This is a genomic window from Prosthecobacter fusiformis, from assembly GCF_004364345.1.
In the GTDB taxonomy this organism is placed as follows: Bacteria; Verrucomicrobiota; Verrucomicrobiia; order Verrucomicrobiales; family Verrucomicrobiaceae; genus Prosthecobacter; species Prosthecobacter fusiformis.
The window spans coordinates 1,153,429-1,528,390 of the sequence record NZ_SOCA01000001.1; the positions used below are offsets into that span (position 1 = coordinate 1,153,429).

The window sequence follows — 374,962 nt, forward strand, 5'->3', positions numbered from 1 at the left end:
TTCAAGTAACTCTCGCTGCTGGGGCCGGGGCCGATGCAGATGGCTTCATCGGCCAGGTGGACGTGCATGGAATCCACATCCGCCTCAGAATATACGGCGACAGTTTTGACATCGAGCTCTTTGCAGGCGCGGATGATGCGGACGGCGATCTCACCACGGTTGGCGACGAGGACTTTTCGAAACATGAGGACGGGAGAGGGAGTTGGCGAATCTTGACGGTTATGACGTTTGGCCTCCTGGGCTGGCTGACACCTCTATGGGGGTCAAAACAGCCGAGGATGCGCTGGCGACCTGCCTTAAGCTTTGAGCTCAAAGAGGGGCTGGCCGTATTGGACGGGCTTACCGTCTTCGACCAGGACGCGGGCGATGGTGCCGCGGATCTCGGCTTTGATTTCGTTCATCACCTTCATGGCCTCGATGATGCAGACATTGGAATTTTCGTCCACGGAATCACCGATGCTGGCAAAGGCTTTTTCACCGGGGGCGGCGGAGCGGTAGAAGGTTCCGACCATCGGGCTATTGATGGTGGGACCGGCTGGCTCAGAAACGGCGGAAGGAGCGGCTGCAGCAGCCGGGGCACCAGCGCTCAGGGCCACGGGCGCAGCGGCCATGGAAACAGGTGCGGCGGCGGATGCCATGGGCAGATGCCGGAGCAGTTCTTTAGCGGCCTGGAAGTCAGAGCCGCGGCGCAGCTCCACTTTAGAGCCTTGATTTTCAAAGTGAAAATAGCTGAGGTCGTTTTCGGCCATCAGGGTCACGATCTGTTTGATCTGCTTTAGGTCCAAAGCTGTGGCCTCCTTGTCGTTTGATTTTGTTTCGTCCATTTCCGGGATATGGGTACTGTTAGCGGAGTCGAGGTTAGCGCCGATGACTGCCGTGGCAAGAATAAAGAAACAACCTGTTAAGGACGGCGACGTGGACCTTTTTTATCCGACGGGCGCTTTCCTGCGGCACGCGGAGGGCGGCTGGAGGAGTCACGGGGGCCACGGGACTTGCCTGCGCTGCGTCCTGAGCCACCACTGGAGCGCGGTTTGCGGTCGTCATCCGGGCGCTTGCTGCTGCGTGAGCGGGGAGCTGCGTCATCGCCTGAGGAGCGAGAACGCGGGCTGCGAGGGCGGTCTTCACCACCGAAAGAGGGGCGCGAGCGCGGAGCCTCATCATCGCCCGTGGAGCGGGAGCGAGGGCCACGAGGGCGATCTTCGCTGCCGAAGGAGGGACGTGAGCGAGGACCACCACGGGGGCGATCATCCCCATCAGAAGCACGGGAGCGGGGAGTCCGAGGGCGATCTTCGCTGTCCGAAGTGCGGCCGCGAGGGGTGCGGGGACGGTCGTCACTACCGAATGAAGGGCGGGCACGGGGGCCACGGGGACGGTCTTCGCCGCCAGTGGAGCGACCACGCGGTGTGCGCGGACGGTCTTCGCTATCCGAAGTACGGCTGCGTGGTGTGCGGGGGCGCTCTTCACGGGAGGAGGTGCGGGCACGAGGGCCGCGGGAACCAGGACCGGTCCGGCGGACTGGCCGGGCGTCTTCATCACCCGCATCGCTAGGGGCGGGAGCGGTTTTGGCTACCTTAGGTGGTCGGCCAGTGGCTCCATCTTTGGAGAAAAAGCGCTCGACCTCGACTTCGGTGAGCTGTTTCCAGCCGCCTTTTTGCAGGCCTTTGAGTTCCAACCAGCCGATGCGGGTGCGGGTGAGGCGCTCGACTTCAAAGCCGAGCTGGTAAAACATAAGGCGGATCTGGCGCTTGAGGCCCTGCTTGAGGACGACATGCGCGCGGTATTCGGTGATCATCCAGGCGCGCTCGCACTTGGCGTGGCCTTCTTCGGTGAGCATGCCTTTGACCAACTTGGCCATGGTGGCCTGGTCCATGGGCTGGTCCACGATGACCTCGTATTCCTTTTCAGCACCCATGCTGGGGTGGATGAGGCGGTGGGAAAGTTCCCCCCGGTTGGTCATGAGCAGGAGGCCTTCGCTGTCTTTATCCAGACGACCCACGTGGTGGAGCGTCTGAAACTGCTTGGGCAGGAGCGAATAGATCGTCATGCGATCCCGCTCATCGCTGCGGCTGCAAATGTAGCCGCGCGGTTTGTTGAGGGCAATGACCACACCGCTCTCGGCCTTGACGGGCTTGCCGTCGGCGATGATGCGATCCTCATCGGATACCTGGGTGGCCAGGTCTTTGATCACATGTCCATTGATGGAGACGCGACCTTCTTGGATGAGTACTTCGCAACCACGGCGGGAGCCGAGGCCGCACAGGCTGAGATAACGGTTGAGGCGCACGGTGGGAGGCGGGGATTAACCCGCGCAGACTATTCGGATTTGGTCTTCGGCAGGCTGGTCGGCAGGCGACCTTCCTTCCACTGACCGCGGGCCTTCATGAGCTTGATGCGCTCACCACGCTTAAGGACACTGCGCTTGGTACCAACGGAACCGGCGGTTTTGAGGCTGCGATGCTGAGACATGGTAAGAAAAGAAGGTTCGGGGTTAAGAAAAAGGGTTTTGAGGATAGGCGAGTCTGCGGAGTGCGCAAGAGGTTTGTTGATGGGAGGAAAACGAATGAGGCTGCGGACGGGGACGGAGGACGGAACTGGGTAAAAAAATTCGGGGTAGAAAGATTTTTCTTTGGGTTTGGGGGGGCGGTTCGTCGCGGATGGGGATTTGGGGAGAATTTGATTTTATCCCCATTTGGGGATTTGAGGGGTAAAAGCGTTGGCGATCAAAGGATTGCCGTGGGGATTTGCTTCCCCATCCCTTCCCCACAGGGTTCCCCATGGGGAGGTGCGGGGGAAAGAAGTGGGGGCATGGGGGGGTGGCCAGGGAGGTAACCGAGCGGCTGTAAGATTTGGTCGCTAGCATTCGGTGGATGTTTTATAGTATGCTGCGGATGGCTGATTTTGCAAGGGGGGCTGATCGGGAGAATGGGATGAGGGCGTTCTTTTGGCCCGGGTATTCCCAAAGCCCCACGCCTTGGCAGGCGCAGCTAAGGGGAAATGCATCCAGTCTTGACCAGTGGGGTGTTGACAGCCAAGCCTGGGCGGCCTGATTGAATTATGTCTGACGCCAGCGCCACTCCTATGATGAAGCAGTACCTCGCCATCCGGCGGGAGCTGCCGGAGGACGTGCTGCTGTTCTTCCGGCTGGGGGATTTTTATGAGCTGTTCTTTGAGGATGCGAAGACGGCGGCTCCGCTGCTGAATGTCTCGCTCACGAAAAGGAACGGGGTGCCGATGTGCGGGGTGCCACATCATGCGTCCACGGGGTACATCGCGAAGCTGATCAAGGCGGGCAAAAGGGTGGCCATCGCGGAGCAGACCTCCGAGCCGACTCCGGGGAAGATTGTGGAGCGGGCGGTCTCGCAGATCCTGAGTGCGGGGACGGTGAATGATCTGAACCTTTTGGAATCCAACCGGGCGAACTATCTGGCGGCGGTGTTTCGTGCGGGGAAAAAGCTGGGCCTGGCCTATGTGGACCTGACGACGGGGGAATTCGAGGTGGCGGAATTTAAGGAGCCGGTGGATCTGGTGGATGAGCTGGAGCGCATCCAGGCGAGCGAGCTGCTGCACAGTGATGAGCAGCGGGATTTGATCGAGGCGCTGGGGAGTCCGGCATATGCGCTGGGGGTGGAGGGTTACCTTTTCCTGGAGGATCAGGCGGATCATGCGCTGACACAGCATTTTAAGGTGAAGTCGCTGGATGGCTTTGGCTGCCAGGGGCTGACGGCGGCGCTTTGTGCGGCGGGGTGCATCCTGCAGTATTTGCAATTCCAACTCCGGCGGAATGTGGATCACATCCAGCGGCTGCGGGTGGCGCAGACGAGTGATTTTGTGCTGATCGATGCGGCGAGCCAGAGCCATCTGGAACTGGTGACGGCACGGGGCGGGGCGCAGCACACGCTGCTGAGTGCTCTGGACCGGACGTGCACACCGATGGGCGGGCGCAAGCTGCGGCATTGGGTGCTGCATCCGCTACGGGATCTGGACCAGCTGACGGACCGGCAGGATATGATCGCGGGCCTGCTGGCGGAGCCGCTTTTGTTAGGCCAACTGCGCACTCTTTTAAAGGAGGTGCGGGATTTGGAGCGGACGAGCAGTCGGCTGAGCCAGGGCAGTGGCAATGGGCGTGATCTGCTGGCGATGGCGACCTCCCTAGAGGTGGTGCCGTCTTTAAAAATGGCGATGGAAGAGGCGCGGAATTCCGGGTTTGAGCGGCTGCTGGCTCATCTGCATGACCTGTCCGCGCTGGCGGCGGAGATCCAGGCGGCGATCGTGGATGAACCGCCGATGCAGATCAAGGAAGGCGGGGTTTTCCGGCCGGGCTATCTGACGGAGCTGGATGAGCTGCGCGATGCTTCAACGTTAGGCCGCCAGTGGATCGCAGATCTGCAAAATCGTGAGATTGAGCGTACAGGGATCAAGAGTCTGAAGATCAAGTATAACGCCGTGTTTGGTTATTTTATCGAGATCACCAAGGCGAATGTGGGCGCGGTGCCAGCGGACTATCATCGCAAGCAGACGACGGTGAATGGCGAGCGCTACATCACGGATGAACTGAAGCGGATGGAGGACAAGATTCTGGGCTCCGAGGAGCGCAGCAAGGCGCTGGAGTATGAGGAATTTGTGGGCCTGCGCGGCAAGGTGCTGACGCACCTGGCAGAGATCCAGGAAACGGCGGGTGTGCTGGCGGTGCTGGATTCTCTGTGCTCCCTGGCGGAGACGGCGCGGCTGTTTAACTACACCCGCCCGGTGCTGAATGATACACGGCATCTTTTCATCCGCGATGGACGGCATCCGGTGCTGGATCAGAACCTGACCAGTGGCGAGCGTTTCGTGCCTAACGATGTGACGCTGGAGCCGGAGGAAAGCCGGCTGATCTTGATCACGGGTCCGAACATGGCTGGCAAGAGCACGTATCTGCGCCAGACGGCGCTGCTGACGCTGATGGCTCAGATCGGCAGCTACCTGCCGGTGACGAGTGCGGAGATCGGTCTGGTGGACCGCATTTTTACCCGCATCGGGGCCAGTGATGATCTGGCGCGCGGGCAGTCCACCTTCATGGTGGAGATGAACGAGACGGCGCTGATTTTAAACAATGCCACGGAGCGGAGTCTGGTGATCCTGGATGAGATTGGTCGTGGCACGAGCACGTTTGATGGGCTGAGCATTGCCTGGAGCGTGGCGGAGCATCTGCATGATCACATCGGCGCACGGGCACTTTTTGCGACGCATTACCATGAGATCACGGCCCTGGCACAGAGCCGCAGCGCGGTGAAGAATTACAACGTGGCGGTGAAGGAATGGAACCAGCAGATCATCTTCCTGCGCAAGATCCTGCCGGGCTGTGCTGAGAAGAGCTATGGCATCCAGGTAGCGCGGCTGGCGGGTCTGCCGGAGAATGTCATCGAGCGGGCCAAGGAGGTGCTGGCGCAACTGGAAGCCGGGCATCAACCGGCGGAAAGCGTGACCGAGGTGCCGGTGCCGACCAGCGTGCCCGCGAAGGTGAAGAAGGCAACGAGAGTGGCGCGGGGTGAGGATGCGGGGCAGATGGTGTTGTTTGGGTGATCGCGCTTTCAGAGAATTTTAAATCCCGCAGAGCATATGGACTCAAGACGGCTGATCTCCTTGACGAGGTCTGAAAGGGTCACGCTTGGATGCAGGCTGATCAACATGTGCAGATGGTCTTCAACACCACCGATCCGGTAAAGGTGGCATTGGCGGTTTTGCAGCTAGCCCCAGATGAAACGAAACAAGTCGCCGCGGCGAGCTTGATCTAGAACCCGTTCATTGCTTAGATCTCCCCATTTTCACAGCAACGATGCCGGTTTTGCCTTTGCGCGTTCATACCCTTCATCCACGAGCAGCCCGGGTGAACGCGTGGCAGCGACGGCGAGTTCGTCACAGCGGTTGTTGCCGGCATTAGAGGCGTGGCCTTTGACCCAACGAATGGTGACGCGATGTTTTTCCAGGGCTTTGAGGGCGCGGTCCCAGAGGTCGGCATTCACGGCGGGTTGCTTGTCAGCCTTGATCCAGCCGCGGGATTTCCAGGCCTTGGCCCAGCCTTTTTCGACGGTGTCCACGACGTATTTGGAATCGGAAAACAGGGTGACTACACATGGCCGGTTGAGCAGTTCCAGCCCCTTGATCAGGGCCATCAGCTCCATGCGGTTGTTGGTGGTCTTGCGGTAGCCTTCGGAGAGTTCCTTGGTGTGCTGGCCAGCCTGCAACAGCACGCCGTAGCCGCCTGGGCCCGGATTGCCGCTGCATGCGCCATCTGTGTAGATTGTGACGGAGGTCATGTTTCGTCGGCTAATTGAAGAATCTTTTCACGTGTCCGGGCTGACAGCCAAAAGCGGCTGCGGTTTTGAAGGTCATCGAGAACGGGACGGAGGAGCTTCAGATGACTGGCTTGCTTGGCCCTGAAAAGGACGCCCAAAATGCCCACGACTTCGAGACCTAGAGCTTCGGCGACTTTCCTGCCTTGCTGCTCGTCCAGCAAGACGGCGTCGGCTTGATGCTCCAAGGCCAGTTCAATGGCGGCACTTTCACCCCGGTCAAGCTGAGCCCAGGGTGCACGGTTTTCCAGGGAGTGACTGGTTTGCAGGACTTGGATCCATTGAGGAAATGTCACACCTCCAAACAATGGATAAGCAGCAGTGATTCTGTCAAACTCTTCGGCTACTTCTATGGGGGCATAAACCACCTCGAAGAGCTCTTTGAGCAGGGGGTGCAAACCTACCTGGCAGAGATTCAAAATGACTGAGGTATCTGCAACGACGATCACTTTGCAAAGAGTCGGTCAAGGGCTGCAATGTCCTGATCCAGGCTGGTTTCATCGGCTGCAGGGATGCCCCGTTCATAGAGGGCTTGCTGGAAGGAAAAGAGATCCACCTCGGCGAGTTCCGAAGCGGCGACCTTGCCCAGGCGGCCATGCTGATACAAGGCGCAGGCGAGTTCCAGGCGCAGATCATTCACGCTGAAAGCGCGCAGAGCCGGGGTGTCTGGAATGTTCATGACCATGGACTTATTCTACTTCTTCCGCAGTCTCTGCCAAGCATCTTTCCAGCAGTGCCGCCAGGCCGGTGGTATCTGGCAGGGTGTGGGTGGCGGAAACGAGGTGAGGGTTTTCGCTTTCGATGCGAATGGTGAGGGGGATGCCGGCGTTGGTGCCCATCTGGATGTCGCGGTCGGCATCGCCGACCATGAGGCTGCGGGTGAGATCAAGGTCATGCTCCCGGGCGGCGCGCAAGAGCATTTCGGCACTGGGTTTGCGGCAGGTGCAGGCGGGGTCGCTGGAGAGGCAGGTGCAGGCATAGATGCCATCGAAGGCGGCAGCGTGTTTTTCCAGCTCGGCCTGCATGCGGGCATGGATGTCATCCAGTGTGGATTGCGACATGAGGCCTTTGCCCACGCCCTGCTGGCTGGTGGCCAGGATGGTGGCGTAACCACGAGTGTGACAAATCTTCAGCGCCTCGATGATGCCGGGGCTGAAATGGAAGTCATCCCAGGTCAGGACGTAACCGGCACCTGGGGAGAGATTGACGACACCGTCGCGGTCAAAGAATACGGCAGGTCGGCTCATGGATGGTGATCAGATTCATTGTTAGGCCAGACGGGACGACCGGTGAGGCAGATATTATCGCCAATGGGCAGGAGGGTGACGCTTTCCAAAGCGACGGATTGAGCCCAGGGGGGACCACCGATGACAGGGAGACCGCCACCACAAAGCCGGGGGGCGATGTACCAGCAGACCTCGTCCACCGAGCGGGAGGCGAAGGCTTGGCCGAGGACGTTACCGCCGCCCTCAATGAGCACACTGGTGATGCCTCGTGTGGCGAGGTCACGCAGCACATCGGGGAAAGCGAGGTCGCGCAGGATGAGGGTACGGTCCTGATAGGCATCGGTGAAGACATGGGCCTCCGCAGGTAGGTGGCCTCCGCGAGTGAGGATGATGCGCCAAGGCTGCTCCTTGGCGCTGCCATTGCGCAGGGTCAGGCGGGGATTGTCCTGGCGCACCGTTTCAGCGCCGACCAGGATGGCATCCACGCGGGCACGCAGGCCCTGGCTGTGGGCACGGGCAGCCTCGCTGGTGATCCAGGGGCCTTCACCGGCGGGGCGGGTGATGCGGCCATCCAGACTCTGTCCGGCCTTGGCGATCACATAGGGCAGACCGGTGGTGATCCATTTGGCAAAGGGGCGCAGGATTTCCTGGCACTGGGCCTCCAGGATGCCGGTGGTGACGCTGATGCCCGCGCTTTCCAAAAGCTGCCGGGCACGGCCGACATGGCTGGGGTTGGGGTCCTGGGCTGCCCAGACGACACGGGTGATGCCTGCGGCCTGGATGGCGGAGGTGCAGGGGCCGGTGCGGCCCTGGGTGCTGCAGGGCTCCAGGGTGACGTAGATCGTGGCTCCTGGGATGCGTTCGGGCGCTCGGCTTTGGGCATCCAGTAGGGCTTCGATCTCGGCATGAGGCAGCCCGGCTTGCCGGTGATACCCCTGGCCGATGAGCTCGCCACCCGCCACGATGACGGCGCCGACGGCGGGATTCGGGCTGGTGAAGCCGATGCCGAGACGTGCCTGCTCCAGGGCGAGGCTCATCCAGTGGAGGTCGGATTCGTGGGTGGCAGGTGACATGACGGCCTGTTTCATAACGCGCACCTTTCCACCAGACAAGGCGGCATTCAGCGGGAACGCTGACAGGGAAGTGCGGGCTTGACCGTTGGTGTGGGACTCTCTTCACTCCTGTCTGCATGAACCGCCGCGTTTTTCTCCACCAGTCCGCCTTTATCACTGCCGCTCTGACCGCCTCCAAGCTGAAGGCTTCGGATTCGCGGCCTTTGCTCGGCATGGACCATTTTTCCCTGCGCGCCACGGGCTGGAAAGCGGGCCAGTACATTGATCATGCTGCCAGTCTGAAACTGGACACGTGTTTCATCTCCGAACTGCACATCTTTGAGAGCTTCGAAGAGGCTTATCTGAAGGGGCTGAAGGAGCAGGCGGACAAAGCGGGGCTGAAGCTCTACGTGGGCACTGGTTCGGTGTGTGGCAGTTCCAATACCTGGAAGGATCTCTATGGCACGCCGGAGGAGCATCTGGCGCTGACCATCCGCATCGCCAAGGCGCTGGGTTCTCCGGTGGCCCGCTGTTACCTGGGCAATCAAAAAGACCGTGCAACGGATGGCGGCATCCAGAAACACATTGAGGCCACGATCAAGGTCATCCAGGCTAACAAGTCCCGCGCTGAGGCTGAGGGCATCAAGATCGCCATTGAAAACCATGCGGGCGACATGCAGTCCCACGAACTGAAGGCGCTGATCGAGACCGCAGGCAAAAGCTACGTGGGGGCAAATATTGATCCTGGCAATGCGGTGTGGGCCATGGAGGAGCCGATGGCGCACCTAGAGGCCCTGGGGCCGCTCACCATCTGCTCCAGCGTGCGGGATAGCATGGTGTGGGACACGGAAGATGGTGCCGTGGTGCAATGGACGGCTGTAGGAGAAGGGCTGGTGGATTTCAAAGCGTATGCGAAGCGCCTCGCCGAGCTGGCTCCAGGAGTGCCTTTGCAGGTGGAGACCATCTCAGGCTTTGCGCGGCCCATGCTGTATAAAAACAATGAGGATTTCTGGAAAGCGTATCCTGGCTACCGGGATACGGCAGCTTTCAAGGGCTGGGTGGATATGTCCAAGAAGGGCAAGGAAATCCCCACTTTTAAAGCACCGGATGGCGCTGGAAAGAAGGACGCTGAAATTGCTTATCAAAAGGCGGAGTTGCAGCGCAGCATCGAATGGTTGCAGGCAAATCTGTAAGGAAAGCGAGATCAAAGGCAAGTCGCCTGAGTCTGGTGCAAGCCTGCCTTAGGTTTTGAATTACTAGAATTTCAAAAATGAGATGCATAAAAGATCGGTTTCCCGAAAATTAAAGTTTACTTAATTATTTAAGATAGCTAAATGAGGCCATAATTACCTGTGGCTGCCATGACACTATCTCCCGATACACTGCGTCCTGACACATTGACCGAACTGGAGGCGAGTCTGCACCAGATGAAAACGGCCAATTACTTCCTCCGGGTCGCGGTGGACCAAGTGCCGGAGGCGGTGCTGATCCTGGAAGCGGAGACGAATGAAAAGTCCGGGCCGAAGGTCTTGTTCAGCAACGCCACTGCCGCTGTCCTGGTGGGTGTAGAGCCGGAGAAAGGCCTGCGTGGAATGGGCATCACCGACCTAGCCGCAGGCGATATGGATGCTGCTGTCTTGCTGGAAAGTCTGAATCGTGCGGTGGAGAATGGTGGTGCGCATGAGTGCGAAGCCATGGTGCAGAACTTTTATGGCAATGCGCCCCAGCGCTGCCGCTGGCGTGTGCGCGCTGTTTTCAACAGCCTGCGCAAGCTACTGAACTTCACCCTCATTGTAACGCCGCTGACGGCCGGTCAGGCCGCCGGGACACGCGCAACGCCGATGCGCTGCGATGACCTGGATGCGCAGTCTAACCAACTCAAGCAAGACAACCTGGCCGCACTGGCGCAGGGCATCGCGCATGATGTGAATAATTTGTTAGGTCCGGTGACCATGCGTCTTTCAGACCTGCTGCAACAGGTGCAGGGGCAGCCCGCGCTGAAGGAGGAACTGCAGCTCATTTTCAGCGGCCTGAAACGCGCCCGCCAGTTCACCTCGCAGGTGGTGACGGCCTGCAAGTCTAAGCCGCATCAGAAGCAGCCCGTGGACCTTGCCGCCATCATTCATGACACTGTCAAATTCGCGGGAGCAGGGTCCAATGCCCAGCTCCGCGTACGCCTGGGCACCGCCCTGCGCTGGCCTGTAGCGGATGGGGTAAAGATCAGCCAGGTGTTGCAAAACCTGATCCTCAACGGCATCCAGTCCATGCCCCAGGGCGGCTACATGGATGTGGACGCGGAGAACGCGGACATCGGCCTGGCTGAAGACGAAGTGCTGAAACCAGGCACCTATGTGCGGGTGACGGTGCGTGACCGCGGCTGCGGCATCCCGCCAGAAAATCTGGACCGGCTTTTCAAAGAAACCTTCACCACGAAGCCTGACGGCAACGGCATCGGCCTGACCACCTGCAAGCTCTTCATCCATGATCTGGATGGAGACATCCGGGTCTCATCGCGCCTGAATGTGGGCACGGAATTCACCATCTATCTGCCTGCGGTCCCCGCACTGATCGCAGGCGCCACCGCAGAAAAAGACCAAGCACCGGTACCGCTGAAAAAAGGCCAGGGCCGGGTGCTCATCGTGGATGATGAAGATGACCTGCGGAAGGTGGCCCATCTGATCCTGAAACGTTGCGGATATGAAGTTATCGAATGTGATAACGGCCAGGATGCGGTGAAGATTTATCATAGCCTGGCCCGCACCGGCACCCCGCCGGATGTGGTGCTGATGGACCTGACCCTGCGCGGCGGGATGAACGGTGGTGAAACTGCGGCAGAGATCCTGCGCTTTGACCCGGAAGCCCGGTTGGTCGTGACCAGCGGCAGCGTGAATGAAGACGTGCAGATGACGTATCTGGAAAAGGGCTTCGTCGGCGTGCTGCCGAAGCCTTATGAAGCGGGAGAGCTGACCCAGATCGTGCACCGCGTGGTGACCATGATGAGCCGCGCGTAATGCCGGAATGCTGATGGGCAGCCGTTATTGATAACGACGCTTACACAGCGTGTTAGGCCATCCTGGCCACAGTTTGTGGGCGGTCGCCATCACTCCATACGGTAGAGGCACGGATGCTTGGAAGCTCGGACTCGCCGCAGAGAGGCTGAGGAGGCAGAATGCGGGCGGATGAGGTTGGAAAACTCAACCCAGCTTTGCCCCTTTGCCCCCTCTGCCCCACTGCGGTAAAAATGATCTTCCTATCGACCATATAAGACGGCCCTTTGACCTTTCTTTGAGGCAAGGCCCTCACTCCGGTATATCAGGAGGAGGGCTTTACCGAGGCGCGGGGGCCATCAAAGATTACGGCTCTTCTGCGGGAGGATCTTCTTCTGGCGGATCCTCTACAGTGGGTTCTTCAAAGCTGAGGCTAAACGTTTCACTAGCTATTGGTGACAGGTTGGCAGCGTTGCGAACGGTCACGTGATAAGTACCGGAATCTTCGGTTGTTGGAGTGGTAATCGTATATTGGGCGCTATCGCCGCCTTCCTCGATTTCTTCGCCATTTTTATACCATTGATAAAAATAAACTGGATAGATGGCAGGAGATGGAGTGGCCGTCATGCTGAAGGTCGCATTCAAAGGCGGTGTGAGTGTATCGGGATTTCTTGTAACACTGACCGAAGTCACCGGGAGTTGCACATTCAGGCCCTTAACGCTGCTTTCCACAGAGCTAGGAGTGCCGTTGATATTGTTGGAAATCGTCACCGTGTATTCCCCTTCATCATTCGAGGTGAGTTCAGGGATCTCATATGTGGAGGAGGTTGCATTCTCGATGATCTCTCCGTCCTTTTTCCAAACGTAGCCAAACTCGGGTTCTCCCAGTGCTTCGGCAGAGAAGACCACACGCTTGCCAAGGGGAACGTAGGTATCTGAAGGACTGCGAGTGAGCGAGACATTGGACACACTGCTACTGACAAGAAGAGGAACGCCCTCGCTGATGACATAATCTGTCGTCACTGCATTCTTGACGCCGACTTTATACACGCCTTGATCCGCACCGCGCAGGAAGCCGATGGTGTAGGTGGCGGAAGTGGCTCCCTGGATCTCCACATTTTCGTCCCCAACCACCTTATACCACTGATACTCATAAGGCCCCTGACTATCCACGGTGAGGCTGAAGGTCAGATTTCGATAGCCGTATCCGATGGTGTCCTCAGGGGGGGTGCGCTGGGCCACGACGCTGGTGATCGGATAGTCCACCGTGAGCACATTCGCCGAACTTTTCAGTTCGTGCCCAGTGCTTGTATCCGTCACGACAACGTAATATTTGCCTGCTGAATCACTGGTCACGTTTGTGATGCTATAAGTGTCAGACGTCTCCCCTGCGATATCATCTTCATCGCTATCATCCGTATTGGCTTTTCTCCATTGATATGTGTATGGGCCTGTACCAGCCACGGAAGTGACTTCAAAGACGATCGGGGTAGAGCTGCCAATAGGCACCGGGTTCGTAGCCGGGGTGCGAGTGACCACGATGTTGGTGATGAGGTTGTTCACGGTCAGGACAGCTGGCTGGCTGGTGACAGTGGAAAGAGATGTTTTGACGACCACATCGTAAGTACCCTGGCTGCTCTCGGTGATGTTGGTCAGTGCAAGAGTGGATGCCGTCTTGCCACTGATATTCACACCGTCTTTCCGCCACTGGTAGGTGACAGAAATACCCGTCGGCGGGGTGGCAACCACGGTGAAGGTATGGTCAACAGCAGCCTGGCCAGTAATGGTGGGATTCAGTGTCACCGACTGTGGATGCTGGGTAATGAGGACTGGCAGAGGATTGAGAACCACACTGCCGGACAAAATGGGCGCGGTCTTGATTGTAGTCGTCGGAGGTGTGTCCGAAGGCAACTGGCCGAGGAGGAAATAACCGACACCCAGCCCATCGGCACCCGTGACGGCAGGTGAGTCCGTATAATAAAAACCGGCAGCCGCAGTGGGGATGCGCGGGATGATGAGTCCGAGAAAGGTGGCGGTGCGGGAAGGGGCACCAGTTGGGGCCACTTTGAAGCTCCCGCTGATGAGGCCTACGTCCGGAGTGATGGTCAAGCTGAGGCCCCCAGCATTCGCCACCCCTGGCGTAATCGGGATGAGTTTGCTTGTACCAATGCTGAGCTGGGCTACATCCGGATTCATCCCGGCGAATTCAAGACCGCCATCTTCAAAATCAATGCTGGCATTGCCGGGAGTATCTTTAGGCAGGTCCAGGATCAGTTTGTTCGTTCCCGGCTTAAGGTAGGTACCACCCCTGACACTAAGGACTTGGGTGCTGAAACCTGCTTTGTAATTACGCTCACTGGCGGTCGTCTGCGGGGCTTTCGTCCAGGCAACAGCACCATCCAGACGGTAGATGAAATTGGAGCTGTTTTGTGTGCTGGGCAATTCAACGATGAGCATCTTGGGCTGCCCGATGACAGAGCCAGTGCTTTTATACAGGGACTGATAAACGAGGAACTGTTCCTGCCCGCCTACAAATGAACTGGCAGTGACGGTCGTGCCGTCCGCCATGCGCCCTGACATCTTGGCGGTGCCATTGTTGTCGGTTGTTACCACGAGGTAACCCGTGCCCTGGGGCACAGCCTCATTGCCCACGTCGTCTCCAGTAAGAGTCAGTGCCACATGGTGACGGCCCACATAGCCGGAAAAGCCAGCCCTGGCACTGTTGTATTTGTTGCGATAGGCAGAGAAGGCCACGGCATTTTCACCGTCGGTGATGATGCCTGAGACATCGCCACTGACGTCATAACCCGAAGGTGCGATGGAGGATAAAGTGAGCGTGAGAGTATCCTTGCCCTTCCGGATGATGGTGGCCTTGCCAGAAGTATAAATAGAGCCGGGGGTCTGGGTCATCAAGCCGGTGAAGCTGATGACTTCCTTGCCCTGGCTCAGCTTGCCGCTGATGACGCCAGTATCCGTCACTGTCATGTCCACACGCCCGCCCATGTTGTTGTTAAAATAAGTGGAGTTGGCGATCTGTCCCACAAAGGAACCCACGACGGCCTCCGGCATCGGCCGGACATTCATGGTGATATTGGAAAGGGTGGATGATCCCTTCGGATTTTTGGCCGTCAGCTTCATGATATACTGGCCATAGCGCGTAGCTTTGCCGGTGATCCGGCCGGTCACGGTATCCAGCTTCAAGCCGGTAGGCAGGCCGGTGAGAGAAAATGAGGCGATGCTGAAGTTCGTGTCTCCACCGCCAGGGATCTGGTAGTCGTATTCAATACCCACATACGCATCGGGCGGCGTGAAGGCAGCGAGTGTGGGTGCAGCTCCGGCAAAGCCCACTCTCCAGGGTCCAGTCTCCGCATTGTGGGACGCATCCACCGCATCCTCCACATAGCAGGTGTATTCACCGGTATCAGACTGCCCAAAAGTTTTGATCGTCAGGGTGGGGCTGGCGGCACCGGAGATTTTATTTGGGATGTCAATCACCGTGGTCGTTGAGTCTTTCTTCCACTGATACTTCAGATTTGGCCCGGACACCTGGGCCTTCAGCACCACAGTTTTAGCAGGCAGTGACATCATGAGGCGGGAGGATTTATCCACCACGATGACGCTGGCAGCACTGCTGTCCGCACGGGTCACAACGTTGCTGGCACGCATCACGTAGCTGCCGCCGTCGGTGAGCTTGGTCACTGGGATGTTCAATACAGCGGCCTTCTGTCCACTGACGGTGGAGTTCGTGCGCAGCCAAGTGATCGTCGGCACGGGGGCACCTCTGACTTCAGTGGTCAGAACCAGGGGGTCACCCAGCTTCACCACTTTCCTAACCGGATGTGTATCAATCACCGGCGGTGCACGGAAGTCCAACCGGGCGGTGACGCTGGTGAGGGTCATGCTGATGTTGCTGACCAGCACACGGTATTCGCCCGTATCAGAATTTTGCAATGCAGCAAAGGTCAGGACGTTCTTCTTGGCAGTGAGGTTGGTATCTGGGACATTTTCCCACACTTCACCGACCCGCTTCTGCCACTGATAAGTGAGTGCCGTACCTGTGGCCGTGACACTTAAAGTGGCTTTTTTATCCGGCAGCACAGCCAAGGAAACTGGCTGGCGCGTGATGACCGGGAGCTTGTGCCCCTTGATGACCGTGACAGTGAAGCTGTCTTCCACAGGATTGTTATCCAGGTCCCGTGCACGCACGGTGACGGTGCTGGTGCCTGCCAGCAAACCTTCCAGCCGCAGGACACCATTGAGGATGCTGGTGCGGACGATGGTGGGAGCGCTGTTTTCCACCACCTCATATTTGAAGAGGGCCACTTCCTTTGCACTGCGAATCTGCACCGTGCTATTGATGTCCATTTTGGCAGGGGCAGTGCCACCCGTCACATTCATGGGCACGTCCACCATTTCAGTTTGGTAACCGTCCAGGATGACCCCCGTTGTGGTATCTGACGAGCTAGGTGAATAGTCCCCAATTGGCAGTGCTACCATGTCATCGACCAAATCCATCCCTGAGCCTGCGACACGGCCAAAGACGGTGAAACCGGAGTTTTGGTTGTCCAGGTTTTCGACATAATTGGTTACACCACGAGCGTCATTATTTGCTACCAAGTTAAAGAAGAAATCATGAGTGGCGCTATCCGGGTTATCCCCCACTTTGGCATGCGCTACGGTACCACGGACATTGGAAATACCGGGTTCATTTTCTGATGGCGGGCGCTTGAGGAGGGAGGTGAAGTAGTTTGGCGAATCAGTAGGCACATAGCCCCCTCCCTGCAAAATGAAGCCTGGAATAGACCGGTGGAAAATGACGCCGTTGTAAGCCCCGGTTTCCACATAGCCCATGAAGTTTTCCACCGCCTTGGGAGTCAGGCTATCATACAGCAAGAGGTCAATAATGCCCAAGCTGGTATCCAGGCGGACAGCCTTTTCAGAATCCGCATCGGTGAAGCGTCCGTTCAGGTCGATGGTATGCTGCGTGGCGGTTCCCAGGATTACGTCCGTAATAGGGGAAGCCAACACAGGTGTGGCATCGTCTTTTAGGATGCGCAGGGTCAGGGTCACTTCCGCGACGTTATCTGGATAAACGACCTCCATCGGGCAATGGAAGACGCCGGACTCTGTGGGCGTACCGCTGATGAGGCCATCGGCATTCATTTCGAGGCCAGGTGGCAGATCATCCACACTCCAGGAAGTTCGGTTAGGGCTGTCTGAGACGGCCATCTGGTAAGTGAAAGGGTCGTTCACCTTCGCAGGCTGGTGCGTGCGGCTGGTGAAACCATGCCGGGCATACGCGCGGGCGACGTTGCTCTCCGCTGCAGCAACATCGCCGACAAAGTTGCTATGAAGGGCATCCACCCTGAATTCATATTCTACATTCGGTGTTAGCAGAACAGATGTGGTGCTGCTGGTATTATAGCCCGTGACGGTGGCCTTGGTCGTGCCTGGCTGCATGTCCATGGAGTCATACCATGTATCGCTGGTGCCGCCCGAGGGGCGTACATAGATTCGGTAAATGGTCTCCCCAATGGTGTTATCACCCCACGTTAGGTCCACGGCAGCGGACTTGCCAGAGGTCGTCGCCACAAGTTGTCCGGGACTGATCAGATCATCCATGATCACCGGAAGTTCATCCGTGTAATCTGCGGACGTGGCCGCAGGTGACCCGGTTGGTGGAACAGCGCGCACTTTCCAAATGTAGGTCCCCCCAGGACCAATCGCAGCCGTGATGGATGTCGAATTGGCAGCCATCGTATAGGTATTCCAAGTGATCGCCTCCGATTCATTTTCTACAGGCTTGCGGTATGAAATTTCGTATCCGGTTTCATTGTCAGTATTATCCTCCCAGGTCAGACGGATGTTGGATTCATCCAGTTTTTCAGCCTGGAGATTTGTTGGCACCTTCACCGCAGGCACTGTGTAGGAAGAAAGACCTCCAGGATAGGTCAGGCTGGTAATATATCGTTTTTCACTGGCCGTATTCGATGTCACTTCCGTGGCGGTTGCGTCATCCTTCCGGGTGGCGCGGAGCATAAAATGATACGCCTGATTGGGCACCAACCCATGCTGCACCCAGACAGTGGTGCGGGTGGTCAATGCTTCTTTGTTATCAAAGTAGGACAGTCCTCCGGGAAGCGGAGCATAGTTTTCATCCCCTGTCAGGCTCGCTTTCTTGTAGAAGATTTGGAAATATAATTCCCCTGTACTATTGTCCTTCCAGCTGAATTCCAGTATGCCATCGGAGACCTCATTATCCTTTGAGTATGTAGCTACGCGGAAGTCCTGTGGCGCACTCAGGGTGGAACCGGTCGTTTTGATCGTTTGATCCACCAAGGAACTGGCTGCGGTTTCAAAAGAGGATCCATTGCTTTTAAATGCAACTACCCTGACCTGAAACAGGGTATCCACCGGGAGCTGTACTCCGATGAATTCGCAGTAGGTCACCCCGGCATTGACGGAGGTATAATAATTCCATATCCCAGCATTCCCCAGCCGGTATTCCACACGGAAGCCGGATTCATCCAGGGAATTGTCCTTCCATGTCAGCAGGAAGTTCCGCTTGGTATTCGCGGCGGTCGGCGCATCGGCCATCGTGGACTTCAGCACTAAGTTGGTGGGTGCCTTCGGTGCTACGGCTGAAGCGGTGCCTGCCAGACCGGCCAGCACGACCATCATGGGCAGCATCAAGGCGCGAGCATGACGGGAAATAGAGTCGGGGAAGCGCAGCATGGTCGTGAAGGTGGCGGTTGGGGGAAACCTGGATGGTCCCGATATTAGGAACCACCGCTAGCAAAGTTTGTTCAGTTAAAATACCCTTTTTGTCATTACATCGTCAATCTTTTTGCGATTCAATGTCATGTTTTGCTGGCCCTTTTTTCCCAAAACAGACACAAATCAGGCTTTATGTGCCGCCCACTTTGGATTTTACCCCTGTTCATCGCCCTTGCCGCCCAGGCTCAGGTGACTCCCCAGTTCCGTGAGCAGGAAATCGACAACCAAGTAGGCATCGGCTACGGGCTGGCCATCGCCGATGTGGACGGCGATGGCAAAACGGACATCCTTTTGGCCGATAAGGACTCCATCGTCTGGTATCAAAATCCGGAGTGGAAGAAACACATCATCGCGGAAAAGCTCACGGAGAAGGATCACGTGTGCATCGCCGCCCGTGACACGGATGGGGATGGCAAGGCGGAGATCGCCGTGGGTGCCGAGTGGAATCCGGGGGATACGGAGACCAGCGGCGCGGTCTTTTACCTCCAGCCCCCGGCTGACCGCACACAGCGGTGGACGCCCGTGCAGCTCACCCATGAACCCACCACCCACCGCATGCGCTGGGTGCGCAACCGCGCCGGGCGCTATGACCTCATCGTGGCCCCGCTGCATGGCCGTGGAAATAAAAACGGTGAGGGTGCCGGAGTGCGCATCCTGGCTTATCACAAGCCGGAAGACGTGACCCGTCCCTGGAATACCACCCTTGTACACGACAGCATGCACCTGACGCATAACTTCGAAGTGGTGCCCGGCCCGGCTGGTGAAGCGGAATCCCTGCTGCTAGGCGGGCGCGAGGGCATCGTCCGTCTCACACCGGGGGACAGTGGCTGGAAGCAGCAGTGGGTGACCCGCCATGACAGCCCGGACCTGCAAGGCGTGGGGGAAGTGCGCTGGGGTGCCTTTGCCGGTGGCCAGCCCTATGTGGCCGCCATCGAACCGATGCATGGCAACCAAGTCGTCATCTATACTCCCCCGCCGGAGGGACCCAAAGACGGCCTGTGGCAGCGCCGGGTGCTGGATGATACCCTGGTGGACGGTCATGCCCTGGCCTGCTACGATTACCTGGGCCTGAACAACCGCCAGATCGCCGTCGGCTGGCGTGCCCATCACAAGCTGGGCAGCCGGGTCGGTGTGAAGCTTTATTATACCACCAAGGAGGACGGTCACGGCTGGGAATCCTACTTGGTGGATGACAATACGATGGCCTGTGAAGACCTGATGGGAGCCGACTTGGATGGCGATCGTGACACTGACCTCATCGCGGCTGGCCGTCGTAGCCAGAATCTCAAGATTTACTGGAATTTAAGACAATAATCAGAGGGAAAACTTTAGTCCGGAATTGCGAAGCTTCATTGCAAAACGGTGCTCGTCGTTAAGATGAACGCCGCTATGAACATTGCACGACTCACCCTGGCTGCCCTCGCAGGCTGCACTCTGTGTGCCTGCCAGATGCCCACCTCCTTCGCCCGGCAAGAAGTGATCCGCCGCCCGCTGCTCATCCAGCCTGCGGATTCCTCCAGCAGCCCCCTTTATGTCTGGCATGGCCTGGGCGAACCCGGACCCGTGCGTGTGACCATCGATCTGAGCGAGCAGAAGGCCTACATCTTCCGCAACAGCGAAAACGTGGCCTGGAGCTATGTGGCCACTGGACGCAGCGGTCACCGGACACCGACCGGGAGTTTTGTGATCTCTGAAAAAGTGGTGAACAAGCGCTCCAACAAATACGGCAGCATCGTGGATGCCAGTGGCGACGTCATTCGTAGTAATGCCACCGCCGGCGTCCATAGCGCCCCTGGTGGCAAGTTTCAGGGAGCTAAAATGCCCTACTGGATGCGCCTGACGGGCGATGGCGTGGGCATGCATGCGGGTCCCATACCGAACCCTGGCTCCCCCGCCTCCCACGGTTGCATCCGCCTGCCCTATGATATGGCCCAGCGTCTCTATGATGTGGCCCCCAGCGGCACGCGCGTGACCATCGTCCCGTGATCCCCATCTGCGGCCGCAGGATTTTGATGCGGTTCTCCGGCAAAAAATGGCGACAAGGGTCATGACCCGCTTCATGAGTGGACAGACCCCACCTGACGACCCTTGATCCACGACTGGCTCCAGCAGCACACCCTGTTTACCGGGGATTCGCGCATCCTCCTCCTGGCTGGCATCGCCGCCCTTTGCATCGGCTTATCTAAAAGTGGCCTCTCCGGCACCGCTACGCTGAATGTCGTCCTGATGGCCCAGGCCTTCGGGGCCAAGGCCTCCGTGGGACTGGTGCTGCCTTTGCTCATCGTGGCCGATTTCATGGGCTATTACCTGAACCGCCATGGCGGGAGCTGGCGGCGCATTTTACCCATGGCCCCGCCCGCCATCGCCGGGGTCATCGCCGGTTACTTTCTCCTGGACACCATTGATAACACGACCGCCCGCACCGTCATCGGCTGGCTCATCATCGGCCTTCTGGGTTTCAAGCTCCTGCTGGATGCCAGCAAGGGCACGCTGGAGGTGCTGACCAGCCACCGTCTGTTTTCCTGGGCCATGGGCTTGTGCGCTGGCGTGACCACCATGCTGGCCAATGCCGCCGGACCTGTGATGACTGTTTATCTCCTTTCCCAGCGGCTGGAGAAAAAGGAGCACCTGGGCACCTTCAGCCGCTTTTTCCTGTTCATCAATCTCTTCAAAGTCCCCTTCTCCGCCGATCTGGGCATCATCAATCCCCGGTCCCTCATGACCAATCTTGTGCTGCTGCCCGCCGTCGTGCTCGGCATTCTGCTCGGTTGGCAGATCCTCAAACGCATCCCGCAAAAACCCTTCGAGTGGACCCTCTTTGTGATGACCCTCATCGCTGCGGCGTGGCTGATCCATGGGTGAAGACGGGGCTGCTCCGCTTGCGACGCGGATGCCTGGATTGAAAGATCTGGCGCCAGGAACAGTATCCCCTTCCCACAGCTGTAGATTGACCTCGGTTCTGATCTATCATTCTGTCCGCTTTGCCTTCCTATCACCTGTCATGATCCGCAGCCTCCTCCTCGCCCTCCTTTTCACCACCTCTCTGGCCCAGGCTGAAAACCTGCTGCCGCCCGATGCCCGCGTGGCCATCATCGGGGACAGCATCACCGAGCAGAAACTCTATTCCAAATACATGGAGGCTTACCTCCTGGCCTGTACCGGTCGCCAGGACATCCAGGTCTTTCAGTTCGGCTGGAGCGGTGAGCGGGCCAGCGGTTTTGCCGCCCGTCTGGAGAACGACCTCAGCGTCTTCCACCCCACCGTGGCCACGACCTGCTACGGCATGAACGACGGCCAGTACACTGCCTATACCGACGCCATCGGTGCCGAGTATGAAAAGAACATGCGCCTCGTGCTGGATGGCCTCAAGGCCCAGGGCGTGAAGCACATCGCCGTAGGCTCTCCCGGTGCCGTGGACACGCGCTTCTTCACCCGTTTTGAACCCGCCATCTACAACGACAACCTGGCCCACCTGCGCGACATCGTCCAAAAGCTGGCCGGGGAATACAGCCTCAGCTTTGCCAACGTCCATGACACCATGACCAGCGCCATGGCCAAAGCCAAGCCCGTGCTGGGCCAGGACTACGACGTGTGCGGTCCGGACGGTTTCCACCCCGGCCCCAACGGCCACCTGCTCATGGCCCAGGCTTTCCTCAAAGGCCTGAAGCTGGAGGGCACCATCGGCCAGATCACCCTCGACCTCGCCGGAGAATCCACCGCGACCGAAGGCCACCAGATCACCGCCCGCGCCCCCGGCAGCCTCACGCTGGCCAGCAGCACCTGGCCCTTCTGCTTTGATGCTGATCCCGCCGCCTCCACCAGCACCCGCAGCATCCTCCCCTTCACCAGTTTTAACCAGGACCTCAACCGCTACACGTTGGTGGTAAAAGGCCTAACCAAAGATAAGGCCCAAGTGACCTGGGGCAGCGAGACCAAGGAATTCACCAAGACCCAACTCGAAGCTGGCATCAACCTCGCCGCTGAATTCGCCACCACGCCTTTTGATGCCGCCTTCGCCGATCTCCTCAACGCCATCGGTTCCAAACAGGCCTACGAGACCACGATGATCAAAAACCTCATCACCCACTTCCGCACCTACTCCCCCGAAGCCGAAACCGATCCCGAATTTAAGAACGCCCTCGAAGTCCTGAAACAAAAGACCCTCGAAAAACACGCCAAGTATAACGCCAACGTCCGCAAGCGCCTGAAGGCTGTGACGCATACGGTGAGTGTGGTGGAGTGAGGCATCAGCAGAGTAGGTCAGTCATGCCCTAACCGGCTTTCCCTGACCTCCTGCTAGATCTTGAATGTCGAAATCTGGCATTCTCAAGGAGTGACGGCGTCTCGCCGTCATCATGAGGCCGAGACGGCCTCACACCTTGCTCCATCGCCACATCCTCCGTTCATATATTCACTCTGTCCTCTTTACAGCTTCCGCCTTCATCGCCTCTTCCAGCCACTCCTTCAATTGGGCGATCACTTCGCGCCGATGGCTGAACAGCAGGAAATGATCGGCCTGGGGCACGGTTTTCAAGGTCACCTGCGCGCCATTCTTTTTCATGACGGAGGACACATAGGTCACAGACTCCAGCGGCACGCGGTCATCCTTGGCCCCGGTGATGATAAAGACCGGTTTGCCCTGCCAGTTCCCGATGAAACGCGGATCTTTGATAGAGCCGGTTTCGACCACCGGAGAAATAAAGGTTAGAGAAGCAAATTTTTCACCCAGGTCACGCCCTGCATGGCCCAGGCCTTTGCCACCGTTGGAGAGGCCCATCAGGTGCATCTTTCCCCGATCCAGCCGCACTACGTTTTCCGCATCAGCCAACGCTGCCTCCACCACCCCGGCGGAGTCTGCCGCATTCCAGTTTCCCATTCCATAGCTCGGGCAGATAAGCACCAGGCCCAGTTCATCCGCCATCTGGGAAAGCAGCCAGGGATAGGCCTTGAAACTGCCTCCACTGCCATGCAGAAAAACCAGCACGGGGGCAGGCACATCCCTCTTCAGCCCGGGCGGCACGTACAGGAAAGAATGGCCCTGGCCTCCCCGTCCCAACCACAAGTCTGCATAGGCCACCGGCATCACCGAACCTAGCGCATGGAAATCCGCATCCGCCTCCAGTTCCCGATAAATTTCCGCCGTCCAAGCAGACAGCTCCCGGGACTGTTCAAAGGTGAAATAAGAGTCCATCAAAGGCACCACTTTGAAGCCTAACAAAAATTGATCCAGCTCCGGCAGCAGGTTGCCCAACGCCTGCCGCTGAAACCCCCAGGCTCCCTCAGCATAACGATGCTGGATGCGCGCACCCTTCGGCCGCTTCCCATCTGGAGCCAACGAGTACAGCGCCACAGTCAGCCCCAGCCATCCAAGACATCCCAGCCCGCCGGTCCATTTCAGCCATCGCCTTTCCAGCTCCACGCCCAGGCACACCAAAAGCGGAGATACCCCAATCATCATGCCAGCTATCCCGAACAGTCTGCTCTCAAACGACTGCCCAACGATTAGCAACAGAACCGACAAGGGCGTGGCGAGAACCGCCAGCACCAGGCTGGCCATGCGTGCAATGACAAAAAACATCCGTCACCTATGATACCTGCAATGCTTGCCTGTTCGATCATTATCGAGTGTCAGTTCCCGATTCCATATAGGCGGGCCTGGAATCGTAGGGCGGTTGTGTCCGGCGCGAAACCACCTGCTTCGTGTGTTTGACGACCTCGCCGGATTAGCCGCCTTCTCTGAGGATGCCCCCCATCTCGGAGCTTCGAGGTCTCCCTGACAGAAGGTTATCCGGCGGCAGGATGGGAAAGCTTTGAAATCCTGTCTCGCCGGACAAACTCATCCTGCGGCTGGTTACGGCTCGCGTGCCCCACTTCACCCCTCAAAACCCTGACCCGTCCCAATCGGTTCCACGGGCGCTTTGCCATTCGCCATAACAAAAAGTGACGCCACCGGAGCGCAAGCGGTCGCTGATGCGGTCGCCGATCCACGCGCGGGTTTCCTGGGCGGGTTTGTTTCCCAGCAGCAGGGTGCGGCGGGCGTTTTTATGCCGATGATCCAGGATGGCAAAGAGGATCTCCTCCCCATCGGAAGGCAGGTCACGCAGGCACAGCTCATCTAGCACGAGCAGCGCCGGGGCGGTGTAGCGGGCGATGACGGCCTCCATGCCATCGGCACTGTAAGCACGATGGCATGCGGCGAAAAGACGTGCGCACTCAACCCAACGCACGCTGCGGCCTTTCAAGATTTCCTGGCGAGATAGAGCTGCGGCCAGGTGGCCTTTGCCAATGCCGGGCGTGCCTGCCAGGAAAAGATTGCGCATGCGCCCTTCGGCAAACTGGCGGGCGGCCTCCAAGAAGGCCGTCGGGGGCTGGAATCCGTGCTCCTTTTTCACGCCGGGGCGGTCGGTGTGGAAGTTATCCAGCGTGGCATGACGGACGTCGGTAGGGATACCGGCTTCTTCCACACGGCCCAGGCTGCGTTTCACTCGCTGATCCTGCACACAGGCGGCGCAGGTGTAGGCGGGTTTCGCCGCCTGCCGGGAGGCCTCGCGGTCCAGTATCCGCATCTTCGGGCCATGCTTGGCACAGGGCAGTGCCTGCGGCTGGGCATCCAATTCGCGGTCGAATTTCTCCGACCGTTCAGCGATCTGCCGGATCAGTTGATCCAGCTTGTCCAGTTGAAAGGCCGTGTCTGGAAGGGCCCGTTGCGTTGTGTTCATAAATTCGTTTTAAAACTGAAGCCGCATGCTTCACGGCGGCGGTCATTTCTCCCTCTTGCAGGACGGGCGTAGCGACGTGTGGCTGCTCGCGCCAGCGAGTGGGTGAGGGGTTCTCGTAACTTCGACACCACCCAAACCTCCACGCCCTGGCGGGCGCAGCCACGTGTTGGGGCGGACGACGCGGGCAAGAGTGCCCCACGGTACTTGGAGCGCTTCAGAAACAACTGATCTGCTCGGGCGTCAGGCCACGGGTGGCTTCGGAGGCTTGGTAGGCCTGATACTTGGGTCTCGGGCGGTTGTTGAAGCCGTTGCTGTTTCCGCTGTAGCTGCTGCCGTTTCCTACGTTTCCGTTACCGCTGTTGCGCGGGGGGCTGGTCCGCTCCCAGACGAGGCTTTGCCAGCCGTTGGCGATGGAGGCGCGGATGGCTTGAGTGGCGAGGGGTTCGCCGTTGCGCTCGCATTCGGCCAAGGTGTTGCGGGCGGCGATGGCAGTCCATTGCTTCTGCGGATTCAGCCGGGCCAGGGCGCTGCGATGCTGGCACCACTGGTCCCAGGCTTCGAGGAAGTCTGGGGTGCTCAAGGCGGTGGGAACGGCCACAGAATCGGCTTCACGAAGGTTTTCCTCGGTGTGCTGACGCCTCGCCGACCTGGGTCGGGCCTCACGCGCGGGAGGAGGCACGGGTGTAAGGGCGGGTGGGGAGGATAGGGGAGCGGGGAAAGGAGGGGCGGGAGGGAAAGAGGGGGTAGAATCGGCTGAAACGTGTTTCACTGTTTCATGCGTTACATGCGTTTCATCGGTCTCAGGCAGGAGAGTGGAAAAGGGCGCGTCATCGGGTAATAATGTTTTGCACTGTTCGACTTCAGAAGGAGGAACCTCTGAAGGAGAGGCCTGGCGTTTCGCTTCGCGGTGCTTGCGCACACGCTCAGTGGAGGAGGCTGCGGAGGTGCGTCGGTCCAGGAGAGGGCGTACGAGAAAGCCGCCGCTTTTGGACAGGCGCACCTCACAGCCGTATTCAGCCGCGACCTGGGCGGCGACCTTCAGCAGGGCTGGGAGGTCGAGGGGAAGAGTCAGCATGGCGAAAGCTATTCGGCGCTTTTTGCGGACGCAAGGGAGTGCCACCCCGACTTGGGCTAAGTGGCGAAAAAAGTTTGGGGGGTGTGGGGAGCGAGGGGAGATCCATCGTCATTCGGCCAAGGCAGGACGGAACCCCGTTGGGGTTCGCCGGGGAGTCGATGGGGTGGTGGCGTGACCCAGGGTTGTGCCAACCCAGGGCTGAATGACGTAAGCCCGTTGGGCTTGAGGAAATGGGGCTGTTCGTGGAAGTGGGAAAGGCGTGAGTTTTCGGGGGGCTTATAGACTTCGATATCTCCCAAACCCCCACGCCCTGGTGGGCGCAGCTACGTGTGGCTGCTCGCGCCAGCGAGTGGGCGGGTGTTCTCGCTGCTTCGATACCTCCCAAACCTCCACGCCATGGCGGGCGCAGCTACGTGGTGCTCGCACTTGGCGGACGGCAAGGGCAAGAGTGCCCCAGGCACTTGGGGACTTGGCTACCTTGCACGCCTCACGGGGCGGCGCATTCCTTGGCCTGTTGCTGGCTGGCGGCATCCAGCTTGCTCATGGGATAGGGCACCTCCTGTGCGTTGATGGGCATGCGCAGGTAAACGGTTTCGCCTTCCAGTTTTACAAAACCAGCTTTGATTTTTTTGCCCTCAAAATTCGTCCAGGTCATGATGGGCGGCAGGCTTTTTTTCACAGGCTCCATGACGGGTTTGGGTTCGTCCTTATCCAGCAATGCGCCTTCGGTGATCCATTCGCGCAGGGTCTCGATCTCCTTGCTGGAAAGATTGTCCTTCGGTGGCATGTGCGCTTCATGCTCGGGATCCGCCACCACTTTGAAAATATGGCTCTCGGCTGGATTTCCGGGGACGATGCCGCCCTTGGGGTTGATGTCCAGCTTCAGCGTGGCCAGGTCGTCGAAGACATAACCGGCCTTTTTCTTCCCGGTTTTGTCGCTGTGGCATTCGTAACAATGCTTTTCAAAGATGGGCGCGATGTCTTTTTTGAAGTCGGCCGCGGCAGCAGCGGTGGCGGTGAGGAGGAAGGCTGGCAGAAATTTCATGCAGGGGGTCTAGCAAACAAACGCAGGAGATGACAGGTCCTTAGCTTTGGATGACAGTAAGAGTGCCGATGACCGATGCCATAGACAGCTTCATTCTCTACCTCGCCACGGAGCGCGGGCTGTCCACGAACTATCAGCTCCTGGTGCGCCGGGTGCTGGAGGCGCTGGCTTCGTGGCTGAAAGAAGATCGCCAAGTGGAAACACCCGCAGGGGTGACCACGCAGCATCTGGGGGATTACCTGGCCCGACGGAAGAAGGACGGCATCGCCGCCTCCAGCGCCCGGGTGGAGTTGGTAGCTGTGAAGATTTTCTTTCGCTGGCTGGCTGCGCGGGGCAAACGAGTCGGTGACCCGGCAGAACCCATCCTGCCACCCCGCCTGGAAAAGCACCTGCCCGGCACCCTGAATGAGGGAGATGCGCGCACGTTAGTAGAATCCATCACGGGAAACGATCCCCTGGACCGACGGGACCGCGCCATCCTGGAGCTTTTTTACGCCAGCGGCCTGCGCCTTTCCGAACTCATCAGCGCCCGCCTGGAAAATCTGAGCCTGGAGGAAGGCTGGATCCGCGTCACTGGAAAGGGAGCCAAAACCCGCCTGTGCCCCGTCGGCGGCGCGGCCAAGGAGTCTATTGAGGCCTATCTCCAGCATGCACGCCCGCTTTTGGTGAAGAAAAAGACCCAGAGCCACCTTTTTCTCTCCCAGCTCGGCGGCTCGCTGACCCGAGAACGGGTATGGCAGATCGTCAAAAAACGTGCTCAGCAGGCTGGCCTGGGCGACCACATCCACCCGCACCTGCTGCGCCACTCCTTTGCCACCCACCTGCTGAACAACGGGGCAGACCTGCGCGTCATCCAGGAAATGTTGGGCCATGCCGACATCGCCACCACCCAGATCTACACCCATGTGGACCAAAAAAGGCTAAAACAGGTGCACCGGCAGTTCCATCCCAGAGCCTGAAAATTTATTCCCAACTTTTCTGAAAATCTTTTGAACGGTTTTCTCGGCGGGGAATCAAACCCCACAATGGTATGTTGACTCTCGGCCTCCAGGCATCGTGCAGCCTGATCGATTGAGCGCCATCTTTCCTAGAATTCTGCTTCTGCACCCCGTCTGGTCTTGGTCGATTACAGACGGTGGTGCAGGAGCGGACGAGGAAAAAACTTTGGCCACCAAGCGTTTTCAAAGCGCATTGCCATCCCGCATTCGCCATGAAGAATGTCTTCCGTGCAGGATTCTGACATCATCCATCATCCGAATGACGGCTATTTCAAAGCGGTCTTCTCATCCCCGGCCCACTCCGCTGATTTTTTCCAGCGCCATCTTCCCGCCCCTGCGGCAGCCGTTATTGACTGGACCTCCCTCGAAAATGTCTCTGCCACTTATGTCAGTGATGACATCCAGGTCTCCCATTCAGATTTAGTTTTTTCCGCCCGGACCGGTGACCGCGAGGTGCTTTTATACCTGATCTTTGAGCACCAGACCACCGTGGACCGCGCCATGCCTCTGCGCCTGCTTCATTACAGCCTGCGCCTGCTGACGAAGCATCATAAAGAAAGCGGGCTGCCACTGCCAGTCGTGATTCCTTTTGTGCTCCACCAGGGGCCGGATACCTGGAATGTCTCCACTTGTCTGGAGGATCTTTTTGACCTGCCTGAACCGTTGCAAGCTGCTTTTCAACCCTTCCTGCCGCGCTTTCAGCATGGGCTGCTGGATCTTAGTTTGTATGATCCTGCCTCCGAGGAGCAGCAAAGCGCCCAGCGCGTGGTCCTCCAGCTCATGAAAATGGCCCGGCAAAAACGGGTCCTCGAATTCTTTGACTGGCTGGCCCGGGAAACCACCTTGAGACTCACCGATGCACTGCTGCACACCAGCCTGATGTATGCACTGAGCACCGACACGACTCTTGACCTTCAGCAGCTTATCCGTAAACTATCCACCAATCCGCGTATGCAAAAGCAAGCCATGTCATTCCCCGAGCGGCTACTTCTCCAGGGCCGGGAAGAGGGTCGCGAGGAAGGGCGTGAAGAGGGTTACAGCCTCGGGGTTCTGAAAACTTGTCTGCGATTAGCCACGCGCAAATGGGGTGCCGTGCCGAAACTGCTGGAGGCTCGCATTGGGGCCTTGGATTACACGCAGCTGGAGCGGCTCTCCGAAGATTTGCTGGACCTGGGGACGCTGAATGACCTGACGGACTGGCTGGACAAGGCGGGGGCTTAGCCTTTCACGCAAAGTCCACCCCAGCATTTGCCAGAGCGGTCTTTCTCCTTTAACCTGATCCACAACCGATGGATTGCAGACAGGAAGAGATCGTTCAGAGCCTTATGACCTCGTATCACGAGATCGGCGGGATCAACCATGTGGACTGCGGGGCTTTGCCGTCCAAAGGAGCTATTGCCACTTTGTGCGAAGACCTGCTGCACATTTTGTTTCCAGGCTTTTACTCAGAGCATGCTGTGTCCTTCCAGGATCTGGAGCTGATGACGCATGAACTGGTAGCCAGCATCCGCGAGCGGCTGCGCACGGAGATGCGCCGCAGTCTGCGCCTGCGGGACCAGGGCGGCAATCACCATGAGGAAGCCATGCAACTGGTCTGCGATTTCATGGTACGCCTGCCGGAGGTGCGCCGCCTGCTGCAAACGGATGTGCAGGCAGCCTATGAGGGCGATCCGGCCGCGCGCAGCTATGAGGAGATCATCCTGGCCTATCCCGGACTGGAGGCCATCGCCATCCAGCGCACGGCGCATCAGCTTTACAGCATGGGCGTGCCGCTGATCCCGCGCATGATGACGGAGTGGGCCCATGGCCGCACGGGCATTGACATCCATCCCGGGGCACAGATCGGCAGCCACTTTTTCATCGATCACGGCACGGGTGTGGTGATTGGGGAGACGTGCAGCATCGGCACACGTGTGAAACTTTACCAGGGTGTGGGTCTGGTGGCCCGTTCCCTGGCTCAGGGGCAGGCCCTGGCTGGCAAGAAACGGCACCCCACCATTGAGGACAATGTGACCATCTATGCCGGGGCCACCATCGTGGGCGGGGATACCATTGTGGGAGCGCGCAGCACCATTGGTGCAAACGTCTTCCTCATGGAAAGCGTAGGACAGGACATGATCTACGCCCTCGGCGACCAGGAGCACCGCATCCGCGATCGCAAAAACACCCCGGTCACCAAAAGCCCCAAAACCCCGGAATCCGACAGGGCCTGATGTCCAAGCCGTCCATTCTTTCCCAGCTCTTTCTCGACTTCCAGGCGGGCATCCGCGGAAGCCTGGCAGAGCGGGCGCTGAAACGTCCTCTGTATGCGGAGGCGGAAGCCGCTCCATCTAAAGTGAAGGCGAAGGAAAAGGAATCCGCAGGCAATGTGGCGGATGAAACGCTGACGGAGACCTGCCGGGAGCTTTTGCACCAGATCGACTTGGCAGGCGCGGCGAAACTCGTGTCCGTGCAATGGAACAGCCGCCTGCGCAGCACGGCCGGATACGCCAGCTTTCCGGCCTGGAAGATCGAGCTGAATCCGAAGTTGCAAGAATTTGAAGGTCAGGTGGAGCGCACCATGCGCCATGAGCTGGCCCATCTGGTGGCCTATCACCGTGCCGGACGACGCCGCATCGAGCCGCATGGTGCCGAATGGCAGCAGGCCTGCGCGGACCTGGGTATCCCAGGGGAAAGTGCCCGTCATCGCCTGCCGCTGCCCCGGCGGGAGGTGAAACGAAACTACACCTATGCCTGCGCCCACTGTGGCCTGCTGGTGCAGCGCGTGCGCAAATTCCGCCGCTACAGCGCCTGTAGCGCATGCTGCTCCAAGCATAGCGGTGGCCTGTATGACTCCCGCTTCCGCTTTGTCCTGGTACAGGATTTGAAAAAAGGCTGATGCGGGCCTCCCCTGCCCTATTCCTTCCAGCGCCTGCCCTGACCTGTGCGGAATGAACGCTCCAGGCTGCCATAAAGGGAGTTCAAGCGTTCCTCACTAGACAGCACAAATTCCACGGTGTGCGCGTGGGTGGAAATGGGGTAATTTTTCACCACCTTAGGCGTCGTCAATGTGGGGGAAATGCGTGAGGCCGCATCCTGCATGGCGGCGCGTGCTTTATCCAGAGCCTGCTGGCCTGCACCCACCATGCCGCCGCCTTCCAGCCGCACTGGCTCCAGATAATAAAAGCGGACCGTCATGTTTGCATTCATCGTCAAATTTACCTCGACGACTCTGGCGACGGCATCGGCCACGTACTCATGCTTGGACAGGGCCAGGATCTGCGTGCAGCGCACCAGATAACTGCCACCGCTGAACTGGCCATCCCACAGACCGTCGCGTGTCGCTTCATCCTGGTTTCCAGGGGCCGCCGGTGCAGTGGACTGCGCCAGGGAGGCAAAAGTTCCCAGCAAAGACAGAAGGGCAATAAGCGTGATTTTCATGTTCGGAAAAATTCTGCGATGGTTTGCCGAAAAAGTAAACAGTGTCTGTGAGGGATCTGCAAAACGACGTTATCCCGCGCAGGCTTATTCCATGCATATGGCACAAACCTACTTCTGCAAGGGTTCCAAGCAACCAAAGGCATAGCAGGATCGTCCATTCATATTTTCCAACCCATGGCGTATTACTGTGAGTAACCTTTTCCTAACCACATGTTTAAATTTTCCGGCGATGGCTCCATCACCACCTGCGACGGTGTGACGCGGCGCGACTTTCTCCAGGTCGGCATGCTCGGTGCATTGGGCCTGACATTGCCCAGTTTCCAGGCGCTGAAAGCCGCAGGCAAGGTGGACTCGAAAAAGAGCCAGCGCGCCTGCATCATGATCTTCAATCTGGGTGCGCCTAGCCAACTCGATCTCTGGGACATGAAACCAGATGCACCCAGCGAGATACGCGGCCCCTTCAAACCCATCCGCACGAACAACGATGCTTTCCAGGTCTCCGAGATCTTGCCATTGCATGCGAAGATTGCGGATAAATTTAGTCTCGTGCGTTCCTGTTATCACAATGCTGCCGCTGTGCATGATACGGGCCACCAAATGATGCAGACCGGCCGCCTTTTCACCGGTGGGGTGAACACACCTCATGTCGGCTGCGCGGCGGAGTTTTTGTTAGGCCGACGCTCAGACCTACCTGCCCACGTCATTCTGCCTGAGACCATGGGGCCTACCGGTGGCAACATGCCGCATGGTCAGGATGCCGGATTTCTTGGCAAGGCCTATGATCCCTTTGTGCTTAACTCTGACCCTTCCACTGAAGGCTTCAAGGTGCCGGACCTGCTCCCACCCAAGGAGATCGGCGAGGTGCGCCTGGAGCGCCGCCGCCAGATGCGCGAGCTGGTGGACAGCTCCGTGAAAAACTTCGAGGCCAGCGAGCAAGCCAAGCTCATGGATTCCAACTTCGAATCCGCCTACCGCATCATGACCAGCTCCCAGGCACGGGAGGCCTTTGACCTGACTAAAGAGCCGATAAAAGTGCGCGAGCGCTACGGCATGAACCGCTTTGGCCAGAGCTGCCTTCTAGCCCGTCGGCTGGTGGAGCGCGGCGTGCGCATGGTGACGGTGAATACCTTCATCACCGTCTTTGGCGAGATCACCTGGGACATCCACGGCAGCAAGCCCTTCACCAGCATCGAGGGCATGCGCGACATCGTTGCACCCATGTATGACCAGGGTTACACCGCTCTCATCGAAGACCTTTTCCAACGTGGCATGCTGGAGGACACGATGGTCACCTCCCTCGCAGAGTTTGGCCGCACACCGAAGGTCAATCCCGCCGGTGGCCGCGACCACTGGCCTAACTGCTGGACAGTCAACTTCGCTGGCGGCGGAGTCAAAGGCGGCCAGGCCATCGGCAAGAGTGACGAGATCGGTGCCTACCCAGCCGAGCGCCCCGTGGACCCCGGTGAGATCGTCGCCACCATCTACGAAAGCCTCGGCATCGACCTCCACACCGAACTTCCCGGCCCCCAAGGACGACCCTATCCCGTCGTGGATTTCGGCAAGGAGGGGATCAAGGAGCTGTTTGGTTAAATAATGTTAGGTGGCACTTTCCTTTGTGCCTGCCCGCTACCCTTCGCCATGACAAGAAAGCTCAGTTCAGGTCGCAAACGTGAAAGGGTCATTGCTGGCTTTTTCATCGTCGCGACTGCCCTGTTAGGGGCCTGGGTGAACGGAATGTTTGGCAACGTGCCACCATTTCCTGCGGACTACCGACAGTACGTGATCAAGGGCCGCATCAGTCAGGCTAACTTTCTTCAGGAGCAATCCATTCCCAAAGGCAGGCTGCCTTGCCTAATAATCGCACCTTGGCATCCGCAGCCGCTGAATTCTGCCAGCAGCCCTGCCATCTGGGAGAAGGGTAAGGTCAGCCTGCGGGTTTTGCCTGGAGGTCAATCGTTACAGTCGGGGCATCAAACGGTTGTCCTGATTAACGACACCAACTTGGACTTCGAAGTTCCAGGCCACTTGGGGGAGGTGGGTCTCAAGCTCGAAGTGAAGCTGGCGGATAGTACGTGGCATCGTGCTCAGGCACTTCATAATGACAGATACTGCGGTATTGGAGACATGACTCATCTGCTGCCAGCGCGTAGTTACGTCGAGCTCTGGGGCTATCGGCCCATATCTGGTCGCGTTGGCAAGATTCGATATGCCATTTATAACGATGCTTCCGATAGGCTGGTGTCTGCGGAGTTGGAGGGAGTTTATTCGTCTGATGACCTGGCGATGGCCGAGTATGATGAGCTGGCGATGCATGAAGCTACCTTGTCGAAATTGCGGGATTTCCTGTTGCGGAAAACGTCCCCGGCTCTTCTGCCCGATGGGCTGCCGATCACCTTCCTGCGCCATTCCGCCTGGAACGCTCTTTTGAGCGGCAACCATGACCGTGCCGCGGCCCTTGCAGTCGCGAGTAGGGTGCTTCGTTCAGATCCCACTTTAGAATCACGCCAGGAGAGCCTTGAAGTATTGATGGGCCAATGGCGGGCTGCTATGAACCAGGAAGCGCTCAGGCAGCCTCGAATCCACGGATTCTTCATCACGAAAAAAACCGCGCGGAACAGCACCATGCCCTTTCCTTATCGTGTTGACTCTTTGTCCTCACCAGCCTTGGCAGCTTCTCCCAGCCAAAACTCATCAGGCAGAGGATCATTAAAATCATCCGCCATCCACCATTGGCCCGCCCCCAGTCGCGAAATGCGTGGACGTTGGGGGCCTGGATCCGCATGGGCTTCCAAGTTAGACCGTAGCCGCTCTATCAAGAGCTTTTGTTCCTCCAGCGAAAGCTTCGCTGCAGCTACGGCAAGTTCCGAAACCGTCTTCATGCGAGCAGCATAACCAAAATATTCCAAGATGCAATTCCTCCGTCAGTGCCTGCTCCTTAGCTTCTTCAGCATTGTCCTACACGCCGCCGAGCCGCCTTCATTCCGCAATGATGTGCAGCCGATCCTGACGCGATACGGCTGCAACATGGGGGCCTGCCATGGGGCAGCGGCGGGGCAGGGAGGATTCCGGCTTTCGTTGCGTGGCTTTGATGATGAGGGGGACTACCTTTCCGTCACGCGCTCGGCCATGGGCCGTCGCATCAATGGCGATGATCCAGCCCGCAGTCTGCTACTTTTAAAAGCGGTGAAGACGGTGCCGCACAAAGGTGACAAGCGCTTCGAGATGGACTCAGAGGCCTACCAAACTTTGGTGGACTGGATCGCACACGGCGCGCCTGGGCCGAAAGCGGAGGATGCACGTCTGGTTTCGTTGGAGGTCACCCCCAAACAATTGGTTAGCAAGCCGGGCAGCCAGCAGCAGCTCAAGGTCATGGCCAAATTCAGCGATGGCCGCGCTGAAGACGTCACGCGCTGGGCCAAGTTCAATGCGGTGAATGCCAGCGTGGCCACCGTGAATGATCAGGGGCTCATTGAGGTCACGGGAACTGGAGAAGGCACGGTCAGCGCCTGGTACCTCAGCCGGCTGGACATCGCCATCGTCAGCGTGCCCCAGGAAGGATCTGCTGATGAGACGCTGTTCGCCCAGCTCAAGCCGCGCAACTTTGTGGATGAACTGGTACTGGAAAAACTGCGAGCACTGAACATCCCGCCTTCCGCGCAATGCAGCGATGGCGAATTCATCCGCCGCGCTCATCTGGACACCATCGGCGTGCTGCCCACCGCAGAGGAGACGAGAGCCTTCCTGGTCGATGCCAAGCCTAACAAAAGGGACCGCCTCATCGAATCACTCCTCACGCGGCCTGAGTTTGTGGACTACTGGTCGCATCGCTGGAGCGACCTACTTTTGGTCAATAGTGACAAGCTCACCCCTGAGGGCATGTGGGCCTACTACCATTGGATCCGCAGCCGCGTGGCGGCCAATACGCCTTGGGACGTCATGGTTCGTGATCTGCTCACCGCCACCGGCAGCACGCTGGAAAATGGCGCCGGGAATTTCTTCCTGCTGCACGATGAGCCAACCCGTCTTTCGGAAACGGTTTCCGTGGCCTTTCTCGGCACCGCCATGAACTGCGCCAAGTGTCACAATCATCCACTCGAAAAGTGGACCAATGACGAGTACTTCGCCTTTGCCAATCTCTTCTCCCGTGTTCGCACCAAGAACGGTGCCACCGCTGATGAACGTGTGGTCTTTAGCGCTACAGAAGGCGACCTTGTGCAGCCTCTCACCGGTAAGCCCCAGCCGCCGCGTCCGCTCGAAGTCACTGAGCCTGTTTCCATAACGGCACCGGAGGACCGCCGCATCCCCATGGCCACCTGGCTTACCTCGCCAGACAATCGCCTTTTCAAGCGCACCATCACCAATCGTGTCTGGGCCAACTTCTTCGGGGTAGGCCTGGTGGAGGCCGTGGATGACATTCGCATCACCAATCCAGCCAGCAACGAGAAGCTCCTCGACGCCGCCTGTGAACATCTGGTTAACCAAAAGTTCGACCTCAAATCCCTCATGCGCGTCATCCTGCAAAGCGAGACTTACCAGCGCAGCAGCGAGACGATTTATCAGAATGAAAAAGACACCCGTTACTACAGTCATTTTTACCCGCGCCGTCTGAAGGCTGAGATCCTGCTGGATTCCGTCGCGCAGGTCACCGCCGTGCCGACCACGTTTAACATTGACCGCCGCAATGCCAACAAAGGCACCAAGACCTCTTATCCCATGGGCTTCCGCGCTTTGCAGCTTCCCGATTCCAACATCGCCAGCTACTTCTTGAAAAGCTTTGGCCGTGCCGACCGCATCGCCACCTGTGAATGCGAGCGCACCAATGAGCCCAGCATGGCTCAGGCCCTTCACATCGCCAACGGCGACACGATGAACGACAAACTCGCCACCAAGGACAACCGCGTGGACCAGCTCCTCAGTTCAAACCAGCCTAACGAAAAGCTGGTTGAGGATGCCTACCTCATTGCCCTCGCCCGCACCCCCACATCAGCGGAGAAAACCAAGGCCGTCGAACTCCTCGCCACCGCTCCCGAAGCCGACCGTCGCACCACCCTTGAAGACCTCTTCTGGGCACTGATGAGTTCGAAGGAGTTTTTGTTTAATCACTAGGATCTTTGGCGACCATCCAGCAGCTCTTTCAATTTCTCCGGATTTCTTGCCGTATGCCAGACCAATGTGACAACCACCCATTCTTGATGAATGCGAAAATAGACCGCATAAGGAAAGGGCTTGATGAGGATTCGCTTAAACTGCCGGTAAACAGGCCTGTGGATATCTGCATCCAGCAAAATCTTCGGGAGGTAACTGTAAAACACATCAAGGAAGCGGTCTCCAAGGGCTTTGCCTCCGCAACGGTCATACCATTCGGCCGCTTCTGCCGTATCCTCCGTCACTTCAGGAAGGATGCGCAACTTCCTCATACACGTTTAGCGTTCACGCGTGACTGGAATTCTTCTAATGTAAGTGCCCGCGATGGATCACTTTCAAACCGCGCCCACCGTTCATTGAGTTCGTATTTCTCCGCATCCGTGATCTCCAGTTCAGCCTCGGCTCCTGCCATTGAGGCCCAAATCTCATCCACGATCAAAAGCTTCTCACGCACCGGCAAGGCGCGCACCTGTGGAAAGTCAGCCAGAGTCATGAGCATATCTTCCCCCTCATTTTGCAGGTTTCAACTACTGCTTTCCTCTTCGCTATTAACCTTTGCCGGTCTGATTCACGCCCAGGAAACCATTTCCTATGAAAAACAAATCCTGCCGCTTTGGGATGCCTACTGCATGGATTGCCATGGGGCGGATGATGCGGATGGCGGGCTGGCGTTGGATACCTTTTCGGCCCTCATGAAGGGCGGGGAAGAAGGCGTGTCCATCGTCGCAGGCAAGGCGGATGACAGTCTGCTGGTGAAGTTTCTCGAAGGTCGTTCAGGACGCGGTGGTAAGAACGAATTCATGCCGCCGGGCAAGCGCGACAAGCTGAAGGCGGAGGAGATCGCGCTCATCAAAGCCTGGATTAATGCGGGGGCATTGGGGCCAGTCATGGCGGACAAACCTGCCGCTCCCCGCGAAGTCATCACGCCCAAGATCGCGCCGAAAGTCGCCCCCAAACGCTCCATCCAGGCGATGGCGTTTTCAGATGCTGCCAAGCTCATCGCTGTAGGCCGTTATGGTGAGGTGGAGTTGCTGAATCCTGTTACACGTTCGGTTATTCGAAAGCTCACCGGCTTCAAAGGCCGTGTCAATGCTCTCGCCTTCTCCACGGATGGAGCCACGGTTTACGCCGCAGGCGGTGAAGCGGGCATCCTGGGTGAAGTGCGCTCATGGAAGACGGCTGATGGCAGCGCCCTGCTGTCTTATGCCGGGCATACCGATGCCTGTTACGCGCTGGCTCTATCTCCGGATGGGCAGATGCTCGCTACAGGTGGGTATGATCAAAAGATTCGCCTTTGGGATGCCTCCAATGGCACGGAAATCAAAGCCCTCAAGGGTCACAACGGCAGCGTCAATGGCCTCGCTTTTCGACCTGACGGCAAAGTGCTAGCCAGTGCAAGTGCGGACCGCACGGTGAAGCTGTGGGCCATGCCTGATGGCGCACGACTGGACACGCTTTCGCAGCCGTTGAAGGAGCAAAATGCTGTCGTCTTCAGTGCTGATGGCACACAGCTTTTAGGTGCGGGGATGGACAGCCGCATCCGCGTCTGGCAGATCAGTGCCACGGCCAAAGAAGGCAGCAACAGCATCAGCACCTCCCGCTTTGCCCATGAGGGCGGCATTCTCGGCCTCACGCTTTCTCGCGATGGCATTTTATTAGCCTCCAGTGCCACGGACCGCTCCATGAAGATCTGGGATGCCACCAGCCTAACTGAAAAATCGGTTCTCGAAAAACAGTCCGACTGGTCCCCGGCCCTGGCCTTTGCTGAAAAGGGTCAACTCTACAGCGGACGGGTGGATGGCAGTCTGGGTGTGTATGACACCAGCACGGGCAAATCTGTCCCGCAGGCTATCGCAGAACCGAAGCCTAAAATGATCAGTGTGGCAAAACCCAAAATGGCTCCCAAGCCAGAGTTGACCCGGATAATCACGCCTGCACTGCACAGCGGTGGCAGCTTCACCCTGGCACTCCAGGGAAAAAACCTGGATGCGGAGCCAAAGGTGCACTTCAGTCATCCAGATATCCAGGGCATCATTGTCAAATCCTCCATCCAGCCTAACCAATTACGGATCAAGACGTCCGCACCAGCCACCCTTCCCCGGGGTGCCTACGAAGTGTGGATCACCACCCAACAGGGTGAAACAGCCCGCATGAAGCTGTATGCCGATGACCTTCCCGCCACGGTCAGCATGCCTGAGCATTTTAAAGAAGGCCCCTTTGCCATCACTCAACTGCCCGCCAGCGTGTGGGGAAAATTGGTTGAGACCGGCCAGCAGGATGTTTATCAGATCACGGTGAAGGCTGGGGAAGAACTCGTCTTTGACCTTGCCGTTCAGCAGGTCGGCAGCACGGCCTTGTCACCACGCCTGGAGATCCTCGATCCATCTTTGAACGTGCTGGCGCTCAATCGCGGCCTGGATCCTGGCGCGGATCCATTCATCGCCTGGAAAGCACCTGCCGACGGCAGCTACCTCGTGCGCGTCAGCAACACCACACTGGACGGCAGCGCGACGCATCTTTACCGCCTCACCTTGGGTGCACTGCCCTATGTCACCGGCTGGCAGCCACTCTCGTCCACGGCTCAGATTGAATCTACCGTCACACTTATCGGCCATCATTTGGATAGCATCGCCCCCATTGTGATCAAACCCGGCAGCACCGGTCTGCTTCCTATCCCGCTCCCTGCTGGTGACATTCGTTACCGGGTCAATCCCAGCCAGCACGTCAGTATGCTTTCTCAGGTGACTGAGACCGAGCCTAACAATGAAGTGACAAATGCACAGGCCATCTCCGCACCCGGCACAGTGAATGCAAGCCTGTTTTCAAACGGCCCGCAAGGCGATGCCGATCACTTTGTCTTTGAGGCCAAGAAGGGAGAATCCTGGGTCATCGAAACCCTGGCCGCCATGGCTGGATCGCCAGCCGATACCAAGATCCAAGTGCTGGATGAAAAAGGCCAGCCCGTGCCGCGCCTGCTGCTTCAGTCGGTTCGCGACAGCTATAACAATTTTCGCAGCGTGGATGCCAACAACCCTGACATCCGCCTGCAAAATTGGGAGGAGATGGATCTCAATGAATATGTCTATTTCAATGGCGACATCATGAAGACCTTCCGCATGCCACGCGGGCCGGACAGCGGCTTCCTGTTTTATGCCACGGATGGCAAGCGCCGCTCCTACTTCGATACCAGCACCACCAGTCATGCGCTGGATGAGGCCTGCTATACGGTCATCCCCCATCCGTTAGGCACACAGCTGGTGCCCAACGGCCTCCCTGTCTTCACCTTGAACCACGCCAACGATGACGAAGGAACGCGCAGACTGGGCCGTGACTCACGCTTGGCCTTCACTGCACCTGCGGACGGCCGGTATGTGATCCGCGTCACCGATACACGCGGACTTTGCGGGGAGCGGTTTGTCTATTCGCTCACGGTCCGCCAGCCAGCACCGGATTTCACACTCGCTGTCAGCACGAATAAGGTGATGGCCATTCCTGCCGGATCCTCCATTGGCTTCTCGGTTGAAGCCACACGCCAAGACGGTTTCGAAGGCCCGATCCGGGTGGACATCGCCAACGTGCCCGCTGGTTACTTTGCCTCCTCGCCGATCCTGATCCAGGCCGGCCATACTCTCGCCACAGGCAGCATTCACGCCCTGCCAACGGCCAAATCGGATGCAGACTGGAGCCAGGCCACACTCACTGCCACGGCGGAGATTGCAGGCAAAACCGTGACTCACCGCATGGCAAACTTTGGCAAGCTCACCCTCGGTCCTGCACCCAAATTCATCGTTCATCTGGAGCCTGATGCAGATGGCAAACCGGTCATGCGCCAAGATACGCAGGAAACCAGCCCGCTGGAGCTCACCCTTGTGCCAGGGCAGACCGTCAAAGCATGGATCCGGGTGGAGCGGAATAACTTTGATGACCTCATCAACTTCGATGTCCACAACCTGCCCCATGGCGTCATCATTGATGACATCGGCCTCAACGGTATCCAGGTACGGGCCAAGGAAAACGAACGGCCCATTTATTTCCGCTGCGCGCCGTGGGTGGAGGATCAGGACCCCCTTTGCCATGCTGCCATGGCTTCAGCCCGGGCGGAGCAGGACAGCTCCGGCCTGGCCACCAGCTTTCCGGTGCTGTTAAAAATCCGCAAATCGGCAGGTGTGGTCACACGATAAAAGCATTTCCTCGCAATGAAGCCAGGGATGTCCACGTTCTTGCTTTTCCATGAAGTTCGCCCTGAGCCTTACGCTTTTCCTTTCCACCCTTTCATTGCAAGCTGAGCTGCGCCTGCCCGCCATCATTGGCGACCACATGGTGCTCCAGCAAAAGCAGGCCAATCCCATCTGGGGCTGGGACACCCCCGGAACCGAAGTCACCGTCAAATTTGCCGACCAGACCAAGACTGCTAAAGCGGGTGCCGATGGCAAATGGACCGTCAAACTGGATGCCGTCCCCGCCAGTGCGAAACCGGCCACCCTTTCCATCCAGGGCACGACCGGCAAGGAGCTAAAAAACATCCTCGTGGGTGAAGTGTGGCTTTGCTCTGGCCAGTCGAATATGGGCTTCAATGTCATCAGCAGCTGGGATGCGGATCTGACCATCGCCCAGGCGAAGTATCCGCAGATCCGCCTCATCTCCGTGCCGCAGGTAGGTACCCAGGAGATCCAGGATGACTTCAAAGGTCAGTGGGCCGAGTGCTCTCCTGAAACCGTCGGCCAATTTACCGCCGTCGGTTATCATTATGGCCGTGTGCTGCATGAGATGCTGGGCGTGCCCGTGGGCCTGATCGACAATGCTTGGGGCGGCAGTGCCTGCGAGGCCTGGGTGCGCCGGGACCTGCTGGAAAAAGACGCCCGTTTCAAAGACATCATCGAGCGCTGGAAGGCGACTGAAGCCTCCTTCACCCAGGAAGCCTTTGACAAACAAGTGGCCGACTACAAAGCCAAGGCAGATGCCTGGGCTCTGGCCCGCAAAGAGGCCATCAAAAACGGCACTCCACAGCCTGCTCCCCTGGGCCGCGCACCCCGCAATGCCATGACTGGCCAGGGCCGCCCTGGAAACCTGTATGCAGGCGTGCTGCACCCCACCATCGGCTACGGCATCAAAGGCGTCATCTGGTACCAGGGTGAAAGCAATGCCTCCCGCGCCAAGGAATACCAGGAACTATTCCCTTTCATGATCGAGCATTGGCGCAAAGAATGGAAGCAGGGAGACTTCCCCTTTTATTGGGTGCAGCTCGCCGACTACAAAGCCGAAAACCCAGAACCGGGCGATAGCGACTGGGCCGAGCTGCGTGAAGCACAGACCCTCTCCCTCAGCAAGGTGGCCAATTCCGGCCAGTGCGTCATCACCGACCTTGGCGAGTCCAACGACATCCACCCCAAGAACAAGGTGGACGTGGCGGAGCGCTTGGCCCGCTGGGCTTTGGTGAAGGACTACGGGCTAAAGATGCCTTACAGCAGCCCCACGTATAAAGACGTCAAATTTGCCGACGGCAAAGCCATCCTCACCTTTGACCATGCCGAAACTGGGCTGCGCATCGTGGATGTGGATCAAGTGCGCGGATTTGCCATCTGTGGCGAAGATCGCAAGTGGGTATGGGCAGATGCTGTGATCCTGCCAGACAGCAAGCTCAGCCCGCGCACTCCGCGTGGCAACCAGATCACCGTCAGCAGCCCGCAGGTGGCCAAGCCGGTGGCCGTGCGTTACGCCTGGGCGGACAATCCTGTAGCCAATGTCTATTCCGCTGAAGGCCTGCCCGTGACCCCTTTCCGCACGGATGACTTCCCAATGATCACCGATCCGGCCAATCCAAACGGCCTCCAGGCCCAGGCCCTGAAGCGCGAAGAAGAAATCCGCACCCTCCAGGCCCAGCGCGCCGCTGCCCAAAAGGCCAAAGCGGACGCCGCAAAGAAAAAGGTTCCGTGAGAGGTTTCATTTGCGCATAGGCATTCGTGTTTCACCCTCGGCTGCATATGTCCCGCTTTGCCTCACTTCTTTCGCTCGCCCTGGCCGTGCTCCTCACGGCTTGTGAATCCACGAGTCCGCGTCACCAGCAGCAGATCGATTACCGCCGCCTGGAGATCGCAGCGGAGGCACCGGGGGATTATTACGTCGCCCGGCGTTTCAATATCGAGCGCACGCACATCTGGGGATATGTGCGCCGTCCGGGGCAGAGCTGGGACCAGTCCAAGCTGGTGATGATGAATGAGAAGTTCATGAAACAGCCGGACCGCTTTTCAGAAATGCCTTCTGGAGACGGCCCCGCCTTTGGCAGTGATCACAACCGTGAATACCGTCTCTGGGGTTATTTCTCCGGTCGCCGGGTCTATGATCCAAACAGCAATCTGGCCCTCCCGGAATTCGTGCTCCAGCGTTATGAGGTGAAGAGCGTCTCCCCAGGCTGGCTCTTCAATCCCGGGGAGCGCTTCAATGGCAAGCAGCTTCTGCGCGCTGAGCCAGGTTCAACACCGTAAGCTGTTGAATAAGGGTCTCCACCTGCGTCGGCAGGTGGGCTGCTGACAGGGTGACCCGTAGCCGTGCACTGCCACGTGCCACGGTGGGATAACGAATGGCAGGCACCATGATTCCTGCCTCTCGTAGTGCCGCACTGGCATCCATGGCCACGGATTCATTTCCCAGGATGATGGGGATGATGGCGCTTTGTTGAGAAGCGGCCTGCTGGGGCGCGACCTGCTCCACATACCGCCGCAGTGTCCTCCGCCTGCGTTCTCCGTCTTCACCACGGATCATCTCCAGCGCCTTCAAGGCCGCATGCGCCACACCCGGCGGCGGTGCCGTCGTATAGATGAAACTGCGTGCACGGTTGATCAGCAGATCGACCACCGAGCGTGAGGCTGCCAGGTATCCGCCACTGAGACCGAAGGCCTTGCTCAGCGTTCCCATCTGTAGCTCGATGCGCCCCTGCAATCCCAATGCCGCCGCCAGCCCCCTGCCCTGCGGCCCCAAAACGCCAATGGCATGCGCCTCATCCACCATCAACCAGGCACCGTAGCGCTCCTTCAACTCCACGATTTCCCGCAGCGGAGCCGCATCCCCATCCATACTGAAAATGGATTCCGTGATGATGAGCACACGCCCCTGGGCCGTTTGCAAAAGCCGCTCCAATTTATCCAGATGATTGTGCGGAAAGATGCGCATCGTCGCTCCGCTGAGCCGGGCCGCATCCACCAAACAGGCATGGCTGAGCTTGTCCAAAATGACCGTATCCCCTGGTCCCAGCAGCGCAGGTAAAGTACCCAGCGGCACAGCAAAGCCGCTGGAAAAAGTAAGCGCCGCCTCTGTACTTTTAAAGTCTGCCAATGCCTCCTCCAGGTCCGCATGCGGCCGCATGCTGCCGCACACTAAACGTGAGGCACCGGAGCCTGCGCCGAAAAGGGCAACTCCCTCCAGCAGGGCGGCCTTTAACTCCGATGATGGAGCCAGGCCCAAGTAGTCATTGGAAGAAAAATTGAGATAGGATTTCCCCTCATGCTCCAACACGGGACTTTGGGGTGAATCCATCACCCGCAATTGCCGCCACAGCCCGTCTTTCCGGAGCTGATCCAGTTGGGACTGGATCTCCCAGCTCACTCCTTCAGCCTCCGCTCCACGATCTCGTCCTTTTCCACCCCCAGTGACACGGCCTTTTCATAGTGACGCTTCGCCAGCTCGATAGCTGGTGGTTTCTGGTCCAGGTACAGGAGAGCCAGATTGAAGTTGGCAATGCCATACTGAGGGTTCAATTCGATGGCGCGTTGCAGTTCATTTTGAGCGGCATCGATCCAGCCCAAGTTCTTCGCTGCAATGGCCAGATAATTGTGTGCGCGCGCATCGGTCGGCTCCTCATGGATGGCACGTGTGAAGCAGGAAATGGCGCGGTAAGTATCCCCTTCCGATGAATAGATAAGCCCGAGGGCGCTCCAGGACTGGGCCAGCTTGGGGTTGATCTGAACAGCTTTTTCAAAGCACTCCAGGGCCACGGCCGTCTTCCCCGCCTGCTGCTCCACAGCGCCCAGATTGGCCCAGGCCAGCGCATTATTTTCATCGAGTTTCAGCATTTCCTCATAAGCCGCACGGGCTTCTTCCCATTTCTGCTCGCCAAAGGCAGTCGCTGCTTTCTGAGCCAGCACCGTGGTATGGTCCGGCAGACCGCCGATGGTCCCTGGGGGCACTAGATTGGCAGTCGGAATCGAAGGAGCTGGTGCGGGAGCAGAAGTGACTGCGGGAGCAGGGGCCGGTGCAGCGGCAGCCGGTGTCGGGGGCGCAGGAGATGGGGCAGGAGCCACTGGTTCCTGGGCCATAGCGCTAAGCGCGGCACCCGTGAGGAATAAAAGTAAGCGGATGGAGTGGAGAACAGGCACTTTTAATGATTCATGCAAAATGGCGGACACGCAAAGGTTCGATGCAACAGAAGTGTTTGGATGTGAAAGAAACTTGGCTGAAAAGCTCCCATAAAACTTCTTGCGTCTCGTCTTGACAGATTGAAGTGTTCAGGCGAACAAATTTTGTCATGTTCGATCTCAACACCAAGCTCACCGACCGCCAGCGCGAGCTGCTGGAGTATCTGCGTCAGTATCAGCGGGAAAATGGTGTCATGCCTAGTACGCGTGACATTCAGCGGCACTTTGGTTTTTCAAGTCAGACGGCTGCCATGAGCCACCTCCGGGCTTTGGAAAAAAAAGGCGTCATCCAGCGTCACCCGAACAAGGCCCGCGCCGTCGTCTTTCCTGAAGATCTGGAGCGAGCGGAGATCATGGACATCCCACTTTACGGCATGATCCCGGCCGGATATGCCAGTCCGCAGGAGCAGCAGGCGGATGGCTCCATCGCCGTGGATGTGCATACACTAGGCCTGAGCCGCAACACCAAGGCCTTTGCTCTCAAAGTGCGTGGCGAGTCCATGATCGGAGCCAACATCTGTGACGGGGACATGGTCATCCTGGAAACCAAGGAACCCCGGCCGCGTGACATCGTGGCAGCGCTCATTGATGGAGAAACGACCCTGAAGCGTTTCCTCATCAAAGACGGCAGGCCCTATCTCCAGGCGGAAAATCCTGACTTCCCAGATTTAATTCCTGCCAATGAGCTGATCATCCAGGGCGTCATGCAGGCGCTGATCCGGCAGGTCGGCAGGGACTGAAGAGCCAGCTCGCTTCATTGCGCCCAGCCACCCCGGCGGGCGGCGCGGGCTTCTTCTTCCAAGAGCTTCAACTCCAGCTCATAGCGCGCGGCTGAGCGACCATCCGGCAAGGTCGTGCCGGTGGTATGGATGCGGGCCAGTCCCTCACGCACCAGCTTGGCGGAAAGGTCTTCCCCATCTGGAAAGACCACGAAGGCATAGTGACGACCGCTGCCAAAGACCCCCTGCCATTTGGTATAAACCGTAAATGGCCGGTTGGTCAGCCAGTCATACGCAAAGGCATGCGCCTGCTGCCCCACAGCCACCGTGCGCGGCTCACTGAGCCCGCCGAAATACTGTCCCTGCTCATGCAAACGCTCCTCATTGTAGGAGTCCCGTTGTTTCTCCGGACTATCGGCAAAGTAAAGGCGCAAGACGTGTTCCTTGCCGTCATGAAGGATGCGGAAGCTATCCCCGTCATTATTCCGGTCATCCTTCAAGCGTGCACCATACATGACCTCGAAGACCTTGGTGGCCGGCCCGGACCTGGGTTCCGGTGGATTTTGTATCTTCTGCACCTCCCGCCAGCCTTGCGCCCCGAGCGCTAGCAAGAGAATGAGGCCCAGCCAGGAAAAGGGAAAAGAACGTGGACGGCGGCGGCGACGGCGGCTCATGCAGATCAATCATCCAGACGGGCGAAGCACTCACCTCACTGGCGGCCAAGCAAGCGGCGCACCTGTTGTTCCGTATAGGCCGGTGTTCTCTGGTGTTCTTCCAGTTCAATGAACTTGGGCCGGTCGTTTTTCCTCTGGCTGCGGAGGGCATCCCGATCCGCCCCCGTCTTGAATACATCGTCTGAACCGGAAAAAGCCTGGTTACTTTCACGAGCTGACTGGGACGCATAACGGCTAGTATTCGTCTCAAAGGCATCATCCGCCACATCCGCCGTTTTACCTGCCTGGGCAAAGCCCTGCGAGGCCATGCTGCTTTTGTTCTTGGATCCAGAAAAGCTTTCCGTTTTATAGCTTGTCGGGCCAGCATAGGATTTCGTGCCCGCATACTGGCCGGATTTGAAGTTTTTCTTTCCCATCCAGCCGCCAGAACTTTTGTTCTTGGTGATACTGGACTGCATGGCCTTGTCAAAGACACTCCGGTCATTTTGGTCCCCCATCCGCTTACGGGACTGCGCCATGCGGTCCGACATGCGCTGGGACATGAGCGGGGGCGTTTTTTTCTCTTCAGGCGTGGAGCACGCACTCAGGAGAAATGGCAAAATCAACAGGCAGGGACGAAAAATCATGGCTGGGGGGTGGGGGGTGGCAGACCCAGTGCGCGGCGGCTGAGAAAGAGCGCCTCCTTCTTCACCCCGGCGGGCAGGTGAAACTTTGGCAGTTCCGCCTCTATAGATGCCAGTTTATCCCAGGCTTGGTAAAGCTCAAAAATCAGATTGGCCGAATCATTCACCAGGGACCAGCTTTCCCGCATGAGATAAATTTCCGCCGCCTCGTAATCGTGATGCCGGATTAAAAAGCGCACCCAGCCCGTGCTGAGATCCGGCTGCATGCTCTGGGTTGCGTCCAGCTTGGCCAGCGCCTCCTGGTAAAGCTCCCGCGCCAGACCGACTTCGCCGACATCCTCAAAAGCCTGCGCCCATTCAATCGGCTGCACGCCCCCCGGGACACTCCTGCGGATGACCTCGGAGAAGAATTCCTGTACCAAGGCGCGCTCCCCGATGGCGTGTGCCACGCGGACCATCATGGGCAGCCTGCGCCCATCCAGCCTCAGGGTCGGCAGTTCCTGCAAAGTCAGGCAGGCAGCCCAGGCCCAGCGAGCACGTCCATTTTTCAGCAAAGCCTCAGCGCCTAATTCCAGACACACCCGGTCCCCCTCCTTCGCAGCCTCCCAACCAGAGGCGATGTCATCCCCGGTCTTCTCAGGCATCTCCGCGGTGGCCAGTGCACACAAAGCCAGTGCTGCCAGCGGCCGGTCCAGCCCGGCGCGTGCCTCTGCCCGCAGCAGGCGTATCCAGGCTTTTTGATTCGCCCCTTTGGCCTGCTGCGTCATCCAATCGACAAATTGTATCAATGCATCCCGGTCCCGGCTGCGAACTCGCAATAGAGATGCCACCTGGGAGCGTCCTCGCTCCGGAGTCCAGGAAGGATCCTGGACCAGCAGTTTCAAGAGTTCCATCCGCAAGGAAAAACGGTCCGCATCCGCCTGCACGCTGCGCTCCCCTTGCGTCAGGAAATTGAGCGCCTCAGTCGCGCGGTCATACTTCTTCAGCAGCTCGGCCAGATGGGCAATGGCATCCAGGGATTTCCTTTCCACCGCCACGGCCATCAGTGAGCGGAATTCGTCCCACCCTCCTGCTGCCGCCACCAGCTCGGCACGCAGTTTCAGGACCTCACGCCCCTGCGCGCCAGCCGCTTCCGTCAGGGGTACAGTGCGCAGAGATTTTAGCGCCTCCTCATCCCGGCCGAGTCGATGCAAGAGGCGGGCCTGATGCAGGCAGCTTTCCGCATCTGGAGCGATGCCCCTGGAAGCATTGTCCGTGAAAGACTGATGCAGGCGGCTCCAGACCTCCAGCGCTTCTTTGTCCTGACCTAACCGCTCATGCAACAAAGCCAGTTCACGCAAATAGGGGACTTCAGGGGGTATACGCCCCTGTAGATTGCGCGAGTCTGGCGGGTCAAATCCCCGCTGGCGAAGCTCGGCCAAATTGAAATCCTGCGCCAGAAAGTACGCATGCTTTTCACGCAACACTTCCTCACCCGGCTGCGGCGGTTTCATGGGCGGCTCAGCAAGGATCAGTTGCAGGGTGAATTTAATCCCCATCTGAGTTTCTTTGGCAGATTCACTGGCCCGGATCAGCCACTGCGCGTATTCAGGATTCGCCGGTGCACGGCCTGGCAGGAGACGGTAAACCTCAATGGCCTCACGGGCCATGCCCTGGGACTCCAGGCGGCCGCCCAGCTCGCTCAGCGTCTCCACGGAGACCTCCATATTCATGTCCACACTGACTAGATACTCCCGGATCAGCCGCAGGCGTGTCGGATAATCCACCTCCCTGAGCTGCCGCGTCAGGTGGCCCAGTCGCCATTCGGTAAACTCCTGGCCTGTGCGCGAGCTGAGTCCCACCGATCCCCAGGTGGCGACAAGCCCTTCATTGGCCTTCTGCACCACGCCGCCGAGGCCCTGCTGCACAAAGCTGGCCTGGATTTCACGTGTCTCTTCCCATAGCCCGCGCAGATGCATGGCCTCCTCATGCCTGGTGGAACCCTGGGGCATCAGCAGCCCCTGGGATTCCCCCATCCGCCTGGCTCCCAAGAAGTCTCCAGCGATGAAATCTCGCAGTTCCTCAGCCGCAGTATCCTGCGCTCCGGCCAGACCTGCCACCGCAGATTTACGCAGCCGGGTCAGGGAGGAATCCGGCGTGCTCTGGAGTCTCTTCCAGGCGGCACGCAGCGTTTCTTCACGCTCCTGCTCGGAGGTGGCCAGACGGTTGGCCATGCTGAGGCTGTAAAGGTATGGATCGTAGGTACCCCGATAGGCACCCGCCTTCACCGGGCCGCGCACCACTTGGCCCAGATATTCACGGGCCAAATCCCATCGCTCTGCGGATTCCGCAATGCGGGACAGGAAGAGCGCATAGTCATCCGCCAGGGAGGTGGCATTTTGCCGCAGGCTCTCTCCCAGCTCCAGCCCTTCCGCATAACGTTGCTGGTCTTGCAGGTCGCGGGTGATCTCCAGAGTGGATGTGTTTTGCAGCAGACGCGCAGCCCCTAGCTCCGTCAGTTCCCCTTTGGCGTAACGAAAAGTGTCCAGATCCCCCAGCATGGCTACCACCGCCAGCAACAGGCGCTTTCTTTCCTCCAGTACCGGACTGTCCAGCGCCGACTGGCGTGCCCAGGCAATGGCATCCGTCATGCCATGAGAGCGGAGGGTCAGCCACGCCAGGCAGAAACTTGCTTCGAGTGTCCGCGCATCCTTCAGGGTCTGCCGTAACAGACTGCGAAACTCCGACCCGGCACCCGCATAATAGAGAGCCCACAAACGCTCCACCGGAGCGCGCTGAGGGTTACTCCACTCCATCCGCCATTGCTGGAGGGCCACCTCATCCTTCTGCTGGACCCGCAGCCGTGCCAGTTCCTCGATGACCCGCAGCCGGACAAGCTCAACAGGCTCCGGTAATTCGCTAAACTCAGGCCTCTGCAGATTCAAAAACGCACGCAAGCGGCTCATCTCTGAATTGTCCAGCCCAGGAACCGTGTCCAGCAACCCTGTGATCTCCGTGACCGGACCGGGTGAGCCCGTTTTTCTGACATCAGACAAAGGCAAGGGCAGCCGCTCCGGACTCACCCCTTGCACATGGTAAGCCTGGCCCTGGGTGCGGGTCAAAATTTCCCTCAAATATCGGTCCGCTGCCGCATCGTCCGCCAGCCGCAGGCATTTAAGCGCAATCCTAAGCTGGGAACGCGCATCCCAGGGACGTACCCGGGCCACCTGCTCGTAAACCCGCCTTTCCGCCTCGTCCTGACCCGTCGTTTTATAGTGCTCGGCTAGGTTTTCCAATGCCACCACATCTTGGGAAAACCGGCTCTCCAGGCGCCGACGCACCCGGTCAGCTTCCTCGATCTGGAAGGTCTGCTCCAGCAATTCCACCAGCCTTCGCGATTCCGCCGCAAGCTCGGCCCCGGACGCCCTAGCAGCGATCTGCTTCTGGAAATAAATGGCCGACTTCAGGTCAGACACGCGCAAGGCCGCCTCCCGCAACTGGCCTAACGAAAAGGGCGTTTCTGGAGACGTGTAATACGCCTGCTTCATGGACTTAAAGGCCCCTGCATCATCCCCGTCCCGCTCAAAGACCACGGCCAGAGCCTCATGATAAAACCCGTCGAAGGGGTGTTTGCGAGTCTGCTCCGTCAGCGCCTTTTGTAACATTTGCAGGCGCTCCTTCGCCAGTTCTGCTGGCAGTTCCCCACCATCGGCGGACCAGAACAAACGGTCAGCAAAGCGCCGGAAGGCATCGCGGCGGCGTTTCACATCCGTTTCACGTTCCACGATCTCCAGTTGCACCTGCACATACTCCTCCAGCTTCATCTGGCGCAGGAGCAGATCCGCATACCTTTCCAGCAAGGGTATAGCGGCACTACCACTGGCCTTTTTGACCGCCTCTTTCCAAAGTTTCAGCGCATCATCCATCCGCCGCTGAATGGTATAGGTCTGGGTAAGTGCGGAGAGAAGCTGGTCGGATTCCGGCATTTCCCGATACGCTTGCTCCAGCAAGCGCGTAGCCTCGGTGGCCAGCAAAGGAGTCGGGCCGCTACTGCGCCACCGGCTGTTTTGAGAAGCGGCCACGGACGCCTGTTCAGTTTCCATCAGCAGCTCACTCAGGCGCAGCGTGTAGCGCACCTTGTTAGGCACATCCCGCTGCATCAGACGCTTCAGCACACGCATCGCCAGCGCCTTGTTTTTATCTGTGATGGCCAGGTCCAGGAGCATCTTCTCGGCTTCCAGAGAAATCTCACGAAGCCGTCCCGTGGCAGGATCCGTCTGCAACCGCAACAACATCTGATAAGCCTCATCCAGCAGTTCAGTGCGCAGAGCCCACCAAGCAGCACGGAAGACTTCATGGTCTAGGCTGGAAGCTGTAAGGATGGATTGCTTGGACTTATTCTCATCCACTGGGACGAAAAAGCGCCGGGCTCTCTCCATCACCGCTTCCGGCAGGACGCTTTCAACAGGTTCCTCCGTGGCCCCACTGGCGAAACCACGGCCAGTAAAGGCATCAGGCAGGCGGAATTCCCCCGCCGTGCCCTGCACTCGACGAGATTCTGTTTTCTGATCCCCCATCAGAACAGAGAAAAGCCTTTCATCCACATCCAGACGGTCCTCATCCGTGGTGCTGGCATTCCAGGCTTTTTCCAACAGTTCCGCCGCCTCAGCCCCGTCGCCATGCTCAGCCAGCAGATCCGCCAGCCGCAGCCACTCTTCCCTCCCGGCAGCAGGTTTTCCCGCCGCCTCGCGGGCCAGGATAATGGCGCTGTCCAGATCATTGCCTGAAGCCATGAAAGCCGCAGAATCATTGAGGCGGCGTTGTTTTTCCTCCGGTGAGGGTGCCTGTTCAGTGAACTCCCGCAGCAGCGCCTCCGCCTTGGCCGTGTCCGAGCGTGCCCGGTAAAAGCCGGCCAGTTCAAAGAGGGCTTCCGCCTTGGAAGGTTCGCGTTCCACCCGGCTCTTCAGGATCAGCTCGATCACTGCATCCAGCGCGCGGTTTTGGGCAAAATTAAAGGCCTGTTTTTCGACCTCCTCGCTCTGTCCTTGGGCCTCAAGAAGTTGCTTGAGACGGGCCGTGGCCTCCGCTGGTTTCCCCTGGCGCAGATCCGCCTCACAGCGCAGGAAGACAATGGCAGGCAGGTCTCCGCCATCTGCTTTCATTCGCTCATCCAGCAATTGGGCCGCCTCGGCAGCACCATCATGATCCAGCAGCGCCCGCACCAGTTCCCAGCGATAATCATCCACCTGGGGAAGCTCTTTCACCAACACCCGCAGGGCTGCCAGATGCTCATCCAGATCCACCGTGATCTCATAAAACCGTGCCAGATCCCGCCAGGCCTGTTCGCTGACGGGTTTTTGACCGGCTGCTTTTTGCAGTTGCCCGCGCAGATCATCCAGATTCCCAAATCGCTCATGAAGGCGCACCCGTCGGCGGAAAAACTCCAGGTAACGCCCATCACGAAAATCCAGCAAAGCCAGCCCCTTCAGCAAGGCGTTGTCCGCTTTGGCAAATTCATCAGCATGCTCTAAAATTCGCGCCAAATCATACAGGGCGTCCAGCCTTTTTTGCGGGTCTGCTTGCTCAGCAAGAGCGCTATAAAAAGTGGCTGCACGAGCTGGAAAACCCGCACGCAAAAGCAGTTCAGCTACCTGCCGGGCCATCTCTGTATCCCCAGGCCGCAGGCGTGCCGCCTCCTCCCAGGCTTTGGCAGCCGCTTCCATTTCCCCAGAGCCGAGAGCCAGGGTGCCTACCTCAATCCAGGCCTGTGGCAGCGCCGGGTCCCCAGCCTCCATGCCCTCCGCCCAGCGACGCATCAGAGTATAGGCCAGACCAGGATCAGCCTGCTCGCTCGCCACATCCGCACGGGCACGCAGAGCTCGGAAATTTTTGGGCTGTGCCTTGAGCACTTCATCGTAAAGTTCAGCCGCTTTTTTCAAATCTCCTGCCCGCCGGTAGAGATGCCCCTGCACTAGTAGAACCGTGGGATGCCGTGTCGCCTCCGCCTGTGCGGAAATGTTTTCCAGCAGCAGCGGAGTGGCACCGTGTTTTTCATAAAGTCCCCACAGGAGATCCACGACACGTCCATAGTCCGGCTGACTGACTAGCAACGACAGGTATTCATTTGCCAGTCGTGTTTCGCGCTCTCCCCAGGATTTAGGAGGCTCCTGCGCCCCTAATCTGCCCAGCAAACATGCAACCAGGAACCCCACCAACAGAAGATGGCGCATCGGGCGTGGATATGATGAGGAAACCTGCATGGGCCTAGACACATACGAGCATACCACGCTCCATGTTCATGCAGAAGGTAAAAGGCTAACTGCGGAAATGGAGGTCATTTCAGCACGCCAATGAAAAGCCCAAAACCATTTTAGATCACGATTTCTCAATTGTAATAATACTAAACCACCATGAATCTCGTTTTTATAGAATTTCGGGTTGAGGGGTGCGCGGAATTTCCATACTATATCCGCGCACCTGCACTGGAGATGAATACTGCACATCCAGCTAACCCTTCTCAACCTGGCTTCAGCTTGATCGAAATGCTGATGACCATGGCGGTCCTGGGCATCATGGTGAGTATTGCCTTGCCGTGGTATGGGAAACAAACCGACGACTTCCGTCAGGCTCGTGACCAAAAGAATGCCCAGAGTATTTGCACGCTCTGCCAGGCAATCGATGCGGCGGGGATAAACTTGGTGGAAGAAACCACGACCAGCCTGGAAATCGCCCGTAAACTGTCCGCAGGCATCACCATCAAAAAAGGCACCCTCAAAGGCCGCACCTTCCGTGTTTCCGGCTTGGGGGAGGAAGAACTGGAAGGAGCCGCCAATTACATGAGCATCGAAGAGGGTCAGGTCTTCTATAAAGGTAACCTGCAAAGCGAGGATGGAGAAACCCCTCAAAACAGCCAGGGCTGACCGTCACAATATCCCCGCAGAAGCAATCAAGGAGACTCTTTGACCTTTCCGCACAGGACTCCAAAGTAGCCGCGGCCATGGTGAACCGCGCCTCTCTCTTTTTAGCACTCCGTTATCTGCGTCCGAAGCGCTCCTTTGTATCGGTGATCACGACGATCTCCATCCTAGGAGTGGCGGTAGGTGTACTCATGATGGTCGTTGTCCGCGCCGTCATGCTCGGGGTGGAAGTGGACTTCCGGGATACCCTCATGGGGGCGGAGCCGCATGTGCTGGTGGCAAAAGACAACGCTGCCGAAAACGCCCCCCCGTGGCAGGAGGCGCTGAAGCTCGCCAAAGCACAGGCAGGCACCCTTTCCGCAGCACCCTATGCAGGCGGTATTCTTTACATGGCCCGTGATGATTACCAGACGGGTACCCAGGTCCTGGGACTTTCCAAGGAAGACGGGCAGGCCAATCTGGCCAAGCTCACCCCTCATCTCATGGACGGCAGCCTGGATCTGCTGGAAGGCACCATCGTTATTTCCGATTACCATGCCCAGCAGCTCGGTGTCCGTTTGGGGGATGAGATCAGCGTCTATGCCTCGCAGAATGTGAATCTGGCCGTGCGCCAATACGGGGAAGCGAATGAAGAGGATTCCCCGGAAAAAAAGAAAGCCATCCGGGATCAGATCAAACTGAATCCCCAACCCCTGCGCATCTCCGGAGTCCTGCGTGCGGAGACGGGCGGTTACAACGGCTACGTCTCCATGCAGACAGGGCAAAAGCTCTTCCAGTTAGGTCAGGAAGTCACCGGCATCGCCATCGAAATCCGCGATCCTCAGAGTGCTAAAGATTTCACCCGCACCTTGGAACCGCGCCTTCCCGGCTGGAAATATACACTCTGGACCGATGCTGGGGAATCCCGGCTGGCCGCCATGCAGAATGAGCAGATCATGATGCAGTTCGTGCTCTCCATCATCGCCCTTGTCGCCGCTTTTTCCGTGATGAATACCACCATCACCGTCACGACCCAAAAGCGCCGCGAAATCGGTGTCCTGGCCGCGCTCGGCAGCCAGCCAGGGCAGATCGTCAGCGTGTTCTTGCTCCAGGCCGTCGTCGTTGGGGTCATCGGCACGGGTCTAGGCCTCATCGGCAGCCTGCTTGTCCTGTGGTTGCGCAATGACATCCGCCAGCTTCTCACGATGGCCACCGGAGGCCAAGTACATGCTGTGGAGGGTGTCTTTCTCTCCACCATTCCTGCGTATATCCAGCCCATGGACGTGGCCCTGACCTGTCTTATCTCCGTCGCCCTTTGCATCGTCGCCGGCTTTCTCCCGGCCTGGTTCGCCACCCGCATGGAACCTGCCGAAGCTTTGAGAGACTGAAATCATCCCATGTTTTCCAACGCTCCTTTCTTCCTTGCCCTGCGCTACCTGCGACCCAAGCGGTCCCTGGTTTCCATCATCTCCCTCATCTCGGTCCTGGGGGTCATGCTGGGTGTCGGCGTGCTCGTCGTCGTCATGTCCATCTTCAAAGGCTGGCAAGTCGAGTTCAAACAGCTCATCCTCGGGTTTGAACCCCACATCATCCTGACTCAGGATGCCCGCTATACTGGCGAACTACCTGAAGGTGCTCCTGAGCCTGAACGCTCCAACTGGCGTGATGTGCTCAAACAGATGAAACAGCGCCCGGGGGTCGTCTCCGCCACACCCATGGCTGAAGGCATGATCGCTGCCCGTAACGGCGCTTCGGACCCCGAAGGCGCAGAACTTTTTGGCCTCCGCGATGAACCTGAAAATGGCCTTCTCAAAAAGCTCGGTCAGCACCTTTTAGAAGGAGAGCTTAACCTCAAGAACGACAACATCGTGCTCACCGACAAACTCGCTGATAAACTCGGCGTCAGAGTCGGTGATGTCCTCTCCATTCTCGCCTCCGAAACCATCCGCCAAATGATTGGCGAAATGCGGACAGCTGAGGAAACCACCGACCCGAAAGAAGCCGAAGCGGTGCGGGACGAGATCGTCGTCCTGCCGCGTGATCTGACAGTCGTGGCCATTCTCCGCGCGGATACGGCGGGAGATCGCTGCTACGCGCCCCTCTTTGTCGCCCAGGAGCTCTTCAATCTCGAAGACGATGTCACAGGCATTGAAGTGGAAATTACAGATCCTGACCAAGCCGAGACCTTCGCCCAGCAGCTTTTCGACGACTCCAGTCTGCCCATGGATTGGAACATCCGTACCTGGAGCAACACCCACGGGGCTAAGCTCCAGTCCGTGGAAAATCAGCAGTCCCTCATGTACTTTCTGCTGTTTTTCATCATGCTCGTGGCCGCCATTTGTGTGATGAACACCACCATCACCGTCACCGTACAAAAGCGACGGGAGATTGGCATTTTGACCGCGCTTGGCAGCCGTGCACTTCAGATCGTAACCATCTTCCTCGTCCAGGCAGGGGTCGTTGCCATTTGCGGCATCATCCTTGGCATTATCGGCGGCATGCTCGTGCTCCATTTCCGCAATGACCTGCGCGACTTGATGTCCGAGATAACCGGGCGGGACTTCTTCCCCCAGGAAATGTATTTCCTCAGTGAAATTCCTTCCCATATCCAGTTCGTAGATCTGGCCTTTATTTGTGGTCTGGCCATCATCCTCTGCCTGCTCGCTGCCCTGATTCCGGCGTGGTTCGCGGCACGTGTGGACCCTGCCGTGGCGCTGCGGGACTGAGAATAAAACAACGACCGCTCAAGAAGTGGATTCTTGTTTTGCCCAGGCTTCTTCAGTACTCCATAGTCAACGGATGCCTCCCATTCGCGCCATCCTTTTTGACTTCGACGGACTGATCGTGGACACAGAAAGTGTCGGCTACCAGACATGGCATGAACTCTATGCAAAGCATGGCCATGATCTGCCGGTGGAAATTTATGCCCAAGCGATCGGCACAGAATTCAATGATCTCTATGACCCGCGCCGGGATCTGGATGCGCTGATGGGGAAAGCCCTGCTATGGGAAGAACTGGAAGAGGGCCGAAGGGTGCGGGAGACGGAGCTTCGCACCTCCCTAGTCACCCTGCCGGGCGTGATTGACCGACTGGAAGAAGCCCGTGCGCTGGGTCTGCCTTGCGCAGTGGCGAGCAGCAGCCCTCTGTCATGGGTCGGTGGGTGGATCGAGCAGCTTGGACTGCGCCCCTATTTCCATCACCTGACCACCTTGGATGATACGGGCAAGGTTAAGCCTGACCCCAGCCTGTTTCTGCATGCTGCGGACCGGATGGGAGTGGAGCCGGAGCACATCCTCGTTTTTGAAGACTCCCTCAACGGACTGCGGGCGGCCAAGGCGGCGGAGATGCGCTGCATCGTCGTCCCAGGCCCCATGACACGGCATCTGAATTTTGAAGGAGCCTTGCGCCGGGTGGGATCCCTGGCCGAGGTGTCCCTTCAGGAGCTTGTGGAAAAATGACCCATGGCCAATCCTGACCTTTCAGCCTTGAACCTGCCTCTCGCGGCGCGTTACACACGCTTTCGCGAGTCCGTGTATATGGGGCTGGAGGAGATCACCCTTCCTGGATACAGCCAGCCGATGAGCGAGCTGGATTTGCAGAGCCTTTGGTTCGGCGGCTCATTTGGCAGCCAGTTCACCAGTGTGGATGGGAAAGCCGTCCGTATCGTTGACTTCGGAATCTGGAACTCCAGCGCCGGACCTGACTTTACAGGCTGCACCGTGGAAGTGGGAGGACAGAAACTGCGCGGGGATATCGAACTGGACCCGGATGCACGCGACTGGGAGCGCCATGCGCATGGAGCCAATCAGGACTATACGAAGGTCGTGCTGCACCTGTTTATGGATGCCCCGCTGGAGCGCTTTTTTACCCGTAACTGCGAGCATCGCGAAATCGTGCAGGTCCAGTTGAATCCGGCGTCTTTGCCGGATCAGGCCAAACCCAACCTTGGCCTAGCGGCAGCTCGGTTAGGCCGTTGCCATGCGCCCCTGCGTGAGATGGAAACAGAGCGCGTGCAGTCCCTGCTGGAATCCGCCGCCCAACACCGGCTGGAGAAAAAAAGCCTGCGCCTGCATCGCTGTGTGGCGGCGCATGGACGCGAGCAGGCTGTTTATCAAGCTCTGGCCCAGGCGCTGGGCTACAGGAACAACCAGCAGCCATTCAATATCCTGGCGCAGCGCCTGCCGGTGAAGCGGTTGCAAAAGCTGCCTCCGGCTGAGCGTGAATCCTTACTCTTCGGCGTCAGCGGTTTTCTGGAAAGCGTGCGTTACGAAGACACCCTGCCAGAGACACGCGCCTACCTGCGCGAGCTGTGGGAAAGCTGGTGGAAACAAAGGGATGCCTCCCAACGCTGGTTGCTGCCCCAGCAGGCTCTGCGCTGGAAGCTCGCCGCCATCCGTCCGGGCAATCACCCACAACGCAGGCTGGGTGCCCTGGCCGCGATGCTGAAGCAATGGCCCCAGGTGTCTGCACCGCTGCTGGATGCAGGCCGTTGGTCCCAGGAAGGCTGGAGAGAGACCCTGCTTTCCTTAAAGCACGACTTCTGGTCCACCCATTACACCTTATTGGCAGAGGGGGCTGCCAAGCCGCTGGCACTCATCGGTGAAACGCGCGTGCAGGAAATGCTGGCCAATGTCGCCTACCCTTTACTCATGCCTGAGCGCACACGTCTATGGGCAGAGTATCTGGAGCTGCCTGCTCTCCTGGATAACCAAAAGGTGCGCAGGGCAGTTCAACGGTTATTTGGTGACAGCCCGCAGGGTACTGAGTTCCAAAAGAAACTGCATCACCATCAGGGGCTGCTGCAAATCTACGAGGACTTCTGCCTGCAAGATGATTCAGCCTGCGCCGACTGCCCGTTTCCAGAGCGCCTCAAAGACTGGTCTTGAGGATGTCCTCACGCGGCGGGGCAGCTCAGCCAGAGAGTCGTCGTATTATTCTCGGAGGCGATGCCGATCTGGAGATTCATCTGATGCGACAGCATGGCGGCAATGGTGAGTCCCAGGCCCAGGTGGTTGCTGTTTTTAGAGCCGTGGAAAGGGCGGAAAACTTCAGCCAGCTTTTCCTGGGGGATGTGTGATCCGGTATTGCTCACCAGGATGTCCACCCGACGTTGCTCCGCCGGAGTGATGACACCAGGACCTGCGATTTTCAGCATGGCGCGTCCACCTGCCTTGCTGGCGGCTTCGGCCGCGTTTTTCAGCAGTTCAATCAGGATGTCTTTAAACTTGGTCGGATCCACCTGCACAGGGGGCAGTCCCTGCTGCACATCCGCCTCCAATTGAATACCGTTTTTGGTGAATGGCTCCAGCAGGGCTGCTTCGACGACACCCAGGTATTCATTCAGGCTCAGTGGTTGGAGGGTCAGCTTGGCACAACCGCCAGCGGAGCGTATACGCTCGCTCAAGGCGGAGACGCCCACGGAAGCCTCGCGGATATGCTGCATATTCTCAGCCACGCCCGGATCCAGATCGTCCGTCATGAGAATCAAACTGCTAAAACCTTGGATCACAGCCAGCAGATTGTTCAGCTTATGGGTCAGCCCACGCAGCAGTTCCTGGTGAAACCCATCGCTGTGTTCATGGCCGAGCTGAAGAGTGGTAGGAAAAACAAATTGCATGGGGGGAGACAGATCGCGCAGTTATGCAGCCTAGGAAAGATAGGAGCAACGTATTTTAGGTAGAGGCAAGAGACAGAATGATGTTTGGGAATCATTCGTCCCTGCCCTGGCATTTAGCAAAACCAAGAGCATTTGCACTCGAAAAACGGGGCAAATGCTTATTTATTTTATAAAATCCACATCCAACAGGTAATTTTAGGTTCATAATTATCAGATTTTCTGGAATTTTTTTGCCAAATCGTTGCGCTCGCTTACAGTATTTGGTAAATCATGTCCGTTTCGTTTAAACTTTGGCTCAATCTGAGCTTGCTGAATTCGCCCTTGCACGGCTGAACCCCCTCCCGCTTCAATGATACCGGAAATTGAAAGCTTTGGTCACTTGATGATCGCCCGACGCGCTGGTGGAGAACCAGTGGGGTTGGTGCGTTCACCCGACGAAGTGGTGTTTCTGGCCTTTGATGCTTCCATCAAGCGCTTGGTGGAACTGCACATCTTGCGCAGTGGCCGCACTCTGGATTCCGTCGCCAAAAAGTCCGCTTTTGACCGTGCCAAGCAGGCCTCCGAAATCCGTGGCCCTTCCTTCATGCGCATCCTGGATGTGGGTGAAGACCAGGGTCTTGTCTATTATACGAGCAACCTGAACGACGGTGAATTCATTGAGGACTATGTGAAACGCCGTGGTCCTCTCCAGCCGGCGACCGTGTTTTCGTTGGTCTTCCAGCTATTGGACGATCTCTTGCAGCTCAAACAGTATCAGCGCCTCGTCTCACAGATGCGTTTAGATCGGGTGGTCATGACTACCCTGGAGGATACCTTTCTCCAACTGCGGATCTACGATTACGGTCTTTCATCCACGGAAAGTGAACATGGATCAGGCGCGCGGCTTGTAGTCCAGATCTGCGAACTCATGTTCCTGATGCTGACCGGCAAGACCTTTGCAGGAGATAACCCGGATCGCTATCCGTCCCTCACTTCCCTGCCCATGAGCCTGCGCACGGCCATGCGTGCGGCCCTGACAGATCCTGCCAACAGCCCGACCTCCATCGAGCGCGTGCGTGACGATGTGCGTGAGGCCATCGGAGCACTCGTCAGCAGCATCAATGCACGCAATCCGCGCAAGCAACTGGTGGTGATACCCGCCCTGCAGCCACGCTCCCAGCTTCAGGATCTGCTTTTGGAAAATGTGCCCGTGGAGATCATCCTGGGAAACCGTTTCCGAGTGGAGGGTGAAAACGACGTCCGCCGTTATCCTTTCTCCATTCCCTGCCTCAATACAAAAAACGAGCAGCCTGTCACCGTGCATCTGCTGCCGCCTTCGCGGATCGTGGACAAGACGCAGTATGAGGCCGTACCGCTGCAAATGTGGCGCTTCAATGCGGATAAACATCCGAACATCCTCCGCAGCCTTAGCCTTTGGGAGAGCCCGGAGTGGACCTTCCTGACCGAAGAAAGGGAACCCGGTTTTTCACTCAGTCGCCTTCTGGCCGAACGAATCACCCTGAATCCGCAGGAAGTTTCCGTGCTTCTCCGTCAAGTGCAGGCGGGCCAGGAGCAGGCGCTGGAATGCGGCGTCCAGCGGCTGGACCTCCATCCTTCCAACATCGTCCTGCGTGTGGGTAAAAACGGCCCTCTCATGAGCCGTGAGCATGACCGGCTGATGCAGAAGAGGCTGGACGCTTGGCCAGCCTTTTGTGTGAAGCTGCGCGCCCACCTCACCATGCGCAATCTGTATGAGCCGCCGCTCGTGGACAAACCGGAGCATGGTGAGCACATGGAAGCGCACCTAGCAGACCGTGATTATCGCTGCCGCGCCTTCATCGCTCTAGCGGCCTACTTGCTGACTGGCCAGCGCCAGACCGGGGGGAGCCCACGCTTTCCAGAAGCCACGCCTGAACCACTGGCAGACTTTGTACAGGAATGCCTGGAAAAGTCACGCAACCATGGGCAGGCACCCAACCCGGCGGAGTTCTTGATGCAATTTGAAAGTCTGATGCATGCCTCCACCACCACAGGACCCGACCTCGCCTCACGGCTGCGCGGGGTCACTGTGCCTATTGAGGAAATGGAGAGCATGGGCAGCGTCTCGGATTTCGATAACGAATGGGCCTCGGGTTCCGATGAGGATGAAGAACCCGCCATGCCGGTCACCCCCATTTCACGCAAGCTGAAGCCCACTGATTTTAGCAGTCGCAAGCCGAACGAAGGCATGGGATGGCCCATCTGGGCAGCGGCGGCTTCCGTGACACTCGCCGCAGCAGGTTGGTGGCTGTTCTCCGGGGAGGATCCCATTCCGCCACCGAAGACGGCTTCTGTCTCCAAACCAGCGAGCAAACCTGAGGTGCCCACAGAGGATGCGCCGGTGGTGGCAAATGAACCTTCAGCTCCTACCCCACCTCCTGCGGTGGCCAAAGTGGAGCCTGAACCCAAGCCCGCTCCCAGCCAGCCAGTGGACGTCCCTGCCCCACCCACCGTTGCGGCGAAGCCTAGCAATCCTGCTCCAGGCCCCGTCACGATGCCTGGTGAAAAACCGCAGACTCCTCCCGCACCAGCCACCGTGGGAGTTCCGGCTCCAGTGCCTGAGCCAAAGGCCGAGGCCGAGCCTCCTGCCCCGCCCCCTGGAGCTCAGCCGGTGCCCATCATTCGGAAGGCTATCCTCCCTACGCCGGAGGAAATCGCCAAGTATAAGCAAGGTCTGGTCAAACCTCCTGTCCAGCTCCCTGCTCAGGCCACTCCACCTGTGGCTCCTTCTGAAAATCAGCGTTCGGGTTCCATACCGGCCATCAATATGGCCCAACCTGCCCCAGGCGATTCCCGGGATCGACAGTGATTCAGGCTCTGTCCACCCATTGGTAAGCAGCTTTGGCATTCCGCCAAAAGTACTTCTGCGCTGCCTCCTGGCCTTTGCCTTGGAAGTATTCAGACACGAGTTTAAACACGGTCTCATAGGCTGCACCACGGTCTGAGACAGGCCAGTTACTGCCATAAATAAGCCGGTCAGGGCCAAAACATTCCCAAAGGTGTTCCAGCACGGGCAGGTAGTATTCTGTATCCCGGGGAGCCTGGCCTTCCTCCGCACGCACCTGCTCCGGCATGCCGGATACTTTCATGAATACACGGGGCTGCTTGGCCACCAGTCGGATGTTCTCCTTCCATTCTGGTTTTAGATTCTGCGGATCTCCTGCACCGCCCAAATGATTGATGACGATTCGTAAATCAGGCACCTCTTCAGCCAGTCTCGCTACATGGGGGAGGCTCGTGGGCGGACCATTCACATCCAGTTCCAATCCCAGCTCCGCCAAAAGCCGGGCAGCCGCACAAACCTGATCGTGATGCTCATCCAGCCGCACTAGATCTCCCCTCCAGCGGATACCCCGAAACAGGGGGTTGGCAGCAAAACGCTTCAGATTGGACACAAATTGGGAATCATTCGGATCCAGATTACCCACAAAACCCACGATGCACTTCTCCCTCGCAGCCAGATCTAGTATCCACTGATTATCCTCCACCAAAGGGCTGGCCTCCACGACTACGGTTTCATGAATGCCGAGCGGATTTGCCAAAACCTGCCAGTCAGCAGGCAACACCGTGCGATACAGGGGAGTGTCCTTTTTAGGCCAGGGCACACCTCCTGGACGGGAGGGATCATAAAAGTGGGTATGGGTATCGATCACGCGCAGGGCTGTGGTTTCCTGGGTGCTTCCCCTTCCTGGCAGCAGGGCTCCCAAGGCGGCTGTTTGTATAAAACGACGGCGTTTCATCCTCTCAGTATGGGAGCCGGAGGCGCTGAGCGAAAAGAAAAAAGTCTCTTCCTCCAAGGTCTTATTGAGCGGTTGCCTCAGTTCCAGCGTCAGTTATAATAGGAAAATGCGGCACTGCTTGTCGGGCGCATTTGTGTGTAATGGAACTCCAGCAATTCCTCTATTTGGCCGCGATCGTCGTATTTGCGGTGGCGTGCCGTACCTTTGACAACCGTTTCCTGCAAAAGCTCGGCTGGCTGGCTTATCTCGGTGCATCCTATTTGGGCGGTTACTTTTTGACAGACAGTCATGCAGCCGGGGCCTTTGGCATCGCTCTGTGGTTCATGTTACCTTGGCTCGAAATCGTGGGCCGGGTCCGGCAGCTGCGTTTCCCTCTGACCAGCGAGGTGAAACATCGCTTTCCACCTTCTCGTGAAATTTTTCCTGACCTGGATGAACTCAGTAAGGAAACCGAAGCCGCAGGTTTCGTCGAAGCCGGTGACACAGGTTGGAAATGGAGTGAGACGGATCATTTCATGCGTCTGTTTTACCACAGTGAAATGCGCACCCAGGCCTCCATTGCACTCGCGCAGCAGGGCCTGTATTCATTCTCGTATGTCAGCCTCACCTCCCGCACCCAGGAAGGCGTGACGTTTACGACCACCAACTACCCGTTTGCCCCCACGATGCAATTTTCCCCCCAGCATCGGATGAACCGGCATGTGTATGCGGAATCCATGGATCAACTCGTGGAAGCGCATCAGGCATTCCTGGCCAAAAATGAAGTCACCGACCAGCTTGCCGAACTGGATACAGAAGAGCTGTCCAACTACATCGAGCGTGACATGAGCGCGCAGATTGACCACAACATCACCATCGGCGTCATTGAGCCTGCGGGGGAAGGCGTCTTCCGCTACTCCTGGCGCGGCTGCTTTTACCTTTGGTTTCAGGTGGTGAAGGACATGATCCGGGTGTGATCTGCTTTGGCGCTTGGCAACCATGCCTGCCTTGTGCTAAGGCCAGCGATGCCTAGACCCGACGGACGCTCCCACGACCAACTTCGCCCTATTGACTACATCCTCGATGTAGCCCCCCACGCCACCGCTTCCGTGCTCATCGCCTTTGGCGATACCCGCGTCATTTGTGCCGCAACGATCCAGGATGAAGTGCCACGCTGGATGAAAATGCAGAATGTCCAAGGCGGCTGGCTGACGGCTGAGTATTCCATGCTGCCTTATTCCACGCTGGACCGCAAAGACCGCGACAGCAGCAAGGGTCGCCCCGATGGCCGCAGCATCGAGATCCAGCGTCTCATTGGCCGCAGTCTGCGCGCCGTGGTGGATCTCAAAAAACTCGGCCAACGCACCCTGTGCATTGACTGCGATGTTCTCCAGGCCGATGGCGGCACCCGCACGGCCTCCATCACCGGAGCCTGCATCGCCGCTTCCATCGCCTTCAATCGCCTGCTGGAAAAAGGCAAAATCACCCAGCAGCCAATGACCAAAAAAGTGGCCGCCATCAGCGCCGGCGTGCTGAAGGGTGAGACCCTGCTGGATCTTTGCTATGTGGAAGACCGCGATGCTGATGTGGACTGCAACCTCGTCCTCACCGACAAGGGCGACTTCGTGGAAATCCAGGGCAGCGGTGAAGAAGCCACCTTCAGCCAGGCCGAGCTGGACGCCATGCTGGTGGTCGGCCGCAAAGGCATCGCCGAATTGTGTGCCATCCAGCAGGAAGCCATCGAAAGCGCCATGAAACCGGCTCAGGCTCAGGACTTGGCAAAGCTGGCCGCTTTCTTCGGGAAGAAGTAACCTCTGCTACTGGCAGGCCTCTCCTTCCACGTACTTTGCTAGTCCCCAGATCTTCTTGTGGGACTGAAGTCATTTATTGGAGGAGCCCCGGTCAAAGGCTGTTGGAATTCCTTCTTTGCAAAGCCTAAGCTCTCCGCAACTTTGGCGTATGTTCGCGCCCTGCTACCGCTCCCGATACTGGGCCCTGCAAGCCTAATCCTGCAAAGACCGGCCTGATGAAACCGTGTTATAGTTTTGCATCCTTGTATGAGACATCTGCCCTCCCTGTGCGCATTCACTGCCATCCTTGTGCTTTTGAGCGTTCCAGCTCACGCACAGAAAGAGGATCCGCCCTCAAGTAGCCTTCCTTCCAAGGCCACTAACGATTCTGGCCCCGTCCCAGGCATTGTCATTAGCAAGTCGCCCGACTTCGAAAACATCTACGTCAGTTCCCCTTCCATTGCCATTCTCCCGGACGGCACCTACATCGCCTCCCATAACTGGGCTGGCAAAACGGATCTCGCCCGTACCACCGCAATCCTCTCTTCCAAGGACAAGGGCAATACGTGGACGACCCTCGCTGATTTTCCCTTCTTGTGGGCCAATGTCTTCGTCCACAAAGGTGACCTCTACATCCTCGGCATCCTCAAGCCCGTAGCCGATAGCAAGGAGGATTTCTCCTGCTACGCTATTCGCAAATCCACAGACGGCGGCAGGACATGGACACAGCCCACGGACTCCAAAAACGGCCTCCTCCGTGCCGATGCGCATTATCATACCGCACCTTGCTCCGTGGTCATTCATAACGGCCGTCTCTGGCGTGCGCTGGAGACCATCATGTCCAAGGAAGAGGTCCGCACACTCAAGCTCAAAAACACCAAGTGGGGCCACTTCTTCCGGGCGCACATGTCCTCAGCCCCCATTGACTCCGATCTTCTGGACGCATCCAACTGGACGGTCTCAGAACCCTTTGACTACGATTTCGAGAACTGGATGGGCAACGGTTTCCTCGAAGGCAATGCAGTCGTCTCTCCCGATGGCAAAGTCGTCAACATCCTGCGCTGTGCTTCTGAGGGCCGTGACAAAGCCATTATCCTGGACTGCTCCGAGGATGGCAAAAAACTCATCTCTCGTGGCAAGGCCTCCCAGATCGACTTCCCTGGTGGTGCCGTCAAATTCACAGTTCGTTATGACGAAAGATCAAAAACCTACTGGTCCCTCGCCACGCAGCAAATGGATCCCATGGCGGGGCGCAACTACCTGGTCCTCACCAGCTCGAAAGACCTCATCTACTGGGAGCAGCGCTGTGTCCTCCTTCGTCACCACGACTGGAAATACCACTCCTTCCAGTATGTGGATTGGGCATTCGACGGTGATGACATCATTTACGTCAGCCGCACGGCCTGGGACTATGCGCACAATGCGCATGATGCCAATTACATGACCTTTCACCGTGCCAAAAACTTCCGGGATCTCTCTTCCAAGGACGACAGTCCCTGGCTCGGCCAGAACATCATGAAACGTCATGAAACGAAAGATTTCATCATTGATGGCACTTTCACTGAGGTCGGTAAACTGAGCAATGGAGCCAGCTCATTTTCAAACCGAAGCTATGCCTGGAACCACGTTCCCGCCAAATATGAAGGATGGAACTATATCCTCACTCCCGGTGGTGAGCTTGACTCCATCCGCATCACACCCAAAACCGATGCCACCCTCTATATGATCAGCCAGTTCACTGCGAAGATCAGCGGATGGCAGCGTACCAAGGACTTCCTCCACTACTCAGACCCCAACAATGCGAAAGCCGGGATCTTCACTCGCAAAATCGAAAAAGGCCCGCGCCTGGACATCCACCAGCCCGGCTTTATCGGAGGTATCCTCATCTGGAAGGCATGACCAGTCCGCCTAGTTAGCGGGTTCCTCCAACAGCAGCTTCTTCGCCACCTCTAGCTGGGCTTTCTGCTCTGGGGGCAGCTCTGGATACTTCAGCTTCATGCCCTGCATCTCATGCAGGATCGCCGCGCTGACGATGAGCCTCATGTTCTTCTTGTCGTCCGCAGGGACCACATACCAGGGGCACTCTTCCGTACCGGTGCTCTGGATGGCATCTTCATACGCGTGCATGTATTCCTTCCAAAAGCCGCGCTCCTTGACATCGCCCTCCTCAAACTTCCAGTTCTTGCTGGGAGTATCAATGCGGGACAGGAACCGTTTCTTCTGCTCGTCCTTGGAGACATTGAGGAAGAACTTCACGATGCGAATGCCGTTTCGGTGGCAGTAAGCCTCCAGATTGCGGATGTCTTTGAGACGGTCAGCGAAGAGCTTGTCCAAATTGCGGGTCGTCTTCTCCGGCAGACGCTGGATTTCCGTCACGATCTCCGGATGCACCCGGCAGCAGAGAACCTCTTCATAATAACTGCGGTTGAAGATGCCGATGCGACCCCGCTGAGGCAGGACCCGTGAGGTGCGCCAGAGAAAGTCGTGGTCCAGTTCCGCACTGGTGGGCCGTTTAAAGCTATGCACCTCCACGCCCTGCGTATTCACACCGCTCATGACATGCTTGATGGTGCTGTCTTTTCCCGCGGCATCCATGGCTTGAAAAATCAGCAGCAGGCCCTGGCGGTCTTGCGCATACATCTTCTGCTGCAGGTCATCAATCTCCTCCCGGAACTGGGCGATCAGTGTCTCGTAATGAGCATTGTCCGAGTACAGACTCTTCACCTTAGTCTTCGCTTTGGAGATGCGGAATGGCTTGCCGTCCGGCACCCGGAAGTCGTGAAGGTCGAGTTTGAGTTTCATGGGAGCGGAGGGATTAAAAGGAACTGTTTGAGCAGTAGCAGCCAGGGTGGGCTATGAACAGGATTTGTTTGGCAAGATTGCTCCATGGCCGCAGTTCTCATGCGATGCGATTGTATGTGGCCAGTCTCTTATTCCTCATCAGCACCACTATTCTGGCCCAAGTGGAGCCTGGACCTGACAGTCCGGGCCTAGACTCGGGCGTGCTAGGCCGCCTGGATCACACGCAAAGGAAGCATGATGATGGCGATGTGCTGAAATCCTTCACAAGGGCAGTGGATACGGAGGACCTGAAGCTGGATCACTTCAGCCTGTCCTTTCAGCTCTTCACAGACGGCCAGCAGCCAAGGGATGCAGTTCCGCTCGTAAAGGCGGAGCATTTTCAAATTATACTCAAAAACGGGACGGACCTGGATCTTCAAATCAGCACTCCTGCAGGTGCAAAACTCGACCTCAATGTACCTCTTCCTGCAAACGAACTCTCCAAGGCGGAAATGCATCATATCGTGCTGCGAGTGAGAAGAGAGGCACGCCAGTCGCTGACCGGACTGTGGGTGGACGGGGTCGAGCTTGCCAGCGGGCCGCTGGCACCTGGAGCTATTCCTTTAGCGAAAGGTTCGCTCATGATCGGGGACAATGCCTTCCGGGGAGTGGTGTCAGATGTCCGTCTCTATGACCGCGCTTTGTCCAGACTGGAAATTTTGGAACTGGGACAAAAAATTCCAGTCAAATCAAAGTCCAGTCCAAAGGACATGTACAACTTTGAAATCATGAAGGATGAGGTCATCGCGGTGCTTGGAGGCACGGAAGCCGTGGCAGTGATGGAGGAAGGCAGCCTGGAATCCGTGATCCTTTTAGGCCATGCCGACAAGCACCCAAAAATGCGCTCCCTGGCCTGGGAAACGGACACGGTATTCCGTCAGGATCGCCCGCTGAATTTTGGAGATTTGCGCCAGCAATTGCAACGTACGACAGCCACCTGCACCGTGATGATGTTTGGCCGTCAGGAGTGCCTAGAGCGTGGGGAGGAAGGACTCGCAGACTTTCGAGAAGCCTTGAATAAAATGGTCAAGGCATGCGCTGAAATCACTCCGCGGTTGGTGCTGGTGGAGGCTGCGCCGTTTGAAAAGAAAGCCGCGCCGCTACGGGATCTCAGTCTGCTGAATCCAGTGCTGGTGAAGTATAACGAAGTCATCCGCGAAATAGCGCAGGCACATGGGGCCTACTATGCAGGTTCCTCCGAAGGATGGAACCATGCCCGCCCGCAGCCGATGACCATGGACGGCGTCAACCTTACCCAGTCAGGAGCACGTGAAGTCGGGCTGCGGGTGCTGACGACCAGCATGCTGCCGGAAAGTAAAGCCGCCCAGGAATTGAAGGCGGACATCATGATGAAGAACAAACTCTGGCACGACTACTGGAGGCCCTCCAACTGGGCCTTTCTGCATGGTGACCGCACTTCCCAGCCGAGCAGCCGAGACCATCTGGACCCCAGACGACGCTGGTTCCCAGCGGAGCTGGAGAAGTATCAAGCATTGATCAAAGCCAAGGAAAACGAATTATGGAAAAAGGCCGAAGAACTGGGGAGGAAGCTGCCATGAAAGCGCTGCCATTGCTGATTGTCCTGGCCCTGCTGACCACTCATGTCGGCGCACAAAAAAATGAGCGGAAATCCATCTCTGTCGGTGAACCTCCCACTGACCATTCACCCGCAGCAGAGCTGGCCTCTTTCAAGGTACTGGATGGATTTGAGGTCAATCTTTTTGCTGATGAAAGCCAGGGCATCGCCAATGCCCTGGCCATCCGCTGGGATGAAAAAGGCCGCCTCTGGTGTCTGCAAACAAGTGCCTACCCACAGCCGGCCCCAGGTGAGCTGGTGAATGATAAAGTCATCATTTTGGAGGACACCAACGGCGATGGCCGTGCGGACAAGCAGACCGTGTGGGCGGATGGTCTGCGCATGCCCATGGGCATGGAATTGGGCAGTCCAGGCCAGCTCTATGTGGGCGAAGGCGAAAAGCTGCTGCTGCTGACAGATACCGATGGTGATGATCGGGCTGACCAGACGGAAGTCATCTTAAGCGGCTTTGGCACCGCTGATACGCATCAGAATCTGAACAGTTTCATCTGGTCACCCGACGGAACACTGGTCATGCACCAGGGACTTCATTGTTACTCCAGAGTCACCACCGCCTGGGGGGTGAAGCAGCTTTATGGTGCCGGATTCTGGCGTTTTTGGCCGCACAGTCGGAAGCTGGAATCCTATCCCACAGGCATGCCGCTAAATGCCTGGGGTACAGCCTTCACCCAATGGGGACAGCCAGTGATGGTGGCTGGCGCAGCGGGCATGTTTTGGGCACGGCCCAAGGAGGTCAGTGTGCCGGAGGTGCCTGGACAACATGGTATTCCCTATTTTTTGCTGAGCCGCTTCATGATGCCCAACAGCGGCCAGATCATCAAAACTAGCGGCCTGCGCAAATACTGCGGGGTGGACATCCCTCTCAATGCACATTGGCCTAACGAAATGTGCAACGAAGTGGTGGCTGGCGGATTTTTTGAGAATGCGGTTTATCGTTACAAGCTGACTGCTGACAAGGAGAATCCCAGTGCCTTTGAAGCCATCGAGCAGCCGCCCTTGATCACCAGTGACAACGTCGCTTTCCGCCCGGTGGATGTACGCTTCGGGCCGGATGGCGCACTCTACATCGCAGATTGGTATAACCCGATCATCGGTCATTATCAGGCCAGCTTCAGACACCCGAACCGGGACAAAGGGCATGGCAGGATATGGCGGATGACAGTGAAGGACAAAGCTAGCGCCCGGTTCACACCACTGAGTGCTCAGATGAAAACAACAGAGCTACAGGAGATAGCCGCAGGAACAGACCGCTGGCCCGCCTACCAAGCGATGAGACTTCTGCGCTCCCTGCCGTGGACTGAGGCCATCCAAGGTTTAACAAACGATCATTCAAAGCAATTTTTGCACCTTCAGCTCCATGAGGCCTATGAGCGACCCGCCCCCGAGCTGGCCGTTCCAGGAGACACGGCTGAGGAGGGCTTCAAAGCCTATACCACCCACGCGCTCGGAAACTGGGCCGGGCAAATGCCAGAAGTGCTGGCTAAGCTGGAGCAGCGGATAGGGGACGAGTCGGCTCTCGTGCGCCTCGAAGCCATCGTTGCATGCGCGAAGGTCCATAAACCTGAGGCCATCAAGGTGGCGTTAATGGCCCTGGACAGACCGATGGACAGCTTTCTGGACCGGGCACTGTGGCTGGCGGTTCATGCGACAGCTCCGCAGTGGAAACCCTTGTTGCAGCGGGACGATGGAGGAACCTCATTTTTGCAGTCCTTGCCAGCCCATCATTTGGTTTATTTAATGGAAAAAGACGGCAGCGCGGAGCTGCTGGGGATGGCGCGCGGTATGATGATAAAATGGGAGACACTTTCTCCTGAGCTATTGATTGCACTGAACAAGGTGCTGGTAAGTCGCGGAGGCCCCGAGGACAGGCTGCGGGCTTTGCACATTGGCCGCACCCATCCCGCGGTATTGAATGATTTGGCGACAGTGACCGCACAGAGGCGGTTTGCAGTCCCAGAAGGAGCGGAGGCCATCCTGGAGACACTGCTGAAAACTGGCGGAGGCGACGCCCGCATCGCCGCATGCAGACTGGCGGGTGCCTGGAAGCTCAAGTCCCTGGCAGATGCTTTGCGTGAAAGCGGACTGGATGCCCAGGAGGCAATGCCCCTGCGCCAAGCTGCGATTGAGGGGCTTGGAAAACTGGGTGAATCCCCAGAAACGTTTACCGCCCTCATGGAAAAAGGGCAGGAACCCTGGCCCGTACGAATCGCCGCCTTAACCGCACTGACTGGAGGCAAGGCTGCGCAGGGAGGATTAAAAGCTGCCGCGATGCTGGACCAGGTGAAGGATGAAAAGACGATGCAGGCTTGGTTAAATCCCCTGCTGGCGCGGGCGGCAGCGGTGCAAGCTTTTGCCGCCTCACTGGACAAAAATCCCTGCAAGCCCGAGACGGCCAAACTGGCCCTGACCACCTTAACGATGAAGGGCCGCAGCGATGCGACATTGACCGCCGTACTGAGCCAGATCATCGGCGTCAAAAACGTGCAGCCGGTGTATAACCCAGCCTGGGTTCAGACCCTGGCGGCAGAGGTGAAATCCAACGGCGATGCCGCCAGGGGTAAAGCAGTTTTTTCATCACCTCTCGCAGGCTGTGTAGCCTGCCATCAAATCGGCAAACAGGGTGGCATCATCGGTCCAGAGCTGGATGCCGTTGGGCGTGGTGTCCCGGTGGAACTGCTGATTGAGGCCGTGGTGTGGCCGAACCGTCAGATCAAAGAAGGTTATGTGGCCACCACACTGACGATGAAGGACGGCCGCACATTGCAGGGCTATCGCACCGCCGAAGACAACGGTGAACTGGAGCTGAAAGACTTCCTGGCCGGCACCCTCACACGGTTCCCGCTTACGGAGATCAAAGACCGCCAGGAGGCCGGGTCCCTGATGCCGGAAGGGCTGATTGTGAATCTGACCCGCGAAGAACTGCGAGATCTGGTGGCGTATCTTTCCAGCCTCGGAAACACCCCATGAGCCCGCGCCGCATCCTTCTTTTGACCTCCGATATCCCTCGAAGTAGTTCCGAGCTAAAGATCTGAACTACTTACTCAAGAAATCACACACCGCTGCCGCCATGGCTTTGACCCCGGTTTTGAGGCATTCTTCATCCGCATCAAACATGGGTGTATGCCCGCCATGGATGATGCCCTTCTCTTCATTGGCCACGCCTAACCGAAAGTAGAATCCTGGCACCATTTGGGCAAAATAGGAAAAGTCTTCTCCACCCATGCTTGGGATGACCTCGATCACGTTGGACTCTCCGGCGATCCTTTTGAGAACTGGCAGCGTAGCTTTGACCAGCCCATCATTGTTGAGGATGCTCGGGTAACCTTTGCGATACTCCATTTCATAGGTCGCCCCATGGGCCTCGGTGACCCCTTTGAGGATTCGATGCATCATTTCGATCACGCCATCCCGAAAACCGGCATCATAAGTGCGGACGGTGCCGCCCATCTGTACCTCCTCCGCCAGGATGTTTTCCCGCTGGCCACCCTGGATCGTGCCAATGCTGATGACCAGCGGCTGGCGGGTATTCGTCTGACGACTGCGGATGGTCTGCAAAGCCGTGATCGCCTCCGCGGCAACGGTGATGGCGTCCACCCCTTTATGCGGTGCAGATCCATGGGCCATCTTGCCACGGATGATGATGTTAAAGCGGTCGCTGTTGGCGCTATCCGCACCATAGCTATAGGCTATTTGGCCTGCTTTGAGGTAATGCGTGTCATCATCCATCACGCCCACAGGAGAGACAGAGACGGTGCAGTGCAGACCAAAAATGGCATCCGGCTTTGGATTCGCCATCGCCCCTTCAGCAACCATCAGCTTGGCCCCCCAATCCTTCTTATAAGTGGAGGGCATCGCCTCCTCAGCAGGTTGAAAAAGAAACTTCACACTGCCACGCACCTGGTCCCGATGTTTGACCAGCAGTTCCGCCAGGCCCAGGGCTACGGTAGTATGAATATCATGCCCGCAGGCATGCATGACACCTGGGTTCTGTGACCGATAAGGAACGGAACGCAGTTCCTTGATGGGCAGAGCGTCCATGTCCGCCCGTACGGCGATGCATTTGCCCTGCTGACCGCCCTTGAGCAAAGCCACCACACCATGCTTGGCCACGCCGGTCTGCACTTCCAGTCCCAGTGCGCGCAGGCGGTCAGCCACCAATGCAGCAGTGCGCTCCTCTTCATTGGAAAGCTCCGGATGGGAATGAATGTCGCGCCGGGTCTCCACCAGATTGGGGAACATTTCATCCACCGTGGCGGCGAACAGGGCATCGCGTGTTTCATCGCCATAAACGACAGTTGAAACTCCCATCAGCAGCAGCGGCAGCATTTTCATGATCGCCAGAGTATGAATGCAGCCACAGGCTGGCAAGAGATCACGTTGGGATTTTCTTCAGGCGCTCTTGCGCGCACGCCAGAGTCATAGCATATCTGCAAACCATGCTCGACATCACAGGCAAGAAGATCGCCGTCCTCTTTGGCGGCCCCGGTTCGGAACGTGAAGTTTCTGTCAAAACGGCGGAAAGCGTCGTTGCCGCGCTGAAAAGCAAAGGAGCCGAAGTGGTGGAGGTGGATGTCACCGGCCCGGATTTTGAAGTGCCTGCGGATGCGCTCATCGCCATGAACTTGATCCATGGCACCTTTGGTGAAGATGGCCAGCTCCAGGCGATCCTGGAGGAGCGTGGCATCCCTTATACCGGTGCAGGCGCACAGAGCAGCCGCATCGCTTTTGATAAAGGTCGGAGCAAAGAGAAGTTCATCGCCGCAGGGGTGCCTACCCCACGCTCCCAAAACTACCTCCTGGATGGCAGCCAGCCACTGGACATTTCTATTCCCCTGGTCTCCAAGCCACCGCGTGAAGGCTCGAGCGTAGGCGTCAACATCTGCCGCACAGAAGAAGAATGGACCAAGGCCGTCGAAGAAGCGAAAAAATTTGGCAAAGATACCCTGGTGGAAGAATTCATCGAAGGGAAAGAGCTGACCATCGGCATCCTGGGTGACCAGGTACTGCCCATCATTCACATCGAGCCTGTTGAAGGATTTTACGACATCAACAATAAGTACCCCTGGATGACGGGCACCGGCAAGACCCTGTATCATTGTCCTGCTGAGCTGGACGAGGTGACAACCAAACGCATTCAGGACGCTGCCATGGCTGCCTTTAAGTCCTGCGGAACAGAAGTGTATGGACGGGTGGATATCATGCTGCGGCATGACAATGAGCCTTTTGTCCTGGAGATCAATACCATCCCAGGAATGACCAGCAGCAGCCTGCTGCCCAAAGCAGCGCTGGCCGTGGGCATTGATTTTCCGGACCTGTGTGTGCGAATTATTGAGCTGTCACTGGCCGCGAGACCTTAAGATAAAGGGCGGGAAATCTCGCACCCACTCTTTTTTCTAGAAAAGTCATGGCGCTTAGACTGCGTTTCGAGTATTTAATACTCGCTAATCATCAATGCATCCGTGCTTTTGATGAAATCCCGAAACATGGCCTCTCCCAAGAAAGCTTCCGCCCCGGCTAAGAAGCCGCCCCGCAGCGCTGCAAAACGGCAGTCTCGCTGGGCAGGTGGTGTGACCATGGATGTCTGCCTACGGGTGGATTCGCCCAAGATTCGTGAAATGGAAAAGCAGGCCGCCCAGCGGAGAGGCTTTAAATGGGCACTCGGCCTCATCATCATCATCTGTTTTCTGGCTCTGCTGAAGATCACAGTCCAGGAATCCATTCTCAAAAATCCTCAGTTTGAGCTGCGGGATGTGGCCGTACAGACCAGTGGTCCACTCACGGTGGAAAAAATCGTGCGAGCAACCCTGCTCACCCGTGGAGAAAACCTTCTCTCCATCAATATGCGCGCTCTGCATACCCGCCTGCGCCAGCTCCCGCCCGTGAAGGACGTATCCATCCAACGTGATTTTGATGCTGGTTTGATGACTCTGCGCATCACCCAAAGGCAGCCCGTGGCCTGGCTGGACTGCCCAAAGTTGGGCATGATTCCTTGTCGGCCGGAGGTCGGTTATCTTTTGGATCATGAAGCCGTGCCTTTCCCCTGCGATGTCGTGACGGAATCCACCGTCGGCCTGCCAGTGATCCGTTATGCTGATCTCTCGCAAAAGACAGCGGGGACCGCCATTCAGGATCTTCAATTGACGGCAGCACTCAGGCTGCTGAAGGAATTGGAACTGCGCTTTGAGCAAGGCCAGCCGCAAGTCCGTAGCATTGAAATCCAGACCCCTTATTCCATGGTGGCCAGTTTTGCGGATAAATCGGTCATTACCTTTGGCGTCGATGACCTGGATTTGCAGCTTGCCCGTCTGGACAGAGTCCGCATCGAAGCACGGCTTCGTCAATGGGAGATCGGGACACTCAATCTTCTGGCCCGGCAGAATGTTCCCATCACTTTCCGCAAAGCACCTGACCTTGCCGGCTTGCAACCTCAAAGCAGCCCTACCGTTTCTGTTTCAAAATCCACCTCTGTCCGTTGAATCATTATGGCGAAGACCACCATCTATGCAGGCCTGGAAATCGGCACCAGCAAGATCTGCGTCGTCGTCGGGGAGGCGAAGCGTGACGGCACCATCAAAATCCTTGGCGTCGGTACCGCACCTTCACGCGGCGTCCGCAAAGGGGAGATTGTGGATTTTGATACCGTCCATACCTGCCTGAATGATGCGTTGGTCAGGGCGGAGGATTACAGTGATGTGATGATCCGCAATGTCTTCCTGGGAGTGAGTGGCGGCCATATCGAAAGCATCAACAATCGTGGCTGCTACCGCCTGCCAGCGGACCAGTCGGAGATTACCGAAGATGATGTCGAGGAGGTGAAGGAAATCGCCCGCAACGTTCCTGCTCCGCAGGACAGCATCTCCATGCACAGCGTCACCCGCCAGTACATCGTGGATGGCGTGGAGGCTGTTCGTCAGCCCATCGGGCGTCAGGCCCGGCAGTTGGAGGCGGATTATCACATCGTCCACGGCAGCCTCCCTAGAATTCAAAATTCCATCAAGTGCGTGAAGGAAGTACCCCTGGAAGTGGAGGATGTCGTTTTTAATGGCATCGCTGCAGCTCAGGTCGTGCTGAATCGCGAGGCCAAACGTGAAGGAGCCCTGATGATTGACCTTGGCGGTGGCACGGCTGATTTCGTACTTTATAAAGACGGTATGCTGACCATTTCCGGCTGCATTCCCCTGGGCGGAGACCACATCAGCCAGGACATCGCCATGGCGTTGCAGATCCCTCATGGGCGGGCCGAAGCGTTGAAAGTCAACGAGGGAAGCTGCGAATACGAAGATGTCCCCCCCGGGGAAATGGTTCGTGTGGAAGATGATACTGGCTATGTTCTGGGCGAGGTCGAACGAGCATTTCTGAACGAGGTGATCTACCTTCGGGTACGAGAAATCCTGGAGCAGGTGCATCAACGTTGCGAGGGGCATGTAGGCCAATTGGCAGCCGGTCTTTATCTCACCGGAGGTACGAGCCTGTTAAAAGGGATTGACGTCGTGGCCCGCGAAGTGTTTGGAATGAAGGTAACGCGTGCTGGTTCAGCTCCCGTCAGTGGTGTGACTGCCACTTTCGAGAACCCTCAATTTTCCGCGCCCATCGGCCTTATTCGTTATGCGCAGATTTTGGATCAAGAGAAGCCCTTCCTGTCACCGCTCAAACGGCTGGCACACCGGATGGCCGACCTCCTCTCTGTCGCTATTTGATTTTCACTCCGCATCCACTTACCCAACATTTTAACCGAGCCGTTTTATGGTTGAATACGATCGCCACTCGCAGCGGGAAGAGACTAGCAAATCCACCCTTCGCACCTGTATCGTCGGTATCGGCGGCGCGGGCAGCAATGTATTGGACCGCATCACCCTGGACCGTACTGTGGAGGCGCAGCTCGTCTGCATGCACACAGACATCCGCGTGCTCGGCCATGCCATGGCCCCCACCAAGATCCAGCTTGGTGCTGAACTGATGCGTGGCGTCGGTGCCGGAGGTGACCCGGACCTTGGCCGCGAGGCCGCCATGTTCTCCCGGGAGGAGATCCGTCAGGCCATTGAAGGTCACGATATTGTTTTCATCTGTGCCGGTCTCGGCGGCGGTACTGGCTCCGGTGCAGCCCCCGTCATTGCAGAAATCGCCAAGTCTTCCAATGCCCTCGTCTTTGTCACTGCGACGATGCCCTTCACCTTTGAAGGACGTCGGCGTCTCGGCCAGGCAGAAGATGCGCTGCAGCAGCTTCAAAAGCGGGCCGATGCCCTGATCCTGTTTGAAAACAACCGGATGGGTGAACTCATCCTGCCGAAGGACGGTATCCAAAAAGCCTTCGCCCAGGCAGACCAGCTCATCGCCCAAAGTTTGCGCGCGGTCTCCACCATCGTTTCCATGCCCGGTCTGGTAAAACTGGGCCTGGATGATCTGACCAGTGCCCTGACGACCTCGGACGGACGCTGCCTCTTCGGATTCGGGGAAGCCCGCGGCCAAAACCGTGGCACGGAAGCCTTGAAACGCGCGCTGAAGAGCCCGCTCATCGACCAAGGCCGTCTCCTGCATCAGACGAAGACCCTCTTGGTCCACATCGCCGGCGGGGAGACGCTGACGCTCATGGAAGTGGATGGCATCATGAAGCAGCTGGGCCGCCACGTCCCAGACCACACACACATTTTGTTCGGCGTGGCTGTGGATGCCAAGCTGGGCGATTCACTTTCCGTAACGCTCATCAGTTCCCTGGGATTGACTCAGCTCAATACCATTGCTGCCGTAGCCCCGCCCGCAGAAATGCTGCCACTCACAGACCGCCCCATGCCCAGCTTGGCAGAGGCCGTCGTCGCTGCTCCCGCTCAGGCACCAGCCCCTGCTCCACGCGCCAGATCCCCCCGGCCAGCACCCGCTCCTAGCGCGGCGCAGGCTCCGGCCCCGCAGGCCCAGGCACCCGCAGCACGGTCTGCCCCCCTGGCCAGGGATGACTCCATGGATTTGCTCTTCAAAGATGACGAGATCGTCTCCATGGCCGCCTCGGAGCCTTCCTACACCTTTCCTGAAGAAAAAACCGGACTCTTTCCCCAGGCACCGGCCGCTGTTAATCAGATGCCGCATCCTCCTGCTGAGCCCGAGGAAGAAGAGGAGTACTATGAGGATGAGGAAGAAGAACCAGCCGCCTCCCATTCCCACTTTTTGCCTGAACCCGAGCCTGAAGTCCCTGCCCCTGCTCCCGTGCGTGCGCCCCGGCCACGCATTGAAGACTTCATGACTCCTGCCCCGAGCCCGGCACCAGCACCTGCTCCAACTCCGCTTCCACGTCCTGCCACTTCCCCGCTGGCCGCTGTCGTCGCTCGCACCAATCTTCCCCCGGAGGACATGGCCTATGCGCCTCCTGCGAATGTCGTGATGCCCAAAAAGCCCGTCCAAGAGGAACAGCCAAATCTCGGCTTTTCTGACCAGGACCGTGGCCGGTTCAAGGATACGGAACCCGCACTCGCCTCAGGTGGAGAAGATCTGGATGTACCGACCTGGATGCGCCTTAAGCGTAAGCTGAAGCGCTAAACCCCCTCCTGGATGGTCCGACCACCTCCTGAGCAGCCTGCGGAAAGCCGTCGTGAAAACACGAGACGTTTCCTGATCAGTCTGCTTCCAGCCACAGCCTGTCTATGCCTTTTGGCAGTCGGTCTGTGGCCCTGGGCGCTCCTCATATTCGCCACCACTTTCATCGTGATCGGCTATGGCACGGTGAACCCGCAGTCCCGGCTTTTTAGCACCCACGTCTCCTCTCTATCTGAGCAGCAGGCCAGAGAAGGACAAGTGTGGCTGACTGTGGATGATGGCCCGGATCCGCACACAACTCTGCCCTTGCTGGATTTGCTCGACGAGCATCAGGCCAAAGCGGGCTTCTTCCTCATCGGGAAAAAAGCCGCCCAACATCCTGAGCTGGTCCGCGAGATCGCCCGTCGCGGGCACCTGATCGGCAACCATAGTCAAACCCATCCCTCAGGCAGTTTCTGGACATTGCGCCCTCGGCGTATGTGGGCAGAGGTGGCAGGATGCCAGCAAACGCTCACGGACATTCTCGGCACTGCCCCTGTGTGGTTTCGCCCCCCAGTGGGGCATCACAATCTTTTTCTCACCGTTCCTCTTCGTACTTTGGGACTCACCATGGCCATCTGGAACTGCCGCGGATTTGACGGTGTTGTCAAAGATCCGAAGCTCATTTTACGCCTGATTTCCCGCAGCCTGAAACCGGGATCCATTGTCCTACTGCATGATGGCACCAGCACCTGCATCGAAGTGATGAAAGGAACTCTGCGGCTTCTTTCTGAACGGGGTTTGCAAGCTGCATTGCCCACATCGTTGCATCCCGCCGCACCAGCGCCTAGGCTGGTGGAATCATGAACCGGGCATTGATCTTTGGCATCCCCCTGGTGGCGCTAGGCGTCGCCAGTTGGGCGGCTTGGCAGATTCAACGCCTGTCCCCGGAACGGTCGGAGGCCATCATCATGATGCTGCCCGGGGACTTCCCGGATTTGAATCCATTCTTCCCCCGCAGTGAGGCTGAGCGCCAGATCCTGGACCTGATTCATGAGCCCATGATTCGTCTGGACAGTCAGGGCAGACTGGCACCCGGACTCGCCAAAAGCTGGTCATGGCATCAGCGTGTCACCTGCTGGTTTTCCACTCAGGATGCCTTGCACTCCGCGCAACGCCGCCTCGCCGAGGTCCCGCCAGAGACGCGTCAGTCCTGGAATCTGGATGAAGTGACCACCCAAGGCTTGAGCCTTTTGCTGCATTTCTCCAAACCGGGGGCTCCCGGCACCGATGCGGCCCTCCAGACACTTGCGTCAGAGTCAGTACTGCCCCTGACCTTTATTCGTCTGGACAGCCCTCCCTCCGCTAGGCTTTCGCTGGAAAAATTTGCCAAATCTCCTGAGCATGCCGCCAGCAGCGTGCGTCTTTGGTTCGATGAAGATGGTGCCTGTGAACTCGTCACCACCCGTCCCCTGCATTTGGTGCGGGAAGAGCTGACCACCTGGCTCCGTCAGAATGGTCAAACGGTACCTTCAATCACCCCCATGGCTGAAGTGGCCGGACTCCTGGAGCCGGTTCTGGATTTCAAACTCAACAGCACTCAACATACTTGGCCTGACGGCTCCCCCGTCACTGCGGCAGATATCCGGGCGACAGTGTCACACGTCATGCAGCGTGGTTACCCGGTCCCAGGCAGGGAGGGATTCCGGCATATTCAGGACATCACGGTCCAGGGCAGTTCAACCGTGCGGGTGACTTATCGCCGCAGCTACGGAGCCGCCTTGGCCAGTTGGATTCATTTTCCCATCTTGCCAGAAAGCTGGTTGAAAAAAGCTCCCGAAGATCTGGAAGAACCGCCTCCTGGAGCAGGTCAGTGGCAGGCCTCACGAACCCCTTCTCTTCTCACCCTCACACCCCGCGCCGCGCCAGAGGGCACTCCGCAACACAGTCTTCACGCGATCACCGCCACTTCCTCCCTGCAAGCAAGAGTCGCTTTAGCTACCGGCACTTTGGATGTGGCCTGGCCTGGCGATAACTCGGAACTTCTAGAAGAAACCTCCCTGGATTTTCATCCCACCCAGCCACGAAACCGCCTTCTTGTTTTGTGGAATCTGCGTTCTTCACGCCTCTCGGAGCTGCCCGTTCGTGAAGCCCTCTCTCTCGGCTTGGACAGGCAGTCCCTTCTGGCGAATGGTCTGGACGGACAGGCGCGCTTGGCAGAGCCCTTGTTTATGCCTGGGCTCTGGTATGCCCCGAAGGGCAACTCCCAAATCTTTGACCTCGAGTTAGCCCGCCAAAAATTGGAGACCGCAGGCTGGCTGCGCGATGTCTCTGGCATCGCCAAAAAAGGTGGGCAGACTCTGGACTTCAAGCTGCTGGTCACTACGGGCAATGAGCAGCGCACCCGGCTGGCTCATCTCCTGGCGGACCAGTGGTCGCAGCTCGGCGCGCGCGTCACGGTGACATCCGTAGCTTCTGAAGCTCTGGTGCCAGAGCACCTCGCACCAGGCAAATTTGATGCCGTTCTTCTGGGTCTCGATTACGAACTGGCCTGGGATCAGACTGCCTTTTGGCATAGCGGCCAGATACAGGCAGGCCTGAACTTCTCCCGTCTTGCCGATCCGCAGCTAGACCTGCTTTTGGAATCCCTAGCCAGTGAATACGATACGCGTCAAATCCCTGCCCGCGCTCGGGCGGTTCAAGACAGGTTTCTCACTCAGCAGCCAGCCCTGCCTTTGATTGGGGATCTTCAGCAAATAGGAGTGAGAAAGGCACGCTTTCCCCAGCTCGGCGCACCGGACTCACACCGTCCACTGACCCTCCGCACCCTACTGCAAACCGCCAGCCCCCAATCTCTGCAGATGCGGGTGCCTAACGAATAGTTTGTATCAATTAGCCATGCATCCCGTCATGTTTCTCGTCAGCCTCGGCCTCCTTTTGGGAGCGCTGCTGCTTGCGGTGACCACATCGCTCTCCCTGGAGGCAGCAGCACGCTGCCTGGGCAAGTGGGTGCGCTGGCCCATTGCCATTGCGGTGCAGGCCGTGGCCCTCTTCTCACTCTCCGCCCTCGCTTGGTCTGCCATCGGATACTGGGTCGGGGATTTGGGCAGGCCCATCAGCAGCCTCATGCCCGCCCAGACGGATCTTGCTAAAGTCGGCTTTGCCACACAGCTCGCTCAGATGTTGTGGTGGTGGATACCCCCCATCTTTCTCCTCGCCCTGCCGCTGACCGCCCTGTTATTAGCCGCCAGGCTGGTAGGCCATCGCCCAGGACATGTGCAGGTACTTTTGGCAGGCCTTCCGGGCATCGTCTGGCTGGCCGTTGTCGAGGATGCCTTTCACATGCCAGGTGTGCTCGCAAGAATCATCCCGGCACTGCATTCACCACAGACACCCTCCATTCTGATGCTTCTCTGGCCCGCCCTGTTGTTGGCCTTTGTTTGGTGGACCGTTGTTTTCATCTGGCCGCGTTCCCCGCTCCCCTACCAGCCCAGCGCACTAGAAAAAATACGGGAAGGGGCTCTCGCCATCGGACTCAGTCCGGATGAAGTGTGGAAACGTCATTTATTGCAGCCCCAGTTACGCCAATTCCTGGCGGACCTCTGTTCCATTGCAGCCATCGGGATGTCCTTGTGGATATCCCTCGGCTGCCCGGGAAATGTCACTCTCAGTGCTCAGATGCACCAAGCCCTCAGCGCAGCACTGGACGATCCGCAGGCTCCTCTGCGCGCCACCTTGCCGTACATGCTTTGCGCCTTGTCATTGTGGCTTCTGGGACGCATCATACAGCCACGCCTGCGTTAGGCAGCCGCTTCATCCTATGTCTTCCCTCCTGAGCATCCGTGATTTGAAGATCGAGTTTCGTCGTCACGATGGCCCGCCCGTTCAGGCAGTCAAAGGTCTCAGCCTGGAGCTGAAACAGGGGGAGTCCATCGCCATCGTCGGCGAAAGCGGCAGTGGTAAAAGCGCCACCGCACTCGCCCTGGCACGGCTTCTTCCTGAGCCCCCTGCCCGCATCACCGCCTCTCACCTCAGCATCGCCGGGCATGAAGTGCTGAAGATGAGTGAAAAAGAACTGCGCAAGGTTCGCGGCAAAGAGATCGCCTATGTTTTCCAGGAACCCACCACCTCGTTAAACCCCGTCCTCACTGTCCGCACCCAGATCGGCGAAGCTCTATCCCTGCACCGCCCCGAAGTCACTGACCGCGATGCAGAGATTCTCAGTTGGCTGCGCCTCGTAGGCATCACGGAGCCAGAAAAACGCCTGCGTGCTTACCCGCATGAACTCAGCGGTGGCATGCAGCAGCGTGTCATGATTGCCATGGCCCTCTGCTGCCAGCCGAAATTGCTGATCGCCGATGAGCCCACCACAGCCCTCGACGTCACCATTCAAAAGCAGATCATGGAACTGCTGGCCGACCTCCGTCGCCGCCTCGACATGAGTCTTATCCTCATCACTCATAACTTCGGCATCATCAAGGATGTCGCCGACCGCGTCGCCGTCATGTTTCGCGGAGAAATCGTCGAAACCGGCCCCACTGCTGAGATTCTCACCAACCCCCAGCACCCCTACACCCAGGCCCTGCTGGATTGCGTCCCCCGCATGGGTGCCAAGAAGCACCGCCTGCGGACGATTGATTACTCAGCGCTGGTGAAATAATCAAGGGGTGAGGATGATGACCTTTTCAGGTGTGCCATCACCAGGATCAAAAGCCCAGTGTGCGCTGGATTTAGACCCCACATAAATCAGAGAGGGATCCCAACCCAATGAGAGGTTGAGCCGAAAACCCATCCCATCTTTTACATAGTGCCAGCCGCCCAGAATGCCCTCCCTAGATGCGGGCGTTGAAGACATGAAGGTAATCAAATCAGCCTCTTCTTTTGGGTAGTGGCCGCGAAGAGTTTCGTAACGTTGGACGGCTTTTACCACGGGTTCTGCGGATCCTGCCTGAACAGTGAGCCAAGGATCATTATCTCCCGCAGGATAACCGGACGAGATACCCCCAGGCCATTTTTTCCCGCAAGCGCAGGCAAGCAGAGTGAAGACCACCACTAAAATGCACAAAGAATAAGATTTCATGAAACGGCCCCCATACGCCTATCACAACAACGCCAGACTCGCCAGCTCCCGGTAATAAGCACAGCTCGCGATCAGCTCTTCATGGCTGCCATGGGCTAGCACCTGGCCTTGGCGCATGACATAGATCACATCTGCACTCACCACCGTACTGAGTCTGTGCGCGATGACCAGACAGGTGCGGTCTTGCCGCAAAGTTTCCAAAGCCTGCTGGATGAGCTGCTCGGACTTGGTGTCCACAGCGCTTGTGGCTTCATCTAGGAGAAGGATAGGCGCGTCTTTGAGAAAGGCACGCGCCATGGCGATACGCTGGCGCTCTCCGCCGCTCAGCATCACCCCGCGTTCACCCACCTGGGCATCCAGTCCACCAGGATTCCGTCTAACAAAATCTTCCGCACAGGCGAGATTGAGGGCCTTCCACATCTCTTCATCATTGGCATCGTGCTTGCCCAGGCGCAGGTTATCCCGGATCGTCCCTGCAAAGAGGAAAGCGTCCTGCGTGACATACGCAATAGCATCCCGCAGCGAGACACGGTTGTATTCAGTGATGGAAGCTCCATCCAGGGTGATGCTGCCAGACTGCGGATCATAAAACCGGGTCAGCAACTGAAACAGCGTGGATTTGCCGGAACCCGTCGCTCCGACAATGGCCACCGTCTGCCTAGGTTTCACGATCAGATCCAGTTCATGAACCACGGGCTTGTCAGCTTGGTAACCAAATCCCACCTGCCGAAACTCAATGGCCCCCTGCGGCTTCAGCAGAGGACGACCTTCTTCCAGATTTTCCTCACCAGCCTGATCCAGGATTTTGAAGACCCGCTCTGCACTGGCCAGTCCAGTGACGATGGTCTGGTTCACCCCATGCAGGCGGGCGATGGGTTCAAAAAAGAAGCCTAACAAAAAGATGAATTTAAAGAGTTCCCCTGTGGTGATGTTGCCCTGGATGGCTCCATACGCCCCCACCCCCAGCAGGAGCACCAGGCCAAAGCTGCCGAAAAATCCCATTAACGGGCTATACACCGCCCAGGCCGTCATCAGCTTCTGCTGCGCCCGGCGCAGACCGTGGCTGGCCTGATTGAAGTCCTCCTGCTTAGTATCCTCGGCAGTATAACTTTTGATCTGCCGGATGCCTGTGACGGTATCATGCAGCATGGAGTTCATGTGGCTGCTGGCCTCCCGCGCCAGTCTCGCACGCGGGGCAATCCAGCGGGCAAACAGCCATCCTCCTGCGGCAATGAACGGCGTGGGGATCATCACGATCAGCGCAAAGGTACTGTTGGTGTAAAACATCACCACGGCGCTCAAGAGGATCTGCAAGATGGAGGTAACCCCTTGCTCGATTCCTTCCAAAATCACCCGCTGGGTCGCGGGCACATCATCCGCCATCCGGGTCAAAATATCCCCCGTGCTTTGTCGGTCGAACCAGCTCAGCGGCAGCCGTGCGATCTTGCGGTGAAGCTGGCCACGCAGATCGAAGATCATCCGCTGCTCAAAGTTGCTGTTCAGCCGCGTGCGTACATAGAAAAGAAACTCGCGCAGAAAAAACGCCCCGACCGCCAACCCGCCTGCCCTCCAGATTCCAGGGATGTCCTTGTTGGGAATAATGTCATCCACGAACCATTGCACCACCCCGGGGAAAACGATGATGAGGGAGGTGCCGATGATCGCCAGCACAAACTGCACCGCCGCCATCCGCCAGTGGGCACGGGCAAAGACCAAAAGACGGCGGGCAGTGGCACTCAGAGAGACGGGTTTTTCAGACATGGCAGGCATTGACGAAAGCTCTGACGTAACTTCACGCTGAATTCGTCATTCAGATCTCAGCAATCTTCTATCTACCGTCTTTGATAAACAATGCTGTCCATCGCCTGCTCCAGGGCCAGGCCTTTGAGGAAAGGCTCCAGCTCTGGATTGCTAGCTGTTTGCACCACCTCCGGTAGCTGCATCAGGCCTGCAAAGTCCTGGCGCTCGATCGCTTGGCGGACTTTTTCGTTCCGACCCAATGCGGCAATTTCCGGATGGTTCAGCGCCTGGGCGGTTTGCGGTCCCTTGGCCGCGATCTGCTGCCACACGCGCCCGTCCGGCCACAGGATCAGCAGGCGGGACAGGTTCGCCGTCGCCCGCATGTCATAGGGATCCAGTTTTTCAGCAAAGCGGCCCACCGATGTCCTGTCCACCTTTTGAGCCAGCTCTTGCACCCAGGCTCCGAAGCTGCTGGTCTCCCCTTTACCACTCTGCTGGATGGAGGCATTTTCCAGACCATAGACGCTGCCCACCAGGCGCAGCACCATCGCACTCAGCCACATCAGCACACCCGATGGCAGCAGACTCAACATGCCCGCCTTCCACCCTGTAAAGCTTCCCAGGAAAGCCAGCAGACCAAAACCTGCCAGGATGTTGATCAAAGCCCTGGCCAGGAAATAGGTTAAAAGCGCCGCTGCTCCAGACATGATCAGCAGTGTATTCGTGCTCATGTTGGCACCGTAGGCACCAAAGACCTCCGCCCGGTGCCGGAAGATATAAAGTCCGGCCAGGACCGAAAGCGCCAGGCTCATCATCGTCAGGAATTGCTGCGCAATCCCGCGTGCAAAAGCCAGCCCGGCCAGGAAAGCCACCAGGGCCATCCCGCCCGCAGTCATACCCCCTCCCGAAAAGGTGCGTTTCACACTTTCCAGGATGCCATCCAAGTCTGGCAGGCTAATGGCGAGTTCTTGCATCACTCAGCTTATCAAAGGGGTGCCTAAGGCCACCTGCAAGCCGTTTGTGTGGGCGTTCTTCACCCGCTACAGCCTCCGCAGCCCATCTTCAGTCATCGGATTGGGGATCTCCACTTCCAGTTCATCAATGCGGCGCAGCGTATCCCCATCCAGGATCAGGTCCGCTGCCTTCAGGCATTCATCCAGTTGCTCCACCGTGGTGGCACCGATGATGGTGGAAGCGACGAAATTATGCTGCCGACTCCACGCCACGGCCAGCGCAGTGACGCTAGAGCCAATGTCCCCCGCGATTTCCCGCAGCCGCTCCGTGGTGGCCAGGGTCCGTTCATTGACGAAACGCCTGGCCATTCGCTGCTGGCGTTCCGCTCCATTCACCAGGTAGTCACTGAAGCGTGCCCCCGGCGGCAGTGCCCCACCATTGTATTTGCCCGTCAGCACCCCACCGCCTAGCGGGGAATACGGCAGCAGGCTCACACCTTCCATCCGGCAGACTTGCGCCAGCTCATTTTGGCAGCGTCTGTTAATGAGGGAAAAGTTGTTTTGGACAGTGTCAAAGCGGGACAGATGATGTTTTTCGGCGGCCCACAGGTTTTTCATCAGCCCCCAGCTTGTTTCATTGCTGCAGCCGATGGCGCGCACCTTTCCCTGTTTCACCAGTTCAGTCAGCGCTTCCAGCGTATCCTCCTGGCGCATACCGTGGTCTGGCCAATGCGTCTGATAAAGATCGATGTAATCCGTCTGTAATCGCCTCAGGCTGTCCTCGCAGGACTGAAAAATCTGCCGTCGGTCCAGGGCCGTAAAGCCGCCTCTTACCGGCGGGCGGAACCACCCATGCCCCGGCCCGGTGATCTTCGTGGACACAATGACCTCTCCCCGGTTTTTGGTCTTCAGCCATCTCCCCACAATTTCCTCCGTGATGCCAAAACGCTCCGCTGCCGGGGGCACAGGATACATCTCCGCAGCGTCGAAGAAGTCGATTCCCGCTTCATAAGCTCGGTCCATGATGGCAAACGAAGTCTTTTCATCCGCCTGGAGCCCGAAGGTCATGGTCCCCATGCAGATGTCCGTTACCACGATGCCACTTCGTCCAAGTCGTCTGCGTTCCATACAGGCAGTTTAAAAAGAAACCTGCCACGGATCAACAAACTCCACGGTTTTCCACCCCTTTGTGACACCAAACCGTCACATTCCGCTCCAAAATAGGCTCAATGTGTCAAACATGTCACAGAGCATCGGTACTCACTCTGGAGAAAATCTCTCAATGTGACGGCCATGTCACTGCGAAACCGCACTCACACCCCCATCTTGTCGAAGTTGTCACAAAGCCTCCGGGCTCTCCTCTTCGTCTGCACTCTCGGTTCATTGGCCCTGCCTTCCCAAATCCTGGCGGACAATGCAGCCCTCATGAAGCTTTTTGAAATCATGAAGGCCAAAGGCTCCATCACTCAGGAAGAGTATGACCAGCTTGTCGCCGTCGCCCAGGCTGAGGAAGCCGAGGCCGCATCCGCCCCTCCTGTGGTAGCAGTTGCCCCCGTGGCGGCTCCATCCATGGATCGCGTGGAGCAGATTGAGGATCGAATCTCCGAAACGGAGGCTGAATTGAAGGCTCTCGATGCTCATATCGCCGAAAGCCGCAAATCCCTGGCTGACCTGGACAAGCTGTCCGCTGAGACTCCAAAAGACCTCATGGAAAAAATGCTGGATGGCAAATGGTATGAAAACCTCGGCATCCGCGGCTATGTCCAGTTCCGTTACCACGCCCTCTATGGGGAAAACGCCAAAGGCCTGAATGTGCCAAATGACCGTTCCGTCAGCGATACGGAGTCCTTCATGATCCGCCGTGGCCGTCTCATCATCAGCGGTGATGTCTCGGATCACCTCTACATTTATGCCCAGTCAGATTACAATGCCTCCAACGGCAGCGGTGATTATGTGCTGCAAATGCGTGACCTTTATGCCGATATCTCCCTTGATTCAGACAAGGAATTCCGTTTCCGCATCGGCCAGTCGAAGGTTCCCTTCGGTTTCGTAAACCTTCAGTCCAGCCAGAACCGCGCCGCGCTGGAGCGCCCGGATGCCCTGAACTCCGCCGTCGAAGGTGAGCGCGATGTGGGAGCCTACTTCTACTGGGCACCCAAGGAGAAGCGCAAACTCTTCAGCAAGCTGGTCAAAGAAGGCCTCAAAGGCTCCGGCGACTACGGCGTCTTTGGTATCGGAGCCTACAATGGCCAGGGCCTAAACCGCAGCGACACGAATGGCCAGCCTCATTACGTCGCCCGTTTTGCCTATCCGGTGGAGTTCAAAAGCGGTCAGATCATGGAATTCGGCCTTCAGGGTTATACTGGCAGCTTTGTTTCCCGAGTATCCGCCATTCCTGGAGTGGGCACCCCTTCATCACCTGATCATGGCAATAAAGATGAGCGTGTCGGCCTGAGCTATATCCTCTATCCTCAGCCTTTCGGGATCGAGGCGGAATGGACCTGGGGCCGTGGACCACAACTCACCGAAGATATGACGGCCATTGAAACGGACTCCCTCCAGGGCGGGTATATCCAGGCCAGCTACCGTATTCAGGATGGCCAGAGCAACTGGCTGCCGTTCGTCCGGTATAACCACTATGATGGTGGCCGCAAATTTGGCACCAACTCCCCTTGGGATAAGGTCTCCGAACTCGACATCGGCCTGGAATGGTCCCCGCGGCCTGAAATTGAACTCGCGCTCATGTATACCCACACCTTCCATCGCACGAATACCGCCGCCGCGCCTTATGCCGAGGTGGAAAATGCAGACCGCCTGGGCCTGCAACTTCAGTGGAACTTCTAAAGCGCCTTTCCTTTTAGGCGTTCATGGCGCTCTGAACATCGCCCCGGTGGGGGATGCCCTCCTGGGCACCCACCTTCAGCGTGGCCAGGGCGCCTGCCACATTCGCCCATCGCACACATTCCATCAGCGTGTTGCCTTCGGCCAGATGAGTCGTAAACACCCCGGCAAAGGTATCTCCTGCACCCACGGTATCCACGGCTTTCACCTTATGAGTCGCCACCTTTTTCAAGCCTGACTCATTAAGCACCAGTGTGGATTTTTCCCCACGCGTGATGATAAGTGTGCGGATCTTTTTCTGAATCAGCCAGTTTTTCCATTCGTCCACGCGATCCGCAAGATCATCGGCTTCTGCTTCAAAAAGTTGCTTGGCTTCCCCGCTGTTCACGATGAGCACACTGACGCTCACCTCACCCCAAGGGAAATCGGGCTGTAACGGGGAAGGATTCAGCACTACCGGTACCTCCCGGCCATTGGCCAGCTTGATAGCTTCCACCACCGTTTCCAAAGGTACTTCCAGTTGCACAAGCAGAGCCTTCGCTACCTCAATTCGGGAGCGCTGCATCTTCAGTGCGGGTGCCGTGAGAGCCGCATTGGCCCCAGCGATGACAATGATCTGGTTTTCACCCTTCGCATCCACGGCGATGAAGGCATTCCCCGTCCCACCTTTCACTGTATTGACGGAGCTGCAATTGATGCCTTCCCGGCGCAAATGATTGCGATAATCCCGCCCATCTGGATCATCGCCCAGGCAGCCGATCAGAGTGACCTGCGCTCCATGCCGCGCCGCAGCGAGGGCCTGATTGGCTCCCTTGCCTCCAAAACGTTTTTCCAGGGAAGATGCCGAAACCGTCTCACCCGCAGCGGGCAGACGCTTCACAGCAGCGATGAGGTCCACATTCATGGACCCCACGACGACGACTGAGGCTGCTGAGATCCTGGCCATGTGCTTGGGTTGCTTCTAATCAACGACCTGACGCAATCAGCATTGCATTGCAAGAGCAGGACGGGAATCTTTTTGCAGATTCAATGCTTCCCTGGCGGCTCCACACAGAGCTGAACGATCGCCTCACGAACACGCTCGGCCTGTGTCACAGACATCACCAAGTAACGATGGTGGCCCTTGCCATCCTTGGATGGGCGATACCAAGTGGCCCCGTTTTCTTCGACGGTCACGCCGCCAGGAGGCGAGAGATCGAAGTAACCCCGATCTGGATAAATAGCATACAGTACAGATGTCGGGTCCCAGGTTGGCCGGTCATGAGGCGGCGGGTTATAGGCGTAGTAAGCCTCCTTCAGCGGGTGATGTTTCACATAGTCAAAATCGCGCTCGATGCTGACGTGCGGATAAGCCGCCGCCACGCCGATTTCAAAACCACTCCAAACGATAGGGGTGGGCCATTGACTGGCCAGCTTTTGCGCCGCCGGAATGTCCTTGATCACATTGTATTCCAGGTGCCGGGTATTCCAGTTCACTGTCTGAAACGCACCTGCCATGATGGACAGCAGCGTGACTTTTTGTTTCAGCAAATCGCGACCGCTCAATGGGGAATGCTCATCCGGTTTTGAATCCAGCAACCGGGCAAAATTGGTGAAAAAACCCACCTGCACCATGGCCACAGACTGGTCCGCCTGAGCAGCCAGCACTTTGCGCAGAAGGGCCACCGCTTCAGGCGCATCGGCACCGGTCAGTAAATCATGAGGATAACGGAAGCTGCCATCTGGATTTTTTTCATCCGCCAGACTGTTAAACTTTCCGCCATCCTGCGCCACCCCATTCCTCACCACGCCCACCGGCACATCGGGATAACCATGAAACGTATTCACCGCATCCACAAACGCCGCTGCCTGAGGATGATCCTTGGTGATCGTCACCGCCAGCAATTCACATGCCCCGCGCTTTTGCAGATTATGGATCATCTCCAGCGCCATGACGTCATCCACGTCGTTGCCCATGTCCGTATCGAAAATGACCTTCACCGGCGCAGCCAAGCCCGGTGTTACGATGAGCAGGAGTGAGAACAGGAGAGTCTTCAAAAGACAAGAATCAGGTTCAGAGTTTATGGACAAAGTTTCCGGCAGCCGCAGAATGGGGAAATGGCCGCGACAAGCTGTTTGTAGCCCGCGTTTTTAGTCGCAGGGGGAGCCTGATTCTTGGTCTTCATTATCCGTAGTGTTTCCTCACATTCGCATATGAATGAACAGCCGCCACAGCATACTTCCGTAGAGCTCTACTTCTTCGCAGCGGCCTTTTTCAAGAACACTTTGCGGTCCCAATTTTTCGCCAGCGCATCGGGTGTCGTTTCGGAGTTCACGCCTTTCTCTGGCACGTCCAGTTTGCTGGTCCAAAGGATGCCGTTGAGGAGCAGCTTGCGCTGGTTGGCTTCGGCCCAGTTGCCATGCAAATCACAGCCGGTGAATCCGAAACTGCGACCTCCATCCGGCCGCTCAAACGCCCAGGCCACAGTTTCCGCCCGGCCAGCATGAGCTTTGGCTGCCTCACTTTTCCGGCTGCTGTCCGGCATTGGACAGGCCAGCAGATGAGTGACGCCTTTTTCGGCAAAGTGGAGATTGTAAAGCCAGCCGTCTTTCAGCAGTTCAAACGGCACCAGCCCCTGGTTGATCGCGTGCTCCGGCACAGCATCAAATTTCACGTCCCAATGCCCACGACAGCCAATGTCACTCTGGAACACTGCGCCGAACCAATTTTTAAAATCAGCCGCACGATCTGGAGGACAGTCTATCGCCTGATGCAGAATGACAAGCCCTGTACCTGCATCGACCAGGGCTTTCATTCGCGCCCAGCGGTCCGGGGTGAGAAAAGACAGCCTATCCCCTCCGTCCATGTAGATCACCACAGAGCGGGCACCCTCCAGCACTGCCTCATTCTTTGGCCAGCCATCCGCCACCATCACTGGGGCGACGCCAGGCATGTCCTTCAGCCAGTCCATCAGCAGAGCGCAACCCGCGAAGTATTCGTGCTGTCCGGGTTTGTTACTCGGCGTACCTGCCAGCAGCACGACCTTCGCCTTGCTAGCATCCGTCGGCAGCACTTCCAGCGGCACCTGCTGCTGTTCGTTGGTGAATTCGGCCCTGGCTGTGCAAGCCAGGAGTAGAAGGGAAAAAAGGAAAGGGCGCATGGTGGGAGCGTGATGACTGCCTTGCAAAACAGGCAAGCATCAAACGCCACAGAGCCACACTCCCTTCCATTCAACTTTTCGGCTTAACGGCCAGACAGCCGCTTCCACAGACTACGCTGGCTACCGCTCTCGGTTGCAGGAGGGCTAGCGGCGGCCGAGTCGTTCTGAGGACGGCCCTGGCGTTGAGGACGCGCACCACCTGCGGAGCCGCGCTGATCACGCCCGCCAGACTGGGGCCGTGCCGGACGGTCCCCCACCGGTCTGCCGCCGCCTTCCTGCCTTGGCTGGCCTCCTTGACCACCCTGACCGTTCTGCCCGCCTTGGCCATTCTGGCCCTGGCCTCTTCCACCTCTGCCCTGACCCTGTGGCGGCCGTCCGCGCGGATCCCGGTAGCGTGGCGGCTCTTCGCTGCGCGGAGGAGCGGAGGCATGATAGTCAAAACCCTCCGCCTTTTTGCGCACGAGGCCGCGATTGATGAATCTTTCCAGACTCCGCAGGGGAGCCTGATCCTCTGGACTGATGAAGCTGATGGCATCGCCAATCGCCTGGGCACGGCCCGTCCTGCCGATGCGGTGGACGTAATCCTCCGCATGCATGGGGAAATCAAAGTTCACCACATGGGAAATGCCATCCACATCAATGCCGCGTGCGGCAATATCCGTCGCCACAAGAACACGCACCGCGCCTGATTTGAAGTCTGCCAGGGCTTTAAGACGCTGGTTCTGGGAGCGGTTGGCATGCAGCGTGGCGCATTTGACGCCTGTCTGTTCCAGCTTGCGTGCGACGCGGTCTGCACCGTGTTTTGTGCGGGTGAAGACCAGCACCATATTCATCTGGTCATCCTTCAGTAGATGGCTGAGCAAGGATGGCTTCAAATGGACAGGCACTTCATACACAAGCTGCGTCACTGTTTCAGCCGGATTTGAGCGGCGGCCGATCTGGACAATCTTCGGATGATTTTGAAACTCGTGGGTCAGTGATTCGATCTCCTTGGATAGCGTCGCGGAAAACATCAGCGTCTGGCGTTTGCGCGGCATCTTTTGGACGATGCGCTTGATGCTCGGCAGGAAGCCCATGTCCAGCATGCGGTCCGCCTCATCCAGCACCAGGTGCTGAAGGCCACTGAAATCCCCATGCCCCTGACCCATGAGGTCGATCAGACGCCCAGGTGTGGCGATGACGATATCGCAGCCATTGCGGAGAGAATTGATCTGTGGACGCTCGCCCACTCCTCCAAAGACTTTCGCAATCGTCAGCGGCAGATGTTTGGCATAAGCCAGCACGTTTTCTTCGATCTGCACCACCAGTTCACGGGTAGGAGCCAGGATGAGCACTTTGGTGCCGCGTTTACCCTGGGCAGCCGCCAGGAGAGTGAGCACAGGCAGTGTGAAAGCCGCTGTTTTGCCAGTGCCGGTCTGGGCAATGCCGATGAGGTCATTTCCGGCAATGATGGGTGGAATGGCAGCCGCCTGAATAGGCGTAGGTTCGGTATAACCGGCTTCAGCGATGGCTTGGAGAATTTTGGCGTCGAGGCCAAGAGCTTTGAAAGGCATCGGAGACTATGCACGGAATCGGGCATTGTGCGAGCGACCTTTTCCTGCCGGGTGGGAGACTGGCTGAAAATTGTAACTGGCAATGCCCGCACATCAGGCATTCTTTCCGATTGTCTGTGCAGGGGCAACCCCAAGATGTCACCACCATGAATGCATCCTTCTTCAAATCTGCCTCCCTGGCTATCGTTCTGGGGCTTTCTCTCGTTTCCCCCGCTCTGGCCCAAGAAACGGCGGAAGCCGCCGCACCGCCAGCCAAAGCAGCCGCAGAAAAGCTGCGCACAGACCTCCTGGTCCCTGGCGTCACTTTGGCAGAAGGTGTCTCTGAGATCACCGGTGTCGCCATCAGCCCCTTGTTAGGCATGAGCGCCCTGGGTGCCTGGAAGTATTATCATACTGAAGAAAAACTTCGGGATCGCCTGCCTTGGTATTGCCATCCCTATGCCTGGGGTACCGGATTGGCACTCATCGGCCTCTGTCTGCTAAAAGACTTCCTCGGTGCCGCCGCCCCAGCCCTGGTCAAAAAGCCCCTCGATTTCGCTGAACTGTTTGAGGACAAACTCAGCGCCCTCGTTGCCAGTGCCGCCTTCGTTCCACTGGTCGCCCTAGCCATGTCGCATCTGGAAAGAATACCTTCACAGGCTTCGGATGGCGTTGCGGCCTCAGGGCTCGCCGTCATGCCCATGGCTAGCGCACTCGATGCCAGCCTTCATAGTCCCTGGATCACCATTCCTCTGGCCATCTTTGCCTTCGGCGTCGTCTGGCTTAGCTCTCATGCCATCAATGTGCTCATCGCCCTTTCACCCTTTGGCATTGTCGATGCCGGGTTGAAGTTGATCAAGCTTGCCCTCTTGACTCTGGTCACCGGTACCGCCGCCCTCATCCCCACCACACCAGTGCCAGCCCTCATCGTCTGTGGCAGCCTCTTTCTGCTCGGCCTTCTCCTGGCGGGCTGGTCCTTCCGCCTCTCCATCTTTGGCACCCTGATGGGACGGGATTTTCTGCTCAACAAACGCGCCCAGGGGGAAGATCTGGATACAGGCGTGCAAGGCTTCCTGGCTCGTCGCACGACGGGTGTCCCCGTTCGTACCTTTGGCCGCATGCAATTGGACGAAACCGGTGCCGCTCACTTCTCATATCGCCCCTGGCTGCTGCTACCCCGGCGTCGTATTGCACTAGTAGGAGCGGGCATGGTGGTCTGTCGCGGCCTTCTCCACCCCAGCGTTGCTCATCGCACAACAGGCGAAACCCGTCCACGCAGCTCTCTCATATTGCTCCCTCGCTACCGCCGACTGGAGGAATCCATTGCCGTTCGTTTTGGTTGCCAGGAAGTCATGGATAGCACCCTCATGCGTGGGTTTAAAGCCATGCGCATGTGGCTCACCACCACCCTCACACCTTCCCGATGGTATCGGGTAGAACGAATCGAAACGGCCTGAACTCGCCCCTGTTTGAAGAGGCGATCTCAGGCCCTCCCGCATCTCCGGTTAATAGACCGTCTGCGTCGTCTGTGTCTGCACGGCACCCGAGTACGGGCTGCTCCGCACAGTCTCCTCCGTTACCGTTGTGTGCGTGCGGACAGGGCCTCCATCGTCATCGTCATCATCATGCTCCACGGTATCGCAACTGGACAGGGAAAGGGCGCATACAGTGGTGCCAAGGAAGGAGTATAAGAGCTTTTTCATAGGATGGGATCGTGTGCTTGCTTTGATGCACATGCAGTCCTTCAGCAGGTCTGCCATTGCATCACCATGACATCGAGTCCCGCCGACGAGGCGTGCGTAACAAAAAATGTGAAAAGCACATGCATAATGCACGTCCAGGTACTGATCTTGTGACGATTTCCTTCCTGGCAGGAACCTCCTCCAAATTTCTCTGGTCAGAAATCTGTCTTTTCGTTGATCCTCAACTATCATTCAATCGCCTGCCTAACTCCATTTGCCGTCCCCATCTATGCTCCCCTTCCGCCGTCCGTCGCTCCAAAGCTGCCTCGCCCTCGTTTTGCTGCTCCAGGCATTGCCCTCATGCACCATTGAGGTCACCAAGCCCGCGCGGAATCCAACAGATCATGTATTCCTTCGCTACTGGCCTGCTCCTGAAGGCTATCAGGGGCTGAAAGTGGCGGTTAAAGATTTCATCGACATTGAGGGACAAGTCACCTCCGCCGGCTCCGCCTATCTCGCAAAAAACAATCCACCCGCGAGCAAGGATGCCGCCTGCCTCCGGGGCGTACGTGCCCAGGGAGCCCACATCGTGGGCAAGACCAATGCCAGCGAATTTGGTGTCACTTCCTCAGGCTTAAACCCTCACTTCGGCACACCCCGCAGTCCGCTCACTGACCGCAAACATCGCCTCATCTCCGGTGGCTCATCCAGCGGCTCCGCAGTCTCCGTGGCCACTGGCATGGCAGATGTCGCCCTGGGAACAGACACCGGCGGCTCCGTTCGCATCCCCGCAGCCTGCTGCGGTGTTTATGGACTTAAAACAACCTTCGGACTCGTTTCCCTAAAGGGCGTTTTCCCCATGTCGCCAAAGCATTTGGACACCGTCGGCCCGCTGGCCAAAAACATCCCCAATCTCGCCAAAGGCATGAGCCTGCTGAAGCCTGGCTTTGACGAAGAATATGCAGAAGCGAGGCAGGAGAAACCCAGTGGCCGCAGCATCCGCATCGGCCGCCTTTATGTGGACGGCACAGACCCCGAGATTGATCGCGCCATTGATGCCGCTTTGAAAAAATCCGGTTTCCGTGTCGTCCGGCTGAACAAAGAATTCAAAGATGCCTGGGATCAAGCTCAAAAGGACGGCCTCACTGTCGCAGTGGCTGACGCATGGACCAATGATGAGCAGTATGGCAATAAGCGCGGCGTATCCAGCGTCACCAAAGCAACCATTTTGTTAGGTCGGGTGGAGCATCTGACAGGCAATTATGACCGCGCCCTGAAAAGGAAACCCGGCTGGCAGCGCACATTGCGCCGCACCTTTGACCGCGTGGATCTGATTGCGCTGCCCACACTGAAGAAATTGCCTCCGCCCATTCCCCGCTTCGGCGGATCAGCTCTGTTTGAAGCCCTGACCTTCAGCCTTCAAAACACAGTTAGCTTTAATTACTCAGGCAATCCTGCCATCGCCATTCCAGTCCCCGTGGAAGGCAAAGAAATCCCCGTGACCAGCTTGCAACTTGTGGGTCCCCGACTGAGTGAAGCGGAACTTTTGAACGCTGGGCGCATTGTGAGTTCCAAGCGCCTATGAAATTGTCATCCTTTCTGTTCGGCGCACAGGCGTTGATTGCCTCCGGCCTCTTGCTATCAGCGGGTATAACCGCACAGGCCCAGTCGGTTAGTGAACTAGTCGCCCAGGGAGAAATGCACGACACTCGGCTTGAAGCAGACAAAGCCTTGAGCTTATACCTTCAGGCTGAAAAAATGGAACCTAACAATGCAGATGTTCTCGTGCGCATTGCACGTCAATATCGGCACTTAATGGCCGATGCATCATCCAAACAAGAAAAACTCCGGTTAGGCGGCATTGCTCTGGATTATGGGAAACGTGCCGCAGCACTCGCCCCCAACAATTCCGATGCCCAACTATCCACGGCCATCAGTCTCGGCAAAATGCTTCCTCTCCAAGATTCTGGCGAGCAGGTACGCGGATCTAAGCTCATCAAGCAAGGTGCCGAAAAAGCCATCAAGCTGAATCCTCGCAACGACCTCGCCTGGCACATCATCGGCCGCTGGCATCGCAATGTGTCAGACATCAGTGGCATCAAGCGCACGCTGGCCGCCTTGGTCTATGAAAAGCTTCCTGAAGCCAGCACCACCGATGCTGTCAAATGCCTCGAGAAAGCCATCGCCATCAATCCAAAGCGGCTCATTCATTACATTGAGCTTGGCCGCATCCACGCACAGATCGGCAATAAAAACGAGGCCCGTAAAAACCTCGCCAAAGGTCTCAAGATGCCTAGCCTGGAAAAGGATGACGAAGAGGCCAAAGCTGTTGGCAGAGCCCTCCTCGCTTCTATGTAAATGAGCTTTGGAGTGAGAATGCGCAGGGGGATATTCTCCCCCTTTGCCTTTTGGTTTATTAAATAGTTACTAAAGGCTCTTTGCGCGCCTGGGAAGGCAGTTCACAAAGGCTGCCATCAATGTAAAGATGGTGCCATAGCTGGGTGGCCACCACCGCAGCCAGCCCCATTTCAATCGAAAGCCTTGGCAATGAAGTGGCCCGCAGGGAGCTATAAGTCTTGCGCCAATGATGCACCATTTTCGCATCGAAGTATCCCGTCCGATTCAGAGATTCCTCACTCATGAGCTGGCCGACATACGCCGGTTCTGGCTCCAAATGAAAGCTGTCCAAAGGAGCGCGAAAGATCACTTTTCCACGCTTATAAATGGAAGGTGGCAGCCAGCGCTCCGCCAGCAGCCGCAGGATGTGTTTATCGCGGAAACCGCGCAGCTTCCAGTCTGGATGCAGCTTCGCACAGAAATCGAAGACGTCTTCATCCAGGAAAGGATAACGCACCTCCACGGAGGAATGCATCGCCACACGATCCCCTTTGCCCTGGAGCAAATGGCCCGCCAGCGTCACGCGTCCTCCCACCCAAATCCCCCGGTTCAGCGGATGCCAGTGTTTTGCACGGTCCAGATTCATACCCAGAGTTGCCCATGGGTCAGTGGATTCACGCAGCTCATGCATGGACTCAGAATAAAAGCGCAGTTTGGCTAGGCCTAACAATCCATAGGAATCAATCCAGGCATTGGGCCCACCCACATTGGTTTCTGTGCGTGCGCGAAAGCTCGGCGGATACTGTGGCACATCACTATATTTCAAAAACGCTCGTCGTGCCCGATCCCCCAGCCGCAGTCCCCCGATGGAATCGAGATAACCGATGATCTTCGCCGCTTTATACCAGGGATACCCCACCAGCCATTCGTCGGCACCTTCCCCGGTCAGCACCACTTTTTGTCCGCATTCATGCACTTTCTGCGCCAATTGCAGCAGGGAGGCACAGGAGGTATCAATAACGGGCTGTTCAGCCGCAGCGATCAGCGTCGGATAAGTTTTGATGGCGTCTTCATGCCGAAATTCCTGCACCACGGGCGGTGGTGCGCCGATGAATTTCGCCACCATGCTTGCCGCATCCAGCTCGTCCAGCTTGGGATCATCCACCCTCACCGTATAGGTCGAAATGGACTTGCCCCGCAGATGACAAGCCAGCGCCAGGATCATGCTGGAATCCACCCCACCAGAAAGATAAGACCCCACAGGCACATCCGCCCGCAGCCGTTTATCCACGGCATTCAGCAGCACGTGCTCAAATTCATCCACCAGCTTTTTCGGATCCTTCTCTGGATTCTCATGACCCGCGTCAGGGAAATCCATTTCCCAGTACTTCCGTTCCCGCACACCCGGGGCTTTGTGGGAGTGCCCCGGCAAGATCTCCAGAAAATGCGCGGGCGGCAGCATCTGGATTCCTTCAAAACAAGTGATCGGTCCCGGCAGCGCTGAAAAGGTGAATACGTGATCAATGCCTCGCCGGTCCGGGATGGCAGGCACCATGCCAGAGGCCAGCAAGCCCTTGATTTCAGAGGCAAACAGCAGCCAGTCCCCCTGGCGCGTCCAATACAAAGGACTGATGCCAAACCGGTCACGCCCCAGCATCAGCTTCTGCTCTCGCTCGTCCCACAGCGCGATGGCGAACTGCCCGCGCAGCTTCTCAAACATCCCCTCCGCGCTTTCTTCCCACATGTGCGGGATGATTTCCGTATCGCAGTGCGTCACCAATGTGTGCCCCCGGGCGGCGAGTTCTGCACGCTTCTCCACATGGTCAAATAGTTCGCCATTGAAGACGACGGAGACATTCCGTTCTTCATTGTGCATCGGCTGCTGGCCATCCGCCAGCCCCACGATGCTTAGCCGGCGGGATGCCATCGCCAGCCCTGGACGCATAAAAAAACCCTCCTCATCAGGTCCCCGATGGTAGAGTGCCCGGGACATCCTTTGGATGATTTCATCCGGCACCACCCGCTTTCCAGCCATATCGATCACGCCTGCAATTCCACACATATCGTTAGGTCAGTCCTCAAGTTAGGGTTCGTTCACAATGCAATCGTAACTCGCCGCCTGGATGCGTTTGCCCCGGACCGAATTGTACGGATTAAATGAATTTAACCTCGCTAAATCAAGTCAGGCCACTGTATAAAGCTCCGATTTTGCCAAAACGCTCGTCCAGCACTCGCTCACGACGAAGATAAAAAAAATCTCAGGCACGCAAACACGGCACTTCGCACGATTCGGTAAGACTGGCGTTGTTGCTCTTCAAACTTTTCAAACATCCCCCCAACGCTAAGAACTGCATGCATAAAGAAGGAATTGCCATTATCGGTATTGGTTGCCGCTTCCCCGGCGGAATCAACGACGTCGAAGCTTTTTGGAAACTTTTGGCGGAGGGACGGGATGCAGTTTGCGAGATCCCACCAGATCGCTGGAACATTGAGCGTTACTATGACGCCGAACCAGGCCTCGCAGGTAAATCCATTGCAAAACGCGGCGGCTTCCTGGATTCCATTGATCAATATGATCCCCAGTTCTTCGGCATATCCCCGCGTGAAGCCCCGTATGTGGATCCACAACAGCGTCTGGTGCTGGAAACCGCCTGGGAGGCCATTGAAGACGCAGGCATCGTTCTGGATTTAGAAAACGGCACGGACATTGGCGTCTTCGTTGGCGTATCCCATACCGACTATCAGGTCATCCAGGGCACACCGTTTGATTCGGTGGGCATCGGCGCTCACTCTTCCACAGGCAGCGCCCACAGCATCGCAGCGAACCGCATTTCTTATTCGCTGAATTTGACCGGCCCCAGCATGTCCATGGATACAGCCTGCTCCTCCGCTCTGACGGCAGTTCATGCGGCGTGTGAACACATCTGGACCGGGCGCGGCACCACCGCGCTGGCAGGCGGCGTGACAGTCATGATCACCCCCGGCGGGTTCATCGGCTTTTCCCAGGCTTCCATGCTGTCTCCAGATGGGATGTGCAAAGCTTTCGATGCAGATGCCAACGGCTTTGTTCGTGCCGAGGGCGCGGGCATGGTCATGCTGAAAAAACTGTCCCAGGCCATCGCCGATGGTGACCCCATTCAGGGCGTGATCCTGGGTACCTCGACCAACCAGGATGGACACACCAATGGCATCTCCCTGCCGAGTCCCGAGGCCCAGGCCCGTCTGGTGAAGGATGCCTGCAAGGACGCTGGCATCAGCCCAAGTGAAATTGGCTATATTGAGGCTCACGGCACAGGAACAGCCGTCGGTGATCCCATCGAGGCGACAGCCCTTTCTGAGGCTCTCTGCGCTGATCGTGAGGAAGACGCACCACTCGCCATGGGTTCGGTCAAAACGAATCTTGGTCATATGGAAACCGCTGCAGGCGTGGCCGGTCTGGTGAAGGCACTGTTGGTGCTGAAGCACGGCCAGATTCCCCCTAGCCTTCACTTCAAAACCCCGAATCCTCACATTGATTTCCAGGCGCTGAAGCTGCGCATCCCGACCACGATGGAGGACTTTCCTGAAACCTACGCAGTGCGTATGGCCGGGGTAAATTCTTTTGGGTTCGGTGGTGCTAACTCGCACGTCATTGTCGCAGAAGCACCGGCCAAACCTCATGTTAAAATGCCAGCTTCCGCTTTTGAGCGGCCCTGGCCTCTGGTGATTTCCGCCCGCTCTGAAGAAGCACTGAAAGCGACTGCCTTCCGTCTCTCCACCTGGATAGAAGATCATGAGAAATCCAATGGCACTTCACCTGTGCTGCCTGATCTCGCCTATACCCTGGGTGCCCGCCGCAACCATCATCAGCACCGCCTTACCATGGTGGCCCGCACCTCGCATGAGGCCATCGCCACACTAAACGCTTTTGGTGTTGGCCAGGAAGTACCGAACGTCCGCAGCGGCTTCTCACCACGTCGGGAAAAAGCAGCTCGCGTTGGCTTCGTCATGAGTGGTCAGGGCCCACAGTGGTGGGGCATGGGCCGCGAGCTCATGAAAAATGAGCCTGTCTTCAGCAAGTCCATGGAAGCCTGTGCCGAAGCGCTGAAACCTTGGGCCAAATTCTCATTGCTGGAAGAACTCGCCCGCGATGAAAAAGATTCCAAGATGAGCATGACGGAGATTGCCCAACCGGCCATCTTTGCCATGCAGGTCTCCCTTTCTGAACTTTGGAAATCCTGGGGCGTTCAGCCTGCAGCGATTGTCGGTCATAGTGTGGGTGAAATCGCCGCCGCCTGCGTGGCCGGTGTACTCAGCTTGGAAGAAGGAGCCAAAGTCATCGCTCTGCGCGCCCGTTTCATGAACGGCTGCGCCCGTGGTGCCGGCACCATGCTGGCTGTGGGCCTGGATGAAGATGCGGCCCTCGCTGCCATCGCCAAGCACGACCGCGTGGTCAGCATCGCTGCCTTCAATGGACCGCGTTCTCTCACTCTCTCCGGTCCTAAAACTTCCCTGGAAGCCATTCAGTCGCAGCTCGAAGCCGAAGGTGTCTTTGCCCGCTTTGTGCGCGTGGACCATCCTTTCCACCATGCCTACATGCAGCCTGCGGCCGATGAGCTTGTCGCCGCTCTGGCAGACCTCAAACCTCGCGATGAAACGGTACCGTTTTTCAGCACCGTCACTGGGGCAAAGATCACGGGCAGCGAATGCGATGCCGGTCACTGGGGACGCGGTATCCGTCAGGCCGTCATGTTTGCACCTGCCGTCAATGCACTGGCGGATTTCGGTGTGGACGTCTGGCTTGAAATCACCGCCCACCCTGCCCTTTCCCTCTCCATTCAGGAATGCCTGGGAGCACGCGGAATGAAAGCCCCCGTCGTTGCCTCCGCACGCCGGGACCGTGAACATGAAGCCATGCTTGAGGCTGCGTTGGAACTTCACCGTGCCTGTGTGGACCTGGACTTCAAGGGCATGACCCCGTCCCGTCACCAGCTCTCCTTGCCGACTTATGCCTGGGACAAGGCACGCTGGTGGAATGAATCTCCAGACTGGCGTGAAGGCCGTCTGGGTTCCGGTGGCAAAGGCTTGCTGGATGTGCGCCTCCCACGCGCCACACCCACATGGATTGCGCGTCTGGACAACCGCCACATGGCCTTCCTGAAGGATCACAAGGTAGAAAGCCACGTCATCTTTCCAGCCGCAGGTTTTGTGGAACTCATTCTCGAAGCCGGAACTCAATATTTCGAAGGCCGTCCATTTGCTGTCGAAGACTTTGAGATCCGCAAACCGCTCATCCTCACAGAGAATCCATCCGGCGTCGTGCTGGAAGTGACCTATGACCCGAACGAGCGTACCTTCACCATCCAGAGCAAATTTGACCAAGGGGCCGCATGGTCTGTGCATGTGGTCGGCTCCATGCGGGGTGAACGCACCGAATCCAATTTCAATACCTCCACCTGGGAGGGTTCCACGGCGGGCCTCACATCTCTGGATGTGACGGATTTCTACCAGCACATGAGTGACCTGGGCCTCCGCTATGGGGATGAATTCCGCGCCGTGCGTGAACTCTGGGCTGCTGGAGGCAAGGCTGCTGGTAAGGTGGCATTGTCAGAGAACATCTCCCACCGTGCAGGTGAATACTGCCTGCATCCCGTACTGCTGGATGGCGCTCTGCACACCTTCTCTGCCGGTTCAAAAACTGTGGAAGATCGCAAGGCCAAGATGAAGCTGCCTGTGCGCTTTGGCCGCATCCTTTACCTGCGCTCACCTGGCGCGGTGACGCATGTGCAAGCCAAAGTGGTCCAGTTTAACGACGAGTTTATTGAGGGTAATATCGGCCTCTACGATGCCTCAGGGAAACCCTGCGTCTTGGTGGATGGTTTCCGCGCCGTCAGCATGGCCGCCGCCCGCCGCGCCGGCACCTCCGGTACCCGTGACCTCCTTTATCACGTGGACTGGGAGCGCACGGAGACCGCAGCAGTCCCCTCTCCTCTGGCCCCCATACCTTTGGCAGAACTGAAACAGGCCGCACAAAAGACGCTGGAAGAAGTTATCTCCGTCCGTGGCAAAACCAAACTGGAAGCTACCATGGCCGCCGAGGATGATCTCGCCGCTGCCCAGATCGCCAGAGGCCTTAGCCAGATGGCATCAGGCCTCACGGCCAAGGACGTCTGGACTGTCGAGACTCTGAAAGTCGCCGAGCCGATGCGCCGGGTGTACAAACATTTGGTTAACGACCTGGCCAAACGCGGCCTGTTGGAAGCCAAAGGCGATGGCCACTTGCCCACTGCCAAATTTGCCACAGCTGCAGATTCTGCCACGGCTGAGCTAAACAAGTTCATTGCCCTCAATCCTGGCCACTTGCCGGAAGGCATGCTCTGCTCCATCACCTGTGCCGAATTAGGGCCTATCCTGCGTGGCGAAAAAGATGCCGTGCAAGTGCTCTTTGGCGGCTCCAACAGCGACCTCCTGGATCAGTTTTATGGTGACGGTTTGCTCTCCAGTCACTGGATGGCCGCTATCACCAGCGCTGTGAATGAAGCCTCAAGGAAGCTTCCTGAAGGTCGTGGCCTGCGCATCCTCGAAGTAGGTGCTGGCACCGCCGGTCTCAGCGCCTACCTGCTGCCGCTGCTGCCACGCGGCTTGCATTCCTATACCTTCACCGATGTTTCCGCCGGGTTCTTCCCGCAGGCAGCTCAGAAACTGGCTGCATTTTCAGAAGTCGAATTCAAAGTCTTCAACCTCGAACAGTCGGGCCTCACCCAAGGCTTCGAAGCTGACAGCTATGACCTCGTCATCGGCACCAACGTCATCCACGCCGTGGCGGATGTCCGCGCGACTCTGGGTTACATTCACGAGCTCCTCAAACCCGGCGGTAGTCTGGTGTTCATGGACGTTGCCACCCCTCAGCTTTGGACGGAAAGCGTCTTCGGCCTAACCAGCGGCTGGTGGCATCTCACCGACCGTGAGCTGCGCCCTGACCAGCCCCTCATGCAGCGCCCCCAGTGGGAAGCCGCCATGAAGGAAGCCGGCTTCGCTGAAACGACCTCCATCCCCGGCCTGACAGGCCCGCGTGGTGGCGAAGGCCAGATCGGCCTTTTCGGTCGCAAAGCCTGGAAGGATTCCGTTACAACTCCAGCCTCCGAGCCAACGATTGCACCAGCGACAGAACAGTCCTGGCTGGTTTTCGCCGACAAAGGAGGCCTCGGAGATCAACTCGCTGCCCGACTCCAATCGGCCGGAATACGGGTGCGCATTGCCCGCCGCGGTTCTGAGTATACGGCTAAAGGAAACGAATACACCGTGCGTGCCGATACACCGGCAGACTGGATGACCCTGGTCACCTCCTATGCTGACGATGCACCTCCAGAACGCATGACCTACCTCTGGTCTCTGGATGAACCCGCAGGCCGGGGCGAGGGCGACTCCGCCCTCATGGGCATCGACGCCCTGCTTCACCTGACCCAGGCCATCGAGAACACCACTCCTGCCGCCAAGCTGCGCATGGACCTCATCACCCGCGGTGCCCAGCCTGCTGGCCAGCACATGGGCCTCACCAATGTCGCCCAGGCACCTTCCATCGGTGTCTTCCGTGTCATTCTCAGCGAGCATCCGAACTTCGCCTGCCGTGGTCTGGATCTCCCACCGGAGGTGGCAGACACTGACTCCGCCCTGCTCTGGCGTGAGCTGCTTCAGGAGCACGGTGAACGCGAAATCGCCATCCGTGGCGAAGCCCGTTACGTGCAGCGCATCAAGCGCGGCCTGCCGGTGCAGGAAACCACCCTTGATCGCAAGATCCCCCTCCGCCTGGAATCCCGCGAGCGTGGCATGCTGGACACCCTGAAATTGACCGCCTTCTCCATGCCCGTTTGTGGTGATGGTGAAGTCCTCATCGAAGTCAAAGCCGCCGGCATGAACTTCCGTGACGTGCTCAAGGCCCTAGCCCTTTATCCGGCTGAAACTCCAGACGCCCGCATCTTCGGTGACGAAGTAGGTGGCATCGTGGTGGCCGCAGGCAAAAACGTCAAACACGTCGCCGTCGGTGATCGTGTCTTCGGTCTGGCCGTCTATGGTTTGTCCACCCACACACTGGCCCGTGGTGGTGATGTGGTGAAGATTCCAGAAGGGCTGTCCTTTGAAGATGCCGCCACCATCCCAGTCGTCTTCATGACCTCCTGGCACGCGCTGAATAACGTGGCCCGCATGCGCAAAGGAGAAAAAATCCTCATCCATGCCGGTGCTGGCGGTGTCGGCATGTCCGCCATTCAGATCGCTCTGCATCTCGGTTGCGAAGTCATCGCCACCGCAGGCAGCGCCTCCAAACGCGCCCTCCTGGAAACCCTCGGCGTGAAACACGTCGTCGATTCCCGCCGTGCCGACTTCGCCGATGCGGTCATGGAACTGACCAACCGCAAAGGGGTGGATGTGGTGCTCAACGCCCTGGCCGGAGAAGCCATCCCCATGGGCCTCTCCTGCCTGTCCGAGTTTGGCCGTTTCATCGAAATCGGCAAACGCGACATCTATCAAAACTCCCGCATTCCCCTGTGGCACTTGCGGAAGAACTCCTCCTTCCACGTCGTGGCCATGGATGCCGTCTTCGGCGGCGATGAAGAACTGACACGCAATTTGTTAGGCGAAGTTGTGGAACTGGTTGAAAAGGGTGCCCTGCGCCCCCTGCCCTTCCGCGCCTATCCCGCCTGCCGTGTGGATGCCGCTTTCCGCCTCATGGCCGCTGGTAAGCACATCGGCAAGGTGGTCGTCACTTTTGCAGACGCCTTTGTGAACCGTCGTGGTGAGGCCCCAGTTCCTGGGTTCGATGTAAAAGCAGACGGCACCTACCTCATCACCGGCGGCTTTGGCGGTTTCGGCCGCGTTCTGTCTGAGTGGCTCGTGGATTGTGGCGCACGCAATCTCGTGCTGGCCAGTCGCAGCGGTCCCTCCACCCCTGAGGCCAAGGACTTCCTGGATTCCCTGGCAGCCCGTGGCGTCAATGCCCAGGTCGTCAAAGCCGATGCAGGCGAGCCTGCGGACGTGACCCGGATGCTTCAGGAAATCGAAAAAGCCGGAGTGCCCCTCAAAGGCATCTTCCATCTGGCCATGGTCATTGATGATGCACCAATGGGCGTGCTGAACCGTGAGCGCATGCGCACCGTTCTTGCTCCAAAAGCCCTCGGTGCCTGGATGTTGCATGAAGGCACCCTGGATCAAAATCTGGACTGCTTTGTCATGTTCTCCTCCATCTCCAGCGTCTTCGGCAATCCGGCCCAGAGCAACTACTCTGGCGCCAATGCCTTCCTGGATTCCCTTGCGCACCATCGCCGTGCGTTAGGCCTGCCAGCCCTCACCATTAACTGGGGCGTGCTGGGGGGTGAAGGTTACGTCGCACGCAATGAACGTGTGGCCGAATTCCTCGCCCGCCAGGGCACCTCCGCCATCACTCCCGGCGAGGTCATCTCCCTGCTCGAGACCTTCCTCACCGCTGGCTCCGCCCAGGTGGCCGCCATCCGTGTGGACTGGGCCAAGTGGCGCCAATCCTTCCGTGGCCTTCAAGAAAATCCCCTCCTGGAACACATCTTCTCCTCTGGAGTCGAAAGCGCCGAAGCGGGTGGTATGACCGGTGACTGGCGCGCAAAAATCGATGCCGCTCCGGCCGATGAACGCGCACCCATCATCGCCCAGGCTCTTCGCGAAGTGGTCGGCTCAGTTCTTCGTGTCAAAGCGGACAGCCTCCGCGATGACCAGCCGCTGACAGATCTCGGACTCGATTCCCTCATGGGCGTCGAGATTGAAAACCTCATCGAAAGCACCATCGGCGTAGCCCTGCCACCCACCAGCCTCATGCGTGCTCGCACCATCGGCCAGCTCGCCGCCCTCATCGGCGAGCATCTCGGTGGCGCTTCCTCAGGCACGGCCAAACCCGCCGCCGCTCCGGCAGTCGTCGAAGCGCCCACCTCCGTGGATGAAGTGGACCTGGACGCCATCTCCGATGACGACATCGCCAGCCTCCTGGACGATGTCGCTGAAGAAACCCCGGCCCCAGCTTCCAAGTCCGCGCCAAAAGCCGGAGCCTGAGCCAGGTCTTCATCCAATGTCCCAAGACCTCCGAGCCAACCTCAAACAGTGGCTGGAAAGCGGTGAAATCCGCCTCCAGCCACTGAGCCTCCCGCAGCGTGAACTGTGGGAAAACTCCCCCGTTCCACCGGGAGACATCGGCAACCACATCTGCGCCTTCATTGAGGTGAAAGGCAACATCACGGCGGAGGATTGCACCGCCGCTCTGCGCTTGGTCGTGGAGCGTCAGGAAGTCCTGCGCCTGTCCTTTCTTCCCGGGAAAGGACAGCCCTTCCAAATGATCCGCCGGACCGGCATACCCGCCATCAAGTATCGGGATCTGGAGCCGGATCAATGCACCCCGGCGGGTATCGAAGGCATCATGGACGAAATCTTTCGTCAGCCCTTCGACATGCTGCGGGGTCCGCTCTATCGCGTGGAAATGCTGCAAAAAGGCCCTGGCGATCTTGTCCTGGTCTTCGCCATCCATCACTCCATTGCCGATGGCTGGACTCTCGGCGTCTTCGTCCAGGACCTCGCTGGCGCTTATATTCAAAACAAGCTCAGTGGCGGGGGTCCTCTCCCCTCCGTGGAAATGTCTTATACCGCCTGGGCCGCAGCCGAGCGCGCCACTTGGCAGCCCGTCGAGTTGGAACTCCGAGCTGAATTTTGGCGCAAGCATCTGGCCGATACCATACGCCTTTGGGACCGCCCAACGGATGTGGCACAGCGAGCTGGAAAGCTTGCCTACTGGGCCTCCAGCATCCCTCCAGACCTTGTCCGGGAGATCCGTACCCTGTCCAAAAATTCCGGCACCACCCTTTTCAATACCCTCCTCACCGCCTTCCAGACCATGCTGGCTCAGTGGACAGGCCAGACAGACATCGTCGTCGGCAGCCCTGTAGCCAATCGTACTCGCCAGCCCGCCAAAGAAACCATGGGTTACTTCGCCGGGGTGGTCCCACTGCGCGGAAAGGTGGATACCACACAAAGCTTCTCCACCGCCGCCCGCGCCGTCCAGGATTCCAGCATGGACTGCTTCGCTCAGGCCATGCCTTTTGCCGAGCTCGTCAAGTCCCTCGGCATCTCGCAGGAGGAAGGTCACAACCCCATTTTCGACGTCCGTTTTGCCCTGCAAAATCACCCCGTTCCGGATGTCACCCTGCCTAGCCTCTCTTTCAAACTGCGCATGCGCTCCACCGGCACCGCACGTTTTGACCTCGCCTGCGAAATCACCGAGGATGGCGATGAATTCGAAGTCGTCTGGCTCTACCGCCCCGGACTTTTTACCCTCGCGGATGCCGAAGAACTGAACCGCAGGTACCAGACCCTTCTGGAAAACGTATCCCGTTCACCCCATAGTCCCCTCTCCGCCATACTGGCCTGAATGTGATGAATGCCACAACCACATCCTCCGACCCTCTTGACCTCAATGTGAAAGGTGATCTCGCAGAGCCGCATGAGCCTCATTGGATCAGTCGCTCCGCTTTTCAGATCCTCGCCTGTTGCCTTTATGCGGTGCAGGCATCGCTTTTTCTCGCTCTGTATTACAACATCACCTGGCTGGTCGTGCTCCTCCTCTTCCCAGCCTCCCACCTCATGCATGGCGTCCTCATCGGCTTTCATGAGGCATCTCACGGCCTGCTGCGCAAAAATCGCCGCTTCAATGAATTCGATGGTGTCTTCATCGGCATCCTCAGCCTCACCAGTTTCAGCCTTTATCGCGCCGCCCATCAAACCCATCACATGCATCTCGCCACGGAGCGTGATGAAGAACTCTGGCCGTTTGTGGACCCCAAATCTCCCCGTTGGTTCCGCCGTTTGGCAGCTTTCCTAGAGCTCACCTTCGGCCTTTGGTTCACCCCTTATCTTTTCCTCCGCACCTTTTTCCGGAAGAACTCCCCCATCCGCAACAAGCGCGTTCGCAAACGCATCTGGCAAGAGCTCATCGGCATTGTTGCTTTTTGGACCGTCGTCCTAACCGCCGTCGCTTGGTTTGGCCTCTGGAAATATTACTTCTGCATGTACCTCATTCCCGCCATGTTCGCGGCCAATATGCAGAGCTGGCGCAAATACGTGGAGCATGTCGGCCTCAGCGGCACGTCTGCCACCGGTGCCACTCGCAGCATAGTCGATGAAGGCCTCACCGGTAAAATCCTGGCTTACTCCCTCCTTCACGAGCCCTTTCATGGTCTTCATCACCGCCACCTCGGCATACACCACTGGCAGTTGCCCCACCGCGCCTCCGAGCTCACCCCCACCACACCCGAGGAGACTGCCCCTTATCCCAGTTACCGCCTGGCCGTCATGGACCTCATTCGTGATCTTGCTGACCCAAAAGTAGGGCCGCATTGGCGCACGGAAACGAATGCTTCGGCGTCCCCTGCTTCCGTGGCCCTTCCGGGCTGAATTGGCCCCTTTTCCCTCATGAATCCCACCTCAGCGCCAGCAGGTATCCCCAGCCCCGTTTATGAGGCGATCCATTTGAAAAAGGAATACGATGCTGGTCAGGTCCAGGCCCTACGCGGCATCAGTTTCAAAGTGAATGCGGGGGAATTCGTCGCCATCACCGGTCCCAGCGGTTGTGGAAAAAGCACCCTGCTTCAGATGCTCGGCGCATTGGACCGTCCCGCCTCCGGCACTCTCAATTATCGTGGCCAGTCCTTGCCGGATGTCGCGGACCCCTCCGCTTACCGCGCCCATGAGATCGGCTTCATCTTTCAGGCCTTTCATCTCCTCCCCACCTGCACCGCTGTGGAGAATGTACAGATCCCCATGTTTGAGGGCAAGCTGGGCATGAAACAGCGTCGGGAGCGCGCCGTGGATTTGCTAAAACAAGTCGGTCTTGGCCATCGGTTAGACCATTATCCAGGCAAGCTCTCCGGCGGTGAAAGGCAGCGCGTCGCCATCGCCCGCAGCCTGGCCAATTCTCCCACCGTTCTTCTCGCTGATGAGCCCACAGGCAATCTGGACAGCACCAATGCCACGCACGTATTAGACCTCCTGGTGCGGCTGCATGAAGAGCAAAAGATGACCCTCATCATGGTCACCCATGACATGGACATCGCCCGCATGGCCGGGCGCACCATTTTGATGAAGGACGGCCTTCTGGTCTCAGACAGTCTTAACCAGCCCGTTTCATCCCTTAACTCCCCGGCCGCTACAGCATGACTTTTTTTTCCATTGTTGTACGCGGCCTCCTGCGCCGTCCTGTGCGCACCGCCCTCACCCTGGTGGGCATCTCTCTCGGCATCGCCGCCGTCGTCGCCCTGGTCGGTCTTTCGGAAGGTTTTGAAAAAAGCTGGCAGACAGGACTCAAGGTGCGCGGGACGGACATCGTCGTCAGCAACATGGGCGGGGCCATGGTGCCAAAACCCTTCAGTCCCACCGTCCGGGACCGGGTAGCCAAAATCCCTCAAGTGGCGGAAACCTGCATGCTCATGGTGGAGCTCATGAGCGTGGAGGAGGCTGAAATGATCATGGTCTCCGCGCGCGAATGGGGCGGTTTCACTTGGGATAATCTGCAAATCATTTCCGGCCGCCTTCCCAAAGACGCCAACGAGCAAGCGGTCGTATTGGGTCAGACCGCAGCCCAGGTCCTCAAGAAAAAAGTCGGCGATTCCCTCCTCATTGAGGCTGCCGAACTCAACGTCGTAGGCATCGTCAATGGCGGAGCTTTGGTGGAAGACGGTTCCATCATTCTCGCCCTGCCCGTCCTTCAGACCATCATGTCCAGTGAGGACAAAATCAACGTTGTGGATGTCCGCGCCGTGCCCGGCCTCACCGAGCAGGAACTAGATGCCCTGAGTGAGCGTATCACCACAGCCATCCCTGAAATACGGGCCGTCTCCGTCGCCCATCATTTTAATAACAGCCAGGGTTTCAAAATGATTCGCGCCATGAGCTGGGGCACCTCCCTCCTCGCCGTATTGGTGGGTGTGCTCGGTGTCATGAACACCATGCTCATGACCGTCTTCGAGAGAAAGCAGGAGATATGTGTCCTGTTGGCCATCGGCTGGAAGCGGGGACGCATCGTCCGCATGGTGCTACTGGAGTCCGCTATCCTAGGCCTGGCTGGCGGCATTTGTGGCATCTTGTTAGGCATTGCCGGGGTGAAGATCATGCAGGCCACTCCGGCCATCCGTGGTCTGCTGGAGGCGGATCTCGGAGCTCCACTGCTCCTCACTGCCTTGCTCATTTCCGTGATTGTCGGCGTGCTCAGCGGTCTGTATCCGGCCTGGCGCAGCTCCCGCTTGAATCCAGCAGCCGCGCTCAACGGCTGACCCGTTTTTGTTTCTTTGCGTGCAAACAGCCGCCGCCATACGAATCCTTGGTCATGAAACGTCATCCCGCCTTTTTCACGCTGCTGTCGGTCCTCGGCCTGGTTATCCTAACTAATTTTACTTCATCGCTTCATGCAGCCGATGAGCCAGCCACTGCCGCTGATCTCGCCTCCCGCATGAACGCCATCCGCTCGGATGGCACCTCCTTTGCACGCCTCCGCATGGAGATCAATGGCGGCGGTGCCATCCAGATCCAGACCAAGGAACGTCACACCCAAAGTGGCTCGGATGCCGTTTACCAGATCCTCTTTCCCAAAGAGCGCAAAGGTGAGTCCGTGCTGCTGCGCAAGTCCGCTTCTGGCGCTACTTCCGGCTCTCTTTTTGTCCCACCGGAAACCCTCACCCAGCTCAGTGCCGCCCAGATGAAGAACGGCCTCTTCGGCAGCGATCTGGCTTACGAAGACGTCATCGAAAACTTCTTCGCCTGGAGCACTCAGTCCCTGGTCGGCACTGCGGAAATTGACCGCACCGCCTGTCAGATCCTCGAATCCAAACCAGGAAATTCCGACCGCTCCAGCTATGCCTCCGTGCGCACATGGATCGACCCTCGTCGTATGGTGCCCCTCCGTGTGGAAAAGTACAATGCTTCCGGCACCCTCCTCCTCCGCATTGAAACGAAGGATGTCGCAAAGGATGATCGAGGCCACTACCTCCCCGCCAGCCTCACCATCACCCGTGCTGGCAGTGGGGGAACAATGATTCAGGGCTCCCGCATCCGCCATGGCGTCCCCCTGACCGATGCCGACTTCTCTCCAGCAGGAATCCAGACACTGACCACGCCCAAGTAATCGCCTGGATCTTGGTGTAGAAGAATCTGGTGAAACGGTCTCTATCGGCCTATTCTTTTCATCCCATGAATCTCACCGACCTCAGCCATTACCTTGATACCACCCTGCGTATCCGCGAGCTTCCGGATTACAGCAACGCCGTGAATGGTTTGCAGCTTGCCAATCGCAAAGGTGAGATCACCCGCATCGCTGCTGCTGTGGATGCCACCTTGCCCGTCGTTAAAAAGGCCATCGCCACCGGAGCGGACATGCTCATTGTGCATCACGGCATGTTCTGGAGCGGCCTTCAGCCCTGGACGGGTGCCACATTTGAGCGCATGCGTCTGGCCATTGAAAACGACCTCGCTATCTACAGCGTGCATCTGCCCTTGGATGTCCATCCGCAGTTGGGAAACAACGCCCAGATTGCCAAAGCCATGCAGCTTGTTCCAGGCGGTAACTTCTTGGATTACAAAGGCATGCCCGTAGGAGTCACGTGCGAGCTCGTCATGCCTTTGGATGAAGTCGTCTCCCGCTTCACAGAGGCTCTCGGCGGCAGTCGTGTCCACCTCTGCGCGGGCGGCCCTCAGTCCACACGGAAGATTGGCATCTGCTCCGGCGGCTCCGGCTCGGAGGTCGCCGCCGCCGCGAAAGCTGGTGTGGATACCTTCATCACTGGTGAAGGCCCACACTGGAGCTACACCCTCGCCGAAGAACTCGGCATCAATGTTCTTTACGGCGGTCACTACGCCACCGAGACCTTCGGCGTCAAAGCCCTCGCCCAGCACCTTCAGGCACAGTTCAGCCTGCCCTGGGAATTTGTGGACCATCCCACTGGACTCTGATCTGGACCATGGCCTTTCTCACCCCTGCCTTTTTTCAGCGCGATGTTCTCACCGTCGCCCAGGATCTCATTGGTGTTGAACTCGTCTGGTTAGGCTGTTCAGGCATCATTGTTGAGACGGAGGCTTATGCCGTGGATGGAGATCCCGCCTGCCACACCGCCTCACGCCCCAGCGCCCGCGCTTTTGTCCAAAATCACCCGCCAGGTACTGCCTATGTCTATTTTAATTACGGCATGTACTGGCTCTTTAACCTCTTGGTAAAAGGCGGTTCCCACGATGGTCTCATCCTCATTCGTGCCCTTGATCCCCGCCTTGGCATTGCCGAAATGCGCCAGCGTCGGCAAAAGGAAAAACTGACGGATCTCTGCTCCGGCCCAGGTAAGCTCGCCCTGGCTTTGGGCATCGGCGGCATTCATCATGGCATTCCCATGACCGGTCGTTCCCGCCCCTCCGGCTGCGGTCTGCGCACCAGCCCTTCCCCGGTCGAAGTCGTCAGTGATATCCGCGTCGGCATCAGCCAGGCCGTCGATTTCCCTTGGCGCTACTTGGCCCGTGACAACCCGCATGTCAGCGTGAAGCACGGGCGCGTGAAGCTGCCATCCGTCAAATGACGCCACCGCCCAGGAACAACCGTAGCGCGGCGATGAATGCCACGGCCAGGTTAATGGTTAGGCCGATCTTGCGCTTGGGGAATGCCCCGAAGATGATGCCGATCAGAGCACCAAACAAGGTTACCCAAAGGGTCCAGCCCAACAGCGGGATGAGCCCAGGGACGAGCAGAACCGCACAGACGATGCCAATGAGAACAGAGATGAATTGCATAGCAAATCTATCCTCATCCTCCCTCCAAGAATCGCAAAGGTAATTCGAGGGCCGTTTTGTAAAGGGCACGGTCAAGCCCAAAGGGCTTGCGAAGTTAAGCCCAGGGTTCGCAGAACCCTGGGTCACGTACCCGATACCCCGTCCTCAGCCAACCTCAACGAGGTTGCGTCCGACATCCCGCTCCGAAGCCCAAACACCCATTTTTAGCCTTCCTGCTTGTCCCCCTCAACAAAAATGCGCCCCACTCGTATTCACATACAGCGAATAGAGCGACTGGCTCGCCGTAATAAACAGGCGGTTACGCTTCCGTCCGCCGAAGCAAAGATTGCTGGCAGTTTCGGGCAGCTTGATGAAGCCGATGCGCTGCCCCTCTGGAGAAAACACATGCACGCCATCATAGCCATCGCCGATCCATCCAGCAGTGGCCCAGACATTGCCATCCACATCGCAGCGGATGCCGTCAGAACCGCCTTGGCCTTTGGTGCGTGAAGTTAAAAAGCCTTTCCGCTTAAAGGTCCACTCTTCAATCTTTTGCTCCAGGTCTCGAATCTCTGCAAACTTCTGTTGAAGCTCATCGGAAGGCATGCTCGTAGCGTTAAGAAGACGCCGAGACGTTGATCTAGCCTCATTTCGCCCTTGGGAGTAAAGCTCTTGATGAAGCAGCTCAGAGCGCTGGCATTCGGCCAACATACCTACGGATGCATCTTCATTCATCACGGCTAACTCTTTGCCCTCACTCAGCTTCACTCCATCGCTAACGTCGTACACACGGATGTTTTTCGCAGCCCCTGTATCCACAATATAAAGCTTCTTATAATCCGGGCTGAAGCATAACCCGTTAGGCTTAGCTTCTGCCTCGGTGACTTTTTCAATCTTGCCCCCAGGATCAATGCGATAGACCGCCTCCTTCAATTGCAGCTCACCCTTGTTGCCCTCGTAATCCCCCATGCTTCCGTAACCTGGATCAGTAAACCACACCCCGCCATCGGGATGAACCACGACATCGTTCGGCGCGTTGAGCGGCTTGCCTTCAAACTCAGAGGCCAGCACCGTCATTTTGCCATTCAGTTCATACCGCACCACACGGCGGTTAGCGTGCTCGCAGGAGATTTGCCGCCCCTGCCAGTCAAAGGTGTTGCCATTGCTGTTGCCAGAGTTGTTGCGCATCACGCTAACATGACCGTCTTCAGGCAGGTAGCGCATCTGGGCATTGTTAGGGATGTCACTCCACACCAGATAATCCCCACTGCCATTCCAGGCCGGTCCTTCCGCCCAGAGCATGCCCGTGTGCAATCGCCGGATCGGTGAATTGCCCTGGATATATTTTGAGAAGGCAGGCTCCAGGGCGATCACATCTGGATCGGGATAACGCTGTGGCACCTTCCCCGTCCAATCACGGGCAAAGGCGGACGTGGCGGCGCTGGCAGCAAGTGTGGCGAGAAATGTGCGGCGTGAGGTGGTCATGATAATGATGTCGTTGTACCCGCTTCATCAACGGACGACAAGACTGCTTTTGCACTGCGAAATGCCTGCAGGCTCCAGATCACCGGATAAAGCTTCTCGTGATACCACAGCCGCGCGAAGTACAGTCCAATAGGCGCGCTTGGAAAATGCGTCCCATTTTGTGTGGCCGCGATCAGCCATTCGATACCCCGGAGTGCGGACGCCCTCGTCCGCCCCCCTTGCAGCAGCAGCGCATGCACAGCCACCGCCGTCTCCTCAATGGAAGCCGGTGCATCCCCGTCCCCGCCCCAGCTCCCATCCATTTTCTGAGCCGCTTCCAAGTAAGCGCAACCACTGCGGATGAGCCTGTCCGCCTGCATCGCCAGTGCCTTATCCCCACTCAAATAAGCCACCACCTGCGCCGTCCCATACAGCGGATTTTCTTCATCTGAGGTATGCTCATTGCCGAACCACAGCGGTATCCACGATCCGTCCTTTCGCTGCGTTTTCCTCAAATAGCCCAGCGCCATTTCAGTGGCCTTCTTCAGCCGGTCTCGCATGGCTTCGGGCATCTCCTTTTCCCACAGCCCCCACGCCAGCAAAGCATGCGCCGTCAGCTCAGGACTGCTGCGATCAAACGGCAATGTCCCCCATCCCCGGCAAAAGGTCGGCATCCCTCCATCACGGTTTTGCAGATCCAGAAGCCACTGAAGTCCCGCTTCGGCCGCCACTCGCGAACCCGCCTCTTCTTGAATCTTCAGACCGATCAGCGCCCCTGCCGTATCATCCGCATCCGGCACCCCGCCTGGCAAATCCGTCCACGCCCAGCCACCCGGCGCGGCGTTGGTGAAAGGGTGCACCTCTTGATACTGCTGATTTTGCAACCACTGGCGCACAGGAACCTCCGCACTGCCGAGAGCCTTGCACGCCAGCGTCGTCCCCCAGGTGGCCAAGTTCGTGTCAATCGGCCAGCTCCCATCTGCCCTCATCGAGCGCTTCAAAAACTCGACCGCCCCCGGAATGCATGGATGCTCTTTATCTCCTGCCGCCGCCAACGCCATGGTCACAAAACTTGTTAGGGGGGTCGCTTCCAGATAGCCGCCACTGGAAGGTTGCAGCGCCTTCAACATCGGGCGGATGCGTTTCCACAAAGCCCCCCGCAACCATCCCAAAGGATTCCACCACGCAGGCGGTGCCTTTTTAAACCGGGCATACCCAATGGCAATCAGAGCAGGCAGCGCATAGCTCACCACCGGCATCCCCACTGCGCCAAACCACGCCCGTGGCAATGCTGCCAACTCAAACGGCAGCGGCAGCACCCTTTTCCACGCCCCCTCCCCCATCGTCCCGCCAATCGTACACAGCATCAAAATCGGCACCGAAAAAGTCTTGTCCTTCCCATACCGCCCAATCACCGTCTTCGCGATCTCATCCGCCTCCAACGACCCCACCTGCCCCCTAATCCAAGTAGCTGCGCCCGCCAGGGCGTGGGTCCCCGTAGCCGCGCCCGCCAAGGCTCCCGCGTAGCTGCGCCCGCCAGGGCGTGGGATTTGCATAGCCGCGTGTCCCGCTCTTTTCATCTCACCACATACACTCAATGCACTCCAGCACAGCAGCGTCGTCGAAAGGTTGCTCTTGCTGATCGTCGTATCCCCCCATCCCCCATCCGCATTCTGATTCTCGATAAGCCATCGCACACCTGCCTCGATCCATTCACGATATTCGGCCGCATCCACCTCATTCAAAGCCACGATGGCAGTCGCGGTCGAAAGCGCGCTGCTGGACAATTCCCCTTCCCAATGGCCAGCGGCATTGCGCAGGGACAGCAAATGGGTGCGGGTATTCGTGAGGGCCTGGTCCAGAGAATTTAACATGCGCGTCTGATTGTTCGTGCCCTTACACTCCGTTCAAGAAGAACCAACCATGAGATTCTCCTTCCTTCCGATTCTTTTCATTGCGGCAACAGCCATGGTTTCGGCTGATGAACCCCGATGGTTCAAAGGCAACACCCATACCCATTCCCTATGGAGCGATGGCAATGATTTCCCGGAAATGATTTCGGCCTGGTACAAGGAGAAGGGTTACGACTTCCTCTGCATGTCCGACCACAACACCCTGGCCGAAGGGGAAAAGTGGGTGCCTGAAGCCACCATCGAAAAGAAGAAGATCTCACTCGGCCGCAAGGTGGTGGACAAATGTACGGATCGTTTTGGCCCCGGCTGGGTCACCACCCGCACCGACGAAAAAGGCCAGGTGGAAGTGAAGCTCAAAACCCTGGAAGAATACCGCGTTAAACTTGAGGAACCCGGCAAGTTTCTGCTGGTGCAGGCGGAGGAAGTCAGCGCCGGTTTTGCCAAGTCGCCCATCCACATCAATGCCATCAACCTCACCGAGGCTATTCAGCCCGTGAAGGATCTCGTTTCCATCCGCGAGACCATGCGCACCAACCTTCAGGCCATTGCTGCCCAAGGCCTGAAAACCGGACGCCCCATCATGTCCCATCTCAATCACCCCAATTTCAAATGGGCCGTGAGTGCAGAAGACATCGCCCATGTCATCGAAGATAAATTCTTTGAAGTCTATAACGGCCATCCCTCCACCTATCCCGAAGGCGATCCTGCTCGTGCGGATACCTCCACGGACCGTATATGGGACATCGCCAATACCATCCGTCTTGTGGAACTGAAGGCTGCGCCTTTATATGCACTCGGCACGGATGACAGCCACCACTATCACGGCGGCACCGCCACCTCCGGTCGTGGCTGGGTCATGGTCAAGGCGGATAAACTGGATGCCAATGCCCTGGTGGAAGCCATGCAGCGCGGTGACTTTTATGCCTCCTGCGGGGTGGCCCTGGAAGACGTATCCTTTGACAAAACCACCCGCAAACTGACGGTGAAAATCAAGGGCGAACCCGGCGTGAAATATACGACCGAGTTCCGCGGCACCCCAAAAAACTATGACCGCGCCATCAAGGAAGTACCCGCCCCCGCCGATGACAACTACCCCGTCCGCCTGAAGTATAGCGAAGAGGTGGGCAAGCTGCTGGCCAGCAGCGAAAGCTTGGAATCCAGCTACCAGATGACCGGGGATGAACTCTACGTCCGTGCCATCATCACCTCCGACCAGATCATGACCAATCCTGCCACCCCGGGCCAGTTGCAGAAAGCCTGGACCCAGCCCGTTGGTTGGCAGCCATAACCTGTGGGTAAAGAAAAGTCGGCTCAAAAGCTCTTCCGAGGCAGGTAATCCTTGCGCTGGGGCTTTCGTTAGGCTTTGAACAAGAATAGCCGACCATGTGGGAATTCTTAAAACAGCACTGGCGCGATGGCGTGGAGATCCTCATCCTCGCCGTGCTGGTCTATCAGGCCTATCTGTTCTTCCGGGCCACCCGTGGAGCACGCATCCTCACCGGCCTGCTCATGCTCCTGCTTGGTCTGGCGCTGGTCTCCCAGTTGCTGGAGCTTGAGGTCATCACTTGGCTGCTTCAGCGCATCTCGGTCTTCCTTGCCATTGCTCTTGTAGTTCTCTTTCAGCCGGAACTGCGCCGCGTCCTGGCCGAGCTGGGCAGCCACCGCATCTTCTCCCTGAACCGGCCCGACCCTGAATCCCTGGACGTCCTCTTGGAAGCCATGCAGCAGCTTTCCGCCCGCCGCTGCGGTGCCCTCTTTGCCATTAAGCGTGGCATCGACCTACGCCTGCTTTCAGAAACCGGCGTCAGTGTGGATGCCAAACTCTCACCCGAGTTGATCACCACCATCTTCCATCCCAAGACCGCCTTGCACGATGGCGGGGCCATCATTGACCAAGGCCGCATCTCGGCAGCAGGCTGTGTCTTCCCCGTCAGTCAAAGGGAGGTGCGTGACCGGGCCATCGGCCTTCGTCACCGCGCTGCCATGGGAGTCACTGAGGAAACCGATGCCATTGCCCTCATCGTCAGCGAGGAAAGCGGAGCCCTGTCCCTGGCTTATCGAGGGAAGCTGGAGCATGATCTTGAACCCGACGAGTTGCGCACCCGCCTCAATGAACTGCTGACCTACGGAGCCGCCGCGCCTGAACCTATCCTGGAGGAGCCAACCCGTGAACTGGGCCCAATTTAAAAACTTCTTTATCCGCAACTGGCGCGAGAAGCTCGTCGCCCTGCTGCTCGCCTTCTTGTTCTGGTTCATGATCAAGAGCCAGATCGGTGGCGGATACCGCACCCCAGAGCCACTGCCTCCACTGAGGGCAGTCTAAACGACCGGAATTTGGCAGGCTCCAGGCAGGAAGGCTGATGCCCGGCTTTGACACTGGCCCGGTCCTGCGTTAAACCGCGCGCTCTATGTCTGAAAAGCGTCAATTCTTCGGCACCGACGGCGTCCGCGCGGTGGCCAACCGTCATCCCATGACCCCTGAGTTTGTCCTGCGCCTTGGGCAGGCGGCGGCTGGCGTGCTTGGACACCGGGCTGGAGGCGAGCGCCCGCGCTGCGTCATCGGCCGGGATACACGGGCTTCTGGAGAGATGCTGGAGGCCGCACTCATTGCCGGCCTGAACTCGGCAGGAGTGGATGTCGTCCTCGTCGGCATGGTCCCCACGCCTGCCGTTGCGATGCTTGCCGCCCAGACCGGAGCCGACTTCGGCGTGATCGTCAGTGCTTCCCACAATCCATTTGAGGATAACGGCATCAAGTTCGTCCACGGCAATGGCCGCAAACTCAATGACAAGACAGAGATCGCCATTGAGCAGATCGTCCTTGGCAATGCAGAAGAGGCCCCACGTCCCGAAGGCCGTGGCATTGGCCGCGTCAGCCGCATGACGGACAGTGTGGAACTTTACGTGGCCCATGCTATCGCCAGCATGGAGGGCACCCGGTTGGACGGTATGCGTGTGGCCTTGGACAATGCCCACGGCGCTGCCTCCTATACCAGCGCCATTGCCCTGGAACGCCTGGGGGCAGATGTCCAGATCTTCCATAGCGAGCCCGATGGCTTCAACATCAATGAAGAATGCGGCTGCACCCATAGCGAAGAGCTGGAGCGCCTCGTCCGCCAGTCCCAGGCCCAGGCTGGCATCGCGCATGATGGCGACGCGGACCGCATCGCCCTTTGCGATGAAGAAGCCATCGCCCTGGATGGTGATGAACTCATGGCCATTGCTGCCGAGTCCATGCTGCGGAAAGGCACCCTCAAGCAGAATACCCTGGCCGTGACCATCATGAGCAACTATGGCCTGGATGACCTCGTCTCCCGCCTCGGTGGCAGGGTGATCCGCACCAATGTGGGCGACCGTTATGTGCTGGAAGAGATGAATACCCGTGGCCTGAACCTGGGTGGTGAGCAGAGCGGACACATCATCTTTGGCGACTGGGCCACGACGGGCGACGGCCTTATCGCCGGGCTTCAAGTCCTGAAGATCATGAAGGAAACCGGCGAGCCGCTGAGCCAGTTGCGCAAGTGCCTCAAGAAGTTCCCTCAAAGCTCCCGCAATCTCCGCGTCCGCTCCAAGCCCCCGATCACGGAGCTTGTGGATGCCCAGAAGATCATCAAGGAAACAGAGAAGAAGCTGGGTGACTATGGCCGGGTCCTCCTCCGGTATTCCGGTACGGAGTCCCTGATCCGCCTTCTCATCGAAGGACGTGATGTGGAATACCTCGAAGCCCAGGCGGATAAAATCGCCTCCGCCATCCTGGCCCAGATTGGTTAAAGTGCCTACTGGATCGCTGCCGTGGTGGGCAGTAATTCAACAGGCTCGGAAACGGGAAATAGTGGATTGGAACTCATGAGGGACTGCATCAAGTCCTCGCGGGTGATCATTTTAAAAGGACCATTAACCTGGAGGCGGTTAGTGACCCAGAATGAGGTGGATTCGGAGGTGGCTTTGGCCACCTCCCCCCGATACATCATGATGGGGCTGCCTATCAGGCGGGCTTCCTGAGAGGTAATGATGGCCTCCTGGCAGAGACCGCTGGCTCTTTCAGGCAGGGTAGTATCCAGGAATACGTGGCCGGTCGCACGGACCTTTGATGGTTTGCCATTCTTGTCAGTCTTCAGCACTTCCACATTCTCTGCCGCCACCCGAAAGATAGACCCTACTTCCGCACACTGGGGACTGATGGCCTTCGCTTCCTCATAGTGCATCTCCAGCAAGGACCACTCCGTCGCGGTGACCGTTACTGGTATTGAAGGTGCATCGGCCTTTTCCGGCTCGGTGCTGCAACTCACCAGACCTGCCAGGACCAGAGATACAAGGATATGGGGTATACCCCGCACCTGGAGGAGACGATCAAGGGTATAACTCATGGGATGATCCATACACTGAGATTACACTTATACTTGGACAAAGTATCAGCAGAGGCTGGGACTCTTAACGAGCAAGAGGCAGGCCATGACGCTGCCAGAAGGTTTGCAAACCGGTGTAGGAACCATTGAAGACGTTGCGCTCCACCGGGCGGTCCAGATTACCGAAGTAAGGGCTGAAACGTGAGGCCTCATGGTTATAAACTTTGGGCCGGGAGCGGCCGCCTTCCCAATCGACACCGCCATACTGCCAGAGGGTCCAGTCGGACCAGACGCGGTATTGGTTCACCAGCCCCTTAGGGCTGCCGGGAGCGGGGAACTGCGGACCAGCACCGCTTTCATGGGAGTATAAGGCCAGCCAATATGGCATACGACGCAGCTTGGCCTTGGTGGCGTCATCGGCATTGCCGAGGAGGATCTTTAAATGGGCGCTGTTTTCCAGATACGCCACAGGGACCACTCCGGTGCGTGACTCGACCCGGTCCATGAACCGCAGGATGTCTGAGAGACGGGAATTCGCATCAAAGTCCCCACACAGCAGCAGGGATGGGGTATTCCATGAGCGGCTGCTGGCCAGGGCCTGGGCACGGGAGATGAACTGGTCCGCCTGGGCCACGGCATCCACGTGGTTTTGCAGCCGGTAATAGACGCCAACGAGCATTCCTGTGCGGTCAGCCGCCGCCAGGAAGCTGGCGCATTTGGTATCCAGGTTTCCGCCTTTGCCTGCCCGAGCGATGAGGCCGCTGGCTCCATTGGCGCGGAGGGCGGAGACGTCGTTTTCAGTATATCCACGACCTTCGCGCTGCCGCTCTTTAGGATCATAGGCAGATACGTTAATGATCTGCGGCAGGCCACGTGTGGCCGCAGGCGGCAGGCTGCCGGTGGACCCGCCAGGCTGAGGGGCAGTACAATGGACCAAAAGGGCAGCCAAAGGCAGAAGCGAAAGAAATTTCATGGTGGAAGAGGGCCTACGGGGCGAGTGGACTATCGGGCAGCTTTTTTACCCTTGCCCTTGCCTTTTTTGGGTCGGCGCTGTTCTGCCCCATTCCAGCGCTGGTCTTCCCAGCGGGGAGGCTGCATGGAGGCATCCCATTTTTCCCAAAGCGTCTGGAGTTCGGCTTTTTTGGCGGGGTTTTCGGAAGTGAGATCTTTGGATTCACTAGGATCGGTGGAGAGGTTGACCAGCATGGGTTCCATTTCCTGGGTGGCCTTGACCAGTTTCCAGTCCCCCAGGCGCACGGCATGCTGGACGCCAAAACGGAAAAAGAGGGGGCGGGAATCGAGCTTCTCTGACTTTCCCTCAAGCAGGGGCATCAGGTTTACGCCATCCAGTTCCACGGTCGATGCAGGTGCATTGGCGGCAGCAAGGGCGGTGGGCAGGACATCAAGCTGGATGACAGGTTCATCCAGGACACGACCGGCAGGAATACGGCCTTTCCACTGGACCATCCAGGTGACACGGATGCCACCCTCCCAGACGAACCATTTGCCACCACGCAAACCGCCTTTATCCGAAAGGGCCGAGGCACCGCCATTGTCGCTGATGCAAAAGATGAGGGTATTCTCCTCCAGGGCCAGCTCGCGCAGCTTGGCCATCACCGTGCCGATGGCTTCATCCGCCTCACTGACCAAGGCCGCGTATTCCTGCTCCCGCTTGTCCAGGTGCTTATACTTTTCCAACCAGGCCGGCGAAGCGACGATGGGGGTGTGCACGGCATTGAGGGAGAGGTATAGAAAGAAGGGCTTAGCCTTATTGGAATCGATAAAACCACAGGCCTCTCGGGCATACACAGGTGAAGTGATGGGGGCACCCTTGAGTTCTTCCTGCAACTCGTTCCCGTGGTAGAAGGCGGGGGCTTTGCCCTCGCCGAGATTGCCGACAGTCCCCATGGCAAAATCAAATCCGCGTGAAGTCGGCATAAACTCGGGGGCAGTGTCTCCCAGGTGCCACTTGCCAACAATGCCGGTGGTATAACCGGCTGGCTTCAGGTGCTGAGCCATGGTGGTTTCCGTGAGCAGGAGCTCCCGTCCTGGACGGCCGACATTGGCATCATGACCGGTGCGGGCCTGATAACGCCCGGTCATCATCCCCACACGCCCTGGAGAGCAGACGCAGCCACTGGAATAGCCATTGGTAAAACGCACCCCTTGTGCGGCGATGGAATCCATATGCGGGGTGGCTGCCAGTTTACCCCCATAAGCCCCCGGTTGTGCCCAGCCCATGTCATCGATGTAAAAGACAACAATGTTAGGCTTTTCAGCCTCCGCTGCATGAAGAGAGGCGAGCGAGGTGAGGAGGAGTGAGGCGAGGAAGTGGAGTCTCATGTCGGGCGTGGTAACGAAACAGAGGTGGGGATCTGGCGCTTCATTTGCGAGGTTGTTTGGAAAAAAGATTTTCCGGGCGCGGGGAAATGAGGATGATTTACATTTTTCCCCATTTGGGGATTTTCCGATTTAACCCGTTATGAATCAAAGAATTGAGATGGGGATTTGATTTCCCCATGGGGGCTGGATGGGGACGCATGGGGAAAATTTCCCCCGAGATCTTCTAGGGGGATTCAAAGAGGTCAAAGAGCGGCATGGGTTGCGGATAACATCCATCCGGTAAGTAAGCTCACGCAAGGAGGTGCGGGGTGGACTTGGGCCAAGTGCCCAAAAAACATCTGTGAGCTGCTGCGGCACTGTTTGTGCAATCAGAACAAAAGTCTTCCCCATCACGATTGCAGATCGCGAGGCGTAACCTCTGGGGAAAACCTGTCTTTTTTGGCCCTTTTAACTCATTCCAATATGTCACTGCGCACTCATCCCTCTCTTGTCCGAAGGCTCCGCTGGCCTCTCCTTGCTGCGGTGTTATTGGGAGGGCTGGCGTGGGGAGGGTCAGAATGGCTGGTGAGCAAAGCCCGGAAGGAGGTAGATGAGCGGCTGGAAAAGCGCGGACTGGTGCTGAATGCCAAAAGCGAGTCATGGTCCCTGTGGGGAGGCATCACCTTGAAGGAGGCGACGTTGAGCAGGCTCACCGGGGATCAGCCGCCTTTGTTCGAAATCAGCGAGCTGCATGTGGATGTGCCTTGGCGGGAGGTCTGGGCAGCGAAATCTGCCATCACCCATTGGCGTGCGGAGGACGCGATCCTGGTGCTGAATGATGACCAGGGAAGCGTCACCATGGAGGGACTGACCACGGACTTTGCGGTGCGTCAGGGGACCATTGAAGTGGCGGGTTTGGGTATGCGCCAGGGGCCTTTGGTCATTGAACTGAAGGGGGAAATTTTGACAGCTACTGGAGGAGGAGGAAGCAGCGAATTTAATCCAAACTGGAATGGGCTGAGGTCGGTACTGAAAACCTTGAGCTTCAAACCGGGCAGTGACCCATTCCGCATCACAGGTCTATTTAATGTGGACCTGCGTACACCGCCCGCCATCTGGAGTGTGGATCTCCGAGGAGAAGGCAACCAAGTGAACTGGCGTGGCCTGCCGATGCAAAATGCACTAGTGGAAGGACAGGCATCCCAAGGTGGCCTGAGGCTCACGGCTAACCTCAAATTGCTCAAGGGTTCCGGATTGGTGGAACTGTCACGCGAAGGCTGGAAGGATACGCCTCTGATCATGACGGGAACACTCACCGACAGTGCAGGCCGGAGTGATGAATTTATCGGCCGCTATGAAGGGAAGGCGCGCACCGTGACGATCGAGCAGATTAGCGGTAGCGCAGATCTGGTGGAACTGGCGCAGGGGTTCCCTGCCCTGGCAGAGAAGATCCCGGCCGGGGTCACGGTGAAAACGTTTCCTGAGATCCTGGCGAAGGACTTTGTCCTGCAAACGGGAGTGCAACCGCCCGTATGGAGCCTGGCCAGTGCGCAATTCAAGACCCCAGCATCCATCGTGGTGATAGTGAGGGATCAACCGGTGAATGTGGAGAACATTACCGGAGGCCTTTCCTATCAGAAGGATCAATGGCATTTCCACAGTTTAAAAGGGAAATTGCTGGAGGGGACCTTCGCGCTGGATGCTGACTATGACGGCCAGAAGCTGACCGATGCGAAGATTTCCCTGAAGTCCCTGCGGCTGGCCCGCCTTTCTCCCTGGCTGGGCAATGTGGGGTCGGGGTTGGAGAACTCGGACCTGACGATGGACTATGCAGGCAGCATCTGCAATGACCCCGTGGACTCCACCGGGGGAGGCACCCTTGTCCTCTCGGACGCGCCCGTGGTACACATCCCGCTGCTGGAGCAGACGTATGCCCTTTTTCCAAAGCTGCTGCCGGACCGAGGCAGGGCTAGCGCAGGGTCGTTTCAAGTGACTTTTACGATGAACAATGGAGTGGCGACGATCGACCCCTTCAAGGCTAGAAGCGAGGCCCTGACGGTCACTGCAACCGGCACGGTGGATCTGGTCAAACGCCGGGTGCAAGGGCATGCCCGAGCGAACCTGCGCGGCATCGTGGGCAGGATCACCCTGCCGCTGAGCCATGTGCTGACGGATATGGAAATCAGCGGTCCGCTGGATGACATCCGTGTCTCACCCGAAGGCCCCATCGGCGGAGCCAAGAAGCTGATCGGCGGCAGTGCCGAGGCAGCGAAAGACAGCGTGAAGCTAAGCGGCGATGTTTTAAAAGAGGGTCTGAGCCTGCCCTTCCAGGCGCTGGGGATGTTTCGGGATAAGTAATCACGTTCTGAGCTTTAATGATTGTAATCGTGAGTGGATTGAGAAAGCTGGGGCTAATTAAGCCTGCCCAAAATGCTTCTTACCAAAGCCGAACGACTCTCTCTCATTTATCAGCGCCTGACGGAAGCAAATGCCGCTACGACCAGAGATGAGGCGCTTTGTCTTTTACAGCAAGTTTTCAGAGATATAGAAAACGCTCATAGCGGTATTCCAGATGAACCTGACCATCCTGGCAGGATGCATCCGCCAGTCGAAGACATGGAAGAAGATATCCCGACACTTCCCCATGCCAAACGATATCGTCACAAGCAACATTATACAGTCATTGCTAATAATGGGGCTTTCGAGATAAGACGCTTTCTTTACGGAATTCAGGATGGCAAAAAGCGCCGATTGGGAGAACAAATCGACTTTTCGAAGCTTGGTGCTGACGGCCGCGGGGTGAATGATTGACACGAACATTACATCTGTGTAATATACATACAGTTATGAATGAGGTACATCCCACCCTACTTCGCCAATTCGTTGAGAGCCTTGAAGTGCTTTATCCAGAGGCCGAGATCGTGATTGAGCGAGGAGGCAAGTCTTCCGGCATATGGTGGATCGACATCGCCTCAGGCACTGTCCACGTGGTGGTGCAATGGACCCCGACTCTTGGTTTTAGTCTTGAAGAGGTGAGCAGCGAACCTGTCTATGGGGAACTGCCAGTCGAGCGATATAGAACCGTGGAGTTGGCGCTGAAACGCATGACTCAGTTGCTAGCCGAATCTTCTCAAGCGGAAGCTGGCGGCGTTGGTCTGCGCGAATTACGTGATCTTCATGGAGTATCACAGACAGTTCTCGGGACCAAGCTTGGCATCAAGCAAGCCGCTGTTTCCCGTGTCGAGCACCGCAGCGACCTGCATTTGGACACTTTGATGGCCATTGTACAAGCTCTTGGTGGCACGTTGGAAATCCGCGCGCGGTTTCCAGATTGTGTAGTGCCAATGAGGTTCACGACGAATTCGTAGAACTCTAAAAGAGCCGCCCAGAGGATATAAAGAAAGCAGCTTTCCAGGTGCTTTGAGACGACCTGCTCACACTTCCCCCGCAAGGTGGGTGAAGAGAGCGTAGCGGACGATGTGAAGACCTGATTTATTGCGCGCGGCTAGCGCTTTATTCATTCGGCAAGCGGCTGGTGTCTGCCTGCTGGATTTCATACAGGCGGACCACGGAATCACGGCTGAGGACGATGAGGGTAAAGACACCTAGCAAGGTGCCGATAGGAAACTGCATGCAGTTTAACCCGGCGACGACCATCGAAAACGTTCGACGAACCCTGGCCCTGATGCTGAGGCCGGCAAGCAATGTCAACACTGCGGAGGCGAGAATCATCACCCCCATAATCAGGTAAAACCACTGCATGCCGGTGACGATGAGTGCGGGATCAAAGGGAGGTGGCTCCTTGGCTTTTTCCCAAAGTTTGGGATTGGAAAAAACGGCATTCATGATGCTGTAATGCAGGACGAGGAAGGCCATGCCTGCCAGACCGAAGCCAGCGCAGACATAATGACAGATGACCAGACTGCGGAGATGTTCCCGGTCTTTGCTGGGGAGTGGTGGTGGCGACATGGGTGGAATGGACCTAACAAATGATGATTTATTTCCCAATCTGAGCCCAGAAGGCGGCCGGAGGGAGGAGATCGCTGCCGGTTTCATCAAAACGAGTGCCGATTTCGGTAAGGGGAAGTGCCTTGGCGGCATCCAGCCCGGCTGTGATGGTGGCGGGGGTGAAGACGAGGCGCGTCAGGCGCATGCCAGCGAGGGGGGACAAATCTGTCACCGGAGTCTCACCAATGTGAAGACGCTGAAGGGAGCTGCCGCTGAGCGGGGACAGATCCTGCACCTGGGTGCGATGCAGGGTGAGTGAGACGAGGGGGATGCCTTTCAGTCCGCTGATGCTAGAGACTGGGGTGCCGGTGAGCCAGAGCATCTGGATGGGGCATTTGGAAAGAGGGGAGACATCGGTGACTTTGGTATCCACGGCGTTCAGTTCGACAAGGGGGGCTCCTTCGAGGGCGCTGAGATCCGAGACGGGGGTACGGCTGAGGTACAATTTCTCCAAGGGCATGCCACGCAGCGGGGAGAGATCCGTTACGGGGCTGTCTTCGAGGTAAAGCTCAACGAGCTTCATGCCTTTAAGGGGGCGGATGTCCTGGATGGGTGTGCCGCTGAGGTCCAGGGCGAGGGGTTTTAATTTTTCCAGGAAGACGAGGTTGGTGACTTTAGCCTCGCGGAGGTTCAGGGCGATGGGCTGGCCGTCCTCAATGCTGAACTCGCCATTGCCGGCGTATTCGTGGTTGTGGTATTTGATCTCCGTGTGGAGCTTTTCAGCGGTCCAGTAGGTTGCTGTGGGGGCTGCGGGCGCTGGCTGAGCTGCGGTGGTGGGGACACTGGCCGGTGCTGGGACGGCGGCAGATGGCGCGGAGCTTTTTTCTTCGCCGCAGGAGGTGAGAAAGAGGGCGAGTGAGCAGGCGGTAAGGGAGCGGCGGATCATGGACAAAAGGGAACGGTGGGGAAACGGCGGGATTTCAGGGGAAGAGAAGATGACACTAAATACGCCATCAGGATGATGGTTTCCGTCCTGGAGACAAGTGTTTCTGCTGCTATCTCAATCCATCCTGCTGGGCCTTTGGAATCATGGCAGGTTTCGAGGTGTGCGCATTTCTACAGCTGGCACGCCATACCTTTATTGACGGGAGTCATGAACGGCTTTTGACTCAGTGCATGCCTGTTTCTTCTGTCCTCAAACGCCGCCAGTTCATCCGCCAAGCCTCTGCTACCGTGACGGCTTCGGCGGTGTTTGCCAACTTGTTTGCAGCGGGTGGCCGGGCACCGCGAATCGTGCTGCGTTCTTCGTGGCAGACGGTGAACATTGGGGACATCGGCCACACGCCGGGGGTGCTGGCGCTGATCGAAAAACATATCCCGGAGGCGGAGGTGACCCTGTGGCCGATGGATGTGCGCAACGGGGTGGAGGAGATGCTGAGGAAGCGCTTTCCGAAACTGCGCATTGTGACGGAAAAGGCGGAGGCTTTTGAATGTGATTTTCTGGTGCATGGCTCGGGTCCGTATCTGACGGCGCATCGCGATGTGGCGGCGTGGAAAAAGGAAACGGGGAAGCCCTACGGAGTGTATGGCATCACCATGGCGGCGGCGGGTGACCCAGGACTGAAAATCATGCGCAACAATGGCCTGGACGAGTATTGCAGAGAGCTGCTAGACGGAGCGAGCTTTGTGTTTTTGCGCGATGGGAAATCACTGGAAGTGGTGAAGAATGCCGGAGTGAAAGCTCCGGTGATTGAATTTGGTCCGGATGGGGCTTTTGCGGCGGATGTGCGCGATGATGAGAAGGCGCTGGCCTTTCTAAAAGAGCACAGTTTGGAAGAGGGAAAGTTTATGTGCTTCCTGCCCAACCTGCGCAACGCCCCCTACTGGAAGGTCAAGCCTAACTATGAGTTTAACGAAGCCAAGCACCTGCGAAATGAAGAGATGAAGGAGCATGACCATGCGCCGCTGCGGGATGCGATGATCGCGATCGTGCGTGAAACTGGCATGAAAATATTGGTGTGTCCCGAGGACTCCACCCAGATGGAAACTGGCAAGGAGCTGCTGGTGGATCCGCTGCCGGAGGATGTGAAGGCAAAGGTGGTGTGGCGGGAAAATTTCTGGCTGACGAATGAAGCGATCAGCACCTATGTGCGCTCAGCAGGACTGGTGAGTAATGAGATGCATAGCCCGATCATGGCCATCGGGAATGGGATTCCGGCGATTGTCTGCCGGTTTGTGGAGCAGACGACCAAGGGCTTCATGTGGGAGGACATCGGGCTAGGCGAATGGTTGTTCGATCTGGACAAACCCGAGGAGCTAGCACGGGTGGCCCCGACGGCTTTGGCCATCGCAAAAGATCCGGCGGCTGCCCGAAAGAAGGCGGCCAAGGCGCGTGAATTTGTGCAGCAGCGGCAACATGACACCATGGCCATCCTGAAAAAGGCGGCGAGCGGAGCGGCCTAACAAATCTTTATCTTCTGCCGTGATTGAATCCAACGGGGGCGTTTTTGACCTCGGCTCCCTGGTTCTCACGGAAGATGAGATTCTCGCAGGAAGGATCCACGACAATGTGAGCAGTGCGGTTTTGGAAAACGTTGCCGGTCATCTGAATATCGCGGCCATTGGGGGCAAAGGTGACGGCGTCTTCGGGAGCGGAGTCGCCGAGGGCAAAGACGTTGTCTTTGACGATGACGGGACCGTAACTGGCACCTTCTTCATAAAGGGTGAAATAGAGTTCAGGAAAAGCCACGGGCTTACCGGTCTGGAAAGCGATGCGGCCCCGGCGCATATCGGGCTCATTTTTGGTGGTGTTGTTCACGAACACATTGCCCTGAAGGATGAAGTTTTTGGGCTGGTTGATCCAGCTTCCACGGCCGCCGTTGCGGAAGGTATTGCCGGTGATGGTGACGTCGGTACAGGATTTTTCGACACTCATGACACGGGAGCCATTGGTTCCATCGATGAGGTTGCCGGTGATGGTGGCATTTTGGCAAAATTCGGCCAGGAAAAAGGCCCCCATGCGAGAGCCGAGGATCTGATTATTCGCAAAGACGATGTTGCGGCAACCCTGGATATGCATGGTGTCGCCCAGGGCGCTGAGCTGGCAGCCAGTGACGCGGACATCTTTGGTGCCAGTGATATCAAAGGCTCCCTTGCCAGGGCCGGCTCCGGTGGGTGCCCAGGCGGAATAGCAGGCGGAGAGGTTGTAGCACAAACTGGTGGCGGGTCCTGCGTTTCCATCAAATTTCAGAGGCGGACCACCAAGCTGGTCAGATATCTTGATATACTTTTCGTTAGTCCCGACAATGAAATACTGGCGTCCATGGAGTATGTTTTTGGGCAAGTCTGTGGTGAGGAAGGTAATGACCTCGCGAGGCTCGTCCGTCAGGCTCACGACCAATGGCTTGATGCGGTTATCAAACCGCACTCGATCATCGCCATCCTCCATGACGAGGTTGTCGTGGACCATGTCCATTCTAAAGTATTGCTTTGCGCGTTCCACCTCCCAAGCTTCATAAGCATCAGGCCAGGTGAGGATCTGCCAGAGGTAACCGTAGTCCCACATGAATTTGCCGCTGCGAAGAAGCGTGCAGCTTTCCACTGCCACTCTCTCAGCATGGGTGATGACCTGCCCATCTCTGCCTTTTTGGGTGAGGCCGTGCACACCGATGACGGCACCGGCGACGCCGTTTGATTTCACATCCCGAAAGAGGATGTCGTGCGTGGCACCGCCCTCGGTCGTGGTGATCTCGATGGCTTTGGTATTCACACTTGGCTCCCAAGCATTCTCCTTCTGGGCTGGGTCAAACACATGGCCGATGAACTCGCCGCCTAACCAGGTGAAGTGGACTAGGTCTGTACCCTGGAAGAGTATGATGCGGGACTTATCGCCTAACTTTTCAGGCAGGTGAAAGCGCGCTCCGTAAGCGGAGACGGTGGTGTTGGATGATAACGTGATAGGCACTACACCATCCAGATGATAATCGCCTGGCGGAATTGTGACGATGCCGCCTGCCTGGGCGGCTGGGGCGAGCAGGGTGGCAATTTTCGCCGTATCATCAGCACGGATGACGCCAATGATCCATAGACAGAGGAGAAGAGGAATAAATGCTTTCATTGCGAGGAGTTTAACGAATTTTGCGCGCTCAACTCCACGACAAAGAATAGGTGAAATGCGTCATTTCTCTGACTGAGGACGACTATTCCTTCACCAATGCCTCGATATCAAAGGCTGAGACTTCGATATCCTCTTTGTTAGTCGCATAGATGACCCACAGCTTGCCATCGTGCTCGATGGCGTGGGAATACTGAAAGCTGTGATCGTTTTTGGCACCGCCTGGATAGCGGCGCGCGGGTGACCCGACGCGAAGATTTTTGGGGGAACCGAAGGTCCAGCCATCACGACTGACGCTGATGCTCAGTGGATCGCGCCCGGTCTCCATGGGATTGTTGATGAGGTAATACAAGCCGTTGCTCAGCCTGCCCGCCATGTTTTTGCTGACGGCATCTGGATAGTTGGTCTTCACGGGAAGTGTCCAGGTATCGCCATTATCAAAGCTGAGGGAATGATAAAGCCGACGAGTTTTGGCCTGATCGCGGATGATGAGGTGTAATGTGCCGTCCGCATCTGCATAGGATGAGGTTTCGCTCATGCGATAATCGGGCGGAAAGTTGGGGTGCTTCTTCACCTCCCACTGCGCTTTTCCAGGAAGGGAACGGGCGGTGAAAAAATGTGCCCGCTCATCCCGCCAGACAAAAAAGTCACGGCCTGCGACTTTCATGGGTGGGAAGTAAACCATGCAGTTGTCCGCAAACACACCGAGGTCTTTCCAGCCGTCCTTCGTCCACTGGAGACGTACGAGTTTGGCCTCAGCCCAGATCTTGCCTTTCTTGTCGCTGCCTTCGTTCAGGCAGCCTAAAGCGTAGAGTTTTCCATCCTCCACATACAAACCGGAGGCAAGCCAACGCAGAGGGCCGACTTCGCCATCGGGATCCCCGGCCACGACTCCGGAATCGCTCCATTTCAGGCCATCCTTGCTGGTGGCGTAACGGATGAACTGATTGCTGCTGTCTTCATCGACACGACCTGAAGACCAGGTGGCCCAAAATTTGCCTTCATGATGGGCGATGTAGGAATGGAGATTGAACTGCCATTGGCCTTCCTCAGCACGGAAGACCATGGATGTCTGTGATGGGACGAGCGGCAGGGAGGCGGGATTTGAAAGGAGGCCGTCTTGCTTTAAAAGCTGAGCCGGATCGCGCTTTTCGTCTTTAGGCAGGGTGGCCCAGGGAGTGGAGTTTTTTAGCAGAGCTTGTGTCAGCGTTTCTTCGAGTGATTTGGCATCGGCTTTCTGGCCAGGTTCACGCCAGATAATGTGCGCATCGATTTTTTCAAGACGGGTGCGGATTTGTGTCGTGGCATCACCGTCAGCAGACAGGTTGATGACAAGGACGTGCCAGGTGCGGGCGAGCATTCTTTTTCCTTCCGCACTTTTAATTAGGCCGAGCAATTGTTCTACCGTCTCCGTTTTTTGATCGAGTCGATAGAGTGTGGTGACGTCTTCCATCGATGTCTGGACGGATTCGACAATGGCTGGGGACAGCGGTTGGCCCAAGAGCAGTACGGAACTGCGGGAGGGCCGCGATTTACCCACGGGTAGCAAGGGTTTTGGCACAAGATCGGCGGCGGGAGATGCCAGGGTCCAGACCAGCATCGTGGCAAGGAGTGTGATGATGTATGGGCGATTCATGGTTGGAGTGGTGAGGAAAGGATGCCTTTTTTCGAACTGGATCACGGTTGCCAAAGGGTGGCTTCAATGTGCTGCTGCGGTCTTTCCTGAGTCGAATAGTAATAGATGACCGTGACGCGGCCATCGTCTCTCAAGGCGGCACGAGTGTAACCGAGATCCCATTTGCGACCGGCTTCACGCAGAGTGATTTCTTCACTCCAGGTGGCACCAGCGTCTTCACTGATCTTAGCGGAGATGCTGCAGGGGACCTTGCGACGGTTGCCATAGATGGCGGCCACTTTTCCGCCATCCAGGCTGAGCAAGGTCACTGGATTGGTGGCACCTTTTTCGAGGATGCTGAGGGGCTGCCAGGAATGTCCATTGTCCGAGGACTGCTGGATGCTGCTCCACTTGCGGCTCTTGATGCGGTGACGCAAGGCGCAGATGAGATGGCCATTTTCCAATCGGATGACGGAGGGCATGGTGGAGCTGACATCGTCGCCATTTGGAATAACTTCACCGATGGTTTCATCGAGGGGGTCGGGACCGATCCATGAGAGGAAATGGAAGGTTTTGCCGCCGTCCAATGTCTCCACTGAACAGGAGCGAATGCGTGAACCACGGCCGTCGCTAACCGTGCAGGGAATAAAAAATAGGCAGGAGCTTTTGCCAGTGACTATATAGCTGGTGCGTGCGTCCATGGACTGGCCAAAGCTGGGGATTTTGAAAGGCCCTTGCCACTGGCGACCACGATTGATGGAAGTATAGAAAAAGCGACCGCGCAGTTTCATAGCGAAGTCAGGATGCGTGAAATCCACTCCACCAGGGGCGACGAGGCTACTCTCTGGTTGTCCCAACATGGCTGGGGGCACGACGTGATCATGATTTTCCAAGGCCCAGGTGATGCCGCCATCCAGGCTCCTGGCAAAGGCAATGCGCTGGCGGCCACTGAAGCTGTGCAAGTGGCCACGTTCTTCAAATTTAGCCACATTGAATCCGACCAGGATTTCATCTCCCCAGTTCCACAGACCTTCATTGGCAGGCCATCCCGCGAAGCTGTCCTCGCGATGAAACACAAGCGACTGTTGAGTTTTCGGTGCTTGAGCCCATATGCTGCTGGAGAGCAGAAGCTGGATGAAAAAACAGGCGGACAGAAAGGTCTTCATGAAGGCTCTTTGTCGTTGGGATTTTCCATTGGGCGATCCCAGATGGTGAGATGGCTGAGGTCTCGGTTCGCGGCAGGCAGAGCTTTGGCGGCGAGGGCGCAGGAAGTGAGCATCACCCCGTTGGCCAAGATGGAAGTATAATAAGGATCAAAGGAGCGAGGCAGGATCTTAAACTGCATCAGGAGCGCATATCCTGTGAAGGCAACTGTTGAGGCGATGCCGACCAACACGGCGCGATGATCTCCGGCACGGGTGAACATGCCAAAGAGAAAGGCCCCCGAGATACCGCCCCCGAACAGGGCTGTCATGGTTATGGAAGCATCCATGATGGTCTTCGTATCCGCCAGATGAAACAGAACCGCACCGCCCATCATGAGCAGGGTGAATGCGGCAGAGGCGATTTTCCCGGAGCGTAAATAATGACCATCGCTGCGTCCCCTAACCAAATATTTGCGCTGGATGTCATTCACCCAGACCATGCTGGCGGCACTGACGCAGCAGCCGAGGCTGGACATGCCTGCGGCAAGCGCGGCGGACACCACCAGACCTGCCATACCGACTGGCAAAGCGGTGAGAATAAAATGCGGCAGAATGTCTTCGGACTTGCGTGATCCGGCAAGGATGGCCGCAGAGGCAGCATCTGGATGTTGCTGGTAATATACCCAAAGACAGGTGCCGAGGAACATGAAAGTGGTCCAGACAGGCAAGGCCCCCAGACCAAGTACCACCATGGATTTTCGGGCCTCCTTGACGGACTTCGCCGAACACCAACGCTGCACCGTATCCTGATCCAACTGCCCGGCGATGTACTGGGATGCGCCTACCAACATAAGCATCCACATCGTTTTCTCTGATAAGGCCCAGCCGCTGCGCAGCGGCTCTAGAGTACCTGTAGTGACATTCAGTTCATCGAATGAAATTTTGCCCGCATTCATGGCCTGGGACCACACCTCACCGAATCCACCAGGCACAGCATTTAGAACAACCACCACGCATACCAACGCGCCGAGAATGAGGACTACGGTTTGCAAAACCTCCGTCCAGATCACAGCCTCGAAGCCACCTATCGTGGCATACAGACCGGTTAGACCGGCAGCCAACACGATGCACCAGGGGACGGCAAGACCTGAGAGACTGGCAAGTAACACTGCCAGTAAATAGGTGATGGTGGCCATTCGCACAATCTGCGCTGCCATGTAAACACACGCGGCATAGGCAGCCACCGGTGCGCCAAACCGAAGGTGTAAATACTGATAAGCGGATGTCACTTTTCCCTGGCGGAAAAAGGGGATGAATACCCATGCGGCCAGCAGTGCGACGAATGGGAAAGCGAGATTGGGCAGCAACCGCACCCAAGATGTTTTAAAGCTGTCCGCCGGATATCCGATGAACGTCATTGAACTGATGGTGCCGCCGATAAAGCTGAGACCAACAGCCCAGCCCGGAAAGTTACGTCCCCCCAAATAATAGCGGTCCGTGCTGCGACTCTTCCGGGTGAACCACAGGCCCACGGTCAATGTCACCGCGAAGTAAGCGATGATGACCAGCAGATCTACCCAGTGGAGGTTCATGATTTTTGAATAAGAATTTTAGGCCGAAGATGATCCATTCCAAGGTGGGCCGAAATCTGGACCTTCTGCCATATACGGGATTTGATCCCGCACCCATTCCCCAGGAATTTCGGATACGGCACAATGACGCAATGTCGCCTCAGCAACAGCGATGCCTGCAGCCTCACCAATGCCATGCATGGTGGCCATCACCCGCACTGCTGCTGCGGCTTCATGGGTGGCTGAAAGGGCACGGCAGGCGACGAGAAGATTTGGGCAATCCACAGGGACCAGACTGCGGAAAGGGACTTCGTAATAGTCATCCTTGGGGGGACCATACTCGGCTTTCACCTGGCCTTTGGCACCTTCCTGCTGATGCACGTCCTTGGCACCTGCCGGATTATGAATGTCGATAAAATAACGTGAACGGGCGATGCCATCCGGGAACTTGCGCGCCTGGACAATGTCTTCCTGTGTCATGGTGTGCAGACCGTGGATATGCCGGGTCTCGCGAACGCCGACCTGGCAGGCGATTTTTTCAAGATAAGCCTCGGAGAAACAGGGCACCGCTTTGCACAACCAATCCGACATCACATAGGCTTGGCGGCGGCCTTCCATCTCCGCAGCAGAGAGATCTTCAGCACTCAGTCCGGACACATGATTGATGCGGGTCATGTTAAAATGAAGCACGCCCGGCCTAGGGTAGTCGTAGAAGTGGATGAAGTTCCGGTAAGGATAGTGCAGATCCCCGGCGGCAAGGGCCTTTTGAAAATAAGGTTCTATCAAAGCGCGGGCCTTGCGCAGGCTGCCAGTGGCCAGCATGGCGCTCTTGTCCACATTGGCCATGCGAAAGCTCACGGTCATGGCCTGGGTGAGGCCATCCTCAGGACGGCCTATGGTAAAACCACACCCGGCCAGGGCGGCCAGATCCGCATCACCCGAGGCATCGATAAAATTATTCGCGGAGAAGCTTTCGCTGCCGCCTTTGGAAGCAAGACTGATGGATAGCAAACGTCGTCCTTCAAGTTGCACACCTGTAATGTAAGAGTGATAACGAACGATCACGCCAGCCTCCATCAACAGGGCGTCATACACTCTTTTGAGAAGCTCCTCATCAAAGGCTGAATCCGAAAGTGCTGAGCCATATCCCCCGCCCTGCTGCAACCTGAGCGCGACTTCTTTAAAGATGCCGCCAGTCAATGAGGCCCGCCTGCCTCCTTGCTCATCCACATGGTCATGCCAGGCGTGACCGGCCCATGGATTCACCAGACCGGCCGTGGCCATGCCACCGCAAAAGCCGTAGCGCTCCACCAGCAGTGTCCTAGCCCCGCGCCGTGCCGCTGACAAGGCAGCGGCCACGCCTGCGGGTCCGCCGCCGGAGACGATCACATCATAATGGGAAGAGGGTGGTGTCATTCTGAGCCAAATATGAATGCGCCTTAGCTTGCAAGAACAGCTTCATTCCACTTTTACTGTAAAGTGAAAACAGAGGCTTTATATGAGCTCATGAAAAACCGTATCTCTCAGCGTGATCTGGCACTGATGGCCGGAGTATCTCCGATGACGGTGTCCCTGGCTTTACGGGGGCATTCCTCCATTCCCGAAGCCACCCGCGTGAAGATTCGCAAGCTGGCGGAAAAGCATCGCTACCGGCCCGACCCTGCGCTGGCGGCTCTGAATGCCTACCGTATTCAGGGGCGTACGCGGCAGTTTCAGGGAACACTGAGCTGGCTGACGACCTTCTCCACAGCGGATGGATGGCGAGGCATGATTCACGCAGAAGGTTATTTCCATGGAGCCGAAGTGAGGGCCAATGAGCTTGGCTATCAACTGGAGCCGTTCTGGCTAAATGAGCCAGGGCTTAGCCCGAAACGGGCCGCCCAAATCCTGCTGGCCCGTGGCATTCAGGGAATCATCATCGCGCCTTTGCCCGTGACGCACGGTGAAATCAAGTTCGACTGGAAACCTTTCTCCTCGGTGGCTTTGGGCTATTCTTTGCGGCAGCCACAAATGCATGTGGTGATGAATCATCAGTCTCGAAATATGAAGCAGACAGTGCATCGTTTGCATGCCCTGGGTTACCAGAGAATCGGCCTGGCACTGCCCTCAGCCAACAATGCACGGGTGGACCAGAACTACCTCAGTGGCTACCTCATCGCCCAGCGTGAAACCGGGGGAGAAAGCCTGGAGCCGCTGCTGGCGGATGTCTTTGATGCCCCCACATTTCAATCTTGGTTAGACCTTGAACGCCCCGACAGTGTGATCGTTTCACCGGCCTGGATCAACCAAGTTACGGAGTGGCTGGCCAATGTCGGCCTGAAGGTGCCGAAGCATATCGGTCTGGCCGCTGCCTCCATTCCTGACATGCCGAATGCCGTCAGCGGCATGGACGAAGATCCGGCCCTCATCGGACGTATGGCCGTGGATGCCGTGGTGGGGATGATTCAACGCCAGGAATGTGGGGTGCCAGCACGCCCCTGGAGCTTACTGGCGGAGGGAGTGTGGTCACCAGGGAAAACTGTGCGCCGCATCAAGCTCACTGAGATGACATAACTCTGGGCTAACAATTAACATCCCAAGCTGATACCTCACCGCACTGGTGCCGGGGAGTTGTGCCCCCCGTGAAAGAAATACACCTGTCCGTCCCGTGATAAAGGCATGCAACCGATGACTGTTCATCACTTTATTCTCCTTCAAGGCAGATTCATTGCCACCATTCTAATAACGGCTTTTCTGACTGCTTCCAGCGGCATGGCAGAGGAGCTGTTTGACGAAACCCAAGTCACGACACTCTTCGCTTTTGACAATGTCTCCATACCCCATGTCCAAAACCTGCGAATGGAAATGCGGAGTCCAAAAAAGCATCCGAGTAATCCTGTGCTTACCCGAGGTGCAGCGGGCACGCCGGATGCGAAAGGGGTTCAGTTTTACGGCTCCATCATCCGTGAAAATAACAAATATCGCCTATGGTATGTGGCCTTCGATGATGACAAAACCAACAAGGTGGCCTCATCGCGCTGGCGCGCCGCCTATGCGGAAAGCGACGATGGTCTCAACTGGGTCAAACCCAACCTTGGCCTGGTCGAATTCGCAGGCAACAAGAACAACAATCTCATCCTTACGCAACCTGCCCCTTTTGGTTTCGTCAACGTCAAGGTGCTCCTCGACCCAGAAGATCCAGATCCCGCCCGGCGCTACAAAATCTCTTCCCACGTTTACTTCCGGCACAACACTCGCCTGGGCACTCTGATGCCTTTTGTCAGTGCAGACGGTCTGACGTGGAGGAGTGAACGGGAGATCATCACTAAGAAGGCAGAGTTGCAGAAGAAGGACGTCCTTCTTCCAGGTATTCACTTTGAACCTTCGGGTGGGCTATATAAATGGGATGGCATGTTTTATGCCTCGGGGCAGAACTCCATGGACGCTCCCCGTCCCTATCATGGGCGTGTGGCACGTGTTTATCGCTCCCCAGATTTCTACCATTGGTCGCAGACCAGCAGTCTGGCCTTTACCCGCACGGCTCAAAACACTTTGTTAGGCCCAGGTCGCAGCCGCGAAGGGGAACAAACGCATGAAGGCATCAGCGTATGGAACCGGGGGAATATCCTGCTGGGTATTTCCGGCGTCTGGCACGGGGCCAAGGAATGGAAAGATGTGTCCATTGATCTCGGGTTCGTGGTTAGCAATAACGGTGTTCACTTCCGCGAGCCTGCCTATGAGCGATTGTTCTTGGAACGAGGCAAGGATGGCGAGTGGGATCAGGGCGGCCTTATTCAAGGTCAAGGTTTTGAGAACATCGGCGATGAGACCTTTGTTTACTACGGGGCCTGGGATCCGCGCCATTGGGAAGAGGAGCCACTGCGTGGTGGCGTTGGAATCGCGGTCCTGCCTCGTGACCGCTTTGGCGATCTCGTTGTAGAAAAATCGGGCGAAGGTCCAGGTGATTACCAGCTTCCAGAGGTCACCAGCGAATTCATCACCAAGGCGATTGATGTGAGGACAGGCAGCTCTCCACGCTTTTATGTTAATGCTGAGGGCTTGGGTAATGAAGCTTCCCTCAAGATTGAGCTGTTAGACGCTCAGGAGAGACCTGTCCCTGGATACTCAGGCAAAAATGCTGCTATCGTTACAAAAAGCGGCTTTCAAACTCCCGTTGAATGGAAGGGTAAGACTGGGGCTTCGGGATTGCCAAAGCGAATCTGTGTGCACGTTTCCTTTGAGGGCAAGCGCAATACCGACATCCGCTTCAGCGCTTTATATATCAGCCCCGATCTTTAGAAAAAACGCAAATCTTTCGCCTGAGGAGAGCCGCTCCTCAGGCGATCCTAATCCACTAGCAAAGGCTGATTACGTACAGCCGCGGAGAAAGAAAAGAACGAGCAAGATTGGGACAGGAATCCCGATCAGCCAGAGGAAAATCCAGCCGATTTTGCCGGATTCAAAAGGACGGTTCATCTTAGTTTTCATAAAGTTTCCAGGTTGGTTTAGTCTGTCATCCAGTATTCGCAGCCCATGTGCGAACCAGCCTTGTCGGGAGATTTTTTTATCTCCAGAAGCTGATACTGGCCTAACCAATGGAATCCTCAATTAACCGAGTTATGCAGGCCAATGCTGTGCGATCTTCCTTTTTAAAAAGTCCACGCTACGCGCCAGTTGATCCATTCCATCGACTCCATCCTCAATGCTGATCCAGCCATCGAACCCCTTGCTTTTGAGTTCGGTAAAAATGGCGTCATAGTCATTGAGTCCTTTGCCAATTTCTCCATGCCGGAGGCGTTTGGCGTATCCCTGAGCCCCGCCCTCCTCCTTGCGCAGATCCTCAATGGTACCTTCCGCGAGATAGCGGTCGCTGGCATGCATGGTGACCACACGGTGGGAAACGCGCTTCAATAGCTCAATGGGATCTTCACCGGCCAAATACGTGTTACTAGGATCATAATTAACTCCGAAGTTTGGATGCTCCACAGCAGCCACAAGCTGGCAAAAGACTTCCATCTTTTGAGCGAACTCCGGGTAATCCCAAAAGTCGTCCTTGTAATGATTTTCCAGGATGAGCGTGATGCCGCGCTCCTGCGCATACGGCAGGCAGGAATGAATACACTCCGCCGCGAATTTCACGCCTTCATCCACGCTCAGCTCAGGCCGGCGCTGACCGCTAAGCACCCGGCAATAACTGCCGCCCAGCGTGTGGGTCATCTCAATCCAGCGCTTCTGCTTTGCGATCTCCTTTTCACGGAAAGCTTTATCAGGATGCGTGAAGTCCGGGGAGCAGCACATCATCGGGATGACCTTGCCTGTATCCTCCACTTCTTGGCGTAAACGCGACCAGTTAGACTCGTCTGCCATCTCAAGGAATCCAGCATACCATTCCAGCCCTTGAATATCGAGCTTCGAGGCGAGGCTGATCCATTCGGACACGGTCATTGTTCCATCTTTGCAGAGCGCCTGCATGAAGGCTTTGGGAAAGGCAGCGAGCTTAGGCATGGGATAAAATTGTTACTTGGAGGGGATGGTGGAGCTGTCCTTGGGCGGATTGCGCCCCATGAAGGGGTGCTGCTCAAGGTCCATCACTTGACCACTGACAGGACCGCTTTCATCCGCCAGCCAATAGACTGCGGCGGCGGCGATCTCCTCCGGCCAGAGGATGCGCCCAGAGGGAGCATACATCTTTGGAAGGTCTGCATACCAGTCCTCGCGCAGACCATGCTCGCGTTTGCGCCTGGCCTCGTTTTCTGTGAGCACCCAGCCGGGATTGATCTGGTTCACACGCACGCCATTTTCCCGCATGAGGGTATCGCCCAGGTTACGCGTCATGGTCATCAGTGCGCCTTTAGAGATGCTATAGGGAAGGAGATCCGGCTCGCCGCTCCAGGCATTGACACTGCCAATGTTTAGTACGCTGCCACGCGTTTTTGACAGCTCTTCCAGCGCGGCCTGGATGAGTAGAAACGGGGCCAACGTATTCACGGAAATCATCTTCATGAAATAGGCGGCATCCGTGTTGTGGATGTTGCCCTGGGTCACCATGGCCGCGTTGTTGACAATGGCATCCAGCCTCCCGAACGTTTTGATCGCGAGATCCACGAGGCGTTGAGGACAACCTTCACTTGTTAGGTCTTCGATGTGTGACACCGCATTGGCCGCCCCCAGCTCAGCCACCACCGCTGCCGCCAAATCCACCTCCAGGCCATGCACGACGACTCGTGCACCTTCTGCGACACAACGTTTGGCAATGGCTTTGCCAATGCCTGTGGCGCTGCCAGTGATGAGGATGACTTTGTTTTCGAGGCGCATGTGGATCCGTGTTTGGGCTAAGTCAGCCTATACTAACCGAGCCTGCCAACTCAACTCCACGACAAACTCTATGTGAAAGACGACATGCGTCACTTTCGCCTCGCCGAACTCAGGCGACGAATTTGCCTGGGTTCAAGATGCCCTTAGGATCCAGGGCTTTCTTCAACCGCGAATGCATATCGCGCGCTTCCTCCGATAATGCTTCAGGGAACCAGCGGCCCTTGGCGATGCCGATTCCATGCTCGCCGGTGATGGCTCCATTCCAGGCGATGACCTGGCGGAACAGCTTATCCAGGGCGTCTTCTGCACGGGCACGCAGCACGGGGTCATCCATACTCAAGACCATGATGTTGACGTGGATATTGCCATCCCCCGCATGGCCAAAACTGGCGATAGGGAAACCGCACTCCAACTGTAAAGCTTCGGCAAATTCCACCAAGTCCACCAGTCGGCTGCGGGGCACCACGATGTCTTCATTCAGCTTGATGAGCCCGGTATTGCGCAGGCTGTAGCTGAACTCACGGCGCAGTTTCCAGAAACGTTCACATGCCTCTTCACCCAGTGCTTCTTCCAGGGAAATGCAACCGAGCTCCCTAACCAATTTCGCAAGCGTCAACAGCTCTCCTTTGACGGATTCCTCCTGGCCGTCGATCTCCACCAGCAGATGCGCATCTCCCTGTGGCGTCACGGATTCGCCAAGATAATCCCGGGCGGCACGCAGAGTGAACTTATCGGCGATCTCCAGAGCACTCGGCAAAAATCCGGCATTCAGGATGCGCTGCACGGCATTGGCGGCTTCAGCGAAGGTATCAAAACCGGCCGAGAGCATGGCACGCATGGGCGGGTGCGGGATCAGGCGAAGGGTGGCCTGGGTGACCACGCCGAGGAGGCCTTCACTGCCGACCATGAGACCCACGAGGTCAAAACCCGTCTTGTTTTTATGACAACGGCCCCCTGCTTTCACAATGGAGCCATCCGCCAGCACTGTCTCTAGGCCTAACACATAGTGTCGAGTGACACCATACTTCAGGCAGCGCGGGCCGCCTGCATTGGTGGCAATGTTTCCGCCCAGGCTGCACTCCTTCAGGCTGGCGGGGTCAGGTGGGTAAAACCAGCCCAGTTCGCGCACGGCAGCCTGCAGTTCCCCCGTGATGACACCTGGCTCCACCACGGCCACGCCATCGGCGATGTTGATTTCCACAATGCGGTTCATCCTGGCCAAAGACAGGGCGATGCCGCCGCGGAGTGGCACACAGCCACCTACATATCCGACCCGGGATCCCTGGGGAGTGACAGGGATGCCGTGATCATTGGCGTACTTCAGCACCTTCGAGACATCCTCTGTGGACTCGGCATGCACGACCACCTCCGGCGGGTTGGATGCGAACCATTTGTCTGTGCTGTGGGTGGCGAGATCCTCGGCGGTGGAGGATACGCGGGATGCACCGATGAGGGAAATAAGATCGTCTGCCAGGGAGGCCATCTGGCACCGTGGACGGGGGAGGCCTGTGGTGCAAGATTTCTGCCGCAATCTGGCACAACATCTTCCTTGCACCGCCGCCGCCTCTCCCGTCAGTCCGCCCATGCTCGTTTCCGGCATCCCCTACCGTACCATCTGGCTCCATGAGGCGTCAGTGCGCATCATTGACCAGCGGCGGCTGCCCTGGACCTTTGATCTGCTGGACCTACACACCGTCGCTGAAGTGGCTGAAGCCATCCGCGATATGGCCGTGCGCGGCGCGGGCTTGATCGGGGCCACCGCTGGATACGGCATGTGGCTGGCGGCACAGGAGGCAGCGACGCAAAAAGAACTGCAAAGCCTGGCGGACAGCCTCATTTCCACCCGGCCAACGGCCGTCAATTTAAGCTGGGCCGTGAACCGCCAGCTTGCCGCCATCCAGGCCGCAGGATTTCAAAACCGGATCGAAACCGCACGCATCACCGCCGAGACGATTGCGGATGAAGATGCAGCCTCCTGCGCCGCCATCGGCCAGCACGGGCTGGAAATCATCCAGGCCATCTCAGCCCGCAAGCCAGGACAGACTGTTCAGGTGCTGACCCATTGCAATGCCGGCTGGCTGGCCTTTGTGGACCACGGCTCCGCCACAGCCCCCATCTATGCAGCCCACGCCGCAGGCATCCCCATCCATGTGTGGGTGGATGAAACCCGCCCGAGGAACCAGGGTGCCCGCCTCACCGCCTGGGAACTGGCCCAGCAGGGAGTGCCGCATACCGTCATTGCCGATAACACCGGCGGCCACCTCATGCAGCAGGGCATGGTGGATCTGGTGATCACGGGAGCGGACCGGGTCACGCGCACTGGGGATGTTGCTAACAAGATCGGCACCTATCTAAAAGCGCTCGCTGCCATGGACAACGGCGTCCCGTTTTATGTAGCCCTGCCCAGCTCCACCTTTGACTGGACCCTTAGCGATGGTGTCAAAGGCATACCCATTGAGCAGCGCGCTCCGGATGAAGTGACTGAAATGGAAGGCATCACCGACAGTGGCAGCATTGAGACGTTGCGTATTGTTTCTCCAGGTTCGGCAGCGGCCAATTATGCCTTTGATGTCACACCGGCCCGTCTGGTGACAGGCTTGATCACTGAAAAAGGTCTCTGTTCCACGAACGAAGCCGCCATCTGTGCTCTGCACGGCAAGATACCAAATTCTAACCTCACCGCCCCCCTTTCATGATCCACGGCTGGCGCTCCCAAATCCACTACTGGAGCCGCAACAGTGGCTTTCTCAAGCGACTCGCTCTGGCCATCGCCACCGCCGGCTTCCTGCTTTCTCTGCTGATCATCGTACTTACTCCCGATGCCAGCCAGTTCACCTCCACAGATCCTTTGGAGCAAAAATTGCGCACGGAGTGGCAAGTACTTAACCGCGCGGACAAACCGACCCCGCATGAACTCGTCCGCTGGCTGCATCATGCGACGGATAATATTCATCATTTATGCAGCGTCCTCGGCATCAAAACCACCACCTGGGACGACTACAAGACCGATGGCCGCCTAGCCGGACATGAAGTACGTCCTTTGCTGGAAAAACACAGTGCCGATCCTGCTGTCGTTCTACTTTGGGAAAACTACATCCAGGCATCCCTAAACCGGGATGTGGAGACCTCCCGCTGGCTCAGTGAACAGGCTGCTTTGCCAGCACCTCTTATCACCGCGCCTCTCATCGAATCTTTTCAACTGGCCGAGCTATCTCCATCCCGGTCACTGGCCGCACTCATGCGGGAGGCGACCCTTTTCCCCAGCCCCCTCGTTCGCGAAGCCGCACTGCATACCGCTTTGGTGCAGAAGGATCTGCCCGCCATGAGGCTGATCGCGGACCAGCCAGACTGGTGGTCCACCATGCCTGCCCAATTACGCCGCGCTGCCGCATCGGAGCTGGGAGATTTCCGGCTGCAGCTCCAAAGCATGCTGGCCTATCGATTTATACTGGAGGCTCCCGGCGGCACCCTCGCCGTGGCCTTGCTGGCGGCTGCCATTTGGTATGTCATTCTGGTCTTGCATGGTCTGCGTGGTACCTGGCGGTGGGTATTCCCACTGCTTCCCTTGCTGGCAGGCATCTTCAGTGTCTGGCCCGTTTTTTTCATCTCTTCATGGCAGGAATTCACCCTGGGAATGAAGGAGGACGGTCCTTTTCCGCAGGATCTCTGGTACCAAATTGGCGGCGTCGGGATGAGGGAGGAGCTATGCAAACTCCTCTTCGCCTCTCTTTTTATGCCTTGGCTGCTCATCAAGAGACCAGCAGGTGGTGCGCTGATGATCGGAGCCTTTGTCGGCCTGGGCTTCGCCTTGGAGGAAAACATCGGTTATTATCTCCGTGGGGATGACGGGGTTCCCCTCACACGCTTCTTCACGGCGAATTTCTTCCATGCAGCGCTCACAGGCATCTCCACCCATGCTTTTTATCAATTGTGGCGCTCACGTTTTGGCACGGCTGACCGGTTCATTATCACATTCCTGGGGGTGGTCGTGGCTCACGGAGCTTATAACTTTGGCTACTCCGACCGCTTCGCAGACACGAATGCGTATCTTTCCATCATCATCCTCGCCTTCGTCGCCTGGCACTTTTTGGATCTGGTGGACCAGGAGTGCCCGCCTGGGAGGCAATGGCTGTCCCCGGCAGCGGTCTTTTTAGTGGGCACCGCTTCCCTCATGGCGGTGATCTTTTTATCCATCGCCATTCGCACTCCAGACCGGCATATCCTGGTCCTGGCTGCAACCCAATGCATCTCCATGTTCCCTATCGCCTTCATTTATTGGCGCAGATTGAGTCCCTGAACCTTGCTTAAGGAGGCTATTCAGCCTTATAGACCACACGCCGCAAGCCAGTTAGAATCTGGGGAACTTTCACACGCGCCTTGCCCCCGGGCAGACGTATGCTAAGCTGCACACCCACAAAAACTCTGCACATGGGCAAAACACTCTTCGAAAAAGTCTGGGAATCACACGTCGTCGGAACGCTCGCCAACGGACAGACACAATTGCTCATTGATACCCACTTGGTGCATGAAGTGACCAGCCCGCAGGCTTTTGGTATGCTTCGCGATCTGGGCCTGAAGGTGGCGTATCCGCACCGCACCTTTGCGACCGTGGATCACATCGTGCCGACGGATAGCCAGGTTTCCCCTTTTTCCGATCCGTTGGCTGAAGCCATGATCCAGGAGCTCAACAAGAACGCCAAGGAATTTGGCGTCACCTATTTCAGCCTTTCCAGCGGCAAGCAGGGCATCGTCCACGTTGTCGGGCCGGAGCAGGGCATTACCCAGCCAGGCACCACGATCGCCTGCGGTGACTCCCATACCGCCACACACGGTGCCTTTGGTGCCATCGCTTTCGGCATCGGCACGACTCAAGTGCGGGACATCCTGGCTACACAGACCATGGCTCTGAGCAAGATGAAGGTCCGCCGCATCAATGTGGAAGGCAAGCTCCGCCCGGGTGTTTACTCAAAGGACGTCGCCCTTCACATCATCCGCCTTCTGGGCGCTGGAGGCGGTGTAGGTTACGCCTATGAATACGGTGGCAATGTGTTTGACGGTTTCACGATGGAAGAACGCATGACCGTCTGTAACATGGCCATCGAAGGCGGCGCCCGCTGCGGTTATGTGAATCCTGATGAGACCACCTTTGAATACCTCAAAGGCCGTCCTTATTCTCCTAAAGGTGATCAATGGGACACCACCGTCGCCAAATGGCGCGAGACTGCATCGGATGCGGACGCCAAGTATGATGACATCGTCAACATCCGTGCCGAGGACATCCCGCCGACTGTGACCTGGGGCACCAGCCCTGACCAAGCGATCTCCGTCACTGAAAACGTGCCGACTGCGGAAAGCGCCACGACTGAGCCAGGACGCATTTCCATCCAGGACGCGCTTGATTACATGAAGCTGCCCCCTGGCGAGCCCATCAAAGGCACCAAGATCGACGTGGCCTTCATCGGTTCTTGCACCAACGGTCGTCTCAGCGATTTCCGCGAAGTAGCCAAGTTCATCAAGGGCAAGAAAGTGGCTGCGAACGTCAAGGCGATTGCTGTCCCAGGATCCCAGATCGTGGATGCCATGGCCCGTCAGGAAGGCCTGGATAAAGTCTTCTCCGAAGCTGGCTTCGAATGGCGTGGTGCAGGCTGCTCCATGTGCCTGGCCATGAATCCGGACAAGCTCGTGGGTGACCAGCTTTGTGCTTCCTCCAGTAACCGTAACTTCAAAGGCCGTCAGGGCAGCACCACGGGACGCACCGTTCTGATGTCACCCGTCATGGTGGCCGCCGCAGCGCTTACCGGCAGCATTGCCGACGCACGCGAGGTGTTCTCCATCGCGGGCTAAGCAGTCAGTTTGGTGTCTTTTGTATCGGTTTCAGATACATAACCAGGGAAGAAAAGGCATGAGTGATGGGTACTCTCCATCCTCATGTCCAGTATTCCGAGCACCCACCGCCGTGACTTCCTACAGACCACAGGTCTGAGCCTCCTCAGTCTGCCAGTGCTCTCCCAGTTGGGCGGCCCGGCAGCCATCGCTGCGGAAGCCGCTGGCAAAGCGACTTCCCCTGAGTCCCTGCCTCCGCTGAACCGCTTTCCGCGCATGATGCAGGAATGGCTGATTGATCAGGTACGGGAAGCAGAATCACGCGGCAATGCCAGGCGGGATACTCTCAAAACCCGGGCTGACGCTGAGGCGTATGTGAAGTCTGTTCAGGAGCGTATTCGCCAGTGCTTTGGCCCTATGCCGGAAAAGACTCCGTTGAACGCCAGGGTGACCGGCACAGTGGTGAGGGATAACTACCGCATTGAAAACATCATCTTCGAAAGCCGTCCCGGATACCTGGTGACGGGCAATCTATACCTGCCGTCTGGCCTCGGCGGGAAGAGGCCAGCGACCATTGGCGTCTGCGGACATTCGGCCAATGGCAAAGCTGCGGAAAGTTATCAAGGCTTTGCTCAGGGGCTGGCCCTCCAGGGTCATATCTGCTTCCTCATTGACCCAGTGGGACAAGGGGAGCGCTTTCAATATCTGAAGGATGGCAGCCTGAAGTCTCGCCTCGGTGGCGGCACCTCAGAGCACATCCAAATGGGCAATAACCAGACCTTGGTCGGCGAATTCCTGGGGGCTTGGTTCGCCTGGGATGGCATTCGCGCTCTCGATTATCTGCTGACTCGTGATGAAGTGGACACGAACCACCTTGGCATTACTGGCAATTCCGGCGGTGGCACGCAGACCACTTGGCTCTGCGGTCTGGAGCCACGTTTCACCATGGGCGCACCCTCCTGTTTTGTGACCACCTTCCGCCGGAATGTGGAAAACGAGCTGCCTGCAGATACCGAGCAGTGTCCGCCCCAGGCCCTGGCCCTGGATTTAGACCATTCAGACTTTCTCGCCGCCATGGCTCCAAAGCCAGTTATCATCCTGGCCCAGGAAAAAGATTTCTTCGATGCACGGGGTTCTATCGAGGCCTATGAGCGGCTAAAATCATTATATACCTTGTTAGGCAAACCTGAGAACATCCAGCTCCATATTGGGCCAGATCCCCACGGGTACTCGCAGCCCAACCGCGAAGCAATGTACCGCTTCTTCAACAAGGTGACCGGAGTCTCCGATGTCCAAGCAGAGCCAGCCCTGACGCTTGAGAAGGACGAGACTCTTCAATGCTCCCCTGAGGGTCAGGTGGCAAACCTCAAATCCCGTACTCTGATGTCCTTCACCCAGGACAAGGCCAAGATCCAGAGCCAGGGAAGGAAGAGTTTGAAAGGGGAAGCGTTAACAACAGAGCTGCGCGATGTACTACGGCTACCAGATCTGCCTGCCACCGCACCTGACTATGGCATCCTGCGCAGCGCAGGCACTCGCAAATACCCTGCTAAAACTTACTGCACGTACACCGTCGAAACCGAGCCTGGCATCCAAGCGCTGGTGACCCGCATTCAGGAAGAGGCACTGACCTCCCGGATGCCAGGGGCTGCCAAGAAAGCAGTGCTCTATGTATCCCACCGCTCCGCAGATGCCGAGTTGCGAAATGAATCTTTCGTTCAGGACCTTATCACCGCAGAACCCGAAGCCGCCTTCTATGCCTGCGATGTCCGTGGCATCGGCGAATCCCAGCCAAACACCTGCGGATCAAATCAGTTCCTGCGTCCCTATGGCAGCCAGTATTTTTATGCAGCCCATGGCCTTATGCTAAATCGTCCTTTGTTAGGCCAGCGGGTCTTTGATGTCCTTCGTGTCATCCAGGCTCTGCGAGCAGCCGGGCATCAGGAGATTCATCTGGCTGGACGCGGCTGGGGTGCACTGCCTGCGGCTTTCGCGGCGCTGCTTTCTACAGATGTGAAACAGGTGACGCTCAAGAATGCGCTGTCTTCCTATCAAGACGTGGCAACAGATCCTGAGTACCAGTGGCCGTATGCATTCATGCTGCCCAATGTGCTCACGCATTTTGACTTACCGGATTGCTACGCAGCACTCGCTGGCAAGAAGCTGCGAAACCTGGAACCCTGGGGCGCACAGGAAGGCATGAAGGAATGAAGCTACAGACACCTCGCAGCCTCACTTATTGTTAGGCGGCATTGCACCGTGCTTCTTTGCCAAAGCGATTCCGCTTTCGATAATGCGGCTGCGCAACTGCGCCAAACAGGCTTTCCAGGTGGCTTTGCTGACGGGTATGTACCGCTCACTGCCATCTGGAAAGACCCGAGTTTCAAAGATGTTGCTGGGTTGCTGGATGATCTCATCATAAAGTCCGTGAATGAAAAAGGTGCGGACATCGGCACCATCTGGCCAGGGGCTTGGCTGGCCATTGGCTTCATGAATAGCCGCATCCAGAGCGCTGAGAATTTCCACGGGAGAGAGGGTGATTTTGAGCGGCTTGCCACTTTCAAGATAGTCACTCATGACGATTTGGAGCTTACCAATCACCGCCTCGATTTGACTTAGATTCGGTCTATCCTGTCCCTGGATCAGCCGCTTCAGTTCACTTTCGTTTTTAAGAGGTGTCGAATCGCTTCGGGATGAGTCACTCATTCATCCGTTTTTCAACCAACCCAGTGAGATGGGCAAGTATAGATTATGCTTGTTCTGCCACACTTGCTCAAGACTCAGGCATCCATTGCGGAAAGGGATCTGATAGTGTTTTCCAGCCATCTGGACCTGCTTCGTATTCCTCATCTGTCAGGAGGCAGGCATCAAACTGCGCCTGAAGTCCTGCACGGTTCATGTGGTGACCGATGATGACGATCTCCTGCCTGCGGTCTCCGTAGGGTTCGTGGGAATTCGCTCGGATTTCGGCCAAACTTTCCTCATCCTGCGGCCATTCTGCATGATCCACGGCAGACCAGAAAAAGCCAAGGGCACGGGTGTCACGCAAGACTCCTGCCTGGGATAAATACCCGGCCAGTTCCATCCGGGTGGCCAGCCAAAAGAGTCCTTTGGCACGGATGACTCCTCCCCAGCTTCCTTTGAGATGATCACTGAAACGCTGAGGATGAAATGGCCGATGTGCGCGATACACAAAGCTGCTGATGCCATACTCTTCCATTTCTGGCGTATGCCCGTTCAAGGAATCCAGCCAGCCCTGGCTCTGTTCCGCTTCATTCATGGCGAAGAGGCCGGTATGCAGCACAGCTTCCAATGGCACCTGCGAATTCTGCGTTAAATGCACCCTGGCTTTTGGATTCAAGGCACGAATGATGCCCTGGATCTCCTCTACAGCATCTGGCTCCACCGCATCCGTCTTATTGATCAAAATGACGTTCGCAAACTCGATCTGGTCAGTCAGTAAGTGCGCCAATGTGCGTCCATCTTCATCACTGAGGCCTTGCCCCCGGTCCACCAGATCCTCCGTGCTGTGATAATCGTTCAGGAAATTTCGCGCATCGACGACGGTGACCATCGTGTCCAAATTGGCCAGATCAGAAAGCGAGCTGCCATCCTCATCTTGAAAAGTAAAGGTCTCTGCGACTGGCATGGGCTCGGAAACACCTGTGGACTCAATCACCAAGGCATCGAACCGGCCTTCCTTTGCCAGCTTTCGGACTTCAATCATGAGATCTTCCCGCAGGGTGCAGCAGATGCAGCCGTTGCTCATCTCCACCATCTTCTCCTCGGTCCGGCTCAGACGGGCATCCCCGGATTTGACCAACTGAGCGTCCACATTGACCTCGCTCATGTCGTTCACGATCACCGCAATTTTTCGGCCCTCGCGATTTCGCAGGATGTGATTCAGCAAAGTCGTTTTCCCAGCTCCTAAAAAGCCGGAAAGAACCGTGACAGGAAGAGGCAGAACAGAGGGGCTTAGGGGCATATAACGCAATACATTTGCGTTATTAATTACGCAAGTAAATTGCATTAAAGGTGTTTAGATTCTTATTTCCTCACCTTATAAACGATCTCATGTTTGGAATTGGTGTATTTCATTTTAACAGAAGCCCTGGAATATCTCGAAAATTTGATTTTCTCTGGTGGATATATCATTGGCTCTCAAAACTGGCCTGCGGCGTATCAAGGATGAGAACATATCAATCTTGTGATAAAGTTTCGGCTTATTTTTGAATCACCTTTAGTTTATCACCAACGCGCACGTTTAAAGAAGCACCTAAAGCATACGAAAAAGGCCGGGAGCAAATGCTCCCGGCCTTCGAATTTGTGGCTGGTTATCCGTTCAAATTAGAACTTCATCAGCACACCCAGGCTGCCACCGAAGACAGGGTCTTCACCGCTGGTGGAGGTCATGACGCTGGATGTCAGAGTGATCTTCTCATTCAGAGCGTAGTTAAAATCGATACCCATGTGCAGCCAGTCTTGCTGGATCTGCTGGCCGGGGAGATTGAAGTTAAACAGACCCACAACCTGACCGGATGTGACTGCTCCAGACTGGTCGAAGCGATGGACACCTTCAGCACGCAGACGAAGCAGAGCTTTGCCGCTGCAGAAAGTGCGGGCTGCGGAGAGACCGTAGCGGATTTCCTGCGCTGTGTGGCCCTGGTCGTCATAATCAACTGGGAAACCACCGCCGCTTTCCGTATAGCCATCGGCTTCCGTGCGGTTAACTGTGTATTCCAGTTTTGGAGTGATGCCGAAGCCTGCGACTTTGACTGCGTCCAGCCAGTCAACGCGGAAGCGAAGGCTGCTAGAGATCACGTCGGTGCTGCCACTGGAGGTATCCAGAGCGCCGCCGTTGTTGTATTTGCGGTCGATGTCTGCATCCCAGCTACCGATGGCACCTGTGATGGTGAAGACGACAGGCAGTTTGGTCGGCTTGAAGCTCAGCTCGCTGAGGAGATACTGGCCGTTCATGTCCATGTCACCGCCATTGGCGAGATCCTGTGTAACCCAGCTCTGACCGATGCCCAGACCGGCCATCAGTTGCTTGTCGAAGAAATCAACGGCACCGCCGACTTCAGCCAGACCTGAATTGAGATCATTGCGATCATAGCGGGCAAAGTCACCTGTGGCCCAGGCGTGGCGGTTAGCACCCATCATCTGAAGAGGGATGTGGTGAGCACCGTGCATGGTCAGATTGAGAAGGCTGAATGCGCTGGCCGCAGGAGCCTGGGAGGCGGCTGTGGTCGGAAGGAACTCGTCAGGGTTGATCGCCCCACTGCCTTCACGGGCAATGTAGCCAAAGTCTTCGCTGTCCGCGATGCTGGGTCCGCCTGTTGGTCTGCGGTCGTAAGCTCTGCCAGTCACCACTTTACCGTCTTCGCTGATGGCCTGTGCCGTGGCGAAATTCCACTTACCGAGTTCCACGCCGCTGTCTTCCAGCCATTGAGCGATGGTGCGTGTTCCCTGGGAAGCACTGTAGATAAAGCCAACTCTGGAGGAATCAGAGATATTTGGCGTAACGACATTGCCAGGAACGGTGTAATAAATCGTATTGTTACCGACCACCCGGCCATTGTTGCTGACGCCGTTAGCGGTGCCACTATCGGCATACCCTTCATCGACATTGCCTGCAAGAAGAGGGATTTCCTTCATGCCACCTGCATCCGTGTAGATGAAAGGTACCGTCGTAGTGGGTCTGCCAAGGATTCCAGACGTGGTTACGGTCAGTTCTGCTTCAGATTCACCCACAATGTATTTGCCATTGCGGCTGATGTCATGGGCAGCGCTGTAGCCATCCTCAATGAGAGAACCCAGATCTTCTGCACCGACGGAGTAATCCGTGACCAGCACGTCATTCTGGACATCCAGATTCCATGACACGGCACGGGTGTTTCCTTCACCATCTTCCGAATACCCGACGGCACGCTTGCCGTCACCCGACATGGCCAGAGCCTCGGTCTCATCGGAATCACCACTGAGTGCACCCAGAATGTAGGGGGTGGTCCAGCCCTGATTTTTCCACCAGAGAGCACGCAAGATCTCGTCACAGCCGTCGTCATACCAAGCACTGCCGACCGCAGATCCACCGGCATCGCTCACATCATAAGCGACTTCGTACTCACCATCCTCGGATGTCAGTGCGGTCAAAGTGTTGGTCTGACGATCCAGGATGAACGCTGAATGTACTGAAGTGGTGATTGTCGAAGGGCCAGAGGTTGAGACTGTTGGTGGCTCTGTGCTAGGTGGCTCTGTGCTAGGTGGCTCTGTGCTAGGTGGCTCTGTGCTAGGTGGCTCAGTCGGTGGGATAACCTCCGTCACAGTATCCACACGCATAGCACCCACCACATACCTGCCAGTCTGGCTGATACCATAAGGGTTCAGATAAGTCGTGACTGGTGAGATGCAGACGATTCCGCCCACGGAATAAATGTCTGTCGTACCGCTTTCCCAGGTCCAGACAAAACCAGTATCACCATAGGCACTAGGCCCTTCTGCAAACGGCTCTATCCCGATGACCGTTTTACCATCACCACTGATATTGGTGGGGTCAAAAGACACACCCACGACATAGGGTTGTGGCTCTGGCTCCGGTTCGGGTAGAGAAGGTTCACTATACAGATTAAGCATACTGCCGAAAAGGGCAGCAGCCATAAGGATGGGAGTGTGTTGTGTTTTCATTTGGGAGAGGTACCAACGTGGTAAAGTATTTGCGTATTTAAGGAAGGCAAAAGCTTTTTTTGATAAAATATAATCGCAATAATTTCAATAGATTCAGCTTGCGATCCCTCAGCCCATTGAATTGTAACCTCGCAAATTTTTTAGCGCTTCTTATTGGGAGATGCTCAAGCGCCTACCGATTTTCCTCTCCTTTTTTTGCTTCTCCAGCGCGGCCCTGGCAGACCCCACCTCTGTAGAACTGATCTTAGATTGCTCCGGCTCCATGTGGAATAAACTCAGTGATGGCCGCTACCGCATTGATGCTGCCAAGCAGGTGCTGAGCGAATTCATCGCCACGGCTCCGGAAAAAGAAGACCTCCACATCGGGCTCCGGCTATACGGTTCCAAGATCTCACATCGCGAGCCAGGGGCATGCGAGGACACGGTACTGGTGCTGCCGATGGAGGGATTTCAGCGAACGCAGATGCTGCAATATGTGAAGGAAGCCCGCGCCATCGGTGCGACGCCGCTGGCCATTTCTCTGAATGCGGCGGCGGATGATTTTACGAAGCCTGGCAAGAAGCAGGTCATCGTTTTCACCGATGGTGAAGAATCCTGTGGGGGCGATGTCGCCGCTGCTCTAGCCCGGCTGAAATCTCAAGGCATCGATGCAGATGTGCGGATCATCGGCATTGGCTTGCCCAAGGCTGTGGCGGAGCGTTTCGCCATCCTGGCCCCCATCGAAAATGCAGACAGTGTAGCCAAGCTGGCGGAGGCATTGAAGAACGCCACCTCCACCACCGTGACCCCACCTGCGGCACCTGTGGTGACCAAGGAAAAAGTGACTGTGCGCGTGATGAAAAATGGGGAACCGCTAATCGAAGGCGGAGTCTCCCTGATGAGTGTGGAAAAAGTGGCGATGAACCTCGTGAAAGGGGAAGAACCCGGCACCTGGCAGGCCGAGCTGCCACCCGGACTCTACACGGCCACCGTGACACCTGCGGGCCGCCGTTTTCCAGACCTGGGAGTGGCCAGGGGCGCGGACAATACTTTCATCCTGGATGTCACCGAGATGCCGAAAGTAACCATCGAGATCCCCAATGAGGAGATCACCGTATTCCAGGAATTCACACTGATGTTTAAAGGAGCGAACGGCGTGGGAGATCAATACATCATCCTGGCTCCTGTGGGTTCCCCGGATTCCGCGCAGCCAAATCTGCGCGATGCCATCGGCAAAGAAGCAACGATGACCATGTGGGCACCCGATCTGCCCGGCATGTATGAAGCACGCTTTACCCAAAAAGGAGCCGATTATCAAAACGTGCTCTGTGGCCGCTCCAAGCCTTTCGAGGTCAAGATGCCTGCGGTAACGCTGGAACTTCCTGCCCTCGTCGCAGCGAGTACGCCGATGACTGTGAAGTTCAAAGCCCCTGTGCAACACAGTGACTGGATCGGCTGGGTCAAGGCCGGCGCTGCTGATGGTGAGTATGCCATTTATGCCCGCCCATCTGATCAAAGCGACCAGGTGGAGTTACATGCACCGGCTGAACCCGGGGACTATGAAATGCGCTATTCCAATGATGGTGCCATCACTCCCTTTGCCCGCAAGGCATTCAAGGTGGAAGGAGCCGTCATAGCTCTGGAAGCTCCAGATTCTGCCATGGCGGGTGCCTATGTTGACATCGGCTGGAAGGGCGCACCCGACCTGGCCCACATCTACATCACCATCGTGGAGAAAGGCTCCTCACCTGGCTCTTATAACGACTACCAGCGGCTGGGCAGCGGACAGAATACGCTCAAGGTCCAGGCTCCACGCAAGACAGGTGACATGGAAATCCGCATCAATGATGAGAAGCAGCAAAAGGTTCTCTTTTCACGCCCCATCAAAATCACTGAGATGAAGGCCACCGTGGCAGGCCCTGCGGAAGCGGCAGCTAAAAGCACCCTCAACATCACATGGACTGGCCCGGCCGGAGGCGGAGACTTCGTGACCATCGTCAAAGCTGGGGCCGGTGACAGCGAGTATCTGAATTACTTCTACACCAAGGAATCCGCAGCCACCATGGACCTCATCTTACCGGAAGAAGCAGGTGCCTATGAACTGCGTTATGTCACTGGGGATAACCAGGTCATTGCGCGGCAAGCGGTCACAGTAAAATGAACTTTCGATGGCCCGCTAACCAATGATGCTGTCAATACCATTAGTTGAAGTACGACATTCTGAAGAATAAACTGGAAGTTTTAAAAACGCCATGGCCACGCCAGTGCCTGGATAGTCCATCGACAGAGCAGAGTCTTCCCGCAACAGAGGAAAGCTGAAGGGAGCAGGCTTCGTTTGAGAGGAGGTGAAGCGTTTCTTGTTCCTCCTTTCCCTCCTGAGCAGCCCGGCTTGGGCCGTGGACTTCTCCAAGGACATCCAGCCTCTGCTTCAACGTGCCTGTTATGAATGCCATGGCAGTGAAGTGGCCAAGGCAGGGCTGCGTCTGCATGAAAAAGCCAGTGCACTCAAAGGCAGCGACCACCAGCCCGTGATCGTGCCCGGAAAGCCGGAGGAAAGCGAGCTTCTGCGCCGTGTATCCCTCCCACAGTCAGATAAAGAGGCCATGCCACGCCGCGGCACTCGGCTGACGAAACCGGAAATCACCGCGCTACGCAGATGGATCGCTGAAGGAGCTAGGTGGCCAGACACAGTCGCGGCAGTCAAGCATTGGGCGTATCAAGCACCTGCAAGGCCGGAGGTGCCGTGGAATGCGGCTTCCGTTTTTCCCATGTCAAATGCGACACCAAATGCTATCGATGCTTTTGTGGCCTCGAAGCTGGTGGAAGCAGATTTAAATCCCTCACCTCCAGCTCCGGCTCACACGCTCCTGCGCCGATTGTTTTTTGATCTAACGGGACTGCCCCCAAATCTTGAAGACCAAAAAACCTTCCTCCTGACCAGTGAAGCCTCTTATGAAGAAGCGGTGGACCATCTTCTGGAGTCGCCAGAATTTGGTGTGAAGTGGGCGCGGCATTGGCTGGACCTGGCACGCTATGCCGATTCGCACGGTTTTCAGCGGGATGATTTGAGAGACGTCTGGGGCTACCGCGACTGGGTGGTGGATGCCTTGAACCAGGACATGCCTTTCGACCAGTTCACCCTTGAGCAAGTGGCTGGTGACCTCCTGCCTAACCCAACACCTGCACAGATCATCGCCACCGGCTTTCATCGCTGCACCCCGACAAATGTGGAGGCGGGGACCGAACCTGAAGAAAGCCGGATCAACCAGGTGATTGATCGCGTCAACACCACCGCGGCCGTCTGGCTGGGCAGCACGCTGGAATGCGCCCAATGCCATAACCACAAGTATGACCCCTTCAGCCAGGAGGATTATTACCGGCTGCTGGCCTACTTTAACAACACGGAAAAAGAGGCGGAACGAAGCAACCCCAAAACACCCGGTTCCATCCGCTTTGACGGTGTGCCTTATGCCATGCCTGAGGCGGATAAAGACAGCGCCAGGGCTAAGCTCTCCCAGCAACTGGAGCAGGTGAAAGAAGAAATGGCCAGGCTGGAGGCCACGGAAACCTCAGCCGATGGCCATCCCGTGAAGATGCAGGGGCCACTGCCACTGAAGCCTGCGGAGATCCAAACAGCCTCCGGCGCTGAGTGGGAGGTGCAGAAGGATCAGAGCATCCTATTCATCGGGGAGGTTCCAGACGTGGATTCTTACACCGTGGATTATGAAGTGTCACCGGGTTCGCTCACCGGCCTGATGCTGGAAGCACTGACAGATCCTACCCTGCCCGCGGGAGGCCCCGGACGCGCAGAAGGAGGACGGCCTAACTTCGTATTGCAACACCTGGAAATCTCCGTGGTGGGTGCAGATGGCAGCATCACACCCCTGAAGTTCAGCGAAGCCTATGCCAGCTTTTCCCAAGCGCGTTTTGATGTGAAAGGGCTGATTGATGCGGTCCCCACGACAGGCTGGGCCATCAATCCTGAATTTTCAAAATCCCACTGGGCGGCCTTGATTCTGGAACATCCGCTGACACTCACCGCCGGCATGAAGTTGAAGCTGCATCTGGTCCAGGAATACGGTGGAGGTAGAGTCATCGGAAAGCTGCGTTTCTCAGCTTTCAGCCAGGATGTAAAATCGCATCTGCCTGCAACGGAGACCTTGGGTTCCACCAGAAAGCGCCCGGCCATGCTGGCCTTGGATAAAAAATTGAAGGCGCTCCAGAAGAATATCGACGCGCTTAAACCAGCAACCACTGAGGTCATGAGGGAGCTGCCTCAGCCACGCATGACCGCTATCTTTAAACGCGGCCTATACACCGACCCGGCAGCCCCGGTGACTGCGGGTATCCCGGGCATTTTTGACCAAAAGGCCGAAGGCCCGCCCAACCGTCTCACACTGGCGAAATGGCTCGCCTCCAAAGATAACCCCCTCACCGCCCGCGTCGCAGTGAACCGGATCTGGGCAGAAATCTTCGGCCAGGGCATTGTGACCACCGTGGAGGATTTCGGCATTAAAGGAGCCACACCTTCACATCCTGAACTTTTGGACTGGCTCGCCATTGAGTTTATGGAGCAGGGCTGGAGCCTGAAGACGCTCCTGAAACAGATCGTCATGTCCCAGACTTATCGGCAGAGTTCGGTCATACCTCCGGCTTCTCCAGGTCTTGAAGCAGACCCAGCCAATGCCCTGCTGTGGCGCGGCCCTCGTTTCCGGCTGGATGCCGAGGCTATCCGCGATAATGCACTGGCGGTATCCGGCCTCCTCAGTCTGCAAAAAGGCGGAGCACCCATCCGCCCTCCGCAGCCGGATGGCCTCTGGGCCAAAGTGGGCGGTCAGCAGTACAAATATTTGGTTAGTCCAGGTGAGATGCAATACCGGCGCGGGCTTTATGTGGTGCTGAAGCGCGGCGCTCCTTACCCCAGTTTTATGAACTTCGATGCCAGCGCACGCATGGCCTGTGTGGTGAAGCGCGGCCGCAGCAATACGCCTCTCCAGGCACTGACTCTGCTGAATGATCCCGTCTATGTCGAAGCTGCCCAGGCATTGGCAAAGGCGATGCACACAGAGCCGGATGCACCCTCACGCTTGCGGGCGGGCTTTCGCCGGGTGCTCTCGCGTGAGCCCACCACAGAAGAGCTGGCCATCATGCAGCAGCTCTATGATGCGCAGATTCACCTGGGTGAAGTCCAGGCGCTCGTGGCTGTGGCCAGCGCGCTGCTGAATCTGGATGAAACAATTACCAAAGGATGATCCAGCCCGGCATCTTCGGGATGAAGTAGCAAAAAACTACTCCAGCCCCGGAGGTTTATCAGACACATTGCGGCCTGTATTCGCGGGTTTCGGCGGCGGCTTGCTCGGGTCAAAGAAGTCTCCACCCCGGATCAGCACATCTCCATTTGGATCAATCGACATCTGCGGACGATCGCCGTTTTCTTCCCGGTAATAGGACCGTTTTTTGAGTGATCCATCCGGCGCGACGACGCAGTGGGCGTAAATATGGGGCTGCGCCAAAAACAGCACATTGAGACTGTTCGAGCGGTCCAGACTGATCTGCGGATCATGGGCCATCGTGATGGGCCCGAGGCGGAAGGTCTGCAGCCGCAGATTGCTCTTGTCATCGATCAGCCGGACATACAGCGACGTGCTGTCCACATCGGTAAAAAGAATCACGGCATATCGGCGGGCCGTGCCTGCTCCCTTGAATCCCTCCGGCACGCCATACGCCTGCTCCCACATGGGCTTGTTATCCGTGATATTAAAGCGCAGGCGGGTGCTTGTATAAAACTGCCCGGAGGGCATATGCGCCACGCGGGCGGTCAGGCCATAATTGCCAATTTCGGTCGGTGAGTAGGCATCTGTAACGATGATCTTTCGCTGAATGGTACCGCCAGCAGGAATCTGCGCAAGTTCCACACCCGAAACCTCAATCGGCGAAAGCGACCTGCCCGTCCGGTCCGTCATTTCAAACGAAAGCCAACTCGCACGCCCCGGACCGCCCAGCACCACCTCCGCTCCAGAGCGGTTCGTGATCGTCACCGTGGCAGGAATAGCTTCCAGAGCCAGAAAGTTGGTCCTCGGCAGGGTCATTCCCACCTGGAATTGGGCCTGCGCAGTCAGCGTCAGGGCAAGGAAGAGGAGGGGGGTAAGAAAGCGCATAGCAGATTGAAAGCGGAAAATTGGGCTGCCGAAAATATTAAAATGCATCGCGGCGGATGAATAAGACTAAAAACACTCACTTTCCAGCCGAGGGAGCCTGATCACTGGCCGTCCGAAAGCCACGGGCCAGGGAGGTTTCCATGGCGGATTCAGCAAAAAAGCGGCTGGTCAGCAAATCCTGGCTGGTTTTCAGGGCAAAGTGTCCCCCACGCACCACCGGCACGCGCAGGTCAGGGTAATCAGGATGTGATGGCCAGGGCGCTCCGGTCATCTCACTTGCCGTCCATTCAGAGACATTTCCCGCCATGTCACACACACCATAGGGACTCACATCCAGGGACTTCCGGTCCACCGGTGCCCATAGGTTATAGCCATCTTTGCCGCCTCCCTTGCCGTTGGCATCATAGTCATCTCCCAAATTGGCCGCTTCTTTATTGATCTTCGATCCCCATGGAAAAGGGAGTCCCAACTCGCCCCGGGCTGCTTTCTCCCATTCCTCTTCCGTGGGCAGCCGCTGCCCTTTCCATTTGGCAAAGGCATAGGCATCCCACCAGTCCACCTGGGTCACCGGCGTATTCAGGCTCATCGGCTGGCCGTTATAGGTGGCTCCCGCCTTGGCTGCTGCATAAGTATCCGTCCACTTGGCCGGAGCATGGCCGCTTTTAGATTTTGGCTGGTCAGGATGGTCAAAGCTAGCCGGGGTGGCGGACTGCTCCAGCGCCTTCAGAAATTCATTATACTGGCCGATGGTGACCTCGTGCTTGCTGATCCAGAACGCGGGCAGGTTTCGGGTCTGCTTCTTCTGATAGATGAAAGGCCCTGCGGGGATGGCTACCATCTCCTGCTCCATCATCGTTGTGCCGGAGGGCGTCGCCGTTCCCACCAGATTTCCCAGGCCGAAAACCGCTGCCAGAGCCGCCGCCGCCGCCGCCCAGACCCACCAGGGAGTCGGACGCCTGCTGGCAGATGAACCTTCCTCGGCTTCGATCCGGCGCATAATGCTGCGTTCCCGCATGGCATCACGCACATCGTCCAGCGCCTCAAGGAGTCCAGACCAGTCGTGCCCTCCATCCGCCAGCGTGGCCAGCAGTCCACGGGCCTTTCCTTCACTGGCCAGCGGCTGGACCAGTTCCAGAAGCGCAGCCACCTCCTCCTGCGCCACGCGCGGGCGGCTGCTGGCAGGACGGAAGATATTCACGATGCTCGCCTGGTTTTCCGCATCCAGGTAAATATCCCGTGCATAAAGACGGCGGTGATGATACCCGCGCTCCACGGCGTACTGCATGGCCTCCGCCACGCCGAAAAGCATCTCAGCGATTTTTTTTTCGGACAGGTGCTCATTCGCCGCCTGCATTTCTTCCAGATTCCGCCCGCGCGGCAGCTCACGGGTATAAAAAATCAGACCATTGACTGAGCCTGCCTCATACAAAGGCGCGATGCGCGGATGCGAAATGGAGGCCTTCAGCCGCTCACGTTCTTTAAAGCCCTGCACCGCTTCCGGCTGGCTCAGCAGATCCGGCCTCAGCAGGACCATGGCCACAGGGCGCTGCACCGTCACCTGGATAGCACGGTAAGTTTCGGATTCCGTCTCCTGGGTCAGCCTGTCCTGCACCTGATAATTTCCCAGCATGGTCCCAGGGGCCAGGAAGGGCGGCAGTTCCACACACTGCGGCGGTGGCGGCATCTTCAGCGCTGCCTGGGCTTTCGTGACCAGCTTGGCTTCCGTATAAGGCGCATCCAGCAGCACCGGCCAGCCCGCGATTTGGGATTCAAATCCTGTCAGGTCATAACGCGTGGTAAAAAGCACTTTTGCCTGCGGATAACGCCCCAGCACGGCGTCGCGTAAATTGAACCCGGTTTCACCACTGGCGGCAGGGATGGCCTCCGTGATCAGCAGGTCCAGATTGTCTGCACGGCTGATCCAGCTCCGCGCTTCACTCACACTCGCCACGCTATGGACTGTCCACTCAGCTTGCTGGCGGAGGGCTTCGCTTCGGGGACCGCGGGTATCGGCGTTGGCATCAAGAAAAAGAATCGTCATCGTATCGGGGGGGCGGGCCGTCAGTTCGTCACCGGCGGGAGCAGAGGGTTCACTCCGCCCGGCTCGGCCTGGGGCGTGCGTGAACCAAAATCCAGGAGATCGCGCGGCTCAGCGGCCACATCCTGGAGTTTGTTCTGATAATACAGCCGGACCACGTAGCCGTGATATGAACGGCGGCCATGGGCGGTGATTTCTCCCGGGGTGAGTGCCGGCAGGAAATAGGTGACATCCAAAGGTTCTTCCCCAATGCCGCTCCAGTCCACAGGCGCTGCAGCCCAGGTGGAAACGGGTTCATCGGCGATGGTGAGGGCGACTTTTTCGCCATTCACCCGATCAAAAAAATACACATCAATATCCACCTGGCTGGGGTCCAGGGTATTATTGCCCTGCCTAAGAATGGGAATACGCAGCACCACTTTTTCCCCATTCACCGCAGTTGGATCACGCACTGCCTGACAGGCACCCAGGGTCAGCATCTTCGCTCCATCCCCTCCCACCAGGGCAGAAGAGCTAGGGCCAGCTACCTGATTCCCCACCACTGACGGGCTAGTCAGACGCCTTTGGGCCAGATCACGAAAACCAGCCGCTTTGGTCGGATCCATCTCTTCTAACTGCCGCCAGAGCGTCGCCGCCTTGTCTGATAGGCCCATGGTTTCATAACACTGTGCCATCTCTGCCATCACCTCAGGGCGCGCTGGATACTGTAGATCCGCACGTTTCAGGACTTCCAAAGCACCTTGCATGTCCCCAAGCCCCCGCACTTGTTTGGCCAATTCGATCATTTCTTCCAGAGACATGTTCGCCACACCATCGCCCACAGGCGTTTGAGGAACTTCCAGGCCCAAAGTAGGCGCGGGTGGTTTTGGCAGACTTGTTTCTGGTCTGACAGGAGATGAAGTGGGTGGTAACACTGGGGCCTGAGGAACTGGCACCTGTGGTGGAACGCCTGTAGGGGCGGCGAATGAGCCAATGGCAGGCGGGGCAAATCCCGGTGTCGGAGCGGCTGTCGAAACTGGATTCTGCGCTGGAGCCAGTTGCCCCACGGACGGAGGACTAAAACTGACCGTTGGTGTCATCGGCGCACCCAGGAAGGGTAAGGAGTTTCCCTGTGTCGTCTTTATCGGCTGTTCACTGCCTCGGGAGCCCGTCCAGAGTGCCTGGATCACCAATATCACCTGCACCGATGCAAGCAGGCACAAGACGAGGAGGGCCGTCCCAGTTGCACGGCCCCGGTCAGCGTTGAGAATGGAAGAGGCTTTAGCCATGCCGATTGCCGCAGGAAATTCGTATGGTACGGTCCACGCTCCGAAGTGTCAATGCTCCAGCCCTTTTCCACCCATTCTCCCCGTAAAAAAGGAGGATCGTGGACACGAATTGACTCGAACTTGGGATCCCCTGAAAAATTGGCCTCCCAGTTGGCCTCGTTTCCAGGCTTTATCTGGTTGGACAGCGCCGTCACCCAGCCAGGCTCGGTCTCCATCCTCACCGCTTGGCCAGACCGTATCCTCCGTGGAAAAATGAGTGACGACTGGTCCCAGGTCGAAACCGTCCTTCAGGAAGGAATCACCGCAGGAAAACCCGGCGGGCTGTACGGTTGGGTTGGTTATGACGGGCAGTTTGTCCTCGGCGTTTATCCACATGCGCTGCTTTATGACCACGAAAGCAACGAATGGTTCGATTGTGGCGGTTTTTGGCAGAAATGGCAGTCTGAAGCCCCTTTTGAGCCGGCCCCTTTCACTCAGAACACTCCTGAAATCCCTTTTCAGGCCCTTGTCTCAAAGGAAAACTTTCTGGCTCAGGTGCGCCGTGCGCAGGATTACATCCGCGCGGGGGACATTTATCAGGTGAATTTGTCTCACCCCTGGCGTGCTAGCTGGCCACCCGGCACTCCCTTTTTACCCCTGTATCAACGGCTGCGTCAGGTCTCTCCCGCACCCCACGCCGCCTGCCTCAACCTGGAAGGCACCACCCTCTTCTCAGCCTCTCCTGAGCTTTTTCTTAAACTCTCCGGCCGCACCATCGCCACCCATCCCATCAAAGGCACCCGGCCCCGCTACCCACAGGATCCTCCCCGTGACGCCGCTTCTGCCCGTGACCTCCTGGCCTGCGACAAAGAGCGCGCCGAGCTGCTCATGATCACGGACCTGGAGCGCAATGACCTTGGGCAAGTTTGCGAGTTCGGCAGCGTGCAGGTGCCCGACCTCTGGCGGGTGGAAAGTTTTGCCCAGGTCTATCACCTCGTCTCCACCGTCATCGGTGTCCTCCGCCCAGGCATCAGCCATGCCTCAGCTTTCCGGGCGTGCTTTCCCGGTGGCAGCATCACCGGTGCGCCCAAAAAACGCGCCCGCGAGATCATCTCAGAACTGGAGCCTTATCCGCGTGGACTCTATACCGGTGCTATCGGCTTCTTCGGCTTTGATGGGGAAAGCCAGTGGAGCATCGCCATACGCACCGCAGTGAAGAAGGGTGACGAGATCACCTTTCATGCCGGGTCGGGGATTGTCGCAGACAGCATCGCAGAAAAAGAGTGGGAGGAAACCTATCACAAGGCCTCGGGCATTCTCGCCGCCTGGTCTCAGCCTAACCAATAACATTTCCATGTTTTGGCCGCGCGGGGTGGGCAAGATGGCTCTTTTGATCGGCCAGCTGCTGATGCATCGTGCAAAGGACAAACATGGTCGCCTGCTTCATGCAAAGAGCAATCTTTCAGCACAGGATATCCGGTTCAATTAATTTTATAATACGTTGATGCTCAATGCATTAAGATACTAACAAACTCTATGGGCACGGCTTTGGCTATAGGATAACACGAGACCGTTAAATCAGCGGCTTCCAAATTCTAACCTACCAACCCGTATGAAACGCATTATCCAAATTCTGTGCCTTGCAGTTGCAACCTTAGGTTTGTCCAATTGCACCGCTTATGTCGAAGACACTGGCTATGTGGCCTCACGTCCCGGTCACGTTTATCGTGGTGCTCCTTACCACCATCGTGGCCCGTATTATGGCAGTGCCCGTTATAACCACGGCAGTAACGTCGCTTATCGCACCTCTTCCCGCTACGGACGCAGCCACCGTGACTATGACCGCAATGACCGTCACCGCCATGACTCCCGTCATAACGTGCGCCACCATCCTCGCTCATCGCGCTCATCCATTGACGCTCGTCTGAGCACCAATGTGGGCCTCTTCCGTTAAACCCTCGTTTTTCAGTCAATCCTAAATCAACCTCACCATGAAACACATTCGCACTCTCAGTCTGCTGGCCACACTCGCCATTGCCCTGCCTAGTTGCAGCACCAACGTCAATGCCAGCGGTCGCGCAGGTAAATCCCGTCCCCACTCCCATCAGCACAGCTCCAACACGGGCGTGAAGGCCAATGTGAACGTGGGCCTCTAATTTGCGGCTCGTCAAAATCCCCCCATGGGGCGGATGGATATCCTCCATCTGCCCCATTTTTTTCGCTTTATGTTAGGCCTCCATCAAACCAAAGCATGCCTTTGGCGAAACTGACGCGGGGTCATTCCCGTACGCTTACGAAACTGCTGCGTGAATGCGCTTTGATCGCAAAATCCGTGATTGAGCGCAATATCGGCGATCGTATCCCCCGCATGAGTCAGGGCTTCTGCCGCCGATTGAATACGGATGCGCAGCATCAGCTCGTGGGGAGTGGTGCCCAATGTTTCCCGCAGCTTCCGATGTAACTGCCTTTCGGAAACTCCGATCGCCCTGGCCAGATCCACCGCCGACAGGCTCTGACTCATGTTTGCATGCAGGTAGGTAACAGCGGCAGCCACCTCCCGCACTCGGTGCTGAGCAGCCGGTTCATCATGGCGGCGGCTCATCCCCATGACGCCAATGATGTCCCCAACCTTTCCCTGGATAGGCAGCTTCGTCGTCAAGAACCAGTTCAGCTCCCGCTGTTCATCCAGCCATAGTTCGAGCCGGTTCACGACTGGACGGCCTGTGCGGATGATTTCCTGGTCATCCTGCCGGAAAGCCAGCGCCACATCTGGCGGGAAAAAATCATCATCCGTCTTGCCCACAATCTCACTCTCCTGCTTCAATCCCAGGCGCTCCAGCTTGGCCGCATTCGCCGTGATCATCCGCCCCTCCACATCTTTCACAAAAAAGAAGACTCCGGGCAGATGATCAAACATGCTCCGCATCGCCTGCGGATCAGACATGCGGGAGAAAAAATCAGCTTGGAGACGCGTTCGGCTCATGGCAGGGATTTAACAAAATTTGGCGCTCAGACACAAGACGCCACCCGTTTACCTCTGCTATTCTTAAATCATGCGCACCCTTCTTTTTTCCCTTTTCGCCCTGGCTCCATTCCTCTGTGCGCAGGAAACGGATCTCGTCATCTACGGCGGTACTCCTGCCGGTATCAGCGCCGGTATCACCGCAGCACGTGAAGGAGCATCCGTTGTCATCATCGAGCCCACCCAGTGGATAGGGGGCATGGTCACTGGCGGCCTCTCCCGCACCGATGTCGGCAAAGAGAAAACCATCGGCGGTTTTCCTCGTGAATTTTTCACCCGCGCAGCAGCAGCCAAGCCGGAGACGAACATGTGGTATGCCGAACCCAAAGTGAATCTGGTCACTTATGAAGCCATGCTCAAAGAAGCTGGGGTCAAATTCATTACCGCACAGTCCTTGAAGTCCATCACCAAAGAAGGAACTCGCATCACCAGTCTAACCACAAGTGACGGAACCACCTATACAGGAAAAATGTTCGTGGATGCCAGCTATGAAGGCGACCTCATGGCCGCAGCCAAGGTCAGTTACATCGTCGGTCGCGAAAGCCGCGCACAGTATGGTGAGCCCCTGGCAGGATACTATCCCATGCCGATCCGCCCGCGCACGGTAGAAGTCATGGAAAGCGATTGCCCCAGCATTGGCGGTACCGGCCCCTCTTACATCCACGGCACACCCGTCAGCATCCCGGCCCTGGATGCCGCAGGCAAACCTATCTTCGGCGTTTACGCAGACCCCAAGCTAGAGCCTGGAAGCGCCGATGGACTCACCCAGGCTTATAACTTCCGCATCACCGTCACCCAGCGGCCGGACATCTTCGTCCCCTTTCCCAAACCAGCCTCCTATGATCCGGCCAAGTACGAACTGCTGCTGCGTCTCATCCAGGCCTTCCCTGGCATCCGCTTTGGCCGCATCTTTCACATCGGCAGCACCTCCCATGGCAAATATGACCTCAATGCCCAGGGACTGTTTTCCACCGACTATCCAGGTGGCAACACCGAGTATCCCGATGGCGACGCCGCCACCCGCGCTGCCATCTGGCAAGACCACGTGGATTTTATCCAGGGCATGCTCTGGTTCCTCGGCCACGACGAACGCGTCCCACAAAGCCTCCGCGACCAGGCCAATTCCTGGGGCCTCTGCAAAGACGAATATACCGATAATAACCACTGGCCCTATGCCCTCTACATCCGTGAAGGCCGCCGCATGATCGGCGAATACGTCATGATTCAAAACGACCTCCAGGGGGATATCTTCAAGGATGACTCCATCGCCATGGGTTCCTTCCTTATCGACTGCCACATCGTCCAGCGCATCGTCGCAGAAGACGGCACCGTCCGGGATGAAGGCAGCTTCCCGGATGATCCCGCCATGCCCTACCAGATCGCCTATCGCAGCCTCACCCCGAAGCGTGCCGAGTGTGAAAACCTGCTCGTCCCCGTCTGTTTTTCAGCCAGCCACATCGCCTACTGCTCCATGCGCATGGAGCCCGTTTATATGGCCATGGGGCAGGCAGCAGGCCTCGCCTCCGTCATGGCCGTTAAAGGAGAAACCTCCGTCCAGGGCATTGATGTACCAGCTCTGCGCAAGAAACTGCTGGAACAGAACGCCGTGATCGAACTCGGCGAAATGGCCTCCATGATCCGCTCCTCAAAACTCCCCGGCATCGCTCAAGATGACAAAGCCGCAGAAACCACCGGTAAATGGACCAGCAGCAGCTACGGCACCCCCGTGGACGGCTTCAGCCTCAATGATGGCAATGCCAACAAAGGCCAAATGAGCGTCGTTTATACCCTCAAAGTTCCTACCGATGGCCGTTATGAAGTGCGCGTCTCCTATGTCACAGCCACCAACCGCGCCAGCAATGTGCCCGTGACCATCCAGCATTCAGAAGGCAGCGAAACCGTCCTTGTGAACCAAAAGCAACAGCCCGCCATCGACAGCCTCTTCACCAGTCTCGGTACCTTCAACTTCAGCGCAGACAAACCTGCCATCATCACCATCACCAACAAGGACACCGATGGCATCGTCGGCGCGGATGCGGTTCAGTTGCTGAAGCAGTAATGCATACCTTGTTTTAGTCGTCTTCGTGGCGGCTGTTATACGGAAAAGTAAGACATGGACCTTTCAAGACTGATCATTCATGCTTCCAGTATGAAATGGCTCCTCTTCATGGTTCTAGCGCATCCTCTGTTGGCAGCGGAGCCACTGACGCTTCCTCTTTGGCCAGAGGGTGCGCCTGACAAAATGCCTGTCCCCTCCGAAACCACTGCCGATTTCATCCGCAAGCGGGCTGGCAAGACGACCGTCACGAACGTCTCATCTCCGACCATCACCGTTTACCGGCCAGAAAAGCCTAACGGAACAAGCGTGATCGTGGCTCCGGGTGGGGGCTATGCTTTTCTTTCTGCCGTGCATGAGGGAACACAAGTCTGCGAATGGCTGAATACCCTGGGCGTCACCGGCATTCTATTGACCTATCGCACGCCCACCCGTGATGAATCCGCACCTCATCAAAAGCCGGTTCAGGATGCTCAGAAGGCATTGGAGATCATCCGGCTGCATGCCACAGAATGGAAACTGAAAGGTGACCGCATTGGATTCCTGGGTTTTAGTGCGGGCGGTAATTTGCTGGCGCATCTTGCCTGTGATCGCAGTCCCGAAAACTATCCTCAAGATTACGATCAAGATGCCCAGAAGCAACGCCCGGACTTTGGCGTCATGATCTATGGTGGCGGATTTTTGGACCCGGCGGATCCGATGAAACTCAAACCTGGCTTCACCGTTCCTCCAGACGCTCCTCCGCTGTTCGTCGCCTGCGCGGGAGATGACGGCACCAATCCCGTTGCCGCCACCCTTCTCTATCTGGAATACAAACGGCAGAACCTTCCTGCGGAAATTCATCTCTATTCAGAAGGAGGCCACGGCTTCGGCATGAGGGAAAACCACCAGCCTATTAACCATTGGCCTGCCCGCTGCGCCGGGTGGATGGACAGCCGCGGCTGGTTGCCCACAATGGCCAAGCTGGATACCTCCATCAGACGTAAAGAAAACGAACTCAAGTCCATCACCCAGCAACTGGCTGCCTTTGGCTGTGCGGATGACCTTCCCCTCTTTATGCGGGAAATCGCCAAGGTTGAAGCCCGTCTGACATCATTAAAAGCCTCCCAAAAGACATCGAATCCCCAGGTGATCCAGCAGCTTGAAACACACCTGACAAAAATGCGAGCTGCCGTAGATCGTATGAAACTGGACATGTCCAAAAACACCTTCGATCCTGCCGAATTCGAGGCTGCGAAAAGCGCTCTGGTCAAGCTGCAAGCTGAACGCGACTGGCTCCAGCAGATACAGAGCAGCCCCGCTGCCCGTTAGGTTCACGCCAAAGCAGTTATTGATTCAAGGACCAGCTGCCCCCGGAATTACATTTGTGATCTTCACCAGACACAGTTTGTTGGTCCACAATGAAACCTGTCTTTGTGGACCCCGACCTGACACGCGTCAGCTTTGCCAGAAATCTCCTGGAGGCTGAAGGCATCAGCTGTTTTATCCAGAATGAAAATACCCGCACCCTGGGTCCCAGTGTGGCCGGGTTCAGTTACACTCAGCTACTGGACCCTTCCCTCTGCATCCTGGATGACAGCCAGGAAAGCGCCGCCGTGGAGATCATCCGCACCCACTTCCAAAACGTCACTGCCGAGGGACCGGAATGGCTCTGCAAGAGCTGCAATGAATCCAATCCAGCCGCGTTTGATCTATGCTGGAGCTGCGGTGCCGAACACCTGCCCTGATCCCTCCCCCTTTCATGAAACGTTGCCTCCTCTTCATTGCGGCACTTTCCGCGCTGGCCATCCCCCTTGCTGCTGAGGGCCAGGTTAAAAAAACAGCTGCCAGTCTTCCCGAAGGTTTCCACGAGCTCCAGATCGGCGATGCCGCGCCCGACTTTGAACTCGTCGGCATTGACGAGGAAATGCATACCCTTCAGGACTATGCCCAGGCAGATTTCCTGCTGGTCGCCTTCATGAGCAACCATTGCCCCACCTCCCAGGCAATAGAGGACCGGCTAAAAACGATGCTCCGGGAGTATAAAGGCAAAGGACTGCGCGTCGTCGCCATCAACCCGAACGACCCCGCCGCACTGCGCCCGGATGAACTCGGCTATTCCAAATACAACGACAGCTTCCCCGAAATGAAGCGTCATGCCAAGGACCAGGACTTCAGCTTTCCCTACCTTTACGATGGCGAGACGCAAAAGACCGCCCTGGCCTATGGCTGCTTGGCCACACCTCACGTCTTCCTTTTTGATCAGGAGCGCAAACTCCGTTACCAGGGCCGCTTCGATGACTCACGCTTTGCCGATCCCGCCAGCGTCACCAGTCCCGATGCCCAAAACGCCCTCAATGCCCTCATCGCAGGCCAGCCCGTCGCCGTTCCTGTCACCCTCCCTCATGGCTGCTCCACCAAATGGATCACCCATCGTGAGCAAGTCGTCACCGACAATGAAAAATGGGAGAAAGGCGAGGTCCATGTCGAGCTCATCGATGCCAAAGGCCTCGCCGAGCTGCGCAAGAACGACACTCAAAAAGTCCGCCTTTTCAATGTCTGGGCCACCTGGTGCGGCCCCTGTGTGAAGGAGTTTCCTGAGTTGGTCGCCACCTCCCGGAAATTCGGCCTTCGGCATTTCGAGTTCATCAGCATCAGCATGGACGATCCCGAAACCCTGCCCGAGGTGAAAGCATTCTTGGAGAAAAACAACGCCATCGTCCCCGGCAGACTCAAAGCCAGCCTCAAGGCCGAAGGCCGCAAAGGCAATGCGTACATCTTCAATGAAGCCAGCAGCGATGCCCTCATCCAGGCTCTGGATCCCGAATGGCCCGGTCCCATCCCCCACACCCTCGTCGTCGCCCCGGGTGGCGAGGTCATCTATCGCCACAACGGCATCGTCGATGGAGATGAATTGCGCGCCAAAATTCTCGAGCACATGGGCCGCTTTTATTTGCCCGAGCCACCCTGATTTGTCTCCCGGCCTCTTTGCTCCATGAAAATCTTCCCCCTTCTTGCCATCCTGCTCCTTTCCGCCGCCACCCTACCGGCCCAGGAAAAACCCACACCTAACCAACTTTTCAGCACAGGAGTCTCCGCCTTTTATGAGGCCAGGCCCAAGGAATCTGTCGCCGCTTTTGATAGCCTCATCGCCCTCGTCCCCGAGTCCAAGCCACGACTTTGGCAGCGCGGTTTGTCCCTCTATTACACCGGAGATTACAAAGCCGGGCGCGAGCAGTTCGAAGTCCACCAGACCGTGAACACCGCCGATGTGGAAAACGCCGCCTGGCATTTCATCTGCGTCGCCCGTGCAGAAAACGTCGAGGCCGCACGCAAGGCCCTCATCGCCATCGAAGGCGATTCCCGCATTCCCATGCAGCAGGTGCATGAACTCTTCGCCGGCAAAGGTAGTGTCGAGGCCGTAGTCAAAGCCGCCGAGTCTGGAGAAGGCGAGGACTTGCGTAACCATCGTTGTTACGCCCATCTTTATCTCGGCCTTTATTTCGAGGCATTGGGGGATGAAGCCAAGGCCAAAGAGCACATGCTCAAAGCAGCCAATGATTACTCCATGGACCATTACATGGGCACTTGCGCCCAGGTCCATGTAAAGGTTCGCGGCTGGCAATAAACCAGCCCCTTATTGCTTCCTCCGCAGCACCGCCACCCACCGGTCCACAGATTTTCCCGGTGCATCCGCCAGCTCGCGCGAGGCCTTGTTGCGCTTGTTGCTCACCACCTCCATGCCCAGGGCCTCCAGCGCCTTCAGGGCCAGTTTGTGCTCCACGTCAAAGTAGCTCGTGATCACAAGCATGCCGTCCGGCCGCAGCTTCGCGATGCCCTGGTCAAAAATCTTCTTCCACAGCTCCTGCCCGTGCCAGAAGTTCTGATGCCGCAGGAAGACCAAGTTAAAATCATCCCCCAGCTCCTTGTGCTGGTCCATCTTCGTCGCGTCCTCGATGAGAAACTTCGCTGGCAGATGCGCATGCTGCTCCCTTGCCTGGCGGATCTCGCGGATGCGGATGTCCGCGCCGATCATCTCCACATGCCCGCCCGTGGCCAGCTCCTTCCCCACAGACACCAGCGTCTCCGCCTCATCACAGCGCCCGCAGGCCAGGTTCAGGATGCGCAGATCACTCGCTGCTTTCAGGTTCGGGTGTAGCCCTTCTCGCAACAGACCTTTCAGCTTCGCCATGTCCTGCGCGATGGCCGGAGGCAGCGCCGTGGACGCCTGGACCAGGAGGTTCTCTCCGGCCTCAGGCTTTGTGGGTTCGCTGATGGGCACATTCATCCGTGAATTTGAACATCATCCTCGCCCGATAGCAAATTTGAAGAATGCCTGTTTCCCGCCGCCCAAGTACAGTACTCATCACTCTCCGAGTGATGCGAAGCCCCCACAAGTTGCCCCTTCATCCTAACCTTGTTCAAGACATTCATCTTCCCTCTTGCACCCCGCCTCCCCATCGCTTTTCACTCCCCCATGGACGATGCCGCTGATCTCGAGCTCCTCACCCTCACCCAACTGCGGCAAATCGCAGGTCCCTCCCCCCAGCCCTACCGTGCCCATGTGCAGGTGGATAACCGCATCGAAAAACAGACCGCCGGCGGTGCCCCCTTCCTGGAGGTAAAACTCGCCGATGCGGGCGACTCCATGGTCTGGCGGGTCTTTGATAACAACCCGCTCTTCCACGATGCCCGCCAGTTACAGCGCGGCAGCTTCATCCAGCTTGCCGCCCACTGGGTGGATACCGGCAAGTACGGCATTGAGCCACGCCAGCCCCAAATGCGCTTCCTGGAGGACGACGAAAAGCAGCAACTCCTCAGCGGCGATGCCGAACTGGCCGAACGCCAACGCGCCGATTATGCCGATATCGTCGCCTTCGTAGAGTCCGTTCGTGACCCGCGTTTAAAGACCCTGTGCAGCCTGTTTCTGGAAAAGCACGGCGACCGATTCCGCCGCACCGCCGCAGCCCGTGAAAATCACCACGCACGCCGTGGCGGCCTGGTGGAACACGTCGCCCAGATGATGCGCACCGCCGTCGTCATCGCCGGGATCTACCGCACCTTGAACGAGGACCTCCTCATCACCGGCGTGCTGTTTCATGACTGCGGCAAGCTCTGGGAAAACACCTATCCGGAAACCGGCTTCAGCCAACCCTACCAGCTCCATGGAGAAATGTTGGGACACATTTCGTTAGGCATCGAACTCGTCAACAAGCTCTGGCGCGATGTCATGGACCGCCCCGAGGCCGCCACCTGGATGATGCTGGAGCCAGCCAGCGACCTTGTGCGCATGCACCTCCTGCACCTCATCGCCTCCCACCACGGCCAGTATGAATTCGGCTCCCCCGTCCTGCCCAAGACGCCGGAGGCCATCATCCTTCATCATGTGGACAACATAGATGCCAAGATGGAAATGCTCCGCCGAGGCTACGAAAACGGCAAGGAGCTCGCCCCCGGTATCATCGAGCGTTTCCGCCCCTGGCCCGTCAATGTCCTCCTTCCCCTCCCCTCCGTCACCGGATTGCCAGAGCCAGCGCTGGTGAAAGAAGAAATGATGGATGCCCTGGAGGAATGATCCCCTGCCGCAGAGCGGCGTCCTTATTTTAGCCGCGTCTTTCAAGGCGCGGTTCCTCACCCAATACAGCATTCTCTCATCACGTCGCAGCGCGACGCCCGGACGGTCCGGCCCTTCTACCCGTCCATCACACAAAACCGTATCATCGGCGGAATTTCTCTCTTGGGTTGCAAAGCAAGAAGCAATCTGGTTTCCTATCACCCATATGCATCGTCTGCTTCTAGCCTTTCTCCTGATCACCGGTCTTTCTGCCTGTCAGACCCCGAAGGACAAAGTGATCATCACCGTCCATTCCCAGGGCACGGACATGGATTCCCCCAAGACCATTTTCCGCCGTCCCGTCAATGGCCGCACCATGGTCTTCAAGATCATTCCGGAGTTCAGCACCCAGAGTGTCTCTGCCATTCATACCTTCCCGGCCGATGACGGCACCTACGGTGTCTCCTTGAAGCTGGATTTCAAAGGCACCCAGTCCCTGGACATCGTCACCCGCCTCCGCCCGGGTGAGATCCTCATGACCATGGTCAATGGTGCCGTCGTGGACTATGTCCGCATCGACCAGCCCGTTTCCAATGGCATCTTCACCGTCTGGCGTGGCATCCCGGCGGACCTCATCGCAAGCATGGAGGAAAAGTATCCGAAAATTAACGAACTCAATTCCTCATCCACCTTCCTGGAAATGACTCCCTCCACCCGCAAGGAAAAACGGGAGGCCAAGCGCAATGCCTCCCGCGACTCCAAGGAGAAGGAAGCCGAGGTGAAACGCCGCTCCCGCGATGAGTTCGACCCCGAGCTGCCTGAAAACGAAATCGTGCCGCTGTCTAATCTTTTGGACAATACTTCCCGTTAGGCCGTCGTCGGCATCGCTCCTTTTTCCATCGGCATCTCAACCATTGCAGGCATCTTCTTGGGCGCTCGCCCAAAAAGGGTACGCAGCTCTGCCATCAGCCACAGCCGGGTACCCCAGCGCAGGAAGCGCAGGGCGGAAAAATCCGGTGTATAGCTCTGGCCCAGCGTCAGGTCCATGCCCGTATTCCAGGCACCATATGTCCCCTTCGCCTGGCGCTTTTTCGCCATCGCATTCAGACGGCGGTTATACAGCGCCATAAACTTGGCGAAGACCGTTCCCGCAGGACCATCATACGGCAGCCTGCCAAACTCATAGTCCGGGTTGTCATAGACCAGCCGCACAGGTCCCACAAAATAGGTGCCCAGGTCCATGATGAAGGCGATTCGGGTCAGCTCCGCGTCGCCCATGTATTCGTATTTACCTTTATACAGCGATTCAAACCACAGCCGGTAACTGCGTTTATACGCCCCTTTCAGGTAATTCAGCGTCTCGGTGATATCCTCCCCCATCGCCTGCTTGCCGATCATCCGGGTGACCGCAAAGACGGTATGCCCGCAATAGTCCAGCCCCTGGCTATACAGAGGGTCAATAAAACCCGCCGCATCCCCCACCATCGCCCAGCGGTTGCCCGCCATCTGCTCCGTATAATAGGGCAGTCCCTTGTAATAAAAGGTGTCATCCTCAACCGGCTCTGCGTTTTCAAACATCAGCCGCCCGATCGGGTGCTGAAGGATGTGCGCATGCAGCCTTTCCGTCAGTGACCTGCCCTCCGGCAGCGTGAAGACATTTCGGTCCCAGACAATACCCGCGCTATAGTCACCATTCGCCAGCGGGATCAGCCACACCCACCAGCCACGGCCCATCAGATGATTCGTGGCTGCCGCGCGGGAGGCCTTCGTCCGCATCATCAGCTTTGGATTCATCGTCCGGCTTTTGTGACTGTCCAAGGAGTTCACATTCCGGTAGCGGCACCACAGGGAAGATGTCGCGTGCTCTTCTCCCAACTGGCGGTGCAGCCCCAGTTTTTTGGACAGCAAAGCCGCCTTACCAGAGGCATCGATGACCCAGCGGGCCGTGAAGGTTTTTGTCTCTTCCTTGCTCACCGCCACCGTCACCCGGTGATTCTCATCTCCCTCGGCCAGCGTGACCTCCCGCAGGGTCGCCGGGCGCAGCAGGTCCGCTCCAGCCTCACGGGCCAGCTTCAGCACATGCTCATCCAGCAGTGCGCGGTCCAATTGAAAAGTCGGCAGTCGGCTCTGGAATTTAGGTCCCAGCTCGGTGCAGTCTTCCACACTGTCTTTTGGACTGTTGCAGAACCACATCCGCAGACCGTGCTTCTGATAATGATGTGCGCTCAGGTAACTTCCCAAGTGCAGAACACGTGTCAGGAAACAACCGCCCACCTCGGACGTGCTCTCCCCCACTTTCCGGTCAAATTCCACCTGCCTTTCCACCACCAGCACCCGCAGTTCCGGGTGATCTCTTTTCAACAGCAGCGCGGCAGAAGCTCCGCTGAAGGCTCCACCCATAATGATCACATCATAGTCGGCCTGGCTCACGGAAGGCATTTGGGGATCGTTCATGATATTTTAACTGGGTTGCAGGTCTGGGCGAAGGGTGCCATCAAAGAAGAAGTGTCAGGCCGAAGCCAGAGGGTTTTTACGGAGGCACTGCAAAACCGTTCCCCCATGCCCGCTGAAGAAACCGCCAAAGAAGCCCCGCCGCAAGCACCACGTCTGCGGAATACGGGCCTGCATGGAGCCTTTTGGACCCAGATGTTGCTCAAGGTCCTGCGTTTCATGCCAGTCTGGCTTTGCCTCCCGCTGAATGCCCTGGTCGTCGCCTTCATCTACCTGATGGCTGGCCCGCAGCGCCAGGCCGTGCTGGCAAACCTCCAGGGCCTGCGCCCGGATTTTGGCCTCCTCCGCCGTTGGTGGGCGGGCTATCAGGTGTTCCTCCAGTTCGCCCTGACCTACCTCGACCGCCTCTGGCACATGCATTTTAAACGCGAGGTCACCTGGGACATACCTAACCTCTCGCACTTCGAAGAAATGCGCGCTCATCCGGGCGGCGTACTGGTTTTCACAATTCACAGTGGCAATTACGACATTGGAGCCACTCTGTTCGCCCAAAAGTTTGGCCGTACCCTCCACATGGTCAGGGTACCTGAACAAACGGCCGAACTTCAGGAGCTCCGGGCTGCCGAACTCCAGAGTGTGGAACGCGAAAATCCCCACCTCCGCGTCCATTACAATGAGGTGGACAGCCACCTGGGCCTGGAACTCTGCCGCATCCTCATGGCGGGCGAGGCAGTCGCCGTTCAGGGAGACCGCGTCGTCACCGGCGTCTCCCCCATTGAAATGGATCATGAAGGCGTCACCTTCAAAATTCCCCGGGGCCCTCTCGTCCTGGCTGAAATCTCCCGTGTCCCCTGCTATCCCATCTTCCTTCAGCGCCTCGGCATCCTGAAGTATCGCATCGTCTGCGGCCCCTGCTTTTACGACGGAAAGACCAAGATCCGTGCGGACGACCTCGGCAAAGTCTGGCTGCCAATCATGCACCGTTTTGTCCATGAGCACTGGGACCAGTGGTTCGTCTTCGAAGCCCTCGTCAAAGAAGCCAAAAGCGCTCCGCCGGACGAGCCAGCGGAGCGCTAAAATAGTTACTCCAGGTCAGTTCAGGCGATGTGCTCACCCTTCAGCACATCATCCAGCGTCTGGCGCTCACGCACCACGGTCGCCTTGTCGCCATCCACCAGGATCTCCGCCGGCATCGGCCGCGTGTTGTAATTGGAGGCCATGGTAAAGCCATAAGCTCCGGCGCTCAGCACCGCCAGGTAATCACCTTCCTTCACGAGGGGGATCTCACGGTTCTGGGCCAGGAAGTCCCCCGTCTCGCAAATTGGCCCGACCACATCCACCTTCTCCACCTCATCCGTATTCGGCTGCTTCACCGGAGTGATCAGGTGCCAGCCTTCATACAACGTCGGGCGGATCAGGTCGTTCATACCTGCATCCACGATCTTGAATGTCTTCGCTGCACCGCGCTTCTCATAAAGCACCTTGGTCAGCAGCACACCCGCATTACCCACCATGAAGCGGCCAGGCTCACACAGGATGCGCAGTCCCAGCGGGGCCAGATGCGGCACCACTGCCTCGGCATACGCCTGCACCGTCAGCGGATGCACTTCGCTGTTCTCCTCCCACCAGGCCTCATCACCGGAATCCAGGCTCTGCTTGTAATTGATGCCGATGCCGCCGCCAATGCTGAAGAACTGGATTCCATGCTTCTCCTTCACTTCGCGGACCAGCGGGGTCACCTTCTTCACCGCTTCCACAAACGGATCCACACTAGTGAGCTGGGAGCCAATGTGCATCTGCAGGCCCCGGATCTCGAGGTTCGGCATTTCCGCCGCCACCCGGCCATAGACTTCCAGGATGTTTTCAAACTCGATGCCAAACTTGTTCTCACTCTTGCCCGTCGTGATCTTTGCATGCGTCTTCGCATCCACATTCGGATTCACCCGCACGGCCACCGGAGCCTTTTTGCCGATCTCACCCGCCACCTGGTTGATGTAGCGCAGCTCCGCTTCGGACTCCGCATTGATGCAATAAACACCCTGCTCCAACGCATAGACGATTTCATCCCGCGTCTTGCCCACACCGGCAAAGGTGCACTTGCGGGGATCTCCCCCCGCCTTGATCACCCGGTAGAGCTCCCCGGCGGAAACAATGTCAAAACCGCCGCCCAGCTTCGCGATCGTGCTCAGGATGGACAGATTAGAGTTCGCTTTCACCGCATAGCAGATCAGATGATCCAGCGGGCTCAGCGCCGCATCCAGGCGGGTAAAGTGGTCCGTGACCGTGGCCTTCGAATACACGTATAGCGGCGTGCCGTGCTTTTCAGCCAGGGATTGAAGAGAGACATTTTCGGCGAACAATTCGCCCTGAGTATAACGGAAACTGTGCATATGCGGGCCGGGTAGATAGGCGGAAAAGTCACCTGTGCAACCGCTCCCGCATCTTCTCAGCCCTTCCTCATGAAACTTCTGCCTTTGATAGTCCTGACTCATCCGTTGTGATGACGTCATGCGCTGTCTCCCACTGCCCCTAGCACTTCTCTTCGTTTTACCCCTCGCTGCCGAAACACCCCCATCCCAGGTAAAGCCCGGCGTACGCAGCATCATCACCTTCAGCGGCTCCATCCCACAAAACAGCAACGAGCAGTATAAAATGCGCCTCACCACCCCGGATGATCCCGCGCCCTACGATCTCAGCCGCGAATCCTTCGAAATCCTCGTTCCCAAAAATTACAAAGACAGCGACCCCCACGGCCTCTTCATCTGGGTCAGCCCCGGCAACCAGCCCAACCTCAATGCAGAATGGGAAAAAGTCCTCGCCGATGAAAAGCTCATCTTCATTGGCGCCATCAATTCCGGTAACAACCGTGAAACACCCGACCGTATCCGCCTCGCCGTGGATGCCAATCACCACCTGCGCCAGCTCTATAAAGTGCACCCGGACCGTGTGTACATCAGCGGCCACTCTGGCGGAGCACGCGTCGCCTCCATGATCGGTGTGGCCTATGCGGATATGTTCACCGGTGCCGCCTGCTTCATGGGCGTCAATTACTTCCGCCCCACCCAGGGCAAGGACGGGATGGCCTATGACCGCCGCTACTTCCCCCACCCCGAGATGGCCCAGATCGCCCAGCAGTATAACCGTTTCGCCCTCATCACCGGTGACCAGGACTTCAACCTCGACAATACCCTGAGCATCTACGAACAAGGCTTCCAGGGCGACGGATTCAAAGGCGTCAAACTCTTCCAAATCCCCAACCAAGGCCACAATGCCCCTGACGCCAAATGGCTGGAAAAAGTGATCGAGTTTCTGGATACCGGGAAGTGACGTAACCGACTGTGCCAGCAGTTAGGCAAGAAGAAGGAGTGAAGGTGGAAAATTCCAGGCCATTGAATTCGATAGACGCAGTCAAAGGGGTGTCATCGAATTATTGGCATGAAGGATACATACCTTACTCCTGTCCTCGCGGGTGTCATGCTCGCTATCACCTTCGCCATTGCAGCTTTCGGAGCCATGGATGCAGCGGAACCCTTCCCTGAGGAAACCCTCAGCATGAACCGTACAGCTCAGCCGCAAGTGGCTGAGTGGTCGGGCATTACGATTCCCTGAGCGCTGTCACATTAACAAAAAAACGGGTGAGGTCGCGTGGACCTCACCCGTTTTTTGTGGGTTCTGAAACTTACTGGACGGCCTTGGCAGCGGCGATGGCAGCCTGAGCCTTGTCGGCTTCGATTTTGGCGTCCATGACCTGTCGCTTGAGGCTGGTGCCAGTCTTCTTCGCATACCACAGCACCAGGGGGCTGGCGATGAAGATGGAGGAATAGGTGCCGAGGAGCACACCGATGGTGATCGGCACGGCGAATTCAAGCATGGCCGGATTACCGAGGAAAAGAAGGGCGACCATTGGAGCAAGAGCGGTCGGACCGGTCAGGATGGTACGGCTGAGGGTCTTGCAGATGGCGTCATTCATGAGTTCGCGGGTGCTGCCACCGACGCCCTTCTGAATGTTTTCACGAATACGGTCAAAGACCACGATGGTGTCATTGATCGAGTAACCGGCGACGGTCAGCATGGCACCCACGTGGATGAGGCTGAGCTCCTGGCCAAAGAGGACGCAGAGACCGGGGACCATAAGCACGTCATGAGCGAGAGCGACGATGGCACCAAGGGCAAAGGCAAACTCAAAGCGGCACATCAGATAGATGAAGATGGCGATGAGAGCGACAACGAGGGCCACGATGGAGATCTTGGCAGCTTCGTCACCAATGACAGCACCGACGCGGCTGCCCTGCGTACCTAAAATCTGGTCAGCAAACTTGGTCTTCACAGCTTCTTCGATGGCCGGTCCGGAGTCGAACTCGCTGCGGATGGCGATGACTTCACCGCCAGTGGCGTTGCCTTTCCGCTGAATGTAATAGGTGCCGATTTCCTTGCCGTCCGGAAGCTTGAGATCCTTGAAGACGTTTTCGATCTCACCATCCGTGATGGTTTTATCCGATTTCAGTTCGACGTGGGTGAGGGCACCGCCGCGGAAGTCAATGCCAAGGCTGGCCTTACCCTTCATGCCAAGAGCGGCGAAGGAAATGGCGGTGATGACGAGGGAGGCGATGATGAATCCCTTAGCCTTCGAAAGAATATCAAAAACCGTGTCAGGGATCAGCTTGGTGGTCTTCAAGCTGGTGAGGATCTTTTTGTCGATTACCCACATGAAGATGACACGTGTCACAATGAGTGCTCCGACCATGGAGGAAAGGAGACCGATCATCAGGGTGACTGCAAAGCCCTTCACCAGACCGCCAGCGATGCTGAAGAGGATGATGGCGGAAATGAGGGTGGTGATGTTGGAGTCCGCAATGGCAGAGAAGGCTTTTTCATAAGCCGCTTCCAGGGCACCGGCGAGGGTCTTACCAGCCTCCATTTCTTCACGAAGCCGCTCATAGATGAGGACGTTGGCATCCACCGCCATGCCGATGGTGAGGACGATACCGGCGATACCAGGCATGGTCAGCGTGAAGCCGAAGAGGGCCATGCCGCCGAAGAGGATGGTGAGGTTGATGACGAGACCAACGATGGCGATGAGACCGGCCATGCGATAAACAAAAACCATGAAGAGGGTGGTGAATGCCAGACCGCCGATACCGACCCACATACCCTGGTTGATAGAGGACTCACCATAAGCAGAGGAGACAGCGCTCTCCGAGAGGATGGTCATCGGGTTTTCCAGCGGGTTTTCCAGAAGGCTGGCAAGGGTGCGTGCCTCCGGCTCTTTGAAACGACCACTGATGACAGCGGTGCCGCCAAACTGGCTGGCCTGAAGGACAGGCGCGGAAATGATTTGCTTGTCCACCACGATGGCCATCTGACGGCCACGGTTAGCTGCGGCGACTTCATCGAAAAGCTTGGCTCCGGTGCTGTCGAAGTTCAGGATGACCTTCCAGCCTTCGGCATCAAAGGTGGCGAAGGATTCCTTCACATACTTGCCTTCCATGTCCGCACGGTTTCTCACCATCTCGCTGCCTGCGCTTGGCAGCTCCTTGCCCTGAGCGTCTTTTTCAGGCTTATAGAACAACTCTTCGGTGCCTGGCTCACGGAGTTCACCAGGAGCTTTTTTGGTCTGGACGATGCGGAATTCCAGATGGGCGACCTGCTGGATCTTGGTGCGTACATCGGCGAACTCTTCGGCCTTCACACCCGGCATCTGGATGAGGATGCGGTCATCCCCCTGAGGCTGCATGGTGAGATCCAGAACGGAGTTGGGGTTGAGACGCTTTTCCAGAATGGCGATTGCCTGCTGGACAGAATCTGGGGTCACAGCTTTAGCGCTTCCATCGTCTGCTTTTCCTGGCTCCAGGCGCACAACGAACTCACTGCCGCCTTGAAGGTCGATGCCCTTCTTGATGCCCATGACATCCACTGTGTAGATGGCGAAGGCGGTGGCGATGAAGATAAGGAGGGTGCCGTACCTGCGCTTGCGGTCATGCATCGTGGTGCCGATGTAAAACAGGAGCAGCAGGAGGATCGAAGCTCCAACGAGGAAGGTTGAGATGGCGGCCATGGTGGGTTGGTTTTGAAAAGGGGCTCAAGGCTCAGTGCTGCAAGAGCAACTGCGGAAACGGATCAAGCGGCAGTGGTTGTTGCTTCGACCACGTCTGTTTTTTTGCTGATGGAGGCGATGGAGCTGCGCTCGTATTCGATCTTCACATTGTCGGCTACTTTCACCATGATGGTCTTCTCCTTGACGCTGGTGATAATGCCGTGTTCGCCACCATTGAGGACGACATGGTCGCCGACCTTGACGCCATTGATCAGTTTCTCGAGTTCCTTCTGGCGCATGCGCTGGGGGCGGATGAGGATGAAGTACATCATGACAAACATGAGGCCCATCATGACCAGGGTGTTCATGCCACCGCCAGCGGCGGGAGCAGGAGATTGAGCGAGGAGAGCGAGAGTAGGGAGGGTCATGAATCTAGGGTTTCGGGACGGGTTTGATAACGGGCGACGACCTCAGCACGGAAGTCGGCAAAGCAACCTTGTTCGATGGCTGAGCGTGCCCTGGAGGCGAGGGACAGGTAGAAATGCAGATTGTGAAGGGAAATCAACCGTAAACCCAGGACCTCCTGGGTATTGATCAAATGGCGGATGTAGGCCCTGGAAAAGCCCTGGCAGAGGGGATGAGTGTCCTCCGCGAGGGGGCGAAAGTCTTTGGCAAACTTATTGTTTCGCAGGTTCAGGGTGCCTTCGTGGGTGTAGGCGGTGCCATTGCGGGCGAGGCGTGTGGGGAGCACGCAGTCAAACATATCAATGCCGCGGGCGATGAGCTCCACCATCTGTGGCGGGGTGCCGAGGCCCATGGCATAACGGGCTTTATGCTCCGGCAGCAGGGGGCAGGTCCACTCTGCAATGCGCATCATGTCCTCTTCCGGCTCGCCGACGCTGAGGCCACCGATGGCGTAGCCGCTGAAGTCCATGGCAACGAGCTCCCGCGCGGAGTGCTGGCGGAGGTCTTCATAAGTGCTGCCCTGGACGATGCCAAAGTGGAGCTGGGCTCCACCGCCCGTCTGCGGCTGATGTTTGTCAATCCAGTCACGGCAGCGGCGCGCCCAACGGAGGGTCAGCTCCAGGCTTTCTTTGGCCGGGGCATGCTCGCAGGGCCAGGGCGTGCATTCGTCAAAAAGCATGGCGATGTCACTGCCCAGGGTGGCCTGGATTTCCATGGCGGTCTCAGGCCCCAGGAACATGGGGGTGCCGTCCACGTGATTGTTAAAATAGCAGCCTTCTTCCTTGAGCTTGCGCAGCTTGGCCAGCGAGAAGACCTGGTAGCCGCCGCTGTCCGTAAGGATGGGGCGGTCCCAGTTCATGAACTTGTGCAGGCCACCGGCGGCACCAATGATCTCTGTGCCAGGGCGGACCCAGAGGTGGTAGGTATTGCCTAAAATGATCTGCGCATTGAGTGAGCGCAATTCGTCCGGGTGCACGGCCTTGACGGTGGCCTGGGTGCCCACGGGCATGAAGATGGGCGTCTCGATCACGCCATGAGGCGTCGTCAACCTGCCGCGACGTGCGGAGGAGCTGGGATCGGTGGCCAGAAGTTCAAACATGGAAGGGGAGCTTAACAGGGAAAAGGGCGCGGAGTGTGGCGGACAAAGGGCCGGGTGTCAAAGGCGGAGGTGAGAAGGTGAAGGCGAGAGGATGGAGATGATGCTGGGAGGCAGACGATGGAGAGTGCTGATTTTGGATAGGGTGCGTGTGGATTTCTAGCTCTAGAAGGAATGGAATATTTGGGCAACAAGATGGGGATGGGGAGAGATTTCAATTTTTCCCCATGCGGGGATTTTTTGATCCAAAGCGTTGATGATCAATGAATTTTGATGGGGATGAGTTTCCCCATGGCGCCCCCAACGGGGGAAAGGATGGGGAAAATGGGGATTTCATGGGGAGCGACGGGGGAAGGCTTATTGCTGATATTTATGGATATTTAACCCTATGCAGAATGACTGCTAAACGGGTGCACGACTGAAAATCACTATCCCGTAGGATGATGATCTGGCGCAAGGGAGGAGGGGGTGGACTTGGGCTAAGTGGGGATTTTTGTTTGGCCAGGGTGATGCCAAGGTAGAAATTTGGGAAGGTGGACTGCGTATTGGTTTCATGCCTCTCAACCGCCGTCAGTTTATTCCCTCCGCTCTTTCTTTGGCCCTGGCTTCCACCTGGACAGGGGTGGCGAGGGCGGGAACCCGCAGGCCGATCAAGATCGCCGTGAAGCTGGGAATGATTACGGGAGGGAAGAGCTATCTGGAGAAATTTGAAATGGCGAAGGCGGCGGGTTTTGACGGTGTGGAACCAGGAGGCCCGATGCCGGAGGCGGATGTGGAAGAAATGAAGATGGCGATCCAGAAGACAGGGATCGTGGTGCCGGGGACGGTGTGCCCCAAGGGAGGAAGACAGATGGGGTCCACGGATGAGAAGCTGCGGCAGGAGGGGGTGGAAATGTTCAAGACCTCCCTGAGGCAGACGCAGGCGCTGGGCGGGACCACGGTGCTGATGTATCCAGGGACGGTGGAGGAGGGGCAGCGGTATGCGGAGGTGTATGAAAACCTGCTGCGATCCACCCGTGAGGTGTTGCCGGTGGCGGAGGAGACGGGGGTAAAAATTGCCCTGGAGAATGTGTGGAACAATCTTTTCCTGAGCCCGCTGGATGCAGTGAGGTTCGTGGATACCATCGGCAGCCCATGGTGCGGGTGGTTTTTCGACATTGGCAACGTGGCGCGCTTTGGCTGGCCGGAACACTGGGCGCGGGCACTGGGAGGGAAGCGGATCTTCAAGCTGGACATCAAGGACTACAGCACGAAAAAGCACATGGAGCAGGGGCCGAAAGCGGGCTTCGAATGCGAGATCGGCGAGGGGGACATCAATTTCCCGGCGGTGATGAAGGCGCTGGATGAAGTGGGCTACACGGGAGGCTGGATCTCAGCGGAAGTGAAGGGCGGGGATGTGGCGCGGCTGACGGACATCCGGAAGCGGATTGAAAAGGTGCTGGAGGGGTGAGGGATGCTGTTGGTTCCTGACCCGTCGGCTTTCCTGGTGGTGGGGACATGTTGGGCTGCGAGACTTCCCAGACAGGCGGGTAATCCGGCGATGGGGCTGGTAGAGCGAAGGAATTTTGCTTCGCCGGACACACCCGCCCTACGAGGGGCTGCGGGGGGCTTGGGGGCACCCTTGGTCGCGGGCAAGAGTGCCCACGGTACTTTTAGCGGTAGAATTCGAGGGTCTGGGCGAGGCCGGCTTTCCAGTTTACCAGGACGTCGTAACCCATGGCTTGGCGGCCGGCGGAGATATCAGCGAGGGAGTGGCGGACGTCACCGATGCGAGAGGGATGAAAATCGGGCTGGAGGTTCTGCTTGGTGAGGCGGTTCAGCTCATCAATGAGCTGGAGCAGGGAGATGGAGTCGCCGGTGGCGGAGTTGAAGAAGCGTCCGGCCACTTTTGCGGCGGGGGCTTCAGCGGCGAGGAGGTTGGCGGAGACGGCGTTTTCTACAAAGGTGAAGTCGCGGACCTGGAGTCCATCCCCAAAGACGAGGGGGCGCTCCCCTTTGAGCATGGCGGTACAGTATTTGGCGATGACACCAGAATAGGGGGAATCAAAGGCCTGGCGGGGACCAAAGACGTTAAAATAGCGAAGGCTGACGGTTTCCAGCCCGTAAAGCTGGTGGAAGAGCTGGCAGTATTTTTCGCTGGCGTATTTTTGCAGGGCGTAGGGGGAGAGGGGATTTGGCGGGAGGGATTCGTCTTTGGAAGGGACTTCGGAATCCCCATAGATGGCGGAAGAACTGGCGAAAATGACCCGCTTCACGTGGGCATCACGCGCGGCGATGAGAACCTGAAGGGTGCCATTGAGGTTATCGGCGTGGCTCTGGAGAGGCTGGGAGATGGAGAGCGGAACGGAGGGGAGGGCTGCTTCATGAAAGACCCAGTCACAACCGGGAGTAATCCTGGCCAGCAGGGCCGCATCGGCGATGTCTCCCTGGATGAATTCAAGGTCGTCGCCGGGTTTTTTCCAGTCGAGATTTTGAAGGCTACCGAGGCTGAGGTTATCGAGGACGACGACGCTGGCCCCGCGAGAGCAGAGGGCTTGAGCGATGTGGGAGCCGATAAATCCGGCACCCCCGGTGATGAGGGCTTTCATGGAAGGAGAAAGCGGAAAAGGTAGGCCTAGAATGAGGTAGTCCGGTGCCTGCCGGATGGGGTACGAACAGCCCCTGAATCAGGCTTTCAAAGCCCAGTCCAGGAGGGCCTGGGCATCCCGCCAGACGCCGCCTTCGGTGTCATTGAGGACGACGACGATGCGGCGCTTGCCATTGCGCTCACCACTGGCGACGAGGCAGTAACCGGCGGCATCGGTATAACCGGTTTTCATACCATCGCAGTATCCGGCGCTGCGGAGGACACGGTTGGTATTGGAAAGCTCCGTGACGCGGCCGTTGGGCCATTTGAAGGAGTAGCTCTGGAGCTTGACGATCTCCCGAATGGCAGGCTGGACATCGCAGGCTTTGGCGATGGCGCTGAGATCCCGAGCGGTGCTGAAAGGTTCATCGCCATTGCGAGCGGGGAGGCCGTGGGGATTGACGTAATGACTGTCCTGGAGGCCCAGGGCGAGGCATTTTTCGTTCATTTTAGCAGCGAAGGCTTCGACGCTACCTGCATTGTCCCGGGCGAGCGCCTGAGCGATGTCGTTGGAGCTTTTCACGAGCATGGCCGTCAGCAACTGGCGGCGGGTGTACTGCTCACCTGCCTTGAGGCCGATGCGGACGGGGGAGCACTGGGTATCGCTTTCCTCCACCGTGACAATTTTATCCAACTCCCCGGCCTCCACGACGAGCAGGGCGGTGAGGAGCTTGGTGGTGCTGGCGATGGCTCCGCGCTTGTCCGGGTTTTTTTCAAACATGATCTCATCCGAAGCGGCATCAATGACAATAACACGGTCTGCACTGATCTGCGGGATGGGGCCACGGAGTTGGCGGATTTCCACCTCGCGACGGACGCGCTTGGTTTTTTCGACCTCTTCCTCAAGCTGCTTCTGGAGGCTGGCGACGCTTTTTTCTTTGGCCAGGAGGTCCAGGCGGTTGCCCTCCATGACCTGTTTTTCTTTGGCCAGGGCCATCTCACGCTGGATGACGGCGGCCTCCTTTTTATTGACCTCATCTTCACGCCACTGGAGCTTCACCTCACGCTGGGGATCTTCGCAGCCGGTGAGAGGGAGGAGGGCCAGCAGAGCGATCCACCGGAAGGACTTGGGAAATTGGAAAGTGGTCATATCACAGTTCAGCCAGGAGTTCCTTCAAACGGGCGGCAGGCCACTGCCCGGGAGCATTCGCCTGACCAAGATAGCCGTAGTTGAGCAGGCTGCCACACTTTGCAAGGACCAACCGCGAAACACGCCCCAAAGGTCCCATCCCCATGGTGGAAAGTCGCAGGCGATGGACCTCCGAAGTGAGGGTGATGAGGCGGGTAAGATCTGCGGAGGTATTCAGAAAAGTGGCCAGTTTCACCGCATCCAGGCCGGCAGGTTGGGCAAAATTGATGGCTCCACGCAGGACTTCCTCCCCCGGGGTGGTCTGGAAGTCATGAAAGGAGCCGATGACGCGGACGCCCCTGCCCTGCGCTTTTTGCACCAGGGGACGCATGTCCATGGCGCTGCGAAGCTCGATATCAATGAGGACTGCGAGGTCGAGAAGAGGCTCGATCATGGCGATGCGGCCGGCGGCATCTTCTGTGCCCTGGCCACCTTCAGCGGGGTGACGGGCGGTGAGCAGGATGGGGACGGTGTTGCCGGAAAGGGCGGCGCGGATGTCTGCCGCAGGTGTTTTAAGGGTATCGAGCCTGAGCTCAATGACATCACAGGAGGCCTCCCTTTGCGCGGGGCTGAGGCTGCTCCAAAACTGGAGGGTTGCAGGGTCTGGGATGACGCCAACCGCGAGGGGGCGGGAAGAAAGTAGCAAGTTGCTGGAGGAAAGAAGTTGTGGCATTCGCTAGGTTTGTTATAATTTCAATAGAAACAAAGTAATCGCGCAGGAGAACATTTAACCTGATTATGCTTGGTCGCCGACAGGAAATCAATTTACAGCTTACCCAGCTGCTAGATAGCGCCTTGCTTATTTTCTGCCTTTGGCTGGCGCATTTTATCCGTTCATCGGTCCTTTCGCAGATCTGGCCGGAGCTGGTGGAGATCCCGCCGGTGGAAAAATTATACTGGATCATGGCGGTGGTGGGTCCTTTTACACCGCTGGTACTGGAGGCCCGGGGATTTTACGCACACTTTTATCACAAGGCCCCCGCACGGAGCCTGCGCCAGCTGGCTGAGGGGCTGGTGATCATGGGCACGATCATCGGCGCGCTGGTGGTGTTTTTAAAATGGGAGGTGCCCAGCCGATCCGTGATCCTGATGGCGGTGATGCTGGCGGGGATGGCGCTGCTGATCCGGGAGGCGGTGCAGAGAAGTAAGCTGCGCCACCAGATCGCCTCCGGCAAGGGGCGTGAGCGGGTGCTGCTGGCGGGTCTGGGTTCTGACATGGAGAGTTTTGTGGAAAAACTGCCGGCGGAGCAACGGGCGAGCCTGGAAATTTGCAGCCTGATCGACATCACGCGGCAGCCGATCAGTGACTTGGTGGCGGCCATGCATGAGCAGTCTGTGGCGCGGGTGATCTTTGCCGCCCAGCACGTGCATTTCAGCAAGATCGAAGAAGCGGTGCAGGCCTGTGAAACGGAGGGGGTGGAGGCGTGGATCGCTGCGGATTTCTTCCAGACGGCGATCGCCCGGCCGACCTTTGATGTGATGGGCGGAAGGCTGATGCTGGTTTTCCACAGTACGCCGCAAATCTCTTGGGCACTGTGGTCTAAAGACATCCTGGACCGCCTGGGCGCGGCTGTGCTGCTGCTAGTGACCCTGCCCCTGTGGCTGGTGGCGATGCTGGGTATCCGGCTGTCCTCAACAGGGCCGATTTTCTTCCGCCAGGAGCGCTCCGGGCACTACGGGAAGCCATTTCGGATGTGGAAATTCCGCACGATGAATCTGGATGCGGAAGCACGCCGGGCGGAGCTGGAAACCTGGAACGAAATGACGGGGCCGGTTTTTAAAATCAGTGATGACCCACGCATCTTCCCCTTTGGCCGCTGGCTGAGGCGGATGAGCATCGATGAACTGCCGCAACTGCTCAATGTGCTGCGGGGGGAGATGAGCCTGGTGGGACCGAGGCCGCTGCCGGTCTATGAGATCCAAAAGATAGCCAAGCATGCGCAGCGGCGACGCCTCAGCGTGAAGCCGGGCCTGACGTGTCTGTGGCAGGTGACGGGGCGGAATGGTATCCGCAACTTTGAGGAGTGGGTGGCACTGGACCTCCAGTACATCGACAACTGGTCTCTCTGGCTGGATCTCAAGATCCTGCTGCGGACACTGCCGGCGGTGCTGCGTGGTGTGGGGGCATCCTGAGAAGAAGGGTTCACAAACCGCCACTTGCCTGCCATGGCGACACCTGCGAAATAGCAGAGGACCTGTGCCGACTGGCCAGCCCTCACGTTTTTACCCATGACCCCGATTTCCTTTTGCTGTGTCACTTTCAATGCCGAGCGCACGCTGAATACTACGCTGGCCAGCCTCGCAGGAGTGGCGGATGAGATCATCATCGTGGATTCCTTCAGTACGGATGCGACGATGGAGATCGCCCGGCGCTATACGTCCAAGGTCGTCCAGGAACCTTATCTATACCACGGGACGCAGATGAACAAGGCCACTGCCCTGGCGACGCATGACTGGGTCTTCTGCATCGATGCGGATGAATCCCTGGATGAGGAACTGGTGAAGACGCTGAAGGAATGGAAGGAAAAGGGGCCGGGGGATCGGGATTCCTTCCGGGTGTGGCGGGAGTGGCTATTCCTGGGCCGGAGCCTGCACGCCTTTTATCCCGTCTCCTCCCCGGATCGTATCATCCGGCTGTATAACCGGCAGTTGGTGCGCTTCAACGACCGGCCGGTGGATGACAAGCCGGAGGGCCAGAAGAAGATCGGCAAGCCGCCGCTGGCAGGCCTATTGAAGCACGATACGACAGGGTCTATCCATGATCTGTTTGCCAAGTGTAACCATTACTCCAGCCGGGCGGCCCGAGGGGCGGGACCGGAGGCGGTGGCAGACAGCTCCCTGGGCAAAGTGGTGCTGCGCCCCTGGGGGGCGGTGGCGAAGTGGTATCTGCTCAAGCAGGGATACAAAGATGGCTTCCCAGGCCTGCTGCTGGGGGTGTATGCCTTCCTTTACACCTTCCTGAAGTATGCCAAGATGTATGAACGGAAGATCAACGAACAGGGCGGAAAGTAGGCGGGTGCCTGCTGGACTCCGCAATGAATCATTGCGAAGTCCGCGTGGATCGGGTCAGCGGGCGGCGGCGGCGAAGGCGGCCTGGATGAAGTCCCCGCGAGTGGATGCCTGGGCCAGCTTTTCTGCCGCAGTGAGGCCAAGTTCCCCAGCCAGGGCGAGCCAGCGGGTACGAGTGGCCTCATCAAGGGATTTGTCCAGCTCAGCAGCATGTCCTGGATTGGCCTCATAATACTGGCCGTGGAGGTTTTTGCCGCGCTGGCCGGGCTTTTCAGGCATGGGATTGAGGCCATGCAGGCCGCCGGCGGTGCCCCACCACTGGACGGCATCGAAAAGGGCGTGGCCAGGGAGGACATCGGCCACGTAGATGGTGGCGGATTTGTCCTGGTGCAGCTTAGCCTGGAGGGCGGGGACGGAGACTTCCTGGACTGGCTGACCGGACTGGGCGGCCATGGCTGCGGCGTGCCCTGCCGCCTGGCCCAGGGACATCCAGATGGGCTCCAGACGCAGCGCACAGAAGCCGACATGGGAGGAAGACACGGCGACGGGAACGAGGAGATTGCTGCGCTCCTTTGGCAGCAGAGCACCGTAAGGGATCTGGTACGGAGGGACGGGGTTGTAGAGCTCGCCACCATGTTTTCCGCCGATCTGCGGACCTTCATGAGAGGTGCCATGGCAGTTGTTGCCATAATCCCCCATGGCGATGGAGGCAGTGAAGAGCTTGGCGCGGGCATCGTCTTTCGCATGCTCGCTGTCCTGCTGCACATAGACGTGCTGACCGGTCATGCGGCGGGCTTCGCGCACGTAGAGCTGGGGAGGCAGGTGGTCTGTCTCGGTGAACTCGTCTTTGCACCAGCCCCAGGCTTTAGCAGGCTGCTGAATATGGGCGGGGACGGCTTCATCATTGATGAGGAAATAGAGGAGGCCGACGTTGTAGCGTACGTGCTCTTCGAAGATGGCCTGGCGGGCGGCTTCATCCCCCTCCGGCCAGGCGAGATTGTGCCCTGGCATGGACAGGCGGACGAGGCCACGGGAGACGTCATTGAGGTCATACTTGTTGTTAGGAAGAGCCGGCGTCTGGGCCTTGACGATGCATTTCGAAGGATAACCAAAAACGCGGTCAATGACACCCGGCTTCAAAAAGTCCAGCACGGGCAGGAAGTCTTCGCGCTTATAACCCTTCGGAGCGGTGATGGGCACAACGTTCGCGGGATCATCCGTGGCGCAGAAGCGGAAGTTGTAGGCTTGCAGCTCGCTGTCTCCTTTTTCAGGGGCCAGGGACTCTCCATACTGGTCCTGGCCTTCGCGACCGACGTGGTATTTGACCCCTGCTTTGGCCATGAGGTCACCTTCATAGCTGCCATCAATGAAGACTTTGGCCTGGACTTTGAGCGTCTCATTACCGGCTTTGAATTCAGCGGCTTCCACTTTTTCACCCTGGGTCTGAACCGAGGTCAAAACGGTGCTCCGGTGGATGGTGATGCGGGGGTCCTTGAGCATTTGCTCCAGGATGAGGAGATTCACCTTCGGCTCGCCAAAGGTGCCTTCAAAGCTGGCCTTCACCTGCTCAGACTCTGCGCCGTAGGTTTTGATGTAGTGAGCTTTCACCTGCTGGCTGAATTCCAGGAAGCTGCCGGTGAGGGATTCCAGAGAATGAAAATCTGTGTGGGAAAGACCACTGGTCAGGAGGCCGCCGATGCGGGCCGTGGGCTCGATCAAAATCACCTCGCTACCGGAGCGGGCGGCGGAGACGGCTGCGGCCACACCGCCGGGGGTGGCACCGTAAATGCAGACATCGGTTTCCAGATCAGCCGCCTGGAGGCTGGTGGCAAGGAGCAGAGCAAGGGTCAGTATTCTCATGGCAGGGGGAGCCATGTTATACGTCATTTGCTGCGCCACTCCAGCAGTCCTTGCTCATTCTTCTCATAGATGACGGGCAGGGCCTTATCGGGCTGGCCCAGGCCATCCGGCAGATAACGGCCATCGGGGGCAAACCAGGCCGTGCGTCCTGCCTGATGGCGGATCCAGCCGATGAGTTTTCCTTCCTTGTCATAGCGATGGACATCGCGCCAGGGTTTAGGCGTGGTGAGTCTGCGGTCAACCCAGGCCGGGGCGTTGGAGCGCTCCAGCGCCTCCGGGAAAAGCACCTGGCTGAGCAGAGTACGATTGAGACCGCTGATGTAATAACGGTCCGCATCGGTAAGCTGGTCCAAAGGGACAAACGGGGTGATGAGGCCGCTGCTGTTTTCCGAGAAAATATTCAGATCTTTAAGCCTCTGTATTTGATGGGCGATGTCCGCCTGAGCGGTGGGTTTGCTTGATTTGGCCGCGAGAGAAAGCAGTTCCCTTTGAAAAGAAGGATACAGATCGGTGAATCCGGCCACGGCTTCCAACGCCTGCTCGATGGCGGTGCGCACCGTCAGTGCACGGTCCCCGGGCAGTGGAGTATCCAGAGTGGTAGCCACGCTCTGCAGCAGAGTTTTTTTCAGGGCAGCGGCCTTGTCCTTCTTTCCTGGATCTGCCTCCAGCCGCCGGACCTCCTGCCACTGCTCATCCAGGGGCAGCCACGCCTTGTGAATGGCCTGACGTTCTGGCGCGGTCAGCAGTTTTTCCACGAGCCGACTGCGAAGGCCATCCCCGGCCAAAGAGACGGCCTGCATGGCTTTTAGCCAACGGGCATCCTGGCTGCTGGGCGGGAGACCCAGCTCTGGATTGTGGGCCTGGTAGCAGATCTCTGAAATGCGGCCTTGAGCGTCATAGAAATGCATTTCGTTAGGCAGCATGTAAAAGCTGATGATTGCAGGGGCACTGACACTGACGTCATTGTCTGCAAACAGTCCGATGTCCACGCGATGACTGCGGATGCCTGATGCCGTGGTGAGCGGGGGATGCCAGCGCACAGTCAGCCTCGCCACAGGCTCCTTTGTGGAGCTTTCCAGCCGGACTAGCTTGGGGTTTCCCTGCAAAAGCTGCCAGCGTAACCGGACCGGCCTGCCCGTGAGATCCGCGCTCTTTTTAGCACTGACGGTCACCACGTATTCAGAGCCATTGCCCCGCATGATGCGGGCGATGGAGACGGGGGTATCTGCGAGTTTATACGGATGGGGCTTTTCTGCTTCGAAATAATCTTTTCCGGCAACCAGGGAAGTTTCCTCCACCACTTCCACCTGAACGAGGGGTGGGATTTTGGCCGGGGTCGTCTCATGAGCCATGCGGACCATTTTTTCTTCATCCAGACCGCTGACATCAAAGACCACGGGATGAGCGGCACCGGTTAAATAATCCGAAGCCGTTTTAACCTTCTTGTTAGACTGGCGGAAAATGGACTGCACGGTGGGCATGAGCAGACGCTTTTCGATAAGCATTTTCTGCGTTTCAGGTGGGAATGCGGCGATGGTGGTGAACACCGCATTGAGAAAAGGCTGGTCGCTGCCGGAAGAGCCCTGCGAAATGATCGAGCAGGCATTGTTGGAAGGATAAAGATCCCCGTATCCGCCCACTCCGTTGCCGCCAATGTCATAATCCTGGTGCTCAGGGTAGATCATGAGATTGTTGGCCAGATACTGCATCATCAGGAACTTCTGCCCCTGAGGGTCCACCTGGTATAAGCGCGGCAGGCTGCCGCCCTGATCGGCGGCGGCGGACATGGAGCAATTGCCCACCGTGGGCTTCATCCTCAGCGCCATGGCCGGGCCTGTCGGTGGGCCGCTTTTAGTATCCGGCTGAAAGATTTGCAGCTGAGGATACTGCGCAGTCTTCAGCGGGGAATGCTGGCCATCGCGATTTTCATACGTGATGGCTTCCAGCCCTGCGGCTGTACCGGCCTCATGCCACTCATTGAGGATCTTTCCCACCGTATCCCCCCGCTGGGTGATCTGCGCACCGGCGTTTAAAGCGAGGGACGCAACCAGGGCGGCGAGCCCGGGGCGGAAGCCAGAATGAATCATCCTCACGGGCAACAGCTTCCCGCGAGCAGGGCCCGTGTCAATTGAATGCCGGGGCAAGCAAAGGATCAGACCAGGTCAGCGCGGGTATAAGCGGCCACCACCGGATAACCCTTGCCTTCAATATTCTGGCGGCCGCCTTCCTGACGATCCACCAGGATGAGTGCGAAGGCGACCTTGCCACCTTCTTCCTCAATGGCCTGGATGGCCTTCAGCGTGGAGTCCCCGGTAGTGATGACATCATCCACAACCACCACGGGCTGAGACGGGTCAAAATTCCCCTCAATACGCTTGCCACGTCCATGGCCTTTGGGCTCTTTGCGCACATTGAAGGCCTGGATCACTTTGGCATCGCCAGCCATGCTGGAGGTCATGGCCACCGCAAGGGTAATGGGGTCCGCCCCCATCGTCAGCCCACCCAGGGAGCCGATGCTGAGTCCTTTGGCCGCTTCTTCCTTGCGCAGCAGATCATGCAGCACCCGGCCCACGAGCACCGCCCCGCGGGAATCCAGCGTGGTCACCCGGCAATCCACGTAAAGATCGCTTTCCTTGCCTGAGGCGAGGGTGAATTTGCCCGTCTTTACGGATTTGCTACGGAGGATTTCGGCGAGTTCAGCACGGTCGGATTCAAGGGACATTAGGTGGGTTTAGCGGGGGCCAATGGAGAATCAAGGCCGGGATTTAAAGTCGGCAGCTAATTACTCGACAGAGAAGGTTGAGGCGCTAGAAATTTCACTGTAAATCCTCACAACTCCCTTTTATGAAAATCACTGTGCCCTTACCCTGGAAATACTTGGCCGCATGTTACGGGTTGATCAGCATTTTCTCGTCACTGCCTGCCCAGGGGCAGGTGGCTATCTATAAGCCATTGGTATTCGGCCAGGAGTCTTTCCTGGTCAATAGCTCACTGCGCCTGCCAGCAGGTTCATATCTGGGATCAGGCATTGTCACGCTCAAGCCGGAGAACAATCAACGATCCAGCTTTGAGATCTCTGATTCCACCACCATCGAAGCGGCCAAGCTGGTGGTTCATGAGGGGGCTCAATTGCGCGTGCGTGGTGCCGTACTGAGAAGCTGCCAGATTTATGCCGAGCCAGGGGCCGAAGTGATCATTGAATCCTCTGCTCTAGACAAATGTGAGATCGGCGGCAGCACCTCCCGCACAGGCAGGCCGACCTCGTTCCGAATGACCAATTGCATCCTCCAGGCCTGCGCGTGGACAGCACCCGGCAACGCTTTGGGGTTGGAAATGATGGACTGCCGGGTGAGTGACCAGTTTTCGACCAGCCATCTCCTAAGAATGGCCGTGGGTGGAGAAAACACGCCCGTCACCCTGGCCCGGCGGCCCACCATCCGTTACACGAAGTTCATCAACTGTGCGATTCATCCGACTTTGATGCTGACCCTTTCCCAGGTCACCATCGAAAACTGCAAAAGCATTTCTGGAGGCGGCCCGATCCTCTTTGGGGAGGTTGGGGATACAAATCCAGAGGTCATGCTGCCGGTACGCTGGGTGAACAATGATCCACCAGCACCCCCCAAAATTGGTGGCGGGGTGGGCCTCCAGATGATCTTGGAGCCGATCTCTGGCGGCTGCACACTCACCGCGCAGACCCTGGATGGCCAACTGATGCTGGAGGGCATGGCAAATGCTACCCCCAAACCTTTGCGCGAAGCCCTGCCTGCCTCTGTGACGAACGGGGATATGGCGACCAAGAAGGACGAAACTCCGCTGCCCACTCCGGCGGACAAGCCTGCGGCCAGCACCGTCAAACTCAAACAGGCACATGTAAATGGCCTCCTGGTCATGCCCTTGGAAAGCGGACAGGAAGCCGGGGAAGTGACCCGGATGAACATTACAGCCGTACCAGGAGGCTCTTCCCTTCGCTTCACCCAATCTGTGGGGGAGGACATGGACGTCGCCTTGCGTGAGGTGCGCAAATTTTTGGACCTGCGGCATCAAATGCCCACGAATATGGATTTAGAAATCGCCTTTGAAGAGAAATATTCCGACAAGGATGGTCCCTCCGCCGCAGTCGCCTGCGCCCTGCTTGTGGAGGCGGTCATCACAGGCAAACCCTGGGATCCCACTTTCGCGGTCACCGGGGATATGAATGCGGATGGCTCCGTGCAGCCTATCGGCGGTGTAGCGGCCAAGCTGCGGGGAGCGACACGCGGCTCATGCAAAATCGTGGCCGTGCCTGCCAAAAACGAGCGGGCCGTTTCCGACGTCCTGGTGATGGATGGTCCCGCACCCCTCATTGCGATCCATATCTTCGCGCTTGAGCAGTTCGATCAAGCCGTAAGTCTGGCCAGTGTGGAGCGACCTGTTCCCCTCCAACAAGGAATGTCGGAATTTGAAGTGATTAAATCCGTGCTGATGCGAGACCCACGTCAGGCAGCCGCCATTTTGCGTACACCGCAAGCAGTGGCCCGGCTGCAATCCGTTTTGGAAAAAGCGCCCAACAGCCTCTCGGCCAAATATCTGCTGGCATATGGCCAGGGCCGGGGGCCGACCACCCTTTCCCTGAGCGGCTCCCTGGAAGCAGCGGATACCAATGCTCTGGGCTTGGTGAACTCTATCCAAAATGATTTCAAAGGCACGGTCAGCACCCTGAAGCAGGATGAACTGGGGGGCACGCTCAACCGCCTGAGAAATCTGCGGCCACGGCTGGACCAGCGCGTATGGGCTTATGTGGACGCTCTGGTGGACTATGGGGAACTCGTCCGGACGGAAGTGCTGAATCCTTCCCGCACGTATGCCAAATTCAATGAACTGGCTTACCGGGCCCGTCAGGCGGCCGCTCTTGTGGTTTCCTCTAAAAAAGCTCTGATGACGGATCCAGGGGTGCGTGAAGACCTGGGGCTGTAATGACGGGCATGGAGGCAGCAGTGTTTTTATACCCGCTGAAGGCGCTGCAAACAGGTCTAAGAGCTTGGCAAGTGCCGGATAGCAGGGACTATAGGGGCTGCCCATGCCACTCCGTGACACTCTGCTTAACCTCGCCATCACTGCGGTGCTGGTGCTGATGGTGGTACTGGGGGGCATTTTGCTCAAAGAAAGCCGCCCTGCTCCCGTGCCGGCGGTGCCGGTAAAGGTGGCCGGTGTACCTGGGGAAACCCTGCCGGATGAAGGCGGCAGCCCCAAGCAGGTAGAAGATAAATTCCTCATCTTCCCCCGTGCCGCCCTGGTGGAAAGCCGCGCCAATGAGGCGGATACCCTGCGCATCCGCATCGGCAATGATGAGCATATTTTTGTCCTGTATTTTGTGGATGCTCTGGAAGCCAACATGAACCACCCCCAACGTGTGGCGGAGCAGGCACGGTACTTTGGCCGGACCAACGAAAGAGTCATCACCTCCACGGGCACTGAGGCTGCCGCTTATGTGGCCGAGCTGCTTAAAACCCGGCCTTTCGAGGTCATCACCCGCTGGGAACGGGTGCCCAATACCCTCCGTTACTATGCCCTCATCCGCTTTGTCAGGGAGGACGGGCAGCGTGTGTATCTCATGGATCTGCTTCTGCGCAAAGGCTATGCAAGACTGGACGGGGTGGATACCCTCCTGCCTGGGGATCCCCGTGACCTGCCGACTTACCTCGCGGAACTCATGGACCTCAGCCGCAAGGCACGAGAGGAAAAACAAGGCGTGTGGGCGAAGATATCCCCGTGAGCCGATACTTTCTTTAACCAAGAATCACGGACAAGACATTTCCGAAGCCCTCGGCTCCTCAAGGCGGGGGATCCACACCTTCCGTCATTTTCCCCTGCTTCAGACGGGTGCGTAGCTTGGACCAAAAATCTTCATCATCTGCGGAGGGGCCGGTATCTGGCAGATTGCGCTGGGTTGATGGTAGCGTAGGCACCTTCACCGCCGTTTCACCACCATCGCTGCGGGCATCCGCCAGGGAGCGTCCATAGGGGGCAAAGATGCCGAGCGGAATGGGATACTTCTGAAAGCTCGTCGGCAGCACACGGTGTTTGTTGATGAAGTCCGTCGGGCTGTAGTAATTGCTGTTGTCCCGGGCGAACTGGCTGCGGTTCATGCCGATGCGCAGGTTCTTGCGCATTTCGAAGTGCAAATGCACCAGATACATGCCGTTGTTGCCGCCCATGGTGCCCACGAGCTGGCCTTTCTCCACCGTCTGACCCACTTTCACCATCCGCTGATGCAAATGCGCGTACAGGCTGTCCACCATGGCAATCTTCCCGGTCTCATCCCGATACGCATGCCGGACGATGATGCAGTTTCCCCAACCGACGCCAATGTTTTCTGAGATGACGACGACGCCACGTGCTGTGGCATAGATGGGGTCTCCCAGGTCGCTGTCTCCGCCAGCCTTGCCATTCCAGTCTTCCCCCAAGTGACCGTTGGGCCAGTAGCCCCGTGATTTGTAGTAACCGTCCGAATTGGGTTTCCCCACCGGAAAATCAAATCCGTCCGCCAATTGGCAGCGGACAAATCCTGCGGCCATCCCCTGACCGCAAAAGAGCAGCACGGCCAGGAACACCATGTATCCTCCACACCATGAGCCACGGTGTGCAGGATGAGTGGGGAGGGCCAAGCCGCCGGGTTTCATAGGGCGGTCAAAGACGGGGTTTCAGCTCGAGGATAGCGAGCTTGGGTTAGGGTTGCGGAGCAGCAGGCGCTGCAGGGGCCGGTGCAGTCGGAGCTGGCTCGGCAGGTTTAGGAGCTTCCACAGGGGCAGGAGCTGGCTCAGCAGGCTTCGGTGCCTCAGCAGGGGCGGCGGGCTTGGGCGCTTCAGTTGCAGGGGCTGGGGCTGTCTCCTTGGCGGCATCAATGAGTGGCTTGGTCGGCACACCAGGCTCTGTGGCTTTTGCCTCACCGGCGGCAGGCTTGGCGGGTTCAGCAGGCTTCGGTGCTTCAGCTGCAGGAGCCACTGGTGCAGCGGCACCTGCAGGTGTTGCTTCAGGGGTCGTCGTGGCGGCTGGAATCGCAGCCGGGGCAGCAGGTGGCGGAGGCGCGTCAAAAATACGGGTGCCGACTTTCTGTGCCTGCTTGCGGGAAACCAGCATAGCCAGGCTCAGCGTCAGAATAAAAAGGGCCACAGCCAGATACACCGTGAACTTCTGCAGGACATTGGTGGTCTGCGCCCCGGCGATCTGGGACATCATCCCGTCACCAAAAGAAGCTCCAAGGCCCTCCTGCCGCGGGCGCTGCATGAGAACGATGAGAATGAGGAGGAGGCAGACGAGAACCTCGACCACTGTCAGAATGCCAATCAAAATGTCCATAAGGGGCGGCGAATATGGGGGCAGACGCCTTTTTGGCAAGCGCCTTTGTGGGATGGCCCCGCCTGACTGTCCTCACAGCCCCTGTTTGCAAGTGAAAATAACCCAAAAAACTTCCTCTCGGGCCTCCCTCAACCAAAGTTATTCACAATGCGTTGGCTTTGAAGGTATTCACTCCTTTTTGCGAAGATTCTCATAATTCAATATCAATTATGCCATATTAACGGCCGAAAAATTATAATCATGTGGAACGCTTGGCGCTGCGTTGTGAAACATTCCCACAACCCTTCTGATGGCAAAAAGACCTGGATGGACACAAGATGTAGTGCATAATCGACCCCGGCTCTCGCTATATCTGGTGGATGTAGCCTCCGGCCCCTCATTCTCTCCTCCCTCAACCTTTCTCAACTTTTCAACCCGATTCTGATACCTCATGGATAAAATCTACAAGATTGGCTCTCGCGAGTTTAAACTGGACCAGGACAAAGCCGAAGAAGCTTTCGCTGCCAAAAAAGTCATCAATGGCCGCCAGACCATGACTTTCAATCTTCTGCCCCTCAAATATCAGTGGGCGTATGATCTTTATCGCATCATGAAGGCTAACCATTGGGAGCCTGAAGATATCCAGATGCAGAAAGATGTGGAGCAATGGCGCTCCCACGAAATCTCCCAAAACGAGCGCTGGATCATCATGATGGGCATCGGTTACTTCAGCGCCGCTGAGGGAATTGTGGGTGACAACGTCCAGCACGTCGTCCGGGAGCTCGTCACCGCACCGGAGCTGAAGCTCGTGCTCGGCCGTCATGCGCATGAGGAAAACATCCACGCGGACTCCCTTTTGTACATGATTTCCAGCCTGGGCATCAACCCGCATGAGTGCGAGGCCATGTTCGAGCAGATCCCCACGATCGTGAAGAAAAACGAGTTCGTGACGAAGCATTCTAACAATCTGCGTCGCGACCTGGACCTCACCAAACTGGAGAACAAGCAGCTCCTGGCCAAAAACATCTTCGTCTTCGGCCAGTGCATGGAGGGTACCCAGTTCTACGGCCTCTTCGGCATGATCCTCAGCCTCTACCGCCAGAACAAGTTCCCCGGCATCGGACAGATGTTCCGTTATACCCTGCGCGATGAGTCCAACCACATCGAAGTTTTCCGCAACCTGTTCATGGACCTCATTGAGGAAAACCCGGACATCTGGACCGCCGAGTTCCGTCAGGACCTCGTCGAAACCATGCGCGAGGCCGTCTCCCTGGAAAAAGAATTCATCCGCGACTGCCTGCCCGTGAACGCCGTCGGCCTAAGCTCCGCCGAATTTGAGCTTTATACAGACTTCATCGCCGACCGCCGCCTCGCCGGCTGCGGCCTCCCTGCCCTGAACCCCGGCGTCACCAATCCCCTGCCCTGGCTGGCGGAGATGATGGACGTCCGCAAGGAGCAGAACTTCTTCGAAGGAAAAGTCACGGACTATCAGAAGTCCTCCTCCCTCGCCGCCTGCTCAGACGACGACCTGTAAGCCACTCTCCACCCGGTAGGTGAAAACGTTTCGCTGGAATGCTCCGGCGCGGATTTTTTCGGCCTGCCAATGCCCTTTTCTGCCTCCATCCATTCCACTCCGCTCCCCGTTATGATCAAGAACCTGCTCCACGAAGACAAGGAACTCAAAAGGGTCGCCCACACTCCTAAAGACCAAAAGCCGCGCTTCGAATGGAGCGCGCTGACCGTCGGTGTGGCTGATTCCTCCGCCTCCGCCATCAAGGTGCAGGTCGGTGGGGATGAGCGTGACTTTGATATGGGTGAAATCGCCGATACCGTCGGCAGCGCCCTGGCGGATCTCTTCATGGCCCGCCAAAAGGAAGGGGACATCTACAACGAGAAGAACCAGCAGCTCGTGCAGACCATCTCCCGCGCTGTCGCGGATGAGTTGCAGCAGCGCACCGTCCAGCTTGCCGATGGAGCCGGCAGCGCGGGCATCCTCAGTGGAAAAGACATCTATCATTGCATCGAGCGCGCCCTCGTCCGCCACAATGCCCACGACGTGGCCCGCAGTCTGGCGGAGCGCCGCAAACGTACAGAGTACGACAGCATCGCCGATAACAACCTGCCGCAGCCTCTCATCGTGAGCACCAAAGTCATCCGCCGCAGCGGCCAGCTCGTGCCTTGGAATCATAACAAGATCGAGATCGCCGTGCGCAAAGCCTTCCTCTCCATGGAGATGGATTCCTCCCCCGCCGTGCAGGTGGCCGAATCCGTCAGCCGTTTCGTCGCGGAAGAAGGCAAGCAGTTCATGCACATCGAAGACGTGCAGAACATCGTTGAGGAGGAGCTCATGAAGCAGGGCTTCTTCAAGGTCGCCCGCGCCTACATCCAGTATCGTGCCCTCCGCTCCAAAATGCGCGAGACGGACGAGGAAATCGCCGAAAGCCTCAGCCAGGCAGACCATGACCAGCAGGCCCTCATCGTCGTCCGCGCCAGCCCCACGGAGACTTTCTTCTGGGACGGCCAGGACCTCAAAAAGCGCATCGACTTCGCCATGCTCGGCCTGGATCTCTGCCTCACCCGCAACGAGATCGAAATGGAGCTGCGCCGCTCCCTGAATTCCGACATCACCCTGGATCACCTCCGGCAGACCGTCATCCTCAATGCCAAGACCCTGATGCAAAAGGACGCGGACTTCGCCAAGTTCGCCGCCCGTATCCGCCTCAGCTACATCTATGAAGAAGTGCTCGGCTGGGACATCGTCAAAGATGGCATCGAGGCCCTGCGCGATTTCCACCGCCGCGCCTTCCGCCGCAATCTGGCCCGTGGCGTCGAGATCGACCGCATCAGCCCCCGCTTGCTCGAGTTCGACCTCGACAAGTTGGCCGAAGCTCTCGAGCCCACTGCCGATATGGACTTCGACTTCCTCGGCATCCAGACCCTCTATGACCGTTATCTGATCGTCGATAAAAAGATCAAGCCCAGCAAGCGCCTGGAGGCACCCCAGCTCTTCTGGATGCGTGTGGCCATGGGCCTCTGCATTCAGGAAAAGGACAACCCGGAGGACAAAATCATCGCCCTGTACAAACTGTACAAAGGCCGCCGCTTCTGCTCCAGCACGCCTACCCTTTTCAACAGCGGCACCCTGCACAGCCAGCTCAGCTCCTGCTACCTCTACAAGGTGGATGACAGCATCGAGTCCATCATGATCCGTGGCATCGCGGAAAACGCCTTCCTTTCCAAATGGGCGGGTGGTCTCGGCGGCTCCTGGACCAGCGTGCGCGGCACCGGCGGTTACATCAAAGGCACCAATGGTGAAAGCCAGGGCGTCATCCCCTTCCTGAAGCTGCACAATGACCAGCTCATCGCCGTGAACCAGGGCGGCAAGCGTCGCGGCTCCGGCTGCGCCTACCTGGAAGTGTGGCATAACGACATCGAGGACTTCCTCCAGCTCCGCGTGAATACGGGCGACGAACGCCGCCGCACGCATGACCTCAACACCGCCAACTGGATCCCGGACCTCTTCATGAAGCGCATGGAGTCCCGTGGCACCTGGACCCTCTTCCGTGCCAATGAAGTGGCAGACCTGCACGAGCTCTACGGCTCCGCCTTTGAAAAACGTTACGTCGAATACGAAGCCCTGGCCAAAACGGGCAAGATCTTCTCCAAAGAAGTCGAAGCCCTCGACCTGTGGAAAAAGATGCTCAAGTCCATCTTCGAAACCGGCCACCCCTGGATCACCTTCAAGGATCCTTGCAACGTTCGCAGCCCGCAGGACCACGTCGGCGTCATCCACAGCAGCAACCTCTGCACGGAAATCACGCTGAACACCAGCGCGGATGAAACTGCCGTCTGTAACCTCGGCTCCGTCCTCATCGACAACCACCTGGACGATGCCGGTAACATCGACCACGCCAAACTGCGCGAGACCATCCGCACCGCCGTGCGCATGCTGGACAACGTCATCGACATCAATTTCTACCCCACCGTCGCCGCCAAGACCTCCAACGAGCGTCACCGCCCCATCGGCCTCGGCGTCATGGGCCTACAATACGCCCTCTACCGCAAAGGCATCCCCTTCGCCTCCAAGGAAGCCGTCGAATTCAACGATGAATTCATGGAAGCCGTCGCCTACTACGCCTATGAGGCCAGCAGCGACGTCGCCACAGAAAAAGGCACCTACTCCTCCTATAAAGGCAGCAAGTGGGATCGCGGCCTCCTCCCCCAGGACACCGTGGACCTCCTGGAAAAGGAGCGCGGCATGGAAATCGACGTCCCCCGTGGTGGTAAAATGGACTGGACCACCCTGCGCGCCAAGATCGCCAAGCACGGCATGCGCAACAGCAACGTCCTCGCCATCGCCCCCACGGCCACCATTTCAAACATCATGGGCTCCAGCCCCTGCATCGAGCCGCTCATGAGCAACATGCTCGTGAAGTCCAATCTCAGCGGCGACTTCATGCTGCTGAACCCCTACCTGATCCGCGACCTCAAAAAACGCGGCCTGTGGACCCCCGAGGTGCAGAACAAGCTGAAGTACATGGACGGCGAAATCGAAGGCATCGAGGAAATCCCCGTGGACCTCAAGCGCCGCTACGCCACCGCCTTCAGCATCGACTGGAGCTGGCTCATCGACTCGGCCGCCCGCCGCCAGAAATGGATCGACCAGTCCCAGTCCGTGAACCTCTTCTGTGGCGAGAGCGACATGCGCACCCTCTCCCACATGTATCGCGGAGCCTGGAAAAAAGGCCTCAAAACCACCTACTATCTCCGCACCCGCTCCGCCTCCAACATCGAAAAAGCCGATGTCGAAGTGAAGAAGGAAATGCGCGGCATCGTCGGCCAAGACCCCACCAAAGCTGCGGCTTACACCGAAGAGCAGATTCAGGCCTGCTCGATTGAGGCGATGCGGAACGGCGGGACTTGTGAGGCTTGTCAGTGAGTCTTCTTGATTGGCAAATAATCCCTTTAAAACTATTTACCAGATCGATCATCAATTACTTAAATTTAGACTTTGGCATTGATTATATGCCGAGTAAAATTTCGCAGGCTTAATTGAGCGTTAAAAATTGTCTTTTCTTCATTGGGATGCTTCGTCACAGCACGCTATCACAACTAAGCGAGTCAAAACCAAAAGCTCTCCGTCCAATCTTCGATCAAGACAATTAATTTGCACTGCTACAATGTTTACTTATCCAGCGAAAATCGTTTGGGCAATGTTTAAACTAACGTGCGCTCTCTTGCTAGTTTGTTTTCTCTGGGAGGGCTTCGGAAATCTGTTTCACGGTGTGCGATGGTTATTTAGTGAGAGCACAATGGCCACGGTCGATAAGCGGGAGTATTATGAAAGTAATTCGGCCGTTCAACTGCCTGCGCGGATTGGAGGAGCCCGAATACCTTTAACCCGTATTTCTTCGCATCAAAACTATACATATTTCGTCGATGGCCGAGAATATCGTGGAAAATCCGTTGTTCATCTCGATAACGAGCATCAATTTGAGATACGCTACAGCAAGGCTAACCCGGGAAATTCGGGTATAGCTGGGGCGGCTATTCGCGATGGTCTTTCACAAATCGCTGTCGGTATAGTATTCTATTTTGGCGTCGCTTTGCTTTTTTATTGTCCTATCTACATGATGGCTAAAATTCGCCATACCAATGTCGTAACCTTTAAGGATTTTTGGTTTTCATGAGATAAGATGCCCAGGGGAAATATGAAGACGAATCATTAGAGCGTGTTTTAGAATTGCCACCGGTGTAAATTCAGCCTACAAAAGACGTGAAACTTCACCCCGATTATCAATCTGTGGTGCCTGAACTGGCCCAAGTTAAAATCCATAGACCTCTAAATACCAGAAGGGAGAGGATATGGAACTTCGAGCAGGTAGCCCATTGAACCATTTGGAATCCATCATCGCAGGTGTTCTCTACGTGCTTAAGGAGAGTAAATCATGGCGCGCCTTGGATGTGCCTTGCATTTCCTTTACGGGCACTGCAGCCGCTGGGCCAAGGCAGGGCTTTGGGACTGGCCATTCAGCAGATGGACTCGCATGGGGGCAAAAACCTTTGCATGATTGACTCCACGCACATCAAGGTTCATCGCGATGGGGTCAACCCCGCCGGAGGCAAGGAAAAGCAGGTCATGAAACGTACAAAGGACGGACTCAACACGAAGTTGCACACTGCCGTGGACGGACGCTGCCAGCCACAGTCATTGATCCTGACAGCGGGAAGTGAGGCCGATGTCGTGCATGCACCTGCGTTGCTGGAATCGGTGGAGGCCAGAAAGGTTCTCATGGACAAGGTTTATGACAGCGATGCATTGCTCGAGATCATTGCAAGCAAGGGCATGAAAGCCTGCACTCCGCCGCGCAGCAATCGGGTGGCCCCGGTGGCTTACGATAAGGAGCTTTACAAGAAAAGGCACTGCGTGGAGAACTTCTTTGAGAAGATCAAAAGGATGCGCCGCATCTCCACGCGTTATGACAAAACCGATGTCTCCTTCATGGCCTTTGTGCTTCTTAGCATCTGCACTTTATCCCTCAGGAACCAATTTTAAAATACGACCTAAATTCCAAGCTTAATATGAAAACACTTTGGCTCACTTACTCATGGAAAGACGATGAAGATCAAGTGAGCTTTATCCAGCAAGAGTTAGAGCGCAAAGGACTCAAAGTGAAGCGTGACAAGTGGACACTTGTTGCAGGGCAAAGGCTTTGGGAGCAAATCGAACATCATATTTCAAATAAAGAAGAGTCGGACGGATGGGCAATTTATTTGACGGCCAACAGTTTGATGAGTCAACCCTGCAAAGAAGAGTTGTCTTATGCACTTGATCAAGCACTGAATCGCCGAGGTCAGATATATCCACTAATAGGGATTAGTGATGGCAATGTGGATTCTCAGGTAATTCCAAAATCGATTGCGACTAGATTATACGTATCGCTCAAAGACGCAGTCTGGGCAGAACGCGTTATCTCTGGCATGGAGGGAATATCGGTGGGGGATAATTCTCGCGAAATTGCCCCATATTTTATGAAATATTATGCCGTTGACCCTACTAAATTTGGTAGGCGCTACGCCATAGAAGTTCGTCCTCGTTGTGGAAATTGGGTTCCATACTTTGTAGGTGTTCGAGCTGGAATGCGAGAAAGGCTCAATCCCTACTGTGCACATGGTTTAGCAAATCAACCTCCCGACACTTCTTTTGATATTTCGCCATATGAACAACTTGATGATTCACGCCAATGGTGGGTAATGGGCTCACAAAACGAAATTTCGTGGGGACATGCGGCGTGGCTTTTTGTTAACGAATTGCCTGGCGAGCTTATCTTCGGATCGAAGACGGATAAGTCACAGCAGTTTTCGATAAAAAGGATGCCGGGCATGATGTGAAGATGAATCAATAATCTATTGATCCTCTATACCTTCCACAGGCAATTTCCCGCCCTCTCTTGGCGCGTACGATCCTATTATTTCCTGCGTCCGGCCCCTCAAGATTTGATCCCGGTGATGCGCCGACTCCCGGCGGTTTTCGAGGTTCCCCTCCTGTCAATCCTGCCCATCCTGAAATCCTGTCTAAAATTCACAGCCCGCTGGAACGCACAGCCCCACCGCCGCGTAGCGTCCTTGACCTGCTTGACCTGATATGATTGGCTGCGGAAATGAGTGACTCCTTTGAACTGGTGCGGACGAAGAGCGGGGACGAACTGGCGGCGGTGGTGGAGACGCTGACGACGGCGGGGGTGCCGCACCGGGTGGCGGGCACGCGGGCGGGGTTCGACATCACGGAGGTGGGGCGGGGCGATTACCCAGCGGACATGCTGGTGATGGTGCCCTGGACGGAGGTGAAGGCGGCGCGCGCGGCCCTGGAGGCGTCCTTTGCCGAGACGGAGCTGCCGGGGGATCACTTTCTGCGTAGCTCCACCGATGAGGAACTGCTGGAGATCCTGGCCGCGCCGCTGGAGTGGGACCCCTTTGTGGTGGTGCATGCGCGGAGGCTGGCGGCGGAGCGCGGCATCCAACCGGCAGCGACGGAGGCAAAGGCGGCCGAGGTGATGGAGGTGCTGTCCCTGGGCAAACCCGCAGCGCGCTGGCAGGTGATCCTGGGCTGGGTCTCCGTGCTGCTCGGCGGTCTGGTGGGCATCCTCATCGGGGCCTCGCTGGCCTTTTCAAAAGAGCGCCACCCGGCGGGCGAACACTACACCTACGACGCCCGCACCCGCCAGCTGGGCGAGTGGATGATGTGGTGCGGTGTGGGGATGCTGGTGGTGTGGCGCTTTCTGGTGATGACGAAGTAGGAGGTCAAGGCGGATAAAATGCCAGGCGAAATGTGATGGGCTGTTGCCTGCGTGTTGAGTGGTGCTGGTAGGGACGAGCTGCGCCTCGTCCGATTTGTTTTCTGGAAGGTGCGGCCGCTCCTTGCCCCCCCGATGAGATGCCAGCGCAAGAAATCCGGGACGCTCATGCGGCGGCCCAAGAAAATATCAAGTAACACGTAAGATAAGCTCGCTAAGCTATTGAAGGAAAGACATCACGACAACTTACATTCCTATTGTGAATAGACCGGGGCATGAGGTAATCAAAGATATGACGAAAATGCTTTTCTGGCCATTTCTTTGGGTGAGTGCAGGACTGGTTTCTTGCGAGACCCTTTCCCCCAAGGAGAGGCCAAACTGGCTGCCTCTCACGCAGAGTTACCCTGAGTCGGCATATCAAAAAAGCATTCATCATTACGACTGGAAGGTTGACCCGGATATTACCAACGCGGAGTGCTATGAGCAGTTTAAATTTGAGTTGCCCCATGGGATCAAGCGCCTTTCTCTGCCGTCAAAGGCGGTGGTGTATCGTCTCCAGGGGCGGGAGGTCATCGGGCAGTTGAAGAAGATTCTTTCCTCGGCTGGTCACACAGATAAGCCTATCTCAATTGCTGACTATCGCCCCAAGATGGGCATCGTGGCAAAGATCAGCCGGGGGACGCTGCATCTCTCAGCCTATGGTGCGCAGGATTCTTTTGAAGGGGGTACTTACGTGATGTTGCTGATCGGAGTGCCTGAGGGTGTGAAGGTTCACTTTGCCACAGACCGAACGGATGAACAACATCTCGAAACCCTAATCCAAGAGGGATGGTGGCCTGTCAGCACAGCCCCTGCTCTGAAGCGGAACTATGATCGTATCCTAAGTGATGCAAAATTACCAGGTACCCCGTGAGACAAGCTCACAAAGCTATGGATCATCCATGCCTTTCACAGCCGCCTTTTAGCGTCTCTTGGTCATCCACTTCTGCCTCCGAAAGATGATGGGCAAACCACTCTTTACCGAAGAGGGCATTGCTGCTGTGTGTATCCATTTTCGATAATCGGTAAGGGCACAGACTGTTGTCTTCACCGGTCAAAGCATGACTCCCATAAGAGTCCCTAACGAGTATAACAAACAGACCGCCGCCGCCGTCCACCAAGCTATGATAACAATCCAATACCCGGCAAAGTTTTTATGCCGGTCGAATTCATAGAATCTAATCTCCGCCTTACCCGTGACCAATCCCCTGACGCCCATCAATCCAAAGATGAGAGCCAGCGCAAAGGCACCCAGCGCAGATTTGATTTCATGACTCATCCATGGACCTCCTTTGCAAAATGGGTGGTCATAGCCTTTGGCCTTTGGGGCAGTATCACCAGCACTCGATACGATACCATTCGACTTGTGTCCATCCCAGGGGATACGAGTCCACCGTAGGGCGGGTGTGTCCGGCGGAGGAAGCTATGAGTGCTCATCAGCGTGGTCGCCGGATTACCCGCCTGGCTTGGGAATGTGGTAGCGAGCGAGACATCCAAAGAGGCGGGTAATTCTGCGACAGCATCAGGGGTGAATTCGATCCCGCTCGCGCAGAACACACCCGCCCTACGGCCCGGAGGTCCAATCATTGGATTTCATGATGGCATTGTTGAACCACACGGTGGCTTCTTCAGGCTGGAGCTTGGCTTGGAAGGGGTTCTTGGCGATGTAACGCACCGCCTGACGGAAATGATCAGCGTCCCGGATGATCCGATCAAAGGTTTCCTGCTGCCAGACCCGACCGCGTCGGCCGGTCATGCGATTGAGAGATTCACTCGAATGACGTTTCCAGGAGCCCGTGAGTTTTTCCAAATCCTGTCCCGCCATTGGCCGACATAGGGCATGCACATGATTGGGCATAATGACGAAAGCCATCATCTCACAACGCCGACCTTCGAAGTGATGCAGGGTGGTATCCACAAGACGGCGATGGCGTTCATTCCGAAGCAGGCATTCACCATGGCCTTCATCAAGCAACGATTCGAGCTTGAGCAGGTGCCCTCGTTGAAACTCGACCCAGGCCAAGTGCTCCTCGGCGGGTAACTGGCCCTCATGTTTCGCTGCCGCCTCCAGCAACTTATGTTTCCACATCTTCAGTTGGTCGCGCATTGCCTGAAGGATGTCCGCAGGGATGGAGTCATTGAGACGAAAGGTGGTGAGGTAGCAAGCTCCCGGCAGTCGCCAGTGAGGCAAATGACGCTCATAGGTATAGAATTCAACTTGAGGCGTGCGGCGGCACGGATCAAATCCCTGGAAGTCCTCCGGTAAGGGGATGTACGAGGGAATTCGCCAAGTCATGCCTGGATCTTTGGATCAGCTCTTACTTGAGGCAAGCCGAACGTTTGAACAGGCCAAATGTAGGGCGGGTGTATCCGGCGGAGGAAGCTATGAGTGCTCATCAGCGTGGTCGCCGGATTACCCGCCTTTCGGTGGAGGTGGGGGAGTCCGACGCGTCGTCGAATGGTTGACGGTACTTTAGATGGGGTGTGGATGTTTGCGGAGTCGAAGGCGATGAACGACCGTAGAGATAGGCGAGGCGCTCCCAACCCAGGGGGTAATTCTGCGGCTTCGTCTGGGGTGAATTCGATCTCATATGCGCAGAACACACCCGCCCTACGGTTGAAGACAGAACCACGGCCGCGACGCAGCGCGGCCCTACCATTTGATCTTGCCAAAACCCTCGCTTCCGTGGCATATGGAGTGCTGTCTCTGCACGGGTGTGCAGAAACAAGAATAACCAACAGTGATGCAACGGAGGCCCGTTTTTGCGGGAGATCACAATGGCAGACAATACCCCCACCCCCGCTTCAGACCTGAGCCACCTCACCTGGAAATCCGAGTGGGAATTCCAAGTAGCCACGGACAGCCGGTGCCTGTACATCCGCGAGAGCGGCGGGTCGATCCTCGCCGCCTCTGTTTTCACGCTCGGGATTGTGGGGACGGCGGGTTATCTGAGCTGGTCGATCCTGTTTCCTGAAACACCCAACACGCTCGGGGAAAAGGCGTTCGGTATACTGATGCTATTCGTGGCGGCCTTCTTTGCCTGGATCCCTTGGCTGACACTGAAGCGCGGACGGTGGATGGTCGTGTTTGATCGCGGCGATCCCGCCAACAGCATCCCAGGCGAGATCCGCTATCAGGGGAAACGCCTATCGGCCGAGCGGGTGCGCGGTTTCTCGACGCGGAGTTGCGGCGGCTCCCCGCCCCGGAGCACCGTGGTGGCCGAGTTGCACGATGGCACGCATGAGTCACTGGGGCCGGTGGGCATCTCTACCTGGCCCGCCCATTACGCCCAACAAGCCGCCACCTGGATGGGCCTTCCCTTTCGGTATTCGAGCCTCTGACTTCCCCTCCTCCGACTTCAAAGGGGTGAGACAACAAAGCCCTGGGTGCACGCCACCCCACCGCACCTTTCAAAGAGCCTTGAAGGAGCGAGTCACTGGTCCCTGCCTAACGGGAGTTGCATTGATAGAAGGACGGTTGAAGAATGTTTCATGATCGGAAAAGTCATGGCCATCAACAGCAATGGCGAATTGCAGACCCCGTCTTTGAAGGTTGCGAAAGGTTCTGTGGAAAGTCTTATCTCAATGCCACGCTGCGTTTTGAGAGCGGATGAGGTGACTCTTTTCCAACTTGCTGCCGCGCCCTTGCGCCCTTTTGTCTGGCTCGGGCGTCTTCTCACACCTGTCATGATGTGGGCAGTGTATCACAGCCCAGGCGTGATGACCGTTGCAGGACTCCTAGCGGTCTTCGGCACCTGGCAATGGCTGTCCGCAGGCGACAGGAAGACCTTTTACACTCTCTACCTCCACACCCACATTCCCCATCACCCAAAAATCAATTTTTACCGCACTTTCTCTCTTTTTGAGCTGGCTATAGTGTTGGACCAAATCAGCTGGGCGCTTGGAGATCGTCCGCGCGAATGCACAGGTCGTGGATGGGACAAGGAGCATCATCCAGACTCTTTTTCATGATTTTGTTAGGTGGCCCTGAACGCGCTTCACCGAACCTCCATTTATTCCCTTCCCGAAGATCGAGTCCGGCTGCTTCAATGCCATTCTTTTGCCACTCCTCTTTTTTCCAAAGGCTGTCTATCACGATACTCGTGCTCGTGGCTTGCAGTTGTGTTTCCAAAAATCCACCTCCAGAACGGAAGGCGGGCTGGGCCAATAGCTTGGGGATGGAATTCGCCAAAGTCCCGGTGGGGGGTGAGACATTAATGGTGGCCAAGGAGGAAACTCAGGAGAGGCATTTGGTGTCCTTTGATCGCTCGCGAAATCGACCTCCATCAGAGGCGGCGCGGCCCGCCTCGAATGTGAGCTGGACGGAGGCCATGGCGTTTTGCGAATGGTTGACGAAGCGGGAGCAGGCAGCAGGAGTGATCGATAAAAAAGAACGCTACAGGCTGCCTACGGATCACGAATGGAGCTGTGCAGCAGGCATCGGCCACCTGGAATCCCCCACATTGGGACCGGAGGCGAAATCAAACCGCATCGGGGGGCATTTCCCCTGGGGCAGCACCTGGCCACCGCCGCCGGACGCGGGCAACCTTTGCGGACAGGAATCGGAGAAAGATTTCCCGGAAAACTTCATCGCGCAGTATCGGGATGTGCACTCAGGCGGCGATGTAAAGACGCGAGCCTCCAGGGCCAATGAGTACGGCCTTTACGACCTGAGCGGTAACCTGTGGGAATGGTGCACCGACCGCTTCCGCGAGGGCAAGGACTGGCGTGTGCTGCGCGGCGGCTCCTGGAAAACCGCCCGACCGGAAACCCTGCTCACCAGCCACCGCACGCACGATCCTGAAGACTACCGCAGCGACAGCGTGGGCTTTCGCTGTGTGCTAGCACGGGATTGAGGGTGCGCCGCATCTGTGATGGTTGAGGCCCATTGAGTCCAGCATCAGCGCATGGATCAGCACGGGCGATTCATACGCCGTTGAAACGAAATCATCGGGACAGAGTATCTTTCTCTGCACGTGCACCTTTATGAAAAACCGGTTTCTATTAGCTTGTCTGGCCATGGTTTCGATGATCTCTCCGGGACCCGCACAAGAGGTGGCTGCGCCTGCACGTGCGGTCTTGATCCTGGATGCTTCAGGAAGCATGTGGGGAAAGATCGACGGACGTGCCAAAATTGACATCGCACGCGCGGCCATCACTCAGATCATTGAGGGACTGGATCCACGGCTGCACCTGGGGCTGATGGTTTATGGACATCGTAAACGGGGCGATTGCGCGGACATCGAGATGCTCATCCAGCCGGGTCCGGTGGACAAAGCGGCATTTATTAAAACGATGAATGCTATTCTCCCAAAAGGACGCACACCGCTGACGGGTTCCTTGGTCCAAGCGGCCCAGATCCTGAAAAATACAGAGCAGAAAGCCACGGTCATCCTGGTGAGTGACGGCATCGAAACCTGTGACCAAGATCCCTGTGTGGCCGTGAAGGAACTCGAAAGCCTGGGTATCGACTTCACAGCCCATGTGGTGGGCTTTGACCTGGGGAGCGATGAGCAGGACGCCATCCGCTGCATTGCCGAGACAACCGGGGGCGAATTCCTAGCAGCATCGGATTCATCCACCCTTCTCAATGCACTGGCCACCGCGATGGTCAAAACAGCAGACCCAGAAGCCCCTGCCCCGGCACCCATTCCTCTGCCAGCACCTGCACCCGAGCCGCCACCGCCAGCCCCGAAGGCGGAGGTGGAAATCGCCAATGTAACGCTGCTCACCGTACTCGCCGAAGGTGGAGAAGCAGTGACCAGTTTCTTCACCATCACAGCGGAGGGGAAGCCTGAGATCGTCGCACGTGGCTCCGGCGGGAGCTATAAACTGGCTCCTGGAAAATACCAAGTGAAGGCCACCTGGGGCAGCGCTGCCGTCACCGAAAACATCACCGTCCCGGCGGAGCCAGAGTCAAAATTTACACTCGTTTACAATGCCGGTATTTTGCGCCTGCAAGCACTGGCCAGTGAAGGGGGAGAGAAGGTCAAAGCGTTTTTCACCATCTCCCGTGCTGGCAAAGATTTGAAGGGCAACCGGCCACGCGTGACGGCAGGTTCAGGCAATGAATTTCAACTGCCAGCTGGGGAATATCACGTGTTGGCCAAGTGGGGTAAATCTCAGGCCGAGGATATTTTCGAGGTCACTCCCGGCGAAGTGACCGAAGGCGAATTAATCGCCAACGCGGGCGTGCTGAAGTTGACCGCCTCCCCGGTGGCCGGAGGCGAGCAAGTGAAGGCCTTTTATACCATCCTGGATGCAGCCGCCAAACTGGATGGCAGCCGCCAGCAGATCTCCAGCGGCACCGGCAGTGAACACCAAATCCCCGCCGGCCGTTATCTCATCCGTGCCAAATGGGGTGAAGTGACTGGTGAAACAGAGGCCGAGGTCCAAGCAGGCGAGGCGACCAAAGCACACGTCCTCGTCCCCGGTGGCGTGCTCAATGTCACCCCCAAAGATGCAGCGGGCACGGTAGTCAAAACCTACACCACCATTTACAGCGCCAAGACCAACCTGGAAGGAAAGCGCACCCGCATCACCGCAGGTTCAGTCACTTCTTTCATCCTCCCTGCGGGAGAATATTCTCTGGAAGCCAAGATCGGCACCCAGACAGTTTCCATTGAGGCCGTCGTAAAAGCAGGTGAAGCGTCCTCAGTGGTCTTGCAGGCTAAGTGAGAGATTCCCATGCCCAAGCCCAAGTCCCTCGCTGGCACGCGCATCCGTGCGGAAGTCATCCGGCTGGTTGCCTTGATCCCTGTTGGAAAGTTCACCACCTATGGGTCCATCGCAGTGCACATGAATGTAGCGGCGCTGCATGTGGCCTCCGTGATGAGCCGACTGACGAAGGAGGAGTCCGCCACCCTGCCCTGGCATCGGGTGGTGAGTTCTGACGCACGGGTGAGCCAAAACATGGAGGCCTCACTTTCTGCGGTTCAGCGCGAGCGCTTGGAAAGCGAAGGAATGGAGCTTGATGCGCAGGGATACATTCTGGATTCCGACGCCCATTTCCACGTCGTCGGGCTGCGACGTAACATCCGCTGGAGTGACCCTTCCAGCCTGGATGCCTAACGATAATTGCTTCCACTCACACCCAACCTATAAAAAAACAAGCGCAAAGGGGTTGCCTTTGCGCTTGGTAAAATGATGCGACCTCGTTTCTTTCAGGCGGTGCCATTAGAAAGGTGGTCGCGGTAGCTTACTTCTTTTCAGCTTCCTTGGCGGCTTTCTCAGCCTTCTTTTCCTTGTGCTTTTCGATGTCCTTCATGACTTTTTCATGATCGGTCACTTTGCCCTTCCAGGTGATGGCTTCACCTTCCTTGAGAGTCTTCTTTTCAGCACCGGCTTTTTCCATGTAGGAGCCGTCTTTCATGACCTGGGTGCCGTCATTGAGAGTGACGGTTTCGGTCAGCTCAGTGGTCTGGCCGTCTTTCATCACCCACACTTTGCCGTCTTTCATGGCGATGTGGTTCATTTCAGCCTTTTTCTCGGCCATTTTTTCAGCGTCTTTTTCGTCAGCGCCGAAGCTGGTGGAGACGAGTGAAAGGCTGAGACATGCGAATGCCAGGGATTTGATCAATGTTTTCATAGATTTGGTTAGGTTAGTGGATTGCCGCTTGGAAATACTTCCAGCCAGGGTCTGAACCGGTGGCTGCGGACACATTGATTCGCCCCCTGCATTGAAGGCGGATGTATGTCATCACAAACACTTCACTCACTGCACAGCCTCATGCACTCTAGTCCTTTATACCCAACTGAAGGCCACAGCTGGCGGCAGTGGCGAACCTTTATTGTCTGGCGGATCACGAAGTTTTCTTTTCGGATCTCGCCATGACCTAACCACAAATTCTATGAAAACATCCATACGCCCCATCTTGTTCGCCGCAGGCTTTGCCATGGCCTCCAATCTCCTTCCAGCCCAGACACCAGTCACCGATCCCGCCACCCCGCCTCAGGGAGCACGCGGTGAAGGTGTCGGTAAAAATGAAGCCGTAAATGCAGATCTCGGCAGCGCTCTGAAAGATTCTGACTCGGTTTTCAAGCGGCTGGATACAGACGCCAGCGGCAGCCTCAGCAAGGCGGAATTCTCCAAGCTTTCCGACAACGAAAAGACAGAGACGGTGAAGTCTGAGTCCAAGGCCACCGAGGCTCCGTCACCAGCGCCTGCCGCAGATGCCGCTGCACCTGCGGAACCTGCAGACAACAACAACCGCCCGAAACAGTAACCCCCTTTTTGAACGAGCTGCCCCGCTGGGTCTTCTAGACTCGGCGGGGCATCTTATTTACGCCACCCCCGCATCCTCCAGCGCCCTCTTTAACAAAGCCTTGCCACCGCTTTCGATGACCTCTCCATGACCCACGATGATACGGTCGAAATCACTCGCCAGCACTTTTGCCATGGAGGCTCGAAACGCCTCCTGATCACTGATGCAGAGTTTAAAGATGCGGCTCATGCCCGGATACCTTTTAAAGCCCGCAATGTAACGGTGAAAAAAGCGGTCCCATCCATGCTCGTTGGGATCAAAGTTAAAGACGATGTCCGCCACGATGAGGGTGCGGCTGGGCACATGCAGAAACAGGTGCTCCTTCAGTTTCGGCGCACCGTCCACGGAGAAGACCTCCACTTCACCACTCCATTCAGCAGGAGCAGGCAACAGCGGCTGAGTGGGAAATTTCACCACCTCCGAAAACCCTGGCGGACCCAGGAACGGCACACCAGGAAAAGCTGCGCGGCCTTCTTTCGCATACGTGTCATGCAGCAGCATCGCCTCTACCAGCCAGCCCAATTTTCCGAGGGCCTGGATCGCCCCGACATCCGCCGGAGGAAAAGGAGCCATGGAATGCAGGATCGTCTTGCCTGAGCGCAGCCGGATGACGGTGACGTTACGTCCATGCTGAGTGCCCAGCACCGAAAGTGGGTATTGTAGCAGCCAAAGATTTTCAGCGATTTGTTTCATACATGTGGGGGGCAAAGGGTTACAGGCTAGAGCTGAGACCGAATAGGAATCATGATCCATTCCAGGAAGCGGTCTTTCAAAGAGCGCGCCTCAAAATCCGCCATGGTATAGGGTTTCGCCAATTTCAGATCATCCTGGAAAATACGGTCCATCGCTTCTCCGAACCCCACATCATAGACACTCACATCGATCTCCTCATTGATCTGTGAAGAGCGCGGATCCAGGTTGGACGTGCCGAAAAGGGAGAAACGCCCGTCCACCACCATCGTTTTGGAATGAATCATCGTTGGGCTGTACTGAAAGATCTTCACTCCCGCTTCGAGCAGCTTTCCATAGCTTTCACTGCCGGCAGATTTGGTGGCTGGCTGGTCATTGTATTTTCCTGGAATGATGAGCTTCACATCCACCCCCCGTTTAGTGGCCTCCGCCAGCAGATGCACAAAATCATCCGTCGGCGTGCAGTAAGGATTGGTGATGTAAATGCTCTTTTCCGCAGCGGCGATGGCCACCGCCTGGGTGACGGGAAGAGGGGCGGTGGTGAAGGCACGTGAGGTGATCACCTGCGCCATGAGCGGACCTGCGGACGGCAATGCTGGAAAGTGGTCTGCACCGCTCAGGAGCTCCTCCGTGGCCTCCAGCCAGTGCTGCTGGAATGCGGTCTGCAGCTTGGCCACGATGGGGCCTTCCAGTTGGCCGTGTACCTCCCGCCAGTGGTCGGCCGCATCGGCATTTCCCTGCCATTCATCGCCGAATCCCACTCCACCGGTGAAACCCATTTTCCCATCCACCACCAGCACCCGGCGGTGCGTGCGCCGGTTGATGCGGTCAATGCGGATGCCCCTGGCCGGATGGTAATAGGCCACTTGGCAGCCCGCTTTGCGCAGGCGGTCGATCTCCTCATTCTTCAGCCCTAAGCCAGAGCCGATGCCATCCAACAGAATGCGCACCTTCACTCCCTTGCCCGCCTGTTCACAAAAAGCGTCCATGAACTGGGATCCCACCTTGCCTGAATGGAAGATGAATGCTTCGAAATTAATGGTCTTCTGCGCAGCGCGTATCGCCTCCAGCATAGGCGGGAAAATACCCACGCCATTGTGCAGCAGGGTGATCTTGTTCCCCCCGATGGGGACCGGGTCCGCCATGGCATGAGCGGAGCCAAAAAAGGCAGGATCAGAAACGGCGAATTCATGCTTAGGCCGGTATTCAATAACCTCACGTTTCACAAAAAGAATGCTGTAGATGACGAAGCCTACTAGCAAAAAGGCCAGAACCTCTAACCAGCCGCGCACGGAAAGCCTTCCCCAGCGCCTAACCAGAAGATTAAAATAGCCCTCCTTCAGGCGGGTGCGGCGGTTTTTCGGCTTGGGATTTTCTGAAGCAGCCGGGGAATCATCACTCATGCTTGTACATCGCATTCTGCATGACTCATGGCTGTGACCATGAACAGAAGATTACCGTGCGTGCCTTTCTATCGGATTACCTCACCACTGTCTGCGCATGCACTGCTTCACAAATCATACGCAGGGAGCTTTCCAGATCCCCATCCGCCGTCTTGAAGGCATCGGCATCAATCGTCAGCGGAGCACCCAGCACCACCAGCGGCGCACCGTATTGCGGACATTGGATAGCCTGCTCCAGGGTGAGCCCGCCCACCGCCTGCACAGGGATCTGCACCGCCCGCACCACCTCGCGTAGCTGGTCCATGGGGCTGGGCATGCGATGGCCCGCAGCCGCGATGCCCCGGCGCTCATCATAGCCGATGTGGTGGATCACATAATCACAGCCCAGGTCTTCGAGAAACTTGGCCCCTTCCACCATGTCCGGGCACACCATGTTATCCCCCATGACTTTGCAGCCGAAATCAGCGCCAGCTTTGACCACGCATTTGATCGTCTCCGCATGCGCACGGGCCATCACCACCACATGAGTCGCCCCGGCCTTGGCCATCATTTCCGCCTCTAGGTACCCGCCATCCATGGTCTTTAGATCCGCCACGATGGGTGTATTCGGAAAGGCTTTCCTCAAAGCCCGCACTCCATGCAGCCCCTCAGCCAGGATCAGCGGAGTACCCGCCTCCAGCCAGTCCACGCCAGCACGCATGGCCAGGGCCGCCGTTTCGAGAGCTTCGTCAATATTGGTTAGGTCGAGTGAAATTTGGACAATGGGTTTCATGGCGGCTGAGGGATTGCAGTTTTACACAAACGTGCCCATCATCGTCACGACAAAGATGATGCGAAATGCGACACTTCTCAAACCCCGCGCCCTAAGCCAGCGTCCCGCCTCCGTGATCCGGCACTGGCAGCGGGAGCGTGACCGCTGGGCCGCCACCCTGGCACCTGCCGCACTCTTTCATCCCCTGTTTGACCATATCCCCGGCGTGTATTTCTTTGCCAAGAACAGGCAGGGTCATCTCATGTTTGCCAGTGAGGGCCTGCGGCAGCGTTACTCCATGCAGGATGAATTCGAAATCCTGGGCATGACGGACTTTGATCTGAACCCCGGCAGCATGGCCCAGGCCTATGTGGATGACGACGACCAACTCCTCCAGGGCAAAGCCCCAAAGATTGAGCGCATTGAGCTCTGGTGGGACCGCCAGGGCATGCCGGACTGGTTTCTGGTGACCAAGCTGCCCGTCCATGACCAGCACGGGCAGATCCAGGGCGTCATGGGCCTGCTGCGCCGTCCAGATGAGGCCGAGCGCCGTCTGCCTGTTTTCCAAACCGTCGCCCAGGCGGTCGAAATGATCCGGCACGACTTTGCCCGGCCGCTCCTTGTCGAAGACGTGGCCACCGCCTGCGGCCAGTCCCTGCGCCAGCTCCAGCGGCATTTCCAGGCCGCCTTTGGCATCACGCCTCAGGAGTTTCTGCTGAAAACCCGCGTCCTCGCTGCCGCCCGCCTGCTGGAGACCACGGCCCTTTCCATGGCTGAAATCGCGCGCCGTTGCGGTTTCCCGGACCAAAGCGCCTTCACCCAGCACTTCCGCAAACGCACGGGCAAGACCCCCAGCGCCTACCGGGAAAGGTAGCCGCACAAGGAAGACTGGCATTTTCCCCTTGCTGCCGGGCATCCCCTGCGAATCATCAAGGTTCCATACCCATGAGCAAAGCCCCCATCACAGTTGCAGTCACCGGTGCCGCCGGTCAGATCGGTTATTCCCTCCTTTTCCGCATCGCCTCGGGTGCCCTTTTTGGCCCGGACCAGCCCGTGAATCTGCGCCTGATCGAGATCGAACCTGCCCTCGGTGCCCTCAGCGGTGTCTGCATGGAGCTGGATGACTGCGCTTTCCCTCTGCTCAATAGCATCACCCCGACTGCGGACCTGGACGAAGGTTTCAAAGGTGTGAACTGGGGCATCCTCGTCGGTTCCGTCCCACGTAAGGCTGGCATGGAGCGCAAAGACCTGCTGAAGATCAACGGCGGCATCTTCACCAACCAGGGCAAGGCCATTGAAAAGAACGCTGCCAGCGATGTGCGCGTCCTCGTCGTCGGCAACCCATGTAACACGAACTGCCTCATCGCGATGAACAATGCCAAGGGTGTGCCTTCGGACCGCTGGTTCGCCATGACACGCCTGGACGAAAACCGCGCCAAGAGCCAGCTCGCTGCCAAGGCCGGCGTCCACAATACCTCCGTTTCCAACCTAGCCATCTGGGGAAATCATAGCGCCACCCAGTATCCCGATTTCTACAACGCCAAAATTGACGGTAAGCCAGTGACCGATGTCATCAGCGACCACGACTGGCTGAAGGGCGATTTCATCAGCACTGTCCAGCAGCGCGGTGCCGCCATCATCAAGGCTCGCGGTCTTTCCTCCGCCGCCTCCGCCGCCAATGCCGCTTGCGACACCGTTTACAGCCTCACTCACCCGACCGCTGAAGGTGACTGGACCAGCGTGGCCGTGTGCTCCGATGGCAGCTATGGTATCGAAAAAGGCCTCATGTTCTCCTTCCCTGTCCGCACCGACGGCAGCAAATGGGAGATCGTCCAGGGCGTGCCGGTCAATGAATTCAGCCAGGCCAAGATCAAGGCTACCGAAGACGAACTCCGTGAAGAGCGCGCTGCGGTGACTGAGCTGGGCCTCATCTGATTCTGATTCCATTCATTTCTCCTTATCCGGGGCGGACCGCAGTGATGGGTACATCCATTTGCGGCTTCGCCCCGATTTGGATAGCCGGGTACCTTTACTTATGTCTCGATTTCTCGCCCTCTTCCTCGCTGCGGTCACTAGCGTCAGCGCCCTGGACCTGAGACTGCCCACAGGCAATGGTGCCCTGCTAGTCGGTGACGGGCAGGGTTATTTCCAGTTTGTGGACCGCGACTTTGAAGGCGTTAAATCCACCCCATGGGAAGGTGGCCAGTTTGGCTTCGTCCGGGATGCCCGCCGTATCGGCTCCCGCATCGCCTACGCCCGCTTCCATGAGGGCATGGACATCAAGCCCACTCAGCGGGATGGCCGGGGCAATCCGCTGGATGACATTCACCCTATCCTGCCCGGAACGGTCGTTTACGTCACGGCCGGTGCCAGCCTTAGCAATTATGGACGTTACATCGTCGTCCAGCATGAACTCCTGGAAGGCACCTTTTATTCCCTGTATGCCCACCTCGCCTCCGCCAATGTCAGCGCAGGGGAAAAGGTTACTCATGCCTCCATTTTGGGGCGCATGGGCTATACCGGTAGTGGTATCGACCAGCGCCGTGCCCACCTGCATGTGGAACTGAACATGCTTCTGAACCCCGAGTTTGAAGCCTGGCATGCCACCCACTTTCGCTCACCCAATCATCACGGGCTTTTTAATGGCATGAACCTCCTGGGACTGGACCTCCAGGCCCTGTACTTGGCTCACGCCAAAAACCCTGATATCTCCCTAGCCACTTTCATCCGCAGTAGCGAGGCCTGGTTTGAAATCACCGTCCCCGCCACCGCCAAGATGGATTTCCTCACCCGTTATCCCTGGCTGCGTGAGGGTGCCCCCACTCCCGTGAATGCCTGGAAGATCCGCTGTACCCGCTGGGGCCTTCCCGTGAGCGTCACTGCTGTCGGACAGGCCGTTCCCCAGGTCACTGTCTCCTGGGTGAAAGACGACCCCATCCCCCATTACTACAACACCCGTGGTCTTGTGAGTAATAGCGGCCAGATCACCGTCAGCGGCCTCCAGTTCGCTCAGTTGATGATCGGGTTGTGATGGGATTTGTCCTTTCGATTGCATGAACATAAACCGGCTTGAAAAGCTTGCCTGGGCAGTGGTATTCCTGCCCCTGGCATTTACTCCCACTATGAGCCAAACAGCCGGAGAACGGAAAATCAAGATTGAGCAACATGAGGCCACCTCACCTTCAGTCGAAGCGGCCTCCCGTAAAATACGGTCCATAGAGCGGCTGAAAAAAGAGGGCGTAGCAACCATTGATCACCTTCCTGTGATCGAAGACAGCCAAAGCTGTCGTGAGCGCAGCGCTGAAGAAATCGCCCGTCGCGCCATAGCGGTTTGTATCACCGCAGTCAAAGGCGAAGGCTTAGACCAAGCCATCGTCGAAACTCTGGTCAAAAAGTATGGGGCCGAAGCTTTTTTCACCCCAATGAGAAGGCCTTCATCCAAAACCCTTCCCCTTCTGAGCAAGACCGGCTCAACTTTGCTTGGCGCTATGAATGTGCGTGGGTACTGCTGTGGGCTCTAGGTTATGTCGAGTCTTTGGACCGCCCAGACAAAATTTGCGATGTCATCAAACTAGTGGGTATTGTCCGCGATCATAGCACGGAACAGCTCCTCAAGGATGCCAAGCTGCGCCCTCTCGACCAGTTGCTGGATGAAGCCGACCTAATCTATCGTTACCATTGGGCTACAACCAGCGCCCGGCTCAAAGGAGAGGAAGCTCCAGCCCAATTGGAGGGCGGTGTCGTAATGGAACGCCACTATGCTCTGAACTGGCTCATCGGCTATATGGATCAGGAGTGGGATGATGTATCCACAGACACTTGAACCTCTTGCACCACCCGCCGCCCCCGGCATGATGTGCACATGATCAGTATTCTCGATGCCTCCGACGGCGCTCCCGGCGGCCCTTCGCTCGCGGAGAGGATGCATCATGCCTTTTCCACCGAGGGAAAGCTGGCCCTGTCCCCCCAGTTTGAATACCGGCCGCAGCAGCAGCGCATGGCGCAACTCGTGGCCGGTGCCCTGGAAAAGAACAAGCCCCTGGTCGTCGAAGCTGCGACTGGCGTCGGGAAGTCCCTGGCCTATCTGGTGCCTGCCGTCGAATACGCCCTCCAGCAGGGCCGTAAGGCCATCATCTCCACCCACACGATCAACCTCCAGGAGCAGCTCATCCACAAGGACATCCCGATCGTCAAAAAGATCGTCGGCCCCTTTCATGCCGAACTGCTCAAAGGCCGCAGCAACTACCTGTGCCCCACCCGCCTAAAGAACGCCTATTCCCATAGCGGCGACCTCTTCAGCAGCAGCGAGACGGCCGAGCTACAACTCATCGAAGATTTCTTCCGGGAGAACCCTTCTGCCACGCTGAGCGAGATGGATTTCACCCCGGGTGCCCGCGTCTGGTCCCTCGTCTGTAGCGAGCCCCATGCCTGCACGCCGCGCCGCTGCCCTCCAGGGAGTGGCTGCGTATACCAGGACGTCCGCCGCCGTATGGCGGAGGCGGATGTGCTGGTGCTCAACCATACCCTCTTCTTTACTCTGCTGGCCTCAGCCGAAGAAGGCCCGCTGGCGGAAGATGCCAACTTCATCTTCCCGCGTGACTTCGTCATCTTGGACGAGGCCCACACCATCGAGAACATCGCGGCCAAGGCCTTCGGCATCCATGTCAGCGAATCCAACATCCGCTTTGAACTGGGCCGTCTCTTCAATCCCAAGACCCGCAAAGGCTTCTTCCAGTCCCTGGGGGAACAGGATGGCACGCGTGAAGTTTCCCAATGCATCGGCATGGTGGAAAGCTTCTTCCGCACCGCCGAGAATGCCTGCAAGTTCACCGGGCCTTATGGCAAAGAATTCCGCGTGCGCGAAGCGGGACTCACCGAAGACACCCTTTCCCTGCCCCTTCAGCGCGTGGCCCGTATCGCCACAAAGGCTGGGGACGCCGCCAAGAGTGAGGGCCAAAAGCTGGAACTACTGGACATCGCCAAACGTCTCGGTGCCCTGCGTCTGGCCATCAGTTCATTCCTGGACCAGAGCGAGGAAGGGCACGTCTATTGGGCCGAACGCAGCGGCGGTGATAACAAGATCGTCTCCTTTCACAGCGCCCCCATTGATGTTGCCCCAAAACTGGAGAGTATCTTCTTCACTGGTACCAAGGCCTGCGTCTTCACCAGTGCCACGCTGGGCGTGGGTGATGACGTGAAGCTGAACTACTTTCGCAACCGGGTGGGAGCTTACAAGGCCCAGGCCGCGACCATCGAAAGCCCTTTTGACTTCAAAAAGCAAATGAAGTTATACCTGGTCAAGCGCATGCCCGAACCCAGCAGTGCGCAGTATCAGGATGCGATGATCGAGCAGATCGAATACTTCCTTGGCCTGTCCAAGGGCCGCGCCTTCGTCCTCTTCACCAGCTACAGCCAGATGACCGCACTGGCCGACCGCATTGAGGACTTCTGCCTGGATCACGGCTGGCGTTTGCTCGTTCAGGGAAGAGGCATGCCCCGGCACCAGATGCTGCATGAATTCAAGAAGGACACCCACAGCATCCTCTTTGGCACAGACAGCTTCTGGACCGGCGTGGACGTCCCTGGCGAGGCCCTGAGCAACGTCATCATCACCCGCCTCCCTTTTGCGGTGCCGGATCACCCCGTCACTGCCTCCCGCATGGAATACCTGGAGGAGCAGGGCCTCAACAGCTTCAGCGAATACAGCGTCCCCGAGGCCATCCTCAAGCTCCGTCAGGGCGTCGGTCGCCTCATCCGCACCCAGAACGACAAAGGCATGGTCGTCATCCTCGACAACCGTATCCTCACCAAGCCCTACGGCCGCGCCTTCATGGCCAGCCTGCCGGATTGCCCCACAGAGATTGTCGGCTGACATCGCTCTGGTGATCCGAGAAAATGTGTCCGAAACGCGGATAAAACGTCAGTGCATTGCGTTACCAGTGGCACATCAAAAACCCATCATGTTTCGCCTACTTCTGCTTCTGCCCATTCTTTTCACATCGTTTGTTAGTGCAGCCGAGCGGCCTAACATGATCTTGTTTATGGCAGATGATGTCAGTTGGGATGATCTCGGATGTTACGGCAATGCAGCCGCCCGCACACCCAACCTGGACAAGCTGGCCGCCAATGGCCGCCGCTTTGATGAAGCCTACCTGACCGCCAGCAGTTGCAGCCCCAGCCGCTCCAGCACCATCACGGGACGCTACCCGCATAACAATGGCCGCGCCTCCGAACTTCACCAGCCCATTGCCGCCCACCTGCCCTGGTTTCCACGTCTGTTAAAGGACTCAGGTTATTACACCGCACTCGTCGGCAAGCACCACATGACCTCAGACGAGCCAGCTAAAGGTGAACAGCCTCAGCCAGCCCCCTTTGACCACTTCGATATCGGCAATAAACCCGGTAACAAAGGCGGTCATGCAACGTGGGTGAAGACCCTGCAAGAGCGGCCCAAGGACAAGCCTTTCTTCTTCTGGTTTGCCTCCCTGGATGCTCACCGAGACTGGGATGCGGACAAGGATTGGAAGGAAGAGCTTTACGGACCCAAGCACGATCCCGCCAAGGTCATCGTACCGCCCTTCCTAACTAATGATGCAAAAACGCGCCAGGACCTGGCCTCTTACTACAATGAGATCACCCGGCTGGATTACTTCGTTGGTCAAGTCGTTGCGGAGCTTGAGAAGCAGGGCGCACTGGACAATACCCTGCTGCTCATGATGGCCGACAACGGCCGTGCCTTTCCACGAGCTAAGACCCGTCTTCATGACTCCGGCATGAAGACGCCCTTCATCGCCCACTGGCCTGCGGGCATTGGCAAACCCGGCACCTCCAGTCAGTCCCTCATCAGCACTATCGACATCGCCCCCACTCTGCTGGAACTGGCCAAGGTTCCTGCTGCCCCCACCATGCAGGGCGTCAGCTTTGCCCCCGTGCTGACCAACCCTCATACGGAGGTACGCAAGCATGCCTTCTCTGAACATAACTGGCATGACTATGCCGCTCATGGCCGCTCTGTACGATCCGAGGGCTTCATCCTGATCCGTAACAACCGGCCGCAGGAGCCGTGGCAAGGCCCGGCGGACTCAGTACGCTCACCCTCCTACTTGCAACTGCTGAAGGCCCGTGAAGAAGGCAAGCTGACCCCGGCTCAAGCCGATGTCTTCCAGGCCCCAAGACCTGCCGAGGAACTTTACCGCAGCGACGTTGATCCTAACCAACTTTCCAACCTGGCGAATGATCCCGACTACGCCACCGTGAAATCCCGGCTGGCCAAGCTGATGGATGAATGGGCCGACCAGACGGGTGACAGTGTGCCCGCAGACATGTCCCGCGACATGTTTGACCGTGAAACAGGTGAGTCACTCTACAAGCGCCGGGACCACTCCTACCGAGGCACCCCTCCGGGATGGGATCGAGACGCGGCCCGGAACAATGCTCCGGGGCCACGATAGACGCGCATCCTGCTTTTACTTCGTCTTCGGATTGCGCATGTAATAGAGTCGGCCGTCTTCGGCACCGCCGACGAAGTCAGGGAGACCGTCTTCGTTGAAGTCCACGGTGGTGGGGCTGACGTCGTGGCCTTCAATGTTGGCATCGGAGAGCAGGCCTTCATCGGTGAAGAACCATTTGTCATCGGCATTGCTGGTCTGGCGGATGAAGTTTGCGTTGGCGGAGTTAAGCAGGATGTCTAGCTTGCCGTCGCTATCCCAGTCCATGATGCAGATCTTACGACGACCGCTTTTACCTGCGATGCCGGCATTCAGGCGTAGGGGTTCACCAGGTTTCATGTCCAGTGGATTGCGAATTTTGATGTGCGCGAGGGCTGTGTCCACCAGGCCCTGGGGCTTGGCGGCTTTATCCGCACAGAAGATACGCTGGGGATGCTGGAGGAGCAGTTTGCCATCCGTTTTGGTGCGCTCAAAAAAGGCCAGGTAACCCTCCTGGTCGAGCATGACGAGGTCCATGAGACCATCTTTGTTCCAGTCCACAGCTACCGGCGTGGTGCGCCACTGGGTGAGCAGGCCCTTGCCATTGCCTTCAGGGCGCAGCCAGCCATAAGCGAGATGGGGCTGGGGGCCGTTCCATTCGACTTCGATGGGCTGGGCAGCAGCCAGCTTGGGGGCGGCACGAGTGCCGATGTTTTTATACCACACCACTTTACCCAGAATGGAATTCAGCAGGAGGTCAGGAAGACCGTCGCCATCCCAGTCACCCACGGTCTGGGTGCTGTAGCCCCACTTGGCCTCGCAGGGCCCCTGGATGGATCCATTGGGACCGGCCATGGGGCGGATGACTTTGCCGTCTGCCTCCAGGCGCACTGGCGCGGCCCACTTGGGATTCTCCACCCCTTTACCACTGAGGTTCTCAAAAAAGGCGACATAACCAGCTGTGTTACCACAAAGAAGATCCGTGTCCCCGTCACCATCCCAATCGAATCCGACGGGTGTCACCAGGGAGCCAAACTTGAGATCAGCGGCTTCCTGCTTGAAGTAAACAGGCTCTTTGAAGACAGGAACTTTTTCAGCAAAGGCACCCGTGTTTTCGATGAACGCGACACGACCGTCTTCGTCACCGACGATGAGGTCTAGGTCGCCATCTTTGTCCCAGTCTATGGCGGTGGGAGTAATCATCTCCAGGTCCATGGTCAGGTATTTACCGGCGTCGGTTTTGACTCGCTTGACCAGGGCATACTTGGGCTTGGTGCGGGTGCCGACGTTTTCGAAATACGTGAAACCGTCCAGGAATTCGCCGCAGAGGAGGTCGAGGTCGCCATCGCCGTCGAAGTCGGCAAAGTTAGGGGAAGGCCAGCCGAAGGTTTCCACGGGCCGGTCTGTGGCCATGACCTTTTTTGCTTTGTCATACTTTGGCTTGTCGTTGGTGCCGGTATTGCGCAGCACGTAAACGTATCCGCGAAGGGGACCATTCATCCAGCGGCCATTGGCATCATAGGCATTGTCCCAGCCGTATTCGGTCCAATCACCCACGCCGACGATGAGGTCGTTGTTGCCGTCACCATCAAAGTCCACGATGCGCCACATGTTGGCGCGGACTTTGTTCATGTGGATGTTTTTATCGGGTCCCAGTTTGACCTCTTTTTCGATGCCTGTTTTGAGAAAGTCCGGATGGATCATGCCGGGGGTAGTGACCACCGGTTTACCATCCACATAACTGACCTGGACATTCTGTGCACCCTTGCTGAAACGGACGCCGGCCTTGAAGACGGGCATCTTGTTTTTGGCGGTATCGCCGGAGGTGTTTTCGAAGAAGTAAATGCCGTTGGAGGGTTTGTCTGGGCAGTTGACCACGAGGTCCAGATCACCATCACCATCGAAGTCCATGGGCAGCGGCCAGGCCCAGAGACCGACGCCAAGATCCACCACCAGACCAGGATTGTTATACTTGAGCGGGGTCAGTGTATCACTGGCGGAGGCGGAGCCGCAGAGGAGCGCGGAGAGCGCAAAGAGGCAGAGAGAGGAAGGCTTCATGGTCGGTCGGTTGGGAAGACGGGGAGTCCAACGGCAGCTTGGGAGGGTTTGTTTCCTGGCACAATCTTTTGCCGCTGCGTATTCTTGCTGGGTGGTTGACGATGTTTGACTTGGTGAATCTGGCATGAGCATGCAGCCAACCCTGAATTTGCAGCCGTGGGGTGGGGGATTGGCTAGAAAAGCGGGCTGTTGGCGAGCTAGAACTCTGGAATACTTTAGGGCTCGAAAAGCGGCATCTTGGGGAATGGGGATGAATTTTAATTTATCCCCATTTGGGGATTTATTGGGTTACTATCTTGAAAATCAATGAGTTGCGATGGGGATGAGTTTTCCCATGGAATCCCCACGCGGGGAGGATGGGGAAAGTATGGGGGATTGGGGACTGCATGGATATGACTGGGTGGACGGTTTTGGAGGTGCCTTGTGTGATATGTTGCATATTATTTAATATCGTTTACTGATTATGATTTGCAAGTCTGTGAAAGTTAACGGCAGCCTGGACTTGCTCAGCCGATAACGGCTAGACATGCCGTGTGACACCCAACTCTCCTTTGATGGTCCACAAAGAGAACTTGCCGTGCTAAGGAATCAAGGTCGCCCGATGACTCAGCAAAACTGGGCCCATACCCACTCGGCAGATAGCGAAGTTGCGGCAGGTGTTTCGATGGCGGTATTTAGCGTCACGCTTTGCCTTCAAAGTTGAAGATATAGATGCAGCAGACCCAGCAATTGAAGGGCTAAAATACAAGCATTGGGTGGCTGCGATAATCAGGCTTCCCAATCTGTTGGCGTATCCGCTGACCGTGCCTCGATACCCGAAAAGAAAAAGCAAGGTGGCGATCCCGCCCGTTATGCACTGCTCTATCGGATGAGCCAGTCCAGATGGGGCCCAGAAGCTCAGCCACATCAGCATTACGATCCACTGCGCCAATGCCACTAGCGCACTATATCGGGCGAACACCGGGTTCCAGGGATCATGCCGGGAAAACCAGAGCCAGCGATGTTTGGAGTATTGTGACATCGGCAATGGGCATAGCACCATCCAACCTATCAACGTCGGGCTGCAGATGAAAACGTTCCCGAGGAAAACTCTTTAACGGCTTCCTGCTTGGCTTCGTCAATGGATTGCCGCATGACCTTGGTGAACTCTTCATTGAGGCCTAGCCATAGGACATTGGTCTCTGTGCCGTTGATCTTTTTCTGCCAGGCAAGAGCTCCCGAGGGGCTGCGAAGTTTGAGATCTACCCCCACGTTATGCCAGGTGGTGGTGAACAGATCCATCCAAAACTCATACACGTCACCCTCCAAGACGGGAATATTGCCGGGGGCGGTACCTTTTCCTTCGACAATGGTCTGGTAACCGGACGCACGTAGGGCATCGGCCACGGCATCCGTCATGAGGCCGGAGACGCCTTCGCTGTTCTTAATGGCCAGATTACCCAGCACCATTCCAAAACCATTGCGCTTATTGCCGATGATCACTTTATCGTCCACTTGGCGAGAATCCGTGAACTGCTTCACGTAGATGGTGCCACGTTGTTGTCCAGAGCTCGAAAGAGGGGTATGATCTGCCTTAATTTTGGTGGTTCCCATGGCGCACTGGGACAAAGAAACGGTGACGCTGACCAGAAACAAGAGGCGAAGGATTTTGTGCATGCTTCGGAAGATTCTTCGGAATATCCAGTGCATCAATCTTAATTTACAGAAGTATTGTGCTTCGGGGTATTCTTCCTGTGTCGCCTGAGCGAAGACCTTGCTAATATGATGCAGGATGAGGAGAGACTGGGAGAAGGGTGGAGTGGTGAAGACGACGCTCTATGACAAACTTATTTCCGGCTAAAGCCGGGACAACAGAGCGCTGGATGCGGTTGCTATTTCGTCACATGCCTCAGGACTTGGCCTTGCTTCAACAGGAGTTCCTGTAGCTCTGGGAGGGGGACTTTTCTTGGGGGGAGTTTGTGATGGATGGAGAGGTGGGCGGCGATGCCGGCGGCTTGGCCGAGGGCCATCCAGGTGGGCTCCATGCGGATGGAGGAGAAGGCGACGTGGGTGGTGCTGGCGGCAACGGGAACGATGAGGCCATCCACGATTTCCGGGATCATGATGCGGTAGGGAATCTCATAAGGGCGGGTGATGTAATCGAGCATGCCGAGGTAACCCTCCAAAACGATGGTATCCCCGGGCTGGCGCTTGCTGGCGGGGAAACTGTCGATGGGGAATTCGCCAACGGCGATGCTATCGGCATGGTGCTTGGGCTGCTGGCCCTTGCCGGTGATGTCGTGCTGAGTGAGGGTGTATTCGCCCATGAGGCGGCGGCCTTCACGGACATAGAGCTGCCAGGGGAAACCGGCATTGTCGGTGAATTCGTCCTTGGGCAGGTGAAGTTCGTTGGCGATCTTGCGATGGGCTTCGGGGACTTCGGGATCGTTTTGCAGGAACCAGAGGAGGCCGAGGGTGAGGCTGCGGTGCTTTTCACAAATGCGCTGGCGGGTGGCGTTGTCTCCTTTGATGTAGCCTTTGTTTTCCTCAGGGAATGGGAAGCCGAGGGGGCGGGGGTTGATGTTGACATCGGTTTTATTATTTGGGATGTCGGTGACGGAGAGGGAGCGGACGAGGGTATTAAAATGGGCGGGATTGTATCCACGGCCGGGCTTGAAAACTTTGGGTCCGGCGAGGCGGCCAGCCTTGAGGTCATCGAAATAACCGAGGTAGGCAGTGCGGTCATAACCGGGCGGGGGCGCGGTCATGGGCAGGGCATTGGCGGGATCTTTAGTTAGGCAGAGACGATAGGTATAAGCGGGCAGGCGGTCATCGGCAGCGCCGGTGCTGCCGGGAAGGAATTCATGGGTCTGGTAATCGAAATAGACGACGCCGGCATGAGGTTCATCGAACTCCTGGCGGGACTCGCGACCGAGGCGGAAACGGGCTCCGGCGGCGGCATATAGATCCCCCTCATAGGTGGCATCCACGAAGACCTGGGCGACCAGGTTATGGACGATGGATGCCTGATGGTTCACTATCTCAATGCTTGTTAGGCGATTGTCCTCCACTTTGACCGTGCGAAGACGCCAGCCTTTAAGGACGGTGATGCGGGCCTCTTTGGCCAGCATGGTGAGGAACACTTTTTCGGCGACGGAGGGCTCGGCATAATAACCTTCGTTGCAGAGCTTGGTGGATTCATGATCCTTCCCATAGGTGGTGAGGTAGTGGTCATAGACGCCGGTGATGAATTCCTTGAAGATGCCACCGATCATGGCGCGGTTTTCAATGTCGCTCTTGCCGAGGCCGCTGGTGGTCATGCCGCCGATGTGGTTGTGAGGCTCCACCAGGGTGACGGTGCGGCCCTGGCGGGCGGCACTGATGGCGGCGGCGATACCACCCGGGGTGCCGCCATAGATAATGACATCCGCAGCCGAGGCGCTCAAAGTGAGAAGTGAGAGAATTAGGAAACGAAGCATGCTGGATGAAACGGCGGAGTGAGATGTGAGGAAAACGACGAAGTCACGGTTTAACCTCAAGAACGGCATGCCGGCGGGCCTTCCAGTAGGCGGCCAGATGGTAAATGATGCCGCAACTGGAGTTGTGCTGGTAATCGAAGTTGCTGAGCAGTTGGCTCAGCGAGGTGCGTTGAGATTCGGTGGCTGATGAGGGATCCGCCATGAGCAGGACGAGTGCGGATTCACCCGCTTCACGGCTGATATGCCAGATTTCACGAAACGGGCCCCACTGGGGGTTGGGGTAGCCTTTTTGATCTTTCCACACGGGAACTGTGCGCCAATCCGGCCCGAGCATCTGCATTTCCTCAGGCGTCTTTTTACCGATGCTGGCCAGTATGCTGGTGAACCTCTTGGCGGCGAGGCTGCGGACGTGCAGCATTCTGGCATGGATGGTGGCCTTCAGTGTCGGGTCTGGCTCCAGGTCATGGAGAACTTCCAAAGAGCACTGCATCTGCAAGAGGGCATAAGCGGGCTTGTCCGGGTCTGGGTTGGCGGATTGCTCAATGGCTTCGGTGACGTAATGCCGCCATTGCTTGTGATAGCGCTCATCCCGAGTGACGTCCCAGGCGGCGGCGTAGATCATAGGGAGGCGGGCGGCCTCATGAGGCTTGACGTTCCACATGCGGCAAATGCCGAGTGGGCAGCGGGCACCGTCGGCACGGCAGAAGTCGTAATCGTTTTCAGGCGTGACAAAAGCGATCATGCGCTCGGCCACGTCTGCGATGATTTTACGGGCCTCAACGCGCGTGGTCTCATCGGACAAAGGGCTGTGGTAATACTGCCAGAGGCCGTGGACAAAGTGGGTGACCTGGTCCCGTGAAGAATTGATATAGACGCCTTTGCCATCCTCAGGACAGACATTCCTGGCGACGAAGCCGCGGACTCCGTGCACGGTGGCGCAGAGGCGCAGACCGGCGAAAACTTCAGCCGCTTGACCGCGTAGTGCATCCTCTCCAGTGACGGCGAATCGATCGCACAATACGCTGAGCATCGCACCGCCCAGGATGGCTCCGTCCTCCATGCCGGTGCTGTAACCGCAGGGATTTGGATACTGGCGGCGGACCTCCTCTGCGGTGGGTAAATGCGCCTGCTCTTTGCCCTTTTCGTAGCTGCTGAGATAGTCTGCAAAGGTATGGACCTGGGGCAGATAAAAGCGGGTCCAGGTGACATCCCAGGCCTTATCCATTTGCATGCTAAGTTTCGCATCCTCTGCACTGGACCCGCCCGGGGCAGTGATCCCAGATGAAGCTGAAGTTGCGAGGATGGCAAAGAGGAGGAAGGTCTTGAGCATGGATGAATAAGGAAGTACTCTTCTTACTCGAGAATCCCGCCGACTGTTACAAAAGGAATGCCTCGTTCTGAGGTACCGGGATCAAAGGCATCCTTTTTGGGACTCGCCCTGGGCGCTACTGGAGTCCTTTTATTGGCGAAGACGCTCAATCTCATCGAAGGAGATTTTGACGACTTCGATGGTCTGCTTGCGACGCGAAAAGGCGACGAGGAGGTAGCCGTCCTGCTCGATGACGTGTGGGTATTGAAACGTTTCTGTGGAAGCGGAGCGCAGCGGGTTGGTTATTTTAGGGTCTGCACTGAGTTTTTCAGGAATCGGCAGGGCGGCCATGCGGGTGAAGGTAACGCCATTATCCGAGGTGGAGAGGCTGAGGGGATTCCGCTGCTTCGGGTTGGCATTGGAGACGAGGACATAATAACCACGACTGGTGCGGAGGCCGAAGAATTTACTGGTGGCATCGGGGAAGTTCGTCTTCTCCGGGGCAGTCCAAGTGCGGCCGTTGTCGCTGGAAACGGCCCGGTAAAAACGGAAGGAGCCGCTGTTGTCACGAAAGAGGCCGAGGAGGCGGTTGTCGGGCAGGGTCCACCAGTCTGGCTCCTCAGGGGCGAAGCCTTCACCCTTATAGGCGACGAGGGGAACGGCCTTCCAGTCCAGAGGCGAGGTGACTCCACCAAACATCATGGAGACCTTACGCTCGTGATCCCGGCGCAGCATGCCATACTCTCCGTTAGGCATTTTTTGTGGCGGGAAGTTGTTGATGGCATCGTCCATCATGAGGCCGAGTTCTTTCCACGACTGGCTCTCCGGCTGCCATTCCCAGGCGAGGAGTTGCAGGCTTTTGCCAAAGAAGTGGACCTTGCCTTTTTCATTGAAGGCTTCGTCATGACTGACGATGGCGAGGAGCCTGCCATCCCGAACCCAGAGGCCGCGCGCGATGTAGCGAAAGCCTTCTTTGGGGGAAGGCGGCATGAGTTGTTTATCTTCACTCCATGTTAGGCCGTCAGGGCTGGTGGCGTAGCGAACATGCTGGGTGGGATTGTCCTCAATAACGGGGCCATGGCTCCAGATGCACCAGTATTTCCCCTCATGAAAGGCGAGGTAATTGTGCAGGCGAAATTTCCACTTGGGATCACCATGGGTGACGAGGGCATGTTCTCCCTTCAGCACCTGCATTTGGGTGAAGTCGATCTTGGTGGGGTCCTGACCCGTACCGGGGAGGTCCAGCATGGGAGGGAGACCGGCGGCGGGGGTGAGGGTGGTGAACAGGGCGAGGCATGCCAGCGAAAGGAGCGGGGCTTTCATGAGAGGATTGTTATATTTATCCTTAGCCCAATTTCACATCACCGCAGAGAGAAACGTGGATGCCTAGCTCGCTCATGGCGGCGGCTTTGATGCGGGCGGCGCGGTGGGCTTGTTTTTCGTTGGGGGTGTAAACGACCTGGATGTGGTTGGACTTGTGGCGGGCCATCATCTGGTCGCGGGAGACGCCTTTGAGCACGGCGTGCATGATGGGCCATTGGGGGGTGGTTTCCTGCCAGCGGCGGTCGGTTTCCTCAGCGGGGAGTTTCACGACTTCGGCGACGCCAATGTCGCAGTGCAAGGCACCGTCCATGACAAAGACGCGGCTCCAGACGATGTGGCCGGGCTTGCTGATGCCCTTCATGGTGCCGCCGCCAAGACGGAAGTACATGGAGGGCTGGCGCTCAGTGCTAGCACCTTTCCAACCGCCGATGAAGTGGGCAGGAGGTGCGGCACCGCTGATGAGGAGAACCCAGACGTAATCTTTGTTATACTTTTGACCCCAGCGGAGGTCATGAAGGGTATTTTCTGGAGCGAAGCCGAGCTCGCGCCAGAGGCGATAGGTGACGAGGCCGTCCAGGCCGGCGCATTCATCCACTTCATTGAAATGGGGGAGGGCCTCGCCTTCAAAGAGGATGCGTTTGCCATCGGCGCTGTGGACGGGAGGGCGGTCGGCGTTGTTGAGCATGCCTTCAACGAGGTCGCTGGCGGGGGTGAGGTCCTTAAGTCCCTGCTGATACTGGATGCCGATGGCATCGCAGCCGAATTCGTCGGCAATGCGGACGGCGGCGATGTACATTTTACACTGGAGGAGGATTTGTGGCTCGGTGAGCTCGGTGGCTTCATCCTGGCCTAACTGCATTTGCAATCCTTTTTTCTTCAGCCAGGCATACACGGCGGCGGCATCGTCATCACTGACGGTCTGCATGGCGGCATAGAGGGTGGACTGGCTGAGCCGCTCCTTGAAGCAGCCGGTGGAGTGAAAGAGATTATCCGGCACGATGGCATTGTACATGCCCATGCAGCCTTCATCGAAGACGCCGAAGATGGCTTTGTTATTGCGGAAACGGCGGCCGAAGTCGCGACCGAGGGTGTCATCATCGCCAGGGATTTTAAGCAGGGAGAGATCGCGGACGTGAGACTGGTCATGGGTGACGCTGCCAGTATCGAGCCATTCGCGGAGGCCGTTTTTAAAGAAGGGATCGGTGAAGGTTTCGCTCCAAAGAGTGGAGTAGCTGACGCCGGCCTTGGTGAGGGAGGCATTCAAGTTTAGCAAACCGACTAGGCCGGGCCACTGGCCGCTCCAGTTGGCGACGGTGAGGATGGGGCCGCGATGGGTGGTGAGGCCGGCGAGGACGTGATGAGAATACTGCCAGACGGCCTCAGCGACGATGAGGGGTGCATCGGGATCTATGGTGCGGAAGACTTCAATGCCCTCGCGCTGGCTGGCGATGAAACCGTGCTTTTTTTTCGCATCATACGGATGCGCACGTTTGACCTCGTAACCTTCGGCCTTGAGGGCTTTGGCGAGAGCGTCCTCCATGGCCTTTTGAGCAGGCCAGCAAGTTTGGTTGGCGGAAAGGCGGAGGTCGCCGCTAGCGACGAGCTGAATGGTACGATGGGTGGGCATGATCAGTCATAGCTTGTTCCAAAGCCCCCTGAGCAGGCAATGCAACGCTGCTGATCATTCTTGCTGGGTGTTTGACGATTCTTGATCATGTGTTGCATGGGAACCGGGCAAAGCGGCGGTTGACCTGATGTAAATGCGGGTAAGAATCCACCTATGAGAAACACCCAACGGGACATCGTGGTTTTGATCCACGGGCTTGGGCGCAGTGCCCGAAGCCTGCTGGCTGTGCGTTTCTGGCTATGGAGGGCAGGATACCGGGTGGCAAGCGTGCGCTATCCCTCCAGGAAGATGACTGTCGAAAAGGCGGTGAATGAGCGGCTGATGCCCACGCTGGAAAAGCTAAAACCTGCTGAAGGAGGTCGAGTGCATTTTGTGACTCATTCACTGGGTGGCATTCTCTTCAGAGCCTGGGCAGCCAAGCGCAATCCAGATTTTCCGTTGGGCAGGACGGTGATGCTGGGGCCGCCCAACCAGGGCAGTGAGGTGCTGGAGCAACTGGGGCATCTGCCGTGGCTGAGGCGGCTGCTAGGGCCCGTGGTTTTGGAACTGGGTGAAAATGAACACAGTGTGCCCAGACAGTTGGGACCGGTGCCGCCGGGAACGGGAGTCATCATGGGGAATAAACCCGTGATCCCTTTTTTCCGTCATCTGCTGGGTCCTGAATCCGACGGAATCGTGACGGTGGCAGGCGGCTGGGTGGAGGGGCAGGCAGATTTTATGGTGACCCCGGCGGATCACACCTTCATCATGTGGCGGCCAGTGGTGCTGCGGGCGGTAGAGCACTTTTTAAAGAACGGCTCCTTTTTGCCCCAGCCTGTGTGGTCCATGGAGGGCGGACTGGCGGGTGCTGCCACTTAGTTTAAGGAAAAGACGACTTCGCAGAATCTAAGGATGACGCGGTAATGATTTTTGTGTAAGACCTTTGTCAGCATGTTTTGTCGCTGGTTTTTTTATCTCGCCATGCTGGCGCTCGTCAGTTGTGCCTCCCGCCCGCCTCCATACCAGGAGCAGGGGTGGGCATCCTACGTGGCGGACCACTATACAGGACGGCCCACTTCTTCAGGAGAGATCTACTATCCACAGGCCTATACTGCGGCCCACACATCCCTGCCCTTTGGGACGGTGGTAACGGTAAAGAACATCATGAACGGTCAAAAGGTCAATGTGACGATCAATGACCGCTTTCCGTATTATCCAGGGCGGGTGATCAATTTGTCCAGCATTGCGGCGCAGAAGATCGGCATTCCGTATATGCAGATGGGGCAGGTGGAACTCACGGCAGAAAACGTGGGCCAGGGCAGCTATGGGCAGAGGGGATACGCCCAACAGCCTGCGTATCCGCAGCAGCAAGCGACCTATCCCTCTCAACCTGCGTATGGTGGATATAATCCACAGCCCGCTGCCACCTATCCGACATACCCTAGCTCCCCAGCAGCGACAGGTGGTGGCTACCAGGTACAGCAGCCCGCAGGCAGCACACCTTATGCGCCCGGTTATAATGGGGGCGGCGGAACACCGCCAGGGCTGCAAACCTATTGATTCCAGCGCAGGAGTGTATCTGGAGCTTGTGAAAACTTTCACAAACGGGTTGCCGGGGGGGGAGGCGGGGCGTATTTCTTGCGCTGTTAACCCTTTTCCCCAAAGCCATGGTCGCCCCTGCTGAAACTCACGCCGCCTACGATTCTAAAATCGAGGGCAATGTCGTCTTCACTAAGCTAGATTCAGCGGTCAACTGGATGCGCAAAAACTCGCTCTGGCCGATGCCCATGGGACTGGCCTGCTGCGCCATTGAGATGATGGCCTCCGCCTGCAGCCGCTATGACCTCAGCCGTTTTGGCATGGAAGTGATGCGGTTTTCCCCCCGCCAGGCGGATGTGATGATCGTGGCGGGCACGGTGACTTATAAGATGGCTCTGGCTGTGAAACGCATCTGGGACCAGATGCCGGAGCCGAAGTGGTGCATCGCCATGGGTGCCTGTGCTTCCAGTGGCGGCATGTACCGCAGCTATGCGGTGCTGCAGGGCATTGATCACCTGATCCCGGTGGACATTTACATCTCCGGCTGCCCTCCACGCCCGGAGGCACTTATGGAAGGCCTGATGCGCCTCCAGCGTAAGATTGACGGTGAGCATTCTGTCTCTGAACAGAAGAAGGAACTCATCAACGACCTGTCTTAATCCCCCAGGTCGCTCCCTAAAAATCGTCAAAGTTCAATAAGCTCAAGCTGTCACGAATCGTATCATGAACGCCGCGCAAATGGTCACTGCCCTGAAGGAAAAGTTCGGCGAAGCCGTGCTGAGCACCACCGAATTTCGTGGAGAGCAGACACTGCAAGTCACCCTGGCAGGGGCCAAGCCGCTGCTCAAGTATTGCCGTGATGAGCTGAATTTTGACTATCTGGTGGATATCTCCAGCCTGGATCACATGGGCCAGGAGCCGCGTTTTGAAATGGTGTATGAAGTGTATGGCTACGGTCATCACCAGCACCTGCGGATCAAATCCCAGATCCCAGATGACCAAGAGCCGACGACCGTCAGCGACATCTGGCCGACGGCTGACTGGCACGAGCGTGAAGTCTGGGACATGATGGGGATCAAATTCGCCGGTCATCCGGACCTGCGCCGTATCCTCATGTGGGAAGGGTATCCTTACTTCCCGCTGCGCAAAGATTTCCCTCTGGCCGGCAAGCCGAGTGATATGCCGGACGTGGGCTTTACAAACATCGCCCCGATGGCTGACGGTCCTTTTGTAACGAGTGCGGGTGCTCCGGATACGGTGGCACGGGAACCTCGGGCCAAAAGGGTGGACTAAAGGCAGGCGCACACACTGGTGCGACCATGACGGAGAATTTATTCCTCTCCGCTGAGGATGATGCTGCCCGTGGCAAGACGGGTGCCATCTGAAGTGATAATTTCCCCGCTTACCTGGACGAGACCAGGCATCACGGCATCTCTTTTGGCAGTAATAGTGAGAGTTTCCCCAGGTGGAATGCTGCCCAAGATTTTAAACTGACGGACGGCGGTGAGACGGACATTTTTAAGAGGCTGATCACCACGGTCACTCTGTGCCAGAATACCGCCCAACTGGGCCAGGGCCTCAATCATGATGACACCCGGAAGCAGAGGCTGACCAGGAAAATGGCCCTCAAGGAAGGCTTCATCCCCTTTCAATGTCCAACGGGCCGTGGCAGTGATGCCAGGTTCCATGGATACCATTTCATCGATAAAGCGAAATGCACGACCGTGCGGGAGTGCGGAAAGGGCTTGGACAAGCGATGCGGGCTGAAACATAATCGGCGCCCTCATACTCCATGCCCTAAGCTTGTGCCAATCCAGAAAAAACAACTCCCACGACGCTCTGAGCCGGTCTGAACGTATTGCCCAATCCTTACCGCATGCTGGACCGATTACGCCTAATCACCGCCTGGATAGCGAGCCTGCTATACTGGATTTTCGGGGGAACCGGTTTTTTGCTACTGTGCCTGCTGCTGCCAGTCGTTTTTAATGAAGATGATGCAAAAATGGTGGGCCAAAGTTTCCTGCGCACGGCGTTTCGGGGATTTCTCAAGCTGCTAAGCTGGTTTGAAATCGTCGAATGTGAATATGTGGGGTTTGAGCGGCTGAAGGATCAGCAAGGGGGAATGATCGTGGCACCGAATCATCCGGCGCTATGGGATGCAGTGTTTGTGCTGGCGGAGGTTGACCACATGGCCTGCGTGTTGAAAGCATCCCTGATGTGTAATCCGATTTTGTTTGGCGGGGCGACAGCCGCCGGCTTCATCCCCAACGAACCTACTCATAAAATGCTACGTCAATGCATTGACATGCTTAAAGGAGGGGGACGTCTTCTGTTTTTCCCTGAAGGAACACGCACACGTGCGGAGAATGGGGAACTCAACCCCTTTCAGGGCGGGCTGGCGCTGGTGGCCAAAAACGCAGGAGTGCCAGTCTGGCCAGTTTATGTGAAAACGAACAGCCGGTATCTGAACAAAGGCTGGCCCCTGTGGCGACTGCCGACGGAGAAAGTGAGCCTTTCCATGACGGTGGGAGAGCCATTGCATTTCCCTGCAAATGGTGATCCGCAAACTTTTCTCAATGAACTGCGTCAGTGTTATTTGACCGCCTTGAAATCCCCAGCCGCATGAAGATCCTGGTCCTGATACCTAGCTACAACACGGGCCGTATTCTGCCGCAAACAGTCGCCGAAGTGCTGACGCACTGGCCAGATGTGTGGGTAGTGATGGATGGAAGCACCGATGGCAGCGAAGCACTGCTAGAGCCGCTGAAGGAAACGGCCCCAGGTCTGAAAGTCATCTCCCTGGAAAAAAATGGAGGCAAGGGCGCAGCCGTACTGCATGGGACCCGGCTTGCGCATGAGGCAGGATACAGCCACGTGCTGACGATCGATGCAGACGGGCAGCATCCGTCCCATGACATCCCCCGTTTTATTGCCCTCTGTGAAAAATATCCAGGTGCTGTGATGATGGGCACGCCGGTCTTTGGCCCGGAAGCCCCCCAGCTGAGGGTGCAGGGGCGCAAAATTTCCAACATGTGGGCAAATCTGGAAACGCTAAACTGGGGTATCCCGGACACGTTATTTGGCATGAGGCTGTATCCTGTCCCGCTGCTGCTGCGCGCCTTTCGGGGAACGATCTGGGCACGACGGTTCGACTATGATACGGAGATCGCAGTGCGTCTGGCCTGGCAAGGAGTGCCCATGCTGGCCGTGCCGACGACTGTTCGCTATCTGACCCAAGAAGAAGGCGGCGTTTCTCAGTTTCGCTATTTTCGGGATAACACTGTGCTAACGTGGATGCATGCGCGGTTGCTATTCGGGTTTGCCTGGAGGCTGCCCCTGCTGCTGCTGCGCCTGGGGCGCGGAGGCAACCCACTACGCAAAGTCTCTGCATGACGCCCACCCTGGCCCAACTTGAAAACATCGCTGCACTGTGTGAACGGCGCTGGGATTTCTTTTACACACGCTCCAAACTGGCCAGTGACCCTGTTTATCAGGCCGTGGTCAAGGAGATCGGCCAGACTGACCTGCCCGTGCTGGACATCGGCTGCGGCATCGGCCTGCTGGCGCATTACCTGCGCACTTGCGGGCATACGGCACCGATCACAGGCTTTGACTATGACAAGCGCAAGATCGCCAGCGCGATGGATATGGTGGTGAAGTCTGGAAACCAGGGGCTGGCCTTTTCAGCCGGGGATGCGCGGACGGGGCTGCCCGACTTTAGCGGCCATGTGGTGATCCTGGACATCCTGCAATTTTTTACCATGGAGGAACAGAATACTCTGCTGGCAGCGGCGGCGGCACGAGTGGCCCCTGGGGGCAAACTGGTAATCCGCACCTGTCTCCGTGACGCCTCACGACGTTATAAAATCACGGTTCTGGGGGATTATCTGGCGAAGATGACCTTCTGGATGAAGGCGGCGCCGACGGCTTATCCGGAGGCGGACCAGTTCCGCCAGGTGCTGTCAGATTCCGGTTTGAAGGTGGAAATATCCCCGTTGTGGGGTGGCACTCCGTTTAACAATCATCTGATTGTGGCGCAACGGTAACACTGTGATTCAACGCCTGCCTGGACAACGCTGTCCATTTCCGCTAGAAAAACCGCCCACATGCCGTCCCCCCATCGATTCCCCACCCTGTTGCTCGCTGCCCTGTTATGGGTGATGGGCATTTCAGGCGCAGCGGCCCAGTGGCTGGTCTATGAATTGCGATTCACCCCCGAGGAAGAATCGGTCAATTTCAGCTTCTATACAGGCGGCTATGTGGTGGTCCCCGCAGAGGGTGGAGCGGCGACTGTTTTGCTGACGACGGAGGATGGAGGCCGTTTTTATGCCGTGGCTGAGAGCAGCGGCAAGTTTTTCATGGCGGCCAATGCCAGTGTGCGAAAGGCTGTCTTTGCTGCGGCAGCGCTGACGGGCACCTCGCAGTCTTTTTATACGGCCTCAGGACATATGAACCGCTCACTCCTGCTGAGCGGGAATGGTGGAACCCGCTCCTGGAGGGTGGCTGAAAGCCTGACGGGCAGGCTGATGACGGCGGATGATGAATCCTTTACCGGCCCTTCCGCCGACGGATCGCTGGGCGTGGTGGGCAGTGCGCTGATGCTGGGGACGCTGCGGGAGGACCTGACGGCGAATGCGAGCGCGGCTTTCACCACGCAGAATGCTGCGACGGCGTATCTCATCGAACTTTTGGAAAAATACGGCTATGTGCCGGACGTGGGCAGCCTGCCAGCACCGCTCATTTCCTCTGATGAGGCAGCGATGATCGATGCCAGCCTGTTCCCTGTTGAAATCCATGGCCAGGGTCCGGCCCAAGACTGATGAAAAATATTCGCCAAGCTTTGGTCCAATGCCTGGAGGCCTCAGGCGGCTCCGGTATCCCCCTCCCTATCGCGACGCCTAGTTCGTCCGTGATCAACCAGCTCCTGGACATGGGCGCTCTGGATGAAGAGTCCTTCCTATCCCAACTGGCGGTGAGGGTGGGGCTGGGATACGTCTCCACACCGCTGCCGGACAGTGCGGATGCTCCAGAGATGAAGCGACTGTTGCCGCCGAGGGTGGCTCTGAAACACCGGCTGCTGCCTTTGAAAATCGAGGAGGATGAAATCACCGGGGCTAAAAAGCTGATCGTAGCCGCCTATGATCCCTTTGACCTCATTGGCCGTCAGGCGGTGGCACGTGAGGTGGATGCACCTGTGCGTTGGCAGATCGCCCCGCGTAAACGTCTGCTCAATGCGATGCGGGACTTTTACGGGGTGGGTGCAGATACCTTTGAAGAGATCCTAAAAGGCCGTGACGTGGACGGCTCAGACCTGGAACAGCGTGACGAGGCGAACATCATCGATGCAGATGATGAAGAGGCCTCCGTGGTCAAATTTGTGAATACGGTGATCCGTGAGGCCCTGGAACAGCAGGCGACGGACATTCATGTGGAGCCCATGGAAGACAAGCTGCGGATGCGCTATCGCATCGACGGACGGCTGCGTGAGGTGCCGGTGCCGGAGAACATCAAGCAACTCCAGCAATCCGTGATCGCCCGTCTTAAAGTGATGGCGAAGCTGGACATCGCGGAGCGCCGCCTGCCGCAGGACGGACGCATCAGCCTGCAGATCGCTGGCCAGCTCATTGATGTCCGTGTGGCGACGATCCCGAGTGTGGAGGGGGAAAGCATTTCCCTGCGTTTGCTGGGTCAGGAGAAATTCAACCTGGACCGCTTGCGCATTGAGACAGACCTGCGCGGCGAGATCGAAGTGCTGCTGAAAAAGCCGAACGGGATCATCCTTGTCACCGGCCCGACCGGATCTGGGAAATCGACGACGCTTTACACCTTTCTAAGCCAGCTCAACACAGAGCACCGGCGCATTGTGACCATCGAAGATCCAGTGGAAAACAAACTGCCGGGGGTGGTTCAAATTGCGGTGAGGCCGGAGATCGAGCTGACCTTTGCCACCGGCCTGCGCAGCATCCTGCGTGGTGACCCGAACGTGGTCATGGTGGGGGAAATGCGCGACCTTGAAACGGCTGAAATCGCCATCCGTGCAGCTTTGACGGGTCACTTGGTCTTCAGCACGCTGCACACGAACAATGCCATCGGCGGGATCATGCGTCTGGTGGACATGGGGGTGGAGCCGTTCCTTGTGGCGACTTCCGTGCGTGCCTTCATCGCCCAGCGTCTGGTGCGCCTGCTTTGCACAGCCTGCCGTGAGCCTGAACCTGAAGCAGAAATGAAGCTGCGGGAGCTGAAATATACGGGCCCTATACGGACCCAGGTCTATCGGGCCAAGGAGGGCGGGTGTGAAGCCTGCCGCCATACCGGCTATAAAGGACGAATGTCCATCTATGAACTGGTGCGCCTGACGCCGGCGATGGGAGAACTGATCACCCACAAAGCGAGCAGCGCACAGTTGATGGTGCAGGCCTATAAGGACGGCTACCGCCCGATGCGTGAATACGGGGTGCGCAAAGTCCTGGACGGGAATACCACGATCGAAGAAGTGATCAGTGTGACCGTTGCGGAATCCGAGCAATAAAGTCTCCGTTGGAGATAGAGCCCCATTGCTTACAGTGGCGAGGGGGCGGCACCTTCTTTACTGAATTTAATGGCATCGAACTCACCGTAGGATTCCAACCCGTACTCGATGCCGGTTTCGATGATGAGCTGCTTAATCTCACGGAAGGTGGCGAATGAATCCGGATAAATGTAAATGGTGAGGTAGCCGCCAGTCTGTTTATGATGGAGAAAAAGCTGTTTGAGCTGTTCCCAGTCCCGTCTCACCAGCAAGCCCTCGGTCTTTTTGGGATGAGCGATGAAACCTTCATCCGCCTCATGAGCGCGACGAACCGAAGGCGTGGCTTTGCCCTCCGCATCCGTCAAAGGAAACACCTCACCATACCTTAAGATGACAGGCCGGGGGTCTTTGGTCTTGGGTTTTTCACGAGGCATCCGAAGCTGCTCAATGTTCTGATTTTCGCTGGCATCCGCCTGGCGGGTGAGACGCTGAAGCCGCTCCGTGACATGATCTGCCTTCAATTGCGCGGCCTGGAGCTGAGACTGAATGTCCGCCAAGCGCGCAGCTTCCGCGATGGACTGCTGCCGCAGGGTGGCAAGCTCCCGGCCGGGATCTACGGAGGCGGCCTGCCCCCGCTGGCGTTCCTGACGGGTGCGCTCATCCTGATCAAGGCGAAGACGCTCGACGGTGGCGCGGAGTTCATCACGCTCGGCGACGAGGAGACGTAGCCCGCGATTATCCTGAATTTTCAATTCCTCCAGCAACATTTCCAGGCGTGCTTTTTCCTCCCGGGCAGCCTCAATACGACGCTCCAGCAGAAGGCCTTTTCCATGAACATCTGCAACGGGTGAAACCGGGGTGGGCTCAGGCTCACGAGTAACCAGGGCCAACAGGCAGGCGATGAGGATGATGCTGCCAAAGACGTTGCACAACGTGTCTAAAAGAAGGTCAAAGCTATCGGCAGGAGCCTGCTGGCGGTGATTTCTCATGGCAGGGCTATTTGAATTCCAACTGTATTTCCTCGGGAATCAGGTCATATCCGATCTCATATCCCCAATGCCGGGCACGGGAGGTGACTCCGTCAAAATGCTGGGCACCGGAGGGCTTAAAGTAAAAAACGAGGTAATGAGTCGCTGGTGAAAAGGAACTGAGATTTTCCAGCATTTCAGGAATGGAATAAGCAGTGCGCGAGGGGCCACCATCAAAGCGCTGAATGATCCAAGGCGGTTGCTGGACGAGAATGAGGACGGGTTCTTTGGATGTATCGCTACGCTCCGGGATAAGGCGGAGGACATTGCTGCGGTCACGAGTTTTAAGCAGGCGTGATTCGGCTTCTTTGACCTGGTTTTCCACTTCGGCCATTTGGGTGGCGGCATCGGTGACACGGCGGGAGGTTTCCTCCTGGGCACGCTTGATTTCTTCGATGTGTGTCAGCAAATTTTGCTTCTCGATCTGGGCCTCCCGGTCTGGATCTGAGAGGGGGACACTTTCACTGGTGAATGTGTCTGCGGAAAGGCGGAGGACGGAGGCTTTCAAGGCCTCAATGGCGCGTTTCAAGGCGGGACCGTCTTCAGCAGGGAGTTTTTGGAGGGCTTTCACTTCTGCATTGAGCAGTGCATTTTTAGCAGCGAGATCCGCCAGCTCTATGTCATTGAGGCCAACGCCATCCGCATCTTTGCTGAGGGTGGCTGCATCGTTGACATTCAGTGCGAGGAAAACAGCAATCATGATCAGAAAGCCTGCGGTCCCCGTGATGATATCCTGAAAGGCAAAAAAGCCTGAAGCAGGAGTCGCATGTCTGGAGAATCGAGACCTCATGGACGTGAATCAGTGAGAGGAAAGCTTGAGCTTACCCGCCACATGTTTGTGACAGATGTCATTGCAGGCATCCAAAAACTCGGACTCCCGGGCCTGAAGGAAGCTGACAATCAGCTGCAAGGCCAGGGCACAGACGAGGGCGATGAGAGTGGTATCAAACGCGGTGCCGAGGCCGCCAGTAACGGTCTGCATGGAGGAGCGGAGACTGTCCATGCCAGCCCCGGACTGGAGGGTATTGGTAAAGCCCCCGATGGCCTGGCTGAGGCCAAGGACGGTGCCGATGAAGCCCAGAACCGGAATGGCCCAAATGAACCCTTGGATGAGGCCATAACTGGAGGCGACCTGGGCCTCATCATTCTCCGCCTGGATTTTCAGGATGGTGGCTACATCCGAGGCGTGACCGATGTTATGGAGGTTGGCCAAGGCAAGATCAATGCGGTTCAGCAGGACAAAATGGTGGGGATTATCCACCATGACGGACATGCGCTCGCGGACGGATCTGGCGGTGGCCGGAGTGAGCTCAAAATCCGGCTGCTGGGGCATGACCGGCAGAGCCAGTGCCTGCTGCTGGAGCACGGTCTTGCGCCACTTGAAAAATAAGATGGAGAGTGCCCAGAAAAAAAGCAGCACCGTGGGATAAGGACAGGGGCCGCGATCCAGAAACATGCTGGCGAGCCACTGCGACTGCGGCCAGCGCTGGAGGATGAGAATGACGCCTGTGAAAAAGGCGACGGTGAGCAAAATGCCCAAGAGGAAAGGCAGGCTCTTGCCAGGATTGGTGAACCGTCCACCGCGAAAACCCAGTCTGCGCTCAATGTCCCGGCGGGACCAATCCAGCAAAACGGGTGTGTTTTGAAAAGGATTGCGCGGCAGGTGGCTTTCAGCACCGGATGGCAGTGGAGGAACGGCAGGTGTATCTGACATGAAAATTAAAAATGTTTGAATAGCTCCATGAACACAGCGGACATGATGATAATCATAATGATGCCGTACGTGATCGCCAGCCCAGCCATGGCCAGCCCCCGGCCACCTAACAGCGGATTATTGCGGATCTTAACCAGGGCGATATGACCAAAGATGATGCTCAAGATCCAACTGATCAAATTCACGATCGGGATAAAGAAGAGCAGGCTCAAGACAAAACTAGCGATGGCCAGACCGCTGGTACGGGCAGACGCTGCCGGGATCTCCAAATGATATGTGGGTAGCTGGGGAGGCGTTGGCTCTACAGGCGGAGCCACAAACAGAGGCTTCCGGAGAAGATGCTCAGGAATGGGAGGCGGCCGGCCTGGCATGGGGATGCTCTGCGCCTGCTCCAGCTTTTCCTGGAGATCCTGAAGCTTGGCCTCGTATTCCGTGCGCAGCCGGGTTTCGTTTTGCTTGGCTGCGACCTGAACAGGGTCGGATGAGGGATGGAGATTTTCCAGGAAGTCACGCAGTGGCTGCCATTTTTCATCCACATGGATTTGATACAGGGAATGAATGCGGCCGGAGCTGAGGGCTTCCCGGATTGTTGCCAAATCCCAGGGGCCGAAGCGCTGGCCACGCCATTGAAGGTGGTATTGTGCAGGGGCACTCATGGCTGTGAGGGAGCGAGAAAGAGGGATTCTCCTGCTGCAGGGGTATGGTTGGAACCACTGGCGGAAAGAGCAGATTCAAAACGCTCCATCAAAGAGGCGCGGTCTATCGAGATGAAAAAGACGGGGCTGAGAGGTTGGGCTTCTTTGGCTTTCAAAGGGTTGGCGGGGGGCAGCGAAGACTGGGGATTGGCGACCAGCAAGGGTTTAAGACCTGCTTTGGAAAGTACCCAGAGCTCAGAGGCCGCACGTGCTGGAATTTTGAGACGGAGAGTGAGATCTGTCTCCACGTAACCGCCAAATTTGAGCCCGGATCTGGCAACGGCGGTGAGCATTTCCCGCCGGGCTTTGGCTTCTTTCATGTATGAGCGTCCGGTGGTCTTTTCAAAGTAGGCGTTGAGCGGACTGGTGAAGCGGGTGCGGACAGACTGGAGCAGCCAGTCTTCACTGCGCAGTCTGGTATCACCAAGAACACGATGCAGCTCGGCGAGGTCTGCCTGCAAAGTGGGGCTGAAATGAAAACCCCACGCCAGGGGGCGGGTGCTGGCCATATCCTCCAGGCGAAGCATGAGATAGGCCTTGGTGATGGGGTTGGCGTCTTTGTCATCAATGATCTGCTCAAAGATCTCCAGCAACGGACGGAGGAAGCGCTCGCCTTCGGGATCGGTCATCCGGCTGAGTTGCAAGGTGTTCATCAACTCGCTGGTGGTGCTGAGTTTTGAGGAGACAACACCCTGCCCTCCGAAATTGCCAGGCCCGAAGACCACCCGGCGGAAGTCCTTTTGGGTGAAAGTGACGGAACTGGCAGCTGAGGAGGGATCGAAGCAAAGGCCAGACCAGCGCCTGGCTTCACCAACGACGGCTTCATCGAGTTTTCCTTGTGACCAATATGTTTTTTGCGAGCTGCGGGTGGAGAGGTCTGTGACGTTGTTTTCCCAAATATTATTGAGGAACTCATCATCGCGAAGCTCGAGGAGCAGGCGCAGGTCCCGCTCCATGGGATCGCTTGGGGCCATGTGAACGCTGGAAACGTCCTCCAGAATGGCATTGAGGACATTGACATCCCCACCGCTGATGAGGGCAGCAAGAATGGCCTTTTCATCCAGGCGCGCATCCAGGACGACTGAGGCAGGGGCAGCCTCGGTGAAGCTGATATCCTGCCATGCGGCCAAAGCACGGGTATAAGCGGTGAGGGAATCGGCATCGACTGCCTGGGTCCGTGCCTTACTGAAGGAATCCAGCGCGGTCTTGAATGCGGTGAGGCGCTGGCGGAGGGCAAGGAGACGGCTTTCGATATCGGTGGGGAGACGGAGGGATTCCACCTCAGGCTTCAGACCCACTTCAAGCTTTGCCAAGCTTTCTTCGAAGGTCTTCACCTTGGCGGTGGCCTGAGCTGCGGAAGATTCAAAGGACAGGATCTCAGAGGCCTGGGATTCCAGCTTTGCCAGGGTGGCAGCGCTTTCGCCAGACTGGAGCTTGGCCAGATCGGTCAGGTGCAGATCTGCACGGGTGCGCAAGGTGGCGAGGCGATTTTTTGGCTCGGCTGCCAAGTCCTGGGGCAACTGCTGAATGATAGTCGAGGCATCTTCGAGACCCCGCATCAAAGCCGGTGCAGGCAGCCTGCTGACGCCGTTTTTGAAACTGGACTCCAGGTCATCCAGCGCGGTGATCACCTGGCGCTCCAGGCCGCGGCTTTGAGAGGCCCAGGCATCCACCTCTTCCAGCCTGGACTGCAAGAATGGCCAGCGCAGCAGCAGTGGATCTTTTTCACGAAGCTGGCGGATGAGTTCTTCCGCCGGCTGGCTGGTCTGTTTTTCCCGGTAGGCAGCGAGCTCCTCGGAGAGGGAATGAGCTTTCCAGGCGTGAAAGGCCACGGAGGCGAGGCCCAGCATGACGAAGACTGCGGCGGCAGTGGCCATCAAAGTGCGGATACGGCGGGCACGCTGCATGCCGAGCAGACGGCTGCGGAGATCCTGGCCTGCACGGGTAATCCTTTGAAGGGCATTGTTGGGGACAGGAAGGCGGTGCCCCTCCAGCTCCTTCCACTGGCGGACGAAGGACTCATCCTTTTCTTCCAGCTCGGCATAAGTCAAACCTGCGCCGGTGAGGAGGCGTGTTTCCACCTCCTCAACAAAAGCGATAAAGCTTCGAAGACTTTTCTGGAAATTCCGCTGCTGCTCATCTGCGGCCAGTCTCTGACCGTGGTAGCGGGTGATTTCCGCCAGGGTGCGCTTCTGGTCTTCATCGGTCGGTTCGATGCTGAACTCCGTGATTAGACCGGTGATCTCTTCCAGAAGTGAACCAACAGCCCGCCAATCATCCTTGCCATGGGGCTCCTGAAACTGGCTGATGAGGCCAGGGAGACGCTCCGCCGCCTGGCGGGTGCGCCAGGAGCGGCGGATGGACTGGCCTTGGACAAAAGCCTCCTCCCGCTGGAGTTTTTCATCTGGAGCCAGTGAAGAAAGTTCTTCTATCAGACGTGCGATGGTTTCCTCATCATCGGTCTTCAGAGTCGCGCGGAGCTTTTCCAGCGTGGTCTGATAATGCTTATGCTGAAGGCGCTGGAACTCGGATTTGGCGTTTTCATCTGCGGGATTCAGCTTGAGGATGGTGCGAATGATGTGGAGCGACTTGGCATCGTCCCGCGATAGTACTGCCGAGCGGAAGTCTTTATACAGGGGATGATTGGCGGTGATGCCTTTGGTATAAAGCACTTCCAGGGCATGCACTGTCGGGGCATGGATCTGCGCCGCCACAGGAAGCTCATGAGCTTCACAAAATTCGCGCCAAGCTTTTTCCTCCCCAAAGCTAAGTGCCGCTGCGGTATCCAAAAGGGGAGGCTCCTGCTCCGCCGCCTGGAGCGCCTGGTAATCACTGCCTTTCTGAAGCATTTGGGCCACCGTTTCCAGGCGCTGCTCGACCAAGGCGCAGGCACGGGCATAGTCTTGAGCTGCCTTTTCTACCGATGGCGTCACAGCGCCGTCCTGGAGGGCTGCGCGAATGGTCTGGATGATACGAAGAAGCTCTTTCACAAGTTTGCGGGCACGGGTTACTTAGCTGCCGAAGGGCTTTGAATTTCGATTTTGCAAAGGTCTCTAGGACCTTTGGATGTCTCCATCAAAGTATAGGTCCCAGGCGGCAGTGTGAAGCTGGCTATCTTCACATTTTGCAGGGCGTCCAGCGTTTTGGTCACTTCGGCAAGTTCGGCCTCCTTAGCGGCAATGGCATCATTGTAGCCTTTGATTTTCGCTTCCCGCCCGGCAAGGCTGGCAGGCAGACCGTCCCGGAGTTTTCTCTCCGCCTGGATACCCTTCTCGAGTTCCTCTTTTTTGCGGGTCTGGAAATCGATGGCAAATTCATCGCGCGCGGGAGCGGTAGTGGGGCTGATCACTTCATACTCGTCTGAGACATTGAGCTTCAGGAAGAATTTCTTTTGCATGGAACCTGGGGTGTCACTGCGGATCCCATACTGGGGTGATGGTACTGCCACGAGGTGGAGGCGTTGCAGAAATGGGACCATGCCTGAAAGGCTGATCCTGTTGTTTGCATTCGCGGCTATAAAGCTGGGCCAGGGATTGAACTCCAGCAGGTATTCGAGAGGCTCCAAAAAGATGCGGACTTCGAAGAGCAGCTTTTGACCATCTTCCGAGCGGGCAACCACCCGGGTATTTTGACGGGTGTCAGGAATGCGAACCAGGCGGTTTCCAGCAAAGACGATCTGCTGACTCTTATCAGCCATGCGGCCAACGCTGAAAACCTTTTCGGTGTAGGACGACTGGGTGGTATTTTCCGTCCATTCTTTCAAGTCTTTAAATCCTGCTGTCTTGCTGGAGATATAGATCTTCATGTTCTCCGCCACAGGCAGTTCTAGTGATGCCAGAGCTGGAATCAGGGGCGAATCCTTATCCGGGGCGACTATGTAAATGGGATGGCTACCGAGAGGATCATCCACGAGGTCTGCAGGCAGGACCTCTTTCTCCGGCGGGGCCGGGGCGGAAGGGGCAGGCGGCGGCGGAACCGTCGAAGTGGTGAAGGCGATGCTGTCCTGCTTCTTTGCGGCGATCATCTGTACCAGCCAGGCAGGGGCTTCTGCAGCTCTTTTTTCCAAGTCTTCTGCTCCTTGAACTGGGCTGGCGCGGGTCAGCTTTTCAGCACTTTCCCAGACGTCAAGCCAAGCGGGAGTCTGTTTTCCAGCTTCCAGGGATTTCAGGAGAGATTTCCATTCAGAGGGTTTTCCGCGAGGTTGCGATCCGGCGCTGAGAAGGGTCAATGCCTTGTCCAAATAGGGCTGTGTTGCGGGTGGTTCCGGCTTGAGCGGTTTTTTAAAATGCGCGGCCAAGTCATTCCAGGCTCGTTTTTCCCTCTCCAGCATCGGGGTGACCTCGCTGATCATCTCTGAGGGAAGTTTGCTTTCCCAATCTTGGACCATTTTTGAATCTGCCAGGGCTGAATAGCTATCGACCCAGGCTTGATGATGCTTCACAAGTTTGCTGAAGAGATCCGCCGGATCATTTTTGGAAGGAAGCGGCACCGTCGCAAAGCTGCTGGTTTTAGCCATGTTGGCCTGAATGACTTCCAGCGCCTTTTGATATTCCTGGATCAGCCGAGGATCTTGCTGGGACTTCAGCCATGAGGCCACGAGTTCAAATTTGAGGCCATGCTTGAACCAAAGTAGATCCACTGACTGGATGGTCTGCTGAAGGGCCACTTCGGCCTGTTTCTTTTGATACAGATGCCAAGCAGCGGCAGTTCCACAGGCGAGCAAGACCAGGGCGGCCAAAATTCCGATGATGAGGACGGGGGCCTTGCGCTGAGGTTTGACGACTGGCTGGGGTGACCATTCCGGTGACAAGGATGGGGGTGCATCCGCAGCGGCGAGAGAAGCGGATGGCTGCCGACTCAAGGAACTGGGAACGGGGTTTGGAATAGCTGGAGCTTCGACTTCAGCAGGCTTTGCACGTGCGGTTTCGCTGCGTGGCGGCGGGGGCGAAGGGAGGGTAGCGGGGGTGCTGAGATCAAAAATAGGCCGGGTAGCTGAATCCGGCTGGGGACGCAGGGGGGAAGCGGCGGATACGCCCATCCAATGAAAATCTCCGATGTCATCCCCTGGCTCAAGACACGTGGTGAAAGCGATGTTCCAGGCGCCTGCTTTATCCTCCAGGAGGGATTCATGCACCAACTGTAGACCGTCCACATCCGGAGGCAGGATGAGGAAACAGCCGCGCCCGGCAGCCGCTGAATACGGCAGGCGGGCGTAGCTTGGAGAACCGGCCAGCTTTTGCCAAATGCTGCTGGGCGGTACGCGCATGCCGCTGAGAGAAACCTCATCCGCAGGGTCAAGAAAACGTGGAGGATCGTTCCAGCCCGTCCGCCATTTCATGGCCAGGAGGACATCCGCTGGGGTGATGCCGGAAGCTGCCAGCGACCGAACTTCCATGGCCTCGGCAATGAGGTGGTGAGCGATGTGGCTGGTGCGGCCGGTGTAGTCTGAGCCAGAGTCGCGGATGCAGCTCAGAACATGATAACGGCTGGCCCCGGAAAGGACGATGCGGTGGCTATAAATGATCCGCCTGAGATCATGACCAGGCTGCCGGGCAAACTGGCTGAAACGTTCGATGGCGGATGCGAGGGTACCACTGACGGCCCGGTGACGGGCGACGGTGCCAAATCCTGTCCTGCCAGCTTCGAGGAGGCGAGGTGCACTAGTGTAGATGAGCTGCCAGGCCATGGAGGTTTAGTAGTCGGTGGCTGAGGGGATCACGTCGGGGGAGGTCTGAGAAAGCACCCAGAGGGTCGGTTCCTCCACATGCTGAGGTTTAATCTGCTTCGGGTCTGGGCCGATACGTAGATGACCTTCCCGGTCCTTGAACTGCACTGGGGAACAACCCAGGGGACTGATGGCAAAGTAGCACACATTGGAAGAAATGGCCTCAGCATTGGCAATGATGGCGGGGCAGATTTCCATGAGCAGGGCGCGGATACGGGCTGAATTCGCCTGGATGCCTGGTAGGGAGACCCAGCCCCGCTGCACCGCCGGTTGCAAAGGTTCCGGGCCTAGCAAATGCAGCCAGGTATCACATTTGCCGACCATGACGGCGAGTGGGGTGGTGACGCGCTGGCGTGCATCCATGCCGAGGATGCTTTTCATGCGCACCTCTGTCTCAGCGAGGATGACATCCTGCTGGTCCAGCCGGTGGCTCTGAATCTGCGGATCCGTGATGCCTGCCAGTTTATGGCGGAACTCCGTGTTATGCAGAGGGTCAAACAGGAAGAAGATGCCGGAGGCCACGGAAATGTGCTGGGCACCGGGGGAATCGGCACTGTTGGCCGTGGGTTCAAAATGCTCCCCCGCATTGTCATAAAAGACGATGGAAAAGCCCGATTCGGGCGAATCCGGATGCGACAGCCTGAAGACAAAAGGTTTTGGCAGCCTGACCTTGCGCCCCTGACGCGGAAGTGTCTCGTAAAGCGAGCCTTCCAGTTCCGTCTTGGCCAGGAAAGCATCTTCTGGAGACGCGGCGGAAAAGAGCTGCGTCTTCATCTGTGTGAGGATGACATTTTCCGAAGGATCGGCATCACGGAAAGTGATGCGGAACTGCTGAAAGAGAGTGCTCTGCAAAAGCTTCACCAAGACACTCAGATAGTATGACTTCCCGGAGGAGGGAGCACCCACGATGGAAAAGATGTGGTGGGGACTGTCCATGAAACCGGGAGGCAGCTTACGGCGGCAATGAGGACAGGCGAGATCCGGTGAGGGCAGGCCCATGGCATCCAACGCCTGCCCACGGTCATTGAAACGGGTGGCATGGAAACGCTGCATGCGATCTTCCCCAAGGATGGGATCTCCACGCAGACTGCCATGAACAGCAATATTCATGGCATCCCCACGGTCGAATTTGAACCAGCAGATCGGGCAGGTGAATTCGCCGTATTCAGAGTTCACATTCTCTGCCACAGGCTCCATCGCCCCAGCCAAAGATTCCATGTCAGGGGCCGGCGGACGCGGTAAGAAGGAGAGGGGCTCCTTCAGGTCATGAACGAAAAAGCCCATGTTTTCCATCAGGGCTGGGAGAACGATCATGCTGCCAAGCTCTGCCTCCGTATGCTGGCCCATTTTGGCAATCAACTGTGGTGAATCCAGCGGACCTGACCAGAGGTGATGGGTCTGATCATAAACACGCCAGGACATGGGCTGGCCATTTTGCTGCCAGTCATGGTTATCGGAAGTGTGCTTGAAAGAGAGCAATTGACCCTGGATAGTAACGCTGTGCTCCTGGCCGGGCACGATTTGAAAAAAATCAGCAGGCTCTCCATCTACCAAGCCCTGGCTCTGCATTTTCACTTCATACATTAAACGATCTCCGACAATCGTGCAGACAACGGGAGGACATGTGCCCTGTATCAACCGAAAATCCGCAGCGGCATTGGCACCGATGGTAAAAGGCGTTTTCTCAACCACGATGCGAGCACCGGTCAGGCAATCGAGGATGCATAATTTCGAGAACGATTTCGGTTTTCCTGACATGGGGATTTGAGTGAAAAGTCATTAGTCTTTTGAACAGTTCCTTGTCAAACATAAAGGCTCTGCCTGGATTAATTTGATGACTGTTCTTAAGCTGATCCATTGCGGCTTCGATGACTGGCCAGCAGATACAACACCGAATTTGGCATTCCGATTCAAAAAAAATGCACCCGAGTCTTTCGACTGGGGTGCATAGGCAAAGCGTAGAAGAATGGATCTCGTCTAAAATTTCAGTTCTTCTTTAAAAATCATGCGAGCTGCCTGGGCGACGTCTTTGTCACCACGCCCGGAAAGATTGACGATGATGACCTGGTCCTTGCTCATTTTTGGAGCGACCTTTTGAACTTCCGCAATGGCATGGCTGCTTTCGAGGGCAGGGATGATCCCTTCGACACGGCTCAATTCCTGAAATGCGGCGAGGGCTTCAGCATCGGTGGCGTAATTATACTCCACCCGGCCTTCATCATGAAGCCAGGCGTGCTCAGGTCCGATGGCGGCATAATCCAAACCGGCACTGACGCTATGGGTAAGCTCGATCTGACCGTCGTCGTTGGCCAGCAACCAGGTCTTGGTGCCCTGGAGGACCCCCAGGCGACCACCCTGGAAACGGGCAGCGTGACGCTCAGGAACAATGCCATCACCACCGGCTTCGACACCAATCATGCGTACATTGGCATCGTTGAGGAAAGGATGGAAAAGCCCGATGGAATTGCTGCCCCCGCCCACGCAGGCGACGAGGAGGTCCGGAAGGCGCTGTTCCCGTTCCAAAATCTGCTGGCGGGCCTCCACACCAATGACGCGGTGAAAATCCCGCACCATCATGGGGAAAGGGTGGGAGCCGAGGGCACTGCCTAGAATATAGTGGGTGCTATGCACGTTGGTCACCCAGTCACGCATGGCTTCATTGACGGCTTCTTTGAGAGTGGCCTGGCCTGCGGTCACGGCGACGACCTTGGCCCCGAGGAATCTCATGCGGGCCACATTTAGCGCCTGCCTTTCCATGTCCACCTGGCCCATGTAGATGGTACAGTCGAGACCGAAGCGGGCACAGACCGTGGCGGTGGCCACGCCATGCTGGCCGGCACCGGTTTCTGCAATGATGCGTTTTTTACCCAGTCGCAGGGCCAGGAGGGCCTGGCCGAGGGCATTGTTGATCTTATGTGCACCGGTGTGAAGAAGGTCTTCACGCTTCAGGTAGATGCGTGCGCCGCCGAGTTTTTCGGTCCACCGCTCGGCAAAATACAGGGGGGTGGGACGGCCGACGTATTCGTGAAGCAGGCGGTTCAGTTCCGTCTGAAAAAGAGGATCGGCCTTGGCGCGCTCATACTCTTCAGAGAGTTCATTGAGGGCGGACATCAGGGTCTCCGGCACAAACATGCCTCCATAGCGGCCGAAGTGACCGTGTTTGTCGGGCATCACAGGAAAGGAAGCAGCAGGGGCGGCAGTCATGGCGGGGGAATTAGAATAGATCAGATACGACGCTTGGCAAAGGGAGGTGCAAAATCAAAAAGAAACACCCGGAACAGGCGGGCCTGATCCGGGTGTGGGTACAATCGCAATGAATGCGGCTGCGATTAGAATTTCAGCTCTACACCCCCATACCACATACGCGGGGCACCGGCGCGTGGGCCGTATGGAAGACGGCTGGCGACGTATTCTTCCCCGAGCAGGTTGGATACGCCGGCGAAGAGACGGACGTTATCGGTCACGCGGTATTTGACGTTCAGATCCACCAGGAAAGCAGCGTCGGCAGTGCCGAAGCGACCATCTGGCGTGCCGTCCGGGGCGAGGCCGCTGGTGGTATTGCTGGCAGTGCCAAATGTTTCCGGGGTATAGGTGGCATCCAGATAGACGCCGAGTTTTTTATACTCCACCCCCAGACCGAAGGTAATGTTATACTCTGGGATGTAAGGTACACGGTTGCCAGCGGTGCCGCCGCTGAAGATGCTTTCCTCATCGGTCGAAGGGGTATCGGAGGTCAACTCTGCATGGGTGAGCGTCAAAGCGGCGCGCATTGGCAGGTGCCAGTCAGTAGCGGATTCAGCCAAGGGGTCATAACGGATGGCGGCTTCCAGACCATAAACTTCAATATCGCCCGCATTGGTGGTTTCTGTCGCGCCGGATGCTCCTACCAGATCGGGAACGATGAGATCCTTGTGCTTGGAATAGAAGCCAATGAGCTCCGCCTGCATCTTCGGGGTATAGTAGCGCGCACCCAGCTCAAAGCTGTCTGCATATTCGGCTTTCTGGCCATCAGAGATAGTGCCGGAGGGTCCGGGAGTGGAAACACCACGATAATAGCTGCCGAAGATGGAAATGGACTCGGTCGCCTGATAAACGGCACCAATGCCAGGTGCCCAGGTAGTCAGCTCGCCTTCTCCCGCAGCTCCGCTGCGGAAATTGTCAAAATCCTGCCAGAGATGCTCATACCGAAGGCCGGGTTTAACGGTCAGCTTGCCGAACTGGATGCTGTCCTCAATGTAAAGGGCAAGGGCAGTGGTGGTGCTCCGGCGGTCATCCTGAGAGCCTGGGGCACCCCGGGTCACTCCGATGATATTGCCGCTGGCGTCCAGAGTATAAAGATCATCGTTTTGAAAACGGATTTCATCATCATAATGCAGGCGTGCACCCAGGCTGAGGGAATGTTGCAACGGCCCTGTGGCGAAATCCCAGTCCATACGGGTCTGAATGCCCACCGTGTTATACTCACGATTATTGTTGCGAACGCGCCAGCTTCCCGCGCCGTTACCATTGATAAGATCGTATGCTGCACCGGACCCTGCGCCAATAGCCTGAGAAGGATCAAAGGTATCTACGCCAACTATCACATCCTGCAGCTTATACCAGGCGCGCTGAAAACTATTGTAGTAAACGGAGGTCTCGAACCGCAGGGCATCTGTCGGCTCAATGATGTAGGTCAGCGAGGTGCGGAATTGCTCGGAATTCATCACATCAAACTGGGTGGCGGCGTAGCGGCTATACGGATCGCGTGCGAAGTCACGCTCACTGAGGCCAACATAGGTCTCAAGTCCCTTGAAATCCGTATAACCGATGCGGAACTCAATGCGCTGGCGAATGGATGAATCCGGCTCGAAGAAGACCTTCAGCATGGGTTCATACACTTCATAGCCGGTGTTTCCATCGGAACCCTGAATGGTGCGGAAGCCATCGCTATGCTCATGGTTGAATTCGAGAACATAACCAAGAAGCCCCGCATCGAACTGGACGGTCTGGCCCCAATAGGTGTGGTTTTTCCAGGTATTGAAGGAGCCAAAACTGGACTTCAGGTAGAAGTCCTCAGCGGAATTACCTTCGAGACCCAATTCTGTGAAGGGAGTGGAGAGATAATTGACCACACCGCCGGTCGTATGGGGGCCATAACGCACCTGGCTGGATCCTTTCAGGACTTCCACGCCGCTCATACGTCCGATGCGCGGGGAATAGTAAGCTGCGGGTGCGGAATACGGAGCCGGGGCCATGGGAATACCGTCCTCCATGATGGTGACTTTGGAACTGCGGCCTGGATCTGCCCCACGGATTGAAATGTTGGGGAAGTTTCCGAATCCGTCTTCTTCACGAATATAAACCCCGGGAACCTGCTGCAAAACACGAGCCGGATTGCTGTAGTCTTGATTACGAATAGCTTCCTTCGTGACCAGGGCAGCCGAACCTGCGATGCGCGGAATGTCTTCGGCTTTGCCCACGACCGTCACGACGTCCAGTGTTTGCACTTCTGACTCGGACTGAGGCTCAGTCTCAACGGGTGCAGATGATGCTTCTTGAGCTTGGAGGCCAGTGTAGAGCAAGATCATGGTGGAGGCAGCTATCAAGCGTCTCCAGGTAGCTCGCACAGCATAGGCTGAGGGCGGTCGGGCAAAGGTTGTATTTTGCATGGAGCCGCTCTATATGAGAATGCGTCGCAATCGTAAAGTACATTTTCTATTATATTGAGTGATTTTTGCCCAGTATTAGGGTTAAGAAGAACCTTTATTGATCACTGGTTTTCACAATCCAAAGAGCCTTTTCCGTGATGATCTGTGGCACATAAAAGTCATGCGCCTCAATGGGTATGGCGGGAAAAATCTGCTCCTCAAAACAAATACCCACCAATTGAGCCTTTAAGTCAGGCCGGGAAAGCAGGCGATCATAATATCCGCCCCCGCGGCCAAGCCGTGCTCCATTCACGAAGCTGTAAGCTAAGCCTGGAACGAGAATGAGGGTCAGTTCCGACGGCTGGAGCCGACGGTCTGGATGCATGACAGGTTCCCAAATCCCTAGAGGGCCACGGTGTAAGTCGTGGGTACCTGTGACCTCAAAGGGCATCAATTCGACACCTTGGACGGCAAAAAGGGCTGTGCGCCAGCCACGGGCTTGCAACCAAGGCAGCAGGTCAGTCATGAGGTCCGGCTCGTTTCTGAGTCCGCCAAACAATGCAACGGTTCCTGGAATAGCCCAAAGATCCTCCCTCTCCTGAAGGTGGGCCACGAGCTGCCTTGACCAGAGGGCCAGCGTTTCTACTGGGACGTTGCGTAAGCGCTCGCGCACATGGCGGCGGAGATCCGCTTTGCTGGGGAGATGATCAGACATCATTCTAATTGGCCAGGGGGTGGCGTTTTGAAAAGAGGCAAGTTCGCGAAGAGATTGGCCTGGCGCTTGCCACCGGAGAGAAGCACCTGCATCATTCCACGAATGGCCGCCTTTCTCTTCCGCCGACTATTGAGCAGCATCGTCGTGCTGTTCTTTGCGGTGTCGCTCACCTTTCTGCTGACGCGTACGCTTCCGGGCGGGCCGTTCGACAAGGAAAAGGCCTCCTCTGCGCAGGTGCAGGAAGCCTTGCTGGAAAAGTATAAGCTGAACGGCAGCCTGTGGGAACAGTATACGGCCTATCTACGGGACTTGGTGAGGTTGGACCTGCGGGTGTCATTCAAATACCGCGACTGGAGTGTGGCGGAGATCTTGGGACAGAAGATGCCCACTTCTTTGAAACTTGGTGGGGTGGCCTTTTTGATCGCGAGTGTGCTGGGGGTCTTCATCGGCTCCCTAGCTGCGATGAAAAGGGACACGACGGTGGACTGGGCGGCGATGTTTGGGGCGATCCTGGCTATTTCCATACCGTCGTTCATCACGGGTCCGTTTTTGATAGCTGTCTTTGCTCTCTGGCTGGGCTGGCTACCGGTGGGGGGCTGGGGGACCATCGGTCACCTGATTTTGCCAGCCTGCTGTCTGGCGGCACCGTATGTGGCCTATGTCGCACGGCTGATGCGCAACAGTCTGCTGGATGTTTTGAAAAGTGATTTCCTGCGCACCGCCAAGGCCAAAGGGCTGACGAGTTCCCAAGCGCTGGTGAGACATGCAATGAAAGTGGCCATCCTGCCCGTGGTGACTTACCTGGGTCCTCTGGCAGCGCATCTACTGACGGGATCCATGATTGTGGAAAGCGTCTTTAACATTTCAGGTGCGGGCAGCATTTTTGTAAATGCGATCCAGAACCGGGATGCCTTTCTCCTGTGCGGTGCGGTGGTCATTTACTGCACGCTGCTGATCGTCTTTAACCTCATCGTGGACCTGCTTTACAGTGTCCTGGACAAACGGATCCAGTTGCATGCCTGACGCCCCCCAAGCAGCTACCATCAGCCGCCCGGGCGGTTGGGCAATCGTGCGGCGGAACCGGCCTGCGATGGTCTCCCTCATCTACCTGGCCTTTGTCGTCCTGGTCTCTTTTACGCTGCCCTTCTTCCTGCCGGAAAGTTTGAAACAGACGAGCAGCGGCACCTTTTTGCCTCCCCTGAGTTCAGGTGAGGAAAGCGGTGCCCTGCATCTGTGTGGCACGGATGTGAATGGACAGGATCTCTTTTACAGGCTGCTGACCGGTGCCCAAGTCTCCCTGGGGGTGGGTATCGTGGGAGCCATCATCTCCCTCTTCATCGGCACGGCTTATGGAATGATCAGCGGCTTTTTTGGCGGGCGGGTGGATGGATTCATGATGCGTGCGGTGGACATGCTGTATGCGGTGCCACGCATTCTTTTCATCATGATTTTTATCGCGGCCTTTGACAGTGTCTTCAAAGACTGGCTGGACGGCACCCGACTGTGGGCACAGGAAAAACAATGGCGGAGCCTGGAGGATGCCGCTCGCTATCTGATCCCTTATTCCAAAATTCTGGTGATGATCATTTCACTGGGGTTGGTGGAATGGCTGACGATGGCGCGCATCATCCGCGGCCAGGTGCTGGTGCTGCGTGAGATGACCTTTGTGACAGCTTCCCGTGCCATGGGCCAAAGCGGCTGGACCATCCTGCGCAAACATTTGCTGCCGAATCTGAGCACGATCATCCTGACCTATCTGACGCTGACGATTCCTGCTGTTATTCTGGATGAATCCTTCCTGAGCTTTTTGGGGCTGGGCATCGAAGACCCGGCGGCAAGCTGGGGATCTCTCTTGAAGGATGGTGCGCAGGTGATCAACCCGATCGAGAGCAAGTGGTGGCTGCTTGCCTTTCCCGCCGTGCTTATGTCCCTGAGCCTGCTGGCCCTGAACTTCCTGGGGGATGGGCTTCGGGACGCGTTCGACCCGAAGTCTGCGGACTGAGAATAACGATCTGTTAAGTCATGCGTATTCGCTGACTAGGCGATTGACTTTAAAGCTCATTGCGCCTTGTTTCATCGTTCGCAGCTAGTGCTGCGGACAGGTGTCACACTTTAAACTCCTGTCTCCCATGGCAAACCACGGCCAGCACCAACAGGGAAACTCCGCAAGCAAACGCAGCGGGGCTGGGCAGGCTGTCGTCGAACTCTGTGCAGTCTCCGAATGCGGGTTGGTATTCTGGTCTCGCCAGCGTTTTGACATCGGCGCCGAACTGCAAATCCGCGTGCGACGGGATGCCATCCCCGGTTTAAAAATCTGCCAGACGGATGCTGAGGAGTGGATCAGCCTGCGAGGGTTTGTGGTGGAGTGTCCAGCGATGCGTCGTCCCTGTGGTGAGCACGGTTTTCAGGTCTCGCTGCTGATGGAAAGTGCGTTGACTGCGGTCACGGAGACACGGCAGACCAAGCCCAAGCATGCATGCCCGAAGATGAAATCCCTTTTCCCCGGTCTGCAAAGGGCAGGGCTTAACTGAAACCGGCTGGTTCGTCGATCACGGCGGGTCGCGATAGGCTATTCAAAGGCTCATCGACGACCTGCCGTGCTCTTAAGACTGTATTACTTCTTTTTCTTCACCTCTTTTTCAGGCAGGCCCTGACCCGGCTTGAGATCCAGGTTGGCAGTCATGTCAGCTTCAGTGACCGTGGATTCCACGCCCTGCTCTGGCACATCAGCCTGGGCAGTCCAGAGGATGGCGTTGAGGACGAGCTTGCGCTGCTCATTGTTAGCCCAGCTCTGGTGGAAATGGCCACCGGTGAAGCCAAAACCACGACCACCACCATCCCGCTCCGCGGCCCAGGCGACATGCTGCTTTTCCTTGTTTTTGACGGATTCGCGCACTGTAGCATTGCCGCTATGGTGGCCGTCTGGACGATCCATGGTGGAATCTGGAGCCACGGCGCTGAGGATCGGTGTCACGCGGTCCATGCCTTTGCGGAAGCGCATGTAAAAGTACCATTCATCATTGGTGCCGAAGGGCTTGACGCCGCTGGCGATGGGGTGAGGAGGAAACTCGGTGAAGCTGGCATCCCAGTGTGGATTCACACTCCAGTTGATCTCGAAGCAGCCACCCATCCAGTCAATGAATTCCTTGCCACCCAGTTCGATGGTTGGCTCCACGGCATAGTGCAGGGTGAGGAACCCGCATCCGCGTTTCATTTCCTTATCCAGTTGTTGAAGGTGATCCCCCTCCAGAGCTGGATGTTTGGGACCACCATCGGAATAAATGACCACGCTAGCGGCCTGTGCCAGTTCTTCCGCTGAAGGCCATTCGCCATTGAGGTGATGCTTGATCTCCACTTGGTCGCCAGCGCCCTGTTCGAGGCATTTTTTCAGCAACTGGATACCGGCGTTATGCTCATGCTGGCCAGGGCCATGGGAAGGTTTCCCAGCGATCATCACGATGACTTTTTTGTCAGCCGCAGAAAGGGTGGCCGCAAAAGCCAGGGCCAGGGATAAGAGAAGAAATTTCATAGGGTTGGAGGTGCAGATGCTAACGTCACACCGGACGCGGGCATTTCATGGCGTACCGTGGATTCATCAGCAAATGAAAATCCGCTTCCTGGGATGGTGCCGCGTTAATCTTCCCGATCTCCCTGGCCACCGGGCCTTGGACGGGGCGGAGGACCAGCACTGTCACCACGAGAATAAACCACGTGCAGATCTGCGGTGGCGAGGATTCTATCCTGAATGGCAGCCAGCAAGACTTCGCGGTTCACCTGGGAGGCGGGCTGGTCGATTTCAGGCGTTGCAGACAGGGCGTAAACGTGCAGGACATAGGTCTTCGCGCCAGGCCCTTTTGAATGAGGTGGTTCATAGCCCACCTGGCCTCGAAAACCGGTGCCTACCTGGCCGATGCTTTTTACGTTTTTGGGAAGATTGGTCACATTGGCAGGGATGTCCCACATCGTCCAATAGCCCTTCATTTCATTCCCAGGAGCTAGGTGGTCCATGATGAGCGCATAGCTTTTGGTTCCAGCCGGAGCACCTTTCCAGCTCAGCGGCAGGGTCGCTCCGGTGCCATCTCCGGTATAGTCCACAGGGAGGTTGCCGCCGTCTTTCACTTCGGGGCTGGTCAAAACAAAAGCATTGGTGGCTGTCGGAGTTTTCACTTCAGGTGCGCTCAGTTCATCCGGACTGAGCTTGCCGTCTTGATTGCTATCCATCGCCAGGAAAGTTGCCCGTGCTTTTTCCATGGTATCAGAAAGGGAGCTGCCATCTTTGCGCATCCCAAAATCGTGCCGGGCTGATTCGGCGAATTCTTGTGCCGAGACATGGCCATCACCGTTGGAATCCATTCGTGATCCCGCTGGGGCAGGTGATGGCGGCGGCTCTTGTTTCCTCGCTTGTTTGCCCCTTCCCTTCGGCTCGCCAGCACCTCTTGGCCCGCCTTTGCCGCCACCACCTGGCCTGGCTGTATAGACTTCTTTCGTGACGCCTTCGCTGCCGTTATCGTATTCGAATGGATAGGTGCCATCCGTTTTGATGGTATAAGCCACCGAACGCTGAGCATTGTTTATCGTATAAGTCAGACGGTAACTGTTATCTCCCGTGCTTTCAAAACCGGTGATCTCTGCTCCACGCAGAGGCGGAGTATCTGGCCGGACACCTTGGGCACGTGGTTGCGGATCCACCTGCCCTTCAGATTCCACCACCACACCGTGAAAACCTCCGAGGACATACGGATACTTTGTGGAGGCGTGGTAGTGATAACCCACACCGGGAGTTTCATGCCCGTGGCAGACATCCAGCCCGCTCACCGGAGATCCATCCGGCTCAGTGAGTCCATAAACAGGGTAACCGTCCAGGCCATAGGCGATAGGCATTCCCTTTCCCACGATGGCCTGTAAATGCAAAGGGGCCGCATGATAATGGTAATCATCCGCACGACCGCAATGCCCACCCCACTGATCTAGTTCTCCGATTTCTTGTGAGATATCTCCACGATTGTTTTGAGGATTGAAGATTGGAATGCCATTGACGGCCAGGGCGATGGCACCACGAAGAAAACGTCCTTTGATCAAAGCGGGTTCCTTTGCTGGAACAGGGTATAGAGGGAGACGCCAAGCGTTGTTACCGAAGTAAGCTTGAGGCAAAGGCACCTGCTGTTGCCAGGCGGTGATGCCCACCATCATGCCGTGATCCGGCATGCCATTGGAGCCAATAAAAAGATAGTCCTTGTCCCATTTGATCTCCACCCGTGGAAACGCTTGAAACGGCAGGGACTGTCTCGGTGCATCTTTCACATTCCCTATGGCTGCTGCCGCTAGATTGAGCGCAGAGGCTGTGGAGGCCACCCGCAGCGGCTTGATTTCACTTGCCCCTGAGTGCGTCTGTTTTTCCTCCCACTCTGCCAAAATATGGGCTCGCATTGCCTCATCAAAAACGGGGACATCTCCCGCTTTCCATGAATGAGCTGATGCCTGGCAAAAAACCAAACCACTGCCTAACAAAATGAGAAAAAATTTTGGATTCATGCCTTTATTTCAAGGCATGGTAACACCTCTTCATCATGAAGCGGGGACAGATTTGTCAAGGAATGGTAAAGCCCTCAGCCGCCCGGCGGTGTGCGGTCATCCCCAAAGTATTTTTCACTGCGATAGCGCAACCACACGCGCAACACTTGCGGGATCTTGTCCTTCTCTGCTTCCGTCAGGGTTTCATACAGGGCCAAGGCTTTTTCGCGTTCGCCTCGGCATGCGCGGTTGTTATGAGCATCCCAATAACTGCGGGCCACGCGAATACGGCGACAAGTCTCTTTGATCAAAGCGGCTCCAGTGAGCGGCTTGTCCGAAGGTTTTTTCTTGGCGGGCATGACTTGGACATCATGCCATCTGGGTCACCGGCTGACGAGAAAAGTTTGTCAGCGTTTGGCAATCGGAGATGGCGAGACCACTTAACAATGATTATCCTTTAGGCTAATGCGCTACCGGAACTGCCAGCTCCTTGCTTTAGCTTGGTTCATTATGCCTCTGGGATGTCAGGTGCATGCGGCATCCTCGTGGTCATGGTTAAGTCCAGAACTGCGCCGGATTGAAAAGGAGAGGCATTTATTGGAAAATAAGCTCCAGACTTTACCGCCTGCTCCGCTGCCGCAGGCGACTCAGAGACTGGGATGGCACAGCCATTACTCATCCACCCAAGATACGGTAGAATGGATCGAGCTGAATCTTGGACGCACGGAGCGGCTGGATGCTGTAGTGCTCATCGCACCTCCACCCGGAGCCGGAGTGAAAGAGGCTGGGTACGGCTTTCCGCTACGATTTCGTGTGGAACTTCTGGGCGAGGGGGATGATTCGCAGCGCATCATTCTGGCTGATTATACAGCGAATGACTTTGCCAATCCTGGCCTGCTGCCAGTGTTCATTCCCGCAGAAGGACGGATGGCCCATAAGGTGAGGATCACGGCGACGCGGCTCTTTCACGAAGACAGGCGATACCTGTTTGCTCTCGGGGAAGTGATGCTGCTGCAAGGAGGGCGAAATTTGGGCGCGGAGGTCGAGGTGCTGGGACCGCCGTATGCCCATGCCAGCAGCAGCCAGGGTACGCGCCCGGACTGGGGTCGGATCAATATCGTGGATGGCCATTCGGCACTGGGACCTCCCCTGGGAGAGAAACCCAGCCCGACTTTCGGCTTTCGCAGTAAACCGACCAGCGAAGTCCTTTCGGTGCAGAATCCCTGGGTCACGATTGACTTGGGTGCAGTGCGACCGGTGGAGGAGGTGCGACTTTTCCCGGCCCATCCACCCCAGTTCGCTCATAGCCATGGGTATGGTTTCCCCGTCAAATATCAGATCGAGCTAAGTCTGAGTGCTGACGATTCACCTGTGATCTTTTCCGCCCCTCAGTCCGGCAGCTATACTGCCGTACCGGGAGACAATGTGGTGACTGTCATCACAGATCAGACGTCGGCTCGTTTTGTGCGACTGAAGGTCCTGGAGCCACACGTCAGCAACGGCAGTGTGGTACTGGCCATGGCCGAAATGCAAGTCTGGTCAGGCGGACAAAACATCGCGATGGGCAAACCTGTTTTGGCTTCTGCCCATACCGAGGTGGACGGATGGTCAAATGCGGCTTTGGTGGATGGCTTTACCAGTAGCCGTGAGATTGTGGACTGGACCGACTGGCTGACGGGTTTATCCCGGCGGAGAGAAACTGAGCAAGGGCTGGCGAGGCTGGATGAACGGCAAGTGGCCATCATGGCTGATTTGAAAAATCTCGGCTGGTGGGGGCTGGGGGCTTTTTTTCTGATGCTGATTTTGGCACTGCTCACTGCCTATTTCCGCCAGCGGCTGGCCCGCAGGAAAGAAATGGAGGAACTGCGCCAGCGCATTTCACAGGATCTGCATGACGAGATCGGCAGCAGTCTGGGCAGCATCATGCTCATCAGTGATGAGGCACTGAGCATGGCTAGTGAAGGGGAGCTGGGACAGGACTTGCAGGAGATTCGCGAGACAGCAAGGCAGACCATGGATTCGATGCGTGACATCGTCCGGCTGGCGCAAACTGGCAGCTATGGGGGCGATGACCTGCCGGCTCATATGCGAGAGATCGCCGACCGCATGCTCCGGGGCATCAGCCACCGCCTAACAGCCGATGAGATCAGCGGTCTGCCCATGGATAGGCGCCGGGATCTGGTGCTCATGTTCAAAGAGACGCTGCACAATCTGGTCCGCCATGCGAAGGCATCAAAAGCAGAGATTCAGCTCAAACAAAGCCGCGGTACACTGATGCTCACCATCCGTGATGATGGCTGTGGCTTTTCACCCGCCAAAGTACAGGGACAAGGCATGGGGCTAACCAACCTCCAACGACGCGCCGACAAACACGGTGGCTCTGTCGAAATCACCTCGGCCTCTGGACATGGCACCACCATCTGCATCACACTTCCTCATCATGGCTGAAACCGCTCCCACACTCCAAGTCTGGCTTGTCGAAGATCATAAAACGTATGGCGAGCGCCTAATGCGTGCTTTGAACAAGCTGGAGGGCATTCACTGCGCCCAACGTTTTACTGCCTGTGAAGATGCCTTTGCGGCACTGACGATGCATGCGGCACCCGAGGTCCTGCTCCTGGATGTGGGGCTGCCCGGCGTGAGCGGCATCGAAGGTATCGCCCGGTTAAAGCAGCTGGCTCCGAAAGCTGCCATCGTCATTCTCACTGTTTTTGAAGACGATGATAAAATCTTTCGCGCCATCTGTGCGGGTGCAGCCGGGTATCTTTTAAAGACCTCCAGCACTGAGGACATCGCGGCGGCCATCCGCTCAGCGGCGGCAGGCGGCTCTCCCATCAATCCACGCATCGCCCGCCGTGTTTTGGAAATGCTGTCCAAAGCCAATGAGCCACCGCGTGATTATGGACTGACTCCACGCGAGCATGAAATCCTGCAACTGCTGGTTCAGGGTCTCACCATCAAAGCCGCAGCGGCCCAGCTCGGCATCGGCTATTACACGGCGGACGAATACATCCGCAGTGTTTATGAGAAGCTCCAGGTGCGCAGCCGGGGCAGCGCCATCGCCAAGGCCGTGCACGAACGTTTGGTCTAGTTGCGGCAAAAAATCTGCACGCACTGTCGCAAATCACACACTCTTTGTCGTGGTAGGCGGGATGGCTTTTGCCGTATGATGTCGTTTACCTAACCATGAAATCCGCTGCCGTCGTTAACTACGCTCCTGAAAAGGGATCGGTCGAAATCCGTGAAATCGAGAAACCTCAAATCGGCCCTGAAGACGTGCTGCTGGAGGTCGCCAACGTCGGTGTATGTGGCAGTGATTTGCATCAATGGACGGCTGACCATTCCTGGCCAGTGAACTATCCCGTGGTGCTCGGCCATGAATTCGGCGGACACATTGTAGAAGTGGGCAAGGAAGTCCAAGGCTGGAAAGAAGGTGACCGAGTGGTCAGTGAAACAGCTGCCATCATCAGCCAGAACAACCCCATGACCCGGCGTGGCCTGTATAATCTGGACCCGACACGCAAAGGATTCGGCTACGGCGTTAATGGAGCCATGACGAAGTATGTGCGTGTGCCTTCCCGCATTCTCCATGAGGTGCCTGCCCAGCTTCCTTTCGAGCAGGCCTGTCTGACGGAGCCCTGCTGTGTGGCTTACAATGCTGTGGTGAAAAATGCGCGTATTGAACCGGGTGACCGCGTGGTGGTTCTCGGACCCGGCACCATCGGCATTCTATGCGCGGCCATGGCCCGGCTTTGTGGTGCGGAAGTGGCCATCGTCGGCCTGCCGCAGGATGCCCACCGTCTGGAGATCGCGAAAGGCTATGGTTGCGAGGTCATCATCGGGGATGCCAAGCCTTGGGCACAAGCACGTGATGGCTTGGGCTGTGACGGTGTGATTGATGCCGCCGGTGCCAGCATCACCCTGAAAATCGCCCTGGATATCGTCCGGCCTGCAGGCTGGATCAGCAAAGTCGGCTGGGGTCCGCAGCCGTTGGGATTCAACTTGGATCCACTGGTACAAAAGAATATCACTCTTCAGGGCAGCTTCAGCCATAACTGGCCGGTCTGGGAACGTGTGATCGCCTTGCTGGCCAGCGGCCAGTTCGATGTGAAACCCATCATCGGTGGTATATGGCCCGTCACCGAATGGCACGAAGCCTTCGAAAAGATGCACAAAGGCGAAGTGGTCAAAAGCGTCCTACGGCCGGTTTAAAATCCTAAACAGTGGGAGCGATGAATGGAAATACCACCTCACCCTTCAGGTGAATGGTCATTGCTGGACGTTTTATGCTCAGGGAGTGAACCGGAGTTTTAATTGCAGCTATTTAGAGCAACCTCAGGCTCTCACCCACGTTAATCTGTTACCCATGAAACCAGCCTTTTCCATCTTCTTCGCCACTCTCCTGGCCTCCGTCACCTTTGCAGCCGAACCGGCGGGAGAATACAGCCGTGTCATTTTCTCCGATGATTTTTCTGGTGAAGGCTTTGGTCCTCGCTGGGGTCATTATAAGAGCTCAAGCGTCGTCAAAAACGGCGTACTGGTGGGTATCACCGCACCCACATCCGACCACTCCGCCGTGGATAACATCCGTATCGAAGGTGAGAGCGATCTGGAAGTCTCCGTAAAGTTCCGCTTCGTCAGCGACAAAGCGAAAAGCTTCAACGTCTGGTTCGATGACAAGAACTACAAAGGCTCCCATGCAGGCCATATCTGTCAGGTCTCCGTCAGCCCGGGTTATGTTAACCTGTCCGACGCGAAGACGGGTGCCTTTACCCTCACCAATGATCTTTATAACCGGAAAAAACTGCCCGGCGGCCTCACTGACGAGGACAAAAAAATGCTGGAGAGCAAAAGCAAGCGGGTGCCCGTGAAGCTGAGCCTGGAAGAATGGCACACCCTCGTGGCCCGGACGAAAGGCGAGGAAATCGAAGTCCTCGTGGACGGCAAGGCCGTTGGGACATTCAAATCTGAAGGCGTGGCCCACCCGTCTAAAACCCTCATCAGCCTGACCACGAATCCTGTGGACGTGGAGTATGATGACTTCAGCATCAAGGCCCCAGCCAAGCCTTGATAACATCCTGCTTTTCCCGTTAAAGCCTCAGCGATGGCCCTGCTGCACTCCGGTGGTAGCAGGGCCAGTTTCTTTATGGAATCGCCCATAAAGGCAGCCTCTTCGTTTCCTGAGCGCGACATTCGGCGAGCCGTGCAGAGGCCCCAGGAAGCAAATGCATTCCAAAAAAGGAAATCTGGTTGCCGAAGTGCGAGTCCAGTATAAACTGCTCATCCGCCAAACAGGCGAACGCCGGGATAGCTCAGTGGTAGAGCAGTTGATTTGTAATCATCAGGTCGTCGGTTCAAATCCGACTCTCGGCTCCATTGAAGATCAATGGATTACGCCCAAATCCCATTCAGGGATTTTTTTTGGCTGTTCATTTTCTGTGCAATTCTGAGTTTGGAGACCCTAGCCGATGGTTCGCTCAAATGGCGCCGGGCAAAACCAACATGCGAAGTGAAAAGAACCGCGGCCTATTTTTCAGATGTCACATAAGCGGCATAAAGACGGATGTCCTCAGGGCGCACACCCGTGAAATCGATCCGGAGGCGGATGGGTTTGTCTGTAATGATGTTCTTTTTGTCTCCCCAAGTAACACTCTCGCGCAATCCAGACTTGGCCGGCCCGGTACATTGAGCCGCTTCGTAACCTGGAAGGGGGCGGAATTGCTCATCGAGCACTGTCACTTTGACCGAACTATACTCGCCAAGTCCTGAAACGTTCAAACTAACGGTAGTTGGATTACCATTGGTGGAAAGGAGTGCAGAAACTACATGCGCGTTCTGTTTTGAGGACTGCAAATAGCCTAGACGGTCGCGTTCCCAACGGGCAACCCGCACACCGGCATGTGGCACCACCCAAATAGAATACCAGAAAAGCGTTTCCTCCCCGACGTTTGCAAAACCTTGGCCCTGCATGATAGCTGGGGCGCGATCCAGCGGTCGAGTTGTCCCGTCGGGCAGCCACCAGTCTGGCGTCTCCTTCGCCTCGATGATTCGGAAATCCGGAATTGGTTCGTAAAAATGCAAGGCGTCGTGACTCACAAGGAAACCAGTGTCGATTGAAACCCAGCGGCGGTCATTGTTTGGGTGTCCGTGCCACTGACCGTAGAAGCCGAGAACTACATTCCCACGATCCCAAAGGCCCGCACCCAGGTGAACCTGTTCGCCGTCCCTTGCGCCTGTACGGTTGATCGGGCGCGGTGCGATCGGATCTCGCCGGAAACCTTGGACAGAGGCCTCGGTCCAGTGCTCAAAATCGTACGACATCTGCGTGACAAGCGAGCGCACGGGCGAGGAAGGTGACCCACCGAATTGACCGTTCAAAAGGTATGCACCCTTGTACTTGATCCCGCCTTGCGGCTCCATTTTGTTCGCGCCGCGCGGATTCTGCGGTGATTCGGTCCAGCGTACGCCATCCGGACTATAGGCTACGCCAAAGAGCAATCCAGGATACTTGCTACCAGTAAAAACCATTTTGAAGCGGCGGTTGGCGTCGGTTTCTTCCGGCTCGTGATAGACAATGCAGCCCGCCACCGAGAACCCCCCTTGGTCGAGATCGACGAGGTTGTTGTCGCTGTTCGCTCCATATTTTACCAGCCCAAGCGCAGGCTTTTCCCATTTCCGACCGTCTTTGCTCTTCGCGAAGTGAATCCTGTACCGGCGCTCCTCATCTTGGTCGCCCATTCCGAGATACCACATCCAGAGTTCGCCGTTTACCTCGCAGACGGACCCATAATAGATCACGCCACGGCTGTCCGGAGCACCCGGAGGTCCCATGGCAATCACTTGATTGGATGCAGTCCCGGAAGACGATTGGCTGCTCACCAAACTTAGTCGGACACCGTATTGAAACGGCAGCCAGTGATCGTCGAAAGAAAACAAAACCTTCTCTTCCGCTTGAACCGAGCCCCACGAAAGGAGGATGGATAGGAGAAAAAGACGGGCTTTCGAAAAGAGCGAAGATTGGCGAAGCTGGGATATCATAAAATTGTTCGTTTTCTTATCGATAGATTGCGAGTTCCATCGAGCGCAGTTCACATGTTCCTTTTTTCCGGTCGAGGTTATTAATCTTCACCGTGTTCTTTCCCGCGACGATCCGACCCAGCGGCACGGTGTAGAACTTCAAAACTTGGGGAGCTGGATAGCCGGGGTTTTGTTCTACCGGGGCAAAGAGTTCGGTTCCCTCATGAGTCAGCGGCTCCAAGGCCTCGCCATTCAGCCAGGCGCCAATCTGCAACCCCGTGCAGTCCAGCCGCGTTTCGATGCGAAGCACGGCGCGATCAAACCGCACCTTTGTCGTATCGTCGGGAATCACCAGCTCGGCGATGCACTCATTTTTTGCCGGGAAAGTGCCGAAGCCAGGGGAGATCACATAATTCTTGGACACCTCCCGGAGGAAATCGACATCGGTGATCCCCTTGAGACCTTTCGCCATCGCCAGTCGCTTTTCAGCGGGAACATAGTCGTAGTTGAACAAACTCAATCCATCCACGCCGCGGTGGAATAGGTTCAGCGCCGACGCGCGGTATGTCTCAAAGGTCGTGTAGCGGCGGCCGGAACCCTTGGGTGAACCGGACGTCTGATACGTGAGGTAGTTCATCTCACCGAAAAGTTTTCCGTAACTGGTAGCCGCCCGGAACTCTTCGACGCCCAGTTCGATCGTGTGAACGTAGAACGAGGAAATATTGATCATCTCGACCAGTCGCTGCTTGTCCCACTCTTGGATATCCAGCCCAGCCGCTTCGCAACTGGCCAGTCTCTGGGGAATCCGGATGCAGAGCTTCAGCGACTTCCCGCGCTCGCGACCGATGTCTTCCATCATGGTCTTGATGCGCCGGACGAAAGCCGTCATCACGCCGCGCCCGGCTTCCAGATCCGCGTTGCGGAAGAACTTGGGATAACGCTGGAAATCGAGCTCCACGCCGTCCACGTCGTAGTTCGTGCAGAGTTCGCGCAGGATCGAAAAGTAGTAGTCCTGCACCCCAGGCAGCATATAATTGAAGAGCCGGACATTGTCGTCAACCTTGTCGCCAGTCTTGGCGGCTGCCGCATCGGAATCGCCCAACCAGTATTCCGGATGCTCGCGCCAGAACGCGTTGTGGGTCGGCCAGGTGAGATCGCCCACGTAGTGATGATCGTTCATCCGGTAGGAGATGAAAAAATCCTTCCCGTTCCGCCGGCAGGCCTCGAGCGTTTCCTTCACCGGATCGCCGCCACCGTGAATATAGCCCATGATCCGGTCAAAAGCCGGGAACTTCGGCGAGCGCTGCTCCGGCGTGTATTTTTTCCACTGGGGATCGATTTCGGACGGATAGAGGTTTGTCCGCCACATCGTCGGGCAGCACATGACGGCATCGACGTCCGTGTCTCTCAGCTTGTCGATGTAGGAGCCGATGTAAGCCGGGTTGTTGTCCTTTTTCCCAACGATGATCAGCAGTTCGTGATTGAAGAGGCATTTGTAATTCGTGGAGGCTCGGGCTGGTGTTTCGCCACGGATGCTGGTGGCGGCGAGGGCGCAACAGGAGAGCTTGAGAATATCTCGGCGGGAGGGCGTCATGGTTGGAAGGCGTTCAGTCAATGAGGTAGCTATACAGGTCCCCATTCTCCAGGTGGAACCTAAGGCGTATCGGAGTGTCTGCCCCGTAGCCAAAGCTGAGCAGGGTGCTTTTTACTGGTGTGGTAGGTTGCGGGAATTCATCATAGCTGTCGGAGTCTTCCTTGGAGCCGCCAGGCTTCGCCGAGTGCAAGGTGTCATCTTGAACGCACCGAGGCGACAGCATTCAACAGGTCGGTTCAGTTGACCACTTAAGGTTTGATTGCTTCGCGTTTTGAGTACGTGCCGCCGATAACGAGACGGAAAGTCTTCTGTATCCGGACCTGCTCCTTGAGCACACCGGGTTTTCAGCGCAGCCCGACGCACGAGGAATCTTGCTGCACTTCATCTTTCGAATAGCTTGGCATTGGCAGGCTATTGGTTGGCTCGTATCTACTTTCTTATATTCTTAGGCGAATATTCCTAACTTTGGATGATGACAGGCCCAAGCTTGCAACGAGCCCGCGGAAAAGGATGGAAAAAAGTTGTCCGGTTTTGGCGGTTGGTGCGGTATATCCGTCCCTGCCTGATTTTCAACCATGAAGCTTATCCTACTGACTCTCGCACTCCTCGGCTCCTCCGTGCTCGGCGCGGAATGGCTCCATCTACCGGCCAAACAAGGAACGGCGAATGGCAAAAAGATTGTCCTGGTTTCCGGGGATGAGGAATACCGCACGGAAGAGACCTGCCCGATGCTGGCGAAGATCCTCAGCCAAAAGCACGGCTTCGATTGTACCGTCCTCTTTGCCATCCATCCAGAAGGCGGATACATTGATCCCAACTATCAGAAGAACATCCCGGGCACGGAGGCTCTGGCTTCGGCGGATCTGCTCATCATCGGTTCACGTTTTCGTCAATTGACGGATGATCAGCTCGCCCCTTTTACCGCTTATCTGAATGCAGGTAAACCGGTCATTGGTTTCCGCACGGCCACGCATGCCTTCACCGGCGCAGCCTCGACGGGCGATTTCAAATGGGCTGAGTTCGGACTTAAAATTCTGGGCGAAAAATGGGTGAACCATCATGGCAAGCACAAGGTGGAAGGCACACGCAGCCAGGTAGAAGCGGCCAATGGAGCTGAGCCAGTGCTCAATGGTGTGGGCGAGATCTTTGCGACGTCGGATGTTTATGGCATTGCGAATCTGGATGAAAAGACCGCGAAGGTGCTGCTGCGTGGTGCAGTGACGGAGTCATTGGACCCGGCCTCGAAGGCCATTGCCGGAGAGAAAAACAATCCGATGATGCCGCTGGCCTGGCTGTATGAATACACTGCACCCGATGGCAAGACGAAGGGAAAATCCTTCTGCACCACCCTGGGAGCCTCAGTCGATTTTGCGGATGAAGACCTGCGTCGCCTGATCGTGAATGCGGCTTACCAACTTGTGGGCAGCCCGGTTCCGGCAAAGGCGGATGTAAATTATGTGGATGCCTTTGAGCCGACCTTTTATGGCACCAACAGTGGTGAGCATTATAAAAAACTGAACCGCAAGCCTGCCGACTATGCACTGGGTCATAGTCCTGCCACGGGCCTGGCACCTGCACAGAAGAAAGCAGCCAATGCCAAAAAGGAGCCGGCTAAGAAAACCACCAAAGGCCCTCCACTGGATGCCCATGGTGAGCGCATCCGCCCAGACAACAGTGGCGATGGAGGTCCGCATCAGCCAAAAGTGGAGCCTCCTGCGGCTACCACAGCGCGTGCGCAGAATGTGGCCCCGCCTGCGAAGGGCGAGCGAATCGTACTCATTGGCAATGGTCTGGCCGAGCGCGATGTTTATTACAGTCGCATTGAGACAGAGCTGCATCTTCGTTATCCGGATCAGGATCTTTATCTCCGCAACATGGGTCATGTGGGCGATACGCCCGGCTTCCGCCCGCATCCCTCCCGTGTCTCCCAGTGGGCCTTCCCCGGCGCGGAGAAGTTTCATCCCGATAAGCAGATCCATCGCGGCAAAGGCTTCTACGCCACGCCAGACCAGTGGCTAACCCATCTTCAGGCGGACACCATCGTGGCCTTCTTTGGTTACAATGAATCCTTCGACGGCCCAAGCAAAGTCGCCAACTTCGAGGCCGAGCTGGATGCTTGGGTGCAGCACACCTTGAGCAAGGCCTATAACGGCAAGGCTGCCCCACGCCTGGTGCTGGTCTCCCCCATCGCTTATGAAGATCTTTCCTCTTCACGTGACCTGCCGAACGGGGAGAAAGAGAATGCCAATTTGATCCTTTATTCAGCCGCAGTCGAAAGCGTCGCCAAGAAGCATAACCTCACCTTCATTGATCTGTTTTCGCCCACCCAGGCATTGTATGCCAAAACCGAGCAGCCTCTGACAACAGGCGGATTCATCCCCAACGACGAAGGGTATAAACAGGTGGCAGATATCCTGGCCACTGGACTCTACGGTCATCAGTCACACGTTTCCAAAGCCGATCCGGCCCTGGTTCATCAGGCCGTGAAGGACAAGGATTGGTTCTGGAACAATGATTACAACCTCGTCAACGGCGTCCATGTCCACGGCCAACGATACAATCCCTTCGGCCCGCAAAACTATCCGGATGAAGTGCAGAAGTCCCGTGAAATGGCCGCCTTGCGTGACACCCTTATCCATGAAGTGGCCGCAGGAAAGAAGACTGATCTGGCTGTGGATGACAGCAAGACCCATAAGCTGCCAGAGGTGCCCACCAACTATCAGCCAAGCGTAAAAAACGGCAGCACGGAGTATCTGTATGGTGACGCTGCCGTGAAGTCACTCACCGTGCCTGAAGGCTACAAGGTGGAGCTGTTTGCCAGCGAGAAGGAGTTTCCAAATCTGGCCAACCCGATGCAGCTCTCCTTTGATGATAAAGGCCGTCTGTGGGTCGCCACAATGCCGACTTATCCGCATTATAAGCCGGGCGATGCGCTGCCAGATGACAAGATCCTCATCTATGAGGACACGAACGGCGACGGCAAAGCGGACAAGGAAACGGTGTTCGCTGACAAGCTGCATTTGCCCATCGGTTTTGAGTTCGCACCAGAAGGAGTGTATGTTTCCCAAGAGCCTAACCTGGTGTTGCTTCGTGATGCCAATGGTGATGACAAGGCCGACAGCATGGAGATCATCCTGGGCGGATTTGACACGCACGATACTCACCACGCTATCAGTGCCTACACGGCTGATCCCAGCGGTGCCTTCATCCTTTGCGAAGGTGTCTTCCTCCATTCCAATGTGGAGACGCCCCACGGTCCTGTCCGTTGTGTGGACGGTGGCTTTTTCCGTTACAGCCCGCAACGCGGCCTGCTAGAGCGCACCGCCCAGCTTGCCATCCCCAATCCTTGGGGTGCAGTCTTTGATTCCTGGGGCCAGGATTTCTTCCTGCATACCTCCGGCACCAGCATGAACTGGATGCTCCCTGTCTCCGTCAAGCCCACCTTTGGCAGCAAAACGCCATCCACCCCTGACCTCATCCCGGAGGCCCAAAAAGTCCGTCCTACCTCCGGGCTGGAGATCGTTTCCTCCCGCCACTTCCCGGATGAAGTCCAGGGTGATATCATCCTCTGCAATGCCATCGGTTTCCTGGGCATCAAGCAGCACCAGATCGTGGACGACGGCACGGGCTGGAAAACCACTTTCCGCCAGGACCTGCTGAAGAGCACGGATGGTAACTTCCGCCCTGTGGACCTGGAATTCGCCCCGGATGGCTCCCTGTATGTCATTGACTGGCACAACGTCCTCGTCGGCCACATGCAGCACAATGCCCGCGACCCCCTGCGCGACCATGTGCATGGCCGTGTCTATCGCATCACCTATCCTGGCCGTCCGCTCGTCAAGCCTGCGCAAGTCGAAGGTGCACCACTCACCACGCTGCTGAACAATCTCAAGGAGCCTGAGCTGCGTACCCGCTACCGCACCCGCCGCGAGATCCGCAGCCATCCGGTGACTGAAGTGCTGCCTGCCGTGAAGGCCTGGGTAGCCGCCCTGGACAAAAACGACGCCAACTATGAGCACCATGTTCTTGAGGCTCTCTGGACCACCTGGGGCATGAATGAGGCCGATGAGATGCTGCTTCGCCAGCTCCTTGAAGCCAAGGATTTCCACGCTCGTGCTGCCGCCGTTCGAGTGCTGCGTTATAACCATCATCGCATCGCTGATCACGCCGCTCTGCTGGAAAAAGCCGCTGCCGATGAGCATGGCCGGGTGCGCCTGGAGGCCATCGTTGCCGCTTCGTGGATTCCAGATGTGGTCGCGGCTAAAAAGATCGTTGCCATCGCCTCCTCCAAGCCGCTGGATGTGTGGAGTGAAAATGCTGCTAAAACCGCTGCCGATCGCCTCGCCGGGGTGGCCGAAATCGAGAAGCCGGAATTTGCCGCCGTGCCCGTCCCGGCCCATCTGGATGCCGCCGCCAAGAAGCAGTTCCTGGAAGGCCAGAAGATCTACCACCGTGAAGGCCACTGCGTGACCTGTCACCAAGCCAATGGCAAAGGTCTCGATCCTGCTTTCCCCTCTGTGGAAAAGAGCCCTTGGGTGCAGGGTGACCCAAATCGCCTGATTAAGCTGGCCATGTACGGCCTCATGGGACCCCTGGAGGTCAATGGCAAAAAGTATGACGGCCAGGTCCCCATGACTCCCTTCGCCGGCATGCTGAAGGATGACGAAATGGCCGCCGTGCTCACCTTTGTGCGCAACAGCTTTGGCAATAAAGCGGATGCTATCCAGCCTGCCCAGGTAAAAGCCATTCGTGATGCCAATGCCGGTCGCGTGCAATTCTATACCACGGAAGAGCTGCTGAAAGAGCATCCGATGAAATAGTCGCGCCCATCCCGTATTCGTCCACCTTGTAAGCCGGATGGGGCGTTCCATCCGGCTTTTTCATTCTCCAGTGGCAATTCCATTTTTAACATGTGGGGGGAATCAAGGAATTGAGTCCCGATGTATGAGCTACAGAACAGCGTGATCCCCTTGTGATAGACAGCCCGAGACGATTCGAGAGCCTACGTTCGCAGGCCGTAGGGCGGGTTTGTCCGGCGGGAATCAGCCTCTTTTGTTCTCAGCTTTCGACGCCGGATTACCCGCCTTTCTTTGAAGGCGATGAGGGCAGAAAACCTTTGCTTCACATCGGCTGAGGAAAGATCATTGGCAGGGAAAAGGGCAGCTTTAAAGACAGGCGGGGAATTCTGCGAAGAGGTCATGGGCGTGAAGCCGCCGCTTGGCGCAGAACAACCCCGCCCTACGGTCGGCCCTCGACATCCAAGGTGATTTCGGCATTTGTTTGATGATTCGCCGGGGCCTTCTCCGTCAAAGCTCGCCGCTTCGTGCCATGGCGGCATCTGCAGGTGAGGCAGGCGGATTGGCGAAGTTCAGTTCCAGTTGCTTGGGCGCGGGTAGAAAGCGGAAGCGCAGTTGGTCACTTTCCAGCAGGGCGATGCTGGGGGTGTGATCCACGGCAATGATGAAGGGCAGGACCTTTTTCATGTTCACGCGCATGCGCTGCAGATCCGCCAGATGCAGCCGGGTGTAACGACGCGCGGCGAGGATGCGGGCCACATTGGTGACGCCCAGGCCGGGGATGCGCCACAGCAGCTCCCGCGGGGCGCGGTTGATGTCCACGGGGAACATGGCGCGGTTGCGTAGCGCCCAGGCCAGCTTCGGGTCCATCTCCAGATCTAACAAGGGATGCTCCACCGGGAGCAGCTCCTTGACGTTGAAGCCATAAAAGCGCAGCAGCCAGTCGGCTTGGTAAAGGCGGTGTTCGCGGACAAGCGGCGGGGGCTTGATGGGCAGCAGGACACTGGGTTCCGGGATGGGGCTGAAGCCGCTGTAATAAACCCGGCGCAGGCGGTAGTCCCGGTAAAGCTCATCCGCACGGCCGAGGACCACGGCGTCATTGGAGGCATCCGCGCCCACCAGCATCTGGGTGCTCTGGCCGGTGGCAAAGGCGGGCGGGCGGGCACGCGGGGCGGCCTTGATCTGGCGGGCGTCTTTTTTGGCGACTGCGGATTCGTCAATGCGGTTGCGGATGCCGCCCATGGCCGCCTTTGTCCGGTTGAGATTCTTCTCCGGGGCTAGGGTGTCCAGGCTCTGCTGAGTGGGCAGCTCGATGTTGATGCTGATGCGGTCCGCATACTGGCCGGCTTTTTCGATCAGCTCTGGCGAGGCCTCCGGGATGGTCTTGAGATGGATGTAGCCGCGAAAGTGATGCACCTCCCGCAACTGGCGCGCCACCTCAATGACCATCTCCATGGTGTAATCCGCGCTGCGGACGATGCCGGAGCTGAGGAAGAGGCCTTCGATGTAGTTCCGCTTGTAGAAATCCAGCGTCAGCTTCACCACTTCCTCCGGCGTGAACAGGGCCCTCTTCACATTGCTGCTGCGGCGGTTGATGCAGTAATGGCAGTCGTAGAGGCAGACATTGGTCAGCAGGACCTTGAGCAGGGAAACGCAGCGCCCGTCCGGTGTGTAGCTGTGGCAGATGCCCGCGCCCCCCGTGGAGCCCACCCCCTGGCTGCCACGCGAGTCTTTGCGAGCAGCCCCGGAGCTGGCGCAGGAAGCGTCGTATTTGGCCGCATCAGCCAGGATTTGCAGTTTGCGGTCCAGTTCCATAAATTCATGCGAACAGTATTCAAAAGAATACGCTTGTCACGCTTCATCGTCCGTTTTTACCACAGAAATATGCTGTTCGAGGAGTTTGCGATGTTTGGTCACACGTCCGGAGATGCGCTTCCGCCACAGGCGAAAACTTGAAGGCTTGAGCTCGCGGCGCATGATGACAATCACCTGAGATTCAGTCAGCCCTGTGCGTTCTTTGATCTCCTCGAAGGTCGTCCGGTCTTCCCAGGCCAGACGGATGATGTAGGAATGATCCGTGGCATTCATATCAGCGCACTTTTTGACCCTCCAGTTTCAGATCCGTGAGCTGCCATTCGTGGGCTTTAAAAACAAAGGGACGACGGACGTATTCTACAAATCTCGTCGGCCAGACACTGCCATCGGAGGCGGTGATAAAGTCATGAAAAGTCACGTCCGCATCCGCTCCGCGAGTGCTGTCCAGACCATTGAGCGAAAACTGCACCCGCCGCAGTTTCCCGCTTTTTTGGGAAACCCAGGCGATGACAAAATCCGCCTCACTGTCTCCTAAGCCGGGGTGGATTTCGCATTGAATCAAGTCGCACCTGTCACCCTCGACAGTACGGGCACCCAGTTGGGAAAAGTCATCCGCATTTTCCAGCAACCAACTGCTGCCAAACAGGAAGAGAGTGTAGGCATCGGCCACCAGACTGGCAGCGGAAATGGATTCAGGATCGTCACTTTTTTGGCTGTTGTAACTCACCACGGCTGGCTCCCGGCCCTGGCGGAGAACGGTCTTTAAACCCGCCGGTCCTCGGTGCGTCTGGCTGACCCGCTTTTTCCGGGGCTGATAAATCTCCACGGAACCATGGCGGAATCCCTCATCCACAAGCACTGGCTGGATCTTCGGCGAGAGCCGCGACCACTGGCCTCGGTAACCCACCTCCACAGCCTGATGGCGCTGCCAGGCTTGGCCTGAGGTTTTCGCACTGAGTTCCAGGACGGACCGGGCCTCTTTATCCGATGTGGCCTCCGCGGGAGAAGATGTCCCCGGACGCGGCAGGGAGGTACACTGAGGAAGCGCGACCAACAAGAGGCCGATGAATGTCCAACGGGAGAGGGAGAAAGGAAGCATCGTTTCCTTTACGCTCCGCAAGCCCTGACGGGCGGACTTCGATCGATCACTTCATATCAGGCCTTCTCAAAGGCATCCGCCACGCGCAGGATCGTGGCTTCATCCAGGGGCTTGCCGATAATCTGGAGGCCGACGGGGAGCTGTTTCCCGCCCTCTTCGGCCGTCCCGCAGGGGATGCTGATGGCGGGCAGTCCGGCGAGGTTGACCGGAATGGTAAAAATATCCTCCAGGTAAGCCGCGAGGGGATTGTCCTTCAGCTCTCCCAGCTTGTGGGCAGGCGTGGGGCTCGTCGGGCTGACGATGACGTCCACCTGCTCAAAGGCTTTTTCAAAATCCTGCCGGATGAGGGTGCGGGCACGCTGGGCCTTGATGTAATAGGCATCGTAATAGCCGCTGCTGAGCACGTAGGTGCCGAGCAGGATGCGGCGCTTCACCTCCGGACCGAAACCTTCCGCACGGCTTTTCAGGTAATGCTCCAGCAGGTCCTTGGACTCGGCCGTGCGATGGCCATAACGCACGCCGTCAAAGCGGGCCAAGTTGGCCGAGGCCTCCGCCGGGGCGATGATGTAATAGGTGCTCACGCCGACATCGGTGTGCGGCAGGCTGATCTCCACCGGGATGGCTCCCAGCGACTCCAGCTTTTTAATGGCGGCCTGGATGCTGGCAGAGACCCCGGCGTGGATGCCGCTGATGAAATATTCCTTCGGCAGTCCGATGCGGAGGCCTTTGATGTCACGACCAAGAGCAGCGGTGAAGTCCGGCACCTCGATATCCAGAGAAGTGGAGTCACGAGCATCTTTCCCGCAAAGATGGTTCAGCAGCAGGGCGGCATCTTCCACCGTCTTGGTGATGGGGCCGATCTGGTCCAGAGAGGAGGCAAAGGCCACCAGGCCATAGCGCGAAATGCGACCGTAAGTCGGCTTGATGCCCACGCAGCCGCAGAGGGCCGCTGGCTGGCGGATGGAGCCGCCGGTGTCCGAACCGAGAGTCGCAATGGCCAGATTTCCCGCCACAGCCGCTGCGCTGCCGCCGCTGGAGCCGCCAGGGATGCGGTCCAGATCCCGAGGGTTCCGGGTGATGCCCAGGGCGGAGTTTTCCGTGGAGGATCCCATGGCAAATTCGTCCATGTTCAGCCGGCCAAAGGGGATGCCGCCGCCGGCGCGCAGCTTTTCAATCGCGCCTGCATTGTAGGGGGCGGTATAACCCGCTAGCATCTTGGAGGCGCAGGAGCAGGGCTCACCGAGGACGTTCATGTTGTCCTTGATGCCGATGGGGATGCCACCCAGGGGCTGGGACAGGTCCGCCTGATCGGCCTCGGCCAATGCCTTTTCCAGATCCCAGGACAGATACGCCCCGATGGCGGGATTCTGTGCCTCGATGGCGGCGGCGACATCCTGGACGATGTCACGCGGGGTGATTTCTTTGGCGACGAGCCGCTGGCGCAGGCTGGCAATAGTGGAGGAGGCGAGGGACATCGGGGAAAGCAGAAGGAGAAAAGGGGTGCGGGCACTCTTGCCTGCAAAGAAACGGGGAAAATGATCCCGCAAAGTGGGAACGAAGCAGAAGGGCAGGCAGGCGGGGTCAGTCCATGACTTTGACAATTTGAAACTGGTCCATCACCCGGCGTGGCGCATTGGCCAGGGCCTCATCCTGGGTGAAGCCAGGGCGGGAGACATCGGGCCGTACGACATCAAAAACCGGCATCGCGTGGGCGCTGGGCTCCGCATCCAGGGGATAGCTACTGAGCTGGTCGATGTGCCCCAGGATCTGGGAAAGCTGGGCCTTGTAGCTTTTGGCCTCCTCTTCGGTCAGGGCGAGGCGCGCCAGCTTGGCGATGTGGTCGATGTTGATCTCAGGAGACGGCATACGCCTTTTTTAAACCGCAGCGCCGGGGGTGCAAGACGGAGAACGATTTTTCCACCGCCCGGATTCCGGGCAAAACTGCGTCTTCCGTGTCCGATCCATCCTAAATCTTGTCCGAGCATGGCCTTTCCTGATAACGTTCCTATCTGGCAACCGCCGCCCGACCCGCCATGAAACGCCTGCTCATTTTTGCCCTCGCCAGCGCCTCCCTCCTGCAGGCACAGCCGCTCATCACGTGGAAGCGCGTCCAGTTGACGGACACCTTTTATGCCGAAGGCGCGAACTTTGCCGACATCAACAAGGACGGCCACATGGACATCATCAGCGGCCCGTTCTGGTATGAAGGGCCGGACTGGCAAAAACGGCACGCTTACCATGCGGTCAAGGAATTCAACATCGTTGGTTATTCCGACCACTTTTTCTGCTATCCGCAGGACTTCAATGCCGATGGCTGGCCGGATATTTTGGTGCTGGGTTTTCCAGGCAAGGAGGCGCGCCTGTACCTGAACCCGGGCAAGTTTGAAAACGACGCTCCCTGGCCCGCCCATGTCGTCGCCGATGCGGTGGACAATGAATCCCCCGTCTTTGCCGACATCACGGGCGATGGCAAATCGGAGATCATCTGCAGCACGGGCGGCCGCTTTGGCTGGTATGCGCCGAATTGGGACCGGCCGACCGAAAAATGGCCTTTCGTGGCGGTGACCGGCGACCTGAAGGTGGCCAAGTTCACCCACGGCCTCGGCATCGGCGATGTGAACGGCGATGGCCGGATGGACCTGCTGGAGGCCCGGCGCTGGTGGGAGCAGCCGAAGGCAGGCGCGGACAAAACAGCCTCCAACACTCCGCCGTGGACCCAGCACAACTTTGCAGCGGGCATCGGCGGCGGGGCGCAGATGTTCGCCTATGACTTTGACGGGGATGGCAGCAACGACGTGGCCACCGCCCTGGCCGCGCACCAGTATGGCGTGGCGGTTTACCTGAACCGCATGCAGAAAGCCGATGAGGCAGGCAAGAGTGCCCGCCCCACTTGGGAAAAGCGCACGCTGGTGGGCGAGCAGCCTTGGGAGAACGATTACGGCATCGTCTTCAGCCAGCCCCATGCCATGCATCTGGCGGACGTGGACGGGGATGGCGTGAAGGACCTCATCACCGGCAAACGCTACTGGGCGCACAATGGCCATGGCGATCCGGACGAATCCGGTCCGCGCGTGCTGTATTGGTTTCAGACCAAACGCGATGGCCATGGCGGCGTGGAATTCATCCCGCATCTGGTGGATGCCGAGAGCGGCGTGGGCACCGATGTCCAGGTGGGCGATGTGAACGGGGACCAGCTGCCGGACATCGTGGTGGGCAACAAGGCCGGTCTTTTTGTGCTGCTGCAGGAGCGGCAGGAAGTGAGCGCCGAGCTGGCCGCGCAAATGGCCCCGAAGAAAATGTACGGCCCTGGAAGCATGGAGCACGGCCCTTCCGGCCTAGTTCCCCAAAAGGATTACAAAACCGGCCAGACGCCGCAGGAAGCGTTGAAGAACATTCAGTTACCCGCAGGCTTCAAGGCCGAGCTCATCGCCGCCGAACCGGATGTGGTGCAGCCCATCGCCATGTGCTGGGATGAACGCGGCAGGCTGTGGGTGATCGAGGGCAACAGCTACCCAAAACCGCGTGAACCGGGCGCGGGCCAGGACCGCATCCTGATCTTCGAAGATTCGGATGGCGACGGCAGCTTCGAGACGCGCAAGGTCTTCGCGGAAGGCATCAGCCTCGCCAGCGGCATCGAGATCGGTTTTGGTGGCGTGTGGGTGGGGGCCGCGCCTTACCTCATGTTCATTCCCGATGCGGACCGTGATGACCAACCCGATGCCAGCCATGCGCCCTCTGAATCCAACGGCACGCCGAAGGTCCCCGGCCTGCCTTTCACCGCCTATGCCCTCCTGGACGGCTGGGGCAGCCAGGACACGCATGAAACCCTGAACAGCTTCATCTGGGGTCCCGATGGCTGGCTGTACGGCTGCCATGGTGTTTTTACACACTCAAAGGTAGGCCGGGTGGGCACGCCGGATGCCGAACGCGAGCCGCTGAATGCTGGTGTGTGGCGTTATCACCCCGTGCGGCACACCTTTGAAGTGTATGCCCACGGCACCAGCAATCCCTGGGGCCTGGACTATGACCAATACGGCGAGTTTTTTGTCACCGCCTGTGTCATCCCGCACCTCTATCACATCGTCCCCGGCGGCCGGTATCAGCGGCAGGGCGGCCAGCATTTCAACCCCTACACCTACGACGACATCAAGACCATCGCCAACCACTCGCATTTCGCCGGCGACATCCGGTCGAATGCACACTGGGGCGCCCGCAAAGGCGGCGGCATCGTCGCGGATGATACCAACCAGGCTGGTGGCGGCCATGCCCATTGCGGCCTCGCCATCTATCAAAGCAGCCAGTTTCCCGCGAGCTACCGCAATCAGCTCCTATTTGGCAACCTCCACGGCCATCGTCTCGTCACCAATTACCTGGACCCCAAAGGCAGTACCTACATCGGCAGGCACGGCAGCGATTTCATGCGGTCTAACGACATGCATTTCATCCCCGTCACACAAAAAGTCGGTCCAGACGGCGCGCTCTACGTCAGTGACTGGAGCGACAAGCAGGTCTGCCACCGCGGCAGCAACGCCATCGAAATGTGGGACCGCAGCAACGGGCGGATTTATCGCGTGAGCTATGGAGAAAGTACGGTGGGCACTCCTGCCCGCCTCAAAGCCCATAGCGGCGAAGCTGCGAAATCAAACGAAGGCGAAAGGAGTCTTCGTGATCTGCTCAATGACTTAGTTCGCGACACGATGACAATCCAGTTACCCAAAGCTCCGTTCAACCTCCGCAAAGAAGAAACCGACACTTTAGTCAAGCTTGCCGTGCAGCCGGAAAACGAGTGGTTCTCACGTATGGCACGGCGGGTGTTGATGGAGCGATATTACACAGATGGGTCTTTAAATGATAAATTGTCCGGCAAGGGATTGGGCATGGAGGCAAGCTCAGAGCTTGGGAATTTACTGGCTATGGAGCACGAGGACGAAATCGGATTTCACACGATGCCAACCCCCAACCGTTTGCGGGCTCTTTGGCTATTGGTTAGCGCAAACGAGGTTAATGGGAACCATTTATACCTCCTCAATGGGTTACAATTGAAAGATCCCGTCGTCGTCGCCCAGATCATCCGTTACACAATGGGAGGATATCGAGGAAAAGAACTTCACACCGCGGAAGCAGAAATGAATCCATCGAGTCGCAAGATAATGGACCAGATTGCGGCCAACCTGATCGACCTCGCCAAAAATACCAAGTCAGCAGTGATTCGCCGAGAACTTGCATCGTCACTGAGCGGATCATTTAGCCGTTTTGAACAAGCCATCGCCACCGCCCTCCTCCAGCATGCCGAGGACAACGACGATCCTTACATCCCGCTGCTCATCTGGTATGGCATTGAGCCCGTCGTCGGCGGCGATGCCCAGACCGGCCTTGAGCTGGCAAAGATCTCCAAGATGCCGAAGGTGACGGAGTTTATCTACCGCCGCCTCGGGGCCGAGGAACAGGGCCGCACCGCCCTCCTGGGCATCGCCGCCGATTCGCCCGACACCGCCCTGCGTGAAACCCTGCTGCGCACGGTGGTGGAAGCGGCCCGCACGGGCAACAAGGTGGCGCTGCCCAAAGACTGGGTGCAAATGAAAACTAAGTTAGGCAACGGCCCGATGATCTCGGAGCTCGAAGCCTTCATGGGCGTGGAAACCAGCCTCGTCGCCTACCGTGACACCCTGCTTTCCCAAGCTGCCGTCGCACAGCGCGAGGCTGCCTTGCGCATCCTGCTTCAGGTGCGGGACCCGCAGACGGCGGCTCTGCTGCACCAGCTCATCGCCCAGGATGACCAGGCGATGGTGCGGCGTGCGGTCCAGGCCCTCGCCACCCTTCCGCATGATGGCACCCCGGCCCTGTTGCTGGCGAAATTTGCGACCTTTGACGCGACCACCCGCAATGATGCCATCAACACCCTGGCCACCACGCCTGCCGGGGCCAAAGGCCTGCTAGTGGCGGTGAAGGAGGGGCGGATGACCCGGTCCATGCTCTCGCCCTTCCTGGCCCGCCAGATGTCCGCTCTCCAGGATGATGAAGTGCGGGCCCTGATCAAGCAGGTCTGGGGTGACCTCAACGCCCCCAAGGCCGATCTGGAGGAGAGGAAGGCCAAATTCCGCGCCACCCTTTCACCTGCGGCCCTGGCCCGGGCCGATGCGGCCAAGGGCAAGATGATCTTCAGCGCCACCTGCGGAACTTGTCATCGTTTGTTAGGCGAGGGCCAGGATGTCGGCCCGGACCTTACCGGCTCCAACCGCGCCGACTTGAACTACCTCCTGGATAACGTCCTGGATCCCAATGCCGTCATCGGCAAGGACTACCAGCTCAACATCTTTGAACTGAACGACGGCCGCATCGCCAGCGGGGTGATCAAGGAGGAAACCGCCGCCGCTTACCGCGTCACCCTGCCCGGCGGCATCGAGCAGATCGTCACCAAGACCGAAGTCAAAAAGCGCACCCTGTCCGCCATGAGCACCATGCCCGAAGGCCTCTTCGATGCCCTGCCTGCCGACATGGTTCTGGACCTCGTGAAGTATCTTCAAAGTTCTGCAGTCCCGGCTTCAGCCAATCCAGAAAAAACCACGGCAGTGCCCGGCGCTATCGAAGGCGAATCGCTCAGGTCCAAAGCCACGGCGGGTAACGTGAAGCCCCAGAACATGTCAGGCTTCAAAGCCGGGCACTGGAGCGGCGGCAAGCACCTCTGGTGGACCGGTGGCAAGGTGGGCAGCACGCTCAAGATCACGTTCCCAATCGCAGAAGCCGGAAAAAAGAAGATCTACGCGGTCTTCACCAAAGCCCCTGACTACGGCATCGTCAGCTTCAAGGTGAACGGCCATTCAAGTGCCCTCGGCCCCGTGGATCTTTATGATGCCGCCGTCGTCAACACGGCGGAGCAATGGATCGGTGAATTTGAGTTCAACGCGGGCGAACAGGTGCTGGAAGTGATGATGGACGGCAAAAACCCAGCCGCCAAACCCGCCCTGATGTTTGCCTTGGATTATCTCCGCGTGGAGTGAGAGTTGCGTACGTGGCGGCAGCCCCAACGGGGCGGGACAACAAAGCCCAGGGCAAGCGACGCAGGAGCGCCGCCCTGGGTTAGGTGAAGGGATATGAGATTCATCGAGCCCTGAAAGGGCGAGGCACTGCGGGTATTTCGCGGCCCCATTGTCCCGCCCTTTCAGGGCTTTGCCTTGATTGAGGTACACGCCTCACATACCCAGGGCTATGCTCGCCAAGCCTCGCTGGCCCTGGGCTTTGTTATCTCGCCCCTTTGGGGCTTCTGATTGTAAGAATGCACGCATGCCTTTGTGCATGTGAGCTGCCTTGAATGGCCGTGCCTGCATCCTCCGCGTGCGCCGTTTCATTTCGACAATCTTCTTGAGACTCGCTTATTTGTGATCATGAAAGACCTCCAAAGCACCAACGCCATGTGGCTAAAGGGGATCCTGTTCCTGCTCATCGGGCTGATGTCGGCGGCCATCCTGCTGATTGAGCACGGGAGCTGGCGGACGGCGCTGCTGCTGGGGCTTTGCATCTGGGGATTCTGCCGAGCGTATTATTTCGCCTTCTACGTCATCGAGAGATGGGTGGACCCGGAGTACAAGTTCAGCGGGCTGGGGCATTTTTTGACGTATGTTTGGAAACGGCGGCGGCGGTGAGCCACACAAGGCTTGAAGTTTTTCGCGGATCCTGCGTAGAAGTCTGCCATGTCACGCTTTCCCAGCCTCTTCCGTTTAGCTGTCCTGTTCCTCGCCTCCGCCGTCCATGCGGCCGAACCGGCCAAAGTCCCCCTGTGGCCGGACGGCGCTCCAGGGGCCAAAGGGCAGGAGGACAAGGACCAGCCGTTCATCTATGCCTGGCCGGCGGCCAAGGAGACCGCCACCAAGGCGGCGTTCATCGTCTGCCCCGGCGGTGGTTACGGCGGGCTGGCCGCGGATCATGAGGGCGTGCAGGTGGCCAGGTGGTTCAACGGCATCGGCGTCTCCGCCTTCGTGTTGCATTATCGGTTAGGCACGCAGGGGTATCATTATCCCATCCAGCTCATGGACGTGCAGCGCGCCATCCGCCACGTGCGGGCAAATGCCGCGCAGTACGGCATCGATCCCAACCGCATCGGCGTCATCGGTTTCTCCGCCGGCGGGCATCTCAGCTCCATGGCCGCCACCCTCTTCGATGAAAAACCCGAAGGCATGACGAATGATGCCGTGGACCAGGTCAGCGCCCGGCCGGATGTGGCCGCGCCTACCTATGCCGTGATCTCGATGATTGATGACTTCGCCCACATGGGCTCGCGCAAGAATCTGCTGGGACCCAATGACAGCGACGAACTGGCGCGCAAGGTGAGCACGCATCTGCGGGTGACCCCGCAGACCCCGCCCACCTTCCTTTTCCAGACCGATGAGGACACCGTGGTGCCTGCGGAAAACGCGGTGAACTTTTACCTGGCCTGCCGCAAAAACGGCGTGCCTGCGGAGCTGCATTGCTACAAGCCCGGCCCTCACGGCGTGGGTCTTTATTTGGGCGATCCGGTGCTCGGCACCTGGAGCGGGCATCTGCGCGACTGGTTGCGCAACCAGGGTTTCCTGAATCCTGCGGAACGCGCGGCGGTCACCGGCAAACTCACCGTCAACGGCAAACCCGTGAGCTGGGGCAATGTGGTCTTCAGCGCTGAAGACCCCTCCGCCCCCGTGGCCGGAGTCCGGGTGCGCGGCGGCAATTTCAAACTAGATGCCAAGGCCGGACCGGTGGTGGGCAAGATCAAGCTTCGAGTCAGCTACAGCGCCGCAGATGTCCCCGGACTCGACACCCCGGATGGCACAGTGACCGCCACAGAGCAGAAGGCAGGAAGCGGTGAATGGACCGTCGAAATCAAGCCTGGCGATAACAAGCTGGACCTGAACGTGGAGCGCTGATCTTTTAAACTCCGACGACCTTCAAAGCCCAGGCAATGAGGGCCGGAGCGGTCACAAGGCTGACGATCGTGGTGGCCAGCACACACTGCACCGCAGTGGGTGCATGGCCGCCATAATGACGGGCGATCATGATGGTGAAAACCGCACTTGGCATGGCTCCCTGAACAATGAGGATGCGTTTCAGCTCCCTCTCCAAAGGCAGGTAAAAAGCCGCCGCCAGAAAGGCCAGCGGGATGACAAACTGCCTCAGCACAGGTGCGAGCACCGCAATGGACCAGCGCATCCTCTCCTGCCCCCAAATGTCCGCAATGGAGGCCCCGATGATCATCACCGCCAGGGGCACCGCGCAGGCTCCCATCATCGCCAAGGTCAGATGAACGACCTCCGGGACGTAAGCATGCAGGCCGGTAAAATTGAGAACCAAAGAAGCCAGGATGGTGATGACCGGCGGATTCAGCGCCAGTTTCCAGGGGGCCTTATCCAGTCCCGTCAGCAAACCCACACCCGCCGTCCAGCAGGCCAGCTCCACGCCTAACGTAAAGGTGAACATGACCCCCAGCGTGCCCTTTTCAGGAAACAACGCCGTGACAATCGGGATGGCCACGAAACCGTAATTCTGCATGCCACAAGCGACGGCAAAAGTCCGCCGGCCTTCATGCCTCTGCAGCCCGATCAGCGGCGCAGCAAAGTATGAAACGGCGATGCCAACCGCCACCAGCACATACCCCAGGCTGGCGGCGATGAGCACAGGTACCGGGCTCATCACGGCTTCATTGCCCACCACCCGCTCCAGAATCAGGCAGGGTGTCAGCACGGTCACCGCCAGCCGCATCATGCCCGCATCCGCCTCCCGTGGCAGGATGCCCAGCTTCCTCACCGCAGCCCCGGTGGCCAGGGTCAGGTACACCGGCAGCACGACGGTGAGGATGGTGGCAAAATCGAGCATGGGAGGGTGCAGCAGGGAGCTGCCTCAAAAAAGGTTAGTCGGCAGTCTCCGTGATCTCCAGCCTTGGGAAAAGCGGCACCGGAGCACCGAGCTGGTGGCCTTCCTTGAGCATGCCCCACTTCAGATCGCTGAACTGGAACCCTTCCGGCATCTCCCAGCCGATCTGCGCCCGCGCTGTGGCCATCGCCGTCGGCATGATCGGATTCAGCAGCACGCTCACATGCACCCAGGCTTCCGCCAGATGATAGAGCACGCTGTCCAGGCGCGCCGCCTGAGCCGGGTCTTTGGCCAGCGAGAAAGGCTTGGTGCTGTCCACGTACGCATTCGCAGCGGAGACGATTTTCCACGCGGCAGCGATGCCGTCATGGATGGCCCAGGAGCTCATGTTTTCCAGATACGCAGGCAGCGCATCCGTCACCGTCTGGCGCAGGGCCGCATTCTCAGCGTCGTCATACGTTCCAGGAGTCAGCACACTTGCACGATACTTCTGCGCCATGTTGATGCTACGGTTCAGCAGGTTGCCCAGGCCGCCCGCGAGCTCCTTGTTATAGGACATGATGATGCGCTCATCGCTGAAGTCGCTGTCATAACCGGTGGCGATGTCGCGGGTCAAATAATAGCGCAGGCCGTCCGGAGTGAAGGTGGCTGCGAGCACATTGGGATCAATCACGTTGCCCAGGCTCTTGCTCATCTTCGCACCCTTCACATTCCACCAGCCGTGGACAATGAGACGGGGGATTTGCTCATCGCTGAAACCGAGGGCGTGCAGCATGATCGGCCAGTAAACCGCATGGGCGGGCACCAGGATGTCCTTGCCGATGACGTGGGCTTCTGAGGGCCACAGCTTGCTAAAATCTGGCAGGCCGACATCGCCGTTGCCGGACTCATCGGCCAGATAACCGGCAAAGCTGATGTAATTCGTCAGCGCATCGAACCACACGTAGTTCACAAAACGCTCATCAAACGGCAGCGGGATGCCCCAGCTCAGGCGCTCGATCGGGCGGCTAATGCACAGGTCCTGCGGCGTGCCTTCCAGGGCGTTGAGCACGTCGTTGGCACGGTGGGCCGGATAAATGAAATCCGGGTGGCTGCGGATGTAGCCCTTCAGCCACTCCACATGATCGCTGAGGCGGAAGTACCAGTTCTCCTCCTCCAGTTCCACGACCTCGCCCCATTCCTCACCAAAGTTGCCGTCAGGACCACGCTCCTTGTCCGTCAGGAACTGCTCCTGCCGCACGCTGTAAAATCCTTTGTAACCCTGTTTGTAGAGTTGCCCGCAATCGTGCAGCTTTTGCAGCATGGTCTGGACCACGCGCTTGTGCACGGGATCTGTCGTAGCAGCCCAGCCGTCGTAACGCACATTCAGTTTCTCCCAGAGGGAGACAAAATGCGCGGTCACGCCGTCCACAAATTCCTGGGGGGACTGGCCGGCCTTGTCCGCGCTTTTTTGCACCTTTTGCCCATGCTGGTCCACCCCCGTGAGGAAATACACCTCCCGGCCATTCAGCCGCTGAAAACGCGCCATCACATCCGCCAGCACCTTTTCATAGGCATGGCCGATGTGGGGCGGCGCGTTGGTATAATCAATGGCGGTGGTGATGTAGTAAGGCTTCACGGTCAGGAAAAAGAGAACCGCAGTGATACGCCCTGACGCGCCCGAGGGCAAGCAGGTGTCACCACCAGTTCCGATCTTCCCGTGACACGCGCATCACGTGAAAACGTAAACTCCCTTGCACTCCGCCGCACAGCCCCTACCATCGCGGCCCCCTTTTTTCTATCTGACAATGGAACAACCTCTCCCTGGACAACGCTGGGTAAGCGACAGTGAACCTGAACTCGGCCTCGGTGTGGTCATGAAAGCGGAGTTTGGCCGCGTGGAAATTTATTTCCCTGCCGCAGGCGAACATCGCCAGTTCGCCACCAAAACCGCCCCCCTCCGTCGCGTGCACTTCATGGCGGGCGATACCATCAAGACCCATGATGGCAAATCTCTGGAAGTCGAGTCCGTGGAGGACCGCAAAGGCATGCTTTATTACATCGGTGCCGACCGCGAAGTGAGTGAAGCGGAGCTGTCCGATACCATCAGCTTCAGCAAGCCGGAAGACCGCCTCATGGCCGGTCAGATTGACGAACTCCTGGCCTTCGATGTCCGGGTGGAGGCGCTGAAGCGCCGTGCAGAAATGCGCCAGTCCCCGGTGCGCGGCTTTAGCGGCGGCCGCGTGGACCTGCTGCCTCACCAGATGTACATCGCCAGCGAGGTGGCCGGGCGTCTTGTGCCTCGCGTCCTGCTCGCAGATGAAGTGGGCCTGGGCAAAACCATCGAGGCCAGCCTCATCCTGCACCGCCTGCACCTGACCGGCCGTGCCGAGCGCGTGCTGATCCTGGTCCCTGAGGCCTTGGTGCATCAGTGGTTTGTGGAGCTTTACCGCCGCTTCCACCTCACCTTCTCCATTTACGACGAAGACCGCTGCGACGTTCTGGAGACCGAGGAAGAAGGCATCAACCCCTTCCTGGAAAACCAGCTCATCCTTTGCAGCACCACTTTCCTGGCCGATTCACCCAACCGTGCCCAGCAGGCCGCCGAGGCGGGCTGGGACCTGCTCGTCGTGGATGAAGCCCACCACTTGGAATGGAGCCCTGAAGTCGTCAGCCCCTCTTACAGCCTGGTGGAAAATCTGGCCGCAAAGATCCCCGGCCTGCTCCTCCTGACCGCCACGCCGCAGCAGCTCGGACCGGAAGGCCACTTCGCCCGTCTTCGTCTACTGGACCCCAACCGCTATGCGGATCTGGAGCAGTTCCTTGCCGAGTCCGGCCATTATGAAGAAGTGGCCAAGGCCATGGACCGTCTTGCTTCCGGCAAGAACCTCACGGCTGCGGATGAAAAGCTGTTCATCAAAAAATCACCGCATCTCAAGGAGCGCCTGGCCGCCATGAAATCCGGTGGCGAAGGCGAGCGCGAAAAGCTCATCTCCTCCCTGCTCGATGAATTCGGCACGGGCCGCGTCATGTTCCGCAACACCCGCGCCGCCCTCACCGGTTTCCCGGAACGCTCCGCCAAGCTGGTGCCCCTGGCCGGTGGCGAAGAGCCCCTGGAGGCCAAGGTCAAATGGCTGGCCAAGCTGCTGAAAGAGCTGGGCGAAGAAAAAGTCCTGCTCATCTGCCGCACGAAAAAGTTGACCGAGCAGATCAACGAACTGCTGCTGCACGAGATCAACCTCAACTCGGCCCTCTTTCACGAAGGCCTGACCCTGATGCAGCGCGACCGCCAAGCCGCCTACTTTGCCGAAGAAGAGGGCGCCCGCATCCTCCTCTGTTCCGAGATTGGCAGCGAGGGCCGCAACTTCCAGTTCGCCCATCATCTGGTGCTTTTTGATCTACCCGAAGACCCCGAGCTGCTGGAGCAGCGCATCGGCCGTCTCGACCGCATCGGCCAAACCAGCACCATTCACATCCACGTCCCTTACATCAAGGCCAGCGGTGAGGAAGTTCTGGCCCGCTGGTATCACGAGGGCCTGCAGGCCTTTGAAAAGAACCTCCACGGCGCGACGGAAATCGTCCAGGCCCTGAAGGAAGAACTGGCCCCGCTGATGAAGTCCATGAAGGCAGCGACGCTGAAGGCCTTCATCAAAAAATCCCAGGAACAGCGCAAGCTGGTCACGGCTAAACTGGAACGCGGTCATGACCGTCTTTTGGAATTAAATTCCTGCAAACCGGAGCAGGCCGAGACCGTCATCGAAGCCATCCGGGCACAGGATGCCGATGTCAGTTTTGAAGAGTTTTTCATCCGCCTTGTGGACCACTTTGGCCTGCATGTGGAGGAGCATGGGAACCGCAGTTATGTGCTGATGCCGGCCCACCTCACCACGGACAAGTTCCCTGCCCTGCCTGATGAAGGCCTGCTGGCCAGCTTTGACCGCACGCGCGCGCTGTCCCGTGAAAACATGGCCTTCCTCACGCCGGACCATCCCCTGGTCCGTGGCGCGTTAGATCTTTTGTTAGGCGCGGAAACCGGCAATAGCAGCTTTGGCCTATGGCGCAGTTCCGGTGCTGAAGGCCTGGTTCTCGAAACCTACTTTGTGGTCGAGTGCATCGCCCCCGCTTCTCTCCACGTGGATCGTTTCCTTTCCGCCACGCCGATCCGCATGATCGTGGATCACGCCAACAAGGACCGTCGTGAAGACGCTGGCTATGCGCAGGCCAAGATCGAAAAAGGCAGCCCCGCCCGCATCCTTGAAAACGCCGGCATCAAACGGAAAATCTTTCCCGCGATGCTCAGCAAGTCCCGCAAGCTGGCCGAAGCCGAAATGCAGACGCTGGTGACCGAGGCCACTACCACGATGAAAACCCAGCTCCAAGCGGAGATCGACCGCCTGGAAGACCTGCGCCAGATCAACGACCACGTCCGCCCGGAAGAAATCGAAGCCGCCAAAGCCCAGATGGTCGCCCTGGAGGAAGCCATCGGCTCCGCGCGCTTAAGGCTGGATGCGTTGAGGTTGGTTCTCCAAAGTACGTAACCCTGTTCGGTGACACTGGTTGCCAAGGACACAAAGCCCGCAAGGATGGATGGACTTCGATGAAAATCTCACGTCTCTCCTTTTTATCTGCCGGGCTTGCCTTGGCAGGTTCATTCCTGGCAGTGGTCGTCCGTGCTGAAACGCCAGCACCGGCAGCCGTTGTGGTAGCCGCACCGAAGATCGAATACCAACTGGACGAGGGCATCCCTTATCAGTCGGAGGAAGTCATCGCGGGTTCGGATTACGCCAAGACCCAGTGCCTAGTTGATTTTTATCATCCCGTGGGCGTGAAGGACTATCCCACCGTGGTCTATTACCACGGCGGTGGACTCAGGAACGGCAAGCGCTCCATCCCCAAGGAACTGAAAGAACGCGGCTGGGGTGTGGTGGGTGTCGGCTATCGCCTGCATCCAAAAGTGCAGCATCCGGTTTACATTGAAGACGCCGCTGCCGCCCTAGCGTGGACCTTCAAAAACATCGGCAAACACGGCGGCGATCCCAAGAAAATCTTCGTTACCGGCATCTCCGCTGGCGGTTACCTCACTGCCATGATCGGCCTGGACAAAAGCTACCTAGCCAAACACGAGATTGATGCGGACAGCATCGCCGCTCTCATCCCAGTCACCGGCCAGATGATCACCCATCAGACCGTGCGGCTGGAACAAGGCATTGAACCAAGCCGCTTCCGCCCGACCATCGACCGTTTTGGCCCTCTCTATCATGTGCGCAAAGAAGCACCTCCTACCTACTGCATCACCGGCGGCTGGGGCACGGACATGCTGATGCGCGCGGAAGAGAACCTCTATTTTGTTTCTATGCTGAAACTCGTCGGCCATACCCAGCATGAGCATGTCGTAATCGAAGGTGCCGACCATTCCCGCTGCGGCAAGGAATGTTGGCCGCACGTCATCCACTTTGTGGAAAAGACCCTGGCTGCTCAGGAAAAGTAGTCCAGAGCTTTAACTCGTCATTATCTCGAGCGGCCATCCGATGTTGGGTTAACCCACGAAGTTATTCCGAGCTAAAGCTCCGGAGTACTTTCACCCGCTCATCGCGTCAGCGTCTCGTCCAGTATCCCCCGGATCTGCCGCCTCTCCGATTCCCCCAGATAATCGTATCTCCCGCTGTTCTCCGTTCCCGCCAAAACCGCATCCAGCCGCGCCAGCACCGCCTGCCTCAGCGCAGGTTGCATCTGGTCAAAAGTGCGGCTGTGGATCATGTAACTGCAACGATATTTAAACAGGCGGTTTAAAAGCTGAAAGTCCTTCAACGATCTCCCTTCGCTATTACGGTGGGCCGTTTTGCCAAAGGCTGTTTGAAAAGCCTCGTCACCCTCAATGCCACCCTCCGGCAGCGCCGCCTCATCTTTGAAAAGCAGGGCATCCAGCACGTCTTCGACGCAGTGTTCAATGATCCGCCGGGCCGTGCTCACAGGCTCATGCTGCACTGGCTCGCCTAACTCTTTTTGCAATGAAGTCTGCATGTGCAGGGCGCGCAGGGCACTGTGGTTCGCCTTCGTCAGCGCATTCTGGACGGACGTTTGATGCTCCAGCACCATCAGGGCCACGATGTCACTGCTGGCACGCGGATACGGGCGGGTGTCAAAGAATCCCGTCAGGCTCACCACATTGGCCCCCTGGTCCACAGGCATTTCACAGGTGTTGTCGGCTTTCTCGGTGGCGATGACATTGCCGCGATGCACGGCATCTCCATGAGTGCCCGTGACATACCATCCACCCCAGCGGTCACTGAAAGGCGTCGTACTGTCCACCACCGTACTGCCCTGGCTCAGGATCGGATGGCCGGTAATACTGGGAAAAACCGACCGCACCAGCACGCCTGGGACGCCAGGGGTAAAAGTCCCACCATGGCAGCTTAGGCAGCTTTGATCCCGCTCAAAACGCAACGGTTGATCCAGATCCACATGAGGCTCCATCAGGTAAAAAACCGGACCCAGTTTCGGGTCCACTGCTGCTACTTCGATGGAGCCGCCCAGGGTATATCCAAGATACGTCTCATCACCAAAATAAATCACCCGCGGCGTCTGGGGAGTAATCCGGTCATTCTGCTTGCTCGTCTTGGAGAAGACCAGGACTTGCGACTCCGGTGGAATCTCGAAATGCCGCATGAGATCTTCAATCACCGTCCACACATCCGTACGGTTGAGCGGAGCCTGACTTGATTGTAGCTTCTTCATCAGATCCTGTACTGGATCATGAGGCTGCGTCTCGGAATAGCGGATGGGAGGCAACTCATACTCGTCCTCAGCGCTACAAAGCAGCGGCAAAAGGACGATCAAGATGAGAAGGCGCATGGCTGACGAAATGTGCAGTTCAAGGTAATGCGTGAAGACAGCGCAGGTTAATACGCATTATGGATACCTATTTACGCAGCGACTGTTTTCACTTTCTACATCCTTGCTTGTCATCAGCTATCCCTCCTTTGAGTCATCATCACAAAGCTTCCCAGAGAATGGTCAGAAGTTCTTCATGACTCAGCGGCACCGGATTTCCTTTCATGCTACTGGCCCGTGCAGCCTTCGTGGCGATGTCTTCGAAGGCACTTTCCACAATTCCGTGGCTGCCGAGACCAGGAATCTGTAACCGGCATGTGAGCTCACCAAGATATTCACAGGCATCCATCGGAGTGGCCTTTTCATCGCTCATTAGCAGTCTGGCAGCCGATTCAAATTTCTCTTTAGCCTCGGCGTGCCCGTTGCGTTGAGCGGCGGCCCAATTGACCTCCCACACGGGGGCTAAAAGCGCTGCGCAAACGGCCCCATGGGCTGCTTTATAGCTTCCTCCAATAGGGGCGGCAAAAGCATGTACCGCCCCTAGTCCGGCATTCGCCAATGCCATGCCGCTAAACATGGCCGCCAGGGCCAGATCCTCTCGGGCCTTCAAATCCTGCCCGTCCTTGACCACCTTTTCGAGAGATCTCACAGCCCGACGTATGCCATCCACACACAATGCATCCGTCATCGGCTGCGCACGGCAGGAGACGTAGGCTTCCAAGCATTGGGTCAAAGCATCCATCCCGCTCGCCGCAGTGATGTCAGCAGGGCAGCCAAGAGCCAGCTCAGGATCAATCAAGGCTATGCCCGGCAGCATCGATGCATGACGTAGGCTGGCTTTGATCCCATGGTCCGGACTCACCAGCACGGCATTTCGTGTCACCTCAGCTCCAGTTCCTGCAGTCGTCGGCACCGCAATGAAAGGCAGGGATTTTTCATCCAGGGGATACCCATCCCCGATCACTTCGAGGTAATGCAGTACGTCTCTCGGTTGCCGTGCCATCGCCGCAATCGCCTTCCCTGCATCCACAGCACTTCCGCCTCCCAGGCCGATCACCGCATCCATGCCGCATTGGAGGGCGACAGATGCCCCCCGGCGGACGTCATCCACCGTAGGTTCCGTCGCGATCGGAAAAGTGGTGACCTCCAGGCCAGCCGCTTCTATTTTGGCTAAAAGAGGATATTGCCGGGATGGATCATTCCCGGTCACCACCAGGATTTTTTTTCCCAGTTGCCGGGCTAGCGCGGGTAATTGCTGGGCAGTTCCAGCTCCGAAAATGATCCGCGTAGCGGTGGCAAATTCAAAGGTCATGCCGGACCACTGCACGCAGGTGCCGTCGGGAGCAAGCCTGGATAGCTCCAGCGGTCATGAGCCCTTAGAGGTCAGCAAAACGTCTTTACCGGAGACGTGAAAGTGGATTTCTCCGCACGCGTCTCCCTTTCACTGGCGGGCTGGCATTGTAGCAGCTAGATTCAAGGTCCCGCTGCACAGCGGGTAAACGAACACTATGTGCGGAATTGTTGGCTACATCGGCAAGCGGCAGGCCAGCCCGATCCTTCTGGATGGGCTGCGCAGGCTGGAATATCGCGGCTATGACTCGGCGGGTATCGCCCTGCTCAATGGCAGTGACACAGTCCAGATCATCAAGCGGGCGGGAAGGATCGAAAACCTTCGTCTAGCTGTTGCGGAACTCGCGCCCAAGGGCGAAACGGGCATTTCGCACACCCGCTGGGCCACCCATGGAGCTCCCACGGACGAAAACGCCCATCCTCACCGGGATCAAAGTGGCAAACTGGTCCTCGTTCATAACGGCGTGATCGAAAACTATCAGACGCTTCGAGATCAGTTACTTGCCCAGGGTGATACCTTCGAATCCCAGACTGATACAGAAGTCCTGGCTCACATGGTCGGTCGCTATTTCGATGCCAGCGATGAAAAAGATGGGGCCACCCGCCTCCGCACCGCGCTCCAGGCTGCACTTGCTAAAGTGAAGGGCACTTACGGCATCGCCGCCATGCACGCCACCGTACCCGGTGTGATCGTCGGCGCACGTCTCGGCAGCCCCCTCGTCGTCGGTCTCGGGGATGGTGAACATTTTCTCGCCAGCGATGTATCTGCCATCGTCGCCCACACCCGCGATGTGGTTTACCTTAACGATCATGACATCGTCAGCCTCACCGATGAACGTTATGACGTGACCTCCATGGATGGGGGTATCGCCCAGGTCAAAGTCAGCCGCGTTGAATTCACCGCCGATGACGCTGAAAAAGGCGACTATGCCCATTACATGCTCAAGGAAATCTTTGAGCAGCCGAATTCCATCCGCAATGCCATGCGGGGTCGCCTTTCCCGCGATGACGGCACGGCCATCCTGGGCGGCCTGAACATGACGCCGCAGGAGCTTCGTGGCATTGACCGCATCATCCTCAGCGGCTGCGGCACCGCCTTCCATGCGGCCATGGTCGGCGAATACGTCATCGAGACCCTGGCCCGTATCCCGACGGAAGTGGAAATCGCCAGTGAGTTCCGCTACCGCAACGTCCCGGCGGATAAAAACACCCTCCAGTTCGTCCTCAGCCAGAGCGGTGAAACCATCGATACCCTCGCCGCCATGCGGGAAGCACGGCGCAAAGGCATTAAGTGCCTCGGCATCGTCAACAGCGTCGGCAGCACCATCGCCCGTGAAAGCGATGGCGGTTGCTATATCCATGCTGGCCCTGAGATCGGCGTCGCTGCGACGAAGACCTTCACTTCCCAGGTCATGATCATGACCCTTCTGGGCATGCTCTTCGGCCGTATCCATCACCTCTCCAGCGCCGATGGCATGGAAATGATTGATGAGCTCGAGGCCATCCCTGACAAGATCGCCAGCATCCTCACCCAGACGGACCGCATCAAGGCCATCGCTGAAAAGCACGCCAATGCCGAAGGGATGCTGTTCATGGGCCGTCAGGCTAACTACCCAGTCGCCCTCGAAGGCGCGCTGAAGATGAAGGAAATCAGCTACATCTACGCCAGCGGCCACCCCAGCGCCGAGTTGAAGCATGGTGTCATCGCCCTGGTGAAGCCGGACATGCCCTCCGTCTTCATCGCCCCTGATGATGCCGTTTTCGATAAAAACGTCAGCAATATCGAGGAAGTCCTCGCACGCAAAGGCCCGGTCATCTGCGTCACCACCGAAGGCCGCACTGAACTGGAGCGGCTTACGGAAGACGTCATTTACGTCCCCGATTGCCCGTCCTACCTCAGTCCCCTACTCACCGTCATCCCCTTGCAGCTCCTGTCCTACTACACCGCGGTCGCCCGTGGCTGCGATGTGGACAAGCCTCGCAACTTGGCCAAGAGCGTAACTGTAGAATAAGCGGCCAGCTTGGATCAAATCACACGGATAGCCGCCACACGCGGCTATCCGTTTTTGTTTAAGAGGTTCATGCACATCCATTTATGCTGCCCTTGCACCTGGAAGTGAATGTGGACAAATGCCGAAAACTGTCACACTTCTTAGCTGTCGGAGAAATTCAGGTGCTGGAAAATGTCTCGTTGTTTGAACACAGAGACCCATTGATGCATCTCAATTACTCCAACCAAATTCACTGTGTCCAAACTTCTAAACGTGCTCTACCTCAGCACGGCGCTTGCCGTCGTGTCTCCGGTTCACGTGTGGAGTCAGGAGAATAGTCCGTCCAATTCCATCGCGGCCAGTGCGGGTGATTTCGTGGCCCAGGTCATCTTTTGGACCGAAGACCAGACACCGGCAGACTTTTTGGAGATGGCTGGCCAGCATACCAAAGCCCGCTGGCGGACGATGTACCGTCCCCAGCCACCCTCCCCTACTGCCGACCGCAACAAAGCCGCCTTCACCCTCGGCAGCCTCATCGGCGAAACCTTCCTGATTTGGGAAGCCGGGGACTCCCAGCAATTCCGCAATAATAACCAGGACATCGTCACCTATTGCCGCATGCTCGGCCTCGGGGAAAAGATGAAACCCCGCCTCATGGCCCAGGCCAAAATGGCCGAGATGGACGACTGGAAAAATCTCCGCCAAGAAATCGTGGACGGTCATCAGGAACTCATGCGCATGCTCCGCGAGCAGATGGATGACGACCTCGCTGTGCTGGTGGACATCGGTGCCTGGATGCGATCCCTGGAGATCGTTTCCAAGCTTGTCGTCGAAATTCCCGACGTGGACAAGCGCCCCCTTTGCATCGGCTCCCCCGCCCTACTGGCAGAACTCCGCCAGGACTTCGCCACCTTGGGCGAGGTCACCCGCCGCTCCCTCCTTGTGCAGCCCGTCATCAGTGTCCTCACAGAACTGGAAAAAGTCTGGAATGACGAAAACACAGGTCCCCCCACCCAGGGCATGGTCGCCCGCACCCACGAACAGCTTCGTGACGTCATGGCGGAACTGACGCTTAAATAGACCGGGTTTCTAGCTCGTTTTGGGTTTCCGAAACCTGCAGCCCATGCTCCAGTGTCACGAGTTTCGAAACTCGTTCTCATGTCTCCCGCCGACCGCATCGCCCATATCCGTCAGAGCTTCCCCGAAGAGGGCATGTTTCGGGACAAGGAATGGGTGCTATCGCCCGAAGCCTTCGCCCTGGACTCCCACACCCTTCAGCTCATCAATGACCTGGGCCCAGCCCTGCGGGCTTTTCAGCGAGCCTGCAATCGCCTCTACTTCGAGAGCCTGGAAAGGCCAGAGTTCGCCTGGGTTTCCACATTGATGGACCAGGGAAAACCCGCCCACGTCATCGCCCTCGGTCGTCTTGCCCGGTGGCGTGATGCCCTGCCCGGCGTCTTGCGCCCAGACCTCGTCCTCACCGAAGACGGCGTCTGCATTTCCGAGCTGGACTCCCTCCCCGGCGGCATCGGTCTCACCGCCTGGCTCAATGAAACCTACGACGCCCTGGGACAGCCCGTCATCGGCGGTGGTGATGGCATGGTGGATGGATTTGCCGCCGCCTTCCCGCATGAGGACATCCTCATCTCCCGTGAATCCGGCGATTACCAGCCCGAGATGGAATGGCTGGCCGGCAGACTCAACTCACGCAGCCAGGGTTTCCCCCGCAGCGTCATGAATCCCTGGAATCTCACCCCCCGCGAGATGGCCGGATCCAGCATCTACCGCTTCTTCGAACTCTTCGACCTCGATAACGTGGACCTCGCCAATGAGATGCTGAAAATGGCGGAGGAGGGCGAGATCCAGTTCACTCCGCCGCTTAAAGCCTTTCTGGAGGAAAAACTCTGGCTCGTTCTCTTCTGGTCACCCCACCTTCAGGACTGGTGGCGCGCGGCCCTCGATCAGGATCATTTCGAACTCCTGAAAAAATGCATCCCCCAGGGCTGGGTCGTCGATCCCGCCCCGCTTCCTCCTTTCGCTGTTTATCCAGGCCTCAATATCCAGTCTTGGCAGGAGGCTAAAAAATTCGGCAGCAAGCAACGGGAGCTCGTCCTCAAAATCAGCGGTTTCTCCGAAGTCGGCTGGGGCTCACGCAGCGTCTCCATCGGTCACGATCTCTCCCAGGAGCAATGGTCCGCCGCTTTGGATGAAGCGCTGGCCAGCTTCCCCACCAATCCCTATGTCCTGCAGCGCTTCCAGCGTGCCAAAGTGGTGAATCACCCCGCCTGGAACGAAGAGCGGCAAGACACCGCCATGATGAAATCCCGCGTCCGCCTCTGCCCCTATTATTTTGTCCCCCAAGGCACGGAGGAGACCCGCCTCGGCGGAGTACTCGCCACCGTCTGCCCCGCCGATAAAAAGATCCTCCACGGTATGCGCGATGCCATGATGCTGCCCTGTGTGCGATAGCTCACCGCCGGATCCAGCGGGTCCCCAGAGCCACACTCCACTGATACTTCCGCGCATGTTCGCGGATGAGGAATGGCAGATCCTTTTCCAGCTCCAGTTCAAAGTGCGGTGAAAGCTGATCCCGCAGCCACTCCCGGGTCGATCCCGTCGGCCAGTTCCCGCGAGGCGTAAATTCCTCCAGCCACGTGCAAGGCGTCGTCAGCAAAAGCTGCCCCCCAGGTTTCACCAGCTCCGGCAGGCGTGCGATCAGCAGCGCCGGATCCGTCAGCCTGCACAGCAGATTCGCCGCATGGACGAGATCATAGCTGCCCAGATCAGCCCGAAGCTGCATCGCATCCCCCTGCTCAAAGCTCACCCTCTCCCGTGGACAGTCCGCAGGCACACTCGCCACCAGCGCTGTCGTCGCCGCACCCTCATCCACCCTTTGGTAAGGCAGATCCATGGTGATCAACAGCTTCGCCGCCTCAATGAAACTGTGGCTGTAATCCATCCCGATCACCTGGCCCGCATGCTTCGCCAGCTCAAACGAAGAGCGCCCCACCGCGCACCCCAGATCCAGCGCCGACTGCGGCTGCCGCGAAAAATCCGCCAGCTCCGTCACCGTCCTCACCGCAAACCCGAGCGCCGACTGCGGCCCCTCCGCCCAGGGCAGCACCTCCCCCGCCGCCCCATAATGGAAAAGCAGATATTCATCGAGCAGGCGGCGTGTTTCGTAAATGTTCATGGGGAGGCTGAAGCTACGCGTGGAGCAGAGCAGCGGCTGAAATTTATATCACGCTTTCCCGCTCCCAAGCCGGATGCGCACGAGCAGATCGTTCAGTGCCAGCCGGGTGCTCTCCGCAGGCACTTCACGCAGCGCAGAGGCTGCCTGGGCCGCCTCCAGTTCTGCAAGCAAACGGTGGAACTCATGCTCATGAAAACTCATGTCAGCATCATCCAGAGTGGACTGCTCTGGACCCGCCAGTTTTCGGGCGATCAAATCAGGAACATACGGCAGGCGAAAGCTCTCATTCAGCGTCACCAGATTGGCCTCCACCTCTCCAGTACGCATCATCCAAATACCGGTAAGCAGCACCCGATAGACATACAGCAGCGGCTTGACCCGGGGTGGAGATTCCTTGTTAAAAAGCTTCCACTGAGTCTCCACAAATCCAAAGTAATGATGCGCATGATTCCGTGTGACACAGCCTCGCGCGATCTGCTTCAACTCCTCATGCTCTGGTGTCGATTGCACCACCAGCGGCGAGCATAGCTGCTCCAGCACATACCCATTCTTTTTCAGCAGCAGGTTGAAAAACTTCTTCACATCATGGCTCACGATATCCATCTCCAGTTCCTCAATGATCCGGCTGTCCTCAATTGTTTCATCACGCGCATCCAGGCCTAAAACCATCGGCAGTGGCAGCACATGGGCTCCCCGCAAATCGAAGTCCGAGTCAGGGGAAGGAAAGCCATACAGGTGCGCTCCGCTGATCGTCGCAAAAAGCAGAGGATAAGGCTGCGCGGCAGTAATACGGAGAAGCCGGGGGTCAGGGATCATGGGCCGACTATGATTCTAAACCGGCTTTTTGAAAGCGGGCAGAGATCAAAAGCTGATTTGCAGCTTCATAGTCCGGTCTCTCCGGCAGCGGGGACTTCATCAGCGCCTGCTCGAAGTCGCGATGCAGAGCCTGCCGCCAGTCATTCACTTCATCCCAGGTGTATTCACCCCGCTTCACCGCCAGCAGCTTTTCACGCTGCGCGCCAGCCTGCACGACAACTGTTCCTTCACGGAGAGCCGTTGCACCCGTGATGAGCAGACGCAGCAGATGCATGGCATGCTTCCACCGTACCTGTCCCTGGTTACGCAGATCCTGCTCGATCTTTTTAAACTGGCTCAGGGCATAACCATTGAAGGTCTGAAAAATCATCTGCGACAAGAACCGGTCGCGAATCGCCAGCAACTCATCGGCAATCGGTGTGCTCTTTTCCACAAGCGGGGAATAAAGGCACTCCAGAATGTTTGGATTGGCCTTGAGCGCCATGACCAGAAACTTCTGCAACTCCCAATAACAAGACTGCGTGGCATTGTCCTCAAACTGCTCCGGTGTACCGTAAAGCGACCACTGGAGCTTGGCTGGGGCGAGGTAGATCCCGCGCAAATCCGTATCCGATGTCTCCGTGTCCAGCCCATAAGCTCGCGAGCCTGTGATGCACCGGTAGATCACGTGGGGCTCAAACTCGAAGTCCATGGCCGTCGGGGACTCAAGCCGGTCCTTGAAGTGTTTCAGAACCTCAAACTCATCCGAGGTCATCGCTGCATCGAACCCGTCAGGAAACCGGATCAGGTATTTCGTCTCGTCCCCGCAAGGTGTCCGCGTCACAATCCCCACCGCACCACGAGGATGAACAAGCCCATGGTTGCTCCCGTAAACATTCACGCAGGTCACCACCTGGGTCCCTGCATGGATGTTATGGATTTGATGAGCCATCGCCTCAGCCAAAAGAAGCAGGGCTCAACTTCAACCTCTTTCTCAGAATCCTGTGAATCCGGTTTAAATGCAGAAAAGGTCTTATTGAGGCCAGAACTGCGACAAAAACAGCTTCCCAAGGCCAGCCTACGTTCTGGTTCAAAGATCCCGCTCAGAACAGAATGTTCTCCACAAAAGTCTCGACATGCAGCGGCAGTTTACGGTGCTTGCGGGTGATGGCGACAATGTCGCGCTCGAACCGTTCCGGCAAGGCAATGTTGCCCAGAGTTTCTTTACGCCGGTAAAGTGCCAAGGCGCGGCGAGGCACGAAGGCCAAGCCGAACCCAGAAGCGACTAGGTTGATGATGAGGTCAAAGCTGTCGAGCTCCATCGTGGGTTCAATAGCCAACTGCTGGCGCTTCATCCAGCGACGCAGGCCTTTGCCCGTATTGGTGGTCGAGGTAATCATCAGCCACGGCTGTTCGTGCAACCAATGGAAGAGACGATCCCGGCGCTTGAAGGTGACCGCTTTGCTGGCCAGGGCCGCAGGGGCGATGAGTTCGAACGTGTCCTTGAACCGATGGGTGACCTTGACCGTCTCCGGCAAAGGGGATGGCGGGCACAGAACTCCGACGTCAATTTCGCTGGCATCCAGGGCGGTCAGGATGGCCTCGCTGGGATTGTAACTGATCTTGCACACCACCTCCGGATGCCGCTGATGGTTGGCATGGAAGAGGCCAGGCATGTGAGCCATGGCCATGGAGCGGGAGACGCTGACGCGGACCACAGGCCGGGCCGGAACAAAGGTGGCATGGAGTCCATCCAAAGCCTGCGCCACGCTGCCGATGAGCCGGGTGGCCTCGGTCGCCAGATAATGGCCGGCCTCCGTCACCTCCACGGAGCGCGTGGTACGGGTGATGAGGCTTACCCCCAGCTTCTGTTCCAGGGCCTGCATCTGCCGCGTCAGCGCGCTCTGCGACAGGCCCGCCTCCCGCGCGGCCCGGGTGAAACTGCGATGCTTCACCACCAGATGAAACAGGTGCAGGGCATAAAGGTCGAAAGGCTTATGAGTCAGGTACTCTTGCATTATTTGCAATAAAACCTGCATTTAATGCACTTCACGCAATTCATTTTAGTGGGATTTTAGCCCCCTAACCCACCCTAAAAATATGGCAGACATTACTGACAAGATCCCCCAAAATACCGAAGGCAGATTCTATGTGGACTCCACCTGCATTGACTGTGACCAGTGCCGCAGCACAGCACCGGAATTCTTCAAAAGAGACGATGACGAAGCTACCAGCTACGTCTGGAGGCAGCCCGTGACAGAAGACGAAATCAATTTGTGCATTGAAGCCATGGAGGGCTGCCCGTCTGAATCCATTGGCGGCTGATTCAGCCTCCTCCAATACAAAAGCCCTGCCTCCATTTGGAAGCAGGGCTTTAAACATTACTCGACCCCAAATCACTCCGCCGCCAGCGCATCCAGCAGATACTTCGCCGGCTGGAAATGCTCGATCAGGATCTCCTGCTGGCCGTTGCGGTTCATGCGCACCTGCTTGATGTCAAAGTTCGGCGTCTTGTGCGGGGCAAAGAGGATGTCGTCATGCGTGGCGTTCTGGTGGCGCTTAAACTGCGCCGGGGTGATGTGCCCCCCCAGATGATCATCGCGACCCGTCGCCAGATGGCAGGTGCCCAGCACCTTTTCATCCTGGATGTCCGCACCGGACACCGGCAGCACTTGGGTACCAAAACCCAGCTCGCCCAGCACACCCGTCATCGGATCATCCAGCAGCTTCGAATTGTGCGCGTCAATCGTCGCCTGCTCTCCGGCGATCAGCTCGCTCTTGATGATGCAGCCACCCGTGACGGTCAGCTTGCCCAGCGTCCCGTCCTCATACTTCATCGGAAAGAAACCTTCCGCGCCTGTCGGCACAAAATACACTTCGCCCGCAGGCAGGTTGGCCACGTCTGGAGTTGTCCCCCGGCACAGACCATGGCTCTTTTGCGCTTCTTGCGCGCTCAATTCCAGCTTGGCCGTCAGCACCTCCCCCGTCTCCAGGGCAAAGTCGATTTCCACCGAATCCGCCTTGGTCATGGCCAGGCGCAGCTTTTCAGCGTCGCGGCTCACCTCATCATAGTCCACCGCCAGACCGGTATTCAAAATGATGTCATTCAGACCATGCAGCGTCGCCCCGCGGAAGCCATACTGCTTCGCAAACGCCGTCAGCGGCGCGGTGGCGGAAAAGGTGGAGATGCACAGGATGATGTCATAGCCTGTATAGATATCTTTCTCCAGGCTCAGCCGGTTGCCCGCCATGTCCACGCACTCATCCGGCAGATCCAGATTGCTGCCAGTCGTCTGCGTATAGGCATACATCTCTCCGCCTTTGAGGGCCAGCTCCTCCATCACGCCGTTTTGCAGGCCCAGATAGAAATGCTTATGCGCATTGCGCTGCACCGCACGGTCTGGATTGTTCAAAAAGGCCATGTCCTTGGCCTCCGCCAGATCCGGCAGATCAATCAGGATGCAGATCTTGCAGCCGAAGGTCGGCTGGAAAACGGTATGGAGAAGACGATACAGATCGAACTTCGGGAACTTGCGGCCGTTGGCCGTCGTTTGAACGGTGGGCATGGGAGCATTCATCATGGGAGAGGGAGTGATTCGGGTAAAGCGCAATACGGCTTCAGCACAAAAGACGGGCGCGCTTTTCTTTTTCAAAGATTGAGGCATCCGTGCACCCTCATCACCCCTGAATCCTCATGAATGCAAAAAAGCTCGTCCTCATCACCGGCTGCAGCCGCGGGCTGGGCCGCGCCATGATCCCGGAATTTGTGCAGCGCGGCTGGACCGTCATCGGCTGTGCGCGGGATGCCGCCATCATCTCCACCCTTCAGCAGCAGTTCCCCGCCCCGCATCACTTCGCCGTCTGCGACGTCGCCGATGACGCCCAGGTCCAGACCTTCTGCCAAAACCTCCTGACCACCTCCGGCACGCCGGATCTCGTGCTAAACAACGCCGCCATCGTCAATGCCAGCGCCCCCCTGTGGGAGATCAGTGCCGGGGAATTCAGCCGCATCGTGGACATCAATATCAAAGGCCCCGCCAGCATCATGCGCCATCTGCTGCCCGCCATGCTCACACGCAGCAGCTGCGTCATCGTCAACTTTTCCTCCGGCTGGGGCCGCAGCACCGCCCCCGAGGTGGCCCCCTACTGCGCCACCAAATACGCCATCGAAGGCCTCTCCCAGGCCGTCGCCCAGGAGACCGGCGGCAAAGTCGCCATCATCCCCCTGAATCCCGGCATCATCGATACACGCATGCTGCGCAGTTGCTTCGGCGATGACGCCTCCCACTACCCCGCCCCCGAAGAATGGGCCCGCACCGCCGTCCCCTTCCTGATAAAACTCGGCCCCCAGCACAACGGCCACCCCCTCACCGCCCCCGGCGGCTGAGGTCCGCCCGACATCGAGTCTGGTAGAACGCACGGATTTCGGAGGCCCCTCAGTCAAAGTAGTCCAGAGCTTTAGCTCGCTAAGGCTCATTCTTTCTTATGCGCGACATCGTGCCGCCAGTCGCATCCCTTACTGAAGTCGTGGCCATTTCCCCCAGCGCATCCACATGCCCTTGAGGAAAGGCCGGTTGACCAGGACATCGCCCCGAGGCGGGCAAGGCATTGGGGTGTTGAGTCAGAGGTAGGCGAACTTGGCCCTTTCCAATCCATGCGGTTCCATCCTTTCTTCACCCTCCTTCGCGTAGCTTCGGCAGGGAGAATGAAGATCTTGCGGGATCCTTGAACATATGGGATTTTCATAGCCGAATTAGCGCAGCCCGACGCAGGAGGAATCAGGTTGCACTTCATTATTGCGAATAGCTGGCACACGCTAGGCTATTGGTTGGCGCGTACGTTCATTTCTAGCTCCAAGAATGGCGGTGTTTTATCCTCTGAGTAGGCGACAAAACGAAGCATCACACTTTGTGCCCGCTCAAGTAGATCCGGTAGTCGTGCGTGCTTTGCCGCATCGACGAGCATTGTGGCATACATACGATTGATCTCCGAAGACCTGCCTCCTTCTTCGAGTTCGCTTTCGTCTAACACTTCAAAGTCCCGGGCTAGCTGGTGCAAGTCAAGGCGTGCCCAGGCCACTCGGAACGGTGGCTTTGCTGTGTGTTGTGGATAGATGCTGATGCCTCCATCTACTCCACGCACGTCGATCAGCAGATGATCCCAAACGTCAGTGGGTATAAGCGGCAAAACATCGGCTGCAACGCCACGCCAAAAGCCTTCCATCTTGCCGAGTATTCCGGCTCGATCTGTCTCCTTAACCACCAAGCTGTGGCAGTTATGCTGCACGTTATCCCATTGCATATGAGAGAATTAAAATTGCCTTGTTTGCTCGCCAACTCGAAGACTGCTGGGCTAGTAGCGTCGTCTGTGTTTCGCTTGCTTGCAATCTATTCATCGTCAGAGGGTGTCCCAAGTTAAGGGCCGATAGCTAGTTCCCATCAGATCGCGATATACGCTTTCGTATTCAGCAACCGTTGGGATCTTCAGCAGTTCACAAAAATCTTCTGGCGAATGTGGATGGTTCATGGTTGTAAATGAATCTCTCGCCATTCTCTTTAACTGGCGACACCTCCCTGATGAGACAGTCCAGGATCAAGGCTATGGATGGGCGAAATGTCGAATCCATTAGGTATATGTAAAAAAACATTCGTAGACAGTGGCTCCGGTGACTGGGAACATAATCATATCCACCTTGCTTTCATCAATGACGATCCAGCCATGACGTTCGAGAATGGGTTGCAACACACGCTTTTCAACAAGTGGTAACGTGCGCAATAAGAGACAGCATAAATTTCCTCTCTTACTGAATATGATCGCCGTGGAGCTTCCTATTCCGCGATCACCTATAAAGAGTGTTGCTAGAAACTCAGCATCATCTCCGGGCGCATCCCAAGTTAGTGGCCGATAGTCGGTCTTCGTCAGATCATGATATACCTCTTCATAGTGCGCTGACGTTTGGACTTTATGCAGTTCATGAAAATCTTCTGGGGAATTTGGGCAAATCATAATGCAATGGGCATCCTGCTGATAATAAGCCCCTGGGTCTTGAGTGCGTAAGCTCCGCTCTATGCCTCTAATCTAAAACCTCCGTCAATTCTATCAATTATTTGCACCCTGACCCCGTTTCCCTTCGGGGCAAAGCATACAGAGAGTGCCATCAGAGAAAAGGGTGGGATGTTACGAGAAGATTGGATGGTCCATAGTTCACCAGGCAATTTTTCTATCTGGAATGCCAGCTAAGGCGACGGCGTGGTGATAGAGGCGGCTGGCATTGTGGTGAGTTCTTCGATGCGATGCCAGTCAGCTTCTATTCCATGCTGTTCTGCGTATGACTCAAAACGAATGATCGGATTTAACGGCAGCGGAGCAGTTCCCTCCCAAATCGCTTCACATTCGCTGCAAAGAACGCAGACCCTAGAGCCAAGATCCAAAAGACGGACAATTCTCAGACCTCCCTGACCGCATATGGGACACTTTGGATTGATGAGTGGTGTGTAGGTTAAGGCTGAAGTCCAGAAACAGGATAGGCAGTAGAAACGGGGTCAGGGTGCAAATAATTGACAAAATATTGAGCTCTCACTTCTCTTTGATAAACTCCAGCAGTCTGGCTGGGATGCGTCAGGCTATTGGGTGGCGCGTACGTTCATTCCCGGTTTTCAGGCTGATCAGTTGCGCCGCTTGAGCAACAGCCACAGCAGGCTAGTAGCTGCCATGATCAAAACAATGATAATGCTCCACGGCATTGATGAAGTCGGTTTCTCCCTCTGTGCGGGCTTTGCTTCGGGCACATTGTTCGGTGCTGACGGCTGCACCCGTGGAGGGGGATTTGGTGCTTGTGGTAGCTGGGGGGTGGACAGATTCGATGGCTGTTGGGTGTCTAAAGTCCGTTTCCCAATCTCTATCGGCTTGGGACTTTCAATTACTCTACCTTCCTCATCCGCCAACTTTCCATCCCGGATCAGGAATTTGATGATACTGCCATCAGGTCTCTTTAATTCAATCCTGTCTGGCGGTTCAAGTTTAATGCTTCCACCCCTCCGAATATCGGTTAACCAGCTACCTCCCGCTTCAAGTTCAGTAACAAGATCGCCATTTGAATTGAACTGAAGTAATTTCCCAGAAAATTCGTTGTTCTCTACCAGGGCCAGCAACCCATGCTGGTTCCTCGCCCACCCGCTGAGTTTACACCAATCATAAGGTTTCTTTCCGTTAATGAGTTGCACTCGCCTGGTCCAGAGTGTCTTCACTGACTCCTCATTCCTGAGTTGAAGACTATAGATCGTTGCATCCTCAGTTTCTGTTATCTCGAACGCAAGTTGATCCGAAGCGTTAGAGGCCAACGTCAGCGTCATTGTGGATATTAGAATCAATAGTAGTCTCCTCATGGCAATCAATAGTTGAATGGTTGTGAAATGGTCTCCGCCGACCCTTTTGGATCAGGTTGCCACATCCAGATCGTGACACCCTGAGGCAATGCTGGATTTGCCTGCGCTTGATCAGGGAGGGCTGGGTTTGCAAAAATCATCAAACCAAACGCATCCACCGCAGCGTCCTCCCATTCTTGCTGCGAAGCAATGACGTCGGAGCCGTATGAGGGATCGTAATACTTGCCTCCATATTCAACAACAAAGTGATCTCCAAAATAGGCTTGCGGGTTTGGGTTGCTCTGTGCGGCAATCCCCTGATCGTCGATGGGGGCAAATTCATTTCCAATATTCCAGGCCTTTACTAAGATGAGCGATGCGGGCTGGGGGGGATTTCCAAAAAGGTATGTTATCTGACCTTGATAATTTGGATACTTTGCCAGTATCGCAGGCCCGAGCGTTTGTAAATTAGGGTTCGGAGCATAAAACGCTGTGATTTGGGCATCAATACCCTGAGATCGCAAAACATCAGTGAAGATGCGAGTCCAGGCACCGCATCTGCCGTCTCCAGAGGACAGCAAATCGGTTGTCAAAAACCCTGCGGTGGGAGGGTTATTCCAATACTTCATTCCAGTTCCATCAAGAGTGCCACTGCTTGGCTTCACTTTCTGTACGTCTCTATCTTTGAAGTCATCATAGATTGCGTCTACGACAGTTTGAACTGCAGAGCCTTTACCCTTAGCGTTTCTACATCCGAGATTGAATAAAGTCTCGCGCATCAAACCCATCGCCGTTTTGATAGGGTCGGCCATCGTGATGTAAACCGTGTGCTTAGTGCTTCCAATTGCACACCAGCCACTAGAACCAATACTTATCTCCCAGTTGATAATGAAAGCAGTTTCATCGTCAGCATTGTGGAACTCGATTGAATTAGTAAGATTATTTGAAGCCTCTGTCAGTGACAACTCAATGGTGCCATCTGCATAGGGCGTTACTGTAGTTTCTGGGATTTGAAGGCCTTGGGGAGAGCTCGCCTTAATTTTCACCAGTTGGCCGCTCGGTAAATATGCAACTTTAAACTTACCGCCTACCTGGATCTTGGTATTCCTCGTGAATGAAATCGGATAGTTTTTTTCGCCGCTGCTAGTGTTGGTTTTAGCTTTGCCGTCTCCGTTGTTATCCACCCAATGAGGGGCGCTGTAAGTAACATTACCATCGTCGGATCTAAGTTCGTGATAATTGCTGCCATCGAAGCTAATTTCCTTTATCTCCACCGGGTGGAGGCTCACATCAACCTCCTGCAGCTCTTCGGCAGTGGGGACGGGGAATTCTTTGGGTTCGGAGTATTGGCCACCTGGAGGGATCTCAAACACATGGGGTTCCTGCACGGTGATCTCGGGTTCCAGAGGGGTGATGGGTACCGGTTGAGGGCCTTCTGTTAATGTGGTTTTTTTCACCACGGGGATCACCGTCAGCGAGGCTCCTTCCGGCACTGGCTCACTGGACTTTAACCGCGTCCGGTAGCGCTTCTCATCATGCAAGTTCTCTGTGTAATGAAAATATCCCCCTGTATCTACATCTAAAAAGTCAGGGTTCTCCCAGCCTGTTTTCCTGCTAACGCCCCCGGGCGCAGTTGGCCAATAGACATCTGGGTCTGCACCAAAATCCTGGAAGGGTATGCTTTCCACTTCTGGCAATGGATCACAGATGCCACTGCCTATCTCATATGTCTCAGCATATCTATATGCATCCCCTAGCGCGTCGATGCTCCATCTACGGAACAGCATATAGACTTCCCCTTCATAAGTATCATCAGGATACGGAATCCCGTTTTCATCTCTGAAATTTGAATACTCGTAGTTATTAACTTTAGCTTGCTTCCAAACGGACTGGAGTGAAAAAGAAACGGGCGCGGGTGGTTCCTCACCGTCGCCTGGATCTTCCCCTGGCGGAGGTGGGTTGTAGTGAACGGGGTCCCGACCCTGCGACAGTTCCACTCCGTCGGTTACTCCATCGTCATCCGTATCTGCCAGCATGGGATTGCTGCCGCTTAGCATTTCCTGGTAATTGGTGAGACCATCGTTATCAAAGTCATCCAGTTCATCTCGGATCCCATTGCCATTCTCGTCCTGGCTGCTGGCATTGAGGCCCCAGAGCAGCTCCCACACATCATCCAGCAGGTCGCCATCCGCATCAGCCTGTGAGATGGCACGGGGATCGGTGGCGGGCTGGCTGGTCATTTCCACTCGATTGCTCAGGCCATCCACATCCCAATCATCATCCCCCTGGCGGTAGGATTCAGGGCCGTTGTTGCGCACCAAACCATGAGGCAGCATCTCCTCAAATACCGCTTCGTAGTCGCTACGCACCGGTCTGGATTCGCTCACGCCTGTCAGCGGATTCTCCCACTGAAGCAGGGCGCTTACTCAGATCAGGCTGAGGCTCAGGCTAGGGTCCGTGCCTGCCTGGAACTCCTCCAGGTTAAAAACAAAGTCGCCATCCGGATCATCCCATGCATCCTGCGGGTCAGAGGAGCTCAGGTTATGCAGTGCCTCCCAATCATTGGGCATGCCATCACCATCCCAGTCGATCACGCAGGGAGGGGTGCCAGCAATGAACTCCTCACCATTGCTGATGCCATCGTTGTCTGCATCCTGCTCTGCGCTTGCAGCCACGTTCCCCCAGTAATGCATTTCCCAGACATCAGGCAGGTAGTCCCCGTCGGCAGACCTCAAATCTGCCGCTGTTTCAGTGGAGAGATAACGGCCCAGCAGGGTGGTGGTGGAAGTGGGCCACAGCGGATGATCATCCCCAAGGCCAGTGGTATTGAACCAATGCAACTCCCACCAGTCCGGCACACTATCACCATCTGTATTGATCCACTCTTCAGCTCCCAATGACGGGGTGCTGGTGGAGCGGACCTGACCATGGAGATCCCAACCCACACTCCCTGGACTCCCCGAGACATAACAATGAGAGGAGGCCGAAGTGAGGTAACCTTTGGCCGAGAGCTCGGGATCCTGATCCAGGCTGCCGCCCATGCCCTGAATGAGACTGGAACTGATGGTAACACCGCCTCCAGCAACGGGAGTGGCACTGACATATTGGTCATCCCAGATGATGCAGTTCTTCATCAACAGAGTACCGGAAAGATTGGCCACCGCAGCCACGGGGGTATATGGGGAACTACCTTTATAACTGGTAGAATTGAGGAAGGTACAATGCTCCACATGGACCTCACCGCCCTGATTGGTGAGCGCTCCACCGTAGCTGGATGAAGGGGTACCTGCGCCATTAAGCTGGCTGAGGTTCACAAAGATGCAGTTGCTAACACGGAACCTAGGGGAGGTACCGGAAGCCGGTGTAAAACGAATGCCACTCGAAGCGCCCGTAAAAGCTACGCCATGGATCGCGGTTTCTCCATTGAGTGTCCAACGAACAGTTGTAATGGGGGTTTCGGCATGTGAAGTCCGGGTAGTGACACGCTCACCGACAAAGGCGATTTTTCTGGCGATGCCAGTCTGACTCAATGCGGTACCGCTGTGCGAGCCTGCGCGTAGCAAAACGGTGCTCCTGTAAGTCGTGCTGGATGGCAACGCAACCATAGCACTGGCCAGGGTTTTGAAACGTTTTTCCGCAGGGATGTCCGCCGACAAAGCAGGATCCACAATGGCATCCCAAACTGGTATGCTCACAGCATTGGTAGGCGACGTGTTACGAGCAATTTCCCAGGCATTGGGCACCCCATCACCATCCAGATCCAACATGGCATCATTTCCATCCAGAGGATTGAGCCCGTTGGTGACTTCTGATGAATCAGAAATCCCGTCACCATCGGTGTCTGAGGACCACGGGTTGGTCTGGTTAATGGCCTCCTGGAGATTGGTCAGGCCGTCGCTGTCTGAATCTGCAAGTGCATTGGAGGCGTTTGTGGCGGCTAGGCCGTGGAGGATTTCCCAGGCATCGGACATGCCGTCTCCGTCGGTATCGGCCAGGAGGGGGGAGGTGCCGTAGAGGAATTCATCGGCGAGGGTCACCCCATCGTTATCGCCGCTGTCGTCAGCGGGGAGGAGGGCTTGGAGCTGGGCCAAGGTGGCGTTGAGGGGCAGATACTGCAGTTCCCACCAGTCCGGCAAGCCGTCGGCATCCAGGTCGCGGGTTTCATCATCGGGACCCAGGCAGGCAAAGAGGATGGAGTAGAGCGGTGAGTAAAGGGAGCAATCCACATACATGGGACCTGTGCTGGCTGTGGTGGAGGTGCAGACCACGACACCGTCTTTGAGAAAATCCACCTGGGTGCCGACCCGCCGGATGCGGAAGATGGTGCTGGCGGTGAAAGGGCCGACATCCATATCGGTACCGGTTTCCGGACGCTGGACTTTGGCTCCCGTGGGGTAAAACAGGAAGGCATATTCCATGTCAGTATAGGAGCGGCTGTTGTTGGCATAAGTGAGACCCACGCCCGAAACTCCGGCAGTTACGGGTGGCACGGAGAACGTGAGGCTGCCGTCACCGGGGAGGCTTTCCACACTGATGGCATCTGCATTGTAACCAGCTGCTCCTGAGGTTTTTTGCAGTCCGCCCTGGGAGTCCACGACGGGAGATGTGTTAATACGGCTAGTCCACGTCACAGCGGCAGCGGGCCAGCTCAGGGCATTGAGCGGATCTGTCCCCAGGCCGTATTCTTGCAGGTGGGTAAAGCCATCGCCCGGGTCTGGCACGGGAGGGTTTTCCCCGACGGCAAAGTGGGTCATGAAATCATCTTCATCATCACCTGGCAGAAACCTGTCCCGAAGATCTTCAAAGGTAGGGGCCGGGTGCGGCTGCATGCGTGTGATGTGATAGAGCTCCCAGTCATCCGGCATCTGGTCTTCATCCAGGTCCCCGGTGTAAAGCCGGGCCTCGGTGATTTGGCTGTTGACCGTATAAAAGGAGCAGTCCACCAGGAGCGGTGTGGAGGCAGGTATCACCGAGGTGTGATAGACGACGCCATCTTTCAAGTATTCTATCGTGCCGCCTACGCGGCGGATGGCAAAGCGGGTGTTTTCGTCGTATGCACCCATATTTTTCTTCAGACTGGTTTCTGGATTGGTGCCTTCATGCACACCGGCCACATTGCTGGTAGTAACCTGGATGCGATATTCCAGATCGGTATTGGCGCGGCCGGTATTCGCATGGGTCAAACCCACGGCCAGATAGCTGCCGCTGCTGGCGCTGAAGGCGAGTTTTCCAGTTTGATAAATGGTCTTGGAGCCCACGGCATCCGTATTCCAGGCCGTGCCGCCAGGGCTTTTGATCAGACCGCCCTCCGACCCTGATATATGCTGGGTATAGGTAGAAGGTGTCCAGACCACGGTGGCGTTATAGCTGAGCTGCTCCAGCGGGTGGGTATCGTCCAGGTATTCTTCCAGATTGGGCAGACCATCCCCATCAGGATCCGCAGTCGGCAGGAAGCCCTCCAGTGCAGCCAAGGTGGCACCGGCAGGCAGGTGGCGCCGCTCCCATGCATCCGGCAGGCCATCGTTATCCAGATCCCCGTCATCAATTTTGCACATGGAAATCCGGCTGGATAAGGCCTTCAGCGAGCAATCCACTTTCAGCCGGGCACTGCTGGGCGTGGTGGAAGTATAGATAACGACGCCGTCCTTGATGAACTGGACCCGACCGGCGATACGACGCAGGCCAAAAACGGTGTTTGGAGTATATTCTCCCAGGTCGAAACTTGCATCCTCTGGACATTTACCGATGGCCGTGTTCGTCGTCGCAACCTGAATGCCGTATTCCAGATCGGTATTGGCGCGGCTGTCATTCGCTTCTGTCAATCCCACGATGAGGTCGGAACCAGCGGGGACTTGAAAAACCATCTTGCCGTCTTGGATAAATTCCTGACTGCTCACCGCATCTGCATTCCAGCCTAAGACACCGGTTTTCTCCAAGCCACCAATGGAATTTAAAAGATTCTGAGTAGCGCTATGGGCGGACCAGCTAACGGCTTCAAAAAAGTCCAGCGGATCGTTGGGATTACTGTCGTCTGAAAATTCCTGCAAATTGCTGACGCCATCTCCGTCGGCGTCATTTCCAGGCAGAAAGGCCACGAGGTCATTCCAACCGTGGTCAGGCGGCAAATGTGCCTTTTCCCAGGTATCTGGCAATGTGTCTGCATCCTGGTCACCGTCGATGCTGATGCGGGCGGAGAGCAGGGGATTGTTTAAATTGTAAAAGCAGCAGTCCACCATCATGATCCCCGCGCTAGGCTTGGCGGAAACATGCATCAGCACGTTGTCTTTATAAAAGGACACGACGCCACCCACTCGCCGGATCATGAATTCTGTGTTCGAAGTGAAGGCCCCCAGGTTCAACCCTCCTGTGGAACCGTGATATATTTGTGCCTGTTGGGTGCTAGCTCTGAGCATGATTGAATGCTCCAGATCTGTGTAACTGCGGTTACTGTTCAGTGGGCTCAGGCCGATGGCCATGTAACTGCCTAACTGCGTTTTAAACTTTACATAGCCATCCCGAACAAGAACCTGGTGTCCTGAACTGACCGCATCCCCGCTCCAGCTTTCATTGCCGCCCGCCGTCTTTTTTAAACCGCCTTCGGTACCATGTAGGACCACATTAGGTCCGAGCGTCCATTGGATGAATTCAGATTCTGGACCCGGTGTCTGGGCAGACACCCAGGGTGCGAAGAGAAAAGGGGTAAGCAGGAGAAGGTACAGAGTACGGATGTGTGTCATAAATGGCCACAATTGAAATTGCATGGCGGGCATCACACACGGCTGCTTAACCCTGATCCGGCTTAAAACACAAGGACATGAGAGTCAATCTGAATGCACTAGATTGTCCTACTATTTACTGACTTTCTCATTAAGATCCTTTGATCTCATAGAGCGGGGAAACTCTTGGAGGACAGGAATCATTGGACTTGAAAATGGGTATGGGGAAAATGGATGAATATTTCCCCATCATGTCTTTCCTCGATATTAAACTATTGATTTCCAATGATTTATGATGGGGAGGCATCTCCCCATTTCTTCCCCAGATGGGGATGGTGGGGGGAGGCTGGGTTGGCTTATCCAAAGATGACGGCAGCCGAGTGGCTCATCCAAAATCCGTGAAGGAAACCCTGTATTCAAGGAAGATGTGTCCCCACTTAAGACAAGTGGATCAAACTGTGGGTTTAAGATCGCCTACGCACCCCAGCTATTTCTTCCAGAAGAGAAGCTTAAAGCCACGTTTGGGCTCAGGATTGGATGGAGGCGGGATCTCGTCGGCTTTTTTGGCTTTAGCGACGATGACAGGCCGGGGGGTGGGGGCGGGGCCTTCGATGATGACGGTCATGCCTTTGGTGATCAATTTGGCAAGGCGGACGACGTCCCAGTTGGCAGTACGCATGCAGCCGTGGCTGGCGCTGCGACCGATGGTCTGGCCTTGATTCGTGCCGTGAATGCCGATGCCGGGTTTGTTGAGGCCGATCCACATGACGCCGACGGGGTTATTCGGACCCATGGGGAGGTTGTAATAGCTGCCGCTGCGTACGCCGTATTCGAGCACGCTTTTATCCCAGCGGAAGGTGGGCATCTGGGCGATGCCGAGGATACGCCAAGTGCCGGGCGGGGTGGCGAGGTGGCCGCTGCCAGGGGTGATGGGGAGGCTGGCGAGGAGCTTTTCCCCTTCATAGACGCCGAGGAGCTTTTCGCGGGTGTCGATCTTGATGATGCGGGGGAGGTATTCGGGGATCTCCGGCAGGCTGGCAATCTGGGTGAGTTCTTCGATGAGGAAGGGCTGGACGTTGGGGACCTTGACGACATCACCGGGCTTGAGGGTGCCCATTTTCATGGGGTGATTGAGAAATTCGATGAGCTCCGGGGAGCAATGGAAACGCTCGCTGAGAAATTCGATCAGGGAGTCATAAGGGAGGTATTTCTTTTTACTCTGAGCGGAAGGCTGGGTGGGGAGGTGGCCGACGTATTGCAGGTCTTCGGGCCGGATGGTGTAAGTGATGATGCTTTCCCCCACGCTGGAGAGATCTAGGGTATGGTCGCCGATCTCGGTTACGGGTAGACCCAGGGTAGTCTGGTAGCGCTTGAGAGCCTTGGTGGTGAATTCACCCGGGCGGCCATCCACTTTGCCGGGGCCGAAGAGATGGGTATCGAGGAAAATTTGCAGGCGCAATATATCCTCCACAGGCTCCGGTGCGGGAGGCAGGGGATCCGGGATAACGGCCGATGCGGAGACGCACGCGAGGGCAAGCACAGATACAAGCCGGGTCACGGATATGAAAAGGGGGTGTTTCATGGCGAATGGATTCACCGACGAGGGAACTGGAGGAGTGCCAGAGGCCTGTTAGCTCCTCATAAATCAGGGCCTTCCAAGGTTTGGTCAAGGACGGGGGACGAAGAATATGCGAATGAATGCCTACCGGATGAAAATCCGATGCTGGATGATGCTGAACATTCCAGGCACCAGCATATCAGTGAGCACGCGCACAAGGGCCCTTACGAGTGGTGTTCTCAAAATTATTTGCATATACTCGCAGTATATCCATCGACACGGCCATTTAAATGCTATGTTATTCTTAGTAAAGAACATGTAATTCAACTTTACCAATAATCATGTCACGCCTCATTCTTGGACATACGACGAATCATTCTATTAAAATTTGGGTGCGCGGGTCTGCCCGATGGCCTTACGCATTTCTAGATGTATTGGACTCTGCGGATCAAAAGACTGCTCCTACCCATGTGGCTCTAACCTTAGAAGAAGAATTTTTTACCCATGTAGTGGAATGGAAGGGACTAAGCGCCAACAACGCCTACCGGGTAAAGGTCGCTTATGGCAAGGACAAGAAAAGCACGGAGGACGAGCGGGTGCGGGATGCCTACACGGAGGGAAATTTCCGAACTTTTCCAGAAGCGGATAACGGCGCTGCGTTTACCTTCATGTTGGGCTCTTGCAATTTACATTCCCTGGGATTTATAGAAAAACCTGACCGCGCGTGGATGCAAGTTTCGTCACTGGCCAAGCATAACGAAGCGCGATTCATGATTCATGCTGGGGACCAGATCTACGCGGACATTCCCCTGAAACCCCAGGCAAGCCTGGAGCACTACCGGGACAAGTACCTGGATGCCTGGGATGACTGCACCCCGGCTCGAAAGGCACTGACAGAACTGCCTCACTACATGATCTTGGATGATCATGAGATCATCAACAACTTTGATAATGATCTGACAGCGGGAAATGTGGATTATCAGGGGCTGGCGAGGGTGGCGATGAAAGTTTACTGGGAATTTCAACATTCGCACAATCCGCATGCCACCGCTGCAGGCTTTCATTATCACTACGACTTTAGTTATGGGCAAACGCAGTTCTTTGTAATGGATACGCGTTACTATCGCGCTTCAGGCAGCGGGCAGATGATTGATCCCGTGCAGGAAAAGGCACTGCTGAAGTGGCTGTCGGCGCACAAGGACGCTCTTAAATTCATCGTCACCAGTGTGCCGTTCGTGACAGAGGTGAAAACACCGGAGGCTGACAAATGGTGTGACCCGGCATACGATGGGCAGCGGGGTAGAATTTTGTCCCATATCCTTTCCCATGGAATATCCAAGGTCGTCTTCCTGACGGGCGACATGCATTCGGCATTGATGGCTACTTTAGATTTTACAGATGCAGCGGGCAGCACGGCCCGGATCTATGAACTGATGTCCAGCCCCATCAACCAGATCACGCCGGACCTGCCGATGGAGAAACAGTTTATCCCGAGTCTGACACGGAAACTGAAAAACGGCTTCATGATCCACAGTCAGATTGATAAAAGCTCTTTCTTTGGCAAGAATTCAAACCTGATGGCCATTGAAGTGCCCGGAGACGGTACAGTTCAGTATCGGATCTACCGGACGACCAAGAGTTCCAACATCCCGGTGAAAACAGGATCTTTCACTCCGTGAGAGGCGACTTGATGAGGTTTTCGTGCTGGCTTTTAGACGGATAGACCTATGGGCAAGACCATGAACCACTATCTCCTGGGGTCGGGGCGGCGTTCATCTCATCCATGAACTGTTTTCATCCATGTCCTGGCCTGGAGGCTGCATCGCCAGTTGCCAGGTGTGGGGGGTGCGCTACTCTTCATGCCCTTTCCCATCATGCCTGAACTGGAAAATCCCTTTCAAGAAACTCTCCTCCAGCGTCATCGCGCGGAGCCATGCACTGTGGTCATCTTTGGCGCCACGGGAGATCTGACTAATCGCAAGCTCATCCCGGCTCTCTATAATGTGGCCGCGGAGGGGGATCTGCCGCCGCAGTTTAAAGTGGTGGGTTTTGCGCGCCGTGACAAATCGGACGATGTCTTCCGCCAGGAGTTGGAAGAGGGTAACCGCAAGAACAGCCGCCAGGGTCACAGTGATGAGCTGTGGGCCAGCTTTTCCCAGAGCATCCACTATCACCGCAGCGAGTTTGAGGACCTGGAGGGGTACAAAGCCCTGGCTGAGTTGTTGAACAAATTTGACGAAGAGCGCGGAGCACCAGCTAACCGGCTATTTTACCTGGCTTCTGCGCCGGAGGCTTTCAAGCCCATCCTGGAGATGCTGCGGGAAGCGGGGCTGAGCCAGGGGGTGAACGGCAAATGGGCCCGTGTGGTCTGTGAGAAGCCGTTTGGCAAGGATCTGGCCACTGCACGTGGTCTGAATGAGACGGTCGCGGGCACCTTTGAAGAAAAGGACACTTACCGCATCGACCATTATCTGGGCAAGGAGACGGCGCAGAACATCATGGTGCTGCGGTTTGCCAATGCGCTGTTTGAGCCGAACTGGAACAGTCGATACATTGACCATGTGCAGATCACCTGCGCAGAAAACCTGGGCATGGAAGGCGGACGTGGGGGTTACTATGACACGGCGGGTGCGCTGCGTGACATGGTGCAGAACCATCTTTTCCAATTGCTGTCCCTGGTGGCCATGGAACCGCCGACGGACCTGAGCGCGGACAGTGTGCGTGATGAGAAAGTGAAAGTGATTCGTGCGCTGCGCCCTCTCGTGGGTCCGGAGGCCGTGGGTGCAAACGTGATCCGTGCACAATATACCGCAGGCAGTGTGGATGGTGTGTCCCGGGTGGGCTACCGGCAAGAAGACCGGGTAAACCCGGAATCCAAGACGGAGGCCTACGTGGCACTGCGCCTTTTTGTGGATACGTGGCGCTGGCAGGGCGTGCCCTTCTACATCCGCGTGGGCAAGCAACTGCCGAAGAAGGCAACGGAGATCAGTGTACATTTCAAAAAGCCGCCGCAGGTTCCTTTCGCCACGGCACGCCTGCCGGGGAGCAGTGAAAACACGCTGGTGATCCGCATCCAGCCGGATGAGGGCATCGCCCTGCGCATCCTGTGCAAACAGCCTGGCCAGGCCCTGTCCATGCAGCAGGTGAAGATGGATTTCCGCTACAGCGGCAGCTTCGGCAAAGCCAGCCCGGAGGCCTATGAGCGCCTGCTGCTGGATGCGATGGCGGGCGATGCGACCCTCTTTGCCCGCCGTGACGAGGTGGAAAGCGCATGGAAGTTCATTGATGAACTTGAACACGCTTGGCATAAATCACCCAATCCGCCGCCGATGTGCGAATACCCTGCGGGCTCGTGGGGCCCGAAAGAAGCGGATGATCTTCTGCGCCAGGATGGGCGGGAGTGGCGGCTGCTGTGACCATATCCACCCTCATGATCTAAAAGCTTTTGTTTTATCTGATGAAGCCATGAAAGCGACTCTTCTGGGCAACATCGTCGAGGTCCAAGTTTCATACACGACAGCGTCCCCATGCGCCGGGATCCAAAGTGGATTCGGCACGAACTGAAACGCTTTCTTTAATTCTCATGCCCCTTACTGAAGATACCCTTTCCTGCCTCGGCGCTGAAGTGCCGCTGCCCAAGATCGACCGTGCGCTGAAGGAGCTGTGGTCGAGCGATGAGGCGAAGACGCGCGCTTCTTTGATCAACTTCGCGATCTATAGCGAGGACCCGGACAGCATTGTTAAAAATAGCGAGCAGATGTCCCGCATCACGGATGACAATGCCTGCCGTGCATTGCTGATCACCTGCCTGCCGGAGGTAAAGCCGCAGCGGGCTCGGGCCTGGATCAATGCGCTGTGCCGTCCATACCAAGGGAAACAGGTGGTGTGCAGCGAGCAAATCTCCTTTGTGCTGGAAGGTGGGGACGCGGCTCAGGTGCAGAATGTGGTATTTGCCCATCTGGACTCGGACTTGCCGCTGATCGTGTGGTGGCAAGGGGACCTGACGAAGAACTTTGAGGAGCGCTTTTATAGCCGCATCGACACCCTCATCATCGACAGCGGGCGCTGGACGGACCCCGTTTCTGAATTTGCAGGACTGGTGGCGGCGAAGGAAGTGGCGGACTTCGATGTCCGTGACCTGAGCTGGACACGCAGCCATTTTCTGCGCACGGCGCTGGCCAATAGTTTCCAGGATGCGAAAGCACGGGAGCATCTGCCATTGGTGGAAAACATTGAGATCACCCATGCTCCAGGGCAGCGTTGTGCTGCGCTGCTGCTAGCGGGATGGATTTGCCAGCGACTGGGTGCCAGTCTGGATGAAAAAAAGGAGGGCCTGGTCTTTTCCAAGGCGGATGGCAGCACACTAACCATTAGCCTGACCGAAAAAAGCCAGGGGTGCGCATTGCAGTCCCTGCGGCTGACCGCGCCCTGCCTGGAGGTATCCATCACCCGGGAAGGGGCCTCCGCCTTTGTCCATACCCATGCTTCTTGTGAAGGGCACAGCCACGAGGAAATCCTGCCCGCCGATGTGGTGGGGGATGCCGAATTGATCTCCGAGCAATTGAGCCGGGCTGGCGGAAGCACTCATTATTCGCATGTATTGCCGCTGATCCAGCCTATGCTGGCCAGATTGTCCTAGTCACAAAGCGGGCTGGTTTTGCCCTTGCCACAACCGCCCGTGATGGTTAAGCGTCCCCTGCACATCGCCATGTCTGTTTTATCGCGTCCTCTCACCTGCCTCGCGGCGCTGCTTTGCCTGGCAGCTCCGGCCTATTCACAGTCCTCCAGCAACGGCATCGCTGCCATTGTGAACGGAAACGTCGTCACCAAATCTGAAGTGCGGGATGCCGTCAATGCCCAGGAGCAAATGCTGCGCATGCAGTATCAAAGCGATCCCGCCGCTCTACAGCGTGAAGTCGCCAACCTGCGCGCCACTGCCATGGACAGCCTCATCGACCGGGAACTGGTGCTGGCAGAATTCAAACGCCTCGGTGCCTCCATCAAGAGCCAGTGGGTGGATGATGACATCAACGGCATCATCCGGGAAAGCTTCAAAGGCAACCGTGAGGCCTTCGTCAAAGAACTGGCCTCCTCCGGCATGACACTGAAAAAATTCCGCGAGATGCGCGAAAAAATGATGATCGTACAGGCGATGCGCGGCAAGCAGGCGGCCGAACAGCCGCCGGCCACACCCAAGGAAGTCGAGGACTACTACAAGAAGAATGTGGCTAAATGGCGGAGTGGCGACATGATCAAGATCAGCACGATCACCATTGCCAAGTTCAGCGGTGAGGCGACGGCCACTCCTGCCGGTCAGAAAAAAATAGCCCAGGAGATCCGTTCCAAACTTCTCAAGGGTGCTGACTTTGCCACCACGGCCAAGACTTATTCCCAAGACAGCCATGCCGAAGACGGAGGAGCCTGGGACTGGATGGCACGCGAGCAGATGAAACCTTCCATCGCCAACGTCGCCTTCAACCTGAAGACAGGCGGTTTGAGCGAAGTGATCGACGACGAGGCCGCTTACATCATCATTGCCTGTGACGCCATCAAGTATGGCAACTCCAAGCCAATGAATGAAGTTCGCGACGAAATCGAGCGCGCCGTCTCTGCTGAAAAATCCAAGGCCATCATCGACAAATGGATGGAAGGCCTGCGGAAGAAGGCGGTGATCAAGAAGTTCGGCTGGTAAAAACAAACCGGCTTCCCGTTCACTTCTTTATTCCAAGCTGGGCCTTGGCCTCGTCCACCGTGATGCCCATCGTAGGCAGATCATAGCCCAGCTTATCACCGTTGGCAGTAAACCCTCCGCCGTCCACATCCACATAGATGGGGTTGTTATAGGCGCAGGGGCGCATGGTGCCGTAATTGCTGGTGCCATATCCTGTCTTCAAGTCCATGGCGTCATGCATGGCCACGACGATGAGGTGGGAGTCCTCTTTTAAAGGGACTGTGACGACTTGGTCGAATTTCACCACCCCATCCTGAAACATTTGCGGGTGAGTCTCACGAGTGAAGTTGAGCGTTGGTTCAGGACGGCTGTTGACCAGGATTTGCACACGGTTGATGTCCTGCCAATCGGTGCATTGCACCCGGACTTTGAGTTTCACGCCATCGGTTGCGGAGACATCACTGCCAGCGATTTTTCCATCGGCTGTGCTCACCTCCAGGAACGGGCCTGTGGTCAGAATGATGTTACCCGCCTTGGCTTTCGGAGCCAGCTCCGCCCAGTCAATTTTAGCGGGATCATCCGTACTGCTGGGCAGGTAGATGCGCCAACAGCCAACTCCATTACCATACACGGTATGAGCATCCGCCACCCCCACGGCCACCAGTCGATGTCCTTGGTTGAGAAGCTGCCGCCACATGAATTCACGCACTAGGCTCACCTTTGTGGCCAATGACTTGGGCGTGCGGGAAAACTTGAAGGGAGCATCCATCAAGATGTCTGTGCTGCCGCCGTTCTGGGATTCCATCCCATCTATCATCGACCCGACACCGATGAAGCCGCCATCCCCAATGTCATCCCCATCCCGGTCCACAAACATGTTTGACAAGTTCGGGTGGTTGAACTGCACCCAGCGGTCCTCCCTTTCTCCCTGCCATCGGCGAAGGGTGAGAGCGGTGACGCGAGGATCGTCATTCCAGACCGGAGCGCCACCATCTTGGACATAGGATTCTGGCTCAAAGGGAAAGGCATTGATGTGCTGGCGGCTGCCTGTCATTTCCACCCCTTTGACGGTCTTGATGAAAGGGCTGAGGCCCAGCGCCTGAATGGTGGGCTCCCAGTCGAAAAAGCGGTTATGCTCTGTGGTCGGGGCGAATTCGAGATGCTCAGCAGCGATGTTAATCACGCGGCCATCGGTGTCACAAACGTTGTCACCGCTGGGTGTGCTGTGATTGTGGAAGTCTGCACTGATCCAGCCTGTGGTATCCACCAAGCGTTTCAGCGTGCCTTTAAAGACAAATTCCTTGTGAGGCTCCACCGTCACGTCCTTGGCCAAATGTCCGTATTCAGGACCACGGACCACCACCACGCGATATTTACCCGCAGGCAGTCCCACGGTGAACTGGCCTTTCTCACTGTGATACTGGTCCACACAGCCATGCGCGCGCTCTTTAGGCCCTAGGTCCAGCTTTGGAGTGTCCTTATCCAAGGGCTCGAAGTGGGCCTTACAGGGAATGGAAAGACCTGATTCGTCCGTGATGTCAAAACGGATGCGGGAGGCCAGCCCCAGACCGAGTGCTGGCTGGACCTTTTCTCCAGCCTTCACATTCACCATCGCCTCGACATCCTGCCGCCCTAGCTCGGAAGCCCGGAAGGAATAACTGCCTGCTGGCAGTTTGCAGATGAACCGGCCTTCCTCATCGGGATAAGCTAGCACATCCGATTTACCCAGCTTGATGGCGACTGATCCTGTAGCCAGCGGTAGGTCGCCCTTTCCCGGTTCTTCACCTGAGACATTGGTTTCGACAATGCCCACCGGGATGCCTTTGGCCTCCAGCGCCTCGCCCAAGGCCTGGGCTGGCGAGGTGCCAACGGCAAAGAAGCGGACTTTGACCACCTCTTCGCCTGGACCCATTTCCAGGTCTTCGCTATTTTTGCCGGCACTTTTGCCATTATTCTTCAGAGTAGCCAGGGCATAGCCGCACTTGTGGGCGGGGTTCACCGCATCGGTCCAAAAGATGCCTTCCACGGTATCCCCCGTGGAGTTAAACCGGGTCAGATCGGACTTGGCCGCCACCTTTTGAGTCTTGTCGGTTTCATTGCGCCAGGTCGTGGTGATGAAGATGCCCTGCTTGCCATCCTTGATGCGGTATTCGTTCTTTTTGTAAATGCCCCCGTTCATCGCGGCGGTGGTCACAGCTTCAACGGCGGCCTCCCCAGGCACCTTTTTGCCGATGATTCGCACATAAGAGACCGGGCCATGTCCGCCGGGGCAATAGGCGACGAGTTGGTCATTGTTCGCACCGCGCAGGGTCAGGTCATAAAGCGAGCCTGGGGAGATGCCATCGGCTCCGTAGAAGGTGCTCATGTTTGCACGGCGGTTGGGAGCATTGCAGGAAATGACTGCTTCCACTTTATCATTGCGCAGCACAAAGTCCCCCCGGATGCCATCGGCCTCCTTACCACCAGGCAATTCCTTTTCACGTCCAAGGCTGGCTTCGAAGGCCTCCGCAGCCCAGAGCGAAGGTGTGAGCGTCAGTAAAAGGAGAGCGAGTTTGTTCATGGCGAGAAACAGTGGTTGGTACCAACCCTCTACGGGTAACTATCCCAGCCTTTTCCAGATCGTGAGTTGAACCCAGCACAAAAGCTGATGGCTTGACGAAAATTTTGTCAGGGAAGAAAACTTGGCGCATTCTACACCCAGCATGGATTGCCGCCGCTCCCGCACAAATGACCCGGATCAATGGATCGCCACCTGCCCGGAGGGGTCCAAGGCCGTCTGTGAAGAGCTGCGAGATTTGATCTTCCGATGGGAGCCGGATCTGAAGGAGTCGGTTAATTCTAACATGCTTTGCTTCAGCCAGAAAAAGCGTGTCTGCGGGATCAGCGGATTCAAAAACCACGCACAACTCACCTTTTACCGGGGCAGTGAACTGCCGGATCCAGCGCGCCTTTTCAACCATGGCCAAGAGAATGCCTCCATCCACAGCATCGACCTGCCCGATGGATTGGAAGGCCTGAATTTGCGTGCACTCCGCAGCCTGCTGCATGCGGCGGTAAAGGTGGATACAGAGCCCACGCAGCCCAAACCCCCAGCCGCACCCCGCGAGGAATGGCCCATGCCGGAGGTGCTGGCCGCGGCACTGAAAAAGAACAAAGCAGCAGCCGCATTTTATGAACAGCTGAAGCCTACTTATCAGCGCGAATATAAAGTCTGGGTGGGCATGGCCAAGCAGCCGGATACTATCGCCCGCCGCCTGGAAGAAACAGTACGCGCATTGGCCGCCGGGAAGAAATGGGCTCAGCGGAAAGAAGGCTGATGCCCAGGCCGGGCGGGGTTTCCAAAAGCTTTGTACTGGCGTGACCCATACCCGGCGTATGATGGGGCATGCGGACCGCCTCCTTCCCTTTTTTCATCTGCGCATTCAGCCTTTCGTCTTTGTTTGCCGCTGACTGGCCCCAGTTCCTGGGCCCACAGCGCAATGGCATCGCAGATGCGTCCGAGCCTGCTTTGAAAGAGACGTTCAAGGCGGAGCCGGACCAGCTTTGGGAAAAGTCGGTCGGGGCCGGCTTTGCAGGGCCGGTGGTCACCGGCGGCAAGGTCATCCTATTCCACCGGGAAGGCAGTGACATGACCACCGAGGCAGTGGAGGCAAAGACGGGGAAGGTCCTGTGGCGCAGCACCTATGTGACCGATTACGTGGACAGTTTCGGGTTCGACAACGGACCCCGCTCGGTCCCAGCTGTGGCAAATGGCCGTGTCTTTACCCATGGACCCGAAGGACGCGTGACAGCTCTGGACCTCAAGACTGGAAAGGAAATTTGGGCCTATGATACAGCCTCGGCTGTGAATTCCCAGCCGGGGTTCTTTGGCCGTGCACCGTCTCCTTTGGTCGTGGGGGACAAGGTGATCATTGTGGCAGGCGGCAGCCTGGATGACAAACCGGCGGGTATGATCGCCCTGGACACGGCGACGGGTAAACTGGTGTGGAATAGCACGGGTGATGAAGCTGGGTATGCATCGCCGGTGGTCGTGGATGATACGGTGCTGTCCTGGATGCGTAACCGCCTGTGGTCGGTCAATCCAGAGACAGGCTTTGTGCTGGATTCCATCCCTCTACGCGCTGACATGGAGGCCTCTGTGAATGCGGCCACGCCTGTTCCCTGTGGGGAAGGACGCTGGTTTGTCACCGCAGGTTATGGGGTGGGGGCGAATCTTTTGAAGATCACCCCGCTGAAGCAGCCTGCCTTTGAAACCGTGTGGCAAAAGCAAAAGGTCATGGACTGTCATTACAGCACTCCGGTTTATAAAGACGGGCATCTCTATGGTTTCGACGGCCGCCAGGAAACAGGCCAGAAGCTGCGCTGCATCGAAGTGGCCACAGGCAAGGTATGCTGGGACTCACCGGGGGTTCCGGGTGGCACGCTGCTTTTGGCAGGAGACAAGTTGCTCGTGGTGACCGAGCAGGGGGAACTGTGGATCGTGAAGGCGGCACCGGATAAGTTTGACCAGCTGGCGACGATGCAGATCCTGCGCTCCAGCCATCGCAGCCATGCAGCCTTTGCCAATGGCATCCTGTATGCGCGAGATACGGAAAAGGTGGTGGCCATCCGGCTGTCTGGGGAGTGATGGCGTGCAACAGCATTTGCCCGGATCTTATCCCCGCTCACAGTGGCTCCATGTCCCTCAGCCGCTTTTATCTCCCTGCTCCCGAATGGCACCCGGATACGCTGACACTGGGCGGCGATGAAGCCGCGCATTGCTCGCGTGTGCTACGGCGTCAGGCAGGGGATAGGGTGGAGGTCTTCGATGGAGAAGGCCGCGTGGCCCAGGCAGAAATCACGGCGGTGAGCAAAAGCAGCGTGAGTCTGCGCATCACCGAGCAAAAGATTCACGCGGCCCTTCCGCATCGCATTCACTTACTACCGACGATGATCAAGGCAGAGCCCTTTGAATGGTTGTTGGAAAAGGCAGTGGAGCTGGGGGCGGTAAGCATCCGGCCCATCATCACTGAGCGAACGGTGGTGCATCTCACAGGCGAGCATCTGGAAAAAAAGATGATCAAATGGCAGCGGCATATGATCGAATCCGCCAAGCAGTGCCACACGCCTTTTGTCACCCGATTGGAAAAGCCGCGTCCCTTTGGGCAGGTGATCGCGGATCTGCCTGCGGAATCCCTGAAATTACTGCCCGCGCTCAGCGAGCACAGCCGGACTTTGCACGGCATCACCACCGGGCACCGCGAGGCATTCATCGCTATCGGCCCTGAAGGAGATTTTACCCCGGCTGAGGAAAGCCTGGCCCAACAAAAGGGCTTCATCCCCGTGACCCTGGGGCCTTTGATCTTGAGGGCTGAAACGGCGGTCATTGCGTCCCTGGCAGTGCTCGGACATGATTTTGGGAAAACTTAAAAACCTGCTGCCAAAAAGGCAAAAGGGAGGTTTGTTGCGCCACTTCAAACCTCATGGCATCTCCCGCACTCGACTGGCTTTACAGCACGCAACTTTACGGCATCAAACTCGGTCTCGATAATGTCCATAAGCTGCTGGAGGCCATGTCGCTACCCCAGGAAGGAATGAAGTTCATCCATGTGGCCGGGACCAATGGCAAGGGCAGCACCTGTGCCTTCATGCATGCGATTTTGAAGGAGTCCGGCATCCAAGCGGGTTTGTTTACCTCCCCTCATCTGGTCCGCTTCAATGAACGCATCCGCGATACGGAACGGGAGATCAGTGATGAGGAACTGGAGGCGGGATTGGAAAAAATCCGCACCCTGGTGGCTGATTGGGATCCGCATCCGACGTTTTTTGAAATCGCCCTGGCCGTGGCCCTGGACTGGTTTCGCCTGCGCGGACTCGGCTGGGTGGTGCTGGAAACGGGGCTGGGCGGGCGCCTGGATGCGACGAATGCAATTATCCCTGAAGTCAGCGTACTGACCCGTATCGGTATGGATCACCGTGAGCAATTAGGAGATACACTGGCGAAAATCGCTGGCGAAAAGGCGGGAATTATCAAACGCGGAGTGCCCGTGGTATCCTCCGCCCAGGACGAAGCCGCCCTGCGGGTGATCGAACGCACGGCCAAGTCTTTGAAAGCACCTTTTACCCTGGTGGATGGGCCGCTGACAAATGTGAAGCTGGGCCTGATGGGACCGCACCAGGCGTGGAATGCAGCGGTGGCATTGGAGGCACTGCGTGAAGCAGGCATCCGCGTACCGGCCGTGGTGCTGGAAGCTGCCCTGCAAAACGTGCATTGGGCAGGCCGCTTTCACTCCCTGGAAAAGGGGCAAGTCGTGGTGGATGGAGCCCACAACGGGGATGCAGCGCTGGCGCTGGCCTGGACGTGGAAAACCGAATACCCAGGGCAGAAAGCCACGATCATTTTTGGTGGGTCCTCAGGCAAGGATTTAGTGGATGTGATGTGGCCCCTGGCAGAAATCGCCGAGCGCTGGGTTCTCACCCCTTTTCAATCTCCTCGATCTGTGCCCGTCAGCGATCTATCCGAAGCATTGGCGGAAGCTATGACGGATACAGATGGCGACGTGGAATCCATGGAGGCCAGAAGTCTGGATGATGCCTATGAAGTGGCGCGGCAATTCCCAGAACGCATACTGATCACAGGTTCGCTGTTTCTGGTGGGCGAGTTTCTAAGCAATGTCAGCGCCACCGGGACCTATCAACCCAGCGCTCAATAAAGGAGGATTAAAAAAACGCCTCTTAGCAGCCAAGCGTTACCTTGCTGCTAAGAGGCAGAATTATTCTCTCAATCGCTACCCAGCTTAACCGGGTCGGCGAAGGGCGGATTCACGCTCCCAAATGCGGCCTTTTTTAGCCGTCGTGATGTATTTGGAAAGAGCGGTTTCTGAAGGCAACGGCAGGATGCCATCGGTGGGTGTCACGCCCGCCTGATCCAGCAGAGGCTGCGCTTCTGGGGTGTGGCCGATGACTTTAAGATGTGCAAAGGCATCGCTGACCCAGTTCACCGCCGCAGACTGAGTGGCGAGGTCGTTTGCACCCTCTTTAGAGGCGAGAATGACCACGGCATCGAAGAAAATAGAAGGCCCGCCGGAGATGGGGAAATCGGCCTCGAAAAGAGTGCCTTCACTGTCCACCGCGCCACCGATTTTGGGTGCGATGACAGCCACAGCCGCTTTTTCTTTTTTGGCACGTTGCTGCAATGACATGAGCAACGTGGAATCAAAGCCATCCGTCACCAAGACACCAATCTTGCGGCCCTGAAGGGTGACTGGCGCTTTGTGAATGATGCTGAGGCTAGGGGACGGCTCAAGATCACGCGGGGCGACTGCGGGTTCAATACTTTCCGACTCATCGGGCATGCCTAATGCATCAGTCACTCCGGCATGGAGATCGGCATCGATGTTGGCTAAATGACCCAGCATGCGCAAGCGGATGGGCTTGTTTTCCACCTTGGCCAACTCAAAGGCGAAAGCGCTCACAATGTGGGTTTGCTCGGTCGGAGTCATGGAACGGAAGAAAAGACGTGCCTGGGAATAGTGATCCGCAAAGGTTTCGGAACGCTTGCGGATTTTGGTCCCATCCATTACTTCGGGTACGGAGACAAAACCGCGTGTGGGATTTTCACGAGGCGCACCGCCATCGAAGCTATTGGGCTCATAATTAACGCGTCCCTTAGGCACTTCCATCTGGCGGAGACCGTCACGCTGGAAATTACGCATGGGGCAACGTGGGGCGTTGACAGGGATCTGATGGAAGTTAGGTCCACCCAGACGCGAAAGCTGGGTGTCCTGGTAGGAAAAGAGTCTTCCCTGCAAAAGCGGGTCATTGGAAAACTCAATGCCAGGGACGATGTTGGAGGGCAGGAAGGCGACCTGCTCTGTCTCGGCAAAAAAGTTATCCACGTTTCGGTTGAGCACCAGTTTCCCTACCATACGCAATGGGATGATTTCTTCCGGAATGAGCTTGGTGGCATCCAGGACGTCAAAGTCCAAGCCTGCGGCAGTTTCTTCATCGAAGACCTGCAAACCAAGTTCCCACTCAGGAAAGTCGCCGTTTTGGATGGCGTCCCAAAGGTCACGGCGATGGAAGTCTGGATCAGCCCCATTGATTTTCACAGCTTCATCCCAAAGAACGGAGGCAGTGCCTAGCTTTGGACGCCAGTGGAATTTGACGAAATGGGAGACGCCTTCTGCATTAACAAGGCGGAAGGTGTGGACACCGAAGCCTTCAATCATGCGCAGGGAACGTGGGATGGCCCGGTCTGACATGGTCCACATGAGCATATGCATGGTCTCGGGGCTCAGGGAAACGAAGTCCCAAAAGTTGTCATGCGCAGAAGCAGCCTGAGGAAACCCCCGGTCCGGCTCCATCTTCACAGAATGGACGAGGTCTGGAAACTTCATGGCATCCTGAATGAAAAAGACAGGGATGTTATTACCGACCAGGTCGTAATTGCCCTCGCTGGTGTAAAACTTCACGGCAAAGCCGCGCACGTCACGTGGCAGATCCCCGGAACCTGCACCGCCGGCCACGGTGGAGAAGCGAACGAAGACCTCTGTCTTCACCTTCGGATTTTGCAAAAAAGCAGCTTTGGTAATGTCGCTCAGGGATTCATACACCTGGAAATAACCATGCGCTCCTGAACCGCGTGCATGCACGATGCGCTCAGGGATACGTTCATGGTCAAAGTGGGTGATCTTTTCCCGCAGAACAAAGTCCTCCAGCAAGGCGGGACCGCGCAGACCAGCCTTGAGCGAGTTTTGATTGTCAGAGATGGGGACGCCGTGATTAGTCGTGAGCGTCTGCTTAAGGTCATCTGTGGTCTGATGGGTCTCTGCGGGAATCTGTCCAGTGAACGGACATTTCGGCGCAGGGGCAGGAGTGGTATTGGATGGGGCGGACATGGTTGTTCTTTTGATGGATAAAAGGTCCGTATACACGCCGCGCCCTATTCTCAGGGACGGTGGCTTCCGGCCGAACACCCACACATCGTCCCCTGACACTTCTTTGGATGTCTGAAGGGATTTTTAAAGTCCGCCAAGGACATCTCGCCGTGGTGGGATCGCCCATACATCGGCCTAAAAATGAAAGCGCCCTGGACAAGAGCCAGGGCGCTTTGAGTCCCACGTTGTGCCGTCCGGTCTGAGGACCTCGTATCCCAAGGGCGACGAGGTGGGAATCCATGAACAAGGGCGCTGTCTTCCAGTAAAGGCATGACAAGACATCCCAGGTCACGCGACTCCCGGAGTCATAAAAACGGGCCGGGTCACTAACAGCCCGATGACGAACACTGCAGGAAAGTGAAGGAAGAGATGAACAGTCTCTCTTCCAGGGAAAAGGTATTTCAAAGAGCGGCGAAAGCCCGCAGGCTTCCGTGTTAAAACAAACTTAGCATAGACAGGGCCAGGTCTGCATTCAAGACAGATATGAGATGGATCACGCGCCAAAAAGGTGGCTGGCGAAAGTTTCCAGCCCGCTGCATTTTGCTTGATGTTTGAATCTCGTGAATCGCCCCTTGCTCCACGGCATGTGTTTGCCTGGCGGATGTTCTGGTTCTTCCTCATGGCGCAGATGCTGGCGGGCACAGCGCTGGCTATTGGCATCCTGGGCTACCGCTACATTGCGGAGATGAGCTGGGTGGACAGCCTGCTGAATGCTTCCATGATCCTGGGAGGCATGGGACCCATGGGTGAACTGAAGAGTGATGCCGCCAAGATCTTTGCCAGTGCGTATGCTCTTTTCAGCGGGCTGGTGTTCATTTCTGTGATGGGCATCGTACTAGCCCCGGCGGCGCATCGCGCGTTGCATCTTTTCCACCTCGACGAAGACGATACCAAAAAACCGTGAGTGCTCCTGAACGTGTGGTGATCCTCGGTGCCAGTGACAAACCTGACCGCTATGCCTACAAGGCCATGAAGGCGCTGCTACAGCATGGGCATGAGGTGGTGCTGGTGCATCCGCGGCTCAAGGAGATCGAAGGCCATCCCGTCTTGGCCGATATCGGCGATGTAACCGGCCCGGTGGACACGGTGACGATGTATGTAGGACCTGCCATCTCCGCAAACTTGGCCGATAAACTCACCGCACTGAAACCCGCACGGGTCATCTTTAATCCCGGCTCTGAGAACCCCGACCTCCAAGACAAGCTGGAGTCCTCAGGCATCCGCCCGGAGGAAGCCTGCACACTCGTCATGCTGGCCACGGGCCAGTATTAACCTAACCAAGAGTTTTTCCAAAAAACCGCAGGCTGTCCACCAGATGTGCATGCCAGTACTCCCAAGTATGGCCGCCGGAGAACTCCTCATACACATGTGGAATGCCTTCCCGGTCTAACTGTTGATGCAAAGTGCGGTTATGCTCAATGAGGATGTCATCGCTGCCGCAGTCAAAACGCAGCGGAGGCAGGAGAGAAACGTTCTTTTTCAGGCACTCGATAACGGACAGCGGCTCCTTCTCGGTCAAAACAAACTGCGCTGAAGTCTCCTCCACGAAACCCTGCATATGGGCGATATCCGTACAACTGCTGTGCGCACTGATGGCGGCGAATTTCTCCGGATGCAGTGCTCCCAGGCGCATGGCACCGTAACCTCCCATGGAAAGGCCCGCTATAAACCGGGGTGCCCGGGCTACGCGTGGATCTACAAGCGTGGCAGCGGTCGGCACTTCTTCCACGATCCAGCGATGATAGTCTGCCTCCGCATGTTGAGCGTAGCCACTGCCATCGCCCCAGAGTCCATCGGAGGGCATCGCCAGCATCATCGGTGGCAGATTTTCCTCGGCGATCAAGCGGTCCAGAACACGATGCGCCCCGCCTTTAAAAAGCCACGCCCAATGACTGCCATAGACTCCGTGCAGCAGGATGACGAGCGGCAGCGGTCCCATGGGTGACGAGGGCGGCACGTAAAGGCTGAGATCCGCCCGGCGTTTCAGCGCGGAGGATTTAACCGTGACAAAAGAAACACCCGCAGGGGCAAACTCTGGCAGCGAGACCTCAATGGTACGAAAAGGCATAGGCCATTCAACACAGCGGCTCCAAGGAAACAACGTGGGAGTGAAGACACGGTCAAGCTTTTCACCACAGCCGAGCGGCACCCAGTAGCGACAGCGGTAGATCCGGTGACAGAAGTGTCATTCCCGATTCAATAGCCTGCGCGGCAAGAAGACGGTCGAAGGGATCCACATGGGTGCGTGGAAGTTCGCCACTGAGGAAGATGGCAGCTTGAGTGAGCGGAAGAATTTGAACCTGATAAAACTCCAGCCTGCTAGGCAGCCACTGCCGAGGAGAATCCGGCAAAGGCAGTTTGCCGGAAGAGTACTTTAAAGTGATTTCCCAGATACTGACGTCACTGAGATAAAACGTATTTGCAGTCGCATTAAGCTGGCGTTTAGCTTCATCCGATAACCGGCCTGGTGGAAGGGCTAGCCAGAGAAAGGTGCAGGTATCAAGGAGCAGATTCATAGCCCCCATTCCTTAAGCTCATCTTCTGTGAGAGGTGCAAATGCGGAATCAGGAAAGACAAAAGGCGGATCAAGAGTTTCCCCCACCTTCGGACGCGGATTGATTGGTTTGGGTTGAATGGGCACCAGCATCGCCACCGCAGTTTTGCCTCGAGCGATGATGTATTCTTTGCCTTGCTCCACCTCGGCGAGGTAACGCGAAAGGTGAGTCTTCGCCTCATGGGTGGTAATGGTCTTCATGCATCTATTCTAGCAACCCTCACAAACTTAGTCAAGTTAGTCCACTGTGAGTATTCACTCCGGCTTCACTGAGAAGTCACTGTCATCCAAGGAGCGCAGAACGAGCTCGCGAGGCACACAGAAGTCATCCATCTCCAGACAGCGTAGGATACCGTCGGCGATGTGTTCAGGTTTGAGGAAGAGCTGTTTGGGGGCACTGCGGGTGGAGGCCTCATCCCAGAAGGCCGTATCCACACCGCCAGGCAAGATAGCGGTGACGCGGATACGGTGGGCGGCGGCTTCTTCGGCAAGGCCTTGAGTAAAACCACGCACGCCCCATTTGGCCGCACAATAAACCGTCTCGCTTGGGATGCCTCGCAGGCTGGCGGTCGAGATGACATTGACGATGTGACCGTTTCGGCGGGGGATCATGGCACGCAAAGCTGCCTGGCAGCCGAGGATGGTTCCTTTAAGATTTACGTCCAGCATGATGTCAATCTCGCCTTCGGTGTAGTCGGTGATCCACCGATGGCGGGCCAGACCAGCATTGTTGATCCACACAGAGATGTCACCCCAGTGGGCGGTGGTTTCAGTCACGATGCGAGCCACGTCCTCTCCCCGGCTCACATCGGCGGTGATGGCCAGGGCCTGGCTTTCCGGCAGGTGATTCAAGGCCTCCGAAAGCGCACTAAAGTCGAGGTCAACCAAGACTACCCTGGCACCCCGGCCGATGAGCGCGTGAGCTGTAGCAAGTCCGATGCCGCGTGCGGCCCCGGTGATGACGCAGATTTGATCGTGAAGATTCATGAGCGCTGATTTTGCGCAGCATGCGGATCTTTGCCAAGCATTCGCTTCAAGTGAGCACGGTACCTGGAAGGAAGCTGCTATCTTTCACAGCGTTGATATTGGCCACGGTCACGCGGGCGATTTCACCCAAGGCCTCTTGTGTTAGAAACGCCTGGTGAGAGGTGATGAGGACATTGGGCAACGAAACCAGCAGGGCCAGGGTATCATCCTGAAGTACGTGGCCGGACAGATCTTCAAAAAAGATGCCTTCTTCCTCCTCATACACATCCAACGCCACGCCTCCAAGGTGGCCTGATTTGAGTGATTCGATAAGTTCAACGGTGTCCACCAGTTTACCGCGACTGGAATTGACCAGATAGGCACCCGGCTTCATTTGCGCCAGGGTTTCGCGGTTCAGCAGATGATGGGTTTCCGGAGTCAGCGGAAGGTGAAGGGAAACGACGTCGCTTTCCTTCAGCAAGGTTTCCAGAGACGTATATTCGATGCTGTTGGAGGTGGCCCATTCGTCAACGGGAAAAGGATCATGAGCGAGAACACGGGTGCCGAAGCCCCGAAAGATCTGGGCTGTGCAACGTCCGATTTTTCCGGTGCCCACAATGCCAACCGTCTTGCCATAGAGATCAAATCCGACAAGCCCAGCGAGAGAGAAATTATGCTCACGCACGCGGTTATATGCCCGATGGATCTTGCGATTGAGCGTCATCAAAAGAGTGACGGCGTGCTCCGCTACTGCATGAGGTGAATACGCAGGCACACGGGTGACTGCGATGCCCAGCTCACGCGCAGCAGGCAGGTCCACTTGGTTGAAACCTGCACAGCGAAGAGCAGCAAGCTTGACACCCGCGGCGGCCAGTTTTTCCAGACAAGGACGGTCCAGCTTATCATTCACAAAAACACAGACGGCGTCAGCTCCAGAAGCAGTGGATGCTGTTTCTGCCGTGAGGCGAAAATCGTGGAAAATCCAGTCCACAGCATCGCTGCCAGGGGCTGCTAGAACCGCTTCGCGGTCATAGGGTTTAGTATCGAAAAAGGCGACGGAGATCATGGATGAGAAGAATTATTCAGGTAGGGTGTCTTTGCCTCGCCCACCACCAAAGCGGACCCATTTTTCAAACTCCACTGCCGCAAAGGAGAGCAGGGTGACAATGAGAATTTTCACCCAAGATCCACCCCCTAAAGGCTGGGTATGAAAAAGCTTGTTCATGACCGGCGCATAAGTGAAGAGCAACTGGGCACCCACCATCCCAAGTGCACCGAGAATCGCGAGGCGGTTGGTCCACAGGCCGATGGAAAAGAGCGAGTGGTTCAAGGAACGGCAGCTAAAAAGATAGGCGATCTCCACCATCACGATGACATTGATGACCGCTGTGCGAGCTGCTGCCTCTGTCTGGCCTCCGGTGTTCATTTCATTAAAGAATAACCAAAAGGCACCGCAGATCATGATTAATGAAATCAAGCCTGTGCGCATGAAAAGCGGGAATGTAAGCAAAGGACGTTTTGGGTCGCGTGGAGACCGCTGCATGAGGTCAGGCTCATTGGGCTCAAAGACGAGCATCAGCCCCAGAAAGACCGCCGTGGTCATGTTCACCCAAAGGAGCTGAACAGGCAGCACTGGCAGCGTGAGTCCAAAGAAGATGGAGACCAGGATGATGGATCCTTCACCCAAGTTCGTTGGCAGCGTCCACACAATGAATTTACGCAGGTTGTCAAAGACTCCCCTGCCTTCTTCCACAGCAGCTTGGATCGTGGCGAAGTTATCATCAATGAGCACCATATCTGCAGCCCCTTTGGCCACATCCGTACCCGTGATACCCATGGCGATGCCGATGTCCGCCTGTTTCAGCGCAGGAGCATCATTAACCCCATCACCAGTCATGGCGACGACGTGGCCATAAGACTGCAAGGCTCTCACAAGGCGCAGCTTCTGCTCTGGGGCGACGCGGGCGAAGACCTCCACCCGATGGGCGATGGCCGGAAGATCCACATCACTAATTTTTTCCAGTTCCTGGCCGGTCATCGTCTGCACACCATCACCGTCGGCGATGCCCAGCTTTTCCGCGATGGCCCTGGCTGTCAGGGCGTGGTCACCCGTGATCATCTTGACCAGGATGCCCGCACGCCGGCAGTTCGCCACCGCCGCAATCGCCTCGGGACGGGGTGGATCAATCATGCCCTGAAGGCCTAAAAAAGTCATGCCTCCCTTCACATGATCATGCGACAGATCACCTTCTAGAGGAACCTGATGACTGCGGGCAAATGCGAGGACGCGCATGCCCTGAGAAGCCATCTTTTCCACAGCGGTTCGGACGGCTTCTTTATCCAAAGCAACTGGTTTGTCTTCGCTGCCGAGCATGTCGGAACAGCGCTCCAAAAGACGCTCCACGGCCCCAACTTTATAAATCACCCGTCCACTTTCGTGCTCATGCAGTGTGGCACGAAACATATGCTGGGATTCAAAGGGGATCATGCTATGGCGCGGCGAATCCTGCATGGAAGTCTCATGGTCCAGACCGGCTTTGGCTCCCGCCACCAGCATGGCTGCCTCTGTCGGATCCCCTTGCATGAGGTGACGTCCTTCTTCAATAACAAGCTGTGAATCGTTGCATAGCACCCCTGCGCGCAAGCATTCCAACAGAGCCGGATGCACAGCGAGATCGATTTTAGATCCCACTGCATCCAGCACGTCCCCGCGCGGTTCATAACCGACCCCGGTGATCTGGTAATCCTGCCCGCCTGCATAGACACGCTGCACGGTCATCTGGTTCTCAGTGAGCGTGCCCGTTTTGTCGGAGCATACCACGGTCGTGCTGCCGAGGGTTTCCACAGCGGGCAGTTTGCGGATGATGGCACGGCGTTTGGCCATGCGGCTGACGCCAATCGCCAGCACGATAGTGACTGCTGCAGGCAGCCCCTCCGGGATGGCACCGACAGCCAGCGCAACGGAGGCCATGAACATCTCCACCGGTGGCTCACCGCGCCCTACGCCCACGGCAAAGGTCACGACGGAGAGGCCAAGAATGACCCAAAGAAGCAACTGGCTGAAGGCAGAAATTTTGCGGGTTAAAGGCGTGGATAGCTCCACCGTTTCCGAAATTAGCCAAGCGATGCGCCCTGTCTCTGTCTTGTCTCCAATCGCGGAGACGAGGCCTTGCGCGGTGCCATAGGTCACTGAGGTGCCTGCGAAGGCCTGATTCTTCCTGTCTGCCAGGACAACATCGTGGCCTAATACATCCGCGTGCTTTTGCACCGGCACGGATTCACCCGTGAGGGCAGACTCATCCACTTGAAGGCTGTTGACTTCAAACAACCGGAGATCAGCAGGTGTCCGGTCGCCGCTTTGCAGCAGCACGACATCTCCAGGCACCAGTTGTGAAGAAGGCACGCGCGCCTTCCTTCCATCGCGACGCACGGTCGCCTCGGTAATGACCAGGCTGTTCAGTGCATCAATGGCTTTTTCAGCCTTGGATTCCTGGATATAACCAATGATGGCATTGGCCAAAACCACGCCAAAAATGACGCCGGAATCCACCCATTCCTGAAGCAGAGCCGTGATGACAGAAGCCCCCACCAGGAGATAAACCAGCGGCTGGTTGAACTGCTGAAGAAAGCGCTTCCACCCTGGTGTGCCCGCGCGAGCAGAGATGCTGTTAGGCCCATACTTCTTTTGCCGTTTCTTCACCTCCTCGTCAGTGAGACCGTGTTTGCAATCCGATCTGAGCAAGCGGGTGACTTCGGAAGTTTCGAGCTTATGCCAGTCGCTGGAAGCGAGATTAGAGTTAGGTTTCATCATGGTCATCAGCAAGGTTGTTCAGTTCTACACCAACTCCTTGAGCGCGATGGCCTGATGATGAAAGCCAGGCCAATGCAGGCGAAACAAGTTTCTTTCCATGCTCCCGGTTATGCTGTGAGGCAATCCACAATCGCCCTATCCTCGGCTTTTCATCCCTTTTATAACAGACCACGCAGCGTGTATCACAAGATAAGCGTGAAGACGGCGTGGCTCACGAAGCCTATCCTTGCATAACATCGTCAACCATCCAGGCGGATGTCCGTTGGCGAGCGGCCGCTCCACGCTTTGAAGGCGCGGGAGAAGTGGGCGGCACTTTTATAGCCCAGCTCACTGGCCACCGCTTTCACCTGAGCATCCGGTTGACGCAGCTTGATCGCGGCTTGAGAAAGCTTTAGCCGGGTGAGGCAGGCAAGAGGCGTCTCCTCATCGTAACGTTTGAAAAGACGCGTCAGATAAGCCGCTGAGACATGACAGTGGCGGGCTGCTTCCTCAATGTTCGCCAGCACGGGGTAGTTCCTCAAAATGTGGCCCCGGCAGCGCAGGTAGGTCGCATAGGCAGGGTCCAGTTTGGTCGTCGCAGGCTGGCGGCTGTCCGCACAAAGAACCAGCGCGTGCTCCAGTGCAGCACTGGCAGCGCGTAGTCCCAGGCGGCCCCCGCGCAAGGCATGGTCAATGACCTCCTCCAGCAGGCTGATGACACGGCTGGCGTCCAGTACCCGGATGAGGGATCCGGCACCGAGGCCCAGTTCCTCCAGCAAGGCGCTGGCGCGGGAACCGGTGAAATTGAAAAAGTATTTCACCAAAGGATCATCCGCATCGGAGCGGATGACATGAGCGGTGTTCGGATCAAAAAAGAAGGCATGGCCCGTGCCCAGCTCCTGCATGCGGTTGGCCAGCGTCACCTGCCCTTTGCCGCGAGATACAAATTCGAAAGCAAGAAATGGAAAGGTCTGGCGGTCCACCACGAAGTCTGGTGCGCACCATTCACAGCCTCCCCCCACCAGGCATAGGCCACCTCGCTCACGCTGGCGTTCCTTCCAGTCGGGCAGGTAAAAACGCCGCGTACGCACCACCTGGGTGGAGAAATAATCGGCTTGTTCAGTGGCTGACATAACGGGGAGGAAGACCAAAGCATGGAGTTCATGACTTCTTACGTCCAGAGTCAAGAATCGTCATCCGCCTGCCAAAGATGGACACAAGCAAAATCTTGCCATTCGAGCGGCTCATGAGCCAAGCTGAGCATCCACCCCCATGTCACTACCCCAACCTATTCGCGGGATCATCCCGCCCCTGGTCACGCCTTTGTCTGGACGCGATACCCTAGATGTCGCCGGCCTGGAGCGTCTGATTGAGCACCTCATCACCGGCGGTGTGCATGGCCTGTTTATTCTCGGCACCACAGGGGAAGCCCCCAGCCTGAGCTATCGGCTGCGGCGGGAGCTGATCGAGCGCACCTGCAAGCTGGTCAAAGACCGGGTGCCTGTACTCGTGGGTATCACAGACACGGCTTTTGTGGAGAGTGTGAATCTGGCGCAATACTCTGCCGAACAAGGCGTGAGCGCCGTGGTGACAGCCCCACCTTATTATTTCCCGGCGGCTCCCCCAGAGCTTCAGCAGTATATCCAGGATCTGGTGGCCGAGATGCCCCTGCCCATGTTCCTCTACAACATGCCAGGCCTGACCAAGGTGAGCTTTGACATCGAACTCGTCCGCCGTGCACTGGACATGCCAGGCATCTGCGGAGTCAAGGACAGCTCCTGCGACATGATTTATTTCCACCGCCTTATTGAGGTGGCCCGCCAGCGGCCCGAATGGAGCATCCTCGTCGGTCCTGAAGAATTGACGGCGGAAGCCGTGCTCCTGGGCGGTCACGGCGGCATCAATGGTGGTGCCAACCTGCACCCCAGCCTTTACGTAAAAATGTATGACGCTGCTGCGGCCCAGGACCTGCCCCTCACTCGTCAGCTCCATGCGCAAGTCATGAGCCTGGCGGGTAGCATTTACACCGTCGGCCGCCACAAGAGCGCCATCATCAAGGGCATCAAATGCGGACTGTCCCTCCTGGGCATTTGCGATGACCAGATGGCCGAGCCCTTCCAACGCTTCAATGCTCCTGAACGCGAGATGATCCGTGAAAGACTGTGCACCCTCGGTCTGATTGAGTGAGTAACACCCGTTATTTTTAGCCCGCCATCCATCTTCAGCATCCTTCACCTACCTTCCATGACTCTGAGATCCTTGCTCATCCTTCCTTGTTTGTTCGGGCTTCCCTATCTCGCTGCTGCCGCTGATCCAGCTATCCTGAAATCCGAATTCATCTACGATACCGGGCCTTATCCTCAGATCCATGCGACGACGATCGTGGAGACTCCCACAGGTCTCGTTTCAGCCTGGTTTGGGGGTACTCGTGAAAGGGATCCCGATGTGGGCATCTGGGTCTCCCGCTTTGTGGATGGAAAGTGGACAACCAGTGTGGAGGTGGCCAACGGCATTCAACACACCCTTTCTGACGGCACAGTGGTGCGTCATCCGACATGGAATCCAGTGCTGTTTCAGCCCAAGGATGGCCCCCTCATGCTGTTTTACAAAGCTGGGCCGACCCCGCAGACCTGGTGGGGCATGCTGACTGTCTCCAATGATGGAGGCAAAACTTGGGAACAGCCCCGGCGCTTGCCCGAAGGCATCCTGGGCCCGGTCAAAAACAAACCTGTCCAATTGCCCGATGGCAGCATCCTCTGCCCCACCAGCGAAGAATCTCCTGAAAAGGACCCCAAAGAGAAAAAGGATGTCTGGACTGCCCACTTCGAGCGCACCCGTGACTTCGGCAAGACCTGGGAACGCACGAAACCCCTACATGACGGAATGCAGATCCAGGCCATCCAGCCAAGCATTCTTTTCCTCGGTGGTGACAAACTGCTCGCACTAGGCCGATCACGTCAGGAAAAGGTCTTTGAAATCCGCAGTGACGACGGCGGCAAAACCTGGGGTGAGATGAGTCTTGGAACCCTGCCTAACAATAACTCCGGCACGGATGCCGTGACGCTAAAGGACGGCACCCACCTCATCATCTACAACCACATCGGCGGCACGCCCGGCAAATGGGGTGGCAAACGCACACCGCTGAACATTTCCGCATCGAAAGACGGCCGCACCTGGCAGGCAGCCCTGGTCATGGAGAGCGCTCCTGGGGAATACAGCTACCCATCTATCATCCAGACCAGCGATGGACTGGTACATGTGACTTACACCTGGAAACGACAGAAAGTGAAACATGTGGTCATCGACCCTTCCAAGCTGACGCTTCGCGGTTTTGTCGATGGCCAGTGGCCTGAGTAAGCTGCCTCCCGAACCTTTTGAAAAAGCCGTTGGCTGAAGCCTGAGCAGATCACACGGCAAAGTGGGTAAAGAACCTTTCAAAACGGCTCAACCGATCCTGACAGACCGAGCAGCAATCGCGCCACGGCCAGCAGGCTGATCTATTCCTACACCTCTCCAAAACCATGAAACATCTGTTATCGGCCCTTCTCTTATCGGTCACGTCATTGTCAATTGCAGAGCAGCCTGGCATCGTCAAAACCGAGTTCATCTTTGATCCCGCCCCCCATCCACAATGCCACTCCTCAACCATTGTGGAAACGCCAACGGGTCTGGTGGCCGCCTGGTTTGGGGGAACCAAGGAAGGCAATCCGGATGTGGGCATCTGGCTGTCCCGGCACCTGGAGGGTGCATGGACTCCACCGGTGGAAGTGGCCAATGGGGCAGAGACCGAAGACCCTAGGGTAAACTGTCTGAACCCCGTGCTGTTCCAGGTTCCCAAAGGTCCACTCCTGCTGTTTTACAAGACGGGCAAGTGGTGGGCGTACAAGAAGGAATCCAAAGATGGCGGAGCCACCTGGTCCAGGCCTGAACGTCTCTACAACGGATTGTTTGGGCCGGTGAAAAACAAGCCTGTCATCCTGGCGGATGGTTCCATCCTCAGTCCGACCAGTGTCGAAATTCCATCGCCCCAGGGGCCTTCGTGGCGGGTGCATTTTGAGCGCAGTGTCAATGGCGGCAAATCCTGGGAATACATCGGCCCGGTCAATGATGGCCACGAAATTCAGGCCATCCAGCCAAGCATCCTTTTTCATCCAGGCAACAAGCTGCAAGCCTTGGGCCGAACTCAGCAAGGCAGGCTCTTCGAAATCTGGTCTGAGGACGGCGGCCTGAGCTGGGGTAAGATGTCCTTGATGGCCCTGCCTAACAACAACAGTGGCACAGATGCAGTCACGCTGAAGGACGGCCGTCACCTGCTGGTTTACAACCATACGGGCAACCGCGAGGGCAGCACCAAAGGCGCACGATCACCCTTGAACCTTTCCCTTTCAATGGACGGCAAGCTCTGGGAGGCCACACTTGTCCTGGAGAACGAACCCAACCGAGAATTCAGCTATCCGGCCATCATCCAGACCGCTGACGGGCTTGTTCACATCACCTACACCTGGCGGCGGGAGTTTATCAAACATGTCGTCGTGGACCCGGCCAAACTGACCTGCAAGCCCATCGTGAAGGGTGCGTGGCCTCAATAGCATTCACGCCTTGTGCGGCGGCCAACTGCCCTCTCCCGAAAATTATTTCATTTTGTCCGGTAAATTTGGACTGCGGTGAACATACAATGGTGAATGCTACCCGACCATGCTTCCGAGGCACCGCATGAACGCCATGCGGAATTCGTTGCCGTGCTCACGGCAACGCATGGAAAGTTGATGGGGTATTTGATGAGCCTGCTAGGTCGCCGACAGGACGCTGAAGACGTACTCCAACGTGCCAGCGTACTAATGTGGCAGAAGTTTGCCACCTTTGAGCCTGGCACTGATTTTATGGCCTGGGCCAGCACGATTTGTTTCTACGAGGCCAAGAATTTCATTCGCCTCGCCGCCCGCTCCCCCGTGTATTTTGACGATGACCTGCTCGCCACTCTGGGGAGTGAACGCCTGGAGGATTTACCTGCGCGCGAATCGCGCATCCAAGCTCTGGAAACTTGCTTGGGGAAACTTGGCCGTGAAGATCAGCAACTCATCCGAGCGGCTTATCTGGACAGTTCGGCCAGAGGAATCACTGAACTGGCCGTCAAAATGAATCGGGCACCGCAGACCCTCTACAATAAGCTCAACCATCTGCGCCGCATGCTTGCCGAATGCGTGCAGCGTCAGCTCCAGGAGGAACACGCATGACCGCCGATCCCAGACGTCTCCACCAGCTCTTTTGCGCCTGCACAGATGGCCGCCTAACACCGGAAGAAAACATCGAGCTACAAGAGTGCCTTCGCAATGATGTCACTACACGTCGGCTCTGGTTTGCCCATGTGGATCTGGAGGATGGCCTGCATGACCTCATCCAGTCTTGCACCGTAACCGCAGCCCCGGTGGCCGAAGTAAGATCCTGGAAGGGACGCCTTCGTCCATTGTTAGCAGCCGCAGCAGGTCTGGCTATGGGCCTATTCAGTGCGTCCATGGTTTTTGGATTCGGTCTCGTCGGGAAGGTGCAGACCCTCTCTCTGCTCAATGACAGCTTTGAGACTGGCACAAATCCTTTTGCAAGGGGCAAACCGATCGCACCCGGCAGATGGAGCGGTGACTTCACCGAGGTTGTCGGCCCCCATGACGGCATCCGGCCAGCAGATGGAAAAAAGATGCTGCGCTTCCTGCGCGGGGACGATGAACTCGCCCACCTTCCGGACAGCAGCAGCAGCGATACCTTTAGATTGCTCGATATGCGCCGCTTCAAAGGCGACATCGCAGATGGCAGTGGCGTCGTTAGGCTGTCTGCCATGTTTAATGCCACGGCTGAAGAAGCATCAACCCCCATCTCTTGCACGCTCATGCTGTATGCACTGGATGCCAAGCTCGTGAAAGAGATCCAGGCAGGAGGAGCGATGCCTAACCTTCGGCGCAATGTGCTCGCCTTTTCACAGAGCTCGCGGGTCAAGCTCGATAACGGCACCCAATCCTGGCAGAGCGCCAGCAACGAATTGCGCCTGCCTCCAGAGACCGATTATCTAATGATCCAGATTGGCGTTTCCCACGACAGTAAGGAGTCCGGAAAGCGGCTGGACACGTTTGGAAACCACTATGCTGATCAAGTTCGCGTGTCGTTGGCACGACTGCCAGAGGTGCCACTTCCCTAACTAAAGGTTCAGATTGATTCACATCCGATATGTCATCTTATTTTGTTACTCCAGCCTCGCTGATGCCCATCATGACCGGCATCATCATGGCTATTTTCTCGAGAGGAGCCGAGGCTAAAGCCCCTCAGTTCGAAGAACACGTTCTGCCGATTTTGTATCATCACTGCTTCAGTTGCCACAGTGAGAAACAGATGAAACCCAAAGGCGGCTTAAAACTCGATTCCGCGCAGGCCATTCTCGCGAGCGACTCGCTCGTGCCAGGAAATCCAGACAAGAGTGACCTTCTCGCCCGTGTTTCGCTCCCCCATACTGACGAAGATGTGATGCCACCATTGGAAGGTGGTGCGCAGCCCTTGAGCAAAGAAGAGCGCGAGACCTTGCGACAGTGGATCGCTACAGGCGCGGACTTCGGGGGGTGGGTACAGTTTGAGCATCGCAGCCCTCCATTGGAAATCACCAGTGCCCCTTTAATAGAAAAAGAGACCTTAAAACTCGCTGCTCAGGTGGATCAATTGGTAACGAAGCACCACCAGGCAAAAGGCACAAAAACCAATTCGCCGACGAATGATGAAACATTTGTGCGCCGCGTGTATCTGGATGTTGCTGGTCGCATCCCGAGCCTGGAGGAAAGTACTCACTTTCTCGAAAGCACCGACAGCCAAAAGCGCGCACTATTGATCAACCAATTGCTAGCGGGTGAAGGTTACGTTAGCCATACCTTTAACTGGAAGGCGGATAAACTGCGCATCGCCCCCCAGCAGATCAATGGTCAGCCAAAGTGGCTCTACGATGCGTGGGTGAAGGACTCCATTCGATCAGGCATGCCCTATGACGAATTTGTGCGGCAGCTCCTGACCGCCAAGGGTTACCTCTGGCAAACGGGAGCAGTGGGTTTTTACCTCCGAGATCTGGGAATGCCGCTCGACCACATGTCCAACATGACTCGCATCTTTCTTGGAACCCGGATCGAGTGTGCCCAGTGCCATGATCACCCGCTGGAACCCGTTACCCAAAAGGACTTTTTTCAGATGGCGGCCTATACTTATGGCGTCACCAACCTGGGCAGCTCCTCAGGTTATGCAGATGCCAACGTGAGGCAATGGCCTGAGATCAAGACTCGCATGGAAGAAATGGGGCCCGATGAAGCCCTGCGCCAAGGGGTAAGCCGGACGATTTCCTATTTGAAGCGCCTAACTGCTGATTCAACCAAACAACTGCGCTTTCCCAAAGACTACGCCTACGACACTTCAGCGCGGGGGAAGAAGGTGGAGCCACGCACGCTTTTTGGCGATGAAGCACCGGCTTCCATGGAGGACCGGAGACAGGTTTTTGCATCGTGGATGACCTCTCCTCGCAACCCACGTTTTGCCACTAACATTGCCAACCTTTTGTGGAAGCGAGTCATGGGCGCAGGACTGGTGGAGCCCGTGGACAGTCTGTCCGCCATCAGTCGCTCAGAACACGGTGATCTACTGGAATTTCTCACGAAGACCATGATTGGCCTGAAATTTGACGAGCGGGCTTTCCTTGCCGTGATTTTAAACACACAATTGTATCAGAGTGATGCAGATCGCGAAACACCGGAGACAGGCGCTGCCTTTGCGCTGAGAGGTCCGCTGCTGAGGCGTCTCTCGGCTGAGCAGGTTTGGGATTCTTATCTGACACTCCTAGCAGAAGACATCGATGAACGGAAAGGTTTGAGACGCTATGATCACTCCGACCTGGACAAAGAAAGACTACTGAAACTGACGGACATGACTCCAGACCAAGTGCTGGAGCGTGCCCGCGTAGAAATGGACTACCGCATCAAGCACCGCGCTCATCTGCAAAGGCTGACGGAGCAGAGCGCAGAACGAAAGACAGCCCGAAATAAGGGTGATGCAGCCTTGGAACGTCGGCTGCAAACTCAGCATCGGGCTGAGAACGCACGTTTCGAAGAAATGGCGGCTTCAGTCCAGATGAGCGGATTTTACTATGCGAAGGAAACGGACCCTCGCTGGTCCAAACTACCCCACTATATGCTGCGTGCGTCGGAAACACCCTTGCCGTTGCCGATGGGTCATTTCCTGCGCCAGTTTGGCCAGTCAGACCGCCGGGAAATTGATGCCTTCAAGACCGCCCCCAATACCACTCATTCCCTGGCACTGATGAACGGAGAACTCACCTCCAAGGTCTTGGATGGTGACTCGTTTTTACGCTCGCAATTGCGCCCAGTTCAAGATGCCGCCCAACGCACGCAGCTCATCTATCGGGCCATCCTCGTACGCAGCGCGGATACTGAGGAACTGGAGCAGCTTGCCGCCCTCACCCAAGAAAGCACCACGCCGGAGGATGATCTCATCTGGAGTCTGCTGAACTCGCCTGAATTTCTCTTCATCCAATAAACCTTTTCGCCTGCCATGACTGACATCACCCGCCGCCGCTTCATCGAAGCCTTTGCCGCCTCATGCATGGGCGTGAAAATGCTCCACGCGGCTCCCGCCAAGGGCAAAGTTAAAAGCGTTATTTACCTCTACCTGCGTGGCGGGCTTTCGCATGTGGACACTTTCGATCCGAAGCCTGGCAGGCCTGAGATGGCAGGCGTCGGCACCATCAAAACACGGGCCGATGGAGTGCTCGTTTCCGAATGGTTTTCACGCATGGCTCAGCAGATGCAACATGTTGCATTGGTGCGCTCAATGACATCCACACAAGGGGTGCATGAAAACGGCAACTACCTAGCACACACGAGCTATTTCACCACACCCACCATCACCCATCCCTGCCTAGGATCGTGGGCAGCGAAACTCCTCGGCTCCGGTAACCCATTGCTTCCTGGAAACATCCTGATCAACGGCAGCTCCGGCCATCCCGGCAGTGGCTACATGGCAGCCGATCTGGCCCCCCTGCCCATCGTTGACCCTGCGGCAGGGCTACAAAATGCAGCGCTTCCGCAAAAAGTGACCGAGGCTGCATTCAGCCGCCGTAGCGCGATGGCTCAGCTCCTGGGCAAACGCTTCGTCGAGCACACCCCCCATCGCGACGCTGCGGCCTATCTGAAAGTGCAACAAGAGGCCGTCGCATTGATGAAAAGCGAGGACTTGAAAGTCTTTGATATCTCCCTCGAGTCTGAAAAGACACGCGCTGCCTATGGCGACCACACCTTCGGAAAAGGCTGCCTGCTCGCCCGCCGTCTGGTGGAAAGCGGCGTCCGTTTCATTGAGGTCGAGGACGATCAAAATTGGGACACCCATAATGACCAGGTCGCCTCCATGCAAAACATGACCCCGAGTGCCGATCAAAGCATGGCCGCATTGCTTGAAGACCTTCACCAGCGTGGGCTGCTGGATTCCACCCTCGTCGTCATGGCCACCGAGTTCGGCCGGTCTCCGCAGATCAATGAAGTCACCGCCGGCCGTGGACATCATCCGGGTGTCTTCACCTGGTGGATGGCCGGAGGCGGAGTTAAAGGCGGTTACGTTTACGGTCAGTCCGATGAGGCTGGCGAGCGTGTCGCTGACAAACCGGTGACCATGCAGGACTTCAATGCCACCGTTGCCCACGCCTTGGGAATGAATTTAAAACACGTCGAGCATTCTCCTTCCGGCCGTCCCTTTACCGTGGCCGATAAAGGCAAGGTGATCACGGATCTGTTTGTCTGAAAAAGTCGCCATCCAGATCTATGAGAAAACTTCCCTGTGCCTGCGCATTGATGCTGGCTCTTGTGAGCACCCTACATGCTCAAGAATTCCTCCCTGAGTTCATTGCCATTCATTCACCTGATTCCTTGACCTTCCGGAGCCAAAAAAATGCTGCTCCCATTTACAACCTTCCGGCCTTCAAACTCCCGGATAACAGTCTGGAACGCGACGTCTTTAAAATCGGCGCGATCATCTCCCTTACCCGTCCAACGATCGAAAAAGCGGGCGAGATCACCCGTTGGAAATTCACCCACGAAGCCATTGAACTCGAGGCAGAACTCTCTCATGGCAAGCTGCGCTACACTTTCACGGTTCAAAAGCCCGGTGTATGGACCGTCGCCTATAGCGGTGCGCCAGTGGCCCCGATGGCAGAGGTAATCGAGCTTTTTCAACCCCTAGTCTGGAATGGCCGTCGGATGCCTGGGGATAGTTTCCTCATTCCTGATGACATCTGCTCGATCCCTGGCTGCTTGGTGCAGACGAAGGGCGGCACCTTGGGCGTTTTCGCCTCTCCAGGCCAGTTCCCTTATGCCATGCCTACCTCCCTCACCCGGCGTTTCGGCGTGACACTGCGCAATGCCGCCGGGCAGGCCCAGCCACTCGTCTTCGCGCCGTTTCCGGGCACGAAGGAATCGCAAATGGAGGCTCAAACGAAGCATGTCTTTGAATTGGATCTGGTCGTGCAGCCAAAGACACTCAGCGAAACGTTTGAGCATGTCGCTCGTCAAATCTGCGACTTTAAAGACCGTCGTGAAAACACGCTCGTTTCATTGAATACAGCCTTGGATAACATGCTCGATTACGTCCTCGGTCCCTGGGGAAATTTCGATGCGGCCAACCGTGCGTTCTATTATCCAGATTCTCCCGGATCGGTGAAAAACGTCAGCGCCTTACATCCGTTAGGCCTGGCACTTGTCACTGACAATGAACGTTTGTTTCGAGAGCAGGGAGTGCCGCTGTTGGAGTTTCTGATGTCTCGGGAAAAGTTCCTTTTTGCCCTCAATGAAGAAGGCATGAAAAGCGGACAGATTCCCTCCCGTAAAATGGCCGGGCCTGCCGTCCCCTTGTCCGAGCTGGCCGCACTTCACCGTCTCTCCAAAGGTGCCACACCCTATTTTGGCGACAGTGTGGAAAGGCTTCACCCTTTGGATCGCATCCTGAACATCGAATGGGTGAGCCCAGGAAATACGTGGCAGAATGATCTATGGCGGTACCGGTCCACCGGACAGAAAAGCTGGCTGGATTCAGCCCGCCAGAAGGCGGACCAATACATCGCGGAACGTATACTCCGAGAACCCATAGATTTCAGCGAGGCTTCCAATGGCACCTTCTTTGAATACATGCTGCCTGCTTGGAAAGACCTTTATGAGCTGTATAAGGATACTCAGGATCCGAAGCATCTTGCGGCAGCACATCATGGAGCTCGACAGTTTGCCCAGCTCATCTGGTTTTATCCATCCGTGCCGGATGGAGACATTACCGTAAACGAATCCGGCTTGGCTCCAAAGCGCGGATCCCTCACCCAGCCGGGCCTCATCCCCATCGCCAAAGAGACGGTGCCAGCCTGGCAGGTTTCCGAGCAAGGCCTCCTCTGCGAAGGCAATGGCACCGTACAGCGCATCGCGCTCTACTTCGCCACTCATGCGCCCTTTTTTCACCGCATCGCCCAGGACACCGGCGATGACTTTCTGCGAGACATTGCGCGGTCGGCCATGATCGGGCGGTTCGCCAATTTCCCGGGCTATCATTTCAACACGATGTATTCCACCGTGCATGACAAGCCAGACTTCCCCTTGCGCCCCCATGAGGAGCTAAAACCGACCACTTCCTTCCACTACAATCATGTGCTGCCGATGGCCAATCTGGTCGTCGATTACCTCATGGCCGAAGCCTATGACCGGTCCCAGAGAGCCATCGATTTCCCTTGTGAATATGCCGAGTGCTACGCCTTCTTGCAAAGCCAGGTCTATGGCGCACTGGGCAAGTTCTATGATCAAAAAGAGGTCCAACCATGGATGCCCAAAGGCCTCGTCAAAACGGACAGTGTACAGATAAACTACGTCACTGGCAGGGGCGATAACAAACTGTGCATTGCCCTGATGAACGAGTGTGATCGCGAACTCAAAGACGTCACTTTAGAACTTGACCCCGCTTATTTCGAAGGCGGACTCAAACATGATCTCAAGGCCCGCATGTGGCGTGATAACAAGGCTCAGGATGAATGGCTGATTTTCAAAAACGGTCAGGCCAAAGTCTCGCTTTCTCCAAAAGGCATCACTAGCCTAGTGGTCGAAGGACTGGCTCCGCTCGTCAAATTTCAGATCAAGTTTAATGCCCAGCCTGCATCCACAAAGGCAACCACACATCTTCGTTTCAAAACACCTTCAGGCGATGCACAGGCAATGATCATGTCCTTTGGCTCTGAACTCACTTGGCTTTATACCTACCTCACTGCCAACGAAGACCAAGTGAAGTCTGCCAAGCTGCATGTGACCATGGCGGGTCGCAGTGAAACACAAACGGATGACCGTTTCCCCTTCGAGTTCACCCTACCATTACAGCCCCACGATGAAGAGGTGCGCGTGTCATTCGAAATGACCACACCCGATGGACTGACGCAGACCTCGCAGACCGTTCTGCTTGATCGCCATCCTTGATCAGGTGACCGCCTAGACAGGGAGTCATCCGCGCTAAAGCACGAAGGAATGTGAGATAACGGCTCCCAGAGGCGTACCTGCCAGGGCATGCTGATGTCTGTGAACATACCATTGGCAAACCATAGACCTTTCCCAGATGACTTCTCGCAAGACTCCCACCACATCGTTAGTTAAGCACAGGATAACCATGATGGGGCTTGGTCTCTGCAGTGCACTTCTTTCCACTGCTGTCGCTGCTGCGCCCATGACCAATTCCATCGGCATGCAGTTTGTGAGCATAGATTCGGGAACATTCGTGATGGGACAAGACGGGCCAGAAACCGACCATCAGATGATGAAGCACCCAGAAAAATTCGACGATGCGGACGCCGATGAAAAACCAGCTCATCGGGTCACCATCAGCCAGCCTTTTCAGATGAGCGTGATGGAAGTCACCCTGGGACAATACCGGCAGTTCAAACCCGACCACCTCAAACATGGAACCGACTCCGATGCCGTGACACAGGTCTCTTGGAAAGATGCCGTCAGCTTTTGTGAATGGCTTTCCGCCAAAGAGCAGCAGCCTTATCGCCTGCCGACAGAGGCGGAGTGGGAATACGCCTGCCGATCTGGCAGTTCCACCCTATTCCACACAGGAGATTCCTTGCCTCCAGGGTTTCAAAAGTGGTCTTCGGATATCGGGTTTCGTGACCGGTATTTTAAGGGGGCTGTGTTACCAACCGAATACCGCACAGAGGTCTCTCGGCTGGACATGTTGCGTGGCGGTCAGACCCCTGCCAATGCCTGGGGGTTAAAGGACATGCATGGCAATGTCTCTGAATGGTGTGCTGATTGGTATGGCCCTTATCAGACGGGTTCACAAACAGATGCCCTGGGACCCAACGATGGTGATTTTCGCGTATTCCGCGGTGGGCATCATTCCATTTTCACTCGTGTGTTACGCTCTGCCAACCGTTCAGCCTGGCTACCGGAATCCAGCAGCGACAGAATCGGTTTCAGAGTCGTGCTGGGGCTTCCGCCCAAAGGTGCAAACACACCACCTGCGCCAACTCCTCTGAATGGTCAAAACGTGTCTCAAAGCCTAGCCAAGATCCCGACCGTTTCAGAGGACGCTCCACTTTTCGAAGGCCCCAGACCCTTCGTGAAAATCGCCCGCAACTCCTACGGCCCTTTGTTCTTCAGGCACAATCACAGCCCGTCCATCACCGAGTGTCCGAACGGGGATCTCCTGGCTGTCTGGTACTCCTGTGCCAACGAAGACGGTGCCGAGCTCAGCAACGTCGCCAGCCGTCTCCGTCGGGGCACTTCAGACTGGGAACCAGCTTCGGTCTTCTGGGATGGCCCTGACGTCAATGACCACGCCCCCAAAGTCTGGTGGGACGGAGAAAAGACTCTGTTCAACTTCGTTCGAGGTCTGCGCGAAAATCTGGTGCGCACCTCCACTGACAATGGCGCGACGTGGTCCAAAGCCCGCTTGATACAGCCACCCGGGGAGTTTGGCAATCAGGTCATTCGTCTCCACGATGGCACCCTGGTGCTGGGACACGACTCCCGGCAGGTCAGTCTGGTGACGAGCACGGATGCTGGTGAAAGCTGGACCTTCAACGATGTGAAGCAACGTGTGAGTGACTTCCAGCCTGGTGGGCAAGGATTCCGTTATCCAGGCATTCATGCGCCCATGATCCAGCTCAAGGATGGCGGCATCATGGCCATGAGCCGATTGGATCCGCCTGAGGACCAAGAAAAGTTTCAGTTTAAAACACCCGTCAGTTTCACGGCGGATCTTGGCAAAACATGGGCCTATGAAGCCTCTGTTTTTCCTGCCATCAGCAGCGTACAACGCGCTGCCATGATCCGTCTGCAGGACGGTTCCATCCTATTCTGCAGTTTTACCGACCAATGGCGTGATTGGAAGAACCGCCGCGGCATGACCTTCAAGAACTCAAGCGGTGAATTCACTGGTTTCGGTCTCTTCGTCGCCCTGTCTTACGATGAAGGCAAGACATGGCCCATCCGCAGGCTGGTCACTCCCGGCGGTAAGAAAATCCAAGTAAACACGATAGATCAGGTCGAATTTACCATGAGCGATACTTACGCTGAACCCTGCGGCTATCTGGCCGTAACCCAAACCCGTGACGGTGCCATCCAGCTCATCACCAGCAAGAATCATTACTGGTTTAACACCGCCTGGATTAAAGCCCTTCCCTCTCATTCTAACTGAAAGGCATCACCATGAAAACATCCTTCTTGTTATTCCTCACTGCATTCATATCCCTCGCACTACACGCCGCAGAGGATGTCCATTTGACCGCCGTCATGGCTGCCGATGACGCCCGCGTTGCGGCCATGAAATCGGCAGATGAAAGCCAGTTGAAAAAGGTGTTTTCTGGCGACCTCCGCTATGCTCACTCCAATGGTGTGGTGGATAGCAAAGACAGCCTGATCACAATCCTCAAAGAAGGCCGGACCAAATATGTGGGCTATGATCATGTGGAGCGGAACTTCACCTTCCCCGCCCCTGGCATCGCCCTCATGGCCGGGCGCACGCGCATCCAGGCGGAGACTGCGACTGGCAAGATGGACAGCGTGCTCAGCTATCTGGCCGTCTGGAGGCAGGAGGATGGACAATGGCGTTTTCTGGCTTGGCAGTCCTGCAAGCTACCACCGGCTGCCCCGTAACCGAGATCACGCAGATTCCGGTAAAAAAGTCGGAAAAGCAATGCCCCGTGGCGCAGGGCCAGGAGACGTACTTTGTGCCACGTGCAGCTCCAGGTTGCGCGCACCCCAGCTATAGAGGGTCTTCACTAGCCCTGCGGCCGCACAGGGAACTAAAAACACAGGGCTGCTCCCACGCATATGATCCAGGCCTTTCCAGAGAAGTGCCGCAGCACTGGCTTCATCGGCAGCCACGCCGGGGCCTAGCATGCCAAAGGAGAGACCCAGTGTGATAAAGCCCGTCATCTCGCCACTGTCGTTTTCCGCCAGCAGCACCTTCCACGAGCCCGTCTCATTCCGCATAAAAAAGGCGAAGTCTTTTTCACGACGGATACCCTGCAAACTGTGCTCAAAGTCCGCCAGCTTGGCCGCCTCATCAGGTCTCGCTTCCCTCACACGTTCCGCCCCGGCCGGAGCAGGAACCGTCATACCGGTGGATGAAACATTCACCATCATGTCCTGAAACAGCGTGCCCGGCACAAAACCCAGCTTTGTATAAAGAGAAAAGGAGTCCAGATTCAGCGCGCTGGAAACTAGCCTCACAGGCTTGCCTAGCTGGCGTGCTTTTTCTAATACGGCATTCATCATCTGGCGCGCGACTCCACGACCTGCCGCCTCCGGTGATGTGGCCACAATACCGACGGCCACATGCGTCTCACGCTCATGAGTGAAACACACGCCTAACAAATCATGGGTTTGCGAATCGCGTGCCGCCAGCCCCTCCCCCGGGTCCAGCGCTTCATAGACCTGTGGAAACTGGAGGAATGGCACGTGGCTGTCTCCAAACCTTGCCCCCTGCCCCAGTCGGCTTTGGTACCATTGGACGAGTGAACCATGAATCAGACGTGCTGTTGCTTCGTCATCTTCTGGCAGCAGGACGGATAGAGTGACAGGATGGGCCATAAGGAAACGAATATATTTACACGATTTCCCATCCAGATCGAACGTCTTCTTTAATGAAGGCATCCGCTTCGGCCAGACCTGTCGCCTTCATGTTCTCAACATCCCATTTGATGGGTTTACCCAGCCGCTGGGAGAGCACGCCCAGCAGCACCGTTTCGGTAAGCTGCGCACCGTAATCAAATGGACAAGAAGCTGGCGCACCGCCCTTGCAGGCGTCAATCCAGTCACGATGATGCCCATTGGACCGTTTCAGGCGTGGCTCAGCCTTGCCGTATTCGACTCTCCTTTCAGCTGGGAACAGACGCGGCGCACCCCCGCTGCCATCATGCTGGATCACGCCCTTGTCACCAATGTAAAGAGCACCCCGTCTTGGCAGTGTAAAGGCTCCCAAGGCTTCGTGTTGAGCAGGCTTGGCACCACCACTATACCAGGTCAGCTTGATAGCCTCCCGTTTCTCATTCGCAGGAAAGTGGAAATGCACCAGGGAACCATACGGCGCGATTTCTTCATTTGAAAAACCAATGCCATATCCCTCCACCAGTGTGGGCGACCAAAGCTCCAGCGCACGCACGGCACTGTTCATGTCATGCGTCCCAAAATCCCCCAACCCCGAGCTCCCAAAGCACCAGAAATCACGCCAGGAGAAAGGATGATACGCAGGGTGGTAATGATGCTTGTCCCGAGGCCCCAGCCAGAGATCCCAATTCAGTCCGGCTGGTGCCGCAGGCTTGTCAGTGGGATAGCCTTTGAGATCAAAATTATAGCGCGTGGCAGGCACCCACACATGTACCTCTTTCACCGTGCCGATAGCTCCTCCTTGGATGTATTCGATGGTCTCACGCGTACCCACTGATGAATGCCCCTGGCTTCCCATCTGCGTGGCCACTCCTGTTTCTTTAGCGACCTTGGACACTTGCCGCGCCTCCCAGATGTTATGGGTCAGCGGCTTTTCACAATACACATGTTTGCCCGCCCGCATTGAGTGCACGGAGATGAAGGCATGGGTATGATCCGGCGTGGCACAGAGCACCGCATCAATGTCCTTTTCCTTCTCCAACATGACCCGGAAGTCCTCATAGGCCGCACAACGGAAGTTCGGTGTCTTCTCCGCATAATTCTTTTCGATCATGGCCTTCGTTGGCATCCGCCCGCCCATCTCCTTGTAATAGGCATAAGACTTCGAGTGATCATAAGCCTCCGCCGGATCCGCCACCGCAATGACCTGTACGTCCTCCAGTTGAAAAAGGTTCTTCAGGTTCGAGTGGCCCTGCCCACCTCCGCCAATGAGGGCCACATTCACCTTCTCACTCGGTGCCACAAAACCCGGCCCCCCGAGCACATGGCGGGGCACAATGTTAAAAGTAGCCACTGTGGCAGCAGCAGTTTTCAAAAAATGGCGGCGGTTGCTGGTCGGGGCAGGTTCGTTCATGAGGAAAAAGAAGAAATGAAAGTACGCTGACTCAACCTGGTTCTCCAAGAAAACAGCAACCCAGACCTGCAAACCATCAGGTTTGTATGTGAAGCCATCACCTTGTTACCATGCCCTGCCTAAATGCGCCTCCACTTCAGTCGCGTGGGTCAAGAATCCGCACTCCAGGTCCCGAATCGGCAGCGGCAGACCATTGACTTCAAGTGCCATAGATTGTGCTGTTCGCATCCGTCTCTGCCTGCCCCGTAAGCTCAGTTTCACATGCGTCTTTTATTTCCCATCCTGCTATTCCTCGTCCTGGGGCAGCTCCAGGCTCAAATCCGCCCGCTCGCTCAGGATTATGTGGCGCTCTGGGAATCTCCAAATCCTCGCCACATCTATGGTTATACTCCCGGCATCTGTCGCCTGGACTCAGGCAGGCTGGTAGCCACGCATGAAATCTCCTCCGCTGGCAAACCCGTGGGGCCGGATGCACAGGCGGTCCATGAAGCCCGCATCCTCACCAGCGATGACGGCGGTAAAACCTGGATCCACCGGGCGAACTTCGACATGAGCTTCGCCCGGCCTTTTGTCGCCGGAAAATCTCTCTACATCCTGGGCCGAAGCAAAAAAGTGGGCATCATCCGTTCCGACGATGACGGCATCACGTGGAGTGATCGCGTTTTCCTCAATGATAAGGGCATCTGGCACCAGTCCGCCTGCAATGTCCATTTCGCCAAAGGGAACATCTATCTCGTCATGGAAAAACATGCCCCTCTTCGGGGCATCCAGTCCTGGCAGATCGGCGATTTAGCCCCGGTGCTCATGCGGGCCAAAGCCGACTCAGACCTCACCGACCGGAAGAACTGGACCTTTGCCAGCGAACTCGTTTTTGAAGACATCTGGGATGCGGATCAAAGCAACTATTTCGGCATCCCCTTTCATCCCGTAGATCGCAAGAAGGCCACCTTCCTTGTCCCACCGAAAGGCCGTAGCATTGCCCCCCTCGGCTGGCTGGAGACCAATGTGGTCGAGTTCACTGATCCCGACCACATCTGGCATGATCCTCACGGAAAAACCTTTCATCTTTGGATGCGTGCCCACACCGGTTTAACCAATTATGCCGCCATTGCCCAGGTGAAAGAAAACGATGACGGCAGCATGACGACCACCCTGGTGAAGTCTCCTGCGGGCAAGACCATGCTCTATGTGCCCTGCCCTGGCGGGCAGATGCGTTTCCACATCCTGTGGGATGAAAAGACCAAACTTTACTGGATGCTCGGCTCCCAATCGACAGACTCCATGATCCGCCCAGACCGCATGTCTCCAGACCGCTGGGGCACCCCGGATAACGAGCGCCACCGCCTTGTACTTCATTTCTCCAAGAACATGATGGACTGGTGCTTCGCTGGCCTCGTCTGTACCGGTGCCACCCCCAAAGAATCCCGCCACTACGCCAGCATGTGCATGGATGGGGAAGACCTCTGCATCCTCAGCCGTAGCGGCGATGAAAAAGCGTACTCCGCCCACAATGGTAACGTCATCTCCTTCCACCGGGTGAAGAAGTTTCGCAGTCTTGTGTATTGAGTTCTATAGCGGCTGTCTGCTAAAGATAGGTTCACCTCATGACCCGCCGCCTTCTGCCCCTCATGTCTCTGCTGCTTCTCCCTTGCCACGTCCAGGCTGACGAAGCCACCGCCAAAGAATATCAGCAACGGGTAGAAACCGTCCGTCAACTGTCTGGCTTCGTTGCTCTGTGGGACTTCGTTCTGCGTGATCCGGCCACAGGCCAGTTCATGGCCCATCAACCTCTTGGCTCCTCTCACGATTTCCGTCTCGAGGCCGCAAACTATGTTCACGATTATTGGGGCCAGGGCCGCCCCGCGACTTATGAGGACTTTCCTCTGCTCGGTCGCGGTCCCTTTGGCCAGGCCGTCCGTTTTCTCAATGAGACTGACGAAACCTTCCGCCCCTGCCTGCTGGTCCCGCGCGAGCGCCTGCACGATACCGGCCTGGATGTCAAAGGCCCCGGCGGGTCTGTCTCCATGGTCGCCTGGGTCGTCCGTGAAAGTGGCAACCATGCCATCGCGGGTATCTGGCATGAAGGCACCGATCTCCATTCACAAAAAGGTCCGATTCTTCGTGTCGAGCAAGGCCGCAGACAGTATGGCATCTTTGCCGGCTTAGGCGCGAAGAGCGGTGCCTCTGCCGTCCATGTCTCTGAGAACGGAGCCAAGTCCTTTGGTGACAAATACGCGCGTAATCTCGCCGTCACCCCCGAGCTGATCCCCACCCTTCCCCCCGACGCCTCACCGGAAATGCTCGATGCCACCTGGAGCCTCCTCGGTTTCACCTTTGACAACAAAGCCAATACCGTCACCGCCTACCTCAACGGCCAGGCCACCGATTACTGGATCACATCACCCGAAAAACAAAACTTCTTCAAATGGCCTGCCCATGGCTGGTTACAGGCTCAGTTGCACAAGCTGCCCGGCCTGCAGGAAGGCGAAGATCCAGACTATCCTGCCGACCAATATTACCAGCCGCCAGAAGATGAAGCCCTGAAAATTGAAGTGGTATCGGAGTCGCCGGAAGAGCGTGTCGAACTCCATCAATACCCCTTCACCCGCGTTCGTGTCATTCTGGGCAAAGACGCAGAAGGCCGCTTCACTCAGGTCAAAAAACGTGAGCTCGTCGCTTTGAAAGCCAACCCCTTCTGGTTCCCTCATGATCTATACACTCCGCCCGATGAAAAAGAAGGCGGTCCTTTCACCATTGGCCGTTTCATCCACACCGGCCGCAGTGTCGGCTTCACTGGTTACATCGGCGGCGTGGCTGTGTTCAACCAGGCGCTCACTCCTGAACAGATGGCCCAGCTTGCGGCCCTCGGACATGAAGGAAACAACTCTGCCTCTTTAAAAGTGGAGGAAATTCAGGCACCATAGCCACAGGATTTAGAGGACAAGTTTCTGCATGTAGAAGTCAGGGATCGGCAGCAGACCCAGATGGCTCTCGCAGTCGGTAGGATGTTACGCTGACACCCCGGTAAAAAATATGATGCTCCGTACTGTTCTTGCCCTCATCCTTTGTGCTGCGACATGCCATTCTCAGCCTTCCCTGCCTCCGGGCACCCGCCCTCTTGCCTCTGCGGCGAAGAATGGTCGCGGTCCGTTGGCATTGGATAATTTGCATCATCATTTGTTAGGTTCATCCTTTGTTTATAACAGCAAAGGTGCAGACCTGTTCCTCGCAGGCAGCGGCGGTGTACAGGTGATGTATCTATGCCGCTGGGTGGATACCGCAGAAAATGGCGCTCCAGTCTTTGCACCACCTGTACCTGTAAAGTGCCCCTTTATCCGGGGCATCGTTTTTCAGAGCGCCGATGGTTTGACCCACGGCCTGTGGATTGACAAGGAGGAGATGATTCACACGGTGTTTGACCGGGAAGGCCTGGAGTTCAAAGAGACTGAACGTCTGAAGCTACCAAAGGAGCTGAAAAGCCCGGCCAGCATCGCCATGCTGCCCAATGCGGACAGCAGTTACGACGTGGCTTTTGAAATGTCGCATGAGGCCAAAGTTTATACGGGCAGGAACAGTACGGAAGAGTGGCGGCCATTCAATTCCTCCGGCATCGCCAATGGTGAATTACGCTACAAGTATCTCTTTGGTGCTCATCTGCCCTCCCTGCTCAAAGGACCGCTAAAAGACCTGAAACAGATCACCCAGACACGGCAGGAAGTCTTTTTTGCCATGCACCGGATGACACTGGTGAACCTGGGCCAGGGCCATGAAAGGGACATCATCACCGGCTCACGCCAGGGCATCCTGGTTCATTACCACAACCAGGCTGAAACAGGCTTCAAACTGGAAAAGAAACGCCTTTGCGCCGATCCGGACGGCACTGCGCTACGTCATCCCAGCATCAGCACCAGTGTCTGTGCTTATCCAAATGCCGCAGGCCTTTCAGACCTCATAGCTGGCGGCGAAGGTGCCATTTATTATTATCGCTTCACAGGAAAATTCACCCCTGACGGCGCTCCAGTCTATGCCGATCCTGTTCCTGCTCTCCAGGAAAAAGCTGACCTCTACACTGGCACCCTGCCCAGCCCGACAACGGTGGACTGGAATGGTGATGACGTGCTCGATATCATCGTGGGTAATTCAGAAGGTTTTGTCCTCTTCTTTGAAAACATCGGCAGCAATGAGGAGCCACGCTTTCTTCCATCCACTCGCATCCAAGCGGGCGGGGGCGATATCCAAGTGCAGGCAGGCTACTCCGGCAGTCTTCAAGGCATCCAGGAAGCCCGCTGGGGCTACCTCTCTCCCAATGTGGTGGACTGGAATCAGGACGGCCTGCCAGATATCATCACCGGAGACATCACCGGGGATTACCTCGTCTATATGAATCGCGGCAGTAAAAAACAGCCGCAGTTGGAAGCAGCCCATCCGATTTACTGCGATGGCATCGACATACGCGGCATGTGGCGCGCACGGCCCGCAGTCGGGAAGATCGGGGCGCGCATGGCCTTGGCGCTGGTCGATGGTCAAGACCATTTCCACCTCTATTGGCGGATCGATGACCACAACGTCGAAGATGGCGGCAAGCTCCTGCTCACGGACGGCAAACCCATCGGTGCCAGCGGTGGAATCGGTGGGCGCAGTGGACGCTGCAAGCTCGACTTCTTCGACTGGAATGAGGACGGAAAACTGGATTTTGTCATCGGCACCTCCCGAGTAAATTCCATCCCTGACCAAAAAACCGGCCTGCCCATGCCTGTTATTGGCGAGAAAACCCTGGGCACACCTTTGCTCATGTTAAACACCGGCACGGTAGACAAGCCCCGCTTTGCCCGGCCCATGCCCTTCCGGGATGAAAACGACGCCATCGTTCAGCCGGGTGGATCCCATGAAACGGGTGCTGTTGGCACCATGCTCGGCAAGGACGGGCCTAACCTGCTAATCTGCAACGAAGTTGGCCGTTTGTTTTTGCTGCCAGGAAAAAAACTGATCACCCGCTAGCCAGAACTGTATGAAAAGACTGTTTATCGCCACCCTGCTCTTGCTCAGCATTGGGGCCTTCGGGGCCGAAAAAATGAACGTTCTTTTCATCGCTGCCGATGATCTCCGCAATGACCTCGGCTGTTATGGCAACACCGTGGTGAAGACCCCGAACCTGGACCGCCTGGCAAAGCGTGGCCTAGTCTTTAACCGCGCGTATTGCCAGCAGGCCGTGTGCAATCCCTCCCGCGCTTCGCTCCTCACCGGACGAAGACTGGATAACCTGCGCATCTGGGATCTGCCCACGCATTTCCGGGATATAGCACCGGACGCGGTGACGCTGCCACAACACTTCAAAAACAACGGCTACTTCACCCAAAACATCGGCAAGATGTTTCACAACTGGATTCACGAGATCCCCGGCGATCCACAGTCTTGGAGCGTCCCTGCCGTCATGCACTTCGCTTCTCATGGCACCGACGAAGCCAGGGTGGAAGGAGCGCTGCCACCCAGCATCGCTCAAGATCCAAAATGTGAATGCCGTGATGTACCCGATGAGGCCTACTTTGACGGTCGTGTAGCATCACTGGCAGTGAAGGCCCTGGGCGAACTGAAACAGAAAGAAGAACCGTTCTTCCTGGCCGTCGGTTTCTGGAAACCCCACTCCCCCTTCAATGCTCCCAAAAAGTACTGGGACCTTTATCAGCGTGAGGATGTACCCATGCCAAAGAACCCGGAGTGGCCCGTCGATGCCCCCCGTATCGCCTGGCACAATGGCCGGGAAATCCGTAGCGATAAACAACGCGAACTCACCCCCGAGGCCATCCAGGAAATTCGTCACGGATATCTGGCGAATATCAGCTACATGGATACCCAAATCGGTCGCGTCCTTGACGAGCTAGACCGCCAGCACCTCACCGACAGTACCCTCATCGTCTTCTGGTCTGATCACGGTTACCACCTCGGCGAGCATACCCTCTGGGCCAAGACTTCTAACTTTGAACTCGACACACGAGTCCCCCTCATCATCGCCCAGCCCCACGGTAAAACTGCCGGACAGACAACCCAGTCCCTGGCCGAACTCATGGATCTCTACCCCACTCTTTCCGAGCTTTGTCATCTGCCGCCTCCTGCTTCAGTGGATGGCGTCAGCCTTGCCGCTATCCTCGTGGATTCATCTGCCACGGTCCGCTCCGCCGCCCTCTCGCAGCATCCCCGGCCTGCTTATTACAAAGGCGCGCCAGAAGCCATGGGCTATACCATCCGCAGCACCACTCACCGCTATACCGAATGGCGGGATTGGAAGACCGGCCGCACCATCGCCACCGAGCTGTACGATCATCAGACCGACCCAGATGAAACCCGCAACATCTCCCTGGACCAGGATGAAGAAACCGTCGTCAAACTGCACGCCAGCCTGCTGCAAGACATGAAACCCCTCGTCCAGCCAGGGTGGAAACCCGTCTTGGAATAGGACGTGCACGTCGGCCTTAGCCTACTGCCCCATCGCCTTTTCCAGTTTCAGTCGCTCCTCTTCAAATTCCTCCTCGCTCATCTTGCGTGGCACCGTCATCGTCGGCTCAAAAATCACCTTCACCTTTGAAAAAGGTAGCGGCAGCAAAAACTGGTCCCAAGTCTTGAAGCGGATCGCCCGGCTGTATTCCACCCGCACCGGCATAATGATCCCGCCTGTCAACTGGCCCAGTTTGATAATGCCTGGCTGGAGATGATAGATCGGCCCACGCGGCCCATCCGGGGTGATGCCGATGTCACGTCCCTCCTTCACCTTTTCAGCCATCATGATCAAGGCAGCCAGACCCTTTTGAGGTTTCGAGCTAGAACCCCGGGCCGCTTCAAAACCAAAGGTCGCGCACACATCCGCGATGATCTGCCCATCTCCACTTGGGCTGCTCAGAATGGCCCCGGGAATATGGGCGAACCACAGCTCATGAATGTAAGGAATGACAAACATCCGGTTATGCCAAAACGCCCAGATCCAGCCGGGACGTGACGTATCAAATGCTCCCGCCTTGTCCTCCACTTCAAACCGCAGCGTCGCCCCGATCCCACGCATAAGCAGCGCGATCACCTTGCCGATGTTTTTGATCCTTATCTTGGCCATGAGCCGCCATCCATAGAGTCATGCAGACAACGGTGCAAGGCTCACCACAGCCGCCATGCCTCTCATCCCCAAGGTGCAAATACCGAGACTCGCCAGCAACCTTGCTGGCACCGCACAAAATAGAGGCTTGTCTTTTCCGACTATTCCTGGTGAAATGCATGAGGAAATTCAGCTTCCCCCCTACTATGAAAGCACTAATTCAACGTGTTGGAGTTCGTTTGGCCGTCATCGCAGTGATGACCCTTTGCTCAGGAGCCGTCGTTGCCTCGGATGACGTCAATCAGATCTTCCAGATGGGCCGCGCGGCCTATTACAAGGGGGATATGGAAACCGCCTACCAACTCCTCACTCAGGTGGAGGCACGAAATCCAAAACACTTTGAAACCCGCGCACTTCTCGCCCAAATCCGCACGCATAGGCAGCCGGGCAATGCATCTGTAAAAGCCAGTTATCAGTCCGTAGTTCTCACCAAGATTGAATTCTCCGACGTCACCCTAGAAGAAGCCGTGGAGGGACTTCGCGCACTTTCCAAGACCGCTTCCGATGGCAAGATCATCCCCAACATCATCATCAAAGATCAGTCGTTGGCCACCAAGACCCTTTCTCTAAACCTGCGCAACCTCCCCCTCACCGATGCCATCCAGTACCTCGCCGGCATCGTCGGAGCTAACACTACCTACGACAAGCACGCCGTGATATTCAGCAGCGCCGCCACCGCAGGAAATTGATTTGCTGCCCTCCTAAGCACTCCAGAGCTATAGCTCGCCGAAACCTCCGCTCCTGATACAGCACCGTATTCCTCAGTTACGCAGTACTATTCAGATCCATCTCTTCCACACCAAACAAAACGGCATGATTGGCAAAGCTGCCAGTCATGCCGTCTTAGTTTAATAAGGTCGTTGCCCCGTTAGATCGCCACTTCAGCATCTTCGTCCTGGGCATCCACCACAGGCCGGAGAATCATCCCGGCAGCCACCGTGTTATTCGTCTGCTCGTCCACCAGGACAAAACTGCCCGTCGTCCGGTTCTTCCCATAGGAATCAAAGAAGATCGGTGCCGATACGCGCAACCGGATTGATCCGATGTCATTCAGGCCAAACTCCTTGCTCTCCTGGGATTTTTCCAGCGTGCTGATGTTCACCTTATAAAGCACATCCGTCACCACCGCACGCACCTCATTGGTCGTATGACGGAGGTGAAAGCGACTGCGTGGTTTCAGCGTCTTTTTATCGGCAAACCAGCAGATCATCGCATCGAATTCCTGGTTCGTTTCCACCGGCTCGCTCGCCTTCACAATCATCCCGCCACGGCTTGTATCGATTTCATCCGCCAGTGTCAGGCTATAGCTCAGTTGCGGGATCGCTTCCTCCTGCGGCCCTTCATAGGTGTGAATGCCTGTGATGGTGGACTTCATCGCCGATGGATAGGCGATGACTTCATCTCCCACCTTGAATGTCCCGCTCGCCATACGGCCGGCGAAGCCACGATAATCATGAAGGTTCCCAAGCCGGGCATCCGCCGCATCCGAGATCGGGCGAATCACCCACTGCACCGGAAAGCGGGCAGGATCTGCCGCCGTCTCTGCATACACTTGCACCGTCTCCAAGTGCTCCAGCAGGCTAGGCCCCGTATACCAAGGCGTATTCGCAGAGCGATCCACCACGTTATCGCCGTTCAGCGCACTCATCGGGATAGGGCAAATTTTCGGCAGGCTTTCCAACCCGCCCGCAAAGGCCATATATTCACTGACGATCTTATCATAAACCGCCTGGTCAAAGTCCACCAAGTCCATCTTGTTCACCGCCAACACCACGTGGCCAATGCGCAATAAGCTCGCCAGATAAGTATGGCGCATTGTCTGCTCAATGACCCCCAGCCGAGCATCAATCAGAATGATCGCCAGGTCCGCCGTCGAGGCCCCCGTCACCATATTGCGCGTGTATTGAATGTGCCCCGGTGTATCCGCGATGATGAACTTCCGCTTCGGAGTCGCAAAGTAACGATAAGCCACATCAATGGTGATGCCCTGCTCACGCTCAGCACGCAGACCGTCGGTCAAAAGTGCCAGGTTTACATGCCCGTCACCACGGCGCTTGGAGGATTCTTCGACGGCCAAAAGCTGGTCCTCAAAGATTGATTTGGAATCGTAAAGCAGACGGCCAATGAGAGTGCTTTTACCATCATCCACAGAACCGGCTGTGGTGAAACGAAGAAGAGAGGATTCAGTAGGATTGACGAGAACGTCCATGAGATCAGAAAAGTATAAATTGCGTTTCGGGCGAGTCTCGTAAGATCAAAAATAACCCTCTTTTTTGCGGTCTTCCATCGCCGTCTCGGAGCGCTTGTCATCGGCGCGTGTTCCACGCTCCGTCTGTCTTGCAGCAGCCACTTCGGCCACGATGTCATCAATGGTGCTCGCCGTACTTTCGACCGCGCCAGTGCAGGTCGCATCACCAACGGTGCGGAAACGGATCACCATCTCCTTCACCTTCGGTTTTTCTTCATCCAGCAGCGGGATGAAACCGGTCTCCGTATCCAGGAGCTGCCCGTGCCGCTCAATGATCTTCCGCTTGTGGCTGAAGTACAGGCTCGGCAGCGGAATGTTTTCCTGGCGGATGTATTGCCAGATGTCCATCTCGGTCCAGTTGCTCAGCGGGAACACTCGGAAGTGTTCACCGAAATGCTTGCGACCATTGAAGATGTTCCAGAGCTCAGGGCGCTGGTTTTTCGGGTCCCACTGGCCAAACTCATCACGATGGCTGAAGAAGCGTTCTTTAGCGCGCGCCTTTTCTTCGTCGCGTCGGCCACCACCAAGGCAGGCATCAAACTGATGCTCCTCAATGGTATCCAGCAGCGTCACCGTCTGCAGTTTGTTGCGACTCGCATTGATCCCTTTTTCTTCCTGGGAGCGGCCTTCATCAATGCTCTTCTGCACACTGCCCACGACCAACTTTGCGCCGATCTCCTCAACGAACCAGTCACGGTAAGTCATTGCTTCCGGGAAGTTATGCCCCGTATCCACATGCAGCAGGGAAAACGGCAGCTTGGAAGGGTAAAAAGCCTTCCGCGCCAGCCAAGCCATGACAATGGAATCCTTGCCGCCAGAGAAAAGCAATGCGGGTTTCTGGAACTGGGCAGCGGTTTCACGAAGGATAAAAATCGCTTCGCTTTCGAGGAACTGTAGATGCGTGATGGAGGACATTCGTCGGAGTAAATCGGGATGAAAAATTACTGTTTATCAGTGACCAGCTTGGCGTGCAGACCGCACTCATGCTTTTCGTCACCCTTGGCCGGATCATAATAAGTCCGCTCATTTGGGAGGTCATACTCAGCCAGGTAGGCATCCATCTCCACGGGCGTCCATTCCAGGATCGGATTGATCTTCAGGCACTGAAATTTGGCATCCCACATCACCGGTTGCAGCGTAGCCGCCCGCTGTGGATTTTGCTCTTTCCGCAGTGCCGTGATCCAGACTTTTGGTGCCAGCTCCTGCATACCACGCTCGAAAGGCTCCAGCTTCATGATCCGGCTAAAGGACTCCACACGTTCCACTTCATCCGGCATTGGCACCTGGCCACCATTCAGCGCCAGCCAATGAGCGGCTGTCATCTTGGGCAGATAAGGCTTCAAATTCAGGTTCAATTTCACCCGCGTCTTCTCCGCAAACAGATAAGTCTCAGGAAGGTTCGTCCCATGATCAATCCACAGTGCCGGGATCTGAGGTGAAACCTGAGTCGCCAAATGCAAGATCACAGCCTCATACGGACGAAAATTCGTCGTCACGATGGCCCCCTCTGGCGCTTGCTCCACTGCCCAGCGGATGATTTCAAGAGGGGTTGCCCCCTGGAGGCGTTCGTTGATGGATTGAATTTCTTCAGGTGTCATGATTGATTCCCGATAAAGTATATCTGTTAGGTCTGCAATTAAAGAGTATCATAAAAAACCCCCACCTTCATTGCTGAAGGAGGGGGTATAAACTGGCAGCGACCTACTTTCGCAGGGCCTATCGCCCAACTATCATCGGCGCAACAGCGTTTCACTTCCGTGTTCGGAATGGGAACGGGTGGTGCCACTGTGCCATGACCACCAGACTTCTGATCAGAGGTCATCCAAGCTTGCGCTTGTTTGAACTGGTCAGGTGTCTGAAGGCAAGGAACTCCAAGTTCCCTGACAACTGCATACAGGATAAAAAACAATTTCGGTCAAGGCAGACGGTGTGTCTGATTTGAAATGGAAGCAATGTAAGACAAACGGATGATTAGTATCT

The 374,962-nt window shown here is 57.1% G+C and carries 289 protein-coding genes, 1 tRNA gene, 1 rRNA gene and 2 pseudogenes (1 of these 293 cut by a window edge); 155 read left to right on the plus strand and 138 right to left on the minus strand.

What is annotated here, in order from left to right:
• The 4 genes from accC to EI77_RS04565 all read right to left on the minus strand — a co-directional run.
• Nucleotides 1-185, minus strand: the 5' end (the start) of a protein-coding gene (gene accC / locus EI77_RS04550) for an acetyl-CoA carboxylase biotin carboxylase subunit (RefSeq protein ID WP_133793554.1). Its footprint begins 1,177 nt before the window's first position; 185 of the gene's 1,362 nt are visible here — the first part of the coding sequence; the start codon lies at nt 183-185; its stop codon lies beyond the left edge, outside the window.
• Between the two features lie 111 nt (nt 186-296).
• Nucleotides 297-824, minus strand: a complete 528-nt coding sequence (accB, locus tag EI77_RS04555) for an acetyl-CoA carboxylase biotin carboxyl carrier protein (RefSeq protein ID WP_133793555.1) — start codon at nt 822-824, stop codon at nt 297-299.
• A 77-nt stretch (nt 825-901) separates the two neighbouring features.
• Nucleotides 902-2,284 (minus strand): pseudouridine synthase, encoded by a 1,383-nt coding sequence (locus tag EI77_RS04560; RefSeq protein WP_133793556.1) that lies wholly within the window; start codon nt 2,282-2,284, stop codon nt 902-904.
• A gap of 29 nt (nt 2,285-2,313) precedes the next feature.
• On the minus strand, nt 2,314-2,466 hold the full coding sequence (locus EI77_RS04565; RefSeq protein ID WP_133793557.1) for a small basic protein: 153 nt from the start codon (nt 2,464-2,466) through the stop codon (nt 2,314-2,316).
• A gap of 588 nt (nt 2,467-3,054) precedes the next feature.
• Here EI77_RS04565 and mutS point away from each other — a divergent pair.
• Nucleotides 3,055-5,562 carry a DNA mismatch repair protein MutS gene (gene mutS / locus EI77_RS04570; protein WP_166647034.1) on the plus strand — a complete coding sequence of 836 codons (2,508 nt, stop codon included), beginning with the start codon at nt 3,055-3,057 and terminating at the stop codon, nt 5,560-5,562.
• Nucleotides 5,563-5,615: 53 nt separating this feature from the next.
• Here the strand turns inward: mutS and EI77_RS24175 are convergent.
• The 6 genes and pseudogenes from EI77_RS24175 to ribD form a co-directional block, all read right to left on the minus strand.
• Nucleotides 5,616-5,726, minus strand: a pseudogene (locus tag EI77_RS24175) (transposase); the annotation flags it as partial.
• 78 nt (nt 5,727-5,804) lie between these two features.
• The gene (rnhA, locus tag EI77_RS04580) at nt 5,805-6,296 is read right to left on the minus strand and encodes a ribonuclease HI (RefSeq protein WP_133793559.1); all 492 of its coding nucleotides are present in this window, start codon (nt 6,294-6,296) and stop codon (nt 5,805-5,807) included.
• Nucleotides 6,293-6,781 (minus strand): PIN domain-containing protein, encoded by a 489-nt coding sequence (locus EI77_RS04585; RefSeq protein ID WP_133793560.1) that lies wholly within the window; start codon nt 6,779-6,781, stop codon nt 6,293-6,295. Before EI77_RS04585 ends, rnhA begins: the two co-directional genes overlap by 4 nt.
• Nucleotides 6,778-7,011: a UPF0175 family protein gene (locus EI77_RS04590; protein WP_166647035.1), complete on the minus strand. Its 234-nt coding sequence runs from the start codon at nt 7,009-7,011 to the stop codon at nt 6,778-6,780. Before EI77_RS04590 ends, EI77_RS04585 begins: the two co-directional genes overlap by 4 nt.
• 10 nt (nt 7,012-7,021) lie before the next feature.
• Nucleotides 7,022-7,579 (minus strand): D-glycero-alpha-D-manno-heptose-1,7-bisphosphate 7-phosphatase, encoded by a 558-nt coding sequence (locus tag EI77_RS04595; RefSeq protein ID WP_133793562.1) that lies wholly within the window; start codon nt 7,577-7,579, stop codon nt 7,022-7,024.
• Entirely contained in the window at nt 7,576-8,646 is a 1,071-nt protein-coding gene (gene ribD / locus EI77_RS04600) for a bifunctional diaminohydroxyphosphoribosylaminopyrimidine deaminase/5-amino-6-(5-phosphoribosylamino)uracil reductase RibD (protein WP_243838661.1), read from the minus strand. The genes EI77_RS04595 and ribD overlap by 4 nt, the downstream gene beginning before the upstream one ends.
• Nucleotides 8,647-8,747: 101 nt before the next feature.
• Between ribD and EI77_RS04605 the strand changes: the two genes are divergently transcribed.
• Together EI77_RS04605 and EI77_RS04610 are read left to right on the plus strand one after the other, a co-directional pair.
• Nucleotides 8,748-9,803 carry a sugar phosphate isomerase/epimerase family protein gene (locus EI77_RS04605; protein ID WP_133793563.1) on the plus strand — a complete coding sequence of 352 codons (1,056 nt, stop codon included), beginning with the start codon at nt 8,748-8,750 and terminating at the stop codon, nt 9,801-9,803.
• Between the two features lie 168 nt (nt 9,804-9,971).
• On the plus strand, nt 9,972-11,621 hold the full coding sequence (locus EI77_RS04610; RefSeq protein ID WP_133793564.1) for a hybrid sensor histidine kinase/response regulator: 1,650 nt from the start codon (nt 9,972-9,974) through the stop codon (nt 11,619-11,621).
• 342 nt (nt 11,622-11,963) lie between these two features.
• On the opposite strand, the gene EI77_RS04615 is transcribed toward EI77_RS04610, so the two are convergent.
• Nucleotides 11,964-18,332 carry an immunoglobulin domain-containing protein gene (locus EI77_RS04615; RefSeq protein WP_133793565.1) on the minus strand — a complete coding sequence of 2,123 codons (6,369 nt, stop codon included), beginning with the start codon at nt 18,330-18,332 and terminating at the stop codon, nt 11,964-11,966.
• A 174-nt stretch (nt 18,333-18,506) separates the two neighbouring features.
• Between EI77_RS04615 and EI77_RS04620 the strand changes: the two genes are divergently transcribed.
• From EI77_RS04620 to EI77_RS04635, 4 genes are all read left to right on the plus strand, one after another.
• On the plus strand, nt 18,507-19,688 hold the full coding sequence (locus EI77_RS04620; protein WP_133793566.1) for an FG-GAP repeat domain-containing protein: 1,182 nt from the start codon (nt 18,507-18,509) through the stop codon (nt 19,686-19,688).
• A 75-nt stretch (nt 19,689-19,763) separates the two neighbouring features.
• Complete coding sequence (locus EI77_RS04625) at nt 19,764-20,360, plus strand: L,D-transpeptidase family protein (protein WP_208300262.1); 597 nt, start codon at nt 19,764-19,766, stop codon at nt 20,358-20,360.
• 102 nt (nt 20,361-20,462) lie between these two features.
• Nucleotides 20,463-21,236: a sulfite exporter TauE/SafE family protein gene (locus EI77_RS04630; protein WP_133793567.1), complete on the plus strand. Its 774-nt coding sequence runs from the start codon at nt 20,463-20,465 to the stop codon at nt 21,234-21,236.
• 139 nt (nt 21,237-21,375) lie between these two features.
• Complete coding sequence (locus EI77_RS04635; protein WP_166647036.1) at nt 21,376-22,617, plus strand: SGNH/GDSL hydrolase family protein; 1,242 nt, start codon at nt 21,376-21,378, stop codon at nt 22,615-22,617.
• A 168-nt stretch (nt 22,618-22,785) separates the two neighbouring features.
• Here EI77_RS04635 and EI77_RS04640 read toward each other — a convergent pair whose 3' ends face one another.
• From EI77_RS04640 to EI77_RS04655, 4 genes are all read right to left on the minus strand, one after another.
• Complete coding sequence (locus tag EI77_RS04640) at nt 22,786-23,952, minus strand: prolyl oligopeptidase family serine peptidase (protein ID WP_133793569.1); 1,167 nt, start codon at nt 23,950-23,952, stop codon at nt 22,786-22,788.
• Nucleotides 23,953-24,253: 301 nt separating this feature from the next.
• On the minus strand, nt 24,254-25,093 hold the full coding sequence (locus EI77_RS04645; protein ID WP_133793570.1) for an ATP-binding protein: 840 nt from the start codon (nt 25,091-25,093) through the stop codon (nt 24,254-24,256).
• A 214-nt stretch (nt 25,094-25,307) separates the two neighbouring features.
• Entirely contained in the window at nt 25,308-26,168 is an 861-nt protein-coding gene (locus EI77_RS04650) for a hypothetical protein (protein WP_133793571.1), read from the minus strand.
• Nucleotides 26,169-26,655: 487 nt separating this feature from the next.
• The gene (locus tag EI77_RS04655; RefSeq protein ID WP_133793572.1) at nt 26,656-27,213 is read right to left on the minus strand and encodes a c-type cytochrome domain-containing protein; all 558 of its coding nucleotides are present in this window, start codon (nt 27,211-27,213) and stop codon (nt 26,656-26,658) included.
• A 68-nt stretch (nt 27,214-27,281) separates the two neighbouring features.
• Between EI77_RS04655 and EI77_RS04660 the strand changes: the two genes are divergently transcribed.
• The 4 genes from EI77_RS04660 (at nt 27,282) to EI77_RS04675 (ending at nt 31,089) form a co-directional block, all read left to right on the plus strand.
• Nucleotides 27,282-28,172: a site-specific tyrosine recombinase gene (locus EI77_RS04660; protein WP_133793573.1), complete on the plus strand. Its 891-nt coding sequence runs from the start codon at nt 27,282-27,284 to the stop codon at nt 28,170-28,172.
• Nucleotides 28,173-28,430: 258 nt separating this feature from the next.
• Nucleotides 28,431-29,432 (plus strand): Rpn family recombination-promoting nuclease/putative transposase, encoded by a 1,002-nt coding sequence (locus EI77_RS04665; RefSeq protein WP_133793574.1) that lies wholly within the window; start codon nt 28,431-28,433, stop codon nt 29,430-29,432.
• A 104-nt stretch (nt 29,433-29,536) separates the two neighbouring features.
• Nucleotides 29,537-30,424, plus strand: coding sequence for a serine O-acetyltransferase EpsC (epsC, locus tag EI77_RS04670; protein WP_243838662.1), 888 nt, complete (start codon nt 29,537-29,539; stop codon nt 30,422-30,424).
• Nucleotides 30,424-31,089 carry a SprT family zinc-dependent metalloprotease gene (locus tag EI77_RS04675; RefSeq protein WP_133793576.1) on the plus strand — a complete coding sequence of 222 codons (666 nt, stop codon included), beginning with the start codon at nt 30,424-30,426 and terminating at the stop codon, nt 31,087-31,089. Before epsC ends, EI77_RS04675 begins: the two co-directional genes overlap by 1 nt.
• A 17-nt stretch (nt 31,090-31,106) precedes the next feature.
• Here the strand turns inward: EI77_RS04675 and EI77_RS04680 are convergent, their stop codons facing one another.
• Nucleotides 31,107-31,631: a hypothetical protein gene (locus tag EI77_RS04680; RefSeq protein WP_133793577.1), complete on the minus strand. Its 525-nt coding sequence runs from the start codon at nt 31,629-31,631 to the stop codon at nt 31,107-31,109.
• Between the two features lie 210 nt (nt 31,632-31,841).
• Between EI77_RS04680 and EI77_RS04685 the strand changes: the two genes are divergently transcribed.
• The 3 genes from EI77_RS04685 to EI77_RS04695 are packed head-to-tail and all read left to right on the plus strand — an operon-like array spanning nt 31,842 to nt 36,737.
• The gene (locus EI77_RS04685; protein WP_133793578.1) at nt 31,842-33,221 is read left to right on the plus strand and encodes a DUF1501 domain-containing protein; all 1,380 of its coding nucleotides are present in this window, start codon (nt 31,842-31,844) and stop codon (nt 33,219-33,221) included.
• A gap of 48 nt (nt 33,222-33,269) precedes the next feature.
• Entirely contained in the window at nt 33,270-34,523 is a 1,254-nt protein-coding gene (locus tag EI77_RS04690) for a hypothetical protein (RefSeq protein WP_133793579.1), read from the plus strand.
• 15 nt (nt 34,524-34,538) lie between these two features.
• A complete protein-coding gene (locus EI77_RS04695; protein ID WP_133793580.1) occupies nt 34,539-36,737 on the plus strand; it encodes a DUF1553 domain-containing protein in 2,199 nt (732 codons plus the stop codon).
• Here EI77_RS04695 and EI77_RS04700 read toward each other — a convergent pair.
• Together EI77_RS04700 and EI77_RS04705 are read right to left on the minus strand one after the other, a co-directional pair.
• Complete coding sequence (locus tag EI77_RS04700) at nt 36,734-37,048, minus strand: type II toxin-antitoxin system RelE/ParE family toxin (RefSeq protein WP_133793581.1); 315 nt, start codon at nt 37,046-37,048, stop codon at nt 36,734-36,736. The genes EI77_RS04695 and EI77_RS04700 overlap by 4 nt on opposite strands.
• On the minus strand, nt 37,045-37,269 hold the full coding sequence (locus EI77_RS04705) for an addiction module protein (RefSeq protein ID WP_166647037.1): 225 nt from the start codon (nt 37,267-37,269) through the stop codon (nt 37,045-37,047). Before EI77_RS04705 ends, EI77_RS04700 begins: the two co-directional genes overlap by 4 nt.
• On the opposite strand from EI77_RS04705, the gene EI77_RS04710 reads away from it, so the two are divergent.
• The 3 genes from EI77_RS04710 to EI77_RS04720 are packed head-to-tail and all read left to right on the plus strand — an operon-like array spanning nt 37,268 to nt 43,258.
• Nucleotides 37,268-40,957, plus strand: coding sequence for a c-type cytochrome domain-containing protein (locus tag EI77_RS04710; RefSeq protein ID WP_133793583.1), 3,690 nt, complete (start codon nt 37,268-37,270; stop codon nt 40,955-40,957). The genes EI77_RS04705 and EI77_RS04710 overlap by 2 nt on opposite strands.
• 49 nt (nt 40,958-41,006) lie before the next feature.
• The gene (locus tag EI77_RS04715; protein ID WP_133793584.1) at nt 41,007-42,710 is read left to right on the plus strand and encodes a sialate O-acetylesterase; all 1,704 of its coding nucleotides are present in this window, start codon (nt 41,007-41,009) and stop codon (nt 42,708-42,710) included.
• A 47-nt stretch (nt 42,711-42,757) separates the two neighbouring features.
• A complete protein-coding gene (locus EI77_RS04720; RefSeq protein ID WP_133793585.1) occupies nt 42,758-43,258 on the plus strand; it encodes a hypothetical protein in 501 nt (166 codons plus the stop codon).
• Here EI77_RS04720 and bioF read toward each other — a convergent pair.
• Together bioF and EI77_RS04730 are read right to left on the minus strand one after the other, a co-directional pair.
• The gene (bioF, locus tag EI77_RS04725) at nt 43,212-44,375 is read right to left on the minus strand and encodes an 8-amino-7-oxononanoate synthase (protein ID WP_133793586.1); all 1,164 of its coding nucleotides are present in this window, start codon (nt 44,373-44,375) and stop codon (nt 43,212-43,214) included. The genes EI77_RS04720 and bioF overlap by 47 nt on opposite strands.
• A complete protein-coding gene (locus tag EI77_RS04730; protein WP_166647038.1) occupies nt 44,372-45,085 on the minus strand; it encodes a tetratricopeptide repeat protein in 714 nt (237 codons plus the stop codon). Before EI77_RS04730 ends, bioF begins: the two co-directional genes overlap by 4 nt.
• A 209-nt stretch (nt 45,086-45,294) precedes the next feature.
• On the opposite strand from EI77_RS04730, the gene lexA reads away from it, so the two are divergent.
• On the plus strand, nt 45,295-45,924 hold the full coding sequence (gene lexA, locus EI77_RS04740) for a transcriptional repressor LexA (protein ID WP_133793589.1): 630 nt from the start codon (nt 45,295-45,297) through the stop codon (nt 45,922-45,924).
• A gap of 14 nt (nt 45,925-45,938) precedes the next feature.
• Here lexA and EI77_RS04745 read toward each other — a convergent pair whose 3' ends face one another.
• From EI77_RS04745 to EI77_RS04755, 3 genes are all read right to left on the minus strand, one after another.
• Complete coding sequence (locus EI77_RS04745) at nt 45,939-46,577, minus strand: thermonuclease family protein (protein WP_133793590.1); 639 nt, start codon at nt 46,575-46,577, stop codon at nt 45,939-45,941.
• A 35-nt stretch (nt 46,578-46,612) separates the two neighbouring features.
• Nucleotides 46,613-47,119, minus strand: coding sequence for a hypothetical protein (locus EI77_RS04750; protein ID WP_133793591.1), 507 nt, complete (start codon nt 47,117-47,119; stop codon nt 46,613-46,615).
• Between the two features lie 80 nt (nt 47,120-47,199).
• Nucleotides 47,200-53,409 carry a tetratricopeptide repeat protein gene (locus EI77_RS04755; protein ID WP_166647039.1) on the minus strand — a complete coding sequence of 2,070 codons (6,210 nt, stop codon included), beginning with the start codon at nt 53,407-53,409 and terminating at the stop codon, nt 47,200-47,202.
• A gap of 258 nt (nt 53,410-53,667) precedes the next feature.
• Here EI77_RS04755 and EI77_RS04760 point away from each other — a divergent pair, with 258 nt between their 5' ends.
• The 5 genes from EI77_RS04760 (at nt 53,668) to EI77_RS04780 (ending at nt 58,962) form a co-directional block, all read left to right on the plus strand.
• Nucleotides 53,668-54,099 (plus strand): type II secretion system protein, encoded by a 432-nt coding sequence (locus EI77_RS04760; protein ID WP_208300263.1) that lies wholly within the window; start codon nt 53,668-53,670, stop codon nt 54,097-54,099.
• Nucleotides 54,100-54,176: 77 nt separating this feature from the next.
• Nucleotides 54,177-55,463, plus strand: coding sequence for an ABC transporter permease (locus EI77_RS04765; protein ID WP_133793594.1), 1,287 nt, complete (start codon nt 54,177-54,179; stop codon nt 55,461-55,463).
• 9 nt (nt 55,464-55,472) lie between these two features.
• Entirely contained in the window at nt 55,473-56,801 is a 1,329-nt protein-coding gene (locus EI77_RS04770) for an ABC transporter permease (RefSeq protein WP_133793595.1), read from the plus strand.
• 73 nt (nt 56,802-56,874) lie between these two features.
• Nucleotides 56,875-57,534: an HAD family hydrolase gene (locus EI77_RS04775; protein WP_133793596.1), complete on the plus strand. Its 660-nt coding sequence runs from the start codon at nt 56,875-56,877 to the stop codon at nt 57,532-57,534.
• A 27-nt stretch (nt 57,535-57,561) separates the two neighbouring features.
• Nucleotides 57,562-58,962 carry a DUF2851 family protein gene (locus tag EI77_RS04780; RefSeq protein WP_208300264.1) on the plus strand — a complete coding sequence of 467 codons (1,401 nt, stop codon included), beginning with the start codon at nt 57,562-57,564 and terminating at the stop codon, nt 58,960-58,962.
• 8 nt (nt 58,963-58,970) lie between these two features.
• Here EI77_RS04780 and EI77_RS04785 read toward each other — a convergent pair whose 3' ends face one another.
• Nucleotides 58,971-59,693, minus strand: coding sequence for a sensor histidine kinase (locus EI77_RS04785; RefSeq protein ID WP_133793598.1), 723 nt, complete (start codon nt 59,691-59,693; stop codon nt 58,971-58,973).
• A gap of 349 nt (nt 59,694-60,042) precedes the next feature.
• Here EI77_RS04785 and EI77_RS23270 point away from each other — a divergent pair, with 349 nt between their 5' ends.
• Nucleotides 60,043-62,520: a hypothetical protein gene (locus tag EI77_RS23270; protein WP_166647040.1), complete on the plus strand. Its 2,478-nt coding sequence runs from the start codon at nt 60,043-60,045 to the stop codon at nt 62,518-62,520.
• Between the two features lies 1 nt (nt 62,521).
• On the opposite strand, the gene EI77_RS04795 is transcribed toward EI77_RS23270, so the two are convergent.
• Nucleotides 62,522-63,451 carry an amidohydrolase family protein gene (locus EI77_RS04795; RefSeq protein WP_133793599.1) on the minus strand — a complete coding sequence of 310 codons (930 nt, stop codon included), beginning with the start codon at nt 63,449-63,451 and terminating at the stop codon, nt 62,522-62,524.
• 140 nt (nt 63,452-63,591) lie between these two features.
• On the opposite strand from EI77_RS04795, the gene EI77_RS04800 reads away from it, so the two are divergent.
• The 3 genes from EI77_RS04800 (at nt 63,592) to EI77_RS04810 (ending at nt 67,119) form a co-directional block, all read left to right on the plus strand.
• Nucleotides 63,592-64,407: a hypothetical protein gene (locus tag EI77_RS04800; protein WP_133793600.1), complete on the plus strand. Its 816-nt coding sequence runs from the start codon at nt 63,592-63,594 to the stop codon at nt 64,405-64,407.
• Nucleotides 64,408-64,455: 48 nt separating this feature from the next.
• Nucleotides 64,456-65,241 (plus strand): ribonuclease PH, encoded by a 786-nt coding sequence (gene rph, locus EI77_RS04805; protein WP_133793601.1) that lies wholly within the window; start codon nt 64,456-64,458, stop codon nt 65,239-65,241.
• A 246-nt stretch (nt 65,242-65,487) separates the two neighbouring features.
• On the plus strand, nt 65,488-67,119 hold the full coding sequence (locus tag EI77_RS04810; protein ID WP_133793602.1) for a sialidase family protein: 1,632 nt from the start codon (nt 65,488-65,490) through the stop codon (nt 67,117-67,119).
• Nucleotides 67,120-67,128: 9 nt separating this feature from the next.
• Here the strand turns inward: EI77_RS04810 and EI77_RS04815 are convergent, their stop codons facing one another.
• Entirely contained in the window at nt 67,129-68,022 is an 894-nt protein-coding gene (locus EI77_RS04815) for a polyphosphate kinase 2 family protein (protein WP_133793603.1), read from the minus strand.
• 116 nt (nt 68,023-68,138) lie between these two features.
• On the opposite strand from EI77_RS04815, the gene EI77_RS04820 reads away from it, so the two are divergent.
• Together EI77_RS04820 and EI77_RS04825 are read left to right on the plus strand one after the other, a co-directional pair.
• Nucleotides 68,139-69,620 (plus strand): LamG-like jellyroll fold domain-containing protein, encoded by a 1,482-nt coding sequence (locus tag EI77_RS04820; RefSeq protein ID WP_166647041.1) that lies wholly within the window; start codon nt 68,139-68,141, stop codon nt 69,618-69,620.
• The gene (locus EI77_RS04825; protein WP_166647042.1) at nt 69,617-72,625 is read left to right on the plus strand and encodes a PVC-type heme-binding CxxCH protein; all 3,009 of its coding nucleotides are present in this window, start codon (nt 69,617-69,619) and stop codon (nt 72,623-72,625) included. Before EI77_RS04820 ends, EI77_RS04825 begins: the two co-directional genes overlap by 4 nt.
• Nucleotides 72,626-72,691: 66 nt before the next feature.
• On the opposite strand, the gene EI77_RS04830 is transcribed toward EI77_RS04825, so the two are convergent.
• On the minus strand, nt 72,692-73,990 hold the full coding sequence (locus EI77_RS04830) for a M20 metallopeptidase family protein (protein WP_133793606.1): 1,299 nt from the start codon (nt 73,988-73,990) through the stop codon (nt 72,692-72,694).
• A 104-nt stretch (nt 73,991-74,094) separates the two neighbouring features.
• Here EI77_RS04830 and EI77_RS04835 point away from each other — a divergent pair, with 104 nt between their 5' ends.
• The 8 genes from EI77_RS04835 (at nt 74,095) to EI77_RS04870 (ending at nt 83,819) form a co-directional block, all read left to right on the plus strand.
• Nucleotides 74,095-75,015: a D-alanine--D-alanine ligase family protein gene (locus tag EI77_RS04835; RefSeq protein WP_133793607.1), complete on the plus strand. Its 921-nt coding sequence runs from the start codon at nt 74,095-74,097 to the stop codon at nt 75,013-75,015.
• Between the two features lie 111 nt (nt 75,016-75,126).
• Nucleotides 75,127-76,134, plus strand: a complete 1,008-nt coding sequence (locus EI77_RS04840) for a cell division protein FtsQ/DivIB (protein ID WP_133793608.1) — start codon at nt 75,127-75,129, stop codon at nt 76,132-76,134.
• A gap of 6 nt (nt 76,135-76,140) precedes the next feature.
• A complete protein-coding gene (ftsA, locus tag EI77_RS04845; protein WP_133793609.1) occupies nt 76,141-77,355 on the plus strand; it encodes a cell division protein FtsA in 1,215 nt (404 codons plus the stop codon).
• Nucleotides 77,356-77,401: 46 nt separating this feature from the next.
• Nucleotides 77,402-79,183: a cell division protein FtsZ gene (locus EI77_RS04850; RefSeq protein WP_133793610.1), complete on the plus strand. Its 1,782-nt coding sequence runs from the start codon at nt 77,402-77,404 to the stop codon at nt 79,181-79,183.
• 12 nt (nt 79,184-79,195) lie between these two features.
• A complete protein-coding gene (locus EI77_RS04855) occupies nt 79,196-80,026 on the plus strand; it encodes a polysaccharide deacetylase family protein (protein ID WP_133793611.1) in 831 nt (276 codons plus the stop codon).
• A complete protein-coding gene (locus EI77_RS04860) occupies nt 80,023-82,041 on the plus strand; it encodes an ABC transporter substrate-binding protein (RefSeq protein WP_133793612.1) in 2,019 nt (672 codons plus the stop codon). The genes EI77_RS04855 and EI77_RS04860 overlap by 4 nt, the downstream gene beginning before the upstream one ends.
• 16 nt (nt 82,042-82,057) lie before the next feature.
• Nucleotides 82,058-82,963 (plus strand): hypothetical protein, encoded by a 906-nt coding sequence (locus EI77_RS04865; protein WP_133793613.1) that lies wholly within the window; start codon nt 82,058-82,060, stop codon nt 82,961-82,963.
• Nucleotides 82,964-82,979: 16 nt separating this feature from the next.
• Complete coding sequence (locus EI77_RS04870; RefSeq protein WP_133793614.1) at nt 82,980-83,819, plus strand: ABC transporter ATP-binding protein; 840 nt, start codon at nt 82,980-82,982, stop codon at nt 83,817-83,819.
• Here EI77_RS04870 and EI77_RS04875 read toward each other — a convergent pair whose 3' ends face one another.
• From EI77_RS04875 to EI77_RS04890, 4 genes are all read right to left on the minus strand, one after another.
• Entirely contained in the window at nt 83,820-84,089 is a 270-nt protein-coding gene (locus EI77_RS04875; protein ID WP_133793615.1) for a hypothetical protein, read from the minus strand.
• Between the two features lie 171 nt (nt 84,090-84,260).
• Nucleotides 84,261-86,000: an ABC transporter ATP-binding protein gene (locus EI77_RS04880; RefSeq protein ID WP_166647044.1), complete on the minus strand. Its 1,740-nt coding sequence runs from the start codon at nt 85,998-86,000 to the stop codon at nt 84,261-84,263.
• A gap of 71 nt (nt 86,001-86,071) precedes the next feature.
• Nucleotides 86,072-86,953, minus strand: a complete 882-nt coding sequence (locus EI77_RS04885) for a hypothetical protein (protein WP_133793617.1) — start codon at nt 86,951-86,953, stop codon at nt 86,072-86,074.
• A 66-nt stretch (nt 86,954-87,019) separates the two neighbouring features.
• Nucleotides 87,020-88,060, minus strand: coding sequence for an aldo/keto reductase (locus EI77_RS04890; protein ID WP_133793618.1), 1,041 nt, complete (start codon nt 88,058-88,060; stop codon nt 87,020-87,022).
• 165 nt (nt 88,061-88,225) lie between these two features.
• Here EI77_RS04890 and EI77_RS04895 point away from each other — a divergent pair, with 165 nt between their 5' ends.
• Entirely contained in the window at nt 88,226-89,776 is a 1,551-nt protein-coding gene (locus EI77_RS04895; protein ID WP_208300265.1) for a porin, read from the plus strand.
• A gap of 13 nt (nt 89,777-89,789) precedes the next feature.
• On the opposite strand, the gene EI77_RS04900 is transcribed toward EI77_RS04895, so the two are convergent.
• From EI77_RS04900 to EI77_RS04915, 4 genes are all read right to left on the minus strand, one after another.
• On the minus strand, nt 89,790-90,719 hold the full coding sequence (locus EI77_RS04900) for a ribokinase (protein WP_133793619.1): 930 nt from the start codon (nt 90,717-90,719) through the stop codon (nt 89,790-89,792).
• 80 nt (nt 90,720-90,799) lie between these two features.
• The gene (locus EI77_RS04905; protein WP_133793620.1) at nt 90,800-91,810 is read right to left on the minus strand and encodes a nucleoside hydrolase; all 1,011 of its coding nucleotides are present in this window, start codon (nt 91,808-91,810) and stop codon (nt 90,800-90,802) included.
• 194 nt (nt 91,811-92,004) lie between these two features.
• On the minus strand, nt 92,005-92,913 hold the full coding sequence (locus EI77_RS04910) for a ThuA domain-containing protein (protein WP_243838663.1): 909 nt from the start codon (nt 92,911-92,913) through the stop codon (nt 92,005-92,007).
• An 83-nt stretch (nt 92,914-92,996) separates the two neighbouring features.
• Nucleotides 92,997-94,466 (minus strand): DEAD/DEAH box helicase, encoded by a 1,470-nt coding sequence (locus EI77_RS04915; RefSeq protein ID WP_133793621.1) that lies wholly within the window; start codon nt 94,464-94,466, stop codon nt 92,997-92,999.
• Between the two features lie 146 nt (nt 94,467-94,612).
• Between EI77_RS04915 and EI77_RS04920 the strand changes: the two genes are divergently transcribed.
• On the plus strand, nt 94,613-95,902 hold the full coding sequence (locus tag EI77_RS04920) for a hypothetical protein (RefSeq protein WP_133793622.1): 1,290 nt from the start codon (nt 94,613-94,615) through the stop codon (nt 95,900-95,902).
• A 48-nt stretch (nt 95,903-95,950) separates the two neighbouring features.
• Here the strand turns inward: EI77_RS04920 and EI77_RS04925 are convergent, their stop codons facing one another.
• Nucleotides 95,951-96,148: a hypothetical protein gene (locus EI77_RS04925; protein ID WP_133793623.1), complete on the minus strand. Its 198-nt coding sequence runs from the start codon at nt 96,146-96,148 to the stop codon at nt 95,951-95,953.
• 268 nt (nt 96,149-96,416) lie between these two features.
• On the opposite strand from EI77_RS04925, the gene EI77_RS04930 reads away from it, so the two are divergent.
• The gene (locus EI77_RS04930; protein WP_133793624.1) at nt 96,417-97,712 is read left to right on the plus strand and encodes an amidase; all 1,296 of its coding nucleotides are present in this window, start codon (nt 96,417-96,419) and stop codon (nt 97,710-97,712) included.
• Entirely contained in the window at nt 97,709-98,485 is a 777-nt protein-coding gene (locus EI77_RS04935; RefSeq protein WP_133793625.1) for a tetratricopeptide repeat protein, read from the plus strand. Before EI77_RS04930 ends, EI77_RS04935 begins: the two co-directional genes overlap by 4 nt.
• A gap of 58 nt (nt 98,486-98,543) precedes the next feature.
• Here the strand turns inward: EI77_RS04935 and asnB are convergent, their stop codons facing one another.
• Entirely contained in the window at nt 98,544-100,526 is a 1,983-nt protein-coding gene (gene asnB, locus EI77_RS04940) for an asparagine synthase (glutamine-hydrolyzing) (RefSeq protein ID WP_133793626.1), read from the minus strand.
• Between the two features lie 290 nt (nt 100,527-100,816).
• Between asnB and EI77_RS04945 the strand changes: the two genes are divergently transcribed.
• From EI77_RS04945 to EI77_RS04980, 8 genes are all read left to right on the plus strand, one after another.
• Nucleotides 100,817-108,514, plus strand: a complete 7,698-nt coding sequence (locus EI77_RS04945; protein WP_133793627.1) for a type I polyketide synthase — start codon at nt 100,817-100,819, stop codon at nt 108,512-108,514.
• 16 nt (nt 108,515-108,530) lie between these two features.
• Nucleotides 108,531-109,880, plus strand: coding sequence for a condensation domain-containing protein (locus tag EI77_RS04950; RefSeq protein ID WP_133793628.1), 1,350 nt, complete (start codon nt 108,531-108,533; stop codon nt 109,878-109,880).
• A 5-nt stretch (nt 109,881-109,885) separates the two neighbouring features.
• Entirely contained in the window at nt 109,886-110,902 is a 1,017-nt protein-coding gene (locus EI77_RS04955; protein ID WP_133793629.1) for a fatty acid desaturase family protein, read from the plus strand.
• 18 nt (nt 110,903-110,920) lie between these two features.
• Complete coding sequence (locus EI77_RS04960) at nt 110,921-111,664, plus strand: ABC transporter ATP-binding protein (protein ID WP_133793630.1); 744 nt, start codon at nt 110,921-110,923, stop codon at nt 111,662-111,664.
• Complete coding sequence (locus EI77_RS04965) at nt 111,661-112,776, plus strand: ABC transporter permease (protein WP_133793631.1); 1,116 nt, start codon at nt 111,661-111,663, stop codon at nt 112,774-112,776. The genes EI77_RS04960 and EI77_RS04965 overlap by 4 nt, the downstream gene beginning before the upstream one ends.
• Before the next feature lie 53 nt (nt 112,777-112,829).
• Nucleotides 112,830-113,624, plus strand: a complete 795-nt coding sequence (locus EI77_RS04970; RefSeq protein ID WP_133793632.1) for an outer membrane lipoprotein-sorting protein — start codon at nt 112,830-112,832, stop codon at nt 113,622-113,624.
• 65 nt (nt 113,625-113,689) lie between these two features.
• A complete protein-coding gene (locus EI77_RS04975; RefSeq protein ID WP_133793633.1) occupies nt 113,690-114,448 on the plus strand; it encodes a Nif3-like dinuclear metal center hexameric protein in 759 nt (252 codons plus the stop codon).
• An 8-nt stretch (nt 114,449-114,456) separates the two neighbouring features.
• The gene (locus EI77_RS04980) at nt 114,457-115,059 is read left to right on the plus strand and encodes a DNA-3-methyladenine glycosylase (protein ID WP_133793634.1); all 603 of its coding nucleotides are present in this window, start codon (nt 114,457-114,459) and stop codon (nt 115,057-115,059) included.
• Here the strand turns inward: EI77_RS04980 and EI77_RS04985 are convergent.
• The 3 genes from EI77_RS04985 to EI77_RS04995 form a co-directional block, all read right to left on the minus strand.
• Entirely contained in the window at nt 115,052-115,270 is a 219-nt protein-coding gene (locus tag EI77_RS04985) for a hypothetical protein (protein ID WP_133793635.1), read from the minus strand. The genes EI77_RS04980 and EI77_RS04985 overlap by 8 nt on opposite strands.
• 225 nt (nt 115,271-115,495) lie before the next feature.
• Complete coding sequence (locus EI77_RS23730) at nt 115,496-116,734, minus strand: SMP-30/gluconolactonase/LRE family protein (protein ID WP_133793636.1); 1,239 nt, start codon at nt 116,732-116,734, stop codon at nt 115,496-115,498.
• Nucleotides 116,731-118,587, minus strand: coding sequence for a prenyltransferase/squalene oxidase repeat-containing protein (locus EI77_RS04995; RefSeq protein ID WP_133793637.1), 1,857 nt, complete (start codon nt 118,585-118,587; stop codon nt 116,731-116,733). The genes EI77_RS23730 and EI77_RS04995 overlap by 4 nt, the downstream gene beginning before the upstream one ends.
• A gap of 49 nt (nt 118,588-118,636) precedes the next feature.
• On the opposite strand from EI77_RS04995, the gene EI77_RS05000 reads away from it, so the two are divergent.
• The 4 genes from EI77_RS05000 to glmM all read left to right on the plus strand — a co-directional run bounded on the left by EI77_RS05000 (nt 118,637) and on the right by glmM (nt 122,396).
• Nucleotides 118,637-119,914, plus strand: a complete 1,278-nt coding sequence (locus EI77_RS05000) for a PHP domain-containing protein (protein ID WP_133793638.1) — start codon at nt 118,637-118,639, stop codon at nt 119,912-119,914.
• Between the two features lie 95 nt (nt 119,915-120,009).
• On the plus strand, nt 120,010-120,813 hold the full coding sequence (cdaA, locus tag EI77_RS05005) for a diadenylate cyclase CdaA (RefSeq protein WP_133793639.1): 804 nt from the start codon (nt 120,010-120,012) through the stop codon (nt 120,811-120,813).
• Nucleotides 120,794-120,949, plus strand: coding sequence for a hypothetical protein (locus tag EI77_RS23275; protein WP_166647045.1), 156 nt, complete (start codon nt 120,794-120,796; stop codon nt 120,947-120,949). Before cdaA ends, EI77_RS23275 begins: the two co-directional genes overlap by 20 nt.
• A gap of 85 nt (nt 120,950-121,034) precedes the next feature.
• Nucleotides 121,035-122,396: a phosphoglucosamine mutase gene (glmM, locus tag EI77_RS05010; protein WP_133793640.1), complete on the plus strand. Its 1,362-nt coding sequence runs from the start codon at nt 121,035-121,037 to the stop codon at nt 122,394-122,396.
• A gap of 5 nt (nt 122,397-122,401) precedes the next feature.
• On the opposite strand, the gene EI77_RS05015 is transcribed toward glmM, so the two are convergent.
• The 3 genes from EI77_RS05015 to EI77_RS05025 all read right to left on the minus strand — a co-directional run bounded on the left by EI77_RS05015 (nt 122,402) and on the right by EI77_RS05025 (nt 125,314).
• Nucleotides 122,402-122,992: a hypothetical protein gene (locus EI77_RS05015; RefSeq protein ID WP_133793641.1), complete on the minus strand. Its 591-nt coding sequence runs from the start codon at nt 122,990-122,992 to the stop codon at nt 122,402-122,404.
• Between the two features lie 64 nt (nt 122,993-123,056).
• Nucleotides 123,057-123,944 carry a GH25 family lysozyme gene (locus EI77_RS05020; protein WP_133793642.1) on the minus strand — a complete coding sequence of 296 codons (888 nt, stop codon included), beginning with the start codon at nt 123,942-123,944 and terminating at the stop codon, nt 123,057-123,059.
• A 29-nt stretch (nt 123,945-123,973) separates the two neighbouring features.
• Nucleotides 123,974-125,314, minus strand: coding sequence for a sulfatase-like hydrolase/transferase (locus EI77_RS05025; protein WP_133793643.1), 1,341 nt, complete (start codon nt 125,312-125,314; stop codon nt 123,974-123,976).
• Between the two features lie 564 nt (nt 125,315-125,878).
• On the opposite strand from EI77_RS05025, the gene EI77_RS05030 reads away from it, so the two are divergent.
• From EI77_RS05030 to EI77_RS23550, 3 genes are all read left to right on the plus strand, one after another.
• Entirely contained in the window at nt 125,879-127,651 is a 1,773-nt protein-coding gene (locus EI77_RS05030) for a translocation/assembly module TamB domain-containing protein (protein ID WP_166647046.1), read from the plus strand.
• 72 nt (nt 127,652-127,723) lie between these two features.
• Complete coding sequence (locus tag EI77_RS05035; RefSeq protein WP_133793645.1) at nt 127,724-128,104, plus strand: hypothetical protein; 381 nt, start codon at nt 127,724-127,726, stop codon at nt 128,102-128,104.
• Nucleotides 128,105-128,139: 35 nt separating this feature from the next.
• The gene (locus tag EI77_RS23550; RefSeq protein WP_208300266.1) at nt 128,140-128,661 is read left to right on the plus strand and encodes a helix-turn-helix domain-containing protein; all 522 of its coding nucleotides are present in this window, start codon (nt 128,140-128,142) and stop codon (nt 128,659-128,661) included.
• A 145-nt stretch (nt 128,662-128,806) separates the two neighbouring features.
• Here EI77_RS23550 and EI77_RS05045 read toward each other — a convergent pair whose 3' ends face one another.
• Together EI77_RS05045 and EI77_RS05050 are read right to left on the minus strand one after the other, a co-directional pair.
• Entirely contained in the window at nt 128,807-129,262 is a 456-nt protein-coding gene (locus tag EI77_RS05045) for a hypothetical protein (protein WP_133793646.1), read from the minus strand.
• A gap of 28 nt (nt 129,263-129,290) precedes the next feature.
• Nucleotides 129,291-130,187 (minus strand): leucine-rich repeat domain-containing protein, encoded by an 897-nt coding sequence (locus tag EI77_RS05050; RefSeq protein WP_133793647.1) that lies wholly within the window; start codon nt 130,185-130,187, stop codon nt 129,291-129,293.
• Nucleotides 130,188-130,417: 230 nt separating this feature from the next.
• On the opposite strand from EI77_RS05050, the gene EI77_RS05055 reads away from it, so the two are divergent.
• Nucleotides 130,418-131,704, plus strand: a complete 1,287-nt coding sequence (locus tag EI77_RS05055; RefSeq protein WP_133793648.1) for a polysaccharide pyruvyl transferase family protein — start codon at nt 130,418-130,420, stop codon at nt 131,702-131,704.
• Between the two features lie 7 nt (nt 131,705-131,711).
• On the opposite strand, the gene EI77_RS05060 is transcribed toward EI77_RS05055, so the two are convergent.
• The 5 genes from EI77_RS05060 to EI77_RS05080 form a co-directional block, all read right to left on the minus strand.
• On the minus strand, nt 131,712-133,358 hold the full coding sequence (locus EI77_RS05060; protein ID WP_133793649.1) for a right-handed parallel beta-helix repeat-containing protein: 1,647 nt from the start codon (nt 133,356-133,358) through the stop codon (nt 131,712-131,714).
• 82 nt (nt 133,359-133,440) lie between these two features.
• Nucleotides 133,441-134,991, minus strand: a complete 1,551-nt coding sequence (locus tag EI77_RS05065; RefSeq protein ID WP_133793650.1) for an exo-alpha-sialidase — start codon at nt 134,989-134,991, stop codon at nt 133,441-133,443.
• A 41-nt stretch (nt 134,992-135,032) separates the two neighbouring features.
• Entirely contained in the window at nt 135,033-136,136 is a 1,104-nt protein-coding gene (locus EI77_RS05070) for a sialidase family protein (RefSeq protein WP_133793651.1), read from the minus strand.
• Nucleotides 136,133-137,707 carry a sodium:solute symporter family transporter gene (locus EI77_RS05075; RefSeq protein ID WP_133793652.1) on the minus strand — a complete coding sequence of 525 codons (1,575 nt, stop codon included), beginning with the start codon at nt 137,705-137,707 and terminating at the stop codon, nt 136,133-136,135. Before EI77_RS05075 ends, EI77_RS05070 begins: the two co-directional genes overlap by 4 nt.
• Nucleotides 137,708-137,725: 18 nt before the next feature.
• The gene (locus EI77_RS05080) at nt 137,726-139,102 is read right to left on the minus strand and encodes an FAD-dependent oxidoreductase (RefSeq protein WP_133793653.1); all 1,377 of its coding nucleotides are present in this window, start codon (nt 139,100-139,102) and stop codon (nt 137,726-137,728) included.
• Between the two features lie 90 nt (nt 139,103-139,192).
• Here EI77_RS05080 and EI77_RS05085 point away from each other — a divergent pair, with 90 nt between their 5' ends.
• Nucleotides 139,193-140,239, plus strand: a complete 1,047-nt coding sequence (locus tag EI77_RS05085; protein ID WP_133793654.1) for a LacI family DNA-binding transcriptional regulator — start codon at nt 139,193-139,195, stop codon at nt 140,237-140,239.
• Between the two features lie 114 nt (nt 140,240-140,353).
• Nucleotides 140,354-141,964 carry a hypothetical protein gene (locus tag EI77_RS05090; protein WP_133793655.1) on the plus strand — a complete coding sequence of 537 codons (1,611 nt, stop codon included), beginning with the start codon at nt 140,354-140,356 and terminating at the stop codon, nt 141,962-141,964.
• Between the two features lie 318 nt (nt 141,965-142,282).
• Here EI77_RS05090 and EI77_RS05095 read toward each other — a convergent pair whose 3' ends face one another.
• The 3 genes from EI77_RS05095 to EI77_RS05105 all read right to left on the minus strand — a co-directional run bounded on the left by EI77_RS05095 (nt 142,283) and on the right by EI77_RS05105 (nt 145,463).
• Nucleotides 142,283-143,170, minus strand: a complete 888-nt coding sequence (locus EI77_RS05095) for a sugar phosphate isomerase/epimerase family protein (RefSeq protein WP_133793656.1) — start codon at nt 143,168-143,170, stop codon at nt 142,283-142,285.
• A 12-nt stretch (nt 143,171-143,182) separates the two neighbouring features.
• Nucleotides 143,183-143,980 carry an SDR family oxidoreductase gene (locus EI77_RS05100; RefSeq protein WP_133793657.1) on the minus strand — a complete coding sequence of 266 codons (798 nt, stop codon included), beginning with the start codon at nt 143,978-143,980 and terminating at the stop codon, nt 143,183-143,185.
• Nucleotides 143,981-144,089: 109 nt separating this feature from the next.
• Nucleotides 144,090-145,463 (minus strand): FAD-binding oxidoreductase, encoded by a 1,374-nt coding sequence (locus tag EI77_RS05105; RefSeq protein WP_133793658.1) that lies wholly within the window; start codon nt 145,461-145,463, stop codon nt 144,090-144,092.
• Nucleotides 145,464-145,563: 100 nt separating this feature from the next.
• On the opposite strand from EI77_RS05105, the gene mtnA reads away from it, so the two are divergent.
• The 4 genes from mtnA (at nt 145,564) to EI77_RS05125 (ending at nt 152,014) form a co-directional block, all read left to right on the plus strand.
• Nucleotides 145,564-146,676, plus strand: coding sequence for an S-methyl-5-thioribose-1-phosphate isomerase (mtnA, locus tag EI77_RS05110; protein WP_133793659.1), 1,113 nt, complete (start codon nt 145,564-145,566; stop codon nt 146,674-146,676).
• The gene (locus EI77_RS23555; RefSeq protein ID WP_208300267.1) at nt 146,673-148,277 is read left to right on the plus strand and encodes a PrsW family glutamic-type intramembrane protease; all 1,605 of its coding nucleotides are present in this window, start codon (nt 146,673-146,675) and stop codon (nt 148,275-148,277) included. Before mtnA ends, EI77_RS23555 begins: the two co-directional genes overlap by 4 nt.
• 131 nt (nt 148,278-148,408) lie before the next feature.
• A complete protein-coding gene (leuC, locus tag EI77_RS05120; RefSeq protein WP_133793660.1) occupies nt 148,409-149,824 on the plus strand; it encodes a 3-isopropylmalate dehydratase large subunit in 1,416 nt (471 codons plus the stop codon).
• A gap of 84 nt (nt 149,825-149,908) precedes the next feature.
• Nucleotides 149,909-152,014: an alpha/beta hydrolase family protein gene (locus tag EI77_RS05125; RefSeq protein WP_166647047.1), complete on the plus strand. Its 2,106-nt coding sequence runs from the start codon at nt 149,909-149,911 to the stop codon at nt 152,012-152,014.
• Nucleotides 152,015-152,035: 21 nt separating this feature from the next.
• Here the strand turns inward: EI77_RS05125 and EI77_RS05130 are convergent, their stop codons facing one another.
• The 3 genes from EI77_RS05130 to EI77_RS05140 form a co-directional block, all read right to left on the minus strand.
• Complete coding sequence (locus EI77_RS05130) at nt 152,036-152,509, minus strand: hypothetical protein (RefSeq protein ID WP_133793661.1); 474 nt, start codon at nt 152,507-152,509, stop codon at nt 152,036-152,038.
• 67 nt (nt 152,510-152,576) lie between these two features.
• Nucleotides 152,577-153,788 (minus strand): zinc metallochaperone GTPase ZigA, encoded by a 1,212-nt coding sequence (gene zigA / locus EI77_RS05135; protein ID WP_166647048.1) that lies wholly within the window; start codon nt 153,786-153,788, stop codon nt 152,577-152,579.
• Nucleotides 153,789-154,150: 362 nt separating this feature from the next.
• Nucleotides 154,151-156,487 (minus strand): autotransporter domain-containing protein, encoded by a 2,337-nt coding sequence (locus EI77_RS05140; protein WP_133793663.1) that lies wholly within the window; start codon nt 156,485-156,487, stop codon nt 154,151-154,153.
• Between the two features lie 160 nt (nt 156,488-156,647).
• On the opposite strand from EI77_RS05140, the gene EI77_RS05145 reads away from it, so the two are divergent.
• Both EI77_RS05145 and EI77_RS05150 read left to right on the plus strand, forming a co-directional pair.
• Nucleotides 156,648-158,627 carry a vWA domain-containing protein gene (locus EI77_RS05145; RefSeq protein WP_133793664.1) on the plus strand — a complete coding sequence of 660 codons (1,980 nt, stop codon included), beginning with the start codon at nt 156,648-156,650 and terminating at the stop codon, nt 158,625-158,627.
• 196 nt (nt 158,628-158,823) lie between these two features.
• Nucleotides 158,824-161,718 (plus strand): PSD1 and planctomycete cytochrome C domain-containing protein, encoded by a 2,895-nt coding sequence (locus tag EI77_RS05150; RefSeq protein ID WP_166647051.1) that lies wholly within the window; start codon nt 158,824-158,826, stop codon nt 161,716-161,718.
• Between the two features lie 36 nt (nt 161,719-161,754).
• Here the strand turns inward: EI77_RS05150 and EI77_RS05155 are convergent, their stop codons facing one another.
• From EI77_RS05155 to EI77_RS05165, 3 genes are all read right to left on the minus strand, one after another.
• Nucleotides 161,755-162,624: a hypothetical protein gene (locus EI77_RS05155; RefSeq protein WP_133793666.1), complete on the minus strand. Its 870-nt coding sequence runs from the start codon at nt 162,622-162,624 to the stop codon at nt 161,755-161,757.
• A 76-nt stretch (nt 162,625-162,700) separates the two neighbouring features.
• Nucleotides 162,701-164,665, minus strand: coding sequence for an SUMF1/EgtB/PvdO family nonheme iron enzyme (locus tag EI77_RS05160; protein WP_133793667.1), 1,965 nt, complete (start codon nt 164,663-164,665; stop codon nt 162,701-162,703).
• A 20-nt stretch (nt 164,666-164,685) separates the two neighbouring features.
• Nucleotides 164,686-165,930 carry a tetratricopeptide repeat protein gene (locus EI77_RS05165; protein ID WP_133793668.1) on the minus strand — a complete coding sequence of 415 codons (1,245 nt, stop codon included), beginning with the start codon at nt 165,928-165,930 and terminating at the stop codon, nt 164,686-164,688.
• 150 nt (nt 165,931-166,080) lie between these two features.
• On the opposite strand from EI77_RS05165, the gene EI77_RS05170 reads away from it, so the two are divergent.
• From EI77_RS05170 to EI77_RS23280, 3 genes are all read left to right on the plus strand, one after another.
• On the plus strand, nt 166,081-167,256 hold the full coding sequence (locus tag EI77_RS05170) for an anthranilate synthase component I family protein (protein WP_166647052.1): 1,176 nt from the start codon (nt 166,081-166,083) through the stop codon (nt 167,254-167,256).
• A gap of 265 nt (nt 167,257-167,521) precedes the next feature.
• Nucleotides 167,522-167,863: a hypothetical protein gene (locus tag EI77_RS05175; RefSeq protein WP_133793670.1), complete on the plus strand. Its 342-nt coding sequence runs from the start codon at nt 167,522-167,524 to the stop codon at nt 167,861-167,863.
• A gap of 37 nt (nt 167,864-167,900) precedes the next feature.
• Complete coding sequence (locus EI77_RS23280) at nt 167,901-168,065, plus strand: hypothetical protein (RefSeq protein ID WP_166647053.1); 165 nt, start codon at nt 167,901-167,903, stop codon at nt 168,063-168,065.
• A gap of 83 nt (nt 168,066-168,148) precedes the next feature.
• On the opposite strand, the gene EI77_RS05180 is transcribed toward EI77_RS23280, so the two are convergent.
• Complete coding sequence (locus EI77_RS05180) at nt 168,149-168,892, minus strand: AraC family transcriptional regulator (RefSeq protein ID WP_208300268.1); 744 nt, start codon at nt 168,890-168,892, stop codon at nt 168,149-168,151.
• A gap of 70 nt (nt 168,893-168,962) precedes the next feature.
• Here EI77_RS05180 and EI77_RS05185 point away from each other — a divergent pair, with 70 nt between their 5' ends.
• The 5 genes from EI77_RS05185 to EI77_RS05205 all read left to right on the plus strand — a co-directional run bounded on the left by EI77_RS05185 (nt 168,963) and on the right by EI77_RS05205 (nt 174,594).
• Nucleotides 168,963-170,990, plus strand: a complete 2,028-nt coding sequence (locus EI77_RS05185; protein WP_133793671.1) for an FAD-dependent oxidoreductase — start codon at nt 168,963-168,965, stop codon at nt 170,988-170,990.
• Nucleotides 170,991-171,173: 183 nt separating this feature from the next.
• On the plus strand, nt 171,174-172,298 hold the full coding sequence (locus EI77_RS05190) for an alpha/beta hydrolase (protein ID WP_166647054.1): 1,125 nt from the start codon (nt 171,174-171,176) through the stop codon (nt 172,296-172,298).
• Nucleotides 172,299-172,387: 89 nt separating this feature from the next.
• On the plus strand, nt 172,388-172,714 hold the full coding sequence (locus EI77_RS05195) for a putative signal transducing protein (RefSeq protein ID WP_133793673.1): 327 nt from the start codon (nt 172,388-172,390) through the stop codon (nt 172,712-172,714).
• 14 nt (nt 172,715-172,728) lie between these two features.
• On the plus strand, nt 172,729-173,937 hold the full coding sequence (locus EI77_RS05200; protein ID WP_133793674.1) for a redoxin domain-containing protein: 1,209 nt from the start codon (nt 172,729-172,731) through the stop codon (nt 173,935-173,937).
• A gap of 24 nt (nt 173,938-173,961) precedes the next feature.
• A complete protein-coding gene (locus EI77_RS05205) occupies nt 173,962-174,594 on the plus strand; it encodes a tetratricopeptide repeat protein (RefSeq protein WP_133793675.1) in 633 nt (210 codons plus the stop codon).
• Between the two features lie 9 nt (nt 174,595-174,603).
• Here the strand turns inward: EI77_RS05205 and EI77_RS05210 are convergent, their stop codons facing one another.
• Nucleotides 174,604-175,254: a methyltransferase domain-containing protein gene (locus tag EI77_RS05210; RefSeq protein ID WP_133793676.1), complete on the minus strand. Its 651-nt coding sequence runs from the start codon at nt 175,252-175,254 to the stop codon at nt 174,604-174,606.
• Nucleotides 175,255-175,443: 189 nt separating this feature from the next.
• On the opposite strand from EI77_RS05210, the gene EI77_RS05215 reads away from it, so the two are divergent.
• A complete protein-coding gene (locus tag EI77_RS05215) occupies nt 175,444-176,541 on the plus strand; it encodes an HD domain-containing protein (protein ID WP_133793677.1) in 1,098 nt (365 codons plus the stop codon).
• A 205-nt stretch (nt 176,542-176,746) separates the two neighbouring features.
• On the plus strand, nt 176,747-177,391 hold the full coding sequence (locus EI77_RS05220) for a hypothetical protein (protein WP_133793678.1): 645 nt from the start codon (nt 176,747-176,749) through the stop codon (nt 177,389-177,391).
• Here the strand turns inward: EI77_RS05220 and EI77_RS05225 are convergent.
• The gene (locus EI77_RS05225) at nt 177,388-178,974 is read right to left on the minus strand and encodes an NAD(P)/FAD-dependent oxidoreductase (protein WP_133793679.1); all 1,587 of its coding nucleotides are present in this window, start codon (nt 178,972-178,974) and stop codon (nt 177,388-177,390) included. The two genes, EI77_RS05220 and EI77_RS05225, sit on opposite strands and share 4 nt — an antisense overlap.
• A 105-nt stretch (nt 178,975-179,079) precedes the next feature.
• Here EI77_RS05225 and EI77_RS05230 point away from each other — a divergent pair, with 105 nt between their 5' ends.
• Complete coding sequence (locus tag EI77_RS05230) at nt 179,080-180,048, plus strand: LpxL/LpxP family acyltransferase (RefSeq protein WP_133793680.1); 969 nt, start codon at nt 179,080-179,082, stop codon at nt 180,046-180,048.
• A 20-nt stretch (nt 180,049-180,068) separates the two neighbouring features.
• Here EI77_RS05230 and lysA read toward each other — a convergent pair whose 3' ends face one another.
• Nucleotides 180,069-181,361, minus strand: coding sequence for a diaminopimelate decarboxylase (gene lysA, locus EI77_RS05235; RefSeq protein ID WP_133793681.1), 1,293 nt, complete (start codon nt 181,359-181,361; stop codon nt 180,069-180,071).
• Between the two features lie 118 nt (nt 181,362-181,479).
• Between lysA and EI77_RS05240 the strand changes: the two genes are divergently transcribed.
• Both EI77_RS05240 and EI77_RS23285 read left to right on the plus strand, forming a co-directional pair.
• Nucleotides 181,480-182,298, plus strand: a complete 819-nt coding sequence (locus tag EI77_RS05240; protein ID WP_133793682.1) for an alpha/beta hydrolase family protein — start codon at nt 181,480-181,482, stop codon at nt 182,296-182,298.
• A 108-nt stretch (nt 182,299-182,406) separates the two neighbouring features.
• Entirely contained in the window at nt 182,407-182,580 is a 174-nt protein-coding gene (locus EI77_RS23285; RefSeq protein ID WP_166647055.1) for a hypothetical protein, read from the plus strand.
• Nucleotides 182,581-182,650: 70 nt separating this feature from the next.
• On the opposite strand, the gene secD is transcribed toward EI77_RS23285, so the two are convergent.
• From secD to tgt, 3 genes are all read right to left on the minus strand, one after another.
• Nucleotides 182,651-185,026, minus strand: a complete 2,376-nt coding sequence (secD, locus tag EI77_RS05245; RefSeq protein WP_133793683.1) for a protein translocase subunit SecD — start codon at nt 185,024-185,026, stop codon at nt 182,651-182,653.
• Nucleotides 185,027-185,088: 62 nt separating this feature from the next.
• Nucleotides 185,089-185,433: a preprotein translocase subunit YajC gene (gene yajC, locus EI77_RS05250; RefSeq protein WP_133793684.1), complete on the minus strand. Its 345-nt coding sequence runs from the start codon at nt 185,431-185,433 to the stop codon at nt 185,089-185,091.
• Nucleotides 185,430-186,587 carry a tRNA guanosine(34) transglycosylase Tgt gene (gene tgt, locus EI77_RS05255; RefSeq protein ID WP_425606509.1) on the minus strand — a complete coding sequence of 386 codons (1,158 nt, stop codon included), beginning with the start codon at nt 186,585-186,587 and terminating at the stop codon, nt 185,430-185,432. Before tgt ends, yajC begins: the two co-directional genes overlap by 4 nt.
• 532 nt (nt 186,588-187,119) lie before the next feature.
• Between tgt and EI77_RS05260 the strand changes: the two genes are divergently transcribed.
• A complete protein-coding gene (locus EI77_RS05260; RefSeq protein ID WP_133793686.1) occupies nt 187,120-188,016 on the plus strand; it encodes a sugar phosphate isomerase/epimerase family protein in 897 nt (298 codons plus the stop codon).
• A gap of 202 nt (nt 188,017-188,218) precedes the next feature.
• Here EI77_RS05260 and EI77_RS05265 read toward each other — a convergent pair whose 3' ends face one another.
• The 3 genes from EI77_RS05265 to EI77_RS05275 all read right to left on the minus strand — a co-directional run bounded on the left by EI77_RS05265 (nt 188,219) and on the right by EI77_RS05275 (nt 190,994).
• On the minus strand, nt 188,219-189,154 hold the full coding sequence (locus EI77_RS05265; protein WP_133793687.1) for an NAD-dependent epimerase/dehydratase family protein: 936 nt from the start codon (nt 189,152-189,154) through the stop codon (nt 188,219-188,221).
• Between the two features lie 78 nt (nt 189,155-189,232).
• Complete coding sequence (locus EI77_RS05270; protein ID WP_133793688.1) at nt 189,233-190,282, minus strand: D-alanyl-D-alanine carboxypeptidase family protein; 1,050 nt, start codon at nt 190,280-190,282, stop codon at nt 189,233-189,235.
• Nucleotide 190,283: 1 nt separating this feature from the next.
• Nucleotides 190,284-190,994, minus strand: a complete 711-nt coding sequence (locus tag EI77_RS05275; RefSeq protein ID WP_133793689.1) for a type I 3-dehydroquinate dehydratase — start codon at nt 190,992-190,994, stop codon at nt 190,284-190,286.
• 65 nt (nt 190,995-191,059) lie between these two features.
• Between EI77_RS05275 and EI77_RS05280 the strand changes: the two genes are divergently transcribed.
• Together EI77_RS05280 and EI77_RS05285 are read left to right on the plus strand one after the other, a co-directional pair.
• Nucleotides 191,060-192,454: a sugar transferase gene (locus tag EI77_RS05280; protein WP_133793690.1), complete on the plus strand. Its 1,395-nt coding sequence runs from the start codon at nt 191,060-191,062 to the stop codon at nt 192,452-192,454.
• A gap of 96 nt (nt 192,455-192,550) precedes the next feature.
• Complete coding sequence (locus EI77_RS05285) at nt 192,551-193,333, plus strand: glycosyltransferase family 2 protein (RefSeq protein WP_133793691.1); 783 nt, start codon at nt 192,551-192,553, stop codon at nt 193,331-193,333.
• Between the two features lie 54 nt (nt 193,334-193,387).
• Here EI77_RS05285 and EI77_RS05290 read toward each other — a convergent pair whose 3' ends face one another.
• The 3 genes from EI77_RS05290 to pyrE form a co-directional block, all read right to left on the minus strand.
• Nucleotides 193,388-195,190, minus strand: coding sequence for an FAD-dependent oxidoreductase (locus tag EI77_RS05290; RefSeq protein ID WP_133793692.1), 1,803 nt, complete (start codon nt 195,188-195,190; stop codon nt 193,388-193,390).
• 23 nt (nt 195,191-195,213) lie between these two features.
• Nucleotides 195,214-197,277 (minus strand): hypothetical protein, encoded by a 2,064-nt coding sequence (locus EI77_RS05295; protein WP_133793693.1) that lies wholly within the window; start codon nt 197,275-197,277, stop codon nt 195,214-195,216.
• Between the two features lie 65 nt (nt 197,278-197,342).
• The gene (gene pyrE, locus EI77_RS05300; protein WP_133793694.1) at nt 197,343-197,912 is read right to left on the minus strand and encodes an orotate phosphoribosyltransferase; all 570 of its coding nucleotides are present in this window, start codon (nt 197,910-197,912) and stop codon (nt 197,343-197,345) included.
• Nucleotides 197,913-198,034: 122 nt separating this feature from the next.
• On the opposite strand from pyrE, the gene EI77_RS05305 reads away from it, so the two are divergent.
• Both EI77_RS05305 and EI77_RS05310 read left to right on the plus strand, forming a co-directional pair.
• Complete coding sequence (locus EI77_RS05305; RefSeq protein WP_133793695.1) at nt 198,035-200,146, plus strand: S16 family serine protease; 2,112 nt, start codon at nt 198,035-198,037, stop codon at nt 200,144-200,146.
• Between the two features lie 103 nt (nt 200,147-200,249).
• Nucleotides 200,250-200,945, plus strand: coding sequence for a thermonuclease family protein (locus EI77_RS05310; RefSeq protein WP_133793696.1), 696 nt, complete (start codon nt 200,250-200,252; stop codon nt 200,943-200,945).
• 58 nt (nt 200,946-201,003) lie between these two features.
• Here the strand turns inward: EI77_RS05310 and EI77_RS05315 are convergent, their stop codons facing one another.
• Complete coding sequence (locus tag EI77_RS05315) at nt 201,004-201,786, minus strand: M23 family metallopeptidase (protein ID WP_243838664.1); 783 nt, start codon at nt 201,784-201,786, stop codon at nt 201,004-201,006.
• A 112-nt stretch (nt 201,787-201,898) separates the two neighbouring features.
• On the minus strand, nt 201,899-202,528 hold the full coding sequence (gene secG / locus EI77_RS05320; protein WP_133793698.1) for a preprotein translocase subunit SecG: 630 nt from the start codon (nt 202,526-202,528) through the stop codon (nt 201,899-201,901).
• Nucleotides 202,529-202,958: 430 nt separating this feature from the next.
• Here secG and EI77_RS05325 point away from each other — a divergent pair, with 430 nt between their 5' ends.
• The 7 genes from EI77_RS05325 to EI77_RS05355 all read left to right on the plus strand — a co-directional run bounded on the left by EI77_RS05325 (nt 202,959) and on the right by EI77_RS05355 (nt 211,714).
• On the plus strand, nt 202,959-204,041 hold the full coding sequence (locus EI77_RS05325) for a ribonucleotide-diphosphate reductase subunit beta (RefSeq protein WP_133793699.1): 1,083 nt from the start codon (nt 202,959-202,961) through the stop codon (nt 204,039-204,041).
• A 111-nt stretch (nt 204,042-204,152) separates the two neighbouring features.
• Nucleotides 204,153-207,446, plus strand: coding sequence for a ribonucleoside-diphosphate reductase subunit alpha (locus EI77_RS05330; protein WP_133793700.1), 3,294 nt, complete (start codon nt 204,153-204,155; stop codon nt 207,444-207,446).
• A 373-nt stretch (nt 207,447-207,819) separates the two neighbouring features.
• Nucleotides 207,820-208,197: a hypothetical protein gene (locus EI77_RS05335; RefSeq protein WP_133793701.1), complete on the plus strand. Its 378-nt coding sequence runs from the start codon at nt 207,820-207,822 to the stop codon at nt 208,195-208,197.
• A 347-nt stretch (nt 208,198-208,544) separates the two neighbouring features.
• Nucleotides 208,545-209,063, plus strand: a complete 519-nt coding sequence (locus EI77_RS05340) for an IS5 family transposase (RefSeq protein ID WP_341806006.1) — start codon at nt 208,545-208,547, stop codon at nt 209,061-209,063.
• Between the two features lie 26 nt (nt 209,064-209,089).
• On the plus strand, nt 209,090-209,899 hold the full coding sequence (locus tag EI77_RS05345; protein WP_133793703.1) for a toll/interleukin-1 receptor domain-containing protein: 810 nt from the start codon (nt 209,090-209,092) through the stop codon (nt 209,897-209,899).
• 269 nt (nt 209,900-210,168) lie between these two features.
• Complete coding sequence (locus tag EI77_RS05350) at nt 210,169-210,804, plus strand: hypothetical protein (RefSeq protein ID WP_133793704.1); 636 nt, start codon at nt 210,169-210,171, stop codon at nt 210,802-210,804.
• A 289-nt stretch (nt 210,805-211,093) separates the two neighbouring features.
• The gene (locus EI77_RS05355; protein WP_133793705.1) at nt 211,094-211,714 is read left to right on the plus strand and encodes a hypothetical protein; all 621 of its coding nucleotides are present in this window, start codon (nt 211,094-211,096) and stop codon (nt 211,712-211,714) included.
• A 180-nt stretch (nt 211,715-211,894) separates the two neighbouring features.
• Here EI77_RS05355 and EI77_RS05360 read toward each other — a convergent pair whose 3' ends face one another.
• Both EI77_RS05360 and EI77_RS05365 read right to left on the minus strand, forming a co-directional pair.
• Nucleotides 211,895-212,119 (minus strand): hypothetical protein, encoded by a 225-nt coding sequence (locus EI77_RS05360; protein WP_133793706.1) that lies wholly within the window; start codon nt 212,117-212,119, stop codon nt 211,895-211,897.
• A 285-nt stretch (nt 212,120-212,404) separates the two neighbouring features.
• Nucleotides 212,405-213,136, minus strand: a complete 732-nt coding sequence (locus EI77_RS05365) for a transposase (protein ID WP_133793707.1) — start codon at nt 213,134-213,136, stop codon at nt 212,405-212,407.
• Between the two features lie 482 nt (nt 213,137-213,618).
• Here EI77_RS05365 and EI77_RS05370 point away from each other — a divergent pair, with 482 nt between their 5' ends.
• The 5 genes from EI77_RS05370 to EI77_RS05390 all read left to right on the plus strand — a co-directional run bounded on the left by EI77_RS05370 (nt 213,619) and on the right by EI77_RS05390 (nt 217,911).
• Nucleotides 213,619-214,182 (plus strand): hypothetical protein, encoded by a 564-nt coding sequence (locus EI77_RS05370; protein WP_133793708.1) that lies wholly within the window; start codon nt 213,619-213,621, stop codon nt 214,180-214,182.
• A 150-nt stretch (nt 214,183-214,332) separates the two neighbouring features.
• A complete protein-coding gene (locus EI77_RS05375) occupies nt 214,333-214,812 on the plus strand; it encodes a hypothetical protein (RefSeq protein ID WP_133793709.1) in 480 nt (159 codons plus the stop codon).
• Nucleotides 214,813-215,018: 206 nt separating this feature from the next.
• The gene (locus EI77_RS05380) at nt 215,019-215,696 is read left to right on the plus strand and encodes a formylglycine-generating enzyme family protein (RefSeq protein ID WP_166647057.1); all 678 of its coding nucleotides are present in this window, start codon (nt 215,019-215,021) and stop codon (nt 215,694-215,696) included.
• A 130-nt stretch (nt 215,697-215,826) separates the two neighbouring features.
• A complete protein-coding gene (locus EI77_RS05385; RefSeq protein ID WP_133793711.1) occupies nt 215,827-217,518 on the plus strand; it encodes a vWA domain-containing protein in 1,692 nt (563 codons plus the stop codon).
• 9 nt (nt 217,519-217,527) lie between these two features.
• Complete coding sequence (locus EI77_RS05390; RefSeq protein ID WP_133793712.1) at nt 217,528-217,911, plus strand: MGMT family protein; 384 nt, start codon at nt 217,528-217,530, stop codon at nt 217,909-217,911.
• A gap of 127 nt (nt 217,912-218,038) precedes the next feature.
• Here EI77_RS05390 and EI77_RS05395 read toward each other — a convergent pair whose 3' ends face one another.
• The gene (locus EI77_RS05395) at nt 218,039-218,428 is read right to left on the minus strand and encodes a DUF6799 domain-containing protein (protein ID WP_133793713.1); all 390 of its coding nucleotides are present in this window, start codon (nt 218,426-218,428) and stop codon (nt 218,039-218,041) included.
• Nucleotides 218,429-218,690: 262 nt separating this feature from the next.
• Here EI77_RS05395 and EI77_RS05400 point away from each other — a divergent pair, with 262 nt between their 5' ends.
• Nucleotides 218,691-219,065 (plus strand): hypothetical protein, encoded by a 375-nt coding sequence (locus tag EI77_RS05400; protein ID WP_133793714.1) that lies wholly within the window; start codon nt 218,691-218,693, stop codon nt 219,063-219,065.
• A gap of 57 nt (nt 219,066-219,122) precedes the next feature.
• Here the strand turns inward: EI77_RS05400 and EI77_RS05405 are convergent, their stop codons facing one another.
• The 3 genes from EI77_RS05405 to EI77_RS05415 all read right to left on the minus strand — a co-directional run bounded on the left by EI77_RS05405 (nt 219,123) and on the right by EI77_RS05415 (nt 221,969).
• On the minus strand, nt 219,123-219,797 hold the full coding sequence (locus EI77_RS05405; protein WP_133793715.1) for an MBL fold metallo-hydrolase: 675 nt from the start codon (nt 219,795-219,797) through the stop codon (nt 219,123-219,125).
• A gap of 26 nt (nt 219,798-219,823) precedes the next feature.
• Nucleotides 219,824-221,197 (minus strand): phospholipase D-like domain-containing protein, encoded by a 1,374-nt coding sequence (locus EI77_RS05410; RefSeq protein WP_166647058.1) that lies wholly within the window; start codon nt 221,195-221,197, stop codon nt 219,824-219,826.
• A 76-nt stretch (nt 221,198-221,273) separates the two neighbouring features.
• Nucleotides 221,274-221,969 carry an orotidine 5'-phosphate decarboxylase / HUMPS family protein gene (locus EI77_RS05415; protein WP_133793717.1) on the minus strand — a complete coding sequence of 232 codons (696 nt, stop codon included), beginning with the start codon at nt 221,967-221,969 and terminating at the stop codon, nt 221,274-221,276.
• Nucleotides 221,970-222,000: 31 nt separating this feature from the next.
• On the opposite strand from EI77_RS05415, the gene EI77_RS05420 reads away from it, so the two are divergent.
• From EI77_RS05420 to EI77_RS05445, 6 genes and pseudogenes are all read left to right on the plus strand, one after another.
• Nucleotides 222,001-222,822 carry an AraC family transcriptional regulator gene (locus EI77_RS05420; RefSeq protein WP_208300269.1) on the plus strand — a complete coding sequence of 274 codons (822 nt, stop codon included), beginning with the start codon at nt 222,001-222,003 and terminating at the stop codon, nt 222,820-222,822.
• 71 nt (nt 222,823-222,893) lie between these two features.
• A complete protein-coding gene (locus EI77_RS05425; protein ID WP_133793718.1) occupies nt 222,894-223,883 on the plus strand; it encodes a malate dehydrogenase in 990 nt (329 codons plus the stop codon).
• A gap of 100 nt (nt 223,884-223,983) precedes the next feature.
• Nucleotides 223,984-224,979, plus strand: a complete 996-nt coding sequence (locus EI77_RS05430) for a M23 family metallopeptidase (RefSeq protein ID WP_133793719.1) — start codon at nt 223,984-223,986, stop codon at nt 224,977-224,979.
• Nucleotides 224,980-225,070: 91 nt separating this feature from the next.
• A pseudogene (locus EI77_RS23735) lies at nt 225,071-225,771 on the plus strand (DUF4272 domain-containing protein).
• A 39-nt stretch (nt 225,772-225,810) separates the two neighbouring features.
• Entirely contained in the window at nt 225,811-227,820 is a 2,010-nt protein-coding gene (locus EI77_RS05440; protein ID WP_133793720.1) for an ATP-dependent DNA helicase, read from the plus strand.
• A gap of 88 nt (nt 227,821-227,908) precedes the next feature.
• Nucleotides 227,909-229,399, plus strand: a complete 1,491-nt coding sequence (locus EI77_RS05445) for a sulfatase family protein (RefSeq protein WP_133793721.1) — start codon at nt 227,909-227,911, stop codon at nt 229,397-229,399.
• Nucleotides 229,400-229,414: 15 nt separating this feature from the next.
• On the opposite strand, the gene EI77_RS05450 is transcribed toward EI77_RS05445, so the two are convergent.
• The 6 genes from EI77_RS05450 to EI77_RS05475 form a co-directional block, all read right to left on the minus strand.
• Complete coding sequence (locus EI77_RS05450; protein ID WP_133793722.1) at nt 229,415-231,433, minus strand: FG-GAP repeat domain-containing protein; 2,019 nt, start codon at nt 231,431-231,433, stop codon at nt 229,415-229,417.
• Nucleotides 231,434-232,483: 1,050 nt separating this feature from the next.
• Nucleotides 232,484-233,089 carry a hypothetical protein gene (locus tag EI77_RS05455; protein WP_133793723.1) on the minus strand — a complete coding sequence of 202 codons (606 nt, stop codon included), beginning with the start codon at nt 233,087-233,089 and terminating at the stop codon, nt 232,484-232,486.
• Nucleotides 233,090-233,304: 215 nt separating this feature from the next.
• Complete coding sequence (locus tag EI77_RS05460; RefSeq protein ID WP_133793724.1) at nt 233,305-234,891, minus strand: FAD-dependent oxidoreductase; 1,587 nt, start codon at nt 234,889-234,891, stop codon at nt 233,305-233,307.
• A 43-nt stretch (nt 234,892-234,934) separates the two neighbouring features.
• Nucleotides 234,935-236,221, minus strand: a complete 1,287-nt coding sequence (locus tag EI77_RS05465) for a hypothetical protein (RefSeq protein WP_208300271.1) — start codon at nt 236,219-236,221, stop codon at nt 234,935-234,937.
• Between the two features lie 129 nt (nt 236,222-236,350).
• On the minus strand, nt 236,351-237,523 hold the full coding sequence (locus tag EI77_RS05470) for a sialidase family protein (protein WP_133793725.1): 1,173 nt from the start codon (nt 237,521-237,523) through the stop codon (nt 236,351-236,353).
• A gap of 22 nt (nt 237,524-237,545) precedes the next feature.
• Nucleotides 237,546-239,150, minus strand: a complete 1,605-nt coding sequence (locus EI77_RS05475) for a fucose isomerase (RefSeq protein ID WP_133793726.1) — start codon at nt 239,148-239,150, stop codon at nt 237,546-237,548.
• Between the two features lie 153 nt (nt 239,151-239,303).
• Between EI77_RS05475 and EI77_RS05480 the strand changes: the two genes are divergently transcribed.
• The 4 genes from EI77_RS05480 to EI77_RS05495 all read left to right on the plus strand — a co-directional run bounded on the left by EI77_RS05480 (nt 239,304) and on the right by EI77_RS05495 (nt 241,961).
• Nucleotides 239,304-240,008, plus strand: a complete 705-nt coding sequence (locus tag EI77_RS05480; protein ID WP_133793727.1) for an esterase/lipase family protein — start codon at nt 239,304-239,306, stop codon at nt 240,006-240,008.
• Between the two features lie 72 nt (nt 240,009-240,080).
• The gene (locus EI77_RS05485) at nt 240,081-240,689 is read left to right on the plus strand and encodes a septal ring lytic transglycosylase RlpA family protein (RefSeq protein ID WP_133793728.1); all 609 of its coding nucleotides are present in this window, start codon (nt 240,081-240,083) and stop codon (nt 240,687-240,689) included.
• A 107-nt stretch (nt 240,690-240,796) separates the two neighbouring features.
• Complete coding sequence (nuoB, locus tag EI77_RS05490) at nt 240,797-241,327, plus strand: NADH-quinone oxidoreductase subunit NuoB (protein WP_133793729.1); 531 nt, start codon at nt 240,797-240,799, stop codon at nt 241,325-241,327.
• Between the two features lie 64 nt (nt 241,328-241,391).
• A complete protein-coding gene (locus EI77_RS05495; RefSeq protein ID WP_133793730.1) occupies nt 241,392-241,961 on the plus strand; it encodes an NADH-quinone oxidoreductase subunit C in 570 nt (189 codons plus the stop codon).
• A 38-nt stretch (nt 241,962-241,999) separates the two neighbouring features.
• On the opposite strand, the gene EI77_RS05500 is transcribed toward EI77_RS05495, so the two are convergent.
• Nucleotides 242,000-242,455, minus strand: a complete 456-nt coding sequence (locus EI77_RS05500; RefSeq protein ID WP_341806005.1) for a 3-hydroxyacyl-ACP dehydratase FabZ family protein — start codon at nt 242,453-242,455, stop codon at nt 242,000-242,002.
• A 71-nt stretch (nt 242,456-242,526) separates the two neighbouring features.
• On the opposite strand from EI77_RS05500, the gene EI77_RS05505 reads away from it, so the two are divergent.
• From EI77_RS05505 to EI77_RS05525, 5 genes are read left to right on the plus strand one after another with little or no spacing between them, the layout of a single operon-like run.
• Entirely contained in the window at nt 242,527-243,294 is a 768-nt protein-coding gene (locus EI77_RS05505) for a lysophospholipid acyltransferase family protein (protein ID WP_133793732.1), read from the plus strand.
• Nucleotides 243,291-244,061, plus strand: a complete 771-nt coding sequence (locus EI77_RS05510) for a glycosyltransferase family 2 protein (RefSeq protein ID WP_133793733.1) — start codon at nt 243,291-243,293, stop codon at nt 244,059-244,061. The genes EI77_RS05505 and EI77_RS05510 overlap by 4 nt, the downstream gene beginning before the upstream one ends.
• Nucleotides 244,058-244,714 (plus strand): class I SAM-dependent methyltransferase, encoded by a 657-nt coding sequence (locus tag EI77_RS05515; RefSeq protein ID WP_133793734.1) that lies wholly within the window; start codon nt 244,058-244,060, stop codon nt 244,712-244,714. The genes EI77_RS05510 and EI77_RS05515 overlap by 4 nt, the downstream gene beginning before the upstream one ends.
• 60 nt (nt 244,715-244,774) lie before the next feature.
• Entirely contained in the window at nt 244,775-245,488 is a 714-nt protein-coding gene (locus EI77_RS05520; RefSeq protein ID WP_133793735.1) for a hypothetical protein, read from the plus strand.
• Complete coding sequence (locus EI77_RS05525; protein ID WP_133793736.1) at nt 245,488-247,197, plus strand: GspE/PulE family protein; 1,710 nt, start codon at nt 245,488-245,490, stop codon at nt 247,195-247,197. Before EI77_RS05520 ends, EI77_RS05525 begins: the two co-directional genes overlap by 1 nt.
• 29 nt (nt 247,198-247,226) lie before the next feature.
• Here EI77_RS05525 and EI77_RS05530 read toward each other — a convergent pair whose 3' ends face one another.
• The 10 genes from EI77_RS05530 to EI77_RS05575 all read right to left on the minus strand — a co-directional run bounded on the left by EI77_RS05530 (nt 247,227) and on the right by EI77_RS05575 (nt 262,683).
• A complete protein-coding gene (locus EI77_RS05530) occupies nt 247,227-248,165 on the minus strand; it encodes a hypothetical protein (protein ID WP_133793737.1) in 939 nt (312 codons plus the stop codon).
• 7 nt (nt 248,166-248,172) lie between these two features.
• Complete coding sequence (locus tag EI77_RS05535) at nt 248,173-248,904, minus strand: hypothetical protein (protein WP_133793738.1); 732 nt, start codon at nt 248,902-248,904, stop codon at nt 248,173-248,175.
• 99 nt (nt 248,905-249,003) lie between these two features.
• The gene (locus tag EI77_RS05540) at nt 249,004-249,918 is read right to left on the minus strand and encodes a MotA/TolQ/ExbB proton channel family protein (protein WP_208300272.1); all 915 of its coding nucleotides are present in this window, start codon (nt 249,916-249,918) and stop codon (nt 249,004-249,006) included.
• Between the two features lie 5 nt (nt 249,919-249,923).
• A complete protein-coding gene (locus EI77_RS05545; protein ID WP_133793739.1) occupies nt 249,924-250,574 on the minus strand; it encodes a DUF4190 domain-containing protein in 651 nt (216 codons plus the stop codon).
• Nucleotides 250,571-253,603 carry a coiled-coil domain-containing protein gene (locus tag EI77_RS05550; protein WP_133793740.1) on the minus strand — a complete coding sequence of 1,011 codons (3,033 nt, stop codon included), beginning with the start codon at nt 253,601-253,603 and terminating at the stop codon, nt 250,571-250,573. Before EI77_RS05550 ends, EI77_RS05545 begins: the two co-directional genes overlap by 4 nt.
• 17 nt (nt 253,604-253,620) lie before the next feature.
• Complete coding sequence (locus EI77_RS05555; protein WP_133793741.1) at nt 253,621-256,299, minus strand: GAP1-N2 domain-containing protein; 2,679 nt, start codon at nt 256,297-256,299, stop codon at nt 253,621-253,623.
• A gap of 6 nt (nt 256,300-256,305) precedes the next feature.
• A complete protein-coding gene (locus EI77_RS05560) occupies nt 256,306-258,096 on the minus strand; it encodes a hypothetical protein (RefSeq protein WP_166647059.1) in 1,791 nt (596 codons plus the stop codon).
• Between the two features lie 219 nt (nt 258,097-258,315).
• On the minus strand, nt 258,316-259,542 hold the full coding sequence (trpB, locus tag EI77_RS05565; protein WP_133793743.1) for a tryptophan synthase subunit beta: 1,227 nt from the start codon (nt 259,540-259,542) through the stop codon (nt 258,316-258,318).
• Between the two features lie 125 nt (nt 259,543-259,667).
• Nucleotides 259,668-261,905, minus strand: a complete 2,238-nt coding sequence (locus EI77_RS05570) for a TonB-dependent receptor family protein (RefSeq protein WP_166647060.1) — start codon at nt 261,903-261,905, stop codon at nt 259,668-259,670.
• A gap of 175 nt (nt 261,906-262,080) precedes the next feature.
• Entirely contained in the window at nt 262,081-262,683 is a 603-nt protein-coding gene (locus EI77_RS05575) for a 5-formyltetrahydrofolate cyclo-ligase (RefSeq protein ID WP_133793745.1), read from the minus strand.
• A 99-nt stretch (nt 262,684-262,782) separates the two neighbouring features.
• Between EI77_RS05575 and EI77_RS05580 the strand changes: the two genes are divergently transcribed.
• The 3 genes from EI77_RS05580 (at nt 262,783) to EI77_RS05590 (ending at nt 265,211) form a co-directional block, all read left to right on the plus strand.
• Nucleotides 262,783-263,703 (plus strand): ABC transporter permease, encoded by a 921-nt coding sequence (locus EI77_RS05580; protein ID WP_133793746.1) that lies wholly within the window; start codon nt 262,783-262,785, stop codon nt 263,701-263,703.
• Nucleotides 263,696-264,682, plus strand: coding sequence for an ABC transporter permease (locus EI77_RS05585; protein WP_133793747.1), 987 nt, complete (start codon nt 263,696-263,698; stop codon nt 264,680-264,682). The genes EI77_RS05580 and EI77_RS05585 overlap by 8 nt, the downstream gene beginning before the upstream one ends.
• Before the next feature lie 127 nt (nt 264,683-264,809).
• Nucleotides 264,810-265,211, plus strand: a complete 402-nt coding sequence (locus tag EI77_RS05590; protein WP_133793748.1) for a hypothetical protein — start codon at nt 264,810-264,812, stop codon at nt 265,209-265,211.
• Nucleotides 265,212-265,294: 83 nt separating this feature from the next.
• Here EI77_RS05590 and EI77_RS05595 read toward each other — a convergent pair whose 3' ends face one another.
• The 3 genes from EI77_RS05595 to EI77_RS05605 all read right to left on the minus strand — a co-directional run bounded on the left by EI77_RS05595 (nt 265,295) and on the right by EI77_RS05605 (nt 268,550).
• Nucleotides 265,295-266,209 carry a ThuA domain-containing protein gene (locus tag EI77_RS05595; protein ID WP_133793749.1) on the minus strand — a complete coding sequence of 305 codons (915 nt, stop codon included), beginning with the start codon at nt 266,207-266,209 and terminating at the stop codon, nt 265,295-265,297.
• Between the two features lie 104 nt (nt 266,210-266,313).
• Nucleotides 266,314-268,212, minus strand: coding sequence for a YHYH protein (locus EI77_RS05600; protein WP_133793750.1), 1,899 nt, complete (start codon nt 268,210-268,212; stop codon nt 266,314-266,316).
• Between the two features lie 74 nt (nt 268,213-268,286).
• Entirely contained in the window at nt 268,287-268,550 is a 264-nt protein-coding gene (locus EI77_RS05605; protein ID WP_133793751.1) for a Precorrin-3B methylase, read from the minus strand.
• Between the two features lie 238 nt (nt 268,551-268,788).
• On the opposite strand from EI77_RS05605, the gene EI77_RS05610 reads away from it, so the two are divergent.
• From EI77_RS05610 to EI77_RS05630, 5 genes are all read left to right on the plus strand, one after another.
• Nucleotides 268,789-270,639 (plus strand): ATP-binding protein, encoded by a 1,851-nt coding sequence (locus tag EI77_RS05610; protein WP_243838666.1) that lies wholly within the window; start codon nt 268,789-268,791, stop codon nt 270,637-270,639.
• The gene (locus tag EI77_RS05615; RefSeq protein ID WP_133793753.1) at nt 270,632-271,282 is read left to right on the plus strand and encodes a response regulator transcription factor; all 651 of its coding nucleotides are present in this window, start codon (nt 270,632-270,634) and stop codon (nt 271,280-271,282) included. The genes EI77_RS05610 and EI77_RS05615 overlap by 8 nt, the downstream gene beginning before the upstream one ends.
• A 95-nt stretch (nt 271,283-271,377) precedes the next feature.
• Entirely contained in the window at nt 271,378-272,403 is a 1,026-nt protein-coding gene (locus tag EI77_RS05620) for a zinc-binding dehydrogenase (RefSeq protein WP_133793754.1), read from the plus strand.
• 154 nt (nt 272,404-272,557) lie between these two features.
• Complete coding sequence (locus EI77_RS05625) at nt 272,558-273,262, plus strand: 3-keto-alpha-glucoside-1,2-lyase-like domain-containing protein (RefSeq protein WP_133793755.1); 705 nt, start codon at nt 272,558-272,560, stop codon at nt 273,260-273,262.
• Between the two features lie 230 nt (nt 273,263-273,492).
• A tRNA-Thr gene (locus EI77_RS05630) sits at nt 273,493-273,567 on the plus strand.
• Between the two features lie 150 nt (nt 273,568-273,717).
• Here EI77_RS05630 and EI77_RS05635 read toward each other — a convergent pair.
• From EI77_RS05635 to EI77_RS23290, 3 genes are read right to left on the minus strand one after another with little or no spacing between them, the layout of a single operon-like run.
• Nucleotides 273,718-275,229, minus strand: a complete 1,512-nt coding sequence (locus EI77_RS05635) for a glycoside hydrolase family protein (protein ID WP_133793756.1) — start codon at nt 275,227-275,229, stop codon at nt 273,718-273,720.
• Between the two features lie 16 nt (nt 275,230-275,245).
• Nucleotides 275,246-276,802, minus strand: a complete 1,557-nt coding sequence (locus tag EI77_RS05640) for a family 10 glycosylhydrolase (RefSeq protein ID WP_166647061.1) — start codon at nt 276,800-276,802, stop codon at nt 275,246-275,248.
• 13 nt (nt 276,803-276,815) lie between these two features.
• Nucleotides 276,816-277,025 carry a hypothetical protein gene (locus tag EI77_RS23290; RefSeq protein ID WP_166647062.1) on the minus strand — a complete coding sequence of 70 codons (210 nt, stop codon included), beginning with the start codon at nt 277,023-277,025 and terminating at the stop codon, nt 276,816-276,818.
• A gap of 352 nt (nt 277,026-277,377) precedes the next feature.
• Between EI77_RS23290 and EI77_RS05645 the strand changes: the two genes are divergently transcribed.
• Complete coding sequence (locus tag EI77_RS05645; protein ID WP_133793758.1) at nt 277,378-281,622, plus strand: PVC-type heme-binding CxxCH protein; 4,245 nt, start codon at nt 277,378-277,380, stop codon at nt 281,620-281,622.
• Between the two features lie 486 nt (nt 281,623-282,108).
• On the opposite strand, the gene EI77_RS05650 is transcribed toward EI77_RS05645, so the two are convergent.
• From EI77_RS05650 to gatC, 5 genes are all read right to left on the minus strand, one after another.
• Nucleotides 282,109-283,413, minus strand: a complete 1,305-nt coding sequence (locus EI77_RS05650; RefSeq protein WP_133793759.1) for a putative DNA modification/repair radical SAM protein — start codon at nt 283,411-283,413, stop codon at nt 282,109-282,111.
• Nucleotides 283,414-283,449: 36 nt separating this feature from the next.
• Entirely contained in the window at nt 283,450-283,686 is a 237-nt protein-coding gene (locus EI77_RS05655; RefSeq protein ID WP_133793760.1) for a TIGR03643 family protein, read from the minus strand.
• 1 nt (nt 283,687) lies between these two features.
• Nucleotides 283,688-284,512, minus strand: coding sequence for a hypothetical protein (locus EI77_RS05660; protein ID WP_133793761.1), 825 nt, complete (start codon nt 284,510-284,512; stop codon nt 283,688-283,690).
• 56 nt (nt 284,513-284,568) lie between these two features.
• Complete coding sequence (gene gatA, locus EI77_RS05665) at nt 284,569-285,987, minus strand: Asp-tRNA(Asn)/Glu-tRNA(Gln) amidotransferase subunit GatA (protein WP_133793762.1); 1,419 nt, start codon at nt 285,985-285,987, stop codon at nt 284,569-284,571.
• 106 nt (nt 285,988-286,093) lie between these two features.
• Nucleotides 286,094-286,378 carry an Asp-tRNA(Asn)/Glu-tRNA(Gln) amidotransferase subunit GatC gene (gatC, locus tag EI77_RS05670; RefSeq protein ID WP_133793763.1) on the minus strand — a complete coding sequence of 95 codons (285 nt, stop codon included), beginning with the start codon at nt 286,376-286,378 and terminating at the stop codon, nt 286,094-286,096.
• 167 nt (nt 286,379-286,545) lie between these two features.
• On the opposite strand from gatC, the gene EI77_RS05675 reads away from it, so the two are divergent.
• From EI77_RS05675 to EI77_RS05685, 3 genes are all read left to right on the plus strand, one after another.
• Nucleotides 286,546-291,510 carry a PVC-type heme-binding CxxCH protein gene (locus EI77_RS05675; RefSeq protein ID WP_133793764.1) on the plus strand — a complete coding sequence of 1,655 codons (4,965 nt, stop codon included), beginning with the start codon at nt 286,546-286,548 and terminating at the stop codon, nt 291,508-291,510.
• A gap of 384 nt (nt 291,511-291,894) precedes the next feature.
• Nucleotides 291,895-292,152, plus strand: coding sequence for a hypothetical protein (locus tag EI77_RS05680; RefSeq protein ID WP_133793765.1), 258 nt, complete (start codon nt 291,895-291,897; stop codon nt 292,150-292,152).
• A 48-nt stretch (nt 292,153-292,200) separates the two neighbouring features.
• The gene (locus tag EI77_RS05685) at nt 292,201-293,406 is read left to right on the plus strand and encodes an alpha/beta hydrolase (RefSeq protein ID WP_133793766.1); all 1,206 of its coding nucleotides are present in this window, start codon (nt 292,201-292,203) and stop codon (nt 293,404-293,406) included.
• A 4-nt stretch (nt 293,407-293,410) separates the two neighbouring features.
• Here the strand turns inward: EI77_RS05685 and EI77_RS05690 are convergent, their stop codons facing one another.
• Together EI77_RS05690 and metG are read right to left on the minus strand one after the other, a co-directional pair.
• Entirely contained in the window at nt 293,411-294,352 is a 942-nt protein-coding gene (locus EI77_RS05690; RefSeq protein ID WP_133793767.1) for an AEC family transporter, read from the minus strand.
• Nucleotides 294,353-294,386: 34 nt separating this feature from the next.
• On the minus strand, nt 294,387-295,967 hold the full coding sequence (metG, locus tag EI77_RS05695) for a methionine--tRNA ligase (protein ID WP_133793768.1): 1,581 nt from the start codon (nt 295,965-295,967) through the stop codon (nt 294,387-294,389).
• A gap of 169 nt (nt 295,968-296,136) precedes the next feature.
• On the opposite strand from metG, the gene EI77_RS05700 reads away from it, so the two are divergent.
• Entirely contained in the window at nt 296,137-298,866 is a 2,730-nt protein-coding gene (locus EI77_RS05700) for a helicase-related protein (RefSeq protein WP_133793769.1), read from the plus strand.
• A 59-nt stretch (nt 298,867-298,925) separates the two neighbouring features.
• A complete protein-coding gene (locus tag EI77_RS05705) occupies nt 298,926-299,816 on the plus strand; it encodes an alpha/beta hydrolase (RefSeq protein WP_133793770.1) in 891 nt (296 codons plus the stop codon).
• A gap of 98 nt (nt 299,817-299,914) precedes the next feature.
• Here the strand turns inward: EI77_RS05705 and EI77_RS05710 are convergent, their stop codons facing one another.
• On the minus strand, nt 299,915-301,180 hold the full coding sequence (locus EI77_RS05710; protein WP_133793771.1) for a hypothetical protein: 1,266 nt from the start codon (nt 301,178-301,180) through the stop codon (nt 299,915-299,917).
• Between the two features lie 139 nt (nt 301,181-301,319).
• Nucleotides 301,320-302,471, minus strand: a complete 1,152-nt coding sequence (locus EI77_RS05715) for an iron-containing alcohol dehydrogenase (protein ID WP_133793772.1) — start codon at nt 302,469-302,471, stop codon at nt 301,320-301,322.
• Between the two features lie 196 nt (nt 302,472-302,667).
• Here EI77_RS05715 and glmS point away from each other — a divergent pair, with 196 nt between their 5' ends.
• The 3 genes from glmS to EI77_RS05730 all read left to right on the plus strand — a co-directional run bounded on the left by glmS (nt 302,668) and on the right by EI77_RS05730 (nt 306,969).
• Nucleotides 302,668-304,521, plus strand: a complete 1,854-nt coding sequence (gene glmS / locus EI77_RS05720) for a glutamine--fructose-6-phosphate transaminase (isomerizing) (protein WP_133793773.1) — start codon at nt 302,668-302,670, stop codon at nt 304,519-304,521.
• Between the two features lie 234 nt (nt 304,522-304,755).
• Nucleotides 304,756-305,580, plus strand: a complete 825-nt coding sequence (locus tag EI77_RS05725) for a hypothetical protein (protein ID WP_133793774.1) — start codon at nt 304,756-304,758, stop codon at nt 305,578-305,580.
• A 78-nt stretch (nt 305,581-305,658) separates the two neighbouring features.
• Nucleotides 305,659-306,969, plus strand: coding sequence for a hypothetical protein (locus tag EI77_RS05730; RefSeq protein WP_133793775.1), 1,311 nt, complete (start codon nt 305,659-305,661; stop codon nt 306,967-306,969).
• A 1-nt stretch (nt 306,970) separates the two neighbouring features.
• Here EI77_RS05730 and EI77_RS05735 read toward each other — a convergent pair whose 3' ends face one another.
• The 4 genes from EI77_RS05735 to EI77_RS05750 all read right to left on the minus strand — a co-directional run bounded on the left by EI77_RS05735 (nt 306,971) and on the right by EI77_RS05750 (nt 310,506).
• Nucleotides 306,971-307,693: a methyltransferase domain-containing protein gene (locus EI77_RS05735; RefSeq protein ID WP_133793776.1), complete on the minus strand. Its 723-nt coding sequence runs from the start codon at nt 307,691-307,693 to the stop codon at nt 306,971-306,973.
• 48 nt (nt 307,694-307,741) lie between these two features.
• Complete coding sequence (locus EI77_RS05740; protein ID WP_133793777.1) at nt 307,742-308,509, minus strand: nucleotidyltransferase domain-containing protein; 768 nt, start codon at nt 308,507-308,509, stop codon at nt 307,742-307,744.
• 7 nt (nt 308,510-308,516) lie between these two features.
• Nucleotides 308,517-309,440, minus strand: a complete 924-nt coding sequence (locus EI77_RS05745) for a nucleotidyltransferase domain-containing protein (protein ID WP_133793778.1) — start codon at nt 309,438-309,440, stop codon at nt 308,517-308,519.
• A gap of 151 nt (nt 309,441-309,591) precedes the next feature.
• Nucleotides 309,592-310,506 (minus strand): LysR family transcriptional regulator, encoded by a 915-nt coding sequence (locus EI77_RS05750; protein ID WP_133793779.1) that lies wholly within the window; start codon nt 310,504-310,506, stop codon nt 309,592-309,594.
• Between the two features lie 82 nt (nt 310,507-310,588).
• On the opposite strand from EI77_RS05750, the gene EI77_RS05755 reads away from it, so the two are divergent.
• Nucleotides 310,589-310,813, plus strand: a complete 225-nt coding sequence (locus EI77_RS05755; protein WP_133793780.1) for a ferredoxin — start codon at nt 310,589-310,591, stop codon at nt 310,811-310,813.
• 71 nt (nt 310,814-310,884) lie between these two features.
• On the opposite strand, the gene EI77_RS05760 is transcribed toward EI77_RS05755, so the two are convergent.
• The gene (locus EI77_RS05760) at nt 310,885-312,054 is read right to left on the minus strand and encodes a M29 family metallopeptidase (protein WP_243838667.1); all 1,170 of its coding nucleotides are present in this window, start codon (nt 312,052-312,054) and stop codon (nt 310,885-310,887) included.
• 128 nt (nt 312,055-312,182) lie between these two features.
• Here EI77_RS05760 and EI77_RS05765 point away from each other — a divergent pair, with 128 nt between their 5' ends.
• Nucleotides 312,183-312,875 (plus strand): SDR family oxidoreductase, encoded by a 693-nt coding sequence (locus tag EI77_RS05765; RefSeq protein WP_133793782.1) that lies wholly within the window; start codon nt 312,183-312,185, stop codon nt 312,873-312,875.
• Between the two features lie 434 nt (nt 312,876-313,309).
• Here EI77_RS05765 and EI77_RS05770 read toward each other — a convergent pair whose 3' ends face one another.
• From EI77_RS05770 to EI77_RS05790, 5 genes are all read right to left on the minus strand, one after another.
• Nucleotides 313,310-313,789: a hypothetical protein gene (locus EI77_RS05770; protein ID WP_133793783.1), complete on the minus strand. Its 480-nt coding sequence runs from the start codon at nt 313,787-313,789 to the stop codon at nt 313,310-313,312.
• Nucleotides 313,790-315,153: 1,364 nt separating this feature from the next.
• Nucleotides 315,154-315,711: a hypothetical protein gene (locus tag EI77_RS05775; RefSeq protein ID WP_208300273.1), complete on the minus strand. Its 558-nt coding sequence runs from the start codon at nt 315,709-315,711 to the stop codon at nt 315,154-315,156.
• 167 nt (nt 315,712-315,878) lie between these two features.
• Entirely contained in the window at nt 315,879-318,239 is a 2,361-nt protein-coding gene (locus tag EI77_RS05780; protein WP_133793785.1) for a hypothetical protein, read from the minus strand.
• Between the two features lie 39 nt (nt 318,240-318,278).
• Nucleotides 318,279-322,589 (minus strand): thrombospondin type 3 repeat-containing protein, encoded by a 4,311-nt coding sequence (locus tag EI77_RS05785; protein ID WP_133793786.1) that lies wholly within the window; start codon nt 322,587-322,589, stop codon nt 318,279-318,281.
• Nucleotides 322,590-323,055: 466 nt separating this feature from the next.
• Nucleotides 323,056-324,150 carry a L,D-transpeptidase family protein gene (locus EI77_RS05790; protein ID WP_133793787.1) on the minus strand — a complete coding sequence of 365 codons (1,095 nt, stop codon included), beginning with the start codon at nt 324,148-324,150 and terminating at the stop codon, nt 323,056-323,058.
• A 446-nt stretch (nt 324,151-324,596) separates the two neighbouring features.
• Here EI77_RS05790 and EI77_RS05795 point away from each other — a divergent pair, with 446 nt between their 5' ends.
• From EI77_RS05795 to EI77_RS05810, 4 genes are all read left to right on the plus strand, one after another.
• A complete protein-coding gene (locus EI77_RS05795; protein ID WP_208300274.1) occupies nt 324,597-325,805 on the plus strand; it encodes an alkaline phosphatase D family protein in 1,209 nt (402 codons plus the stop codon).
• A 180-nt stretch (nt 325,806-325,985) separates the two neighbouring features.
• The gene (zwf, locus tag EI77_RS05800) at nt 325,986-327,542 is read left to right on the plus strand and encodes a glucose-6-phosphate dehydrogenase (RefSeq protein WP_208300275.1); all 1,557 of its coding nucleotides are present in this window, start codon (nt 325,986-325,988) and stop codon (nt 327,540-327,542) included.
• 167 nt (nt 327,543-327,709) lie between these two features.
• Nucleotides 327,710-328,765 carry a glucose-6-phosphate dehydrogenase assembly protein OpcA gene (locus EI77_RS05805; protein ID WP_133793789.1) on the plus strand — a complete coding sequence of 352 codons (1,056 nt, stop codon included), beginning with the start codon at nt 327,710-327,712 and terminating at the stop codon, nt 328,763-328,765.
• Nucleotides 328,766-328,807: 42 nt separating this feature from the next.
• Nucleotides 328,808-329,818 carry a peptidylprolyl isomerase gene (locus tag EI77_RS05810; protein ID WP_133793790.1) on the plus strand — a complete coding sequence of 337 codons (1,011 nt, stop codon included), beginning with the start codon at nt 328,808-328,810 and terminating at the stop codon, nt 329,816-329,818.
• A gap of 19 nt (nt 329,819-329,837) precedes the next feature.
• Here the strand turns inward: EI77_RS05810 and EI77_RS05815 are convergent, their stop codons facing one another.
• On the minus strand, nt 329,838-332,357 hold the full coding sequence (locus tag EI77_RS05815; protein ID WP_133793791.1) for a CehA/McbA family metallohydrolase: 2,520 nt from the start codon (nt 332,355-332,357) through the stop codon (nt 329,838-329,840).
• A 142-nt stretch (nt 332,358-332,499) separates the two neighbouring features.
• Between EI77_RS05815 and EI77_RS05820 the strand changes: the two genes are divergently transcribed.
• From EI77_RS05820 to EI77_RS05835, 4 genes are all read left to right on the plus strand, one after another.
• Entirely contained in the window at nt 332,500-333,114 is a 615-nt protein-coding gene (locus EI77_RS05820) for a YdeI/OmpD-associated family protein (RefSeq protein WP_133793792.1), read from the plus strand.
• A 68-nt stretch (nt 333,115-333,182) separates the two neighbouring features.
• Nucleotides 333,183-334,424 (plus strand): PQQ-binding-like beta-propeller repeat protein, encoded by a 1,242-nt coding sequence (locus EI77_RS05825; protein WP_133793793.1) that lies wholly within the window; start codon nt 333,183-333,185, stop codon nt 334,422-334,424.
• Nucleotides 334,425-334,474: 50 nt separating this feature from the next.
• On the plus strand, nt 334,475-335,206 hold the full coding sequence (locus EI77_RS05830; protein WP_166647063.1) for an RsmE family RNA methyltransferase: 732 nt from the start codon (nt 334,475-334,477) through the stop codon (nt 335,204-335,206).
• A 53-nt stretch (nt 335,207-335,259) separates the two neighbouring features.
• Complete coding sequence (locus EI77_RS05835; protein WP_133793795.1) at nt 335,260-336,489, plus strand: bifunctional folylpolyglutamate synthase/dihydrofolate synthase; 1,230 nt, start codon at nt 335,260-335,262, stop codon at nt 336,487-336,489.
• An 84-nt stretch (nt 336,490-336,573) separates the two neighbouring features.
• On the opposite strand, the gene EI77_RS05840 is transcribed toward EI77_RS05835, so the two are convergent.
• Nucleotides 336,574-338,676, minus strand: coding sequence for a catalase (locus EI77_RS05840; protein WP_133793796.1), 2,103 nt, complete (start codon nt 338,674-338,676; stop codon nt 336,574-336,576).
• A 586-nt stretch (nt 338,677-339,262) separates the two neighbouring features.
• On the opposite strand from EI77_RS05840, the gene EI77_RS05845 reads away from it, so the two are divergent.
• The gene (locus EI77_RS05845) at nt 339,263-339,619 is read left to right on the plus strand and encodes a hypothetical protein (RefSeq protein WP_133793797.1); all 357 of its coding nucleotides are present in this window, start codon (nt 339,263-339,265) and stop codon (nt 339,617-339,619) included.
• The gene (locus EI77_RS05850) at nt 339,616-339,987 is read left to right on the plus strand and encodes a CoA-binding protein (RefSeq protein ID WP_133793798.1); all 372 of its coding nucleotides are present in this window, start codon (nt 339,616-339,618) and stop codon (nt 339,985-339,987) included. Before EI77_RS05845 ends, EI77_RS05850 begins: the two co-directional genes overlap by 4 nt.
• A 1-nt stretch (nt 339,988) precedes the next feature.
• On the opposite strand, the gene EI77_RS05855 is transcribed toward EI77_RS05850, so the two are convergent.
• The 7 genes from EI77_RS05855 to EI77_RS05885 all read right to left on the minus strand — a co-directional run bounded on the left by EI77_RS05855 (nt 339,989) and on the right by EI77_RS05885 (nt 347,158).
• Nucleotides 339,989-340,783, minus strand: coding sequence for an alpha/beta hydrolase (locus EI77_RS05855; protein WP_133793799.1), 795 nt, complete (start codon nt 340,781-340,783; stop codon nt 339,989-339,991).
• Nucleotides 340,784-340,844: 61 nt separating this feature from the next.
• Nucleotides 340,845-341,231, minus strand: coding sequence for a type II toxin-antitoxin system VapC family toxin (locus EI77_RS05860; protein ID WP_166647064.1), 387 nt, complete (start codon nt 341,229-341,231; stop codon nt 340,845-340,847).
• Complete coding sequence (locus tag EI77_RS05865) at nt 341,228-341,470, minus strand: type II toxin-antitoxin system Phd/YefM family antitoxin (protein WP_133793801.1); 243 nt, start codon at nt 341,468-341,470, stop codon at nt 341,228-341,230. Before EI77_RS05865 ends, EI77_RS05860 begins: the two co-directional genes overlap by 4 nt.
• Nucleotides 341,471-341,524: 54 nt before the next feature.
• Nucleotides 341,525-342,256 (minus strand): SDR family oxidoreductase, encoded by a 732-nt coding sequence (locus EI77_RS05870; RefSeq protein ID WP_133793802.1) that lies wholly within the window; start codon nt 342,254-342,256, stop codon nt 341,525-341,527.
• A 46-nt stretch (nt 342,257-342,302) separates the two neighbouring features.
• Entirely contained in the window at nt 342,303-343,298 is a 996-nt protein-coding gene (locus EI77_RS05875; RefSeq protein ID WP_133793885.1) for an NAD(P)-dependent oxidoreductase, read from the minus strand.
• A gap of 15 nt (nt 343,299-343,313) precedes the next feature.
• Nucleotides 343,314-346,046 carry a cation-translocating P-type ATPase gene (locus EI77_RS05880; protein WP_133793803.1) on the minus strand — a complete coding sequence of 911 codons (2,733 nt, stop codon included), beginning with the start codon at nt 346,044-346,046 and terminating at the stop codon, nt 343,314-343,316.
• A 239-nt stretch (nt 346,047-346,285) separates the two neighbouring features.
• On the minus strand, nt 346,286-347,158 hold the full coding sequence (locus EI77_RS05885; protein WP_133793804.1) for an AraC family transcriptional regulator: 873 nt from the start codon (nt 347,156-347,158) through the stop codon (nt 346,286-346,288).
• A 139-nt stretch (nt 347,159-347,297) separates the two neighbouring features.
• Between EI77_RS05885 and EI77_RS05890 the strand changes: the two genes are divergently transcribed.
• The 10 genes from EI77_RS05890 (at nt 347,298) to EI77_RS05935 (ending at nt 361,228) form a co-directional block, all read left to right on the plus strand.
• Nucleotides 347,298-348,212 (plus strand): dihydrodipicolinate synthase family protein, encoded by a 915-nt coding sequence (locus tag EI77_RS05890; protein ID WP_133793805.1) that lies wholly within the window; start codon nt 347,298-347,300, stop codon nt 348,210-348,212.
• A gap of 57 nt (nt 348,213-348,269) precedes the next feature.
• Entirely contained in the window at nt 348,270-349,382 is a 1,113-nt protein-coding gene (locus tag EI77_RS05895; protein ID WP_133793806.1) for a sialidase family protein, read from the plus strand.
• Between the two features lie 164 nt (nt 349,383-349,546).
• On the plus strand, nt 349,547-350,614 hold the full coding sequence (locus EI77_RS05900; protein WP_133793807.1) for a sialidase family protein: 1,068 nt from the start codon (nt 349,547-349,549) through the stop codon (nt 350,612-350,614).
• A gap of 93 nt (nt 350,615-350,707) precedes the next feature.
• Entirely contained in the window at nt 350,708-351,259 is a 552-nt protein-coding gene (locus EI77_RS05905; protein ID WP_133793808.1) for a sigma-70 family RNA polymerase sigma factor, read from the plus strand.
• Nucleotides 351,256-352,212 (plus strand): hypothetical protein, encoded by a 957-nt coding sequence (locus EI77_RS05910; protein ID WP_133793809.1) that lies wholly within the window; start codon nt 351,256-351,258, stop codon nt 352,210-352,212. Before EI77_RS05905 ends, EI77_RS05910 begins: the two co-directional genes overlap by 4 nt.
• A 29-nt stretch (nt 352,213-352,241) precedes the next feature.
• Complete coding sequence (locus EI77_RS05915) at nt 352,242-354,596, plus strand: DUF1549 domain-containing protein (RefSeq protein WP_133793810.1); 2,355 nt, start codon at nt 352,242-352,244, stop codon at nt 354,594-354,596.
• Nucleotides 354,597-354,611: 15 nt separating this feature from the next.
• Nucleotides 354,612-355,853, plus strand: coding sequence for a DUF1501 domain-containing protein (locus EI77_RS05920; RefSeq protein ID WP_133793811.1), 1,242 nt, complete (start codon nt 354,612-354,614; stop codon nt 355,851-355,853).
• 20 nt (nt 355,854-355,873) lie between these two features.
• Nucleotides 355,874-358,549, plus strand: coding sequence for a hypothetical protein (locus EI77_RS05925; RefSeq protein ID WP_133793812.1), 2,676 nt, complete (start codon nt 355,874-355,876; stop codon nt 358,547-358,549).
• Between the two features lie 244 nt (nt 358,550-358,793).
• Nucleotides 358,794-360,770: an SUMF1/EgtB/PvdO family nonheme iron enzyme gene (locus tag EI77_RS05930; protein ID WP_166647065.1), complete on the plus strand. Its 1,977-nt coding sequence runs from the start codon at nt 358,794-358,796 to the stop codon at nt 360,768-360,770.
• A gap of 11 nt (nt 360,771-360,781) precedes the next feature.
• Nucleotides 360,782-361,228 (plus strand): nuclear transport factor 2 family protein, encoded by a 447-nt coding sequence (locus EI77_RS05935; RefSeq protein ID WP_133793814.1) that lies wholly within the window; start codon nt 360,782-360,784, stop codon nt 361,226-361,228.
• Nucleotides 361,229-361,234: 6 nt separating this feature from the next.
• On the opposite strand, the gene EI77_RS05940 is transcribed toward EI77_RS05935, so the two are convergent.
• Together EI77_RS05940 and EI77_RS05945 are read right to left on the minus strand one after the other, a co-directional pair.
• Complete coding sequence (locus EI77_RS05940) at nt 361,235-362,167, minus strand: GNAT family N-acetyltransferase (RefSeq protein WP_166647066.1); 933 nt, start codon at nt 362,165-362,167, stop codon at nt 361,235-361,237.
• A gap of 16 nt (nt 362,168-362,183) precedes the next feature.
• Nucleotides 362,184-363,596 carry a Gfo/Idh/MocA family protein gene (locus EI77_RS05945; protein WP_133793816.1) on the minus strand — a complete coding sequence of 471 codons (1,413 nt, stop codon included), beginning with the start codon at nt 363,594-363,596 and terminating at the stop codon, nt 362,184-362,186.
• Nucleotides 363,597-363,857: 261 nt separating this feature from the next.
• On the opposite strand from EI77_RS05945, the gene EI77_RS05950 reads away from it, so the two are divergent.
• The 4 genes from EI77_RS05950 to EI77_RS05965 all read left to right on the plus strand — a co-directional run bounded on the left by EI77_RS05950 (nt 363,858) and on the right by EI77_RS05965 (nt 370,047).
• Nucleotides 363,858-365,162 carry a sialidase family protein gene (locus tag EI77_RS05950; RefSeq protein WP_133793817.1) on the plus strand — a complete coding sequence of 435 codons (1,305 nt, stop codon included), beginning with the start codon at nt 363,858-363,860 and terminating at the stop codon, nt 365,160-365,162.
• 38 nt (nt 365,163-365,200) lie between these two features.
• Nucleotides 365,201-366,520 carry a LamG domain-containing protein gene (locus EI77_RS05955; protein WP_133793818.1) on the plus strand — a complete coding sequence of 440 codons (1,320 nt, stop codon included), beginning with the start codon at nt 365,201-365,203 and terminating at the stop codon, nt 366,518-366,520.
• A gap of 109 nt (nt 366,521-366,629) precedes the next feature.
• Nucleotides 366,630-368,594, plus strand: coding sequence for an FG-GAP repeat domain-containing protein (locus EI77_RS05960; RefSeq protein WP_133793819.1), 1,965 nt, complete (start codon nt 366,630-366,632; stop codon nt 368,592-368,594).
• A gap of 10 nt (nt 368,595-368,604) precedes the next feature.
• The gene (locus tag EI77_RS05965) at nt 368,605-370,047 is read left to right on the plus strand and encodes a sulfatase (RefSeq protein ID WP_133793820.1); all 1,443 of its coding nucleotides are present in this window, start codon (nt 368,605-368,607) and stop codon (nt 370,045-370,047) included.
• A gap of 21 nt (nt 370,048-370,068) precedes the next feature.
• Here EI77_RS05965 and EI77_RS05970 read toward each other — a convergent pair whose 3' ends face one another.
• Nucleotides 370,069-370,695, minus strand: coding sequence for a lysophospholipid acyltransferase family protein (locus EI77_RS05970; protein ID WP_133793821.1), 627 nt, complete (start codon nt 370,693-370,695; stop codon nt 370,069-370,071).
• Nucleotides 370,696-370,880: 185 nt separating this feature from the next.
• Here EI77_RS05970 and EI77_RS05975 point away from each other — a divergent pair, with 185 nt between their 5' ends.
• A complete protein-coding gene (locus EI77_RS05975; RefSeq protein ID WP_133793822.1) occupies nt 370,881-371,423 on the plus strand; it encodes an outer membrane protein assembly factor BamD in 543 nt (180 codons plus the stop codon).
• Nucleotides 371,424-371,602: 179 nt separating this feature from the next.
• Here the strand turns inward: EI77_RS05975 and EI77_RS05980 are convergent, their stop codons facing one another.
• From EI77_RS05980 to rrf, 4 genes are all read right to left on the minus strand, one after another.
• Nucleotides 371,603-372,943 (minus strand): sulfate adenylyltransferase subunit 1, encoded by a 1,341-nt coding sequence (locus tag EI77_RS05980; RefSeq protein ID WP_133793823.1) that lies wholly within the window; start codon nt 372,941-372,943, stop codon nt 371,603-371,605.
• A 45-nt stretch (nt 372,944-372,988) separates the two neighbouring features.
• On the minus strand, nt 372,989-373,897 hold the full coding sequence (cysD, locus tag EI77_RS05985; protein WP_133793824.1) for a sulfate adenylyltransferase subunit CysD: 909 nt from the start codon (nt 373,895-373,897) through the stop codon (nt 372,989-372,991).
• A 26-nt stretch (nt 373,898-373,923) separates the two neighbouring features.
• Nucleotides 373,924-374,580: a phosphoadenosine phosphosulfate reductase domain-containing protein gene (locus EI77_RS05990; RefSeq protein ID WP_133793825.1), complete on the minus strand. Its 657-nt coding sequence runs from the start codon at nt 374,578-374,580 to the stop codon at nt 373,924-373,926.
• Between the two features lie 90 nt (nt 374,581-374,670).
• A 5S ribosomal RNA gene (rrf, locus tag EI77_RS05995) occupies nt 374,671-374,786 on the minus strand.
• Nucleotides 374,787-374,962: the final 176 nt, after the last annotated feature.

Excerpts from the sequence above, each read along its gene's own strand:
- EI77_RS04910 (WP_243838663.1), bottom strand. The coding sequence starts at position 92,913 with ATGCGCCCTTTCCTTTTTTCCCTTCTACTCCTGGCTTGCACAGCCAGG.
- EI77_RS05730 (WP_133793775.1), top strand. The coding sequence starts at position 305,659 with ATGTCTCCCGCCGACCGCATCGCCCATATCCGTCAGAGCTTCCCCGAA.
- EI77_RS05685 (WP_133793766.1), top strand. The coding sequence starts at position 292,201 with ATGTCACGCTTTCCCAGCCTCTTCCGTTTAGCTGTCCTGTTCCTCGCC.
- EI77_RS04980 (WP_133793634.1), top strand. The coding sequence starts at position 114,457 with ATGGCCTTTCTCACCCCTGCCTTTTTTCAGCGCGATGTTCTCACCGTC.
- EI77_RS05085 (WP_133793654.1), top strand. The coding sequence starts at position 139,193 with ATGAAAAACCGTATCTCTCAGCGTGATCTGGCACTGATGGCCGGAGTA.
- EI77_RS05465 (WP_208300271.1), bottom strand. The coding sequence starts at position 236,221 with ATGCTCAAGACCTTCCTCCTCTTTGCCATCCTCGCAACTTCAGCTTCA.
- EI77_RS05580 (WP_133793746.1), top strand. The coding sequence starts at position 262,783 with ATGGCCGCCTTTCTCTTCCGCCGACTATTGAGCAGCATCGTCGTGCTG.
- EI77_RS04620 (WP_133793566.1), top strand. The coding sequence starts at position 18,507 with ATGTGCCGCCCACTTTGGATTTTACCCCTGTTCATCGCCCTTGCCGCC.
- EI77_RS05905 (WP_133793808.1), top strand. The coding sequence starts at position 350,708 with ATGCTACCCGACCATGCTTCCGAGGCACCGCATGAACGCCATGCGGAA.
- EI77_RS04685 (WP_133793578.1), top strand. The coding sequence starts at position 31,842 with ATGTTTAAATTTTCCGGCGATGGCTCCATCACCACCTGCGACGGTGTG.
- EI77_RS05785 (WP_133793786.1), bottom strand. The coding sequence starts at position 322,589 with ATGACACACATCCGTACTCTGTACCTTCTCCTGCTTACCCCTTTTCTC.
- EI77_RS05890 (WP_133793805.1), top strand. The coding sequence starts at position 347,298 with ATGTCACTACCCCAACCTATTCGCGGGATCATCCCGCCCCTGGTCACG.
- EI77_RS04960 (WP_133793630.1), top strand. The coding sequence starts at position 110,921 with ATGAATCCCACCTCAGCGCCAGCAGGTATCCCCAGCCCCGTTTATGAG.
- EI77_RS05975 (WP_133793822.1), top strand. The coding sequence starts at position 370,881 with ATGAAAGCACTAATTCAACGTGTTGGAGTTCGTTTGGCCGTCATCGCA.
- EI77_RS05910 (WP_133793809.1), top strand. The coding sequence starts at position 351,256 with ATGACCGCCGATCCCAGACGTCTCCACCAGCTCTTTTGCGCCTGCACA.
- EI77_RS04730 (WP_166647038.1), bottom strand. The coding sequence starts at position 45,085 with ATGGCCCAGGAACCAGTGGCTCCTGCCCCATCTCCTGCGCCCCCGACA.
- EI77_RS05600 (WP_133793750.1), bottom strand. The coding sequence starts at position 268,212 with ATGAATCCAAAATTTTTTCTCATTTTGTTAGGCAGTGGTTTGGTTTTT.
- EI77_RS05555 (WP_133793741.1), bottom strand. The coding sequence starts at position 256,299 with ATGGCCTGGCAGCTCATCTACACTAGTGCACCTCGCCTCCTCGAAGCT.
- EI77_RS04955 (WP_133793629.1), top strand. The coding sequence starts at position 109,886 with ATGAATGCCACAACCACATCCTCCGACCCTCTTGACCTCAATGTGAAA.
- EI77_RS05165 (WP_133793668.1), bottom strand. The coding sequence starts at position 165,930 with ATGGCTAAAGCCTCTTCCATTCTCAACGCTGACCGGGGCCGTGCAACT.
- EI77_RS04835 (WP_133793607.1), top strand. The coding sequence starts at position 74,095 with ATGCTCGACATCACAGGCAAGAAGATCGCCGTCCTCTTTGGCGGCCCC.
- zwf (WP_208300275.1), top strand. The coding sequence starts at position 325,986 with ATGCCCTTTCCCATCATGCCTGAACTGGAAAATCCCTTTCAAGAAACT.
- EI77_RS05280 (WP_133793690.1), top strand. The coding sequence starts at position 191,060 with ATGCTTGGTCGCCGACAGGAAATCAATTTACAGCTTACCCAGCTGCTA.
- EI77_RS23280 (WP_166647053.1), top strand. The coding sequence starts at position 167,901 with ATGAAACACATTCGCACTCTCAGTCTGCTGGCCACACTCGCCATTGCC.
- EI77_RS05185 (WP_133793671.1), top strand. The coding sequence starts at position 168,963 with ATGCGCACCCTTCTTTTTTCCCTTTTCGCCCTGGCTCCATTCCTCTGT.
- EI77_RS04925 (WP_133793623.1), bottom strand. The coding sequence starts at position 96,148 with ATGAAAAAGCTCTTATACTCCTTCCTTGGCACCACTGTATGCGCCCTT.
- EI77_RS04765 (WP_133793594.1), top strand. The coding sequence starts at position 54,177 with ATGGTGAACCGCGCCTCTCTCTTTTTAGCACTCCGTTATCTGCGTCCG.
- EI77_RS05915 (WP_133793810.1), top strand. The coding sequence starts at position 352,242 with ATGTCATCTTATTTTGTTACTCCAGCCTCGCTGATGCCCATCATGACC.
- EI77_RS05970 (WP_133793821.1), bottom strand. The coding sequence starts at position 370,695 with ATGGCCAAGATAAGGATCAAAAACATCGGCAAGGTGATCGCGCTGCTT.
- EI77_RS05075 (WP_133793652.1), bottom strand. The coding sequence starts at position 137,707 with ATGAACCTCCACTGGGTAGATCTGCTGGTCATCATCGCTTACTTCGCG.
- mutS (WP_166647034.1), top strand. The coding sequence starts at position 3,055 with ATGTCTGACGCCAGCGCCACTCCTATGATGAAGCAGTACCTCGCCATC.
- gatC (WP_133793763.1), bottom strand. The coding sequence starts at position 286,378 with ATGCCGTCTCCTGAGATCAACATCGACCACATCGCCAAGCTGGCGCGC.
- EI77_RS05225 (WP_133793679.1), bottom strand. The coding sequence starts at position 178,974 with ATGAACGATCCCCAAATGCCTTCCGTGAGCCAGGCCGACTATGATGTG.
- EI77_RS04690 (WP_133793579.1), top strand. The coding sequence starts at position 33,270 with ATGACAAGAAAGCTCAGTTCAGGTCGCAAACGTGAAAGGGTCATTGCT.
- EI77_RS05925 (WP_133793812.1), top strand. The coding sequence starts at position 355,874 with ATGAGAAAACTTCCCTGTGCCTGCGCATTGATGCTGGCTCTTGTGAGC.
- EI77_RS04640 (WP_133793569.1), bottom strand. The coding sequence starts at position 23,952 with ATGTTTTTTGTCATTGCACGCATGGCCAGCCTGGTGCTGGCGGTTCTC.
- EI77_RS04890 (WP_133793618.1), bottom strand. The coding sequence starts at position 88,060 with ATGGAACGCAGACGACTTGGACGAAGTGGCATCGTGGTAACGGACATC.
- EI77_RS05455 (WP_133793723.1), bottom strand. The coding sequence starts at position 233,089 with ATGCACAAAATCCTTCGCCTCTTGTTTCTGGTCAGCGTCACCGTTTCT.
- EI77_RS05495 (WP_133793730.1), top strand. The coding sequence starts at position 241,392 with ATGAACGCCGCGCAAATGGTCACTGCCCTGAAGGAAAAGTTCGGCGAA.
- EI77_RS05175 (WP_133793670.1), top strand. The coding sequence starts at position 167,522 with ATGAAACGCATTATCCAAATTCTGTGCCTTGCAGTTGCAACCTTAGGT.
- EI77_RS05930 (WP_166647065.1), top strand. The coding sequence starts at position 358,794 with ATGACCAATTCCATCGGCATGCAGTTTGTGAGCATAGATTCGGGAACA.
- EI77_RS05575 (WP_133793745.1), bottom strand. The coding sequence starts at position 262,683 with ATGATGTCTGATCATCTCCCCAGCAAAGCGGATCTCCGCCGCCATGTG.
- EI77_RS04885 (WP_133793617.1), bottom strand. The coding sequence starts at position 86,953 with ATGCAAGAACTCGCCATTAGCCTGCCAGACTTGGATGGCATCCTGGAA.
- EI77_RS23730 (WP_133793636.1), bottom strand. The coding sequence starts at position 116,734 with ATGACCACCTCACGCCGCACATTTCTCGCCACACTTGCTGCCAGCGCC.
- EI77_RS05240 (WP_133793682.1), top strand. The coding sequence starts at position 181,480 with ATGCGCTGTCTCCCACTGCCCCTAGCACTTCTCTTCGTTTTACCCCTC.
- EI77_RS04855 (WP_133793611.1), top strand. The coding sequence starts at position 79,196 with ATGGTCCGACCACCTCCTGAGCAGCCTGCGGAAAGCCGTCGTGAAAAC.
- EI77_RS05560 (WP_166647059.1), bottom strand. The coding sequence starts at position 258,096 with ATGTCAGGAAAACCGAAATCGTTCTCGAAATTATGCATCCTCGATTGC.
- EI77_RS05180 (WP_208300268.1), bottom strand. The coding sequence starts at position 168,892 with ATGAGCCGAACGCGTCTCCAAGCTGATTTTTTCTCCCGCATGTCTGAT.
- EI77_RS04860 (WP_133793612.1), top strand. The coding sequence starts at position 80,023 with ATGAACCGGGCATTGATCTTTGGCATCCCCCTGGTGGCGCTAGGCGTC.
- EI77_RS04950 (WP_133793628.1), top strand. The coding sequence starts at position 108,531 with ATGTCCCAAGACCTCCGAGCCAACCTCAAACAGTGGCTGGAAAGCGGT.
- EI77_RS05140 (WP_133793663.1), bottom strand. The coding sequence starts at position 156,487 with ATGAAAACACAACACACTCCCATCCTTATGGCTGCTGCCCTTTTCGGC.
- EI77_RS04745 (WP_133793590.1), bottom strand. The coding sequence starts at position 46,577 with ATGAGCCGCCGTCGCCGCCGCCGTCCACGTTCTTTTCCCTTTTCCTGG.
- EI77_RS05370 (WP_133793708.1), top strand. The coding sequence starts at position 213,619 with ATGGCAGACAATACCCCCACCCCCGCTTCAGACCTGAGCCACCTCACC.
- EI77_RS05260 (WP_133793686.1), top strand. The coding sequence starts at position 187,120 with ATGCCTCTCAACCGCCGTCAGTTTATTCCCTCCGCTCTTTCTTTGGCC.
- EI77_RS04915 (WP_133793621.1), bottom strand. The coding sequence starts at position 94,466 with ATGCCTTTCAAAGCTCTTGGCCTCGACGCCAAAATTCTCCAAGCCATC.
- EI77_RS05860 (WP_166647064.1), bottom strand. The coding sequence starts at position 341,231 with ATGAATCTGCTCCTTGATACCTGCACCTTTCTCTGGCTAGCCCTTCCA.
- rnhA (WP_133793559.1), bottom strand. The coding sequence starts at position 6,296 with ATGACCTCCGTCACAATCTACACAGATGGCGCATGCAGCGGCAATCCG.
- EI77_RS05355 (WP_133793705.1), top strand. The coding sequence starts at position 211,094 with ATGACGAAAATGCTTTTCTGGCCATTTCTTTGGGTGAGTGCAGGACTG.
- EI77_RS05380 (WP_166647057.1), top strand. The coding sequence starts at position 215,019 with ATGGAATTCGCCAAAGTCCCGGTGGGGGGTGAGACATTAATGGTGGCC.
- EI77_RS04850 (WP_133793610.1), top strand. The coding sequence starts at position 77,402 with ATGGTTGAATACGATCGCCACTCGCAGCGGGAAGAGACTAGCAAATCC.
- EI77_RS04810 (WP_133793602.1), top strand. The coding sequence starts at position 65,488 with ATGAGACATCTGCCCTCCCTGTGCGCATTCACTGCCATCCTTGTGCTT.
- secG (WP_133793698.1), bottom strand. The coding sequence starts at position 202,528 with ATGGACATTTTGATTGGCATTCTGACAGTGGTCGAGGTTCTCGTCTGC.
- EI77_RS05760 (WP_243838667.1), bottom strand. The coding sequence starts at position 312,054 with ATGCCCACCGTTCAAACGACGGCCAACGGCCGCAAGTTCCCGAAGTTC.
- EI77_RS05050 (WP_133793647.1), bottom strand. The coding sequence starts at position 130,187 with ATGATCCGCCGCTCCCTTACCGCCTGCTCACTCGCCCTCTTTCTCACC.
- EI77_RS05870 (WP_133793802.1), bottom strand. The coding sequence starts at position 342,256 with ATGAATCTTCACGATCAAATCTGCGTCATCACCGGGGCCGCACGCGGC.
- EI77_RS05015 (WP_133793641.1), bottom strand. The coding sequence starts at position 122,992 with ATGAGTTATACCCTTGATCGTCTCCTCCAGGTGCGGGGTATACCCCAT.
- EI77_RS05525 (WP_133793736.1), top strand. The coding sequence starts at position 245,488 with ATGAAAAATATTCGCCAAGCTTTGGTCCAATGCCTGGAGGCCTCAGGC.
- EI77_RS05640 (WP_166647061.1), bottom strand. The coding sequence starts at position 276,802 with ATGACGCCCTCCCGCCGAGATATTCTCAAGCTCTCCTGTTGCGCCCTC.
- EI77_RS05535 (WP_133793738.1), bottom strand. The coding sequence starts at position 248,904 with ATGATTGCTGTTTTCCTCGCACTGAATGTCAACGATGCAGCCACCCTC.
- EI77_RS05340 (WP_341806006.1), top strand. The coding sequence starts at position 208,545 with ATGGACTCGCATGGGGGCAAAAACCTTTGCATGATTGACTCCACGCAC.
- EI77_RS04595 (WP_133793562.1), bottom strand. The coding sequence starts at position 7,579 with ATGAGCCGACCTGCCGTATTCTTTGACCGCGACGGTGTCGTCAATCTC.
- EI77_RS05655 (WP_133793760.1), bottom strand. The coding sequence starts at position 283,686 with ATGAATGCCACGGATCATTCCTACATCATCCGTCTGGCCTGGGAAGAC.
- EI77_RS05405 (WP_133793715.1), bottom strand. The coding sequence starts at position 219,797 with ATGAAACAAATCGCTGAAAATCTTTGGCTGCTACAATACCCACTTTCG.
- EI77_RS05990 (WP_133793825.1), bottom strand. The coding sequence starts at position 374,580 with ATGACACCTGAAGAAATTCAATCCATCAACGAACGCCTCCAGGGGGCA.
- EI77_RS04930 (WP_133793624.1), top strand. The coding sequence starts at position 96,417 with ATGCTCCCCTTCCGCCGTCCGTCGCTCCAAAGCTGCCTCGCCCTCGTT.
- secD (WP_133793683.1), bottom strand. The coding sequence starts at position 185,026 with ATGGCCGCCATCTCAACCTTCCTCGTTGGAGCTTCGATCCTCCTGCTG.
- EI77_RS05325 (WP_133793699.1), top strand. The coding sequence starts at position 202,959 with ATGGATAAAATCTACAAGATTGGCTCTCGCGAGTTTAAACTGGACCAG.
- EI77_RS05335 (WP_133793701.1), top strand. The coding sequence starts at position 207,820 with ATGGCCACGGTCGATAAGCGGGAGTATTATGAAAGTAATTCGGCCGTT.
- EI77_RS05835 (WP_133793795.1), top strand. The coding sequence starts at position 335,260 with ATGGCATCTCCCGCACTCGACTGGCTTTACAGCACGCAACTTTACGGC.
- EI77_RS05400 (WP_133793714.1), top strand. The coding sequence starts at position 218,691 with ATGAAAACATCCATACGCCCCATCTTGTTCGCCGCAGGCTTTGCCATG.
- EI77_RS04695 (WP_133793580.1), top strand. The coding sequence starts at position 34,539 with ATGCAATTCCTCCGTCAGTGCCTGCTCCTTAGCTTCTTCAGCATTGTC.
- EI77_RS04565 (WP_133793557.1), bottom strand. The coding sequence starts at position 2,466 with ATGTCTCAGCATCGCAGCCTCAAAACCGCCGGTTCCGTTGGTACCAAG.
- EI77_RS05160 (WP_133793667.1), bottom strand. The coding sequence starts at position 164,665 with ATGACGATTCTTTTTCTTGATGCCAACGCCGATACCCGCGGTCCCCGA.
- EI77_RS04615 (WP_133793565.1), bottom strand. The coding sequence starts at position 18,332 with ATGCTGCGCTTCCCCGACTCTATTTCCCGTCATGCTCGCGCCTTGATG.
- EI77_RS04970 (WP_133793632.1), top strand. The coding sequence starts at position 112,830 with ATGAAACGTCATCCCGCCTTTTTCACGCTGCTGTCGGTCCTCGGCCTG.
- EI77_RS05540 (WP_208300272.1), bottom strand. The coding sequence starts at position 249,918 with ATGTCAGATACACCTGCCGTTCCTCCACTGCCATCCGGTGCTGAAAGC.
- EI77_RS05570 (WP_166647060.1), bottom strand. The coding sequence starts at position 261,905 with ATGATCTTGCTCTACACTGGCCTCCAAGCTCAAGAAGCATCATCTGCA.
- EI77_RS05415 (WP_133793717.1), bottom strand. The coding sequence starts at position 221,969 with ATGAAACCCATTGTCCAAATTTCACTCGACCTAACCAATATTGACGAA.
- EI77_RS05315 (WP_243838664.1), bottom strand. The coding sequence starts at position 201,786 with ATGGTGTTCCTGGCCGTGCTGCTCTTTTGCGGTCAGGGGATGGCCGCA.
- EI77_RS05820 (WP_133793792.1), top strand. The coding sequence starts at position 332,500 with ATGGATTGCCGCCGCTCCCGCACAAATGACCCGGATCAATGGATCGCC.
- EI77_RS05275 (WP_133793689.1), bottom strand. The coding sequence starts at position 190,994 with ATGCCACAACTTCTTTCCTCCAGCAACTTGCTACTTTCTTCCCGCCCC.
- EI77_RS05500 (WP_341806005.1), bottom strand. The coding sequence starts at position 242,455 with ATGAGGGCGCCGATTATGTTTCAGCCCGCATCGCTTGTCCAAGCCCTT.
- EI77_RS05650 (WP_133793759.1), bottom strand. The coding sequence starts at position 283,413 with ATGGAACTGGACCGCAAACTGCAAATCCTGGCTGATGCGGCCAAATAC.
- EI77_RS05200 (WP_133793674.1), top strand. The coding sequence starts at position 172,729 with ATGAAACGTTGCCTCCTCTTCATTGCGGCACTTTCCGCGCTGGCCATC.
- EI77_RS04750 (WP_133793591.1), bottom strand. The coding sequence starts at position 47,119 with ATGTCCCAGCGCATGTCGGACCGCATGGCGCAGTCCCGTAAGCGGATG.
- EI77_RS05710 (WP_133793771.1), bottom strand. The coding sequence starts at position 301,180 with ATGCGCCTTCTCATCTTGATCGTCCTTTTGCCGCTGCTTTGTAGCGCT.
- EI77_RS04815 (WP_133793603.1), bottom strand. The coding sequence starts at position 68,022 with ATGAAACTCAAACTCGACCTTCACGACTTCCGGGTGCCGGACGGCAAG.
- EI77_RS05210 (WP_133793676.1), bottom strand. The coding sequence starts at position 175,254 with ATGAATGTGCCCATCAGCGAACCCACAAAGCCTGAGGCCGGAGAGAAC.
- EI77_RS04770 (WP_133793595.1), top strand. The coding sequence starts at position 55,473 with ATGTTTTCCAACGCTCCTTTCTTCCTTGCCCTGCGCTACCTGCGACCC.
- EI77_RS05190 (WP_166647054.1), top strand. The coding sequence starts at position 171,174 with ATGCCTGTCCCCTCCGAAACCACTGCCGATTTCATCCGCAAGCGGGCT.
- EI77_RS05425 (WP_133793718.1), top strand. The coding sequence starts at position 222,894 with ATGAGCAAAGCCCCCATCACAGTTGCAGTCACCGGTGCCGCCGGTCAG.
- EI77_RS05935 (WP_133793814.1), top strand. The coding sequence starts at position 360,782 with ATGAAAACATCCTTCTTGTTATTCCTCACTGCATTCATATCCCTCGCA.
- EI77_RS05285 (WP_133793691.1), top strand. The coding sequence starts at position 192,551 with ATGACCCCGATTTCCTTTTGCTGTGTCACTTTCAATGCCGAGCGCACG.
- EI77_RS04625 (WP_208300262.1), top strand. The coding sequence starts at position 19,764 with ATGAACATTGCACGACTCACCCTGGCTGCCCTCGCAGGCTGCACTCTG.
- yajC (WP_133793684.1), bottom strand. The coding sequence starts at position 185,433 with ATGACCCTCCCTACTCTCGCTCTCCTCGCTCAATCTCCTGCTCCCGCC.
- EI77_RS04830 (WP_133793606.1), bottom strand. The coding sequence starts at position 73,990 with ATGAAAATGCTGCCGCTGCTGCTGATGGGAGTTTCAACTGTCGTTTAT.
- EI77_RS05440 (WP_133793720.1), top strand. The coding sequence starts at position 225,811 with ATGATCAGTATTCTCGATGCCTCCGACGGCGCTCCCGGCGGCCCTTCG.
- EI77_RS05410 (WP_166647058.1), bottom strand. The coding sequence starts at position 221,197 with ATGAGTGATGATTCCCCGGCTGCTTCAGAAAATCCCAAGCCGAAAAAC.
- trpB (WP_133793743.1), bottom strand. The coding sequence starts at position 259,542 with ATGACTGCCGCCCCTGCTGCTTCCTTTCCTGTGATGCCCGACAAACAC.
- EI77_RS05310 (WP_133793696.1), top strand. The coding sequence starts at position 200,250 with ATGCCACTCCGTGACACTCTGCTTAACCTCGCCATCACTGCGGTGCTG.
- EI77_RS05675 (WP_133793764.1), top strand. The coding sequence starts at position 286,546 with ATGAAACGCCTGCTCATTTTTGCCCTCGCCAGCGCCTCCCTCCTGCAG.
- EI77_RS05735 (WP_133793776.1), bottom strand. The coding sequence starts at position 307,693 with ATGAACATTTACGAAACACGCCGCCTGCTCGATGAATATCTGCTTTTC.
- EI77_RS04755 (WP_166647039.1), bottom strand. The coding sequence starts at position 53,409 with ATGCGCCATCTTCTGTTGGTGGGGTTCCTGGTTGCATGTTTGCTGGGC.
- EI77_RS05480 (WP_133793727.1), top strand. The coding sequence starts at position 239,304 with ATGAGAAACACCCAACGGGACATCGTGGTTTTGATCCACGGGCTTGGG.
- EI77_RS05060 (WP_133793649.1), bottom strand. The coding sequence starts at position 133,358 with ATGAAAGCATTTATTCCTCTTCTCCTCTGTCTATGGATCATTGGCGTC.
- EI77_RS05880 (WP_133793803.1), bottom strand. The coding sequence starts at position 346,046 with ATGATGAAACCTAACTCTAATCTCGCTTCCAGCGACTGGCATAAGCTC.
- EI77_RS05805 (WP_133793789.1), top strand. The coding sequence starts at position 327,710 with ATGCCCCTTACTGAAGATACCCTTTCCTGCCTCGGCGCTGAAGTGCCG.
- EI77_RS05865 (WP_133793801.1), bottom strand. The coding sequence starts at position 341,470 with ATGAAGACCATTACCACCCATGAGGCGAAGACTCACCTTTCGCGTTAC.
- EI77_RS04880 (WP_166647044.1), bottom strand. The coding sequence starts at position 86,000 with ATGTCTGAAAAACCCGTCTCTCTGAGTGCCACTGCCCGCCGTCTTTTG.
- EI77_RS05605 (WP_133793751.1), bottom strand. The coding sequence starts at position 268,550 with ATGCCCGCCAAGAAAAAACCTTCGGACAAGCCGCTCACTGGAGCCGCT.
- EI77_RS05460 (WP_133793724.1), bottom strand. The coding sequence starts at position 234,891 with ATGCTTCGTTTCCTAATTCTCTCACTTCTCACTTTGAGCGCCTCGGCT.
- EI77_RS04995 (WP_133793637.1), bottom strand. The coding sequence starts at position 118,587 with ATGTTAAATTCTCTGGACCAGGCCCTCACGAATACCCGCACCCATTTG.
- EI77_RS23290 (WP_166647062.1), bottom strand. The coding sequence starts at position 277,025 with ATGCTGTCGCCTCGGTGCGTTCAAGATGACACCTTGCACTCGGCGAAG.
- EI77_RS05765 (WP_133793782.1), top strand. The coding sequence starts at position 312,183 with ATGAATGCAAAAAAGCTCGTCCTCATCACCGGCTGCAGCCGCGGGCTG.
- EI77_RS04965 (WP_133793631.1), top strand. The coding sequence starts at position 111,661 with ATGACTTTTTTTTCCATTGTTGTACGCGGCCTCCTGCGCCGTCCTGTG.
- EI77_RS05265 (WP_133793687.1), bottom strand. The coding sequence starts at position 189,154 with ATGAAAGCCCTCATCACCGGGGGTGCCGGATTTATCGGCTCCCACATC.
- EI77_RS05745 (WP_133793778.1), bottom strand. The coding sequence starts at position 309,440 with ATGGCTCATCAAATCCATAACATCCATGCAGGGACCCAGGTGGTGACC.
- EI77_RS23285 (WP_166647055.1), top strand. The coding sequence starts at position 182,407 with ATGAAGGATACATACCTTACTCCTGTCCTCGCGGGTGTCATGCTCGCT.
- EI77_RS05690 (WP_133793767.1), bottom strand. The coding sequence starts at position 294,352 with ATGCTCGATTTTGCCACCATCCTCACCGTCGTGCTGCCGGTGTACCTG.
- EI77_RS04680 (WP_133793577.1), bottom strand. The coding sequence starts at position 31,631 with ATGAAAATCACGCTTATTGCCCTTCTGTCTTTGCTGGGAACTTTTGCC.
- EI77_RS04840 (WP_133793608.1), top strand. The coding sequence starts at position 75,127 with ATGAAATCCCGAAACATGGCCTCTCCCAAGAAAGCTTCCGCCCCGGCT.
- EI77_RS05065 (WP_133793650.1), bottom strand. The coding sequence starts at position 134,991 with ATGAATCGCCCATACATCATCACACTCCTTGCCACGATGCTGGTCTGG.
- EI77_RS04985 (WP_133793635.1), bottom strand. The coding sequence starts at position 115,270 with ATGCAATTCATCTCTGTTCTCATTGGCATCGTCTGTGCGGTTCTGCTC.
- EI77_RS05855 (WP_133793799.1), bottom strand. The coding sequence starts at position 340,783 with ATGCCTTTTCGTACCATTGAGGTCTCGCTGCCAGAGTTTGCCCCTGCG.
- accB (WP_133793555.1), bottom strand. The coding sequence starts at position 824 with ATGGACGAAACAAAATCAAACGACAAGGAGGCCACAGCTTTGGACCTA.
- EI77_RS05515 (WP_133793734.1), top strand. The coding sequence starts at position 244,058 with ATGACGCCCACCCTGGCCCAACTTGAAAACATCGCTGCACTGTGTGAA.
- EI77_RS05545 (WP_133793739.1), bottom strand. The coding sequence starts at position 250,574 with ATGAGTGCCCCTGCACAATACCACCTTCAATGGCGTGGCCAGCGCTTC.
- EI77_RS05635 (WP_133793756.1), bottom strand. The coding sequence starts at position 275,229 with ATGATATCCCAGCTTCGCCAATCTTCGCTCTTTTCGAAAGCCCGTCTT.
- EI77_RS05790 (WP_133793787.1), bottom strand. The coding sequence starts at position 324,150 with ATGAAACACCCCCTTTTCATATCCGTGACCCGGCTTGTATCTGTGCTT.
- pyrE (WP_133793694.1), bottom strand. The coding sequence starts at position 197,912 with ATGTCCCTTGAATCCGACCGTGCTGAACTCGCCGAAATCCTCCGTAGC.
- EI77_RS05810 (WP_133793790.1), top strand. The coding sequence starts at position 328,808 with ATGGTTAAGCGTCCCCTGCACATCGCCATGTCTGTTTTATCGCGTCCT.
- EI77_RS05295 (WP_133793693.1), bottom strand. The coding sequence starts at position 197,277 with ATGATTCATTCTGGCTTCCGCCCCGGGCTCGCCGCCCTGGTTGCGTCC.
- EI77_RS04655 (WP_133793572.1), bottom strand. The coding sequence starts at position 27,213 with ATGAAATTTCTGCCAGCCTTCCTCCTCACCGCCACCGCTGCTGCCGCG.
- lysA (WP_133793681.1), bottom strand. The coding sequence starts at position 181,361 with ATGCACAGTTTCCGTTATACTCAGGGCGAATTGTTCGCCGAAAATGTC.
- EI77_RS05715 (WP_133793772.1), bottom strand. The coding sequence starts at position 302,471 with ATGACCTTTGAATTTGCCACCGCTACGCGGATCATTTTCGGAGCTGGA.
- EI77_RS05530 (WP_133793737.1), bottom strand. The coding sequence starts at position 248,165 with ATGAGAAATCACCGCCAGCAGGCTCCTGCCGATAGCTTTGACCTTCTT.
- EI77_RS05290 (WP_133793692.1), bottom strand. The coding sequence starts at position 195,190 with ATGAGAATACTGACCCTTGCTCTGCTCCTTGCCACCAGCCTCCAGGCG.
- EI77_RS05390 (WP_133793712.1), top strand. The coding sequence starts at position 217,528 with ATGCCCAAGCCCAAGTCCCTCGCTGGCACGCGCATCCGTGCGGAAGTC.
- EI77_RS04675 (WP_133793576.1), top strand. The coding sequence starts at position 30,424 with ATGTCCAAGCCGTCCATTCTTTCCCAGCTCTTTCTCGACTTCCAGGCG.
- EI77_RS05070 (WP_133793651.1), bottom strand. The coding sequence starts at position 136,136 with ATGAAGACCTTTCTGTCCGCCTGTTTTTTCATCCAGCTTCTGCTCTCC.
- EI77_RS05230 (WP_133793680.1), top strand. The coding sequence starts at position 179,080 with ATGCCCGCTGAAGAAACCGCCAAAGAAGCCCCGCCGCAAGCACCACGT.
- EI77_RS05305 (WP_133793695.1), top strand. The coding sequence starts at position 198,035 with ATGAAAATCACTGTGCCCTTACCCTGGAAATACTTGGCCGCATGTTAC.
- EI77_RS05100 (WP_133793657.1), bottom strand. The coding sequence starts at position 143,980 with ATGCGCCTCGAAAACAAAGTCATCCTCATCACTGGCAGCGCCACAGGC.
- EI77_RS05625 (WP_133793755.1), top strand. The coding sequence starts at position 272,558 with ATGAAACCAGCCTTTTCCATCTTCTTCGCCACTCTCCTGGCCTCCGTC.
- EI77_RS23555 (WP_208300267.1), top strand. The coding sequence starts at position 146,673 with ATGATCCACGGCTGGCGCTCCCAAATCCACTACTGGAGCCGCAACAGT.
- EI77_RS05485 (WP_133793728.1), top strand. The coding sequence starts at position 240,081 with ATGTTTTGTCGCTGGTTTTTTTATCTCGCCATGCTGGCGCTCGTCAGT.
- EI77_RS05950 (WP_133793817.1), top strand. The coding sequence starts at position 363,858 with ATGCGTCTTTTATTTCCCATCCTGCTATTCCTCGTCCTGGGGCAGCTC.
- EI77_RS04865 (WP_133793613.1), top strand. The coding sequence starts at position 82,058 with ATGCATCCCGTCATGTTTCTCGTCAGCCTCGGCCTCCTTTTGGGAGCG.
- EI77_RS04605 (WP_133793563.1), top strand. The coding sequence starts at position 8,748 with ATGAACCGCCGCGTTTTTCTCCACCAGTCCGCCTTTATCACTGCCGCT.
- rph (WP_133793601.1), top strand. The coding sequence starts at position 64,456 with ATGCCTAGACCCGACGGACGCTCCCACGACCAACTTCGCCCTATTGAC.
- EI77_RS05080 (WP_133793653.1), bottom strand. The coding sequence starts at position 139,102 with ATGACACCACCCTCTTCCCATTATGATGTGATCGTCTCCGGCGGCGGA.
- EI77_RS05475 (WP_133793726.1), bottom strand. The coding sequence starts at position 239,150 with ATGCCCACCCATCGTACCATTCAGCTCGTCGCTAGCGGCGACCTCCGC.
- EI77_RS05270 (WP_133793688.1), bottom strand. The coding sequence starts at position 190,282 with ATGACCACTTTCCAATTTCCCAAGTCCTTCCGGTGGATCGCTCTGCTG.
- glmS (WP_133793773.1), top strand. The coding sequence starts at position 302,668 with ATGTGCGGAATTGTTGGCTACATCGGCAAGCGGCAGGCCAGCCCGATC.
- EI77_RS04635 (WP_166647036.1), top strand. The coding sequence starts at position 21,376 with ATGATCCGCAGCCTCCTCCTCGCCCTCCTTTTCACCACCTCTCTGGCC.
- EI77_RS04895 (WP_208300265.1), top strand. The coding sequence starts at position 88,226 with ATGTCACTGCGAAACCGCACTCACACCCCCATCTTGTCGAAGTTGTCA.
- EI77_RS05900 (WP_133793807.1), top strand. The coding sequence starts at position 349,547 with ATGAAACATCTGTTATCGGCCCTTCTCTTATCGGTCACGTCATTGTCA.
- nuoB (WP_133793729.1), top strand. The coding sequence starts at position 240,797 with ATGGTCGCCCCTGCTGAAACTCACGCCGCCTACGATTCTAAAATCGAG.
- EI77_RS05000 (WP_133793638.1), top strand. The coding sequence starts at position 118,637 with ATGAGATTCTCCTTCCTTCCGATTCTTTTCATTGCGGCAACAGCCATG.
- EI77_RS04900 (WP_133793619.1), bottom strand. The coding sequence starts at position 90,719 with ATGGCCAGGATCTCAGCAGCCTCAGTCGTCGTCGTGGGGTCCATGAAT.
- EI77_RS05920 (WP_133793811.1), top strand. The coding sequence starts at position 354,612 with ATGACTGACATCACCCGCCGCCGCTTCATCGAAGCCTTTGCCGCCTCA.
- EI77_RS04715 (WP_133793584.1), top strand. The coding sequence starts at position 41,007 with ATGAAGTTCGCCCTGAGCCTTACGCTTTTCCTTTCCACCCTTTCATTG.
- EI77_RS05520 (WP_133793735.1), top strand. The coding sequence starts at position 244,775 with ATGCCGTCCCCCCATCGATTCCCCACCCTGTTGCTCGCTGCCCTGTTA.
- EI77_RS04935 (WP_133793625.1), top strand. The coding sequence starts at position 97,709 with ATGAAATTGTCATCCTTTCTGTTCGGCGCACAGGCGTTGATTGCCTCC.
- EI77_RS05215 (WP_133793677.1), top strand. The coding sequence starts at position 175,444 with ATGGACGATGCCGCTGATCTCGAGCTCCTCACCCTCACCCAACTGCGG.
- EI77_RS05960 (WP_133793819.1), top strand. The coding sequence starts at position 366,630 with ATGATGCTCCGTACTGTTCTTGCCCTCATCCTTTGTGCTGCGACATGC.
- EI77_RS05125 (WP_166647047.1), top strand. The coding sequence starts at position 149,909 with ATGTCCAGTATTCCGAGCACCCACCGCCGTGACTTCCTACAGACCACA.
- EI77_RS05585 (WP_133793747.1), top strand. The coding sequence starts at position 263,696 with ATGCCTGACGCCCCCCAAGCAGCTACCATCAGCCGCCCGGGCGGTTGG.
- EI77_RS05595 (WP_133793749.1), bottom strand. The coding sequence starts at position 266,209 with ATGAAATTTCTTCTCTTATCCCTGGCCCTGGCTTTTGCGGCCACCCTT.
- EI77_RS04645 (WP_133793570.1), bottom strand. The coding sequence starts at position 25,093 with ATGAACACAACGCAACGGGCCCTTCCAGACACGGCCTTTCAACTGGAC.
- EI77_RS04665 (WP_133793574.1), top strand. The coding sequence starts at position 28,431 with ATGTCTTCCGTGCAGGATTCTGACATCATCCATCATCCGAATGACGGC.
- EI77_RS05090 (WP_133793655.1), top strand. The coding sequence starts at position 140,354 with ATGACTGTTCATCACTTTATTCTCCTTCAAGGCAGATTCATTGCCACC.
- EI77_RS05680 (WP_133793765.1), top strand. The coding sequence starts at position 291,895 with ATGAAAGACCTCCAAAGCACCAACGCCATGTGGCTAAAGGGGATCCTG.
- EI77_RS05145 (WP_133793664.1), top strand. The coding sequence starts at position 156,648 with ATGCTCAAGCGCCTACCGATTTTCCTCTCCTTTTTTTGCTTCTCCAGC.
- EI77_RS05045 (WP_133793646.1), bottom strand. The coding sequence starts at position 129,262 with ATGTCGCCACCACCACTCCCCAGCAAAGACCGGGAACATCTCCGCAGT.
- EI77_RS05885 (WP_133793804.1), bottom strand. The coding sequence starts at position 347,158 with ATGTCAGCCACTGAACAAGCCGATTATTTCTCCACCCAGGTGGTGCGT.
- EI77_RS05830 (WP_166647063.1), top strand. The coding sequence starts at position 334,475 with ATGTCCCTCAGCCGCTTTTATCTCCCTGCTCCCGAATGGCACCCGGAT.
- EI77_RS05755 (WP_133793780.1), top strand. The coding sequence starts at position 310,589 with ATGGCAGACATTACTGACAAGATCCCCCAAAATACCGAAGGCAGATTC.
- ftsA (WP_133793609.1), top strand. The coding sequence starts at position 76,141 with ATGGCGAAGACCACCATCTATGCAGGCCTGGAAATCGGCACCAGCAAG.
- EI77_RS04785 (WP_133793598.1), bottom strand. The coding sequence starts at position 59,693 with ATGCAATTTGTTTTTCCTACCACTCTTCAGCTCGGCCATGAACACAGC.
- EI77_RS04720 (WP_133793585.1), top strand. The coding sequence starts at position 42,758 with ATGTCCCGCTTTGCCTCACTTCTTTCGCTCGCCCTGGCCGTGCTCCTC.
- EI77_RS05395 (WP_133793713.1), bottom strand. The coding sequence starts at position 218,428 with ATGAAAACATTGATCAAATCCCTGGCATTCGCATGTCTCAGCCTTTCA.
- EI77_RS05375 (WP_133793709.1), top strand. The coding sequence starts at position 214,333 with ATGATCGGAAAAGTCATGGCCATCAACAGCAATGGCGAATTGCAGACC.
- EI77_RS05445 (WP_133793721.1), top strand. The coding sequence starts at position 227,909 with ATGTTTCGCCTACTTCTGCTTCTGCCCATTCTTTTCACATCGTTTGTT.
- cdaA (WP_133793639.1), top strand. The coding sequence starts at position 120,010 with ATGTGGGAATTCTTAAAACAGCACTGGCGCGATGGCGTGGAGATCCTC.
- EI77_RS04650 (WP_133793571.1), bottom strand. The coding sequence starts at position 26,168 with ATGCTGACTCTTCCCCTCGACCTCCCAGCCCTGCTGAAGGTCGCCGCC.
- EI77_RS05020 (WP_133793642.1), bottom strand. The coding sequence starts at position 123,944 with ATGAAATTTCTTTCGCTTCTGCCTTTGGCTGCCCTTTTGGTCCATTGT.
- EI77_RS05195 (WP_133793673.1), top strand. The coding sequence starts at position 172,388 with ATGAAACCTGTCTTTGTGGACCCCGACCTGACACGCGTCAGCTTTGCC.
- epsC (WP_243838662.1), top strand. The coding sequence starts at position 29,537 with ATGACCTCGTATCACGAGATCGGCGGGATCAACCATGTGGACTGCGGG.
- EI77_RS05345 (WP_133793703.1), top strand. The coding sequence starts at position 209,090 with ATGAAAACACTTTGGCTCACTTACTCATGGAAAGACGATGAAGATCAA.
- EI77_RS05940 (WP_166647066.1), bottom strand. The coding sequence starts at position 362,167 with ATGGCCCATCCTGTCACTCTATCCGTCCTGCTGCCAGAAGATGACGAA.
- EI77_RS05365 (WP_133793707.1), bottom strand. The coding sequence starts at position 213,136 with ATGACTTGGCGAATTCCCTCGTACATCCCCTTACCGGAGGACTTCCAG.
- EI77_RS05450 (WP_133793722.1), bottom strand. The coding sequence starts at position 231,433 with ATGAAGCCTTCCTCTCTCTGCCTCTTTGCGCTCTCCGCGCTCCTCTGC.
- EI77_RS23550 (WP_208300266.1), top strand. The coding sequence starts at position 128,140 with ATGAATGAGGTACATCCCACCCTACTTCGCCAATTCGTTGAGAGCCTT.
- EI77_RS05615 (WP_133793753.1), top strand. The coding sequence starts at position 270,632 with ATGGCTGAAACCGCTCCCACACTCCAAGTCTGGCTTGTCGAAGATCAT.
- EI77_RS04700 (WP_133793581.1), bottom strand. The coding sequence starts at position 37,048 with ATGAGGAAGTTGCGCATCCTTCCTGAAGTGACGGAGGATACGGCAGAA.
- EI77_RS04945 (WP_133793627.1), top strand. The coding sequence starts at position 100,817 with ATGCATAAAGAAGGAATTGCCATTATCGGTATTGGTTGCCGCTTCCCC.
- mtnA (WP_133793659.1), top strand. The coding sequence starts at position 145,564 with ATGCTCGTTTCCGGCATCCCCTACCGTACCATCTGGCTCCATGAGGCG.
- EI77_RS04775 (WP_133793596.1), top strand. The coding sequence starts at position 56,875 with ATGCCTCCCATTCGCGCCATCCTTTTTGACTTCGACGGACTGATCGTG.
- EI77_RS05360 (WP_133793706.1), bottom strand. The coding sequence starts at position 212,119 with ATGAGTCATGAAATCAAATCTGCGCTGGGTGCCTTTGCGCTGGCTCTC.
- EI77_RS23270 (WP_166647040.1), top strand. The coding sequence starts at position 60,043 with ATGATACCGGAAATTGAAAGCTTTGGTCACTTGATGATCGCCCGACGC.
- EI77_RS05825 (WP_133793793.1), top strand. The coding sequence starts at position 333,183 with ATGCGGACCGCCTCCTTCCCTTTTTTCATCTGCGCATTCAGCCTTTCG.
- EI77_RS05155 (WP_133793666.1), bottom strand. The coding sequence starts at position 162,624 with ATGCGCTTTCTTACCCCCCTCCTCTTCCTTGCCCTGACGCTGACTGCG.
- EI77_RS05740 (WP_133793777.1), bottom strand. The coding sequence starts at position 308,509 with ATGATCCCTGACCCCCGGCTTCTCCGTATTACTGCCGCGCAGCCTTAT.
- EI77_RS05895 (WP_133793806.1), top strand. The coding sequence starts at position 348,270 with ATGACTCTGAGATCCTTGCTCATCCTTCCTTGTTTGTTCGGGCTTCCC.
- EI77_RS04870 (WP_133793614.1), top strand. The coding sequence starts at position 82,980 with ATGTCTTCCCTCCTGAGCATCCGTGATTTGAAGATCGAGTTTCGTCGT.
- EI77_RS05205 (WP_133793675.1), top strand. The coding sequence starts at position 173,962 with ATGAAAATCTTCCCCCTTCTTGCCATCCTGCTCCTTTCCGCCGCCACC.
- EI77_RS05660 (WP_133793761.1), bottom strand. The coding sequence starts at position 284,512 with ATGCTTCCTTTCTCCCTCTCCCGTTGGACATTCATCGGCCTCTTGTTG.
- EI77_RS05955 (WP_133793818.1), top strand. The coding sequence starts at position 365,201 with ATGACCCGCCGCCTTCTGCCCCTCATGTCTCTGCTGCTTCTCCCTTGC.
- EI77_RS05025 (WP_133793643.1), bottom strand. The coding sequence starts at position 125,314 with ATGAGACTCCACTTCCTCGCCTCACTCCTCCTCACCTCGCTCGCCTCT.
- EI77_RS04975 (WP_133793633.1), top strand. The coding sequence starts at position 113,690 with ATGAATCTCACCGACCTCAGCCATTACCTTGATACCACCCTGCGTATC.
- EI77_RS04590 (WP_166647035.1), bottom strand. The coding sequence starts at position 7,011 with ATGAACATTCCAGACACCCCGGCTCTGCGCGCTTTCAGCGTGAATGAT.
- cysD (WP_133793824.1), bottom strand. The coding sequence starts at position 373,897 with ATGTCCTCCATCACGCATCTACAGTTCCTCGAAAGCGAAGCGATTTTT.
- EI77_RS05770 (WP_133793783.1), bottom strand. The coding sequence starts at position 313,789 with ATGCAATGGGATAACGTGCAGCATAACTGCCACAGCTTGGTGGTTAAG.
- EI77_RS05840 (WP_133793796.1), bottom strand. The coding sequence starts at position 338,676 with ATGTCCGCCCCATCCAATACCACTCCTGCCCCTGCGCCGAAATGTCCG.
- lexA (WP_133793589.1), top strand. The coding sequence starts at position 45,295 with ATGTTCGATCTCAACACCAAGCTCACCGACCGCCAGCGCGAGCTGCTG.
- EI77_RS05035 (WP_133793645.1), top strand. The coding sequence starts at position 127,724 with ATGCTTCTTACCAAAGCCGAACGACTCTCTCTCATTTATCAGCGCCTG.
- asnB (WP_133793626.1), bottom strand. The coding sequence starts at position 100,526 with ATGTGTGGAATTGCAGGCGTGATCGATATGGCTGGAAAGCGGGTGGTG.
- EI77_RS04705 (WP_166647037.1), bottom strand. The coding sequence starts at position 37,269 with ATGACTCTGGCTGACTTTCCACAGGTGCGCGCCTTGCCGGTGCGTGAG.
- gatA (WP_133793762.1), bottom strand. The coding sequence starts at position 285,987 with ATGTCCCTCGCCTCCTCCACTATTGCCAGCCTGCGCCAGCGGCTCGTC.
- EI77_RS05510 (WP_133793733.1), top strand. The coding sequence starts at position 243,291 with ATGAAGATCCTGGTCCTGATACCTAGCTACAACACGGGCCGTATTCTG.
- EI77_RS05470 (WP_133793725.1), bottom strand. The coding sequence starts at position 237,523 with ATGAAAGCCCCGCTCCTTTCGCTGGCATGCCTCGCCCTGTTCACCACC.
- EI77_RS05430 (WP_133793719.1), top strand. The coding sequence starts at position 223,984 with ATGTCTCGATTTCTCGCCCTCTTCCTCGCTGCGGTCACTAGCGTCAGC.
- EI77_RS05965 (WP_133793820.1), top strand. The coding sequence starts at position 368,605 with ATGAAAAGACTGTTTATCGCCACCCTGCTCTTGCTCAGCATTGGGGCC.
- EI77_RS04710 (WP_133793583.1), top strand. The coding sequence starts at position 37,268 with ATGAGCATATCTTCCCCCTCATTTTGCAGGTTTCAACTACTGCTTTCC.
- EI77_RS04760 (WP_208300263.1), top strand. The coding sequence starts at position 53,668 with ATGAATACTGCACATCCAGCTAACCCTTCTCAACCTGGCTTCAGCTTG.
- leuC (WP_133793660.1), top strand. The coding sequence starts at position 148,409 with ATGGGCAAAACACTCTTCGAAAAAGTCTGGGAATCACACGTCGTCGGA.
- EI77_RS05705 (WP_133793770.1), top strand. The coding sequence starts at position 298,926 with ATGAAAATCTCACGTCTCTCCTTTTTATCTGCCGGGCTTGCCTTGGCA.
- EI77_RS04795 (WP_133793599.1), bottom strand. The coding sequence starts at position 63,451 with ATGAAACGCCGTCGTTTTATACAAACAGCCGCCTTGGGAGCCCTGCTG.
- EI77_RS05590 (WP_133793748.1), top strand. The coding sequence starts at position 264,810 with ATGGCAAACCACGGCCAGCACCAACAGGGAAACTCCGCAAGCAAACGC.
- glmM (WP_133793640.1), top strand. The coding sequence starts at position 121,035 with ATGTCTGAAAAGCGTCAATTCTTCGGCACCGACGGCGTCCGCGCGGTG.
- EI77_RS05945 (WP_133793816.1), bottom strand. The coding sequence starts at position 363,596 with ATGAACGAACCTGCCCCGACCAGCAACCGCCGCCATTTTTTGAAAACT.
- EI77_RS05130 (WP_133793661.1), bottom strand. The coding sequence starts at position 152,509 with ATGAGTGACTCATCCCGAAGCGATTCGACACCTCTTAAAAACGAAAGT.
- EI77_RS04825 (WP_166647042.1), top strand. The coding sequence starts at position 69,617 with ATGAAAGCGCTGCCATTGCTGATTGTCCTGGCCCTGCTGACCACTCAT.
- EI77_RS04610 (WP_133793564.1), top strand. The coding sequence starts at position 9,972 with ATGACACTATCTCCCGATACACTGCGTCCTGACACATTGACCGAACTG.
- EI77_RS05055 (WP_133793648.1), top strand. The coding sequence starts at position 130,418 with ATGCCTGTTTCTTCTGTCCTCAAACGCCGCCAGTTCATCCGCCAAGCC.
- EI77_RS05330 (WP_133793700.1), top strand. The coding sequence starts at position 204,153 with ATGATCAAGAACCTGCTCCACGAAGACAAGGAACTCAAAAGGGTCGCC.
- EI77_RS05105 (WP_133793658.1), bottom strand. The coding sequence starts at position 145,463 with ATGGCCTCCCTGGCAGACGATCTTATTTCCCTCATCGGTGCATCCCGC.
- ribD (WP_243838661.1), bottom strand. The coding sequence starts at position 8,646 with ATGAAACAGGCCGTCATGTCACCTGCCACCCACGAATCCGACCTCCAC.
- EI77_RS05220 (WP_133793678.1), top strand. The coding sequence starts at position 176,747 with ATGCATCGTCTGCTTCTAGCCTTTCTCCTGATCACCGGTCTTTCTGCC.
- EI77_RS05980 (WP_133793823.1), bottom strand. The coding sequence starts at position 372,943 with ATGGACGTTCTCGTCAATCCTACTGAATCCTCTCTTCTTCGTTTCACC.
- EI77_RS05620 (WP_133793754.1), top strand. The coding sequence starts at position 271,378 with ATGAAATCCGCTGCCGTCGTTAACTACGCTCCTGAAAAGGGATCGGTC.
- EI77_RS05645 (WP_133793758.1), top strand. The coding sequence starts at position 277,378 with ATGAAGCTTATCCTACTGACTCTCGCACTCCTCGGCTCCTCCGTGCTC.
- EI77_RS04660 (WP_133793573.1), top strand. The coding sequence starts at position 27,282 with ATGACCGATGCCATAGACAGCTTCATTCTCTACCTCGCCACGGAGCGC.
- EI77_RS05700 (WP_133793769.1), top strand. The coding sequence starts at position 296,137 with ATGGAACAACCTCTCCCTGGACAACGCTGGGTAAGCGACAGTGAACCT.
- EI77_RS05750 (WP_133793779.1), bottom strand. The coding sequence starts at position 310,506 with ATGCAAGAGTACCTGACTCATAAGCCTTTCGACCTTTATGCCCTGCAC.
- zigA (WP_166647048.1), bottom strand. The coding sequence starts at position 153,788 with ATGCCCCTAAGCCCCTCTGTTCTGCCTCTTCCTGTCACGGTTCTTTCC.
- EI77_RS05095 (WP_133793656.1), bottom strand. The coding sequence starts at position 143,170 with ATGCCTAAGCTCGCTGCCTTTCCCAAAGCCTTCATGCAGGCGCTCTGC.
- EI77_RS05350 (WP_133793704.1), top strand. The coding sequence starts at position 210,169 with ATGAGTGACTCCTTTGAACTGGTGCGGACGAAGAGCGGGGACGAACTG.
- EI77_RS05845 (WP_133793797.1), top strand. The coding sequence starts at position 339,263 with ATGTTTGAATCTCGTGAATCGCCCCTTGCTCCACGGCATGTGTTTGCC.
- EI77_RS04800 (WP_133793600.1), top strand. The coding sequence starts at position 63,592 with ATGGAACTCCAGCAATTCCTCTATTTGGCCGCGATCGTCGTATTTGCG.
- EI77_RS05815 (WP_133793791.1), bottom strand. The coding sequence starts at position 332,357 with ATGAACAAACTCGCTCTCCTTTTACTGACGCTCACACCTTCGCTCTGG.
- EI77_RS05385 (WP_133793711.1), top strand. The coding sequence starts at position 215,827 with ATGAAAAACCGGTTTCTATTAGCTTGTCTGGCCATGGTTTCGATGATC.
- EI77_RS04920 (WP_133793622.1), top strand. The coding sequence starts at position 94,613 with ATGAATGCATCCTTCTTCAAATCTGCCTCCCTGGCTATCGTTCTGGGG.